Annotated in this window: 386 protein-coding genes, 2 tRNA genes and 3 pseudogenes (2 of these 391 cut by a window edge); 195 read left to right on the forward strand and 196 right to left on the reverse strand. The window is 66.9% G+C overall.

The window, feature by feature from the left end; translation table 11 throughout:
- Positions 1-41 carry the 3' end of a primosomal protein N' gene (locus tag AC3WLC_RS08585; RefSeq protein WP_493683507.1) on the forward strand. It extends 2149 nt beyond the left edge of the window, so 41 of the gene's 2190 nt are visible here — the last part of the coding sequence; its start codon lies beyond the left edge, outside the window; it ends in the stop codon at positions 39-41.
- Positions 42-525: 484 nt separating this feature from the next.
- On the opposite strand, the gene AC3WLC_RS08590 is transcribed toward AC3WLC_RS08585, so the two are convergent.
- Positions 526-879 (reverse strand): Ig-like domain-containing protein, encoded by a 354-nt coding sequence (locus AC3WLC_RS08590; protein WP_493683508.1) that lies wholly within the window; start codon positions 877-879, stop codon positions 526-528.
- Positions 880-918: 39 nt separating this feature from the next.
- Positions 919-1290: a hypothetical protein gene (locus AC3WLC_RS08595; RefSeq protein WP_493683509.1), complete on the reverse strand. Its 372-nt coding sequence runs from the start codon at positions 1288-1290 to the stop codon at positions 919-921.
- Between the two features lie 356 nt (positions 1291-1646).
- On the opposite strand from AC3WLC_RS08595, the gene AC3WLC_RS08600 reads away from it, so the two are divergent.
- The 5 genes from AC3WLC_RS08600 (at position 1647) to AC3WLC_RS08620 (ending at position 6807) form a co-directional block, all read left to right on the forward strand.
- Positions 1647-2219, forward strand: a complete 573-nt coding sequence (locus AC3WLC_RS08600; protein WP_493683510.1) for a F0F1 ATP synthase subunit delta — start codon at positions 1647-1649, stop codon at positions 2217-2219.
- Positions 2219-3751 carry a F0F1 ATP synthase subunit alpha gene (gene atpA, locus AC3WLC_RS08605; RefSeq protein ID WP_346363794.1) on the forward strand — a complete coding sequence of 511 codons (1533 nt, stop codon included), beginning with the start codon at positions 2219-2221 and terminating at the stop codon, positions 3749-3751. The genes AC3WLC_RS08600 and atpA overlap by 1 nt, the downstream gene beginning before the upstream one ends.
- Positions 3752-3849: 98 nt before the next feature.
- Positions 3850-4719 (forward strand): F0F1 ATP synthase subunit gamma, encoded by an 870-nt coding sequence (locus tag AC3WLC_RS08610; protein WP_377795047.1) that lies wholly within the window; start codon positions 3850-3852, stop codon positions 4717-4719.
- Between the two features lie 61 nt (positions 4720-4780).
- Positions 4781-6241 carry a F0F1 ATP synthase subunit beta gene (gene atpD, locus AC3WLC_RS08615; RefSeq protein ID WP_291675600.1) on the forward strand — a complete coding sequence of 487 codons (1461 nt, stop codon included), beginning with the start codon at positions 4781-4783 and terminating at the stop codon, positions 6239-6241.
- Positions 6242-6393: 152 nt separating this feature from the next.
- The gene (locus AC3WLC_RS08620; protein ID WP_493683511.1) at positions 6394-6807 is read left to right on the forward strand and encodes a F0F1 ATP synthase subunit epsilon; all 414 of its coding nucleotides are present in this window, start codon (positions 6394-6396) and stop codon (positions 6805-6807) included.
- Between the two features lie 75 nt (positions 6808-6882).
- Here AC3WLC_RS08620 and AC3WLC_RS08625 read toward each other — a convergent pair whose 3' ends face one another.
- Together AC3WLC_RS08625 and AC3WLC_RS08630 are read right to left on the reverse strand one after the other, a co-directional pair.
- Positions 6883-7389, reverse strand: coding sequence for an RNA pyrophosphohydrolase (locus tag AC3WLC_RS08625; RefSeq protein ID WP_493683512.1), 507 nt, complete (start codon positions 7387-7389; stop codon positions 6883-6885).
- A gap of 38 nt (positions 7390-7427) precedes the next feature.
- On the reverse strand, positions 7428-8303 hold the full coding sequence (locus AC3WLC_RS08630) for an HpcH/HpaI aldolase/citrate lyase family protein (protein ID WP_493683513.1): 876 nt from the start codon (positions 8301-8303) through the stop codon (positions 7428-7430).
- Positions 8304-8404: 101 nt separating this feature from the next.
- On the opposite strand from AC3WLC_RS08630, the gene AC3WLC_RS08635 reads away from it, so the two are divergent.
- The 3 genes from AC3WLC_RS08635 to AC3WLC_RS08645 all read left to right on the forward strand — a co-directional run bounded on the left by AC3WLC_RS08635 (position 8405) and on the right by AC3WLC_RS08645 (position 12094).
- The gene (locus AC3WLC_RS08635; protein ID WP_493683514.1) at positions 8405-10117 is read left to right on the forward strand and encodes a serine/threonine dehydratase; all 1713 of its coding nucleotides are present in this window, start codon (positions 8405-8407) and stop codon (positions 10115-10117) included.
- Positions 10114-10842 (forward strand): aspartate/glutamate racemase family protein, encoded by a 729-nt coding sequence (locus tag AC3WLC_RS08640; protein WP_493683515.1) that lies wholly within the window; start codon positions 10114-10116, stop codon positions 10840-10842. Before AC3WLC_RS08635 ends, AC3WLC_RS08640 begins: the two co-directional genes overlap by 4 nt.
- 190 nt (positions 10843-11032) lie before the next feature.
- A complete protein-coding gene (locus tag AC3WLC_RS08645; RefSeq protein ID WP_493683516.1) occupies positions 11033-12094 on the forward strand; it encodes a MaoC family dehydratase in 1062 nt (353 codons plus the stop codon).
- A 7-nt stretch (positions 12095-12101) separates the two neighbouring features.
- On the opposite strand, the gene AC3WLC_RS08650 is transcribed toward AC3WLC_RS08645, so the two are convergent.
- Together AC3WLC_RS08650 and AC3WLC_RS08655 are read right to left on the reverse strand one after the other, a co-directional pair.
- Entirely contained in the window at positions 12102-12410 is a 309-nt protein-coding gene (locus AC3WLC_RS08650) for a hypothetical protein (protein WP_493683517.1), read from the reverse strand.
- Positions 12411-12466: 56 nt separating this feature from the next.
- The gene (locus AC3WLC_RS08655) at positions 12467-13399 is read right to left on the reverse strand and encodes a hypothetical protein (RefSeq protein WP_493683518.1); all 933 of its coding nucleotides are present in this window, start codon (positions 13397-13399) and stop codon (positions 12467-12469) included.
- Between the two features lie 247 nt (positions 13400-13646).
- Here AC3WLC_RS08655 and sdhC point away from each other — a divergent pair, with 247 nt between their 5' ends.
- The 4 genes from sdhC to AC3WLC_RS08675 are packed head-to-tail and all read left to right on the forward strand — an operon-like array spanning position 13647 to position 17079.
- On the forward strand, positions 13647-14039 hold the full coding sequence (gene sdhC, locus AC3WLC_RS08660; RefSeq protein WP_493683519.1) for a succinate dehydrogenase, cytochrome b556 subunit: 393 nt from the start codon (positions 13647-13649) through the stop codon (positions 14037-14039).
- Between the two features lie 12 nt (positions 14040-14051).
- Positions 14052-14444: a succinate dehydrogenase, hydrophobic membrane anchor protein gene (gene sdhD, locus AC3WLC_RS08665; protein WP_493683520.1), complete on the forward strand. Its 393-nt coding sequence runs from the start codon at positions 14052-14054 to the stop codon at positions 14442-14444.
- 2 nt (positions 14445-14446) lie between these two features.
- Positions 14447-16279 carry a succinate dehydrogenase flavoprotein subunit gene (gene sdhA, locus AC3WLC_RS08670; protein WP_493683521.1) on the forward strand — a complete coding sequence of 611 codons (1833 nt, stop codon included), beginning with the start codon at positions 14447-14449 and terminating at the stop codon, positions 16277-16279.
- A 14-nt stretch (positions 16280-16293) separates the two neighbouring features.
- The gene (locus AC3WLC_RS08675) at positions 16294-17079 is read left to right on the forward strand and encodes a succinate dehydrogenase iron-sulfur subunit (protein WP_493683522.1); all 786 of its coding nucleotides are present in this window, start codon (positions 16294-16296) and stop codon (positions 17077-17079) included.
- 172 nt (positions 17080-17251) lie between these two features.
- Here the strand turns inward: AC3WLC_RS08675 and AC3WLC_RS08680 are convergent, their stop codons facing one another.
- The gene (locus tag AC3WLC_RS08680; protein WP_493683523.1) at positions 17252-18493 is read right to left on the reverse strand and encodes an NAD(P)/FAD-dependent oxidoreductase; all 1242 of its coding nucleotides are present in this window, start codon (positions 18491-18493) and stop codon (positions 17252-17254) included.
- Positions 18490-19320: a glutamine amidotransferase gene (locus tag AC3WLC_RS08685; protein WP_493683524.1), complete on the reverse strand. Its 831-nt coding sequence runs from the start codon at positions 19318-19320 to the stop codon at positions 18490-18492. Before AC3WLC_RS08685 ends, AC3WLC_RS08680 begins: the two co-directional genes overlap by 4 nt.
- Positions 19321-19337: 17 nt before the next feature.
- Here AC3WLC_RS08685 and AC3WLC_RS08690 point away from each other — a divergent pair, with 17 nt between their 5' ends.
- The 4 genes from AC3WLC_RS08690 to AC3WLC_RS08705 all read left to right on the forward strand — a co-directional run bounded on the left by AC3WLC_RS08690 (position 19338) and on the right by AC3WLC_RS08705 (position 26373).
- The gene (locus AC3WLC_RS08690; protein WP_493683525.1) at positions 19338-20174 is read left to right on the forward strand and encodes a TetR/AcrR family transcriptional regulator; all 837 of its coding nucleotides are present in this window, start codon (positions 19338-19340) and stop codon (positions 20172-20174) included.
- A gap of 14 nt (positions 20175-20188) precedes the next feature.
- A complete protein-coding gene (locus AC3WLC_RS08695) occupies positions 20189-21373 on the forward strand; it encodes an efflux RND transporter periplasmic adaptor subunit (protein ID WP_493683526.1) in 1185 nt (394 codons plus the stop codon).
- 16 nt (positions 21374-21389) lie between these two features.
- Entirely contained in the window at positions 21390-24614 is a 3225-nt protein-coding gene (locus tag AC3WLC_RS08700; protein WP_493683527.1) for an efflux RND transporter permease subunit, read from the forward strand.
- Positions 24615-24843: 229 nt separating this feature from the next.
- Positions 24844-26373 carry a hypothetical protein gene (locus tag AC3WLC_RS08705; RefSeq protein ID WP_493683528.1) on the forward strand — a complete coding sequence of 510 codons (1530 nt, stop codon included), beginning with the start codon at positions 24844-24846 and terminating at the stop codon, positions 26371-26373.
- Positions 26374-26481: 108 nt separating this feature from the next.
- On the opposite strand, the gene AC3WLC_RS08710 is transcribed toward AC3WLC_RS08705, so the two are convergent.
- A complete protein-coding gene (locus AC3WLC_RS08710; RefSeq protein WP_493683529.1) occupies positions 26482-27000 on the reverse strand; it encodes a winged helix-turn-helix transcriptional regulator in 519 nt (172 codons plus the stop codon).
- 110 nt (positions 27001-27110) lie between these two features.
- Here AC3WLC_RS08710 and AC3WLC_RS08715 point away from each other — a divergent pair, with 110 nt between their 5' ends.
- The gene (locus tag AC3WLC_RS08715) at positions 27111-27671 is read left to right on the forward strand and encodes a dihydrofolate reductase family protein (protein WP_493683530.1); all 561 of its coding nucleotides are present in this window, start codon (positions 27111-27113) and stop codon (positions 27669-27671) included.
- Between the two features lie 59 nt (positions 27672-27730).
- Here the strand turns inward: AC3WLC_RS08715 and AC3WLC_RS08720 are convergent, their stop codons facing one another.
- Both AC3WLC_RS08720 and AC3WLC_RS08725 read right to left on the reverse strand, forming a co-directional pair.
- A complete protein-coding gene (locus tag AC3WLC_RS08720) occupies positions 27731-28174 on the reverse strand; it encodes a hypothetical protein (protein WP_493683531.1) in 444 nt (147 codons plus the stop codon).
- 103 nt (positions 28175-28277) lie between these two features.
- Positions 28278-29174, reverse strand: coding sequence for a DMT family transporter (locus AC3WLC_RS08725; protein WP_493683532.1), 897 nt, complete (start codon positions 29172-29174; stop codon positions 28278-28280).
- A 190-nt stretch (positions 29175-29364) separates the two neighbouring features.
- Between AC3WLC_RS08725 and AC3WLC_RS08730 the strand changes: the two genes are divergently transcribed.
- A complete protein-coding gene (locus tag AC3WLC_RS08730; RefSeq protein WP_493683533.1) occupies positions 29365-30231 on the forward strand; it encodes a LysR family transcriptional regulator in 867 nt (288 codons plus the stop codon).
- A gap of 9 nt (positions 30232-30240) precedes the next feature.
- On the opposite strand, the gene AC3WLC_RS08735 is transcribed toward AC3WLC_RS08730, so the two are convergent.
- A complete protein-coding gene (locus AC3WLC_RS08735; RefSeq protein ID WP_493683534.1) occupies positions 30241-31566 on the reverse strand; it encodes a dicarboxylate/amino acid:cation symporter in 1326 nt (441 codons plus the stop codon).
- Positions 31567-31924: 358 nt separating this feature from the next.
- Complete coding sequence (hppD, locus tag AC3WLC_RS08740) at positions 31925-33058, reverse strand: 4-hydroxyphenylpyruvate dioxygenase (protein WP_493683535.1); 1134 nt, start codon at positions 33056-33058, stop codon at positions 31925-31927.
- Between the two features lie 127 nt (positions 33059-33185).
- Here hppD and AC3WLC_RS08745 point away from each other — a divergent pair, with 127 nt between their 5' ends.
- From AC3WLC_RS08745 to AC3WLC_RS08785, 9 genes are all read left to right on the forward strand, one after another.
- A complete protein-coding gene (locus AC3WLC_RS08745) occupies positions 33186-33656 on the forward strand; it encodes an Lrp/AsnC family transcriptional regulator (protein WP_346359934.1) in 471 nt (156 codons plus the stop codon).
- A gap of 43 nt (positions 33657-33699) precedes the next feature.
- Positions 33700-34281 carry a cob(I)yrinic acid a,c-diamide adenosyltransferase gene (locus tag AC3WLC_RS08750; protein ID WP_346359933.1) on the forward strand — a complete coding sequence of 194 codons (582 nt, stop codon included), beginning with the start codon at positions 33700-33702 and terminating at the stop codon, positions 34279-34281.
- Positions 34282-34285: 4 nt separating this feature from the next.
- The gene (locus AC3WLC_RS08755; RefSeq protein WP_493683536.1) at positions 34286-34987 is read left to right on the forward strand and encodes a rhomboid family intramembrane serine protease; all 702 of its coding nucleotides are present in this window, start codon (positions 34286-34288) and stop codon (positions 34985-34987) included.
- A gap of 135 nt (positions 34988-35122) precedes the next feature.
- Positions 35123-35869, forward strand: a complete 747-nt coding sequence (locus tag AC3WLC_RS08760; protein ID WP_493683537.1) for an electron transfer flavoprotein subunit beta/FixA family protein — start codon at positions 35123-35125, stop codon at positions 35867-35869.
- Positions 35869-36816 (forward strand): electron transfer flavoprotein subunit alpha/FixB family protein, encoded by a 948-nt coding sequence (locus AC3WLC_RS08765; protein WP_493683538.1) that lies wholly within the window; start codon positions 35869-35871, stop codon positions 36814-36816. The genes AC3WLC_RS08760 and AC3WLC_RS08765 overlap by 1 nt, the downstream gene beginning before the upstream one ends.
- A gap of 73 nt (positions 36817-36889) precedes the next feature.
- Entirely contained in the window at positions 36890-37771 is an 882-nt protein-coding gene (locus AC3WLC_RS08770; RefSeq protein ID WP_493683539.1) for a 3-hydroxybutyryl-CoA dehydrogenase, read from the forward strand.
- A 228-nt stretch (positions 37772-37999) separates the two neighbouring features.
- The gene (locus tag AC3WLC_RS08775; RefSeq protein ID WP_493683540.1) at positions 38000-38557 is read left to right on the forward strand and encodes an HNH endonuclease; all 558 of its coding nucleotides are present in this window, start codon (positions 38000-38002) and stop codon (positions 38555-38557) included.
- A gap of 532 nt (positions 38558-39089) precedes the next feature.
- Positions 39090-40259, forward strand: a complete 1170-nt coding sequence (gene sucC, locus AC3WLC_RS08780) for an ADP-forming succinate--CoA ligase subunit beta (RefSeq protein ID WP_493683541.1) — start codon at positions 39090-39092, stop codon at positions 40257-40259.
- Positions 40260-40262: 3 nt separating this feature from the next.
- Complete coding sequence (locus tag AC3WLC_RS08785) at positions 40263-41144, forward strand: succinate--CoA ligase subunit alpha (protein WP_493683542.1); 882 nt, start codon at positions 40263-40265, stop codon at positions 41142-41144.
- Positions 41145-41148: 4 nt separating this feature from the next.
- Here AC3WLC_RS08785 and bhcR read toward each other — a convergent pair whose 3' ends face one another.
- Positions 41149-41979 (reverse strand): HTH-type transcriptional regulator BhcR, encoded by an 831-nt coding sequence (gene bhcR / locus AC3WLC_RS08790; RefSeq protein ID WP_493683543.1) that lies wholly within the window; start codon positions 41977-41979, stop codon positions 41149-41151.
- 243 nt (positions 41980-42222) lie between these two features.
- Between bhcR and gcl the strand changes: the two genes are divergently transcribed.
- Genes gcl through AC3WLC_RS08815 form a run of 5 tightly spaced genes read left to right on the forward strand, consistent with a single transcriptional unit; the run spans position 42223 to position 47670 of the window.
- The gene (gcl, locus tag AC3WLC_RS08795) at positions 42223-43995 is read left to right on the forward strand and encodes a glyoxylate carboligase (protein ID WP_493683544.1); all 1773 of its coding nucleotides are present in this window, start codon (positions 42223-42225) and stop codon (positions 43993-43995) included.
- A gap of 35 nt (positions 43996-44030) precedes the next feature.
- Entirely contained in the window at positions 44031-44816 is a 786-nt protein-coding gene (gene hyi / locus AC3WLC_RS08800; protein ID WP_493683545.1) for a hydroxypyruvate isomerase, read from the forward strand.
- A gap of 37 nt (positions 44817-44853) precedes the next feature.
- Positions 44854-45744, forward strand: coding sequence for a 2-hydroxy-3-oxopropionate reductase (gene glxR / locus AC3WLC_RS08805; protein WP_493683546.1), 891 nt, complete (start codon positions 44854-44856; stop codon positions 45742-45744).
- A gap of 23 nt (positions 45745-45767) precedes the next feature.
- Positions 45768-46823, forward strand: a complete 1056-nt coding sequence (locus tag AC3WLC_RS08810; protein ID WP_493683547.1) for a 2-dehydropantoate 2-reductase — start codon at positions 45768-45770, stop codon at positions 46821-46823.
- Between the two features lie 16 nt (positions 46824-46839).
- Complete coding sequence (locus tag AC3WLC_RS08815; protein WP_493683548.1) at positions 46840-47670, forward strand: fumarylacetoacetate hydrolase family protein; 831 nt, start codon at positions 46840-46842, stop codon at positions 47668-47670.
- 8 nt (positions 47671-47678) lie between these two features.
- On the opposite strand, the gene AC3WLC_RS08820 is transcribed toward AC3WLC_RS08815, so the two are convergent.
- From AC3WLC_RS08820 to AC3WLC_RS08850, 7 genes are all read right to left on the reverse strand, one after another.
- On the reverse strand, positions 47679-48434 hold the full coding sequence (locus AC3WLC_RS08820) for a GntR family transcriptional regulator (RefSeq protein ID WP_493683549.1): 756 nt from the start codon (positions 48432-48434) through the stop codon (positions 47679-47681).
- 169 nt (positions 48435-48603) lie between these two features.
- A complete protein-coding gene (gene sucD, locus AC3WLC_RS08825) occupies positions 48604-49533 on the reverse strand; it encodes a succinate--CoA ligase subunit alpha (RefSeq protein ID WP_493683550.1) in 930 nt (309 codons plus the stop codon).
- A gap of 125 nt (positions 49534-49658) precedes the next feature.
- A complete protein-coding gene (sucC, locus tag AC3WLC_RS08830; protein WP_493683551.1) occupies positions 49659-50855 on the reverse strand; it encodes an ADP-forming succinate--CoA ligase subunit beta in 1197 nt (398 codons plus the stop codon).
- Between the two features lie 298 nt (positions 50856-51153).
- The gene (locus AC3WLC_RS08835; RefSeq protein WP_493683552.1) at positions 51154-53331 is read right to left on the reverse strand and encodes an acetate--CoA ligase family protein; all 2178 of its coding nucleotides are present in this window, start codon (positions 53329-53331) and stop codon (positions 51154-51156) included.
- Between the two features lie 345 nt (positions 53332-53676).
- A complete protein-coding gene (locus AC3WLC_RS08840; protein ID WP_493683553.1) occupies positions 53677-54189 on the reverse strand; it encodes a tripartite tricarboxylate transporter TctB family protein in 513 nt (170 codons plus the stop codon).
- 97 nt (positions 54190-54286) lie between these two features.
- Positions 54287-55309 (reverse strand): Bug family tripartite tricarboxylate transporter substrate binding protein, encoded by a 1023-nt coding sequence (locus tag AC3WLC_RS08845; RefSeq protein ID WP_493683554.1) that lies wholly within the window; start codon positions 55307-55309, stop codon positions 54287-54289.
- An 85-nt stretch (positions 55310-55394) separates the two neighbouring features.
- Positions 55395-56909, reverse strand: coding sequence for a tripartite tricarboxylate transporter permease (locus AC3WLC_RS08850; protein WP_493683555.1), 1515 nt, complete (start codon positions 56907-56909; stop codon positions 55395-55397).
- A gap of 266 nt (positions 56910-57175) precedes the next feature.
- On the opposite strand from AC3WLC_RS08850, the gene AC3WLC_RS08855 reads away from it, so the two are divergent.
- The 3 genes from AC3WLC_RS08855 to frc all read left to right on the forward strand — a co-directional run bounded on the left by AC3WLC_RS08855 (position 57176) and on the right by frc (position 60949).
- The gene (locus AC3WLC_RS08855; protein ID WP_493683556.1) at positions 57176-57862 is read left to right on the forward strand and encodes a GntR family transcriptional regulator; all 687 of its coding nucleotides are present in this window, start codon (positions 57176-57178) and stop codon (positions 57860-57862) included.
- Between the two features lie 61 nt (positions 57863-57923).
- Positions 57924-59660 carry an oxalyl-CoA decarboxylase gene (oxc, locus tag AC3WLC_RS08860; RefSeq protein ID WP_493683557.1) on the forward strand — a complete coding sequence of 579 codons (1737 nt, stop codon included), beginning with the start codon at positions 57924-57926 and terminating at the stop codon, positions 59658-59660.
- A 14-nt stretch (positions 59661-59674) separates the two neighbouring features.
- Positions 59675-60949, forward strand: a complete 1275-nt coding sequence (gene frc / locus AC3WLC_RS08865) for a formyl-CoA transferase (RefSeq protein WP_493683558.1) — start codon at positions 59675-59677, stop codon at positions 60947-60949.
- Between the two features lie 208 nt (positions 60950-61157).
- On the opposite strand, the gene AC3WLC_RS08870 is transcribed toward frc, so the two are convergent.
- The 6 genes from AC3WLC_RS08870 to AC3WLC_RS08895 are packed head-to-tail and all read right to left on the reverse strand — an operon-like array spanning position 61158 to position 66881.
- On the reverse strand, positions 61158-62024 hold the full coding sequence (locus AC3WLC_RS08870) for an ABC transporter permease (RefSeq protein ID WP_493683559.1): 867 nt from the start codon (positions 62022-62024) through the stop codon (positions 61158-61160).
- Entirely contained in the window at positions 62021-62965 is a 945-nt protein-coding gene (locus AC3WLC_RS08875) for an ABC transporter permease (RefSeq protein WP_493683560.1), read from the reverse strand. Before AC3WLC_RS08875 ends, AC3WLC_RS08870 begins: the two co-directional genes overlap by 4 nt.
- A complete protein-coding gene (locus tag AC3WLC_RS08880) occupies positions 62962-64092 on the reverse strand; it encodes an NAD(P)/FAD-dependent oxidoreductase (RefSeq protein WP_493683561.1) in 1131 nt (376 codons plus the stop codon). The genes AC3WLC_RS08875 and AC3WLC_RS08880 overlap by 4 nt, the downstream gene beginning before the upstream one ends.
- The gene (locus AC3WLC_RS08885; protein WP_493683562.1) at positions 64089-65489 is read right to left on the reverse strand and encodes an FAD/NAD(P)-dependent oxidoreductase; all 1401 of its coding nucleotides are present in this window, start codon (positions 65487-65489) and stop codon (positions 64089-64091) included. Before AC3WLC_RS08885 ends, AC3WLC_RS08880 begins: the two co-directional genes overlap by 4 nt.
- Positions 65486-65782, reverse strand: coding sequence for a (2Fe-2S)-binding protein (locus AC3WLC_RS08890; RefSeq protein ID WP_326872579.1), 297 nt, complete (start codon positions 65780-65782; stop codon positions 65486-65488). The genes AC3WLC_RS08885 and AC3WLC_RS08890 overlap by 4 nt, the downstream gene beginning before the upstream one ends.
- Positions 65763-66881: an NAD(P)/FAD-dependent oxidoreductase gene (locus AC3WLC_RS08895; RefSeq protein ID WP_493683563.1), complete on the reverse strand. Its 1119-nt coding sequence runs from the start codon at positions 66879-66881 to the stop codon at positions 65763-65765. The genes AC3WLC_RS08890 and AC3WLC_RS08895 overlap by 20 nt, the downstream gene beginning before the upstream one ends.
- A 90-nt stretch (positions 66882-66971) precedes the next feature.
- Here AC3WLC_RS08895 and AC3WLC_RS08900 point away from each other — a divergent pair, with 90 nt between their 5' ends.
- Entirely contained in the window at positions 66972-67895 is a 924-nt protein-coding gene (locus AC3WLC_RS08900; protein WP_493683564.1) for a LysR substrate-binding domain-containing protein, read from the forward strand.
- Between the two features lie 155 nt (positions 67896-68050).
- Here the strand turns inward: AC3WLC_RS08900 and AC3WLC_RS08905 are convergent, their stop codons facing one another.
- From AC3WLC_RS08905 to AC3WLC_RS08940, 8 genes are all read right to left on the reverse strand, one after another.
- Positions 68051-69601, reverse strand: a complete 1551-nt coding sequence (locus AC3WLC_RS08905) for an ABC transporter substrate-binding protein (RefSeq protein ID WP_493683565.1) — start codon at positions 69599-69601, stop codon at positions 68051-68053.
- 146 nt (positions 69602-69747) lie between these two features.
- Positions 69748-71925, reverse strand: a complete 2178-nt coding sequence (locus AC3WLC_RS08910; RefSeq protein WP_493683566.1) for a tetratricopeptide repeat protein — start codon at positions 71923-71925, stop codon at positions 69748-69750.
- Complete coding sequence (locus AC3WLC_RS08915) at positions 71916-72935, reverse strand: family 8 glycosyl hydrolase (protein WP_493683567.1); 1020 nt, start codon at positions 72933-72935, stop codon at positions 71916-71918. The genes AC3WLC_RS08910 and AC3WLC_RS08915 overlap by 10 nt, the downstream gene beginning before the upstream one ends.
- A complete protein-coding gene (locus AC3WLC_RS08920) occupies positions 72932-75265 on the reverse strand; it encodes a cellulose biosynthesis cyclic di-GMP-binding regulatory protein BcsB (protein ID WP_493683568.1) in 2334 nt (777 codons plus the stop codon). The genes AC3WLC_RS08915 and AC3WLC_RS08920 overlap by 4 nt, the downstream gene beginning before the upstream one ends.
- A gap of 116 nt (positions 75266-75381) precedes the next feature.
- A complete protein-coding gene (gene bcsA / locus AC3WLC_RS08925; protein ID WP_493683569.1) occupies positions 75382-77565 on the reverse strand; it encodes a UDP-forming cellulose synthase catalytic subunit in 2184 nt (727 codons plus the stop codon).
- Positions 77566-77589: 24 nt separating this feature from the next.
- The gene (gene bcsN / locus AC3WLC_RS08930; protein ID WP_493683570.1) at positions 77590-78408 is read right to left on the reverse strand and encodes a cellulose biosynthesis protein BcsN; all 819 of its coding nucleotides are present in this window, start codon (positions 78406-78408) and stop codon (positions 77590-77592) included.
- Positions 78409-78817: 409 nt separating this feature from the next.
- Positions 78818-79336, reverse strand: coding sequence for a disulfide bond formation protein B (locus tag AC3WLC_RS08935; protein WP_493683571.1), 519 nt, complete (start codon positions 79334-79336; stop codon positions 78818-78820).
- Between the two features lie 8 nt (positions 79337-79344).
- Positions 79345-79956, reverse strand: coding sequence for a YqaA family protein (locus AC3WLC_RS08940; RefSeq protein ID WP_493683572.1), 612 nt, complete (start codon positions 79954-79956; stop codon positions 79345-79347).
- Positions 79957-80074: 118 nt separating this feature from the next.
- On the opposite strand from AC3WLC_RS08940, the gene AC3WLC_RS08945 reads away from it, so the two are divergent.
- The 3 genes from AC3WLC_RS08945 (at position 80075) to AC3WLC_RS08955 (ending at position 81310) form a co-directional block, all read left to right on the forward strand.
- A tRNA-Leu gene (locus AC3WLC_RS08945) sits at positions 80075-80159 on the forward strand.
- 119 nt (positions 80160-80278) lie between these two features.
- The gene (locus AC3WLC_RS08950) at positions 80279-80770 is read left to right on the forward strand and encodes a DUF3617 domain-containing protein (protein WP_493683573.1); all 492 of its coding nucleotides are present in this window, start codon (positions 80279-80281) and stop codon (positions 80768-80770) included.
- Positions 80771-80923: 153 nt separating this feature from the next.
- Positions 80924-81310, forward strand: a complete 387-nt coding sequence (locus tag AC3WLC_RS08955) for a DoxX family membrane protein (RefSeq protein ID WP_493683574.1) — start codon at positions 80924-80926, stop codon at positions 81308-81310.
- A 5-nt stretch (positions 81311-81315) separates the two neighbouring features.
- On the opposite strand, the gene AC3WLC_RS08960 is transcribed toward AC3WLC_RS08955, so the two are convergent.
- From AC3WLC_RS08960 to AC3WLC_RS08970, 3 genes are read right to left on the reverse strand one after another with little or no spacing between them, the layout of a single operon-like run.
- Positions 81316-81771, reverse strand: coding sequence for an RbsD/FucU family protein (locus AC3WLC_RS08960; RefSeq protein WP_493683575.1), 456 nt, complete (start codon positions 81769-81771; stop codon positions 81316-81318).
- A gap of 1 nt (position 81772) precedes the next feature.
- Positions 81773-82612 carry an amidohydrolase family protein gene (locus tag AC3WLC_RS08965; RefSeq protein ID WP_493683576.1) on the reverse strand — a complete coding sequence of 280 codons (840 nt, stop codon included), beginning with the start codon at positions 82610-82612 and terminating at the stop codon, positions 81773-81775.
- 4 nt (positions 82613-82616) lie between these two features.
- Positions 82617-83639 (reverse strand): aldo/keto reductase, encoded by a 1023-nt coding sequence (locus AC3WLC_RS08970; RefSeq protein ID WP_493683577.1) that lies wholly within the window; start codon positions 83637-83639, stop codon positions 82617-82619.
- A 197-nt stretch (positions 83640-83836) separates the two neighbouring features.
- Between AC3WLC_RS08970 and AC3WLC_RS08975 the strand changes: the two genes are divergently transcribed.
- From AC3WLC_RS08975 to AC3WLC_RS09010, 8 genes are all read left to right on the forward strand, one after another.
- On the forward strand, positions 83837-85186 hold the full coding sequence (locus AC3WLC_RS08975; protein WP_493683578.1) for an ABC transporter substrate-binding protein: 1350 nt from the start codon (positions 83837-83839) through the stop codon (positions 85184-85186).
- 107 nt (positions 85187-85293) lie between these two features.
- Positions 85294-86223: a carbohydrate ABC transporter permease gene (locus AC3WLC_RS08980; RefSeq protein ID WP_493683579.1), complete on the forward strand. Its 930-nt coding sequence runs from the start codon at positions 85294-85296 to the stop codon at positions 86221-86223.
- Entirely contained in the window at positions 86223-87041 is an 819-nt protein-coding gene (locus tag AC3WLC_RS08985; protein WP_493683580.1) for a carbohydrate ABC transporter permease, read from the forward strand. The genes AC3WLC_RS08980 and AC3WLC_RS08985 overlap by 1 nt, the downstream gene beginning before the upstream one ends.
- 51 nt (positions 87042-87092) lie before the next feature.
- The gene (locus tag AC3WLC_RS08990; protein WP_493683581.1) at positions 87093-87989 is read left to right on the forward strand and encodes a dihydrodipicolinate synthase family protein; all 897 of its coding nucleotides are present in this window, start codon (positions 87093-87095) and stop codon (positions 87987-87989) included.
- Between the two features lie 10 nt (positions 87990-87999).
- Positions 88000-88674, forward strand: coding sequence for a GntR family transcriptional regulator (locus AC3WLC_RS08995; RefSeq protein ID WP_493683582.1), 675 nt, complete (start codon positions 88000-88002; stop codon positions 88672-88674).
- Positions 88675-88752: 78 nt separating this feature from the next.
- Entirely contained in the window at positions 88753-89745 is a 993-nt protein-coding gene (locus AC3WLC_RS09000; RefSeq protein WP_493683583.1) for a sialic acid TRAP transporter substrate-binding protein SiaP, read from the forward strand.
- A 199-nt stretch (positions 89746-89944) separates the two neighbouring features.
- On the forward strand, positions 89945-90442 hold the full coding sequence (locus AC3WLC_RS09005; protein WP_493683584.1) for a TRAP transporter small permease: 498 nt from the start codon (positions 89945-89947) through the stop codon (positions 90440-90442).
- Complete coding sequence (locus AC3WLC_RS09010) at positions 90439-91725, forward strand: TRAP transporter large permease (protein WP_493683585.1); 1287 nt, start codon at positions 90439-90441, stop codon at positions 91723-91725. Before AC3WLC_RS09005 ends, AC3WLC_RS09010 begins: the two co-directional genes overlap by 4 nt.
- Before the next feature lie 7 nt (positions 91726-91732).
- Here AC3WLC_RS09010 and AC3WLC_RS09015 read toward each other — a convergent pair whose 3' ends face one another.
- Genes AC3WLC_RS09015 through AC3WLC_RS09045 form a run of 7 tightly spaced genes read right to left on the reverse strand, consistent with a single transcriptional unit; the run spans position 91733 to position 99359 of the window.
- Entirely contained in the window at positions 91733-92758 is a 1026-nt protein-coding gene (locus AC3WLC_RS09015; protein WP_493683586.1) for an SIS domain-containing protein, read from the reverse strand.
- Positions 92751-93710, reverse strand: coding sequence for a carbohydrate kinase family protein (locus AC3WLC_RS09020; protein WP_493683587.1), 960 nt, complete (start codon positions 93708-93710; stop codon positions 92751-92753). The genes AC3WLC_RS09015 and AC3WLC_RS09020 overlap by 8 nt, the downstream gene beginning before the upstream one ends.
- Complete coding sequence (locus tag AC3WLC_RS09025; RefSeq protein ID WP_493683588.1) at positions 93707-94762, reverse strand: ABC transporter ATP-binding protein; 1056 nt, start codon at positions 94760-94762, stop codon at positions 93707-93709. Before AC3WLC_RS09025 ends, AC3WLC_RS09020 begins: the two co-directional genes overlap by 4 nt.
- Positions 94762-96279, reverse strand: coding sequence for an argininosuccinate lyase (gene argH / locus AC3WLC_RS09030; RefSeq protein WP_493683589.1), 1518 nt, complete (start codon positions 96277-96279; stop codon positions 94762-94764). Before argH ends, AC3WLC_RS09025 begins: the two co-directional genes overlap by 1 nt.
- Before the next feature lie 5 nt (positions 96280-96284).
- The gene (locus AC3WLC_RS09035) at positions 96285-97127 is read right to left on the reverse strand and encodes a carbohydrate ABC transporter permease (RefSeq protein ID WP_493683590.1); all 843 of its coding nucleotides are present in this window, start codon (positions 97125-97127) and stop codon (positions 96285-96287) included.
- The gene (locus tag AC3WLC_RS09040) at positions 97127-98062 is read right to left on the reverse strand and encodes a carbohydrate ABC transporter permease (protein WP_493683591.1); all 936 of its coding nucleotides are present in this window, start codon (positions 98060-98062) and stop codon (positions 97127-97129) included. Before AC3WLC_RS09040 ends, AC3WLC_RS09035 begins: the two co-directional genes overlap by 1 nt.
- Before the next feature lie 37 nt (positions 98063-98099).
- Positions 98100-99359 (reverse strand): sugar ABC transporter substrate-binding protein, encoded by a 1260-nt coding sequence (locus AC3WLC_RS09045; RefSeq protein WP_493683592.1) that lies wholly within the window; start codon positions 99357-99359, stop codon positions 98100-98102.
- A gap of 278 nt (positions 99360-99637) precedes the next feature.
- On the opposite strand from AC3WLC_RS09045, the gene AC3WLC_RS09050 reads away from it, so the two are divergent.
- The 3 genes from AC3WLC_RS09050 to AC3WLC_RS09060 all read left to right on the forward strand — a co-directional run bounded on the left by AC3WLC_RS09050 (position 99638) and on the right by AC3WLC_RS09060 (position 103752).
- A complete protein-coding gene (locus AC3WLC_RS09050; protein ID WP_493683593.1) occupies positions 99638-100897 on the forward strand; it encodes an ROK family transcriptional regulator in 1260 nt (419 codons plus the stop codon).
- Between the two features lie 317 nt (positions 100898-101214).
- Positions 101215-102051 (forward strand): endonuclease/exonuclease/phosphatase family protein, encoded by an 837-nt coding sequence (locus AC3WLC_RS09055; RefSeq protein ID WP_493683594.1) that lies wholly within the window; start codon positions 101215-101217, stop codon positions 102049-102051.
- Positions 102052-102150: 99 nt separating this feature from the next.
- The gene (locus AC3WLC_RS09060; protein ID WP_493683595.1) at positions 102151-103752 is read left to right on the forward strand and encodes a gamma-glutamyltransferase; all 1602 of its coding nucleotides are present in this window, start codon (positions 102151-102153) and stop codon (positions 103750-103752) included.
- A gap of 122 nt (positions 103753-103874) precedes the next feature.
- On the opposite strand, the gene AC3WLC_RS09065 is transcribed toward AC3WLC_RS09060, so the two are convergent.
- The 6 genes from AC3WLC_RS09065 to AC3WLC_RS09090 form a co-directional block, all read right to left on the reverse strand.
- Positions 103875-105461: an ABC transporter substrate-binding protein gene (locus AC3WLC_RS09065; protein WP_493683596.1), complete on the reverse strand. Its 1587-nt coding sequence runs from the start codon at positions 105459-105461 to the stop codon at positions 103875-103877.
- Between the two features lie 191 nt (positions 105462-105652).
- Positions 105653-107146, reverse strand: coding sequence for an amidase (locus tag AC3WLC_RS09070; RefSeq protein WP_493683597.1), 1494 nt, complete (start codon positions 107144-107146; stop codon positions 105653-105655).
- A gap of 127 nt (positions 107147-107273) precedes the next feature.
- Positions 107274-108671 (reverse strand): dihydrolipoyl dehydrogenase, encoded by a 1398-nt coding sequence (lpdA, locus tag AC3WLC_RS09075; protein ID WP_493683598.1) that lies wholly within the window; start codon positions 108669-108671, stop codon positions 107274-107276.
- A 16-nt stretch (positions 108672-108687) separates the two neighbouring features.
- Positions 108688-109998 (reverse strand): dihydrolipoamide acetyltransferase family protein, encoded by a 1311-nt coding sequence (locus AC3WLC_RS09080; protein WP_493683599.1) that lies wholly within the window; start codon positions 109996-109998, stop codon positions 108688-108690.
- Positions 109998-111014 carry an alpha-ketoacid dehydrogenase subunit beta gene (locus AC3WLC_RS09085; protein ID WP_493683600.1) on the reverse strand — a complete coding sequence of 339 codons (1017 nt, stop codon included), beginning with the start codon at positions 111012-111014 and terminating at the stop codon, positions 109998-110000. Before AC3WLC_RS09085 ends, AC3WLC_RS09080 begins: the two co-directional genes overlap by 1 nt.
- A 3-nt stretch (positions 111015-111017) precedes the next feature.
- On the reverse strand, positions 111018-112250 hold the full coding sequence (locus AC3WLC_RS09090; RefSeq protein ID WP_493683601.1) for a 3-methyl-2-oxobutanoate dehydrogenase (2-methylpropanoyl-transferring) subunit alpha: 1233 nt from the start codon (positions 112248-112250) through the stop codon (positions 111018-111020).
- A gap of 209 nt (positions 112251-112459) precedes the next feature.
- Between AC3WLC_RS09090 and AC3WLC_RS09095 the strand changes: the two genes are divergently transcribed.
- Entirely contained in the window at positions 112460-112960 is a 501-nt protein-coding gene (locus AC3WLC_RS09095) for an Lrp/AsnC family transcriptional regulator (RefSeq protein WP_493683602.1), read from the forward strand.
- Between the two features lie 227 nt (positions 112961-113187).
- On the opposite strand, the gene ggt (AC3WLC_RS09100) is transcribed toward AC3WLC_RS09095, so the two are convergent.
- The 7 genes from ggt (AC3WLC_RS09100) to AC3WLC_RS09130 form a co-directional block, all read right to left on the reverse strand.
- On the reverse strand, positions 113188-114801 hold the full coding sequence (gene ggt / locus AC3WLC_RS09100; protein ID WP_493683603.1) for a gamma-glutamyltransferase: 1614 nt from the start codon (positions 114799-114801) through the stop codon (positions 113188-113190).
- Between the two features lie 132 nt (positions 114802-114933).
- Entirely contained in the window at positions 114934-116580 is a 1647-nt protein-coding gene (locus AC3WLC_RS09105) for an ABC transporter ATP-binding protein (RefSeq protein WP_493683604.1), read from the reverse strand.
- The gene (locus tag AC3WLC_RS09110) at positions 116577-117395 is read right to left on the reverse strand and encodes an ABC transporter permease (protein ID WP_493683605.1); all 819 of its coding nucleotides are present in this window, start codon (positions 117393-117395) and stop codon (positions 116577-116579) included. The genes AC3WLC_RS09105 and AC3WLC_RS09110 overlap by 4 nt, the downstream gene beginning before the upstream one ends.
- Positions 117392-118336 (reverse strand): ABC transporter permease, encoded by a 945-nt coding sequence (locus AC3WLC_RS09115; protein ID WP_493683606.1) that lies wholly within the window; start codon positions 118334-118336, stop codon positions 117392-117394. The genes AC3WLC_RS09110 and AC3WLC_RS09115 overlap by 4 nt, the downstream gene beginning before the upstream one ends.
- A 34-nt stretch (positions 118337-118370) precedes the next feature.
- Positions 118371-119924, reverse strand: coding sequence for an ABC transporter substrate-binding protein (locus AC3WLC_RS09120; protein ID WP_493683607.1), 1554 nt, complete (start codon positions 119922-119924; stop codon positions 118371-118373).
- A 63-nt stretch (positions 119925-119987) separates the two neighbouring features.
- Entirely contained in the window at positions 119988-121532 is a 1545-nt protein-coding gene (locus AC3WLC_RS09125; protein WP_493683608.1) for an ABC transporter substrate-binding protein, read from the reverse strand.
- 35 nt (positions 121533-121567) lie between these two features.
- The gene (locus tag AC3WLC_RS09130; protein WP_493683609.1) at positions 121568-122452 is read right to left on the reverse strand and encodes an alpha/beta hydrolase family protein; all 885 of its coding nucleotides are present in this window, start codon (positions 122450-122452) and stop codon (positions 121568-121570) included.
- Positions 122453-122604: 152 nt separating this feature from the next.
- Here AC3WLC_RS09130 and AC3WLC_RS09135 point away from each other — a divergent pair, with 152 nt between their 5' ends.
- On the forward strand, positions 122605-123252 hold the full coding sequence (locus AC3WLC_RS09135; RefSeq protein WP_493683610.1) for a GntR family transcriptional regulator: 648 nt from the start codon (positions 122605-122607) through the stop codon (positions 123250-123252).
- Here AC3WLC_RS09135 and AC3WLC_RS09140 read toward each other — a convergent pair.
- Complete coding sequence (locus AC3WLC_RS09140) at positions 123249-124808, reverse strand: ABC transporter substrate-binding protein (RefSeq protein ID WP_493683611.1); 1560 nt, start codon at positions 124806-124808, stop codon at positions 123249-123251. The two genes, AC3WLC_RS09135 and AC3WLC_RS09140, sit on opposite strands and share 4 nt — an antisense overlap.
- A 52-nt stretch (positions 124809-124860) precedes the next feature.
- Entirely contained in the window at positions 124861-126003 is a 1143-nt protein-coding gene (locus AC3WLC_RS09145) for a C45 family autoproteolytic acyltransferase/hydrolase (RefSeq protein WP_493683612.1), read from the reverse strand.
- An 84-nt stretch (positions 126004-126087) separates the two neighbouring features.
- On the opposite strand from AC3WLC_RS09145, the gene AC3WLC_RS09150 reads away from it, so the two are divergent.
- Together AC3WLC_RS09150 and aptA are read left to right on the forward strand one after the other, a co-directional pair.
- Entirely contained in the window at positions 126088-126969 is an 882-nt protein-coding gene (locus tag AC3WLC_RS09150) for a GntR family transcriptional regulator (protein WP_493683613.1), read from the forward strand.
- 77 nt (positions 126970-127046) lie between these two features.
- Positions 127047-128387 (forward strand): omega-aminotransferase AptA, encoded by a 1341-nt coding sequence (gene aptA, locus AC3WLC_RS09155; RefSeq protein WP_493683614.1) that lies wholly within the window; start codon positions 127047-127049, stop codon positions 128385-128387.
- A gap of 126 nt (positions 128388-128513) precedes the next feature.
- On the opposite strand, the gene AC3WLC_RS09160 is transcribed toward aptA, so the two are convergent.
- From AC3WLC_RS09160 to AC3WLC_RS09170, 3 genes are all read right to left on the reverse strand, one after another.
- Positions 128514-129758, reverse strand: coding sequence for an aminopeptidase (locus AC3WLC_RS09160; protein ID WP_493683615.1), 1245 nt, complete (start codon positions 129756-129758; stop codon positions 128514-128516).
- Between the two features lie 88 nt (positions 129759-129846).
- The gene (locus AC3WLC_RS09165) at positions 129847-130551 is read right to left on the reverse strand and encodes a flavin reductase family protein (RefSeq protein ID WP_493683616.1); all 705 of its coding nucleotides are present in this window, start codon (positions 130549-130551) and stop codon (positions 129847-129849) included.
- The gene (locus AC3WLC_RS09170; RefSeq protein WP_493683617.1) at positions 130548-131315 is read right to left on the reverse strand and encodes a GntR family transcriptional regulator; all 768 of its coding nucleotides are present in this window, start codon (positions 131313-131315) and stop codon (positions 130548-130550) included. The genes AC3WLC_RS09165 and AC3WLC_RS09170 overlap by 4 nt, the downstream gene beginning before the upstream one ends.
- A gap of 185 nt (positions 131316-131500) precedes the next feature.
- Here AC3WLC_RS09170 and AC3WLC_RS09175 point away from each other — a divergent pair, with 185 nt between their 5' ends.
- The 8 genes from AC3WLC_RS09175 (at position 131501) to AC3WLC_RS09210 (ending at position 139934) form a co-directional block, all read left to right on the forward strand.
- A complete protein-coding gene (locus AC3WLC_RS09175) occupies positions 131501-133069 on the forward strand; it encodes an ABC transporter substrate-binding protein (protein WP_493683618.1) in 1569 nt (522 codons plus the stop codon).
- A 171-nt stretch (positions 133070-133240) separates the two neighbouring features.
- Entirely contained in the window at positions 133241-134233 is a 993-nt protein-coding gene (locus tag AC3WLC_RS09180; RefSeq protein WP_493683619.1) for an ABC transporter permease, read from the forward strand.
- Positions 134223-135155: an ABC transporter permease gene (locus tag AC3WLC_RS09185; RefSeq protein ID WP_493683620.1), complete on the forward strand. Its 933-nt coding sequence runs from the start codon at positions 134223-134225 to the stop codon at positions 135153-135155. The genes AC3WLC_RS09180 and AC3WLC_RS09185 overlap by 11 nt, the downstream gene beginning before the upstream one ends.
- 8 nt (positions 135156-135163) lie before the next feature.
- A complete protein-coding gene (locus tag AC3WLC_RS09190) occupies positions 135164-135298 on the forward strand; it encodes a hypothetical protein (RefSeq protein ID WP_493683621.1) in 135 nt (44 codons plus the stop codon).
- Entirely contained in the window at positions 135295-136491 is a 1197-nt protein-coding gene (locus AC3WLC_RS09195; protein WP_493683622.1) for an amidohydrolase family protein, read from the forward strand. Before AC3WLC_RS09190 ends, AC3WLC_RS09195 begins: the two co-directional genes overlap by 4 nt.
- A 38-nt stretch (positions 136492-136529) precedes the next feature.
- On the forward strand, positions 136530-137993 hold the full coding sequence (locus AC3WLC_RS09200; RefSeq protein ID WP_493684522.1) for an amidohydrolase family protein: 1464 nt from the start codon (positions 136530-136532) through the stop codon (positions 137991-137993).
- Complete coding sequence (locus tag AC3WLC_RS09205; protein ID WP_493683623.1) at positions 137990-138973, forward strand: ABC transporter ATP-binding protein; 984 nt, start codon at positions 137990-137992, stop codon at positions 138971-138973. Before AC3WLC_RS09200 ends, AC3WLC_RS09205 begins: the two co-directional genes overlap by 4 nt.
- Positions 138966-139934 (forward strand): ABC transporter ATP-binding protein, encoded by a 969-nt coding sequence (locus tag AC3WLC_RS09210; RefSeq protein ID WP_493683624.1) that lies wholly within the window; start codon positions 138966-138968, stop codon positions 139932-139934. Before AC3WLC_RS09205 ends, AC3WLC_RS09210 begins: the two co-directional genes overlap by 8 nt.
- Before the next feature lie 101 nt (positions 139935-140035).
- On the opposite strand, the gene AC3WLC_RS09215 is transcribed toward AC3WLC_RS09210, so the two are convergent.
- From AC3WLC_RS09215 to AC3WLC_RS09255, 9 genes are all read right to left on the reverse strand, one after another.
- Entirely contained in the window at positions 140036-141739 is a 1704-nt protein-coding gene (locus tag AC3WLC_RS09215; protein ID WP_493683625.1) for an IlvD/Edd family dehydratase, read from the reverse strand.
- A gap of 95 nt (positions 141740-141834) precedes the next feature.
- Positions 141835-143430, reverse strand: a complete 1596-nt coding sequence (ggt, locus tag AC3WLC_RS09220; RefSeq protein WP_493683626.1) for a gamma-glutamyltransferase — start codon at positions 143428-143430, stop codon at positions 141835-141837.
- Positions 143431-143501: 71 nt separating this feature from the next.
- The gene (locus tag AC3WLC_RS09225) at positions 143502-145085 is read right to left on the reverse strand and encodes an ABC transporter substrate-binding protein (RefSeq protein WP_493683627.1); all 1584 of its coding nucleotides are present in this window, start codon (positions 145083-145085) and stop codon (positions 143502-143504) included.
- 81 nt (positions 145086-145166) lie between these two features.
- On the reverse strand, positions 145167-145874 hold the full coding sequence (locus tag AC3WLC_RS09230) for a GntR family transcriptional regulator (RefSeq protein WP_493683628.1): 708 nt from the start codon (positions 145872-145874) through the stop codon (positions 145167-145169).
- A gap of 328 nt (positions 145875-146202) precedes the next feature.
- On the reverse strand, positions 146203-147354 hold the full coding sequence (locus AC3WLC_RS09235; RefSeq protein ID WP_493683629.1) for a glycosyltransferase family 4 protein: 1152 nt from the start codon (positions 147352-147354) through the stop codon (positions 146203-146205).
- Positions 147351-148367 carry a glycoside hydrolase family 5 protein gene (locus AC3WLC_RS09240; RefSeq protein WP_493683630.1) on the reverse strand — a complete coding sequence of 339 codons (1017 nt, stop codon included), beginning with the start codon at positions 148365-148367 and terminating at the stop codon, positions 147351-147353. The genes AC3WLC_RS09235 and AC3WLC_RS09240 overlap by 4 nt, the downstream gene beginning before the upstream one ends.
- Before the next feature lie 8 nt (positions 148368-148375).
- A complete protein-coding gene (locus AC3WLC_RS09245; protein ID WP_493683631.1) occupies positions 148376-150160 on the reverse strand; it encodes a serine aminopeptidase domain-containing protein in 1785 nt (594 codons plus the stop codon).
- Positions 150157-151539 carry a lipopolysaccharide biosynthesis protein gene (locus AC3WLC_RS09250; RefSeq protein ID WP_493683632.1) on the reverse strand — a complete coding sequence of 461 codons (1383 nt, stop codon included), beginning with the start codon at positions 151537-151539 and terminating at the stop codon, positions 150157-150159. The genes AC3WLC_RS09245 and AC3WLC_RS09250 overlap by 4 nt, the downstream gene beginning before the upstream one ends.
- Positions 151536-152762 carry a glycosyltransferase family 4 protein gene (locus AC3WLC_RS09255; protein ID WP_493683633.1) on the reverse strand — a complete coding sequence of 409 codons (1227 nt, stop codon included), beginning with the start codon at positions 152760-152762 and terminating at the stop codon, positions 151536-151538. The genes AC3WLC_RS09250 and AC3WLC_RS09255 overlap by 4 nt, the downstream gene beginning before the upstream one ends.
- Positions 152763-153187: 425 nt before the next feature.
- Here AC3WLC_RS09255 and AC3WLC_RS09260 point away from each other — a divergent pair, with 425 nt between their 5' ends.
- The 7 genes from AC3WLC_RS09260 (at position 153188) to AC3WLC_RS09290 (ending at position 162628) form a co-directional block, all read left to right on the forward strand.
- Positions 153188-155179 carry a GumC family protein gene (locus tag AC3WLC_RS09260; protein WP_493683634.1) on the forward strand — a complete coding sequence of 664 codons (1992 nt, stop codon included), beginning with the start codon at positions 153188-153190 and terminating at the stop codon, positions 155177-155179.
- Positions 155176-156432, forward strand: coding sequence for a UDP-phosphate alpha N-acetylglucosaminyltransferase (locus AC3WLC_RS09265; protein WP_493683635.1), 1257 nt, complete (start codon positions 155176-155178; stop codon positions 156430-156432). Before AC3WLC_RS09260 ends, AC3WLC_RS09265 begins: the two co-directional genes overlap by 4 nt.
- 284 nt (positions 156433-156716) lie before the next feature.
- Complete coding sequence (locus tag AC3WLC_RS09270; protein WP_291673656.1) at positions 156717-156962, forward strand: acyl carrier protein; 246 nt, start codon at positions 156717-156719, stop codon at positions 156960-156962.
- Complete coding sequence (locus AC3WLC_RS09275) at positions 156962-158197, forward strand: acyl-CoA dehydrogenase family protein (RefSeq protein ID WP_493683636.1); 1236 nt, start codon at positions 156962-156964, stop codon at positions 158195-158197. The genes AC3WLC_RS09270 and AC3WLC_RS09275 overlap by 1 nt, the downstream gene beginning before the upstream one ends.
- Before the next feature lie 4 nt (positions 158198-158201).
- Positions 158202-159122: an amino acid--[acyl-carrier-protein] ligase gene (locus AC3WLC_RS09280; RefSeq protein WP_493683637.1), complete on the forward strand. Its 921-nt coding sequence runs from the start codon at positions 158202-158204 to the stop codon at positions 159120-159122.
- Between the two features lie 5 nt (positions 159123-159127).
- A complete protein-coding gene (locus tag AC3WLC_RS09285) occupies positions 159128-160141 on the forward strand; it encodes a DUF1839 family protein (protein ID WP_493684523.1) in 1014 nt (337 codons plus the stop codon).
- Positions 160142-160144: 3 nt separating this feature from the next.
- Positions 160145-162628: a glycosyl hydrolase 2 galactose-binding domain-containing protein gene (locus tag AC3WLC_RS09290; protein ID WP_493683638.1), complete on the forward strand. Its 2484-nt coding sequence runs from the start codon at positions 160145-160147 to the stop codon at positions 162626-162628.
- A 4-nt stretch (positions 162629-162632) separates the two neighbouring features.
- Here the strand turns inward: AC3WLC_RS09290 and AC3WLC_RS09295 are convergent, their stop codons facing one another.
- Positions 162633-164087, reverse strand: a complete 1455-nt coding sequence (locus tag AC3WLC_RS09295) for an aromatic amino acid lyase (RefSeq protein WP_493683639.1) — start codon at positions 164085-164087, stop codon at positions 162633-162635.
- Between the two features lie 167 nt (positions 164088-164254).
- Between AC3WLC_RS09295 and AC3WLC_RS09300 the strand changes: the two genes are divergently transcribed.
- From AC3WLC_RS09300 to AC3WLC_RS09320, 5 genes are all read left to right on the forward strand, one after another.
- Positions 164255-165124: a fumarate hydratase gene (locus tag AC3WLC_RS09300; protein ID WP_493683640.1), complete on the forward strand. Its 870-nt coding sequence runs from the start codon at positions 164255-164257 to the stop codon at positions 165122-165124.
- A complete protein-coding gene (locus AC3WLC_RS09305) occupies positions 165121-165756 on the forward strand; it encodes a fumarate hydratase C-terminal domain-containing protein (RefSeq protein WP_493683641.1) in 636 nt (211 codons plus the stop codon). The genes AC3WLC_RS09300 and AC3WLC_RS09305 overlap by 4 nt, the downstream gene beginning before the upstream one ends.
- Positions 165756-166739, forward strand: coding sequence for an NAD(P)H-quinone oxidoreductase (locus tag AC3WLC_RS09310; protein ID WP_493683642.1), 984 nt, complete (start codon positions 165756-165758; stop codon positions 166737-166739). The genes AC3WLC_RS09305 and AC3WLC_RS09310 overlap by 1 nt, the downstream gene beginning before the upstream one ends.
- Before the next feature lie 85 nt (positions 166740-166824).
- Positions 166825-167628: a DNA-binding transcriptional regulator gene (locus AC3WLC_RS09315; protein ID WP_493683643.1), complete on the forward strand. Its 804-nt coding sequence runs from the start codon at positions 166825-166827 to the stop codon at positions 167626-167628.
- Positions 167629-167715: 87 nt separating this feature from the next.
- Complete coding sequence (locus AC3WLC_RS09320; RefSeq protein ID WP_493683644.1) at positions 167716-168699, forward strand: Bug family tripartite tricarboxylate transporter substrate binding protein; 984 nt, start codon at positions 167716-167718, stop codon at positions 168697-168699.
- A 294-nt stretch (positions 168700-168993) separates the two neighbouring features.
- On the opposite strand, the gene AC3WLC_RS09325 is transcribed toward AC3WLC_RS09320, so the two are convergent.
- Genes AC3WLC_RS09325 through AC3WLC_RS09335 form a run of 3 tightly spaced genes read right to left on the reverse strand, consistent with a single transcriptional unit; the run spans position 168994 to position 171663 of the window.
- Positions 168994-169920: a DUF6282 family protein gene (locus AC3WLC_RS09325; RefSeq protein WP_493683645.1), complete on the reverse strand. Its 927-nt coding sequence runs from the start codon at positions 169918-169920 to the stop codon at positions 168994-168996.
- 11 nt (positions 169921-169931) lie between these two features.
- Positions 169932-170849, reverse strand: coding sequence for a cupin domain-containing protein (locus AC3WLC_RS09330; protein ID WP_493683646.1), 918 nt, complete (start codon positions 170847-170849; stop codon positions 169932-169934).
- A gap of 13 nt (positions 170850-170862) precedes the next feature.
- Positions 170863-171663 carry an HpcH/HpaI aldolase family protein gene (locus AC3WLC_RS09335; protein WP_493683647.1) on the reverse strand — a complete coding sequence of 267 codons (801 nt, stop codon included), beginning with the start codon at positions 171661-171663 and terminating at the stop codon, positions 170863-170865.
- Positions 171664-171850: 187 nt separating this feature from the next.
- Between AC3WLC_RS09335 and AC3WLC_RS09340 the strand changes: the two genes are divergently transcribed.
- The 3 genes from AC3WLC_RS09340 (at position 171851) to AC3WLC_RS09350 (ending at position 174828) form a co-directional block, all read left to right on the forward strand.
- Positions 171851-172861 (forward strand): amino acid ABC transporter substrate-binding protein, encoded by a 1011-nt coding sequence (locus tag AC3WLC_RS09340; protein WP_493683648.1) that lies wholly within the window; start codon positions 171851-171853, stop codon positions 172859-172861.
- A complete protein-coding gene (locus AC3WLC_RS09345; RefSeq protein WP_493683649.1) occupies positions 172861-173919 on the forward strand; it encodes an Ldh family oxidoreductase in 1059 nt (352 codons plus the stop codon). Before AC3WLC_RS09340 ends, AC3WLC_RS09345 begins: the two co-directional genes overlap by 1 nt.
- Before the next feature lie 123 nt (positions 173920-174042).
- Positions 174043-174828, forward strand: a complete 786-nt coding sequence (locus AC3WLC_RS09350; RefSeq protein WP_493683650.1) for an SDR family NAD(P)-dependent oxidoreductase — start codon at positions 174043-174045, stop codon at positions 174826-174828.
- 34 nt (positions 174829-174862) lie between these two features.
- On the opposite strand, the gene AC3WLC_RS09355 is transcribed toward AC3WLC_RS09350, so the two are convergent.
- From AC3WLC_RS09355 to AC3WLC_RS09375, 5 genes are all read right to left on the reverse strand, one after another.
- Positions 174863-176383, reverse strand: a complete 1521-nt coding sequence (locus AC3WLC_RS09355) for a methyl-accepting chemotaxis protein (RefSeq protein WP_493683651.1) — start codon at positions 176381-176383, stop codon at positions 174863-174865.
- 172 nt (positions 176384-176555) lie between these two features.
- On the reverse strand, positions 176556-177458 hold the full coding sequence (locus AC3WLC_RS09360) for a cell wall hydrolase (RefSeq protein ID WP_493683652.1): 903 nt from the start codon (positions 177456-177458) through the stop codon (positions 176556-176558).
- A gap of 179 nt (positions 177459-177637) precedes the next feature.
- The gene (locus tag AC3WLC_RS09365) at positions 177638-179392 is read right to left on the reverse strand and encodes an ABC transporter permease (protein WP_493683653.1); all 1755 of its coding nucleotides are present in this window, start codon (positions 179390-179392) and stop codon (positions 177638-177640) included.
- Positions 179389-180438, reverse strand: a complete 1050-nt coding sequence (locus AC3WLC_RS09370) for an ABC transporter substrate-binding protein (RefSeq protein ID WP_493683654.1) — start codon at positions 180436-180438, stop codon at positions 179389-179391. Before AC3WLC_RS09370 ends, AC3WLC_RS09365 begins: the two co-directional genes overlap by 4 nt.
- A 164-nt stretch (positions 180439-180602) precedes the next feature.
- On the reverse strand, positions 180603-181406 hold the full coding sequence (locus AC3WLC_RS09375) for an alpha/beta fold hydrolase (protein WP_493683655.1): 804 nt from the start codon (positions 181404-181406) through the stop codon (positions 180603-180605).
- Between the two features lie 222 nt (positions 181407-181628).
- Between AC3WLC_RS09375 and AC3WLC_RS09380 the strand changes: the two genes are divergently transcribed.
- From AC3WLC_RS09380 to AC3WLC_RS09400, 5 genes are read left to right on the forward strand one after another with little or no spacing between them, the layout of a single operon-like run.
- Positions 181629-182789 (forward strand): thiolase family protein, encoded by a 1161-nt coding sequence (locus AC3WLC_RS09380; protein WP_493683656.1) that lies wholly within the window; start codon positions 181629-181631, stop codon positions 182787-182789.
- A gap of 3 nt (positions 182790-182792) precedes the next feature.
- On the forward strand, positions 182793-183191 hold the full coding sequence (locus AC3WLC_RS09385) for a Zn-ribbon domain-containing OB-fold protein (protein WP_493683657.1): 399 nt from the start codon (positions 182793-182795) through the stop codon (positions 183189-183191).
- A 26-nt stretch (positions 183192-183217) separates the two neighbouring features.
- Positions 183218-183949: a dienelactone hydrolase family protein gene (locus AC3WLC_RS09390; RefSeq protein WP_493683658.1), complete on the forward strand. Its 732-nt coding sequence runs from the start codon at positions 183218-183220 to the stop codon at positions 183947-183949.
- A gap of 45 nt (positions 183950-183994) precedes the next feature.
- Positions 183995-185020 carry a CoA transferase gene (locus tag AC3WLC_RS09395; RefSeq protein ID WP_493683659.1) on the forward strand — a complete coding sequence of 342 codons (1026 nt, stop codon included), beginning with the start codon at positions 183995-183997 and terminating at the stop codon, positions 185018-185020.
- Positions 185017-186171, forward strand: coding sequence for a CaiB/BaiF CoA transferase family protein (locus AC3WLC_RS09400; protein WP_493683660.1), 1155 nt, complete (start codon positions 185017-185019; stop codon positions 186169-186171). The genes AC3WLC_RS09395 and AC3WLC_RS09400 overlap by 4 nt, the downstream gene beginning before the upstream one ends.
- 19 nt (positions 186172-186190) lie before the next feature.
- Here AC3WLC_RS09400 and gcvA read toward each other — a convergent pair whose 3' ends face one another.
- The gene (gene gcvA / locus AC3WLC_RS09405) at positions 186191-187144 is read right to left on the reverse strand and encodes a transcriptional regulator GcvA (protein WP_493683661.1); all 954 of its coding nucleotides are present in this window, start codon (positions 187142-187144) and stop codon (positions 186191-186193) included.
- Positions 187145-187382: 238 nt separating this feature from the next.
- On the opposite strand from gcvA, the gene AC3WLC_RS09410 reads away from it, so the two are divergent.
- The 14 genes from AC3WLC_RS09410 (at position 187383) to AC3WLC_RS09475 (ending at position 201346) form a co-directional block, all read left to right on the forward strand.
- Positions 187383-188048, forward strand: a complete 666-nt coding sequence (locus AC3WLC_RS09410) for a glutathione S-transferase N-terminal domain-containing protein (RefSeq protein WP_493683662.1) — start codon at positions 187383-187385, stop codon at positions 188046-188048.
- On the forward strand, positions 188045-189214 hold the full coding sequence (locus AC3WLC_RS09415; protein WP_493683663.1) for a thiolase family protein: 1170 nt from the start codon (positions 188045-188047) through the stop codon (positions 189212-189214). The genes AC3WLC_RS09410 and AC3WLC_RS09415 overlap by 4 nt, the downstream gene beginning before the upstream one ends.
- A gap of 6 nt (positions 189215-189220) precedes the next feature.
- Entirely contained in the window at positions 189221-189607 is a 387-nt protein-coding gene (locus AC3WLC_RS09420) for a Zn-ribbon domain-containing OB-fold protein (RefSeq protein WP_493683664.1), read from the forward strand.
- Between the two features lie 81 nt (positions 189608-189688).
- Positions 189689-191053, forward strand: coding sequence for an MmgE/PrpD family protein (locus AC3WLC_RS09425; protein ID WP_493683665.1), 1365 nt, complete (start codon positions 189689-189691; stop codon positions 191051-191053).
- 151 nt (positions 191054-191204) lie between these two features.
- Positions 191205-191996, forward strand: a complete 792-nt coding sequence (locus tag AC3WLC_RS09430) for an enoyl-CoA hydratase/isomerase family protein (RefSeq protein ID WP_493683666.1) — start codon at positions 191205-191207, stop codon at positions 191994-191996.
- 22 nt (positions 191997-192018) lie between these two features.
- Positions 192019-192726: a 3-oxoacid CoA-transferase subunit A gene (locus AC3WLC_RS09435; protein ID WP_493684524.1), complete on the forward strand. Its 708-nt coding sequence runs from the start codon at positions 192019-192021 to the stop codon at positions 192724-192726.
- The gene (locus AC3WLC_RS09440; RefSeq protein WP_493683667.1) at positions 192723-193385 is read left to right on the forward strand and encodes a 3-oxoacid CoA-transferase subunit B; all 663 of its coding nucleotides are present in this window, start codon (positions 192723-192725) and stop codon (positions 193383-193385) included. The genes AC3WLC_RS09435 and AC3WLC_RS09440 overlap by 4 nt, the downstream gene beginning before the upstream one ends.
- 24 nt (positions 193386-193409) lie before the next feature.
- The gene (locus tag AC3WLC_RS09445; RefSeq protein WP_493683668.1) at positions 193410-194564 is read left to right on the forward strand and encodes an ABC transporter ATP-binding protein; all 1155 of its coding nucleotides are present in this window, start codon (positions 193410-193412) and stop codon (positions 194562-194564) included.
- Between the two features lie 299 nt (positions 194565-194863).
- Complete coding sequence (locus AC3WLC_RS09450) at positions 194864-195679, forward strand: alpha/beta fold hydrolase (protein WP_493683669.1); 816 nt, start codon at positions 194864-194866, stop codon at positions 195677-195679.
- Positions 195680-195916: 237 nt separating this feature from the next.
- On the forward strand, positions 195917-197461 hold the full coding sequence (locus tag AC3WLC_RS09455; protein ID WP_493683670.1) for an ABC transporter substrate-binding protein: 1545 nt from the start codon (positions 195917-195919) through the stop codon (positions 197459-197461).
- Positions 197462-197518: 57 nt separating this feature from the next.
- A complete protein-coding gene (locus AC3WLC_RS09460) occupies positions 197519-198436 on the forward strand; it encodes an ABC transporter permease (protein WP_493683671.1) in 918 nt (305 codons plus the stop codon).
- Positions 198436-199362, forward strand: a complete 927-nt coding sequence (locus AC3WLC_RS09465; protein WP_493683672.1) for an ABC transporter permease — start codon at positions 198436-198438, stop codon at positions 199360-199362. Before AC3WLC_RS09460 ends, AC3WLC_RS09465 begins: the two co-directional genes overlap by 1 nt.
- Before the next feature lie 3 nt (positions 199363-199365).
- A complete protein-coding gene (locus AC3WLC_RS09470; protein WP_493683673.1) occupies positions 199366-200379 on the forward strand; it encodes an ABC transporter ATP-binding protein in 1014 nt (337 codons plus the stop codon).
- Between the two features lie 7 nt (positions 200380-200386).
- Entirely contained in the window at positions 200387-201346 is a 960-nt protein-coding gene (locus tag AC3WLC_RS09475; RefSeq protein ID WP_493683674.1) for an ABC transporter ATP-binding protein, read from the forward strand.
- Positions 201347-201388: 42 nt separating this feature from the next.
- Here the strand turns inward: AC3WLC_RS09475 and AC3WLC_RS09480 are convergent, their stop codons facing one another.
- The 7 genes from AC3WLC_RS09480 to AC3WLC_RS09510 all read right to left on the reverse strand — a co-directional run bounded on the left by AC3WLC_RS09480 (position 201389) and on the right by AC3WLC_RS09510 (position 208318).
- Complete coding sequence (locus AC3WLC_RS09480) at positions 201389-201790, reverse strand: RidA family protein (protein WP_493683675.1); 402 nt, start codon at positions 201788-201790, stop codon at positions 201389-201391.
- 134 nt (positions 201791-201924) lie between these two features.
- Entirely contained in the window at positions 201925-202353 is a 429-nt protein-coding gene (locus tag AC3WLC_RS09485; protein ID WP_493683676.1) for a lipocalin-like domain-containing protein, read from the reverse strand.
- Between the two features lie 40 nt (positions 202354-202393).
- The gene (locus AC3WLC_RS09490; RefSeq protein ID WP_493683677.1) at positions 202394-203512 is read right to left on the reverse strand and encodes an NADH:flavin oxidoreductase/NADH oxidase; all 1119 of its coding nucleotides are present in this window, start codon (positions 203510-203512) and stop codon (positions 202394-202396) included.
- Entirely contained in the window at positions 203512-205008 is a 1497-nt protein-coding gene (locus AC3WLC_RS09495) for an aldehyde dehydrogenase family protein (RefSeq protein WP_493683678.1), read from the reverse strand. Before AC3WLC_RS09495 ends, AC3WLC_RS09490 begins: the two co-directional genes overlap by 1 nt.
- An 80-nt stretch (positions 205009-205088) precedes the next feature.
- A complete protein-coding gene (locus tag AC3WLC_RS09500; RefSeq protein ID WP_493683679.1) occupies positions 205089-205967 on the reverse strand; it encodes a carbohydrate ABC transporter permease in 879 nt (292 codons plus the stop codon).
- A gap of 10 nt (positions 205968-205977) precedes the next feature.
- A complete protein-coding gene (locus AC3WLC_RS09505) occupies positions 205978-206997 on the reverse strand; it encodes a carbohydrate ABC transporter permease (RefSeq protein WP_493683680.1) in 1020 nt (339 codons plus the stop codon).
- A 4-nt stretch (positions 206998-207001) separates the two neighbouring features.
- The gene (locus AC3WLC_RS09510) at positions 207002-208318 is read right to left on the reverse strand and encodes an ABC transporter substrate-binding protein (protein WP_493683681.1); all 1317 of its coding nucleotides are present in this window, start codon (positions 208316-208318) and stop codon (positions 207002-207004) included.
- Positions 208319-208562: 244 nt separating this feature from the next.
- Here AC3WLC_RS09510 and AC3WLC_RS09515 point away from each other — a divergent pair, with 244 nt between their 5' ends.
- Positions 208563-211142, forward strand: coding sequence for a N,N-dimethylformamidase beta subunit family domain-containing protein (locus AC3WLC_RS09515; protein ID WP_493683682.1), 2580 nt, complete (start codon positions 208563-208565; stop codon positions 211140-211142).
- Positions 211143-211311: 169 nt separating this feature from the next.
- The gene (locus tag AC3WLC_RS09520) at positions 211312-211848 is read left to right on the forward strand and encodes an Lrp/AsnC family transcriptional regulator (RefSeq protein ID WP_493683683.1); all 537 of its coding nucleotides are present in this window, start codon (positions 211312-211314) and stop codon (positions 211846-211848) included.
- On the opposite strand, the gene meaB is transcribed toward AC3WLC_RS09520, so the two are convergent.
- The 5 genes from meaB to AC3WLC_RS09545 are packed head-to-tail and all read right to left on the reverse strand — an operon-like array spanning position 211849 to position 217778.
- Positions 211849-212898, reverse strand: coding sequence for a methylmalonyl Co-A mutase-associated GTPase MeaB (gene meaB / locus AC3WLC_RS09525; RefSeq protein WP_493683684.1), 1050 nt, complete (start codon positions 212896-212898; stop codon positions 211849-211851).
- Positions 212895-214094, reverse strand: coding sequence for a thiolase family protein (locus AC3WLC_RS09530; RefSeq protein WP_493683685.1), 1200 nt, complete (start codon positions 214092-214094; stop codon positions 212895-212897). The genes meaB and AC3WLC_RS09530 overlap by 4 nt, the downstream gene beginning before the upstream one ends.
- Positions 214087-215628, reverse strand: coding sequence for a class I adenylate-forming enzyme family protein (locus AC3WLC_RS09535; RefSeq protein WP_493683686.1), 1542 nt, complete (start codon positions 215626-215628; stop codon positions 214087-214089). Before AC3WLC_RS09535 ends, AC3WLC_RS09530 begins: the two co-directional genes overlap by 8 nt.
- On the reverse strand, positions 215621-216028 hold the full coding sequence (locus tag AC3WLC_RS09540) for a cobalamin B12-binding domain-containing protein (RefSeq protein ID WP_493683687.1): 408 nt from the start codon (positions 216026-216028) through the stop codon (positions 215621-215623). Before AC3WLC_RS09540 ends, AC3WLC_RS09535 begins: the two co-directional genes overlap by 8 nt.
- A 4-nt stretch (positions 216029-216032) precedes the next feature.
- Positions 216033-217778, reverse strand: coding sequence for a methylmalonyl-CoA mutase family protein (locus tag AC3WLC_RS09545; RefSeq protein ID WP_493683688.1), 1746 nt, complete (start codon positions 217776-217778; stop codon positions 216033-216035).
- A gap of 208 nt (positions 217779-217986) precedes the next feature.
- Here AC3WLC_RS09545 and AC3WLC_RS09550 point away from each other — a divergent pair, with 208 nt between their 5' ends.
- Positions 217987-219003: an SMP-30/gluconolactonase/LRE family protein gene (locus AC3WLC_RS09550; RefSeq protein WP_493683689.1), complete on the forward strand. Its 1017-nt coding sequence runs from the start codon at positions 217987-217989 to the stop codon at positions 219001-219003.
- A gap of 23 nt (positions 219004-219026) precedes the next feature.
- Here the strand turns inward: AC3WLC_RS09550 and AC3WLC_RS09555 are convergent, their stop codons facing one another.
- Entirely contained in the window at positions 219027-219923 is an 897-nt protein-coding gene (locus AC3WLC_RS09555) for a LysR family transcriptional regulator (RefSeq protein ID WP_493683690.1), read from the reverse strand.
- Between the two features lie 281 nt (positions 219924-220204).
- Between AC3WLC_RS09555 and AC3WLC_RS09560 the strand changes: the two genes are divergently transcribed.
- The 7 genes from AC3WLC_RS09560 to AC3WLC_RS09590 all read left to right on the forward strand — a co-directional run bounded on the left by AC3WLC_RS09560 (position 220205) and on the right by AC3WLC_RS09590 (position 230335).
- Positions 220205-221551 carry a solute carrier family 23 protein gene (locus tag AC3WLC_RS09560; protein WP_493683691.1) on the forward strand — a complete coding sequence of 449 codons (1347 nt, stop codon included), beginning with the start codon at positions 220205-220207 and terminating at the stop codon, positions 221549-221551.
- A 24-nt stretch (positions 221552-221575) separates the two neighbouring features.
- On the forward strand, positions 221576-222820 hold the full coding sequence (locus AC3WLC_RS09565; protein ID WP_493683692.1) for an amidohydrolase family protein: 1245 nt from the start codon (positions 221576-221578) through the stop codon (positions 222818-222820).
- A gap of 116 nt (positions 222821-222936) precedes the next feature.
- On the forward strand, positions 222937-224028 hold the full coding sequence (gene atzD / locus AC3WLC_RS09570; RefSeq protein ID WP_493683693.1) for a cyanuric acid amidohydrolase: 1092 nt from the start codon (positions 222937-222939) through the stop codon (positions 224026-224028).
- Between the two features lie 3 nt (positions 224029-224031).
- A complete protein-coding gene (locus tag AC3WLC_RS09575) occupies positions 224032-225450 on the forward strand; it encodes an amidase (RefSeq protein WP_493683694.1) in 1419 nt (472 codons plus the stop codon).
- 79 nt (positions 225451-225529) lie between these two features.
- On the forward strand, positions 225530-226924 hold the full coding sequence (locus AC3WLC_RS09580) for a malonyl-CoA decarboxylase (protein ID WP_493683695.1): 1395 nt from the start codon (positions 225530-225532) through the stop codon (positions 226922-226924).
- A gap of 2 nt (positions 226925-226926) precedes the next feature.
- The gene (locus AC3WLC_RS09585) at positions 226927-228447 is read left to right on the forward strand and encodes a malonate--CoA ligase (protein WP_493684525.1); all 1521 of its coding nucleotides are present in this window, start codon (positions 226927-226929) and stop codon (positions 228445-228447) included.
- Between the two features lie 157 nt (positions 228448-228604).
- Complete coding sequence (locus AC3WLC_RS09590) at positions 228605-230335, forward strand: adenine deaminase C-terminal domain-containing protein (protein WP_493683696.1); 1731 nt, start codon at positions 228605-228607, stop codon at positions 230333-230335.
- 46 nt (positions 230336-230381) lie between these two features.
- Here AC3WLC_RS09590 and AC3WLC_RS09595 read toward each other — a convergent pair whose 3' ends face one another.
- Genes AC3WLC_RS09595 through AC3WLC_RS09625 form a run of 7 tightly spaced genes read right to left on the reverse strand, consistent with a single transcriptional unit; the run spans position 230382 to position 236958 of the window.
- On the reverse strand, positions 230382-231689 hold the full coding sequence (locus AC3WLC_RS09595; RefSeq protein ID WP_493683697.1) for a TRAP transporter large permease: 1308 nt from the start codon (positions 231687-231689) through the stop codon (positions 230382-230384).
- Positions 231686-232231 carry a TRAP transporter small permease gene (locus tag AC3WLC_RS09600; RefSeq protein ID WP_493683698.1) on the reverse strand — a complete coding sequence of 182 codons (546 nt, stop codon included), beginning with the start codon at positions 232229-232231 and terminating at the stop codon, positions 231686-231688. Before AC3WLC_RS09600 ends, AC3WLC_RS09595 begins: the two co-directional genes overlap by 4 nt.
- The gene (locus tag AC3WLC_RS09605) at positions 232228-233268 is read right to left on the reverse strand and encodes a TRAP transporter substrate-binding protein (protein ID WP_493683699.1); all 1041 of its coding nucleotides are present in this window, start codon (positions 233266-233268) and stop codon (positions 232228-232230) included. The genes AC3WLC_RS09600 and AC3WLC_RS09605 overlap by 4 nt, the downstream gene beginning before the upstream one ends.
- 43 nt (positions 233269-233311) lie before the next feature.
- Positions 233312-234973, reverse strand: a complete 1662-nt coding sequence (locus AC3WLC_RS09610) for an FAD-dependent monooxygenase (protein WP_493683700.1) — start codon at positions 234971-234973, stop codon at positions 233312-233314.
- Positions 234974-234999: 26 nt separating this feature from the next.
- The gene (locus AC3WLC_RS09615) at positions 235000-235884 is read right to left on the reverse strand and encodes a fumarylacetoacetate hydrolase family protein (protein ID WP_493683701.1); all 885 of its coding nucleotides are present in this window, start codon (positions 235882-235884) and stop codon (positions 235000-235002) included.
- 58 nt (positions 235885-235942) lie between these two features.
- Positions 235943-236371 (reverse strand): nuclear transport factor 2 family protein, encoded by a 429-nt coding sequence (locus AC3WLC_RS09620; RefSeq protein ID WP_493683702.1) that lies wholly within the window; start codon positions 236369-236371, stop codon positions 235943-235945.
- 8 nt (positions 236372-236379) lie between these two features.
- Positions 236380-236958, reverse strand: a complete 579-nt coding sequence (locus AC3WLC_RS09625; RefSeq protein WP_493683703.1) for a VOC family protein — start codon at positions 236956-236958, stop codon at positions 236380-236382.
- A 157-nt stretch (positions 236959-237115) separates the two neighbouring features.
- On the opposite strand from AC3WLC_RS09625, the gene AC3WLC_RS09630 reads away from it, so the two are divergent.
- On the forward strand, positions 237116-238021 hold the full coding sequence (locus AC3WLC_RS09630; protein WP_493683704.1) for a LysR substrate-binding domain-containing protein: 906 nt from the start codon (positions 237116-237118) through the stop codon (positions 238019-238021).
- Positions 238022-238053: 32 nt separating this feature from the next.
- On the opposite strand, the gene AC3WLC_RS09635 is transcribed toward AC3WLC_RS09630, so the two are convergent.
- From AC3WLC_RS09635 to AC3WLC_RS09650, 4 genes are read right to left on the reverse strand one after another with little or no spacing between them, the layout of a single operon-like run.
- Positions 238054-239556 (reverse strand): mechanosensitive ion channel domain-containing protein, encoded by a 1503-nt coding sequence (locus AC3WLC_RS09635; protein ID WP_493683705.1) that lies wholly within the window; start codon positions 239554-239556, stop codon positions 238054-238056.
- A 22-nt stretch (positions 239557-239578) separates the two neighbouring features.
- Positions 239579-240550, reverse strand: coding sequence for an HlyD family secretion protein (locus AC3WLC_RS09640; protein ID WP_493683706.1), 972 nt, complete (start codon positions 240548-240550; stop codon positions 239579-239581).
- A complete protein-coding gene (locus AC3WLC_RS09645; protein ID WP_493683707.1) occupies positions 240547-242865 on the reverse strand; it encodes an ABC transporter permease in 2319 nt (772 codons plus the stop codon). Before AC3WLC_RS09645 ends, AC3WLC_RS09640 begins: the two co-directional genes overlap by 4 nt.
- Positions 242862-243902, reverse strand: coding sequence for an HlyD family secretion protein (locus AC3WLC_RS09650; RefSeq protein WP_493683708.1), 1041 nt, complete (start codon positions 243900-243902; stop codon positions 242862-242864). Before AC3WLC_RS09650 ends, AC3WLC_RS09645 begins: the two co-directional genes overlap by 4 nt.
- Before the next feature lie 273 nt (positions 243903-244175).
- On the opposite strand from AC3WLC_RS09650, the gene AC3WLC_RS09655 reads away from it, so the two are divergent.
- The 9 genes from AC3WLC_RS09655 to paaZ all read left to right on the forward strand — a co-directional run bounded on the left by AC3WLC_RS09655 (position 244176) and on the right by paaZ (position 253715).
- On the forward strand, positions 244176-245723 hold the full coding sequence (locus tag AC3WLC_RS09655; RefSeq protein WP_493683709.1) for a carboxylesterase/lipase family protein: 1548 nt from the start codon (positions 244176-244178) through the stop codon (positions 245721-245723).
- A 200-nt stretch (positions 245724-245923) separates the two neighbouring features.
- The gene (gene pcaF / locus AC3WLC_RS09660) at positions 245924-247129 is read left to right on the forward strand and encodes a 3-oxoadipyl-CoA thiolase (protein WP_493683710.1); all 1206 of its coding nucleotides are present in this window, start codon (positions 245924-245926) and stop codon (positions 247127-247129) included.
- Positions 247130-247157: 28 nt separating this feature from the next.
- On the forward strand, positions 247158-248162 hold the full coding sequence (gene paaA, locus AC3WLC_RS09665) for a 1,2-phenylacetyl-CoA epoxidase subunit PaaA (RefSeq protein ID WP_493683711.1): 1005 nt from the start codon (positions 247158-247160) through the stop codon (positions 248160-248162).
- 24 nt (positions 248163-248186) lie between these two features.
- Positions 248187-248471: a 1,2-phenylacetyl-CoA epoxidase subunit PaaB gene (gene paaB / locus AC3WLC_RS09670; protein WP_038360406.1), complete on the forward strand. Its 285-nt coding sequence runs from the start codon at positions 248187-248189 to the stop codon at positions 248469-248471.
- Positions 248471-249250: a 1,2-phenylacetyl-CoA epoxidase subunit PaaC gene (gene paaC, locus AC3WLC_RS09675; protein ID WP_493683712.1), complete on the forward strand. Its 780-nt coding sequence runs from the start codon at positions 248471-248473 to the stop codon at positions 249248-249250. Before paaB ends, paaC begins: the two co-directional genes overlap by 1 nt.
- A 10-nt stretch (positions 249251-249260) precedes the next feature.
- On the forward strand, positions 249261-249764 hold the full coding sequence (paaD, locus tag AC3WLC_RS09680; protein ID WP_493683713.1) for a 1,2-phenylacetyl-CoA epoxidase subunit PaaD: 504 nt from the start codon (positions 249261-249263) through the stop codon (positions 249762-249764).
- Positions 249764-250837 carry a 1,2-phenylacetyl-CoA epoxidase subunit PaaE gene (gene paaE, locus AC3WLC_RS09685; RefSeq protein WP_493683714.1) on the forward strand — a complete coding sequence of 358 codons (1074 nt, stop codon included), beginning with the start codon at positions 249764-249766 and terminating at the stop codon, positions 250835-250837. The genes paaD and paaE overlap by 1 nt, the downstream gene beginning before the upstream one ends.
- Complete coding sequence (locus AC3WLC_RS09690) at positions 250827-251591, forward strand: Phenylacetic acid catabolic protein (protein ID WP_493683715.1); 765 nt, start codon at positions 250827-250829, stop codon at positions 251589-251591. The genes paaE and AC3WLC_RS09690 overlap by 11 nt, the downstream gene beginning before the upstream one ends.
- Before the next feature lie 63 nt (positions 251592-251654).
- Entirely contained in the window at positions 251655-253715 is a 2061-nt protein-coding gene (gene paaZ / locus AC3WLC_RS09695) for a phenylacetic acid degradation bifunctional protein PaaZ (protein ID WP_493683716.1), read from the forward strand.
- Positions 253716-253721: 6 nt separating this feature from the next.
- Here the strand turns inward: paaZ and AC3WLC_RS09700 are convergent, their stop codons facing one another.
- From AC3WLC_RS09700 to paaG, 4 genes are read right to left on the reverse strand one after another with little or no spacing between them, the layout of a single operon-like run.
- Positions 253722-254318, reverse strand: coding sequence for a TetR/AcrR family transcriptional regulator (locus AC3WLC_RS09700; protein ID WP_152013271.1), 597 nt, complete (start codon positions 254316-254318; stop codon positions 253722-253724).
- A 6-nt stretch (positions 254319-254324) separates the two neighbouring features.
- The gene (gene paaK, locus AC3WLC_RS09705) at positions 254325-255635 is read right to left on the reverse strand and encodes a phenylacetate--CoA ligase PaaK (protein WP_493683717.1); all 1311 of its coding nucleotides are present in this window, start codon (positions 255633-255635) and stop codon (positions 254325-254327) included.
- Positions 255636-255672: 37 nt separating this feature from the next.
- Positions 255673-256119: a hydroxyphenylacetyl-CoA thioesterase PaaI gene (gene paaI / locus AC3WLC_RS09710; protein WP_493683718.1), complete on the reverse strand. Its 447-nt coding sequence runs from the start codon at positions 256117-256119 to the stop codon at positions 255673-255675.
- Positions 256116-256901 carry a 2-(1,2-epoxy-1,2-dihydrophenyl)acetyl-CoA isomerase PaaG gene (gene paaG, locus AC3WLC_RS09715; RefSeq protein WP_493683719.1) on the reverse strand — a complete coding sequence of 262 codons (786 nt, stop codon included), beginning with the start codon at positions 256899-256901 and terminating at the stop codon, positions 256116-256118. Before paaG ends, paaI begins: the two co-directional genes overlap by 4 nt.
- A gap of 225 nt (positions 256902-257126) precedes the next feature.
- On the opposite strand from paaG, the gene AC3WLC_RS09720 reads away from it, so the two are divergent.
- From AC3WLC_RS09720 to AC3WLC_RS09740, 5 genes are all read left to right on the forward strand, one after another.
- Complete coding sequence (locus tag AC3WLC_RS09720; protein WP_493683720.1) at positions 257127-258263, forward strand: ABC transporter substrate-binding protein; 1137 nt, start codon at positions 257127-257129, stop codon at positions 258261-258263.
- A 174-nt stretch (positions 258264-258437) separates the two neighbouring features.
- Positions 258438-259310, forward strand: a complete 873-nt coding sequence (locus tag AC3WLC_RS09725) for a branched-chain amino acid ABC transporter permease (protein WP_493683721.1) — start codon at positions 258438-258440, stop codon at positions 259308-259310.
- A 2-nt stretch (positions 259311-259312) separates the two neighbouring features.
- A complete protein-coding gene (locus AC3WLC_RS09730; RefSeq protein WP_493683722.1) occupies positions 259313-260266 on the forward strand; it encodes a branched-chain amino acid ABC transporter permease in 954 nt (317 codons plus the stop codon).
- On the forward strand, positions 260266-261051 hold the full coding sequence (locus AC3WLC_RS09735; RefSeq protein WP_493683723.1) for an ABC transporter ATP-binding protein: 786 nt from the start codon (positions 260266-260268) through the stop codon (positions 261049-261051). The genes AC3WLC_RS09730 and AC3WLC_RS09735 overlap by 1 nt, the downstream gene beginning before the upstream one ends.
- Positions 261038-261739, forward strand: coding sequence for an ABC transporter ATP-binding protein (locus tag AC3WLC_RS09740; protein WP_493683724.1), 702 nt, complete (start codon positions 261038-261040; stop codon positions 261737-261739). Before AC3WLC_RS09735 ends, AC3WLC_RS09740 begins: the two co-directional genes overlap by 14 nt.
- Before the next feature lie 25 nt (positions 261740-261764).
- Here AC3WLC_RS09740 and hmgA read toward each other — a convergent pair whose 3' ends face one another.
- Positions 261765-263123: a homogentisate 1,2-dioxygenase gene (hmgA, locus tag AC3WLC_RS09745; RefSeq protein WP_493683726.1), complete on the reverse strand. Its 1359-nt coding sequence runs from the start codon at positions 263121-263123 to the stop codon at positions 261765-261767.
- A gap of 293 nt (positions 263124-263416) precedes the next feature.
- On the opposite strand from hmgA, the gene AC3WLC_RS09750 reads away from it, so the two are divergent.
- From AC3WLC_RS09750 to AC3WLC_RS09760, 3 genes are all read left to right on the forward strand, one after another.
- A complete protein-coding gene (locus AC3WLC_RS09750) occupies positions 263417-267412 on the forward strand; it encodes a Pls/PosA family non-ribosomal peptide synthetase (RefSeq protein WP_493683727.1) in 3996 nt (1331 codons plus the stop codon).
- A 66-nt stretch (positions 267413-267478) separates the two neighbouring features.
- Positions 267479-268426 carry a LytTR family transcriptional regulator DNA-binding domain-containing protein gene (locus AC3WLC_RS09755; RefSeq protein ID WP_493683728.1) on the forward strand — a complete coding sequence of 316 codons (948 nt, stop codon included), beginning with the start codon at positions 267479-267481 and terminating at the stop codon, positions 268424-268426.
- A gap of 223 nt (positions 268427-268649) precedes the next feature.
- Entirely contained in the window at positions 268650-275210 is a 6561-nt protein-coding gene (locus tag AC3WLC_RS09760; protein ID WP_493683729.1) for an autotransporter-associated beta strand repeat-containing protein, read from the forward strand.
- Positions 275211-275316: 106 nt separating this feature from the next.
- Here the strand turns inward: AC3WLC_RS09760 and AC3WLC_RS09765 are convergent, their stop codons facing one another.
- Positions 275317-276081 (reverse strand): alpha/beta hydrolase, encoded by a 765-nt coding sequence (locus tag AC3WLC_RS09765; protein WP_493683730.1) that lies wholly within the window; start codon positions 276079-276081, stop codon positions 275317-275319.
- 147 nt (positions 276082-276228) lie between these two features.
- Between AC3WLC_RS09765 and AC3WLC_RS09770 the strand changes: the two genes are divergently transcribed.
- From AC3WLC_RS09770 to AC3WLC_RS09785, 4 genes are all read left to right on the forward strand, one after another.
- Positions 276229-276717: a MarR family winged helix-turn-helix transcriptional regulator gene (locus tag AC3WLC_RS09770; protein WP_493683731.1), complete on the forward strand. Its 489-nt coding sequence runs from the start codon at positions 276229-276231 to the stop codon at positions 276715-276717.
- A 351-nt stretch (positions 276718-277068) separates the two neighbouring features.
- The gene (locus tag AC3WLC_RS09775; protein ID WP_493683732.1) at positions 277069-278655 is read left to right on the forward strand and encodes a DUF4153 domain-containing protein; all 1587 of its coding nucleotides are present in this window, start codon (positions 277069-277071) and stop codon (positions 278653-278655) included.
- On the forward strand, positions 278655-279356 hold the full coding sequence (locus AC3WLC_RS09780; RefSeq protein WP_493683733.1) for a response regulator transcription factor: 702 nt from the start codon (positions 278655-278657) through the stop codon (positions 279354-279356). Before AC3WLC_RS09775 ends, AC3WLC_RS09780 begins: the two co-directional genes overlap by 1 nt.
- A gap of 71 nt (positions 279357-279427) precedes the next feature.
- Entirely contained in the window at positions 279428-280957 is a 1530-nt protein-coding gene (locus AC3WLC_RS09785; protein WP_493684526.1) for an ATP-binding protein, read from the forward strand.
- A 30-nt stretch (positions 280958-280987) separates the two neighbouring features.
- On the opposite strand, the gene AC3WLC_RS09790 is transcribed toward AC3WLC_RS09785, so the two are convergent.
- The 6 genes from AC3WLC_RS09790 to AC3WLC_RS09815 are packed head-to-tail and all read right to left on the reverse strand — an operon-like array spanning position 280988 to position 285870.
- On the reverse strand, positions 280988-281716 hold the full coding sequence (locus AC3WLC_RS09790; RefSeq protein ID WP_493683735.1) for an amino acid ABC transporter ATP-binding protein: 729 nt from the start codon (positions 281714-281716) through the stop codon (positions 280988-280990).
- 7 nt (positions 281717-281723) lie between these two features.
- Positions 281724-282434 carry an amino acid ABC transporter permease gene (locus AC3WLC_RS09795; protein WP_493683736.1) on the reverse strand — a complete coding sequence of 237 codons (711 nt, stop codon included), beginning with the start codon at positions 282432-282434 and terminating at the stop codon, positions 281724-281726.
- The gene (locus AC3WLC_RS09800) at positions 282434-283132 is read right to left on the reverse strand and encodes an amino acid ABC transporter permease (RefSeq protein ID WP_493683737.1); all 699 of its coding nucleotides are present in this window, start codon (positions 283130-283132) and stop codon (positions 282434-282436) included. Before AC3WLC_RS09800 ends, AC3WLC_RS09795 begins: the two co-directional genes overlap by 1 nt.
- Before the next feature lie 33 nt (positions 283133-283165).
- A complete protein-coding gene (locus AC3WLC_RS09805) occupies positions 283166-283978 on the reverse strand; it encodes an ABC transporter substrate-binding protein (protein ID WP_493683739.1) in 813 nt (270 codons plus the stop codon).
- A 15-nt stretch (positions 283979-283993) separates the two neighbouring features.
- Positions 283994-285214: an aspartate transaminase gene (locus AC3WLC_RS09810; protein ID WP_493683741.1), complete on the reverse strand. Its 1221-nt coding sequence runs from the start codon at positions 285212-285214 to the stop codon at positions 283994-283996.
- Complete coding sequence (locus AC3WLC_RS09815) at positions 285211-285870, reverse strand: RraA family protein (RefSeq protein ID WP_493683742.1); 660 nt, start codon at positions 285868-285870, stop codon at positions 285211-285213. The genes AC3WLC_RS09810 and AC3WLC_RS09815 overlap by 4 nt, the downstream gene beginning before the upstream one ends.
- A gap of 133 nt (positions 285871-286003) precedes the next feature.
- Between AC3WLC_RS09815 and AC3WLC_RS09820 the strand changes: the two genes are divergently transcribed.
- Entirely contained in the window at positions 286004-286912 is a 909-nt protein-coding gene (locus tag AC3WLC_RS09820; RefSeq protein WP_493683743.1) for a LysR family transcriptional regulator, read from the forward strand.
- Positions 286913-287084: 172 nt separating this feature from the next.
- On the opposite strand, the gene AC3WLC_RS09825 is transcribed toward AC3WLC_RS09820, so the two are convergent.
- The gene (locus AC3WLC_RS09825; RefSeq protein WP_493683744.1) at positions 287085-288221 is read right to left on the reverse strand and encodes a branched-chain amino acid ABC transporter substrate-binding protein; all 1137 of its coding nucleotides are present in this window, start codon (positions 288219-288221) and stop codon (positions 287085-287087) included.
- Positions 288222-288541: 320 nt separating this feature from the next.
- On the opposite strand from AC3WLC_RS09825, the gene AC3WLC_RS09830 reads away from it, so the two are divergent.
- From AC3WLC_RS09830 to AC3WLC_RS09855, 6 genes are read left to right on the forward strand one after another with little or no spacing between them, the layout of a single operon-like run.
- Complete coding sequence (locus AC3WLC_RS09830; RefSeq protein ID WP_493683746.1) at positions 288542-289459, forward strand: branched-chain amino acid ABC transporter permease; 918 nt, start codon at positions 288542-288544, stop codon at positions 289457-289459.
- Between the two features lie 4 nt (positions 289460-289463).
- Positions 289464-290639 (forward strand): ABC transporter permease subunit, encoded by a 1176-nt coding sequence (locus AC3WLC_RS09835; RefSeq protein WP_493683747.1) that lies wholly within the window; start codon positions 289464-289466, stop codon positions 290637-290639.
- Between the two features lie 2 nt (positions 290640-290641).
- The gene (locus AC3WLC_RS09840; RefSeq protein ID WP_493683748.1) at positions 290642-291442 is read left to right on the forward strand and encodes an ABC transporter ATP-binding protein; all 801 of its coding nucleotides are present in this window, start codon (positions 290642-290644) and stop codon (positions 291440-291442) included.
- Entirely contained in the window at positions 291429-292127 is a 699-nt protein-coding gene (locus AC3WLC_RS09845) for an ABC transporter ATP-binding protein (RefSeq protein WP_493683749.1), read from the forward strand. The genes AC3WLC_RS09840 and AC3WLC_RS09845 overlap by 14 nt, the downstream gene beginning before the upstream one ends.
- Before the next feature lie 27 nt (positions 292128-292154).
- Positions 292155-293303, forward strand: coding sequence for an acetylornithine deacetylase (gene argE, locus AC3WLC_RS09850; protein ID WP_493683751.1), 1149 nt, complete (start codon positions 292155-292157; stop codon positions 293301-293303).
- Between the two features lie 46 nt (positions 293304-293349).
- Positions 293350-294303, forward strand: a complete 954-nt coding sequence (locus AC3WLC_RS09855; protein ID WP_493683753.1) for a LysR family transcriptional regulator — start codon at positions 293350-293352, stop codon at positions 294301-294303.
- A 27-nt stretch (positions 294304-294330) separates the two neighbouring features.
- Here the strand turns inward: AC3WLC_RS09855 and AC3WLC_RS09860 are convergent, their stop codons facing one another.
- From AC3WLC_RS09860 to AC3WLC_RS09895, 8 genes are all read right to left on the reverse strand, one after another.
- Positions 294331-295005 carry a DUF1028 domain-containing protein gene (locus AC3WLC_RS09860; RefSeq protein ID WP_493683754.1) on the reverse strand — a complete coding sequence of 225 codons (675 nt, stop codon included), beginning with the start codon at positions 295003-295005 and terminating at the stop codon, positions 294331-294333.
- A gap of 4 nt (positions 295006-295009) precedes the next feature.
- Complete coding sequence (locus AC3WLC_RS09865; RefSeq protein ID WP_493683756.1) at positions 295010-295426, reverse strand: RidA family protein; 417 nt, start codon at positions 295424-295426, stop codon at positions 295010-295012.
- 45 nt (positions 295427-295471) lie between these two features.
- Entirely contained in the window at positions 295472-296758 is a 1287-nt protein-coding gene (locus tag AC3WLC_RS09870) for a flavin-containing monooxygenase (protein WP_493683758.1), read from the reverse strand.
- Between the two features lie 267 nt (positions 296759-297025).
- A complete protein-coding gene (locus tag AC3WLC_RS09875; RefSeq protein WP_493683760.1) occupies positions 297026-298897 on the reverse strand; it encodes a DUF2264 domain-containing protein in 1872 nt (623 codons plus the stop codon).
- Positions 298898-298963: 66 nt separating this feature from the next.
- Positions 298964-300247: an ABC transporter substrate-binding protein gene (locus tag AC3WLC_RS09880; RefSeq protein ID WP_493683761.1), complete on the reverse strand. Its 1284-nt coding sequence runs from the start codon at positions 300245-300247 to the stop codon at positions 298964-298966.
- Between the two features lie 47 nt (positions 300248-300294).
- Complete coding sequence (locus AC3WLC_RS09885; RefSeq protein ID WP_493683762.1) at positions 300295-301377, reverse strand: ABC transporter ATP-binding protein; 1083 nt, start codon at positions 301375-301377, stop codon at positions 300295-300297.
- A 34-nt stretch (positions 301378-301411) separates the two neighbouring features.
- Positions 301412-302164, reverse strand: a complete 753-nt coding sequence (locus AC3WLC_RS09890; RefSeq protein ID WP_493684527.1) for a carbohydrate ABC transporter permease — start codon at positions 302162-302164, stop codon at positions 301412-301414.
- A gap of 133 nt (positions 302165-302297) precedes the next feature.
- Positions 302298-303209, reverse strand: a complete 912-nt coding sequence (locus tag AC3WLC_RS09895; RefSeq protein ID WP_493683763.1) for a carbohydrate ABC transporter permease — start codon at positions 303207-303209, stop codon at positions 302298-302300.
- Positions 303210-303338: 129 nt separating this feature from the next.
- Between AC3WLC_RS09895 and AC3WLC_RS09900 the strand changes: the two genes are divergently transcribed.
- Together AC3WLC_RS09900 and AC3WLC_RS09905 are read left to right on the forward strand one after the other, a co-directional pair.
- Entirely contained in the window at positions 303339-304538 is a 1200-nt protein-coding gene (locus AC3WLC_RS09900) for a hypothetical protein (RefSeq protein ID WP_493683765.1), read from the forward strand.
- A gap of 59 nt (positions 304539-304597) precedes the next feature.
- Positions 304598-305650, forward strand: coding sequence for a LacI family DNA-binding transcriptional regulator (locus tag AC3WLC_RS09905; RefSeq protein WP_493683766.1), 1053 nt, complete (start codon positions 304598-304600; stop codon positions 305648-305650).
- A gap of 128 nt (positions 305651-305778) precedes the next feature.
- Here AC3WLC_RS09905 and AC3WLC_RS09910 read toward each other — a convergent pair whose 3' ends face one another.
- The 17 genes from AC3WLC_RS09910 to ehuR form a co-directional block, all read right to left on the reverse strand.
- Positions 305779-307053 carry an MGH1-like glycoside hydrolase domain-containing protein gene (locus AC3WLC_RS09910; RefSeq protein WP_493683767.1) on the reverse strand — a complete coding sequence of 425 codons (1275 nt, stop codon included), beginning with the start codon at positions 307051-307053 and terminating at the stop codon, positions 305779-305781.
- Positions 307054-307064: 11 nt separating this feature from the next.
- On the reverse strand, positions 307065-308114 hold the full coding sequence (locus AC3WLC_RS09915) for an ABC transporter ATP-binding protein (protein WP_493683768.1): 1050 nt from the start codon (positions 308112-308114) through the stop codon (positions 307065-307067).
- 10 nt (positions 308115-308124) lie between these two features.
- Positions 308125-308931: a carbohydrate ABC transporter permease gene (locus tag AC3WLC_RS09920; RefSeq protein ID WP_493683769.1), complete on the reverse strand. Its 807-nt coding sequence runs from the start codon at positions 308929-308931 to the stop codon at positions 308125-308127.
- A complete protein-coding gene (locus AC3WLC_RS09925; protein WP_493683770.1) occupies positions 308928-309782 on the reverse strand; it encodes a carbohydrate ABC transporter permease in 855 nt (284 codons plus the stop codon). Before AC3WLC_RS09925 ends, AC3WLC_RS09920 begins: the two co-directional genes overlap by 4 nt.
- A gap of 80 nt (positions 309783-309862) precedes the next feature.
- A complete protein-coding gene (locus AC3WLC_RS09930) occupies positions 309863-311143 on the reverse strand; it encodes an ABC transporter substrate-binding protein (RefSeq protein WP_493683772.1) in 1281 nt (426 codons plus the stop codon).
- A 63-nt stretch (positions 311144-311206) separates the two neighbouring features.
- Positions 311207-312220: a substrate-binding domain-containing protein gene (locus AC3WLC_RS09935; protein WP_493683773.1), complete on the reverse strand. Its 1014-nt coding sequence runs from the start codon at positions 312218-312220 to the stop codon at positions 311207-311209.
- A gap of 184 nt (positions 312221-312404) precedes the next feature.
- Positions 312405-313796, reverse strand: coding sequence for an aspartate aminotransferase family protein (locus tag AC3WLC_RS09940; RefSeq protein ID WP_493683774.1), 1392 nt, complete (start codon positions 313794-313796; stop codon positions 312405-312407).
- A gap of 33 nt (positions 313797-313829) precedes the next feature.
- Positions 313830-315338: an NAD-dependent succinate-semialdehyde dehydrogenase gene (locus tag AC3WLC_RS09945; protein ID WP_493684528.1), complete on the reverse strand. Its 1509-nt coding sequence runs from the start codon at positions 315336-315338 to the stop codon at positions 313830-313832.
- Between the two features lie 135 nt (positions 315339-315473).
- Entirely contained in the window at positions 315474-316253 is a 780-nt protein-coding gene (gene ehuA / locus AC3WLC_RS09950) for an ectoine/hydroxyectoine ABC transporter ATP-binding protein EhuA (RefSeq protein WP_493683775.1), read from the reverse strand.
- Entirely contained in the window at positions 316250-316942 is a 693-nt protein-coding gene (gene ehuD, locus AC3WLC_RS09955) for an ectoine/hydroxyectoine ABC transporter permease subunit EhuD (RefSeq protein ID WP_493683776.1), read from the reverse strand. The genes ehuA and ehuD overlap by 4 nt, the downstream gene beginning before the upstream one ends.
- A 10-nt stretch (positions 316943-316952) precedes the next feature.
- Positions 316953-317618, reverse strand: a complete 666-nt coding sequence (gene ehuC / locus AC3WLC_RS09960; protein ID WP_493683777.1) for an ectoine/hydroxyectoine ABC transporter permease subunit EhuC — start codon at positions 317616-317618, stop codon at positions 316953-316955.
- An 81-nt stretch (positions 317619-317699) separates the two neighbouring features.
- The gene (gene ehuB / locus AC3WLC_RS09965) at positions 317700-318551 is read right to left on the reverse strand and encodes an ectoine/hydroxyectoine ABC transporter substrate-binding protein EhuB (protein WP_493683778.1); all 852 of its coding nucleotides are present in this window, start codon (positions 318549-318551) and stop codon (positions 317700-317702) included.
- Between the two features lie 105 nt (positions 318552-318656).
- On the reverse strand, positions 318657-319670 hold the full coding sequence (gene doeB, locus AC3WLC_RS09970; RefSeq protein WP_493683779.1) for a N(2)-acetyl-L-2,4-diaminobutanoate deacetylase DoeB: 1014 nt from the start codon (positions 319668-319670) through the stop codon (positions 318657-318659).
- Between the two features lie 4 nt (positions 319671-319674).
- A complete protein-coding gene (doeA, locus tag AC3WLC_RS09975; RefSeq protein WP_493683780.1) occupies positions 319675-320853 on the reverse strand; it encodes an ectoine hydrolase DoeA in 1179 nt (392 codons plus the stop codon).
- The gene (eutC, locus tag AC3WLC_RS09980; RefSeq protein WP_493683781.1) at positions 320850-321863 is read right to left on the reverse strand and encodes an ectoine utilization protein EutC; all 1014 of its coding nucleotides are present in this window, start codon (positions 321861-321863) and stop codon (positions 320850-320852) included. The genes doeA and eutC overlap by 4 nt, the downstream gene beginning before the upstream one ends.
- Positions 321860-322888, reverse strand: coding sequence for a hydroxyectoine utilization dehydratase EutB (eutB, locus tag AC3WLC_RS09985; protein WP_493683782.1), 1029 nt, complete (start codon positions 322886-322888; stop codon positions 321860-321862). Before eutB ends, eutC begins: the two co-directional genes overlap by 4 nt.
- 129 nt (positions 322889-323017) lie before the next feature.
- On the reverse strand, positions 323018-324394 hold the full coding sequence (gene ehuR, locus AC3WLC_RS09990) for a MocR-like ectoine utilization transcription factor EhuR (protein ID WP_493684529.1): 1377 nt from the start codon (positions 324392-324394) through the stop codon (positions 323018-323020).
- Between ehuR and AC3WLC_RS09995 the strand changes: the two genes are divergently transcribed.
- The 8 genes and pseudogenes from AC3WLC_RS09995 to AC3WLC_RS10030 all read left to right on the forward strand — a co-directional run bounded on the left by AC3WLC_RS09995 (position 324290) and on the right by AC3WLC_RS10030 (position 329070).
- Positions 324290-324994, forward strand: a complete 705-nt coding sequence (locus tag AC3WLC_RS09995) for an Lrp/AsnC family transcriptional regulator (protein ID WP_493683783.1) — start codon at positions 324290-324292, stop codon at positions 324992-324994. The genes ehuR and AC3WLC_RS09995 overlap by 105 nt on opposite strands.
- 18 nt (positions 324995-325012) lie before the next feature.
- Positions 325013-325207: pseudogene (locus AC3WLC_RS10000) on the forward strand (Lrp/AsnC ligand binding domain-containing protein); the annotation flags it as partial.
- Positions 325204-325290 carry a hypothetical protein gene (locus tag AC3WLC_RS10005; protein ID WP_493684530.1) on the forward strand — a complete coding sequence of 29 codons (87 nt, stop codon included), beginning with the start codon at positions 325204-325206 and terminating at the stop codon, positions 325288-325290. The pseudogene AC3WLC_RS10000 and the gene AC3WLC_RS10005, both read left to right, overlap by 4 nt.
- A 265-nt stretch (positions 325291-325555) precedes the next feature.
- Complete coding sequence (locus AC3WLC_RS10010) at positions 325556-326752, forward strand: tyrosine-type recombinase/integrase (protein WP_493683785.1); 1197 nt, start codon at positions 325556-325558, stop codon at positions 326750-326752.
- 337 nt (positions 326753-327089) lie between these two features.
- On the forward strand, positions 327090-327602 hold the full coding sequence (locus tag AC3WLC_RS10015; protein WP_493683786.1) for a hypothetical protein: 513 nt from the start codon (positions 327090-327092) through the stop codon (positions 327600-327602).
- A 140-nt stretch (positions 327603-327742) separates the two neighbouring features.
- Complete coding sequence (locus AC3WLC_RS10020) at positions 327743-327949, forward strand: helix-turn-helix domain-containing protein (protein WP_493683787.1); 207 nt, start codon at positions 327743-327745, stop codon at positions 327947-327949.
- Positions 327946-328251: a hypothetical protein gene (locus tag AC3WLC_RS10025; protein ID WP_493683788.1), complete on the forward strand. Its 306-nt coding sequence runs from the start codon at positions 327946-327948 to the stop codon at positions 328249-328251. The genes AC3WLC_RS10020 and AC3WLC_RS10025 overlap by 4 nt, the downstream gene beginning before the upstream one ends.
- Before the next feature lie 156 nt (positions 328252-328407).
- Positions 328408-329070 carry a hypothetical protein gene (locus tag AC3WLC_RS10030; RefSeq protein ID WP_493683789.1) on the forward strand — a complete coding sequence of 221 codons (663 nt, stop codon included), beginning with the start codon at positions 328408-328410 and terminating at the stop codon, positions 329068-329070.
- Positions 329071-329790: 720 nt separating this feature from the next.
- On the opposite strand, the gene AC3WLC_RS10035 is transcribed toward AC3WLC_RS10030, so the two are convergent.
- Complete coding sequence (locus AC3WLC_RS10035) at positions 329791-330369, reverse strand: hypothetical protein (protein ID WP_493683790.1); 579 nt, start codon at positions 330367-330369, stop codon at positions 329791-329793.
- On the opposite strand from AC3WLC_RS10035, the gene AC3WLC_RS10040 reads away from it, so the two are divergent.
- Positions 330368-330865 carry a hypothetical protein gene (locus AC3WLC_RS10040; protein ID WP_493683792.1) on the forward strand — a complete coding sequence of 166 codons (498 nt, stop codon included), beginning with the start codon at positions 330368-330370 and terminating at the stop codon, positions 330863-330865. The genes AC3WLC_RS10035 and AC3WLC_RS10040 overlap by 2 nt on opposite strands.
- A gap of 180 nt (positions 330866-331045) precedes the next feature.
- Here the strand turns inward: AC3WLC_RS10040 and eruA are convergent, their stop codons facing one another.
- The 3 genes and pseudogenes from eruA to tuf form a co-directional block, all read right to left on the reverse strand.
- The gene (gene eruA, locus AC3WLC_RS10045) at positions 331046-335092 is read right to left on the reverse strand and encodes an NACHT domain-containing antiphage protein EruA (protein ID WP_493683794.1); all 4047 of its coding nucleotides are present in this window, start codon (positions 335090-335092) and stop codon (positions 331046-331048) included.
- Between the two features lie 250 nt (positions 335093-335342).
- Positions 335343-336467, reverse strand: coding sequence for an alpha/beta hydrolase (locus tag AC3WLC_RS10050; protein ID WP_493684531.1), 1125 nt, complete (start codon positions 336465-336467; stop codon positions 335343-335345).
- Positions 336456-337634: pseudogene (tuf, locus tag AC3WLC_RS10055) on the reverse strand (elongation factor Tu); the annotation flags it as partial. The pseudogene tuf and the gene AC3WLC_RS10050, both read right to left, overlap by 12 nt.
- Positions 337635-337908: 274 nt before the next feature.
- Here tuf and AC3WLC_RS10060 point away from each other — a divergent pair.
- From AC3WLC_RS10060 to AC3WLC_RS10075, 4 genes are all read left to right on the forward strand, one after another.
- A complete protein-coding gene (locus AC3WLC_RS10060; protein WP_493683795.1) occupies positions 337909-338850 on the forward strand; it encodes a CHAT domain-containing protein in 942 nt (313 codons plus the stop codon).
- Between the two features lie 418 nt (positions 338851-339268).
- The gene (locus AC3WLC_RS10065) at positions 339269-340687 is read left to right on the forward strand and encodes a tetratricopeptide repeat protein (protein ID WP_493683797.1); all 1419 of its coding nucleotides are present in this window, start codon (positions 339269-339271) and stop codon (positions 340685-340687) included.
- Positions 340688-340709: 22 nt separating this feature from the next.
- Positions 340710-341831, forward strand: coding sequence for a phosphatase PAP2 family protein (locus AC3WLC_RS10070; RefSeq protein WP_493683798.1), 1122 nt, complete (start codon positions 340710-340712; stop codon positions 341829-341831).
- A gap of 8 nt (positions 341832-341839) precedes the next feature.
- A complete protein-coding gene (locus AC3WLC_RS10075; protein ID WP_493683799.1) occupies positions 341840-343915 on the forward strand; it encodes a S8/S53 family peptidase in 2076 nt (691 codons plus the stop codon).
- Between the two features lie 44 nt (positions 343916-343959).
- Here AC3WLC_RS10075 and AC3WLC_RS10080 read toward each other — a convergent pair whose 3' ends face one another.
- The 15 genes from AC3WLC_RS10080 to AC3WLC_RS10150 all read right to left on the reverse strand — a co-directional run bounded on the left by AC3WLC_RS10080 (position 343960) and on the right by AC3WLC_RS10150 (position 373795).
- Complete coding sequence (locus tag AC3WLC_RS10080; protein WP_493683801.1) at positions 343960-345864, reverse strand: glucosaminidase domain-containing protein; 1905 nt, start codon at positions 345862-345864, stop codon at positions 343960-343962.
- Positions 345865-345892: 28 nt separating this feature from the next.
- Positions 345893-348319: a patatin-like phospholipase family protein gene (locus tag AC3WLC_RS10085; RefSeq protein WP_493683802.1), complete on the reverse strand. Its 2427-nt coding sequence runs from the start codon at positions 348317-348319 to the stop codon at positions 345893-345895.
- Positions 348320-349195: 876 nt separating this feature from the next.
- Positions 349196-350425, reverse strand: coding sequence for a M24 family metallopeptidase (locus tag AC3WLC_RS10090; protein WP_493683803.1), 1230 nt, complete (start codon positions 350423-350425; stop codon positions 349196-349198).
- A 67-nt stretch (positions 350426-350492) separates the two neighbouring features.
- On the reverse strand, positions 350493-351377 hold the full coding sequence (locus AC3WLC_RS10095) for an ABC transporter permease (RefSeq protein ID WP_493684532.1): 885 nt from the start codon (positions 351375-351377) through the stop codon (positions 350493-350495).
- Positions 351350-352339: an extracellular solute-binding protein gene (locus AC3WLC_RS10100; RefSeq protein WP_493683804.1), complete on the reverse strand. Its 990-nt coding sequence runs from the start codon at positions 352337-352339 to the stop codon at positions 351350-351352. Before AC3WLC_RS10100 ends, AC3WLC_RS10095 begins: the two co-directional genes overlap by 28 nt.
- An 86-nt stretch (positions 352340-352425) precedes the next feature.
- Positions 352426-353553 (reverse strand): ABC transporter ATP-binding protein, encoded by a 1128-nt coding sequence (locus AC3WLC_RS10105; protein WP_493683805.1) that lies wholly within the window; start codon positions 353551-353553, stop codon positions 352426-352428.
- Positions 353550-354299: an ABC transporter permease gene (locus AC3WLC_RS10110; RefSeq protein ID WP_493683807.1), complete on the reverse strand. Its 750-nt coding sequence runs from the start codon at positions 354297-354299 to the stop codon at positions 353550-353552. Before AC3WLC_RS10110 ends, AC3WLC_RS10105 begins: the two co-directional genes overlap by 4 nt.
- Before the next feature lie 454 nt (positions 354300-354753).
- Positions 354754-355659, reverse strand: coding sequence for a LysR substrate-binding domain-containing protein (locus tag AC3WLC_RS10115; RefSeq protein ID WP_493683809.1), 906 nt, complete (start codon positions 355657-355659; stop codon positions 354754-354756).
- A 349-nt stretch (positions 355660-356008) separates the two neighbouring features.
- A complete protein-coding gene (locus tag AC3WLC_RS10120; protein WP_493683810.1) occupies positions 356009-358012 on the reverse strand; it encodes a hypothetical protein in 2004 nt (667 codons plus the stop codon).
- A 51-nt stretch (positions 358013-358063) separates the two neighbouring features.
- A complete protein-coding gene (locus AC3WLC_RS10125; protein WP_493683811.1) occupies positions 358064-361810 on the reverse strand; it encodes a hypothetical protein in 3747 nt (1248 codons plus the stop codon).
- A complete protein-coding gene (locus AC3WLC_RS10130; RefSeq protein ID WP_493683812.1) occupies positions 361807-363906 on the reverse strand; it encodes a hypothetical protein in 2100 nt (699 codons plus the stop codon). Before AC3WLC_RS10130 ends, AC3WLC_RS10125 begins: the two co-directional genes overlap by 4 nt.
- Positions 363903-368516: a DUF6603 domain-containing protein gene (locus AC3WLC_RS10135; protein WP_493683813.1), complete on the reverse strand. Its 4614-nt coding sequence runs from the start codon at positions 368514-368516 to the stop codon at positions 363903-363905. Before AC3WLC_RS10135 ends, AC3WLC_RS10130 begins: the two co-directional genes overlap by 4 nt.
- A gap of 69 nt (positions 368517-368585) precedes the next feature.
- On the reverse strand, positions 368586-371771 hold the full coding sequence (locus AC3WLC_RS10140; RefSeq protein ID WP_493683814.1) for a hypothetical protein: 3186 nt from the start codon (positions 371769-371771) through the stop codon (positions 368586-368588).
- Positions 371772-371775: 4 nt separating this feature from the next.
- Positions 371776-373173 carry a hypothetical protein gene (locus tag AC3WLC_RS10145; RefSeq protein ID WP_493683815.1) on the reverse strand — a complete coding sequence of 466 codons (1398 nt, stop codon included), beginning with the start codon at positions 373171-373173 and terminating at the stop codon, positions 371776-371778.
- Positions 373174-373705: 532 nt separating this feature from the next.
- Positions 373706-373795 (reverse strand) — tRNA-Ser (locus AC3WLC_RS10150).
- A gap of 199 nt (positions 373796-373994) precedes the next feature.
- Between AC3WLC_RS10150 and AC3WLC_RS10155 the strand changes: the two genes are divergently transcribed.
- The 4 genes from AC3WLC_RS10155 to olsB all read left to right on the forward strand — a co-directional run bounded on the left by AC3WLC_RS10155 (position 373995) and on the right by olsB (position 379279).
- Positions 373995-374297, forward strand: coding sequence for a hypothetical protein (locus AC3WLC_RS10155; RefSeq protein ID WP_493683816.1), 303 nt, complete (start codon positions 373995-373997; stop codon positions 374295-374297).
- Between the two features lie 157 nt (positions 374298-374454).
- Entirely contained in the window at positions 374455-375993 is a 1539-nt protein-coding gene (locus AC3WLC_RS10160) for a YifB family Mg chelatase-like AAA ATPase (RefSeq protein ID WP_493683817.1), read from the forward strand.
- A gap of 108 nt (positions 375994-376101) precedes the next feature.
- A complete protein-coding gene (locus AC3WLC_RS10165; RefSeq protein ID WP_493683818.1) occupies positions 376102-378198 on the forward strand; it encodes a response regulator in 2097 nt (698 codons plus the stop codon).
- 124 nt (positions 378199-378322) lie between these two features.
- Entirely contained in the window at positions 378323-379279 is a 957-nt protein-coding gene (gene olsB / locus AC3WLC_RS10170; protein ID WP_493683819.1) for a l-ornithine N(alpha)-acyltransferase, read from the forward strand.
- Positions 379280-379286: 7 nt separating this feature from the next.
- Here olsB and AC3WLC_RS10175 read toward each other — a convergent pair whose 3' ends face one another.
- Genes AC3WLC_RS10175 through AC3WLC_RS10185 form a run of 3 tightly spaced genes read right to left on the reverse strand, consistent with a single transcriptional unit; the run spans position 379287 to position 381978 of the window.
- A complete protein-coding gene (locus AC3WLC_RS10175) occupies positions 379287-380153 on the reverse strand; it encodes an SDR family oxidoreductase (RefSeq protein ID WP_493683821.1) in 867 nt (288 codons plus the stop codon).
- Positions 380150-381289, reverse strand: a complete 1140-nt coding sequence (gene queG / locus AC3WLC_RS10180; protein WP_493684533.1) for a tRNA epoxyqueuosine(34) reductase QueG — start codon at positions 381287-381289, stop codon at positions 380150-380152. Before queG ends, AC3WLC_RS10175 begins: the two co-directional genes overlap by 4 nt.
- A complete protein-coding gene (locus AC3WLC_RS10185; protein ID WP_346360888.1) occupies positions 381286-381978 on the reverse strand; it encodes a glutathione S-transferase family protein in 693 nt (230 codons plus the stop codon). Before AC3WLC_RS10185 ends, queG begins: the two co-directional genes overlap by 4 nt.
- A 239-nt stretch (positions 381979-382217) precedes the next feature.
- Here AC3WLC_RS10185 and AC3WLC_RS10190 point away from each other — a divergent pair, with 239 nt between their 5' ends.
- Complete coding sequence (locus tag AC3WLC_RS10190; RefSeq protein WP_493683822.1) at positions 382218-383015, forward strand: undecaprenyl-diphosphate phosphatase; 798 nt, start codon at positions 382218-382220, stop codon at positions 383013-383015.
- A gap of 243 nt (positions 383016-383258) precedes the next feature.
- On the opposite strand, the gene AC3WLC_RS10195 is transcribed toward AC3WLC_RS10190, so the two are convergent.
- The gene (locus tag AC3WLC_RS10195) at positions 383259-384167 is read right to left on the reverse strand and encodes a LysR family transcriptional regulator (protein ID WP_493683823.1); all 909 of its coding nucleotides are present in this window, start codon (positions 384165-384167) and stop codon (positions 383259-383261) included.
- Positions 384168-384253: 86 nt separating this feature from the next.
- Here AC3WLC_RS10195 and AC3WLC_RS10200 point away from each other — a divergent pair, with 86 nt between their 5' ends.
- Together AC3WLC_RS10200 and AC3WLC_RS10205 are read left to right on the forward strand one after the other, a co-directional pair.
- Entirely contained in the window at positions 384254-385456 is a 1203-nt protein-coding gene (locus AC3WLC_RS10200) for a 4-oxalomesaconate tautomerase (protein WP_493683824.1), read from the forward strand.
- Positions 385389-386375, forward strand: coding sequence for a Bug family tripartite tricarboxylate transporter substrate binding protein (locus AC3WLC_RS10205; protein ID WP_493683825.1), 987 nt, complete (start codon positions 385389-385391; stop codon positions 386373-386375). Before AC3WLC_RS10200 ends, AC3WLC_RS10205 begins: the two co-directional genes overlap by 68 nt.
- A gap of 6 nt (positions 386376-386381) precedes the next feature.
- On the opposite strand, the gene nth is transcribed toward AC3WLC_RS10205, so the two are convergent.
- The gene (gene nth / locus AC3WLC_RS10210) at positions 386382-387083 is read right to left on the reverse strand and encodes an endonuclease III (protein ID WP_493683826.1); all 702 of its coding nucleotides are present in this window, start codon (positions 387081-387083) and stop codon (positions 386382-386384) included.
- A gap of 20 nt (positions 387084-387103) precedes the next feature.
- Here nth and AC3WLC_RS10215 point away from each other — a divergent pair, with 20 nt between their 5' ends.
- A complete protein-coding gene (locus AC3WLC_RS10215; protein WP_493683828.1) occupies positions 387104-387631 on the forward strand; it encodes a DUF2244 domain-containing protein in 528 nt (175 codons plus the stop codon).
- A 2-nt stretch (positions 387632-387633) separates the two neighbouring features.
- Positions 387634-388137 carry a hypothetical protein gene (locus tag AC3WLC_RS10220; RefSeq protein WP_493683829.1) on the forward strand — a complete coding sequence of 168 codons (504 nt, stop codon included), beginning with the start codon at positions 387634-387636 and terminating at the stop codon, positions 388135-388137.
- 9 nt (positions 388138-388146) lie between these two features.
- Here AC3WLC_RS10220 and AC3WLC_RS10225 read toward each other — a convergent pair whose 3' ends face one another.
- Positions 388147-388752: a class I SAM-dependent DNA methyltransferase gene (locus AC3WLC_RS10225; protein ID WP_493683830.1), complete on the reverse strand. Its 606-nt coding sequence runs from the start codon at positions 388750-388752 to the stop codon at positions 388147-388149.
- 120 nt (positions 388753-388872) lie between these two features.
- Between AC3WLC_RS10225 and AC3WLC_RS10230 the strand changes: the two genes are divergently transcribed.
- Complete coding sequence (locus tag AC3WLC_RS10230; protein WP_493683831.1) at positions 388873-389859, forward strand: methylated-DNA--[protein]-cysteine S-methyltransferase; 987 nt, start codon at positions 388873-388875, stop codon at positions 389857-389859.
- Positions 389860-389868: 9 nt separating this feature from the next.
- On the opposite strand, the gene AC3WLC_RS10235 is transcribed toward AC3WLC_RS10230, so the two are convergent.
- Positions 389869-390771, reverse strand: coding sequence for a hypothetical protein (locus AC3WLC_RS10235; protein ID WP_493683832.1), 903 nt, complete (start codon positions 390769-390771; stop codon positions 389869-389871).
- A gap of 462 nt (positions 390772-391233) precedes the next feature.
- Between AC3WLC_RS10235 and dnaK the strand changes: the two genes are divergently transcribed.
- Positions 391234-393156 carry a molecular chaperone DnaK gene (gene dnaK, locus AC3WLC_RS10240; RefSeq protein ID WP_493683833.1) on the forward strand — a complete coding sequence of 641 codons (1923 nt, stop codon included), beginning with the start codon at positions 391234-391236 and terminating at the stop codon, positions 393154-393156.
- 132 nt (positions 393157-393288) lie between these two features.
- Positions 393289-394422 carry a molecular chaperone DnaJ gene (dnaJ, locus tag AC3WLC_RS10245; protein ID WP_493683834.1) on the forward strand — a complete coding sequence of 378 codons (1134 nt, stop codon included), beginning with the start codon at positions 393289-393291 and terminating at the stop codon, positions 394420-394422.
- Positions 394423-394482: 60 nt separating this feature from the next.
- Here the strand turns inward: dnaJ and AC3WLC_RS10250 are convergent, their stop codons facing one another.
- Positions 394483-394674 (reverse strand): CsbD family protein, encoded by a 192-nt coding sequence (locus AC3WLC_RS10250; protein ID WP_152016520.1) that lies wholly within the window; start codon positions 394672-394674, stop codon positions 394483-394485.
- An 88-nt stretch (positions 394675-394762) separates the two neighbouring features.
- Entirely contained in the window at positions 394763-395584 is an 822-nt protein-coding gene (locus AC3WLC_RS10255) for a helix-turn-helix domain-containing protein (RefSeq protein WP_493683835.1), read from the reverse strand.
- Between the two features lie 133 nt (positions 395585-395717).
- Here AC3WLC_RS10255 and AC3WLC_RS10260 point away from each other — a divergent pair, with 133 nt between their 5' ends.
- The 3 genes from AC3WLC_RS10260 (at position 395718) to AC3WLC_RS10270 (ending at position 400529) form a co-directional block, all read left to right on the forward strand.
- Positions 395718-396140, forward strand: a complete 423-nt coding sequence (locus AC3WLC_RS10260) for a hypothetical protein (protein WP_493683836.1) — start codon at positions 395718-395720, stop codon at positions 396138-396140.
- Positions 396141-396276: 136 nt separating this feature from the next.
- The gene (locus AC3WLC_RS10265; RefSeq protein WP_493683837.1) at positions 396277-398478 is read left to right on the forward strand and encodes an esterase-like activity of phytase family protein; all 2202 of its coding nucleotides are present in this window, start codon (positions 396277-396279) and stop codon (positions 398476-398478) included.
- A gap of 197 nt (positions 398479-398675) precedes the next feature.
- Positions 398676-400529, forward strand: coding sequence for a potassium transporter Kup (locus AC3WLC_RS10270; RefSeq protein ID WP_493684534.1), 1854 nt, complete (start codon positions 398676-398678; stop codon positions 400527-400529).
- Between the two features lie 211 nt (positions 400530-400740).
- Here AC3WLC_RS10270 and AC3WLC_RS10275 read toward each other — a convergent pair whose 3' ends face one another.
- Entirely contained in the window at positions 400741-401973 is a 1233-nt protein-coding gene (locus AC3WLC_RS10275; RefSeq protein WP_493683838.1) for an argininosuccinate synthase, read from the reverse strand.
- Positions 401974-402178: 205 nt separating this feature from the next.
- Between AC3WLC_RS10275 and AC3WLC_RS10280 the strand changes: the two genes are divergently transcribed.
- Positions 402179-402787: a 2-hydroxychromene-2-carboxylate isomerase gene (locus tag AC3WLC_RS10280; RefSeq protein ID WP_493683839.1), complete on the forward strand. Its 609-nt coding sequence runs from the start codon at positions 402179-402181 to the stop codon at positions 402785-402787.
- A 222-nt stretch (positions 402788-403009) separates the two neighbouring features.
- On the opposite strand, the gene AC3WLC_RS10285 is transcribed toward AC3WLC_RS10280, so the two are convergent.
- The 5 genes from AC3WLC_RS10285 to AC3WLC_RS10305 form a co-directional block, all read right to left on the reverse strand.
- The gene (locus AC3WLC_RS10285) at positions 403010-404080 is read right to left on the reverse strand and encodes a M48 family metallopeptidase (RefSeq protein ID WP_493683840.1); all 1071 of its coding nucleotides are present in this window, start codon (positions 404078-404080) and stop codon (positions 403010-403012) included.
- Between the two features lie 33 nt (positions 404081-404113).
- Positions 404114-404671, reverse strand: a complete 558-nt coding sequence (locus AC3WLC_RS10290) for a LemA family protein (RefSeq protein ID WP_091833473.1) — start codon at positions 404669-404671, stop codon at positions 404114-404116.
- Positions 404672-404785: 114 nt separating this feature from the next.
- Complete coding sequence (locus AC3WLC_RS10295; protein ID WP_493683841.1) at positions 404786-406027, reverse strand: MFS transporter; 1242 nt, start codon at positions 406025-406027, stop codon at positions 404786-404788.
- Complete coding sequence (locus tag AC3WLC_RS10300) at positions 406024-406395, reverse strand: hypothetical protein (protein WP_291673731.1); 372 nt, start codon at positions 406393-406395, stop codon at positions 406024-406026. The genes AC3WLC_RS10295 and AC3WLC_RS10300 overlap by 4 nt, the downstream gene beginning before the upstream one ends.
- 2 nt (positions 406396-406397) lie before the next feature.
- Positions 406398-408626 (reverse strand): TonB-dependent receptor, encoded by a 2229-nt coding sequence (locus tag AC3WLC_RS10305; protein WP_493683842.1) that lies wholly within the window; start codon positions 408624-408626, stop codon positions 406398-406400.
- Positions 408627-408869: 243 nt separating this feature from the next.
- On the opposite strand from AC3WLC_RS10305, the gene AC3WLC_RS10310 reads away from it, so the two are divergent.
- Positions 408870-409880, forward strand: coding sequence for a helix-turn-helix transcriptional regulator (locus AC3WLC_RS10310; RefSeq protein WP_493683843.1), 1011 nt, complete (start codon positions 408870-408872; stop codon positions 409878-409880).
- A gap of 9 nt (positions 409881-409889) precedes the next feature.
- On the opposite strand, the gene AC3WLC_RS10315 is transcribed toward AC3WLC_RS10310, so the two are convergent.
- Both AC3WLC_RS10315 and AC3WLC_RS10320 read right to left on the reverse strand, forming a co-directional pair.
- Positions 409890-411602 carry a cytochrome c biogenesis protein DipZ gene (locus AC3WLC_RS10315; protein ID WP_493683844.1) on the reverse strand — a complete coding sequence of 571 codons (1713 nt, stop codon included), beginning with the start codon at positions 411600-411602 and terminating at the stop codon, positions 409890-409892.
- Between the two features lie 25 nt (positions 411603-411627).
- On the reverse strand, positions 411628-411840 hold the full coding sequence (locus AC3WLC_RS10320) for a hypothetical protein (RefSeq protein ID WP_493683845.1): 213 nt from the start codon (positions 411838-411840) through the stop codon (positions 411628-411630).
- A 133-nt stretch (positions 411841-411973) separates the two neighbouring features.
- Here AC3WLC_RS10320 and AC3WLC_RS10325 point away from each other — a divergent pair, with 133 nt between their 5' ends.
- Positions 411974-412462, forward strand: coding sequence for a MarR family winged helix-turn-helix transcriptional regulator (locus AC3WLC_RS10325; RefSeq protein WP_493683846.1), 489 nt, complete (start codon positions 411974-411976; stop codon positions 412460-412462).
- 12 nt (positions 412463-412474) lie between these two features.
- Here the strand turns inward: AC3WLC_RS10325 and AC3WLC_RS10330 are convergent, their stop codons facing one another.
- On the reverse strand, positions 412475-413482 hold the full coding sequence (locus tag AC3WLC_RS10330; protein WP_493683847.1) for an LLM class flavin-dependent oxidoreductase: 1008 nt from the start codon (positions 413480-413482) through the stop codon (positions 412475-412477).
- Positions 413483-413877: 395 nt separating this feature from the next.
- On the opposite strand from AC3WLC_RS10330, the gene rpsA reads away from it, so the two are divergent.
- The 6 genes from rpsA to lhpI all read left to right on the forward strand — a co-directional run bounded on the left by rpsA (position 413878) and on the right by lhpI (position 419815).
- Positions 413878-415584 (forward strand): 30S ribosomal protein S1, encoded by a 1707-nt coding sequence (rpsA, locus tag AC3WLC_RS10335; RefSeq protein WP_493683848.1) that lies wholly within the window; start codon positions 413878-413880, stop codon positions 415582-415584.
- A gap of 89 nt (positions 415585-415673) precedes the next feature.
- Positions 415674-416963, forward strand: coding sequence for an Hsp70 family protein (locus tag AC3WLC_RS10340; RefSeq protein WP_493683849.1), 1290 nt, complete (start codon positions 415674-415676; stop codon positions 416961-416963).
- Between the two features lie 149 nt (positions 416964-417112).
- Positions 417113-418081: a signal peptide peptidase SppA gene (gene sppA / locus AC3WLC_RS10345; RefSeq protein WP_493683850.1), complete on the forward strand. Its 969-nt coding sequence runs from the start codon at positions 417113-417115 to the stop codon at positions 418079-418081.
- 28 nt (positions 418082-418109) lie between these two features.
- On the forward strand, positions 418110-418394 hold the full coding sequence (ihfB, locus tag AC3WLC_RS10350; protein WP_091833512.1) for an integration host factor subunit beta: 285 nt from the start codon (positions 418110-418112) through the stop codon (positions 418392-418394).
- 130 nt (positions 418395-418524) lie between these two features.
- The gene (locus AC3WLC_RS10355) at positions 418525-418860 is read left to right on the forward strand and encodes a lipopolysaccharide assembly protein LapA domain-containing protein (RefSeq protein ID WP_493683851.1); all 336 of its coding nucleotides are present in this window, start codon (positions 418525-418527) and stop codon (positions 418858-418860) included.
- A gap of 10 nt (positions 418861-418870) precedes the next feature.
- The gene (lhpI, locus tag AC3WLC_RS10360) at positions 418871-419815 is read left to right on the forward strand and encodes a bifunctional Delta(1)-pyrroline-2-carboxylate/Delta(1)-piperideine-2-carboxylate reductase (RefSeq protein WP_493683852.1); all 945 of its coding nucleotides are present in this window, start codon (positions 418871-418873) and stop codon (positions 419813-419815) included.
- Positions 419816-419930: 115 nt separating this feature from the next.
- Here the strand turns inward: lhpI and AC3WLC_RS10365 are convergent, their stop codons facing one another.
- Both AC3WLC_RS10365 and AC3WLC_RS10370 read right to left on the reverse strand, forming a co-directional pair.
- Complete coding sequence (locus AC3WLC_RS10365; protein WP_100963299.1) at positions 419931-420104, reverse strand: DUF3309 family protein; 174 nt, start codon at positions 420102-420104, stop codon at positions 419931-419933.
- Positions 420105-420196: 92 nt separating this feature from the next.
- A complete protein-coding gene (locus AC3WLC_RS10370) occupies positions 420197-421180 on the reverse strand; it encodes a Bug family tripartite tricarboxylate transporter substrate binding protein (RefSeq protein ID WP_493683853.1) in 984 nt (327 codons plus the stop codon).
- A gap of 148 nt (positions 421181-421328) precedes the next feature.
- On the opposite strand from AC3WLC_RS10370, the gene mepA reads away from it, so the two are divergent.
- Both mepA and AC3WLC_RS10380 read left to right on the forward strand, forming a co-directional pair.
- Positions 421329-422270 carry a penicillin-insensitive murein endopeptidase gene (gene mepA / locus AC3WLC_RS10375; protein WP_493683854.1) on the forward strand — a complete coding sequence of 314 codons (942 nt, stop codon included), beginning with the start codon at positions 421329-421331 and terminating at the stop codon, positions 422268-422270.
- 113 nt (positions 422271-422383) lie between these two features.
- Positions 422384-423082: an alpha/beta hydrolase gene (locus tag AC3WLC_RS10380; RefSeq protein ID WP_493683855.1), complete on the forward strand. Its 699-nt coding sequence runs from the start codon at positions 422384-422386 to the stop codon at positions 423080-423082.
- Between the two features lie 48 nt (positions 423083-423130).
- Here the strand turns inward: AC3WLC_RS10380 and AC3WLC_RS10385 are convergent, their stop codons facing one another.
- Positions 423131-424276, reverse strand: coding sequence for an extensin-like domain-containing protein (locus AC3WLC_RS10385; RefSeq protein ID WP_493683856.1), 1146 nt, complete (start codon positions 424274-424276; stop codon positions 423131-423133).
- Positions 424277-424553: 277 nt separating this feature from the next.
- On the opposite strand from AC3WLC_RS10385, the gene AC3WLC_RS10390 reads away from it, so the two are divergent.
- Entirely contained in the window at positions 424554-425261 is a 708-nt protein-coding gene (locus tag AC3WLC_RS10390; protein ID WP_493683857.1) for a glutathione S-transferase N-terminal domain-containing protein, read from the forward strand.
- Between the two features lie 111 nt (positions 425262-425372).
- Here AC3WLC_RS10390 and AC3WLC_RS10395 read toward each other — a convergent pair whose 3' ends face one another.
- The 4 genes from AC3WLC_RS10395 to AC3WLC_RS10410 are packed head-to-tail and all read right to left on the reverse strand — an operon-like array spanning position 425373 to position 428844.
- Complete coding sequence (locus AC3WLC_RS10395) at positions 425373-426155, reverse strand: ABC transporter ATP-binding protein (RefSeq protein WP_493683858.1); 783 nt, start codon at positions 426153-426155, stop codon at positions 425373-425375.
- Positions 426152-427141, reverse strand: coding sequence for an ABC transporter substrate-binding protein (locus AC3WLC_RS10400; RefSeq protein WP_493683859.1), 990 nt, complete (start codon positions 427139-427141; stop codon positions 426152-426154). The genes AC3WLC_RS10395 and AC3WLC_RS10400 overlap by 4 nt, the downstream gene beginning before the upstream one ends.
- A gap of 51 nt (positions 427142-427192) precedes the next feature.
- Positions 427193-427999, reverse strand: coding sequence for an ABC transporter permease (locus AC3WLC_RS10405; RefSeq protein WP_493683860.1), 807 nt, complete (start codon positions 427997-427999; stop codon positions 427193-427195).
- A complete protein-coding gene (locus AC3WLC_RS10410; RefSeq protein ID WP_493683861.1) occupies positions 427996-428844 on the reverse strand; it encodes an IclR family transcriptional regulator in 849 nt (282 codons plus the stop codon). Before AC3WLC_RS10410 ends, AC3WLC_RS10405 begins: the two co-directional genes overlap by 4 nt.
- Positions 428845-429131: 287 nt before the next feature.
- On the opposite strand from AC3WLC_RS10410, the gene AC3WLC_RS10415 reads away from it, so the two are divergent.
- The 3 genes from AC3WLC_RS10415 to AC3WLC_RS10425 all read left to right on the forward strand — a co-directional run bounded on the left by AC3WLC_RS10415 (position 429132) and on the right by AC3WLC_RS10425 (position 431974).
- Entirely contained in the window at positions 429132-429830 is a 699-nt protein-coding gene (locus AC3WLC_RS10415) for a hypothetical protein (protein ID WP_493683862.1), read from the forward strand.
- Complete coding sequence (locus AC3WLC_RS10420; protein WP_493683863.1) at positions 429830-430609, forward strand: SDR family NAD(P)-dependent oxidoreductase; 780 nt, start codon at positions 429830-429832, stop codon at positions 430607-430609. The genes AC3WLC_RS10415 and AC3WLC_RS10420 overlap by 1 nt, the downstream gene beginning before the upstream one ends.
- A 120-nt stretch (positions 430610-430729) precedes the next feature.
- Positions 430730-431974 carry an amidase gene (locus AC3WLC_RS10425; RefSeq protein ID WP_493683864.1) on the forward strand — a complete coding sequence of 415 codons (1245 nt, stop codon included), beginning with the start codon at positions 430730-430732 and terminating at the stop codon, positions 431972-431974.
- A gap of 486 nt (positions 431975-432460) precedes the next feature.
- Here the strand turns inward: AC3WLC_RS10425 and AC3WLC_RS10430 are convergent, their stop codons facing one another.
- Positions 432461-432718, reverse strand: a complete 258-nt coding sequence (locus tag AC3WLC_RS10430; protein WP_493683865.1) for a hypothetical protein — start codon at positions 432716-432718, stop codon at positions 432461-432463.
- Between the two features lie 233 nt (positions 432719-432951).
- Between AC3WLC_RS10430 and AC3WLC_RS10435 the strand changes: the two genes are divergently transcribed.
- The 3 genes from AC3WLC_RS10435 (at position 432952) to AC3WLC_RS10445 (ending at position 435559) form a co-directional block, all read left to right on the forward strand.
- Positions 432952-433923, forward strand: coding sequence for a TIM44-like domain-containing protein (locus AC3WLC_RS10435; RefSeq protein ID WP_493683866.1), 972 nt, complete (start codon positions 432952-432954; stop codon positions 433921-433923).
- Between the two features lie 206 nt (positions 433924-434129).
- Positions 434130-434936 (forward strand): 4-hydroxy-tetrahydrodipicolinate reductase, encoded by an 807-nt coding sequence (dapB, locus tag AC3WLC_RS10440; protein ID WP_493684535.1) that lies wholly within the window; start codon positions 434130-434132, stop codon positions 434934-434936.
- Positions 434936-435559: an alpha-ketoglutarate-dependent dioxygenase AlkB family protein gene (locus tag AC3WLC_RS10445; RefSeq protein WP_493683867.1), complete on the forward strand. Its 624-nt coding sequence runs from the start codon at positions 434936-434938 to the stop codon at positions 435557-435559. The genes dapB and AC3WLC_RS10445 overlap by 1 nt, the downstream gene beginning before the upstream one ends.
- Positions 435560-435575: 16 nt before the next feature.
- Here AC3WLC_RS10445 and grpE read toward each other — a convergent pair whose 3' ends face one another.
- Together grpE and AC3WLC_RS10455 are read right to left on the reverse strand one after the other, a co-directional pair.
- Positions 435576-436199, reverse strand: a complete 624-nt coding sequence (gene grpE / locus AC3WLC_RS10450) for a nucleotide exchange factor GrpE (RefSeq protein WP_493683868.1) — start codon at positions 436197-436199, stop codon at positions 435576-435578.
- Positions 436200-436294: 95 nt separating this feature from the next.
- Complete coding sequence (locus tag AC3WLC_RS10455) at positions 436295-439060, reverse strand: [protein-PII] uridylyltransferase (RefSeq protein ID WP_493684536.1); 2766 nt, start codon at positions 439058-439060, stop codon at positions 436295-436297.
- 328 nt (positions 439061-439388) lie between these two features.
- On the opposite strand from AC3WLC_RS10455, the gene AC3WLC_RS10460 reads away from it, so the two are divergent.
- The 6 genes and pseudogenes from AC3WLC_RS10460 (at position 439389) to AC3WLC_RS10485 (ending at position 444015) form a co-directional block, all read left to right on the forward strand.
- Positions 439389-440363, forward strand: a complete 975-nt coding sequence (locus tag AC3WLC_RS10460) for an aliphatic sulfonate ABC transporter substrate-binding protein (RefSeq protein WP_493683869.1) — start codon at positions 439389-439391, stop codon at positions 440361-440363.
- Positions 440364-440383: 20 nt separating this feature from the next.
- Positions 440384-441217: an ABC transporter permease gene (locus AC3WLC_RS10465; RefSeq protein ID WP_493683870.1), complete on the forward strand. Its 834-nt coding sequence runs from the start codon at positions 440384-440386 to the stop codon at positions 441215-441217.
- A 7-nt stretch (positions 441218-441224) separates the two neighbouring features.
- On the forward strand, positions 441225-442007 hold the full coding sequence (locus AC3WLC_RS10470; RefSeq protein ID WP_493683871.1) for an ABC transporter ATP-binding protein: 783 nt from the start codon (positions 441225-441227) through the stop codon (positions 442005-442007).
- Positions 442008-442036: 29 nt separating this feature from the next.
- Positions 442037-442585, forward strand: a pseudogene (locus AC3WLC_RS10475) (GNAT family N-acetyltransferase).
- A gap of 164 nt (positions 442586-442749) precedes the next feature.
- A complete protein-coding gene (locus tag AC3WLC_RS10480) occupies positions 442750-443460 on the forward strand; it encodes an ATP-binding cassette domain-containing protein (protein WP_493683872.1) in 711 nt (236 codons plus the stop codon).
- A 45-nt stretch (positions 443461-443505) separates the two neighbouring features.
- Positions 443506-444015, forward strand: coding sequence for an OsmC family protein (locus AC3WLC_RS10485; protein WP_091833586.1), 510 nt, complete (start codon positions 443506-443508; stop codon positions 444013-444015).
- Positions 444016-444024: 9 nt separating this feature from the next.
- On the opposite strand, the gene AC3WLC_RS10490 is transcribed toward AC3WLC_RS10485, so the two are convergent.
- Both AC3WLC_RS10490 and AC3WLC_RS10495 read right to left on the reverse strand, forming a co-directional pair.
- Positions 444025-445266 carry an MFS transporter gene (locus tag AC3WLC_RS10490; protein ID WP_493683873.1) on the reverse strand — a complete coding sequence of 414 codons (1242 nt, stop codon included), beginning with the start codon at positions 445264-445266 and terminating at the stop codon, positions 444025-444027.
- Between the two features lie 95 nt (positions 445267-445361).
- A complete protein-coding gene (locus tag AC3WLC_RS10495) occupies positions 445362-446546 on the reverse strand; it encodes a DNA recombination protein RmuC (RefSeq protein WP_493683874.1) in 1185 nt (394 codons plus the stop codon).
- 114 nt (positions 446547-446660) lie between these two features.
- On the opposite strand from AC3WLC_RS10495, the gene def reads away from it, so the two are divergent.
- Genes def through truA form a run of 3 tightly spaced genes read left to right on the forward strand, consistent with a single transcriptional unit; the run spans position 446661 to position 448883 of the window.
- On the forward strand, positions 446661-447194 hold the full coding sequence (def, locus tag AC3WLC_RS10500; protein WP_346357062.1) for a peptide deformylase: 534 nt from the start codon (positions 446661-446663) through the stop codon (positions 447192-447194).
- 19 nt (positions 447195-447213) lie between these two features.
- Entirely contained in the window at positions 447214-448143 is a 930-nt protein-coding gene (gene fmt, locus AC3WLC_RS10505) for a methionyl-tRNA formyltransferase (RefSeq protein WP_493683875.1), read from the forward strand.
- A gap of 2 nt (positions 448144-448145) precedes the next feature.
- Positions 448146-448883: a tRNA pseudouridine(38-40) synthase TruA gene (gene truA / locus AC3WLC_RS10510; protein ID WP_493683876.1), complete on the forward strand. Its 738-nt coding sequence runs from the start codon at positions 448146-448148 to the stop codon at positions 448881-448883.
- A gap of 229 nt (positions 448884-449112) precedes the next feature.
- Here truA and AC3WLC_RS10515 read toward each other — a convergent pair whose 3' ends face one another.
- The 3 genes from AC3WLC_RS10515 to AC3WLC_RS10525 form a co-directional block, all read right to left on the reverse strand.
- Complete coding sequence (locus AC3WLC_RS10515; protein ID WP_493683877.1) at positions 449113-449700, reverse strand: hypothetical protein; 588 nt, start codon at positions 449698-449700, stop codon at positions 449113-449115.
- Positions 449701-449767: 67 nt separating this feature from the next.
- Positions 449768-450970: a succinyl-diaminopimelate desuccinylase gene (gene dapE / locus AC3WLC_RS10520; protein ID WP_493683878.1), complete on the reverse strand. Its 1203-nt coding sequence runs from the start codon at positions 450968-450970 to the stop codon at positions 449768-449770.
- A complete protein-coding gene (locus AC3WLC_RS10525; RefSeq protein WP_493683879.1) occupies positions 450967-451395 on the reverse strand; it encodes a DUF805 domain-containing protein in 429 nt (142 codons plus the stop codon). Before AC3WLC_RS10525 ends, dapE begins: the two co-directional genes overlap by 4 nt.
- A 233-nt stretch (positions 451396-451628) precedes the next feature.
- On the opposite strand from AC3WLC_RS10525, the gene AC3WLC_RS10530 reads away from it, so the two are divergent.
- A complete protein-coding gene (locus AC3WLC_RS10530) occupies positions 451629-452243 on the forward strand; it encodes a ribonuclease D (RefSeq protein WP_493683880.1) in 615 nt (204 codons plus the stop codon).
- Positions 452244-452420: 177 nt separating this feature from the next.
- On the forward strand, positions 452421-452738 hold the start of the coding sequence (gene lptC, locus AC3WLC_RS10535) for an LPS export ABC transporter periplasmic protein LptC (protein WP_346357070.1). Its footprint extends 363 nt past the window's final position; 318 of the gene's 681 nt are visible here — the first part of the coding sequence; its start codon is at positions 452421-452423; its stop codon lies off the right edge, out of view.

Raw genomic sequence — 452738 nt, forward strand, 5'->3', positions numbered from 1 at the left:
TCAGGGTCGCGGTCGACGTCGATCCGCAGAGTTTCTTGTGAGGTTGCCCGCTATTGGACGGTGAGATTGTAGTTTACCCGCGCGCAGCCAGAAGTGCCGCCGTAGCTGGTTCCGCAGAGATAGACGGTGAAATTGTCCTTTCCCTTGAAGCCAGGCTTCGGCTTGTAAAAAATGAAAATTCACCAACCTGTGACAATTGTCCGTTCGTCGGATCTTTCATGATCACTGCTTTTTCAAGAGGGCCTCTTGAAAGGGTATAGCTATATCTGCAGCCATTTTGATCCATGGTGCTTTCAAGTTCATTCTTACTGTTTTGACTGTACGCAATATTTGGGCCGTTGGTCTGACAATTTAGCTTCAATAGCTGCACGTTCGATGTCGCTACGCCTGTGGCGAGAAATGCGGCTACGGGGACCAGCATTCGCAACATGACCAAGCGTCTCCCTTCCGCAAGGGCAGTATTTCGCTGCGCAATTGATGAGGTCAAGACACCGGTCGACCTGCGGAGTTTTCCGCGAGTAAGCCCTACTGGACGATCGCCTCGTAGGTGAGCCTGGAGCACCCTGAGCCGCGATAGTTGACCGCGCAGATATAGATCACATAGCTGTCCTGCCCCCTGAAGCCCGGCTTCGGCTTGTACAGGAACGAGAATTCGCCGATCTGCGACAGCGTCCCGTTCTCGGGCTGCTTCATGACGACGGCCTTCTGGAACCGCGCATAGACGTAGCGGCAGCCGTCGCTATTCATGATCGACCGATAGGTGACCTTGTCGCTCTGCTCGACGCGGAAGCCCTGGCCTTGCGTCTGGCAGTTCGCGGTCGCCAGCGAGGCGGTCGTGCTCGCGAGCAGCAGGCCTGTTGTAAGAGCCGACCTCAGCATGGTGCGGCCGCCCCGAGATTTCTGCGAGAAGGCAAACGGCTATTCGACTGTCGCGTCATAGGTGATCCTGGAGCAGCCGGCTCCTCCGTTGCCGCTCCCGCAAACGTAAATCACGTAAGAGTCCTTTCCCAGGAATCCGAGTTTCGGCTTGTAGAAAAACGAGAACTCCCCGACCTGCGTAAGCGTGCCGTTTGCAGGGGATTTCATGGCGACCGCCTTTTCAAACATGAAAGTCCCGTTGGCTCGATAATTGTGGCGGCAGCCGGCTGCGTTCATCACGACGGTGTAGGTGACCTTGTCGTTCTGTGAAGGACGAAAATTGGAGCCTTGTGTCCGGCAAGCCGCCAAGACGGCGGAGAAGTCAGCGCTGATCAGCGTCAGCAGCGCTCCGCCGATAGCCGCTCTCAACATGGTTCGATCCGTCCAGGCCGGGTTCGGCGCCATCTTCGAGGCGGCGCGAGGCGGAATCAAGCGGGCTCGGGCAGTACGGCCGATGGAGCACGGGCGGAATTGCGGCTTCTGCTGCGCAGTCGTGGTGGTCGAGTGGCTTGCGCCCTCTGCTTCTTTCGACCGCATCCAAAGCATGGGAAGCGGGTATTTCGTCGGTTGCGCCCCCCGAAACCCCATGCTATCGCACCGCCGCAATCCAAGCGCCGCAAGCCCTGGAACAGGTTTGTCGCGCGCTTGATCATCGCAGCGTCGGGGCCGTGCACTCCACCTTCGTCAGAAGGTCGCCGGAGCGGTCCCCTGGAAGAGAGAGCGAGAGCGTGGCCGAGGGCGGATCGCAGGAACAGTCCCCAGTCTCGGGCGTGGCCGAGCGTTACGCGACGGCTCTGTTCGAACTGGCCAGCGAGGCCAAGACGGTCGATGCCGTCGCCAAGGACCTCGACGGCTTCGCGGCGATGATCGCCGAGAGCGACGATCTCAAGCGCCTGATCGAGAGCCCGGCTTTCTCGGCGCAGGACCAGGTCTCCACCATCACCGCGCTCACCGCCAAGGCCGGCATCGCCGGGCTTGCCGCCAATTTCATCGGCTTCGTCGCCAGCAAGCGCCGCCTGTTCGCGCTGCCGGGCATGATCCGCGCCTTCCGCGCCAAGGTCGCCGAGGCCAAGGGCGTCGTCAGCGCCGAGGTCACGCTCGCCGAGGAGCCGTCCGCGGCTCAGCTCAAGGACATCACCGCCGCCCTCAAGGAGGTCGCCGGCAAGGATGTCGACGTTTCGCTCAAGGTCGACCCGGCCATTATCGGGGGTCTCGTCGTCAAGATGGGCTCGCGCATGGTCGATGCGTCCCTGAAAACCAAGCTCAATTCTATTCGTCTTGCCATGAAAGAGGTCGGCTGATGGACATCCGCGCCGCTGAAATCTCCGCTATCCTGAAGTCGCAGATCTCGAACTTCGGCTCGGAAGCCTCGGTCACCGAGGTCGGTCAGGTTCTCTCCGTCGGTGACGGCATCGCCCGCGTCTACGGCCTCGACAAGGTCCAGGCCGGCGAGATGGTCGAGTTCGAGACGGGCGTGCGCGGCATGGCCCTCAACCTCGAGAGCGACAATGTCGGCGTCGTCATCTTCGGCTCCGACCGTGAGATCAAGGAAGGCCAGACCGTCAAGCGCACCGGCGCCATCGTCGACGTCCCCGTCGGCAAGGAGCTGCTCGGCCGCGTCGTCGACGCCCTCGGCAACCCGATCGACGGCAAGGGCCCGATCAAGTCGGCCCAGCGCGCCCGCGTCGACGTCAAGGCCCCCGGCATCATCCCGCGCAAGTCGGTGCACGAGCCGATGGCGACCGGCCTCAAGGCGATCGACGCCCTGATCCCGATCGGCCGCGGCCAGCGCGAGCTGATCATCGGCGACCGCCAGACCGGCAAGACCGCCGTGGCGCTCGACGCGATCCTGAACCAGAAGCCGCTCAACGTCGAAGGCGCTCCGGAGAGCCAGAAGCTCTACTGCGTCTACGTCGCCGTCGGCCAGAAGCGTTCGACCGTCGCCCAGCTGGTGAAGGTGCTCGAGGAGCGCGGCGCGATGGAGTACTCCATCGTCGTGGCGGCCACCGCCTCCGACCCGGCCCCGATGCAGTTCCTGGCGCCGTTCGCCGGCTGCTCGATGGGCGAGTATTTCCGCGACAACGGCATGCACGCCGTCATCATCTATGACGACCTGTCGAAGCAGGCCGTCGCCTACCGCCAGATGTCGCTGCTGCTGCGTCGCCCGCCGGGCCGCGAAGCCTATCCGGGCGACGTGTTCTATCTCCACTCCCGTCTGCTCGAGCGCGCCGCCAAGATGGGTGACGCTGCCGGCAATGGCTCGCTGACGGCGCTGCCGGTCATCGAGACCCAGGCCAACGACGTCTCGGCCTACATTCCGACCAACGTGATCTCGATCACCGACGGCCAGATCTTCCTCGAGACCGACCTGTTCTACCAGGGCATCCGCCCGGCGGTGAACGTCGGCCTCTCGGTGTCGCGCGTCGGCTCCTCGGCGCAGACCAAGGCGACCAAGAAGGTCGCGGGCAAGATCAAGGGCGAGCTCGCCCAGTATCGCGAAATGGCCGCCTTCGCCCAGTTCGGCTCGGACCTCGATGCGGTCACGCAGCGCCTGCTCAACCGCGGCGCTCGCCTGACCGAGCTCCTGAAGCAGCCGCAGTTCTCGCCGCTGAAGATGGAAGAGCAGGTCGTGGTGATCTATGCCGGCGTCAACGGCTATCTCGATCCGCTGCCGGTCAACAAGGTGCGCGCCTTCGAGGACGGGCTGCTCTCGCTCGTCCGCGGCAAGCATGCCGACCTGCTGAACGAGATCGGCTCCTCGAAGGATCTTTCGGACGCGAACGCCGCGAAGCTGAAGGGGATCGTCGAAGGCTTCGCCAAGTCCTTCGCCTGATCATTGCGAGCGCAGCGAGGCAATCCAGCCCCGCTGCGCACCAGTTCTGGATGCTTCGTCGCTGCGTTTCGCGGTGACGGATAGGGGATCAAGACCGGATGCCGTCCCTTAAGGACCTACGCAACCGCATCGCCTCGGTGAAGGCGACGCAGAAGATCACCAAGGCCATGCAGATGGTCGCGGCGGCGAAGCTGCGCCGCGCGCAGACCGCGGCCGAGGCGGCCCGTCCCTATGCCGAGCGCATGGAAGCGGTGCTGGCCAACCTCGCCGGCGGCCTCGCCAATGGCAGCGCGCCGCGCCTGATCGCCGGCACGGGCTCGGACAAGGTCCAGCTGCTCGTCGTCTGCACGGCCGAGCGCGGCCTGTGCGGCGCCTTCAACTCCTCGATCGCCCGTCTCGCCCGCGACAAGGCGAATGCGCTCAAGGCCGAAGGCAAGACGGTCAAGATCATCTGCGTTGGCAAGAAGGGCTATGACATCCTGCGCCGGCAGTTCGCCGCGGATATCATCGAGCTCGTCGACCTGCGCGCCTTCAAGCAGCTCGGCTTCGCCAATGCCGAGACGATCGCGCAGAACATCCTGACGCGCTTCGCGGCTGGCGAGTTCGACGTCGCGACGCTGTTCTTCTCGAAGTTCAAGTCGGTGATCTCGCAGATCCCGACCGCGCAGCAGATCATCCCGGCCGAGATCCCGGCCGGCGCCAAGACGACCGATGCGGTCTACGACTACGAGCCGGAAGAGAGCGAGATCCTCGAGACGCTGCTGCCGCGCAACCTGACCGTTCAGGTGCTGCGGGCGCTGCTCGAGAACGCCGCCTCCGAGCAGGGCGCGCGCATGTCCGCCATGGACTCCGCCACGCGCAATGCCGGCGAGATGATCAAGAAGCAGACGACGATCTACAACCGCTCGCGTCAGGCGATGATCACCAAGGAACTGATCGAGATCATCTCCGGCGCGGAAGCGCTCTAACCGCCTAAATTCAGGCCGGCGTGCCGGCCCCCCGACACGCTTCGCATCCGAGGTTCGAACCATGGCCAAAGCCGCTACCAAGACCAAGACCGACAAGCCCGCCAACACCGGCACCGGCCGCGTTTCGCAGGTCATCGGCGCCGTCGTCGACGTGCAGTTCGACGGCACCCTGCCGGAGATCCTGAACGCGCTCGAGACCACGAACCTCGGCAACCGCCTCGTCCTCGAGGTCGCCCAGCACCTCGGCGAGAACACCGTCCGCACCATCGCCATGGACTCGACCGAAGGTCTGGTCCGCGGCCAGGAGGTCACCGACACCGGCGCGCCGATCTCGGTTCCGGTCGGCGACGAGTGCCTCGGCCGCATCATGAACGTCATCGGCGAGCCGGTCGACGAAGCCGGCCCGATCAAGACCACCAACACCCGCGGCATCCACCAGCCGGCTCCGTCCTATGCCGAGCAGGCCACGGACGCGCAGATCCTGGTCACCGGCATCAAGGTCGTCGACCTCTTGGCTCCCTACGCCAAGGGCGGCAAGATCGGCCTGTTCGGCGGCGCCGGCGTCGGCAAGACCGTGCTGATCATGGAGCTGATCAACAACGTCGCGAAGGCCCACGGCGGCTACTCGGTGTTCGCCGGCGTCGGCGAGCGCACCCGCGAGGGTAACGACCTCTATCACGAGATGATCGAGTCGGGCGTGAACAAGAAGGGCGGCGGCGAAGGCTCCAAGTGCGCCCTCGTCTACGGCCAGATGAACGAGCCCCCGGGCGCCCGCATGCGCGTCGCCCTGTCCGGCCTGACCGTCGCGGAAGACTTCCGCGACCGCGGCCAGGACGTGCTGTTCTTCGTCGACAACATTTTCCGCTTCACCCAGGCCGGCTCGGAAGTGTCGGCGCTGCTCGGCCGCATCCCGTCGGCGGTCGGCTATCAGCCGACGCTCGCCACGGACATGGGCAACCTGCAGGAGCGGATCACCACCACCAACAAGGGCTCGATCACCTCGGTGCAGGCGATCTACGTGCCGGCGGACGACCTGACCGACCCGGCGCCCGCGACCTCCTTCGCCCACCTGGACGCCACCACCGTGCTCTCGCGTTCGATCGCGGAAAAGGGCATCTACCCGGCGGTCGACCCGCTCGACTCGACCTCGCGCATGCTCTCGGCCGCCATCGTCGGTGACGAGCACTACGGCGTCGCCCGCCAGGTCCAGCAGATCCTCCAGCGCTACAAGGCCCTGCAGGACATCATCGCGATTCTGGGCATGGACGAGCTTTCGGAAGAGGACAAGCTTGCCGTCGCCCGCGCCCGCAAGATCGAGCGCTTCCTGTCGCAGCCCTTCTTCGTCGCCGAAGTCTTCACCGGTTCGCCGGGCAAGCTCGTTGCGCTCGAGGACACGATCAAGGGCTTCAAGGGCCTGGTCGAGGGCAAGTACGACCACCTGCCGGAAGCCGCCTTCTACATGGTTGGCTCGATCGAGGAAGCGATCGAGAAGGCCCAGCGCCTGGCTGCCGAGGCGGCGTAAGTTTCACGGGCCATTCCGGCCGGCGCCAGCCGGCCGGGAGGCGTGACACGCGTCATTCCCGGGCTTGCCCCGGGAATCTCTGGACGGGAAGACACTGGTTTCAGAGATGGTCGGGTCAGGCCCGGTCATGACGAGCCTGGAGAGATTTTACGATGGCCACCTTCAAGTTCGAACTAGTCTCGCCGGAGCGCATCCTGTTCTCGGGTGACGCCGTCAGCGTCATCGTGCCGTCGGTCGAGGGCGAGATGACCGTGCTCGCCGGTCACGCCCCGGTCGTCGCCGTGCTCAAGCCCGGCATCGTCCTGGTCCAGACCGACTCGAGCAACGGCAAGGAATTCTTCGTCTCGGGCGGCCTCGCCGAGGTCAACGCGACGAGCGTCACCATCCTGGCCGAGCAGGCCCGCTTCCTCGAGGACGTCGACAACGCCGTCCTCGACGCGGAGATCCTGACCGCCGAGACCCGCCATGCCGGCTCGCATGACGAGGCCGAGAAGAAGCGCCTGCACGACCAGCTCGTGCAGCTGCGCGAATTCAAGGGCGTGTTCGAGCAGCGCAAGGCGGCCTGAGGCCACCTCGCGACGGGTGACGAGATGAAAGGGCCGCGCAAGCGGCCCTTTTTCATTGTGATGAGAGGGCGAGGATCAGGCCGCAGGGGCGGCGAACTCGGCGAAGGCCGTGACCACTTTCTCGTAGACCGCCCGCTTGAACGGCACGATGCGCTCGGGCATTTCCGCTAGCGGCAGCCAGGCCCATTCCGAGAACTCCGCCGGCTCGTCGCCGTTCGGCCGGGTGATGTCGAATTCGGTCTCTTTGCCGGCGAAGCGGAAGGCGACCCAGCGCTGACGCTGGCCGCGGAAGGCAGTCAGCCTGTGCGGCGGGCCGGCATAGGCGGGGAAGTCGTAAGCCCACCAGTCCTGCGTGGCCGCGAGGAGGGCGGCGCTGGTCACGCCGGTTTCCTCGGCCAGCTCGCGGCGGGCCGCCGCGACGATATCCTCATCCGCATCGATGCCGCCTTGCGGCATCTGCCAATCGAAGCCCGGCAGCACGATCTCGGGCCCGGCGCTGTGCGAGCGGCCGGCGAAGACGCGGCCCTCGGCATTGAACAGGGCGATGCCGACATTGGGGCGGTAGGGGAGGGAAGAGGCCATGACCCTCCCGCTACCACGTCATGGCCAGCAAGGTGAACTCAGGCCGCGATCGCCTCAGCCAGTGCCACCACCCGCTTGGCCATCTCGGCATGCAGACGCTCGACCATGCGGCCGTCGAGCTGGATCGCGCCCTTGTCGGCATTGGCCGGCTCGGCGAAGGCCGAGATGATGGCGCGGGCGCGGGCGAGCTCGGTCTCCTCAGGCGCGAAAGCCGTGTTCGCCATCGCGACCTGGTTCGGATGGATCAGGGTCTTGCCGTCGAAGCCGAGATCGCGGGCCTGCTCGCATTCGGCCCGGAAGCCGTCCTCGTCCTTGAGATCGTTGTAGACGCCGTCGACCACATCGATGCCATGGGCGCGGGCGGCGAGGATCGCCGTGGTCAGCCAGGGCAGCATGGGCGCGCGGCCCGGAACGAAGCGGGCGCGGGTCTCCTTGGCAAGGTCGTTGGTGCCGAGGATGAAGCAGGCGAGACGGGTCGAGGGATCGCGGGCGGCGCGGGCGATCTTCTCGCAGTCGAGAATGGCGAGCGGCGTCTCGATCATCGCCCAGACCCGCGTCTCCGGCTTGGCCCAGAGCCCGGTCAGGCGATGGCCGATCTCGACCAGGGTCTCGGGCGAGGAGACCTTGGGGATCAGGATCGCGTCCGGGCCCGCTTCGGACGCGGCGGCGAGATCGGCGTCGAACCAGGGCGTGTCGATGCCGTTGGTGCGGATGACGAGCTCGCGCCTGCCATAGCCGCCGGCCTTCACTGCAGCGCAGACCTGCTCGCGCGCCAGTTCCTTGGCGTCTGGGGCGACGGCGTCCTCAAGGTCGAGGATCAGCGCGTCGGCGGCGATCTCGCGGGCCTTCTCCAGGGCGCGGGCATTCGAGCCCGGCATATAGAGGACGCTGCGGCGCGGACGGATGTCGGTCATATTGTCTCTCCGGATTGAGGGTCGCCGGGTTCGCTGCAGTGCACACTAAGCTGCGCCGCAATGCAATGTCAGTTCTGCGAAAGACGAATGACAGGGCTGTGATGGGCTGGATTGCGGGTGTCGACGGTTGCAAGGCGGGCTGGATCGCGGCCTTCGCCGATCTTGAGGGGCGGGAAGCGCCCTTGTTCCGCGTCTTCGCGCACTGGACTGACCTGCTCGCCGGTCCGCTTGCGCCGGAGCTGATCGCCGTGGACATGCCGATCGGCCTGCCGGATCGGATCGTCGGATCGGGACGAGGCCCGGAGCAGGCGGTGCGGTCACTGCTCGGCGAGCGGCAATCCTCGGTGTTCTCGATCCCCTCGCGCAGCGCGGTCCATGCAGCCGACTATGCCGAGGCCTGCCGGCTGGCGCTCGCCACATCGGAGCCACCGCGCATGGTCTCGAAGCAGGGTTTCCATCTCTTTCCGCGCATCCGCGAGATCGACGCCCTGCTGCGGGCCGAGCCGAGTCGGCGGCTGCGCATCTTCGAGACCCATCCCGAACTCGCCTTCCGGACCATGCGCGGTGCGCCGCTTCTGCATCCGAAGAAGATCAAGGGCGTGGTCAACCCGGCGGGAATGGCCGAGCGCCGCGCTTTGCTGCTGGCGGCAGGGCTGCCGGAGACAATCGTGCATGCGAGGCCGCCGCGTGGCGCCGGGGCCGACGATGCGCTCGACGCGCTCGCGGCGCTGGTCGTCGCCCGGCACATTGCCACCGGGCGCGGGAAGCCCTTCCCCGATCCGCCGGGACGCGATAGCCACGGTCTACCTATCGCGATCTGGACCTATGTCGCGGATCGCTCCCTCGTCCAGGATCCAGCCATGACAGACAAGCCTGTGCCGCGCTCGATGATCGAGGCCGCGGCTGACCGCATTGCCGGCCACGCCCGCACCACCCCGGTGATGCGGCTTGGCACCGGTGCCTTCGGCTCGCGCGCCGACGTCTCGCTCAAGCTCGAAAGCCTGCAGCATGCCGGCTCGTTCAAGACGCGCGGCGCCTTCAACAACCTGCTCTCGCTCGATGTTCCCGCCGCCGGCGTCGCCGCGGCCTCGGGCGGCAATCACGGCGCCGCCGTCGCCTATGCCGCCGGCAAGCGCGGGGTGAAGGCGACGATCTTCGTGCCGGAGATCTCGCCGGCCGCCAAGATCGAGGCGATCCGCCGATTCGGTGCCGAGGTCCGCATCGGCGGCGCGCAATATGACGATGCCCAGGCCGCTTGCGACAAGTTCGTGGCCGAGACCGGCGCGCTGAAGATCCATCCCTTCTCGGCCAAGGAGACGATTGCCGGCCAGGGCACGCTCGGCCGCGAATGGCATAAGCAGGAGCCCGATCTCGACACCGTCCTCGTCGCGGTCGGCGGTGGCGGGCTGATCTCCGGCATCGCCGCCTGGTTCGCCGGCACCAGCGTCAAGGTCGTCGGCGTCGAGCCCGAAGGCTCGCGGGCGCTGCAGGCCGCCTTCGAGGCGAAGGGACCGGTGACGGTGACCGTCGCCTCGGTCGCGGCCGATTCGCTCGGGGCCCGCAATGTCGGACAGCTGGTCTATGACGTCTGTGAAGGTACGGTCGACCATATCGCTTTGGTGCCGGATGCAGCGATCATTGAGGCGCAGCGCGTGCTCTGGCGCGATTTCCGCCTGGCGGTCGAGCCGGGTGGCGCGGCGGCGCTGGGCGCGCTGATCGGCGGCTCCTACAAGCCGAAGCCGGGCGAGCGTCTCGGCGTCCTCGTCTGCGGCGCCAATGTCGACCTGACGAAGCTGGTCGAGATCACCGCATGAGCAAACGCCGCATCGCGACGGGCGGCAAGGCGCTCTACGGCGCGCCACTCGGCGTGCTGATGCTGGAGGCGCGCTTTCCGCGCATCTTCGGCGATATGGGCAATGCCACGACCTGGCCCTTCCCGGTGCTTTACCGCGTCGTCTCCGGGGCGAGTCCCGAGAAGGTGGTGCTGAAGGGAGCGGCCGGGCTGCTCCCTGACTTCGTCGCGGCGGCGCAGGAGCTGGTCCGGCACGGTGCCGAGGCGATCACCACCAATTGCGGCTTTCTCTCGCTGTTCCAGAAGGAGCTCGCGGCGGCTGTCGGCGTGCCCGTCGCGACTTCCTCGCTGATGCAGGTGCCCTGGGTGCAGGCGACCTTGCCGCCGGGCAAGCGCGTCGGCCTCGTCACGGTCTCGGCGGCGACACTGACGCCGCAGCATCTAACCGCTGTCGGCGTCCCCGCCGATACGCCGGTGACTGGCACCGAGAACGGCCGCGAATTCTTCCGCGTGCTGATCAAAGCGGAGAAGGAGGAGATGGATGTCGACCTCGCCGAGCAGGACGTGGTCGAGGCCGCGCTACGGCTGGTCGCGGAGCATCCCGAGGTTGGCGCCATCGTGCTCGAATGCACCAACATGCCGCCCTATGCGGCTGCGGTGCAGGCGGCGACCGGGCTGCCGGTCTACGACATCTATTCGATGATCACCTGGTTCCATGCCGGCTTGAGGCCACGCGACTTCCGCTAGAGCCCGTTCCGATCAGCATGCATAGCAAGCTGATCGGCAAAACGGTCTCTAAGCTCAAAGTGAGAGACGGATTCACCGATCAGGTTGATTTCAACCTGATCGGATCCGGCTCTGATCTCCGTCATTCGGCCGGCTTTACGGCGGGCCACGCCGCAGCGCACAATGAAAGCCCGCCGCGAGAGCCAAGCCGATGTCCGAGATCACCAGCAAGACCAACACCGGCCGCTTCTTCGAGGATTTCAGGCTCGGCGAGACGATCGTTCATGCGACGCCGCGCACGGTCACGGTCGGCGACGTCTCTCTGTATACCGCGCTCTACGGCCCGCGCTTCGCTGTGCAGTCCTCCGACGCCTTCGCCAAGACGATCGGCTATGCCGCCGCGCCGGTCGACGACCTCCTCGTCTTCCACATCGTCTTCGGCAAGACCGTGCCGGACATCTCGCTCAATGCCGTCGCCAATCTCGGCTATGCCGATGGCCGCTTCCTCAAGCCGGTCTTCCCCGGCGACACGCTCTCGACCACCTCGGAGGTGATCGGGCTGAAGCAGACATCGGGCGGCGACGCCGGCATCGTCTATGTCCGCTCGATCGGCCGCAATCAGCACAATGAGATCGTGCTGAGCTATGCCCGCTGGGTGCTGGTGCGCAAGCGTCGGCCCGGCACACCGGCGGAGTTCGAGCAGGTGCCGGAATTGCCGAAGAGCGTCGCCCCGGAAGCGTTGGGCGAGGGCTGTCCGTCGCTGCATCCCGCCGCCTATGACGACGCGCTTGCCGGCTCGCCCTTCCGCTGGGGCGCCTACCAGGCGGGCGAGCGCATCGACCATGTCGATGGCATGACCGTCGAGGAGGCCGAGCACCAGATCGCCACCCGGCTCTACCAGAACACCGCGAAGGTGCATTTCGACGCCTATGGCGCGCGCGAGACCCGCTTCGGCAAGCGCCTGATCTATGGCGGCCACGTCATCAGCCTGGCGCGGGCTTTGTCCTTCAACGGGCTCGGCAACGCCTTCCACATCGCCGCGATCAATGCTGGCCGGCATGTTTCGCCGCTCTTTGCCGGAGACACCGTCTTCGCCTGGAGCGAGGTGCTGGAGGTGGCCGAGCTGCCGGGGCGCGAGGATGTCGGGGCGCTGCGCCTACGCCTCGTTGCAACCAAAAACCTGCCCTGCAACGAGCATCCGCTGAAGCACGCCGACCAGTATGCCGACGGCGTGATCCTCGACTTCGATTATTGGGCGCTGCTGCCGCGCTGAGCCGGTCTCAGCGCGAGCGCGTGTCCTCGCCTGTCTTCTTCACGCTGACCGTGCCCTTGGCGTCGACCGTCGCCTCGTAGGTCAGGAGGTCGACCCGCTCTTCCTGCGAGATCGAGACGGTGAAGGAGGTCGTCGAGTTCTGCTTGATCGCGCTGATGCCGCCGCCGCCGACCTGCTTATAGCTGCGGCTGATGTCGGCGAGGATCGCCTCGATGATGCATTTGGAGCGTTCGATCGCGTTCATCTGGCAGCGCTTTCCGGTAGCATGGGCGGGGCCGAGCAGGCCGAGCATCCCGCTGACAACGAGGGTGAGCATGGCAAGGTTTCGTCGGCCGGTTGAGGTCATGGCGGTTTCGCCGAGACGATAGGAACTCATTTGCGGTGCGGCCGGGACGTGAGCATCGCGTTCGCGGCGACCTCCGCCGGTAGTCGCGGATAGATCTTCTGCAGCTTGGCCTCCCAGTCGCTCGCCGCCAGGGCATTGCCCTTGCCGGAGAGCGCGACCATCGCCTTGCGCCAGGGCATGGCGTGGCTGAGCCGCAACTGCATGCCCTGGCCCATCACCGAATATTTGTCGACATCGGCGACGCCATAGCAATTCGACGCATTGGTGTTGCCGCCGGGCGGGCAATGCGGCTTGCCGACATCGACATGCGCGAGCCCGAGCAGGTGGCCGATCTCATGGACATGGGCGCGCTGCATGATCGGCTTGCCCTTGCTGTTGGTGCCCTTCTCCGCGGGTTTGATATCCAGGTTGTCATAGAGCTTGGCATGCGAGCCGAACCAGGTCTCGCTCTTGTGCAGCCGGACCACGTCGATGACGTGATGGTGGCCGCCGAGCCTGATGTCGCGATCCTCGATCTTGAGAAGGCACCAGATATTGGGCCGGTAGCGCAGGCTCGTGCTGTCATCGGCCCGGAAGCCGGCAGGAAGCCAGGACTTGCCGTCCCAGGGCCGGATCCCGACCGGATTGTGCTGGATCCAGATGCCGAGCGGGTTCTTCTCGCATTCATAGAGCGGGAAGTTGTTGGAGAGCCAGAATTTGCCGTTCCAGAAGCGGGTCGCCGACGCCACGAAGTTCTGCTTCCACAGATTCCAGCTGCCGGCCGTCCATTTGACGATCTTGCGTGTCGGCTCCGCCGCGTCGCCATAGTCGTGATAGCTGCCCTCGGCTGCGCCCGCGGCCGGGTTGATCTGCCGGAAGCCGAGCTTCAGCGTCAATGTCAGCTCTGCGTTAGTGTAGGAATCGCACCGATCGGTGTTCAGCTCGGCCTCGAACTGCGGCAGGCTCATCGCCAGCTTCATGAATGCTCTCGTTCTGTGCGATGGTGGCCCGGCGGCCGGTGGCGCGCAGCGCTTGCGCGGCCTTGAACTGTTTTCGCGGGCCGGCTGCGGCCTTGTGAGCATAGAAAGTTACAGATTTCGATTTCTGTAATCGCACAAATGCATACCGCATTGCGGCATGGAGATGGTTTCGTTAGAGAGCCATTCACTCTAGAACGATACCAAGCGATCTTCGCTTCGTGAGCTTGAAGGGTCGGGAGTTCAAGACTTGGCCGAGTCCAGACCGGCGGCGCGCCCGCTTTCACCGCATCTGCAGATCTATCGCTGGTCCTGGACCATGGCGGCGTCGATCGCCCATCGCGCCACCGGGATGGCGCTCTATGGTGGCACTCTGCTGATCGCGCTCTGGCTCATCGCCGCCGCTTCCGGCCCGGCCGCCTACGAGACCGCGCAGTGGATCGCCGGCTCCTTCCTCGGGCGGCTCGTGCTGTTCGGCTACACCTTCGCGCTGCTGCACCACATGGTCGGGGGGCTCAGGCACTTCGTCTGGGATCTCGGCCTCGGCTTCGACCCGCAGACCCGCACGAACCTGGCCAAGTACAGCGTTGTCGTCTCCGGCGCGCTCACCGTGCTGGTCTGGATCATCGCCCTGACGCGCTGAGGAACCAAGCCGATGCTCTCCAACTCCTCGATGCGCACCCCGCTCGGCCGCGTCCGCGGCCTCGGCTCCGCCAAGTCCGGCACCGGGCATTTCTGGCTGCAGCGCGTCACCGCCGTCGCCAACGTCATCCTGGCGATCGGCTTCCTCTGCATCGTGCTGTCGCTCATCGGCAAGCCCTATGGCGCCGCCATCGCGACACTGGCCAAGCCGCAGGTCGCGATCCTCATGCTGCTCTTCACCGTCTCCGGCGCCGTCCACATGCGCCTCGGCATGCAGGTCGTGATCGAGGACTATGTCCACCACGAGGGGCTGAAGATCCTCGCGGTGATGGCCAACACCTTCTTTGCGATCGCCGTCGGCGCCGCCTGCGCCTTCGCGCTCCTGAAGATCTCGTTCGGAGGCTGATCATGGCGATCACCCGCGCCCGCCCCCTCCCGGCTTATACCGGCCAGGCCTACGCCATCACCGACCACACCTTCGACGTCGTCGTCGTCGGCGCCGGCGGCGCCGGGCTTCGCGCCACGGTCGGCTGCTCGCAGGCCGGCCTGCGCACCGCCTGCATCTCCAAGGTCTTCCCGACCCGCTCGCACACCGTCGCGGCCCAGGGCGGCGTCGCCGCCTCGCTCGGCAATATGGGCAAGGACACCTGGCAGTGGCACATGTACGACACCGTCAAGGGGTCGGACTGGCTCGGCGACCAGGACGCGATTGAATACCTCGTGCGCAATGCCCCGGCCGCCGTCTATGAGCTCGAGCACTGGGGCGTGCCGTTCTCGCGCACCGAGGACGGCAAGATCTACCAGCGCCCCTTCGGCGGCATGACCACCGATTTCGGCAACGGCCCGCCGGCCCAGCGCACCTGCGCCGCCGCCGACCGTACCGGCCACGCCATGCTGCACACGCTCTATGGCCAGGCGCTGCGCTACAACACCGAGTTCTTCATCGAGTACTTCGCCATCGACCTGATCATGGACGAGGACGGGCATTGCCGCGGCGTGCTCGCGCTCAAGCTCGATGACGGCACGCTGCACCGCTTCCGCTCGCAGCAGACGATCCTGGCGACCGGCGGCTATGGCCGCGCCTATTTTTCGGCGACCTCGGCCCATACCTGCACCGGCGACGGCGGCGGCATGGTGCTGCGCGCCGGCCTGCCGATGCAGGACATGGAGTTCGTGCAGTTCCACCCGACCGGCATCTACGGCTCGGGCTGCCTGATCACCGAGGGCGCCCGCGGCGAGGGCGGCTATCTCACCAATTCCGAGGGCGAGCGCTTCATGGAGCGCTATGCACCGAGCGCCAAGGACCTCGCCTCGCGCGACGTCGTCTCACGCTCGATGACGATGGAGATCCGGGCTGGCCGCGGTGTCGGCAAGGACAAGGATCACATCTACCTGCATCTCGACCATCTCGACCCGAAAATCCTGCACGAGCGTCTGCCCGGCATCTCGGAGAGCGCCAAAATCTTCGCCGGCGTCGACGTCACCCGCGAGCCGATCCCGGTGATCCCGACCGTGCACTACAACATGGGCGGCATCCCCACGAACTTCCACGGCGAGGTGCTGACCAAGGTCGACGGCGATCCGGACATGGTCGTGCCCGGCCTGATGGCGATCGGCGAGGCGGCTTGCGTCTCCGTGCACGGCGCCAACCGCCTCGGCTCGAACTCGCTGATCGACCTCGTCGTCTTCGGCCGCGCCGCGGGTCTGCGCTGCGCCGAGACCGTCAAGGCCGGCGAGAAGCAGCCGGAGCTGCCGGCGAATTCGGCCGATCTCTCGCTCACCCGCCTCGACAAGTACCGCAACGCCAAGGGCGGCACGCCGACCGCGGTGCTGCGCGACAAGATGCAGCGGACCATGCAGTCCGATTGCGCTGTCTATCGGACCGGCGAGACGCTCGAGGCCGGCCACAAGGCGATCCACGAGGTCTGGGCCGGCATCACCGACATCGGCACCACCGATCGCTCGCTGATCTGGAACTCCGACCTGATCGAGACGCTGGAGTTCGAGAACCTGATCACCCAGGCGGTGGTCACCATGGACTCGGCGCTGCAGCGTCCGGAAAGTCGCGGCGCCCATGCCCGCGAGGACTATCCGAACCGCGACGACAAGGACTGGATGAAGCACACGCTCGCCTGGATCGACGACGAGAAGCGCACCGTCACGCTCGATGACCGTCCGGTGCACACCTACACGCTCTCGAACGACATCGAATACATCAAGCCGAAGGCGCGGGTGTACTGAGGACGATCTGACCGATGGCTGAATTCACTCTCCCGCAGAACTCCCGCCTGACCGAGGGCAAGGCCTGGCCGAAGCCGGCCGGTGCCAAGAAGGTCACCGAGTTCAAGATCTATCGCTGGAACCCCGACGACACCGCCAATCCGCGCACCGATACCTATTATGTCGACCGCGATGATTGCGGGCCGATGGTGCTCGACGCGCTGATCTGGATCAAGAACAAGGTCGACCCGACGCTGACCTTCCGGCGCTCCTGCCGCGAGGGCATCTGCGGCTCCTGCGCCATGAACATGGACGGCAAGAACGGGCTCGCCTGCACCACCGGCATCGACGAATGCGGCGCTAAGGGCAAGGTCGCGATCTACCCGCTGCCGCACATGCCGGTGGTCAAGGACCTCGTCCCCGACCTCACCCGCTTCTATGCCCAGCATGCCTCGATCGAGCCCTGGCTCAAGACCACGACGCCGGCGCCCGAAAAGGAATGGAAGCAGGCCAAGGACGACCGCGAGAAGCTCGACGGCCTCTATGAGTGCATCCTGTGCGCCTGCTGCTCGACCTCCTGCCCAAGCTATTGGTGGAACGGCGACCGCTATCTTGGTCCCGCCGCGCTGCTGCAGGCCTATCGCTGGCTGATCGACAGCCGCGACGAAGCCACCGGCGAGCGCCTCGACAATCTCGAGGACCCGTTCCGGCTCTATCGCTGCCACACCATCATGAACTGCGCCAACGCCTGCCCGAAGGGCCTCAACCCGGCCAAGGCGATCGCGGAAGTCAAGAAGATGATGGTGGCCCGCCAGGTCTGAGGGCGCAAATCCGCGAGCGCGGCCGCCTGACGCGGCTGGCTGCGCTTGCGCCGCGGCAGGGCGTCATTCTCGGGCGGAGCGCAGCGCAGACCCGAGAATCTCATGACGAGAAGGCGCTATGAGAGCCTCCTACGGCCTGAGATGCTCGGGTCAAGCCCGAGCATGACGCGCTTTAAAGATAGCGTTCCGGCCTGAATGGCGCCGGATCGGCCGGCGACGCCTCGCCGCAGACCAAAGCGGCCAGGATTTCGCCTGTCACCGGGCCGGTCGAGAAGCCGATATGCTGATTGCCGAAGGCGAGCCAGAGGCCGGGATTGCGCGGCGCCTGCCCGATCATCGGCAGCGAATCCGGCAAGGTCGGGCGCGAGCCGCGCCAGGTCGTCTCCTCCGCCGGCTCCGCCAGCGGGAAGGCCTCGCGCGCCCGCGGCAGCACCTGCTCGATCTGGGCGTGGTCGTCGGGGGCGTCGCGATGGGCGAGCTCGACGCCGCTCGTCAGGCGCAGGCCGAGCTCCATCGGTGCCAGCATGTAGGACGCCTCGACGTCATAGATCGGCCGGTTGAGGAAGCGCCCCTGCGCCGGCTTGTAATGCCGGTGATAGCCGCGCTCGACATTGAGCGGCACCTTGAGGCCGAGCGGCTTGAGCAGGTCGGCGCTCCATGGGCCGAGCGCGACGACCGCGAGATCGGCGTCGTGCTGCCCGCCCTTGGCGGTCACGCGCCAGCCTTCACCCCGCTTGGACAACGAAGTGACCTCGTCGCGCAGGATCGTGCCGCCGCGGGCGGCGAACAGGGCAGCGTAGGCCTCGACCACGGCGCCCGGCCAGTCGACCGAGGCGCTGTCCTTGTGGTGCAGGGCGGCCGAGAAGATCGGATTGAGGCTCGGCTCCAGCGCCGAGAGGGCCTGGCGGTCGAGCACCTCGACGCGGACGCCGTGATCCTCGAGGAAGGTCCGGCGCGCTTCGGCGGCCGACCGCCCGGCCTCGCTGCGCCAGAGCTCGAGGAAGCCGGTGTCGCGCAGGCGCCAGGCGATGCCGGCCTCGGTCATCAGGCGCTTGTGCAGCGGCAGGGAGGGCGTGATCAGGCTTTCGAGCGCTGCGACCCGCGGAGCGAGCCGCTCCGGCTTGGCCTCGTTGAGGAAGCCGAGGATCCAGCCGGGATTGGCGAGGAGATGGCCGAGCCGGTAGCGCACGGCCGCGTGCCGATTGCTCAGATATTTCGGCAGGTTCTTCCACAGGCCGGGATTGTTGAGCGGCATGATCGAGGAGCGGCTGATCACGCCGGCATTGCCATACGAAGTCTCGCGGCCGGGCTCGCGCCGGTCGATCAGTGTGACCTTGAGGCCGCGCTTCTGCAAGGCGAGCGCGCAGGAGACGCCGACCATGCCGGCGCCGATGACGATGACAGAGCGAGTCACGCGATGGAATCCTGCTCGGCCGGCTCTTTCAGCCAGTGGTCGAGGAAGCCGTCGAGCCAGGCGCGCACGGAGGGATCGTACTGGTACCAGCCTTCGAGATGCTGATGGCGCAATTGGGCGCCCGGCATCAGCGTGCGCTCATGGGCGCGCACCGACCAGCGGCACATCATCGCCAAGGTCACCTCGGGGTGGAACTGCAGGCCATAGGCCTTGCGGCCGGTGCGGATCGCTTGGACCGGAAAGTCGCCGCCGGTCGCCAGGCATTCGGAGCCGGTCGGGCAGTCGAAGCCCTCGCGATGCCATTGATAGACCGTTTGCGGCCAGGTGCAGCCGGATGCAGTGGCGTCGGCATGGCCGGCGTCAGTCAGGCTGAGCGGGTAATAGCCGATCTCGGCCCGGCCCTGCGCATGGGTGTAGACGGTCGCGCCGAGATGGCGGGCCAGCATCTGCGCACCCAGGCAGAGGCCGAGGAAAGGCGCTTCTTCCTTGAGGCAGACCCCGATCCAGTCGGTCTCGGCCTTGACGAAATCGTCGGGGTCGTTGGCGCTCATCGGCCCACCGAAGATCACCGCGCCAGCATGGTCCTGCATGGTCTGCGGCAGCGGGTCGCCGAAGCGCGGCTTGCGGATGTCGAGGGCATGCCCGCGCTCGGCGATCAGGCGGCCGACGCGGCCGGGCGTCGAATGCTCCTGATGCAGCACGATCAGCACCGGTTTGCGCGGCGGCAGGCCATCGAGGCGGGTGCGGAGCCGGCGGCGCGTCGGGAAGCGATAGGACAGATCGTTCATCGCGATGGTCGATTGCGCTCCCGAGACCGGATTCTCCATGCCGGACAGCACCTAAAATGCGGTTTGCCGGCCCCTGCGGCAAGCAAATTATGCGCCATGGCTGGCATGACGGAGGCCAGCGCCATGCATGCTCCGTGCAATCTTTCATCAATAGACCTCTGGCAATGCAACCCTCAGTGCTGACGGCGATTGACTTTCGAGCCGGGCTCAGGCATGAGAATGAACGTTCATTCTCATCATTCCAAAGAAGCATGTCGCAGGTCTTCACCTCCTTCTCGGCCGAACGCGGCCTTTCGGAGCGCCACGTCCACATCCTCGATGCGGCCGAGCGCGTCTTCGCGCGTGCCGGCTTCCATGCGGCGACGATGAACGACATTGCCGCGGAAGCGGGAATGAGCCCGGGCAATCTCTATCGCTACTTCTCGTCGAAGGATGCGATCATCGGTGGCATCAGCGAACGGGATCGGACCGAGGTCGCGGCCGATTTTGCTCAGCTCGACCCGGGCAGGGGCGGCTTGCTTGACCAGCTCGAGGAGCTCGGCCGCCAACACATGGTGCGTAAGCCGCGCGAGAAGGCGATCATCGCCCTGCAGATCTGGGCGGAGGCGTCGCGCACCCCGGAAATGGCACGAATCTGTGCCGGTTTCGACGAGATTGTCGAGCAGGGGCTCGGTGCGGCGGTCGCGGCGGCCGTGGCGAGCGGGGAGCTGCCGAGCAATCTCGATCAAGCGCGCTTTCTGCAGGCGCTATTCATGATGGCGGACGGCTTTTTCTGCCGACGCGCCGTCGATCCCGATTTCGACGCCGGCGCCGGCGCCGATGCCCTGTTCGCCGCGATGCGCGGTCTGGCGCAGACCATGCTGCTGCCATCCGCCGGCGATCCAACCTCCTAGAGACGAAGACTGACATGCCCGTATCGTCCAAGACCCTGATCCTGCTGCCGCTCGTCGCGCTCATCTGCGCGCCGGCAGCCGCCTTCGCCCAGGCTCCGGCCTCCGCTGCCACCGCCCAGCAGCCCTCCGCCGGGCCGGCCATCACGGTCACGAACGCCAAGCGCGACGAGATCGTGCAGAGCGTCGTCGTCTCGGGCTCGATGATCGCGCGCGACGAGATCATGGTTGCGCCCGAGATCGACGGCGTCGTCATCACCGAGCTGCTTGCCGAGGAGGGCGATCGCGTCGCCGCCGGCCAGGTGCTGGCGCGGCTGTCGCGCACCACGCTGGAGGTGCAACGTTCCCAGAACGAAGCGCAGATCAAGCGTGCCGAGGCGGCGGTCGATCAGGCCAAGGCGCAGATCGTCGAGGCCGAGGCTAATCTCGTCCAGGCCAACAACGCCTTCGACCGGACCAAGGCGCTGCGCGACAACGGCAATGCGAGCCTTGAGACCTTCGACCAGCGCGCCGCCGCGGCGCGCGGCGGGCAGGCGCGGCTGAACTCGATGAAGCAGGCGCTTGCGATCACCACGGCCGATCTGGCGCTGGCCCAGGCACAAGGCCGCGACATCGATGTCAAGCTCGCCCGCACCGAGATCAAGGCGCCGAAGGCTGGCATCGTCAGCCGCCGCAACGCGAAGCTCGGCGCCATGGCGACGATGGCGGCCGCCGAGCCGCTGTTCAAGATCATCGCCGATGGCGCAATCGAGCTCGAAGCCGATGTCGCCGAGGTCGAATTGCCCAATCTCAAAATCGGGCAGGCGGTCGCGGTCACGCCGGCCGGGGCGGACAAGCCGCTCGAAGGCACGATCCGGCTGATCTCGCCGGAGGTCGACAAGGCTTCGCGGCTCGGGCGGCTGCGCATCACGCTGACGGGCAATCCGCCGGTCGCCGTCGGCTCCTTTGCCCGCGGCGTGATCGAGACCGGCCGCAAGACCAGCATCGTGCTGCCGCTTTCGGCGATCACCTATGCGCGCGGCAGCGCCATGGTGCAGGCGGTCAAGGACGGGCGGGTGACGACCAAGAAGGTCACGCTCGGCCTGATCGGCGGCGGGCGCGCCGAGATCGTCTCCGGCCTTGCCGAGGGCGAGAGCGTGGTAGCGCGGGCCGGCACCTTCGTGCGCGACGGCGACGCGATCACGCCGGTCGTGACGAACTGAATCGACGGAGCCATCCGTGAACGTCAATTTCTCCGCCTGGTCGATCCGCAAGCCGGTACCGGCCATCCTGCTCTTCGTCGTGCTCTGCGTGCTCGGGCTGCTCTCGTTCTCGAAGCTGCCGGTGACGCGCTTCCCGAACATCGACGTGCCCTTCGTCTCGGTGACGGTGACCCAGTCGGGCGCCGCCCCGGCCGAGCTCGAGAGCCAGGTTAGCAAGCGCGTCGAGGACGCGGTCGCCAACATCACCGGCGTCAAGCATGTGATGTCGACGCTGACCGACGGCTCCTCGGTGACGTTGGTCGAGTTCAGGCTCGAAACCAACACCGACCGCGCCGTCAACGACGTCAAGGACGCGATTGCCAAGATCAGGGCCGATCTGCCCCGCACCATCGACGAGCCGGTGATCCAGCGCATCGATGTCGAGGGCCAGTCGATCCTGACCTATGGCGCCTCCTCGCCCGGCATGACGCTGGAGCAGCTCTCCTGGCATGTCGACGATGTCGTCTCGCGCGAATTGCAGGGGCTGAAGGGCGTCGGCCGCGTCGAGCGCTATGGCGGCGTCGATCGCGAGATCAGGATCTCGCTCGATCCTGACCGCTTGCTCGCGCTCGGCACCACCGCCGGCGAGGTCAACCGCCAGATTCGCGCCACCAACGTCGATCTCGCCGGCGGGCGCGGCGAGGTCGGCGGCCAGGAGCAGGCGATCCGCACGCTCGCCAGCGCCAAGACCGTCGCGGAGCTCGCCGACAGCAAGATCCAGCTCACCGGCGGGCGCGAGGTCCGCCTGAAGGAGCTCGGCCGGGTCGAGGACGCCGCCTCCGAGCCGCGCGCCTTCGGCCGCCTCAACAAGCAGCCGGTCGTCTCCTTCGCGGTGTTCCGTTCGAAAGGTTCGAGCGAGCTCTCGGTCAAGGACGTGGTCGCGGCCAAGATCGACGAGCTCAACAAGCGCTATCCGACGATCGCGCTGAAGCCGATCGATGACGCCGTCGCCTATACCCAGGGCAACTACAAGGCTGCGATGGAGACGCTGCTGGAGGGCGCGGTGCTCGCCGTCGCCGTCGTCTTCGTCTTCCTGCGCAACTGGCGGGCGACGCTGATCACCGCTATTGCATTGCCGCTGTCGGCCATCCCCACCTTCTGGGCGATGGAGATGCTCGGTTTCTCGCTCAACCTCGTCAGCCTGCTCGGCATCACCCTGGTGACCGGCATCCTGGTCGACGACGCCATCGTCGAGATCGAGAACATCGTCCGGCACATGAAGATGGGCAAGTCGCCCTATCGCGCCGCGATGGAGGCGGCCGACGAGATCGGTCTCGCGGTGATCGCGATCACGCTGACCATCGTCGCGATCTTCGCGCCGGTCTCGTTCATGGGTGGCATCGCCGGCCAGTATTTTCGCCAGTTCGGCCTTACCGTCGCGATCGCGGTGCTGTTCTCGCTGCTCGTCGCGCGCCTGATCACGCCGATGATGGCGGCCTATCTGATGCGCCCGGTGAAGCATCACGATGCCAAGGACGGCTTCGTGATGCGCGGCTACTCCTGGCTGCTGGAGACCTCGTTGAAGCGCCGCCGCATCCCGGTGTTGCCGCGCTTCGACGGTTCGCGGACCTGGCGCAGGATTCCGTTCAATACCGCCTATCTGACGCTGATCGCCGGCTTCGGCTTCCTCTTCGTCTCGATCCAGGCGACTGCGCTGCTGCCGACCGGCTTCTTCCCAGAGGAGGATACCGCTCGCATCGTCGCGTCGGTCGAACTACCGCCCGGCGCGACGCTGGAGGACACCACCGTCGCCACCGACAAGATCGTCGACAAGCTGCGCGAGATCCCGCAGGTGACGAACGTCTTCGTGCTTGGCGGGGCCTCGCCGACCGGCCAGCGCGAGGTGCGCCGCGCCGCGGTCTTCATCATGCTGACTCCGAAGGCCGAGCGCGACGTGCCCCAGAAGGAGCTCAAGGTCGTCATCGCCGAGAAGCTCGCCGGCGTGCCTGACGTCCGTGCCTGGTACGTCAACGAGCGCGGCGAGCGCGAGATGGCGTTCTCGATCCTGTCCAAGGACGGCGATGCGCTCGACGACGCCGTGGCGAAGATCGAGGCGCGCATGCGCCAGGTTGACGGCTATCTCAACGTCGCCTCGGCCGGCTCGCTGGCCCGGCCGGAGCTGCGCGTCACGCCGAAGCTCGAGCAGGCCGCCAATCTCGGCGTAACGCCCGAGGCGATCTCGGAAGCGCTGCGCGTCGCCACCATCGGCGACATCGGCCCGAACCTCGCCAAGTTCAACGCCGGCGACCGGCTGGTGCCGATCCGCGTCCAGCTCGACGAGGCCGCCCGCGCCGATATCCGCAACATCGCGGCGCTGCGCGTCGTCAACAATGCCGGCGTCTCGATCCCGCTCACGGCGGTGGCCGAGATCGGCTTCGGCGAGGGTCCGTCCTCGATCGACCGCTATGACCGCGTCAGGCGTGCCACCATCGGCGCCGACCTGAAGCGCGGCTTCGAGCTCGGCACGGCGCAGGACAAGTTCCAGGAGATCGTCAAGGAAGTCGGCCTGCCCGAGGGCGTGCGCATCGCCGCGACCGGCGACGCCGAGATCCAGGGCGAGGTCGTGCAGGGCTTCGTCCAGGCGATGACCACCGGCCTGATGCTGGTGCTCGCCGTGCTGATCCTGCTGTTCGGTTCGGTCTTCCAGCCGATCACCATCCTGCTCTCGCTGCCGTTGTCTTTCGGCGGCGTGGTGATCGCGCTGCTCGCCACCAACAACCCGGTCTCGATGCCGGTCTATATCGGCCTGCTCATGCTGATGGGCATTGTCACCAAGAACGCGATCATGCTGGTCGATTTCGCGGTCGAGGAGGTCGCGCGTGGCAAGGACCGGATGACGGCACTGCTGGAAGCCGGCCACAAGCGCGCCAGGCCGATCGTGATGACCACCATCGCCATGGCGGCGGGCATGCTGCCCTCGGCCTATGGCGTCGGCGACGGCGGCGAATTCCGCGCGCCGATGGCGATCGCGGTGATTGGCGGCCTGATCGTCTCGACGGTGCTCTCCCTCGTCTTCGTGCCGTCCTTCTACGTGGTGATGGACGATCTCGGCCGGCTCACCGGCTGGATCTTCGGCCGCTTCTTCGGCAAGGCCGAGGATGAGAGCCAGTGGGATGCGATCCGCGAGGAGGAGACGCCCGGCGAAGCCAGCGCCAAGGCGATGGCGGGCAAGCTGCCGCCACCACGGCTGGCGGCGGAGTGAGATGGTAGTGGTGCTTTAGTCGGACAGGTAGCGCGTCGGAGCGGGCGCGCTGCGCTCCGATGAGCTACCTATTTTGCACGGCTGCTACCGGCGGAGGGCTGCGTCTTACATTTCCGCCATGGAAGACCAGTTCCTCGCAGCGAGAGCGCCGAGCAGCCAGGGCCAGGATGGTCGCGGCGCCATTGCCTTGCCCGCAAGTGGTGCGCCTCTCGGGCATGTGGCGCTCGTCATGCTGGCGGCGACCTTGCCCATCCTGGTCTCGGGCGGTGCCTTCTTCGTCGATGGGCCGAACCATCTTTTCCGGGTGACCTTGTGGGAGATGCTGCTGGCCGACGACGCGGTCGCCCAGTTCTTCCAGGCCGGCGAGAGGCTTTATCCGAATCTTGCCATTGATGTCGTCACCAGCGTGCTGAGCAGGATCGTGACGCCGTCGGTCGCGCTGACGGCGTTCATCTGCATGGCGGTGTGCGTCTATATTGCCGCCGCCGTCTGGTGCCGGCAGGCGCGGGGAGAGAGAACGGACCTTCCCGTCCTTCTCGTCATCCTTCTCGCCGTCTATTCCGAGCCGCTCTATTGGGGGCTGTTCAATTACATCCTCGGGCTCGGGGTGATGTTCGTCGCGCTCCACAGGGCGATCGAGCAGCACAAGACCCCCTCGGACGGCTTCGGCGTCAGCCAGGCCCTTGTCCTGGGCGCGATGTGCCTGATCAGCATCTTCCCGGTGATGCTCTATGTCTGCTTCTGCTTCGGCATGCTCGCGGTCGCTGCCTGCGACGACTGGCGGGCACGGCGCTTCGCCGAGAGCGCCGAGTTGCTCCGGTCTCACTGGCTGTCGGCCCTCATGGTGGGCGCGCTTCTGCTCGTCATGGAGCCGGGTCAGTCAGGTCCGACGGAATGGCATCTGATCACCAAGGTCACAGGCGTCTTCTCTGTCGGCAAGACAACGAACCTGTCGCTCGAATATGGCTTGTCGGCACTCGTCCTGGGCGTCGTCGGCTTGCTGGTCTGGCGGCGGGGTCTGAATGCCGGCCGACATGAACTGGCCGGGCTGCTCGCAGGCGGCCTGCTATTCATCGTCATGCCGAAAGACCTGATGAGCGTCGGCGCTGCAGATCGCCGCCTGGTCCCGGCGATCGTGACGATCGCAGTGATCTACCTGCGCGGCCCGTCGCCGCAACCTGTCGGGCCGGACAGGGCAGCGTCTGCGCTTCTAATTGCGATCGTGGCCCTAAAGGCCGGGCTGCTGATCTATCTCTGGTCTCCGCTCAAGCAGATCGATGCGGCCTACGAAGCGATCGCAAAGCAGATCCCTGCGAATGCGATCGTGCTGCTTGTTCCGCAGGTCGAAGAGGTGCGCCCGGGCGCGGTCGAGCGTGCCTGGCGGTTTGCAAGACTGGTCAGGGTGCTTCAGCCGGTCCCCGCAGCCGAAGCGCATGTCTTCGTCGAACACCCGCATCTGCTGCTGCGGCATCTGGCCGGCCGCAACGTGCTGCCGACGCAGGTTTTCCTGAATTTCTGGGCAAAGCGGGCACCTACCCTTCCGCAACTGCCCGATCCCGCGACGTCCGAGACCTTGGCCGAGGTGGCGGCGGAGCTGGCATGGCTGCCACGAGACGTCACCGCCTTCGTGGTCTCGCATATCGAGCTCGACGATGCCCTCGTACCCGATCTGGCGGTGCGGAAGATCACGGAGGTCGGGGGCGTGAGACTCTACACCGCGACCCGGGTCGGCGATCTCCTGAAATGGCCCGACAGCTAGGCAGCTTCGCGGCACCGCACCGGGATCGCTTCAGTTTTCCTGCCGGCCAAACGCCTCAGCAGCGATTTTGATCGATGCATGTGTGAGATCGGGTGGGCCGGTGAAGTCTCAGACTGCTTCCGGTTCGGCCTCGGCCGCGCGCTTGCGCTCCACCGCGTCGCGATAGGCGGCGGTGAGGTCGTCGAGCACTGACTGCGCTGGCCGGGGTGCGCCGAGATGGAGGAAGCGCAGCTCCTCCATGAATTTCTGCCAAAGGACGGGGCCGCCATCCGCCAGGATCTCGGCGCGGATCGACATCTCCGGCGTCACCGGCAGGAAGCGCCGGCCCCAATCGGCCATGGCGGCGAAGACCGGCACCAACGAGATGCCAATCTCGGTCAGGCTGTAGATGCCCTTCTGCTTGTGGCTGGCGTCGTCGCGGCGCGAGAGCAGACCGTTCTCGAGCAGGCGTTTCAGCCGATCGGCAAGGATGTTCGAGGCGATGCCTTCATCCGATTTCGCCAGCAATTCGCGGAAATGCCGGCGATTGCCGAACATGATGTCGCGCAGGACGATCAGGCTCCAGCGATCCCCGAGGATTTCCAGGGTCAGGTTGATCGGACAACCCGAGCGACCGGTCTCTTTCATGCGCGTCTCCAAAACCGCTTGCATTCTACAATCAGTTTCGCTACAAGCCAACTGCTTGCAAAACGCAAGCGGTTTTGATGGCGCTGTACAGCGCCTGCAGGGAGGATGCGATGGCCAAGGTGATCGTCTGGAACCTCGTGACGCTCGACGGCTATTTCGAGGGCACCGAGAAATGGGACTTGTCGTTTCACAACGACGCCTGGGGCGAGGAGCTCGATGCGCTCAGCAAGGAGTTCGGCAAGCGGGCGCAATGCCTCGTCTTCGGCCGCGTCACCCATGACGGGATGAAGGCCTATTGGGCCTCGGCCGATGCCAAGGAGGACAGCGAGGTCACGCGCTATATGAACGCGCTGCCCAAGCTGGTGGCCTCGCGCAGCGTCGACAGCTCCGACTGGAACAATACCCGCGTCACCGCCGATATCGTCGGCGAGATCGCCAAGCTGCGGGCCGCGCCGGGCAAGGACGTCCTGGTTTTTGGCAGCGCGGAACTCTGCGACACGCTGCTCAAGGAGAAGCAGGTCGACGAGCTGATGCTGGCGCTCGTGCCGGTCCGCCTCGGCGCGGGCACGCCGTTCTTCAAGGCCGGCGGCGAGCGCCGGAAGCTCGACCTGCTGGAGAGCCGGCCGCTCAAGAACGGCACGGTGATCCTGCGCTACGCCGCCGGGAACTGAACGGTGGTGCGTAAGCTTGCGGAAGGGGGCTTCTATCCCTTCCGCACCACTGCTCGGTGCTATTGCTTGAGGCCGATCAGGACGCCATCGGCTCCGAGAGAGAGCTGCAGGCCCCGGCGCTTGGTCGCCAGCCGCATGACCACGCCCTTCGCATTGCGCAGCCAGAGCGTGCCGCGGCCCTGGTCGCCGAGCGCCCAGCCCTCGCGGACCTGGACATAGGCGCCGGTGAAATCCTCGACATTGGTCAGGTGGTAGACCGACCCGGTCGCGGTCAGGCGCGAGGCGCCGATGCCGCCGATCCCGAGGCCGCCGACGGTGAGGTTGTAATTGCGCTTGTTGAAGCGGAGCGTGCCGCCACCGACCGCGCCGGAGCCGACGAAGGCGACCTGCAGCTGGTTGATGGTGACGGTTCCGGCTGGCTTGCCGCCGGGACGTGATTGGGCGCCGGCTGGCGCGCTGACCAAAAGGCAGGCGAACAGTGAAGCAGCAATCCGGGTGATCATGACCAGATCTCCTCGGCCTCGAGCTGAGACCGGGGAGATTCTGCGCCGAATTGATCGGCGTTCAAGCTGCCTTTTATCTTGCAGCGCAATGGTCCGGGCTAGCTCAGCCTTTCCGCACCAGCAGCACCGCCGCCAGGATCGCGACGCCGCCGAAGGCCTGGGCCGGCGAGGGCTGCTCGGCGAAGATCGCCCAGGCGGCGAGCACAGAGACCAGCGCCGGCCAGACCATGACCAGTGAGGCGGCATTGGCCCCGTAATGGCCGAGCGCCAGCGTGATCAGGCCCTGGCCCATGGCATGGGCGATCAGGCCGAGCGCGGCGACGGCGAGCCAGCCGGTCAGGCTCTGCGGCAGGATGGTCTCGCCCAGCGCCAGCGCCGCAGCGAGGGCGAAGACGGCGCAGACGGCGCTGGAGATCAGCCCGATCCGGCCGGAGGCGGCGAGATTGCGGGCGCGGCGCACGGCGAGGATGTAGCCCGCGTAGGCGAAGGCGGCGGTGATGGCGAGGCCGTCGCCGAACAGGCTGGCGCCCGAGAGCGGCGGGGCCGCGCCGGCCGACAGCTTCGGCAGCACCAGCATGCCGGCGCCGCCGACGGCGAGGATGAGCGCGCCGAGGATGCGCCGCGTCGGCTTCTCGCCGAAGATCAGCCAGCCGCCGAGGATGACGCCGACCGGCGAGAGATTGCCGAGCAGCGAGGCGTTGGCGATGCTGGTCTGGCCGAGCGCGGCGTTGAACAGCACGACGTCGAAGCCGAAGGCGATGCCGGCGATCACGATCGGCAGCATCGCGCCGGGCTTGGCGCGTGCGGCGCCATTGCCGCGATCCTCCAGCGCCGCCCAGGCCGCGAGCACCGGCAGGGCGAAGGCCATGCGCCAGAAGCCGGCGGCGGCCGGGCCGACATCTGCGAAGCGCACGAAGATGCCGGAGAAGCCGATGCAGGTCGCGCCGGTCATCAGCACGAGGAACATGCCGAGCGCCGGAGCGGCGGGACGGTCGGGCAAGGACAGGCTCGGGGCGGACATCGGATGGGCTTTCGAGTCGTGAAATCGACGCAGCCCTCATCCTGGGGAGCCGCGATCTGTGATCGCTTCTCGGGATGAGGGCTGCTTGTTGCCCGAACATAGCCCGCTTCCAGCGATCGGAAAAACGGATTATCCTGATTTATCTATTGCTGTTTCCGATGGAGTGGCGATGTCGACCCATCTCGATCTCGATGCCCTCGCCATGCTCGTCGCCGTCGCCGAGACCGGCGGATTCACCGCGGCCGGCCAGAAGCTCGGGCGCACGCAATCGGCGGTTTCAGGCCGGGTCCAGGACCTCGAGGCGGCGCTCGGCAGGCAATTGCTGGAGCGCTCGCGCCGCGGCGTCACGCCGACGGAAGCGGGCGAGCGCCTGATCGCCCAGGCCCGCCGCCTGCTCGCGATCGAGCGCGAAGCCAGGGCGGAGCTCGACGGCGACAAGGCGGTGGGCCGGCTGCGCATCGGCCTGCCGGACGACTATGTCGACGCCTATTTGAGGCCGCTGATCGTCCGTTTTGCCGAGGAGCATCCGCGCGTCGAGATCGAGGTGCATTGCGAACTCTCTAAGCGGATCGAGCCGGCGGTGGCAGCCGGCGAGCTCGACCTTGCGGTAATCACCCAGGACCCGGGTCGGCCGAAGGGCGAGCGCCTCAGGCGCGAGCCGCTGGTCTGGGTCGCGGCGCGCGGCCACCGGCCGGAGCTGAGCGAGGTCCTGCCGCTGGGCCTGTTCAACGAGGGCTGCCGGGCGCGCCCGCGCATCCTCAATGCGCTGCAGGCGGCCGAGCGGCCGCACCGGCTGGTGTTCTCGTCCTCGCATATGGCCGGGCTGCTCTCGGCTGTGGAGGCGGGCCTGTGCGTCACCGCGATCACGGAGAGTGCCGCACCGGCATCGCTGCGACGGCTGGAGTCGTCCGAGAACCTGCCGGCGCTGTTCGAGCTCTCGGTCGCGCTGGTGATCGCGCCGCAGGCCGGCGTGGCGGCGCGCCACTTTGCGCAAGCCTTGCGCGAGGCGATGGCAGCACCGCGGCTGGCAGCCTGACGGCTTCGGTCAGGCTGCGACCCGCTCCGGCTCGTCGGCGTCGAAGCCGGTCTCCTTGGCGAGAATGCGCTGCATCCTCGCCTCGTCGAGCGAGTTCTCCCATTTCGACACGACGATGGTGGCGACGCCGTTGCCGATCAGGTTGGTGAGGGCGCGCGCCTCCGACATGAAGCGGTCGATGCCGAGGATCAGCGCGATCGAGGCGACCGGGATATGGCCGACGCTGGCCAGCGTCGCGGCCAGCACGATGAAGCCCGAGCCGGTGACGCCGGCGGCGCCCTTCGAGGTCAGCAGCAGTACGGCGATGATGCCGATCTCCTGCGACAGCGAGAGGTCGGTGTTGGTCGCCTGCGCCAGGAAGACGGCGGCCATGGTCAGGTAGATGCAGGTGCCGTCGAGGTTGAAGGAATAGCCGGTCGGGATGACCAGGCCGACCACGCTCTCCTTGCAGCCGAGATGGGTCATCTTGGCGATCATGCGCGGCAGCACGCTCTCGGAGGAGGAGGTGCCGAGCACGATCAGCAGCTCCTCCTTGATGAAGGCGATGAACTTCAGGATCGAGAAGCCGGCCAGCCGCGCGATCGTGCCGAGCACCAGGAAGATGAAGATCAGGCAGGTCGTGTAGAACGAGGCCATGAAGGAGCCGAGCGAGAGCAGGGTCCCGACGCCGAATTTGCCGATGGTGAAGGCCATTGCGCCGAAGGCGCCGATCGGGGCGGCCTTCATGATGATGCCGACGACCTTGAAGAAGATCTGGGCGATGTCGTCGATGAGGTGCAGCACCGCCTTGCCGCGCTCGCCGAGCATTTGCAGGCCGAAGGCGAAGAGCAGCGCGAAGAACAGCACCTGCAGGATCTCGCCATTGGCGAAGGCGCCGACCACCGTCTCCGGGATGATGTTCATCAGGAAGGCCAGGGTGCTCTGGTCGTGAGCCTTGGCGGTGAAGGCGGTGATGCCGGCGGTGTTGATCGTCGAGGGATCGACGTTCATGCCGACGCCGGGCTTCCAGAGATTGACCACGAGAAGGCCGACGATCAGCGCCAGCGTGGTGACGAATTCGAAATAGATCAGCGCCTTGAGGCCGACCCGGCCGACCTTCTTCATGTCGTCCATCGAGGCGACGCCGTGGACGACGGTGAGGAAGATGATCGGGGCGATGATCATCTTGATCGCCTTGATGAAGGCGTCGCCCAGCGGCTTCATCGCCTCGCCGGTCTGGGGGTAGAAATGGCCGAGCAGCACGCCGATGGCGATCGCGGTCAGCACCTGGACATAGAGATGGGTCCACCACGGGCCCTGATGGCCCCGCATGACCTCTGCCGACGCCGTCGCCATGGTCGCTTCCCCTTGTCGCGCGCCCTGTCAGGCCGGCGCGTTCATAAAGGGCTACGCCCATTCCCGGAGGGCGGCAAGCTTGGGTTGAAGCGTGATGATCACGGGAAAGCGAGAGTCCTTATCCCACACGAAGCCTCTGCGCTGATCGCCTGACTCCTCCCTTCCCCTCTTGTGGGGAAGGGTTGGGGATGGGGGTGGTGCCGCTTGGTGACCGGCGGCAGAAACTGGTCTTGCAGCCGCGAGAGTGATGTCTGGTTCTTCCGATCGCCCGGCTTTTCGACCCCCACCCCTGCCCCTCCCCACAAGGGGGAGGGGTTTCCGCCCTCATGTCTTTCGCTGAGGAGCCTGCAGCGGAACGTTACTCCGCAGCCTGCGGCTTCAGCACGCCGCGGCGGATCTGGTCCTCCTCGATCGACTCGAACAAGGCGCGGAAATTGCCCTCGCCGAAGCCGTCATCGCCCTTGCGCTGGATGAACTCGAAGAAGATCGGGCCGACCACAGTGGCCGAGAAGATCTGCAGCAGCACCTTGCTCATCCGGCCGGCCTTCTCGCCGAGCGCGACCGCGCCTTCGCCGTCGATCAGGATGCCGTTGGCCTTCAGGCGCGGCACCGGCTCGCCATGGTTCGGCACCCGGCCGTCGACCTTCTCGTAATAGGTCTCGGGCGGCGAGGGCATGAAGGGCAGGCCGTTCTGGCGGAGCTGCTCGACGCTGGCATAGATGTCGCGCGAGCCGAGCGCGACGTGCTGGATGCCTTCGCCCTTGTACTGGCGCAGGTACTCCTCGATCTGGCTCTTGTCGTCGAGGGATTCGTTGATCGGGATACGGATCTTGCCGCAGGGCGAGGTCAGCGCCCGCGAGATCAGACCGGTGAGCTTGCCCTCGATGTTGAAGAAGCGGATTTCGCGGAAATTGAAGAGCTCGCCATACCAGTCGGCCCAATGATCCATGCGGCCGCGCATGACGTTGTGGGTGAGGTGGTCGAGATAATACATCCCGGCCTGCTCGGGGTGCGGGTCGCTCTCGCCTAGCCATTCGAAGTCGACGTCGTAGATCGAGCCCTTCGCGCCATAGCGGTCGACGAAATAGAGCAGCGAGCCGCCGATGCCCTTCACCGCCGGGATCTGCAGTTCGCCGGGACCGACCTTGCTTTCATAGGGCTCGGCGCCGAGCGAGACGGCGCGCTCGAAGGCGTGCTTGGCGTCGACGACACGGAAGGCCATCGCACAGGCGCAGGGGCCATGCTCGGCGGCAAAGCCCTGCGCGAAGGATTCCGGCTCGGCATTGACGATGAAGTTGACGTCGCCCTGGCGATAGAGAGTCACCCTCTTCGAGCGGTGCTTGGCGACCTTGGTGAAGCCCATCGTCTCGAACAGCGCGCCGAGCTTCTCCGGCTCGGGATGGGCGTATTCGACGAATTCGAAGCCGTCGGTGCCCATCGGATTGGCGGTCGAAATCGCCGGCGGGGCGGAATCGTGCGGGAACGGTCCCATATGCGTCCTCCTTGAAATCTGCGTTGACTGATCCTCGCGCATCCAGCAGGCAAAAGCTTTGCAAAATTCGGCGATCTCGGATTGAATTTGCACGGATCGTGCATGGAACAGAGGCAGGGCTCACGAAATGCCGCAGCTCGACGCTTTCGACTGGCGCCTGCTCGAAGCGCTTCAGCAGGATGCCTCGCTGACCAATGGCGCGCTCGCAGAGCGGGTCGGCCTCTCCGCCAGCCAGGTCTCGCGGCGGCGGCAGGCGCTGGAGGGTGCGGGGGTGATTCGCGGCTATCGCGCCCTGATCGATCCCGAGGCGATCGGGCTGTCCGTGACGGTCTTCATCCATGTCGCGCTCAACACCCATTCGCGCGACAATGCCCGGCGCTTCCGCGATCTGGTCAAGCTGACGCCGGCGGTGCTGGAAGCGCATGCGCTGACCGGCGAGGCCGACTACATGCTGAAAGTCGCGGTCGGCGACCTCAAGGAGCTGGCGCGCCTGGTCAACGAGGTGCTGCTGCCGCATGAGAGCGTCGCGCGAGTGCGCTCCGAGATCGCACTGGAGACGCTGAAGGAGCCGGGACTTTTGCCCTTGGCGATGGGGTGAGATTGCCCCTTCCGCCGATGCTGCAGCGCGCTATAAATCGATCATGGTCGTTCTCAACCGCATCTACACCCGCACCGGCGACGACGGTACCACGGCGCTCGCCACCGGCGCGCGCCGGCCGAAATTCGATCTGCGCGTCTCCGCCTATGGCACGGTCGACGAGACCAATGCCTGCATCGGCATGGCGCGGCTGCATTGCGCCGGCGAGGATCCCGAACTCGACGCGATGCTCGGCCGCATCCAGAACGATCTCTTCGACCTCGGCGCCGAGCTCGCCTCGCCCGATACCGGCGAGAAGCTGGCCTGGGAGCCGCTGCGGATCGTGCAGGCGCAGGTCGACCGGCTCGAGGCCGAGATCGACCAGCTCAACCGGCCGCTCGGGACGCTGCGCTCCTTCGTCCTGCCGGGCGGCACGCCCGGTGCGGCGCATCTGCATCTCGCCCGTACGGTCAGCCGCCGGGCCGAACGGCTCATGGTCGAATTGTCGCAGGAGGAGGGCGAGAGCGTCGCCCAGCCGGCGCTGAAATTCATCAACCGGCTCTCGGATTTCCTCTTCGTCGCCTCGCGCCACCTCAATGCCAGGGCTGGGGGCGACGTGCTCTGGACGCCTGGCCAGAACCGGTAGTTCCATGTTCGTGCCGTTGCATGACGGCGTGCCGATGCGCTTCATCCGCGTCGCCTACGTCACCTATGCGCTGATCGCGCTCTGCATCGTGCTGCGCCTGATGCTGATGTACTGGACCAGCGAGGCGAGCGAGGTCGCGGTCCTGGCCGGCTTCGGCACGATTCCCGCGGTGCTGTTCGGCGAGGCGCAATTGCCGCCTGAGCTGCTCAAGGCGCCGGCCTGGCTGACGCTGATGACTGGCATCATGCTGCATGCCAGCTTCGCCCATCTGATCGGCAACATGCTGTTCCTCTTCGTCTTCGGCGACAATGTCGAGGATGCGATGGGGCATCTGCGTTTCCTCGTCTTCTTCCTGCTCTGCGGCATCGCCGGGGCGCTGCTGCATGCGCTGATGAACCCCGAATCGGAGCAGCCGCTGATCGGCGCCTCCGGCGCGATCTCGGGCGTGATCGCCTCCTATCTGATGCTCTATCCGCGCGTGCGCGTCTGGGGCCTCGCCTTCAAATGGATTCCGCTGCACATCCCGGCGATGTACGCGCTCGGTGCCTGGATCCTGTTCCAGCTGCTCTCGGCGCTGTTCGATCAGCAGGGCGCGGTTGGCTGGTGGGCGCATCTCGGCGGGCTCGGAGCCGGGGCGGCGCTGACGCCGTTGCTGATCCGGCGCGAGCTGCGCCTGTTCGGCCGCGGCGTGCGGGGGCTGCCGTGACTTTCGTGGCGTTGACAAGCGCAAATCCCCGTCGCTACGGTCCGTCCGCATTTCAGCCGGGTGCCGCGATGCTGGCCGTCGCTTGGCCGGCGGATCGGCATCAGATCGCATCTCTCCACAACCGGTGACGCCCTTATGAAGATACTTGTGCCAGTGAAGCGCGTGGTCGACTTCAACGTGAAGATCCGGGTGAAGGGCGACGGTTCCGGGGTCGAGCTGGCCAATGTGAAGATGTCGATGAACCCGTTCGACGAGATCGCGGTCGAAGAGGCGCTGCGGCTCAAGGAGGCCGGCAAGGCAACTGAAGTGATCGTGGTCTCGGTCGGGCCGGCGCAGGCCGCCGAGACGATCCGCACCGGCCTCGCCATGGGTGCCGACCGCGGCATCCTGGTGAAGACCGACGCCGCCACCGAGCCGCTCGCCGTCGCCAAGCTCCTCAAGAAGGTCGTCGAGCAGGAGACGCCCGAGCTCGTCATCCTCGGCAAGCAGGCGATCGACGACGATTGCAACCAGACCGGCCAGATGCTCGCTGCGCTGCTCGGCTGGCCGCAGGGCACGTTTGCTTCCAAGGTCGTTCTGGACGGCGGCTCTGCCGATGTCACCCGCGAGGTCGATGGCGGCCTGCAGACCGTGCAGCTCAAGCTGCCGGCGATTGTGACCACCGATCTGCGCCTCAACGAGCCGCGCTATGCCTCGCTGCCCAACATCATGAAGGCGAAGAAGAAGCCGCTCGACGAGACCACGCCCGAGACACTCGGCGTCGACGTCTCGCCGCGCCTCAAGGTGCTGAAGACGGCCGAGCCGGCCGGGCGCTCCGCCGGCGTCAAGGTGGCCAACGCCGCCGAACTCGTCTCCAAGCTCAAGACCGCCGGGGTGATCTGATGACCACGCTGCTGCTCGCCAAGCACGACAACAAGGCCCTCAACGAGGCCACCCGCAAGGCCCTGACCGCTGCCAAGGATCTCGGCGCGCCCGTGCACGTCCTGGTCGCCGGCCTTAACGCCAAGGCCGTCGCCGAAGCCGCGGCCAAGCTCGACGGCGTCGAGAAGGTGCTGCTCGCCGACGATGCGATTTACGAGCATCGCCTGGCCGAGCCGCTGGCGGCGCTGATCGTTTCGCTCGCGCCGAACTATGATGCCCTCGTCGCGCCCGGCACCACCACCGGCAAGAACGTGATGCCGCGCGTCGCCGCGCTGCTCGACGTGATGCAGGTCTCGGAGGTGACGAAGATCGTCTCGGCTGACACCTTCGAGCGGCCGATCTATGCCGGCAACGCCATCCAGACCGTGCAGTCCGCCGACGCCAAGAAGGTGATCACCGTGCGCGGCGCCTCCTTCCAGGCGACCGGCGACGGCTCCAACACCGCCCCGATCGAGAGCGTCTCGGCGGCCGCGAACCCCGGCACCTCCTCGTTCAAGGGCGAGGAGGTCGCCAAGTCCGACCGGCCGGAGCTGGCCTCGGCCAAGATCATCGTCTCGGGCGGGCGCGCGCTCGCCTCGGCCGAGAACTTCGCCAAGGTGATCGAGCCGGTGGCGGATCGCCTCGGCGCTGCCATGGGCGCTTCGCGCGCCGCGGTCGATGCCGGCTACGCCCCGAACGACTGGCAGGTCGGCCAGACCGGCAAGGTCGTCGCCCCCGAGCTCTATGTCGCGGTCGGCATCTCCGGCGCGATCCAGCATCTCGCCGGCATGAAGGACTCCAAGGTCATCGTCGCCATCAACAAGGACGAGGAGGCGCCGATCTTCCAGATCGCCGATTACGGTCTCGTCGGCGACCTCTTCACCATCCTGCCCGAGCTCGACAAAGAGCTCGAAAAGGCCGGAAAGTAAGCGGTAAAGTCATCCGCGTCGCGGGCGGCCACGGGTCGCCCGCGCCAGCTCCCTCGGGGAACAGAAGCGTCACATGGACCACCAGATCAAGACCGTCGGCATCATCGGGGCTGGGCAGATGGGCAACGGCATCGCCCATGTCGCCTCGGTCGCGGGCTTTGACATCAGGCTGCACGACATCGCCGAAGACCGCATCAACGCGGCGCTGGCGACGATCGACGGCAACATGGCCCGGCAGGTCGCCAAGGGCGCGATCGCCGACGAGGACCGTCGCACGGCTATGAGCCGGATCGTCTCGGCGCCGAAGCTGGAGGATCTGGGCCCCTGCGACCTCGTGATCGAGGCCGCGACCGAGAGCGAGGAGGTGAAGCGCAAGATCTTCACCGCCGTCTGCCCGCATCTGCGGCCCGATGCGATCCTGGCCTCGAACACCTCGTCGATCTCGATCACGCGGCTCGCCGCGGCGACCGATCGCCCCGAGCACTTCATCGGCATCCATTTCATGAACCCGGTGCCGCTGATGCAGCTCGTCGAGCTGATCCGCGGCATCGCCACCGATGACGGCACCTTCGAGCGCGCCAAGAGCTTCGTTGCCTCGCTGCACAAGACGGCGTCGGTCTCCGAGGATTTCCCGGCCTTCATCGTCAACCGCATCCTGCTGCCGATGATCAACGAAGCCGTCTACACGCTCTATGAGGGCGTCGGCTCGGTCGAGGCGATCGACACCGCGATGCGGCTCGGCGCGAATCATCCGATGGGCCCGCTCCAGCTCGCCGACTTCATCGGCCTCGACACCTGCCTGTCGGTGATGCAGGTCCTGCATGACGGTCTCGCCGACTCGAAATACCGCCCGTGTCCGCTGCTGGTGAAGTACGTCGAGGCCGGCTGGCTCGGCCGCAAGACCAAGCGCGGTTTCTACGACTATCGCGGCGAAAAGCCGATTCCGACGCGCTAGAATCCGCTCGTCATGCTCGGCCTTGAGCCGAGCATCTCTGAAACCAGCTTCTTCTGCCTGAGATTCCCGGGTCTGCGCTCCGCTCCGCCCGGGAATGACGGCTGCCATCTGCCCATTCGCGCCGCAACATCGTCGCTTCACATTCTTGTCGCATCGCGCTTACATTGATGCGGCAGGATTCGTGCGAGCCCTAGAAGCGGAGGCGCGATACGGGTGACGGCGCATGTGATGCATCCGATGGCCTCGCCGGACGGTTGTCCGGCGCTGGTGCTCAACGCCGATTTCCGGCCGTTGAGCTATTATCCGCTCTCGTTGTGGAGCTGGCAGGACGCGATCAAGGCGGTCTTCATGGACCGGGTCAACATCGTCTCCGAATACGACACGGTGGTGCGCAGCCCGAGCTTCAACATGAAGCTGCCCTCGGTCGTCTCGCTCAAGACCTATATCAAGCCCTCGCGCACCCCGGCCTTCACCCGCTTCAACGTCTTCCTGCGCGACCGCTTCGCCTGCCAGTATTGCGGCACGCGCGACGAACTGACCTTCGACCACGTCGTGCCGCGCTCCAAGGGCGGGCTCACCACCTGGGAGAACGTCGTCGCGGCCTGCTCGCCCTGCAACCTGATGAAGGGCGACAAGATGCCGACGGCGGTCGGGATGATCCCGATGCAGAAGCCGTTCGCGCCGTCGATCAACGACCTGCACCGCAACGGCAAGCTGTTCCCGCCGAACTATCTGCACGAGAGCTGGCTCGACTATCTCTACTGGGATTCCGAGCTGGAGCCGTAGACGCGCGGGGCCAGGAGGTCAATGCGCGCTGTGCCGCTCGGCTTTGACAGCTCCGGGGCGGTCAGCGATGAGGCGTGCACCCGTTGAGATGACTTGCGCTGACAGGGGCTCGCCCATTGCAGCCTCCCGATCCACTTGGCTTGCTCGCAGGTACAGCCCAGGACGCTCGAAAAGCCCCGGCCGAACGGACCACAGCTCGGGCCTGCATGAGATGGCGGTCAATCGACGTGATCTGGAACATCGCGGCATCACGCTCCAGCCCTGCTTTTGCAACCGTAGCCGCGCTGCACCTCCTCAAAGATTCCAGATTGCGAATCTCAGACGTCTCGTCGGGCAACGTTGATCCGAGAGCATTCCCTGGATCGCCGGAGGGGCGGGCTGACAGCCTTGTTGGGGCGAGGTTTCCTCATGCCGAGCGTAACGTCTTTGGCCCCCGCGCCATGATCGGTTGTTGACGTGGTTATAGTCTGGCATAATGTATGCCAGACTATAACAGCGCCGCGAACGGCGTGATGGCGGGAGGGACCGGGTCGTGAGAATCCATGAGTTCCAAGCGAAGCATCTGCTGGCACGCTACGGGCTGACTGCTCCGGAAGGCAGCGTCGCGATCACCGCCCGGGAAGCCGGCGAGATCGCCCAGCGCCTTGGCGGCCCGGTAGTGGTCAAGGCGCAGATCCATGCCGGCGGCAGGGCGCGCGCCGGGGGAATCCAGCGGGTGGAGAACGCCGCCGCCGCCGAGACCGCGGCCGGCGAATTGCTCGGCAAGCAGCTCGTGACCGCCCAGACCGGGCCGACGGGCCAGATCGTCAGGCGCGTCCTCGTCGAGCGCGCGCTGCCGGCGCGGCGCGAACTGCATCTGGCCTTGCTGGTCGATTCCACGTCGGGCGAGGTTGTGCTGATCGGCAGCGAACGGGGCGGCGCCGACATCGAGGAGCAGGCGGCGCGCGGCGAACTGCAGACCCGCGACCTCAGGCTGGGCACCGGCCGCGAGGCGCGGGCGCAAGAGGTGGGCGATTTCGTCGCGACACTCGGCCTAGAGGGGGCGCTGCATGCGCAGGGCTGCGCGCTCGTGGACGGGCTACGCCGGGCTTTCGTCGAACTCGACGCCAGCTTGATCGAGATCAATCCGCTTGGGATCACCGAGGACGGCAGGCTGGCGGTGCTCGACGCCAAGATGACGCTCGACGACAACGCCTTGTTCCGGCATCCCGAGCTCGCGGCGCTGCGCGACGAGGACGACACCAGCGCCGCCGAGCTGCAGGCCCAGCGCCATCAGCTCAACTATGTCCAGCTCGATGGCGATATCGGCATGGTGGCGAATGGCGCAGGCCTCGGCCTTGCCACGCTCGACATGCTCGTCGCGGCCAAGGGCCGGCCGGCCAATTTCATGGACATCAGGACGACGGCAAAGAGCCTCGACATCGCCCATGGCTTCGGGCTGCTGCTCGACAATCCGAAGACGAGCGCCATCCTGATCAATGTGCATGGCGGTGGCATGCAGGCTTGCGACACCATCGCCGAGGGCCTCGGCATCGCCTTGCGCCGCACTGGCCGCTCGCTGCCACTGATCGTGCGTCTCGCCGGCAACAATGCCGATTTTGGACGCTCGCGCCTGCAGAATTTCGGGTGCACGGTGATCGATTGCCCGGACATGTGGACTGCGGCCACGAAAGCGGTCGCGCTGGCGCAGAAGGGAGCCTGAGCCATGGCCGTCTTTCTGAATCGCGAAACCCGCGTTCTCTGCCAGGGCATGACCGGCTGGGCCGGCACTTATCATGTCGCGCGGATGATGGAGTATGGCACGCAGGTCGTCGGTGGCGTGACACCCGGCAAGGGAGGCCGCTCGCATCTGAATCTGCCGGTCTATGAGCGCGTTGCAGAAGCGAGGCGCGAGACCGGCGCCAATGCCAGCATCGTCTTCGTGCCGCCAGCCAATGCCGCTGCCGCCATGATCGAGGCGATCGAGGCGGAGATGCCGCTGGTCGTCGCCGTCACCGAGCGCATCCCGACGCTGGACATGGTGCGGGTGCGGTCGGCGCTGAAGGGCGGGCGCACCACCCTGGTCGGCGCCAATTCGCAGGGCATCCTGGTGCCGGGCGTCGGCAAGCTCGGCGTCATGGCGACCGGCAGCGAGCGTTCGGGCGGCGTCGGCATCATCTCGCGCTCGGCCTCGCTGACGAGCGAGGTGGTGGCGCAGGTCACCGCGGCAGGGCTCGGCCAATCGGTGACGATCGGGGTCGGCGGCGACCCGATCCACGGCATCGGCATGCGCGAATGCCTGGAACTCCTGCTGGATGATGTCGATACCGAGGGCGTGGTGCTGATCGGCGAGATCGGCGGCACGCAGGAGGAGGATGTCGCCGCATACCTCGCCGGCACTCCGGCGTCGAAGCCGATCGTCGCGCTCATCGTCGGCCGCGAAGCGCCGCTCGAGCGCCGCATGGGCCATGCCGGCGCTCTCACCCTGCGTGGCAAGGGCGATGCGGCTGGCAAGATCAAGGCGCTGCAGGCCGCCGGCGTCCGGATTGCTCCGAGCGCCCATCTCGTCGGCGAGACCATCAGGCAGGCGCTTGCCGAGCGTGGGTAGAACCTCACTCCCGCTTTGGCGACCGGCCGCCGATCGAGCGGGTGATCTCATCGGCGGCGCGGCGCACCATCGGGCCGTAGTCGTCGAGCTTGCGCGGAGTCACGCGCACGGCCGGCCCCGATATCGAAACGCCGGCGATCGCTTCGCCATGCTCGTTGAAGATCGGCGCGGCGACGCAGCGCATGCCGAGGGTGCGTTCCTCGTCGTCGAGCGCCCAGCCGTTCCGACGCCCCTGCACGAGTTCGCGCAGGAGTTCGCCGAGATCGGTGATCGTGTGCTCGGTGAAGCGTTCCAGCCGCCGGAGCGCGCAGATCTGACGCACGCGGTGCTCGGGGAGCTCGGCCAGCAACGCCTTGCCGACGCCGGAGGCATGCATCGCGCCGCGGCTCCCGGCGCGAAAGAAGGCGCGCAGCGTGTCATGGCTCTCGACCTGCGAGATGAACACCACCTCGCCATTGTCCTCGATGCCGAGATTGACGGTCTCGCCGCTGGCCTCCATCAGCGCATGCATGGTGGCGCGCCCCATGTTCGCGACGCGGCGGTTGCGCAGGAACGCCGAGCCGGTCTTGAAGGCGCCGACGCCGACCAGCCAGATGCCGCGCTCCATATCGTGCTGGACGTAAGCGCGGCTCTCCAGCGTCAGCAGGATGCGGTGCGCCGTCGAGGCCGAGACGCCCGAGCGCCGGCTGAGTTCGCTGAGTGTCAGGCCGTCCTCGTCGGCCAGGATCTCGAGCAGCGCCAGCCCGCGATCGAGCGCCTGGACCGCTCCGCCGGCGAGCGCGGGCTTCAGCGAGCGCGGTCGCCCGCGCCCCTTGCGTTGCTCGACCAGACTCATAGCACCCTCCGTGACCGACGCCGGAACCGTAGCAGGCCACAGGCTGCCCGTCGTTGCCTAATCAAAGCGAAATTATTTTGCATGATCCGTATTTTGGAGATCTGAAATTATATCAACTATCTGATTTAAAACAGAAAAGTATTTTCTGATTGATATTGAAAAAATATTCTGAAAAAAATTGACCGAGGCTCTCATCTGGAATTTGGTATGCCAACCAACGGTTTCCTCACGGGAGAACGGGCCATGCCGAAAATGAGAGCCGCCGAGGCCGCGATCAGGGTTCTGGAGCGGGAAGGCGTGACACAGGCCTTCGGCGTGCCGGGCGCGGCGATCAACCCGTTCTACGCAGCGCTCAAGAGCCGCGAGTCGATCCACCATATCCTGGCGCGCCATGTCGAAGGCGCCTCTCATATGGCGGAAGGCTATACCCGCGCCGGGGCCGGCAATATCGGCGTCTGCATCGGCACCTCCGGCCCGGCCGGCACCGACATGATCACCGGGCTCTATTCGGCCATTGCCGATTCCATCCCGATCCTGTGCATCACCGGCCAGGCGCCGCGCGCCCGGCTTTACAAGGAGGACTTCCAGGCCGTCGACATCGAGTCGATCGCCAAGCCGGTGACCAAATGGGCGGTGACGGTGCGCGAGCCGGCGCTGGTGCCGCGCGTCTTCCAGCAGGCCTTTCACATCATGCGCTCGGGCCGCCCGGGCCCGGTGCTGATCGACCTGCCGGTCGACGTGCAGATGGCCGAGATCGAGTTCGACGACGAGACCTATGAGCCGCTGCCGGTCTACAAGCCGGCCGCCTCGCGCCGCCAGATCGAGAAGGCGATGGCGATGCTGGACGCGGCCGAGCGGCCGCTCATCGTCGCCGGCGGCGGCATCATCAATGCCGATGCCGCGGAGCTGCTGGTCGAGTTCGCCGAGCTGACGGGCGTGCCGGTCGTCCCGACTCTGATGGGCTGGGGCGCGATCCCGGACGATCATCCGTTGATGGCAGGCATGGTCGGCCTGCAGACCAGCCATCGCTACGGCAATGCGACGATGCTGGCTTCGGATTTCGTGATGGGCATCGGCAATCGCTGGGCCAATCGCCACACCGGCTCGATCGAGACCTACACCAAGGGCCGCAAATTCGTCCATGTCGACATCGAGCCGACCCAGATTGGCCGTGTCTTCGACCCGGATTTCGGCATCGTCTCCGATGCGAAGGCGGCGCTCGAGCTCTTCGTCGACGTGGCGCGCGAGCGAGAAGGAAAGGGGCTGCTCAGGAACCGGACCGGCTGGGCGCAGGACTGCCGCGACCGGCGCGCGACCATGCTGCGCAAGAGCCATTTCGACAATGTGCCGCTGAAGCCGCAGCGGGTCTATGAGGAGATGAACGAGGCTTTCGGACGCGACGTCTGCTATATCTCGACCATCGGCCTGTCGCAGATCGCCGGCGCCCAGTTCCTGCGGGTCCACAACCCGCGCCACTGGATCAATTGCGGCCAGGCCGGGCCGCTCGGCTGGACCTTGCCGGCGGCGCTCGGTGTGCGAGCGGCCGATCCGGAGCGCGAGATCGTCGCGCTGTCGGGCGATTACGACTTCCAGTTCCTGATCGAGGAGCTCGCCGTCGGGGCGCAGTTCAAGCTGCCCTACATCCACATCGTCGTGAACAACTCCTATCTCGGCCTGATCCGCCAGGCCCAGCGCGGCTTCGACATGGATTTCCAGGTCGGGCTCGCCTTCGAGAATATCAATTCGCCCGACCTCGACGGCTATGGCGTCGACCATGTCGCGGTCGCCGAAGGGCTCGGCTGCAAGGCGATCCGGGTCAAGAGCCCGAACGAGTTCAAGGCCGCCTTCGCCCAGGCCAAGGCCTGGCTCCAGGAGCATCGGGTTCCGGTGGTGATGGAGTTCATCCTCGAACGGGTCACCAACATCGCGATGGGCACCGAGATCGACAATGTCGTGGAGTTCGAGGAGGTGCTCGACCTGCCTCTGCCCGAGCCCGAACTGCAGCCCGCCCAGTAAGCCCGCCCGATCTATGCCAGCCAGGGGAGAGACCCATGCCTCGCTTCGCCGCCAACCTCACGATGCTGTTCAACGAGTTGCCCTTCCTGGACCGTTTCCAGGCGGCGGCGGAAGCCGGCTTCCATGGCGTCGAATATCTGTTCCCCTATGGCTATGACAAATACGAGCTGGCCGACCGGTTGAAGCGCTGGAACCTGACGCAGGCGCTGCACAACCTGCCGGCCGGCGACTGGGCGGCCGGGGAGCGCGGCATCGCGATCCTGCCCGGCCGGATCAGCGAGTTCCAGCATGGCCTGTTCCAGGCGATCGACTACGCCGGCAAGCTGGGCTGCCGGCAGGTCAACTGCCTTGCGGGCATCGCGCCGCCGGACGTCGAGCCGGCCAGGCTGCACGAGACACTGGTCAACAATCTGCGCTTCGCCGCCCACGAGCTGGCACAGGAAGGCATCGCGCTGCTGGTCGAGCCGATCAACACGCGCGACATGCCCGGTTTCTTCCTGAACAGCACGGCCCAGGCGCTGAGGCTGCTCGACGACGTCGATTCACCCAACCTCTTCATCCAGTACGACGTCTACCACATGCAGATCATGGAGGGGGACCTCGCCCGCACGATCGAGGCCAATCTCGACCGGATCGCCCATATCCAGATCGCCGACAATCCCGGCCGCAACGAGCCCGGCACCGGCGAGATCAATTTCCCCTTCCTGTACCGGCATCTCGACGCGATCGGCTACGCCGGCTGGGTCGGCTGCGAATACAAGCCGGCGCGCGAGACACGCGAGGGCCTGTCCTGGCTGCCGGCGACGACGCTTGCCGCCTGACCGGTCGACCAAACGCGAAACAGGCAAAGGCTGCGACATGACAGATATCGGCTTCATCGGCCTCGGCATCATGGGCCGCCCCATGGCGGAGCACCTGATAGCGGGCGGGCATACGCTGCACGTCTCCAGCCATCACAAGGCGCCCGATGCCGAGCTGCAGGCGAAAGCGGTCATCGTCCATCCGACGCCGAAGGCGGTCGCGGCGGCGAGCGAGATCGTCTTCCTGATGCTGCCGGACACGCCGCAGGTCGAGGACGTCCTGTTCTCGGGCGAAGGCATCGAGGCTGGCCTGTCGTCGGGCAAGATCGTCGTCGACATGAGTTCGATCTCGCCGATGGCGACCAAGGAGTTCGCCAAACGGGTTGAGAAGGCCGGCGGCTCCTATCTCGATGCGCCGGTCTCGGGCGGCGAGGTCGGAGCGAAGGCCGCGAGCCTGACGATCATGGTCGGCGGGCCGCAGGCGACCTTCGACAAGGTCAAGCCGCTCTTCGAGCTGATGGGCAAGAACATCACGCTGGTCGGCGGCAATGGCGACGGGCAGACGACCAAGGTCGCCAACCAGATCATCGTCGCGCTGACCATCGAGGCGGTCGGCGAAGCCTTGCTCTTCGCCTCGAAGGCGGGGGCCGATCCCGCCAAGGTGCGCCAGGCGCTGATGGGCGGCTTCGCCTCGTCGAGGATCCTGGAGGTCCATGGCGAGCGCATGGTCAAGCGCACCTTCAATCCGGGGTTCCGCATCGGACTGCACCAGAAGGACCTGAACCTCGCGCTGCAGAGCGCGCGCGCTCTCGGCGTGTCGCTGCCGAACACCGCGACGGCCCAGGAACTGTTCAACGCCTGCGTCGCCCATGGCGGCAAGGACTGGGACCATTCGGCCATGGTCCGGGCGTTGGAGATCATGGCGAACCACCAGGTTGCGAGCTCATAGAGAAGCAAGAAAGGGGAGGCCCGATGAAGATCTGCATCTACGGCGCCGGCGCGATCGGCGGCTATATGGGCGTGATGCTCAAGCACGGCGGGCTCGACGTCTCGCTCGTGGCGCGCGGCGCTCATCTGGAGGCGATCAAAGCCAGGGGCCTCACCCTCGTCACCAAGACCGGGACGATCACCGAGCAGATGCCGGCGAGCCGCGATCCGCGCGATCTCGGCCATCAGGATTATGTGATCATCGCGCTCAAGGCGCACCAGGCCTGGGAGGCGGCAGAGGATCTGAAGCCGCTGCTCGGTCCGGACACCGCCGTCGTCACCGCCCAGAACGGCGTGCCGTGGTGGTATTTCCACGGCCTGGACGGTCCCCATGCCGATCTGCGCTTGCGCAGCGTCGATCCCGGCGACCGGCAGTGGAATGCGATCGGCCCCGACCGTGTCATCGGCTGCACGGTCTACCCGGCGACCGAGATCACCGAGCCCGGCGTGATCAAGCACATCTATGGCGACCAGTTCGGCCTGGGCGAGCCCAATCGCCGGGAGAGCGAACGGTTGACGCGCTTCGCCGATGCGATCGCCGCCGGCGGCATGAAGCCGAGGCTCTTCACCGATATCCGCGACGACATCTGGCTCAAGCTCTGGGGCAATCTCTGCTTCAACCCGATCTCGGCGCTGACCCATGCGACGCTCGACATCGTCGCGACCGATCCGGGAACGCGAGCGCTCGCGCGCAACATGATGCTGGAGGCCCAGGAGATCGGCGAAAGGCTCGGCGTCAACTTCCGCGTCGATGTCGAGCGCCGGATCAATGGCGCGGCGGGCGTCGGCGCCCATCGCACCTCCATGCTCCAGGATCTGGAGAAGGGCAGGCCGCTCGAGATCGACGCCCTGCTCGGCGCGGTCCAGGAGATGGGGCGCCTCGTCGAGGCCCCAACGCCTTACATCGACGCCGTGCTCGGGCTCGTCCAGCAGATGGCGAGCGTGAAGGGGCTTTATCCGACGTTCCCGCCCGAGGCGCTTGCCGGGGAGGGAGCGGCCGAAACCGCGCTGGAGCCGCGGCTCCAGCTGGCCGCCTCGTGACGGGAGGGGCGGCGCCATGTTGAACACGACAATCGAGCGGACTGCGCGGACGGAGAATGCCCAGGCGAGCGCACGTTGGGTGCGCTTCTTATTTGCGGGTCGCGAACGCTTCGGCACCCTCGCCGGGGGAGTGATCGCGATCCACAGCGGCGACCTGTTCGCCGGCGCACGGCCGACAGGCGAGAGGGTGCCGCTCGACGAGGTCACGCTGCTGGCGCCGAGCACGCCGTCCAAGATCATCGCGCTCTGGAACAACTTCCACGCGCTCGCCGCCAAATTGTCGAATCCGGTGCCGGCGGAGCCGCTCTATCTGATGAAGGCGCCATCCAGCGTGGCAGAGCCGGGCGCGACGATCGCGCGGCCGCCATCCTATGCGGGCAAGGTGGTCTATGAGGGCGAGCTCGGTATCGTCATCGGCCGCCGCTGCAGCGAGGTCACGCCGCAGGAGGCCGGTGAATTCATCTTCGGATATACCTGCGTCAACGACATCACCGCGCTGGACCTGATCGCCGCCGACCCGACCTTCGCGCAATGGGTACGAGCCAAGAGCTTCGATGGCTTCGGCCCCTTCGGGCCGGTGATCGCGACTGGCCTCGATCCGCGCGAGCTGACGGTCCGGACGCTGCTGAACGGCCAGGAGCGCCAGAACTATCCCGTTGCCGACATGATCTTCCAGCCGCATGAACTGGTCAGCCGCCTGTCGCATGACATGACGCTGCTGCCGGGGGACCTGATCTGCTGCGGCACCTCGCTCGGCGTCGGCACCATGAAGGAGCCGGTCAACACGGTCGAAGTGACGATCGAGGGCATCGGCACGCTAGCCAACGCCTTCGTGCAGGGCGGTTGATCCGCGCTTCAGTCGAAGATGTCGGCGTGCTGGTCGACGAAGGCCGCGAGGCCCAGCGTGTGCTCGCGCGACAGGCGTTCCGCGAGGGCGACGTCGCGCTGCTCGAGCGCCTCGATGATCTGCAGATGGTCGACGATGGAGCGGCTGGCGCGGTCTTCGCGCCCGATCGTCATCTGGCGGATGCCGCGCACATGCAGCAGCAGGTTATCGGTCATCTCGATGAGCAGCTGCGATTTGCTCAGCCCGATCAGGGTCTGGTGGAAGAGGAGGTTGGCCGACGAGTATTCGCCGACATTGTCGGACGGCTTGTGCGCCTCGTCGAAAGCCTTGAACAAGAGGCGAAGCCTGCCGATCTCGGCGTCGCTGGCGCGCTCGACGGCGAGGCGTGCGGCCATGCTCTCCAGCGCCGCCCAGGCCTGGATCATTTCGACGATCTCGCTCTTGGTCTTCTTCAGGACCATGATGCCGCGGCGTGGCAGCGACTTCACCAGCCCTTCCTGTTCGAGCATCGCGACGGCCTCGCGCACCGGCGTGCGACTGACGCCGAGCTGCTCGGAGAGCTGGCGCTCGTCGATCCAGGTCGGCTCCGGCGATCCATAGATGTCCATGTTGATGATCGCCTGCTTCAGCGCTGCGTAGACCTTGGTCTTGAAGGTTGCCTCGGGCGCGAAGCGCTTGAGCTCTAGGCCCTGCGTCGCGGTGGCGGATGTGGTGGTGGCGCTGGGGACTTTCACGATCGCTGCTCCTGCATTGCTGCAGCGCATAGCGCCGGATGCGCTCCGCGTCCATGTAAGAGGTCACGCTGATTGCCGTAGGGGCAGACAAAAAGAAACCCCGCGACCAGAGGGCTGCGAGGTCTTCAGTGCAGGAGGTCGGGCCCCCCGGCTGTCGGAAAGCTACGACAGCTATGGCTGAGAACGCTGTGCTGTAAGATCAGAACGACCACTCGATCTCGGCGCAGCGCTTCTTGATTGCGACTTCGCCGCTGAGCAATTCGACCAGCGTCTTGCCGAGGCGCGCCGGCGAGGGCGAGACCCGGATGCCGGCCGCTTCCATCGCCGCGATCTTGTCCTCGGCGCCGCCCTTGCCGCCCGAGATGATCGCGCCGGCATGGCCCATGCGGCGGCCGGGAGGCGCCGTGCGGCCGGCGATGAAGCCGACCATCGGCTTGGACCGCCCGCGCCTGGCTTCATCCCTGATGAACTGCGCCGCGTCCTCTTCGGCCGAGCCGCCGATCTCGCCGATCATCACGATCGACTCGGTCGCGGGGTCGGCGAGGAAGAGTTCGAGCATGTCGATGAATTCGGTGCCCTTGACCGGGTCGCCACCGATGCCGACCGCCGTGGTCTGGCCGAGCCCCTCGCAGCTGGTCTGGAACACCGCCTCATAGGTCAGTGTGCCCGAACGCGAGACGATGCCGACCGAGCCTCGCTTGAAGATGTTCGCCGGCATGATGCCGATCTTGCTCTCGCCGGCGGTGACGATGCCCGGGCAGTTCGGCCCGATCAGCCGCGACTTCGAGCCGGAGAGCATGCGCTTGACCTTGATCATGTCCATCACCGGGATGCCCTCGGTGATGCAGACGATCAGCGGAACCTCGGCGTCGATCGCCTCGCAGATCGCGTCGGCCGCGCCCGGCGGCGGGACGTAGACGACGGAGGCGGTGGCTCCGGTTCTCTCCTTCGCCTCGGAGACCGTGTTGAAGACGGGCAGGCCGAGATGGCTCTGGCCGCCTTTGCCAGGGGCGACGCCGCCGACCATCTGCGTGCCATAGGCGATCGCCTGCTCGGAGTGGAAGGTGCCGTTCTTGCCGGTGAAGCCTTGGCAGATGACCTTGGTGGTCTTGTCGATCAGGATGGACATGTTAGCTCCCCCTAGATCACGTTGCATTGGCGCGGTCGCGTCTCAGTGCAGAAGGCGTGATCGTTTTTGGTTGTTTTGAGCATTTCCTCTACGGGAAACCTGTTCTCGCGCTGTCGCGCCGTGCTCTAGTTCTTGCGCACCGCTGCAACGATCTTCTGGGCGGCGTCGTCGAGATCATCCGCCGGGATGACGTTCAGGCCGGAGGTCCGGATGATCGTCTTTCCATCCTCGACATTGGTGCCTTCCAGCCGAACCACCAGCGGAACCTCGAGGCCGACCGTCTTCACCGCCGCGATCACGCCGCGGGCGATGACGTCGCATTTCATGATGCCGCCGAAGATGTTGACCAGTATGCCCTTCACATTCGGGTCGGCGGTGATGATCTTGAAGGCCGCGGTGACCTTCTCCTCGGAGGCGCCCCCGCCGACATCGAGGAAGTTTGCGGGCGATTCCCCGTAGAGCTGGATGATGTCGAGCGTCGCCATGGCGAGGCCCGCGCCATTGACCATGCAGCCGATCGTGCCGTCGAGGGCGATATAGGCGAGGTCGTGTTTCGACGCCTCGATCTCCTTGCTGTCCTCTTCGGTCTCGTCGCGCAGCCTGTAGACGTCCGGATGCCGGTAGAGCGCGTTGTCGTCGAAGGAGATCTTGGCATCGAGGCAGCGCAGCTTGCCGTCCTTGGTGACGATCAGCGGGTTGATTTCGAGCATCGCCATGTCCTTGGCGACGAAGGCCGCATAGAGCTTGCCCGTCAGATCCTCGGCCTGCTTGGCGAGGTCGCCGGAAAGGTGCAGCGCTTCGGCGACGGTGCGGCCATGCAGCGGCATGATGCCGGTCGCCGGATCGACCGAGAAGGTCTTGATTTTCTCGGGCGTGTCATGGGCAACGGCTTCGATGTCCATGCCGCCTTCGGTCGAAACGACGAAGGAAATCCGCGAGGTCTCGCGGTCGACGAGCATGGAGAGATAGAATTCGCGATCGATCAGCGAGCCGTCTTCGATATAGAGGCGATTGACCTGCTTGCCGGCCGGACCGGTCTGGACGGTGACGAGCGTGTGGCCGAGCATCTGCTGGACGAACGCCTTCGCCTCATCCACCGATTTCGCCAGGCGCACCCCGCCCTTCTCGCCGGCTTCGGGCTCCTTGAAGGTGCCTTTGCCGCGGCCACCGGCATGGATCTGCGACTTGACCACCCAGACCGGGCCGCGCAGCTGCTTCGCCGCGGCCTCGGCATCCGCAGCGGTCAGTACGGGAAATCCGTCCGGGACGGGCACCCCGAATTCCCTCAGCAACCCCTTCGCCTGATATTCATGGATGTTCATCGCGATCTCTCTCGAAGTTCGGGGAGAGCGACCGGGCCTTTCCGCGGCGCCGGCCATTCGGAACAGAAGCCTTGGGTATTGGACAGGGCAGCTACATCGCCGAGGCCTATCAATCGCTTCGGCTGCAGGACGAAGCGCTTCCCTTCCCCCTTGTGGGGAAGGGAGAGGGATGGGGGTGGTTCCGCCTGGCGCGCGCCCACCCGGTCGTTCGACCCCCACCCCGACCCCGCCCCACAAGGGGGAGGGGCTCCCGCGCTTACATTGCTGCCAAGGCGCAGCGTCCGGTCGGAAGCGCTACTCAGCCCTTGATCAGGCCGGCGGCGCGCGCCCACTTGTACTTGGCGCCGAGCACCTCGACCGGCGTCTCCGTGGTGTACGGATAGGCCACGATGCCGTGGTCGTAGAGCTTCTCGCAGGCCTTCTCGACTTCGACGTCGCCGACCAGCGAGGCGACGATCGGCTTGTCGATGCCCTTGGCGCGTGCCTCGGTGACGACCTCGATCATCTTGTCGGCGAAGACCAGCGGCGGGGTCACGATCGTGTGCCAGTAGCCCAGGATGAGCGCGTGGATGCGCTCGTCATTGAGACCGAGGCGGACCGTGTTCTGGTAGGTCAGCGGCGGCTCGCCGCCAGTGATGTCGACCGGGTTGCCGGCGGCGCCGAAGGGCGGGATGAACTTGCGGAAGGCCGCGTCGAGATCATCCGGCATCTTCATCAGCGTCAGGCCGTTGTCGAAGCAGGCGTCCGAGAGCAGCACGCCGGAGCCGCCGGCGCCGGTGATGATCAGGACGTTCTCGCCCTTCGGGGCCGGTAGCACCTGCACGCCGCGGGCATATTCGAGCATGCCGCGCAGCGAGGGCGCGCGGATGACGCCGGACGCCTTGAGAATGTCGTCATAGATCTTGTCGTTGCCGGCGAGCGCGCCGGTATGCGAGGCGGCGGCCTTGGCGCCGTAGGCGGTGCGCCCGGCCTTGAGCACGATCACCGGCTTCTTCTTCGAGACGCGCTCGGCGACCTCGGAGAAGGCGCGACCGTCCTTCAGGTCCTCGCAGTGCATCGCGATCACCGAGGTGTTCGGATCCTGCTCGAAGAAGGTCAGCAGATCATCCTCGTCGAGGTCCGACTTGTTGCCGAGGCCGACGATCGAGGACACGCCCATCTTGGTCGACCGCGCAAAGCCGATGATCGACATGCCGACGCCGCCGGACTGCGAGGACAGGGCCGCCTTGCCCTTGACGTCGAAGGCCGTGCAGAAGGTCGCGCAGAGGTTCTCCGGCGTATAGTAGAAGCCGTAGATGTTCGGTCCCATGATGCGGACATTGTACTTGCGGGCGGTCGCCAGCAGCTCTTCCTGCAGTTCGGGCTCGCCCGACTCGGCAAAGCCCGAGGGGATCATCACCGTGCCGGGCACGCCCTTGCGGCCAACCTCGTCCATGGCGCCGTTGCAGAGCTTGGCCGGCACCGCGAAGACTGCGACATCGACCTCGCCCTCATAGTCGAGGATCGACTTGTAGGCCTTGATGCCCTCGATCGTGTCGGCCTTCGGGTGCACGGGAACGATCGTGCCCTTGTAGCCGCCATTGATCAGGTTCTTCATCACCGAGTTGCCGATCTTGCCGGCCTCGTTCGAGGCGCCGATCACCGCCACGGCCTTCGGATGGAAGATGCGGTTCATCGCCGTGACGATGGCGTCCTGATCCGGGCGGAAGCGCTCCTTGCGCGCCTCGAAATTGCAGACGATGCGGGCATCGACTGCGGTCGCGCCGGATTTCGTCGCGAAGACGGGGTTGAGGTCGAGCTCCTCGATCTCCGGGAAGTCGTCGAGCAGCGCCGAGACCTGGACGAGGATCGAAGCGAGCGCGCCGCGGTCGACGGCTTCGCCGCCACGCACGCCGTCGAGCATCTCCTTGGCCTTGATCGAGCCGATCATGTCGAGCGCCTGCGTCTCGTTGACCGGCGCCAGGCGGAAGGTCAGGTCCTTCAGCACCTCGACGAGCACGCCGCCGAGACCGAAGGCCACGAGCTTGCCGAAGGAGGGGTCGGTGATCGCGCCGATCAGCGTCTCGGTCGCGCCCGTGGGCAGCATCTGCTGGACCTGGATGCCTTCGATCTTGGCGTCGGCCTTATACTTCCTGGCATTGGCCAGGATCGTGTCATGGGCGCGTCGCGCCTCGTCGTCGCTCTTGACGCCGACGATCACGCCGCCGGCATCGGTCTTGTGCAGGATGTCCGCCGAGACGATCTTCATGACGACGGGATAGCCCATGCCGCCGGCGAGCCTGGCGGCCTCGTCGGCCGATTTGGCGAGGCCTTCCTTGGGCAGCGGGATGTCGTAGGCGTCGCAGACCAGCTTGGCCTCCGGGGCCGTCAGGCTGGTGCGGCCATCGGCCTTGACGCCGTCGAGGACCTTGCGGACCGTCGCCTGGTCGACGTCTGCTTCGCGCGGGCTGATCTTGAGGGCTGCCTGGGTCACCATGATGCACTTCCTCCCATGGAATTTTCTTTGCTGAGCCATCGTCGGGCTGGCCGTTTGCTTCGGCGCGTTCGCTCGATCGGATCTTAGTTGGTATTTGGCATGCCAATATTCGTTACTGTCAAGAGGCTATCGGCGCTCGGCCGCCTCAATTTGGCATTTTGCATGCCAGTGACGGGTGGCGCCTGGAGCTCATCGATCGGGGGCCCCGTCGATGCTGCTCGTGCCGAAGGCGCCGAGTAGGGAAGGCCCGCCGACTGGCGAGAGGGTCGCAAGGTTTGCGCCGTGCGGCCCCGGCCCCGCGATCCATCTGCGCTGAGGGCAGGGGCCTTCGGTTCGCGGCGCGAGTCAGTATCCGAGCGCGGTTTCCAGCGGTCCCTTGGGCAGCGGCACCAGGAACCAGACCTCGAACATCATGAAGTTGACGATCGCGATGCCAAGCGACACGGCCGCGGCTTTCCAGACCGGGAACTTGCCGAAGAACACCATGAACGCCCCGATATAGATCGCGGCCGAGACATAGATGCCGATATAGTTCGTCGCCAGCACGAAGACGACGGCGGGGACGAAGATCGCCGCCATGCGCTTGATGCCCGGAATGGTCGTCGCGACCTTCTCACCGCTCGGCGTGTGCGGCAGGGCCTGGGCCAGATTGACGAGAGAGGCGAGGGCCATCGCCACGACGATGTAGAACGGGAACAGGCCGGGCTGCGGCCCTTCGTTCGGCTTCCAGGCGATACCGAGCCGCAAGCTGTCGGTTATCACGATCGCCGCGACGACCAGGAAGAAGATCGCGACCGCGATGTCCAGGGTGCGATAGCTGACGAGCGGACGTTCTTCGGTTTCTTCGTTGCTGCTCATTGTCTTGCTCCTGACTGGCTCCCGCTCCCGGCGCCAGCTCCGCGATGGTTGGGCGATCGGAGCGCGATCGCTTACGCCGCGCTCCGTGCTGTCGGGCTCACTGGGTCGCGAGGAAGCCGGCGTTCTTCATCAGGTCGGAATGCAGCGTCTCGGCACTGGTGAGCCATTTGTCGAACTCAGGGCCGCTCATGAAGGTCTGGTTGAAGGCTCCCTTCTCCATGAAATCCTTCCAATCCGGCGTCGCCATCACCTTCTTCAGCAGATCGACATAGAAGGCGACCTGCTCGGGCTTGGTATTCTTGGTGGTGAAGATGCCGCGCAGCATCTGGTACTCGACCGGCAGGCCCGATTCCTTGCAGGTCGGGATGTCGCTCCAGGCTTCCTTCTCGGTGACCTTGGCGGTGTAGGTCGAGCGCTGTGCATCGAAGATGCAGAGCGGGCGCAACTGCCCGGCGCGCCATTGGCCGACGGCCTCGATCGGGTTGTTCACGGTCGAGTCGACATGATTGCCGACGAGCTGCACGGCGACCTGACCGCCGCCGGCATAGGGCACATAGGTGAACTTCTTGCCGCCGGTCTGCAGTTCGACCGCCGCCGTTACGATCTGGTCTTCCTGCTTCGAGCCGGTACCACCCATCTTGAACTGGCGGTCATCGCCGGCCTTCACCGCGTCGATGTAATCCTTCGCCGTCTTGTAGGGCTTCTCGCTGTTCGTCCAGAGGATGAACTGGTCGAGGGCCAGCATCGCGACCGGCTTCATGTCCTTCCAGTTGAAGGGCGAGCCGGTGCCGAGCGGGGTCGTGAACAGATTCGACAGGGTGATGGCGATCTTGTGCGGATCGTTCGCACTGGCCTTCATCTCCAGGAAGCCTTCGGCGCCCGCGCCGCCGGCCTTGTTGATCACGATCAGCGGCTGCTTCATCAGATTGTGCTTCTGGACGACGCCCTGGATGAAGCGCGCCATCTGATCGGCCCCGCCGCCGGTGCCGGCCGGGATGACCAGTGTCACCGGCTTGCTCGGCTCCCATTTCTGCTGCGCCAGGGCTGGCGAGGTCAGGCCGGCGCTCGCCGCCAGCGCTACCGCAATTGTCCTGGTCTTGGACACTCCCGTCCGGATCATCACGCTTCCTCCCTTGAGGCGGCTTTGGTGCCGCGTTGGTAAAGTCATGAAGGCGACTATGTTGCGGGAACCGGCCCGCGCGGCCTCAGGCAGCGCGGGCGACGGCGTGGTTGCTTGAGAGTTTCGCGCGCAGCGCCTGCAGGGCCGGCCAGAAGGCCATCACCAGGCCGAGCGTCATGATCCCGCCGCAGAGCCAGTTCGACCAGAACACGCCGACATTGCCCTGCGAGACCAGCATGGCCTGGCGGAAGGAGCTCTCGGCCTGGTCGCCGAGCACGAGCGCCAGCACGAGCGGCGGCAGCGGGTAGCGCAGCTTGTTGAAGAGATAGCCGAGCACGCCGAAGACCAGCATCATCCAGACGTCGAACATCGCGTTGTTCACGGTGTAGGCACCGATGGCACAGACGAAGACGATGGCCGGCGCGATGATCGAGAAGGGCACACGCAGGATCGCGGCGAAGAAGGGCACGCAAGTCAGCACCATGATCAGGCCGACGACGTTGCCGAGATACATCGAGGCGATCAGGCCCCAGACGAAGTCCTTCTGCTCGACGAAGAGCAGCGGGCCGGGCTGCAGACCCCAGATCAGCAAGCCGCCGAGCAGCACCGCCGCGGTTGGCGAGCCCGGGATGCCGAGCGTCAGCATCGGCAGCAGCGCGGCGGTGCCCGCGGCGTGGGCGGCGGTCTCCGGCGCCACCACGCCCTCGAGCTCGCCCTTGCCGAAATTGTCGCCCCGCTTCGACAGGCGCTTGGCGATGCCGTAGCCCATGAAGGAGGCCGGTGTCGCGCCACCCGGGGTGATGCCCATCCAGCAGCCGACGATGCAGCTGCGGAGGAAGGTCAGCCACATCCTGGGCAGCTGTTTCCAGGTGCGGATGACCGCGTCCATTCGCAACTTGGCGGCGGCACCGTTGAATTTCAGCCCGTCCTCCATCGAGCAGAGGATCTCGCCAATGCCGAACAGGCCGATGACGGCGACGAGGAACTTGAAGCCGTTCAGCAGCTCGTCTTGTCCGAATGTCATCCGGAGCGTGCCGGTGACGCCGTCGAGGCCGACGGAGGCGAGCGCGAAGCCGAGGCACATCGAGGCGATCGTCTTGAACGGCGAGCCCCGGCCCATGCCAATGAAGCTGGCGAAGGTGAGGAATTGCACGGCGAAGAACTCGGCAGGACCGAACTTCAGGGCGAATTTCGCGACCACCGGCGCGAGGAAGGTGATCAGGCAGACGGCGAAGATCGCGCCGACGAAGGAGGCCGTGAAGGCGCCGACCAACGCCTCGTCGGCCTTGCCGTTCTGCGCCATCGGATGCCCGTCGAAGGTCGTCGCCACCGACCAGGGCTCGCCGGGAATATTGAAGAGGATCGAGGTGATGGCGCCACCGAACAGTGCGCCCCAGTAGATGCTGGTCAACAGGATGATCGCCGAGGTCGGCGGCATGGTGAAGGTCAGAGGCAAGAGAATGGCAACGCCATTCGCGCCGCCGAGCCCGGGCAGAACGCCGATGACGACACCAAGCGTGATGCCGATGACCATGAGCAGGATGTGGTAGGCGCTGAGAGCAACGGCGAATCCGCCGAACAGGGCGTTCAGTTCATCCATAGCGCTTCGTCCCCATAAAATGGCCTTGTTCAGGGACCGCGCAATGACCAACGCAGAGCTGACTGGCCTTGTTTGAGTTAGCCTAGGATGAAACTTCGTGGCATGCAATATGCCATATTTGGATGCGCTGCAGCATAATAATTGCCGGATTTCGGCCGTTGCGTCACCATTTCTTTCATTATATGGTATGCCAGAAACCACCGCCCTGTGACGCGTGCTGCGGACGGGCGGGTCTCGGACAAGGCAAAACGGAAATCGACGTCGCAATGATCAAGGCACAGCTTGAAATTCAGCCGATCGAGGAGGTTCAGAGCCTCAAGAGCCGTACCTACGAGGCGCTGAAGATCGCGATCGGTGCGATGAAGATTTACGACGCGGGCGCCGAGCTTCGGCTCGACGAGCGTGCGCTGTCGCTTCAGTTCGGTGTCAGTCGCACGCCGCTGCGCGAGGCCCTCGCCCAGCTCGAGCAGGAGGGGCTGGTCAGGATCGCACCGCGCCGCGGCATCTTCATCGTGCGCAAGACCAAGGCCGAGATTCTCGAGATGATCACTGTCTGGGCCGCGCTCGAGAGCATGGCCGCCCGGCTCGCCACCGAAGTCGCTTCCGATGCCGAGATCGCCAGGCTGCACGGCCTCGTCGACGCCTTCGACAGTGACGCGATCGAAGAGCATATGGGCGAGTATTCCGACGCCAATATCCGCTTCCACGCGGCGATCATCGCGCTCTCCGGCTGCAAGCTCATCGCCGAGATCACCAACGGCCTGTTCACGCATGTGCGCGGCATCCGCCAGCGCACGATCTTCGAGAGGGATCGGGCCCGCCGTTCGATCGTCGATCACAAGGAGATCATCGAGGCACTAGAGACCCGCAACGGCGAACGCGCCGAGCGCCTGGTGCGCGAGCATACGCTCAAGCTGCGCCAGCACGTCGAGCAATTCGTCCAGCTCGACTGAGCCGGACCAAGATCAACAGCAAAAATCACCATAAGAAACAATCGACTAGGGAGAAAGCGGGATGTCCGCAGTCGTACAAAGCATCTCTTCTGCCGCGCCCGAAACGGAGCGCGAGCTGACCGACGGCTTCAACCTCATCATCGATGCGCTGAAGCTCAACGGTCTCGATACGATCTATGGCGTGCCGGGGATTCCGATCACCGACTTCGGCCGCATGGCCCAGGCCGCGGGCATCCGCGTGCTCTCGTTCCGCCACGAGCAGAACGCCGGCTATGCCGCCTCGATCGCTGGCTTCCTCACGAAGAAACCCGGTATCTGCCTCACCGTTTCCGCGCCCGGCTTCCTCAATGGCCTGACCGCGCTCGCGCATGCCACCACGAACTGCTTCCCGATGATCCTGATCTCGGGCTCGTCGGAGCGCGAGATCGTCGACCTGCAGCAGGGCGATTACGAGGAGATGGACCAGCTCGCCGTCGCCAAGCCGCTCTGCAAGGCGGCGTTCCGCGTCCTGCACGCGCAGGACATTGGCATCGGGCTGGCGCGCGCGATCCGCGCCGCGGTCTCCGGCCGGCCCGGCGGCGTCTACCTCGATCTGCCGGCGAAGCTGTTCGGCCAGGTGATGGACGCCGAAGAAGGCCGCAAGTCGCTGGTCAAGGTCATCGACGCCGCGCCGGCGCAGCTTCCAGCGCCGGACTCGATCCAGCGAGCGCTCGACGTTCTGAAGGGCGCCAAGCGGCCGCTGATCATTCTCGGCAAGGGCGCTGCCTATGCCCAGGCCGATGACGCGATCCGCCAGCTCGTCGAAAGGAGCGGCGTTCCCTTCCTGCCGATGAGCATGGCCAAGGGCCTGTTGCCGGATCTCCACCCGCAATGCGCCGGCGCTGCGCGCTCGACGGTGCTGAAGGATTCCGACGTCGTCATGCTGATCGGCGCGCGCCTCAACTGGCTGCTCTCGCACGGCAAGGGCAAGAGCTGGGGCGACCAGCCGAAGAAGTTCATCCAGATCGACATCGAGCCGAAGGAGATGGACTCCAACGTCGAGATCGTCGCGCCTGTAGTCGGCGATATCGGCTCCTGTGTCTCGGCCCTGCTGGACGGCATGGGTGGAGCCTGGCCGGTGCCGCCGGCTGACTGGACATCGGCGGTCGCCAAGAAGCGCGATGAGAACGTCGCCAAGATGGCGCCGCGCCTGATGAACAACAACGTGCCGATGGATTATCACGGCGCGCTCGGCGTGCTGCGCACGATCATCGCGGAGCGGCCTGACGCCATCCTGATCAATGAAGGCGCCAACACGCTCGATCTCGCCCGCGGCGTCATCGACATGCATCAGCCGCGCAAGCGCCTCGACGTCGGCACCTGGGGCGTAATGGGCATCGGCATGGGCTATGCCATCGCCGCCGCCGTCGAGACCGGCAAGCCCGTGCTCGCCGTCGAGGGCGACTCGGCCTTCGGCTTCTCCGGCATGGAGGTGGAGACGATCTGCCGGTACGCCCTGCCGATCTGCGTCGTCATCTTCAACAACAACGGCATCTATCGCGGCACCGACGTCAACAGCGCCGGCGACGATCCGGCCACGACCGTGTTCGTCAAGGATGCGCGCTACGACCGCATGATGGAGGCGTTCGGTGGCGTCGGCGTCAACGCGACCTCGCCCGACGAGCTGAAGCGTGCCGTCAACGCGGCGATGGACAGCCGCAAGCCGACTTTGATCAACGCGGTGATCGATCCGACCGCCGGCAGCGAAAGCGGCCGCATCGGCAATCTCAATCCGCAAAGCGCACTCAAGAAGAAGTAAGGGAGGACTCAAAAATGCAAGCGCTCGAAGGCGTCAAGATTCTCGACTTCACCCATGTCCAGTCGGGCCCGACCTGCACGCAGCTCCTCGCCTGGTTCGGCGCCGACGTGATCAAGGTCGAGCGTCCCGGCAGCGGCGACATCACGCGCGGCCAGCTTTGCGATGTGCCGGATGCGGACAGCCTCTATTTCACGATGCTGAACCACAACAAGCGCTCGATCACGCTCGACACCAAGAACCCCAGGGGCATGGAAGTGCTCTGGGAGATGGTGAAGATCTGCGACGTTCTCGTCGAGAATTTCGCTCCCGGCGTGCTCGACCGCATGGGTCTGACCTGGGAGAAGATCCACGCGACCAATCCCCGGCTGATCGTCGCCTCGGTCAAGGGCTTCGGCCCGGGCCCCTACGAGGATTGCAAGGTCTACGAGAACGTCGCGCAATGCGCCGGCGGTGCCGCCTCGACCACCGGCTTCCGCGATGGCGTTCCGCTCGTCACCGGCGCCCAGATCGGCGATTCCGGCACCGGCCTGCACCTCGCGCTCGGCATTGTCACGGCGCTCTATCATCGCACCCATTCCGGCCTCGGCCAGAAGGTCGACTGCGCGATGCAGGACGGCGTGCTCAACCTCTGCCGCGTCAAGCTGCGCGACCAGCAGCGCCTCGATCATGGCCCGCTCAAGGAGTACAGCCAGTTCGGCGAGGGCCTGCCCTTCGGCGATGCCGTGCCGCGCGCCGGCAACGATTCCGGCGGCGGCCAGCCGGGCCGTATCCTGAAGTGCAAGGGCTGGGAGACCGATCCGAACGCCTACATCTATTTCATCACCCAGGCTCCGATCTGGGAGAAGATCTGCGACGTGATTGGCGAGCCGACCTGGAAGACTGACCCGAACTACGCCAAGCCGCCGGCGCGCCTGCCCAGGCTGAACGAGATATTCGGGCGCATTGAGCAATGGACCATGACCAAGACCAAGTTCGAGGCCATGGACATTCTCAACGAATACGACATTCCCTGCGGGCCGATCCTGTCGATGAAGGAGATCGCCGAGGAGAAGTCGCTGCGCGAGACTGGGACCGTGGTCGAGGTCGATCACCCGAAGCGCGGCAAGTACCTTTCGGTTGGCAACCCGATCAAGCTCTCGAACAGCCCGACCGTGGTCAAGCGTTCGCCATTGCTCGGCGAGCACACCGACGAGGTGCTGCGCGACGTGCTGAAGCTCGATGAGGGCCGCATCACGGCAATCATCGAATCGGGTGCCACCGGCGCGTTGATGCGGACAGCAGCAGAGTAGCTGCTCGAAGCGTCCGGTGACCTGTTGGGGTGGCGCCTCGACCATGAGGCGCCACCCTTGTCCTGTCGGGGGGCGGGAACTGGGTTATACCTCCCTTGATCCGGCCGTTGCCGATGGCCCCGTGTGGCCGATCCTCATTCTCGTAGCTGAGCCAGGCCTCAATCTTGAGGACTCAGATCTCGGATCACGCGCAGATCACTCCCGCCCGTCAGCGCGACCGCGAGCGCGGATCGGAGGCATCGCGCAGGGCATCGCCGAGCAGGTTGAGCGCCAGCACCGTCGCGAGGATGGCGAGGCTCGGGAAGACCGCGAGCCACCAGGCATCCAGGATGTTCTCGAAGCCCTCGCGGATCATCGCGCCCCAGGTCGGCGCCGGCGGCGGCACGCCGAGGCCGATGAAGCTGAGCGAGGCCTCGGTGCGGATCGCCGAGGCCAGCCAGAGCGAGCTCATCACCACCACGTCGGAGATCATATTCGGCAGGATGTGGCGAGTCATGATCCGGAAAGGCCCACAGCCATAGGAGCGGCTCGCCTCGACGAAATCGCGCTGGCGCAGCGTGATGGTCGGAGCCCTTGCGACGCGGGCGAAGGGCGCGACCTCGGTCACCGCGATGGCGATGATCAGGTTTTCGAGACTCGCGCCGAGCATGGCGGCGATCATCAGTCCGAGCAAAAGGGTCGGGAAGGCGAGCAGCACGTCGAGCACGCCCATGACGAGCTGATCGAAGACGCCGCCGATATAGCCGGCGAGCACCCCGATGGTGGTGCCGACCAGCATGGCGATCAGGATGGCGACGAAGCCGACGAAGAGCGAGATGCGGGCGCCGTAAATCAGGCGCGAGAGCACGTCGCGACCATAGGAATCGGTGCCGAGCCAGAATTCGGCGGAAGGCGGCTCCAGCCGCGCCACGATGTTCTGTTCGAGCGGATCATGCGGCGCGAGCCAGGGCGCGAACAGCGCGATGCTGACGATCAGTGCCAGCAGGACGAGCCCGACCCAGGCGAGCCGGTTCTGCGTGAAGGCGAGCCAGAGCCCGCCGGGCTGGATCGCGACGGGGGTGTCGGCGGCGCTCATGAGTATTTCACCCTGGGGTCGACGAGGCCGTAGGCGAGATCGGTCAGCGTGTTCACGACGATCACGCAGATCGCGAAGATGATCATCAGCCCCTGCAGCAGGGTGTAGTCGCGGGCATTGAGCGCGCCGATGATCAGCTTGCCGAGGCCGGGCCGGTTGAAGATGATCTCGGTCAGCACCGAATTGCCGATCAGCGTGCCGAAATAGAGCCCGACCACGGTGATGATCGGGATCAGCCCGTTGCGCAGGGCATGGGTGACGACGAGCTGGGCCGGGCCGACGCCCTTGGCGCGGGCGGTGCGGATATAGTCCTCGGTCAGCACGCCGAGCATGGCGGCGCGGGTCACGCGCATTACATAGGCGGTCATAATGATACCGAGGTTCAGGGCGGGCAGGGCGAGCGCCCGCATCCGCTCGACGAAGCTGCCGGCGCCGCTGGTGTTGCCGAGCACCGGGAACCAGTTGAGCTGGATCGCGAAGACGATCAGCATCAGGATGCCGGAGACGAAGGCCGGGAAGGACAGGCCGACCAGCGAGACGACGCGCGAGACATAGTCGACCCAGCCATTGCGGCTGAGCGCAGCGGCGACGCCGAGCGGCAGGCCAAAGACGAGGCCGATCGTGATGGCGGCGACGGTCAGCTCGATCGTCGAGGGCAGGACGAGCAGCACCTCGCGGATGACGCTGCGCCCGCTCGACAGCGACTGCCCGAAATCGCCGGTCAGGATCTTGCCGAGGAAGGCGAGGTACTGGACGTGGACCGGCTGGTCGAGGCCGAGTTTCTCGCGCAGCGCCGCGAGCGAAGCGGCGCTGGCCTGGTCGCCGAGGATGACCGAGGCGGCATCGCCCGGCACGAGCCGCACCAGCACGAAGATCGCGGTCAGCATCACGAACAGAGTGGGGATGGCGAGCAGGATGCGCCGGACCAGATAGCCGATCATGCCACCGCCCTTTCCTGCATCAGCCGCCCGGGCGCGAAGGCGGCGATCTCCCGGCGCGTCCGGCCCTCGGTGACGAGGTCGGCCAGGATCGATCCGACCACCGGCACCAGCTGGAAGCCATGGCCGGAGAAGCCGAAGGCATGGACGAGGCCGGGCGCATTCGGCGAGAGGCCGATCACCGGGACGTGGTCTGATGTCTCCGCCTCGATGCCGGTCCAGCAGCGGGCGATGCGAACGCCCTGCACCGCCGGGAAGAGATCGCTGGCGGCGCGCGCGCCCCGGGCAAGGTTGCGGAAATCGACGGTGCTGCGCTCGCGGTCGAGATCGGCCGAGCCCTGCAGGCCGCCGCCGATCACCAGCGTGCCCTGATCCGATTGCTTGAAGGAGAGCGCCCGGCCGACGACGCTGACGACGGGATCGAGCAGCGGCGCGAGCCGCTCGGTGACGATCATCATCGAGGCGCGCACGCCGAGCGGAATGGCATCGCCGAACAGGGCCGCGAGCCGTCCGGCCCAGGCGCCGGCGGCGTTGACGATCTGGGGCGCGCGAAAGTGGCGGTCGCCGCAGATCAGCAGCCAGTCGCCGCTTTGCCGGTCGACCGCCTCGACGCCGCAGCCCTCAGCGATGGTGACGCCTTCGGCCTCGCAGCATCGGCGGAAGGCGGCGATAGTGCGGTGCGGGTCGGCGGCGCCGTCGCGCCGCGCCACCAGAGCGCCGACGCAATGCGGGCTCAGCGCCGGCACGAGGCGATGCAGTTCGGCGGCGTCGATCAGCTCCTCATGGCTGTAGCCGAGGGCGCTGGTGCGCGCCTGCCGCTCGATCAGGGCTGGCATATGTTCGGCTTTCTCGGCGACACGCAGCTGGCCGTGGGCGTGGAAGCCGCAATGGTCGCCGACGATCGTCTCGATCCGGTGCCACATTTCCATGGCTTCCAGCGAGATCGGGATCTCGGCGATGTCGCGGCCGAGGGTGCGCACGCCCGCCGCCGTGGCGCCGGAGGCGTGGCGGCCGGTCCAGCGCCGCTCGACCAGCGCGACCTTTCGGCCGGCGCGGGCGAGGTGCAGCGCAGCGGAAAGGCCGTGCAGACCGCCGCCGACCACGACCACGTCGAATGCGGCCTCGCTCATGCTGCCGGCTCCTGCTCGTCGAGACTGGCGAGCTCGCCGAGGGTCACCGGCTTCAGCGGTGGCCTGATCCGGTAGAAGCCGACCTCCTCTACGGAGCGGCCCTGCGCCGCGGCGACGATATGGGCCATGCTGTAGCCGCATTGCCGGCCCTGGCAGGGCCCCATCCCGACGCGGGTGAAGGCCTTGAGCTGGTTGGGGCCGGGCCGCCCTTCGACCGCACGGGCGCGCAATTCGCCGGCCGTGACCTCCTCGCAGCGGCAGACCAGTGTGTCGTCCGGCGGCACATAGAGCTGCGGGCGCGGCGCATAGAGCGCGTCGAGGAAGGGCCGTAGCGCAAGCGCGCTGGTAAGGGCATTGCGCTCGGTCGCAGCGGCGGTTTCGGCGGTGGCATCGTCGAGCCGGCCAAGCCTTGCAGCGATCCGCAGCGCCGCGAGCCGCCCGCGCGGTTCGGCCGCCTCGGCCCCGCCGATGCCGGCGCCATCGCCGGCGACGAAGATATTGGCCTGCGAGCTCTCGCCCCAGGCGTCGAGCACCGGGACGTAGCAGTGCTGACCGGCATGCCATTGAACAGCACAGCCGAGCGCCAGCGGCGCATGGATGTTCGGTACCACGCCCTCATGCACGAGCAGCACCTCGGCGGGAACCTCGGCCTCGCGCCCGTCTTCCGTGCGGTAGCGCAGGCGCTGGAGGCAATCCTCGCCCTCGGCACGTAGCTCGGTGACATGGCGGATGATCGGGATGCCGGCACGGCGCAGCGCCAGTGACCAGGATAGGCCCTTCAGGAGATCGCCGAGGCGACCGAGACCCTGCGGCAGGTGACGGAGCGCGGTTCCGATGCGCCCGCGCGGCGTGGTGTCGAGGAAGCCGGCGATGCGGCCGCCCGTGGCCAGAAGCTGGGTCATGTAGAGCAGCGGCAGCGGTCCGCAGCCGGCGATCCAGACCGGCTTTTCCGGTACGGAATCGGCCGTCTTCAGCAGGATCTGGGCCGCGCCGACTGTCAGCACGCCCGGCAGCGTCCAGCCGGGAAAGGGCGCGGGCCGCTCCTGCGCGCCGGTGGCGAGGATGATCGCCTCTGCCGTCACGGTTCGGGCCTTGCCGCCTCGCGTGACGAAGGCGCGAAAGCCCGGCTCGATCTGCCAGAGCTGGCTTTCCGGCTCGTAGAGCGCACCACAGGCGCGGAAGGCCGCGGCGCGCTCGGCGCCGGAAAGGTAGCTCTCGCCGAGCCGCCTGGCGCGGGGCGTCGCGGCGACGGTCTCGATTCCCCGCCAGATCTGGCCGCCGGGCGCCGGCTGGTCGTCGACGACGCGGACGGAAAGGCCGTGGCGGCGGGCGGTGACGGCGGCGGCCATGCCGGCTGGGCCAGCGCCGACGATCAGGAGATCGCTGTGCTCGCTCATGCCGACAGGCTCCTGCGGCCCTGCTGGCGGGCGATGCGCATGCCGTTGGCGACTGGCGTCAGGCAGCTCTGGACCGAGCCCTGGCCGTCGATCTCGACCAGGCACTCGAAGCAGACGCCCATCATGCAATAGGGCGCGCGCGGGCTCTGCGAGACCGGTGTCGTGCGGCTCCAGCCTTCCTGCTGGCGCAGCAGCACCGCGGCGACGCTTTCGCCGAGCTCGGCCGCGACGGGGCGCCCGTCGATGAAGATGGTGACCGCCTGCGGCCCCGGATCATGCAGCTTGCGGAACATCGAATCGACTCTGGTGGAAGGGAGAAAGGCGCTCGGGCAGCGCGCCTGCGGCGATGGCGCAGGCGAGTTCCTCGGCGTGGAAGGCGGCGAGCGTCACGCCGGAATGGCAGAGCGCGACGAAGGCGCCGGGATGGCTCTGCGACTGCGCATAGATCGGGTAGCTGTCCGGCGTCATGATGCGCAGGCCGGCCCATTGCCTGATGAGGCCGACCTTCGCCAAGGCAGGGACGATCTGCACGGTCTTGCGGCTGAGCCGTGCCGCCGCCTCGCCGGTGGTCGAGACGTCGTAGCCGGGATCGTCCTTGGTCGCGCCGATCATCACCGTACCCTCGCCGGTCTGGCGCAGGCCGCTCGCCGGCAGCGGCAGGAAGGGAGCGAGCCGCTCGGTGACCAGCACCTGGCCGCGCTCCGGCCGTAAGGGGACGTCGAGACCGACCTGACGCGCCAGCTCGGGTGAGCCCAGTCCGGCGGCGATGACGATCCGTGCCGCTGTCAGCGTCTCGCCGTCGAGCACGAGCTTGAAGTCGGTGCCGACACGCTCGATCCGTTGCACCCGGGCGCGATGGCGTAGCGCGCCGCCATGGCTGAGGACGCCGGCATGCAGCGCCGCCAGCAAGCGCAAGGGATTGGCGTGCCCGTCGCGCCGGCCGAAGCTGGCACCGGCGACATCCGGCCCGAGTGTCACCTTCGGCAGTAGCTTCGCCAGCGCCGGGCGGTCGAGCATCTCCCAGTCCGGCTCGCCGTCGCCGCGCTGGTTATGGAGGCGCAGCAGGTCGAGCTTGCGCTTCTCAAAGGCTTCTTCGCCCAGGCAGAAGGCGAGGCCGCCATTCTGCTCATAGGTCAGATCGATCGCCGTCTCGGCTTCGAGCTGGTCGGTCAGGCCGCGCCAGAGCGCGATGCTGTCGCGGGTCAGGGCCTGGTAGGCCGGCATGCCCAAGCCCTTGCCCTGCAGCCAGACCAGCCCGAAATTCGCCCGTGCCGCGCGGAAATCGCCATCGTCGCCGTCGAGCAGCAGCACCTTCTGCCGTCCGCGGGCAAGGCCGTAGGCGATGGCGGCGCCGACCGTTCCCCCTCCGATGACAATGATGTCCGGCCGCATGAAAATCCCTTTCGCCCTTTGACGTTAGGGAGCGACATTGTATTTCGTCAAAGTCGTTTTTCTCTGCACTCTATTCCCAGAGGTTATGCCATGGTGAGGCGGCTCAACCTGCGCCAGGTCGAGGCTTTCAAGGCGGTGATCGAATACGGCACCGTCAGCCGCGCGGCCGAGATGATGAACGTCTCGCAGCCGGCGATGAGCAAGCTGATCGCCCATCTCGAAGAGGATACGGCCCTGCGCCTGTTCGACCGGGTCAAGGGCCGGCTGGTGGCGACGCGGCGCGGCATGCGCCTCTATGAGGAGATCGACCGGATTTTTGCCGGCGTGCGCCAGGTCGAGAACGCGGTCGAGGCGATCCGCCGCGACGAGCAGAGCCGTCTGCTGATCGGCGTGATGCCGGCGCTCTCCGGTTCCTTCATTCAGGAGGCGACCTCGCGCTTCCTCGCGCGGCAGCCGGGCGTGTTCTGCTCGGTCCAGTCGCGCAGCTCGCAATGGATTTCCGATGCGCTCGTCACCCACAGGCTGGACGTCGGCCTGATCATCGCCCCGGTCGACAACCCTTATGTCGCAGCCGAGCCGATGATGGGCCACCCCGTGGTCTGCATCCTGCCGCTCGGCCATAAGCTGACGGAGAAGGAGGTGATCACCCCGCGCGATCTCGCCGGGGTGCCGTTCATCTCCTTCGATCCGGAAAGCCATACCCATCGCAGCATCAGCCGGGTGCTCGAAGGCCATGGTGTCACGCCGGAGGTGGTGATGGTCGCGAATGTCTCGCCGACCTTGTGCGAGTTCGTTGCGGCCGGCGTCGGCGTCTCGCTGGTGCATCCGCTGATCGTCGGCGGCCTGCGCGACAAGATCGCGATCCGCCGCTTCGAGCCGGAATTCCAGCTCGACTTCCAGCTCTGCCGCAACCGCGACAGCCGCAATGCCAGGTTGGTCGCCGCCTTCCTCGAAAGCGCGCGCGAGGCGGCGGCGGAAATCTCGCGGACGATCCTGACGCCGAATCCGGGCTGACCGTCGCCCTTGATCACTACCCGATCAGCCTGAACCGTCATTGCGAGCGAAGCGAAGCAATCCAGGAGGGCTCGCTCTGCCGCCCCTGGATTGCTTCGTCGCTTCGCTCCTCGCAATGACGGCCCTGCGGACAGAACAATCAGGAATGCTTCGCCTCAGCGCACCTTCAGCGTGGTCTTCTCCGTGATCGGCGGGGCGAGGTTGAGCGCGCCCTTCAGCTCATAGCCGAAGTCGAGCTTGTCGCTGCGGGCCCAAACCTGGCGCAGTTCGAACAGCGGGATCGCGCAGACATCGTCCATGATCTTGCGCTGCGCCTCCTTCCAGAGGGCCTTCTGTGCGTCGGCATTCGGAGCGACACGCGCTTCCTCGATCTCCTTGTCGGCGATGGCGCAGTGCGAGAAGTTCGTCGCCGCGGTCGGGGTGTTGACCGTCGCGCGCGAGTGGAAGAACTCGCTGAGATAGGTGTCGGCGATCGGAAAGCGCGCCGCGCCGTAGAAGACGAGCCCGCTCAGGTCCTTGCGGCTCTGGCTCTGATAGGTCGCGTGGTCGACGACCTGCATCTCCAGCTTGATCCCGGCCTTGGCGAGCTGCGCCTGGATGATCTCCATGAAGGGCTGCTGCGCCGAGATGTTGGAGACGATCGCCTTGATGGTGATGCCGTCCTTGTGGCCGGCCTCCGCCAGCAGCGCCTTGGCCTTGGCCACATCGAAGCCGTAGCGGACGGTGCAATCCTCGCCGAGATAGCCCGGCGGCACGATGGAGCAGCCCTTGGGGCCGACATCCTTGCCGACGAAGCGCACGAGGTCGTCGACATTGACCGCGGCGGCGATGGCGCGGCGTACCCGGATGTCGTCGAGCGGCGGCTGGCTGCGGTTGATGTGCAGCAAACGGTATTCGCCGGGCTGGAAGATCTCGACATTGAAGCCGGGGCGCTTGCGGGCGGAATCGACCCAGCGCTGCTCGCGCTTGGCGTAGAACAGGTCGAGCTCGCCAGAGGTGAAGGCGAGCTCGCGCGCGCTGTCCGAGGGGATGGCGCGCATCATGATCGTGTCGATCTTCGGCTTGCCGCGGAAATAGTCGGGATTGGCGGCGAGCTTCACATATTGCTGCGTCACCTGCTCGACGAAGGTGAAGGGGCCGGTGCCGACGGGCTTGGCGCCATAGCGGTCGCCGAGCTCCTCGCCGGCCTTGCGGCTGACGATGTTGCCGCCATGGTAGTTCGAGACGCGGCCGAGGAAATTGACGTCCGAGTATTTCAGCGTGACCCGCACAGTGAGGTCGTCGACCTTCTCGACCTTGTCGATCGCCGAGAAATCCGAGGAGAAGGTCGAGCGCTTCGGATCGGCGGCGCGCTGCAGCGAATAGACGACGTCTTCGGCGTCGAGCGTGCCCCAGTCGCCATGGAACTTGACGCCCTTGCGCAGATGGAAGGTCCAGACCTTGCCGTCCGGCGAGGTCTCCCAGCGCTCGGCGAGATCGGGTTCCAGGTCCTTCGGATCGGCGCTGCCGGGCTTGAAGCGGACGAGGCCGTTATAGAGCCAGCCGACCAGGGCCTTGTCGTCGGTCGCGCTGGCGCGGTGGGCGTCGAGGGTCGAGACATTGCTGGCGCCGGAGCTGACCCGCAGGACCGTCTCCTCGGCCAGGGCCTGCCCCTGCAGGCCCGCAACCAGCATCAGGCCCGCAAGCCCGGCGGCATGCATCTTCATGGTTCGATCCCCTCGTTCCTTGTTGGCGCGATAGTGGGGACCGTGATCCCAGTCTGTCCAAGTCGAAATCGGGGATAGGCTATTCGTCAGGGTTATGGCGAAGGTCGCGTTCATCGCGCCATCGGTCGACCGCCAGGTGGGCTGGCTCAGTAGCGATTGCGCTGGGTGGCGTCGCGGATCGCCGTCAGGCCGGACATCGCCTGTGGCGAGCCATTGGCACGGTAGAGCGCCTGGAAGACCTGCGCGGCATCGTCGAAGCGGCCGAGATTGAAATAGGACCAGCCGCGCATCAGCATCAGGTCGGTGCTTTCGGAGGCATAGCGGCCCCGAGCGCCGAGCGTGAGCAGGGCACCGTTGAAGTCCTTGGCGTCGTACTGAGCATAGAAGCGTTCGGCGAGCAGCAGGCTCTGCAGTTCCTTGCGCCGCGCCGGGGGCAGGTTGGCACTGGCGGCCGCGGCGCCGGCCTCGGCCGTCAGCCCCTGCTGGAGCTTCGCATAGGTCTTGCCAGCGGCGGCGTCGGCCGCGACCTGCGCATCGCCGCTGCGCATCGCCGCCGCGAAGGCTTCTGCCGCGGCGGCCGGGCGCTTCAGGTTGAGCAGGCACCAGCCACGCTGGAGCGCGGCCGCCCCGTCCGTGCCCGTGCCGCAGGAGCCGCTGCGCGGGCGCTCGGCTGCGGGGCGGCGCGCCGCCACAGCCGGAATGTCGTCTTCGTAGCGCATCGCCGGCGCGGGCTCGGTTCGAACGAAGCGACGTGGCGCCCGCTCGACCGGTTCGGGTACCGGGGCTGTCCGTGCGGTTGGCGACGTCTCCGGGAGCGGTTGGGCTTCCCGCTCGGGGGCTGGGGACCGCCTGCGCGCCGGATTCAGCAGATCGGCGATGCGCGGCGAGCGGTTGCGCCATTCGGCGATGATGGCGCGTAAGGCCGCCAGGTCGCGCAGGCGCTGATGCACCAAGGCGAGGCCGTAGGCGGCCGGCTCGTAGTTGCGATCCCAGGCGAGGGCGGTCTCGAACCAGGTTTCGGCCGGGGCGATCTGGCCGGAATTATAGGCATACCAGCCCAGCGCGGCGCCGCCGGGCGCATAGCGATCGACGCCGACGGTCCTGGCGATGCGCTCGATGACGGCGCGCTCAAGCCGCGGCGCCGGCTCCTGCGCGATCAGCGCGGTCGCGACGTCGAGATAGGCCTTGCGGTTCGCCGGGCCGGCTTCGAGCCATTGCGCTCCGAGCGTCTCGGCCTCCTGGTATTTCTGCTGCGCGCCGAGCGCGAGCACGGCTCCTTCCGCCGCCTTGGCGCCGCCATTGCGCGCCAGCGCGGTCTGGAACCAGGTCACGGCCTTGGCCGCATCATTGTGTCGGAAGCTGTAGAAGCCGAGCAGGATCGCGTCGTCCGGCGTCGTCGCGGCGTTGGCGAGCGCCTCGATGCGCCGGAGCTCTTCGGGCGTGGCGGTCAGGCTGGGGTCTTCCGCTGCCTTGCCGATATGGCGCCGCGCGATCTCGTCGCGAATGCTCGAGAACTCGTTCTGCTTCTCCTGCGCCAGCAGGGGGCTGACCAGCGTCTCAGGCAGGCTGGCGAGCGCCTTCTGCATGGTGCCGACGCGCTCGGCCGCGTTGGTGCAGTTCGTCAGCACATAGGCATAGGCGTCGCGCGCCCGCTCCGGCGCGCCGGTCTGGACGAAGGCCTCGGCCACGCGCCAGAGCGCGTCGACATTGGCGCAGGTCAGCAGTGCCGGCGTCTCGGTGCCGATCCGGATCACCTGCTCCCATTGCTTGGCATTGGAGGCGTTGACCAGGCGCAGGCTGGCTTCAGCCCGGTCAAGCTGGGCGGTGAGGTCGGCCGGTGCCTGCCAGTTCGGATCGGCGCTGCTGCGCTGGGCGATCGCCGCGCGCGCCTCGCCGAACTTGCCCTCGGCGAACAGCTTCCAGACCCGTTCCAGCTCGGGATCGCCGGTCGGCAGCGACGCGCTCAGATCGGTCGGCGGCTTCCATTCCGGATAGAGCGCGCGCAGCCGGGCGAGTTCCGCCTCATAGCGGCGGGTGTCGCCTTGGCTGGCGAAATAGCGCAGCGCCGTCTCGTCGACTCTCTGCGGCTGCCCGGCCGGTGCGGCCGGGCGCCCCGGCGCGGCGGGAGCCTGAGCCAGCTCCGTCTCGGTTTGCCCGGCCGCGGGCAAGGCGGGTTGGCTGGGATCGGGATGCGTCTCGGCCTGCGCCTGCTGCACGGCCGGCACCGGCGCCTGCGGCCAATCGAGGTCATGGCCATAGCGGCCGAGCGCATAGAAGGCGGCGCCGGAGGCCGCGACTGCGATCAGCGCGGATTTCACATGCATTGCGGATACCTCTCACTCAGCATCGAGAGGGCGAGCAGGTGCAGCGTCGACGGGTAATAGAGCGTAGGCTCGAAGGTCTTCAGCTCGGCCGGGACCGGCGTCCGGTCGAGCGCGCAGGCCATGGCGGCGTTCAGGATGCGATAGCCGACGTCCGGCAGCGGCTCGACCGGCTTGCCGTTCGTCACGTCGATCACCGCCGTGCCATTGGCCCAGGCTTGGCGGAAGGGTTCGAGGCGCTGCTTGTCGGCAAGGCCGGCGCGCAGGAGATAGAGCGGGATGCGCAATGCGTTGTAGCCGAACTGGGGCGGGAAGCCCTCGGCCGGCTTTGGCTCGCCCCTGATCGAGAGCCAGTCGGCAGCCGGCGTCTTGCGCTTGGCGAGGTCGTCGAGCAGCTTCAGCCCGCTGGCCTGCACCTGCATCCAGCTCTGGTCGCCGGTGAGCTTGGCGAGGACAGGGAAGGTCTCGAACACCCAGTAGGACGGGTTGACCACCGGTCCGTCCGGTCGATCCTGTTCCGAGAAGCCCTTTGCCGCCGGCATCAGCCAGGTCTGGCCGCCACGCTTCAGCAGGGCGACCTTGGCGAGCGAGCGGGCGATCTGGCGGGCCGCATTGGTGTAGGCCGGCATCGCCCAGCGCGTCCCGGCGCAGGCGAGCGCTTCCGCGATCAGGAGGTCGCCGTCGCTGGCATTGTTGATGTCACTGACGCGCGGCGTCGCCTTCGGATCCCAGCGCCAGGCGGCGAGCCCGTCGTCGCGGATCAGCAACTCGGTCCGGGTGAAGGAGAGGATGCTGGCGAAGCTGCCGCGATCGCCGGCGAGGCAGGCCAGCAACAGCCCGTAGCCCTGGCTCTCGCTATGGCTGATGCCGCCATTGGCATCATCGACGACGCGTCCCTCGGCGGTGACGAACTTCTGCCGGTAGAGCTCCCAGGCGCCGGCCGGAAGGCCCGCCTGCGCAGCGGGGGCGAGGCCGAGCAGGATCGCGGTGAGGGCCGTGCGCAACCGTCTCATGAGCGCCTCCCCAGGCGGCCGAGCATCAGGGAGGTGCCGATGCCGAGGGCGATGCAGGCCCCCAGCAGGGTCAGCGCGTAGATGCCGATATTGCTCGACATCCAGTTGGCGAAGACCAGGCGCATATTGGCCAGGCTGAACGCCCGGGTCATGACGAAGGAGGTGCTGTCCGCCGAGATGACGTGATTGTCCTGCCCGCTGCGGAAGGTGGTGACCTTGCCGGCCATCCCGGCCCAGTTGCCGGGGGTGACGAGCCTGTCCACGGCCTTCTCCAGGCTTTCCTCCTGGCGCGCGACGAAGGCGGTCCAGACCTGGCGCGTATCGGGATCGACCGCCTGGGCGGCGATCAGCTCGGCGCCCTCGGCCGGCTCATAGAGGCTCGGCGCCCGCGTTGGCGTGCGCAGCTGCGCGAAGGAGAGGTCGAAGGTCCGCTGCAGCCACTGGTCGAAGCCGATGAAGTAGCGGGCGAAAGGGCCGCCGAACGAGCCGCGCCAGCGGTCGCGGATCGCCTCGGTCGTCGGTGCGCCGCCGCCCGAATCCTCCGGCGTCGTCTGCCGGCCCTGGAAGCGGTTGATCACCGCGTCGAACACCGCCGTGCCCTCGGTTTCCGGCACGACGACGACAGCGTCCGCACGCTGCGGCCAGGTGTTGCGGACATTGTCGGCGATGCCGACGCGCGGCAGCAATCCGGCAGGCAATTGTCCGGCGGCACCGACGATCAGGGCAGGGCGGCTGCCGATGGTCGCAGCGCTGCCGACGAGGTCGATCGGCAGCGGCCGGTCGGCGCGCTGGGCCAGCCGCGCCAGCAGGGTCGCGGCCGCGCCGAGATTGGGCAGGTCCTGCCGGCCGACGATCAGGCCGACATGCGCGGCGATCGAATAGGGGAAGCCGGTGCCGGCCACGGCGGCGAGATTGGGGCTGACCCCGATCTTGGCGAAGTCCGGAATCGCCAGCGTGGTCGTGTCGAACAGCGCGAAACGGTTCTTGCCCGGCAAGGTCGCTCCCGGTCCGCAAGCGAGATCGGACCGCGTCAGCGTGACGGCCTCGAACCAGACCTCGTTGATCCCCGGTCGGAAGTGCCGGAGCGGGATCGGGATCGGCGATTGCTGGAAGAGCCCGCCATTGGCGCCATTGAGCGGCACGGTCGCCGCGACATTGCCGTTAACGAAGATCTCGACGCGGCTGGCGCCGGGAAGGACCTCCTCCGCATAGGCGCCGTCGAGATAGAGCGTCGCCTCGCCATAGGCATTGGCGTAGAAGTCGCCGGGCATGGCGATGACGGCGCGCACACGCATGCGTCGGCCGGAGGATTCCTGCGTGGCGACCCCGAGCTCCGAGAAGCGCAGCATCTGCTGGTCGGAGATGAAGGGCGCATCGGGCACGTGCCAGCTCGACGTGTCCATCGTCTTGCGGTTGATGTTGGTCGGCCGCGAGACCGGCCCGGTCAGGAGCTTGGCGACGATCGCCTCGAGATCCGGCCAAGTCTCGCCGGTGACGAGCAGGGTCGCCGGCCCGAGCCTGGGATTGGCGATGAAGCCGAGGAAGCTGCCGGCCCCGGCCTCGGCCGGCAATGTCCCGAGCAGCTCGCGCACTTCCTTGGTCGTGCCGAGCAGGACGGTCAGCACGCCCGGCCGGATCCGCTCCGGCAGGCGTTCGGAGACCCTGACGGCGGCCTGGCTGTAGCGGCCGCGCAGCGCCACCCCTTGCGCCACCGCGAGGATGCTGTTGGCGGCTACGGCGCGCGTCGCGCCCGGCGCGACGATGTGGATCGTCGTCTGCCCGCTCTCGTCGCCGCCGACGGCCGGCAGGTCGTCGATGCTGCGCAGGCGTGATTGCTGCGCCGGATTCCTGAAGGAGAGGCGGGTGCCGGCGCCGTCGATGCGCGTCCACAGTTCATAAGTCGAGGCGATCGTGCAGTCGGTGCGGTGGCGCTGCACGGCCTCGAAGCGGATCGTGTTCTGGCCGGGCCTGAGCAGGCCCTTGCGGATCGCGGTGGAGGTCCGCTTCAGGCGATCGGCGGAAGCGATGGGCGCTTCCATCACGCGCTCGCCGTTGATGCGCACCGTCAGGCGCGAGACCTCCGGCATCACCACCAGCGCGTTCTGGAAGGCGACGTCGAGATTGAGATCGGCGCTGGCCTCGTCCTGGGTCAGGTGAAAGGCCCAGCTGCGTGCATCGCTCTCGCCTTCGAGAGCGACGCGGGCGGCCGGCAGCAGCGGCTTGAAGGCGAAGCTGGCGGGAATCGCGGGCGCGGCCGGTGTCGCTGCTGCCGGCGGCTTCGGCTCGGCCGGGCGAGAGACCGGCGGCTGCTGGGCCGGCGGCGCGATCATGAACGGCGCCGGCTCCGGCGATGGCGTCGCCGGAGTCTCCTGGGCCCGCGGACCCAAGCTAAGCCCCCCGATCGGGAGGATCACCGCGGCGGCGAGGATGGGCAAGAGATGCGTTCTCATTCCGCCGCCTTCCGCTGGGTATTGGAGCGGGCGAAGCGGTAGAGGCCGAAGAAATAGGACAGGCCGCGGCTGGTCTGGAACACGGCGATCCGCAGGAAGCGCAGCGTGCCGTAGACGACGCCCATGTTCTGGCGCCGGGCCTTCTGGAAATCGCTCCAGATTCCGGCGTCGGAGAAGCAGAGATCGGCGATGATGCGGCTGTGCAGCGGCTCGCTCGGCTCGTAGCGGCAGCCGAGCACCAGGCCCCTCTCGTCCGAGGCGTGGCGGACGACGCGCACGGGCAGCGCTCCCGGTGGCATCGCGATCGAGGTCTGGAAGGCGATCTCGCCTTTGCTGTTCACCGGCAGCGTGTCGAAGCCCTTGGACAGGATCCGGACGGCGACGCCGTCGACGGAGACGTTCTCGGTGATGATCGGCGCGGTGCGGCCGTCGATGCTGATCTCGCCGCGGCGCTTCACCGGGAAACGCCGGGCGCCGCGCCCTTCCGGCCGCTCCGAGACCACGCCGAGGGCGCAGCCCGCCATCAGCAGGTTGAGGATGTTCCAGAGCCCGACCACCAAGGTGGTGTCGGCGTTGTAGGGCTGGGTGATGGTGCGCCAATAGGTGGCGACGACGCCGAGCGCCAGCACGGCGAAGATGATGAAGAAGGGCAGGCCGAGCTCGGAAATCCGCCGCGTCCCAAGCTCCTCGCTCTTGGCGGTGACCTTGAAGGTCGGTTTGCCGGGGTTGAGCAGCACCGAGACCACCGCCGGCAGCAGATAGACCGACTGGATGAACTCGTAGAGCTCGGAGATCCACGGCCAGCGATAGCGGCCATAGAGATAGTTCTGCATCATCAGGTTCACCGCCATGTAGCTGAAGACGTAGGCGATGAACTCGGCGCCCGAGGCGGTGAAGATCTCCAGCCCGAAGAACAGGTAGAACAGCGGCGCCACCAGGAAGGTCAGGCGCACGAAGGGGAACAGCCAGAACAGGGCCGAGGACGAGTAGCACAGGCGCTGCGGCAGCGAGAGGCCGCTCTTCAGCATCGGGCGATGGTAGATCAGGATCTGCATCATGCCCTGCGCCCAGCGCGAGCGCTGGCCGATGAAGCTCGCGAAAGTCGCGGGCTGGAGCCCGGCGATCAGCGGCTTGTCGACATAGATGCTGTTCCAGCCGGTGGCGTGCAGGGTGATCGCGGTCTCGGCGTCCTCGGTGATGCTGCGGCCGGAGAAGCCGTTCGTCGTCTTCAGCGCCGTGCGGCGCAGCACCGCGGCCGAGCCGCAGAAGAACGAGGCGTTCCACTTGTCGAGGCCACGCTGGATGATGCCGTAGAACATCTCGTTCTCGGACGGCATCGCCTTGAAGGTCTTGAGGTTGCGCTCCAGCGGGTCGGGGTTGATGAAGAAATGCGGCGTCTGGACCAGGAACAGCTTCGGGTCCCTGTCGAAATAGCCGATCGTCTCGGTCAGGAAGTTACGCGCCGGCGCATGGTCGGCGTCGAAGACGACGACGAGGTCGCCGCTGGAATTGGCGAGGCCGTTGTTGAGGTTGCCGGCCTTGGCGCTGACATTGCGCTCGCGCGTCAGATAGGTGACGCCGAGGCCCTCGCAGAGCGTCTGCAGGGCCGCCCGCCGCTCGCGCGCGGCGCTGGCCGCGACGAAATTGTCGGCATTGCACTTCTCGTCGGTGCCGCCGTCGTCGAGCAGGTAGACGGTGAGCCGGCCGGCCGGATAGTCCATGGCGAGCGCGGCCGAGAGCGTCGTCGCCAGGAGCTCGGGCTCTTCGTTGTAGGACGGCACGAAGACGTCGACGGTCGGGGCATCGGCGGGGATCGGCGGCGCGCTCTTGCGCCGCGGCAGCGGCATCGCCACCACGAACAGGCTGAGGAACAGCATGCCGATATTGTAGAGCTCGGCCAGATAGAGGATCAGCCCGGGGATGAAGTCCTCGAGCTGGTTGACCGGCGGCAGCGTGCTCGTCGTGCGCCAGTAGACATAGCGCAGCACGATCGCGGTGCCGAGGCCGAGCGCGATCAGGCGCCAGACGCCGTATGGCCGCAGGAATTTGAGCAGGATCATCGCCCCGACCACGATCGTCCCGGCGATCAGATGCGCCTGCAGGCTGATCGGCAGCGAGATCAGCGCGACCACGATGGCCGTGGCGATCGCCCAGAAGATGACGTAGCTCGCGGTTCGCATCGGCTTTCGGGACGCTTCGCTCTCTCAGGGTGTCGTGGGCGGCGGGGGAACGGTCGGATATCCGGCCAGCGGCCTGTCCGGGACGGGTTGCGCGTCCCGGGGGTGTTCGGTCTCGATTTGCGGCTCCCGCAGCGGTCGCGGCCGGGTGGCGCGCCGGAGCTTCGGCGCGTCCTCGGCTGAGGCCTGCGGCAGCGGGTAGATCGGCGCACCGGCCTGGCCTAGCCCCGGCGCAGGCGCCGGTGCGTCCCCCGCCGGGCTCCAGCCGCTGCGCCGCAGGGAGGCGTTGAGCGAATACTCGTAGGCGAGGCGCAGCAGCGAGGCTTCCGTCGCCTTGGGATCGCAGATGCGCATGCGGACCGAGACAGCGCCCGATCGCGGCCGGAAGACGCTGTCGCCGTCGGCGATGCGCTGCCAGGCATAAAGGCAGGCCTCGCCGCCGCTGCCGCGGCCGAAGGCGTAGCCGAACGGCCCGTATCTGTTCTGGACGAAGACGGCGGAGGGCGCCATGGCGACACCCGGCAGGCGCTCCTCCATGTCCTGCGCCACGGCGAAATCGTCGATCCCCGGCAGCTTCAGCAGGTTGCCCTCGACGCCGGTGCTCTCCGGCAGGTCGGCGGCAGTGAAGAAGGCGACCTGGATCGTGTTCTCGCCGGGCGTGCGGCCGCGCGTCGCCAGCGAGATCGTCTGTGCGATCGCGTTCTCGTAGCCACGCTGGGTGACGCCGATGATCGGAGGGCTGCCGGGCGGCAGGGCGATCATCGCACGGCCCGGCTCGACGGAGAGCCAGCGCGTCGCCGTCACCAGTTCCGATTCGGAAAGTCTCTGCTCGCCGCAGCCGGCCATGGCCAAGCTCAGGCAGCCGGCCGCGACAGATATCGCTGCCCGCCTCTGCGCTGGGGGGCGCCGTGCGGAACGTATGGCTGGACCCTGCCCTGCGACGTTCATCGGCGCGCCGGTCCGTGTCTGGTCGGCATCGTCATCTGTTGACCATCGATTAATAAAGGTTAACGCGACCTTACCGTCCCGCTACCTGCTGGAAATGTGGCCTGAGCACCCGATTCCTGGGCGCAATACAGATGATTCGCGCGGTTATTCCAACCGCCGATCATGCCGGGAGGCTGCGCGTCGGGGCCGCCTGCGCGCCCATGCGGAGTGATTCGGGACGCGTAGCTACGGGATCGGACGGCCGGCGCCGCCGGCGGATCGCCGTTCCGGACCCGATCGAGATTGCTGTGGAGCGTCAGCCCTGCGGCTACGCTGGGCGCTGCGAGGCGTTCCGCAGCCCGAGCAAGGCGATGGCCAGCAGCCCGAGCGAGGCGAGCGCATTCCAGCCAGCGAGGGAGAGGCCGAGGAAGCGCCAGGCGGCTTCCGTGCAGGAGACGATGCGGGTCGTCTGCAATTGCTTCATCAGGTCCTGGACCCCGGCCGCGGCCGGGGCCGGCGTGCCGCCGCAGTCGTTCGGGCCGGCGAAGATCCCCCACTCCACACCGGAATGATAGACGCCGAGCCCGGTGCTCCAGGCCATCAGCAAGGCGAGGACGATGAGCGCCGCGATCTGCAGCCGGCGCGAGCGGGCGAGGAGCAGCGCCAGCGTCGTCAGGCCGATCGCGGCGTAGTGCGGGGCCCGCTGCTCGAGGCAGAGCTTGCAGGGTCGCAGATGCAGGACCAGCTCGAAGAACCAGGCGCCGCCGATCAAGGCGAGGCTGACGAGCCCGATCAAGGCGATCAGGCGGCGGGGATCGGCGAGGAGGCGCGAGGCAAGGCCGGTCATGGCGGTACTCAGCAGGAGAGGAGCTGTCCTGAGCCTGTCAGCAGCTTGAGGCCGAAATAGAGCAGGATCAGCAGGGCCGCGCCGCCGAGCGCGATCAGCTTCAGCCGCTTCTCGATGAAGTGCCGGATCGTCTCGCCATAGCGGCGCAGCAGGAAGGCGAGGGCGAAGAAGCGGGCGCCGCGGGCGAGCACGCAGGACAGAACGAAGAAGCCGAGACCGATGTGGACGGCACCGGCCAGGATCGTCACCACCTTGATCGGCGGCAGATGCGCTAGGCCCGAGGTGGTCAAAAGCAGCAGCGTCGTGTCGGGGCCGGCGCAGGCGCGCAATTGCTCGAAGGCATCGAGCTTGCCGTAGAAGGCAAGCACCGGCCGCGCCAGCGCGTCGAAGGCATAGTAGCCGAGCGCGTAGCCGGCGATGCCGCCGAGCGTCGAGAACACCGTCGCGATCAAGGCGAGGCGATAAGCCCGTTCAGGCTTGGCCAGCGCCATCGGCACGAACAGCACGTCGGCCGGGATCAGGAAGAAGGAGCTCTCGATGAAGGCGACGACGGCGAGCCAGACCTGCGCACTGCGGCGGGCGGCAAGCGAGAGCGTCCAGAGATAGAGGCGTTCGAACATCGCCGCCCCTTAGCGGGCGCCGAGCCTTCCGTCCATGGCTGCGACGCCGCGGGAAAAGCCGTTCACGCGAGATTGACCGGCTCTTGCCGATCGCTATAGTCCGCCGCGCCTGAAAAGGGCCCCTGTGGCGGAATTGGTAGACGCGCTCGACTCAAAATCGAGTTCCGCAAGGAGTGCTGGTTCGATCCCGGCCAGGGGCACCATTCTTCACGGCATCCTGCCGTCCGCCCGAGGTGCCGGGCCCTCGCCCTAAAATCGCCGCTCGCCCCCGCTCTGTCTTGCCCCCGAATCGATCCTTACGGGCAGCCGAGGAGACTTGAGCATGAGGGCAGTCGCCATCGCCGTTGCAACCAGCGTTCTCGGGGCCGTTCCGGCCTTCGCCGACGAGCTTCCGCAGCGCAAGCCGGGACTCTGGGAGACCAAGTCGAGCGGCGCCGAGGGCGAGACCAGCGCCAAGCAATGCGTCGGGCCCGGGACCGATCGCGCCATGCTCGGCGGCATGTCCGGCGCCGCCTGCTCGAAGGTCGAGGTCAAGAAGACCGCGACCGGCTACGCGGTTGCGACCGAGTGCGCAATCGGCCAGATCAAGGCGGTCGGCAGCAGTACCGTCACCGGTGACTTCCAGGCGACCGTGCGTACCGAAGGCACCACCACGCTCACCGGCATGCCTGGGCAGGCCGGCCCGGTCGAGCGCAAGCTCGTGGTCGAGGCCAAGCGTGTGGGCGATTGCGGACCGGGCCAGAAGCCTGGCGACATCATCATGCCCGATGGGAGGGTGATCTCGATGCCGGGAGCGGCCGGCGCGAAGCCCTAGCTCCGGTTTCGTCGGAAGCGCGTAGCTCGCAGCCGCCGTCGATAAAAAATTCGGCCGGCATGTCACAAATGGTCGAGCCGATTCGTCCTGGTGAAGAGCGCTGCAGCGGCCATGCCGTCCTGTGAGGCGCGTTTCACAGGACGGGGACGGATCATGGCAACGGACATCTTTCTGGTTGGCGCGGAGAGCGCTGCCGTTGCAGGGCGGTTGTTCCTGGGCGGGGCCTTCGCCTTCGCCGGCCTGCGCAACATCATCAACAGGGGCCTGCTGGCGAGCCTGATCGGCGCTCGTGGCCTGCCGTGGCCGGCTGTAACCTTATGGGCCGGCATCGCCTTGCAGATCGTTGCCGGCCTGATGGTCATCTGCGGCATCCAGGTCTCGCTGGCGGCGCTGATGCTGCTCGCCTTCCTCGTGGCGGCGACGCCGATGTTCAACAATTTCTGGGATCATCAGGGGCTGGACCGGGCCAACCGCATCAACGGCTTCGTCGCCAATATCGCGATCGCCGGCGGCATTCTCGGCTTGATCGGTCAGGGCTGAACCGCTCAGCCGGGCTCGCCGGCGATCACGCCCTTGCGGAACAGGAAGCAGCCATAAGGGCGGGGATCGCCGACCTGCACCACGGCGAAGGCCTGTTTCGCCGCCTCGTAGAAGGCGAAGCGCTCGATGCCGGCGAGCGGCTCCGGACGGCCGAGCGCCCGATCGAGTTCGGCCTGCACCTGTGCCTGCACCTCGGGTATCGCAGCGGCATCGCCGACCACCAGCATGCGCCTTGCCGGCTGCGGCTCGAAATCGTCGATCGGCAGCACCGAGAGGATGGCACGCGCCGCTCGCGCCATGGAGAGGCCCGGCAGGCGCACCAGCCGGCCGCTGGTGGTGGCGCGGGCGATCTTTTCGGCCGGGTGGTTGGCGTCGACGAGGGCGAGATCGTCGCCATGCCCCATCGCCGCGAGCACCCAGAGCAGATCGGCGGAGAGGACCGGGTCGATATCCCTGAGCATGTCACTGACGTCCGCGTTGCGAGAGGTAGAGTTTTGCGGCATTGCCGCCGAAGACGGCAATACGCTGTGCTTCGGTAAGGTTGGCGAGGAGCGTTTCGGCAGCCTCGATCCATTGCCCATAGGAGGCGCGCAGCGTCACCACCGGCCAGTCGCTGCCGAAGATCAGCCGCTCCGGGCCGAAGGTCGCGAGCAGCTGCTCGACGACCGGCCGGAGCGTTTTCAGCGTCCAGTCCGGACCGGCCTCGGTGACGAGCCCGGAGAGCTTGCAGGTCAGGTCCGGGCGTTTCGCCAGCGCACTCATGCCGCTGCGCCAGGCGGTCAGGTCGCCGCCGACGAGATCGGGCTTGGCGCCGTGGTCGATGACGCAGGCGAGGTCCGGATGCCGCTCCAGCACGGTGAGCATCGCCGGGATATGGCGCGGCTTCAGCAGTGCATCGAAGACAAGGCCATGAGCGATCATCGCTTCGAAGGCGGGTGCCAATTCCGGGCGCGCCAGCCAGCCGTCATCGGCGATGTCCTGCACCATTGGGCGCAGGCCGACGAGCAGCGGGTTCGCGGCCAGCGCCGTAATGCGCCCCGCTACATCAGGCGCATCGAAATCGGTCCAGCCGACGACGCCGGCGACGAAAGGCGTCTTCGCGGCGATGTCGAGCAGATGGGCCGGTTCGGCCTCGGTCGGTGCCGCCTGGACCAGGATCGTGCGTTCGATTCCGTGGGCGGCGAGGAGCGGCGCGAGGTCGGCAGGGCTGAAATCGCGATGGATAGGTCCGAGCGCCGGCGTCAGCCAGCCATAATCGCCACGAGCGAGGCTCCAGAAGTGCTGATGGGCGTCAATGCGCATGGCGTCAGGCCGGAACCGGGACATCGGCACCAAGCAGACCCTCAGCTTTCAGCTCTGTCCAGAGCGCGGCCGGAACAGGCGCGGCGAGCTCGGCGACCTGATCGGCGACCTCCTCCGGCTTGACCGCGCCCATGACGAGGCTCGCCACGGCCGGATGGCCAAGCGGGAATTGCAGCGCGGCACGGCGCAGCGGCACGCCATGGCGGGCGCAGACCGCCTCGATCGCTGCGACGCGGGCGAGGATTGCGGGCGGCGCCGGCTGGTAATTGTATTTCGCGCCTGCGATCGGGCCGGTGGCGAGGATGCCGGAATTGAAGACGCCGCCGAGCATCAGGCCGATGCCCTTCTGCTGCGCCAGCGGCATGAAGGAGGCGAGCCCGGGCTGTTCCAGCAGGGAATAGCGCCCGGCCAGCAGCATCGTGTCGAAATCGCCGGCGCGGGCGAAGCGCTCGCACATCTCGGCTTCGTTGACGCCGACGCCGATGGCCTTGACCGCGCCGGCGGCGCGCAATTTGTCGAGGGCGCGATAGGCGCCGCCCATCGCCTCAGCAAACCGGGTCTCGATCGCGTTCTGCCCATGGGTCCAGACATCGACGTCATGGATCAGCACGACATCGATCCGGTCGACGCCGAGGCGCAGCGCTGACTGTTCCAGCGAGCGCATCGTACCGTCATAGGAATAGTCGAAGCGCATTCCGTGCGGAAGGCCGCCGCGATAGCCGGAGCCGTTGCCGCGGCCGGCGAAGGGCTCGGCGACGCGGCCGACCTTGGTCGAGATCACCACGTCCTTGCGCCCCGAGCGCCGCAGCGCCGCGCCGATCCGGTGCTCGGAGAGGCCGTGCCCGTAAAGCGGTGAGGTGTCGACCAGGTTGATGCCGGCGGCGAGCGCCGTCTCGACCGTGGCGACCGCGCTGGCTTCGTCGATATGGGCATAGAGATCACCGAGCGGCGCGCCGCCGAAACCGAGCGTCGTGACCTTCAGGCCGGAGCGGCCGAGAGGGCGAGCGGGAAGCGTAGAAGTCGTCATCGGAACCCGGGTGCTCGGTCATGTTGCATCACTATGTGCACGTCAACATGTTAGCTTGCAACCGCCTTCGTTCCGGACTAGCGTGCGCACCATTCCGGCGGTTGCGGGCCATGCTGAGCCCGCCTGCCGGAACAGGATCAAGACGGCCCGCCAAGACGGCCTGCAACGGCCGCATATCTGTCCAGGGGAGGACATCCATGACCGAGATTCTGAAGCCGACGCGGCGTGGCCTGCTGCGCGGCGCCGCCGCGCTCGGCGCGACCGGCGCCATCGCCTCGCCTCTGGTGCTGCGCGAGGCGCACGCCCAGGCCGCTTTCAACTGGAAGCGCTTCTCCGGCCAGTCGATCGACGTGCTGCTGGTCAAGAACCCGCGCTCCGACCTGTTCCAGGCCGCCGAGAAGGAGTTCACCGAGCTCACCGGCATCAAGGTCTCCTCCGAGCAGGTGCCGGAGCAGCAGCAGCGCCAGAAGGCGGTGATCGAGTTCGCCTCCGGCAAGCCGAGCTTCGACGTCAGCGCGATCTCGCTGCATGTGCAAAAGCGCATGGCGGCCAAGGGCAAATGGTTCGCCGACCTCGCGCCGATGATCAAGGACGCGTCGCTGACCTCGCCTGACTTCAACTTCGAGGATTTCGGTGCCGGCGCCGTCGCCTATGCCCGCCAGGCCGACGGGGCGCTCGATACGCTGCCCTATTTCGTCGACTACTGGATGGTCTACTACAACAAGGAGCTCTTCGACGCGAAGGGCGTCGCCTACCCGAAGAGCATGGACGAGATGGCGGTCGCCGCTGCCAAGCTGCACGACCCGGCCAAGGGCGTCGCCGGCTTCGTCTCGCGCGGCCTGAAGAACGCCAACGTCCCGGTCTGGGCCTGCCTGCTGCTCGGCCAGGGCGTCGAGACCACCTCGGCTGACGGCAAGCTCCTGACCGATACGCCAGAGGCGATCTGGGCCGGCGAGCTCTACAAGAAGCTCAACAAGGACACTGGCCCGGTCGGCTCGGTCGGCTTCAACTGGAACGAATGCCAGACCACCTTCATGCAGGGCCGCGCCGCGATGTGGCTCGACGGCATCGGCTTCGCCACCCCGCTGGAAGACCCCAGCAAGTCGCGCATCGTCGGCAAGGTCGGCTACGGCGTCACCCCGCCCGGGCCGAAGGCGCACCATGCCGGCATGTTCGGCGACGGCATCGGCATCTCGCGCGGCTCCGCCAAGAAGGAGGCGGCCTGGCTCTACATCCAGTTCATCACCAACAAGGCTCAGCAGCTCGCCATGCTGAAGGCCGGCGCCGGCGCTCCGGCCCGTTCCTCGGCTTATAGCGACACGGCGACGATCGAGGCCTCGAAATTCGGCAAGCAGTATTTCGAGTGCCTGCTGAACTCGGCCAAGATCGCCCGCGCCGCGCTGCCGCAGATCGTCCCGGTCACCGAGTTCCGCGACGTCTTCGGCGTTGGCCTGACCAACATGATCGGTGGCGCCGATGTCGCGACCGAGCTGAAGAAGGCGACGGAGGCCTTCGCGCCGGTCCTGGTCAAGAGCGAACAGGGCTAAAGGTCAGTCCTTACGCGTCATGGCCGGGCCTGACCCGGCCATCTCGCGACCAGAGGGCATTTCCCAAGAGATGCTCGGGTCAAGCCCGAGCATGACGGTTCCAACACATGACCAGCACCACCCTGCCAGCCAGTAGCCTTACGAGCGCGGCGCAAGCTCCTGCGGCGGACTCGCGGGATTTCACGCCACGCTACTGGCTGTTCTCTTTGCCGGCGGTGCTGATCATCGCCAGCGTGATCGTCTTCCCCTGGCTGTTCACGCTCTACATGTCCACGCAGGACTGGAAGATCGGCGGCGGGCCGGAATTTGTCGGCCTGCAGAACTTCGCCGAGCTCCTGCGCGACCCGCGCTTCATCGAGTCGATGGGGCACACCTTCTATTACACGGTGCTCGCGGTCGTGCTGCCGATCCTGTTCGGCACGGCCGCAGCGCTGGTCTTCCATCGCGAATTCCCGTTCCGCGGACTGCTGCGCACCATCTTCGTCATGCCGATGATGGCGACGCCGGTCGCGGTCGCGCTGGTCTGGACGATGATGTTCCATCCCCAGCTCGGCGTGCTGAACTACCTGCTCTCGCTGGTCGGGATCGGCCCGCAGGCCTGGGTCTATTCGCCCAACACGGTGATCCCGACGCTGATCCTGGTCGAGGTCTGGCACTGGACGCCGCTGGTCATGCTGATCGTGCTCGGCGGTTTGGCCGGACTGCCGCGAGAACCCTATGAATCCGCGCTGATCGACGGCGCCAATGCCTGGCACATGTTCCGCCACATCACGCTGCCGCTGGTCTGGCCCTTCATCATGGTCGCGATCGTGATCCGCACCATCGACGCGCTGAAGGCCTTCGACACGATCTTCGTGATCACCCAGGGCGGGCCGGGGACGGCGTCGGAGACGCTCAACATCTTCCTCTATCTGCAGGCCTTCCAGTTCTACAAGATCGGCTACGCCTCCGCGGTCGTGGTGATCTTCTTCGTCATCATCATCATGCTGTCGCTGCTGCTGCTCTATGCGCGCCAGAAGTCGAAGTGGAACGCGTGATGAAGCGGCTCCTCTCGAAATTCGGCTTCTACGCCTCGGTCTTCGTGCTGGTCTCGCCGGCGGTGCTGGTCTTCCTCTGGATGATCTCGCTCTCGCTGAAGAACGAGCTCGACAACACCGCCTTCCCGCCGGTGTTCATCCCGAACCCGCCGACCTTCGCCAACTATCTCGACGTGTTCGAGAAGAACAATTTCGCGCTCTATCTCTGGAATTCGATCCTGGTCACGGGTGGGGCGGTGTTGGTTGGCCTCGCCGTCGGCGTGCCCGCTGGCTACGGCATCGCCCGCGGCAAGGCGCATAAATTCGCGATCCTGATCCTGGTTGCCCGGATGACGCCGGCGCTGTCCTACCTGATCCCGCTCTTCCTGCTCTTTCAGATCACCGGCCTCGTCGGCACGGTGACGGCGCTGGTGATCACCCATCTCGTCATCACCATCCCGATCATCGTCTGGATCATGATCGGCTATTTCGAGAACGTGCCGATGGAGCTTGAGGACGCCGCCCGCATCGACGGCGCCACGACCTGGCAGGCCTTCCGCCATGTCGCGCTGCCGCTGGCCCGGCCCGGCATCGTCGTCGGCGGCATCCTCGCCTTCATCTTCTCCTGGAACAACTTCATCTTCTCGGTCGTGCTCGGCGGCAAGGCCAGCCGCACGCTGCCCTCGGCCGTCTACAACTCGCTGACCTTCGAGCAGATCTCCTGGGGCCCGCTCGCGGCCGCCGCCTTGCTCGTCACGCTTCCCGTCCTGCTGCTGACCGTCCTCGCCCAGCGCGAGATCGTCGCCGGCCTGTCCGCCGGAGGGCTCAAGGATGGCTGACGTCGCCTGCCCAATCTCTCAGTCGCACATCTCACGGAAAGACGCTTTGCAATGGCTCTGAATCCCAACCGCTTCGGCCTCTCCTGCGCCATCACCACGCCGATGCGGGAAGGCGGCGCCGTCGACCTGCCGCGGCTCGTCCACCACGCCAAGCATGTGCTTAGCCATGGCTGCGATAGCGTCACGCTGTTCGGCACGACCGGCGAGGGCGCGGCGCTAGGCAGCCCGGCCCGCACCGCGATGCTCGGCGCGCTCGTCGGCGCTGGCATCGACCCGGCCAGGCAGATCTATGCCGGCGTCGCCGCTGCCTCGCTGCATGAGGCGGTCGACCAGGCGCAGACGGCGCTCAACATCGGCGCCAAGGGCCTCCTGGTCGCGCCGCCCTTCTACTTTAAGGGCGTCGGCGACGAGGGGCTCTATGCCTGGTTCTCGCAGTTCTTCGAGAAGCTCGGCGCCTCCGCCCGCAACACCATCCTCTACCACATCCCCTCGGTGACCGCGGTCGACATCTCCGTTGGGCTGGTCGAGCGGCTGAAGAAGGCGTTTCCGGGCGTGGTCACCGGCGTCAAGGATTCCTCCTGCGACTACCCGACGACCGAGGCCTTCCTGAAGGCGCATGGCGAGCTCGCCATCCTGGTCGGCGACGAGCGCCTGCTCGGCCGCGCCGTTCGCGCCGGCGCGCAGGGTTCGATCTGTGGCGCTGCGAATCTGGTGCCGCATCTGCTGCGGCCGGTCGTCTACGAAGGCGCCGAGGATGCGACGGTGAACGCGCTGGTCGACGAGATCTGCTCCTATCCGGTGCTGCCGGCGGTCAAGGCGCTGGTCGGCCATCTCCATGGCGATGCCGGCTACGGCCCGATGCGCGCGCCACTGACCGCGCTCGACGAGGGTCAGCGCAAGGCGCTGTTCGCCGCCTTCGACCGGATCACCCGCGCGAAAGCTGCCTGAGGAGGATGCGATGAGCCAGCCTGATCCGGATCGTGACGGCGAGCCGCTGAAGCTCAGGGAGCGGGCTTATGCCAGCTTCACCGAGCGGCTGCTCGCCCGCGAGATCCGGCCGGGCCAGTTCGTCACCCAGCGCGAGCTCGTCGCCATGACGGGCTTCCCGCTCGGCGCGATCCGCGAGCTGATCCCGCGGCTGGAGGCGGAGGGGCTGATCAAGACCGTGCCGCAGCGCGGCATGCAGGTCGCCCATGTCGACCTCAATTTGATCCGCAACGCCTTCCAGTTCCGCCTCTTCCTCGAGAAGGAGGCGACGGCCGCCTATACGCGCACCGCGACCGACGAGGAGATCGCCGAGCAGCGCCAGCGGCATGAGGCGATCATCGGCCGGGCCGAGGCCGGTGGCGACGAGACGCTGATCGAGGATGCCGAGAATGTCGACCGGCTGATGCACGAGATGATCATCGACCATCTCGACAACGACATCGTCAGCCAGGCCTTCCGGGTCACCTGGCTGAAGATCAGGCTGATCCGGCAATACGAGACGCGGATCCAGAACCACATCCTGATCCCGGTGATGCAGGACCATCTCAAGATCATCGCGGCGATCGAATCGCGTGATCCGGAGGCGGCCTCCGCGGAGATGAGCGCGCATATCAACAACGCCCGCACGAGGGCGATGAGCTACTGACCAGCGATCAGGCGCCGATCGGAACGAGGCGCCGGAACAGCGAGCCGGAAAACCGGCCGCTCAGGGAGGAGAACGGCAATGACCAAGCTGACGAAACGCGGTTTTCTAACAGGCTCCACCGCTGCTAGCGCGATGATCGCGATGCCGACCGTGCTGCGGGCGCAGGCGACCGTGCTGCGCTGGGGCGAGATGCTGCCGACCACCCATCCACAAGTGCAGATGGTCGACCGCATCGCCAAGGAGGTGAAGGAGAAGACCTCCGGCCGCGTCGACATCCAGTCCTTCCCGGCCGGTCAGCTCGGCTCCGGCAAGGACATGATGGAATCGGTCGCCTCGGGCGCGCTGACCATGACGACCGACGGCGCCGCCGCGCTCGGCTCCTTCCTGCCGCAGCTCTCGGTGGTCGAGGCGCCCTATCTCTGGCGCGACCCGGCCCATATGGCCAAGGTTGCCAAGGCGCCGGTCTTCGCCCAGATGAACGACGAACTCGTCAAGAAGCGCGGCATGCGCATGGCGGCGGTGACCTATTACGGCAAGCGCCATCTCACGACCGGCTCCAAGGTGGTGAAGAGCGCTGCCGACGTCGCCGGCCTCAAGCTGCGCGTGCCGCCCGTCGACACCTTCCGCGCCATGGTCGAGGCCTGGGGCGCCAAGGCGACGCCGGTCAACTTCAACGAACTCTATCTGGCGCTGAGCCAGGGCGCGGTCGATGGCCAGGAGAACCCGCTGCCGACCATCCATAGCGCCAAGCTCCAAGAGGTGCAGAAGCACCTGATCCTGACCGGCCATATCATCACGCCGCGCCTGATCATCGTGAACCAGGACTTCTGGAAAGGGCTGAAGGACGCCGACCGGACGATCCTCGAAGCGGCCATCGCCAGTGGCGTCGCCTGGCAGGATGCCGAGCTGGCGAGCCAGGAAGGCAGCCTGGTGGCGACGCTGAAGGCCGCCGGGATGAGCGTCACCGAGCCGGACCTCGAAAGCTTCAGCAAGCCGGTGCTGGCGAGCCTGCCGAAGCAGTTCGAGAGCAAATGGGGCAAGGGCACCTGGGACGCGCTCGCGGCGCTTTGACGGGTGCGTCGATGACCGCAACAGGCGCGGGTAACCCTCTTCTGGAAGGAGAGGGCAGGGTGAGGTGTAGGCGGTTCGACCAGTGCCGCGAGCCCTCACCGCGCGGTCGGGTTCAGGCCAAAGTTTCCACTCCGAACACCTCACCCCTGCCCCTCTCCTTTCAGGAGAGGGGTTCCCCGCGCCCCCGAGACGGACGCCGATGAAATCCCTCGTCGCCTTCACCGACCGCCTGGTCCACGCTGCCGCCGTCGGCCTCTTGCTGGCTCTGCTCGTCGCGGTTCTTCTCGGCGTCGCCTCGCGCCAACTCAACGCCCCGCTCGCCTGGACCGATGAGCTGGCGCAATACCTGCTGGTCTGGACCGGCTTCGTCGGCTGGATCATCGCCGCGAGGCGGCGCTCGCATATCCGCATCACCGTCTTCGCCGACCTGCTGCCGAAGCCGGCCGGGCGGCTGCTGGAGATCGTGACGCAAGCGTCGATCATCCTCTTCGCCGCGATCCTGATCCGCTATTCCTTCGGGCTGATCGAGCGGACCTGGGATGTCGAGTCGATCGCGCTGCCGGTGTCGAGCGCGGCGCTCTATGTGGTGATGCCGCTCGCCGGCGTCGCCCTCATCCTGCAGGCGCTGGCCGAGATTGGCGACGTCGTCGCCGGCCGTAAGGTCGAAACCGCCGAACCCGGGACGCAGCCGCTATGAGCACCCTGATGCTGCAGATCCTGCCGGTCTGGTTCATCGCCCTGCTGATGGGCGTGCCGCTCTTCGTCTCGATGGGGCTGGCAGCGATCGCCTTCGCCTATTTCGGCGGCTTCCCGCTCGGCATCGTCCCGCAGAAGATCGCGCAGTCGGCCAACTCCTTCCCGCTTTTGGCAGCGCCGCTCTTCATCCTGATGGGTAACATCATGAATTCGGCGGGGATCACCGACCGGATCTTCGCCTTCGCCACCGCTTGTGTCGGCTGGCTGCGCGGCGGGCTCTGCCACGCCAACATTCTCGCCAGCGTGATCTTCGCCGGCATGTCGGGCTCGGCCGTGGCCGATGCCGGCGGCGTCGGCACGCTCGAGATCAAGGCGATGCAGGACGAGGGCTACGATCCCGAGACGGCAGCGGCGATCACCGCTGCCTCCGCCACGATCGGGCCGATCATCCCGCCCTCGCTGCCGATGGTGATCTATGGCGTTTCCGCCGACGTCTCGATCGGCGGGCTCTTCCTCGCCGGCGTCATTCCCGGCCTCTTGATGGCCGGCGCGCTGATGGCGATGGTGGTCTATGTCGCGGGGAAGCGCGATCTGCCGCGCCATCCTTTCCCCGGCATGGCGCAGCTCTGGGTCGCCTACAAGGAGGCGCATTGGGCGCTGATGACACCGGTCATCCTGTTCGGCGGGATGATGGCCGGCATCTTCACGCCGACGGAGGCGGCCGCGGTCGCGACCGCCTATGCGATCGTGCTCGGCCTCTTCGTCTATCGCAGCTTCTCGCTGAACGATCTGCCGGAACTGGTGGTCCAGACGGTCGAGACCACCGGCGTCGTGCTGGCGCTGGTGATGAGCGCGGCGGCGCTCGGCTGGTGCCTGTCGATCTCGCGCATCCCGCAGACGGTCGGGCCGATGCTGGTCGATCTCGCCGGCAATCCGCTGGTCTTCCTTTTGATCGTCAACCTGCTGCTGCTCTTCGTCGGCTGCTTCATGGAGGCGCTGGCGGCGATGCTGATCCTGATCCCGATCCTGACGCCGGCGGCGGCGCAGTTCGGCATCGATCCGATCCAGTTCGGCCTGATCTTCGTGCTCAACCTGATGATCGGCACGATCACGCCGCCTGTAGGCGTGGTGCTCTTTGTCACCTCCAAGATCGCCAAGATCTCGTTCGAGGCGATGTCGCGGGCGATCGTGCCCTGGCTGCTGCCGCTATTGGCGGTGCTCGCCGCGATCACGCTCTGGCCGCCGCTGACGACCTGGCTGCCGAACCTCGTGCTCGGCAAATGAGACCGGATCAGACCGTTCGCGTCACCTTGGAGAGGTGGGGCGGGCGGTCCGGATCGAGGCCGCGACTCTGCGCGAGCGTCGCGAGCGCGCCGTAGAAGGCGCGCACCTGTGCCAGCGGCAGCAAGGCGGCCGGCAGGCCGGGCGGCAAGGGCAGGGCCTCTCCCGTTACGAGGGTGCTGCCAGCATAGCGCAGATCGGCACCAAGACCGGTGAAGGCTTTAGCCGCGGCGCTGACGCTCTCGCTGCCCTCGTCGCCCGGATCGAGCGCCAGTGCCGGAAAGCCCGGCCCGACAAGCGCGAGCGGACCATGCAGCACCTCGGCTGCGCTGAAGGCCTCGGCGTGGATGCGGCAGGTTTCCTTGAACTTGAGCGCGATCTCCTGGGCGATGCCGAAGGAAAGCCCGCGGCCGATCACATAGAGGCTGCTAGCCTCGCGCCAGGACAGGAGGGCCGGTGTCCAGTCACAGCCTCCGGCGGCGTCGAATGCCTCGGGCGCCTGCGCCAGCGCGGCGGACAAGGCCTCGTCCTGCGCCCACTCGGCTGTCAGGTGCAGGAAGGCGAGGCAGGTGGCTAGGAAGCTCTTGGTCGCGGCGACGCTCTTCTCTGCCCCCGCCTGCAGCGGCACGAGCACGTCGACCATGGCGGCGAGCGGCGAACCCTCGTCATTGACGAAGCCGACCACCAGCGCCCCGGCGCGTCTTGCGGCCTCGGTCAGCAGCAGCGCGTCGGGGCTGCGGCCGGATTGCGAGGCGGCGATGAACACGGCGCGCGAGAGATCGAGCTCGCCGCCATAGACCGAGGCGAGGCTCGGGCCGAGTGAGGCGACCGGCAGGCCGAGCGTGCGCTCGATCAGGTATTTGCCATAGGTCGCGGCATGGTCGGAGGAGCCGCGGGCGCAGGTAGCGACGAAGGCCGGTCGCTTGATCCGCAGGCGTTCGACGAGATCGGCGATGGCAGCGCCGTTCTCGCTGCGCTGGCGGCGCGCGACGGTGGCGGCCTCGGCCGCCTCACGGGTGAGCAGGGCTTCAACCATGGCGACGCAAGGGCTCTTCGAGCAGTCGGTCGGCGATGCCGGCAACCTGGCGCGGATCGAGCACCTGTCCGGCGCCGCCGACACTCTGGACCGAAAGCGTACCACAGGCGATGCCTTCGGCGAGGGCGCGTTCGGGGGAGCTCCCACGGAGCCAGGCGGCAAGGAAGCCGGCGTTGAACGCATCGCCCGCGCCGGTGGTGTCGAGCACGCCTTGGCAGGGCGCGGCGGGGAGGATGAGGCTCTCCTGCCCCTGATAGAGGCGGGCGCCGTCGCCGCCGTCCTTGATCACCACCAGCGCGAAATACCGGGCGAGCCGTCGTCCAGCCGCGTCGAGATCGTCGCAAGCCGCGATCGCGCGCGCTTCTGCTGCGTTCGGCAGGAAGATGTCGACGCCGTTGCACAGGGCGATGAGGTCGGGCGAGCGGATCAATGCATCGTCCCAGCTTGGGTCGAGCGAGACGGTGAGGCCGTGATGTTTGGCGTCGGTCACCAGATGCGGGATCTCGGCCAAGGTCGCGAACTCGGCGATGTGGAGATGGGCCGCGCGGACATCGCAGAGCGCGGCTGGGAGCGTCGCCGGGCGGGCCGTGCCGGCGCGGCGGGAGAGGAAGGCGCGCTCGCCATCCTGCACCATCGCCACGGTCAGCTGCGGTCCGGCGTCGGCGGCGTGCTCCAGGAAGGTGAGCTCGACGCCGCTACGGTCGAGCGCCGGCAGCAGCGATTGCGCAAGCGGGTCCTCGCCGAGGCGCGCGAGCAAAGCGGCGGGGCGCCCCAGCCCGACGAGGTGGGCCGCGGTGATGAAGCCGCCGCCGCCGGGAACGATCGCGAAATCGTCGGCGAAGCGCTCCTCGCCGAGGCGCGGCATCGCCTTGAGCCCGCGGAAGAGGAGGTCGCAATAGAGCCGGCCGGTGCTGAGCACGAGCCCGTCCGGCTGGGGGCGCCGAGAGGTCACAGGGCGCGCTCGCTCTTGGCGTCGAACAGGCGCAAGCCCGAGGCCGAGGCACCGAGCCGGACAGCGCTGCCGACGGCGGGCGGGTTCTTGGCCGGCGCCGAGGCGAGCAGCAAACCGCCTACGGTCTCGACATGGACGAAGGTCTCCGGCCCGAGCGGCTCGACCACCGCGACGGTGCCGGAGAGGATGAGATCGGCGCTGTCAGCCTGATCCAGCACGCGCAGTTCCTGCGGCCGGACGCCGACGAGGACGTCGGCCGGGAGCGTGGCGGGCCAGGCGAGCGGCTTCTCGCCGAGTTGCAGCGTGCCTTGACCAGCTTTCGCCGGCACGATGTTCATCGTCGGCGAGCCGATGAAGCGGGCGGTGAAGACGTCGGCGGGCTTCTCGTAGAGCTCCATTGGTGCGCCGACCTGGAGGATATGGCCGTCGCGCATCACCACGATCCGGTCGGCCAGCGTCATCGCCTCGACCTGGTCATGGGTGACGAAGACGATGGTGGTGCCCAGCCGCTGGTGCAGGCGCTTGATCTCCAGCCGCATCTGCGCGCGCAATTGCGCGTCGAGATTGGAGAGCGGCTCGTCGAACAGGAAGACGGCGGGATCGCGCACCATGGCGCGGCCGATGGCGACGCGCTGGCGCTGGCCGCCGGAGAGGGCGGACGGGCGGCGCTCCAGCAGCTTGGTCAGGCCGAGCACCTCGGCGACCTCCTCCACCCGCTTGCGCTTGGCCGCCTTGTCGAGCTGGGAGGTGTAGAGGCCGAAGGCGATATTCTCGGCGACGCTCATATGCGGGTAGATCGCATAGTTCTGGAACACCATGGCGATGTTCCGCTCTTTCGGCTCGAGCCGGTTCACCACCCGGCCGCCGATCGAAATCGTGCCGTCGTTGATCTCCTCCAGCCCGGCGATCATGCGCAAGGTCGTCGACTTGCCGCAGCCGGAGGGACCGACGAAGACGACGAACTCGCCATCCTGGATATCGAGGTCGATGCCATGAACGACCTGCGTCGGGCCATAGCGCTTGACCAGCTTCTCGATCGCGATCCCGGCCATCAGGCGGCTCCTGCAAGGGCGGTGAAGGCGGCGTCGAGCTCGCGGCGTGCCGCGTCCTCGCGCTGGGCGGTCGCGGCGGCTGCGTCCTCGGCCGCGGCGAGCTCAGCGTGATAGGCGGCGAGCGCTTCGCCGAGCGCCTTCGGACCCGGCCCGCCGAAGCGTTCGCGCAGGGCGACGAAGTTCTCCGGCGAGACGGCGGTGGCGAAATCCTCGCGACTGAGAGCGGGCTCGCGCCCGGCGGCGTGGCGGAAGGCCTCGGCGAAAGGCGCGTAGCCGTCGCGCGGCAGGTCGCCGTCACGGGCGACGACGGCGCGTGAGACGGCTGCTGCGATCTCATGCGCGGCACGGAAGGAGAGCCCCTCCTTGCGCACCAGCGTGTCGGCGAGCTCGGTGACGGTGATGCAGGAGCGGCGGATGGTCTCGGCGACGCGGCGGCTGTCGACCGACAGCGCCGGTAGCAGCGCCGCAAGCAGGTCGAGGACGCGCCCGCCGCTTTCGAAGGTCTGGTAGCCGGCTTCCTGGGTCTCGCCCTCGCTGTCGTTCATGTCGGTGAACGGCGTGTTGTGGGCGATGTCGCGGACCATGCGGGCACGGCCGACGGTCTGCGAAGCGAGATGGCGCAGGTGCTCGATCGGTACGGGATTGCGCTTCTGCGGCATGATCGAGGAGATCTGCACGAAGGCGTTGGGGACATAGATCTGGCCGACCTCGAAGGCTGTCCAGAATTGCAGGTCCTGGATCAGCCGGCCGAGATGCAGGAAGACCAGTTCGATCGCGCTGAACACGGAGGTCGTATAGTCGACCGCGGCGATGCAGCCATAGGAGTTCCGCAGCGGCGCCTTGAAGCCGAGCAGATGGGCGGTGCGGTGGCGGTCGAGCGGGAAGCCCGAGGTCGTGATCGCGGCGGCCCCGAGCGGGCTGAGGTCGAGCAATTCGCGCGCCTGCATCAAGCGCTGATGGTCGCGCAGCATCACCTCGATGGCGGCACCGAGGTAATGGCCGAGCGTCGAGGGTTGGGCTGGCTGGCCATGGGTGTAGGCGACGATGAGCGTCGCCTTCTCGCGCTCGGCTAGCGTCAGGGCGGCGGCGATGACGGCGCGCAACTGCTGGCCGAGCCGGTCGAGCCGCGGCTTCAGCGCCAGCTTGAACAAGGTGTGGTCGATGTCGTTGCGCGAGCGGCCGGTATGCAGGCGGCCATTGTCGTCAGGTTGCAAGCGCTTGCGCAGCTCGGCCTCGACTAGGAAGAAATAATCCTCGACCTCGCCGGTATAGGTCAGCGCCGCCGGATCGATCTCCCGTTCGATCGCGAGCAAAGCGCGGGCGATGCCGGACGCGGTTTCGCGCGGCAGGATTCCGGTCTCGGCCAGCATGACGAGATGGGCGCGGTCGATGGCACGGAAGCCCTCGACATGATGCGTCTTTGCCCCATCGAAGAGCGGGCGCAGCACTGTCTCCTTGTAGACCGGATTCGGAAAGACGGATGTGTCGCTGACGCGTGGGTCGGCGGGTTCGGTCATCGAACTTATCCCTTGAGCCCGGCGAGCACGACGCCGCGGACGATGTAGCGCTGCAGCAGCAGGAAGACGGTGAGCGTCGGCAGGGTCGCCAGCGCCGCGCCGGTCATGATCAGCTCCCACTGGACCTGCGCCTCCACCGCGTAACTCGTGAGGCCAACGGGCAGGGTGTAGAGCTCCTTGCTCGTGGTCACGATCAGCGGCCAGATGAAGGCCGTCCAGTTGCTGAGGAAGGTGAAGATCGCCAGCGCCGAGAGCGCCGGGGTCACCAGCGGCAAAGCGATGCGCCAGAAGATCGCGAACTCGTTGAGGCCGTCGACGCGGGCGGCTTCGAGGAAGTCGTTCGGCACCGTCTCGAAGAACTGCTTCATCAGGAAGGTGCCGAAGGCGGTCATCATCCCCGGGAACATGATGCCCCAATAGCTGTCGAGCCAGCCGAAGTTCTTGGCCATGACGTACCAGGGGATGACCAGCATCTCGGTCGGGATCATCAGCGTCGAGAGGATGGCGACGAAGATGAGGTAGCGGCCGCGGAACTGGAACTTCGCCAGGGTATAGCCGACCAGGCTGTCGAAGAAGACGTTGGAGAGCGTCACCGCCGTGGCGATGCCGAAGGAGTTGGCGAACCAGCGCAGGAAGCGGCCGTCGGACAGGACCGTGACGTAGTTCTCGAGCGTCGGATGCGCCGGGAAGAAGGCGAGATCGTAGATCTCGGAGGAATCCTTCAGCGACGTCGCGAACATGAAGGCGAGCGGCGTCACCATCAGCAGGCCGCCGCCGAAGAGCAGCAGCCAGGTCAGGATGCGGCCGGGCTCGATCCGGCCGGACATCGGGGAGGCGATGGTGCTCATCAGCGGTCCCTCAGCAGGCGCAGCTGCAGCAGCGAGATGCAGAGCAGGACGAGGAAGAGCACCACGGTCTGCGCCGCGGCATAGCCCATGTCGAAGGAGGAGAAGGCGGTCTGGTAGATCATCAGCACGAGCGGCTTGGTCGCGTTCAGCGGCCCGCCGGGATCGCTGCTCGTCTGGCTAGTCATGTTGTAGACCTGATCAAAGATCCGCAGGAACCCGATCGAGGAGAAGACGACGAGGAAGATGATCGTCGGCTTGAGCAGGGGAAGCGTGATCTTCCTGAGGATCGCGAGATCGGGGAGCCCGTCGATCCGCGCCGCCTCGTAATAGGTCGTCGGAATGGCGCGCAGGCCCGCCAGGAAGATCACGACCTGGAAGCCGAGGCCGGCCCAGATCGCCGGGGCGAGGACCGCGGGCAGCGCCTGCGTCGTCGAGCGCAGGAAGGGCTGCTGGGCGATGCCGAGCCCGGCGAGCAGGTTGTTGAACAGGCCGATCGGCACCGGCTGGTAGAACCAGCGCCAGACCCAGGCCATCGCCGCCGCCGTGGTCAGGAAGGGCAGGAAGTACAGTGCCCGGATGAAGCCGTGCATGAAGCGGACGCGGTCGAGATGATAGGCGATGACGAAGGCGAGGATCAGGCTGACCGGCGTGCCGATGACGAGATAGAGGAAGGTGTTGCCGAACACCTTCCAGAACACCGGATCGGCGAGCAGGCGCTCGAAATTGGCCAGCCCGACGAAGCTGGGCGGCGTCATCAGGTTCCACTTCGTGGTCGAGATCACGAAGGCCTCGACCGTCGGGTAGAAGCGGATCAGCCCGTAGAACAGGATCGGCACGGCCAGGAACGCCCAGGCCCAGACCACCTGCTTCTGCTGCAGGCTGAGGCCCTGCCAGAGGCGCCCGCCGGAGCGGGCGACTTCGGTGTCGGTGGTCATGCGCGTCCTGTCCTGACGTCTGCTCAGACGGTCGCCGTCACTTCTTGTAGAAGCGGTCGAGGATGGCCTGCTCGGCCTTGGCCGCCTCGGCGAGCGCCGCCTTCGGCTCCTGGTTCTGCAGCAGCACGCGATTGGCCATGTCGAGGATGACCTGGCGCTGCGGCAGCTCGTCGACGAAGACGGTCGCCTGCGAATAGTTCAGCGCCTTCAGGAACGGGCCGTAGACGGGGTGGGTGAGGTTCTTCTCGGTCTCCGCTGCCGCCTTGCGCGCCGGCAGTTCGCCGACCGTCTCCAGCCAGAGCTGCATCGCCTCGGGCGAGGTCACGAAGGCCATGAACTTCTTTGCCGCCTCGAGCTTCTCGCCCGAGGGCTTGGTGGTGATGGCGTTGACCCAGTAGCTGGCGAAGTTCGACTTGGTCCCGTCCGGGCCGGCCGGCAGCTCGGCGACGCCCCATTCGAAGTTCTTGATGCCGCCGAAGGCGCCGAGGCGGAAGGAGCCGTCGATGGTCATCGCGGCGCGGCCGGCGCGGAAGGCGGCCTGGCCCTCGTCCATGAAGCCGGCGAGGCCGACCTTGTGGGTACGCTGCAGGTCGGCATACCAGGCGAGCGACTTGGCGCCGGCCTCGCTGTCATAGGTCACGGTCTTGTTGTCGTCGGAATAGGGCTTGCCGCCCATCTGGCGCAGCAGCACCTCGCGCCACCAGTGATAGTCCTGGCCGGGCATGTCGAGCGTCACGCCGGCCTGCAGCATGTTGCCGGCGCCGTCGCGCTTGGTCGTCTTCTTGGCGGCGTCCAGGAATTCATCGAGGGTCTTCGGCGGCTTGGCCGGATCGAGACCGGCCTCCTGGAAGATCTTCTTGTTGTAGAACAGCGCCAGCGAGCGTACCGCCGTCGGCAGGGCGTAGTACTCGCCCTCGCGCTTCATCGCCGAGACGATCGGATAGAATTCCTTCTCGATCATCTCCGGCGGAAAGGCGTCGCGCGGCAGGGGGCGGATCACCTTGCCCGCGATGAAGTTGTCGACCCAGCCATAGAAGAGCTGGACCACGTCCGGGCCCTGGCCGGCGGGCGCCGCCGCGACGATCTTGGTCTGGTAGTCGGCATAGGGGAAGGTCGTGTGCTTGACCTTGATGGTCGGGTTGGCGGCCTCGAAGCGCTTGATCAGCTCGTTCATCGCCTTGATGCGGGCGTCGAACACATATTGCCAATACTCGATCTCGACTGTCTGGGCGCGGGCGCCGGCGATCGCGCCGACCGACATCGCTATGCCCAGCAAGAATCCGCGAAAGCCGCGCATGGTCTTCCTCCCCATCTGGTTGCGACGTCCGCCGCATGGCTCCCGGCCGGCCGGACATCCAGCCGTCATGATTTTCCCGCCGCTCGCCTGCTGTCAACCGATTAATTCACTTGAGTTGGATTAATGCCCGGCGCAGCTTGTGGATGTCTAGAGCCGGATCCGATCAGATTGAATCAATCTGATCGGTGAATCCGTCTCTAACTTTATGATAGAGAACGCTTTTCCGATCAGCTTGCGATGCAAGCTGATCGGAGCGTGCTCTTGGAGAGCCTGCCCCGATGCCGCATCGCAAGCCGCCAGCCGCTCACAGTGCCGCGCTCGGCACTAATCCCGAGCGAGCGCGCCGCCATAATCGGCGGGTGGTGCTGGAGACCTTGCGCCAGCATGGCCGGCTCGGCCGCTCCGACATCGCCAGCCTGACCCGGCTGACGGCGCAAGCCGTCTCGAACATCGTCGCCGAATTGCTGGAGGAAGGCTTCCTGGTCGAGCTCGGCCGGCGGCGCACGGCGCGCGGCCAGCCGCCGGTGGAGTTCGCGCTCAATGCCGATGGTGGCGTCACCGCCGGCATGGAGATTGCTGCCGACCATGTCGCCACCGTGCTGGTCGACCTCGCCGGCGAGGTCCGGGCGCAACGCGTCGCGCCGCTGCCGGATCTCGCGGTCGAGGCGGTGCAGGCGCTGGCGGCGGGCGAGCTCGCGCGGGCGCGAGCGGCGAAGGGCATGCCGGAGCGTCTGCTCGGCTGCGGCGTGGTGATGCCGGGCCCGTTCGATGTCGAGGGCACGCTCACCGTCGGCTCGACCGCGCTGCCGGGCTGGACCGGGCAGGACGTGACAGCGCTGATGAGTTCCGCGCTCGGTACGCCGGTGACGATCGAGAACGACGCCACGGCGGCGGCTGTCGGCGAGCATCTCTATGGCGTCGGCCGCAATCTCAGACACTTCTGCCTGGTCTATTTCGGGCTCGGCCTCGGTCTCGGGCTGATGCTCGGCGGCGAGCCCTATCGCGGTGCCCAGGGCAATGCCGGCGAGATCGGCCACCTTCCGGCGGTGCCGCAGGGCCTGCCTTGCGTCTGTGGCCGCGAAGGTTGCCTCGAACGCTATGTCTCGCCGCCGGCATTGCAGGAAGCGCTGCGCCTGGCCGGCGCAGGACAGGTCGATGCCGCCGGAATCGCTCGGCTTCATGCCGAGGGCCACCCTGCCGTTCTGGCCTGGATCGCGCAGGCCGGGCAGATGCTGTCGCCGGTGCTCGCCATGCTGGAGAGCTTGTTCGATCCGGAGACCATCGTGCTCGGCGGCGCCTTGCCCGACAGCGTCATCGATGCGCTGATCCTGGCGGCCGAGCCGCTGCCACTTTCGGTCGCAAGGCGTGGCGACCGCGCCATCCCGCGGGTCCAGCGTGGCACCACCGGCCAGTTCACCGCCGCGCTCGGGGCGGCGGCGCTGCCGCTGCTCGATGCGACGGCGCCGCGCCTGGTGCGCAATCCGGCGGCAGGCGATCCGGCGCAGTCTGCTGCGGCCGATTCAGTGCCAGCCACATAGCCCGGGCTGGTCGCTGCAAGGGGCCGCCATGGCGGCGATCAACAGGTCGAGACCGGTTGATCGCCATGCTGCGCCAGCCTGGTTTTTCCGCTAACGGAGAGGAGATGCGAGTCGTTCGTCCGGGGTCGATCGAACCATCGCGCCTTTCGGGGATTGATCTTGGCAAGGCTCTTGCTAACGAGTTCTCCGTGCAGCCGGATTGGCTGCACGAAGAACTCGCGAGTTCAAAAGTTGAGCATGTTCTTATCGCAAAAGTGGTGTGCACTTTTGCGGAACATGCTCTGGAGCCTGGGCGAGCGATTGGAGATGCCGGCCGGATGCTGGAGTTCGAAGGGCGCGGCCTGCGCCGGATCAGGGTGCTGCGGCCGCCGCAGATGTCGAGCTGGACGCGTGAGATCGCCGGGCAGCAGGCGCTCGCCAGCACGCCGCCGGCGACCGAGCTCAGGATCGCTTCCTACAACATCCACAAGGCCGTGGGGCGCGACCGCCGCTTCGATCCCGACCGGATCATCGAGGTGATCCGCCAGATCGATGCCGATGTCGTGGCGCTGCAGGAAGCCGACCAGCGCTTCGGCGAGCGCGCCGGCCTGCTCGACCTCAGCCGTCTCGAGCGCCGCACCGGCCTGAAGCCGGTGCCGGTGCAGAGCGCCTGGCAGGGGCATGGCTGGCACGGCAATGTCGTGCTCTTCCGCGAGGGCACGGTCACCGCAACGCGCCAGCTCGTCCTGCCCGGGGTCGAGCCGCGCGGGGCGCTGATTGCCGATCTCACCGTCTGCGGCGCGCCGATCCGGGTGGTCGCGGCGCATCTGGGCCTGCTGCGCCACTCGCGCTCCCGCCAGGTCGAGACGCTGATCAATGCCTCCAAGCCGACCGACGGGCGCCCGATCTTCCTGATGGGCGACCTGAACGAATGGCGGGTCGGCAAGAAATCCTCGCTGCACGGGCTTGCCCCCAAATTCGGCCCGCTGCAGGCGGCGATCCCGAGCTTCCCGGCGCGCTTCCCGATCTGGGCGCTCGACCGCATCGTCGCCTATCCCGCCGAGACCATTACGCAGGTCCAGTTGCACGATACCGACTTGTCGCGGCTCGCCTCCGACCATCTCCCGATCAAGGCGGTGGTGCACCTGCCGGGCGAGGAGCGCCAGGCTCACTGATCCGGCGCGGATCGCGGGGCAGGCTTGAGTCTTCCTCAAGTGACGCTCCGGCGTGCGCATGCCACGATGGCAGTCCCCATCGAGACCGGATCCTGCCCAATGACGACCGAGCCGCGCCGCGCCAAGGCCTATCGCACCCAGAACTGGAGCCTGACCAAGCCTTCGGCGCGCGGAGGCAAGGGTATCGTCGTGTCGCAGAACCATGAGGCGGCGGCAGCGGGCGTGGCGATCCTCGAAGCCGGCGGCAATGCCGCCGACGCCGCGGTCGCGACCGCTTTCGCATTGGCGGCGGTCGAACCCTGGAACAGCGGGCTCGGCGGCATCGGTTTCGGCGTCGTGCTGAAGGGCGGCGAAAGCAGGGCGCAGGTCGTCGATTTCGGCCCGGTCGCGCCGCGCCGCGCCGACCCGGCCGACTACCCGATGACGGGCGCAATGAAGCTCGACCTCTTCGCCTGGCCGGAGGTCGAGGGCGACCGCAACATTCACGGCCCGCTCTCGTTCTGCATCCCGTCGTCGGTCTCGGGATACGCGACCTTGAAGGAGCGGTTCGGAACGAGCATGCCGATTTCGGAGCTGCTCGCGCCTGCAATCGCCTTGGCCAAGCGCGGCCTCGCGCAGGACTGGTATACGACGCTGAAGATCGCCTCCTCAGCCTCCGTGCTGCGGCTCTATCAGGAAAGCGCCCGCATCTACCTGCCGGATGGCTTGCCGCCGGTGCCGCCCTATCAGGGCGTGCCGGGCTTCCGGACGCTCGGCAATCTCGGCAGCACGCTGGAGCATCTTGCCAAAGCCGGGCTCGACGATTTCTACCGCGGCGAGCTGGCGAAGCGGCTGGCCGCCGACATTGCCGCGGCCGGTGGCGTCGTCGATGCGCAGGACCTGGCGGATTGCCGCGCGACAGTGCGCGAGGCGCCGGTGATCGATTGGCGCGGCACGCACCGCATCCACACCGCCGGCGGCCTGACGGCGGCGCCGACCTTGCAGGCGGTGGTCGAGGGCATGGCAGCAAGTCCGCCGCCGGAGGGCGGGCCGGACTCGGCCTGGTTCGCCAGGCTGTCGCAGGTGATGCGCGAAGCCTATGCCAGCCGGCTCGAGGGCCTCGGCGCCGCGCAGATGGCAAAGGAGCCGGGCGAGACCTGCACCACGCATCTCACCGTCGTCGATGGCGAGGGCACCATCGTCGCGCTGACCACGACCCTGCTGTCCTCGATGGGCAGCCGCCTCGTCCTGCCCGACACCGGCGTGCTGATGAACAACGGCATGATGTGGTTTGACCCGCGCCCGGGCAGTGCCAATGCGATCGCGCCGGGAGCCCGCCCCTTGTGCAATATGTGCCCGGTCGTGGTGACACCGGCCGATGGCGGCTATCCGCGCCATGGCGCCGGCGCCTCGGGCGGGCGGCGCATCCTCGCCAGCGTCTACCAGATGCTGGCCTTCACCCTCGACAGCGGCATGAGCCTGGAGGATGCCGCGCATCAGCCGCGGATCGACGTCTCCGGTCCCGATGGGACCAGCGCCGATGCGCGCCTGCCGGACGGCACGCTCGATGCGCTGGCGGCAGCCGGACCGCTGACCGTGGTCGAGCACGGCGTGCTGCCACTCAACTTCGCCTGCCCGAACATGGTGCGAACCGGACAGGACGGGCAGGAAGGCATCAGCGACGCCGCCTCGCCCTGGTCGGCGGCGATGGCGGCGAATTGAGGTAGGCGTCATGCTCGGGCCTGACCCGAGCATCTCAGGCCGAAAGAGGTGCCAGCCAGCGCCTTCTCGTCATGAGATTCTCGGGTCGGCGCTACGCGCCGCCCGAGAATGACGGCGAGATTTCACCCCCGCTTCAACCCCCACGGATAGGGCGCCGAGCCCGGCAGCATGCCGGTCAGGCCCTTGCGATAGGCCGTCTTGATCACGAACTGGCCGAGCGGGATGGTGGCGCATTCCTCCAGCGCCAGCCGGCCGAGCGCGACCGCCACCTGCTTCTGCTTGGCCTCGTCAGGTGCGTAGAGCCATTCCTCGGCCATCTCCTCGGCCTTGGCATTGGTCCACCAGCCGAACCAGCCCTTGTCGCCGGGGCCGCGCACGAGATTGGACAAAGCGGGGTTGCCCCAGCCGACCGCAGCACCGGTGGTGTGGAAGATGCTCCAGCCACCCTTCTCGACCGGCTCGCGGCTGTTGCGGCGCTGGATCACCGTACCCCAGTCGCTCGCCGCCATCTCGACATTCATGCCCATCGCCTTCAGCAGCTCGTAGGTGACATCACCGAGCGGGCCGATATCGGGGAAGTCGGTCGGGTTGATGATGACGACCTTCTCGCCGTTGTAGCCGGACTCCTTCAGCGCCGCCTTGGCCTTGTCGAGGCTCTGCGGCATCAGGTCCTCGAGCTCGCCGGTGTAATAGGGCGTGCCGCGCCACCACAGGTTCCGGCAAACCTGCCAGGCGGTGGTGTCGTCGCCCTGCGACGCCCGCATATAGTCTTCCTGGTTGACGCCGAGGCGGACCGCGGCGCGCACCTTCGGATTGTTGAAGGGCGGCTGGAGATGGTTCAGCCGCATGATCGAGCCGCGGCCGTTCTTGTCGATGACCTCGCGGACGATGTCCGGGCTTTTCGCCAGCAGCGGCTGCAGGTCGGCGAGCGGGCGCTCCCACCAGTCGATCTCGCCCTTGGTCAGGGCGGCGGCGGCGGTCGCAGGGTCGGGCAGGATCGGCCATTCGACGCGCTTGAAATGCGCGACCTTGCCGCCGGCATTGCGGCTCGGCGGCTCGCTGCGCGGCTTGTAGGCCTCGTTCTTCTCGTAGACGACGCGGCTGCCCGAGACATATTCGCTGGCGACGAATTTATAGGGACCCGAGCCGGTCATCTCGGTGACCTGCTTGGTCGCCTCGGTCTTGGCCAGGCGCTCCGGCATGATGAAGGGCGGGTTGTCCGCCTTGGCCATGCAGTCGAGCATCATCGGGAAGGGCCGGGTCAGCTTGATCTCGATGGTGCGCTCGTCCGGCGCCCCCCAGGCTTCGACCGCCTTGATCAGCAGCTGGCCATAGGGGTCGCGCTGGCACCAGCGCTTCAGGCTCTCGATACAGTCGATCGAGCGGACCGGCTGGCCGTCATGGAAGGCAAGGCCCTCGCGCAGCTTGATCTTCCAGACCTTGCCATCGGCCGAGATCTCATGGCCCTCGGCCATTTGTGGCTGCGGCTTGAGGTCGAGATCACCGCCATAAAGCGTGTCGAATACGTAGTAGCCGTGGTTGTTGGTGACGGTCGCCGTCGTCCAGATCGGATCGAGCGAGGTGAGGTTGGCCTGCGGCGCCATCTTGAGCACGGTTGCGCTCGGCGCTTGTGCGAGCGCCTCGCGGGCGAGCGCTGGAGCGAACAGGGCGGCGGCTGCCGTGCCCTGCAGGAACTGACGACGCTTCATATATCTCTCCCCTTTTTATGATTGGTTAGTGCGGAAACTCTCCGTCATTCCGGGGCAGGCCAACAGGCCTGAGCCCGGAATCCAGAACCGAGACGTTGATCGTGAAACCTCCGGAAGCGGTCTGTCCATCCTGAACGGGCATCGGTTCTGGATTCCGGGCTCGACCCTGCGGGTCGCCCCGGAATGACAGCCTAGTCGAAGCCGAGGAAATTCGGGCTGTCCGCCAGCCTCGGAGCGGCCTTCAGCTTGGCGATATCGGGCACGGGGCGCGCCGTCAGCGGATCGCCCGCAAGAAGCTGCTCCAGCGCGGCGGCGACGGCAAGCACCTTCGCGTCGCCGCCGCGCGGGCCGACGATCTGCAGGCCGAACGGCATGCCGTTGCGATCGAGCCCGACCGGCAGCGAGATCGCGGGATGGCCGACGATCGTCACGGCATAGGCATTCGCCAGCCAGTGGAAATAGGTGCGGGTCGGCTTGCCGTCGATCTCGGCCGGGTAGAGCTCGGACCAGGGCCGCGGCGACAGTGTGATCGCCGGCGACAGGATGACGTCGTAGCTTTCGAAGAAGCGCTGCCACTCATGATAGAGCACGGTCTGCTGCTTCAGGGCGCGGGTGACGTCGAGCGCGCTGTAGCGCAGGCCTTCCTCGACATTGGCGCGGACATTGGGGCCGACCTTGTCGGGCGTCTTGATCGAGCGCTCATGATGGCTGGCGAGGAAGGAGACGGCGCGCAGCACTTCGAAGCTCTCATCGGTGCCGGAGCAGTCGGGCGTCGCCTCGTCGGCCCGGGCGAAGACCTTGCTGAAGCGCCCGACCTTGTCGGCGAAGACCTCGCGGATGTGTTTCTCGGTCGGCGTGAAGCCGAAATCGGGAGTGATCGCGACTCTCAGCGAGGCGAGATCGCAATGCTCCGGCCGGGCAAAGTCTTCCGCGCGCCGGACCTGCTTGCCGTGGATGATCGTCGCCAGCGGGTCGGCGGCATCGTCGCTGACCATGGCCCCGAGCAGCAGGCAGAGATCCGGCACGGTGCGGGCCATCGGGCCGAGCACCGGCAGCGGGTTCCAGCCGAGCGGGCGCTTGTCGCTCGGCACCAGCCCCGGCGTCGGGCGGAAGCCGACGATGCCGTTGAAGGCGGCGGGATTGCGCAGCGAGCCGCCGGTGTCCGAGCCGGTGGCGATCGGCACCATATTGGTCGCGAGCACGACGCCCGAGCCGCCGGAGGAGCCGGCGGCGGAGCGCGAGGGATCGAACGGGTTGCCGGTGACGCCATAGACGGCATTGCGGGTGTTGGCGCCGGCGCCCCATTCGGGCGTGTTGGTCTTGCCGACGATGACCGCGCCGGCCTTGCGCACCGAGGCGACGATGCCCTGGTCCTGCGTCGGGACATGGTCGGCGAAGAGCGGGCTGCCATAGGTGGTGCGCAGGCCGGCGACGTCCTCGAGGTCCTTGATCCCGATCGGCAGGCCGTGCAGCGCCGGCAGAGCGTCCCCGCGCATGGTGGCCGCATCGGCCGCCTTCGCCGTGGCGCGGGCGCGCTCGTCGTCGCGCGCCACCATGGCGTTGACGGCATGATCGACCGCGTCGATGCGGGCGAGGCAGCTTTCGAGCAGTTCGCTCGCCGAGAGCTTCTTCTCGCCGATCAGGCGGCGGGCGGCGACGGCATCGAGATCGCAGGGTTCGGTCACGGCAGAAAGCTCCGGCAGTCAGGGCGGGTCCGTCCTGACCCGTCCTGCCAGTCGAAGCGGCCTGAGCCGCTACGTCAACCCTCGCCGGGTTGAGTGCCGGCCTGCGTTCGCCTCAGATGTGCAAGGCTCAGATGTGCAAGGCGTGGCCGAGCGCCTTCAGCGCCGATTCCTGGAAGGCCTCGCCCAAGGTCGGGTGGGCGTGGATCGTGCCGGCGACGTCTTCGAGCCGCGCGCCCATCTCGATCGCAAGGCCGAAGGCGGTGGACAGCTCCGAGACGCCCTGTCCGACCGCCTGGATGCCGAGGACAAGATGGTTGTCGGCCCGGGCGACGATGCGGACGAAGCCGGCCTCGCCATGGCGGGTCATGGCGCGGCCATTCGCCTGGAACGGGAACAGCCCGATCTTGGTCTCGTAGCCGGCCGCCTTCGCCTCGCTCGGCGAGAGGCCGGCCGAGACGATCTCGGGGTCGGTGAAGCAGATCGCCGGGATGCAGGCCTTGTCCCAGATCCTCGGCTCGCCGGCGACGATCTCGGCGACCATCTCGCCCTGCGCCATGGCGCGGTGGGCCAGCATCGGCTCGCCGGTGACGTCGCCGATGGCGTAGATGCCGCGCATCGAGGTCTCGCAGCGCTCGCCGATGCGGATGAAGCGCCCGTCCATGTCGAGCACGAGCTCGTCAAGGCCGAGCTTGGCCGTCGCAGGCGCCCGGCCGACGGTGACCAGGATCTTGTCGGCCGGCAGTTCGCGCTCCTTGCCGTCTGCCGTCTCGATGCGCAGGCCGTCGCCCTTGGCGGTCTGCCCGAGCGCCTTGGCCCCGAGCAGGACCTCGACGCCGAGCGCCGAGAGGCTCTTGGCCACGGGCCCCGTCAATTCGGCGTCGTAGAGCGGCAGGATCTTGTCCTGCGCTTCGACCACGGTGACCTTGCTGCCGAGCTTGGCGAAGGCGGTGCCGAGCTCGAGCCCGATATAGCCGCCCCCGACTACGACGAGGCGCTTCGGCAACTCGGTCAGCGCGAGCGCGCCGGTCGACGAGATGACGTTGCCGCCGAAGGGCAGGAAGGGCAGCTCGACCGGGACCGAGCCGGTCGCGATCACGATCGTCTCGGCCGTGATGGTCTTGGGGCCGGTCTCGGTCTCGACCGCCACGGTCTTGCCGTCGCGGAAGCGGGCCTGGCCGTGGACGATCTTGACCTTGGCCTTGCGCAAGAGGCCGGCGACGCCGTTGTTGAGGCGCTGGACGATGCCGTCCTTCCAGGCGACGGCCTGCTTCAGGTCGAGCTTGGGCTCGGCGGCGGTCAGGCCGAAGGGCGTCTTGCCGGCGGCGGCATGGGCCGCCTTCTCGAACTCCTCGGCGACATGGATCATCGCCTTGGACGGGATGCAGCCGATGTTGAGGCAGGTGCCGCCCAGCTTGGTGCTCTCGACGATGACGGTGTCGATGCCGAGCTGCCCGGCGCGGATGGCGCAGACATAGCCGCCCGGGCCGGCACCGATGACGAGGAGCTTGCAGGTGATGTCGGTCATAGCTCGCTCCCGCCGCTCACATATCCACGAACAGCGTCGCCGGGGTCTCGAGCAGCTCCTTCAGCCGCTGCACGAAGACCGCCGCGTCCCAGCCGTCGATAACGCGGTGGTCGAAGCTGGAGGAGAGGTTCATCATCTTGCGCGGCACGAAGGTGGTGCCGTCCCAGACCGGGCGGACGACCATCTTGTTGACGCCGACGATCGCGACCTCGGGATGGTTGATCACCGGCGTGGTGGCGATACCGCCGAGCGCGCCGAGCGAGGTGATGGTGATTGTCGAGCCGGTGAGCTCGTCGCGAGTGGCCGAGCCGTCGCGGGCCCGTTCGGCCAGGCGCGAAAGCTCGATGGCGCAGCCCCAGAGGTCGCGCGCCTCGGCATGCTTGACCACCGGTACCATCAGACCGGCCGGCGCCTGCGTGGCGATGCCGATATCGATGCCGGCATGCTGGTGGACGATGCCGGCCTCGTCGTCATAGAGCGCGTTGAGATTGGGCTGCTCGGCGAGCGCCTTGACCATCGCCCGCATCAGGAAGGGCAGTATCGTCAGCTTCGGCCGTTCGGCCGTCGGCTTCTTGTTGAGCGCGGCGCGCAGGTCTTCGAGAGCAGAGACGTCGACTTCTTCGACAATCGTGATGTGCGGAATGCGCGACTTCGACAGCGCCATCTTCTCGGCGATGCGGCGGCGCAGGCCGACGACCTTGACGTCGGTGATCGCGGTCCTGGCGACGAGCCCGCCCTTGGCCGGAGCCTCGGGGCCGCGCAGGATGAAGGCGTCGATATCCTCATGGGTGACACGGCCGGCCGGGCCGGAGCCCTGGACCTGGCGCAGGTCGACGCCGGCCTCGCGCGCCTTCAGCCTGACAGCGGGGGATGCCAGCGGCTTCTCGCCGACCGGGCGGCGCGGTGCAGGCGTGGTGGCGACGGGCGCCGCGCGGGCCGGAGCCGCCGGCTTTGGCGTCGGCATCTGCTTGGGAGCGGGCTCCGGAGCTGCTGCCGGCATGGCCGGAGGAGCCGCGGCAGCGGGCTTGTCCTTCGGCGGCTCGACAGGCGCCTCCGCCTCGGCAGGCTCTTCGCTCGCGGTCCCGCCTGAGACCTTCAGCTTCACCAGCGCCGAGCCGATCGCGACGGTGTCGCCGATCTCGGCGCCGACCCAGGTGACCTCACCCTCGACCGGGGAGGGGATCTCGACGGTCGCCTTGTCGGTCATCACCGCGGCGATCAGGTCATCCTCGCGGACGATGTCACCGACCTTGACGTGCCACTCGACCAGCTCGGCCTCGGCGATGCCCTCGCCGACATCGGGCAGCTTGATGATGCGCTCGGCCATCAGCGTGCCTCCATGATGTCGCGAAGCGCCCGTCCGAGACGGGCGGGGCCGGGGAAATAGTCCCATTCCTGGGCGTGCGGATAAGGCGTGTCCCAGCCGGTGACGCGCATGATCGGCGCCTCCAGATGGTAGAAACAGTGCTGCTGGATGAGCGCGGCGAGCTCGGCGCCGAAGCCCGAGGTCAGCGTCGCCTCGTGCAGGACGACGCAGCGGCCGGTCTTGGCGACGGAGGCCACGATCGCGTCGAGATCGAGCGGCAGCAGGGTGCGCAGGTCGATGATCTCGGCGTCGATGCCAGTTTCTTCGGTGGCAGCCTGGGCGACATGGACCATGGTGCCGTAGGTCACGATGGTGACGGCCGAGCCCTCGCGGCGGATCGCGGCCTTGCCGAGCGGGATGGTGTAGTGGCCTTCCTCGACCTCGCCGAGCTCGTGCTTCGACCAGGGCGTGACCGGGCGGTCGTGATGGCCGTCGAACGGGCCGTTATAGAGCCGCTTCGGCTCGAGGAAGATCACGGGATCGGGATCCTCGATCGCCGAGATCAGCAGGCCCTTGGCGTCGCGCGGATTGGACGGCACCACCGTCTTCAGGCCGGAGACGTGAGTGAACAGGGCTTCCGGGCTCTGACTGTGGGTCTGGCCGCCGAAGATGCCGCCGCCGGTCGGCATGCGGATCACCATCGGGCAGGTGAAGTCGCCTGCCGAGCGGTAGCGCAGGCGCGCGGCTTCCGAGACGATCTGGTCATAGGCCGGATACATGTAGTCGGCGAACTGGATCTCGACGCAGGGGCGCAGGCCATAGGCCGCCATGCCGATCGCGGTGCCGACGATGCCGAGCTCGCTGATCGGTGCGTCGAAGCAGCGGTTGACGCCGTATTTCTGCTGGAGGCCATGGGTGCAGCGGAAGACGCCGCCGAAATAGCCGACATCCTCGCCATAAACGACGACGTTGTCGTCGCGGCCCATGGAGACGTCGAGGGCCGAGCGGATCGCCTCGATCATGGTCATGCGGGCCATGGCTCAGACTCCGATCTGCTGGCGCTGGCGGCGCAGATGCGGCGGTAGCTCGGCATAGACATCCTCGAACATGTCGCGCGAGGAAGGCTTGCCGCCGGCGTGCAGCGTGCCGAAGCTCTCGGCTTCCTTCTGCGCGGCGATGACGGTCGCCATGATCTCGGCCTCGGCCTGCTTGTGGCGCTCCTCGGTCCAGGCGCCGATCGCGATCAGGTGCTGCTTCAGCCGGACGATCGGGTCGCCGAGCGGCCAGTCGTCGGATTCGTGCTTGGGTCGGTAGGCGGAAGGATCGTCCGAGGTCGAATGCGCGCCGGCGCGGTAGGTGACATATTCGATCAGCGTCGGCCCGAGATTGCGGCGGGCCCGCTCGATCGCCCATTGCGCCACGGCATAGGTGGCAAGATAGTCGTTGCCGTCGACGCGGAGCGCCGGGATGCCGAAGCCGAGGCCGCGGGCGGCGAAGGTGCCGGAGCCGCCCCGCGCAATGCCCTGGAAGGTCGAGATCGCCCACTGGTTGTTGACGACGTTGAGGACGACCGGGGCCTTGTAGGTCGAGGCGAAGACGAGGGCGGCGTGGAAATCCGACTCGGCGGTCGAGCCGTCGCCGACCCAGGCGGCTGCGATCTTGTTGTCGCCCTTAATCGCCGAGGCCATCGCCCAGCCGACGGCCTGCACATACTGGGTGGTGAGGTTGCCCGAGATCGAGAAGAAGCCGTTCTCCTTCGAGGAGTACATCACCGGCAATTGCCGGCCCTTCATCGGGTCGCGCTCGTTCGAGTAGATCTGGCACATCATCTCGACGAGCGGATAATCGTGCGCGATCAGCAGCCCGGCCTGGCGATAGGTCGGGAAGTTCATGTCGCCCTTGCCGAGCGCGATGCGGAAGGCGCAGGAGACGGCCTCCTCGCCTGTGTGCTGCATGTAGAACGAGGTCTTGCCCTGGCGCTGCGCCATCTGCATGCGGGCGTCGAAGGCGCGCAGCGTCAGCATATGGCGCAGGCCTCGGATCAGCTCGTCCTTGGAGAGCTCCGGCACCCAGGGACCGACCGCCTCGCCCTCGCGATCGAGCACGCGGATGATCGAATAGGCGAGGTCGCGGATCTCGCGGGGGTCGACATCGACCGGCGGGCGCTGCACCGAGCCGGCCTTGGGGATCACGACATGGGAGAAGTCGGGTTTTTCGCCGGGGCGACTCGCGGGGACGGGAACATGGAACCGAAGCGGTGAGGGGTCTGTCATGTCCACGCTCCCTAGGCTCTGTCTGACCCAGCATTTCGCCTTGCGATGCTGGCCGCAAGGCGCGTTTGCAGGTGCGCCCGCCGAGGCGCTGTCGTTATTCGGGTATGTTAGGATGGTCGTACATCGATTTCTTGCCGAAATGGCCTTGTGATTTGCCTTCGCTCGGATGATCTTTCTGCAATCCCGATACTAAGCGGAAAATTCACCTGATGGCGATCAAGGCGCGGCGCGGTGAAGAGCTCGATGCGATCGACCGGCGCATCCTCTCGGCTCTGAACGAGGATGGCAGGCTGACGATCAATGCGCTGGCCGAGAAGGTCGGGCTCTCGCCCTCGCCGTGCTGGACGCGGGTGAAGCGGCTGGAGGAGAGCGGCGCGATCGAGAAATACGTCGCGGTGCTGAACCACCGCGCCCTAGGGCTCGACAATGTCGTCTTCATCGAGATCACGCTCGACAAGCATGACGACAAGCTGCTCGACCGTTTCGGCGAGGCGCTGACGCGGATTCCCGAGGTGGTCGAGGCCCATCTCGTCACCGGTGACTACGACTATCTGGTCAAGGCCGTGGTCAGCGGCACCGAGCACTATGAGCGCTTCCTGCGCGAGAAGATCTACCGTCTGCCGGGGATGCGGCAGTCGCGCACGACCTTCGGCCTGCGCACGCTGAAGCGGGCGATCTCGGTCGACCCGCTGCAGATCGCGCCGGTTTGAGCGGAGCCGTCATTCCGGGGCGCCGCGCAGCGGCGAGCCCGGAACCCATGAACACGACGCCGCTCCAACTCGTCATGCTCGCCCTTGTGGCGAGCATCCACGTCTTCAACCCCGTTTTGCTCGAACGCAGACGTGGATGGTCGGGACAAGCCCGACCATGACGCGAAAGGTCATGTTCATGGGTTCCGGGCTCAAGCCTTCGGCTTGCCCCGGAAAGACGGGAGACTCTACGCCGGCACTGAGATCGCCATGCCGTCGCGCTGCGGGTCGGCGCCGCCGGTCGCGAGCCCGTCCTCGATCTTGACGCCGTGGAGCGCGGCGAAGGGATAGCTCTGGGCCGAGCGCTTGACGTCGTAGCCCTCGGCCTTGAGCTGCGCCTCGACGCTGCGGCGGATGCGATTGCTGATGTCGATCGAGTTCGAGACGCCCATGACACGCGGCGCCGCCACAGACTCCAGCATCGACATCTCGAAATCGATGACGTTCATGATGCCCTGCGCCATCGCCGGGGCGATATAGCTGCCGCCCGGTGCGCCCATGACGATGAAGGGCTTGTCGCCCTTGAAGACGATGGTCGGCGCGGCCGAGGATGAGCGGCGCTTGCCGGGCGCGATCGAGCCGGCGCGGCCGGGGCGCGGGTCGAAGCGGCTCATCGTGCCGTTGTAGATGAAGCCGAGGCCCTCGGTGATCGCGCCGGACGGGCTGCCGAGCGTATGGGTCAGCGCGACCGCATTGCCGTGCCGATCGACCACGGTGACATGGGTGGTCTCGCGCTGAGAGGAGCGCTCCAGGCGCTTCACATCGGCGCGCTCGCCGCGGCGGATGCTCTCGGCTTGGCTTGCCGCATGCTCCTTCGAGATCAGGCGCTCGACCGGCACGTCGACATAGGCTGGGTCGCCCATGAACTGATCCTTGTCGATGGTCATGCGCTTCATCGCTTCCGCCAGCAGGCGGACATGCTCGGCGCCGCCATGCGTGAGCGAGCCGATGTCGAAGGCCTCCAGCATGTTGAGGATCTGCAGCATCGACATGCCGCTCGCCGGCGGCGGCGAGGTCGAGATGCGATGGCCGCGATAGGAACCCCAGATCGGCTCGGCGACGGAAAGCTCGTAGCGGGCGAGATCCTCGCGCGAGATCAGCCCGCCATGCGCCGCGAAGTCGGCGGCGATCTCCTCGGCGAGCTCGCCATGGTAGAACAGGTCGGCGCCGCCCTTGGCGAGGCGTTCTAGGGAATTCGCCATGTCGGTGTTGACGATGACGTCGCCGGGGCGCTTCGCGCTGCCATCCGGGCGGAAATAGAGGCGTTTGCCTGTCTCGCTGTAGCGCAGCTTGTCCGAGGTGTTGACCTGGCCGGAGCCGCTCTGATCCTGCGTCCAGAACCAGTGCATGTGCGGGCGCACCAGCACGCCCTCGCGTGCCTGCTTGATCGCCGGGGCCATGACATCCGCCCAGTCCATCGTGCCGAAGCGCGACAGCACATGGTCATAGCCCTTGACGCTGCCGGGCGTGCAGACGGCGAGATGTCCGAACTCGTTGATGCCGCCTTCGAGCAGGAAGGCGAAGCCGTCGCGCGACTGGCCGCGCAGCTTGTCGAGCCACATGTCCGGCTTTGCCGCATAGGAGGCGCGGGCATAGAACTCGACGATCTCGTGCACGCCCTTGCCGGGCATGTAGAGCTGCATCGAGCCGAAGCCGCCGATGCCCGACATCAGCGGATCTACCACCCCTTGCATGAAGGCGCAGGCAATCGCCGCATCGATCGCATTGCCGCCACGCTCCATCACGGCCGCGCCGGCTTCGACGGCCTCCGGCTGCGGGGCGACGATCATTCCGTTCTTCATGGCGAGGGCTCTTCAGTTCGCATTGCACTTTCCGTCATGGTCGGGCTTGTCCCGACCATCCACGTCTTCCCTCGGGCAGGGCGGTGTTCAAGACGTGGATGCTCGCCACAAGGGCGAGCATGACGGCTGTCATCACGCCGGCTCAGCGAGCCGCCAGAACAGGCGGACGCCGCCATCTTGCGTGCTCTCCAACCCGGGCACGGCTGAGAGCAGCTTGCGGGTATAATCATGCTGGGGGGCGTCGAAGATCTGGTCTCGGGTGCCTTCCTCCACGATGCGGCCCTCATGCATGACGATGACGCGGTCGGAGACCTGCTCGACCACGCCGAGGTCATGGCTGATGAACAGGCAGGAGAAGCCGTGCTTGCGCTGCAGCTCGGCGAAGAGCTCCAGCACCTGCGCGCGCACGGTGACATCAAGCGCTGAGACCGGCTCGTCGGCGATGACGAAGCTCGGCCGGCGGATGATGGCGCGGGCGATGGCGACACGCTGGCGCTGGCCGCCGGAGAGCTCGTGCGGATAGCGCTCGGCAAAGCCGTCGCCAAGCCCGACCTCGCTTAACACCTCGGCGAGCCGGACCTTCTTCTGCGCGGTGCTCATGCCCTTGACCAGCCGCAAGGGCTCACCGACGAGCTCGCCGATCGTCATGCGCGGGTCGAGCGAGGAGTAGGGATCCTGGAAGACCATCTGGCAGTTCAGTCGATAATCCCAGTAGGCCGTCTCGCTCCTGTCGATCGGCTTGCCGTTGAACAGGATCGCGCCCTCGCTCGGCTTGATCAGCCCGGCGATGGCGTGGCCGAGCGTGGTCTTGCCCGAGCCCGAGCCGCCGACGACCGAGACGACCTCGCCGGGCTTCACCTCAAGGCTGATGCCGTGCAGCGCCCGCTTGGGCTGCTCCTTGCGGAAGAAGCCCTGGCGGCCGCCATAGTCGACGACGAGACCGTCGACCGAAACCAGCGGCGTCGCTACCTCGGGCAGGTCGCGCGCCGGCTCGCGATGCGGCATCGCGGCGAGCAGCTTGCGGGTATAGGGATGCTGCGGCCGGGCTAGGATGTCTTCGCTGTTGCCGTGCTCGACGACATCGCCCTGGCACATCACGACGATGCGGCTGCAATAGCGCGCGACCATGCCGAGATCGTGCGAGATCAGCAGCACCGCGGTGCCGTTCTCCTTGGTCAGGTCGACCATCAGCTCCATGACGTCGCGCTGGACGACGGCGTCGAGCGCGGTGGTCGGCTCGTCGGCCAGGAGCAGCGCCGGCTTCAGCAGCATCACCGATGCCAGCATGATGCGCTGGCGCATGCCGCCGGAATACTGGTGCGGATAGGCGTTGAAGGCGCCTTCGGGATCGCGGATGCCGACGCGGCGGAGCATGTCGAGGATCAGCTCGCGCCGGCCGGCGGCGTCGAGCTTGCGATGCAGCGCCAGGCCTTCCTCGAGCTGGCGCCCGATCAGCATGGACGGGTTGAGCGAGGTCATCGGCTCCTGGAAGACCATGCCGACCTTGGCGCCGCGGATCGCCCGCAGGCGCTTTTGGGCCATGGTCGTGACCTCCTCGCCGTCGAAGCGGATCGAGCCGGAGATCAGCCGTACTGCTGGCGGGATGAAACCCATCACGGCGCGGGCGGCGAGCGTCTTGCCCGAGCCGGATTCGCCGACGATGCCGACGATCTCGCCGGGCGAGACGCTGAAGCTGACATTGTTGACCACGGTGCGGCCGCTCGCGCCGATCCGCAGGGTGAGGCCATCGACCTCCAGCAAAGGCTTGGCAGAGGTCATCGCGCACCCCTCATCCGCGGGTCGAGCTTGTCGCGCAGGGCGTCGCCGAGCAGGTTGATGCCGAGCAGAGTCAGCGAGATGCACAGGCCCGGGAAGACGCCGAGCCAGACGGCCTGGCCGATATAGGGCCGGGAGCCCGCCAGCATGTTGCCCCAGGTCGGGGCCGGCGGCGGCACGCCGAGGCCGAGGAAGGAGAGCGAGCTCTCCGCCAGCAGCACCCAGCCGAACATCGAGGTCGCCAGCACGGTCAGCGGCGCGATGCAGTTCGGCAGGATGTGACGGGCCATGGTGAAGCCCTCGGAGTTGCCCATCACCCGCGAGGCCGAGATGAATTCGCGCTCGCGCAGCGACAGCACGGTGCCGCGCACGATGCGGGCGACCGAGGGCGCATAGGCGATGCCGAGCGCCAGGATGATGCCGTATTTGTTGGCGCCGACCACGGCGAGCAGGCCGAGTGCCAGCAGGATGCCGGGGAAGGCGAGCAGCGCGTCGTTGAAAGCCATGATGGTGCGGTCGACCCAGCCGCGGACATAGCCGGAGAACAGGCCGATCACGGTGCCGAGCGACACGGCGAGCGCGACCGTCAGCAGGCTGATCCAGACCGACGTGGCGGCGCCCGCCATCAATCGCGAGAGCACGTCGCGGCCGAACTCGTCGGTGCCGAGCCAGTGCATGGCGGAGGGCGCGGCGAGCTTGGCGCGAAAGGAGAGCCGCAAGGGGTCGTAGGGGGTCCAGACGGAGCTGACGCTTGCGACGATGGCGAGGAAGCCGATCAGCGTGCCGCCGACCAAAGCGTTGGGAGCGGGAAGCCTCATTGCGCCGTCACCCTCGGATCGAAGATCGGATAGCAGAGGTCAATCACGAGATTGACCAGCACATAGGTGAAGGCGACGAAGAGCATGCAGCCCTGGATGACGGGATAGTCGCGAGCGAAGATCGAATCGACCAGAAGGCGGCCGAGGCCGGGGATGGTGAAGACCGTTTCGACCACCGCGATGCCGCCGAGCAGGTTGCCGAGCACGAGGCCGATCAGCGTCCAGGTCGGGCCGAAGGCGTTCTTGAAGGCGTGGTTCCAGAGCACGGCGCTCTCGGTCAGGCCCTTGGCGCGGGCATGGGTGATGTAGTCGAGCCGGAGCACTTCCAGCGTCGAGGCGCGCGCCATACGCAGGATCACGCCGATTTCGTGCAGGAACAGCGTCATGATCGGCATGATCAGATAGAGGATGCCGGCCATAGGATTTTCGGCGATCGAGGTGTAACCGACCACCGGCAGCCATTCGAGCTTGAGCCCGAAGAACAGCAGCAGCAGCAGGCCGAGCCAGAAGGTCGGGATCGACAGCAGCAGGGTCGCGACGACGACGAGGCCGAGGTCAAGCGAGGTGTCCTGCTTCCAGGCGGCGAGCACGCCGGCTGGCACGGCGACGAGGCTTGCGAGCGCGACCGCGACCAGCACGATCTGGGCGGAAATCCAGAAACGCTGCAGGATCAGCGGCAGCACCGCCTGCTGCGAGTTGATCGACTGGCCGAGATCGCCCTTGAGCAGGTTGCCGAACCAGATGCCGAACTGGACCGGCAGGCTCTGGTCGAGGCCGAGTCTGGCCTGCAGGTCGGCGATCGAGGCTGGGGTCGCGAGATCCCCCAGCATCAGCGAGGCCGGATCGCCCGGGATCAGCCGGATCAGCGCGAACACCGAGACCGACACGATCAGCAGCGTCGGCACGGACATCAGGATGCGCGTCAGCGCGAAGCGCAGCATCGGTTTCCTCCCCGGTGCGCGATGGCAGGTGGCGTCAGTTCGCCAGCGTCACTTCCCACATGCGCAGCTTCGACTGCCACGGCTTGAAGCCCTGGACGCGCTTGGCATGGGCGATGATGTCGAGGCCGTTGAAGGCGAAGATCATCGGGACTTCGTCGATGACACGCTTGTGCAGTTCGTCGACGAGCTTCTGGCGCTCGGCCCGGTCGGAGGTTACGTAGAGCTTGTCGATCTGCTTCTGCGCCTCCGGATTGTCCCAGGTCTTGCGCGGCTGCTTGTCCTTCGGCCCCGAGAACTGCTCGAAGGCGATGGCGGGATCGAAGCGGGCCGAGAAGGAGAAGGACTGCATCTGGTAGTTGCCCTTGTTGAAGCGGTCGAGCTGGGTCGCCCAGTCGAGCACCTCGATCTCGGCGTTGACGCCGACGGACTGCAGCATCTGCTGGGCCACCACCGCGGCCGGGAAGCTCGGCACGGTCGGGCGCTTGTTGGCGAGGATCACGATCTTCTCGCCCTTGTAGCCGGCTTCCTTGAGCAGGGTCTTGGCGCGGGCCGCGTCGAACACATGGCCCTTCTTCTCAACCTCGCTGAAATAGCTCGAGCCGGAATAGATCGGCGAGGTGTTGGGCCTGCCGAGGTCGTTGTAGAAGGAGGCGACGATCTCATCCATGTCGAGCGAGGCTGCGATCGCCTGGCGCAGCTTCTGGTTGCCCATCACCGCGTCCTTGGTCTGGATCAGGAAGACGTGCCTGACGGCATTGGGCTCGGCCGCGACCGAAAGCTTCGGGTTCTTCTTCAGTTCGGCCGCGTCGCTCGGCAGGATCTCGGCCATGTCGAGCGCGCCGGAGATCAGGCCGGCCTTCACCGTTGCCGGATCCCTGACGACGAGGAACTTGACGTCCTTGAGCAGCGGGCGTTTGGAGCCGACATAGCCGTCGGCCTTGCCGCCTTCCTTGGGCGACTTGTAGCCCTCGAAGGCGGTCATGGTGAAATATTCGCCGCGCTTCCATTCGCCGAACTTGTAGGGGCCGGTGCCGATCGGCTTGTCCCAGCTGCCATCGGCCTTGACCGAATCCTTGTGCAGGATCGCGGTCATCGCGCAGTCGGTGCGGGCGAGCGTGTCCAAGAAGAGCGCGTTCGGCTTGTCGATCTGCATCACCACGGTGCGGGCGTCCGGCGCCGTCACGGACTCGACCTTGAGGCCGGAGCGGCCGTCGAATTCCGAGGTGCAGCGCCAGTCGGTCTTCGGATCCATGTAGCGGTTCCAGCTCCACAGCACGTCGGCCGAAGAGAGCTCGGCGCCGTTGTGGAACTTGACGCCCTGGCGCAGCGTGAAGGTGTAGGTCTTGCCGTCGGCGGAGAGGTCGACCTTCTCGGCGAGCAAGGGCGTCGCGACGCCGCCTTCATTGTAGCCGACGAGGCCCTCGACCAGTTGCAGCGCAAAGTCGTCGGTGTTGTCGTCGCGGTTGACGCCGGGATTGTTGCTGCGGATGTCGGCGGCGACCGCCACCGTGATCGACTGCGCCATGGCTGGCGCTGCAAAGGCGGCGGTGGCGAGGAGGGCGGCGGCCGGCGCAAACAGATACTTCATCTCGGTCCCCTGTCGTTTTTTGAGTTGTCGTTGTGATCATCAGGCCGCCGCGTCTGCGACGGTTCAATTGGCGAGGCCGACCTCCCAGAGCCGCGGCTTCGAGGCGACCCAGGGCGCGAAGCCCTGCAGGCGCTTCGACACGACGGCGGTGTCGACCTGGTTGTAGAGGAAGATCAGCGGCGCATCGGCGAGCATCAGCTTGTGCAACTCGTCGAACAGCTTCTGGCGCTCGCCCTCATCGGCGGTGATCGTCGCCTTCTCGATCAATTCGTCGGCGCGGCGGCTGTCCCAGGCCTTGGACGGGTAGGTGTCCTTGGGGCCGCTGAACTGATTGTAGCTCTGGGCCGGATCGATGCGGGCGGAATAGCTGAAGGACATCATCTGGTAGTTGCCCTTGCTGTAGCGGTCGAGCTGCGTCGCCCATTCCAGCACTTCGATCTCGCTGGTGATGCCGGCGGCCTGCAGCATCGCCTGCGCCACCACCGCGACCGGGAAGCTCGGCACGGTCGCGCGCTTGTTGGCGATGAGCTTGATCGTCTGGCCCTTGTAACCGGCCTCCGCCAGCAGCTTCTTCACCCGTGCCGGATCGTTGCTGTAACGCTGGCGCTGGACCTCGCTGTAATAGGGCGAGGCCATGTGGACGGCAGAGTTGTTGACCTTGCCGAGCTCGTTCGAGGCCTGGGCGACGAGTTCGTCGAGATCGAGCGCCGCCGCGATCGCCTGGCGCATCCGGACATCCGATAGCAGCGGATCGCGGCTTTGCAGGAGCAGGGCATGCTTGGTCGCGCTCGGTGCGGTCACGACCTGAACGCTCTTGCTCTTCTGCATCTCCGGCAGGTCGGAATCCGGGATATCCGCGACATGCAGCGCGCCCGAGAGCAGCCCGGCCTTGACGGTCGCGCCATCGGCGATGGCGAGGAACTTGACCTCCGGCACCAGCGCATTCTTGCGGCCGACATAGCCGTCGCGCTTGTCGCCGGCCGGCGAGACGTAAGCGTCGAAGCGCTTCAGCGACACGAATTCGCCGCGGCGCCAGTCACCGAGCATGAACGGGCCGGTGCCGATCGGCCTGTCGAAGGAGCCGTCGGGCTTCAGCGAGTCCTTGTGGACGATGGCGACCATGGCGCAATCGGTGCGCGCCATGGTGTCGAGGAAGAGCGCGGTTGGCTTCTCCAGCGTCATCACGACGGTCGCGGGATCGGGCGCGGTGACGCCCGTCACCTTCATGCCGATGCGGCCATCGAATTCCGACCGGCAGCGCCAGTCGGTCTTCGGATCCATGTAGCGGGTCCAGTTCCAGAGGACGTCGGCCGAGGTGAGCTCGGCGCCGTTGTGGAACTTGACGCCCTTGCGCAGGGTGAAGGTGTAGGTCAGCCCATCGGCCGAGGTCGTGACCTTTTCCGCCAGCAGCGGCGCGACGGCGCCGTTCTCGCGATAGCCGACCAGCCCCTCGACCATGTGCAGCACGACGGCGTCAGTGTTGTCGTCGCGGTTGACGCCCGGATTGGTCGAGCGGATGTCGGCATTGAGCGCGACATTGATCGTCTGCGCCGCAGCGGGACTCGCGAGAGCAAGGAGAGCGAAGGCGGAGATGAGCCGGCGGTTCATGGTCGTTCCCCTCGCTGTTCGCGGCCCAGGCGGCCTCAGGCCGCCTTCGCCGCGCCGGATCGGCGCTCGGCGAGCACGTCGGCGAAGAAGTCCTCGACCCGCGAGACCGCCTTCAGCCCGTCATGCGGCATGTTCGGAACCAGATCGAAGCGGACGCTGATGCCGTGCTCCTCGAAATTGCGGCGCAAGGTGTCGAGCCGCTCCGGGCGGTTGGTGCCGGCACGGTTGGCGTCCGGCATCCAGCTGGCATTGCCGGGTTGGTGAGTGATCTCCCAGGTCTCGAGATCGGCGGCGCCGACGATCATCTGGACCGCGACCTTGCGCATCGCTTCGATGTCGGGAGCGGTGCCGAAGAGTTCGGCCATGTTGCGGGTGCCGACCCACCAGTCGCGCGTCGGGTCGAGCAGCGTCACCGAGCCCGGCGCGCCGATCGAGGCGGCCCAGAGCTTGTTCGGTTGCAGCATCAGGAAGCGGTGGGTGAAGTGGCCGCCGCCGGAATAGCCGAACAAAGCGAAGCGGTCGAAGCGCAGGCCGTAATGCTGGGCGACCTCCTCGACCATGGCGAGCAGGATGTGGTCGTAACGGACCTCACCCTCGCGCATGTACTTGAAGCCGTTGCGATTGCCGTCGCCCATCACGCCGATCGGAAAGAGCGGGGCGAGGATGATGCAGTTGTTCCAGCGGCCGAAGGCCTCGAAGGCGTCGCGATAGCCGGTGAAGCCGCGACCGGTGCCGTGCATGGTGACGACGAGTTCGGGTGCCTGGCCGCCCTTGCCGAGGCTCTTCGGCACATAGAGGCAATAGCTGAAGCGCGGATCGGCCTTGCAGGCGATCACCGGCGTCGGGCCGAGGTCGTAGAGCGCGCGGGCGATCGCCGCCGCATCGTCCTGCTTGGCGGGCTTTGCGGTGGGAACGGTCATGCGGCGTTTCCTGATTGGTTATAAGATTGGCGCCAATTTTGTTGCATGATACGATCGGCCCCGCAAGCCGGATTCGACAGATGTTGTGCCGGCTGCGCGCGACGCGGGTGAGCCAGTTCACAAGCGTTGTCGAAATGCTCTAGAGACCCGTGATGGCCACCCGTCCCAAGACCCAACGCGCCAAGGGCGAACTTGCCAATGAGATCGCTCGGGCGATCCATGGCCGTGCCTATCGGCCGGGTGAATGGCTGCGGCAGATCGACCTCGAAGAGGCGTTCCAGGCGACTCGCTTCGATGTCCGCGCGGCGCTCGACGAGCTCGCCGTGCGCAAGACGATCGAGCATGTGCCCAATCGCGGCTATCGGGTCGCCGAGATTGATATCGCCACCTATCGCGCGATCCGCGACACCCGCATCATCCTGGAGAGCGCCGCGTCCCGCCTCGTGATCGGCAAAATCGACGATGACGTGATCGCCAGGCTCGATACGCTCGCCCATGAATTCAGCGAGGCGGTGCGGAGCGGGACGCGTCCGCAGCAGAGCGAGATCAATCGCGCCTTCCATAGCCTGATCTATGATCATTGCGGCAATCCGGTGCTGGCGGAGACGATCTGGAGCCTGCGCGACCGCTCGCGTGGTTCGGCGGTCACGGTCTGGGCCTCGCATCAGGCCCTGCTCGCCAGCGATGCCGACCACCACGCCATGGTCGCAGCGATCCGCGCCGGGGATGGCGAGCGGCTGGCCGCACTCACCGCCCATCACATCATCAAGGACCTGATCGAGGTTTCCGGGGAGGCCTAGTCCGCGACCGTCACTTCCCAGAGCCGCGGCTTCGACAGGATCGAGGAGTTGTAGCCCTTGATCTTCTTGCCGAAGGCGCCGGCGTCGATGCCGTTATAGAGCATCACCATCGGCACATCGGCGATGAAGCGCTGGTGCAGTTCGTCGAACAGCTTCTGGCGTTCGGCCTTGTCCGAGACGACCATCGACTTGTCGAGCAGCGCCTGTGCGTTCGGGTTGTCCCAGACCTTGCGCGGCTGCGTCGCCTTCGGGCCGGTCACGGATTCGAAGGAGAGAGAGGGGTCGAGCCTGGCCGAATAGGGGAAGGCCTGGAGCTGGTAATTGCCCTTGCTGTAGCGGTCGAGCTGGGTCGCCCATTCCAGCACCTCGATCTGGACGTTGATGCCGGCGGCCTGCAGCATCTGCTGCGAAACGACGGCGGCGTCGAAGCTCTGCGGGTAACGCTTGTTCGCCAGCATCACCAAGGGCTCGCCCTTGTAACCGGCCTCCTGCAGCAGCTTCTTGGCCGCGGCGAGATCGTGATTGTAGCCCTTGGCTTGCGCCGGCCCGTAATAGGACGACTTCGCCGGTACGATCGAGTTGTTGCGCTTGCCGAGCCCATCGGTGACCTGCGCGACCAATTCCTCGGTATCGATCGCCGCCGCGATCGCCTGGCGCAGCTTGACGTTGCCGAGCAGCGGATCGCGGGTCTGCAGGAGGATGCCGACCAGGCCCATGTTCTGCGTGATCGACAGCTCGACGCGTTTGTCCTGCTTGAGTTCCTTGACCTCGGCATTGGCGACATCCGGGACGATGTCGATGTCGCCGCGCAGAAGTGCCGCCTTGGCGGTGGCACCGTCCGGGATGACCATGAAGCGGACTTCGTCGACGAGCGGGCGCTTGCCGCCGGTATAGCCGTCCGGAGCGCCCGGCAGGCTGGCATAGGCCTCGTTGCGGCTGAGGCGGATGAATTCGCCGCGCTTCCATTCGGCGAATTTGTAGGGACCGGTGCCGATCGGTTTGTCGAAGGAGCCGTCGGCCTTGACGGAGTCCTTGTGCAGGATCGCGGTCATCGCGCAGTCGGTGCGGGCGATGTTGGCGAGGAAGAGCGAGCTCGGCTGGTCGAGCTTGAAGACGACGGTTGCCGGATCGGGCGCCGTGACAGCCTCGACCTTGGCGCGGCCGCGGCCGTCGAATTCCGACAGGCAGCGCCAGTCGGTCTTAGGATCTATATAGCGGTTCCAGCTCCAGACCACGTCGGCCGAGGTGAGATCGGCGCCGTTATGGAACTTGATGCCCTTGCGCAGGGTGAATGTGTAGCTCAGCCCGTCGGGCGAGACCGCGACCTTCTCGGCCAGCAGCGGCTTGACCTCGGAGTCCTCGCCATAGGCGACGAGGCCCTCGACGACATGCAGCATTACGGCGTCGGTATTGTCGTCGCGGTTGACGCCGGGATTGATGCTGCGGATGTCGGCGTTGAGGTGCACCCGCAGCGTCGCGGCCGCGGCCGGCCATGCGGCGGCGGTCGCAAGGCCCAATCCGGCGAGGGCGAGGGAAAGGCGGCGTCGGCTGTGCATCGGCGGGTTCCCCTTGTCTTTTGGTCTTGGCTTGGACGCTGTCGGTGCCGCCTTATTCGGCGGCTTGCGCCAGCGTCATGGGTTCATCGGTGAGGCTGTAGCGGGTGAAGATGCGGTTGAGGGCCGGAAGCGGCGCGACCTCCATCGTTCCCTTGGCCGGCTGCATGATCACCATCGAGACGGTGGCCGAGAGATTGCCGGTGTCGTTGAGGCGAGGCGGTCGACAGACCGAATGCGGCGTCAGGAAATCGTCGAAGAAGGCCTGCTTGAGGTCGTCGACGGTGAGCTTGCGGCCGGCCTCGTTGAGCAGCTTCCTGACCCGCCAGTCGCGATAGAAGCTCTCGGGCACGCGCGGCGTGCCGGTATCGGTGATCTTGGTCAGCGCGACCTGGCCGACCCAATGGTTGGCGTGCACGATCAGCCCGTCCTCGGGATAGAGCGGAAAGGCGGCGTCGGGGGCGCACTCGAAGTCGATGCCGAAGCCGGCGACGGTCGAAAGCATCATGTTGTTCGAGCAGGCCTTCGGCGTCGTCGCCACGGCCTTGATCGCGAAGGCGAAATGCTCCTGCTCCAAGACCTTGCGGCGGATCAGGGCGAGCGGCACGCCGGTCTGCGTGAAGTCGCGCTCGCTTTCGAGATAGTTGGCGGTGATCGAGATGCCGGCCGCGTTCATGCCGCAGCGGGCAAGGCCGCCGGCCTCGACGAAGGTGAGGAAATCCGGGCCGTCATCGCGGCGCACGCGCAGCACGATAGCGGTCTCCGCGCATTCGGCCTTCCAGTCCCAGTTCTGGCCGTGGATCAATTGGCCCGAGGCGCTGCGCTCGGGCAGGATGATCGCGCCGGTGCAGCCGTCGTCGAGATCTTCCTCCGCTTCGACCGGCTTGCTCTTCTCCAGCTTCGCCTTGGCGATCACCTCGGTGCGGGCATTGATCATGATGACGTCTTCGAGCGCGACCCCGGCGCCGTCGGCGATGCCACGCATCTCCTCGACATAGTGCTTGCCGAAGGCCTCGATCTCGCGGGCGAACTCGCCGATCAGGCGCGACTTGGCGGCGGCGTCGTAGCCGAGCTCGCCGAGCTGTCCGCCATAGAGTTCGATCGAACGCTTGACGCGCTTGGGCACCGCCGCACCATGCTGGCGGCCGCGCTCATAGGGCGTGCCGGAGACATCGACGAAGGGAAAGGGCTCGACCATGGCCGGATCTCCGCGGGTTCGCGCTGGTACTGTGTCTGGCTATAATGTATTTCATTTCAAACTAAGACAATCAAGAGCCTTTCAATGACGACGCCCACACGATTGCAGCAGGAGATCGCCGAGCGGATCCTCCGCATGGTCCGGGAGGACGGGCTCGAAGCCGGCGCCTGGCTCAACGAGAACAGCGCAGCGCGCCGCCTCAACGTCTCGCGCACGCCGGTGCGCGCGGCGATCGACCATCTTGCCCGGCAGGGGCTGGTGCGGCGGCATCCGAACAGGGGTGTCGAGCTGCTCAGCGCACCGGAGGCCGGTGCCGATCCCGGCGCGAGCACCGATGCGACCGAGTTCGCCATGGTCAGGGTGGCGCAGGACCGGCATGGCGGGCGCCTGCCCGACGAGATCTCCGAGCTCGAACTGATGCGGCGCTACGAGCTCGGCCGGCCCGAGGTCCAGCGCCTGATGGCGCGGCTCGCCGATCTCGACATGGTCGAGCGCAAGCGCGGCTATGGCTGGCGTTTCCTGCACGAGCCGCGCGACCAGTCGGCCCATGACGAGCGCTACCGCTTCCGGCTGCTGATCGAGCCGATGGTCTTCCTTGAGCCCGGATTCGCGCTAGACCAAGGCTGGATCGACGAGATGCGGGGCCGGCACGAGCAGACCCTGTCGCAACCCTGGAAGGAGAGCTCGGCGATCGGCTTCTACGAGATGAACGCCGACTTCCATGAGGGGCTGGCGGCGGCCTCGGGCAACCGCTTCATCCATTCCGCCATCCGCCGGCAGAACCAGATGCGGCGGCTTTCCAACTATGACTGGACCTATGGCTATGAGCGCGTCGTGGTGAACAGCCGCGAGCACTTGCAGATGCTGGCGACGATCGAGGCCGGCGATCTCCAGCTCGCCAGCGCGCTGATGCGCAGCCATCTCCAGCGCGCCATGCAGCTGCGCCGTCCGGATGGGCTGGACTGATGCGGTCTGGATTTCTCGCTATTGTCTTTTGAGTTTAAGAAAGACATCATACGGTGATCCATAGCGAGGACCTGCCGATGACCGCGCCTGCCTTTGCCGCCGAAAGCCGCCGCGACAACGCTCCCGATGCGTTCTGGATGCCGTTCACGCCGATGCGCGCCTTCCGGCAGGCGCCGCTGCTGTTCGAGCGGGCCGAGGGCATGCACTACGTCACCCCGGACGGACGGCGCGTGCTCGACGGCATGGCCGGGCTCTGGTGCGTCAATGCCGGGCATGGCCAGGAGAAGATCACCGAGGCGATCCGCGCTGCCGCCGGCCGGCTCGACTTCGTCTCCTCGTTCAAGATGAGCCATCCCGATGCGCAGGCCTATGCCGCGCAGCTCTGCGACTTCGCACCCGAAGGCATCGAGCATGTCTTCTTTGTCAATTCCGGCTCGGAAGCGGTCGACACCGCCCTGAAGATCGCGCGCGCCTATCATCAGGCCCGCGGCCAAGCCGGGCGCACCAAGCTGATCGGCCGGGCCAAGGGCTATCATGGCATGGGCTGGGGCGGACTCTCGGTCTCCGGCATCGGCCGGCACAAGGCCGCCTTCGGGCCGCTACTGCCCGATGTCGCGCACCTGCCGCTGCCTTATGACCGCACGACCATGGCCTTCTCGCGCGGCCGGCCGGAGGGTGAGCTCGCCGCGGCCGAAGCCCTTGAAACCCTGCTGCAGATCCATGATCCCCAGACGGTCGCCGCCGTCATCGTCGAGCCGGTGACCGGTTCCGGCGGGGTCTATCCGCCGCCGAAAGGCTATCTCGAACGCCTGCGCACGATCTGCGACAAGCACGGCATCCTGCTGATCTTCGACGAGGTCATCACCGGTTTCGGCCGGCTCGGTGCGCCGTTCGCAGCGCAGGCCTATGGTGTCAGGCCGGACCTGATGAGCTGCGCCAAGGGCATGACCAATGGCGCAGTGCCGATGGGCGGCGTCCTCGTCGCCGGCCATGTTTACGAGGCCTTCATGGCCGGCCCGCCCGAGGCGATCGAGCTCTTCCACGGCTACACCTATTCGGCCCATCCGCTCGCCTGCGCCGCCGGCCTCGCGACGCTCGACGTCTTCGCCGAGCAGGACATCCTTGGCGGCCTCGCCAAGGTACTGCCGCTCTGGGAGGAGCGGGCGCACCGGCTGAAGGGCGCGCCCCATGTCGTCGACATCCGCACCGCCGGCCTGCTCTGCGCGATCGATCTCGCGCCGCGCCCCGGCGCCGATGGCGTCAGGGGCGGGGAGGCGAACACGCTCTGCCTCGACGCCGGCGTGCTGATCCGCAATGCCGGCGACACGCTGGTGCTGTCGCCGCCATTGGTGATCGCGCCTGCCGAAATCGAGGAGATTTTCGCCGCGATCGAGCAGGCACTGGGGCGGATCGCCTAAGGGGGCGGCGAGGCTGCGCTCCCCGTCATTGCGAGGAGCGTAGCGACGAAGCAATCCAGGGGCGGCAGAACTCTACGCCCTCCTGGATTGCTTCGCTGCGCTCGCAATGACGACTATTGCGGGCCTTCAAGCCCACTCGCCCTTGCGGAAGACCGCGACGCGGCTGCCGTCCGGCTTGATGCCGTCGATGTCGACCTCTCCGGAGCCGATCATCCAGTCGATATGGATCAGGCTCTTGTTGCCGCCCTGTGCCGCGATCTGCTCCGGCGTCAGCTTGGTGCCGTCGATGAAGCACTTCGAATAGCACTGGCCGAGCGCGATGTGGCAGGAGGCGTTCTCGTCGAAGAGCGTGTTGTAGAACAGGATGCCGCTCTGCGAGATCGGCGAGGAGTGCGGCACCAGCGCGACCTCGCCGAGCCGGCGCGCGCCCTCGTCGGTGTCGAGCACCTTGTTCAGCACCTCTTCGCCCCGGCTCGCCTTGGCCTCGACGATGCGGCCTTCCTCGAAGCGCACCTGGATGTTGTCGATCAGCGTCCCCTGATAGGAGAGCGGCTTGGTCGAGGAGACATGGCCCTCGACGCGGCGGGCATGCGGGGTGGTGAAGACCTCCTCGGTCGGGATGTTGGCGTTGCAGGTGATGCCGTTCTTCGCGGTCGAGGCGCCGCCTTCCCATTCATGCCCGTCGGCGAGGCCGATGGTGAGGTTCGTGCCCGGCCCGGTGAAATGCAGCGCCGAGAAGCGCTGGCCGTTCAGCCATTTGGTCCGCTGCGCCAGCGCTGCGTTATGCTCAGCCCAGGCGGCGATCGGATCGTCGCGGTCGACGCGCGAGGCCGCGAAGATCGCCTCGGCCAGGCGAGCGACCGCGACCTCCTCGGCATCGCTAGGGAAGACCTGACTCGCCCAGGCTGCGCCGGGATAGGAGACGATGTTCCAGTTGATGTCGAAATTGGCGATCTTCTCCAGCGCCGGCTGGTAGGCGATCGAATTCGCCTTGTTGGCGCGCGCGACCTTGGCCGGATCCTGCTCCGCGAGCAGCATCGGATTGTCGCCGACGATGGCGAGACGCGCGGTGTTGGCGGCGAAGGCCTTGCCGACGCCCTCATAGAGCCAGGACGGGGCGCGGTCGAAGCTGGCATCCTGGCCGAAGCGGTAGCGCGCCAGCGTCAGCGCCTCGTCGGAGAGGATCGGCGTGACCAGGCCGGCGCCGGCCTTGTAGGCGTGCTCGGCGATGCGCCGGACCAGCGGCAGCGCCGCGACCGGCGCGGTCAGGAACAGGTCCTGTCCAGGCTGCAGGTTGAGGCCGACCTTGATCGCGACCTCGGCCAAACGATCGAGCTTGGCGGCATCGATGCCGGAGACGTGCTTGTTCATGGGGGCCTCGTCGGACTGATTTGCGAGGCCGCATTGCTGGCGGAAATCCTGTCCGGGTCAACCGCTCCGTTGCGGGTGATGCATTCGCTCAGCGCTTGCCGGGCCGGGTGCGCCGCGCCTTGGAGCGATCGCCGCGCCAATCCGCGACGGACATGGTCGGCAGGTCGAAATAATCGCGCGTCGTGGCATAGCCGTGCCCGCCCATGCGGCCGATCGCATCGAGCGCGACCGGGTCGACATAGTGCTTCACCGGGTCGATCGTGTCGGCGCGGAAATGCGCGTAGACGACCTCGCCCAGGATGATCTCGCGCGAATTGCCGATGCCGAGCGTGGTGTGGTGGCGGCATTCGAAGGCGGCCGGCGCCTGGCCGATCCAGGGGCAGGGCACCTTGACGCCGGGCATGGCTGTGAGACCGGCCTCGGCGAGCTCGTCCGTGCCGGGCTCGAACGGCACGGCGCAGGCGTTCATGCCGTCGAGCAGCGCGTCGGAGACGATGTTGACGGTGAAGGCCAGCGTCTCGCGGACATTGCGGCCGGTGTCCTTCTGCCCGCCGGTCTGGCGGTATTCGACGCCGAGCGCCAGGATCGCCGGATCGGCCGAGAGGCAGTTGAAGAACGAGAACGGCGCGGCATTGACGACGCCGTTGCCGTCGATCGTCGTCACCAGCGCGATCGGGCGCGGCACCACGGCGCCGATCAAGAGCTTGTAGCGCTCGCGCGGGGTCAGCGCGGCGAAGTCGAAGGTGACGATCTCGGCGGCGGCCGACCGGTCCTGCGTCAGGGGCTGGGTCACGATGGGGTCAATCCTTCACTCAGGGCATAGGGTGCGAGCACATCGCGGATGTCGCGTTCGCCGCGCGGGGCCAACAAGGCGCGGGTGACGACCGATTGCAGGTGGTGGTCCATCAGCGCGGCAGCGCGGACCGCGTCGCCGGCGCGCAGCGCCTCGATCAATTGGCGATGCTCGGAGACGGCGCATTCGGAGGAGTGCGGCCGGCCATAGATGGCGAGGATCAGCGAGCAGCGCGACGACGCCTCCTGGACATAGCGCAGCAGCAGCGCATTGCCGGTCATCTCCGCGAGCTTGATGTGGAATTCGCCGGAGAGCCGGATCGATTCCGGCCCGTCCTGCTCATGCGCCTTCTCCTCCAGCCGCACATGCGCTTCGAGCTCGGCGGACTGCGCTGCGGTCAGCCGTCCCGCGAGGTTCTCGGCGACGAGCCGCTCCAGCCCGCGGCGGACCTCGAAGACGTCGCGGGCCTCTTCCAGCGTCGGATAGGCGACATTGGCGCCGCGATTGGGCTTGAGCTCGACCAGGCCTTCAACGGCGAGCCGCCCGAAGGCCTCACGCACCAAGGTGCGGCTGACGCCGAGCTGCTCGCCGATCGTATCCTCCGGCAGCTTCACGCCCGGCTTCAGCGCCTGCTCGATGATGGCGCGCCGCAGCGCCTTGTAGACGGCCTGGGCGCGAGGGGAGCCCGATGCGCGCGGCTCTGCCTTCCTGCGAAGGGGGCCGGACCCGTCCGGGGCGGTTGATGCCAGGGGGCGCGCTGCCATCTCAGTTTCCGCTTGTCTTCAATAATCGCATACAATACGGTTCTTGTATCGTATGCAAGTTTGCTGAAATATCGCACACGAGATGGCGCGCAAAGCGCCACGATGGTCACAGAGGCGGCAACAAAACGGCATTCCCCGGTGCGCAGCGCGGGCCGGCGGCGAGCAACGAAAAAGGGGAGAGTTCGATGAAGAAGGCCTGGCTGCTGGCGGCCGTCGCCGCCTTTGCGCTGAACGGCGCGGTCGAAGCGAAGACGCTGAAATGGGGCGCGTCGCGCGAGATCGCCTCGCTCGACCCCTATTCCTATGGCGAGACCTTCACGCTCGCCGTGCTCAACCATGTCTATGAAGGGCTGGTGCGCTATACCGGCGATCTCAAGATCGAGCCGGCGCTGGCGGAATCCTGGGAGACGGTGAACCCGACGACCTGGCGCTTCAAGCTGCGCCGGAACGTCAAGTTCCACAACGGCAATCCGTTCACGGCCGACGACGTCATCGCTTCATTTGCGCGGGTTACCCACGACACCTCGCCGCTCAAGGGCAATCTGCCGGCCTATAAGAGCTCGAAGAAGGTCGACGACTACACCGTCGAGCTCGAGGTCAACGGCCCCTATCCGCTGCTGCTCAACGACCTCACCAACATCTTCATCTTCGACAAGGAATGGATGGAGGCGAACAACTCGCTGCTCCCTACCGACTCCGGCAAGGGTGTGAAGGGCTACGCCACCGACAACGCCAATGGCACCGGCCCGTTCAAGATCGAGAGCCGCCGCCCGGACGCCAAGACGGTCTTCGTCAAGAACCCGGACTGGTGGGACAAGCCGCAGCACAATATCGACGTGATCGAGTTCACGCCGATCACCTCGTCCTCGACCCGCGTCGCGGCGATGCTCTCCGGCGAGATCGACTACACCAATGTCGCGCCGCTGCAGGACCTGCCGCGCCTCTCGGCCTCGCCCGAGGTCAAGGTGCTGCAGACCAACGAACTGCGCTCGGTCTTCTTCGCCTTCAACCTGACCGACAAGCTGGTCGAGAGCGACGTCAAGGACAAGAACCCCCTCAAGGACATCAAGGTGCGCGAGGCGCTCTACCGCGCCATCGACATCGACGCGGTGCAGAAGCGGGCGATGCGCGGCCTCTCGCGCAACACCGGCGCGCTCGTCGCCCCGGCCATCCCCGGCTACGAACCCTCGCAGGACGAGCGCCTGCCCTTCGATCTTGCCGGCGCCAAGAAGCTGCTGGCCGAGGCCGGCTATCCCAACGGCTTCTCCTTCCTGATGAATTGCCAGAGCGACTCGCTGGTCAACGAGGAGGAGTTCTGCCAGGCGGTGGCGGCGATGTGGTCGCGCGCCGGGTTGAAGCCCAATCTCAGCCTCGCGCCGCGCAGTCAGCAGACGCCGAAGCGGGTCAAGGGCGATTTCGACGTGATCTCCTTCGGCTGGGCCAACGAGCCGATGATCGACGCCTATTCGCTGCTGGTGCAGGTGCTGCGCTCCAAGAGCGGCACGGGCGGCGTGTTCAACTGGGGCAATTGGGGCGATCCGCGCATCGACGCGCTGGTCGACAAGGCCGGCGTCGAGCTCGATACGCCAAAGCGCATCGCGCTGATGAAAGAGGCGCTGAAGATCGCCAAGGCCGAGCAGCTCTTCATCCCGCTGCACCAGCAGCCGATGGCTTGGGCGATGCGGAACACCGTCGCCTCCACCGTGCAGGCTTCGGACAACAAGCCGCGCCTGTGGCTGACCATGATGAAGTGACAGGTTGTCATTCCGGGGCTTCGCGCAGCGAAGAACCCGGAACCCACGACTGGGCTGTACGCGCAAAACGACATGAAGGCGCCGCTCACCCGGTCGTGGGTTCCGGGTTCACGCCTCCGGTGCGCCCCGAAATGACAAAAGCATCCGCCTAGCGCAGGGAGTCGCAAGACCATGCCGGCCTTCCTTTTCAAGCGCTTCGTCAATGCCGCTGGCGTGATGCTGGCGGTGGCGTTCCTCGCCTTCCTGACCTTCCGCTTCGTCGGTGACCCCGTCGAGCTGATGCTGAACGAGCAGGCGAGCCAGCAGCAGCGCGACGAACTGCGCACCAGGCTCGGGCTCGACAAGGGCTTCGTACTGCAGTTCGCGACCTTCGTCGGCAATGCCGTGCGCGGCGATTTCGGCATCTCCTACCGCAACCAGCAGGAGGTGTTCACCCTGATCGCCGAGCGCTTCCCGGCGACCTTCGAGCTGGTGCTGGTCGCGACCTTCCTGTCGCTGGCGGTCGGCATACCGCTCGGCGTCTACACTGCGATCCGACGAGACAGCCTGCTCGCCAAGGCGCTGCAATTCATCTCGGTGCTCGGCGTCTCCCTGCCGAGCTTCGCGCTCGGCATCCTGTTCATCCTGGTCTTCTCGGTGAACCTGCAATGGCTGCCGGCCTTCGGCCGCGGCGAGGTGGTTCAGCTGGGCTGGTGGAGCACCGGTTTCCTGACGCCCTCCGGCCGGAAGGCGCTGATCCTGCCCGGCATCACGCTCTCGCTCTTCCAGATCACGCTGGTGATGCGGCTGGTGCGCGCCGAAATGCTGGAGACGATGCGGACCGACTTCATCCGCTTCGCCAGGGCGCGCGGCCTGCCGGCCCGCGTCGTGAATTTCCGCCACGCTTTGCGCAACTGCCTGATGCCGGTGATCACGGTGACCGGCCTGCAGATCGGTAATCTCATCGCCTTCGCGCTGGTCACCGAGACGGTGTTCCAGTGGCCGGGCATGGGCATGCTCTTCGTCCAGGCCGTCACCTTCGTCGATATCCCGGTGATGGCGGCCTATCTGATCGTCGTCTCCTTCATCTTCGTCTCGCTCAATACGCTGGTCGACCTGACCTATGCCTGGGTCGATCCGCGCCTGCGCGAGGACGCGCTCTCGGGAGGCGCCAATGCCCGCTGAAGCCGCCAAGCCCGGCCGCCTGCGCCGTTTCCTCGACAGCGACATCGGCTGGAGCTTTAGGCGCACGCCGGCTGCCTGGCTCTCGACGCTTGTGCTGGCGATCCTGATCCTGACCGCGCTGTTCTGCCCGCTGATCGCGCCGCAGAACCCGCACGACCTCGCCCAGGTCTTCATTGACAAGGCCGAGATCCCGCCGATCTGGTCGGCGGACGGCGAATGGCCCTTCCTGCTCGGCACCGATCCGCAGGGTCGCGACGTGCTCTCCGCCATCCTCTACGGCACGCGGGTGTCGCTGATCATCGGCTTCTCGGCCGTGCTGGTCTCGATGGTGATCGGCGTCTCGGTCGGCCTTGCCGCCGGCTTCTATGGCGGGCGCATCGACAACCTCCTGATGCGGCTCGGCGACACCGTGCTGTCGATCCCGACGCTGCTGATGGCGATCCTGGTCTCGGCGATCTTCCGCGAATTGCTGCCGCCCGGCCTGCGCGATCCCTTCGCCGCGGCGGTGCTGGTCGTCTCGATCTCGCTGACCAGCTGGGTGCAATACGCCCGCACCGTGCGCGCCTCGACCATGGTCGAGCGGCGCAAGGAGTATGTGCTGGCGGCGCGCATCATCAAGGTGCCGGCCGGGCGGATCATGCGCCGGCACATCCTGCCGAACACGCTGACCCCGGTCATGGTCGCGGCCACGCTCAATCTCGGCCTCGCCATCCTCTCGGAAGCGACGCTCTCCTTCCTCGGCGTCGGCATGCCGATCACCCAGCCCTCGCTCGGCACGCTGATCCGCATCGGCAACCAGTATTTGTTCTCCGGCTCCTGGTGGCTCGTCGTTTTCCCCTCGCTCCAGCTCGGCCTGATCGTGCTCTCGGTCAACCTGCTCGGCGACTGGCTGCGCGACGCGCTGAACCCGAAGCTGAGGTGAGGATGCGCATGAACCTCGCCGTCATTCTCGGGCGCAGCGAAGCGCAGACCCGAGAATCTCATGACGAGAGGGCGCTGGTTTCCGAGATGGTCGGGTCAAGCCCGACCATGACGACCGAAAATGAGAGGATACGCCTGCGATGACCGCCTCCCTGCTGATCCGCAATGTCAGGCCGAATGCCGGGCCGGCTCTCGACATCCTGATCGAGAGCGGCCGCATCAGCCGGATGGCGAAGGACATCGCCGCGCCGGCCGGCATTACGGTGGAGGATGGCCGCGGCGACATCGCCATTCCCGGCCTGGTCGAGGCGCACGCCCATCTCGACAAGAGCCTCTGGGGCATGGCGTGGTACGTCAACGAGGTCGGCCCGAAGCTGCTCGACAAGATCGACAATGAGCGCCTGAGCAAGAAGCGCCTCGATCTCGATCCGGCCCGCCAGTCGGCGCGCCAGACCGTGCAGTCCTCGACGATGGGCTCGACCCATACCCGCAGCCATGTCGACGTCGACACCGATCTCGGGCTCTGGGGCGTCGAGGGCATCATGAAGACCCGCGCCGACTACGCGGACATCATGGACATCGAGCTCGTCGCCTTCCCGCAATCGGGCCTGCTGCGCCGGCCCGGCACGCTGGAGCTGATGCATGAGGCGATGAAGGCCGGCTGCGAGATCGTCGGCGGTCTCGATCCCTGCGCCATCGACCGCGATCCGAAGGGCCATCTCGATGCGATCTTCGGGCTCTGCCAGCGCTATGGCAGGCCGCTCGACATCCATCTGCACGAGCCCGGCGAGATGGGGTTGTTCTCCCTCGACCTGATCATCGAGCGCACTCGCGCGCTCGGCATGAAGGGCAAGGTCACCGTCAGCCACGCCTTCTGCCTCGGCACCGATCCGCAACTGGTCGATCCCGTGATTCCGCAGCTCGCCGATCTCGACATCGCGATCATGACCACCGCCCCGGCCCGCAACACCGCGCCGGCAGTGAAGAAGCTGCTCGATGCCGGCATCCGCGTCTGCTCGGGCTCGGACGGTATCCGCGACACCTGGGGACCCTATGGCAATGCCGACATGGTCGAGCGCGCCATGTTCATCGGCCTGCGCAACAATTTCCGCCGCGACGACGAGGTCGAGCTCGGTCTGCAGGTCTGCACGACCGGCGGCGCCGCGGTGATGGAGATCGCGGATTATGGTCTCGCCGAAGGCAATATCGCTGATCTCGTCATCATGCCCGGCCAGAGCCTGACGGATCTGGTCGTCACCCGTTCGCCCAAGCGCCGCGTCGTCAAGCGCGGCCGGATCGTCGCCCGCGACGGCGTTTCGGTGAGGACCGCCCCGTGAGCCTGCACGCCAAGAAGCGGCCCGAAGGCCGCATCCTGATGACCGCGCGCTGGGTGGTCGGCCACAAGGACGGCCGCCATCGCCTCTATGAGCACGGCGAGGTCGTGTTCGAGAACGGCGAGGTCGTCTTCGTCGGCCATGGCTTCCCGGGCGAGGTCATCAGGCGCATCGATTACGGCCATGCCTTGATCGGCCCGGGCTTCATCGATTGTGACGCGCTCTCGGACCTCGACACCACCATCCTCGGCTATGACAACCAGCCGGCCTGGAAGAAGGGGCGTGTCTGGCCGCGCAGCTATCTCGAGGCTGGCCCCTACGAGATGTATACGCGCGAGGAGCTCGCCTTCCAGAAGCGCTATGCCTTCTCGCAGCTGATCCGCAACGGCATCACCACGGCGCTGCCGATCGCCTCGCTGTTCTACCGCGCCTGGGGCGAGACGGTGCAGGAGTTCGAGGACGCGGCCGAAGCGGCCGCCGATCTCGGCCTGCGCGCCTATCTCGGCCCGGCCTATCGCACCGGCAACCAGCTGGTCGAGGCGGATGGGCGCATCGTCACCCATTACGATGAGCCCCGCGGCCTCGCCGAGCTCGACGCCGCGATCGATTTCGCGGGGCGTCACGAAGGCGCAGCCGGCGGGCTGATCCGTGCGATGCTCGCGCCCGACCGCATCGAGACCTCGACGGCCGAGCTGTTGCGCCGCACCGCCGCCGCATCGCGCGAGCTCGATATCCCCGTCCGGCTCCACTGCTGCCAGTCGAAGATCGAATACGACCTTGTCCTTGCCCAGCACGGTATGAGCCCACCGGAATGGCTGGAAAGCCTCGGCTTCCTCGACGAGCGCTGCCTGCTGCCGCATGGCACGGTCGTCTCGGGCAGCCGCCTGATCGACCGTCCCGGCCGCGATCTCGAGATCATCCGGGATTCCGGCGCCAGCATCGTGCATTGCCCGCTGGTCTCGGGCCGGCATGGCGGCACCATCAACCATTTCGGCAGCTATCGCGCCATGGGCCTCAACATCGCCATGGGGACCGATACCGCCCCGCCGGACATGGTGATGAACCTGCAGACCGGCATGATCCTCGCCCGCACCATGGCCGGCAATGTCGGCGCCGTGCGCTCCGAGGATTATTACGACGCCGCCACCATCGGCGGCGCGAACGCGCTGCAGCGGCCCGATCTCGGCCGCCTCCAGCCGGGCTCCCGCGCCGACATCACCGTCTTCGCATTCGACCGGCCGCATAGCGGGCAAATCATCGATCCCATCCAGACGATGATGCTGACCGGCCATGGCCACGACTTCGTGGCGGTGGTGATTGACGGCCGCTTCGTCATGGAGGACCGGGCCATTCCGGGCCAGGACGAGGCCGCCGACAACATCCGCGCCCAGAAGCAGTTCGAAGGCGTGATGGCGCGCTATCCGGAGCGCACTTTGGGCCACCCGCCGATGAGCGAGATCTTCTCGTCCAGCTACGCGATCGAACGCAAGGAGGACACCGCGTGAACGCCCAGCCAGCGCTGCTCTCGGTCCGTGACCTGCGCATCGTCTTCGACGGGCGGCGCGGCCCGCTGACGGCGCTCGATGGCGTCTCTTTCGAGATCGCGCCGGGAGAGATCTTGGGCGTCGTCGGCGAGTCCGGCGCCGGCAAGTCGCTGACCGGCACGGCGGTGATCGGCTTGCTCGATCCGCCGGGGCGCTTGGCCGGCGGCGAGATCAAGCTCTCCGGCCAGCGCATCGACAATCTGCCGGCCGAGGCGATGCGCAAGCTGCGCGGCCGCCGGATCGGCGCGATCTTCCAGGATCCGCTGACCTCGCTGCATCCGCTCCTGACCGTCGGCGAGCAATTGGTCGAGACCATCACCACGCATCTGCCGGTCAGCAAGGCGCAGGCGCGCGAGCGGGCGCTCGACCTGCTCAATGAGGTCGGCATCCCCGCCGCCGAGACGCGGATCGACCACTACCCGCACCAATTTTCCGGCGGCATGCGCCAGCGCGTCGTCATCGCGCTCGCGCTCTGCGCCGAGCCGACATTGATCATCGCCGACGAGCCGACGACCGCGCTCGACGTTTCCATCCAGGCGCAGATCACCACCCTGTTGAAGCGGCTCTGCCGCGAACACGGTACCGCGATCATGCTGGTGACGCACGATATGGGCGTGATCGCCGAAACGGCCGACCGGGTCGCGGTGATGTATGCCGGGCGCGTCGTCGAGATCGGCCCGGTCGAGGAGGTGACGCGCCGGCCGCGCCATCCCTACACCGCGGGTTTGATGGCTTCGATCCCGAGCGTTCATCGCCGCAACGCCCATCTCAACCAGATCGACGGCTCGATGCCGCGGCTGAACGCCATTCCGTCCGGCTGTGCCTTCAATCCGCGCTGCGGCTTCGCCACCGATTTCTGCAGGGAGAACAAGCCCGGCCTGCCGGTCTCCGGCCATGCCGCCGCCTGCCATTTTCCGCTCCAGGAGGCGGCCCATGGCTGAGGCGAACACCATCCTCGAAGTCACCTCGGCCTCCTGCCGCTTCGACGTCTCGGCGCCGGCGCTGTCGCGGCTGTTCTCAGCCGAGCCGCGCCGCGTCTTGCGCGCGGTCGAGAACGTCTCGTTCAGCGTCCAGCGCGGCACCACCTTCAGCATCGTCGGCGAATCCGGCTGCGGGAAGTCAACGCTGGCGCGCATGGTCGTCGGCCTGCAACGACCGACGCAGGGCATGCTCGATTTCAAGGACATCAAGCGCACCGATGGCTCGGTCGGGCCGCCGCGGGTGCAGATGATCTTTCAGGACCCCTACGCCTCGCTCAATCCGCGCTGGCGCGTCGGCGACATCATCGCCGAGCCGATCCGCGAGCTAAAGCTGCGCAAGGACGAGGGGGAGACGGCGACCCGCGTCGGGGACCTGCTCGAAATCGTCGGCCTGTCGCGGGCAGATGCGAGCCGCTTTCCGCATGAGTTCTCGGGCGGCCAGCGCCAGCGCATCTCGATCGCGAGGGCGCTGGCGACCGAAGCGGACTTCCTCGTTTGCGACGAGCCGACCTCGGCGCTCGACGTCTCCGTGCAGGCGCAGATCCTCAATCTGATGGTCCGCCTGCAGAAGGAGTTCGGGCTGACCTATCTCTTCATCAGCCACAATCTCTCGGTGGTCCGGCACATGTCGGACCATCTCGCCATCATGTATCTCGGCCGCTTCGTCGAGAGCGGGCCGGCGGAAGAGGTCTTCGGCCGGCCGCGCCATCCCTATACGCGGCTGCTGCTCGACACGATCCCCGATGTCGAGAAGCCGAACCGCCAGCGCCGGCCGATGTCGGGCGAGGTGCCGAGCCCGATCGCGCCGCCGCCGGGCTGCGCCTTCCATCCGCGCTGCTCGCAGGCGGTCGAGCGCTGCCGCATTGAGGCGCCGGCGCTGCGGCGCGAGGGCGAGCTGGAGATCGCCTGCCACCTCGCCTGACAGTTCCGTCATTGCGAGCGTAGCGAAGCAATCCAGGAGCGGCAGGGCACTGCGGCTGGTCCCCCTGGGTCGCTTCGCTGCGCTCGCGATGACGACAGCGCTCAGCAGAAGTCGAAATCGACGCCCTCATCGGCCTGGAGCACGTGCTCGTCATAGAGCCGGTCATAGCCGCGGCGCTCCTTCGCTGGCGGCTGCGGCAGGGCGGCGCGGCGTGCTTCAAGCTCGGCATCATCGACCAGCAGGTCGAGCCGGCGCTCGGCCACGCTGAGCCGGATACGATCGCCGGTGCGGACGAGCGCCAGCGGCCCCCCGACCGCCGCCTCCGGCGCGACATGCAGCACGATCGCGCCATAGGCGGTGCCGGACATGCGGGCATCGGAGATGCGGACCATGTCCTTGATGCCCTTGGCCGCGAGCTTGCGCGGGATCGGCAGATAGCCGGCTTCAGGCATGGCGGCGGCGCTCTTCGGGCCGGCGTTCTGCAGGACGAGAATGTCGTCTGGGCCAACATCGAGATCGGGATCGTCGATGCGGGCCGAGAGGTCTTCCAGCGAGGAGAACACGACGGCGCGGCCCTCATGCTCGAGCAGGCGCTTCTCGGCCGCGGCGCGCTTGACGATGGCGCCGCGCGGGGCGAGCGAGCCGAACACCGCGACGAGCCCGCCATCGGGATCGACCGGCTCGGCCCGCGAACGGATGATCGTGCGGTCGACCTGATCGGCGAGCGGCGCGTCGATCAGCTCGCGCAACGTCTGCCCGGTCACGCTGAGGCAGTCGAGATGCAGGAGATCACGCAGTTCGCGCAGCACCGCGGGCACGCCGCCGGCGGCGAAGAAGTCCTCCATATAGTTGTTGCCGACCGGCTTCAGGTTCACCAGCACCGGCGTCTCGTCGGAGAGCCGGTTGAGACGGTTGAGGTCGACCTTGATGCCGGCGCGGCGGGCGATGGCGGTGAGGTGTACGACGGCATTGGTCGAGCCGGAGATCGCCAGCAGCACGCGCCAGGCGTTCTCGATCGCCTGCTCGGTGACGATCTGGCGCGGCAGCAGGGTTTGCGTGCCGATCAGGGCGACCGCGCGCTTGCCGCTCTCCTCGGCGTTGCGCAGACGGTCGGCATGGACGGCCGGGATCGCGGCCGAGCGCGGCAGCGACAGACCCAGCGTCTCGGCGATGCAGGCCATGGTCGAGGCTGTGCCCATCACCGCGCAGGTGCCGGCGGTGGTTGCGAGCCTGCCCTCGACCACGTCGATCTCCGCCTGGTCGATCTCGCCGGCGCGGAAGCGGGCCCAGAAGCGGCGGCAATCGGTGCAGGCGCCGAGCCGCTCGCCCTTGTGGCGGCCGGTCGACATCGGCCCGGCGACGAGCTGGACGGTCGGGACATTGGCCGAGAGCGCCGCCATCAATTGCGCCGGCACGGTCTTGTCGCAGCCGCCCATCAGCACGACGGCGTCGATCGGCTGGGCCCGGATCATCTCCTCCGTGCCCATCGCCATCAGATTGCGGAATTTGAGGCTGGTCGGGTTGAGGAAGACCTCGCCGAGCGAGATGGTTGGGAACTCGACGGGCAGGCCGCCGGCCATCAACACGCCGCGCTTCACCGCCTCCAGCAGCTCCGGAAAGTGCCGATGGCAGTTGTTGAGGCCGCTATAGGTGTTGGCGATGCCGACGATCGGGCGCGCCAGCGCCTCGTCGGAATAGCCCATCGAGCGGGCGAAGGAGCGGCGGAGGTATGCGGCGAAGGCCGGGTCGCCGTAATTGGTCAGCCCGCCGGCGATGCCGCGCCCCTTGGGTTCCTCGCCCGCCATGCCCGCTCCTCCCTAGACTTGTTCTGAGGAGAAGCTTGCCGGGATCGCCGGCGCTGTCGAGGCCGCCCGATGCAGAGCGGCCTCGCGCTGGACACTCAGTAGCCGAGGGCGCAGCCGTCCTTGCGCGGGTCGGAGCCGCCGGTCAGCGTGCCCTTCTCCCAGTCGATCCAGATCGCTTGGGCACCGCCCATCGGCGATTTCGGCACGTCGACCTTGAAGCCGCGCGCGGCGAGCGCCGCGCCGAGGCTCTCGCGCAGGCGTGTCTCCGCCTCGACCGTGTTCGTGCCGGGCAGCGGGAACAGGCGCGGCAGGTCGATTGCCTCCTGCAGATCGAGGCCGTGGTCGAACAGCTTGGCCAGGAAATGGGCATGGCCCATCGCCTGGTAGTGCCCACCCATCACGCCGAAGGGCATGACGACGCGGCCGCCCTCGGCGAGCATGCCGGGGATGATGGTGTGCATCGGGCGTTTGCGGGGGGCGATCGCGTTGGGGTGGCCTTGCTTCAGCACGAAGCTCTGGCCGCGATTGTGGAAGAGCACGCCGGATTTCTTCGTCATCAACCCGCTGCCATAGGGCGAGAAGATCGAGTTGATGAAGGAGACGGCGTTGCGGTCCTTGTCGACGACGCTGATGTAGACCGTGTCCTTGTGCTCGGCGCCGCCGGGGATGACTGGCAGCGGATCGAGCGCGCGCTCGGGATCGATCATCCCGGCGAGTTCGTCGGCAAGCTCATTCGAGAGCAGATGCTCGACCGGCACCTGCGCCTGGGCGGGGTCGGCGAGGAAACGATCGCGGGCGGCATAGGCGAGGCGGGTTGCCTCCAGCTCGATATGCAGGTTCTCGACCGCAAGCGGGCCGCCCTTCGGCTTGAAGCGCTCGAGGATCTTCATGATCAGCAGTGCGATCACGCCCTGGCCGTTCGGTGGACACTCATAGACGGTGCGGCCACGGAAGGTGGCACTGATCGGCGTGACGTATTCGCCCTCGGCGGCGGCGAAATCGTCAGCCGTGTGCAGGCCGCCGGCGGCCTTGAGATAGTCGACCATCTCCCTGGCGATCTCGCCGCGATAGAAGGCGTCGCGGCCTTCACGGCCAATGGCTTCGAGCGTATCGGCCAGTCCCGGCTGACGTTGGACCGTGCCGGCGGCCGGGGCCTTGCCATCGACGAGGAACGTCGCTGTGGCGTTGGCGTCCTGGATCAGGATCTCATGCTGGGCGGCGAGGTCGTAGGCGACGCGCGGCGTCAGCGCATAGCCGTCGCGGGCATAGGCGATGGCGGGGGCTAGAACTTCTGCGAGCGGCAGGCGGCCATGATCCTTGTTGAGCCGGGTCCAGGCGTCGATCGCGCCGGGCACGGTGACGACATGCGGCGAATGCCGCTCCAGCGTGGTGATGCCGGCCTTCGCGTACCAGTCGGGCGTCGCAGCGGCGGGCGTCCGGCCCGAGCCGTTATAGGCGAGAATGTCGGTCGAGCCGCCGCGCGAATAGAGCACGAAGCAGTCGCCGCCGACGCCGGTCGAGCCGGCCTCAACCACGCATTGCACGGCGCAGGCGGCGATAGCCGCATCGATCGCGTTGCCACCGGCCTTCATGATGTCGAGCGCGGCGAGCGTCGAGGCGGGATGCGAGGTTGCCGCCATCGCGTTGCGGCTGATGGCGAGAGACCGACCGGGAAGCTCAAGATCACGCATGGAAGAGGCTTTCGTGAAGATAGGGGCCGGCGGCAGTGCCGCCGGGTTTTCGGGAAGGAAGCGAAGGGCGCTCAGCCCTTGCGCAGATTGGTGAAGACCGGGACGCCGTTCAGCATGCCGGTGAGGTTCTTGCGATAGGCAACCGGCTGCAGGTACTGCCCGGCCGGGACATAGGGGACGTCCTGCATCGCCTGCAGTTCGATCTCGCGCCCGATCGCCTTCTGCTCGGCAGGATCGGCAGCGGTCAGGAAGCGGGCGCGCAGCGCCTCGATCTGCGGGCTGTCGGGCCAGCCCGGGCTGCCCTTGGCGCCATTGCCGCGCAAGGGCGAGCTTGTCGCCGGCGAGCCGAGATCGAGTCCCGCCCAATAGGTGACGTAGCAGCTCCAGCCGCCTTGCTCGACCGGGTTGCGGCTGCTGATGCGCTGCAGGACAGTGCCCCAGTCGGCGGCGACGACGTCGACATTTACGCCGATCTTGCGCAGCGCATCGGCGGCGACATCGCAGACCAGAGCAATGCGCGGCACGTCCTGCGCCGCCAGGAAGACGGCGCGCTCGCCCTTGTAGCCGGCGGCGGCGAGTTCCTGCTTGAGCTTGCCGAAATCCTTCGGCCCCTTCAGGGCCTTGGCCGCGACGTCCGACGCCATCGGCGAGTTGTTGGGGAAGAAGCCGATGCTGCCGCGCTCGACCTGCGGATCGCCGCCGCAGACCGCGTTCATGCACTCCTCCTGGTCGATCGCCTGGAGGATGACGCGGCGGATCGCCGGATTGTTGAAGGGCGGTTGCAGGTGGTTGAGCCGGAGCTGCCCGGCCATGCCGGTCCGATCCTTGACCTCGACGACGATGTTCGGGTCCTTCCGCAGCAGCGGCAGCAGGTCGATGATCGGCTGCTCGACCCAGTCGACCGCGCCGGTCTGCAAGGCAGCGACCGCGGTCGCAGCATCCGGCATGACGGTGAATTCGATGCGGTCCAGATAGGGAGTGCGCGGCCCGGCGGTGAAGCTCGGCGTGCCCTGGCGCGGAACGTACCCCTCGTGCCGGGCATAGACATGGCGAGCGCCAGCGATGCGATCGGCGGTGAGATAGCGATAGGGGCCGCTGCCGACCGCTTCCGGGATCTGCTTGAACGGATCGGTTGCGGCGAGGCGCTCCGGCATGATCGCCGCGACGAGCGCGCTCGGGCGGGCGAGCGCCGCCGGCAGCTGCGGGAAGGGCGTCTTCAGCCGGAAGACGATGGTGCGGTCATCCGGCGCCGAAAGCTCGTCGGTCGCCGCCATCAACGCCTGGCCGAAGGTGTCACGGGCGCCCCAGCGCTTGATCGAGGCGACGGCGTCGCGCGCCAGCACCTTGCTGCCGTCATGGAAGACGAGGCCGGGTCGTAGCGTCAGCGTCCAGCGCTTGCCGTCCTCCTCGACGACATGGCCTTCGACCATTTGCGGTTGCGGCTGGAACTGGTCGTCGAGCCCGTAGAGCGTATCCCAGACCAGTAGCGCATGGGTGCGGGTCGAGTAGCCGTTGGTCCAGATCGGATCGATGATCGCGACGTCGGAATAGGGCACGAAGCGCAGGGTCTTGTTGTCCTGCGCGCTAGCGAGATGAGGCGCTGCCGGCAGGAAGGTGGCAGCGGCCGAGGCTTTCAGGAACTGGCGTCGATCCATCGTTGATCCCCTCATTGTTCTGGCTGAGCCTCGGGTGTCCTCGGCAGTGCGGCCTTCTGGCGAGCCGCTCGCTGATTCGGTTCAGATCGCTGCGCTTGCCGGGAGGGCAGATGACAGGCCTGCCGCCTGGCCACGGCTGCGCAGGAACTCGGCGAGGCGCGGCGCGGTGCGCAGGACGTGGTCACGCATCACTGCTTCGGTATGCTCGGCATCGCCGGTCCTGATCGCCTCGACGACCTCGTCCTGACGCTCGGTGGCATGGGCGGGCTGGGCGACATGGTGCAGCCAGACGCGCATATAGGGCTCGACGGCGATGTGCAGCGCCGCGATCTGGGCGATCAGCTTGGGCCGCCGGCTGAGGCCGCAAATATAGGCGTGGAATTCCTGGTGCCGGCCGAGCCAGTCGGCGCCGCCGGCCGCACCGGCGCGGTGCATGCGGGCGACATGGTCGTCGAGCTCGGCCAATGCGCCGGCATTGAAGCGCGGCATGGCGAGGCGAACCGCGAGACCTTCCAGCACCGAGCGGATCTCGAAGAGCTCGTAGATCTCTTCGATGGTCAGGCCGGAGACGACGCAGCCGCGATTGGGGCGGATCAGGACGAGGCCCTCATTGGCGAGGCGCTGGAAAGCCTCGCGCACCGGCATGCGGCTCATGGCGAGCTCACGCGCGATCGTTTCGGGGATCAAGCGCTCGCCGGGCTGATAGCGCCCGCTGCGGATGTCCTGGAGAATGGCGCGATAAGCCTCGTCCTGCGCCGTCGCAGCCATGCCTTTCGAGGCGAAGCTCATCCCGTTTCCCCGCGAGCCATCTGCACTCGGTCAGCAGCTCTGTATGAGTGTATCCACTATTACAAAGCCAGAAGTCGCCGGCGCGCAAGGGGGCTTGCGCGGTGAGGGCGAGATAGCATTGAGAGCGGATGCTTCCCGTCATTCCGGGGCGCGGCGAAGCCGTGGGCCCGGAATCCAGAACCGGTGACAGGAATCAAAGAGGTGCGACAATGCCGGCGCATCGTCTGGAAGACGCCGCGGTTCTGGATTCCGGGCTCTTCGCTGCGCGAAGCCCCGGAAAGACGGCAGAGATTCTGCGCAAACCTGCGGCGCCAATCGGCAACAGTACCTACAGCGCCGCGGCGTAGAATTCGAGATAGCGGCGCGTGACCTCGTTCCAGGAATAGGGCGCGAGGTCGAAGAGGCGTGGGCGCGTATTGCCGGGGTAGTGGACGAGGTCGGCATAGGCCTGCTCGACGGCCGGAGCAGCTTCGTTCGGATCGGCGAAGTCGACGGTGCGGACGATCGGGAACTTGCTGGCCAGACTGGCAAAAGCCGCATTGGGCTGGACGATCGGCACGAGGCCGGCGCTCATCGCCTCGACCAAAGCAAGGCCAAAACCCTCGAACTCCGAGGCGGATACGAAGAGCGAGGCGCGACTCATCACTTGCCTAGCCGCGGCATCGTCGAGGCCGAGATGCAGCGTCACATTCTGCGCCATGCCGGCGTCGGCGATCGCCTGGCGCAGCGCCTCTTCGGTCCAGTCCGAGGTGACGCCGAGCATGTCGAGATGCCAGGAGGGTTCGCGCCGCGCCAGCGCCGCCATCGTCGCGATCAGCCGGTCCGGGCGTTTGTTCTTGGAGAAGCGGCCAATGCTGACCAGGCGCCGCTGTGGGTCGGGGCTGGAGGCGCCGGCGAACTTGTCGAGATCGACGCCGTTCTCGATCACCCGGACCTTGCCGGGCGCCAGCCGCTCGAACATGCGGGCATCGTTCGTGCTGCAGCCGGCGATGCCGCGATAGATCTGGGCCGAGAGCCGGGTAGGGCCGTTGAACCAGATCTTCTTCAGGCCGGCGAAGTCGGTGGTGTGGAAGAAGCCGCCATGGGTGGTGGCAACGAGCGGCTTGCGATGCAGCAGCCATCCCAGAGCGAGCGCATCGAAGAAGAAGTCGATCGCGTGGACATGGACGAGGTCGGCATCGCGCAGGTGCTTGAACACCTCGGGCGCGAGCGGATAGCGCGTCGAGCCGCGGAAGGGGATGCGGGTGACGGGAATGCCGTCGATCACCTCGCTCGCCGGCAGAATAAGCTCTGGCCGCGAGAACAGCCGGTCGAGCGTCACCACCGAGGGCTTGAGGCCCAGCGCCAGCTGCGCCCGGCAGAGATTGGCGACGACGTCTTCCAGCCCGCCGCGATTGGGCAGGAACTGGCGCACGACATGGACGATGCGCGTGCCGGCCGGCAGTGCCAGCGCGGCGCGATGGGAGAACGGAGCGGTCACGATTTGGCCTCCCGGCCGCAGATGGCGTTGGGCCGCTTCGCCTTCAAGCGTTCGAGCAGCACCTTCATCTGCGGGCGCTCGCCGGCCTTGGTCGGTTCGAGATTGAAGACATAGTCCGCCGGCCACCACGGCCCGGCGCCCCAGGCGGTCCAGCCGAGCCATTGCTGCGGATTGGCATCGAGCTTCGTCGTCATCTGTTGCAGGGCCTTCAAGCACTCCGGCTTGTTCGAGGCGGCGAACTCGCCGAGGAAGCCGCGGCGGCCATTGGCCTTGAGCCAGGCGGTGACGTCGTCGATCGCCTTGAGCGCGCCGGCTGCGGCCGAGCATTCCGCGGCGCGGCCGGAATAGTCGGCGTCGAGATATTGGTGGAAGTCGTAGGCGTAGCGGTCGAGCGGGTCGACGACGCCCAGCAGATCGCGACCGTTGTTGCCGACGGGCAGATCGGAGGTCCAGCTATGGGCGCCGCCGAAGGCCGTGCCGGTGACGAGCAGGAGCTGCTTGGCGCCGGCCTTGCGGATCGCGGCGATGGCGCCGTTCTGGATTTTCGCCCAGTCCGCGCTGTTGATGTCATAGGGCTCGTTCATCAGCGAGAAGACGAGCTTGGGCCGGTCGCGGTAGTGGGTGGCGAGCCGGCTCCAGACATTGGCGAGCGCTTCGGCCTGAAGCTCCTTCGAGCCGAGCTGCTTCTTGGCGTAGTAACCGTAATTGTGCAGGTCGATGATGGCGATCAGCCCGGCCTCGTTGATCCGGCGGACCGTCTGGTCGAGATAGGCCAGCTCCATGATGTCAAGCCCGCCGTTGAGGTCAGGCTGAAGGCGCTCCCAGCGGAAGGGCAGGCGAATGGCGCTGGCGCCGAGCTTGCCGAGCCGCTGGATCGCCTGTTCGCTCGGATAGGTGTAGTCGGTGTCGACCTTGCCGGGCGTGTCGCCGAATTCGGCGCCCGAGAGATTGACGCCGCGCAGGCAGGTCTCCGCTTGCGCCGGCAGGGTAGCGAGCAGGGCCAAGGCGAGCATGGCCCGCTTCACGGCGCAACGATCCGCATGAGCGCGTCGAGCAGCCGGCGCCCGGCGGCGAGATGCGTGAAGTTGTGGTCGGCGTCGGCGAGCATGGTCAGCGAGGCATTCGGATAGATGGCAAGGCCCTTGCCGGCCTCGCCGAAATAGGTCTCGAGCTCGGCCAGGCCGACATCGCCGTCGGCATAGAGTAGCGACAATTCGACATTACGCGCCGCGAGCGTGGCGAAATGGCGATGGCACTGGTGGTGGAGCCGACCATGCTTGGTCAGTCGCCCGAGAACGGGCGCGAGCTTGACCGAGAGCCGCTTGCGATAGCGATAGATCAGATAGCGTCCAGCCGGTCCGACGCGGAGCTTGCCGGTGAGCAGGCGGCGCAGCCCGCCCTTGCGGGCGAGCGTCGCGCCGAGATCGCCGGCGCTGCGATGGGCATAGCGGATCGCATCCTCGACGCTCTCGTCTGGATCCCAGACGAAGCGTTCATTGTTGACGATCACGAGGCGGCGGATGCGCTCGTCGATCACCGCGGCGTGGAAGGCGGCATAGGCGCCGCTGCAGCGCCCGATCAGCACCGGCGCGTCGAAGCCACGCGCCTGCATCGCGTCGATGGCAAGCCGGACATCGTCGATCTGCGCCTGCGAATAGAGGATCTCCTCCGGCCCGTCGGCGGCGATACCGCTGTCGCCGACGCTGCTGGCGTCGAAGCGCAAGGAGGCGATGCCGCGCTGGGCGAAGGCGCGCGCCTGGCTGACGCTGACCCGGGCCCAGCCGATATGGTAGTCGCGGCCGGCATTGACGAAGACGATGGTTTCGCGCGCCGCCGGCCCGAGCGGCTCGCAGAGCACGCCGAAGAGCCGGCCATCCGGGCCGAAGCGGATCGGCCGTTCGACGAAGCCGTCGCCGAGCAGGCCTTCTGCTGGGCCGGGCAACTGGGTTGTCCCCACGCCAGTGGAAATGGAGCCGGCAGCCGCCGCGCGTTCGGCAATCCAGTCGACGATCCCGGCGATGGTCGCCTTGGGGGGGCGCGCCGCGGTGGGGTCGGTGGTCAGAGTCTCGTAGCCGTCATAGTCGCGCTGCGTCACGGTGGCCCCGAGGCCGGTGAGCGCCTCGGCCAGGGCCGCATCGCCGCCATGGCCGGGCCGCGACAGCAGCAGCACCTGCTCGGACGGCGCCTGCCGAAGCGCGCCCGTGCCGAGCGTCGCGATCGCCGGCAGGCGGCCGGGCGCGATGCGCAGGCCCGCCACGGCGCAGCGCGTGTCGTCGTCGGGGTCGGTGCCGATGCCGATCCGGTCCGAGACGATGCGCGTCCAGGCCGAAAGCTCGCGCAGATAGCGTTTGCCGTTGCCGACAGGCGCCATCAGCACGCTGGCGGCGACCGGCGCGAGTTCCTCGGCGAGCTTGAGCGCAAGCGTCCCGCCGAGGCCCTGGCCTAGCAGGATCAGGCGCTCGCAGCCGCTGGCCCGGCGCAGCACTTGCGCGGCGCCACGAATGGTCTCGAACCAGTCGTCCAGCCCTTGCACATCGGCGGCCTCATGGGCGTCGCCCTGGCCGGGATAGTCGAAGCGCAGGCAGGCGATGCCCTTGTCGGAGATGCCCTGCGCCAGGCTGCGCCAGGTGGCGCGCAGGCACAGCTCCTCATAACCGATGGCGCCGAGCATCAGCACTGCGACCGGAGCACTGCCGGCATGGAACATGCCCATGCTGCGGCCGAAGGTCACCGGCGTGCCGAATGGCGAGGGGGCCGTGCTCGTCTCTCCGGCCGGGTCGATACGATAGGCTGCGGCTACCGTCATCGGCCGGCTCCTTCGCTGGCGCGGCCGGGCGGCAGCGGGTCTGGCTTGTCTTCAGGCGCGCCGCCGAACAGGAAGGGCCGGAAGAAGGCGGTCGCCATGTTGTCGATCCGCCATTTCTGCTTGATCCAATACCAGGCGGCGAGGCTGGAGGCGGTGCTGAAGATCAGCCCGGCGATGGCGATGCCCATCAGCCCGCCGACCCGCGCCAGCGCGTAGAGCAGGCCGAGATAGATGACGAACATGATCGCCCGCGCGATCAGGAAGAAGCGCTCGCCGCCGCCGATCATCAGCAGCCAGGAGCCGGGGCCGAAGAAGGCGAGCGAGACCGACATCACGCAGAGCGCGACCAGCACGTTCTCGTGCTGGACGAACTCCGCATTGAACAAATGCAGGATGAAGGGCGCGACCACGGCGAGCGCCAGCGCACCGAGCAGCGAGATGCAGAAGCTCGCGAAGGAGAGCCGTCCGATCAGCAACTGGGCGCCGGCCGTATCGGACTTCTGGAAGCGGGCGGCGATCATCGGGATGCCGACCGTGTCGATCGCCGCCAGCGGCAGCAGGAGCAGCATCGAGATCCGCACCGCGACGAAATAGAAGCCGGCCTCGTTCAGGCCGAGAAGCGCGCCGATCAGGATGGTCTCGAGATAGGCCGAGGCCGAGTTCAGCACGTTGTTGGCGATGAAATAGCCGCTTTCCCGGCGCCATTCGCCATGGGTCTCCGGCGGCACCTGGTCGCGCGCCCAGAGCCAGCCCAGCCCCTCGTCCTGGACGAAGCAGACGCTCTGGTAGAGCGTCGTCGCCGCGAGCAGGCCGGTGACGATCGCCATCGCGCCCGCGCCGCCGCCCATCACCCCGGCGAAGCCGGCCCCGGCGATCAGCAGGATCGAGCTGCCGCGCCAGACGATCTCGCGCGGCACCAGCGACATGTTGATGCGGCCGTGGATGCGGAAATAGTTCTGCAGGTACTCGCTGAGCGCGAAGATCGCGGCGAAGACGAAGGCGAGCCAGAGATAGTGATAGGTCGGCGGCAGCCGCTCGGCGAAGAGCCAGAGCGGCAGCGCCGCCGCCAGCAGCACGAAGCAGCCGAGCGCGAGCCAGCGCGCGTTGACGCCGAGCAGCGCCTGGTTGAGCGGATGGCCGCTCGCCTCGGCCCGGCGATAATGCTTCACCACCAGGATCTGCTGGCCGAGCACGGCGATCAGCCCGAGCGCGCTGCCGATCGAGAACAGGAAGACATAGAGCCCGTATTCCGAGGTCGGCAGGAAATGGCTCGCGGCCAGCAGCACGAGGAAGCTCAGCAGCGTGCTGCTGAAGCGCGAGGAGAAGGCCGGCAGGAAGCGGCCGGCTCCGTTCCAGGCGAGATCGAGCAGTTCCCTCACGACCGCGCCTCCCGCGGCTGAAGGAGGGCCTCACCGGTCGGCTTGCCGACGAGGCCTTCGAAGACAGCGCCATAGGCGGCGGCGATCCGGTCCGGGCTGTAGCGGGCGGCAGCGGCGAGCGCGCCGGCCGATTGCGTCGGGACGAGCGCGCGATCCCTGACGTAGGCCATGATCTGCTCGGCCAGCGCGGCATCGTTGCCCGGTGCGAACAGGGCGCCGTTGACACCCGGCTGAATCGTTTCGGGGATGCCGCCGGACCTTGCGCCGATCACCGGTACGCCATGGGCGAAGGCCTCGATCACCACCCGCCCGAACGGCTCGCGGAACAGCGACGGGACGGCGAGGACATCGATCTCGGGCAGGAATGCGTCGGGCTTGGTCCAGCCGAGGAAGCGGGTGTTCTGCGCCGGGAAGCGCCCGGGCAGAGCCTTGGCATAGTCGCTCTGGCCGGTGCCGGCGATCAGGAACTCGACAGGCTGGCCTGCGAGCCGCTGCGCCGCCGCGGCCAGCGTGTCCAGCCCCTTGATGGGATCGTGGACGCCGATGAAGCCGATGCGCAGCGGGCGCTCCGCCGGCGGCGCTGTGCGGGGCAGGGCGCCGTGCACGGGCGCGATCGCACCCGGAATGGCGTGCGTCGTCGCGTTCGGGAAATAGCCGTGCTCGGTATGGCGGCCGATGATGAAGTCGGTCTCGCCGATCACCGCGTCGACGAAGCGCGAATTCAGCTTCTTGCCATAGGAGGTCACCTGGCAGGAGCTGCAGGCGCGCCCGCAATTGTCGTTGCCCTTCCACATGCTGCCCTTCCAGCAGAGCAGGAAGGTGCTGCGCAGGATATGAGCGACCGGCACGCCGCAGCTCTTCGCCGCCGCCCAGGTCGCGACATTGATGTTCTCGATCGAGTCGGTGAGCACGATGTCCGGCCGCAGGCGCCTGATCTCGCGGCGCATGACGAAGAAGGCGCGCGGATTGAAGTTCTCCAGCGCATGCCAGATCGCCTTCTTCCAGCCAGGGCGCGGCAGGCGGTAGTTCCAGTCGATGTTGAGCGAGCGCAGGCGGTGCACCGGCACGCCGTCATAGGTCTCGTACTTGTCCTCGCCGGAGACGTTGACGACGGTCAGGTCATGGCCGGCCGCGAGCAGCAGCTTGGCGACGATCATCGCCGAGATCGGCCCGCCGCCGTCGATGAAGGGCGGGAACGCTGCACAGGCCATCAGGATACGCATGCTGTCTGGACTCGTCCTCGTCACGGCGTGTTTGCCGGGCCGGCCTTTCCCAAGGGCAGGAATACCCGGCGCGAGCTAAGCAAAGGTTCGCGTGACCGGGGGATTTCTTCCTGTTGTAAACGAGGCATGAACGGGATCGCACAAGCCGCGTGCACGCTGGCAGGACAGCGGGCCGATCAGGCCGATTTTCGTAAATATTGAACTATCACTCGCGATCCCAGAACGAAATGTTCTTTCGCGGTGCTTTGGCCGTTTAGTTAATTTTTCGGGAGCTGAAAGCTCGAATACTTGAACGGAATCGTAATGATTCCGTTACCGGAATGTTAACCACGGATCGGCAGGATGCGCGGTGGAATTCCAGCCGAGTCCGTCGGCGCGTCCGGCCGCGGATGCGCCGCGCCGGTCCGGATCGAGGAGGCTTGTGGGTGTCGGCTGCGTTGGAGGCGGGAGGACGTGATGGCGCGTCGGCGGAAGGCCGTGCCACCGCCGCTTTCAGCCTGTCCGAACTGCTCCAGCTGCTGCGCCGTCGCCGCCGGCTGGTGATCGCCAGCGCTGTCGTCTGCCTGCTGTTCGCGCTCGCCTATCTGGCTGTGCAGGTCCCGGTCTATCGCGCCACTGCCGAATTGCTGGTCGATCCGCAGGCGCTGCAGGTCGTCGGCAAGGACATCGTGCGCACCGATACCTCGGCCTCGATCGACTTCGCCAATGTCGACAGCCAGGCGCTGGTGATGACCTCCACCGGCGTGCTGCGACAGGTGATCGAGGAGCTCGACCTCGAGAACGATCCCGCTTTCGTCCGGCCGCCGGGGCTGGTCTCGCGCCTGCTCGGCCGGCTGGTGCAGCCGACAGCGGACCAACGTCTGGCCCAGGCGGTCGATGCGCTCAAGCGCGCGATCGTGATCCAGCGCGTCGACAACTCGCTGGTCTTCCGCATCACCGTCTCGCATCCGCAGGCGCAAAAAGCCGCCGATATCGCCAATGGGCTGGCCCAGGTCTATTTCCGCCAGGGCAATGACGGCCGCCGTGCCGTCGTCGAGCGCGCCAACACCTCGCTGATCGGCCAGATCGCCGGCCTGCGCACGCAGCTCGACGAGGCGGAGCGCGCCGTCCAGAGCTTCCGCAGCCAGCACAGCCTGGTCAGCACCGGCGAGGGCGGGCTGATCATCTCGCAGCAATTGCGCGATCTCTACGGCCAGATCAGCCAGGCGGAAGCTGAGCTCGCACGCCAGCAGGCAAGGCGCGACCAGCTCGCCCGCTATCAGAGCCGCGATCCCCTGTCCGACACGCTGCCGGAGGCGCTCACCTCCTCGGTGGTGACCTCGCTCAGGGGGCAATACGCACAGAGCGCGCGCGAGGCGGCGAGCCTTGCCCAGACGCTCGCGCCGCAGCATCCGCGCCTGATCGAGATCCGAGCCGAGCTCGCCGAAACGCGCAGATTGCTGTCCGGAGAGCTCGCCCGCCTGCGTTCGACGGTGCAGGAAAGCTATCGCCAGACCGAGGCCAACCTCGCCAATCTCCGGAAGAGGGCGACGGAGCTGACCAAGTCGCAGGAGGTCAGCGGCGCCGCGCAGATCAAGCTGCGCCAGCTCGAAAGCGAAGCCGAGGCGGTGCGCACTGTCTACAGCGCCTCGCTGCAGCGCGCCAAGGAACTGGAGCAGCAGAAGCGGATCGAGACCAATAATTCGCGCATGCTCTCGGAAGCGGTGGCGCCGGCGCAGCCGACCAAACCGCCGGCTCCGCTCGTGCTCGCCGCGGCCCTGCTCTTCGGCGCCTGCGCCGGCCTCGGCCTCGCCTATCTCCTGGAATGGCTGCCTTCGTCGCGGATCATCCCCGAGCGGCTGAAGCCGCTGGCACCGCTGACGCCGGAGGCCGCCGGCCTGGCGATCGGCGTCGGCACCGTGGTGTCGCTGCCTGCCGCCGCCGCCCGCCGCGAGGATGCGCTGATACCGGTGACGCGCCTGCTGCAGCGGACGCTCGGCCCGCATCTGCCGGCCTCGGTGATGATCGCCGGATCGGTCGACGACGCCACGCAGGCGGCGCTGGCCGAGCATCTCGCCAACAGCCTGGCGGCGCATGGCGAGAGCGTGCTGCTCTGCCAGGACGGCTCGGGCCGCGACATGAACATCCGCCGGATCGAGCCGGCTGCCTCGGCCACGGCCAGGCCGGGGCGGCGGCGCAATTTCATCATCATGCGGCAGACCTCGTCTTCGGACGGCAAGGCCGGCGCGCGACCGGACGCGATCGTCCTCGCCTCGTCCCTCACGGGCGAGACCCCGCGCAGCCTGGTCGACCAGGCGGCCGCGATCGATCCGGTCGGCGAGCATATCGTCGCGCTCGTCGTTCCCGAGGAGGCGGGAACGGGGGCGCGTGGCCTGGCGGCGCGCTGGCTGCGCCGCCCGGCGCAGGCCGCCGCGTGACCAGGCAGGCGACGATGGCGGGAGGCCTCGACCCCACCCGCCCGATGCCGGTCCTGCCGCTCGTACTGCTGATCGGCGCGCTCACCTTCAACATGGCGTTGTGCTTCATCAACACCAACGTCATGGGCATCAACGACACCATGGTGATGGGCTGCGAGGTGGTGCTGGTCGCGACCGCGCTCTATCTCGGCCTCGGCCGCAATGCCGCGCCCTATCTGCTACTGGCGGTCTTCATCTCCTACGCCGCCATGCTGATGGCGATGCGTCCGCTGCTCGACCCCAAGGCGGTGCGCGACTTCCTGATCCCGGTCGCCTTCTATCTCCTCGGCAAGAGCTGCAACGACCCTCGGGTAGCCGATCGCGCCGCCTTGATCAGCGGGATCATCGTCGTCGTCTTCGGCCTGTTCGAGTTCCTCGCCCTCGACCTCTACGTCACCTATTTCAACATCATCAAATACTATGTCGCGCGCGGCACGGTGGCGCCGAGCGACGTCAGCAGCCAGACCGGCGCACTCTTCGCCAGTGGCCTGCGCCCGGATTCACGCACCTTGCTGCCCTTCCTCGGTCCACACCGCGCCTCCTCGGTTTTCCTCGAGCCGATCTCGACCGGCAATTTCGGAGCGATCCTCTATATCTGGGCGCTGAATCGCCCGCAGATGGCGAAGCGCTGGCTGACCATGGCCGCTGGCATGACCGCGATCGTGCTCAGCGACTCCCGCTTCGGCGCCAATGTCTGCATCGTCGCGACGGTCGCCTATCTCGTCGCGCCGATCACGCCGCGCTTCGTCTGGCTGGCTGCGCCCTTCGTCATGCTGATCGGGTTCGCGATCTATGGCTTCGTCAGCGCCGAGGTAAACTGGCAGAACAATTTCGCCGGCCGCATGCTGTGGACGTCGCGCCTGATCACCTCGCTCTCGCCGGCCGCGGTCTTCGGCCTGTCGCCGGACAAGCCGTTCCTGTCGGATTCCGGCTATGCCTATTCGCTGAACCAGATCGGGCTCTTCGGCGTCATCGGCTTCTGGAGCCTGTTCATCTTCGCGCCGGAGAAGTCGCCGCGGGCCTGGCGCTTCAAGGTCTGCGTCGCGACCTATATCTGCCTTTTGATGATCGTCAGCGACTCCGTCTACTCGATCAAGACGGCGGCCTTGCTCTGGTTCATGACCGGATCGAGCGATGGCGACGCCGGGCCGGAGCCCGTGCCGGCGGCTCAGCGCAGCATGGCTCCAAATTATTCCGCTGCCGCGACGGGCTGAATTCTCTGGAAATCGAGTATTCGCGGCAATCTACCGTTTACCACATCTCCAGGCGCCAAGCCTCGAAGTGCTTACGCCAGTCATTCTGTGGCCGGCGCAAGGTAACTTTAAATTTTATGCGTTAGGCCTGACGCAACGAACAACACGGCGTCAAACCAACCGGCCGAAGCGTCCCGACGGCGATCGCGAGCGTTCTGCGCCAGCGGATGCCGCCGCACGTCTAGGGCGGGCCAAGACGGGGCTGCACCGCAGCAGCGATGGCATCAGACAGGGCAGGACCGAAGATGAAGACCAGGATCCGCGAAATCCTCAAGACCACCGGCAAGCTGCCGGTCGATGTCGCCACCCTCGCCGACGAGGCCGATCTCTACAATGCCGGCCTGACCTCCTTCGGCACGGTCGAGCTGATGATGGCGCTCGAGGAAGCCTTCGAGGTCGAATTCCCCGACAACATGATGAACCGGCGCAACTTCGCCTCGATCGCCGCGATCGAGAACGCGATCCGCACCATCCAGAGCGAGCACGTCTGATGACGACGCTCGCCCGCCTCGCCGAAGCCGGCTACCAGCTCACCTCCGAGACATCGGGCGCCAGCGCCGAGGCGCAGAAGGCGATGATCGCCAAGGCGCGCAAGATCGCCAAGCTGGCGGCCGAGCACGCCGGCGATGTCGACGCCAAGTCGCGCTTCCCGCACGAGACCTTCGAGGCGCTGAAGCGTGAGCGCCTGCTGGGGATCATGATCCCGGCGGTCCATGGCGGCGAGGAAGCCAGCCATGCGACGATCGCCGAGATCTGCTCCGTGTTGGCCCAGGCCTGCGCCTCAAGCGGCATGATTTACGCGATGCACCAGATCAAGGCGTCGAGCCTGGTCGTGCATTGCAATGACGATCCCTGGCACGCCTCCTTCATGGCGCGCATCGCCCGCGAGCAGTTGCTGCTGGCCTCGGCCACCACCGAGGGCGGTGGCGTCGGCGGCGACCTGCGTTCGTCGATCTGCGGCGTGGTGCGCGAGGGCGACGACTTCACTCTCGACAAGGAAGGCTGCCTGATTTCCTACGGGGCGCAGGCCGACGCCATCCTGATCACCTCGCGGCGCACGCCCGAGGCACCGCCTTCCGACCAGGTCATGTCGGTCCTGACCAAGGACCAGTACACGCTGGAACGCAGCGCCGCCTGGGACACCATGGGCATGCGCGGCACCTGCTCCGACAACTTCACCTTCGCAGGCCGTGCCCCGGCCGAGCAGATTATCCCGGTCTCCTTCGCCGAGATCGCGGCGCAGTCGATGCTGCCCAATGCGCATCTGCTCTGGGCCTCGGTCTGGTACGGCATCGCCGCCGAGGCCGTCGCCCGCGCAGAGGGCTTTGTGCGCAGCGAGGCGCGCAAGCGCCCGGGCTCGACCCCGCCGAGCGCCCTGCGCCTGGCTGAGTTGCTCGCTCGCCTGCAGCAGTTCAAGGCGCTGGTCGTCGCCGGGCTCGATCGCTATGAGCGCGCCCGCGGCGATGCCGACGAGCTCTCCTCGATGGGCTTCGTCGTGGCGATGAACAGCATCAAGGTCGTGGCTTCGCAGAGCGTCGGCGAGATCGTGATGCAGGCTTTCCTGATCTGCGGCATCCAGGGCTATCGCAATGACAGTCCGGCGAGCCTGGCGCGCCTGATGCGCGATGCGCTCTCGGCGCCGATCATGATCAACAACGACCGAATCCTCGGCAACACCTCCAACCTGCTGGCGGTCTACAAGCACGACCCCAGCCTCTCCAGGTGATCGCATGTGCCAGAATTGCCCCCAGCCGCAGGGCTTCCTCGCGGAACTGATCGATACCGGCCTGCTGATCGACATCGGTGTCGACGGGCTCTATGGCCGTAGCGGCCTGTTCGAGGAGGTCATCGCCCGCTTCGACGACCTGATCACCCGCCATGGCGGGCAGGACGGCGCCGAGGTCGTGCGCTTTCCGCCGGCGATGAGCCGCAAGCATTTCGAGAAGAGCGGCTATCTCAAGAGCTTCCCGCAGCTTGCCGGCACCGTGCATTCCTTTGTCGGGGACGAGCGCGCCCATGCCGAATTGCTGCACAAGGTGGCCGATGGGGTCGACTGGACCGACGGACAGATCTCGACCGAGGTCGTGCTGACCCCGGCCGCCTGCTACCCGCTCTATCCGGTCGTGGCCAAGCGCGGCCCGCTCAAGGCGGAAGGCGCGCTGTTCGACCTGCAATCCTACTGCTTCCGGCACGAGCCCTCGAAGGATCCGGCCCGGATGCAGCTCTTCCGGATGCGCGAATATGTCCGCTTCGGCACGCCCGAGCAGGTCACGGAATTCCGCGCGACCTGGCTGGAACGCGGCCGGGAGATGATGGCCTCGCTCGGCGTGCCCCTGAATCTCGACGTGGCCAACGACCCGTTCTTCGGCCGGGCCGGGCGCATGCTCGCCAACAACCAGCGCGACCAGCGCCTGAAGTTCGAGCTCTTGATCCCGATCGAGAGCGAGGAGAAGCCGACCGCCTGCCTCTCCTTCAACTACCATCAGGACCATTTCGGTACGACCTGGGGCATCGAGACCGCTGCCGGTGAGACCGCGCACACCGCCTGCGTCGGATTCGGCATGGAGCGGGTCGCGCTCGCTCTGTTCAAGCACCACGGCTACGACGTCGAGCGCTGGCCGACTGCGGTCCGCAACGTGCTCTGGCCGTGAGCACGATGACGGCCCAGCAAAAGATCGCCGCGCCCGCCGCCATGGCGGGCCGGCTCCTGCCGGTCGATCCGCTCGCCTATGACAGGCATGCCATGCATGCCGGCGAGCGGCATTGGCCGCAGACCAATTGCTATGCCGATCTCTGGATCGAGATCCTGCACGCACTCGGCCTGGAGCCGGCGGCCGCCTTCGGCTTCACGATCACGCAGGATTTCGAGGGCGACCAGTTCACCTTCTTCAAGCCGCCGCTCGACGATCTCGAGGCGCTCTACGGCCTCAAGGTGACGGAGCTCGCGCTCTATGACGATTTGATTAGCCATATCGAGCAGCAGATATCGCTCGGCCGGCTGGTGCTGCTCGAACTCGATTCCTTCTATATGCCCGACACCCGCGGCGTCTCCTATCGCGACAGTCACGGCAAGACGACGATCGCGGTGAACCGGCTCGACCGCGCCGCCCGCGAGCTCGACTATTTCCACAACGACGGCCTGCATCGCGCCGAAGGCGAGGATTTCGACGGCCTGTTCCGGCTGCTGCCGGGGCAGATGCGCGACGACACGCTCTTCCCCTATGCCGAGATGGTGCGCCTGCCGCAGCGCCGGCCGGATGAGGCAACCCTGCGCGCGACTGCGCTGAAGCTGCTCGCCCGCCACGTCGCGCGCCGGCCGAGCGACAATCCCGTCGCGGCCTTCCGCGCTGTCGCGACCGCGCAGGCCGAGGCGCTGGCCGAGCGGCCGGGTGCGGCCTTCCATCACTACGCCTTCAACACGCTGCGCCAGCTCGGCGCGAATTTCGAATTGCTCGCCAGCCATCTCTCCTGGCTCGGCCAGTCCGTCGATGGGCTGGAAGCCGCCCGCGATGGCTCCCTGCGCATCGCCGAGGGCGCCAAGGTGGCGCAGTTCCACCTCGCCAGGGCGATGAAACAGAAGCGTTTCGAGCGCTTCGACGCGACGCTCGCCGGCCTCGTCGGTGAGCATGACCAGGTCAGCGAGGCGCTCGGGCAGCGCTTCCCCGGCTGAGCCATGGCCCGCGTCGTCGCGCGTAGCGGAGAACGGGCGGAGTCGCTCGCAGGCTGGTCCTGGCTTGCGACAGCGCCCGATGCCGTTGCGACGCCGGCTGATCTGCCGGAGGGCGACGGCTGGCAGGAGGCCGCGGTCCCAGGCACGGTCGCCGGGACGCTGCGCGCTCTCGGGCGCCTTGACGATGCCAGCGCCAACGCGATCGGCCAGCAGGATCACTGGTACCGCACAAGGCTGACCAACCCCCTGAACGGACGCCTGCGCTTCGAGGGGCTGGCGACTGTGACGGAGATCTGGGTTGGCGGCGCCAAGCAGGCCGACAGCGTCTCGATGTTCGCGCCCGTAGAGCTTGCTGTGAGCTGCCCAGCCGGGACGGAGATTGCGTTATGCTTCCGCGCACTCGCGCCCAAGCTTGCCGCTGCCCCGCGTCGATCCCGTTGGCGGCCGACAATGATCCAGCCCAATGGCTTGCGCTGGTTCCGCACCAGCTCGCTCGGCTCGATGCCGGGCTGGTGCCCGCCCGGCCTGCCGACCGGGCCGTACCGTCCGGTGCTGCGGATCGAGAGCGAGGCGGGTGCGCCGAAGATTGAGGCCGTCGATCTGCGCACGAGCTATGACGGGCAGACCGGCACCGTCGCGCTCAGCCTGACACTTGCTCCAAATACGTCGTTGCCAGGCCGCGCAATCATGCGCTGTGCCGGCGGCGAGACCGCCTTGCACGCGGATGGCGATAGTCGATTAGCCGGCACATTATCCTTGCCCGCCATCGCGCCCTGGTTCCCGCATACCCATAGCGAGCCGGCGCTGCACGATCTCACGCTCATGCTGGATGGCGAGACGATTGAGCTCGGCCGCATCGGCTTCCGCTCGCTGGAGGTCGATCGCGGCGACGATGGCGAGGGCTTTGGCCTGATCGTCAACGGGATTCCGGTGTTCTGCCGCGGCGCTTGCTGGAGCAATGCCGACGTCACCACGCTGGCTGGCGGCCGCGCCGCTTACGAGCCTTGGCTCCGGCTGGCGCGCGAGGCCGGGATGAACATGATCCGTCTGCCTGGCGTGATGACCTATGAGGACGACGCCTTCTTCGCGCTCTGCGACGAGCTCGGCATCATGGTCTGGCAGGAGATGATGCTGGCCAATTTCGACTATCCGCAGGGCGATTCCGGCTTTCGCGCCGCCATCGCAGTGGAGGTCGAGGGGCTGCTCAATAGAACGCAAGGCTCGCCGAGCCTCGCCGTGCTTTGCGGCGGCAGCGAGGTCTTCCAACAATCGGCGATGCTGGGCGCGCCGCCTGAAGCCTGGTCCGGTCCGGTCTTCGACGAGGTCCTGCCGGAGGCGGTCGCTCGCCTTCGCCCCGACATCGCCTATGTCCCGAACTCGCCTTCGGGTGGGCCGTTGCCCTTCGTCGCCGACAAGGGCGTGACGCACTACTACGGCGTCGGCGCCTATATGCGCGGCCTCGACGATGCCCGCCGCGCGAATGTCCGCTTCGCCGCCGAGAGCCTCGCCTTTGCCAATGTGCCGGAGGAGGTCTCGCTGCGCGGTGGCAAGCCGCCGGCGATCACGCATCATCCCGACTGGAAGCGCGCCGTGCCGCGCGATGCCGGCGCCTCCTGGGATTTCGAGGATGTGCGCGATCACTATCTCGAACGGCTCTACGGGATCGAACCAGCGCGGCTGCGGCGCGAGGACCCGGAGCGCTATTTCGCGCTGTCACGCGCGGTCGTCGCCGAGGTCATGGAAGAGACCTTCGCCGAATGGCGCCGGCCAGCTTCGCCGACATCAGGCGCGCTGGTCTGGCTGCTGCAGGATCTGCAACCCGGTGCCGGCTGGGGCGTCATCGCCAGCGATGGCGAGCCGAAATCGGCCTGGCATGGGCTCGCCCGCGCCTTCCGGCCAGTCCAGCTCGCGCTCACCGACGAGGGCGTCAACGGGCTCGGCCTGCATGTCCTGAACGAGCGTCCGGAGCCGCTCGCCGCGACTGTCGAGCTGACTTGTTGGCGTGCCGGCGAGGTCGCCGTGGTCCAGGCGAAGCGCGAGGTCGAGCTCGCGCCGCGCTCAGCGGTAACGCTGTCCGCCTTCGAGCTGATCGGCCGCTTCTTCGACATCACCTATGCCTATCGCTTCGGCCCGCCCGGCCACGACGTGACCTCCGCCGCGCTGCGCGATGCCGCGAGCGGTGCGGTCTTGGCCGAAGCCTTCCACTTCCCGCTCGGGCGCGGCCATGAGCGCCATCACTGCGGGCTGTCGGCGCAGCTGGAGCGCGAGGGCGACGACTGGAGCCTCGTCCTCTCGACCCAGCGCTTGGCGCAATCGGTCGAGATCGTCGATGCCGGCTGGCGGCCGGAACGGAGCTGGTTCCATCTGGCACCCGGCGAGCCGCGACGGGCCCGCCTGCACCGCCGCGCCGGCGTCAGCGGCGAACCTTCGGGCGAGGTCCGCGCGGTCAACGCACTTGACCGCGTGAACTACGCCGCGGGGGCGTGAGAGCTCAGCCGTCCGCGCCGACCAAGGCATCGACTTCGCAGCGACGGCTCTCAAGGTGCCGCAGCAGCGGATCGAGATGTGGCACGCGGTCGCCGGCCGCGGCGAAGGGGACGGCCTCGCGCACGAGGGCGAAGAGCTTGCCGGTGAGCGCGCCGAGCGGCGTCGCCTTACGGCTCTGGGTCGCCTGCGCCGCGACCATCAGCTCGACCCCGGCGATCGACCTGCACAGTTCCGCCACTTCCATCGTCTTGCGCGCTGCGAAGGTCGCCATGCCGGCGCGGTCGAGATTGCCGTTGGAGTGGCTGGAGCTGGCGAGTTCCTGAACCACCGGAGCCGTCGCGAGCCGCGCCTCCGAGGCGATCGCCTTGTGGAACTGGGCGAGCCCATTGAAGCCGGGCAGGCCGACGCCGTCCTCCTCGATCAGGCCGACCGTGAGGCCCGACCAGAAGGAATCGACCTGCTTGGCGACGCGCTCGGCCGAGGCCGTCACCACCGGCGCGAAGGCGAGGCGGGCGATGTCGAGCGCCATCGACAGGCAGACCGTGTCGAAATTGGCGACCGAGACCAGCGAGCGCTCCTCCAGCGAGACGATCGGATTGTTCTGGCTGGCGCGGAACTCGGTCTCGACCTGGCGCCAGGCGAAATCGAGGCTGTCCGCCGCCGTGCCGTGCAGCAGGGGCAGCGAGCGGAAGCTCAGCGGATCCTGCAGGTGGCGCGGCCCGCCTTTGACGAAGAGGTAGCTGCCGTCGAGATAGCGCCTGATCCGTCGCCCATGTCGCTCCAGCCCGGCGAAGGGGCGCGAGCGCAAGGCGGCCTCCGAGACGATCGACGGGTTGGCGGCAAAGCCCTCCATGCTCAGCGCGCCGATCAGGCTCCAGAGATCGAGGCTGCGCTGCAAATCGGCCATGGCGAGCGCCGAAATGCCGAGGGCGAGCGCGCTGGAGTTGAGCATCGCCAGCGCTTCGCCGGCCTGCAAATCGAGATCCCCATAGAGCGTGAGCGCGAGATCGGTGATCGGGGCCATGTCGCTCTGGCCCATCGAGCCCCAGACATGCACCTCGATCTGCCTGTCGCTGTTGAGAGCGTCGGTGAGCCGCTCGGCCAGCAGCGGGCGCACGCCAAGGCGTCCGCTCGCCATCGAGTTGAGCAGGACGAGCATCATCGCCCGGACGGCCTCGGGCGAGGCGAGGGGGCCGTGCGCGACATTGTGGGTGAGCAGCAGACGGCGGTTGAACTCGCCAATGCGCTCCGGGGCGAGCGGCACGCCGGTCTTGGCGCCGACGCTGGTGGTGACCCCATAAATCTTCTCGCCGCGCGCCACGGCGCCGTCGATGATGGCGCGGGCGGCTTTCATCCGCTCGATCGCCTCCGGCGTCACGGCGACAGGTGCCTTCTCCCTGGCGACGCGGACGATCTCGTCGATCGTCAGGTCGAAGCCGGTGATGTCGACATGGCTCATGATCGCTCGTCCTGTTTCCGGGCGCAGTTCTGGCTGATCAGCTCAATAATGCGAAGCCGGGAGGCGGGGAGGCAGGCGGTCTCGATTTCACCTCGCGAAACGCGACGTGGGCGCCAAGCCGACTTCTATCATTCGACTAGTTTCACGCCGTCGAACGGACGGTGCGCATGGCAATCACCTACGAGCTGGTCAAGGAGGTCACGGCCAATCTCTATGATTGGTCGCTGCGCCGTATTCCTGAATCCTCCAAGGCCGAGTTCCGCAAGGCGCTGGCGACGGAAACCGAGCCGCAGGCGCGCCAGACGCTCGCCTTCATGTTGGACAGCGCCGAGCGCGCCGAGACAACCGGCAAATTCCTCTGCTCCGATGCCGGCGTGCCGAGCTACTCGATCAAGATCGGCTCCGGCGCGCGGATGGAAGGCGACATCCGCCAGGCGATCGTCGATGGCTTTGCCGAGCTCACTCGCACGATCCAGCCGCCGCTGTTGCGCTTCGTCACCAACCCCTTGACCAATGAGCGCAGCTTTCACGGCAAGGATATGCCGCTGGTCTCCTGGGATCTCGTCGGCGAGGGCGACTATCTCGACATCACCTGCGCGCCCAAGGCGCTCGGCGGCGGGCGCTGGGCCGCGGTCGAGATACTGGTCAGCCCGAGCCTCGACGAGATCGAGCGCTGCATCCTGGAGATCGTGCTCAGGGCAGGCGGCCAGCATTGCCCACCGGTGGTGATCGGCGTCGGCATCGGCGGCACCTTCGACCATGCGGCGAAGCTCTCCAAGGACGCGACCCTGCGTCCCTTCGGCGAACGCAATCCCGAGCCGATGGTCGCGGATATGGAGGAGCGCCTGACCCGCGCGGTCAATCAGATGGGCTTTGGCCCAATGGGCGTCGGCGGCGCGACCACGACCTTCGGGGTCCATGTCGAATACGCCTCCGGCCACGGCTTCACCCCGGTCGCGGTCTCGTTCAACTGCTGGATCAACCGGCGGACGCGGGCGCGGATCTATAATTCCGGCGTGGTGGAGCGGATCGAATGACGAGCCCGTCTCCCATCCGTCTGACCCTGCCGCTGACGCCCGAAGCGGCGCGCGCGCTCAAGGTCGGCGACGTCGTGCTGCTCGACGGCGATGCGGTCGCGACCGTCGGCATGCCGACCCAGAAGCGCATGGTCGCGGAGGTCGAGGCCGGCCGCGAACTGCCGCTCTCGCTGCGCGACGGCGCCTTCTTCCATATGGGCGTGAGCTATGAGGACGACGGCGGCCGACCCGGCGCGGTCCATTACGTCAACCCGACGACATCGAGCCGCTTCAACCATCTGATGCCGACACTGATCCGGGGCCTGCGCCTCACCGCGACCGGCGGCAAGGGTGGGCTCTCGCAGGACAGCGTAGACGCCATGCGTGAGGTCGGCTGCGTCTATTTTTCCTTCGTAGGCGGTGCCTCGGCCCTGCTGAGTGAGGGCGTCGAGGCGGTGACCGATTGCGCCTGGCGCGACCTGATCATGCAGTTTCGCCTCAACCGGCTGCGGCTAAGCGGCTTCGGCCCGGTGATCGTCGCGATCGATGCCCATGGCAACTCGATCTATGAGCGCCTGATGATGTCTGCCCGCGAGCGCCTGCCGGAGATCATGCGCTCCCTCCGCCCTTCACAGAACAACGAGACCGACTGATGCAAGCGATCGAGATCACCAGGCCGGGCGGCCCCGAGGTCCTCGCCTTCTGCGACCGCCCCGTGCCGGCGCTCGGCGCGGGCGATGTGCTGATCCGCGTGCGGGCGGCGGGCGTGAACCGGCCCGACATCCAGCAACGGCGCGGCCTCTATCCGCCGCCGCCCGGCGCGACCGATCTGCCGGGGCTCGATGTTTCCGGTGTGGTCGAGGCTGTCGGCGCCGAGGTCAGCTGGCCGAAGGTCGGTGATGCCGTCTGCGCGCTCGCCAATGGCGGCGGCTATGCCGAGTTTTGCGCCGTGCCGGCCCTGCAATGCATGAAGCTGCCGAAAGGCTTCTCCTTCGCTGAGGCAGCGGCGTTGCCGGAGGTGTTCTTCACCGCCTGGAACAATGTGATCTGGCTCGGTCGTTTGGCCGATGGCGAGACGCTTCTGGTCCAGGGCGGCACCAGCGGCGTCGGCATGGCTGCGATCCAGATCGCCAAGCAGTTGCGCGGTGCCCGGGTGATCGCGACCGCCGGCACTGCCGAGAAGCGCGCGGTCTGCCTGGAGATCGGCGCCGATCTCGCCGTCGATTACCGCGCCGACTGGGTCGCCGAGATCGAGGCTGCGATCGGCAAGGAGAAGGTCGATGTCGTCCTCGACGCGCAGGCCGGGCCCTACACGGAAAAGCAGCTGCAATTGCTGGCGCCCGATGGCCGCGTCGTGCTGATCGCCAGCCATCTCGGCCAGATGGCCGAGGTCAATGTCCGCAACATCGTCCGCCGCCGGCTGACCCTGACCGGCTCGACGCTGCGGCCGCGCGATGCCGCCTATAAGGGGCGGATCGCGGCCAAGCTGGTTGAGAAGGTCTGGCCGCTGCTGGAGAGCGGCGCGATCCGCAGCCATATCTGCGCGAGCTTCGACTGGCACGATGTCCGGGACGCCCATGCGCTGATGGATGCGGGCGATCAGGTCGGCAAGGTCGTGCTGACCATGCCGGAATAGTCCGCCGGGCTGCGCGAATAGCTAGCGAGTTTGGAGAATTCTCATCTAGAACAGCGGTTCGTGCTCGCTTAGCCGGATCCGCAGCGTGTTCTCCTTCGCGCCCGTCCAGTCCGTTCTTAAGGCGCTGCGGCTGCTGACCGAGGTCAACCGCTGCAGCGTCGCGACCGTGGGCGAACTGCATCGCCGCACCGGCATGCCGAAGCCGACGATCGTGCGCCTGCTCGAGACACTGATGGAAGCCGGCTATGTCGTGCGCGACGAGCGCATGCGTGGCTATCTCGTGACCTCGCAGGTGGCGCATCTGAGCTCGGGCTTCCATGGCGCGCCGATGGTGATCGAGGCGGCGCGGCCCTGGGCGACCGCGCTGACGCGCCAGATCAAATGGCCCTGCGCCGTCTGCCTGCTCGACTACGACGCCGTGGTCGTGCGCTTCTCGACGATCCCCGACAGCCCGATCTCGCCCTTCCATGCGACGCTCGGCTATCGGCTCAACTTGGGTGGCCGGGCGCTCGGGCGCGCCTATCTCGCCTTCTGTCCGGACGAGGAGCGCGAGGTCTTGCGCGCCGCCATGCGCAGCTCGGCCGAGCCCGAGAACAGCAGCCTCTCCGACGAGGAGGTCGAGCGCATGATCGAGCAGGCGCGCTGGCGCGGCTATACCGAGCGCGATCCCGCCGCCGAGCCGAAGAATTCCGCGACGATCGCGGTGCCGATCAAGCTCGGCGAGCGCGTGCTCGCGACCTTCGGCGTCACCTTCTTCCGCGCTGCGGTACCCAATCCCGAGGACAAGGCCAGGATCATCCATCCGCTGAAGAAGGCAGCGGCGAATATCGAGGCGCAATTGGAGGCGCTCTCGCAATCCATGGGCGTCGCGTTTCAAGGGGAGAAATAGCGGCGCTTTCCCGAGGGAGGTGCACCGCCCCTGCCTAGTGTCCGGACAACAGCTTCAAAGCGATCTTGTCCGGAGGAAACCTCAATGATGCGGCCGATTTCTCGCCGTGGCTTCATGGCGTCCATGGCGGGCGCCGGTGCGCTGGCCGCTAGCGGGCAGGCCTTCGCCGACACCTGGCCGAGCCGGCCGGTCACCATCGTCGTGCCATTCCCGGCGGGTGCCTCGACGGACGTCGTTGCGCGCCTGCTGGCGGAGAGATTGCGCAGCGAGCTCGGCCAGGGCTTCGTCGTCGAAAACAAGACCGGCGCCGGCGGCAATATCGCGGCGACCGGCGTCGTCCGGGCGGCGGCGGATGGCTACACGTTGCTGTTCTCGTCGTCGGGGCCGCTCGCCACCAACAAGTTACTCTACAAGAAGCTGACCTTCGATCCGCTCGCCGATTTCGCCCCGGTGGCGCTGCTCGGCGACGTCCAGGGCATCGTCGCGGTCCATCCCTCGCTGCCGGTCAAGTCCTTCGCCGAGCTCGTCGCCTACGGTAAGGCCAATCCCGGCAAGCTCACCTTCGGCAGCCCCGGCTTCGGCCTGATGGGCCATGTCACCGGCGAGCTGATCCAGCGCAAGGCCGATTTCCAGATGACGCATGTGCCCTATCGCGGCTCGGCCCCGCTCTCGACCGACCTGCTCGCGGGCACGGTCAATGTCGCCATCGACTTCATCCCGGCCTATATCCCGCATGTCAAAATTGGCGCGATCCGCGCGCTCGCGGTGACCAGCGACCAGCGCGCCCCGCAACTGCCGGAGGTGCCGACCCTGGCCGAGGCGGGCTTGCCGGATGTCAACGCGACCGGCTGGTTCGCCATGGTCGGGCCGAAGGGGCTGCCGGAGCCGATCGTGACGCGCATCGCCGCGATCACGCGGGCCTATGTCGAGAGCGCCGAGGGGCGCGAGAAGCTCGCGACGATCGGCGTGCGCTCGCTCAGCGGCGATGCCGCGGCGGTGCGCAACGCGCAGACGCAGGAAGTGGCGAAATGGGCGGATGTCGTGAAGGCTGCGCAGATTTCGCTGGATTGAGGTTTTTGTTCGCTGCAGCGAACGGAAATAAGCGCGGAAGTCTCCGCACGCGATATCGTGGCACGAGGCTGATCGTCGGCCTCCTCCCTTCCCCCTTGTGGGGAAGGGTTGGGGATGGGGGTGGTGCCGCCTGGTGACCACCGTCAGACAATGGCGCTGGCAGCAGCGATAACGCTATCAATCTCCGCCGATCGCTTCGGCTTTGCGACCCCCCCTGCCCCTCCCCACAAGGGGGAGGGGTCCCCCGCGCTCGGCTTCTGAGGCAAGCGTTCAATCGGATGAGGTGTGGACGCCCTACGCCTCCAACCCCAGCAACTCCGCTGCATGCCCGCCGGTCAGGCGCTTGATCTCGGCCTCCGTGAACTGCAGGTCGAGCAGATGGCCGACGATCTCGCGATAGCCGTCGATCGGGCGCGGCGAGCCCGTGAGGCCAAGATCCGAGCAGAGCACGGTGTTCTCGACGCCGGCGACCTCGATCACCCGGCGCAGCTCCGGCGGCTCGAATTTCTTCGACTTGCCTTCGACGAACATGCAGATCGAATGCTCCATCACCGCGCCGAGCGCGACGAGGTCGCGGATCTCCGCATCGCTGCAGTTGTTGACCATGTAGGTCGGATGATTGACCAGCAGCTTCCTGACGGCGCGCGCCTTCGCCTCCTCGAACACGGCGAAGAGCTCGGGCGTCGAGAGATGCCCGCCGGCGAGGATGATGTCGCCGGCCGCGATAAGGTCGAGGATCAGCTTGACGTCGTCGGTGAGCTTGCCGTCGGCGCCGATCGGCGTCAGCGGGATCGGATCGAGCATCTTCTGCGCGGTCTTCGGGAAGGTTTTCACCGCACCGGAGGCGAGCACGTCGATATGGTTCTTGGCCGAGAGCGTCGGCATCCAGACGATTTTGCCGCCGAGCTTGATGGCGTGGTCGACCGCATGCGGGTTGAAGCCGCCCGAGGCGTTGTTGAGCGCGATGCCCGAGAACAGCCTGACGCCGGTGTTCGGCACCAGTTTCTCGAGCAGGATCGAATGGGCGGTGCCGAGGTAGAAATGGTCCTTGTAAACGACGGCGCGGAACTTCGCCGCGGCGGCGTCGAGCATCGCCTCGTGATGGTCGAGGATGCGCGGCATCGCGGCCGGGCCGCTATGGCAATGCAGGTCGACGGCGCCGACCAGGAGGTCGGCGATCTGGCGGCTGCGCGCGTCGGTGGTCTGGGTCGTGGCGGTCATGTCGCAGGCCCTCAAGCGGTTTCGCCGGGCATCGGATAGTCCGCGGCGTTGATGACCCAGCCGGGCTTCTGCGAGAAGTCGAGGCGGGGCGGCGAGAAGATGTCGATCATCTGGTTCAGCCCGGGCAGGACCGAGCGCGAGGTGTGGATCGAGGGCGGCGGGATCACGGTCAGCGACGGTGCCGCCATCAATTCGTGCTCGTCCTCGCGCCAGATCCGCATGTCCGGCGTCCAGGGCCAGCGGATGTCGTGGACATAGCCGCCATCGATCACGAGGGAGCCCTGCTCGAAATCATCATGGTGATGCGGCGAGAGCGCGGTGACGTCGCGCAGGCCAAGGCGCGGGTCGAGCATGTTCACCATCAGCGTGGTGCAGCGGAAGATGCGGCCGAAACGGCCCTCGCCGCCGCCGGCATCGAGGCTGTAGGCGCGGACCTTGAATCCGCCACGCGGCTCCGGCCAGGGTTGGAGCAGCGCGACATTGGCATGGGGCTGCGCATAGGAGGCGGCATTGGAGCAGGCCGCCGCAAGGTCGGCGGCGACGCTGGAGAAGATGCGGATGACACGCCCGGCGCCCTTCAGCGTGATGCGCGAGGCGCCAGGCGGCACGAAGACGATCGAACCGCCCGCGACCTCGACCGTCTCGGTCCCGGCCGTGACCGTCGCCTCAAGCTCCTTCTCGGGCAGGATCAGGCAGTATTCGTCCGGCTGGTCCGCGCGCGCCAGCTCGGCGCCGGGCTTCACGTCCGAATAGGCGACGATGAAGTTCTGGCCGCGCGCCAGCCAGGTGCGCTCGCTCTCGTTCGCCTGCTGCGGCTCTTCCGCGTAGAAGCGGGCATAGTCGGCGCCGGCATAGGCCTTGACCGGGGCGGCCTTCGCCGCTGCCGGAGCGGCGAGCTTCGAGCGCGGATCGCTGGAGGGATAGCTCACGGATCGATGTCTCCTATAGGGAACCTGGGTTCTCGACCCGGCTCCTGGCTGCCTGCATCTGCGCCAGGGTTTCACTCGCGGCCTTGCGCAGAAAACCCTGGTCGGAGGAGAGGATGAAGGCGCTGGCGCCGCGCTCGGCGAACCCCGCGGATTCCTCGCCATTGTCGGTCATCACGCAGACCGGCTTGCCGGCCTTCTTGGCAGCGCTGAGGATCCTATCGACCGCGTCGCGGACCTCAGGCGCATCGCGGGTCGGCGCACCAAAGGCGACGGTGAGGTCGCCGCGCCCGATGAAGACGGCGTCGAGCCCCTCGACGGCGAGGATGGCGTCGATCTCACCCAGCGCCGACGGGTCCTCGATCATCGCGATCGTCGCCACCGACGCATCGGCCGCGTCGACGAGGTCCCACATCTTGCTGCCGCCATAGCGGCCGGCGCGGGTGACGCCGGAGAAGCCGCGCTTGCCGCCGCGATAGCGGCAGGCCGCGACGAGGGCTTCAGCATCTGCGACGCTCGCGACATGCGGGGCGAGGATGCCGACCGCGCCGCAATCGAGCGAGGCCTGGATCGCGTCGCTGGTCAGCGTCGGCACGCGCACGACCCCGGCGACGCCGGCCGCCCGCGCCGCCAGCAGTACGAGATCGGTGGTGACGCGGTCGAAGGGGGCGTGCTCCTGGTCGACGACGATGAAGTCGAAGCCGCTATTGCCGAGAATCTCGGTCGCATGCGGGCTCGGCGTCTTGACGAAGCTCCCCGCCAGGAAGGCGCCGCTGACGAGGCGTTTGCGGAAGCTGGACTGGGCGGATGTCTGCATGGTTTGCCGTACCGATGTCGATGACCGGATGATGGCACTCCCGTTCCCGGATATGGCCGGAAGTCCCGGCGTTTCACATCTCGAAATCAGCCGAGGCGCGCGCCTCCTGCGTCAGAAAGCCGTCAGGATCGCCCTGGGATCTGACGGGGAAACGTCGGATACGACACTCAGGGGGAAGGGTATCCGAATGAAGACTCGCTTGTTGCTGATCGCCGGCCTGATGGCCGCCTGCGCCATGCCGGCCGCCGCCGGCACGCTCGAGACCGCCAGGAGCCGCGGCGAGATGATCTGCGGCGTCAGCCCGGGCGTCGCCGGCTTCTCGGTGCCGGACGAGGCCGGGCGCTGGGGCGGCTTCGACGTCGATATCTGCCGGGCCGTGGCCGCCGCCGTGTTCGGCGATGCCGGCAAGGTCCGCTATACCCCGCTCAGCCCGAAGGATCGCTTCGTCAGCCTGCAGAGCGGCGAGATCGACGTGCTCTCGCGCCAGGCGACCTGGACGCTGTCGCGCGACACCCAGATGGGCCTGCGCTATGTCGGCGTCGGCTACTATGACGGCCAGGGCTTCATGGTCCGCAAGTCGCTGAACATCAAATCGGCGAAGGAGCTCAACGGCGCCTCGGTCTGCGTGCCGACCGGCACGACCACCGAGCTCAACATCGCCGATTATTTCCGGGCCAATGGCATGAAGTTCGAGGGCGTCGCCTTCGAAGCCGGCGACCAGGTCGCCAAGGCCTTCGAATCCGGCCGCTGCGACGTCTTCAGCAACGACGTCTCGGCGCTCTCGGCCTATCGGCTGAAGCTGGTCAACCCGACGGAATACGTAATCCTGCCGGAGCTGATCTCGAAGGAGCCGCTCGGCCCGGTGGTGCGCCAGGGCGACGAGACCTGGACCAGCATCGTGCGCTGGTCGCTCTATGCCATGCTCGTCGGCGAGGAGCTCGGCGTCACCTCCGCCAATGCCGAGGAACAGAAGAAAACTGGCTCGCCCGAAGTCCAGCGCCTGCTCGGCACTACCGGCAATCTCGGCGAGTCGATGGGCCTCAAGCCGGATTGGGCGCTGCAGATCATCAAGCAGGTCGGCAATTACGGCGAAGTCTATGAGCGCAATGTCGGCAAGGGCTCGAAGCTCGGAATCGAGCGCGGCCTCAACAAGCTCTGGACCCAAGGCGGCCTGCAATACGCGCCGCCGGTGCGCTGATGCCGATGTCGGGCCGCTATCCCGCTGAGGCGCTGAGCCGCTTCGCCGCCGCCCTGCTGGAGGCGGCCGGGACGCCGCCCGACAATGCCGCTTTGGTGGCCGAGGCCCTCGTCGATGCCGATATCGAGGGCCTGGCCTCGCATGGCCTGCTGCAGCTGCCGATGTATCTGGAGCGGATCGCGCGGGGCTCCGTCGATCCGGCAGCCATTGGCGAGATCGTCGTCGATGCGGGCGCGCGCCTGACGCTCGATGCTCAAAACGGGCTCGGCCATGTCACGGCCGAGCACGCCTGCGAGATCGCGATCGCCCGTGCCGCCGAGCATGGCGTCGCCATCGCCGCCGTCCGCAACGCCTTCCATTTCGGCGCGGCCGGGCGCTTCGCCCGCAGGATCGCGCTCGCCGGCAAGATCGGCATCGTCATGGCCAATACCCGCCCGATGCTGCCGGCGCCGGGCGGGGCCGAGGCGGTCGTCGGCAACAACCCGCTGGCGATTGCCATCCCGACCGGCGGCGAGCCCATCGTGCTCGACCTTGCCATGAGCGCCGGCGCGATGGGCAAGGTCCGGCTGGCGGCGAGCAAGGGCGAGCCCATTCCCGAAGGCTGGGCCCAGACCGCCGAGGGGCTGCCGACCCGCGACGCAGCCGAAGCGATCAAGGGCGTGCTGCTGCCGGCGGCGGGGGCGAAGGGTTTCGGTCTCGCCGTGATGGTCGATCTTCTCGCCGGCGGCCTGTCGGCCGGCGGCATCGGCGCCGAGGTCCAGCCGCTCTATGGCGATCTCGCCCGGCCCTATGGCAGCGCCAACCTCATCATGGCAATCGAGATCGAAGGCTTCAGGCCGGTCTCAGACTACGAAGCGGCTGCAACGGGCTTCGCCGATCGCATCCGGCAGTCGAAGCCGACTCCGGGCGCCGCTCCGATCCGTATGCCCGGCGATCGCGCTGCCAACGCGCGAAAGCGCTTCGATGGCAGCTGTGCGCTGGCCGCGGAGACGCTGGCGGCATTGCATGACCAGGCCCACCGCCTCGGCGTGGCGATCCCGGAGAGTCTCGGCAGCTGAGGCTTATCCAGGACTGGCCGGGCGCAACCAAGCCGGTTTAATTGATATGCAAAACTGATTCTCGTATATCAAACAGCAATCATCGGCATCTGGCCGATCGCCGTGAGGAGGAGAGGCAGCATCATGCCAGCGCAATCGTCCCGTGCTCCAGCCCTTTCCGGCAAGGTCGCGATCGTCACCGGCGGCGGCACCGGCATCGGCCTGGCGATCGCCAGGACGTTCGTCGCCGAGGGCGCGCAAGTGGTGATCGCCGGACGTTCCCAGGCCTCGCTCGACAAGGCCGCCGCCGGTATCGGCGCGCATGCCATCGCCGCCGATGTCTCGCAGGAGGCCGACGCGGCCAGGCTCGCCGGGGAGACGGCCGCGCGCTTCGGCGGCGTCGACATCCTCGTCAACAATGCCGGCGTGACCGGGCAGGTCGCCAATGCCGAGGATCTCGACATCGCCCAATGGGACGAGACCATGGCGATCAACATCCGCGGCACGATCCTGTGCATCAAGCATTGCGTGCCGCTGATGCGGGCCCGCGGCAGCGGCTCGATCATCAACATGTCGTCGCTGATGGGCCTGCGCGGCTATCCGATGCGCAGCGCCTATACCGCGACGAAATTCGCGGTGATCGGCATTACCGAGGCCGTCGCGCAGGAGGTCGGCATCCACGGCATCCGGGTCAATGCGCTCTGCCCCGGTGCGGTCAATGGCGAGCTGATGCAGCGCGTCATCGCCGCCCGCGCCGCCAAGGAGAACCGGCCGGAGGAGGAGATCGTCCGGGTGAACTACACCGACAAGGCGGCGCTGAAGCGCTGGGTCGAGCCGGAGGAGGTGGCGCGCGCCGCTTTGTTCCTGGCGAGCGATCAGTCCTCCTCGATCACCTCCGAGCGTATCAAGGTCGACGCCGGCCGGATGTGATCGGGCGGGGAGCCCGGCAGCACCGGGCGCGAGGTCACGCGGCGCGATTGCGCTGGGCGACTGCAGGGATGGACGGCCTGTGACCGTCTTGCGTCCGGAAGTTGGACACGAGCTGGCCGAGGCGCTCGATCTGCGTCAGCAGCATGCGCGCCGAGGTCGCGCTCTGCTCGGCGAGTACGGAATTCCGCTGCGTGATCTCGTCCATATGGCTGACGGCTTGGCTCATCTCCTCGATGCCGCTGGCCTGCTCGCCCGCCGCGGCCGCGATCTCGCCGACCGTCGTCGAAACCCGGCCGGAGGCGCCGACGATCTGCTCCAGCGTGTCACCGGCGAGCCTGACCAGCCGCACGCCCTCGGTCACTTCGCTGCCGGAGGTACCGATCAGGCCGGTAATGTCCTTGGCGGCTTCGGCCGAGCGCTGGGCGAGGGCCCGGACCTCGGCGGCGACGACGGCAAAGCCGCGCCCGGCATCGCCGGCACGGGCTGCCTCGACCGCCGCGTTCAGCGCCAGCAGGTTGGTCTGGAAGGCGATGCCGTCGATCACGCCGGTGATCTCGGAGATCTTGCTGGAGGCGTCCTCGATCCGGGCCATCGCCGCGATCGCCTCCCGGATGATGCCGCCGCCGGTGCGCGCGACCGCCGTCGCCTCGTCGGCGAGCGCGGTCGAGGCGCGCGAAGCCTGGGCCGAGCTCTTCACCGAAGCGGCGAGCTCCTCGGTCGTCGCCGCGGTCTGCTCAAGCGCCGAGGCCTGCTCCTCTGTCCGTTCGGACAGGTCGGCTGCGCCCGCGCTGATCTCCTGCGAGGACGCGGCGATCGCGGTCGAGCTCGCCTTGATGGTCGCGATCATCTCGCTGAGCTTGGCCATGGCGTCGTTGAAATGCGTGCCGATCATCGCGTATTCGGCCGGCATGTCCTGTGCGATGCGGACGGTGAGATCGCCCTTCGCCAGCGCCGCCATGCCTTCGCTCATCAGGGCTATCGCCTTCTCGCGCTCCGCCGCCTTGGCCTGCTCGCTGGCGCGCGCCTGCGCTTCCGCCTTCAGGCGGGCCGCTTCCGAGGCTTCGAGATAGACCGAGATGGCGTAGTCCATGTCGAGCAGGCAGGCCTTGACGATCGCAGCGATCTCCGCAGCCCGCTGATCCGCCCCCGGCAATTTGGAGCCGAAGCGGCTCTTCGGCCAGCGCACTTCCAGGACCTTGCCGATAAGCTGCGACAGCAGCAGCGCGTAGCCGCCGATATACCAGCGCGGTTCGAGCCCGATCCGGGCATGGACCTGGCCTACGCGGGTGACGGCCGCGACATAGTCCTGGTCGAATTGTCCCTTGGCGATCCCGGCCCAATGCGAGACCTGGCTCGTCTTGGCGCCACCGAGCTGCGCTTCGCTGCGGAAGAGGGCCATCGTCTCCGGAAAGGCCCTGATCTGCGCGTAGAAGGCGTCGAGCGCGCCCGGAAGCGCCGCGACAATCGTTGGCTCGAGATCGCGGAGCCGTTGCCGCGCCTGTCCGTCCAGCTGGAGGAATTCAAGCCGCCGGGCGAGATCGTCGGACGCAGACATCACTTCTTTCCTCAACGCAGCGCCGCCTTGGGCGCAAAAACAGTCGAGGATGCTCTGGAGCCGGCATGATTAACGATTCATGCCGGCAGACAGGTCGGTCGGAGATTCAGAAGGCCGCGCCGCCCCCGAATTGATCTGCATCAACCCGGAGCGGCTTTTGCAGCGGCGCAGCTCAGTCCTGCTGCACGCTGCCACGCAGTCCGCGGGAGGGCGGCATCAGCGCCGCGATCCGGGCGTCGCTCTTCGGCGGCGCGATGAAGGTCCGCGCCAGCCGCTTGGGCATGTCGAGATCGAAAGGCCGGCTCGGCGGCAGCGTCGCATGGCTGACGAGATGCGTGGCCGGGCTGGCGGGGGAGGCTGCGGCCGGAGCCTCCGGCGCGAAGGCCAGCGGCGCATTGGCGAAGGAGGTCGGAACGGAGGAGGCGCTGGCAGCGAGCGGCGCCGGCTCGGTGACTGCGGCGAGCTGGTAGCTCGGCTCCTCGATGCGGCGGCGCTCGGGACGCTCGCCCTTGACATAGAAGGCGTTGCCGCCCGCCACCGTCACATAATGCATGTTGGCATAGGAGAAGCGCAGGCCGGCCATGTGGAAATGCTTGGCGTTGCCGACGGCTTCGTTGCGCTTGCCGGCGAGGATGGCTTCGGCGGCGGCCTCGGCCTTCGGCATGTCGCGCGCCACCATCTGGCGGGTCAGCACGCCCGGTGCGAACTGGCGCGGCGCGCCGACGACGCCGCAGATCGTCGAAGGGTAGCTCGGCGATCCCACCCGGTTCATCACGACCGTGCCGACGCCGAGCAGGCCCGATTCGCTCGACCGGTTCGATTCGAAATACATCGCGCGGACGAGGCATTCCCGCTCGCGCGGGTCGGCCTTGGCGAGCTCGATCGCGCGCTTGCGGGTTTCGTGGGGCTGCTGCTTGGTCGCAGGAGTCCCTGTCGAAGCGGTCTGGACGGGCGAGGTGCTGCAGGCGCCCAGGACCGGCGCAGCCAGCGAGATCAGAAGCGGGATCGCCTTGCGGCCGTGGCGGCTCTTGTCGAGAGAACGAACGGCATCTGCAGCGATCGCGGTCCGCTTCATGCGGTGACCTCCTGATTACGGGATCTAGGCTGCCGCAATCAGCGAGCCATCGTCACCGGCAAGGAAACCCGAACCTCTTACCAGAAAGTTAATTTCGGAAGGAAGAGGCAAAGATGACACGGCTGAACCTGGCCCCTGCCTGTTGTCAGCGCGCCTGATCGCCTGGGATCCGCCTGCTGTCACGCCCCGAAGATCATCGTGCCGCGGCGTTTCATCACCAGGTAGAAGGCCGTCGCGATCGTGCTCATCAGCAGCGACCAGAGCAGGCCGAGCGCCGCGACTTCGCTGAGTTCGCCATTGACGGCGCGGTCGAAGATCGCGACCGCGATGGTCTTGGTGTCGGGGCCGGCAAGGATGATCGCGGTCGAGAGGTCGCGGGCGGCATTGAGGAAGATGAAGACCCAGCCGGCCATGATCGCCGGCCAGAGCAGCGGCATCACGACCTTCAGCAGGATCTTGCCGGGCGAGGCGCCGCAGACCCCGGCCGATTCCTCGAGCTCCTTGTGGATCTGCAAGACGCCGCCATAGGTGTAGCGCATGCCGAAGGGCAGGAAGTGGATGACGAAGGCGATCACGACGATCGTCAGCGTCGAATAGAGCGGAAACGGCGCGCGCAGCGCGACATCCATCATCGCGACGCTGAGCACGATGCCGGGCAGGATCATCGGCAGCGTGATCAACTGGTCGGTGGCGGCGTGGAAGGCCTGCCGGCGCGCGACGAGCCAGCCGCAGACCACCATCAGCGCCATGGTCACGCTCGCCGCGGCGGCGGCCGTGATCAGCGTGTTCACGATCAGCTCGAAATAGCCCTGGCTGCCGAGCACGATCCTGAAATTGTCGAGCGTCAGCGACTTGAAGGCGGCGACGCGGACCGGCCGGACGAAGGGCGTCAGCGCGATCCAGAGCAGGGTCAGGATCGGCAGCACCAGCACGACGATGCAGTTGGCCCAGATCAGCGCGCCGCCGAGCCAGCGCAGGCGCCCGAGCGGCAGGGGGCGTGGCCGGAAGCCCTTGCCGGTCACCGTGGCGAAGCGCGAGGCGTTCAGGGACAGGCGGCTGTAGAGATACATCAGACCGGCGACGAGCACGGTCAAGACGACCGAATAGGCGCTGGCATGGCCGACGCGCGGCGGCACGGCGGCGCGGATGTCGTCATAGATGTCGGTGGTCAGCAGCTTGATGCCGGCCGAGGTGCCGACGAGCTTGGGCACGTCGAAGGCCTGCAGCGTCTTGATGAAGATGAAGAGGCCCGTCGCCAGCGCGGCCGGCGCCGCCAGCGGGATCGAGACACGCAGCACCATGGTCAGGATGCCGGCTCCGCTCATCCGCGCCGCTTCTTCCAGCTCGGCATTGGCGGTGCGGAAACTCGCGGCGAAGAGCAGGAACGACATCGGCAGCCAGCCCAGCGTCTCGATCGCGACCATGCCGGCGATCGAGTTGACGGCGAACAGGTTGCCGCCATTGCCGGTGAGATTGCGGTAGAGCTCGTTGAACGGGCCGACCGGGCCGAGCAGGAAGAGCCAGGCCGGGACATAGATGATCAAGGGGATGCCGAGCGACACCACCGTCATCAGATAGGCGAGCGAGCGGTGCGGCGCGTCGGTCCGCTCCACCACCCAGGCGAGCGAGGCGCCGAAGAGAAGCGAGAACAGCGTCGACAGCGCCGCGAACTGGATCGAGTTCCAGCCGCTGGCGAGGATGCCCTTCTCGCTGACCAGATGTGCGAAGTTGTCGAGGGTGAAGGCGCCGTGCGAGCCGTCGGGGTTCATCACGAACAGGCTGTTCTGGATGAGCGTGACGACGGGCGGCAGCACCAGACAGGCGATGACGAGCAGCATCGCCAGCGCCGATAGGTTGGTCTGCGCCGGGCGTTTGGCCAGCCCGGCGCGGAGTTGCTGCGGCAGCGCCGCGGCAACGTCGATGACTTCGGTCATTTGAACAGCTCGTCGTAGATCTTCAGCCAGCCCGCCAGCGGCTCGCTCTCCTGCGAGGAGATTTCCGGCGCGAGCAGGGTCGAGGTGAAGTTGCCGGTCACCGGGCCGATCGAGGGATCCTTCGGTGGCACGTCGGGATTGCCCGGCGGATAGCCGGCCTCGGCGATGATCTTCTGGCCGTCATCGGAGAACATGAATTCGAGGAAGAGCTTGGCGGCGTTGGGGTGCGGTGCGCCCTTGGCCAGCGCGATGACGCCGAGATTGGCGACGAGCGGCTCCATCTTGACCCAGGCGATCGGGGCCTCCTTGGCCCGGCTGATCACCGCGTGATGATTATAGGTCATCAGGCCGATCGCGTATTGGCCGGAGATCACCTTGTCCAAGATGACGCGCTGGTTGCCGGGCTCGCGCACGATCTTCTGCTTCGAGAGCTCGCGCAGATAGGCCATGCCCTTGTCCTGCCCCATCACCGAGAGGACGTTGCCGATGAAGCCGGGCGGGCCGGAAATGGCGCGGGTATCGGTCCAGACCATCTTGCCGCGCCATTTCGGGTCGAGCAGGTCGTCATAGGTCTTGGGCGCCTCGGCCGCCTTGACCAGGTCGGTGTTGTAGGTCGTCGTCAGATAGAGTGCGTAGATGCCGGAATAGAGCTGGCTCTGCGGCTTGAAGGTCGGTGCATATTTGCCGAGCGCATCGGGCACGAACGGCTCGATCAAGCCGGCCTTGCTCAACGGCGGGATCGAGGTTCCCGGCGAGTCGAACAGGTCGACCTCCATCTTGCCTGCCCGTGCCTGGCTGGTGATCTTCAGCACCGTGTCGGAATCGCCTGTGGTCGCATAGCGGACCTCGATGCCGTATTTAGCCTGGAACTTCTCGGCGAGCGGGCGCACCACCTGGCTGACCACCATGCCGGTGTACCAGACGAGCTGGCGCTCGGCCTTGGCCTTGGCGATCAAGTCGGCAGCCGGCTGGCTCTGGGCGAAGCCGGCAGTCGGCAACAGCGCGAGCGTGCTCGCCCCGGCGATGAAGCCGCGTCTGGTCTGCATGTCCTTCCTCCCAATCCTCACGCAGCGCCGGTGCGGCGCTCGAGCTCCTGGCGGTCTAACGCCGCCGTTCTGCTCCCTGAAGTCGAGAGGGGAGCACTAGGCGAAACTGCCTGTCCGACCGTGGCCGGTCAAACGAGTAAACGAGACAGGCGTATGAGGAATTCTCAATAGTTGGAGGCTTGATCACTCGTAGGTTGAGCATTCGACAAGCCGGTTCGTGCGAGGAAGTTCTGCAGTGTTGCCACGATGAGCTCAGGCGTGTCGATCGCCATGACGTGACCGGTCTCCAGCACCAGGAATTCGGCTCCCGCGATCCTGGCGGCGACGCACGCGACATGCTCCGGCGGGCGGGCGGCATCCTGGCGCCCGGCGACGACGAGGGTCGGGCAGCGTATCGCCGCCAGATCGGCGTCGAGATCGAGCCCGGCGAGCATTCGCCAAGTGGCGGCGAGCCCGGCCGGATCGGCGGCGAGGCGCAGTTCCTCATAGCGTGTGCGCGGCCTTGCGGCCTCGTCGGCGAAGGCTTTGCGGATGCCGAGGCGCTCGATTGAAGCAATCCGCTGCTCGGTCCGTGTCCGCTTCGCCTCGTCCAGCACGGTCGCCGGCGCAAGCAAGGCGAGTGCGGCGATTGCCTGCGGATGGCGCGCGGCGAAGGCGGCGGCCACCGCCGCCCCGACCGCAGCGCCGGCGACGGCGACGGGCCCGGTGATGGCGAGCGCCGCGAGCAGCGAAGCGAGATCGTCGGCCGCCTGCGCGATGGTGTAGGGGCCGGGCGGCTTCTCCGACAGCCCGGCGCCGCGCTGGTCATAGCGCAGCACGCTGGCAAAGGGCGTAAGCAGCGGCACGACTGTGTCCCAGCTCTCCAGCATGCCGCCCATCTCATGCAGCAGCACGATTGTCGCGGGCGGCCCCGCCTTCAGCTCGTAGCGCAGTTGGATGCCGTCGGCCTCGATCCAGCGGTTCGGCATGAAGCGCACCTCCCGCCGCGAGCCTTGGCGTTGTCCCGAGCCGGCGTCAAACGAGGGAAACTGAGCCGGGCTTGAGGAATGCTGCGGCAAGGGCTCTTGTGAGCATTGCTCAATCGCTCTTTCGGTTAAGTCGTTTGACCCTTCGCCGGCGTTGCGAAAAACCTCCGAAGTCTCGTCGGCGGTCCGGCGAGGCTTCCGCGCAAGGCAGGATGAGGTTTCCGCATGACGGGTTCGCTGTCCGGGGTCGCTTCGGTGATCGGCATCGGCCAGAGCGATTGGGTCGGGGACCACCAGCGGGTTCGGGCCGGCGAGCGGCCGCATGATTCCTATGGCTATGGCGCGCAGGCCTTCCTCTCGGCACTGGCCGATTCCGGCATCGCGCGCGACGATATCGACGGGCTGATCGTCGGGCCGACCACGGCCTATGAGCGTGTCGGCGAACTGCTCGGTCTCAATGTCTGCTGGGGCGGGCAGGCGGATGCGATGACGGCGGTGATGGAGGCCTGCATGGCGATCCGTTCCGGCCTCGCCTCGGTCGTCGCGCTGGTCTACGGCAACGACCAGCGCTCGGCACAGGTCAATTATGGCGGCCCGGATGCGCAGGGCGGCGGCGCCTTCCTCGCCTATGTCTATCACGCGCCCTGGGGCTTCACCTCGCAGGGCGCGCTCTATGCGATGATGGCGCGCCGCTACATGCATGAGCGCGGCCTGACGGAAGCCGAGCTTGGCGAGGTCGCGGTGGCGCAGCGCCTTGCCGCCTCGCGCAATCCGCGCGCCCTGATGCGCAAGCCGATCACCGTCGAGGATTATCTCGCCTCGCCCTTCATCTGCGAGCCGCTGCATCTCTTCGATTACTGCCTGATCAATGATGGCGGCGTCGCACTGATCATTGCCGAGGCCGGCAAGGCCAAGCGAATTGGCCGGGCTCCGGTCGCGATCAAGGGCGTCGGCCGCTATGACCTCAACCGCGGCGCCACCAGCCTCGAGCCCCGCCTGCTCGATTATTATTTGCCGGCACAGCAAACCGTCGCAGCCCAGGTCTTCGAGATGGCCTCGCTCGGCCCGAAGGACATGGACGCGCTGCAGATCTATGACAGCTTCTCGCTGCATATCCCGCTCGCGCTCGAAGGTTATGGCTACTGCCCGATCGGCGGCGTCGGGCAGTTCATGCGCGAGACCGGCATTTCGCTGGCCAAGGGGCTGCCGGTGAACACCAGCGGCGGGCATCTCTCCGAAAGCTACATGCAGGGCTGGAACCACCAGATCGAAGCGGTCCGGCAGGTCCGTGGCGAGGCCGGCGACCATCAGGTCGAGGGCTGCCGCCACGTCCATTACAGCTCCGATGTCGCCGGCAAGGCGATCTCGATCATCTACGGAACCTGAGCCATGGCGAACAGCCAGCCCGTCGTCACGCTCTACGACGCCCCGATGTGGGAGAGCCTCTCCCGCGAGCGCATGCAGCTCCAGTCCTGCGGCCATTGCGGCACGCTGCGCTACCCGCCGGGGCCGATCTGTTCGGCCTGCACCAGCCTCGACTATCGCTGGACCGATTTGTCCGGTGGCGGGGAGATCCTGTCCTGGGTGCGCTTCCACCGCGCCTATTTCGATGATCATCCGCCGCCCTACAACGCCGTCGCGATCAGGCTCGACGAAGGACCGATCGTCGTCTCCAACCTGCTTGGCCCGGAGCCCGAGGGCGAGTGGATCGGCCGGCGCGTCAGGCTGACCTATCGCCGTCATCTTGATCGCACGCAGCACGCCTTCATGCTGTCCGAGCAACCCTGACGGCGCGCGGTCGCCTGGAGAAGATCATGGTCGAGAAAGACGTTTCCATCGTCACCCGGCACGGCCGGATGCCGGCCTTCGCCGTCAGGCCGGACGGGCCGGGGCCGTATCCGGTGGTGATCCTCTACATGGACGCGCCCGGCATCCGCGAGGAACTGCGCCACATGGCGCGCCGGATCGCGACGGCCGGCTATTACTGCCTGCTGCCCGATCTCTATTATCGGATCGGCACCGTGCGCTTCGACCTGCCGCGACGCGACGAGCGCATGTCGGCCGTGGTCGGCGCCTGCATGCGCTCGATCGACAATGAGCGCACCACCGACGACACCGCCGGCATGCTCGCCTTCCTCGATGGCGAAGCGGAAGCGAATGCCCAGAAGGTCTCCTGCCTCGGCTTCTGCATGAGCGGGCGCTATGTTGTCGCAGCTGCCGCGAAGTTCGGTCCGCGCATCGCGTCCGCCGCCTCGCTCTATGGCGTTGGCCTCGTCACCGAGGATGAGGGCTCGCCGCACAGACTGGTCGCGAAAGTGCCGGGCGAGCTCTATTTCGCCTTCGCCGAGACTGACGGCGCTGCCCCGCCAGCGACGATCGCCGCGTTGCAGGAAGCGCTCGCCGCGACCAGCGTGACGCATGATGTCGACGTCTTCCCGAACAGCGAGCACGGCTACTGCTTCACCGCCGGCCGCTGCTATCAGCCGGAGGCGGCCGAGGCGACCTGGGCCAAGCTCTTCGCGCTCTGGCAGCGGACGCTGGGCTAAGCCCATGACTCCAGCAGCGCCCAGCATGCTCGAGCGGACGCGGCCATGACGGCGCGGCGCCCCTATGCCGGCCTCACCGTCGCCGAGGTGATCTCCGACGCGGCCGATAACGCGCTCGTGCTCGCCGCCGGCATGGCTGGGCGCATCCTCGCCGATCTCGGCGCGGACGTGGTCCGCTGGCAGGGGCGCGAACGCGGCTTCGAGCATAGCACCGAGCTGTTCCTGTCGCGCGGCAAGGCGCTGTCGAGCGAAGGCGAGGCCAAGCTATTCAGCCGTGCTGATGTCGCGCTCGTTGATGGCGCGGTGCTGCGCGAGCGGGGCCGAGCGGGCCTGCCGCCCGTCTCTGCAGTGCTCAGCCTGTTTGGCGGCGCTCTCGCGGAAAGCGACAGGCCGGCGAGTGCCTTCACTGCCGCGGCCTCGGCCGGGCTGCTGGCGATGGTCGGCGATCCCCAGCGCGAGCCCTTGCGTCTCGGTGGGCACCAGGAGGCCTTCGCCCTCGGCCTCTCCGCCTATGCCGGGCTGGCGGCGGCGCTGGTCTCGGCCCGCCCACAAAGCGCGCCCGTCACAATCCGGGCCAGCCTGCTCGAGACCCTGGTCTGGCTGAACTGGAAGGCCGTGCCGCTCGAGGGCTATGATGTCCTGCCCGGTCGGACCGGCGCTGCCGCCGAGTGGCAGGTGCTGCGCTGCGCCGACGGCTATGCCGTGCTGGTCTATCAGGAACCGGATTGGCAGCGATTGAAGGCGGCGCTGGCGGAACCCGCACTGGAGGAGCTGCGCTTTTCGACGCGGGCGAGCCGGCTCGCCTATCTGGGCGAGCTCGCCGCGATCATCGAACGACGCTTCCTGACGCTGACCCGCCGAGAGATCCACGCTTTGGCGCGGCAGCACCGCTTGCCGATCGGGCCGATCTGGAGCCCGGTCGAGGCCTTCGACGAGCCGCACAACCAGGCGCGCGGCCTGTTCGAGCCGCTTGACGCCGATCCCGGCGTGCAGGCGCCGCGCCTGCCGCTCGTCTGGCTTGATCAGACGGCGGCACGACAGGCCGAGCCCGCTATGGGAGCGGCGCGATGAAGCTGCTGGAAGGCTGCCGCGTCCTCGATCTCGGCATCATCACCGCCGGAGCGGCGACCGCCGCCTTGCTCGCCGATTTCGGCGCCGAGGTGATCAAGGTGGAATCGCCGACCTATCGCGACCCGTTCCGCGTCTGGAGTGCGCAGGACGAGCCGGGCGCGATGCCGGCGCTGTTCCGCGCCACCAACCGCAACAAGCGTGCGATCAGCATCGACCTGAAGCGGCCGGAAGGGCAGGCGATCCTGCTGCGCCTCGTGCGCCGGGCCGATGTCGTGGTCGAGAACTTCCGGCGCGGCGTGATGGAAGGGCTCGGGCTGAGCTTCGCGAGGCTACGCGAGGCCAATCCCGACATCATCCTCGCCTCGATCTCGAGCCAAGGCGAGACCGGCCCCGACGCCGGCCATGTCTCCTATGGCTCGACGCTGGAGGCGCTGAGCGGCCTCGCCTGGGTCACCGGCTATGCGGGCGGCAAGCCCGAGGTGTCCGGCCGCGACGTCAACTATCCCGACCAGATCGTCGCGTTGTTCGCGGCGGGGGCGATCGCGACGGCGCTGCGCTCCGTGCGCAAAGGGGAGGGCGGCAGTCATCTCGACCTGTCGCAGCGCGATCTCGCCGCCTTCATGATCGGTGATCGCTTCGCCGCCGCCTCGCAAGGCGAAACCGTCACCCGCCAGGGCAACGCCCAACCGCATTATCCGCTGCAGGACTGTTTCCTTGCCGCCGATGACATCTGGGTGGCGCTCTCGGTGCCGGCCTCGGCTCTGCCGCTGCTGGCGGATGGGCTTGCGGTTGGCGTTTCCGATCGGCCGGGTGGCCTTCGGAAGGCAGCCGCGGCGGCGACCGCGGCCCGATCCGCTGAGGAAGCGGTGAGCTTCTTCGTCGGGCTCGGTGTGCCCGCGGCCATCGTCAATGACGGCAACGGCATGATGGCCGGCTGGGGCGAGGCCTGGCAGCACGCCTTGCAGCGCGACGAGCAAGGCCTGATCGTCAAGGGCTTCCCGCTCCAGGTCGACGAGGAACCGCTCGCGATCGCACGTCCGGCCCCGCAGGTCGGCGCCGACACCCATGTCGTCCTCGCCGAGATCGCCGGCTACAGTCGCAGCGAGATCGCCGATTTCGCTGCTGCCGGCATCATCGAGACTGCGCGCTGAAGCGAGGTGCGCCGGCCGCTCAGGCCGGCACCAGGCTCTCGCCGCCGGGCAGTCGCATATGGCGCAGTGCCGCTTCGTATTCGACCGATTGCCCCAGGATCCAGTCGCGGAATTCAGCGACGCCGGGCTTCTTCACCGCATGCTCGACATAGGTGAGGTAGTAGGCGATGCCGTTGTCGTGGATGAAATCGAACGGCGCGACCAGCCGGCCGGCGTTCAAATCCTCCAGCACCAGCGCCATCTGCCCGATCGCCATGCCGATGCCTTCCATCGCCGATTGATAGGCGAGGGTCGAGCTTTCGAAATAGAGGCCGCGATCGCTTTCGATCTGCTGTCCGCCGGCGGCGTCGAGCCATTCACGCCAGTCATCCGGCCGGACGGTTGAATGGAGCAGCGTCTGCTCGGCGAGGATGTCGATGCGGACCTCTGGACCGAGGCGCTCCAGGAAGGCCGGGCTGCATACCGGGATGAGGGCGCTGCCGGCGAGGCGATGCGAGACAAGGCCCGGCCAGTCGCCGTCGCCCTGCTGGATCGCGATGTCGATGTCGCCCATCGAGAGCTGGTTGATCGGCCGCGGCGAGAGCGAGGTCGCGAGCTGGATTTCCCGCTTCGGATAGAGGCGGTGGAACAGCGGCAGGCGCGGCACGAGCCAGCGCAAGGTGAAGGTCATCGGGCAGTGCACCCGCAGCGAGCTTTCGCCCTGCGCGCCCATCAGCCGCTTGGTGGCGCGCTCCATCTGATCGAAGGCGGTGCCGAGTGCCGCGACATAGTCGTTCGCCTCGGCGGAGATGCGCAGGTCCCGGCCTGTGCGCTCGAACAGCTCCACTCCGAGCACGTCCTCCAGCAGCTTGATCTGCCGGCTGATCGCGCCGGGCGTCACCGAGAGCTCGTCGGCAGCCTTGGTGAAGCTGACATGCCGGCCGGCCGCCTCGAAGGCGCGCAGCGCGTTCAGCGGGGGCAGGCGACGCAGCATATCTCACACGCTTGATGATTTCTCACAGATGGCCTCCCTTTTAGTCGATTGACCATTTTCAGCTTTTCGCGTTGCTTGTGGGTCGCGGGCGATGATGGATCAAATCGCTTGGATCATCAACAGGATGAAGCATGTTTTGCCTCGGTTTCGAGCCGATTTTAATGCAGATGCGAGCGCCGCGGCGGGATTCCGTGGCAGCGCCGTCTCATGTGATTTTTCCTGAGCCTGGACTGGCGAAATGATGAGGCTTTTCTGGTCGCCGCGCTCGCCTTTCGTCCGCAAGGTCCTGGTCGTCGTCCATGAGGTCGGCCTGACCGAAGCGATCGAGCGCGTGCCGATGGTCATCCTCTCGACCCAGCCGAACGACACGCTGCTCGCGCTCAATCCGCTCGGCCAGATCCCGACGCTGGTCACCGAGGGTGGCGAGGCGATCTACGATTCCGTGGCGATCTGCCATTACCTCGACGTCCTGCGCGGCGATGGCCGGCTACATCCGGCAGCCCCCGATGCGCGCACCGCCGCGCTCCGACGCCAGGCCCTCGGCGACGGGCTCTCCTGGCTGCTGCTCAACTGGCTGGGCGAGCGCTCGCGCCGGCAGGGCGAGCAGTCGGCCATGCGCATCGCGGCCGTACACAAGAAGCTGCCGCACATCTTCCGGGCGCTCGAGGCCGAAGCCGCGGCGGCGGACGATAGCTCCTTCGATGTCGGCCATGCCGCGATCGTCGCGGCGCTCGGCTATCTCGATTTCCGCTTCGCGCCGGATTTCCTCTGGCATGAGCGCTATCCGCGCCTGGCGCAGTGGTGGCAGGGCGCGCAGCAGCGTCCCTCCGTCGCCGCGACGGTGCACTACGACGAACTCGCGACGGCCGGCTCTGCCCTGTCGCGCCAGAAGGGCAGGGCATGAGCATCAACGGAGAGGCCTATATCGTCGGCGCCTATGAGCATCCGCTGCGCAAGGCGCCGGACAAGTCGCTGGCGCAATTGCATGCCGAGGTTGCGCTCGGCGCGCTCGCCGATGCCGGGCTGAGCAGGGACGATGTCGACGGTTATTTCTGCGGCGGCGACGTGCCGGGCACCGGCCCGTTCTCGATGGTCGACTATCTCAACCTTCGGGTTCGCCACGCCGATTCCACCAATATCGGCGGTGCCTCCTACATCCTGCACGTCAACCATGCGGCGCAGGCGATCGCGGCCGGGAAATGCGATGTGGCACTGGTCACGCTCGCCGGCCGGCCGCGCAGCGAGGGCGTTCCCAAGGGCGGGCTGAAGCGGGCCGACAGCCCGGTTCAGCCGGACTATGCCTGGGAAACGCCCTTCGGCATGACGATCCTCAACGTCTACGCCATGTGCGCGATGCGCCATATGCACGAATTCGGCACGACTCCCGAGCAGCTGGCCTGGGTCAAGGTCGCCGCCTCGCATCACGCCCAGCACAATCCCAACGCCATGCTGCGCGACCTCGTCACGGTCGACGACGTCCTGAACTCGACGCTGGTCGCCGACCCCCTGCACAAGCTCGATTGCTGCATCGTCTCGGATGGCGGCGGCGCCGTCATCGTCACCCGGCCTGAGATCGCCCGCCAACTGAAGCGCCCGCTGGTGAAGATTCGCGGCGGGGGCGAAGCGGTGAAGCACACCGCCGGTGGCGCGATCGACCTGACCTATTCTGCCGGCCGCTTCAGTGGCGCTGCGGCCTTCGCCGAGGCCGGGCTGACGCCGGCCGACGTCAAATACGCCTCGGTCTATGACAGCTTCACCATCACCGTGATCGTGCAGCTCGAGGATCTCGGCTTCTGCGCCAAGGGCGAGGGCGGCCGCTTCGTCGCCGACGGCAACCTGATCGCCGGCGTCGGCCGCTTGCCGGTCAACACCGATGGCGGGGGCTTGTGCAACAACCACCCGTTCAATCGCGGCGGCATCACCAAGATCATCGAGGCGGTCCGGCAATTGCGCGGCGAGGCGCACCCGGCCGTCCAGGTCGCCAATTGCGACATCGCGCTGGCGCACGGCACCGGCGGCATGCTCGGCACCCGGCATGGCGGCGCCACCCTCATCATGGAGCGGGAGTAAAAGCCCATGTCGGTTCTGCGCGAGGCGTTGGATCACCAGCCCGAGACCAAGGCGTTCTGGAGCGAGCTCGCCGAGGGACGTTTCAAGCTGCGTCATTGCCGTGCCTGCGAGCGGGCGCACTGGTATCCGCGGGCGATCTGCCCGCATTGCGCCAGCCCGGAGACGGAATGGCGGCCGGCGAGCGGGCAGGGCACGATCTACTCCTACAGCATCGCCCGCACTGCGGCCGAGCCCTTCGCCATCGCCTACGTCACCCTCGCGGAGGGGCCGACCATGATGACCAACATCGTCAGCAGCGACTTTGCCGAGATCGCGATCGGCAAAGCGGTCGAGATCGCCTTTGGCCATCAGGTCGAGGACGGCATCACCTTGCCGGTGTTCAGGCTCGCCTGAGGCGGCGCCCGCGCCGGACCCCATTTCGCGGCGTGCTCGATCACGCTGCGCGCGACCATAACGACATCAGAGGAAACGACCATGCCGACAGCCTTGTCACGCTCGCTCGCCGGTTTCGCCTCCGGCTTGCGCTATGAGCACTTGCCGGCCCGCGCGATTGAGGCCGTCCGTATCGGCATGGCCGATACGGTCGGCGTCATGCTCTCCGGCATCGACATGCCGGTTTCCCGCCATGTCCTGGCCAGCCTCGGCACGCGCGGCGTCAAGAATGAGGCGCGCATCCAGCTCGGTGCCGAGAAGGCCTCGGCCGCCGACGCGACGCTGGTCAATGCGGTGACGACCAGCAGCGTCGTCTTCGACGATGTCGCCTTCGCCGGCTGCCATACCAGCACGGTGCTGATGCCGGCCCTGCTCGCCGAGGGCGAGCGGATCGGCGCCAGCGGCAGGCAGGTCATCCAGGCCTATGCCGCCGGCTATGAAGCCTGGGCGCGGCTCGCCGAGCGCGATCCCGACAGCTATTCGAGCAAGGGCTGGCATGCCACCGCCTGCTTCGGTCCTTTGGCCGTCGCGCTGGCGCTCGCCAATCTGCGTGGCTTCGACGAGGCGACGACGCTGCGCGCGCTCGGCATCGCCGCCTCGATGTCGGGCGGCATCACCGCGAGCTTCGACACCGATGTCGGCCCGTTCCAGATCGGCCGTGGTGCCGCCGGCGGTGTGCTGGCGGCGCATCTCGCCGAGGCCGGCATGTCGGCGCCGGCCGATGCGCTGGAGCGCTCCGGGCGCGGCATGCTGGTCGCGCTCTCGCCCAAGGGGGCTGTCGATCTGGAGAGCCCGCTCGATGACCTCGGCCGCGCCTGGCGCCTCGAGAGCATCGGCATCAACGTCAAGCAGTACCCGTTCGGCAATATCGCGCAGCGGGCTGTGGATGGCGCGCTCGATCTTGCGAATGCGTATGACGTCAAGCCGCAGGAGGTCACGCGGGTCGAACTGCTGATCAGCGACGCTCAATATGCGGTGATCTCGAAATCGCCCTCGGTGCTGCATTTCGTGCCGTCGCACAGCGTGCCGCTGGCGGTCGTCGCCGCGCTGTTCGAGCGGCGCGTCACCTTCGATGCGCTGGAGGAGACCTTCCACGGCCGCCCGGAAGTCCAGTCGCTCTTGCAGAAGGTCGAGACCGTGGCCGACAGCCGCATTCCGGCCGACACCCAGCCCAATCTCGGCTTCAGCGGCGGCGTCCGGCTGCATCTCGCTGACGGCCGCGTGCTCGAAAGCCCCAGCGTCGATTACGCCCGCGGCCACTGGACGCGGCCGATGAGCGAGGCCGAGCTCTGGCAGAAGTTCTGGTCCTGCAGCAGTAAGCAGCTTGCCCAGTCGCAGGCGGAGAAGCTCTTCGCCAGCCTGATCAGGCTCGACGAGGTCGTCAACGTCGGAACGCTCAATCGTTGAGCGATCGCGATGGCGAGCGGCCGCAAAGGGCGGCCGCACCGGGCCTTCGATTGAGGAAAGCTCATCGGCTTGCGCGGTTAACTCGTTTGACCGGTGATGGTGCCGGCCCTACCTCGGTGGCAGCCAGCGTTTGATCCGGCGGGGAGACTGAATGGTCCCCGAAACCCCATCGCTACAGTTCAGCCAGGCCGGTCATGTCGCGACCATCGTGCTCGACCGGCAGCAGGCGCTGAATGCGATCGACCCGGAGACGGGCGCCGCGCTCGTCGCCTGCTTCGAGCATATCGCCAGCGACGACAGCATCCGGGCGGTGGTCCTGACCGGGGCGGGCGAGCGGGCTTTCAGCGCCGGCGCCGATCTCAAGAAGACCGCCGAGGTCGCCGGCCCCTATGCAGCGCAGGCCTTCGCCGGTGGCGGCGATAGCAGCTTCGCCGCGGCGCTCGATTGCGAGAAGCCGCTGATCGCCGCGGTCAATGGCCTTGCCCTCGGCGGCGGGCTGGAACTGGCCTTGGCTTGCGACATCAGGCTGGCGGCGCCGCAGGCGCGCTTTGGCCTGCCGGAGGTCAAGGTCGGCACGATTCCTGGCGCCGGCGGCACGCAGCGTCTGCCGCGCAGCATCGGCCAGAGCGATGCGATGCTGATGCTGCTCTCCGGCGACATGATCGATGCGCCGGAGGCGCTGCGCCTCGGCCTGATCAGCCGGATCGTTCCCGTGCCGGATCTGCTGAAGGAAGCGCAGGCGCTCGCCGCCAGGATCGCGGCGAATGCGCCGCTCTCGGTCCGGGCAGTCAAGCGCCTCGTCCGCAGCGGCGGCGAACTGCCATTGCCCGAGGCGCTACGACTGGAGCGGCTGGTCTGGGGCATGCTGCGCGATACGCACGACAGGGCGGAGGGCCGGCGCGCTTTCGCCGAGAAACGCTCGCCCGTCTTCACCGGGCGCTGAGACTGGAAGCGAGAGGCCTATGATCGACAAGCAGGTTCCCGACATGGCCGCGGCGCTGGCGGACATAGGCGATGGCGCCTCCGTCCTGGTCGGCGGCTTCGGCGCGGTTGGCCAACCCAATGCGCTGATCGACGCGCTGGCGCTGAGCGGCGTGCGCGGCCTGACGGTGATCGCCAACAATGCCGGCTTCGAACCGCAGACCGGGCTCGGCAAGCTGATCGGCAGCGGCGCCGTCTCGAAGCTGATCTGCAGCTTCCCGCGCGGCTCCACCGCTTTCGATGCGCGCTATGAGAAGGGCGAGATCGAGCTCGAGGTCGTGCCGCAGGGCACGCTGGCCGAGCGGATCAGGGCGGCCGGCGCCGGGATCGGCGCCTTCTATACGCCGACCGGCGCGGGCACGCGCCTTGCCGAGGGCAAGGAGACCCGTAACATCGGCGGGCGCGAACATGTCCTCGAATACGCGCTTGGCGCCGATGTCGCGCTGATCCAGGCCTATAACGCTGATCGCTGGGGCAACCTGACCTACAAGGGCAGCGGCCGGAACTTCAATCCGATCATGGCGATGGCTGGGAAGCTCACCGTCGCTCAGGTTGCGAATGTCGTCCCGCTCGGCGAGCTCGATCCCAACATCATCGTCACCCCCGGCATCTTCGTGAACCGTGTGCTGACGGTCGCGGGCGGCGATCCGCCCTTGGCGACGATTTCTGCCAGCAAGGAGGGCGCCCGATGACTGCTGCGCTGGATCACACCCCGTTCAGCCGCAAGGAGATGGCTGGTCTCGTCGCGAACGACATCGCCGAAGGCTGGTACGTCAATCTCGGCATCGGCCTGCCGACCCTGGTCGCCGACCACATCCCCGCCGGGCGCGAAGTCGTGCTGCATTCGGAGAACGGCATTCTCGGCATGGGCCCGGTGCCAGGCCCGAACGAGGCCGATCCCTGGCTGGTCAATGCCGGCAAGGAGAATGTCACCTTGATGGCGGGCGCTGCGCTCTTCCATCATGCCGACAGCTTCGCGATGATCCGCGGCGGCCATATCGACCTCTGCGTCCTCGGCGCCTTCGAGATCGCCGAGACCGGCGACCTCGCCAACTGGTCGACCTCCGGCAGCGATCGGACGCCTGCGGTCGGCGGCGCCATGGACCTCGCCGCCGGCGCCCGCAATGTCTGGGTGATGACCACCCATGTCACCAAGGCGGGCGAGCCCAAGCTCGTGCGGCAATGCCGCTACCCCCTGACCGCGGCAAAGGCGGTGAACCGCATCTACTCCGATCTTGCGGTCATCGACGTGGCCGAGGGCGGCTTCGTGGTGCGCTCCATGGCACCCGGAATGACGCAAGGCAGGCTGCAGGAATTGACCGGCGCGCCCCTCACATTTTCGTTGAGGTGAATGCGTGTCGCGGGAGGACAGACAATGACGGCGGACAGCACCGCAGCGATCGAGGTCCGGGGCCTCGAGAAGATCTTCTTCAACACGCAGGACGGCCCGGCCGGCGGCGTGCGCGATGTCGCGTTCACGCTGAAGCCCGGCACCTTCTTCACGCTTCTGGGGCCGAGCGGCTGCGGCAAGACCACGACCTTGCGCTGCATCGCCGGGCTGGAGCAGCCGGACCGCGGCTTGATCCGCGTCGGCACGCAGCCGCTCTTCGACGATGCCAGCGGCGTCAACGTGCCGCTCAACCGGCGCAATATCGGCATGGTCTTCCAGTCCTATGCGATCTGGCCGCATATGAGCGTGTTCGAGAACGTCGCCTTCCCCTTGCGCGTCTCGAAGGACCATGGTTTCGACCGTTCGCAGATCGAGCGGATGACCAACGACGCGCTGAAGCGGGTCGGCCTCGACGGCTATGGCAGCCGCTCGGCGACGCGCCTCTCCGGTGGCCAGCAGCAGCGCGTCGCGCTCGCCCGCGCTATCGTGCGCCAGCCGAAGCTGCTGCTGCTCGACGAGCCGCTCTCCAATCTCGACGCCACCTTGCGCGAGGAGATGCGCACCGAATTGAAGCGGCTGCAGCAGGAGGTCGGCGTCACCACCATCTACGTCACGCACGACCAGGCCGAGGCGCTCGAAATGTCCGACCTCGTTGCGGTCATGGAGCGCGGCCGGATCGTCCAACTCGATCACCCGCGCGAGATCTATTTCCGGCCTGCCAATCGTTTCGTCGCCGGCTTCGTCGGCGCGACCAACCTGCTCGACGGCACGCTCGTCGCGCCGCCCGACAGCCGCGGCATCGCCAGGGTCAACCTCGGCGCGGCCGGAGAGGTCGGTTGCCTGTTGCAGGGCGGCGTCGGTGTAGGCCAGCCGGTCGCCGTCTCGATCAGGCCCGAGGCCTTCGTGCTGCGGTCGCCGCAGGAGCCGGTGGCTGAGGGTTCGAGTCGGCTCGCCGGCGCGGTCGAGGTCTCCGGCTTCCTCGGCAACATGATGCGCTATCGCGTGCGGGTCGCCGGCGGCGTGCTCCAGGTCAGCGCCGGCGCTGAGACCGTGTTCGACAACGGCACCGCGGTCTGCCTCGACGTGCGCGACGAGGCCGTGCTGGGCCTTGCCTCGGAGGCTCGGGCCGAGGCGGCCTAAGTCTGACCTTGTCGATGATGCGGTCGGAATTGCTTCCCGGATTTGAGTTTTGATCGTGTCTCGATGAGAAAATTGACATGGATGGAGAATAAATAATCTGCGTTGATTGCCTTCGTGATTGTCATAACAAGAAGAGGGTGGTCATGAATTCTGACGGTAAATCTGCTTCTGCGGAGGCCGCGCAAGATTACCTCCCGGCACGCCGGAGGCTTCTGCAAGCCGGCGCCGCCCTCGGCTTGGCGGCGTTCGCATTCTCGCAGACGAGCAGCGCGAACGCTGCGCCGGCCGCCGATCAGGGCGTGAAGCCGGTACCGCCGCCGGCGCCGATCAAGGCGAGCGAGGGCCTTGTCGACGTCGGGGACGGGCACAGCATTTGGTACTTCGACACCGGCGGCGACGGCGTTCCGGTGATCTTCCTGCATGCGGGGACGGGCAGCGGGCTGGTCTGGCTCTACCAGACGCCGGTCTTCGCCAAGGCCGGCTATCGCGTCATCGGCTATTCCCGGCGCGGCTATCACGGCTCGGTCGTCGGCGATCCCGCCAAGCCCGGCACCGGGGCCGCTGACCTGCTCAAGCTGGTCGATCATCTCAAGCTGGCGAAGTTCCACCTTGTCGGCTCGGCAGCCGGCGGCATGGTCGCGACCGATTTCGCGGTGTCGCATCCGCAGCGGCTGCGCAGCCTCGTGCTCTCCAACACGATCGTCGGTATCCGCGACGAGGATTACCGGGCGATCTACAAGCTGATCTGGCCGAAGGAGTTCGATGCCCTGCCGCACGACTTCAAGGAGCTCGGCCCGTCCTATCGCCATGTCGACCAGGAAGGCCGTCGCCTCTGGAATGAGCTGGAGCACAAGTCCAGGGCGGGCAAGATGGAGAGCCAGGGATACGAGAACAACGTCACCTGGCAGTCGATCGCCGCATGGCGCATGCCGGTGCTGGTGGTGACCGGGGATGGCGACCTCTACACGCCGCCCTCAATGGCCCGTCTGGTTCATTCCCGCATCCAGGGCGCCGAGTTCAGCCTCATCCCGGATTGCGGCCACTCCGCCTATTGGGAGCGCCCGGAGATCTGGAACGAGCTGGTGCTCGGCTTCATCGGCAAGCACAGCGCCTGAGCACCAAAAGGCCATCTCGGGAGCCGGGCGATCCTGGCTCCCGAGACTTGATCGGTTTCGGATTATTGGGGGGCGTTGCTTCTTTAGTGTCGCTGAGATGGCAAGTTTTTCAATTTTATTTGGCTGTAACCGCAATCTGAATTGACATATTCAACGGAAAGCGCAAAATTAAGGGAATGGCGCCTGCGGCCCGTGAGGCCGCGACAAGACTGCAGAGCGCCGCGAGGGAGGATCGCGATGTTCAAACGCTCGATGGCGGCGTTCGTCGGCAGTGTTCTGGCCTGTACTGCGTTCGCGACCCCGGCGACGGCAGGAAAAAGCGACGACACGCTGACCTGGGCGACGTCGACCGAGATCGACACCTTCGACATCTATTATCAGGGCCTGCGCGAAGTGGTCATCGCGACCATGTTCAATTGCGACTCCCTGTTCCACCGCGATCCCGCCAGCGGCGAATACAAGCCGCTCCTGGCCTCGTCCTATCGCTGGGTCGACGATGTCACGCTCGAGGTCGAGCTGCGCAAGGGCATCAAGTTCCATGACGGCAGCGATCTCGATGCCGAGGACGTGGTCTCGACCTTCCGCCACGTGATGCCGGCCGATAGCGGAATCAATGTCCGCCTCGCGATCGACTGGATCAAGTCGGTCGAGGCAGTCGATCCGCACAAGGTCCGCTTCATCGCCAAGGCGCCGACGCCGGCCGCACTCGAATTCCTCTCGGGCAACACCGCGATCTATCCGTCAGGCCATTACGACAAGGCGCCCGTCGTCAGCGCCGCCGGCGGCAAGACCCGGCGCGACTGGGGCGCGGTCAGGCCGGTCTGCACCGGCCCCTACATCATGACGGACTTCAAGGCCGGCCAGTCCGCCACCTTCGTGAAGAATCCAGATTACTTCAAGGAAAGCCCGAAAGGGCAGCCGAAGATCGGCAAGATCGTCTACCGCACCATCGCCGACAACGAGGCGCAGCTCGCCGAGCTGCTCGCCGGCACGGTCGACTGGATCTGGGGCGTGCCGCCCGAGAACGTGCCGCAGCTCTCCGCCATGGGCGTCACCGTCAAGACCGCGCCGACGACGCGGATGTCCTTCCTGCTGTTCGATGCCGCCGGCCGCTCCGGCGATACACCCCTCAAGGACGTCCGGGTCCGCCAGGCGATCTTCCACGCCATCGACCGGGAGGCGATCGCCAAGCTCGTCGGCAACTCGGCCGAGGTGCTGAAATCGATGTGCTATCCGACGCAGGTCGGTTGCACCGCCGACGTCACCCAGCATTCTTACGACCCGGCCAAGGCCAAGGCGCTGCTGGCCGAGGCCGGCTATGCCAAGGGGCTCAAGGTTCCCTTCTATGCCTATCGCGACAAATCCTATTCGGAAGCGGTGCTCGCCTATCTGCGCGCGGTCGGCATCGAGCCCGATTTCCGCTTCGTCCAGAACGTCGCGCTGCGGCCGTTGATCATCGGTGGCAAGGCCGAGCTCGCCCATCTGACCTGGGGCTCGCAGGGCATGCAGGATGCCTCCGCCTCGGTCAGCCTCTATTTCAAGTTCGGCGCCGACGACTATGCCCGCGATGCCGAGGTCAGGGACCTGCTCGACAAGGCCGACAGCACCATGGACCCGGCCCAGCGCCGCGCGCTCTACGCCAAGGCCCTCGAGCGGATCAACGCCCAGGCCTATGGCGTGCCGCTCTTCGCCTATGGCCGGGCCTACGCCTACACCCGGGATCTCGACTATCCGGTGACCCCGGACGAACTCGCCCATTTCTATCTGGCGCGCTGGAAGTAGCTGGCATCGGGCTGGGCGACCGGCTCCGGCCGGCCGCCTCGCCGCACGGAGTGCGGAATGGGTTCCTTCGTCCTGAAGCGGTTGCTGGTCACCGTCCTCGTCCTGATCGTCGTCTCGGTCATCTCCTTCTCGCTCGTCCATCTCTCCGGAGATCCGGCGGTGGCGATGGCGGGCGAGCGCGCCTCGCCCGAGCAGATCGCCGAAATCCGCAAGGCCTATGGCTATGACCGGCCGTTCCATGAGCAGTATCTGAGCTGGGTCGGCCGCTTCGTCAGCGGCGATTTCGGCCGCTCGACCTATCTCAAGGAAGATGTCGGCCCGGTCCTGGCGCGGCATATCCCGATCACCGCGACGCTCGGCGTGCTGGCGCTCGCCTTCGCGCTGCTCGTCGCGGTGCCCCTCGGCGTCATCGCCGCGCTCTGGCCCAATACGATCATCGACCGGATCGCGCTGGTCCTGGCGGTGGCCGGGCAGGCGATGCCGTCCTTCCTGTCCTCGCTCGCGCTGATCTACGGCTTCGGCGTCATGCTGCGCTGGCTGCCGGTCTCCGGCACGGCGACATGGCAGCACTACATCCTGCCGGCGGTGGCGCTCGGCTATTACGCGGCGCCCGCGATCATGCGCCTGACCCGCTCCGGCATGATGGACGTGCTGAAATCCGACCATGTCCGCACCGCCCGCGCCTATGGCCTCAGCCCCTGGCGCGTCGTGCTGCGCCATGGCCTGCGCCACGCCATCATCCCGGTGGTGGCGGTCGCGACCGTGCAGTTCGGCTACATGCTCGGCGGCTCGGTCGTGGTCGAGGCGGTGTTCTCGATGAACGGGCTAGGCAATCTCGCCTGGCTCTCGATCCGCCGCTACGACGTCGAGGTCATCCAGGCGATCTTGCTCGTGATCGCCGCGACCTATGCGGTGCTGACGCTTGCGGCCGATCTATTGAACGCCGCCCTCGACCCCAGGATCCGGACGAGCTGATGGCCGATACCAGCCTCATCGACGGCGCATCGGCGCCAGTGTCCCCGGTGATTGCGGCGAAGTCGATGCCGACGCCCGGCCAGATCGCGCTCAGGCGCATGGCCAGGCACCCCGGCTTCTGGTTCGGCGGAACCGTGCTCGCCGTCTTTGTCCTCGCCGCGGTCGCCGCGCCCCTGCTGACGCCCTATGACCCCGGCACGCAGGACCTCGCCCGGCGCCTGGCCGCGCCGGTCTGGAACAGCGCCGGCAACTGGCAGCACCCGCTCGGCACCGACCATCTCGGCCGCGATTATCTCGCGCTGCTGCTCTATGGCGCCCGCATCTCGCTCTTCGTCGGTTTCGCCACCGTGCTGATCTCCGGCCTGATCGGCACGGTGCTCGGTGTCGCGGCTGGTTACTGGGGTGGGAAGGTCGATCTCTTCGTCAATTTCCTGCTCACCGTCCGCCTGACCCTGCCGGTCGTGCTCGTCGCGCTCGTTGCCGTCGCCGTGCTCGGCCAGTCGCTGCCACTGCTGGTGCTGGTCATCGGCGGCCTGCTCTGGGACCGGCTGGTGATCGTGACGCGCACCGCGACGCAGCAGCTCGTCGGCCGCGAGTTCGTCACCGCCGCCCGTGCCATCGGCAGCTCGACGCCGCGCATCCTGCTGCGCGAGATCCTGCCGAACATCACCAGCGCGCTGATCGTCGTCGGCACGCTGGAGCTAGCCCGCGCCATCCTGATGGAGGCGACGCTGACCTTCCTCGGCCTCGGCATCCAGCCGCCGCTGACCTCCTGGGGCCTGATGATCTCGGAGGCGAAGAGCCAGTTCCTGTTCCGACCCTGGCTGATCGCCATTCCCGGCACGGCGCTGATCCTGCTGATCCTGGCGATCAACATCCTCGGCGATGCGCTGCGCGACGTCCTCTCGCCCGAGGGGAGGGCCTGAGCCATGGCGCCCTTGCTCGAAATCCGCAATCTCAGCCTGGAAATCCCGGTCAATGACGGGCTGCTGCGCCCGATCCGCAGCGTCGACCTTACCGTCGAGCGCGGCGAGACCGTCGCCATCGTCGGTGAATCCGGCTGCGGCAAGAGCCTGACCTCGCTCGCGGTGATGGGCCTGCAGCCGCAGAACGCGCGGCTTTCGGCCGAGCGGCTCGCCTTCCAGGGCGAGTCCCTGCTTGGGCTCGACCGGCGGCGCTGGCAGGCGATCCGCGGCAAGCGCGTCGCCATGATCTTCCAGGACCCGATGACGGCCTTTGATCCCTGCTATCGCATGGGCGACCAGATGGCCGAGATCCTGCGCCAGCACCGCCGGGTGTCGCGGGGCGAGGCACGCGCGCGGGTCGTCGCCTTGCTCCGGCGGGTCGGTGTGCCCGCGCCGGAGGACCGGCTCGACCAATACCCGCACCAGCTCTCGGGCGGTTTGCGCCAGCGCATGATGATCGCGACGGCCTTGCTGTGCGAGCCCGAGCTGATCATCGCCGACGAGCCGACGACGGCGCTCGACGTCACCATCCAGGCGCAGATCCTGCGGCTGCTCGCCGATGTGCAGAAGGAGACCGGGGTCGGGCTGATCCTGGTCACGCACGACATTGGTGTCGTTGCCGGCCTCGCCGACCGGGTGGTCGTGATGTATGGCGGCGAAGTCGTCGAGAGCGGCACGACCGACGAGGTGCTCGGCAGCCCGCGCCATCCCTACACCGCCGGGCTGATGCGCTCGATCCCGGTGCCGGGGCGGACGCGCCGCGGCCAGCCGCTCGGCCATATCCCCGGCCTTGTCCCGCGCCCGATCGCGCCGCTGACCGCCTGCGGCTTCCTCGATCGCTGCGAGTTCCGCCACGAAGCCTGCGCGGCGTCGCCGGTCCCTCTCCGTACCGCCGCCGGCGGACGCCAGTTGCGCTGCCTGTTGCCGATCGAGGCGCCGCGCCAGCCGGCCGAGCCGCTCGCCGCCGCCATCGCATGAGGACAAGATGAGCCTGCTCGAAATCACCGGCGCGACGCGCAACTATCAGGTCAGCGCCGGCCTGCGCCGCGGGCGGGTGCTGCAGGCGGTGCGCGGCATCGACCTTGCTGTCGAGGAGGGCGAGATTCTCGCCATCGTCGGCGAGTCCGGCTGCGGCAAGAGTACGCTCGCCCGGCTCCTGCTCGGCATCGAGGAGCCGAGCTCGGGCAGCATCACGGTCGGCGGCAAGCCGATCGGCGCCTATGGCCGGGTCGAGCGGGCCAGGCTGATCCAGCCGATCTTCCAGGACCCGTATTCCTCGCTCAATCCGCGCATGACGGTGGCGGGCGCGATCGCGGCGCCGCTCGAGGTCCGCGGCGTCGGCAATAGCCGCTCGCGCCTCGCCGCCGTCCACGAGATCATGGATGCGGTCGGGCTGGCGCGCTATCTCGCCGGCGCCTATCCGAGCCAGCTCTCGGGCGGGCAGCGCCAGCGCGTCGCGATCGCCCGCGCTCTGGTCGGCGAGCCCAAGATTCTGATCTGCGACGAACCGACCTCCGCGCTCGATGTTTCCGTGCAGTCTCAGATCCTCAATCTGCTCGCTCGCCTGCACCGCAGCTTCCGGCTGACCATCGTGCTGATCAGCCACAACCTCGCCGTGGTCGGCCATCTCGCCGACCGGGTCGCGGTGATGTATCTCGGCAAGGTCGTCGAGGCCGGGCCGACCGAAGCGGTCTTCGCCGAGCCGCGCCATCCCTATACGCGCGAATTGATGCAGGCGATCCTACCGCCGGAACCCGGCCGCGGCCTGCCGGAGCTGCATCTCAACGGCGAGTTCCCGAGCCCGCTCGCGCCGCCGGCCGGTTGCGCCTTTCACCCACGCTGTGTCCGCGCCAGCGCCGCCTGCCGCGAGGCTGTGCCGGAACTCATCGGCAGCGAGCGCCTCGTCGCCTGCCATTATCCGCTGCGCGAGCCCGTCCACGCCTGATGGCGGAGCAACCCTTCGGCCGCTCCGCCATTGGCTGTCGGATCAATCCCGCTTGGCGGCGGTGAGGTCGGCTTCGATCAGCCACTCCGACAGGGCGAGCCCGGCGACGACGACTGCGGTCGTGGCCGGCGGGTTGCCCTTGAAATAGCGGTTGCGGATAGTGGCGTAGGTGATGATGTCGGCCGGCTTCAGGCAGTAGGCGGTGATCTTCACGACATCGGTGAAGTCCATGCCGGCCGAGGCGAGGATCGCCTCGAAATTCGCCATCAGCTGCTCGACCTGTTCCTCCAGCGTCGCCGGCAGCGTGCCGTCGCGGCGCACGCCGACCTGGCCGGCGACATAGAGCTGGCGGCTGTTGGTCGGAACCTCGACGCCATGGGCGTAGAGGTTCTGCGTCGGCGGCGCGACCGCGTCGGGGTTGTGACGAAGGTTGGCTGAGGTCATCGTTCGTCTCCTGTCGTTTTGCGAAAGCCGATGCATGCGCCGCCGCTCGCGTGCAGCAGCGATCGTTCGCTCTGGCGGAGCATCGGATCCGCCGGGGCGTGGTTCAGTGATGTGTCGGTCCGCTCAGCGCAGGATCAGCGCACGCGATCCCAGATCAGCGTCGAGATCGTCAGCCGGCCGTCCCAGGGGCTGTGCGAGGGGCCGGCGATGATGGTCAGGCTGTCGCCTTCGAGCTTGTAGCGGCGGACCTGGTCGGTGCCGGACCAGGCCTCGTTCCAGGAGACCTCGACGTGATGGGTCACGGTCTCGCCGGATACCGAATAATGGCCGGCATAGGCGGTCAGGCCCTTGAACAGGCCGAGGGCTTCCGCGTCGGTCGGGCCGAGGCCTTCCGGCGGTGCCCGCTCCTCCGGCGCGTTGATAATCGAGAAGCGGCGGTCGGCGGTGTAGGTCAGCAGCCCCTGCGGGTTGTCGCCTCGCGGATAGAGCACCTCGCCGGTCTCCGGCAGCTCCTGCCGGTGGGATTTCAGCCGCCAGGTCGAGATCAGGGCCTCAGGGATCATGTCGGTCTCCGCAACAGGTCAAATGTGGTCGCGGCCGGATTCAGCCGGCTGCATGGGCGCGTGGGCGCAAGGTCGCGCCCTTCCAGAGCGAGGGGTCGGCGCCGCGATATTGCGGGGGATAGGCAAGCTCGGCGCCGAGCGCCTCAGCCGCATGCCAGACCCAGCGCGGATCATCTAGGAAGCCGCGTGCCAGCGCGACCATGTCGACCTGCCCTGATGCGACCGCTTCCTCCGCCATGCGCGGATCGACGATCAGCCCGACGGCCTGGGTGACCATCCCGGTCGCCTTGCGCAAAGCCGCGGCGAGCGGCAGCAGATAGCCCGGCCAGGAGACGATCTTCTGGTCGCCGGAGAGGCTGCCGCGCGACAGGCAGACATAGTCGAAGCCGATCGCCTTGAGCTCGCGCGCATAGGCGATCGTCTCGGCCAGCGAGGCTGCGTCGGTCGCATCCTCGGCATCGAGTCTGGCGCCGAGCGCCTTCCGCGCCGGCCAGGCCCCGCGCAGCCGCCGCGCCACCGCCAGCGGGAAGCGCATGCGGTTTTCGAGCGAGCCGCCATAATCGTCCTGCCGCCGATTACTCTGTGCCGACAGGAAGGAGTGCAGGAGATAGCCATGGGCACAGTGGTATTCGACCACGTCGAAGCCGATGCGGTCGGCTCGCTCAGCCGCATCGACGAAGGCAGCCGCGATGCGCTCCATGCCGGCTTCGTCGAGCGCTTCCGGCACGGCGCGCTTGTCGTCATAGGGCAGGGCGCTCGGGCCGACGATCGGCCAGCCGCCTTCCTCGGGCGTCAGGCCGTGCCCGCCATCCCAGGGCATGTGGCAGGAGCCCTTGCGCCCGGCATGGCCGAGCTGGATGCCGAGCGGCATGTCGCCGCCGGCATAGCGCAGCATCGTCACCACCCGGGCGAGCGCCTCCTCCTGCGCGTCGGAATAGAGCGCGAGGCAGAGCGGCGAGATCCGTCCGGCCGGCTCGACCGCGGTCGCCTCCAGCAGGAGGAGACCGGCGCGGGACATGGCGAACTGTCCGAGATGGGCCATGTGCCAGTCCGAGGCCGCGCCATCGGGCGCGCTGTACTGGCACATCGGCGAGATGACCACGCGGTTGGGGAAAGTGACCCCTGACAGCGTGATCGGCGAGAACAGTCTGCTCGTCATCAGGCGGTCCGCAGCCAGACCGACTTCACGTTCAGATAGTCGTTGAACTGCTGCACGCCGGATTCACGGCCATAGCCGCTGCGCTTGTAGCCGCCGAAGGGCATCGCCGGATCCATCATCTGGTAGCAGTTGATCCAGACCGAGCCGGCGCGGATCGCCTTGGCGAGATAGTGCGCCTTGCGGACGTCATTGGTCCAGACGCCGCTGCCGAGTCCGTACATGGTGTTGTTGGCGCGGCGTGCGACCTCTTCCAGGTCACTGAAGGGCAGGCTCGACACCACCGGCCCGAAGATCTCCTCCTGTGCGATCCGCATCTCGTCGCGGACCCCGGCGAAGACGGTCGGCGGGATGAAGTAGCCGCTGGCGAGCTCGTCCTCGGTCAACCTGCGCCCGCCGGAAAGCAGCTTGGCGCCCTCCTGCTGGCCGATGTCGAGATAGCTGGAGACGCGGCTGAGCTGCTGCTCGGAGACCAGCGGCCCGATCTGCACCTCGGGATCGAGGCTGTTGCCGACTTTCAGCGTCCGGCTGAAATCGGCGACGCGCTCCATGAACTCGTCATAGATCTTGTCCTCGACGAAGAGGCGCGTGCCGGCGCTGCAGACCTGACCGGAATTGCCGAAGCAGCCCATGGCGGCGCCGGGCACGGCGAGATCGAGATCGACATCGGCGAAGACGATGTCGGGCGACTTGCCGCCGAGCTCGAGCGTGACGCGCTTGAGGTTGCCGACCGAGGCCTGGACGATCTTCTGCCCGGTCTCGAAGGAGCCGGTGAAGGCGATCTTGTCGACATCCGGGTGGCCCGCGAGCGCCGCGCCCGCGGTCTCGCCGAAGCCGGTGACGATGTTGACGACGCCGTCTGGCAGGCCGGCTTCGAGCAGGAGCTCGCCCATGCGCAGGGCCGACAGCGGCGATTCCTCGGCCGGCTTCAGCACGGCGGTGCAGCCGGTGGCGAGGACCGGGCCGATCTTCCAGATCCAAGAGACCAGCGGGCCGTTCCACGGCGTGATCGCGCCGACGACGCCGACCGGCTCCTTCAGCGTATAGGTGACGAACTCGCCGGGCATGGAGTTGTCGACGGTCTCGCCATGCAGCGCCGTCGCCATGCCGGCATAATAGCGCAGCAGGCCGAGCAGGCGCCGCCGCGAGGCGCGCGTGCGGCTGATCGGGGCGCCCATGTCGAGCGTGTCGATCAGCGAGAGCTCGTCGAAATGCTTGTCGACGAGGTCGGCGAGCTTGAGGATGACCTGCTGGCGGTCATAGGGCTTGAACTTGCGCCAGGGGCCGTCGAAGGCGCGCCTTGCCGCCGCGACCGCCGCATCGATATCCTGCTGATCGCCCTCGGCGACGCGGGCCAGTACCTGGCCGGTCGATGGATCGATGGTCTCGAAGGTCTTGCCGGAGGCGGCATCGACCCAGCGGCCGTCGATCAGCAGTTTCTTCGGGCCGCCTTCGAGGAAGGCAAGGTGCATGTCGGGTTGTCTTGGCACGATCGTCATCGGGTCAGTCCTTTCGCGATGCGCGGTTTTGAAAGGCCCGCCGACGCGTCTTGCGAGCGGCGGGAGGCTCCAGGGAACGATCAGCCCTTCACCGACCCGGCGGTGAGCCCCTGGACCATGTAGCGTTGGAAGACGAGGGCGAGGATCACCGCCGGAATGGCCGAGAGGAAGCCGGAGGCGGCGATCACCGAGTAGTCGATATTGGCCTGGCCGAGCATGCCAGCGACCGTCGGCGGCAGCGTCGTGGTGCCCTGTTTCGAGTTCAGCACCTGCGCCACCAGGAACTCGTTCCAGCACAGCACGAAGGTGAAGGCGCCGGCGGCGACGAGGCCGGGTCCCGAAATCGGCAGGATGACCTTCACGAAAGCCTGCAGCCGCGAGCAGCCATCGACCAGCGCGCTCTCCTCAAGCTCGCGCGGGATGGTCTCGAAATACGATTTCAGGATCCAGATCGTGAAGGGGAAGGTGAAGGAGCAATAGGCCAGCACGAGCCCGCTCAGCGTGTTCTGCAGGCCGAGCTGGCGCATGATCAGGAACAGCGCCGGCATCAGCACGACGACCGGCAGCATGCGGGTGAACAGGATGGCGTAGAGCGTGATCTTCATCACCGGGTGCTGGAAGCGCGCATAGGCGTAGCCGGCCCCGCTTCCGAGCACGATGTTGAGCGCGGTGACGATCAGCGTGACGACGACGCTGTTGCCGAGCGAGGGCAGGATCTGCGCCGACTGGTGCTGGGCGTGGAATTCGACCAGCCCGAAGATCTTGGCGTAGTTGGCAAAGCTCGGATTCGGCGGGATCAGCGGCATCGGCCGGGCGAGCAGGTCGCGCTGCTCGCTGATGCTGCTGATGAACAGCCAGAGGAACGGCCCGATCAGCCAGAGCGCGACCAGCGCGACGAGGCCGTAGAGGCCGAGCACCGGCCAGAGCTTGCTGTGGTTGCGCGCGATGACGGTCGGCATGGCGCGCCTCCTACTCGCTCTGGAACTTCGAGAGGACGAGGCGGTGGTAGATCACCGTCAGCGCCACGCAGATCAGCGTCAGCGTGAACAGGATCGCCGTGCCCGGCCCGAACTTGAAGAAGCTGAAGGCGGTGCGATAGCCGAGCCAGGTCACCGTCGTGGTGTCGTTGCCGGGGCCGCCCGAGGTCATCACATAGATGAGGTCGAGCATCAGGAAGCCGTTGACCGTCGCGAGCACCAAGACGAGGAACATCATCGGCCGCAGCGAGGGCAGGGTGATGTGCCAGAGCTTGCGCCAGAAGCCGGCGCCGTCGACCGAGGCCGCGTGATAGAGGTCCTGCGGGATCGACTGCAGCCCGGCCAGGAACAGGATTGTCGCGAACGGCGCCTGGTTCCAGACATAGACGACGATCAGGACATTGAGCGCCGTGAAGCCGTCGCTGAAGAACGACAGATAGTGGTCGATCACGCCGAGCCGGTAGAGGATGCCGTTGATTGCGCCGAAATCGGCATCGAGCATGCCGAGCCAGAGGATGCCGACAGCGATGCGCGACATCGACCACGGCACCAAGAGCATCGCCCGCATCAGCCCGCGCCCGGCGAAATGGGCGTTGAGCACCAGCGCCATGGCGAGGCCGATCACCACTGCCTCGATCACGAAGAGCGCGACGAAATAGACGGTGCGCAGCAGCGATTGCCAGTAGAGCGGGTCGGACAGGACCTTGCTGTAATTGGCGAGCCCGGTGAAGCGGTAGAGCGGCAGCCGCATGCCGAAGAGGGTGATCGCCGTGCTGCCCGGGCGCAGCAGGTCGACCTCGGCGAAGCTCAGCCAGATCGAATAGACCAGGGGCAGGAAGACGATCAGCAGGATCACGAGCAGCGCCGGCGAGACCAGCATCGCCGCGAACCAGCCCTCGGACTGGACGGCCTGCCGGTCCCTGCGCGCGAACCAGCGAGGCCGTGCCGGGCTGGAAGCCGAAGCCTCCGGCGGAAGCGCGAGATCGGGCCGGCCGGGATCGAGCGTGGTCATCCGCTCAGGCCAGCGACTTGTGCAGGGCGACCAGCGCCTTGATCGTCTCGGCGACCGACAGGTTCTTGCGGATCATGTCGTGCAGGATCGTCACCGAGCGGGCGTCGTATTCCGGATACCACTGCTCCTTGAAGGCGCCGCTGACCTTGCCCTTGTCGTACTGCGCCCGCAGCGTCGGCAGGTCGACCCAGTTGGCATAGGAGGCGACGACGGCCGGCTCCTTGTAGAGATCGGGATAGACGTTATCGAGGCCGGAGCCGATCGCCCATTGCTGCTGCACATACCAATCCTTGTGCAGGTTGCCGCCGACGAACTGCATCAGCTTCCAGGCGCTCTCGATCGACTTGGTGTTGGCGTTGAGCACGTAGGAGTCGGTCCACATGTAGGTGCTGCCGACCTTGCCTGGATAAGGCGTCATCTTCGCCTTCTTCGGCGCGAGCAGAGACTCCTTGGTGTCGCTGGCGATCGTCTGCAGATAGTTCGAGATGTTGCTGTGATAGGCGTAGCGCCCGGTGAACATCATCCGGTGCACGTCGGTCGAGGACGGCTTGGTGAAGATCTCGGGCGTGACGAGGCCGAGCACATAGACCTTCTTCCAGCGCTCCAGCACCTGCGCCACCGCCGGGTCCTGGTCGATGACCAGCTTGTTCTTGGCGTCGAAGACGGTCGCGCCTTCGGCGAAGCAGTCGGTCAGGAATTGCGGCGTCGTGCCGGTGATCGTCGGGTTCCAGTTCGGCAGGTAGGGGTACTCGGCGATCTTGTCCTTCTTCAGCTTGACGCATTGCTCGATCAGCTCGTCGAAGCTCGCGGCCGGCTTGTCGAAGCCGCCCTGCTGCAGCATCGGCTCGTTGTGCATCAGGATGTAGAGGTTGACGAAATAGGGCAGCGCGATGAGCTTGCCCTCGCGGTTGAGCAGGCTTTCGAGATTGGCCGGCATCATCGCCTTCTTGAGCTCGTCAACGCCCGGCAGGTCGTCGAGCGTGCGGATCATGCCAGTCTGCGCCCAGCGCTCGCGGAAGGTGTGGAAGCAATACATCACGTCGACGATGTCGCCGGCGAAGGCACGCTGCTCCAGCGTCTGGTGATATTGCGGCCAGGGCAGCGTCGAGTAGCTGACCTTCTCGCCATAGCTCTTGTTGTAGAAGTCGACATAGCCCTGGACCATGTCCGGCCGGAAGGTCCAGCCGACGAAGTTGATCGGCGCCGCCGCCTGTGCCGCGCCGAAGCGGCCGGTGCCTGACAAGGTCGCCACTGAGGCGGCGCCCGCTCCCGCCATGAGCTGCCGCCGGTTGATCGAACCCGTCCTGCTGAGCGTCTCCATATCGTCCTCCCCGGACCGGCGTTGGTCGCCGTTACCGCGACATTAGCGACGCGATTGTGCTCATTCAACAGAAATATCGTTCTTATGTTGCTCTTTATGCAAAATCATGAAACCAGTTAGGCGTTTTCGGCGAGCAAGCCTCTCCGCGCAATGGCGGAATCGGTCAGTTCGGGCATGCGCCGGTCGCGCTGGTGGAGCCCAGACTGGACGGGCAGATTGCCGCCACGGGGAATGAAGGCCTGCGATGTACGAGATCGATCCCTCGCGCCTGGATCTGGCGCATGAATTCCGGCGCCGTCCGCTCGGTCATCACAGCCCCGAATTGCAAGCGGTGCTCGACCGGATGCGCAGCGCGCCGATCGAGGGTAAGCACTGCCTGATCGTCGAGACGCCCAAAGCGCGCTGGCTGCTGGCGCGGATGACCGGCAATCCCTTGCGGCCCGTCCCGGTGCCCGATGTCGTCTTCACCGATCTCGCCGAAGCCGAATGGACTGTGTTCAAGTTGCGCTGGCACGCCATGACCGGCCACGATCTCGCGACGACCCTGGGCGAGCTCGCTATTCCGGAGCCGCCGATCGACGGGCCCCCGGTCGTCGTGCCCGATCCGGCCAAGGCCATCCTCGCCTATGCCGACCGGATCAGCGCCGCGCCGGGCGACAGCATCGCCTTCAAGGTCAGCACGCCGGAGATCGCCGGCTATCGTGCCGATATCGTCCGCCTGCGCGCGCCGCAGACCGGCCGGGGCGGGGAGGGCTATCGCGAGACGGAGATCGCCTCGCCCGCGAGCGGCGATTATTCGGGTGGCGAGCAGACGCTGCGGCTTGGCTCCTACATCGAATTGCCGGCGCTGCCCGTGGTCCTGGAGAGCTTCAGCCTGCAGGTCCTCGCCTGGCCCACCCTGATCGGTAACCAGCCGCGGGCGCTGCTCGGCGCCTGGTCGCAGCGCTCGAAGCGCGGCTTTGGGCTCTATCTCGATGCAGACGGCGCGCTGGCGCTGCGGCTCGGCGACGGCACCGAGGTCGTCGAAGTCTCGACCGGTATCACCGTGGCCGAGCGGCGCTGGCACCTGCTCTCGGCGAGCTTCGATGCCGCTTCGCGCCGGGTCGAGCTGTCACAGCGGCCTTTGGAAGATCACAGCGTCCATACCGGGCGGGCAGCCTCGGTTACGCGCGACGTCGCGATCCTGCCGGCTGCTTCGGATGCGCCGCTGATGATCGCCGCCTGGTCGGATGCGAGCGCTGACGGCCTGGCGCCCGGTGCCCATTACAACGGCAAGCTGGAGGCGCCGCGACTGTTCGCGCAGGCGCTGCCGCGGGAACAGCTCGACCGGCCGATCGCAGCGGAACTGGCTGACGAAGCGCTGGTCGCGGCCTGGGATTTCTCGCGGGAGATCGGCTCCGATTGCATCGTAGACCTTGGGCCGCGCCAACTCCATGGCAGGACGGTCAACCTGCCGACCCGCGCCGTGACCGGGCATAACTGGGACGCGGCCGAGATGGACTGGAAGCGGGCGCCGCAGCAATACGGCGCGATCCATTTCCACGACGACGACATCGACGATGCCCGCTGGCAGACGAGCTTCGTCTTCACCGTCCCCGAGGACTGCAAGAGCGGCATCTATGCCGCACGCCTGCGCGGCGAGGGCGCCGAGACCCATGTCCCGTTCTTCGTGCGCCCGCCGCGCGGCCGGCGCACCGCCAAGGTCGCCTATCTCGCGCCGACCGCGACCTACACGATCTACGCCAACAACAAGGCGCGTTTCCTCGCCTCGGGCACCGAGATGCTGCGTGGGCATCTGCTCGATTTCGACGTCACCGATATGCAGCTGCTGCACCATCCGATCGGCCTGTCGACCTACTGCGTCCACAATGACGGCAGCGGCGTCTGTTACGGCACGCGCCTGCGCCCGATGACGAATTTTAGGCCGAAGGGGCGGCTCTGGAACTTCTCCAGCGATCTCTTCGTCATCGATTGGCTGGAGGCGATCGGCTGCGATTGCGACGTCGTCACCGACGACGATCTGCATCGCGAGGGCGCGGGCCTGCTCGAAGGCTACCAGGCCGTGCTGACCGGCTCGCATCCCGAATATGTCTCGCTCGAGATGATGAACGCGCTGGAGGGCTATCTGAAAGGCGGCGGGCGCCTGATGTATCTCGGCGGCAACGGCTTCTACTGGCGCGTCGCCTATCACCCGCATTCTGACGGGATCATCGAGGTGCGCCGCGCCGAGGACGGCACCCGCGCCTGGCATGCGGCGCCGGGCGAATATTATATGAGCTTCACCGGCGAATATGGCGGGCTCTGGAGCCGCCAGGGCCGCTCGCCGAACACCCTGGCCGGCGTCGGCTTCATCGCCCAGGGCTTCGACGCCTCGTCCTACTACCGCCGCCGCCCCGAAAGCCGCGATCCGCGCGCCTCTTTCATCTTCGCCGGCATCGAGGACGAGATCCTCGGCGATTTCGGTCATCTCGGCGGTGGCGCCGCGGGCGACGAGATCGATGCCTGCGACGTCAGCGCCGGCTCGCCGCCGCATACGCTGGTCCTGGCTTCCTCCGAGAACCACACCAACGCCTTCCATATGGCCAATGATGCGGTGCTCGTCCCGAATGGCGCGACCAACGCCTTGCAGAGCGCCCGCATCCGAGCCGACATGGTGTTCTTCGAATGCCCATCCGGCGGCGCCGTGTTCTCGACGGGCTCGATCGCCTATGTCGGCAGCCTCGCGCACAACAACTACGACAACAACATCTCGCGGCTGACCCGGAACGTGCTGGAGCGCTTTATCGATCCGGCCCCGTTCGCCATGCCGGGCAAGGGTGGGTGAGAAGATCGCGCGATTCCGTCTGAGCCCGGCGCACTGAGCCCGGCGCAATTCCGGTGTTTCCGCGGTTTCCAGCGGTCAATTCGGCCTCTTTCGGCAGCGCAGCAATTGCGGCCCGTACGGCCGCCTCCTATGGTTTTGCGATTCGAGGGCGCAAGTGCAGGAGAAGCGGGTGGCGGCTCTGGACGAAATCGACGTCGGCATCATCAATCTCCTGCACAGGGATGCCCGCGCGCCCGCCAAGTCCATCGCCGAAGCGCTCGAAATCCCCGAGTCGACCATTCGCAACCGCATGGCGCGCCTGGTCGAGTCCGGCGTGATCGAGTTCGTCGCCCTCTCCAACCCGCTGCAACTCGGCCATTCGGTCTGGGTGATGATGGAGATCGAGGTCGAGACGCGCCGGATCAGGCAGGCGGCGCGCGAATTGTCGGCGATCCCGGAGATGTATTTCGTCTACATCACCACCGGCGGCTTCGATATTTTTGCGGGCGCGACCTTCTCCGACAACACCGAGCTCGTCGACTTCGTCACCAATCGGCTGTCGCAGGTCGAGGGCATCGTGCGCGTCAACACCCGCACCATCCTCGAGGTCCACAAGCGGGCCTTCAAGTTCATGCCGAAGCCCTCGGTGATGCGGCCGAGCAGGTCCCCCCGCGAGCAGGCCGCGAAAGCGGAACCGGCGCCGAAGAAGAGCGGCAAGGCGCGCTGATCAGCGCGATGCGTTTCTGACCAGCTCGGTTACCGCTTCGGCCGGGCTCGTATCGCTGGCGAGGACGCGATCGATGCTGGCGGCGAGGGCCCCAGCGGCTTGTCCTGTGCCTCGTAGATAAGGTTCGATCAGCGCCGAGGCGAGGGTTCGCAGCATCTGCGCCCGGATACGGCTGTGTCGGCGCAGCGCCAGCCGCCCGCTCTCGCGGCACCAGCCAAGGAAGGCGTCGACCGTCTCAGCGAGATCGGCAACGCCATCGCCGCTGCGGGCGCTGACCAGCTGAACGGGAGGGCGCCAGAGCGTGCCGTCGCGGGCTGGATCACCATGGCGCCGCAGCACGGCGAGGCGGCCGGGCGAGGAGTTCGGCTGTGCCGTCGTCACGGCCGGATCGGCCGCGTTGACGCCCGGCGTGCCGACATAGGCCACGCCGATCGCGCCATTGATCTCGGCGACTGTCGCCTTGGCGCCGGGCAGGTCGCCCTTGTTGACGGCATAGACGTCGCCGACCTCCATCAGCCCGGCCTTGGCCGCCTGAATGTCGTCGCCCAAGCCCGGCACGAAGACGACGAGCGTGCAGTCGGCAGCATCGGCCACGGCGATGTCGGCCTGGCCGGCGCCGACCGTCTCGATCACGACGCGATCGAAGCCAGCTTCGTCGAGCAGCGCGACGATATCGCAGACCGCGGCGCTGAGGCCGCCGCCTTCGCCGCGCGCCGAGATGCTGCGCAGATAGACGCCGGGCAAATCGGAGCTGCGGTCCATCCGGACGCGGTCGCCGAGCACGGCCCCGCCGGAGAACGGGCTGGACGGATCGACCGCGAGCACGGCGACGCGCCCGCCGGCGCCAGCCCAATGGGCGGTTAGTGCGTCGACCAGCGTCGATTTGCCGGCGCCGGGTGGGCCGGTTACGCCGATCACCTTGGCTTTCGCTGGCGCCCGGTAGGCACCGGAGAGGATTTCCTCATAACCGGCAGCACGATCCTCGACCGTGCTGATCGCGCGCGACAGCCGGCGGACTGTCCGGCCGTCGAGCGCTCTTGCGCCGCTCATGCACCGACCTCGATCAGCAGGGCGTCGCCCTGGCCGTAGCCGCCGCAGATCGCGGCCGCGCCGCGCCCGCCACCGCGGCGTGTCAGCCCGTTGACCAGCGTCATGGCGAGCCGGGCGCCGCTCGCACCGAGTGGGTGACCAAGTGCTACGGCGCCGCCGTGGCGGTTGGTCCGGGCGCGCAGCTTCTCGGCGGCCGAAACATCGCCGTCGGCGAGGCGCAGCGTGCTGACAAGCGGCGTTGCGGCGAAGGCCTCGTTGATCTCGATCAGGTCGAGGTCCGCGGCGGGGCGTTCGGCCTTGGCCAGCAGGCGGGAGATACTGATCGCCGGCGTATAGGAGCCCGAGGTCGGCCCGTCCGCGACCTGGCCGTAATGCGTGATCTCCGCGAGTATCGGCAGCCCGCGTGCCTCGGCGAGCCGGCGCGAGACCAACAGCAGGAAGGCGGCGCCGTCATTGAGGCCAGGCGCGTTGCCGGCGGTGATGGTCTCGCTGTCATAGACCGTCCGCAAGGTCGCGAGCTTCTCGCGCGACGTGTCGCGGCGCGGCGATTCATCCGAGGCGATGCGTTCGTTGCCGCTCTTGCCGGGCAGGTCGAGCGGCACGCGCTCGGCCTCGAAATAGCCCGCTGCCTCCGCCGCGAAATAGCGTTCATGGCTGCCGGCTGCCCAGTCGTCCTGCGCGGCGCGGTTGATGCCGTGGCCGATCGCCTCGCGCGAGGTATAGGCCGCGATTGCGGCGTTGACCGTCGGCGAACGCAGCAGCAGCGGGTCCTCGGCGGTGACCGGCCCGAGCGGCTTGTCGCGCCGCCGCGGCCAGAGCAGCGGCGTCTGGCTGAGATTGTCGACGCCGCCGCAGATCACCGCATCGGCGAAGCCGAGGCGGATATCGCGCCAGCCGAGGCCAATCGCGCTCATACCCGAGCAGCAGGCGCGGTCGATGGCGAGTGAGGGCGTCTCCTGCCGCAGCCGCGACAGCAGCACCGCCTGGCGTGCCGGGGTGAAGGCAGCCGAGGCGATCATGCCAACGCCCATATAGAGCGCCTCGACCGCGGCAGGCTCGAGCTTGGTCCGGCCGAACACCGCATCGATCGCGATCGCGGCGAGGCGGGGCGCGAAGACCTCGGCGAGGGCGCCGCCGAAGCGGCCGAACGGGGTGCGCGCGAAGGCGGTGACGATGACGTCGGTGCCATCAGACATGATCGGCCTCCCGCTCCGGCTCGGCGAGGCGCTGGCGCAGCAGCTTCTTGTCGACCTTGCCGTTCGGGTTCTTCGGCAGGGTGTCCTCGATCAGGATGCGCTTGGGCGCCTTGAAACCGAGGATGGCGCGGCAGCCGGCGCGGACCTCGTCGACCGAGAGCGTCCTGCCCGGCACCGGCGCGACGAAGGCGATGGCGACCTCGCCCCAGTCGGGATCGGGCAGGCCGAGCACGGCGGCCTCGGCGACATCGACGAGGCTGGTCAGCACCGCCTCGACCTCCTGCGGATAGATGTTGAAGCCGCCGCTGATCAGCATGTCCTTGCTGCGTCCGGTCAGCGTGACCAAGCCATCCGCGCTGATCCGGCAGAGATCGCCCGACCAGAGCCAGCCCTCGCGCAGGACCTTCGCGGTTTCCGCGGGCATGCCCCAATAGCCGCGCATGACATGGTCGGCGCGCACCGTTAGCTCGCCGATCTCTCCGGCGGGCACCGGGCTGCCATCTGGCGCGCGGGCGACGATCTCGACGAAGCTGTAGGGCCGGCCGATGCAGCCGATCCGCGGCGCGCCGTTCGCGTCGAAATGGTCTTCCGGCGGCAGGAAGACGCAGGTCATCATCGCTTCGGTCAGGCCGTAGTTCTGGGTCAGGATCGGGCCGAAGCGGGCGAGCGCCTTTTCCAGCGTGTTGCGCGGGATCGGCTCGGCGCCATAGCCGATGAAGCGCAGCGAGGAGGTGTCGATCCGGCCGATGCGCGGATGGTTGACGATGCGCGTCAGCACCGTCGGCACGCAGGTGAAGGCGGTGACGCGCAGCGCCGGGATCGCATCCAGCAGGCCATCGACGCCGGAGACGAGTACGCTCGTCGCGCCGCGCAGGAACCAGGGCGCGAAATAGGTGCCGCTGGCATGGGTGAGCGGGCCGATATGGGCGACGACGTCATCGCGGCGCATGTCGCGGTCGAGCAGCATGTTGCGGGTCACCGCCAGCCACTGGCGATGCTCCAGCATCACACCCTTCGGCCGCCCGGAACTGCCTGAGGTATAGTTGATCGAGGCGAGATCGTCCGGCGCCGGACTGCGATCCGCCAAGGCGGTCGCGGGCTGCAACAGCTCGGCGAAGTTCGGACCGCCGTTGGCATCGCCGCCATCGACTGGGCAGAGCCAGAGCGCCCCGCCTGCCGGCAGCAGGGCGGCGGTTTCCGCGTCGTGGAAGACGGCAGCCGCGCCGCAATCGGCGAGGATCGCCGCGGCTTCGATACTGGTCAGCCTTGCATTGAGCGGCACGCGCACCAGCCCGGCGCGCTCGATCGCGCTCTGCAGCATCAGATATTCCGGCCGGTTGGCCATGAACAGGCCGACCCGCGCCCCGGCCGGCAGTCGCTGCGCGAGATTGCAGGCCAGGGTGGCGGCGATCTCGTCGAATTCTCGGAAAGTCCAGTGTCGTTCATCGGCGACCAGCGCGATGCGGTCCGAAAAGCGCTGCGCCGCCCGGCGCATCAGCTCGGGAAGGGTCGGTGCTGCGAAAGGTTCAGTCATGGACGGTCTCGGCCATCAGATAGTCGACGATCTCGGCGATCGCCGTGCCCGACAGGAAGACGCGCGAGACGCCCGCCTTGCTGAGCTCGGGGATGTCTTCCTGCGGGATGATGCCGCCGGCCATGATGCGGATGTCCTCCGCCCCGTTTTCATCGAGCAGGCGGCGCAGGCGCGGCAGCAGGGTCAGGTGGGCGCCGGAGAGGATGCTGATGCCGATCCAGTCGACGTCTTCCTCGACGGCGGCGCGCGCCACCTGTTCCGGCGTGCGGCGCAGCCCGGTGTAGATCACCTCCATGCCGGCTTCGAGCAGGCCGCGAGCGACGACGCGGGCGCCGACATCGTGGCCGTCCAGGCCGACCTTCGCCATCAGGACGCGGATCTTGCGGTTCGACAGCGCCATCGGCTCAGAATTCGGTCGAGGGGGAGAAATGGCCGAAGATGTCGCGCCAGATCTCGACGATCTCACCGACCGTGGCATAGGCCCGTACCGCTTCGAGCACCGAAGGCGTGACATTGGCGCCCGATGCCGTCGCCTCGCGTACAGCCGCCAGGGCTGCGCTGACGCGAGCCTCGTCGCGCTCGGCGCGGACGCGCTGCAGGCGCGCCACCTGGTCGGTCGCGGCGCTGGGATCGATGCGGAAGGCAGTGTTGGCGACATCGGGCTTCTGCGGCCGCTGGTTGACCGTGACCCAGGGCCGCTGGCCGCTGTCGATCGCCTTCTGCCGGCGCACCGCGCCCTCGGTCATCAGGCGCCGGCCGATGCCATCGCGGATGACGGCGAGCGCGCCGCCCTTCTCCTCGATCATGCCGAGCGCGTCGAGGATCTGGCCCTCGACGCCGTGTGTGAGGCTCTCGACATAGTAGGAGCCGCCGAGCGGATCGACCGTGTCGGCGAAACCATGCTCGCTGGCGATCACCTGCTGGGTCCGCAGCGCGACCTTCAGCGACTGCTCGCCCGGCGTCGAGACCGCCTCGTCATAGGAGGCGATGTAGACATAGGACGCGCCGCCCAGCACATAGGCGAGCGTGCCGAAGGCGATGCGCGAGATATTGTTGAGCGGCTCCTGCAGCGACTCCTGGCCATGGCCGTAGACGGTCAGGCGCAGGGCCATCGCGGCCGGCAGCGTCGCGCCGTAGCGCTCGCGCATGCGCCGCGCCCAGATCCGCCGCAGGGCGCGCAGATTGGCGACGCTGACGAAGAAGTCGTGCCGCTCGTCGGCGAACATGTGCAGCAGCGGCGCGACCTCGTCGATCGAATGGCCGCGCGCCAGGAGATCATCGAGATAGTAGTGGGCGTTGGCCAGGGCGATCGCGGTGCCCAGGCTCGAACCGGCGCCACCGGCATTGATATGGTTGACGCAGACCGTCATCGGCGACCAGTTCGGCGCATTGTCGATGCACCATTCGACGGCGTCGCAGGCGAGCTTAGCCGCCGGTTCCGCCGGCAGAATCTGGGTGCCGCGGGCGATGTATTCCTTGAGTGGGTCGTTCTGCAGGTTGACGACGTAGTTCGCCCAGGGAATGCCCTGCTTCTCGCCGAGCACGGCGAACAGCGCCAGGACGATCGGGCCGATCGAATTGCCGAGCGTACCGACGCGCTTGATGCTGTCGAGCGGGATGCCGTCGAAGAGCTGCTCCATATCAGCGAGCGAGCTGACGGCGACGCCGACCTGGCCGACCTCGGCGGTGGCCATGGGGTGGTCTGAATCGTAGCCGCACTGGGTTGGCAGGTCCAAGGCGACGAGGATCTGCTCGGCGCCCCAGTCGATCAGGGTGCGGAAGCGCTGGTTGCTGCGCTCAGCCTCGCCGAAGCCGGAATAGGCGGAGACGACGAAGGGCTCGCCCCGGTTCATGGCGCCGCGATCGCCACGGGTGAAAGGGAATTCGCCGGGGAAGCCGAGATCGGCGGCATAGTCGAAGCCGATCGCGTCGAGATCGGCCGGGGTGTAGAGCGGCTTCACCTCGAGGCCGCAATCGGTGACGAAATTGCGTTGCCGCTCAGCCTGGGCCGCATCCGGCGCGAAGGTTTCTCGCCGCCAGCGCGCCTCTTCCGCGGTCAGCTCCGCCGCAGGACCGCTGCGCGGCCCGGCGGACTCATCCGGCACTTCCACGTCCAGGTCACGTCGGCGGCTGGCCAGCATTCTCGTCATGGCGTTCTCCCGCAAGGCGTCGTCGCCTGCGCTGCCGCGCCGCGAGCGAACCTCCCCGGTTTCTCCCTGTGAAAGCTGCTCATTGCGCTAACAATGGCATTCACTATTGCTGTATCAGCGATTTTAATATCATAGTAAAGCAGAAAGCGCGACAAAGAGCGATCAGGATTGTTGGAAGCGCAACGGCTCGGTTGGGAGGGTGAACGCCATGGGCATCTCGCGACGGCATCTGCTGGCCGGTTCAGGCGCAATCGCAGCGAATGGATGGGGGCGGACGGCCAGTGCCGAATGGCAGCGGAGCCCGCGCTATCCGGACCCGGCGGTGCGGGCGCTCGATCCGAGCTTCGCCAAGTACATGGTCTTCTTCGCCGCGGTGGAGCGCATCGCCACCGGCGAGACCCGCTACACCGAAGGCCCGGTCTGGTTCGGCGACGGGCGCTTCCTGCTCTGGACCGACATCCCCAACAACCGCATCCTGAAATGGGAGGAGGAGACCGGGGCGGTCAGCATCTTCCGGCGGCCGGCGAACTACGCCAACGGCCTGACGCGGGACCGCCAGGGCCGGCTGATCGCCGCCGAGCACGGCAGGCGCGTCACTCGCACCGAGCATGACGGCAGCGTCACCGTGCTGATCGACAGCTATGACGGCAAGAAGCTGAACTCGCCCAACGATGTCGTCGTCGCCTCGGATGGCGCGATCTGGTTCACCGATCCGCCCTTCGGCATCTCCGGCCACTATTCCGGTGACAAGGCGACGCCCGAACTGCCGAACAACGTCTACCGGGTCGATCCTTCGGGCAAGGCGACGGTTGTCGCCAGCGACGTCACGGCGCCCAATGGCCTCTGCTTCTCGCCGGGCGAGAAGAAACTCTACATCGTCGATTCCTTCTCGAAGCCTGTCAGCATCCGCGTTTACGACGTTGTGGATGGCGGCACGAAGCTCGCCAACGGCTCGATCTTCTTCAGCTGCGGCGAGGGCGAGGCGCCGGACGGCATCCGCTGCGACATCGACGGCAATCTCTGGTGCGCCTATGGCGCGGTGAAGGAAGGCATGGACGGCGTGCTGGTGCTGTCGCCGGAGGGCAAGCGCATCGGTGCGATCGCCTTACCGGAGCGGGCGGCGAACCTCTGCTTCGGCGGCCCCAAGCGCAACCGGTTGTTCATGGTCACCGGTCGCGGCGTCTATTCGCTCTATGTCAACACGCAGGGCGTCCCCGGCGGCTGAGCCGTCGCGTCAGGGCGCCGGGCTCAGGCGTCCTGCCGCAACCGCCGGACGATCTCCCTGAGCACGTCTTCCTTGCGGCTCGAGGTCGCCTTCTGGCTGCGATAGGCCACGATCGAGAGCTCCCGGTGCGGCAGGAGCGGCTTGGCGACGAGTTCCCCCAGGCGAAGCTCGTTGTCGGCGCTGCCGGCGGGGATCAGCGCGATGCCAGCCCCCGCGCGAACCGCCACCTTCATGGTCTCGATATTGTCGACCACGGCGCGGATGCGCGGCCGCAAGGCGAGGTCTTCGAACATCTCGCTGACGATCTGCCCGTAGCCCAGCGACAGCTCGCTGACGATCAGCGACTCCCCGACGAGCAGCCGGATGTCGATCGCCCCCGTGCCGCCCGCGAGCGGATGGGAGGGTGGCACGATCGCGACCATCTGGGTATCGCTGACGCGCCGGGGCAGCAGGCCGGCAGGAATCCTGTCGGGGGCGACCTCCACGGCCACGCCGAGGTCCAGGCGCTCCTGATGGAGTTCCTCGAACAGGATACGCGGCGGCGCGGTGCGGATTTCGAGCTGGAAATTATCCGGTATCACATCGGTGCCGAGGATCCGCGGCAGCAGGCTGGAGGCAAGGCCCGAGGCGATGCCGATGGCGAGCGTCTCGCTGCCGACGCCGCTCAGGCGCCGCGCGACGTCGTCGAGGCTCATCAGGTCGTTGGCGACGCGCTCCGCCTCGCGCAGGAACATCCGCCCCTGCTCGGTGAGCTCGATGCCGCGGCCGATCCGCCGGAACAGGGCAAAGCCGATACGCTCCTCGAATTGCCGGACTTGCTCCGAGACCGCCGATTGCGACACGTTGAGCCGGTGCGCCGCTTTGGTGAAGCTGCGTTCGCGCGCGACAGCCAGCGCATAGCGGATCTGGCGAAATTCCATCGCGGTCCCCCTTATGCGTGCCCGCGGCGAGACGCCGGGGTTCGATTGATCTCATCTGCAAGATCGATAGTTAAGTCTCAGAAATGCGATCAACTCAAGATTGCATCGCATTTTTCCTGAAACGGCAGAGGGTTTTTATCTTCCCATCTGTTTTTCCGATGGATGATTGAGCAATCCCTATTGGATTTTCTGTCGCCGGCCTCCCACACTCCCGCAACGATCGAAAGGCCGGCATCAGACCGGCCGCTGGCAAGAACGAGCGCATCAGGGAGGATGGCCGCATGGCGTCGAACGCGCAGAACAGCTGGTTGCCGAGATGGACCCTCAAGCATGACGGCGTGATCGCGCCGGACGAGCGCCTGCCCTGGGGGCAGACGCTGCTCGTCGGAATTCAGCATGTCGGCGCGATGTTCGGCGCCACTGCGCTCGCCCCGATCATCATGGGCTTCGATCCCAACGTCGCGATCTTCTTTTCCGGCGTCGGCACGCTGATCTTCTTTCTGATGGTCGGCGGGCGCGTGCCGAGCTATCTCGGCTCGAGCTTCTCCTTCATCGCCGTCGTCGTCGCCGCGACCGCCTATGGCGGCTCGGGCCCCAACCCCAACATCTCCGACGCCTTGGGCGGCATCATCGCCGCTGGCGTGGTCTACGGCCTGATCGGGCTGCTGGTCATGGTCGCCGGAGCGCGCTGGATCGGCGTGCTGATGCCTCCGGTGATCACGGGAGCGGTCGTTGCCGTCATCGGCCTCAACCTGGCCGGGCTCGCCGTCAAAGGCGTCAGCGCCTCCGGCTTCGACCTGATCGTCGGGCTGGTGACGATGCTGGGGGTCGGCCTGATCGCGGTCTACGGGGAGGGGTTGACCCGGCGCCTGCCGATCCTGCTCGGCGGCGTGGCCGGCTACCTGGTCTATCTCGTCGGCGCCAATTACTTCGGCCTCGCCAAGCCGGTCTCCTTCGAGGCGATCGTGAACGCGCCCTGGTTCGGCCTGCCGAATTTCGTCGGCCCGACCTTCAGCGCCCATGCGATGGGGCTGATCGCGCCGGTCGCGCTGATCCTGGCGGCCGAGAATCTCGGGCATATCAAGGCGATCGGCGTGATGACCGGGCGCAACATGGACGGCGACATCGGCCGTGCCTTCGTCGGCGATGCGGTCGCGACCGTGGTCTCGGCCAGCGGCGGCGGCACCGGCGTCACCACCTATGCCGAGAACATGGGCGTGATGGCGGTCAACCGGATCTACTCCACCCTCGTCTTCGTCATCGCCGGCGCCTTCGCCATCCTGCTCGGGCTGTCGCCCAAGTTCGGCGCCGCGATCCTGACCATCCCGGGGCCGGTGATCGGTGGCCTGTCGATCGTGGTGTACGGCATGATCGCCGCGACGGCCGGGCGCATCTGGGTCGAGAACCGAGTCGATTTCTCCGATCCGCGCAACTTGATCACGGTGGCGATCGTGCTCATCGCCGGCGCCGGCGACCTGACCATGAAGCTCGGCAGCTTCACCCTCGGCGGCATCGGCACGGCGACCTTCGGCGCCATCATTCTCTACTACCTCCTGGGCCGCCGGAAGACCGCGGATGTCGACCCCGTCGGCGCCAAGGCACGGTCGATCGGCGTCGGCGACTTCTGAAGACAGACGGACGGGATTGTTGACATGACTGATCTCTGCATTCGCCGGGCACGCCTGCGGCACAAGGGCGACGAGCTCTTCGACATCGCCATCGACGAAGGGCGCATCACCGACATCGGCCAGGCCCTCGCCGTCCGGGGCAAGGACGAGATCGACGCCGAGGGCAGCCTCGTCACCGAATCTTTCGTCAATCCGCATCTGCACCTGTGCAAGGTCTGGACCTTGCCGATGCTGGGAGACGGGGCGCTCACCGCCTATCACGGCTCCGACATGGGCAAAGCTCTTGCCGCGATCGACCTCGCCAGTGCCGTCAAGGCGAACTACGAAGCCTCCTGGATCACGCGCAATGCCCGCAAGGCGGTCGCCCTGGCGGCCTTGCACGGCAATCTCCATATCCGCGCCCTCGCCGATGTCGACAGCAAGGCGCAGCTCGAAGGGGTCAAGGCCCTGATCGCGATTCGCGAGGAGTTCCGCGGCATCGTCGATCTCCAAGTCGTGGCCTTCGCGCAGGACGGTATCCTCAAGGATCCCGGCACGGATCGCCTGATGCGCGAGGCCATGGCGCTCGGCGCCGATGTGGTCGGCGGGATTCCGTGGATCGAGTTCAGCGACGCCGAGGCCAAGCAGCATGTCGATTTCTGCTTCGACCTCGCCCGGGAGTACGATGCCGACGTCACCATGCTGCTCGACGATGCCGGCGATGCCAGCCTGCGCACGCTCGAGATGATGGCGGCGGAAACGATCGCGCGTGGCTGGCAGGGCCGGGCGCTCGCCCATCACTGCCGGGCGATGGCGCTCTATCCAGAGCCCTATCTGCAGCGGCTGTGCGGCACGCTGCGCCGGGCGCAGATCTCGATCGTCAGCGATCCGCATACGGGGCCGCTGCACGCGCGGGTGAAGGACCTGCTCGGAGAGGGCGTCAATGTCTGCCTCGGGCAGGACGACATCTCCGACGCCTACTACCCGTTCGGCCGCAACAACATGCAGGAGGTGGCGTTCCTGGCCTCCCATCTGCTCTGGATGACCGGCCGCCAGGAGATCGAGCGGCTCTACGACTTGGTCACCACCGCGCCGGCCAAGGCGATGAACCTGCGAGATTTCGGTCTCGCCGTCGGGTCGCAGGCGAACCTCGTCGTCCTCGGCCGCCCGGATATCATCGAGACGCTGCGTTTCCACACGCCGCCCAGACACGTCGTCAGCCAGGGCCGCCGTGTCGATCTCGCTCGCATGCAGCAGCTGGCGGACGCAGGCGAGGCAGCCCCGGCCTAGCCCGCAAAGCGGGCGCCGCCCGCCACCCATCACCCGATCCCTCATCCGTCTCGGCGCGCCCCGGCGCGCAACGGTCGAGCACGTCCTCAACCCAACCCCAAAAGGAGTTCAGAGCAATGGCCATCGATGTCGTGAAAGTGGAGATCAAGAGCGTCTCGGATGCGTCCGGCCTCGCCGACTACATCAAGGAGGGTCGGTTCAAGGCTGACGAGGTCGTCGCCGTCATCGGCAAGACCGAGGGCAATGGCGGCGTCAACGACTTCACCCGCATCCTCTCGGACCAGGCGTTCCGTGCCGTGCTGATGCAGCATGGCACCCGCTCCGAAGCCGAGGTCCGCGCCATCCCGATGGTCTGGTCCGGCGGCTGCGACGGCGTGATCACCCCGCATGCCACCGTGTTTGCCCGGACTTCGGCGACAGGCCTTGCCGACGAGAAGCGCCTCGTCATCGGCACGGCGCTGAGCCCGCAGATCCTGCCCGAGGACATCGGCCGCCCGGCCATGGTCGAGAAGGTCGCCGAAGGCGTGCGCCTGGCGATGCGCGATGCCGGGATCACCGACCCCAGGGACGTGCACTACGTCCAGACCAAGACACCGCTCCTGACCATCGACAGCATTCGCGACGCACATTCGCGCGGCCATGACGTTGCCTGCGATCTGCACGAGTCGATGGGCGTGTCGAACGGCACCACCGGCCTCGGCATCGCGGTCGCGCTCGGCGAGATCGAGATGCCGGCGGCGAGCGCGATCTGCCGGGATCTCGACCTGTACTCGTCGGTGGCGTCCTGCTCGTCCGGGGTCGAGCTCGACCGGGCGCAGATCGTGCTCCTCGGCAACAAGGCCGGCGCCGGCGGCCGCTACCGCATCGGCCACAGCGTGATGAAGGACGCTCTCGACGTCGACGGAATCTACGAGGCGATCCGTGATGCCGGGCTCGCTTTGCCCGAGCGGGCGCGCCCGGCCGATCTCGGCGGCAAGCTGGTGAACTGCTTCATGAAGTGCGAGGCGGACCATTCCGGGCGGCTGCGCGGCCGACGCCAGATCATGCTCGACGATTCCGACGTGCATCACCATCGCCATGCCAAGGCTGCCGTCGGCGGCGTCGCGGCGGCCGCGATCGGGGACCCGGCGGTGTTCGTCTCCGTTGACGCGATGCACCAGGGGCCGCATGGCGGCGGCCCGGTCATCGCCATCGTCGACATGGCTTGAGCCATGGCCGGCGACGATCTCACCCGCCTGCCGGCCCGCGAGCTCGCCGCGAACATTCGTTCGCGGCGGGTCAGCCCGGTCGAAGTCCTCGACGCCCATCTTTCGGTGATCGAGCGCTTCAACCCCGTCCTCAATGCGATCGTGACGCTCGCCGCCGACGAAGCACGCGCCGCTGCGCTGGCGGCGGAGAAGGCGGTGATGGCCGGCGACGATCTCGGGCCGCTGCATGGTCTGCCCGTGGTGATCAAGGACGTGACGCTGACGGCCAGGATGCGCACGACCTTTGGCTCGCCGCTGTTCAAGGATCATGTCCCAGAGGAGGATGCGGAGGTGGTCGCCCGCCTGCGCGCGGCCGGTGCGGTCGTCATCGGCAAGACCAACACCCCGGAGTTCGCGGCGGGCGCCAACACCGTCAACGCCTTGTTCGGCGCTACCCGCAATCCCTGGGACCCGACCCTGAGCCCGGCCGGCTCCTCCGGCGGGTCTGCGGTCGCGGTCGCGACCGGCATGGTGCCGCTGGCGCAGGGAACCGATTTCGGTTGCTCGATCCGGATCCCTGCGGCGTTCTGCGGCATCGCCGGCATCCGCACCACGCCCGGCCTGATCCCGAACCGGCCGATGCACCTGCCGGGCGACGCCGGCCAGGTGCACGGGCCGCTAGCGCGTGATGCGGAAGATGCAGCCCTGATGCTGGACGCCATGGTCGGGCTCGATCCGCTCTGGCCGATGTCGGCTGCTCCGCCCTGGCCGAGCGCGACCGAACGGATGCGGGCCAAGGCCGATCCGCGTGGCCTGCGCGTCGCCTATGTCCCGGACATCGCCGGGATCGGCGTCGATCCGGAGATCGACGGGATCTGCCGCGAAGCGGTGCTCGCGCTGGCCGGCGCGGGTGCTGAGGTGGAGGAGATCGGCTTCGACGTCTCGGACGGCATCGCCGCCTACAAGACCCTGCGCGGCGCCTGGATGGTCGGCCAGCAGCTCGACATGATCGAGCGCCTCGACGAATTCGGCAGCAATCTCGCCGGCAATATCCGCGACGGCCTCGCGCTCAGTGCGGTCGACATCGCCCGGGCCGAGCATGTCCGCGAGAGCATGATCGCGCACTTCGCGGCGCTGCTCGGGCGTGTCGACTTCCTGATCACGCCGGCGGCGCCGATCAGCCCGTTCCCGGTCGAGCAGAACTTCCCGGAGTCGATCGGCGGCAAAAAGCTCGCCAACTACATCGATTGGATCGCGCCGGCCTTCCTCGTGACGATGGTCGGCCTGCCCGCAGGATCGGTCCCGGCCGGCAAGACCCACGCGGGATTGCCGGTCGGCCTGCAGATCGTCGGGCGGCGCTTCGCCGAGCCCGAGATCCTCGCGCTGATGCGCGTGGTCGAGCAGACCAGCGCGATCGGCTGGCCGCCCATGACCCGCATGTAACCTGGAAAAAGCGGCTCGCAAGGTCGGCGTCCGCCCAAGTCGCCCCGTTGTTCGAGCCCCAGCAGAGGAAGATCGAGCGATGCGCATTCTCGATGCCAGGTTGACGCTGCCGCTGCTGGCCGACGCGCTGCGCTCGGTCGCGACGCGCGGGCGCCCGGCCGCAGGCGAGACGCAGGCGGCAACGGGCGAGGAGGAGCTGCTGCGCCAGGCGGAGCTGCTCCTGAGCGAGCCCGACGAAGCGTCGAGCCTCGCGCTCTCGCTCTCGATCATGCGCGGTTACAGCGAACTTGGCGTCGATGCCCGGCGTAGCTGGCTCGGCCGGCTGGCCCGGCGCTTCGGCCCGGACTTGGCGGCCCTCAAGCGGGCGGCGGAAGCGTTCGTCGCCGATCCCGGCGAAGCCCCCGCGGCCCGCCTGCTGAAGACCGCAGAGCCCCGACGCCAGGAACTCCTGCGCCGGCTTAATCACGCTCCCGGTGCGACGCATGCGCTGGTGCGCATGCGCGAGGACATGATGGGTGCCGCGGAGCGCGACGAGGCTCTCGCCGCGCTCGAAGACGATTTCGTCCATTTGTTCTCGTCCTGGTTCAATCGCGGCTTCCTGCAATTGCGCCGGATCGACTGGACGACGCCGGCGACGATCCTCGAGAAGATCATCCGCTATGAGGCCGTCCACGCCATCCCGGACTGGGCTGAGCTGCGGCGCCGGATCGATCCGCCGGACCGGCGGCTCTACGGCTTCTTCCATCCGGCGCTGGGCGACGAGCCGCTGATCTTCGTCGAGGTCGCCCTGACGACGGCGATCCCCGATGCGATCGGCCCGCTCCTGGCGGTCGACCGCGTGCCGATCGATGCGGCCATTGCGACCACGGCGGTGTTCTATTCGATCTCCAATGCGCAGCGCGGCCTGAGCGGCGTCGCCTTCGGCGACTTCCTGATCAAGCAGGTGGTGAAGGAGCTGCAGCGCGAGCTGCCGCGTCTCACGCGGTTCTGCACCCTCTCGCCGATCCCGGGGTTTTCGGCCTGGCTGCGGCGGGAGGCGGCAAAGCCGGACAGCGCCGTGATCTCGCAGCAGGCGCGCCGGCAATTGGCTCTGCTCGGCCGCCCGAACTGGCTGCGCAAGCCGGCGGCGGCCGCGCAGGTGAACCAGGCCCTGCTGCCTCTGGCCGCCCATTACTTCCTTGGTGCCCGCGATGCCTCCGGTCGGATCGTCGATCCCGTCGCGCGCTTCCATCTCGGCAATGGGGCCCGCCTCGAGCGCATCAATCCGCTCGGCGACCGCTCGGCCTTGGGCCTGCGCCAATCGCACGGGGTGATGGTGAACTACCTCTATGACCTCGGCGAGGTCGCCAGCAATCGCGAGGCCTTCATCGGGAAAAACCAGGTCGCGGCGTCGGCGGATGTCCGCCGGATCGCCGGTGCCTTGCTGCGCCGATCCGAGCGCGAGGCCAACACCAAAAGGAGCCGGACATCGTGAGCATGGCAAATCTCTTCGATTTGATCCGCTGCAGCGCCGTCGACCTCGACAAGGTCGCGATCGAAGGACCTGGCGGCAGCGCGCTGAGCTATGGCGAGCTGTTCGCGCGCGCGGCCCGGGCCGCCAATGCCCTCGTTGCGCTCGGCGTTCGCCCGGGTGATCGCGTCGCCGTCCAGGTCGACAAGTCGCCGGATGTCGTCGTGCTCTATCTCGCCTGCCTGCGGGCCGGCGCGGTGCTGCTGCCGCTCAACACCGCCTATACCCCGGCCGAGCTCGCCTATTTCCTGGAGGATGCCGAGCCGGCCCTGATGCTGTGCCGCCCCGCCGCCTTGCCGCAGATGCGCGAGCTGGGGCGCTCGCTCCCGGCGATGCGGGTCGAGAGCCTCGGCACGCGCCGCGACGGCAGCTTCGTCGATCTGCTGGAGCAACTGCCGGACAGCTTCACCACCGTCCCGCGCGGCGGCGACGATCTCGCCGCGATCCTCTACACCTCCGGCACGACCGGCCGCTCCAAGGGAGCGATGCTGACGCATGCGAACCTGGCCTCGAACGCGGCAGTGCTCGTCGCCGAATGGCGGTTCACGGCCGAGGATGTCCTGATCCACGCGCTGCCGGTGTTCCACACCCATGGCCTGTTCGTGGCGATCAACGTCGCGCTCCTGAGCGGCGCGACGATGCTGTTCCAGCCGGGCTTCGATGCCGATGCGATCGTCGCCGCCTTGCCACGCGCCACCGTACTGATGGGCGTGCCGACCTTCTATGTGCGGCTGCTGGAGCATGAGGGCGTCAACGGGAGCTCGACCGGCCATATCCGCCTGTTCGTCTCCGGCTCCGCCCCGCTGCTGCCCGAGACGCACAAGGCATGGGCTGCCAAGACCGGGCAGGTGATCCTCGAGCGCTACGGCATGACCGAGACCAACATGATCACCTCGAACCCTTATGAGGGCGTACGGCGCCCGGGTTCCGTTGGGTTTCCGCTGCCGGGGGTGAGCCTGCGGATCGTCGATGCCGACAGCGGTACCGGCTGCGGGGCGGGGGAGACCGGCATGATCGAGGTCGCCGGCCCCGGCGTGTTCAAGGGCTATTGGCGGATGCCGGAGAAGACCCGGCAGGAGTTCCGCAGCGACGGCTATTTCATCACCGGCGATCTCGGCAAGGTCGACGCCGAAGGCTATGTCCACATCGTCGGCCGCGCCAAGGACCTGATCATCACCGGCGGCTACAACGTCTATCCCGCCGAGATCGAGGCCGAGATCGACGCGATCGAGGGCGTCAGGGAGAGCGCGGTCATCGGCCTGCCGCATCGCGATTTCGGCGAAGGGGTCGCCGCCGTGGTGGTGCCGGGGGCAGGGGCGAAGCTCGCCGAACCCGACATCCTGGCCGCCCTGGCCCCGCGGCTCGCGCGCTACAAGCAGCCCAAGCGCGCCCTCATCGTCGACGAGCTCCCGCGCAACGCCATGGGCAAGGTCCAGAAGGCGGCCCTGCGCGAGACCTTCAAGTCCCTGTTCGAGCCCGGCTCCTAGACGAGTTTCGAAGGCGCCCGGCGAACACCGAACGCCCATCGCATCCGCCCATCCGAAGTTCAGCCTGCAGTTTCTCGTTTCCACGCAAGTAGAAGGGACATGTGCAATGGGTATGCTTCAACGAGCCGTCCGATCTGCCATCGCAACGGCGCTGAGTATGGTGCTGGCGAGCCCAGCCGTTCAGGCCGCCGATTTCCCGACCGAGCTTGCGCGGGCGCGGGCGCTCCGCGCCATCGTTCTCGGGCAGGAGAAGGCCGACCTCCTGATCAAGAATATCCGGATCGTCGACGTCTATCGTGATGGCGTCTATCCGGGCACGCTGCTCGTCAGCGGCGGCAAGATCGTCGCGGTCAATCCCGAGAAGGGCTCGGCCAAGGAGGAGTTCGACGGGCAAGGGCTCTATGCGGTGCCGGGCCTGCTCGACGGGCACTTTCATTTCGAATCGCAGCTCGTCACGCCGACGGCGCTCGCTGAGGCCATGGTTCCGCGCGGCGTCACCACCGTCTTCGCCGAATTCCTCGATCTGGTCAGCGCCGCCGGCGACGATGGCGTGAAAGCCGCCAGGACGTTGTTCGACCGGCATGAGGAGCTGCCCTATCGCATCTACCCGTTCGCGCCCGGCAAGAAGGTCCGGCTCGACTTTGTCAAGGAGATCCTCGACTGGGATTTCGTCCTCGGCCTCGGCGAGCTCAACCCCTCCAAGCTGTTCGACCGCAATGACGAGGATCTGCAGAAGATCGCCCATGCGCGCGCCAAGGGAAAGCTGATCTCCGGCCATGTCGGCGATGTCGGTCCGGAGCGGGAGAATTTGTTTCCCGCATTGGGAACGATGGACGATCACGACAGCTGGAGCGTCGGTGACATCAAGAACAATCTGAAGATCGGCCTGCCGTCCTTCCTCCTCTACGGCCTGCACGGCGTCGACAAGATCGTCCCCGGCATCGTCAACGAGCGCGTGCCGACCGAGAACATCATGATGTCGACGGACAATCTCTCCGTCGAGCACATGACCAGGATCGGCAATCTCGACGCCGCCGTGAGGGAATCGATCGCCTACGGCCTTGATCCGATCAAGGCGATCAAGATGGCGAGCTACAACACCGCCAAGCATTTCAAGATGGAGGACAGGCTGGGCTCGCTGACGCCCGGTCGCTACGCGGACATCGTCCTCGTCGACAACCTGCAGAGCTTCTCGCCGAAATTCGTCTTCAAGGGGGGAGAGCTGGTCGCCCGCGACGGCGCCCTGCTGAAGAATGCCAAGATCGATTATTCAGCCCTGGTGACCAAGGCCGCGAAAGGCCTCGACGGCTTCGGCGAGCGCGAGCTGCAGGTAGTGCCGATCGAGCGCTCCGCCGACGGGACCAAGGCAAAGGTCACGGTCTTCAATTTCTACGGTTTCGGGCCGCAGGGCTTTTCCCGCGACGAGTGGCTGCCGATCCGCGACGGCGAGATCGTGGCCGAGCTGAACGGCGAAAAGCTGCTGCGCTTCGCCATCGTCGAAAGATTTGCCGGGAACGGCAAGCGGCAGATCAAGACCGGCTACATCCGCCAGTTCGCCCTGACCAAGGGCGCGGTGGCGATTGGATTTTCGGCGCCGCGCCCGAACGTGATCGTGCTGGGAACGAACACCGCCGACATGCTCGCCGGGATGAAGGAGATCGACAAGGCGCTCGGCGGCTTCGCGGTCGTGGCCGACGCCAGCGTCAAGCAATCCCTGCCGATGAACATCTATGGGATGATGACGACATTTTCGGTCGAGGAGTTGATCAAGCGCTCGCAGGATCTCGATGCCGCTCTGGCGCCGCTGGGGCACGTCAAGTCGGGAACGACGATCAATTCACTGCTGGAGCTGTTCTACCTTGCCGATCGTCACGGCCTCCTCGGCTAGGGGCACCGTTCCGACCGGCTTGCGGTGCAGGCCGGTCGGAACGCCTTTAGTTCAGCGACATCGACCGGGGCAGCCAGAGCGCCAGCTCCGGCCAGGCCAGCAGCATGGCGATCAGCACGAAGGGGGCGACCAGGAAGGGCAGCACGCCGCGATACATCGCACCGAGGCTGATCTCCGGCGCCTGGGTTCGGATGACGAAGAGGTTCATCCCGACCGGCGGATGGATCAGCCCGATCTCGACGACGATGACGAGCAGCACGCCGAACCAGATCGGATCATAGCCGGTCGACAGCACCAGCGGCAGCAGCACCGGCACCGTGACCAGCACCATGCCGATGCCTTCGAGGAAGCAGCCGAGGAAGATGTAGAAGGCGATCAGCAGCAGCATCACGGCAAGCGGAGGCAGGCCGACTGTGGCGATCGACTTCACCACGGATTGCGCCATGCCGGTCTGTACGACGAAATAGGAAAAGATCGTCGAGCCCAGCACGATCAGCACGAGGTTGGCGGTGATCCGCGTCGTCTCGGTGAAGGCGGCGGTGACGTCGCCGCGGGCGAAGCCCCTGCGCAGCAGCCCGAGCAGCAGTGCACCGAAGGCGCCGACGGCAGCCGCCTCGGTCGGACTGAACCAGCCGAGGTAAATGCCGCCGAAGGTGACGAGGAAGAGCGCGGCCACGTCCCAGATATTCAGGACGAGCCGGAAGGCCTGCGCCTTGCTCTCGCTCGGCAGCTTGGGCGCCGCCTCGGGACGAATGCGAACCCAGAGCCAGACGGTCAGCAGATAGAGCCCGGTCAGGACGAGGCCGGGGATCAGCGCGGCGGCGAAGAGCTTGATGATCGAGAGCTGGGCGATGATGCCGTAGATCATCAGGATCAGCGAGGGCGGGATCAGGATGCCGAGCGTGCCGCCGGCCGCGACTACGCCGGCCGCCAGCGCCGGCGAGTAGCCGGCCTTGAGCATTTGCGGGATCGAGATCCGGCTCATCGTCGCCGCCGTCGCCAGCGACGAGCCGCAGACCGCGCCGAAGGCGGCGGAGGCGCCGACCGCGGCCATCGCGAGCGAGCCGCGCATGCCGGCGAAGACCGCATTGCTCGCCCGGAACAGATCGCCCGAGAGGCCGGCCATCGTCGCCAGCGCGCCCATCAGCGTGAACAGCGGCAGGACGGAGAGGGCATAGGCGGAGGAAAGCTCGAGCGGCACCGCGCCGAAGACGAGGCGCGCCTTGGCGAAGCTGTCGATCGCGGCATAGCCGACGAAGCCGACAAGCCCGAGCGCGACACCGACCGGAATCCGAGCGAGGATCATGCCGACGAGTGTCGCCATGCCGATCAGGCCGATGGAGGTCGCGCTCATGAGGCGGCTCCGTTGTTGCCGTGCAGGGCCGGCGGATGGGGGGCAGCAGCATCGTTCGTGCGCGGGAAGGCGCGGGTCTGCCCGACCGCGCGGCCGAGCACGACGAAGATCGAGACGACCAGCGCCAGCTCGATTGCGAGCAGCAGCAGGTAGATCGGCACCGGCAGATCGGGCTTCTGGTCGCCGAAGCGATAGGCGTCGACGAGCGGCTGGACCAGGGTCGCGGCCAGCAGAGCAAGGAAGGCGAGCGTCGCGATCTCGCCGGCGAGCCGCATCGCAGCCAGGGTTCGGGGACGGACCATCGTATCGAACAGGTCGACCTTGATCTGCTCGTCGCGGCGGAAGCATTCCGGCAGCGCCAGGAAGGCGACCAGCACCAGCGTGACCTCGACCAGGTCGAGCGTGCCGTGCAGCGGCTTGTTGAAGGCGAGCCGGGCGCCGATGTCGACCATCGTCCAGAGCACCATGACGGCGAGCGCCAGCGCTCCGGCCATGGTCAGGAGCCGCGCGGGGTCGAGACGGCGGAGCTTGCCGGGGCTCATTTGGCGGCACCGACGGCGGCGCGCAGCTCGTCATAGAACTGCCTGGCCTTGATGCCCTTGGCCTCGACCTTGGCGATGGCGCTCGCGGTGACCGGCCTGGCCAGTTCCTCGAACGCGGCCCGCTCGGCGCCGCTGAGCTCAGGGATATCGGCATTGGCTGCACGCAGATAGGCGCGCCCTTCCTCTTCCGCCTGGTCGTAGATCGCGCCGACCTTGCGGGCGGCGGCTGGGCCTGTGGTGTCGTCGATCAGCTTGCGCAGGTCCTCGGGTAGCGACTTGTACTTCTCCGCATTCATCACCAGCGCGAAGGTGCCGGCGGCGGCATCGAGTTGCGTCACCGATTTGACGCTCTCGGCCATCTGGAAGGATTTTGCCGCCTCGTAGTTGAAGAACATGCCGGCAATCGTGCCCTTGGACAGGGAGTCGGCCAGCTCGGCCGGCGGGATGGCGGCGGGCGTCGCGCCCCAGGCTTCCAGCATCGCCGAGGCGATCGGCCCGTTATGGCGCATGCGCAGCCCGCGCATTCCGGCGGGGCTCTTCACTGCCGGCCGGTTGAAGAACAGGCTCAGCGTCGGCGTGGCGATGAAATAGAGTGGCCTGGTGCCTTCGTGCTCGGCCGCGAGCTTGCCGGAGAGCTCGGTCAGGATGCCCGACGCCTCGGCTGTGCTGAGCGCCTTGGCGCTCGCCCCTTCGCCGCGATTGAAGGCATAGGGCAGATGCGAGATCTCGGTCAGCGGGAAGCGGCCGGGCAGGGCGCCGTGCAGGAAGAAGGCGATGTCGGCGACGCCGGTGCGGGCGAGGTCGTATTGCCGCGGCATCGGCCCCATCTGCGCAGCCGGGAAGATGGCGAGCTTGAGTCGGCCGTTCGAGCGCTGCGAAAGCTCCGTGCCCCAGGCTTCCAGTTGCTTGTGCATCTGGTGGTTCGGCGGCAGGTAATGCGACACCTTGAGCTCGATCGTCTGCGCCATGGCCACCGTGCTTGCCAGCGAGACCGCCAGCGCCGCGCCGAGCAAGGCGCCGATTACTCCCCGTTTCATCCTATCCTCCCCGTTCTGTGGTCTTGTTTCTTATGCTTGGTTCCTAGGCGGCCGTGGCCGGTATCCCGATCGCGGCGTCCGGCCTCGTCCGGCCGGTGACGATGGCGAGCAGCGCCCCGCAATCGGCGGGCAGCGCATCGCCGCGCCAGGCGACGTGCTGGTCGGGCCGGATCAGCGCGAAGCGCGCGCCATAGCGGGCTGGCAGGCGGCGGTCGCCCGGCAGCAGCAGTTTTACGGGCACGCCGAGGCGGGCGGCTGCGGCGATCAGCGGCGCTGCCTCTGCGCCATCGCCGGCAGTGGCGAGCAGGGTGAAGCCCTGGCCGAAATGGTCGTAGAGCGAGGAGCCGTCGGCGAGCCAGAGATGTGGCGCCAGGCACCCCGGATGGGCCGAGGGCACGTAGAGCATGAAATGCTCTACGGGCGGGGCGCTGCCATCGGGCACGATGATGGCCGAATCGTCGTAGCGCGTGCCGAGCACGATGCCGAGCGTGCGGAATTCGCGCAGCTTGGTCGCTTCGATGATCTCGCCGACCTCGCGTCGCGTGGCATCGCCGAGCGGACCAGGTTCTTCCAGCCCCGGCCGGACGAGCTGGTTGCCGACCGCGCCATAGTTGATCACGGCCTCGGCGATGGTGCGCTCATGCACCTTGCGCCGCTCCGCCGCATAGCTCGCCAGCAGTTCGGGCCCGCCCCAGCCCTGCAGCACCGCGGTGAGCTTCCAGCCGAGATCGACGGCGTCGCCGATGCCCATGTTCATGCCGAAGCCGCCGAAGGGCGGATGCAGATGGCAGGCGTCGCCGGCGAGGAAGACGCGGCCCTTCTCGTAGCGATCAGCGACCAGGCGATGCGCGACCCAGGGATCGCGGCCGACGATCTCGATCTCAAGGTCGGCGAGGCCGGTGCCACGGCGGATCAGCTCCACAGGATCGACGCTGGCCGGGTCGACATCGTTGGCGAGCTTGGTCGCCATGAAGAACCACAGGCCCTCGCTGTCCATCGGCCCGAGCAGCGAGGGCACGTCCTCGTTGACCATCCAGTACATGATCGCCGGGCCATGGGCATGGCGGGAGGCGAGATCGGGCGCGCGGAAGATGATGTTGTAGTTCTTCGAGAAGGCGCCTTCGCCCTCCATCCGGGCGCCGATCGCCTCGCGCACCGAGCTGCGCGCGCCGTCGGCGCCGATCAGATAGGCGCTCGCGGCCTCGCGCTCGGCGCCGCTGGCCACATCCTTCAGGCGCGAAACCACGCCGCGGCCGTCATCGGCGAATGAGACGAGTTCGGTGTTGAAGCGGATCTCGACGCCGGGCAGCGATGCCGCATGCTGGCGCAGCACCTCTTCCAGCACATATTGCGGCACCCATTGCGCTTCTTCCGAATAGAGGTCGTTGCGGGCGCGGCTGCCGTTCAGCGCATTGCCGAAGCGGGCGAGCTCAGGCCCGTTCATCCGCGTCGCGAACACGACATTGGAGGGATAGTCCGGCGGGATCGGCGAGGCCGCGCGCAGGGCATCGGCGATGCCCCAGCGCCGCAGATGCTCACGGCTGCGGACATTGGTGGTCTTGGCGCGCGGCGAATAGCCGACGCGGTCGTTGCGCTCGACGACGAGGCAGGAAATGCCGCGCTGGCCGAGCTCGATCGCGGCCGCGAGGCCGACCGGCCCGGCGCCGGCGATCAATACGTCGATGTCCTTGCCGGTCTTGGTCACGGTTCTCAGCTCCCCATGATCCGCGGTCAGGCCGCAGCCCGTTCGGCCGCTTCCTGCGCGATCGGGTTGACGAGGAGGCCGATGCCCTCGACCTCGACTTCGCAGACATCGCCGGGCTTCATGAAGAGCTGCGGCTTGCGCGCGACGCCGACGCCGGCGGGCGTGCCGGTGACGATGACGTCGCCGGGCTCCAGCGTGATCGCCTCGCTGATGATCGAGATCAGGCTCGCGACGTCGAAGACCATGTCGTCGGTGCTGGCGCTCTGCACCGTCTCACCGTTCAGCCTGGTCGTGAGCCTGAGGCCGCGCGCGCCGGGCGGCAGCTCGTCCGCCGTGACCAGGGCCGGGCCGAAGGCGCCGGTGCCGTCGAAGTTCTTGCCGACGGTCCATTGCGGCGCCTTGAACTGGTAGTCGCGCACCGAGCCCTCGTTGAAGACGGCGTAGCCGGCGACATGGTCGAGCGCGCTTGCCTTGGAGACATGCTTGCCACGCCGGCCGATCACGGCGGCGATCTCGCCCTCATAGTCGAGCTGGTCGGAAAGGTTCGACCGGATCAGGGGCGCCCTGTGGCCGATCAGGCTGGTCGCGAACCGTCCGAACAAGGTCGGATAGTCCGGCTGCTTGAAGCCGCTCTCGGCCGAGTGATCGGCATAGTTCAGCCCGACGCAGATGATCTTGCCGGGGCGCGGCACCACCGGAAGGAAGGTTATGCGTTCGGGATCGAGCACGGCCGAGGATGGCGCATCGTCGAGCGCCTTGGCGATCGCCGCATGGGCAGGCTCGCCGCCGGCGAGGAAGGCGAGCATGTCGCCAGGCAGGCCATGACCAGTCTTGGTGAGGTCGATCAGCTCCTGGCCACGATAGGCGGCGAGAACAGGCTTGCCGCCGCTCAGGATGGTGGCGAGACGCATGGTGTCCTCCTTGTCGGTGCCTCCAGCCGGTGCGGCGAGGCGATGAATGTCGGGTTCGTCAGGCGGCGCCGAACAGCACGGCGAGCCGCCGCTCGGCGAAGAGCCAGGTGCCGTCCGGCTCCCTGGCGTAGCGATCGGCGTATTCGGCGATGAGCAGCGGCGTCGCCGATCCCGCGCCTGGCCCGTCATGGCGGTAGAGCGTCAGCACGACCCAGCCGCGAGCCGCATCCGGAGCGACGGCCTCGATCAGGATGTTGCTCTGGACATGGCGCGAGCGGCGCTCGCTCATCGCGGTGCGCTGGCGGCCCCATTCGGCGATGGCCGCGCGGCCGACCTTGTCGGGCCCGACCCCGTAGAGCGCCCCATCCTCAGCGAAGAGCTCGCCGACCTTGTCCGCTTCGCCATGATCAATCAGCCAGGCATGGCGCTGGATCAGCTGCTCGATCGCGATGTGATCCTGCGGCGAAAGACCAGTAGCGATGCGCACGGCGCCGCTCACACCGGCAGCCCGAGATCGGGCGTCTCGGCCGGCTGGTAGTCGCCCCGGCGCATCGCGATATGCAGCGCGTCGAAGCTCTTGCCGCCCTTATGGGCCTGATAGACCCGCTCTGGATCGAAGAAGGTGCCGATCGGGTTGCCGGCGAAATCCGGCGAGGAACGCATCCATTCGCTCGACTGGCGCCAGTCGCCGTAAGTGTCGCATTGCAGCTCGACGAAGTTGCCTTCGGGATCCTTGTAGTAGATCGAGATCGTCATGCCGTGGTCGAGGCTGAAGGCAGGCTCGATGCCCTCGTCGCGCAGGCGGGCATAGGACGACATCAGGTTGGCGAAGCTCTCGTATTCGAAGGCGCTGTGGTGGATGCCGTTATGGCTGCGCTTGTCGGGATCGTCGCCGAGCCCGGGCGCCGACAGAAAGGCGACGCGGTGATTGGCCTCGTCATTGGTCGTCCAGGCATTGTTGGCGTCCTGGAAGGTCGGACGGGCGCCGACGACCGTGCCGTACCACGCCACCATCTCGGCGAGCCGGCTCGTCTTGAAGGTGACGTGATGGAATGCGGGCTTGATGATCTCCATGCTGTCCTCCCGAAAGGGCCGTCTCCCGGTTCTCCGTGGCGGCCGCTGCTTGTTCGTGAGGAATGGCTAATCGCCGCATAGATACCTGAACAGATGGAAAAATTGCAGGAGCGATAGCAGATCGGTATCGTTCGAATGGCATGCGGAGCCGGGACGGATGAAGCTGCATCATTTCGAGGAGGTGGTGGCGATCGCCGAGCGCGGCAGCATGCGGGCAGCCGCGCGGCATCTGCAGATCGCCCAGCCGGCCCTGACGCGCAGCCTCGCTATGCTGGAACGCGAGCTCGGCGCGCCCCTGTTCGAGCGGCGCGCCCGTGGCGTGGTGGCGACGTCGTTGGGCGAGGCCTTCGTCGCCCGCGCGAGATCGATTCTGACCGAGATCCGGCGCACCCGCGAGGAGGTCGAGCAGCTACGAGGCGCAGGCACCGGCACGGTCACGGTCGGGCTCTCGATCGCAGCGCATCTCGCCTTGCTGCCGCCGAGCTTGCGACCGTTCCGCGCCCGCTATCCCGACATCGGGCTGCATATCATCGAGGGCTTCTATCCGACGCTCGAAGAGCGGCTGCGCGACGGCACGGTCGATTTTTACATCGGCCCCGATGGCGGCGCCCAGCCGGTCCCGCAGCTCAGCCGCGAGGTGCTGTTCCACAACCGCCGCATCGTCTTGTGCCGCGCCGGCCACCCACTGGCGGCGGCGACCTCATTGCGCGAGCTCGTCGGCCAGGACTGGGTCACGACCTCGATCACCGCCGATGCCGGCGACGAGATCAACGCCTTCTTCGCCCGCCATGGCCTGCCGTCGCCGCGGCTGGCGGTGCGCAGCCAGTCGGCCCTGACCTTGCTGACCTGCCTCGCCAACAGCGACCTGCTGGCGATGGTCCCGGCGCAATGGGAGCGCTTCGAGATGACCGGAAAGGCGCTGATCACGATCAAGGTCGAGGAAGAGTTGACGGCGCCGCCGCTGGTGCTGATCCGGCGCTCCGACCTGCCTCTGACCCCCGCTGCCTTGCACCTGCTCGACCTGATGCGCCGGGCCACCTCCCGCCTGGCCGCGGAGACATAGGCCCCGCGGTTGAGCTTCGCCGGGCGGGAACGTCAGCGGGTCTGCTTGAGGGTCGCCACGAGCTGATCGACCACGCGGGTCAGGAAACCCAATTGCCGCGCATCGTCTTGCCCACTCGGGCCGCTCGATGGGGCGAGCCTCGCCGTTCTCTCGGCCAGATGGATGGCGAGATCCTGCGCCATGGCCGGCCTGGCTTCGACCACCGGCCAGAGTGCCTCGCGGCTGACTTCGTAGAGCACGACATTCGTCACCGCCCGATAGGTCGAAGTCTCGGCGGTCGCGGTCAGCATGCCGGCCTCGCCGAAATAGTCTCCGGGGGCGAGCTTGAGCATTGGGCCGCCGGACTCCTCGACCGATATGACGCCGCTGCGGACGAGCAGGAGTGCGTGGAGGACCTCGCCGGGAGACGCCAGCACGTCGCCGCTGCGATGGGTCCGTCGCTTCAGGCCTTGCGCCAGCTGCTCTTTCTCCGCCGGCGTCAGCGAGGCGAAGAGAGGCATCGCCTCGACCAGCCGCAAGGGCATCGGGCTTGCCGCGCCCGCTCCGGGCTGGGGGCCACCCGGCGAACCCTCGCGGCTCGATGCCAGCAGCAGATCGGCAGCCTTGGCGTGGCGGAAGACAAGGTCGAGCAGGTCGGATTTCGCCTTGCCGATCTGGGTGAAATCGGTGACCCGGAACGACAGCTCGAACGTCGCCGCATCGCCGTCGAGGCCGGTGGCACGCACGACGGGCGGCGGCGTCTGCAGGATCACGGTCGAGTTCAGTAGGGCGTTCTGCAGGGCCTCGCCGATCCGGGCCGGGCGCTGGTTCGGGACGAAGCGCAGCGTCAAGGTCGCGCCATGGCTCTGGTCCGGGCCGCTGCGGTTGATCACGGTCGACTTGGCGAGCTGGGCATTGGGCAGGATGACGAGATCGTTGGTGCCGTTGAGCAGATGCGTGGCGCGCCAGTTCATCTCGACGACGCGCCCTTGGGTGCCGTCCGGCAGCGCGATCCAGTCGCCGATCGCGAAGGGGCGCCCGATATTGATCGCCAGGCCCGAAAACAGGTCGCTCAGCGTGCTCTGCATGGCGAGGCCGAGGATGATCGCGACCACGCCCGATGTGGCGACGAGCGTGCCGACCGGAGCGCCGAAGACATAGGCGACGATCGAGAGCACGGCGCCGACATAGATGACGCCGACGATCAGGTCCTGAATGACGCGGACCTCGCGCGCCTGCCCGTCGAAGCGCAGGAAGAGGCGCACGCACGCGGCCGTGAACCAGGCGGCCATCGTCCACCAGACGAACTTGGTCAGCCCGATGAAGAAACGGTGGAGCGGCGGGACGTCGGCGGGCGAGGTGTCATAGGGCGCATTGCCGCTGCGGATCGCGATCGCCGTGATGAAGATCAGGAAGCCGAGGCGCAGCACCAGCGCATGGGCGGGATGCCCGCGCAGGAACAGGCGCAGCACGATGCCGCCGAGAACGGCGGCCAGGCCCGTCTGGACGATCGGGTCGGCCAGCATGTCGAGAATACCGGTTCCAGGCTGGAACATGCAGGGCGGCCCTTGCGACGGATCACGATGACGGGGCGAGCTGGACGGTCATGCCGGCGGCGAGCTCCTCCACCCGCTCCAGCGGCTCGAAGCGTACACGGAAGCTGTTGAGGTCGTGGTCGCCGACCGCGCGCGCCGCGCGCCAGGTCGCGAATTCGCCGAGGGGGCGGATCTCGGTGACGCGCGCCGGGATGCGGCGGCCATGGCTGTCGACAAGGTCGCGGCGGCTGCCGAGGCCAAGGCCGCCCAGCCGGTCCTCCCTGATCGAGAACGTGAAGAACAGCTCGTCGTCGAGATCGATGGTCAGGACGGGCCGGCCCGGCGGCAGAATCTCGCCGGGCTCGCCGACGATAGTTCCGATGGTCGCGGCCCGGGGCGCGAGCAGCTGCGTCTTGGCGAGGCGCGCTTCGATGTCCCGCACGGTCGCCTGTGCGACCAGAGCCCTGGCTTCGGCGAGGGTGCGCTCTTCCGCGGTCGGTCCGGCGATAGCCGCTGCATGTTGTGCCTTGCGGCTGTCGAGATCGGCCTGTGTCTTGTCCAGCTGGGCCGTCGATTCGTCGAGGCGCTGCTGGCTGGCGAAGCCGCGGCCGGCCAGGGCCACGGCCCGCTCGTGACTCTGCTGGGCGAGTTGCAGATTGGCCTGCGCGGTCTCGATCGCATGCGCCGCGATCTCGGCTTCCTCCCGCCTCACGCCGGAAAGGATCCGGTCGCGCTCGGCGGCTGCGCTGGCCGCTGCGGCCTTCGCCTCGTCCAGCGAGGCGGCGAGCTCGGGATTGTCGAGCAAGGCCAGCGGCTCGCCGGCCCGCACGCTCTGGCCGGGCGTGACCAGGATGCGGGCGAGCCGCCCCGTCACCTCCGGCCCGATGCGCAGGCGCGTCCGTTGGACCATGCCGGTCGGTGGCGCCTCCGGCTCGGGGAACAGCACGGAATAGGCCACCCAGCCTGCAAGAGCGCACAGGAGAACGAGGCCAACGGCGATCCTGCGGCCCGTCATGTCGTTCGCTCCCGGCCAAAGGCTTGCGCTGCCAGCATCGCCAATGCCGCATAGATGCCGGTCAGCAGCCAGAGCCGATGCCATGCCGGCGCGACATCGGCGAAGTCGGCGCCCATCTGGTCGAGCCGGACGAAGCCGCTGATCCCGCTGGTCGAGGGGATGGCGAGCGACAGCCGCTGCAGGATCGGCGGGATCGCCTCCGGCGGCCAGGCGATGCCGACCAGGAAGAACAGCGGCAGGCCAAGCGCGATCAGCAGCAGCACCGCCGTCTCGCGATGGCGGAAGCCGGCGCCGATGAACTGGCCGAGGAAGCTGATGGAGAGGACGAAGGGGATCGCGAACACGATGAGGTCGAGAATGTTGGCGCTGTAGGAGAAGCCGTAGAAGCGCGGCAGCAGGATAAGGTAGAGCGCATAGGCGGGGATCGAGAGCGCCAGATGGGCGAGGCCCTGTCCGATCACTGCGACAGGCCCGCCGCGCCGGCGGATCGCGCCGCGCCCCCCGCGCTCATGGGCGACACCGCCGAGCGTCGCCACGCCCATCAATAGCGTCTGCTGCAGGATCAGGATGAAGGCGGCGGGGACGATGTAGCTGGCATAGCCGCCGGTCGGGTTGAACAAGGGCTGGTTGAGAATCTCGACCGGCGAGACGCGATTGAGCGAGTTGCGCGCGAGGCTGCCGTCGCTGCGTGCGCCGCCGCCGGCGAGATCGGCGCTCAGCTTGCCGGCCGCCTCGGCGAAGCCCTGGGCGGTGCGGTTGTAGAGCAGGAAATAGGCGGCATCGACATGGGCCGAGACCCGTGCCGGATTGCCCTTCAGCACCTCGCGCTCGGTGCCTTGCGGAATGCCGAGGATGCCGAAGACCTCGCGTCGGTCGAGCGCCTCGCGCGCCTCGGCGAGGGTGGTCGGGCGCAGCGCGACCCTGATCGCCTCGTCCGCGTCGAGCTCCATCACCAGCCTTCGACTGATGTCGCTGTTGTCGGCATCGACGACGGCCACCGGGACCTTGCGGATGAGCTGCCCGATATAGGGCTGCGGATAGAGCGCAGCATAGAGCACCGGCGCCATCACGATCAGGCCGAAGGCGCCGCTATCTCTCAGCACCCTGCGGATCTCGCCGGTGAAGGCGCCGACGAGGCCGCGCCCGCCCGGATCGGGCGTGGCCGGGGCGGGCGGCTTGGCCAGGCCATCGCGGCTGCGCTTGCGCATCAGCAGCAGGCCGAGAGTGAAGTAGCCCAAAGCGAGGCCGGTCAGGGCGAGGAGCGGCGGGGCCGAGACCGCGACGGGAACGCCGCGCGCAGCCTGGTCGACGAGGATCTGCACATACCAGCGCAGCGGCAGCATCGCCCCCCAGGCATGGGCGAAGCCGTTCATCGCCAGCAAGGGGAAGCCGAGGCCGGCGAAGCCGAAGGCCGGCGAGCAGATCAGCCCCGTCAGCGACAGGCCGACGGCGAGATTCCTGACGAGGAGCTGCAGCATTGCGCCCAGCGCGAGATAGGCCGACAGCATCAGGACAGCGGCCAGGCCGAGCAGGCCGGAATCGCCGCGGAACGGGATCTCGAAATAGCCACGGATGATCGCGCTGACGATCGTCATCTGAAGGGCGAAGATCAGGAGATAGGGCGCGAGCTTGCCTGCCATGGCGGCAAAGGCGCTGCCGCCGGCGGTCTCGATCCAGTCGTCCTCGCGGCTGCGGCCGAACTCGGAGCCGACGGCATAGCCGCCGGCGATCGCGACGATGACATGCAGTACCGTGGGCAGGATCGCCCGCAGCAGGAACTGGATGTAGTTCAGGGCCGGATTGGTCAGCACATAGGATTCGACCACGATCTTGCCGGGCGCGGCCGAGGCAGCCGGCGCCGAGACCAGCGCCACGTCCGCGCCGGCGGCGTTGAGAGCCGATTGCAGCGCGTTGGAGGCGATATTGCCCGGTGTGTAGAATTGCTTGTTGTGGAAGATAACGACCTTCGGACGCTTCTGCGCCAGCAAATCGTGCTCGAAGTCGCGCGGGATATGGACCGCGGCGATTGCCTCGCCGGAGCGGATCGCGTGCATGGCGCCCGTGAGATCGTTCGAGCGCGCGACGATCCTGACATTCGGGGCGGCGTCGATCGCCTGCACGAACAGCGCCGACGCGCGGGAGCGATCCTGATCGACGACGTCGACGCCGAGATCGCGCACCACGGCATTGCGGAACGTCGCGGAGAGCAGCCCGAAGGCGAGCAGCGGCAGCACGATGACGATCAGCCGTGCGACCCGGTCGCGCCAGAGCCAGCGTGCCTCGCGCGTCGCAACCGCGAGGAAGCCTGCGCTCATCGCCTGCCGCTCCAGTCGGAGTAGACGCTCATGCCCGGCCGCAGGCCCGGCAGCGGCGCGACCGGATAGGCCCTGACCTCGAAGGTCCGCAGGTCGAAATCGCCGGTCGCGCGCGTCGCCCGCCAGCCGGCATACTCGCCGCGTGTCGCGATTGTTTTCACCGCGACCGTGACCTGTCGGTCGCCCAGGGCCGGGATGCGGACATCGAAGCGATCGCCGGCCTTCAGGCCGCGCACGAGATCCTCGCGCAGGTCGAAGCGCAGCCAGACGTCGGAGAGATCGACGAGCGACAGCAGCGGCACGCCCGGCGAGACATATTCGCCGACCTCGGCGCTGACCTGGTAGACCTCCGCCGCCAGCGGCGCCGGGACCGCGAGCTCCGCGACCTGCGAGCGCAGCGTGGTGACGGCGGCGACGGCCTTGACGACACCAGCCTTCGCCACGCCGCGCTCCTCGGCCGTGTAGCCGTTGACGGCCTCCTCATAGGAGAGCTTGGCCTGCTCGGCGCCGCGCCGGGCGACGTCGAGCGAGGCGGTGACCTCGTCGAGCCGCTGCACCGAGGCGAAGTCGCGTTCGGTGAGCTGCTTCGTGCGGTCATAGGTCTGCTGGGCGAGCTTGAGATTGGCGTCGGCCGAGGCGACGGCCGCCTTGCGCACGACGATGGTCTCGGGGCGCGTGCCGGTCTCGATGCGCAGCAGGTCGGCTTCAGCGACCTGCTGCGCGGCTTGCGCCTCGGCCAGCTTGGTCAGGAGCTGCGGATTGTCGATCTCGACCAGGATTTGGCCGGCGGCGACGGCCACGCCACGATTGGCCGGTCGCTGCTTCACGCGGCCGTCGACGCGTGCGGCGATGTCGATCCGCGTCGCATCCGCTTCGCCCTGGATCAGGAGCGGCTGCGGCTGGACCAGATACCAGAGCGACAGGCCGACGATTCCGGCGACCAGCAGCGTGACCACAATGGCTCCAACCATGCCGCTGCGCGGCGCAGCCTGAGCCCCGCTTTTGTCCTCGCCGGCCTCTCGCTCGGTATTCGTCATAGTTGCAGCCTTGCAGTCAGGGCTATGCGAGAACGGGCCGGCTGGGGACGGCGGCATCCAACTCTGATTGCAGTCGGCATGGACATCAAGGCCGGATGCTGGCGGGCTACTGGCCGGCTCTGGCTGCAGCAGTGATGTCGAGCGTCAGCATTCATAGGCCGCTCTTATGAATACATAGGGTTTATCGGGATTGCCGGAGGTCTCAGGCCCGGCGAGCTTTGTGTCGCCAGGGCGCCACGCTGCATGGATGGCGCGAGAACAGGAGGCGACGCCATGAAGCGCGACATTCTCGGCCGGACTGCGAAGACCCTTGCCATGGCCGCAGCCTGCGGCCTGGGCCTCGGTCTCTCCGCGGCGCAGGCAGGGCCGACGGTTTCCGTCGAGGGCGGGACGCTGGAAGGCGTCACCAAGGGCGGCGTCGAGCAGTTCCTCGGCGTGCCCTTCGCAGCGCCGCCTGTCGGCGAGCTGCGCTGGGCCAAGCCCGCGCCGGTAAAGTCCTGGTCGGGCACGCGCCCTGCGACGGCCTATGCGAGCAAATGCGTCCAGAACGGCTGGGTGAAGCCGGTCCAGCTCTATCGCGACGAGGACTGCCTCTATCTCAACCTCTACCGCCCGGCGGCTGCCGCAGCGGCGCCCCGTCCCGTGCTGGTCTGGTTCCATGGTGGGGCTTCCGTCGCCGGCGCCTCGCAGGACATCGACGGCTCGGTCTTCGCGCAGAAGGCTGATCATGTCGTGATCGGCGTCAACTACCGGCTCGGCGCCTTCGGCCTGGCCTCTTTTGCGCAGTCGGGCAGCAATTTCTGGCTAATGGACCAGCAGGCCGCCTTGCGCTGGGTCAAGGCGAACGCCAGGGCGTTCGGTGGCGATCCTGATCACGTCACGATCATCGGGCAGTCGGCCGGCGCCTATTCGGTGGCGGCGCATATGGTCTCGCCGGAGAGTGCCGGGCTGTTCCACCGAGCGGTCGCCATGAGCCTGCCGGTCGGCCCGCTCCATTCTTCGCTCACGGCGGAGGAGGAGCAGAAGAAGGGGCCGACGGCGCGGATGGTCGAGAAGGCCGGATGCGGTGCGGCCGCAGATGTCCTCGCCTGCATGCGCGGCAAATCCACCGAAGAGGTCTTCGAGGCCGGCGGCGGCGCGGCGACGCGGGCAGCCGGCTGGCAGATGGTCGTCGACGGAAAGACCATCCCCGACACGCCGATGAAACTGTTCGGCCGCGGCGAATACCAGAAGGTGCCGGTGCTCGTCGGCTTCACCAGCCAGGAGCAGGGCTTCTTCCTGCAGGCCCGCCGGGCCAGCGGCCAGCCGTCTCTCACCACCGACGCCGTGGCGAAGACCATCGCCTCGCGGCCGAATGGGGCGCGGCTCGCCGAAATCTACAATGCTGCGACTTATGGCTCCCCGACCCGCACCGACATCGCGCTGGCCAGCGATCGCTGGGGCTGCGAGGTCCGGCACTGGATCAAGGCCGTCGCGGGCGCGACCCCGGTCTTCTCCTACGAGTTCGCCGATCCGAAGGCACCGACGACGATCTTCCATGTCGACGAGCCCGTCGACGGACCGTTCCACAATTCGGACATCCCTTACGTATTCCAGCGCGGCTACCCGAACGAGCAGCAGGCCGACGCCCCGGCCTGGACGCCGGCGCAGAGGGCCCTGTCGGACCGGATGCTGGATTATGTCGCCCGCTTCTCGAAGAGCAGCGCGCCATCGGCCGACTGGCCGAAGGTGGAGACCATGGTCCTGCATCCCGAGGGCGACAGGATCGAAGCCGATACGGCCTTCGCCAAGCGCCATTCCTGCGAAGTCTGGGAACGCTAGGACGCTTTCCGTTCAACCTGCATTGTCATCGGGAGCGGGCCCTTCGGGGCCCGCTTATGTTTTCAGATAGGTATTTACGGTCACGCCGGGCCGATCGAGACAGTCCGTCACGCCCTGTTGATCTCCACTCGAATTCGTGCAATTAAATGACCGACCGGTCGGTTGATAAAAACGAAACGACGGATTTCGGGAGAGGCACCTTGGCGGACGCTTTCATCTGCGATGCGGTTCGCACGCCCGTCGGCCGCTATGGCGGGGCGCTTTCAAGCGTCCGTGCCGACGATCTCGCGGCGATCCCCCTTGCGGCGCTGATGCAGCGCAACCCCTCTGTTGACTGGGCTCAGGTCGACGATGTCATCTTCGGCTGCGCCAACCAGGCCGGCGAAGACAATCGCAATGTCGCGCGCATGGCGGTGCTGTTGTCCGGATTGCCGGTCGACGTGCCCGGCACCACCGTCAACCGGCTCTGCGGCTCGGGGCTCGATGCGCTCGGGCTCTCCGCCCGCTCGATCCGCGCCGGTGACTGCGACCTGATGCTCGCCGGCGGCGTCGAGAGCATGTCGCGCGCGCCTTTCGTCATGCCGAAGGCTGACAGCGCTTTCTCCCGCGCGAATGCGGTCTACGACACCACGATCGGCTGGCGCTTCGTCAACCCGAAGCTGAAGAAGGCCTTCGGCATCGATTCCATGCCCGAGACGGCCGACAATGTCGCCGCCGATTTCGGCGTCTCGCGTGCCGACCAGGATGCCTTCGCGTTGCGCAGCCAGCAGCGCTGGGCCGCGGCCCAGGCCGCCGGCCGCTTCGCTGATGAGATGGCGCCGGTCTCCGTGCTGCAGAAGAGGGGCGATCCCGTCATCGTCGACCGCGACGAGCATCCGCGTTCCGACGTGACGCTCGATCAGCTGGCCAAGCTGAAAGGCGTCAACGGCCCCGATCTCAGCGTGACCGCCGGCAATGCCTCTGGCGTCAATGACGGCTCGGCGGGGTTGATCGTGGCGAGCGAGAAGGCGGCGAAGGCGAACGGCCTGACGCCGCGAGCCCGCGTCGTCGCCATGGCGGCGGCCGGCGTCGCACCGCGCATCATGGGCATCGGCCCGGTGCCGGCTGTGCGCAAGGTGCTGCAGCGCGCCGGGCTGGAGCTCGGCCAGATGGACGTGATCGAGCTGAACGAGGCGTTCGCGGCGCAGGGGCTCGCAGTGCTGCGTGAGCTCGGCCTGCCGGACGACGCCCCGCAGGTGAACCCGAATGGCGGCGCGATCGCGCTCGGCCATCCGCTCGGCGCGAGCGGCGCCCGGCTGGCGACGACGGCGATGTGGCAACTCCAGCGCAGCGGCGGGCGTTACGCCCTGTGCACGATGTGCGTCGGGGTGGGGCAGGGAATTGCAGTGATCCTCGAGCGCGTCTGACGCGCGAACCGGAACAGGAGGCAGGCCGATGTATGCCCAGATGGTGAAGACGGACACCAAGCGCGTCCGCAGTCTCGACGAGATGGAGCCGCAGGAGCGCGCCTTCCAGGAGCGCATCGATGCCGGCCAGAAGATCGAGCCGAAGGAGTGGATGCCGGAGGATTATCGCAAGACCCTGATCCGCCAGATCAGCCAGCACGCCCATTCCGAGATCGTCGGCCAGCTCCCGGAGGGCAACTGGATTAGCCGCGCCCCGACCCTGGAGCGCAAGGCGATCCTGCTCGCCAAGGTCCAGGACGAGGCCGGCCACGGCCTCTATCTCTATTGCGCGGCGGAGACGCTCGGCATCAGCCGCGACCAGATGTACGAGCAGCTCCATTCCGGCAAGGCCAAGTACTCCTCGATCTTCAACTACCCGACGCTGAGCTGGGCCGACATCGGCGCGATCGGCTGGCTGGTCGACGGCGCGGCGATCATGAACCAGGTGCCGCTGCAGCGCTGCTCCTATGGGCCTTACGCCCGGGCGATGGTGCGCATCTGCAAGGAAGAGAGCTTCCACCAGCGCCAGGGCTTCGACATCATGACCGTGCTCAGCAAGGGCACGCCGGAGCAGAAGGCGATGGCGCAGGATGCGCTCGATCGCTGGTGGTGGCCCTCGCTGATGATGTTCGGCCCCTCGGACGATGCCTCCGTCCACTCGGCCCAGTCGATGGCCTGGAAGATCAAGCAGAACTCGAACGACGAGCTGCGCCAGAAATTCGTCGACCAGACCGTGCCGCAGGCCAACTATCTCGGCCTCACCGTCCCCGACCCCGCGCTGAAGTGGAACAAGGAGAAGGGTGGCCATGATTTCGGCGAGCCGGACTGGACCGAGTTCTTCGCGGTGATCGCCGGCGAGGGCCCGTGCAATCGCGAGCGGCTGGAAGCGCGGCGCAAGGCCTGGAACGACGGCGCCTGGTTCCGCGACGGGCTCACCGCCCATGCCAGCAAGCAGGCGGCGCGGCGCCAGGCCTCGCGCATCGCCGCCGAGTAACGCACCGACCGAAGGGAGCGAACGATGTCGAGCGAATGGCCCCTCTGGGAGGTCTTCATCCGCGGCCAGCATGGCCTCAACCACCGGCATGTCGGCAGCCTGCACGCACCCGACGCCGAGATGGCGATCCTCAATGCCCGCGACGTCTATACGCGCCGCAACGAGGGCGTGAGCATCTGGGTGGTGCGCTCGGCCGACATCGTCGCCAGCGCGCCGTCCGACAAGGGCCCGCTTTTCGACCCGGCCAACGCCAAGGTCTACCGGCATCCAACCTTCTTCGACGTGCCGGACGAAGTGGGACATATGTGATGGGCGCCCCGGCCTCTTCCTCTGCGGTTTCTTCGGCGGTTGCCGAGTTTGCGCTGCGCATGGGCGACAACTGCCTGATCCTCGGCCATCGCAATTCGGAATGGTGCGGCCATTCCCCGGCGCTGGAAGAGGACATTGCGCTCGCCAACACCGCGCTCGACCTGATCGGCCAGACGCAGCTCTGGCTCGGGCTCGCCTGCGAGGCCGAGGGCAAGGGCCGCACGCCCGACAATCTCGCCTTCCTGCGCGACGTCTCCGGCTACCGCAATCTCCTCCTGGTCGAGCAGCCGAACGGCGATTTCGGGCGCACGCTGATGCGGCAATACCTGTTCGACGCCTGGCATCTGCCGCTGCTCAAGGCGCTGATGGGCTCCACTGACAAGCGGATCGCCGAGATCGCCGAAAAGGCCTCGAAGGAGGTCGCCTATCATCTGGAGCGCAGCGCCGATCTGGTGGTCCGCCTCGGCGACGGCACGGCGGAAAGCCATGCCCGCATGCAGGCGGCTGTGGACTTTCTCTGGCCCTATACCGGCGAGATGTTCCTCGCCGATGCGCTCGACGAGGAAGTGGCGGCGGATGGTCTCGCGCCGGAGCCCGGATCGCTGAAGGCTGCCTGGCAGGAGCATGTCGGCCGGACCCTGGCCGAGGCGACGCTGAAGGCCCCGGAGAAGAGCTTCGCTCAGAAGGGCGGCCGCCGCGGAGTCCATTCCGAGCATCTCGGCTTCATCCTGGCGGAGATGCAGTTCCTGCAGCGCGCCTATCCCGGCGCCCGCTGGTGAGGAGGCGATGATGGATGCCGCCACCCTGTCGCGCCCTGCGATCGACGAGATCTGGTCCTGGCTCGGCGAGATTCCCGATCCCGAGATCCCGGTGATCTCGCTGGTCGATCTCGGCATCATCCGCGACGTCGCCTGGGCTGGCGACCTGCTGGAGGTGACGGTGACGCCGACCTATTCCGGCTGCCCGGCGACCGGCGTCATCAATTTCGAGATCGAGCGCGGCCTGCGCGAGCACGGCATCGAGAATATCTCGCTCAAGCGGCAATTGTCGCCGGCCTGGACGACAGCCTGGATCAGCGCCGAGGGCCGCGCCAAATTGCGCGACTACGGCATCGCCCCGCCGGTCGAAGGCACCGCCGCCTGCGCCGGTGCTTTGCGACCGCTCGAAGTCAGCTGCCCGCGCTGCGGCTCGTTGCGGACGGAGCGCATCAGCCAGTTCGGCTCGACGCCGTGCAAGGCACATTTCCGCTGCACCGACTGCCTCGAACCCTTCGACTACTTCAAGAGCATCTGATGGCACGCTTCTTTCCGCTGGAGGTCGCCGATATCCGCCGCGAGACGCGCGATGCGGTGGTCGTCACGCTCGCGCCGCGGCCCGAGGACCGCGCCGCCTTCGACTTCACGCAGGGCCAGTACCTGACCTTCCGCCGTGATTTCGAGGGCGAGGAACTGCGCCGCTCCTATTCGATCTGCGCCGGCAAGGACGAGGGCATCCTCAAGGTCGGCATCAAGCGCGTCGATGGCGGCGCCTTCTCGACCTGGGCGAACGAAGAGCTGAAGCCCGGCGACGTGGTCGAGGCGATGCCGCCGATGGGCGCCTTCCATGTGCCGCTGAAGCCGGAGGAGAAGCGGCATTATCTCGGCTTTGCCGGCGGCAGCGGCATCACCCCGGTGCTCTCGCTGATCAAGACGACCTTGGCGCGCGAGCCGGGATCGCGCTTCACGCTGGTCTACGGCAACCGCTCGGTCAGCTCGATCATGTTTCGCGAGGAGCTGGAGGACATCAAGAACACCCATCTCGGCCGCTTCAACGTCGTCCATGTGCTGGAGAGCGAGGCGCAGGAGGTCGAGCTCTTCTCCGGCCGCATCGACGCCGAGAAATGCGCCCGGCTGTTCAAGGGCTGGATCAACATCGCCGCCATCGACATGGCCTTCATCTGCGGGCCCGAGCCGATGATGCTGGCGATTGCGGCGGCGCTGCGCGAGCACGGCCTGCGCGACGACCAGATCAAGTTCGAGCTCTTCGCCTCGGCGCCGCGCCGCGGCAAGCATGTCGTCAGGAGCGCCGCCGACACCGGCAAGGCCGCGACCTGCACCGCGACGATCACCCTCGACGGCACGACGCGGGTGATCGAGATGGCCAAGACCGGCCAGACCATTCTGGAGGCTGCGCTCGGCGCCAGCCTAGACGCCCCCTATGCCTGTAAGGCCGGCGTCTGCTCGACCTGCCGCGCCATGGTGGTGGAAGGGGAGGTCGAGATGGCGACCAACCATGCCCTCGAGGACTACGAGGTCCGCCAGGGCTATGTGCTGAGCTGCCAGTGCTATCCGCTCTCCGACCGGGTGGTGGTGACCTATGACCAGTGACACCGACACCATGCCGCTCGAAGCCTATCTCGCGCAGGGCGGCAAGCTGACCACGCCTGAGAATGCCCCACCGCGCTATCGCGGCGAATTGCTCAGGCTGATGGCGACCTTCGTCGACAGCGAGCTGGCAGGCGCCGCTGGCTTCGCCGACATCATCAACCAGGGGCCGGGCATCAAGGAGCGCATCGCCGCCTCCCGGATCGTGCTGGAGAAGCTCGACCATGCCGAGCGCGTGCTCGCCGTGATGGGCGAGTTCGGCGCCGACATCTCGCGCTATGCCAACCACCATCCCTGGGCCGAGCGCGTGGCGCGCGACAGCGATCTCGGCGCCGCCCGTCACGGTTCCGACATGCGGCTCGCCGTGCTGCACTATCCGCTGCAGGGCTGGCTCGACGCGGTCGTGATGAACGTGCTGATGGGCCAGGCCGTGGTGATCCAGATCGAGGAATTCACCGGGCTTTCCTACCAGCCGCTCGGCGAGATCTTCCGCGCCATCCTGCCGCGCGAGCGTCGGCACAAGGAGCTTGGCGAGGAAGGCTTGCGGAAGCTTTTGGACGACGCCGGCAATCGGCCGCCGGTCGCCGCCGCGCTCGCCTATTGGCGCCCGCGCGTCGCGGCGAGCTTCGGCCGCGGCAGCTCGGCGCATTTTGCGACGCAGAAGAAATTCGGCCTGCGCCACACCGGCAATGCCGAGCTCGCCGCCGCCTGGGAGCGGCAGGTGGACGAGCTGATGCGCGGCATCGGCATCGCCTGAGCCGCATATCCAACTGACGACGGCGACAAGCCGCACATCGCGATCGACAAGGGATCTCCAGGGATGAACGCGCCAGTGAAGACCGTCCGCCAGCTCGAATCCTACATTGCCGGAGACTGGGTCCGCGGCGCCGGCAAGGCCGTGCCGCTGCTGGACGCGGCGACAGGGGCGGAAGTCGCGCTGATCGACGCCAGCGGCCTCGACATGAAGCGTGCGCTGAATCATGGCCGCGAGGCGGGCGGGCCGGCGCTGCGCAAGCTCAGCTTCCACGAGCGCGCTTTGATGCTGAAGGCGCTCGGCCAAGCGCTGATGGAGGCGAAGGAGGAGTTCTACGCCCTCTCGACCGCGACCGGCGCGACGCGCACTGATAGCTGGATCGACATCGAGGGCGGCGTCGGCACCTTGCTGTCCTATGCCTCGAAGGGCCGGCGCGAACTGCCGAATACGCGCACCCTCGTCGACGGCGACGTCGAGGCGCTCTCGCGCGACAACAGCTTCTCCGGCCAGCACATCCTGACGCCGCTGGAAGGCGTCGCGATCCATATCAACGCCTTCAACTTCCCGTGCTGGGGCATGCTGGAGAAGCTGGCGCCGACGCTGCTCGCCGGCATGCCGTCGATCGTCAAGCCGGCGAGCCAGACCGCCTATCTGACCGAACTGATGGTGCGCAGGATCATCGCGACCGGCATCCTGCCGAAGGGTGCGCTGCAATTGATCAGCGGCTCGGTCGGCGACCTGCTCGATCATGTCGACTGCCAGGACGTCGTGACCTTCACCGGCTCGGCCGCCACCGGCCGCAAGCTCAAGACTCATCCGGCGATCGTCGAGAACTCCGTGCGCTTCACCATGGAGGCGGATTCGCTCAACGCCGCCATCCTCGGCCCCGACGCCGTCGCGGGAACCGAGGAGTTCGATCTCTTCGTCAAGGAAGTCACCCGCGAGATGACGGTGAAGGCCGGGCAGAAGTGCACGGCGATCCGCCGCGTGATCGCGCCGCGCGCCACGGTCGAGCCGCTGATCAAGGCGCTCGGCGAGCGTCTCGCCAAGACTGCGCTGGGCAATCCCGGCGAGGAGGCAACCCGCATGGGCCCGCTCGCCAGCCTTGCCCAGCGCGACGAGGTGCGCGCCCGCATCGCCGAACTGCAAGGGGATGCCGAGATCGTCGCCGGCGATCCAGCTCAAGCCAATCTGATGTCGGGTGATGCGCAGGCCGGCGCCTTCTTGAGCCCCGTGCTGCTTTATTGCGACAAGCCCGGTTCCGCCAAGGCCGTGCATGATGTCGAGGCCTTCGGCCCGGTCAGCACGATCATCCCCTATGAGACTGCCGAGGAGGCTCCGGAACTGGCGCGGCGCGGCAAGGGCAGCCTCGTCGCCTCGGTCTTCACCAACGACGCCGCCTTTGCGCGCGAGGCCGTAGAGGCGCTCGGGCCCTGGCATGGCCGCGTCATGCTAGGCAACCGCGTCAGCGCCAAGTCCTCGACCGGCCATGGCTCGCCGCTTCCGGTGCTGGTCCATGGCGGCCCGGGCCGCGCCGGCGGCGGCGAGGAGCTCGGTGGCATGCGCTCGGTCAAGCACTACATGCAGCGCACCGCCGTCCAGGGCGCGCCCTGGTTATTGTCGGAGGTCACCGGACGCTGGATGCAGGGTGCCAAGACGCGGCAGGACGGCATCCATCCCTTCCGCAAGTCGCTGGCCGAGCTGGAGATCGGCGATCAGCTCGTCACGGCCTCGCGCACGGTGACGCTGGAGGACATCGAGCACTTCGCCCATTTCACCGGCGACACCTTCTACGCCCATATGGACGAGGAGGCGGCCAAGGCGAACCCGTTCTTCGACGGGCGCGTCGCGCATGGCTATCTGATCGTGTCGTTCGCGGCGGGCCTGTTCGTCGATCCGGCGCCGGGCCCGGTGCTCGCCAATTACGGCGTCGACGCGTTGCGCTTCCTGACGCCGGTCAATCCGGGCGACAGCTTGCAGGTGACGCTGACCTGCAAGCAGATCAATCCGCGCGAGACCGAGGATTATGGCGAGGTGCGCTGGGACTGCACGGTGACAAACCAGGACGCCCAGCTCGTCGCGCAATACGACGTGCTGACCATGGTGGCGAAGACCTGGCCGGCTTGAGCGCCGCTACTTCATTGCGCTGGCGCCGTCGAGGAACAGCGCGGTGACCATGTCGGCATAGCCTTCCCGGCTGAGCGCTCCGCTTGGCCGGAACCAAGTGTAGACCCAGTTGAGGATGCCGAAGAGCGACATGGTGACCGGCGTCACCCCGGCGCGGTTGTCCGCCAGCGCCGGATTGATGTCGACGAGCACGTCCGAGAACGCCTTGACGATACGGCGCTCCATTTCCCGCAGCTCCAGCCGCTGGGCTTCGGTGAGCGAGCCGGTGCCGTTGAGCAGGACCTGGTGGAAGTTCGACGCCGTGCGGTAGTTCTCCAGCACGCCGCCGATCAGATGGCGCAAGCGCGCCCGCGGCTCGAGATCGGGCCGGTCGGCCTCGATGATCGCCGCCTCCAGCTCGACAAGATGGGTGCGGCCGATATCGAAGATCAGCAGGTCCTTGCTCGGATAGTAATGGTAGAGCAGCGCCTTGGAGACATTGTTCTCCTGGGCGATCTGCGCCATCGAGGCGCGCTCCATGCCGAGCTTGGCGAAGACGGCCGCGGCGCTGTCGAGGATGCTGCGCCGCTTCTCGTCGAAATCCGCAGCCCTGGTCCGGGCCATCGCCTGTTATCCTTTCGGCCTGTTGTCGACGACGCGCCTGGCTTTGCCGGCCGAACGCTCGACCGAATCGGGGTCGCCGACCTTTATCTTGGTGCTCACCCCCACCACGCTTTTGATGTGGTGCGCAAGTTCCTTGGCCGAGGCGGTGCGCGCATCCACAGTGGCTGCGTGCGGCATCGCCTCGACATGCACGACCATGTCGTCCATGCGGCCGGCGCGCACGAGTTCGATCTGGAAATGCGGGGCGAGGCCGCCGCATTTCAGCAGCTGTTCCTCGATCTGCGTCGGGAAAATGTTGACGCCGCGTAGGATCATCATGTCGTCGGAGCGGCCGGTGATCTTCTCGATCCGGCGCATCGCCCGCGCCGTGCCGGGCAGCAGCCGCGTCAGGTCGCGGGTGCGATAGCGGATGATCGGCAGCGCCTCCTTGGTCAGCGAGGTGAAGACCAGTTCGCCGAGCTCGCCGTCGGGCAGGACAGCGCCGGTCTCCGGATCGATGATCTCCGGGTAGAAATGGTCCTCCCAGACATGGAGCCCGTCCTTGGTCTCGACGCATTCGCTGGCGACGCCCGGGCCGATCACTTCCGACAGGCCGTAGATGTCGACGGCGTGCATGTCGAAATCCTGCTGGATCTCCTCGCGCATCGCATTGGTCCAGGGTTCGGCGCCGAAGATGCCCACAGTCAGCGAGGACTCGCGCGGATCGAGGCCCTGGCGCCGGAACTCGTCGAGGATCGACAGCATGTAGGACGGCGTCACCATGATGATGCGCGGCTTGAAGTCCTGGATCAGGCAGACTTGGCGCTCGGTCATGCCGCCGGAGATCGGGATCACCGTGCAACCGAGCTTCTCGGCGCCGTAATGGGCACCGAGCCCGCCGGTGAACAGGCCGTAACCATAGGCGACATGGCAAATGTCGCCAGCCCGGCCGCCGGCCGCCCGGATCGAGCGGGCGACGCAGGTCGCCCACATCTCGATGTCGTTCTGGGTATAGCCGACGACGGTCGGTTTGCCGGTGGTGCCGGAGGAGGCGTGGATGCGGGCGATTTTTTCCTGCGGCACCGCGAACATCCCGAACGGATAGGTGTCGCGCAGGTCCTTCTTCACCGTGAACGGGAATTTCGAGAGGTCGGAGAGCGTCCTGAGATCGTCGGGATGGACGCCGGCCTTGTCGAACTGCGCGCGATAGTGCGGCGAGTTGCGATAGGCGTGGTCGAGCGTCGTCTTCAGCCGCTTGAGCTGTAGCGCCGAGATCTCGTCGCGGGAGGCCGTTTCGATGGGGTCGAGATCGCCCGCGCGGGGCGAAAGGTCTTCCATGGGTGTCCTCCGCTTTGTCTTGTTTCGGCCGGAACGTTCAGCCCGGCGCGGGTATCGGCGTACCTTTGACGGTGCGGGAGTGGCCGCGGAATTCCGCGACATGCTCGCCGTTCTGGTTCGTCACCTTGATGTCGTAGATGCCGCCGCGGCCGATGCGCGAGACCTCGCGCGCGCTCGCAGTGAGGCGATCGCCCTCGAAGGCCGGGCGCAGGAACGTCACCGAGCAATGCTGCGCGACGGTGTTCTGGTTGTAGCTGTTGCAGGCGAAGGCGAAGGCCGAATCCGCCAAGGTGAAGATGTAGCCGCCATGGCAGGTCTTGTGGCCGTTGGTCATCGCCGCCGTCACGGTCAGCGACAGTGTCGCCTCGCCAGGGCCGACCGCATCGAGGCTCATGCCGAGGCTGCGCGACGCGAGGTCCTTGTCCCACATCGCCGCGGCCGAGGCGCGGGCGACGGCGACCGGATCGGAAAAGTCGAGGCTCATCGTCCGCTGAACTTCGGCTGGCGCTTGTCGAGGAAGGCGAGGACGCCTTCGGCATAGTCGGCGCTGCGGCCGGCGCGGCGCTGCAGGTCGCGCTCGAGATCGAGCTGCTGGTCGAGCGTGTTGCCGGCCGAGGCCTGGATCGCCTGCTTGATCAGGCCAAGCCCGAAGGTCGGGCCGGCGGCGAGCTTCTTGCCGAGCGCTTCGGCCTCGCTCATCAGCTCGGCATCGTCGACGGCGCGCCAGATCAGGCCCCAGGCGGCGGCGGTCTCCGCCGTCAACGGTTCCGCCAGCAGGGCCAGCGCCTTGGCGCGGGCTTCGCCGAGCATTTGCGCGACGCTCCAGGTGCCGCCGGAATCGGGCACGAGGCCGATCTTCGAGAAGGCCTGGATGAACTTCGCCGAGCGGGCCGCCAGCACGATGTCGCAGGCTATGGCGATATTGGCGCCGGCACCGGCCGCGACGCCGTTGACGGCGCAGACGACAGGCTTGTCGAGGCTGCGGATCAGCCGGATGAGGGGATTGTAGAAAGTCTCGATCGTGCGGCCGAGATCCGGCGCCGTCTCCTTGCGCGGGTCGCGATCGCCCAGGTCCTGGCCGGCGCAGAAGCCGCGGCCGGCACCCGTCAGCAGGACGGCGCGAATGTCGCTCTCGCCATGCGCGCGCTGGAAGCCGGCGCGCAGCGCCAGATGCATCTCGTCGTTGAAGGAATTCAGCTTGTCGGGACGATTGAGCGTCAGCCGCAGCAGGCCGTCGGCGAGCTCTATCTTGACCGTGTCGGACACGAGCCTTCCTCCCATTCAAGTCGCGGCCTTGGGCCGTCGCTTCAAAAAACTCCTTGCATAGTCCGAACGGTCGGTCAATTATTAATCCAACAAGGCGATGGCGACCCGCGCGATCCGGGAGAGCCTCACGCTCAAGGGAACGACGGCGACCGTGCTCTGATCTTCAGCTGCGCGGCGACGAACCAAAAAGTGCCTCGGCACAAAAATGGGAACGTGGAGGAAACAATGAAGTTCGGAGTTATCGGCGGCGCGCTCGCGCTGACGCTCGGCCTGGCCGGCCCGGCCTTTGCCGACATCAAGATCGGCGCCTCGGTCTCCGAGACCGGCCCGGCCTCCTCGCTCGGCGATCCCGAGGCCAAGACCCTCAAATTGCTGGTCGACGAGATCAACGCCGCCGGCGGTGTGCTCGGCCAGAAGATCAAGCTCTTCCTCTATGACGATGGCGGCGATCCGAACAAGGCGCGCACCTTCGCCACTCGCCTGGTCGAGGACGACGAGGTCGTCGCCATCGTCGGCGGCTCGACCACCGGCACCACCATGTCGATCATCTCGGTCGTCGAGAACGCCAAGATCCCGTTCATCTCGCTGGCGGGCGCGATCGAGATCATCGATCCGGTCAAGCCCTTCGTCTTCAAGACGCCGCATACCGACAAGATGGCCTGCCGCAAGATCTTCGAGGACATGAAGGCCAAGGGCTTCAGCAAGATCGCCCTGATCTCAGGCTCCGACGGCTTCGGCGCCTCGATGCGCAAGCAGTGCCTGCAGGTCATCGGCGAGTTCGGCATCACCGTGCTGGCCGAGGAGACCTACGGCCCGAACGACGCCGACATGACCCCGCAGCTGACCAATATCCGCTCCAAGGGCGAGGTGCAGGCGATCCTCAATCCCGGTTTCGGCCAGGGCCCTGCGATCGTCACCCGCAATTACGGCCAGCTCGGCATCAAGACGCCGCTCTACCAGTCACATGGCGTCGCTTCGAAGAGCTTCATCGACCTCGCCGGTCCGGCCTCCGAAGGCGTGCGTCTGCCCGGAACCGCCGTCCTCGTCGCCAACCTCCTGCCGGCGAACGACCCGCAGAAGGCGGTCGTCTCCGCTTACACGACCGCCTATCAGGGGAAGTTCAACCAGCCCGCCTCGACCTTCGGCGGCTATGCGCATGACGGCCTGCGGCTGCTGGTCGATGCGATCAAGCGCGCCGGCAAGGCCGAGCCGAAGGCGATCCGTGATGCGCTCGAGGGCACGAAGGGCTTCGTCGGCGTGACCGGCACCTTCAACATGGCGGCGGGCGATCACCTCGGCCTCGACCTCACGGCGTTCCGCATGCTCGAGATCAAGGGCGGCAACTGGGCGCTGGTGCAGTAAGGCGCCGGAATGGGGCGCGTCTGCGGTCGCTGAGCGACGCCCTTTCCGTCATGGTCGGGCTTGTCCCGACCATCCACGTCTTCCCTCGGGCAAGGCGGTGTTCAAGACGTGGATGCTCGCCACAAGGGCGAGCATGACGGGCTGGAACGGTGATCGAGCCACGGGGAGCATAGAGTGGCGGAACTTCTCCAATACCTGTTGTCGGGCGTGACGGTCGGGGCGGTCTATGCGCTCGTCGCGCTCGGCTTCACCCTGATCTACAACGCCTCCGACGTGGTGAACTTTGCCCAGGGCGAGTTCGTCATGCTCGGCGGGATGATCACCTTCTTCGCCTGGCAGGCTGGCATCCCGCTGCCGCTGGCGGCGCTGCTCGCCATTCTCGCCGCCGCAGTGGTCGGCGTGCTGCTCAACAAGCTGGCGATCGAGCCGGCGCGCGGCGCCCCCGTCGCCAGCCTGATCATCATCACGATCGGCGCCTCGATCTTCCTGCGCGGCAGCGCCCAGCTCGTCTTCGACAAGCAGCTCCATCGCTTCCCGAGCTTCTCCGGCGACGATCCGCTCAGGATCTTCGGCGCAACGATGCTGCCGCAGGGCCTCTGGGTCATCGTCGGGGCAGTCGCGATCTTCCTTGCGCTCTGGCTGTTCTTCGCCCGCACGCTGACCGGCAAGGCTGTGCTCGCCACTGCCAACAACCGCATCGCGGCGAGCCTGGTCGGCATCAACCCCAACCACATGATGACGCTGAGCTTCGCCGTCTCGGCCGCGATCGGCGCGCTCGCCGGCGTGCTCGTCACGCCGATCACCCTGACCAGCTACGATCTCGGCGTCGCGATGGCGCTGAAGGGCTTCGCCGCCGCCATGCTCGGCGGCATGGGCGTTCCAGGCGGTGCGTTGGTAGGAGGGTTGCTGCTCGGGCTGATCGAAGCGCTCACGGCCGGCTATGTCTCGTCCGTCTACAAGGACGCTGTCGCCTTCGTGCTGATCCTCGCGATCCTGTTCGTGCGGCCGCAGGGCCTGCTCGGTCGCAAGGCGATGGACCGGGTCTGACAATGCGCCTGTCCCGCAAGCATCTCACGCTGATTGTACTCGCGGTGCTGGTCGCACTGGCGCCGGCCTTCTTCCCCTCGAATTTCTACTACCGCATCGGCGCGCTGATCTTCGTCAACGGGCTCGCCGTCACCGGCCTTGTCGTCCTGATCGGCTTCGCCGGCCAGATCAGCCTGGGCCATGCCGGCTTCGCCGGGATCGGCGCCTATGCCTGCGCGCTGGCGCCCGGCTATATTGGCCTGCATCCTGGCCTCGCCATGCTGCTCGGCGCGGTGCTGTCGGGTGGTGTCGCCTGGCTGATCGGCCGGCCGATCCTGCGGCTCAAGGGCTATTACCTCGCCGTTGCCACGCTCGGCTTCGGCATTCTCGTCTCGATGGTGCTCGCCAATGAGGCCAGGATCACCGGCGGGCCGGACGGGCGCGAGGTCGCCGAGCTTGGCCTGCGCAGCGCGCTCGCCGGCATCGGCATCGGCTTGAGCAACGCCCAGTTCTGGTACGCCTTCACCGGCCTTTCCATGCTCGCCGGCGCCTGGATCGCGCTCAACCTACATGACAGCCCTTCGGGGAGAGCGCTGCGCGCTCTGCACGATTCCGAGGTTGCGGCTCGTACCGTCGGCGTCGACGTCGCCAAGCTGAAGCTCTCGGCCTTCGTGATCTCGGCCGTCTACGCCTCGCTCTCCGGCTCGCTGCTGGCGCTGATGAACCGCTTCATCACCCCCGATGTCGCCGGCTTCCTGCACTCGATCGAGCTGGTGACGATGACGGTGTTCGGCGGCGTCGGCTCGGTGCCGGGCGCTATCCTCGGCGCGGCGACGCTGACCTTGCTGCCGCAGGCGCTCACCGTGCTGCAGCAATACGAGAACCTCATCCTCGGCCTGATCATGATGCTGGTGATGATCTTCATGCGCGAGGGGCTCCTGCCCTCGCTGATGCGTCGCCTGAAGGGGAGGGGCTGATGGCGCTCCTTTCGGTCGAAGGTCTCGGCATCGATTTTGGCGGCCTGCGCGCCGTCGACGATGTCGGCTTCTCGGTCTCGCCGGGCGAGATCGTCTCGGTGATCGGCCCGAATGGTGCCGGCAAGACCACGCTGTTCAACATGATCTCCGGCGTCTACCAGCCCCAGCGCGGCCGGATCGCGCTGGATGGCCAGGACGTCACCGGCCTGGCGCCGAACCGGCTGGCCGAGCGCGGCCTGTCGCGCACCTTCCAGAACCTGCAGATCTTCCAGCGCATGAGCGTGCTGGAGAACGCCATGACCGGCTGCCATCTCAGGGAGCGCGGACCGATTCTCGGCGATCTCCTCGGCCTGCCGTCCTCGCGCCGGCGCAGTGCTGCGGCCAAAGCCCGCGCGAGCGAGCTTCTTGAGCGCGTTGGCTTGGGACGCGCTGCCGAACGGGAGGCGTCCTCGCTCTCCTATGGCGCGCTGAAGCGTCTCGAGATCGCCCGGGCGCTGGCGCTGGAGCCGCGCATCCTCCTGCTCGACGAGCCGGCGGCCGGCTGCAACGCGGTCGAGACCGAGGAGATCGACCATCTGATCGCCGAGGTCGCCAAGTCCGGCGTCGCCATCCTTCTGGTCGAGCACGACATGAAGATGGTGATGCGCATCTCCAAGCACATCGTCGTGCTCGATCGCGGCGAGAAGATCGCCGAGGGCGCGCCGGCTGTCGTCTCGCGCGATCCCAAGGTGATCGAGGCCTATCTCGGTACGCAAGCGACGGAGGCGGGCCATGCTCTCGGTTGAGGGGCTGCGCTCGCGCTATGGCCGGATCGAGGTCCTGCACGGGGTCGACCTCGAGGTCGGTTCGGGCGAGATCGTCACCGTCGTCGGCGCCAATGGCGCCGGCAAGACCACGCTGCTGCGCTGCATCTCCGGCGTCCAGCCGGCGAGCGGCGGCGCGATCATCTTCCGCGGCGAGGCGCTGAAGGCGATCCCGGCCCATCGTCGCGTGGCCTTAGGCCTCTCGCAATCGCCGGAAGGCCGATTGATCTTCACCAATCTGACGGTGGAGGAGAACCTTCGGCTCGGCGCCTATCTCTTCGCCGACGAGCGCGTTGAGCGCGACATGGCTGATGCCTTCGCGATGTTCCCGATCCTGAAGGAGAAGCGCAACCTGCCGGCCGGCGGACTCTCCGGCGGCCAGCAGCAGATGCTGGCGATCGGCCGTGCCCTGATGGCCCGGCCCGCCTGCTTGCTGCTCGACGAGCCCAGCATGGGGTTGGCGCCGATCCTCGTCGCGCAGATTTTCGAGGTCGTGAAAAACCTGAAATCGCTTGGGGTCACCGTTCTGCTGGTCGAGCAGAACGCCTACGCAGCGCTAAGGATCGCCGACCGCGGCTATGTCATGGAGACCGGCCGCATCGGCTTCAGCGGCACGGCCGAGGAGCTGATCGCCGACCCGCGCATCCGCGAGGCCTATCTCGGCATCTGAGACGCCGCGCGAATGCGCCCCGACCTCAGGGCTTGTTCGGGTCGAAATGCTTGGTCAGCTTGTGACCGTAGCCGCCATAGTCCTGCTGCAGCGCCTCGCTCTGCGCGGCGAAGGCGGTGACCTGCTGCGCAAAGCGCGTCTCGAACATGAAGGCGAGCGTGCCTTCGAGCTTGTGCGGCTTCAAGTCGACGGTGCTGGCCTTTTCGAAGGCGTCGAGGTCCGGGCCATGCGGCAGCATCGTGTTGTGCAGGGAGATGCCGCCCGGCACGAAGCCGCCGCCGGTCTTGGCGTCGTAGACGCCGTAGACCAGCCCCATGAACTCGCTCATCACGTTCATATGGTACCAGGGCGGGCGGAAGGTGTTCTCGGCCACCAGCCAGCGGTCGGAGAAGATGACGAAGTCGATATTCGCCGTGCCGGGCGTCTCCGAGGGCGAGGTCAGCACGGTGAAGATCGACGGGTCGGCATGGTCGTAGAGGATCGGGCCGACCGGCGAGAAGCGCCTGAGATCGTATTTATAGGGCGCGTAATTGCCGTGCCAGGCGACGACGTCGAGCGGCGAATGCTCGATATCGGCGGCCCAGAGATTGCCGCCCCATTTGACATACATCTTCGAGGGCGCGTCGCGGTCCTCATAGGCCGCGACCGGTGTCAGGAAGTCGCGGGGATTGGCGAGGCAATTGGCGCCGATCGGCCCGCGCTCCGGCAAGGTGAAGGCGCCGCCATAGTTCTCGCAGATGTAGCCGCGGGCCGGACCGTCCGTGAGCTCGACCCGGATCTTGACGCCGCGCGGGATGACCGCGATCTCGCCCGGCTCGATGTCGATGATGCCGAACTCGGTCCAGAGCCTGAGGCTGCCCTGCTGCGGCACGAACAGCATCTCGCCGTCCGCATTATAGAAATACTCGTCCGCCATCGAGCGCGTGATCAGGTAGACATGCGCGCCCATGCCGCCCTGGCTGCCGGCGTCGCCGGCCGTGGTGATGCTGTGGACGCCCTCGATGAAGGAGAGCGGCTCCGACGGGATCGGGATCGGGCTCCAGCGCAGCGGCGCGATCGGCATGTCGACCTCGCGGGCCGGCGCTGTGCGCCAGAGCCGGGTATCGACCTTCCGGAACGTGTTCCAATGGGCGACTGTCGGCCGGATGCGGTAGAGCCAGGAGCGTTCATTGGTGGTGCGCGGCGCGGTGAAGGGCGAGCCGGAGAGCTGCTCGGCATAGAGCCCGTAGGCGCATTGCTGCGGCGAGTTGCGACCCAGCGGCAGCGCGCCCGGCAGGGCCTCGGTCTCGAAGCCGTTGCCGAAGCCGGACATGTAGCCGGCCGCGATCGCGCTCCTGGCTGCGCCGTCCTGCGCTTGCGCGGCAGTCGTGTTCCGAACGTTCATGATCCTGCTCCCGAACGGCTCTTCCCTCCCGCCGCAGCATTGGCAGCGGTCATGATATAGTTGCGTTTGTAACCAATTTCCGCGGGACTAACAAGCGTCGACGACACTTGTTTTCGTCCGCCGCCGCGGCTCGCATAACGGGCGCGACGTTCGGACCCGGCGAGCTGCGAGGCCGGACAGAGGGACAACCCGTCGCAACCTCCTAACGCAATCTACATCTCTCGCCGCTAACAAATCCCGGTCTCGCATGGGCCGCTCGTCCTTGCGGCATTTGGCTTTGGGGGAAGCGGATCATGCACGCCATCGTCGGGCGCGGTGCCGGGAAACTCGTGGGTGCCGTGGAGCCGTCGCTCCTGCGTGACGAGCTGCTCGGCGAGATCTTCGAGGCCTCCGCCCAGCGTACGCCCGACCACATCGCCATCATCTTCGGCGCCGAACGCGTCACTTACGCCGAGCTCGACGCAAGGGCCGACAAGGTGGCGCGGGCGCTGCGGGCGCGCGGCGTCACGGCTGGCGATTTCGTCGGCCTGTGGATGTCGCGCTCGCTCGACCTGCACGTCGCGCTGCTCGGCATCCTCAAGGCTGGCGCGGCCTATATCCCCTTCGATGCCGACGCGCCGCCCGAGCGCATCGGCGAATGCCTTGCCGATTGTGCGGCGAAGATCATCGTCATCGACGACGCCAGCCGCGCGAAGCTCGATCGGGAACTGCCTGCCGACGCCGTGAGCTGCCGCGATCTGATTGCCGGCGGCGACGACGCTCCGCCGGTCGAGCCGCGCGCCGACGGCGTGACGCCGGCGAGCCCGGCCTATGCGATCTACACCTCGGGCTCGACCGGCAAGCCCAAGGGCATCGTCATCGCCCACAGCAACATCTGCCACTATCTGCGCTCGTCGAACCACGTCTACGGCATGGCGGCGGACGACGTCTCCTTCCAGGGCGCTTCGGTCGCCTTCGATCTCTCGCTGGAGGAGATCTTCGTCCCCTATCTCGTCGGCGCGACGCTCTGGGTCGCCTCGGCGCAGGTGCTGGGCGAGGTCGAGCGCTTGCCCGCTTTGATGGCGGAAGCCGGCATCACCGTGCTCGACACCGTGCCGACGTTGCTCGCTATGATGCCGCAGGACATTCCGAGCCTGCGCATCATCATCCTCGGCGGCGAGGCCTGCCCGCCCGCCGTCCGCCAGCGCTGGTGCCGCCCGGGCCGTAAGGTCTTCAACTCCTACGGGCCGACAGAGGCCACCGTCGTCGCCACCGTCGACGAGGTCACGCCGGACGAGGCGGTGACCATCGGCGTGCCGATCCCGAACTACACCTGCTACGTCGTCGACGAGGAGATGCGGATCGTCGGCCCCGGTACCGAGGGCGAACTCCTGATCGGCGGCCCCGGTGTCGCCGCCGGCTATCTCGGCCGCCCCGAGCTCACCGCCGAGAAATTCATCGCCAACCCCTTCGGCGGAGACGGTGCCGACCCGGTGCTCTACCGCTCGGGCGACGCGGTCAGCATCTCCGAGAAGGGCAAGATCCTCTTCCACGGCCGCATCGACGACCAGGTCAAATTGCGCGGCTTCCGGCTCGAGCTCGGCGAGATCGAGGCGAGGCTCTGCGACCTGCCCGGCATTGCGCAGGCGACCGTGGTGCTGCGCCGCGACGACGGTATCGACAGGCTCGTCGCCTTCGTGGTGCCGGACGCTGGCGCCGCCTTCGACCGCGCCAGCGTGCGCGCCGCGCTGAAGGAGACCCTGCCGCCCTATATGGTGCCCTCGCATTTCGAGGAGATGGCGAGCCTGCCGCGCCTGACCTCGGGCAAGGCCGACCGCAAGACGCTGAAGGCGGCACCGCTGACGCTGGTAGCTTCCGCCGAGGAGCAGGAGGAACCGCAGAGCGCGACGGAGGCCGCCCTGCTCGCCGCCGCCAAGCCGCTCTTCCCGGGCCAGTCGGTCGGGTTCGAGGCCGATTTCTTCGCCGATCTCGGTGGCCATTCGCTGCTGGCCGCGACCTTCCTCGCCGGCGTGCGCGCCAATCCCGACCTGCCGAGCATCACGCTGGAGGACGTCTACAGCCTGCGCACGCTGCGCGCGATCGCCGCCCGGCTCGACGAGCGCAGGCAGGCAAATGCGGGCAAGCCGGCGCGCGATCTTTCCTTCGAGCCGCCGCCGCTATCGCGCCGCCTGCTCTGCGGGCTCGCCCAGCTCGCCTGCATGCCGCTGCTGCTGCTGGCGCTGACCGGCCCCTGGCTGACGATCTACGTGATCTACGAGCTGATCACCTCGGACGGGGTGATCGAGCTACGCGAAGTCCTGATGATGATGGGCATCTACGCCCTCGTTGTGCTCACGGTGATGCTCGCCGGCATCGTCGGCAAGCGCCTGGTGCTCTGGCGCACGACGCCGGGCCGTTATCCGCTCTGGGGCGTCTATTTCTTCCGCTGGTGGCTTGCCCGCCAGTTCACCGCGATGATCCATCTCAGCCTGATGCAGGGCACGCCGCTGGCGAGCATTGCCATGCGCCTGCTCGGCGCCAAGGTCGGCAAGGGCGTCTTCGTCAGCGGCTTCGAGGCCGGTGCGATCGACCTCGTCGAGATCGGCGACGACGTCACGCTCGGCGGCAAGCTCAGCCTCGCCAATGCCGAGGTGGTCGGCAACGAGCTGGTGATCGGCAGGATCACGATCGGCAAGGACGCCTATATCGGCACTTCCTGCGCCATCGGCCACGACACGGTGATCGGCGAAGGTGCCGAACTCGCCGACCTGACAGCGCTCGCCGCGGGCAGCCGCATCGGCGCCTTCGAGCATTGGGACGGCTCGCCCGGCCGCCGTATCGGCGCGGTCGACCCCGCCGCCTGGCCGCAGCCCGCGCCCAAGCTTTCGATGCCGGTCAGGGCCCTGCAGGGCGTCTTCTTCGCCGCCATGCTGGTGCTGATGCCGGCGCTGGCGCTGCTGCCGATCTTCCCGGCCTTCGTCATCCTCGACCGGTTCGACGGGCCGCTGCAGCAATTGGTCGGCATCGATTATCGCTGGGTCCTGCCGGTCATCGCCTGGCCGACCGCGATGGTGCTGATGCTCGGCACCGTGCTGTTCGTCACCGCGATCCGCTGGCTGGTGCAGCCGCGCTCGATCGAGGGCACGCACGCCATCGCCTCCGGCTACGGCCTGCGCAAATGGACCGTCGGCCTCGCCTCGGAGGTGATGCTCCAGAGCCTGTCCTCGCTGTTCTCCACCATCTACATGCGGCTCTGGTACCGCATGATGGGTGCGAAGATCGGCAAGGACACCGAGATCGCCACCAATTTCGCCGGCCGCTACGACATGATCGAGATCGGCGATCGCTGCTTCGTCGCCGACGAGGTCGTGCTCGGCGACGAGGATGTCCGCCGCGGCTGGATGACCGCCAAGCCCGTGCGCACCGGCGATCAGGTCTTCATCGGCAATGATGCGGTCGTGCCGCCCGGCGCCTTCCTGCCATCAGGCTCGCTGCTTGGCATCAAGTCGAAGCCGCCCAGCGATGTCGCGATGCAGCCCGGCGAGACCCGCTTCGGCAGCCCGCCGATCCTGCTGCCCTCACGCCAGCGCTTCGACGATGCCGACATCGCCAAGACCTTCCGGCCGCCGCTCTGGCGCCGCGTCCTGCGCGCCGTCTTCGAACTGTTCAGCGCCTCGATGCCGACGATGATGTTCATCACCTTCGGCACCATCACGGCCGAGCTCTTCCTCTTCCCCGCCCTCGAGCGCGCCCAGAGCTGGGGCGAGTTCGCCCCGGTCTTCATCGCCTGCGCCATCGGAACCTCGATCGCCTTGGCGACGGCCGTGCTGCTGGTGAAATGGCTGCTGATGGGCGTCTACCGGCCCGGCAATCGCGGCCTCTGGTCCTGGTGGGCGCTGCGCACCGAGGCGATGACGACGCTTTACTGGGGCACGGCCGGCGCGATCCTGCTCAATGCGCTGCGCGGCACGCCGATGCTGCCCTGGGCGATGCGCCTCTTCGGCGTGAAGATCGGCCAGGGCGTCTATCTCGACTCGACCGATATCACCGAGTTCGATTGCGTCAGCATCGGCGACTATGCCGCGATCAACGCGACCGCCAATCTCCAGACCCATCTCTTCGAGGACCGGGTGATGAAGGTCGGCCGCATCGAGATCGGCAAGGGCTGCGCACTGGGCGGGTTGACCACGGTGCTCTACGACACCGATGTCGGCGACCACGCTCGGCTCGGCCTGCTCACCATCGTCATGAAGGGCGAGGCGATCCCGGCAAGGACCGAATGGGCCGGCGCGCCGGCCGCGCCGGCCTGATGCGACGTCGCCCAACGCAGGCACAGGCTTGCCCTAGGCGGATGATGGCGGAAGATCGCTCTCGGCATGGCTGAAAGTTCCACATCTGCGGCTGATCCCGTCTACGAAGCCTATGCGCTCGGCGAGTGCGGCGAGTGCGGCGAGGCGGCGGGAACCGACTGGCCCTATCACGTCGCCAGGTGGTTGCTGCAGGAGCCGATCGACATCGCGATCACTGCTGCCCTGGCCGAGATTGGCGCGCTCGCCGGCGCCGACCGGGCCTGGATGTTCGAATACGACGCCGAGCTGCTGCGCTTCCGCAACACGCATGAATGGAGCCAGCAGGGCGTGCGATCCTTCGTCGAGGACCTGCAGGACGCGCCGGTGACCATGATCGCCTGGCTGCACCAGTTCCTGGCGAAGGGCAGGGCAGTGATGATCAACCGCGTCGCCGAGCTGCCGCGCCCGGCCCGCCCGCTCCAGGTCGAGATGCTCAGGCAGAGCGACAAGAGCGTGCTCAGCGTGCCGGTCTTCCATGGCGGACGCCTGCGCGCCTGCATCGGCTTCGATGCGACCACTGCCGAGCGTCATTGGTCGCCGGCCGAGATCGGGGCGCTGTTCCGCTGTGCCGAGCTGATCGCGTTGGCGCGTTACGGCTCGTCCCGCAGCGGGCAGTCGCTCATCGACGGCGCCAGGACATTCGTTCCGCTGATCTATCTGCGCCGGCAGGGCCAGATCATCGGCATCGATCCGCAAGCCATCCTCGGCGTCCGCTCGGCCCGCGACTATGCCAAGGTCTGGCTGCGGGATGGCTCGACCGTGCTCGATCTGCGCCCGCTGACGCTCTGGGCCGGGCTCCTGCCCCCCACGATCTTCCTGCGCATCCACCGCACCGCGATCGTCAATCTCCAGCATGTCAGCGGCCTCGACCGGCGCGCCGGTGACCGCTGGACGATCGGGCTCGGCCAGCTCACCGAGGCCTGGCCGGTGTCGCGACCCTACCGGCAAGAGCTGCGGCAACGCCTCGGCGTGTGAGCGCGGGCCGCTGATTCGCGGGCAGTGCAGCCCGCCGTCATTTAACTGATTTCTCACGATGAATCGGGCTGGGGCGGCCGTTCGTCGAACCGGCATGTCCATTCGTCGAATTCCGCTTGCCGCCCGTCCGGAGCGCGAAATCAATGCGGGGCCGATCGAGACATCCGCACGACTTATGCCGCTTCGCCGCTACCGCGCCGCCATCCCTCCGGAGCTGGGCCCCGTGACGGCCTACGAGGCGACGCAGTGCGTCTCCCGGCTTCGGTCTGCCGCATCGGGCAGCCTTGCATATTCGACCGCGCTGCTGCGCATCCTGCTCGCCATGGCCGTGCCGGCCGCGTTCTGCTCACCTTTCGTGCTGGCGCTGCCGGCTTGGGCACAGGTGAGCGGTCAGGGCGGGGCAGGGGGCGCGCACGGCATCAGTCATCCGACCAAGGGGCAAGCCGGAAGCCGCGGCGGCGAATATGCCGGTGGCGGCGGTGGCGGCGGCGGTGGCGCCAATGCCTCGTCGGGTGGTGGATCCAAAGGTGGCAAGGGCGGCAGTGGTGTGCGCGGCCATGGCGGCGGCGAAGGTGGCGACATCAGCGGTACCACCTCCATTCTCCAGTCGATCCCGCCGGGATATGCCGGGCATGTCGGGCAATCCGGTTCCGGAGGCGGCTCACCGTCGCACGGTGCAGCCGGCGCGCCGGGGCATGACGGCGGCAGCGGTGGTGGCGGTGGCGGCGGGGCCGTCGGCCTCGATTTCACCGGGACGTTGCTGACCGCGGCCCAGACGATCAGCCTGGTGGGCGGCGATGGCGGCTCCGGCGGAAACGGAGGGACGGGAGGCAACTCCTATCGGGACCCCTTCATCGGGCATGGGGGTGCAGGCGGCGGCGGTGGCGGCGGCGGCGGAGGTGGCGCAGCGGGACTGAGCCTGCCCGGCCGGCAGCTCGTCTACGACCCCATGAAGGGGTTCTACTACACGCCGCCATCCAATCTCGTCGTGACGGCCACCAATGCGACCCTGCGGGGCGGGAATGGCGGCCGCGGCGGCAATGGTGGCGATGGCGGCTCCGGTTCGGGGGCCTACGAAACCTCGCTCTGCTACGGCAGGGGAATCTGCACGGTCATCGCGCGCTGGTACCCCGGCGATGGTGGGCCCGCAGGCGCGGGCGGTGACGGCGGCAGCGGCGGCGCCGGCTTGTACTCGGCCTATGGCCGGCAGATCAGCCTCTACGGAACGACCGCTCAGGGTGGCAATGGCGGCGATGGTGGCGAGGGCGGGAGCGGTGGCCCTCCCGGTTCGGTCTATGGCTACAACATGCCGAACGCCAATTATGGCCGTAACGGAGCCGACGGGAATGGCGGTCGCGGCGGCTCCGGCATCGAGGTCAACGCGCGGGATGGCGGCAGCACGATCATCACGTTGGCGTCCGATAGTCATGCGCTGGGCGGAAAAGGCGGCCGCGGCGGCTACCAGACCTGGTCGGGTTGGGGCGGCGACGGCATCCGAACGGCCAGTTCCGCCACGATCACCATAGCCGGGAGCGCGATCGGCGGCGATGGCGGCGATGCCAGTGGCGGATCGCCGGGCGGCGGCGGCGCGGGCATCTTCATCGACGGCCAGGCCAGCGTGACGGTCCAGAATGGTGCGCTTGTCTCGGGCGGGCGCGGCGGTATCGCCCAGCAGACGACGACCGACCACGGCGGAGACGGCGGTTCGGGCATCGAAGTGATCGGCGGCGGGACCGCGATCACCGTCGCGGGGGCGGTGCGCGGCGGCGAGGGGCAGGGCACCGTTCCCGGCGCGCAGGGCGCGGCGATCAAGCTCAACGGCAGCGGCAATTCGCTCGAATTGCAGGCGGGCTATACGCTCGTCGGCCAGGTGTTCGGTGGCAACAGCGCGACGCTCATCCTCGGCGGCGCGGCGAATGCGAGCTTCGATCTGCGCGGCCTGGGGGCGCAATATCAAGGCTTCTCGACCTTCAACAAGACGGGCACGAGCACCTGGACGCTATCGGGCGCCTCGACTGCTCGCGTCGGCGACATGGCGGTCGAGGCCGGAACGCTCGTCTTCTCGGCAGGGGCTCAGCTGACGACGACGAATGCCCGCATCACCAACGCTCCCGGCCAGGTTGCGGCCGTGGAGGTCGCAGGGGCCGGTGCGGCATGGAGCGTCGGAAGCCGGCTCGCCATCGGCGATGAAGGCCAGGGCAGCCTCTCGGTCGCCAATGGCGGAGCCGTGCAGGCCGGCTTGATCACCACAGGGGCGTCGGTCGGGGGCGCCGGCGCGATCAGCGTCACCGGCAATGGATCGCATGTCGTGGCCCGGGAGCTCGTGCTCGGCGAGAACGGCACCGGCTCGGCGCTGGTTTCGGGTGCCGGATCGAGCTTGACCGCGACGACGTTCACGGTCGGGACCTCCGGCAGCGGCACGCTGACCGTCGCCGATGGCGGCAAAGCCGGTGCCGGCCACGGCAAGCGGATCGAGGTCGCCAAGAGGACTGGCAGCACCGGCACGATCAATATCGGTGCCGCAGCGGGGCAGGCCGCGGCCGCCGCCGGCACGATCGAGGGGGATATCCATTTCGGCGCCGGCACTGGCAGGCTGGTCTTCAACCACACCACCAGCGACTACAGCTTCACGAGCGCGATCTCCGGCGCGGCAGCGATCGGCGTGCTCTCCGGCACGACCACTCTCACCGCCGACAGCTCCGGGTTCTCGGGGACGACAACGGTTTCGAGCGACACGAGCAGCACGCTGCGCATGGCGGGCTCGGCGCGTCTCGGCGGCGTGGTCACCATCGGTAGCCGCGGGACGGTTGCCGGAGAGGGCACCATCGGCGCGACCACGGTCAACAGCGGCGGCACGCTCGCGCCCTCGGGCAAGACCTCGCTGACCATCGACGGCAATCTGACAGCCAATAACGGCGGCACGATCAAGCCGTCCGACGCCGCCGCGCTCATCGTCAACGGCACGCTGACGCTCAACACCGGCAGCAACTACGATTACCGCATCAGCGGCTACACGGCCTCCTCGCCGGGCTCGGCGACGACACGGGTCAATGGCGATCTCGTCCTCAATGACGGCACGCTCAACCTCGCCAGCAATGCGATGCCGGCGATCGGCTATCACCGCATCTTCACCTACACCGGCAACCTGACGAACAATGGCGTCGTCGGCGGAACCACGCCGAACACGACGCCATTTTCTTACCTCTATCCGCTCGACACCTCGTTAGCCGGCAAGGTCGATGTCGTCGTCACCCCGAACGGCCTCAATATCTTGCAGCTCTGGGGCACGACGTCGGCCGGTGCCGGAGACGGCACCTGGAATGCCGGCAACGCGAACTGGTTCGACCTCGGCGGCTCCGCGGCGACGCAATGGGGCGGCGTGTACGGCGTCTTCCGCGACGCCAGTGGCGTCGGCGGCACGGTGACGATCGATGGCCAGCAGAATGTGGTCGGGCTGCAGTTCGCCGGCGGCAGCTATACGCTGGTCGATGGCGCAGGTGGCAGCCTCAATCTGCACGGCTACAACGACGGCAACATCGTCATCATCACGCCGGAGATCCGCGTGCTCGACGGCGAGACCGCAACGATCGCGGTTACCATCACCGGCTCGGAGGGACTCGAGAAGACCGGCGACGGCACGTTGATCCTGTCCGGCAACAACAGCTACAGCCGCGGCACGATCATCTCGGGCGGCACATTGCAGATCTCGGCCGACGGCAATCTCGGCGCAAGCAATGGCGGGCTCACCTTCGACAATGGCACGCTGCGCACGATGGCGGATATCTCCACGGCCCGTGCCTTCACCTTGCGCGGCAACGGTGCCGTCGAGACCGCCGCCAACACGACGCTGAGCGTGAACGCCGCGGTGAGCGGCGCCGGCGGCCTGATTAAGTCGGGAGCCGGCACGCTGCTGCTGACTGGGACCAACAGCTGGTCCGGCGGAACCCTGATCACGGCTGGGACACTCCGGGCCGGCAGTGCCGGCGCCTTGCCGACCATGACTGATTGGGTCCTGACCGGCGGGAGGCTCGATCTCGATGGCTATGATCTCTCGATGCGCTTCCTCGCCGGCAGTGGCGGCGAGATCGCGCTGGGGAGCGCCGATCTCATCGTCGATCAAGCAAAAGACAGCGTCTACGCCGGAACCGTCACCGGCAGCGGCCGCCTGTTGAAGGACGGCTCCGGAACCCTGCTGCTGACCGGGACCAGCAACTATTCCGGCGGCACCGTGATCCGCGACGGAACGCTGGCGATCGTCGCCGACGCCAATCTCGGCAACGCCGGTTCGGCCATCGCCTTCGACGGCGGCGGCCGCCTGGCGACCTATGCCGACATCACCAGCGGGCGTTCGGTCACGCTCTTCGGCACCGGCACCATCGAGACCTATGCCGGCACGACCTTCACCCTCGGTGGATTGATCAGCGGCAGCGGCAGCCTGGCGAAGGAGGGCTGGGGCACGTTGACGCTGACCGGCAGCGCGGCCCATACCGGCGGCACGACGATCGCGGCCGGCATGTTGCAGATCGGCAATGGCGGCACGACCGGCGATCTCGCCGGCGATGTCGTCAACAACGCAGTCCTGAGCTTCAACCGCTCGAACGACTACAGCTTCGGCGGCGTGATCTCCGGCTCCGGCGTGGTCGTGCAGGCGGGCGCCGGCACCACGGTCCTGACCGGCGCCAACACCTATTCTGGTGGCACGCTGATCCGGGCCGGCGTGCTCCAGGTCTCCAATGACGGCAATCTCGGCGCCAGCGGCACCGCGATCGCCTTTTCCGGTGGGGCGCTGCGCTTCGGCGCGTCCTTCGGCACGGACCGGACCGTGCTGCTGGCCGGCGACGGCACCATCGACACCAATGGCCATGACGGAACCCTGAGCGGCGGCGTCTATGGCGATGGCGACCTGATCAAGACCGGCGCCGGCACGCTGACGCTGGCCGGCACGAATGCCTATCGCAACACCATCGTCGTGGCCGGCACGCTGGTGGGCGACGCCGCCTCGATCTCCGGCAACGTCACCGCCAACGGCACGGTCGTCTTCGACCAGCGCGACGATGCCAACATTGCCGGTGTCTTCTCCGGCACCGGCCGGTTCACCAAGGCCGGCCGCGGAGCGCTCGACCTGACCGGCGACAGCTTCGGCTTCGCCGGCTCGACCACGGTCTCGGCCGGGACGCTCGTCGTCAACGGCGCGCTCGGCGGCACGCTCGACGTCCAATCGGGCGCGCGGCTGCAGGGCAGTGGCACCGTCGGCTCGACGACGATCCAGTCGGGCGCCACGATCGCGCCCGGCAACTCGATCGGCACGCTGACGGTGGCGGGCAATGTCTCGTTCGCTTCGGGCTCGACCTATCAGGTGGAGGTCAATGCGGCCGGGCAGAGCGACAAGATCGTCGCCTCGGGCTCGGCAACGCTCGCGGGCGGCACGGTGCAGGTGCTAGCCGAGAACGGCAACTATGCGGCGGCGACGAGCTACACCATCCTGAATGCCGCGGGTGGGGTCAGCGGAACCTTCAGCGACGTCACGTCGAACCTCGCCTTCCTGACGCCGTCTCTTGGCTATGACAGCAACAACGTCACGCTGACGATGGCTCGCAACGACGCCTCCTTCGGACCGGGCGAATCCGGTCGCGCCTCCATCGCGCAGACCCGCAACCAGGGCTTCATCGCGATCGCAGCCGAGCGGCTCGGCGTCGGCAACCCGGTCTATGACGCGCTGATCTCGGCGACGGCGGCCGAGGCCCGCGCCGGCTTCGACCTGCTCTCGGGCGAGGCGCATGCCCAAGCCGTCTCGGTGATGATCGACGAGAGCCGGCTGGTGCGCGACACCATCCTCGGCCATCTGCGCGGCCCGCTGCTGACGCAGGCGCCGGGTCAGGTTGCCGCGAGCTTCTCGGCCGACTTGCCGAGCCGCAAGGGCGTGACCGTCATGCCGGTCCCGGTGCCGCAGCCGCGCTATGCCTTCTGGGGCACGGCCTTTGGCAGCACCGGCAATACCGATGCCGACGGCAATGCAGCCAGCCTCAACCGCCGCAGCGGCGGCGCCCTGCTCGGGGCGGACATCATGCTCTACGACGCGCCCGGCTCCTCGCTGAAGGTCGGCGTCGCCGGCGGCTACAGCCAGTCGCGCTTCGACCTCGATGCCCGCCTGTCCTCGGGCCGGTTGGAGAGCGGCCATGCCGCGCTCTATGCCGGCGCACGCTTCGGCAGCCTGCGCTTCGATGTCGGCGCCGCCTATAGCTGGTCGGAGAGCGACATCCGCCGCCAGGTTGCGATCCGCGGCTTCGGCGATCTGCTGCGGCTGCAGCGCCCGGGCTCGGTGACGCAGGGCTTCGCCGAGCTCGGCTACGCCTTCGCCTTCAGCGGCGTCGCGCTCGAACCCTTCGCCCAGCTCGCTTTGATCCGCGTGAGCACCGATGCCGGCACCGAGCGTGGCGGCGCGGCGGCCTTGCGCGTGCTCTCCTCCGACCAGACGCTCGGCTTCACCACGCTTGGCCTGCGCGCCGAGGCGCAGATCGGGGCGATGCCGCTGTTCGCCCGGGGCATGCTCGGCTGGCGCCATGGCTTTGGCGAACTGACCCCGCAGGCCCGCACCGCCTTCGTCGCCGGCACGACGCCCGCGCGCGTCTTCGCCGCCCCGATCGATCGCGAGACACTGGTGGCCGAGGCCGGGCTCGACTGGCGCATCTCCCAAGCCACCGCGCTCGGCCTGACCTACTCGGCGGCCATCGGCGAGCGCTCCAGAGACCACGCCCTCAAGGGCAGGGTCGAGATGCGGTTCTGAAGACGTCCGGCTAAACCTGGCCGCCGCCCGACCGGCAAGGAAGCGGGCCCGTTTGGGCCCGCTTTTGTCTGGATGGGATCGTTGGTTGGACGATGCGTCGTATGGCTCACTTCTGGTTTGCGGCCTTTTCGATGAAGTCCGCGACGGCCTTTGGCCTGGAGACGTAGAGGGCGTGGCTGCCCTTGGTCTCGGCGACGGTTGCGCCGGCGCGCTTGGCCATCTGGCGCTGGGCCGGGGGCGGGATCATGCGGTCGTCGGTGGCTACGAGGTAGAAGGCGGGCTTGACCTTCCAGGCCGGGTTGGTGACGGCGCCGCCGGCGGCCGCGACGCCCCAGGGCACCTGCGAGGCGGCCATGAAGGCGGCGGTCCTGGCATCGACATCGGCGGCGAAGGCGGCGGCGAACTTGGCCTTGTCGAGGGCAAGGAAGCCGTCGACCGGCGGCAGGATCGGCGGGACGGAGGCGCCCTGAGGCGGGTTGGCGATTAGCGACATCACGGATTCGCCGGCGTCCGGCGCGAAGGCGGCGATGTAGACCACCGACTTGACCTTGGGGTCGGTGCCGGCCTCGCTGACCACGACGCCGCCATAGGAATGGCCGACGAGCACGACCGGGCCGTCCTGCTGGGCGATGGTGCGCCGGGTGAAGGCGACGTCGTCGGCGAGCGAGGTGGTCGGGTTCTGGACGATGGTGACATGGTAGCCCTTGGCCGTGAGGGCGTTGTAGACGCCCCGCCAGCCGGAGCCGTCGACGAAGCCGCCATGGACGAGGACGACGTTCTTCACGGCGGGGGCGGCCTGGGCGGCGGGCACCGCAACGGTGGCGGAGAGGGCGAGGGCAGCGGCGGCGAGGATGGAGGTGGACTTGGTCATGGCGGGTTCCTTTCGTTGTTTAGTTCGCGACAATCATTATCGCGATATGTATTCTCGTACACAGCCATTCCGGGCTTGTAAAGCGCTTTCTTTATCGCGATATCATTTTTCTGGAGAACGATCCGTCCGCCGCTTCCGGAGTCCGCCATGACCGATGCACCCGCCCCGTCGACCTTGCCGCTCGACGGCCAGCTCTGCTTCTCGATCTATTCGGCCTCGCTGGCGATCCAGCGGGTCTACAAGCCGATGCTCGATGCGCTCGGCGTGACCTACACGCAGTATCTCGTGCTGAGCGCGCTCTGGGAGCGCGACGGCTTGACGATCAGCGCGATCGGCGAGCGCCTGGCGCTGGAGCCGAGCACGATCACGCCGGCGGTCAAGCGGCTGGAGGCGGCCGGCTTCCTCTCGCGCCGGCGCAGCACGATCGACGAGCGCCTGGTCGAGGTCCACCTGACCGCAAAGGGCCGGGAGCTCCATCCGCGGACCGGCTGCCTCACCGACGCGCTGCTGCGAAACTCCGGCTTCGAGATCCCGCAGATGATCGAACTCAACAAGACCGTCCAGGACCTCAGGCAGGGCATGCGAAACGCCGTCGCCGCCAGCGACGCTGCGGAAGCCGATCGCGGCGGCGAGTAGGCATGCGCCAATAGGCGACCGAGCGAAAGCGGCCGGGCTCGCGTCCGCGCTGCCGCAAGCCATCGACGAGATCGCCGCGGCGGAGCCAAATCCGGCGTCCTGCGCAAAAACTGCACGAAAAACCTGAGCTTCTGCCGATCTCCGCCGGAATTGCTGCAAGCGCCGCGGGCATGGATGGCGCATGGCGGACATCATCGCTCTCCAATCCCCCAGGCCGAGACTGCCGCGCAGGCTGGTCGAGGACGGCTGGTGGCTGGAGACGAGGGTGCGGACCGCCTGTGCCGAAATCCTCGCCTTTCCGGCCCGGGCATCAGCCCCGGCCTCAGGCGGTTCCTGCCGAGATCGACGCCCATGCCAGCTCACGCCCTCGAGCCCGACGTCACCAGCCCGCAGCCCGTCAAACGACCAGCCGGATGGCTGACGATCCAGCTGGCGGCAGCGGCAGCCCTGGTCGCTCTGGCGGATTTCCTCTTCTACGGCCACCGGCTCGGAATCTCGTTCGCGCTTTTCCTCGCTGCGCTCGCCCTGGCCTCGGCCTGCCTCAACCCGCTCAGGGCTGAAGCCGCCCGGAGCTGGCATGCGGCAATTCTGATCGCGGCCGGTCTCCTGCCGATAATCGAGGACATCAACTGGCTCTCGGTGACGATCGCCTTGCTGGCGACTGCCGCGTCCGCCCGGATGCTGACCGAAGCCCGGCCGCTGTCGTGGGCGGAGCAGCTGCGCGCGGCGCTAAGCTTGCCATTGTCCGGCCCTTTCCGACTGTTCAGCGATTTCGCGCGGGCAAGCCGCTACGGCCGGCGGCGGCAGGTCAAGTCGGGCGTCCTGGTTGGGTTGCTCGGCTGGGCGGTGCCGATGCTGCTTTGCGCCGTCTTCGCCGCCTTGTTCGTCTCGGCCAATCCGCTGCTGGAGCGCTGGCTGAACCGGATCGACATCCCTGCGATCCTCGGCCAACTGCTATCCGGGCGCTCGCTGTTCTGGGCCGCGATCCTCTGCCTGATCTGGCCGCTGGTCCGCATGCGCTCGCTGCGCCGCCGCAAGCGCGGGGATCCCAAGCCGTCGGCGAAGGCGACGATCGCCGATCCGCTGGACCCGCTCGGCGATCTCACCGTCAAGCGCTCTCTCGTCCTGTTCAATGGCCTCTTCGCCATCCAGACCGCGATGGACCTCGCTTATCTCTGGGGCGGCGCCAGTCTGCCCGAGGGGCTGAGCCATGCGAGTTATGCTCATCGCGGCGCCTATCCGCTGGTCGTGACCGCGTTGCTCGCAGCCGCCTTCGTGCTGGTCGCGATGCGCCCTTCGGGAGCGGGCGCGCGCTCGCCGTTGGTCAAGCTGCTGGTCCTGGCCTGGGTCGGCCAGAACATCCTGCTCATGCTCTCGGCCCTGCTGCGCCTCAAGCTCTATGTCGACGCCTATTCGCTCACCGAATTGCGCATGGCCGCCTTCGTCTGGATGCTGCTGGTCGCAGGAGGGCTCGTCTTGATCCTCGTCCAGATCCTGTCGCAGCGGCCGGTCGGCTGGCTCGTCTCGGCGAATGCCGTCATGCTGGCGCTGATGCTTTACGGCTACAGCTTCGTCGACACCGCGGTCGTCATCGCCAACTACAATATCCGTCATTCCTACGAGATGCGCGGCACCGGCCAGCGCATCGACGTCGCTTATCTCTGGGCGCTGGGACCGGGCATCATCCCGGCCCTCGACCGCTATGCACCCCGCATCGCGGCGGTCGGCAATTCCCCTTCCCAGCTCAAATGGGGGTGGTCGCAGGAGAAGGTCGCAAGCTACCGCGACGGGCTCGCCGGGCGTCATCGCGCCGCCCAGATCGACTGGCGTGCTTGGAGCTTCCGCGACTGGCGGTTGTCGCGATATCTGGCCAGCGTGCCGCAAGCACCGTTCAAGGCGATTCTACCGCCGCCGGCTGGCACGCCCGAGGAGAAATGATGGCGCCGCGCATTCTCGTGGTCGATGACGACAGCCATATCCGCGACGTGATCTGCTTCGCGCTGGAGAAGGCCGGCATGGCCACGGTGGTCGCGCGCGACGGCTTGCAGGCACTCGATGCCTTCCGGCAAGGCGCAGCGGATCTGATCGTTCTCGATATCGGCATGCCCGAAATGGACGGGCTCGAGGTCTGCCGCCAGATCCGGAAATCCTCGGAAGTGCCGATCCTCTTTCTCTCGGCGCGGGACGACGAGATCGATCGCATCCTCGGGCTGGAGCTCGGCGGCGACGACTATGTCACCAAGCCGTTCAGCCCGCGCGAGCTCGTCGCCCGCGTCAACGTGATCCTGAAGCGTCTCCGCCTCGGCCAAAGCGCCAAGGAGGCCGGGCAGGCCCTGGCCTGGGGCGCCCTCAGCCTCGACCCGGTGCAGCACACGGCAAGGTTCGACGGCCGCGAGCTGCCGCTGACCGCCATCGAGTTCGCGATCCTGCGCACGCTGATCGCGAGGCCGCGCCAGGTCTTCAGCCGCAGCCACATCCTCGACCAGGCCTATGGCGGCGCGATCCACGTCTCCGACCGGACGATCGACAGCCATATCCGCAACATCCGCTCGAAGATCCAGAAGGCGGGCGGCGACAGCGTGATCGAGACCGTGCACGGCGTCGGCTTCAGGCTCGGCCGCTGCGAGGCCTCGTCGTGACCGGGACGGGCGGGTCGGCGGTGCGGGTGGCGTCGAAATGGCGGCCAAGCCTCAGCCTGATCGTCTTCCTCATGCTGAGCGCCGTGCTGGCGCTGCCTTTCGTCGGCCTGTTCTTCTTCCGGATCTACGAGAACCAGCTCGTGCATCAGGCGGAATCGGAGCTGATCGCCCAGAGCGCGGCGCTGGTGGCGGTGATCGGGCGGGATCTGCGCGCGAACCTGCCGGCCGACGCCCCGCTCGGGGTGACGGTTCAGGCCGATGCACGATCGGACGCGGTCGGCGGCCTCGTCCCCGTCCTGCCGTCGCTCGATCTGGCCCGGGACCAGCTGCTGCCGCGGCGGCCGGATGCGCAGCCGGCGTCCCAGCCCGCCGCCGAGGCCTTTCGTGCTGCCGGCGAGCGGCTAGGCCCCATCCTCGCCGAGACTCAGCGGGTGACCTTGGCCGGTTTCCGGCTGCTCGATCCCAATGGGGTCGTCATCGCCGGACGCGAGGAACTCGGCCAGTCGCTGGCGCATGTCGAAGAGGTTGCGGCGGCGTTGAACGGCCGGTTTGCGGCTGCGCTCAGGCTGCGTGTCTCCAAGAACGCCCCGCCGCCGCTCTATTCGTTGAGCCGCGGCACCGGCGTGCGCGTCTTCACCGCCATGCCGGTCGTCGTCGATGGCCGCGTCGCCGCGGTCCTCTATTCATCCCGCACGCCGAGCAACGTCTTCCGCCACCTCTATGAAGAGCGCGGCAAGGTCGTCGCGGCGGGGCTTTCGGTCGCGATCCTGACCCTGCTGATCGGCCTTGCCTTCCATCGCGCGATCACGCGGCCGGTCAAGGAGCTGATCGCCAGGACGGCGGCGATCGGCAGGGGCGACCGCAACGCCTTGCAGCCGCTCAGGCATCACGGCACGGCCGAGTTCGCGACGCTGTCGCAGAGCTTCCTCGACATGGCCGGCGCCCTCAATGCGCGCTCGGACTTCGTTGCGACCTTTGCCGCCCATGTCTCGCATGAACTCAAATCGCCGCTCACCTCGATCGAGGGGGCTGCCGAGCTGCTGCGCGACGACATCGAGGCCGGCACGGGCCGCATGACCGACGCCGAGCGCCGGCGCTTCCTCGACAATATCGTCGCCGATGCGAAGCGGCTGACGGCGATCACCAATCGCCTGCGCGAGCTGGCACGCGCCGAGGCGACCCCGACCGACGGTGCGACCGAGATCAGCCCCGTGATCGAGGCGTTGCGAAGCGCATTCCCCGGGCTTTCGATCCGGGCTGGCGGCGAAGAGACAGGTCCGATCGGCATCTCCGCCGAGAATCTGCGGATCGTGCTGTCGCACCTCGCCGACAATGCCGAGCGCCATGGCGCGACCAGACTCTCGATCGATGCGGAGCCGCGGGGCGAATTCATCCGCCTGGACGTTCGCGACGACGGCCAGGGCATCTCGCCGAACAACCGCGCACGGATCTTCGACAGCTTCTTCACGACGCGACGCGACAGCGGCGGCACCGGCATGGGCCTCGCCATCGTGCGCGCGATGCTCGAAGCCCATGGCGGGACGATTCTGCTGGCCGACAGCGAGCAGGGCGCCCATTTCACGATCATGCTTCGGCGATGACCTGCTGCGATTGCCGCTGTCGCTGCGTCCTCATGTCGGGCCGACTTTCCGCAGGAATGCTCCGAGCCGTGAACCGGCCTGGCTGCTGGCGAGCTCCGCGGGACTGCCGCGCTCGATCAGCTTGCCAGCTTCCATGAACCAGATCTCGTCGGCGACCTCGCGGGCGAAGCCGATCTCATGAGTGACGCAGATCATCGTCATGCCGCCCGCTGCGAGCCGCTTCATCGCGGCCAGCACCTCGCCGACCATTTCCGGGTCGAGTGCCGAGGTCGGCTCGTCGAACAGCATCACCTGAGGATCCATCGCCAGCGAGCGGGCGATGGCGACGCGCTGCTTCTGGCCACCCGAGAGCAGGCCGGGCATCTCGTTCGCTTTCTCGGTGAGGCCTACGCGGGCGAGTTCCTCCATGGCGCGCTCGCGTGCCGCCGCCTTCGACAGGCCGCGCAATTTGGTCAGCCCGAGCGTGATGTTGCCGAGCGCGCTGAGATGCGGGAACAGGTTGTAGGCCTGGAAGACGAAGCCGACGCGCTGGCGCAATCGGTTGATGTCGACGCTCCGGGCGGCGATGTCGGCGTCGTCTACCAGCACGCGCCCGCCTCGGATGCTCTCCAGACGGGTCACTGTACGGATCAAGGTCGACTTGCCCGAGCCGGACGGGCCGACCAGGACCTTGACCTCGCCGCGCCGGACCTCGCCGGAGATTCCGGCGAGTACCTGAAGCGTCCCGAACCATTTGTCGACGTTTTCAAAGCGGATCATGGCTTCCTCACGCCGCGACGACGATGCCGGGCGCGCCACCACGGCCCGCCGAGATGTGCCGCTCGATCAGGCGCGCCAGCGAGGTCAGCGCGAAGCAGAGCGCGAAATAGGTCAGTGCCAGGATGCCGTAGACCTCGAAGGGCTGGGTCAGCAGGACGTTGTTGACCTGCGCCGCCGCGAAGGTGAGCTCATGGGCGCTGATGACATAGCCCAGGGACGTCTCCTTGATGGTCGAGACGAACTGGCTGACCATGCTCGGCAGCATGTTGTGCAATGCCTGCGGCAGCACGACCTTGATCGTCGTCGGCCAGTAGCGCAGGCCAAGCGAGGTCGCAGCCTCGGTCTGGCCCTTGGGCAGCCCCTCGATGCCGGCGCGGATGATCTCGGAGAGATAGGCGGCCTCGTAGACCACGAGCGCGATCACCAGCGTCTCGACCCCGCCGACCGCCCGGCCGATGATCAGCGGCGAGAAGAAATAGGTCCAGAAGATGAACATGATCAGCGGCAGGCCGCGCACCGTGTGCACGATCGCGGTGGCGGGTAGCCGGAGCCAGCGATAGGGGCTGAGGCGCGCCAGCGCCAGGCCGATCGCGAAGGGGAAGCACAGCGCCAGGGACAGCGCGGCCATGAACAGCGTCATGACGAGGCCACCGATCGGCCCGTGCGGGTACTGCCCGACCAAGAAGAGCAGCCAGTTGTTCTGCAGGATCTCGAGCATCAGCGCGTCTCGAGCCTGAGGCGCTGGCCGGACCAGCTGCCGAGCGCCATGATGCCGAAGGAGATGGCGAGGTAGATCGCGGTCGCGACCGCGAAGGCCTCGAAGGTCTTGAAGGTGTAGCTCTCGACCTCGCGCGTCCGGTAGGTCAGCTCGCCGACGCCGATCGCCATGGCGAGGCTGGTGTTCTTGAACAGCAGCAGGGTCTGGTTGATCAGCGGCGGCACGGCGATGCGCAGCGCCTGCGGCAGCACGACATAGCCCATGGCGCCGAGATAGCCGAAGCCGATCGAGCGGGCCGACTCGTACTGGGCCTTCGGGATCGAGCGGATGCCGCTGCGGATGTCCTCCGCGACATAGGCCGCCGCGGCGAGGCCGAGCGCGATCGCCGCCAGTAGGAACTCGCCGTGATGAGCGTTGATCCACTGCCGGGCGGGGCGCGGCAGCAGCGAGGGCACGCCGAAATACCAGACGAAGATCTGGACCAGCAGCGGCACGTTGCGGTGGTACTCGACATAGAGCGCCACGAACCAGCCGAACGGCGGGAACGGGATCATCCGGACCAGCGTCAGGATGATCCCCATCGCCATGGCGAGGCACCAGGCCACCACCGTCAGCGCCAGCGTGGTGGCGATGCCGATCAGGAACCAGTCGAGATATTTCCCGGTCAGCACGCTGCCGATATCGAAGACATAGCCCATCGATCGGCTCCCCTCCGGTGCCCTGCCGTCAGATCAGCCCTTGATCTCTTCGATCTTGTAGTCGCGCTTGATGTCGAAGGCCGTGCCCGGGCCGAACCACTTCGAGAAGATCTTGTCGATCTCGCCGGAGTCTGCGGCCTTGGCGAGGGTGTCGTTGACCAGCGTCTTGAAGGCCGTCTCGCCCTTGCGCAGGCCGAGGCCCCAGGGCTCGACGAAGAGCGACTTCTCGATCACGACCATCGGCACCTTCGACTGCTTGGCGAGCTTCACCAGGATGAGCTCCGAGCCGCAGAAGGCATCGACCTTGTCCTGCGCCAGCGCCAGGAAGGCCGAGGAGGTGTCCTGGAAGGTCACGGTCTCGGCGGTCGGGATCAGCCGGCGCACGCCCTGTTCGGAAGACGAGCCCTTGATCGCCGTGATCTTCTTGCCGGCCAGCCCTTCCAGCGTGGTGATGCCGGTTTCCTTGGTGGTCAGTAGCTTCTGCTGGCTAACGAAATAGGAATGGGAGAAGTCGATCTGCTGGGCGCGCTCGGGCGTATAGCCGAGATTGGCGGCGAGGATGTCGACCCGGCCCTGCAGCAATTCGGGAATACGCGCTTCGACGGCGATGCTCTTCAGCTCGAGCGGAACGCCGACCGCGTCCGCGACCTTCTTGCAGATGTCGACATCGTAGCCGACGATCTCGCGGGTCTGCGGATGCTGGAAGGAGAACGGCTCGGAGGTGCCGAGCGTGCCGCAGATCAGCTTGCCGCGCGCCTTGATGTCGGCGAGCTGGTCGGCCTGGGCGGCTCCGGAGAGGCCGGCAGCGAGGGCGGCCGCAAGGCCGAGAACCGAAAAGAGCTTCATCGTCATCCCCTGTTGTTATGATCGTTGCAACGCGTCGCAGGCCGTCTTGATGCGGGCGCAGGCCTCCTCGATCGCGCCGAGCGAGGTCGCGATCGACAGGCGCAGATAGGGCGAGAGCCCATAGGCCGAGCCGTCGAGGACGGCGACGCCGGCTTCTTCGAGCAGGTAAAGCGCGACATCGAGGTCGCTCTGCAGCACCTGCCCGTCCGGCCGGCGCCGGCCGATCAGCCCGGCGCAGCTCGGATAGACATAGAAGGCGCCGTCGGGCTTGAGGCAGCTCATCCCGTCGATCGCGTCGAGCAGCTCGACCGCGCGGTCGCGCCGCTGGCGATAGGCCGAGCGCGCCTCGCCGACGAAGCTCTGGTCGCCTTCGAGCGCAGCGGCTGCTGCTGCCATGCACATCGAGGCGGCGCCCGAGGTGGTCTGCGACTGGATGACGTTGATCGCCTTGGTCAGCGCCTTCGGCCCGGCGCCGTAGCCGATGCGGAAGCCGGTCATGGCATAGGTCTTGGAGACGCCGTTGACGAGCAAGGTCCGCTCGCGCAGCTCCGGCGCGATCGCGACCGGGCAGACCGGCTCGCCATCGTCGAAGCGGATATGCTCGTAGATGTCGTCGGTCATCAGCGCGACCTGTGGATGGCGCTTCAGCACTTCGGTCAGTGCCGCCATCTCGGTGGCGGAATAGAAGGCGCCGGTCGGATTCGACGGCGTGTTCAGGATCAGCCAGCGCGTGCGTGGCGTGATGACAGCTTCGAGCGCTTCGGCAGTGAGCTTGAAGCCGGCGTTCTCGCCGCATGCGACGATGACCGGGGTGCCGTCGCAGGCCAGCACCATGTCGGGATAGGACACCCAGTAGGGCGCGGGCACGATGACCTCGTCGCCTTCGCCGACGGTCGCCGCCAGCGCGTTGAAAATCACCTGCTTGGCGCCGCTGCCGACCACGATCTCGTCGGCGGCATAGGTCACGCCGTTCTCGCGGGCGAACTTGGCGATGATTGCCTTGCGCAGGCGGACCGTGCCGTTGACGGGCGCATACCGGGTCTCGCCGGCGGCCATCGCTGCGGTCGTCGCCTGCTGGATATGCAGGGGCGTGTCGAAATCGGGCTCGCCGGTGGTCAGGTCGATGATGTCGCGGCCCAGCGCCTTCAGCTCCTGGGCGCGCATGCGTGCCACCATGCTGGGCGAGGGCTTGATCCGGCCGACGCGGGCGGAGAGGGGGATCGCAGAAACGGTCACGACGCAGCCTTTCCGGCGTTCATGTAGAAGCCGTCGACCTTGCCCTCGGCAATCGCGGCGAGCGCGTTCGCCTCGCGCTCTTCCTGCTGGCGCACGAGATCGAGGAGTTCGGCCGCGTCGGCCCGGTCGAAGACGACGATGCCGTCCGTGTCGCCGACCACGACGTCGCCGGGCATCACCACCATGCCGTCGATCGAGACCGGGATGTTGATCTCGCCCGGCCCGCTCTTATAGGGGCCGCGATGCGTTACGCCGCGGGCGTAGCAGGGAAAATCCGCCTGCTGGAAGGCGTCGACATCGCGGATGGCGCCGTCGATGACGAAGCCGGCGACGCCCATCGCCCGCGCCCGGCTCATCATGATCTCCCCGACCAGCGCCTGGGTCAGATCGCCGCCGCCATCGACGACGAGGATGTCGCCCGGGCGCAGCAGCTCATAGGCGCGGTGCAGGGTCTGGTTGTCGCCCGGCCTCGTCTTCACCGTCACGGCCGTGCCGAGAAGCCGACCGGAGCGATGATAAGGCCGCAGCGCCCTCGTCCCGTGCAGACGGTTCATCACGTCGGAAATGATCGAGACGGGAGCGGTCCGGAAGCCGTCGAGGATCGCCTCCGGCACGGCAGGACTGTTCGGATTGGTACGGTGGCCGATCAGCGGCATGGAAGATTCCGTCCCCAAGAGCTTGGTTTCGGAAATTATGTGACATGGCGATGATGACAGAAAGCGAATATATTTCTCGCCAGCTATCGCTTTTATTCATCGTCAAATGTGGCGGCAAGCGGTGGAGGAAGCGATGCCGGCGAGCCTGAGACAGATCGAAGCCTTCTATTGGACCGCCAGGCTCGGCGGCTTCACCGAGGCGTCGCGGCATCTTCATCTGGCGCAATCGACGGTGTCGAAGCGGATCATCGAGCTCGAGGCGGTGATCGGCGGGCCGCTCTTCGACCGCACGAGCCATGCCCTGCGCCTGACACGGGCCGGCGAGGCGAGCCTGCCGATCGCCGCCGAGATGCTCGCGCTGGAACCCCGCTTCCGCGAGGCGGCCGGCGGCGCCGCGACCTTCTCGGGTCCGTTCCGCTTCGGCGCGACCGAACTCGTCGCCCTGACCTGGCTGCCCAAGCTGATCGTCGCGATGAAGCGCGACTATCCCAATGTCGTACCGGTGCCGGAGGTCGCAGCCAGCGTCGACTTGTTCGGCAAGCTGGCGGCCAACGAGCTGGACCTCGTCATCGCGCTGGATCCCCCGCAAGCGCCGGAATTCACCGCATTGCCGCTCGATGCCGTCCAGCTCGAATGGGTGTCGGCCCCGGGCTTCGGCCCGGAGGAGAGTCTGATCCCGCTCGGCGAGATGGCGAAGTATCCGATCCTGACGCAGACGCAAGGCTCGGGCCTGCAGAAGCTGGTGCTCGACTGGGCGGTGGCCAACAGGCTCGCGATCAACCGCGTCGTCCAGTGCAACAGCCTGAACGTGCTGGCGGGCCTGGCAGCTGCCGGATTGGGCGTCACCTTCCTGACGGCCAGCTATTTCGGCCCGGAGATCGCCAACGGCCGGCTACGCGTCATCCGGACCGAGCCGCCGATTCCGCCGCTGCGCTATTACGCCGTTCACCGCAAGGGCGATGTCTCGCCGCTCGCAGCGCGCATCGCGGCAATCGCTCAGCGATCCTGTGATTTCAGCGCCCGCAGCTTGCCGCGGGACTGAGCAGTGAATTGGACGGGCATCTGTCAGTCGATGCCGGCGATGATCTCGCGAATGAAGGCATTCGAAAGGGCGTGCTGCGATCTGAAGGCTGCGCAACCTCCCGAAAACGAAAGAAGCGGGTCCGCATGATCTGCGAACCCGCTTCCGAAAGCGACTGCTCAGGGGACGGCTGTCAGCGCGTCGTCCAGGCGCCGTTCTTGACCGTGCGCAATTCGAGCTCGACCGGCAGCTTGGTCTGGCCGTTCTCGTCGAAGCTGGTGTGGCCCATCGCGCCGTCGTACTGCGTCTCGCGGATCGCCTTGGCGATGGCCGCCTTGTCCTTCGTGCCGGCCTTCTTGATCGCCTCGACGATGATGTTGGCGGAGTCGTAGGCGTTCTTGGTGTAGGTCGTCGCCGGCTCGGCGAAATTTGCGGCCTGATAATCCTTGGTCAGCTTCTCCAGCTGCGGATTGCCCTTCTCCTTGACGATGCCGGAGACGGTGCCTTCGGCAGCCGCGCCGGCGATCTTGATGAACTCCGCGTCATGGAAGCCGTCGACGCCGATCATCGGGATGGCCATGCCGAGCTCGACCATCTGCTGGCGCACCAGGCCGGCCTCGGTGACGACGCCGCCGAAATAGATCGCGTCGGGGGCGCTGCCCTTGACCTTGGTCAGCAGGGCGCGGAAGTCGGTCGTGCCGACCGGCACGGCCTCGGCGGCCACGATCGAGCCGCCCGCAGCCTTGTAGAACTTCGAGAAGTTCTGGGAGTTGGCGAAGCCGTAGTCGCTCGTGTCGGACACGATCGCGATCTTCTTGCCGACCGATTCGGCAGCCCATTTGGCCAGGGGCTCGTTGGTATTGACCAGCGTCGTCACGACCCGCGAGATCATCGGGTTGTTGCGTTCGGTGATCTTGGGCGAGATCGCGCCCCAGACGATGAAGGGCACATTGGCGCGCTGGAAGACTTGGATGGTCGCCAGAGCGACGCCGCTGTTCCAGTGGCCGGTCGCGGCCGCCACCTGCGGGTCATTGGTCAGCTTCAGCGCCGCGGCGACGCCGGTCTGCGGGTTGGCGGCGTCGTCGAGGATGACAGCCTCCAGCTTGAAGGGCAGGCCTGCCTTGTTCGCCTGATCGATGGCGAGCTGGAAACCGTTGCGGGCCGAAAGGCCCTGCTGGGCGTTGCCGCCGCTCAACGGGCCGATGAAGCCGATCTTGACGGTTTCCTGGGCGCAGGCCGTCGCGGCGCCCCATGCCATCGCCGCGGCGACCGTCGAGGCGCGCAGCAATGCCGAAAATGAGCCGGTGCCGGCGCCGAACGTGAAAGTCATGACCCCCTCCAGGATTTATGTAGAGCGCCAACGGCCGGCCACGCCGATCCCGAGGGTGCTTCGGCGGGACAATCCGCTCTTCCGGAAACGCGAAGCAAATCGGATATTTCGAACCCCGGGCCTCGGTTTGCCTAAGCAGCTGGCCGGGAGCGGAACGAACCCGCCCGGCGGGCTGCCTCAAGACAATCAAAGCAGAGATTCCGAAATTACGACTCCTGTCCGCATCCGGGCTGGTGCACAGCCGGGCAAGCGGCCACAAGGCGGCTGCCAAGACAAGCTGCCCAAGACGACAAGCTGCCAAGACAAAAGAGGGGAATGGAATGGCCGAGCAGCTCCTGCAACAGATCCTGAACTGGATCACGCTCGGCTCGATCTATGCCCTGATCGCGGTCGGTTTCAGCCTGCTGTTCGGCGTGCTGAACATCATCCATTTCTCCCATGGCGACGTGGCGCTGATCGCGCCGTTCCTGGCGCTCGCTCTGATACAGACCTTCGCGGCGGCGCTCGGGGCAGCAGCGACGCCGGGCACCATGCTGCTCTGCGTCGCTCTCGCCATCGCGCTGACGGGGCTGCTCGGCATCCTGCTCGACTTCCTCGTCATCCAGCGATTCCGCAACGCGCCTGCGATGATGGCCCTGGTCGCCACCGTCGCGCTCGGCATCGTGCTGCGCGAGCTGATCCGCCATCTCTTCCCCAACGGCTCGAACCCGCATGCGGTGCCGCGTCTCGTCCAGGGCAGCATCAATGCGCTCGGCGTGACGGTGCCGGCCTTCAACCTCGTCGCGATCGCGGTTTCGGTGCTCTGCGTCGCCGGGCTGTTCTTCCTGCTCGGCAACACCCGCCTCGGCCTTCACATCAAGGCCGTCTCGCAGGATCGCGATGCCGCGCGTTTGCTCTCGATTGCGCCCGGAAAGATCTTCCGGATCACCTTCTTCATCGCCTCCGCGGTCGGTGCCGTCGGTGGCCTGTTCTTCGCGGGCTATGCCGGCATCGTGCGCTTCGATTTCAGCATCGATGTCGGGCTGATCGGCTTTTCCGCGGCGGTGGTCGGCGGGCTGGGCTCGATGCCCGGCGCGATCATCGGCAGCCTGGTGATCGCCGGCCTCGACACGCTGGTGCAGGCGACGGTGCCGAACGGCGCGGCCTATCGCCTGGTCTTCGTCTTCCTGCTGGTGATCGGCGTGCTGGTGTTCCGGCCGGCCGGCCTCTTCGGCCGCACCGTCGTCGAAAAGGTCTGAACCGATGACGGATGTGACAGTTCCCGCCCGCGCGACGCTCGGCACCACCAGCGGCCTTGCGCTCGTCGCGCTGACGGAAGTCGCGGGCGCCGCCTTCCTGCGCCAGTTCCTGCTGGTCGACGACTGGCGCGCGGTGGTCGGCCTGCTCGCTTTGTTCGGCGGCGTGCTTGTCGCGATGCAGCGCCTGCCCGCGATCGAGGCCGGCATCGAGCAGGCCTTCGGTGCCAACCGGCGCTTCGCAGTGCTGCTCGGCATGGCGATCGTGCTCGCCTTTCCCTTCGTGCTGCAGGGCAGCTCCTATGCGCTGCATCTGCTGATCATCGCGCAGCTCTATGCCGTGCTGGCGCTGGCGCTGAACTTCCAGCTCGGCAGCGCCAACATCCCGAACTTCGCCACTGGCGCCTCCTATGGCATCGGCGCCTACGCCTCGGCCCTGCTCGCTTTGCACTGGGACGTCAGCTTCTGGCTGGCGCTGCCGGCCTCGGCGGTGGTCGCGACCATCTTCGGCTTCCTGCTCGGCATCCCCTCGATGCGCACGCGGGACAGCTATCTGGCGCTGGTGACGATCGCCTTCGGCGTCGTCGTCCACCAGCTCCTCAACAATCTGGAATTCACCGGCGGCCCCAACGGGCTGGTGGGGATCCCGGCGCCGGAGCTGTTCGGCCACTCCTTCGCCTCGCCCCTCGTGATCCTCGGGCATTCGCTGCCATCCCAGGCGAATTTCTACTATCTCTCGGCGCTGCTCGTCGGCGTCGCGATCCTGTTCGCCGGGCGGCTGCACCATTCGCGGATCGGCCTGGCCTGGAATGCGCTGCGGGCGGACGAACTCGCGGCCCGCTGCCAGGGCATCAACACCACCTGGTACAAGGTGCTGGCCTTCGCGGTGGACGCGTTCCTCGCCGGTTTCGCCGGCACGATCTACGCCTTCTATGTCGGCTTCATCTCGCCCGACAACTTCACCTTCCTGGTGTCGGTGACGATCATGACCATGGTCATCGCCGGCGGCATGGACAACACGCTCGGCGTGATCGTCGGCGCCTTCCTGCTGACGATGCTGCCCGAGAAGCTGCGTGCCTTCTCCGACTACCGCATCCTGTTCTTCGGCATCACCGTGATCGCCTTCCTGATGATCCGCCCGCAGGGAATCTTCCCGCAGCGGCTGCGCCGCTACGGAGGCTGACCATGGATCCCGCCATCATCCTGCAAGGCCAGGGCCTGACCATGCGCTTCGGCGGCCTGGTCGCCATGGCCGAGGTCGACTTCTCGCTGCGCAAGGGCGAGGTGCTCGGCATCATCGGGCCGAACGGGGCCGGCAAGTCGACCCTGCTCAACATCATCACCGGGCTGTACGTTCCGTCTTCGGGTGAGGTCAGGCTTTCCGGCGAGCTGCTCAACGGCCAGCCGGCGCATCGCATCGTCGCCAAGGGGATCGCGCGCACCTTCCAGTCGAGCCGGCTCTTCGCCGACCTGTCGGTGCTCGACAACGTCATCATCGGCCGCCACACCCATATGAAGACCGGGGTGTTCGACGCGATCTTCAACCGCCGCAAGGCCGATGCCGAGCTCGATGCCGCCGCCGAGATCGCCGAGCGCCTGCTGAAGGCCGTCTCGCGCGAGCTCCACGCCCAGCGCCACAGGCCGGCGGGCGAGCTGCCGCAGGCCGATCGCAGGCGCCTCGAGATCGCTCGCGCGCTGGCGAGCGAGCCCAAGGTACTGCTTCTCGACGAACCGTCCTCCGGCATGGACGATGCCGACACCGACGCGCTGATGGACGATATCCGCTCGGTCTGCGCCGAGCGGCCGGACCTCGCCTTGATGATCATCGAGCACGACATGCGGCTGATCGCATCGCTGCCGCAGCGGGTGCTGGTCCTCGACTACGGCCAGAAGCTCGCCGAGGGCACCTTCGAGGAGGTCCGCCTGATCCCGCGTGTGCAGGAAGCCTATCTCGGCCGCAAGGGAGCCCAGCATGCTCAGGCTTGAGAACGTCGACACCAATTACGGCGTGGTGGCGATGCTGCGCGACGTCTCGCTCAGCGTCGAGCCGGGCGAGCTGGTCTGCATCCTCGGGCCCAACGGCGCCGGAAAGACCACGATCTTCCGGGCGATCTCAGCGCTGCTGCCGCTGGCGCGCGGCCGCATCGCGATCATGGGGCAGGATCTCAAGGGCTCGCGCACAGAGGCGCTCAGCGCGCTCGGCGTCGGCTTCGTGCCGGAGGGCCGGCGGCTGTTCGGCGACATCTCGGTGCGCGACAACATCCGCCTCGGCTACGAGGCGCAGGGGCATCAGGCCGGCTTCGAGGATCGGCTGGAGGAGATGCTGGAGCTCTTCCCGCGCGTCCGCGAACGCATCCGCCAGCGCGCCGGCACGCTGTCGGGCGGCGAGCAGGCCATGGTGGCGCTGGCGCGCGCCCTCGTCGGCAAGCCGAAATTCGTGATCATGGACGAGCCCTCGCTCGGCCTCTCGCCGAAGCTGATCGACGAGTATTTCGACACGGTCGCGGCGGTGAACCGCAACGGCACGACCGTGCTGCTGATCGAGCAGAACGCCGAGATGGCGCTTTCCATCGCCCATCGCGGCATCCTGCTCACCAAGGGGCGGGTCGTCGCGGCGGGCAACGCTACCGAGCTGCTCGGCAGCGACGCCGTGCGGCATCTGTATCTCTAAGCCTGGGCAGAGGAAGGCGACGCGGCGATGGACACGCTGACGATCCTGGACAGGCTGGTGGGGTTCGCCACGGTCAGCCGCGATCCGAACCGGCCGCTGATCGATTTCGTCCGCGATTTCCTTACCGGGCACGGCATCGAGAGCGAGATCGTCGAGGCCGAGGATGGGCGCAAGGCCAATCTGTTCGCCACCATTGGCCCGAAGGACCGGCCGGGCGTCATGCTCTCCGGCCACACCGACGTCGTCCCCGTGGACAGCCAGGACTGGAGCCACGACCCGTTCCGGCTGAGGGTCGCGGACGGGCGCGCCTATGGACGCGGCACCACCGACATGAAGGGCTTCGTCGCCTCGGCGCTCGCGCTCGCCGTGCGTGCCTCGACGCGCGAACTCGAAACGCCGCTGCATCTCGCCTTCAGCCATGACGAAGAGATCGGCTGCGTCGGCGTGCGCTCGCTGATCGACCGGCTGGCGAGCCGGCCGCTGCGGCCGAAGCTCGCGATCATCGGCGAGCCAACGGCGATGGCGATCGCGACCGGGCACAAGGGCAAGCTCGCGGCGCGGGCAACTTGCTGCGGCGTCACCGGACATTCCGCTTTGGCGCCGAACGCGCTGAACGCCATCCATCTCGCCTGCGATTTCATCGGCACGCTGCGCGGGCTGCAGAGCGAGATCGAGCGGGACGGCCCGCGCGACGCCGATTACGACATCCCCTACACCACGCTGCATGCCGGGCGCATCGCGGGCGGGACCGCGCTCAACATCGTGCCGGAGCGCTGCACGATCGATTTCGAGATCCGCAACGTCGCCGAGGACGATCCCGAGGCGATCCTGGCCCGGCTGATGGACGAGGCGGCCGCCCTCGTCACGTCGCGGCGCGAGCGCTTTCCGGGCGCCGGGATCGGTTTCGAGCGGCTGAACGACTATCCGGGGCTGGCGACACCGGTGACTTCCGAAGCCGTCGCCTTCCTGCGCGGGATCCTCGACGACAGCGCCCTCTGCAAAGTGGCCTTCGGCACCGAGGGCGGGCTGTTCTCGCAGCGGCTGGGAATCCCGGTGCTGGTCTGCGGGCCGGGCTCGATGGAGCAGGGGCACAAGGCGGACGAGTTCATCACGCTCGACCAGCTCGCGGCCTGCGACCGGATGATGGACCGGCTGCTCGACAGGATCGCGGCCTGATCCTCTGCTTTGCCGGCCCGCATCTATCGTGCTTTATGCTGGTCAGATGCGGTTCTCCTTGCGCCAACTCGAATATTTCATCGCGGCCGGCGAGACGGGCAGCATCACCCTCGCCTCCGAGATGATCCATATCTCGCAGCCATCGATCTCGACCGCGATCTCGCATCTGGAGCGGGAGCTGAACGTGCAGCTCTTCATCCGACATCACGCCCAGGGCCTGTCGCTGACGCCGGTCGGCCGGGCGTTGCTGAGCGAGGCCAAGCGGGTCGTCGGCCAGGCCGAAAGCCTCTACACCGTCGCCGCGGACACCATCGGCACCGTACGCGGCACGCTCTCGCTCGGCTGCATGGTGACGCTGGCGCCGATGCTGGTGCCGGAGCTCAGCAACGGCTTCGTCGCGGCCTTTCCCGAGACCACGATCCGCCATGTCGAGGGCAACCAGGAGGATCTTCTGAGGGGGCTGCGCCGCTCCGAGGTCGATGTGGCGCTGACCTATGATCTGCAGGTGCCCGACGACATCGCGTTCGTGCCGCTGGTCAGCCTGCCGCCCCATATCGTCGTGGCGGAAACGCACCCGCTGGCACAACAGAGCGCCGTCACGCTGGAGGAGCTCGTGGAGCAGCCGCTCGTGCTGCTCGACCTCCCGCTGAGCCGCGAATATTTCCTGGCGCTATTCATGGCCGCCGGCATCGTGCCGACGATCGCGGCGCGCTCGGCCTATCCGGACGTGGTGCGGGCGATGGTCGCCAACGGCGCGGGCTATGCGCTGTTCAACGTCCGGCCGCGCTCCGATCACTCGCTCGACGGGCGCAAGCTGGTCTCGATCCGGCTCGCAGGCGAGCACCGCCCGATGACGATCGGCGTCGCGACGCTGGCGTCGCTCGCCAAGTCGAAGCTGATCGAGGCCTTCCAGGCGCATTGCGAAGCGCGCATTTCGCGCGCCTACATTCCCGGCATGATCGCGCCGGTCATGACGGACCGGACGCGCGTGGAGGCCTGACCTGGCTCGTCGCGACCGGCGCGTGGCTCATTCGTCTCCGGGAACGCCGTAGGACGGCGCCTGCCGCGGATCGAGCGCGCGCTGGATGTAGGCGTCGAGCTGGGGCTTGTAGACCTCCCAGGCCGTCGCCACCGCCTCGATCGGGCAGTCTTCCGTCCAGTCGCAGCGCAGATCAGCGACCGGCCAGCTGACCTTGTCGACGATCTTGAGCCCGGCCGAATGCACCGGCCCGGCTTCGCCGCCGGCGACGAGGCCGGCGCGCATCGCCGCGATCAGCCGGTCGCCGAGATGGCCGGATGAGGCGAGGAAGCCGTCGACGATCGCCTGCGGCACGCCGTCATTGGCCAGGAGATTGCCGCCGGAGGCGACGTCCCGCGCTTGCGCCTGGGTCCAGATCCCCAGCGAGTTCGGGCCGGAATGGATCGCCGTTTCGCCGTTCCGGTCGACCGCCAGGACCTGACGGTACTCGATGAACTTGCTGCGCCGGCGCACTTCGGCGATCGCCTCGGCCGCGCTCATGCCGCCTTGCATCAGATCGAGCGCCAGCGGGCCCAGCGTCGGGTCGGTGACGTTCTGCGAGGCGACGGCTCCGACGCCGGCACGCGCATAGGAGCAGCGCGCGGCGACGGCCGGCGAGGACGAGGAGATCGCGACCCCGAACATCCCGGTCCGGGCGCAGCGGGCGACCAGCGAGAAGGTCACGCGATCACTCCGGGATCACGGCGGTGCCGTCGATCTCGACCAGCCATTCCGGCCGGGCGAGCGCCTGCACCACGAGGCCGGTCGAGACCGGATGCACGCCTTTGATGTATTCGCCCATGGTGCGGTAGACCGCCTCGCGATGGCGAACGTCGGTGATGTAGACGACGACCTTGACCAGATGCTCCATCTGGCCGCCGGCCTCCTCGATCAGCTGCTTGATGTTCTGCATGACCTTGTGGGTCTGCTCGGCCGGGTCGTGGCTGTCGATGTTCTTGGCATCGTCGAGATTCTGCGGGCACTGGCCGCGCAGCCAGACGATCTTGCCGCCTTTCGTCACCACCGCCTGGGCGAGGTCATTGTCGAGCTTCTGCTCGGGATAGGTATCCTTGGTGTTGAACTTGCGGATGCGGGTATGCGCCATCTCGGCCTCCATCGGATCTGTTGAACTATATCGCGTCGCTACGCGTCAGGCCGGCTCGAGCTCGCCCCGGGCGGCGGCGTCATAGGCCATGTACTGGCGCTGGATCACGATCTGGTCGGCGACGTATTTCGCATCGTGCCAGACGCCCCAGATGAAGCTGGAGCCGCGCCGCGACTGCCAGGGCAGGCCGAGGAAATAGATGCCGGGCTCCGAGGAGACGCCGCGCTGGTGCCGGGGCTTGCCGCTCTCGTCGAAGGCGTCGACCTGCATCCAGCCATAATCGGCGGCAAAACCCGTCGCCCAGATGATCGTGCCGATGCCGGTCTGCGCAAGATCGAGCGACAGGATCGGCCGGGCGATGCAGTCGGCATTCGGGACGCGGTCGCGGGCATCAGGTTCCTCGGGCAGGTCGAGGCCGTTGCGGGCGATATAGGCGTCGGCCTCGTCGAGCAGGGCATCATGGTTCTCGTCGCCGGCCCGCAGGTTCTCGACGAGATCGGGCGCGAAGCGGACGACGCCGTCCGTGCAGGCGTCGGTCCGGCCGACCAGGATCATGCCCCGGGCGGCGAGACGGCGGAAATCGATGGTGTGGCCACCCTGCGCGCCGCTGACGGCGATGGTGACATGCTCCTTGCCCGCTTCGCGGGTTGCAGCGTCCCATTTGCCGAGCACGCCCAGCCACCAGCAGAAGTCGCGGCCGCGATAGCCCCGCGGCGGTCGGTCATGCGGTCCCACCGAGAGATAGACGCGCCGCCCCGCCTGCATCAGCTCCTCGGCGATCTGGGTGCCAGACGAGCCGGAGCCGACGACCAGCACCGCACCATCAGGCAATTGCGCGGGATTGCGGTAGCCGGTCGAGTGCATCTGCAGCAGGCCGGCCCGCTCGGGAACCACAGGGGGGATGACGGGCGTCTGGAAGGGGCCGGTCGCAGCGACGATGCGCTCGGCCTCGATCGCCCCCTCAGAGGTCTCGACCCGAAAGCCCGGGCGGCCCGCATTGCGCTCGACCTTCAGCACCTCGACGCCGCAGCGGATCGGAGCCGCGATCTTCTTGGCAAAGGCGACGAAGTAATCGGCGACGGTTTCCTTGCCCGGAAAATCGTCCGGCCCGACGCTGCTTTCGACATCGCCGAAGGTCATGCCGGGAAAGCGGTCATGCCAGGCCGGACCATTGGCGACGAGCGAGTCCCAGCGTTCCGAGCGCCAGCGCTCGGCGATGCGATGCCGCTCCAGCACGAGATGCGGCACGCCGCTGCGGCCAAGATGCTCGCTCATGGCAAGCCCCGCCTGGCCGGCGCCGATGACGAGCGTGTCTATCTTCTCAACTGACATTGTCCGCCCTTGCCGATGTTCTCGCGCTCCCCCCAGGGGGCGCGTCATGGCACTGGTCTAATGGGCGGCTCGATCCCGGAAAAATATGAAATCTTGCGGCAGTGCTTAGGAAGCCCCGAAACGGTCACGCTCTGCGGGCTCGGCGCATTGCCGGTTGCCAGCGGCGAGCATGGGCGTGTCAGCTGGTCCAGTAGGAGGTCGCAAACCATTCTGCATCGACCTCGGAGGCGTAGGAGCAGCCCTGCCGCCACCGAGGGCGCACCGCGTTCAGCCCGGCCGCCGCATCAGGCTGATCGGCCGGCCGAGCCGCGCCACCTTGTCTTCGAGCATGACGAGGTCCTGCGGTATCCGCCGGATTGCCTCGACCGAAGCGTCGAGCGCCGCCGAACGTGGGCCGGCGATCACGGCGCAAGCCAGCACCGAGACGCCCTCCGGCAGCTCACCGGCCAGTTGCGGGACCAGCGTCTTGGGGGCGACCAGATTGGTGTTGGGCGGCGCGATCTGGGCCTTGCCGTCGCGCCGGAGGCTCGGCGAGAGATCGAACAGCGCCGACAGATCGGCTGATGTCCGGATGATGGCTTCTCCGGGCTCGGCGCGGTGCCCGTCGGCAGGTCCCGGCGGGCGCGGGATCGCGAAGCCTCCTTCGAGCGTAACGAGCTGGCGCGGCGTCGTGACGCGATGCACCCGGACATGGTGGTCGTCCTGCCAGTACACCCAGCTCTCGACCGCGACATCGGCATAGGGGCGCCAGCGCGCGAACAGGAGATCGCCGGCGAGCAGCGCTTCCTCGTTGTATTCGCGGAAACGGTAATGCTGCCCGTCGCTGCTGAAGCCGATCATGTTGTCGAGCACGGCTTCGGACAGGCGTAAGGGGTCGCTCTCGATGCTGAAGCCGTAGCGCGCCGAATAGGCGAACTTCGCGTATTTCTGCGCGCCGAGGCGGGCCCAGCGATTGGTCGGCTCGGTCTGCTGGCCGCAGACCAAGGCGACGGCATCGCCGGGCGGATTGGCCACCACCATGCCGGCGTGGGGCAGCACCGCAGGCGCCGGCCGCGGCGGGCAGGGCGCTTCCTCTGCTGCCCAGAACGGATGCTCCTTCGGCAAAGCGAGCGGCAGGAAGGCCTTGAAGGCCCAGTAGGGCGATTGCGGCGAGTTGTAGCTCTCGCACATGTGCAGGTCGGGATAGCCATAGCCGACGGGCAGGATGCCGTCGCGCTCGGCCATCGGGCGCTGCGCCCACCAGCGCAGATTGCGCAGATAGAAGCCCTTGATCTGGCCCCAGGGCAGCGCTTCCTCGCCGATCAGGGCAAGCGCCCCCCAGAAGCCGGCGATGGCGAAGCGGTAGGTCATCGAGCGCCCGAAGGCGATAGCCGGGCCATCATCGGCGAACCAGCGCGCGATATCGGGCGCAATCAGCCGGGCGCGCTCGCGGTAGTCGTCGGCATGCTGGCCGCCTCGCAACGCGGCCAGCAGCGGTCCGTAGAAATGGAAGGCGAAGGGTATGTAATGGTCGGCGCGCCGGACATTGCCGTCGCTGTACCAGCCGTCGCCGAAATAGAACGCCTCGATCTCCTCGGCGTAACGCTCGTCGAGCGAGCGGTCATAGTCGGCGCCGACGCTGGCGAGCCCCATGCCGATCATCAGCCGGAAGAACTTCCAGTTGTTGTCGGCGAAATCGCAGGCGTGGCCGCGCCTGAGATAGTCGGCGACCTGCGTGCGGGCGCGGGCGTCGAGAGGCTCCCAGAGCTTGTCGGGCACCAGGCGCAGGGCGAAGCCGATCGCCGCCAATTCGACCAAGCGCTGGTCGACCTGGCCCGGCCAGCCCCAGAATTCCAGATGGTCGGGATCGCAGCCATTGGCGAGGCCGCGCGCGATCGGCCCCCAGTCGATCCAGTCGGCACCGCCCGCCTGCGCCGGAGCCAGGCCCCAGAGCAGGCGGGCGTAGCCCTCCATGTCCGCCGGCGCATGGTCGAAATGCGCGGCGGTGGCGGAGAGACGTAAGCGCGCTCCGCCGGCCGAGCGATAGCGTTCGACCGGCTCGGCCAGGACGCGAAGCGCCTGTTCGACATCGGCGCGACTACGCAGCGGATTGCCGGACCAGGGGCGGAAGAGCCCTTCCGGATAGATCGTATCGCTCATGGTCACCTGTCGCCGGCCGAAAATCCGAAACGGAGCGCCGTACTGGTGCTCCGCGATGCTGCGCCGCTACGGCTTGATGATGCGCAGGGCGTCGGCGAGCAGCTGCTCGCCGGCCTTGGTCGGGCTGAGCTGTCCGAACGCGACCTTGTCGGCGATCGAACGGAAGGAGCGCTCGTCGAACTCGGAGGTGCCGAGCGGGAAGGGCGGGGGATAGGGACCGACACGGCTCTCGATCAGCTTGAGATAGTCGAGCACCTTGCGCTCCAGCGGATCGATCGTCGGGGCGATCGCCGCCATCACGTCCTGGTTGATCGGGGCGCCGCGCTCGACGCCGAGCACCTTGCCCGCTTCGACGTCGTTGACGAAGAAATCGATGAAGCGGGCTGCCAGCTCCGGCGACTTTGTCGTGCTCGCGATCGCCCAGTGCAGGCCCGGCCGGTAGAACAGGCCGGATGGCGCCGACTGGTTCAGGATCGGCAGCGCCGTCAGGTCGAGCGGGGATTTGGCGACCGCCTGATAGGCGGCCAGCAGGTTGGAATAGGACAGCGTCATGACGGCATTGCCGCGCGCCATCTGGTTGCTGTCGACATTGGCCTTGTCGAGGGCCTGAACTTCCGCGCTGGCGCAGCCGCCTGCCTTGGCGAGCGCCTCCCAATAGGCGAACCATTCGGCGCCGTCCTTGGCGTCGAAGCCCGGCCGGCCTTCCTCGGTGAAGATCAGCTTGCCGCGCTGGAGCAGCCAGGACTGGAAGGTCTGCATGTAGCGCGAGCAGTTGCCGACGGCCCAGACGTTCTTCCTGCCCATCGCCTTGGTCAGATCGATGCAGAGCTTGGCGAACTCGTCCCAGGTCGTCTTGGGTGTCGGCGGCGCGATGCCGGTCTCCCTGAACGGCTCGGTATGGTAGAGCAGCGCGAAGGCGTTGAGCGACAGAGGCATGCCCATGACCTTGCCGTCGACCGTGCCGAGCGCCAGCACGCCGGGCGAAAGCCGGTCGGTCCGGATGATCTTGCCGAGATAGTCGTCGAGCGGCCGCGTGGCGCCGCGGCGGCTGTAGTCCGGGAAACGGCCGGGCTCGAGCTGGAAGATGTCGGGCGCGTTGCCGCCGGCGATCATCGTCGTCAGCTTCGACCAGTAGTCGGCGCCACCGACCTCGCCATTGATCTTGACCCCGGCATTGGCCGCCTCGAACAGCCGGGCGACGCCCAGCGTCCGCTCCGTGCGGGTGGGTGTGCCCCACCAGTAGAGGCGCATGACGGTTTCGGCCGCCAGGGCACGAAAGCCCGCCGATGGAGCGAGGGCCGTCGCGCCGAGCGCCAGGCCGCCACGCAGGGTGTCGCGTCTGCTGAGCATCTCTTTCTCCTCCCCGAATAGTGTTGTTGTCGTCGTCGATCCCGGCTTCAGCTGTTCAGGCGCAGTCCGTCGTCTGCGAAGAGATGGCAGCCCTCAGCCATCGCGCCGACCGGCAGGCTGTCGCCGGCATTGATTTGGCGCTGGCCTTCGAGCACCACATTGAGCGCCTGGCCGTCAGCGAGACGGCCATAGGCGATGGTCTGGCCGCCGAGCTGCTCGACATGGATGATCGCGAGCGGGCCGAGGTCGATCTCGGGCGTGCCTCCGGTGATCACATGCTCTGGTCGGACCCCCAGCGACAGCGTCTCGCCGGGATCGATCCCGCGCTGGGTCGGCAGGCTGAACCGGCTCGCGCCGAGGCCGATCGTGGCGGCATCGGCGCTGCTGGCTGCGGCCTTAACGTCGATGAAGTTCATCTTGGGCGAGCCGATGAAGCCCGCGACGAAGCGGTTGGCCGGCTTGTTGTAGATGTCGAGCGGCGTGCCGTGCTGCTCGACGATGCCGGCGCGCAGCACCACGATCCGGTCGGCCAGCGTCATCGCCTCGACCTGGTCGTGCGTGACGTAGATCATGGTCGCGCCGATGTCGGCATGGAGCTTGGCGATCTCGACGCGGGTCTGGACGCGGAGTTCCGCGTCGAGATTGGACAGCGGCTCGTCGAACAGGAAGATCTTGGGGTCGCGAACGATGGCGCGGCCGATGGCGACGCGCTGGCGCTGGCCGCCCGAGAGCTGGCGCGGCTTGCGCTCGAGCAGCGGCGTGATCTGCAGGATCTCGGCGGCCTTGCGCACGCGCCGGTCGATCTCGGCCTTCGCCATGCGCGCCGTTTCGAGGCCGAACGACATGTTCTTGTAGACGCTCATATGCGGGTAGAGCGCGTAGGACTGGAAGACCATGGCGATGCCGCGCTGCGAGGCCGCCGTGTCATTCATCCTGATGCCGCCGATCGACAATTCGCCGCCGGAGATCGGCTCCAGGCCGGCGATCATCCTGAGCAAGGTCGACTTGCCGCAGCCGGAGGGGCCGACGAAGACGACGAATTCGCCGCTCGTGATCGAGAGGTCGATGCCGCGAATGACCTCGACGGCGCCGAAGCGCTTCTGAACCTGAGTGAGCGATAGCGTGGTCATCTCGGCTGTCGTCCCGTGGGGCGAGAGGGGCGGGTCATCGCTTCATCCCGGTCGTGGCGATGCCCTCGATCAGCAGGCGCTGGAACACCAGGAACAGGATGAAGATCGGCAGGACGGTGAGCGTCGACATCGCAAAGAGCGCGCCCCAGTCCGATTGCCCGGCCGAGTCGACGAAGGTGCGCAGGCCGAGCTGGGCCGTGTATTTCTCGATGTCGTTCAGATAGATCAGCGGCGCGAAGAAATCGTCCCAGGTCCAGATGAAGGAGAACACCGCGGCGGTCGCCAGCACCGGCGTCGACAGCGGCAGGATCACCTTCAGGAAGATGCGCAGCGGCCCGCAGCCGTCCATCACCGCCGCCTCGTCGAGCTCACGCGGGATGCCGCGGAAGAACTGCACCATCAGGAAGACGAAGAAGGCGTCGACCGCGAGGAATTTCGGGATCGTCAGCGGCAGGATGGTGTTCACCCAGCCGAGCTTCAGGAACATGATGTATTGCGGGATCAGCACGGCATGCTGCGGCAGCATCAGCGTGCCCAGCATCATCGCGAACCAGAAGCCCCGGCCCCGGAAGCGCAGCCGCGTGAAGGCATAGGCCGCCATCGCGCAGGACATCACGTTGCCGATGACGACCAGCACCGCGATCAGCAGCGAGTTGAGGAAGAGCTGGCCGAAGCCGACGCTCAGCCCGTTCCAGCCGCGGCGATAGGCGTCCAAGGTCGGAGCTTGCGGGATCAGCGAGGTCGAATGGAAGATCTCGGAGTCCGGCCGCAGCGAGCTCGCCACCATCCAGAGCAGCGGATAGAGCAGCACGAAGGTCGCGGCGATGAGCAGCGCATAGGCGAAGGCGCGCCGCCAAGGCGAAGCGCTATCGGCCCGGCTCGCAGCGGCCGGCAGCGCGATGGCGGGAGCGCGGACCACCTCAGTCATCGTAATGGACCCAGTAGCGCGCCGACAGGAATGACAGCGCAGTGAAGGCCGCGATGATCAGCACCAGGATCCAGGCCAGTGCCGAGGCGTAGCCGAAGCGGAAGTTCGTGAAGGCCTCCTGGTAGAGATAGAGCGTGTAGAACAGCGTCGAGTCGATCGGCCCGCCGGTGCCGTCGCTGATCACGAAGGCCGAGGTGAAGGCCTTGAACGCGTCGATCGTCTGGATGACGGCGTTGAAGAAGATCACCGGCGTGAGCAGCGGCAGGGTGATCTTGAAAAACTGCCGGACGGGCTGGGCGCCGTCGATGCTGGCAGCTTCGTAGATGTCCTGCGGAATCTGGCGCAAGCCGGCGAGGAAGATGATCATCGACGAGCCGAACTGCCAGACCGCCAGCAGGACGAGCGTGTAGAGCGAGGTCGATGGATTGGCGATCCAGCTCGGCCCCTCATAGCCGAACAGCGCGTGCAGGGCCTGGTTGAGGAGCCCGTCGCCGGCGAAGACCTGGCGCCAAAGCACGGCGATCGCGACGCTGCCGCCGATCAGCGAGGGCAGGTAGAACACCGCCCGGAAGAAGGAGAGGCCGGCGAGCCCCTTGTTCAGCGCAACCGCGACGCCGAGGGCGAAGATCAGCTTGAGCGGTACCGACAGCAGCACGAAGGTGAAGGTCACCGTCATCGCGGTGACGAAGCGCGGATCGTCGGCGGCTATCCGGGTGTAGTTCTCGATGCCGACCCAGTTCGGTGCCGACAGGCCGCTATAATCGGTCAGCGACAGGTAGAACGACGCCGCGACGGGCCCCAGCGTGAGCAGCAGGAAGCCGAGCAGCCACGGCAGCAGGAAGCCATAGCCGGCGAAGTCGTCCCGCTGGACGGCGCGCACACTCGCTGCTGCCGCGTTCGGCATGGCTCCTCCCCAGGGCCTATCGATGTTGCCGAACGATAGGAAGGAAAAATATTGTCAGCAAGAGAAATTTTCGTTATTGACGAAATTAATTCGATAATGCGAAAAATGCTTGTCCATGGGAGGCAAGCGATGCGCATCGAGCCAAGCACCTATTTCTCGACGGTCGAGGCCGCCGCCGCCGCCAGGCGCGACACGCGGCCTCATCAGGAGGCACTGGAGCGCTGCGTCGCCAAATTGCGCCAGACCATGCCCGTGATCGGCCTGCGCAATCCCAAGATCGGCCTGCCCGACAACAGCTGGGTCTATTGCGGCCCCTATGACTGGGTGGTCAGCTTCCAGGCCGGGCAGCTCTGGCTGGCGCTGCAATTGACCGGGGATCCGGCCTTCCTCAATGCGGCGCGGGCACGGCGAGCGGTGTTCCGTGGCATCCTCGACTATCAGAATGCGCAGAATCACGACCTCGGCTTCCAGTTCTCGCTGAGCTGCGTCGCCGAATGGCTGATGACGGGAGATGCCGAGGCGCACGAGATGGCGCTCGCCGCGGCACGGCAGCTGGTCGGCCGCTACCGGCCCGACGGGCGCTACATCCAGGCCTGGAATGCCAGGCAGGTTCATTCCCAGCGCATGCAGGCCGAGTTCGCCAATGGCCGGATCATCGCCGACACCATGCAGAATCTCGCACTGCTCTACTGGGCGCATCGCGAGACCGGCCGGGCGGATTTCCGCGAGGCGGCCGATGCGCATGCGCAGACGACGCTCGACCATATCGTGCGGCCCGACGACAGCTCCTTCCACACCTTCGTCTTCGACATCGCGAGCGGCAGGCCGCTGCGCGGCGAGACCCATCAGGGCTATGCCAACGACTCCTGCTGGTCGCGCGGCCAGGCCTGGCTGATCCACGGCTTCGCGCAATCGGCCCTGACCACGGGCAATCCGGGCTATGCCGACGCGGCCCGGCGGCTCGCGGCCAAGGCCGAGGCGCTGATGGAGGGCGACGCCGTGCCGGCCTGGGACTTCGGCGCGCAGGACCAGCGCGGGACGCATCGCGACAGCTCAGCCGCCGCGATCATGGCGGCGGGCGTCTATCTCCTGGCCGACCAGTCCGAGCCCGAGGAGGCGGCGCGCTGGCGTGCGCTGGGCGACCGGCTGCTGGCCGGCCTGCTCGATCACTGCGACCTGACCCGCGATCCCCAGGCGCTCGGGCTCCTCGCCCATGGCGCCTCGCATGTCAGGGCCGGCTATGCCGATACGATGCTTCCCTATGGTGATTATTACTTTATGGAGGCGTTGATGCGCTCGCTCGGTCACGACCGGTTCTTCTGGTCGTGATGGGGCGTTTTTAGTCCCTGTTTCTCCCGTCATGGGAGCGGTCTGCAGAAGTGGCCCGGATGAGCGAAGACGAGACCCTGGCGCCGACCTTGCGCGACATCGCCGATGCGGCGGGCGTCTCGGTCGCCTCCGTCTCCAAGGTGCTGAATAATCGCGGCGGCGTCGGCGACGAGAGCCGCCGCCGGATCCTCGGCCTGGCGGAACAGCTGGGCTATCAGGGCAATCGCAGCGCCCGCTCGCTGCAGAAGGCCGGCGTCGACGGCGCGCTGCTGATCATCCCGGCCGAGGCCTATTCGAACTCGCAGTTCTACGAGGGCGTCGTCCAGAGCATCATCGCCGAGGCCGCGGCGAACTCGCTGAAGCTCGATGTCCGGCTGACCTCCCATGCCGATGGCCGGGTCATCGCCGAGCTCGACGAATTGCTCGCCGCCCGGCCGGGCGCGTTCATGGCCGTCGGCATGGACGACCCCGCCGTCATCGACAGGCTCGTCGGCTCGAAGCTACCGGCGGTGCTGGTCAACGGCATGGACCGCACGATGCGGCTCGATTGCGTGTTGCCCGACAACTGGAGCGCCGGCTGGCTGGCGACGCGCCGGCTGCTGGAGGCTGGCCACAGGCGCATCGTTCATGTGGCCTCGCGGCACCGGCTGTCGATGCAGCGCCGCCTCGAGGGCTTCAAGATGGCGATCGAGGAAGCCGGGATTGAATTCGACCCCAACAAGCACCTGATCGACCTGTTCCAGATGAAGGTCGAGCTGCCCCAGGCGCAGCGCGCCATCAGGCAAACCCTGCAGGATGGGCGCCTGGACGGTGTGACCGCGTTCTTCTGCGCGACCGATGTCGTTGCACTCAGCGTGATGCAGGGGCTGCAGAGCGAAGGAGTCCGGGTGCCCGACGACGTCTCCGTCATCGGCATCGACGACATCTCGATCGCGACCCACAGCCGCCCGCCCTTGACCACGATCCGGATCGATCGCGGCGAGCTCGGGCGGCTCGGCGTGCAATCGCTGATGCGCCGGATCGCCGAGCCGGAGGCCAGCGTCCTGCGCGTGAATATCGGCGTCAGGCTGATCGAGCGGGCGACCATCGGTCAGATCGCATCCGCGGAGTAGCTGCACCGGCCGAGGCATTTCGCTGCGGCGCGACGTGCTTCATCCAGGAAGAGGCTACTCCGCGAATAGCCTCGACGAGGTGCTTGGCGAGGTGGAACAGCCCCTTTCGGCTCCTGACCTCGAGGATGTCATGAAGCGCTTCGTCGTTCGGCCAGCAGCAAACGGATCGCCGCGGTCCAGGAGAAATGGCCGCCACCGAGTCCTTCGCCGGAGGTCGGGTCGAAATATTCGGCGATGCCGCCATCCCGCATCAGCGTCTGCGTGGCGACGTGGATCCGGCTGGCGAGCGCCGTGTGTCCGTAGCGCTCGAAGCCCTCGGCGATCATGAAGTTCACCACCGCCCAGACGGGGCCGCGCCAGTACCGCTTCGGCTCGAAACGGGGGTCGAGCGGCGAGGTGCTCGGCACCGGATAGGGCGCCCTGGCGAGCCAGCTTTCCAGTTCCTCGGCGAGGGCGGCGGCCTGCCCGGCTGCGGGGATGCCGGCGAACAGCGGCAGCAGGCCAGCCGAGGTCGAGGCTTCGACCGTCTTGCCCGTGCCGAGGTCGCACGCCTGGTAGATTCGCCGATCCTCCCTCCAGAGCCCAGCGAAGGCCGCAGCCCGGCGCGCCATCCGTGCCTCGATCCGGCTGCGCTCCGCGGCGCTGCCGAACTGCGCGGCCAGCACCAGCAGATCCTCTTCCGCCTTGTGCAGGATCGCGTTGGTCGCGACGTCGACGAGCTTGAAGGGCGAGGCCCGCCACATCGCCGCGGGCTCCCAGCCGAGCCCGGCATAGAGATCGACCAGTGCGATGAAGCGGCGATAGTCCTCGTCGCGCGGGCGCATATCGGCGCCGATATGCGAGGTGTCGCGACGCCGGATCGGCGTCGTCGGAGTGACCGTCAGGCGCGCCATCGCCTCGTCCCAGGCCGGGCTGTTGTCCATGCCGGATTCCCAGGGATGCAGGATGGCGACGAGGCCGGTCCCTTCGGGATCGCGGGCCTTCTCCCACCAGTCATGCGAGGCGAGAGCACAGCGATAGAGCCGGGCGGCGCGCACCTGTGCGTCAGGCCCCCGCGCGATCTCGAAGACGCGGCGCAGCGCCGTCGCGAAGACCGGCGGCTGGGTGATGCCCGAGGTCGGGATGGCATGACGGGTACGCCAGACGTCCGGCCCCGGGAAATAGTCGTCGCTCGGCGCATGGAAGACGATATGCGGCACCATGCCATCGTCCCATTGCCCTTCGACCAGCCGCTCCAGCTCGCGCCAGGCACGCTCCTCGTCGAAGGTCGCCCAGCCCATCGCGACGAAGGCCGAATCCCAATTCCACTGGAACGGGTAGAGCCGGTCGGTCGGGACCGTATAGCCGCCGCGGTCATTGGCGCGCAGGATGGCGCGGGCCGCCTCGATGTCGATCGTCGTCATGTCCTAATCCATCATTGCGTCGGGAGCGTCCGGCCGGTTGCCGGATCCATCCAGACCAGTCGTTTCGGGTCGGGCTTGAGGCCGATCCGCGTTCCAGGTTTGTGGCCGCTGCCGGCGGGAGCTGCGACGCGCAGCAGCGTCGAGCCGCTGCGGCCGGTGACGAGATCATGCGCGCCGAGCGGCTCGACCACCGCGATGTCGAAGGGCAGGCCCTCGCCAGGGGCGACGGGCATCAGGTCCTCGGCCCGGACGCCCATCAGCAGATCGCCGGAAGCCTTCGGCACCGGCAGGTTCGCACCCGCCAGCTCCAGCCGCGAATTCTCGACGGTGACCGGCAGGAAGTTCATCGGCGGGCTGCCGACGAAGCCGCCGACGAAGGTCGTCGCCGGGTGCTCATAAACCTCGGTTGGCCGGTCGATCTGCTCGATGCGCCCGCCATGCATCACCGCGATCCTATCGGCCAATCCCATCGCCTCGGTCTGGTCATGGGTGACGTAGATCGTCGTGGTCCTGGCCTCGCGCAGCACCGCCTTGAGCTCGGCGCGCATTTCGAGCCGCAGCAGCGCATCGAGATTGGAGAGTGGCTCGTCCATGAGCAGCACCGGCGGCTCGACCGCGAGCGCGCGGGCGACCGCGACGCGCTGGCGCTGTCCGCCCGAGAGCTTCGCCGGATAGCGGTCGAGATAGGGCGTGATGTGCAGGAGCTCGGCCGCCTTGCCGACCTGCGCCTTGATCCGCCCCTCGTCGGCGCCCTGCATGCGCAGCCCGAAGCCGACATTCTCGTAGACGGTCATATGCGGGAAGACGGCGTAGTTCTGGAACACCATGGCGAGCCCGCGCCGGCGCGTCGGCACGTCGGTGAGATCGCGGCCGCCAATGACGATGCGCCCGCTCGTCGCGCTCTCCAGCCCGGCGATGATCCGCAGCAGCGTGGTCTTGCCGCAGCCGGAGGGGCCGAGCAGGGCGACGAACTCGCCGTCGGCGACGGAAAGGTCGATCTGCTCCAGCGCCCGCGTCGCGCCGAAGGATTTGGCGATACCGTCGATGGTGATCTCGGCCATGTCGTTCCCGTCAGCGGTTGGTGATGCCCCACATCGCGAACAGGTATTTCCGGACCGCGAAGATGAAGGCGAGCGAGGGCAGGATCAGCAGGAAGCCGCCGGCGAAGCGGAAATGCAGCGGCGATTCCGCCAGCACCGTCAGCAGATAGGCGGTGAGCGTGCGGTTCTTCACCGAGAGCACCGAGGCGGCGAAGACCTCGTTCCAGGAGATGACGAAGGCGAAGATCGCCGCCGCGGCGATGCCGGGCAGAGCCAATGGCAGCACCACTTTGCGGAAAGCCTGCCAGCGGCTGCAGCCGAAGACCCAGGCGGCCTCTTCCAGCTCGCGCGGGATCGCCTGGAACAGACTGGCCGAGACCAGCGCGGCAAAGGGTAGTGCCAGCGCCGTATGGACCAGGCCGACGCCGAAGGCGGTGTCGTAGAGCCCGATGCGAATGAAGGCGACCGTCAGCGGCAGCGCCAGGATGGCGAGCGGGAAGGCGCGGGTCAGCAGGATCAGCAGGCGATAGGCGTTCTGGCCGCGGAAGGAGAAGCGCGCCAGCGCATAGCCGGCCGGTGCGCCAAGGCCGATCGAGAGCGCCATGCAGGTCAGCGCCGCAATGATGCTGTTGATCATTGCCGGCCAGACGCCTTCGACCGCGAGGAAGGTCTGCAGGGCGGCGAGCGAGGCATCGCCCGGCCAGAGCGATTTCGGCCAGCGGAAGACGCCGCTGCGGCCGCCGAAGGCGCCGAGCGCGATCAGCCAGATCGGCACCAGCACCCAGGCGCAAAGCGCGACGACGCCGGTCCAGAAGGCGGTGCGCTTCAGGCCGCTCATGGCTGCTGCTCCGCCGGCACGCGCAGCACCCGCAGGTAGATCGCCGTCGCGGCGAGCGAGATCACCACGATCAGCATCGCATAGGCGGCGGCGACGCCGGTGTTCTGGTTGGCGTTCTGCCAGGTGTAGGCCTCGCCGACCAGCACCGGGAAATTGGTGCCGCCGATGGCGTAGACCACCGCGAAGACCTCGAAGGCGAGCACGGTGCGCAGGATCAGCGCCGTCTGGATGCTGGGCTTGAGCAGCGGCAGGGTTATCAGGCGGAAGATCGTCCAGGGCCTGGCGCCGAAGACCTCGGCCGCCTCGCGATATTCCCTGGGGATGAGCTGCAGGCCGGCGACCAGGATAACCAGAACGATCGCTGTGGCGCGCCAGATCTCGGCCAGGACGACGCCAAGGAAGAGCGTGCCGGGGGTCTCATAGGTCAGCCAGGCGGTCGGCCCGTCGATCAGTCCGAGACCGTAGAGCGCGCTGTTGAGATAGCCGCGGTCCTGCAGGATCGCGAGCCAGACCAGGCCGGCGGCGAGATCGGAGACGCCGAGCGGGATCGTCCAGACCCAGAGCACGAGATCGCGCCCGCGGCCGATCTTCTCGATCATCACGCTCAGCCCAAGGGCGAGCGCGAGCTGGATCGGCACGACCACGAGGACGAGCAGGAAGGTGTTGCGCAGGGCCGGGCCGAAATTCAGGTCCGAGACCATGCGCCGGTAATTGCCGAGCGAAGCTGCTCCGCCTTCGCTGAAGGAGAGCGCAATCGTCTGCACCAGCGGCAGCAGGAAGATCGCCGCCAGGAAGACCAGCGACGGCGCCAGCAGCAGATAGGGGAGGGCTCGCGACTGTGCTCGCTTCATGGCGATCCCGACGGCAGCTCACGAAAGAGCGGAAAAAGCGGGCGGCCCGCAGGCCGCCCAGTGGGGAGGAAAGGTTCGGGTCAATTCACCGGGCAGGCGCCTTCGCTCGCCTTGTCCGGCGCCCAGCATGGCGCCTTGGTCGTCTCCATCAGCCCCTTGAGCACGGCGGCCTGCGCATCGAGCACCGCGCGCGGGTTCTCGCCGCGCAGCACGATGCGCTGGAAGCTGTCGGAGAAGACCTTGTTGAACTCGCCGCCCTTGTCGCCGAGCCCGATCGGCAGCAGCGCCGGCAGCGCATCCTTCGCGCCTTGCGTCTTGGCAACGCCCTCGGCGATCAGCTTGATGCCCGGCGGGAGATCGGCCGGCAGATCGGCCTTCACCACCGGGAAGAAGCCGACCTCGGCCGCGGTCTTCACCTGCGTCTCGGGCTTGGTCAGGTGCTCGATCACCGCAGCGGCTCCCGCCCGGTCGGGCGCGCCCTTCGGGATGGCGAGGCCGGCGATGACCGGCATGTAGCCACGCCCCTTCGGACCAGCCGGCGCCGGGAAGGTCACGTATTTGTCGGGCTCCTGCACCAGCGCGTCCTTGACGCGCGCGACATGGTCGAACGCCACCCAAACCTCGCCGGCCATCAGCGGCTCCTGCATGAAGTCGTAGCTGGTCGAGTTCGGATTGACGTACTGCCAGAGGCCCTTGAACTTGCCCCACATCGCCTCGGCCTCGGCCGAGCGGAACGGCGTCACCACCCCGCCGGTGAAGGAGGGGTAGAGATAGCCCTGGTAGAACCGCGGCATCAGCCCCTTCGGCCCGGCCGGGAAGCCGATCAGGCGCTTGCCGGTCTTCTCGGTCAGTGCCTTGCCCCAAGCTTCGAGCTGGTCATAGGTCAGAGCGTTGACGTCGGCCCCGGCCGGCAGCGAGGCGAGCGCCTCCTTGCGCGCGACCATGATGTAGGTCGCCTGCATCCAGGGGATGTAGACCTGTTTGCCGGTGCCGAGCTTGCCGAGCTCCATCAGCCCTTGCGGGATGCCGCGATCGGCCAGCTTCGCGGCGATATCATCGATCGGCTCGATATCGCCGGAGGTGACGAGCGGCTGCAGTTCGCCGTGCAGCGCGCCGGCGAGGCTGATCGTGCGCTTGCCGGCCTTGCCCTCGGCCTTCATGCGCACGTCGAATTGCGGCGGCTCCTCGACCAGATAGGCGACCTTGCCCGGCACGCCCTTGAGCAGCACCTGGCGGACCTTCTGCGCTTCCTCGACCGGCCGCAGCTGCGTCGACAGGAAGTTGACGTCCTGCGCGGCGGCGAGGCTCGCTGTGAGCAGGAATGCGCCGGCGCCGGCACTCGCAAGAATGGCTTTCATCATACCCTCCCTCTGCAGTCGTTTTCGCGCGGCCCGTGCCGGCCGCTTCAGTCCAGCTTTGGAAACTCAGGCTTCGCCGCTCGAACCTCGCGGCATCTGGCGCAGGTCGAGCACGGTCGAGAGTTCGCGCGGATCACCTCCGCCCATGCGGGCGAGGACCATGGCGGCGAGCCGCGCGCCGACCTCGGTTGGCGGCAGCTCCATGGTGGTCAGCCCCGGCCGGGCATAGGAAGCGGCGGGGATGTTGTCGTGGCCGGTGACGGCGATGTCGGAGCCGATCGCGAGCCCGGCCTCGGCGACGGCCTGCATCGCGCCGAGCGCCATCCGGTCGGTGGCGCAGGCAAGCGCCGTCGGCGGCCGCGGACCGGCCAGCAATTCGGCAGCGAGGCGGTGGCCGTCCGCCTCGGTCGGCTCGCCTTCGACGAAGAGCTGCTGCGCCGCCTCGTCGAGGCCGCCTTCCGTCATCGCCTGCCGCCAACCTGCTGCACGCAGCGTCGCGAAGGTGAGATAGGACGGTGCCGACAGATGCGCGATCCGGCGATGCCCGAGCCCGATCAGACGCGTCGTCAGCGCCTTGAAGCCGGCCTGCCCATCACCGTCGACGAAGGCGTAAGGCCGCTTCGTCTCGGTCCGGCCATGGCAGATGAAGGGAACGCCCTTCGCCTCGAGATAGGCGACACGCTCGTCCTTGCGGCGGGTGCGGGCGAGGATGAAAGCGTCGGCACGGCCACTCTCCACCAGCCGGCGATAGGTCGCCATCTCTTCCAGGCCGGGGCGGGCCGCGAGCAGGATCAGGTCGTGCTGCTCCGCCGCGAGCTTTTCCCCGATCGCCGCCAGCAGCTCTGCAAAGACCGGCTCGTGAAAATGTCCGGGCTGGGCCGGCATGACGAAGGCGACCGTCTCGCCGGTGCCCTTGCGCAGGCGCCGGGCGGCGCTGTGCGGGCGGTAATTGGCCTCGCGCGCCGCATGCCGGACGCGCTCGCGCGTCGCCGGCGCGACGTCCGGATAATCGTCGAGAGCCCGCGACACCGTGGTGATCGAGAGCCCGAGATGCTTTGCCAGGGCCTTGAGAGAGCTCAAAACGGGTCTCCAAAACGTTTTGGAAACTTATTGGGCCGTGAACGGGAGTCAAGATGCCGCTCAGCCCTTGCATCTCGGCTACTCAGGTGATGCGGCTATCGTCATCGCGCCGCGGAAGACCGCCCGCCATCCCTCGGGGACGGTAGCGCGTGGTCTTCCGCGGCGAGCCGATCGATCGAGGGCGCTAGAGCGTATTGGCGACAGCATCCACGGCGCGCCGCGTCGCATCGACGACCTGGTCGGCCTCGGCCCGCGTCAGGCAGAGCGGCGGTGCGAAGCCGAGGATGTCGCCCTGCGGCATGGCGCGGGCGACGACGCCCTGATCCAGCAAAGCGGCGGCGATGCGCGGGCCGACCTTCTGCGAGGCGTCGAAGAAAACGCGGTCATCCCGATCGCGGACGAACTCGACTGCCGCCAGCAGGCCCTCGCCACGGACCTCGCCGACATAGGCGTGTCTGCCGACGGCTTCCTTGAGCGCCGCGTTGAAATAGGCGCCAACCTCGCCGGCATTGCGCACGAGATCGAGCTCGTCGACCAGCTCGAGATTGGCGACGCCGGCGGCTGCACAGAGCGGATGCGAGGAATAGGTCCAGCCATGGCCGATCGGGCCGTATTCGTCCGAGCCCTGTTCCAGCACGCGCCAGAGCTTTTCCGAGACGATGACGCCGGAGAGCGGCGCATAGGCCGAGGTCAGGCCCTTGGCGATGGTGATGAGGTCGGGCTCGATGCCGTAGTGGTCGGAGCCGAACATGCTGCCGAGACGGCCGAAGCCGGTGACGACCTCGTCGGCGATCAGCAGGATGTCGTACTTCCTGAGCACCGCCTGGATCTTCGCCCAATAGCCGGCGGGCGGCGGCACGATGCCGCCGGTGCCGAGCACCGGCTCGCCGATGAAGGCGGCGATCGTCTCCGGTCCCTCGGCCTGGATCAGTTCCTCCAGCTTGTCGGCGCAGTGCTGCGAGAATTGCTCCTCGCTCATGCTGCGATCGGCGCGGCGGTAGTAATAGGGCGCCTCGGTGTGCAGCACCGGCGCCTTCGGCAGGTCGAACAGGTTGTGGAAGGCGGCAAGGCCGGTGAGGCTGCCGGTCATCACGCCGGAGCCGTGATAGCCGCGCCAGCGCGAGATGATCTTCTTCTTCTCCGGCCGCTTCAGGACGTTATTATAGTACCAGACCAGCTTGAGATTGGTCTCGTTGGCGTCCGAGCCCGAGAGCCCGAAGAAGACGCGGCTCATGCCCTTGGGCGCCCGCTCAACCACCATCTTGGCGAGCCTGATCGAGGGTTCGGAGCCATGGCCGACATAGGCGTGGTAGTAGGGCAGCTTCGCTGCCTGCTCGGCGATCGCATCGGTGATCGATTTCCGGCCATAGCCGACATTGACGCAATAGAGCCCGGCGAAAGCGTCGAGGCTGCGCTTGCCGTCGCGGTCGACGATGTAGACGCCCTCGCCGCCGGCGATGATCCGGTTCGGCGTCTCGCCGCGGGCGTGCTGGCCCATATGCGTCGAGGGATGGAAGAAGTGGTCGCGGTCCCAGGCGTCCAGTTCGTTGTCGGTGCGGGCGGGCTGGTCGAGCATCGCATTCATCCTGATGAGAAGGAGAGGGGTGCCTCAGTTCAGGTCGAGGCAGACATATTTGAGGTCGGTGAAGGCCTCGAGGCCGTGGCGCGAGCCCTCGCGGCCGAGGCCGGATTGCTTCACCCCGCCGAACGGGATCGGTGCGCCGGTGATCTTGACGCGGTTGACCGCGACCATGCCGTAGTCGAGCGCTTTGGCGAGGCGGGCGGCGCGGGCGCCGTCGCGGGTCACGACATAGGCGACGAGGCCGTATTCGGTGTCGTTGGCGCGGGCGATCACCTCGTCCTCGCTGTCGAAGGGAGCGATGGCGGCGACCGGCGCGAAGGTCTCCTCGCGCATGATCAGCGCCTCGTCCGGGACATCGGCGAGGACGGTCGGCACCAGGAAGAGCGGGCCGGGCATGGCGCGCTCCGGCGTCAGCCGCCTTGCGCCGCGCGCCAGCGCATCGACGATCTGCGCTTCGGCCTTGCGCTTGGCAGCGGCGTGCATCAGCGGCCCGATCTCGACACCGTCCTCCAGGCCTGAGCCGACCCGTAGCGCCGCGGTCTTCTCGCCGAAGGCGGCGGAGAAGCGCTCGTAGAGGCGGCGCTGCACATAGATCCGGTTGGCCGCGAGGCAGTCCTGGCCGGAGGTCGCGAATTTGGCGTCGATCGCAATCGCGACGGCGCGGTCGAGGTCGGCATCGTCGAAGACGATCAGCGGGGCATGGCCGCCGAGCTCCATAACCACGCGCTTGACGGTCGCGGCCGCATTGCGGGCGACGATCCGGCCGATCTCGGTCGAGCCGGTGAAGCTGACGGCACGCACCCGCGTATCGGCGCAATAGGTCTCGGCGATCGGCGCGGCCTCGCCGGTGACGACGTTGAAGACGCCGGCCGGCAGTCCGGCGCGGTCGGCGAGCTCGGCCAGGGCCAGCGCCGAGAGCGGGGTATGCGAGGAGGGGTGGGCGACGATTGTGCAGCCGGCGGCGAGCGCGGCGGCGGCCTTGCGCGTCAGCATGGCGGAGGGGAAGTTCCAGGGGGTCAGCAAGGCGGCGACGCCGACCGGTTCGCGCGACAGCGACATCTGCGCACCCGGCAGGTGGCTGGTGACGCCCTCGGCATTCACCCGCAGCGCTTCCTCTGCGTAATAGGCGATGAAGTCGGCGGCATAGGCGATCTCGCCGCGCGATTCCGCCAGCGGCTTGCCCTGCTCCAGCGTCATCAGCAGCGCGAGATCCTCCGCTGCCGCCAGCATCGCGGCATGCCAGCGCCGCAGCAGCTCGGCGCGCTCTTGTGGCAGCAGCGCTTTCCAGGCCGGGAAGGCTCTGTGAGCCGCGTCGATCGCCTGCGTCGCTTCGCTCGCGCCCAGCGCAGCGACCTGTGCGACGAGGGCGCCGGTGGCGGGATCGGTCACCGGGAAGGTCTCGCCGTCCGGCGCAGCGGTCCAGCGCCCGCCGATATAGGAAAGCTGCCGAAGCAGGCGGCGATCCGTCAGGCGCGACAGGCCGGGATGCTCCGGCGGCTTGGCGATCGCGGTTTCGCGTCTTGCCGTGCTCGTCATTGCGTTCATGACCATCCTCCCTCGGTTGACGACGAGGCTAGGCGGAACACTGGCGAGACTGTCTTCGAAGTGCCGGCTGCGCACCGAGACAATCTCGGAAGTTCGGGGCGGCGCCGATAGATCGTCGGCGCGGCTTCAGCCCAGCACCGAGGCCAGGAATTCGCGGGTACGCGGCTGCTCGGGCGCGCTGAAGATGCGCTCCGGCTCGCCCTGCTCGCAGATGCGGCCCTTGTCGAAGAAGCAGACCCGGTCGGAGACTTCGCGGGCGAAGCGCATCTCATGGGTGACGAGCAGCATGGTGAGATCGTGCTCGCTGGCGAGGCCGCGGATGACCGAGAGCACCTCGCCGACAAGCTGCGGGTCGAGCGCCGAGGTCGGCTCGTCGAAGAGCAGCACGCGCGGACGCATAGCGAGCGCCCGGGCGATGGCGACGCGCTGCTGCTGGCCGCCGGAGAGCTGGGCGGGATAGTGATCCTTCTTGTCGGCGAGGCCGACCATGGCGAGCAGGTCGACGGCCCGGCATTCGGCCTCGCCGCGCGGCAGGCCGAGCACGCGCAGCGGCGCCTCGACGACATTGCGCAGTACGGTCATGTGCGGGAACAGGTTGAAGCTCTGGAAGACCATGCCGACATGGCTGCGGATCTGGCGCAGATGCCCGTCCGAGGCTTTGAACGGTCCGCCGGCATTCGGCTCGTGATAGGGCATGCCGGCGAGCGTCAGCCGGCCCTCCTGGAACGGCTCCAGCGTCATTAGGATGCGCAGCACCGTCGACTTGCCCGAGCCCGACGGGCCGATCAGCGTGACCTTCTCGCCGCGGGCGACGCTGAAGTTGAAATCGTCGAGCACGGTCAGTGCGCCGAAGCGCTTGGTCACGCCGGCGAACTCGATGATGGGCGCCTGGGAGGTCTCGGTCATCGCAGCGGGATCCCTGCTTTCGGCAGCGCCTTCTGCAGCCGGTGCAGGCCGGCCGAGCAGATCAGCGTGAGGAGGAGGAAGATCAGGCCGACCAGCGTCAGCGGCACGAGATACTCGAAGGTGCGCTCGCCGATCATGTTGGCGAGGCCCATCATCTCGAGCACGGTGACGACGGAGAGCACCGGCGTCTCCTTGATCATGGCGACGAGATAATTGCCCATCGCCGGCAGGATGCGCGGCACGATCTGCGGCACGACGATGTCGCGATAGGTCTGCAGCCGGGAGAGGTTCAGCGCGGTCGCCGCCTCCCATTGCCCGCGCGGCACGGCCTCGATGCCGCCGCGATAGACCTCGGAGGTATAGGCCGAATATTGCAGCCCGAGCGCGAGCGCCCCGGTCAGGAAGGCCGGCAGCGTGATGCCGTAATCCGGCAGCACGTAATACAGGAAGAAGAGCTGCACCAAGAGCGGCGTGTCGCGCAGGAACTCGACGACGATCGCCGTCGTCCAGGATACCGCCGTGAAGCGGCTGCGCCGCAGCAGGGCGAAGACCAGGCCAAGCACCAGCGCGATCGCAAAGCCGGCCGCGGCAGCCTGCAGTGTCACGGTGAGCCCGACCAGGATGATCGGCAGGATCGAGGACGCGTAGGTCAGTGGCGTCGTCGTATCCCATTCGAAGCCGTACATCATGCGCGGCTCCTCACGAGTGCGCCGCGCGCGGGAAGGCCGCGCCGCGCCGGACCAGCCGCTCGATCAGCCGCATGATCAGCATCAGCACCAGCGACATCGCGAAATAGCCGGCCAGCGTCAGGCTGTAGACGCCAGCGCTGTCGAGGGTGAGGTTGCGGATCGACTGCGCCCGAAAGGTCAGGTCGGCGATCGAGATCAACGAGACCAGCGAGGACAGCTTCAAGGTCTCGATGGCGAGATTGCCGAAGGCCGGCATCATCTCGACCAGCGCCTGCGGCAAAGTAATGTGGAGAAGCGTCTGGGCGCGGCCGAAATTCAGCGCCCGCGCCGCTTCATGCTGCTGGACGGAGACCGACTGCAAGGCGCCGCGCACGATCTCCGAGCCATAGGCGCCGACATGCAGCGAGAGCACCAGGATGCCGGTGGCGACCGGTTCGAAGCTGATCCCGACGAGCGGCAGGGCGTAATAGAACCAGAACAGCTGGACGAGCAGCGACGTCCCGCGAAAGAGCTCGGTGTAGCAAAGCGCGACCAGCGACAGCACGCGCCCGCCCTCGACGCGGGCGATGCCGGCCGCGAAGGCCGCGACGGCGCCGATCGCGATCGCCGCCAAGGTGATGCCGGCGGTGATCAGCGCGCCACGCGACAAGGCGGGCAGATAGGACAGCCACTCCATCCGGTAGGCTCCGCAACGAGGTTGAACAGGCGTGGAACTCCGCCCGCCGTCAGGGCGGGCGGAGCGATGTCTGTCAGAAACCTATTTTCCGGCGCAGAGATCCTCGACCTTGCGATCCGCCGCCGCCTTGATGCTGGCGTCCGAGAGCCCGTAGGTGCCGAGGATCTTCTTGTAGTCGTCGGTCTTGCGGAACTCGACCAGCGCGGCGTTGAAGGCGTCGCGCAGTTCCTTGTCCTCCGGCCGGAAGGCGAAGCCGCCGAAATTGCGGACGGGCTTGCCATTGACGACAGGATCGGTGAAGGGCGCGACCTGCTCGACATTGGCTTGGCCCTTGGCGAGCGAGGCGACGGTGAGCTCGGTCGCGGCATAGGCATCGGCGCGGCTCTGCACGGTGGCGAGCGCGTCGGCGTTGGCAGTGATGAAGATCACCTGGCTGTCCTTGACGCCGACGGCGCGCAGGAAGTCGATATTGTTGGCGCCGGAGACGACCGCGACCTTCAGCGACGGGTCCTTGGCGATGTCGGCATAGGTCGTCAGCTTCTTCGGATTGCCCTTCTTCACCAGCAGGCCCTCGCCATAGGAGGAGTTCGGCTCGGTGAAGGAGACCTGCTTGCAGCGCTCCGGCGAGATGTTCTGCTCGGCTGCGACGAAGTCGAAGCGCTTGGCCTTGAGGCCGGGGATCAGCGTGCCGAAAGGCGTCACCGACCAATTGGCCTCGGCGACGCCGAGCTTCTTCAGCACGGCATTGGCGACGTCGGGACCGATGCCGGCCGAAGTGCCGTCATCCTTCATGTAGGAATAGGGCACCTCATTGGCGGTCGCGACGCGGATATAGCCCTGGTCCTTGACGTCCTTGGGCGTGGTGGCCCCGGCGGCGGCAAGGCCGGCGGCGAGAGCAATGGCGGAAAAGCCCGCGATCTTCGAAAACGGCATCTGCAATTCTCCTCTGGTTGATGTTTCTCCGCATGCCGATTGCTTCGGCTTCTCTGGCGTCTTCGCGCCGGCGGTTGGCTTGGACCGGTCGCCCGGCCGAACGGGTCAGGGCGCCTCCGTCAGCACGGCAAGCACCGAGAGGCAGTCGCCCGCCTTGATCAGCCCGGGGACGTGGCGGGCGGCGAGCACGCCATCCATGGCGGCCTGGTATTCAGCCGGCGCGAGCCCGGTCTTCCCAACCGGATAGACCCGGGCAATCACCTCGCCGGCGCGCACGGGCTCGCCGAGGTCGTGCTCGAAGACGATCAGCCCGTCGTCCTGCGCGAAGGTGAAGCAATCGGCCGAGGGCATGTCGAGCCAGCTTGTCTGCGCTGTCTCAGGCGCGCCGGCGAGGATGCCGGCATGCCTCAGCAGATTGTTGGCGCCGCGCCGGGCGATGCCGATGCTGCGCGCGCTGGCGGTTCCGGCGCCGCCGAGCTCGGTCGTGACGAAGACCTTGCCCATCGCCTCGACGGTGGTGTCGAGCATGCCGACGGCGTCGATCTCCAGCATCTTCATCGAGTAGGGCGCGGAGAAGGCGGCGACCGCCGCAAAGCAGCGCGCCTCCTGCGCCTTGTCCGGCAGCTCATGCGCCGCGGCATAGGGCAGGAAGTCGAGCGTCTTTCCGCCCGAATGGAAGTCGAGGACGATGTCGGCCAGCGGCACGAGATGGCGCGTGACGTAGTCGGCGATCTTCTCGGTGATAGTGCCGTCCGGGCGACCCGGAAAGCTACGGTTCATGTTGCCCTTGTCGATGGGCGAGGTCCGCGTCCCGGCGCAGAAGGCGGGATAGTTCAGCGCCGGCAGAATGATCACCCGGCCCGTGACATGGGCCGGACCAAGGGTCCGGGCCAGCTCGAACAGCGCCGCCGGCCCCTCGTATTCGTCGCCATGGTTGGCGCCGGTCAGCAGCGCCGTCGGCCCGTCGCCGTTCGCGATCACGCAGATCGGGATCATCACCGAGCCCCAGGCGCTGTCGTCGCGGCTATAGGGCAGGCGCAGATGGCCGTGCTGGACGCCCTGCGCCGCGAGGTCGATCGTCGGCGTCAGTGGCGAGGGGCGGGGCGAGGCGGTCAGCATCGCCTCAACCCTTGACGAAGAGCTGGCGCGGCACGTTCGACAGGCATTCGACGCCGCTCTCAGTGATCGCGATGCTCTCGGTGATCTCGAGGCCCATATCCTCGAGCCAGAGGCCGGTCATAAAATGGAAGGTCATGCCGGGCTTGAGCTCGGTCCGGTCGCCCGGCCGCAGGCTCATCGTGCGCTCGCCCCAGTCGGGCGGATAGGACAGGCCGATCGGGTAGCCGGTGCGGTTGTCCTTGATGATCCCGTATTTCTTCAGCACCGCGAAGAAGGCGTTGGCGATGTCCTCGCAGGCGTTGCCCGGCTTTGCCGCGGCGAGCCCGGCCTCCATACCTTCGAGCGTCGCCTTCTCGGCGTCGAGGAAAGCCTGCGTCGGCTTGCCGAGGAAGACGGTGCGCGAGAGCGGGCAATGATAGCGCCTGTAGGCGCCCGCGATCTCGAAGAAGGTGCCTTCGCCCGGGCGCATCGGCTTGTCGTCCCAGGTCAGATGCGGGGCGGAGGCGTCGGCGCCCGAGGGCAGCAGCGGCACGATCGCCGGATAGTCGCCGCCGAACTCGGCCGTGCCGCGAATGCCGGCATCGTAGATCTCAGCGACGAGGTCGCATTTGCGCATGCCGGGTTCGACGACCTCGACGATGCGCTGGTGCATCAACTCGACGATGCGGCCAGCCTTGCGCATATAGTCGAGCTCGGTCGCGCTCTTGACCGCACGCTGCCAGTTCACCAGCCCGGCGGCGTCCTTGAAACGGGCGTTCGGCAGATGCTTTTGCAGCGAGGCGAAGGCTGCCGCCGAGAAGTAGTAATTGTCCATCTCGACCGCGATCGAGAGCCTGTCCCAGCCGCGCTCGGCGATGATCTGCGCCAGCAGATCCATCGGATGGCGCTCGCTCGACTGAACATAATGGTCGGGATAGCCGATGATGTTGTCGTGGCCGAGCCAGGCGGTGCGCTTGGCGCCGTTGGCATCCTGCTTGCGGCCATACCAGATCGGCTCGCCGGTCGGCGGCACCAGCACGCATTGGTGGACGTAGAACGACCAGCCATCATAGCCGGTGAGCCAATGCATGTTCGAGGGGTCGGTGACGACCATCAGCTCGATGCCGGCCCGCTCCATCGCGGCGCGGGTCTTGGCGAGGCGCTCGGCATATTCCTTGCGGGTGAAGTTCAGGGTCACGGTCACGCGGCATCTCCCGCTTCGGCTTTGGTGTCCATGGTCTGCCCGGCGCCGGCATTGCGGGCGCGGGCGGCGGCGAGATTGGCGATCGCAGTGTCCTGCACCCCGGTGCCGGTCAGGTCGGCGAGGGTGATCTCGTCGGCACTTGTCCGGCCGGGGCGTTGGCCAGCGATGACCTCGCCGAGCTCGGCGAAATTCTGATCGGGCGTAGCAAGACCGGCTCGGATCGCATGGGCGAGCTCGCCGAGGCGGCGCGTCTGCGAGAGGCGGTCGGCGACATAGCTCGCGCGGGCGAAGAGGGCCGGGTCGATCTCGTTCTTGTGCTCGCTGTCGGAGCCCATGGCGGTGACGTGCTGACCGGGTTCGAGCCAGTCTGCCATCAGGATCGGCTGTTCGGCCGGCGTCGTTGTGACGATGACATCGGCGCCGCGCACGGCCGCCTCCGGATCGGCGACGGCGGTGACGGGAAAGCCGAGCTTGCGGGAGAGCTCGCTCGCGGCCTCGTTCGCCTTCTGCGCATCGCGGGCCCAGATCCGCGCCTCGCGGATCGGCCGCACCAGCGCCAAGGTTTCGAGCTGGAGCCGCGCCTGCATGCCGGCGCCGAAGATCGTGGCGACCGCGGCATCGGGCCGGGCGAGATGGCGCGCCGCGACGGCTCCGGCCGCAGCTGTCCTGACATCGGTGAGATAGCCATTGTCGAGGAGCAGCGCCTCGACCAGCCCGGTCCGGGCGCTGAACAGGATCATCAACCCGTTGAGGCTGGGCAGGCCGAGCTTGGGATTGTCGAAGAAGCCGGGGCTGATCTTGATCGCGAAGCCGTCGAGGCCCGGCACATAGGCGGTCTTCACATCGACCTCGCCGCGGTGCTCGGGAATGTCGAGCCGCAGGATCGGCGGCACCGCGACCGGCTTGGTCGCGAGCGCGGCGAAGGCCTCCTCGACACAGGCGACGGCGCTCAGGTCGAGTCCGACGATGCGGCGCAGTTCTGCTTCGGTGAGGACGAGCATGCGGCTCATGCAGTGGCTCCGGAGACGATGCGCCGGTGCACGGCCCCGTCGATGTTGCGGCCTGACAGGATGAGCGCCGTCGGGCCTTGCGGTGCGACCTTGCCGGTGAGCAAAGCGGCGATGCCGACCGCGCCGGCGCCCTCGACGACCTCGTTCTCGACAAGCGCGGCATGGCGGATGCCGGCCGCGATCTCGGCCTCGTTAAGCAGCACGACCTCATCGATGAGGTCCCGGCACAGGGCGAAGGTGACACGGTTGGAAAGGCCGATGCCGCCGCCGAGCGAGTCCGCCAGCGTTTCCTCTTCGACCACCTCGACCGGGCGGCCGGCCGCGATCGCTGCAGCCATCGCGGCGCCGCGCTCCATCGAGATGCCGATAATCCGGGCGGAGGGCCGCAGCGCCTTGACCGCGACCGCAATGCCGGCCGCCAGCCCGCCGCCCGAGAGCGGGATCAGCACGCAGGAGAGATCGGGCAGGTCCTCGACCAGTTCGAGCCCGATCGTGCCCTGGCCGGCGACGACCTCGGGATCATCGAAGGGCGGGATCTGGGTGAGGCCCTGTTCCGCGACCAGTCGCTCGACCTCGATCTGCGCATCATCCTGCGAGCGGCCGACGATGCGGACCTCGGCGTCCAGCGCGCGGATCGCCTCGACCTTGTTCGCCGGCACCAGAGCCGACATGCAGATAGTGGCGCGAAGGTTGAGTTCGCGGGCGGTGTAGGCGATCGCGCGGCCATGATTGCCGGTCGATGCGGTCACCAGCCCGCGCCGGCGCTGGTCCTCGGTCAGTGCCATCACTGCGTTCATCGCGCCGCGCAGCTTGAAGGCGCCGATCGGCTGCCGGGTTTCAAGCTTGAGATGGACAGGCCGACCGCAGAGGCGGCTGAGGGACGGGGAGGCGACGAGCGGCGTGCGCTCGACCCGGCCGGCGATGCGCGCCGCGGCGGCTTCGATCGCGGGCAGCGCGACGACGGCCGGTCGGGCGGCCGGTCGATCTGCCTCGGCAGTGAAAAGACGCGGTTTGGTCACCGTCATGTCTCCCTCGCTTGTCATGCTGCGAGGGAGAAAATTTCATGTCAATTACTATATTGTCATGATTCAATTATGTTGGGCGTGCGCCAAAGCCGGCAATGACATGGCAAACGGGCCCGTTCGCCGCCCCCCTCAGCCGATCGCGCCGATATCGAAGACCGGCGGAAGCTGTTCGAAAGTCTGGCCTATTGCTGTCAGCGTCCGGGCCAGCAGCTCATGGCTCATCCGCCCCCCAAGGCAGATGCGGATGCCGCCACCATGGCTGGGGCCGGCCACGAAGGGGTCTGACGGCGTCACGGCAATGCGACGGTCGGCGAGGGAGCGCACCAGGCTGTCCTCGGTCCAATGCGCGGGCACCTTGAGCCAGGCGCAGAGCGAGAGCGGATGGCTCGAGGCAACATGGCTCCCGAGCATCTCCGCTACGATGCGCTGGCGTGCCTTCGCTTCCTCGCGCTGGACGGTGAGCAGCCTTTGCGCCGTGCCGTCCTCGACCCAGCGCGTCGCGATCTCGGCCGGCAGATAGGTGCCGCTCCAGCTCGTCACGCGCAGGATCGAGGCGGCGCGGATCGAGTATTGCGGTGGCACGACCAGATAGCCGACGCGCAGGCCGGTCAGCACCGTCTTGGTGAAGCTGGTGAGGAAGAAGCCGAGATCGGGCAGCATCGCGGTGATCGCCGGCAGCGGCCCGGGGATGAGCGGCTTGTAGACCTCGTCCTCGACGACGAAGACACCATGGCGCTGCGCGATCTCGGCGATGGCGCGGCGGCGCTCGGGACCGGCGACATGGCTGGTCGGATTGTTGAGCGTCGGGATCAGGACGAGCGCCCGCACGCCACCGGCACGGCAGGCGGCCTCGAACGCATCGGGGCGGATACCCTCCTCGTCGGTCGGCAGGCCCTTGAGGCTGAAACCGAGGATATTGGCGAGGCCAATGACGCCATGGTCGGTCAGGTTCTCGGTCAGAACGAGGTCGCCGGCGCGGACGACGCAGGTCAGAGCCAGGAAGAGCGCATGGGCGGCGCCATTGGTGATCAGCACGCGCTCAACGGATGTCTCGACGCCAAGCGGCTCGAGCCAGAGGCGCGCCGCTTCGCGATGGCGGTCGAGGCCCGCGATCGGCCGGCACGGCCGCATGAAGGCGCTGGTGTCGCCCTCGGCCAGCGTCGCCAGTGCCTGGCGCGAGGCCGCCTCATGCGCATCGAGATAGACGCCGCGCACGATCGAGAGATCGACGACCTCGGTCGGGCTGCGGTCGAGCATCAACCGCCCGGCCTGCTCGGTGACGCGGCTCTTCACGAAGGTTCCGCGCCCGACCTCGCCGCTGAGATAGCCGAGGCGCTCGGCCTCCTTGTAGCTCAGGCTGACCGTCTGGACGGAGATGCCGAGCTCGCGGGCGAGGTCGCGATGGGTCGGCATCCGATCCATCGGCTTCAGGAGGCCGGCGTCAATATCGGCGATGATGCGCTCGGTCAGCGCGGCATGCTTGGTCGCGCCCTTCTGCTTCGTCAGGACCGGGTGCCATTCGACGGTTTTCTCCACAATCGGGGAAAGCCTGTTGCCGGAAGGCCGTTCGGCTTGACGGAACATGGGATTGTCTCGTTCTTAGGAAGCAACAATCATGACATTATGCACGCGCGGTCACCGAAGATGAAGCTCGATCCGATCGACCTGAAGATCGTCGCGGCCCTGCAGCGCGACGGCCGCATGACCAAACTCAAGCTCGCCGAGACGGTGGCCTTGTCGCCGGCAGCCTGTTGGGAGCGGCTGCGCCGGATGGAGGAAGCCGGCGTGATCAAGGGCTATACCGCCATCGTCGATCTGGAGCCCGACGCGCCGCGGACGACGGTGATCGTCGAGATCAGCCTGAAGAGCCACCAGCAGACGGATTTCCGCCGCTTCGAGGAGGCGGTTGCAAAGGAGCCGGCGATCGTCGCCTGCGATGCCACCGGCGGCGGCATCGACTACATCATGCGCGTGGTTACGCCCGACATCGACAGCTATCAGCGGCTGATCGATAGGCTGCTCGATCCTGCGACCGGGATCGAGCGCTACTATACCTATGTCGTGACCAAAAACATCCCGACTGCCAACATCAATTCCCGCGCATAGCCACACGTTACCTGGGTAACGGCAGAAGTGACGATCGGCTTCTATGTGACTGGCGGCGCCGACTTCGTCCTCATGGTTGCAGCGCGAAAAGGAGAGTTACGAGCAATTCACGCGCCGCTTCTTCTGCGAAATGTCGATATCAGGAGTTTCAAGACGATCGTCGTCATGGACCGCGTCAAGGCAGGCTTCTCGCTGCCGTTGCCGAGCAGTTGAGCTTCACGCGCGCTGCCGAGCGACTCGGCATTACGCCTTACTCCCTGGGGGCGACGCGAGAATCTACCCAACGGGGCGCCTAAATTTTCTGGGCAGACGCTCCGGAGAGAAGGACACGGCGCCTTCAAAGCGCCGAAATACCGGCCATTTCGACCGGTTCTGCGTTGAGCGCTGAAGCTGGGAGACTAGATGGCGGACAGGGCGTCCGTCGAACTTCCATTCGGAGGAGTTCAACGTAAGTCTCAATCTCCTGATTTTGTAACGGCTTGTTACATGTTTTGATCGCCCTTTGCCGCCTTGGCACGCCTCAATCCGCGTTTTATGTTGGGGCGGAAGTTGGGGTTATACGTGGCGCGCGCAATCAATAAGCTCTCGGCCCGCAAGGTCGAAACGGTCTCCAAGCCGGGCCGCCATGGCGACGGCAATGGCCTCTACCTCTATGTCGACGCGAATGGTGCCAAGCGCTGGCTTTTCCTCTTTCGCTGGGAGGGCAAGCTCAAGGAGATGGGCCTTGGCAGCACGTCTCGCGTCTCGCTCGCTGACGCCCGCGTGCGGGCTGGGGAAGCTCGGACGCTGCTATCGAGCAAGCAGAATCCTATCCTGCATCGCCGCTTGGGTAATGAGCGTCAGAAGGCCATCCCGACATTCGGCGCCTTTGTCGACGAATTGCTACCCGAGATCTGCAAGGAGTTCCGTAATGCCAAGCATCAGGCGCAGTGGTCGAGCACGCTGAAGATTTATGCCGGGCTTTTGAATGATGCACCGCTCGATACGATCACGACGGATCTGGTTCTCAAGGCTCTTTCCCCAATCTGGCATAGCAAACCGGAAACTGCTTTGCGGGTTCGCGGCCGGATCGAGCGCGTCCTAGCTGCCGCCAAAGCGCGCGGGCTGATCGCCTCACCCTGGGAGAATCCGGCGCGCTGGCGCGGCCACCTCAGCAACCTCCTGCCAAAACGGAAGAAGCTGTCGCGCGGCCATCATGCCGCGATGCCCTATCAGGATGTCCCCGCCTCTATCGTGCAGCTCGGGCAGCGCAAGAGCACCGCGGCGCGGGCGCTGGAATTCACGATCTACTGCGCCAGCCGTTCGGGCGAGGCGCTCGGCGCGGCCTGGTCAGAGTTCGATCTGGAAGCTGGCGTCTGGACTATACCGGCGCACCGTATGAAGGCGGCGCGGCCGCACCGCGTGCCGTTGTCGCGGCCCGCCCTGGCATTGGCGAAGGAGATGTGGGCCGCCCGGATCGGTGACTACGTCTTTCCCGGCCAAAAGCCACAGCGCCCGCTCTCGAACATGGCGATGGAGATGCAATTGCGGCGGATGAAGCTCAATCACTTCACCGTCCATGGCTTCCGCTCGTCATTCCGGGATTGGGCCGGCGAGACCACGCATTTTCCGCGCGAGATCGCCGAGGCGGCTCTCGCCCATGTCGTCGGGGACGAGACAGAGCGCGCCTATCGCCGCGGCGACGTGCTTGAGCGACGTCGGGAGCTCATGAACGCCTGGGGCGAGTTCCTTACTAAGGAGGTTGGCGATGTCGGATAATGCTCCAGCCATCAGGACCCACCCGTTCTGCATCACCGACTCCCAGCTTGCGGAATTGATTTGGGAGGTAAACAATGCCTTTCTCGAACGTCGGAGGGCGATCTCTCTCGATCGGAATTTAGATCCGTGCTCCTATTATCCCGTTCGACCGGAACGCCATCAAATCTATGTGCCGGAGATAAACAATAAGCACGGTAGTATTTATGTTAGCAATATTCAAATAAGCAAATCTAAGGTCAAAATTACAATCAACGTGTGTTTAACAATTCTTGTTTCGACATAGAAGGAAGCTGACGCTATCGAGCGTGAGTCCCAGTGTCGAGATAACATTCGAGCGATGAATGGTGAAAGCAGGCAGCGGACTTTCGAAGGCCCTCTCACCACCGTTCAGTGGTACGACGAGTTGGTTGCTTCGCAATTCGCAGAAGCGTTCCTTACAATAACCGAACAAAATCCTACGATGGGAGGCTATAAGCGTCCGTCGGAACATTCGAGCCAAGCGGTCCAAGGGGCTCCTGAGATCCAGAGCCCATTCACAATCTTTGCGCTCTATCTCATTCATATTGCGAAGCTCAAGCGTTTGGGCGCCGGGGAGTTCACCGTCGGCGTGCTTCGTAAGGCGATGGGGCCTTACTGGCGGTCCAAACGAATGGTCGAAGGTGGCGAGGTAGAAAATTGGCTTGAGCGCGAGACTCCAGCCGACCCAGATATTCCGATCCAAAGGCGCCGCGGCCGTCCTCGAAAAGGATGCGAGCCAGCAAAACTGCGCGAGGATACGGCAATAGAAACGACTGTCTGCAGCGCAGCGGAGCTTGCAGCTATGAACTGGGAAGAATTTGAGGTCGATTGATCTGTTTATGGCTCAGCGCCTTCGACGGCCGGGTCTACAATCCATTCGCTAGGCCAACGATCAGAGTCGGCTTCTCGGCTTTTTCCCATCTCTCATTTGGCAGGGTCCTTCCGGTCCAACACGAACCGGAAAGGATTCAAATGACTCAGTTGCCGATTGCACCCGTTGCCCTGACGACCGCTGACGCAGCGCGCTCGCTTGGCATCGGCAAGACCAAGCTCTTCGAGCTCATCGCCAGCGGCCAGCTCCCTGCCATTCGTCTGGGTGGGTGGACGCTGATCCGACGGAATGATCTTGAGAGCTTCGTCGCCGCTTTGCCCCGCCGCAAGCCGGAGGGCAGCCCGTGAAGAAGCTCCGCGAGCGCAAACTCGGTCTCGCGCCCGATCCCAGCACGGGTGAGCCGATCGGCCAGCATCCTGACGAGCTCCCTGAGGCCGAACTGGCTGAGCTGGGCCATCGCCGCGTTCCGATGACGGTCATCGCCAGGGCGAAGTGTCGCGAGTGCTGCTGCGGCCGCACGGCCGAGATCCGCAAGTGTGTTTCTGTGACCTGTCCGCTCTGGCCTTACCGCATGGGCAAGCGTCCTGCCGTATGGCGGAAGTCGGAGCGCAGTGCCGCAGCCAGGGCTGCCCGCACGCCCAAGCGTTGACCTCTGGCGGCGCCTTGCCGCCAGCACCCACCGTCGGCCGAGCGGCCGAAACTCCCGCAACAACGTCATCCGGCCCCTCCCAAACGTCATACGAGGGCCATGGACCGGAAGACCACATGCTCAGAGGTGGCCCTTCGCGGGGCCAATTGAAAAACTATGTCTAAAGCTAACGCGCACACCTATCCGTCGCCGCGCCGGCAGGAGATTTCGCAGCTATCGACCTGGTTGCTGCGCTATGGCAGCGCACGGCGCGGCACCTTTTACTTCCTGACGCTGACCTTCGACCGCTATCGCAGCCGCTACCTTGTGACCGGCGGCAACAATGACAGCACGCCCACGAGGGACGAGGTGAAGGAGGGTCTGACGCGGCCCATGCCGCCGGCCCAGACACGGCAGGTTTATGTTGCCGATCTCGATCGCTTCTACAAAGAGCTGTTGCGCCTGCTCTTCGGCAGTCGCTACAGCAAGCGGCGCCCTGTCCAGCCCCGCGCAATCGGGGCGTTGGATCAGCCCGTCTACAAGAGCGCTCCGAAGAGCTCGCTTCACAGTCGCCGCTCCAGCGAGCAGTTCGACCATGCGCATTTCGTCATTTTTGTTGAAGACGCCCCGCTGCCGCGAGGCGCGGTCAGTGCAACCGGCAAGTTCGAGCTCTGCTACAATGACGGGGCTCTGCAGCGCTTGTGGCGGAAGACCAATGCCGAGGGCGAGGTCCACCTAAAGCACGCGAGCGATCTGTTCGGAGCGTTGGACTACGCCGCCAAGACGGCCAAGCTCAGCTCCGCCTTCGACGAGCACATAGTCTTCTGGCCGCTTGGGTAGCGCCACCGTAAGAGGCGCCTCGTCGGCCGAACCGGCCCCACGAGGCGCCTGATATGGACTATGATCAATCGCGGAAATTGGCCGACCTCAAGCACTCGCGCTCAGGGGTACGATGGGTACGAGAGGGGGTACGGAAACCGGCATTATCGCGCCCCAAAAAGTGGTTGAACTAGTTGACACTGCAATTTTGCCCACCTGCGGGGTACGCGTGCAGAGAGGTAAGAACTGGGTGCAATATCTCGCCTATCGCTCTCGCCGACCATCCCATCTGTGCAGCGACATCTTCACTTCGCTGCGACGCTCAGCATGCCAATGCTCATCACACGCTGAGCCGATATTCACGATTGCCCATCGCGATGGCGGGAGCCTGGCGTCGTCATGAGGCTGCAAAGAATCGTTCGCCTCGTGCGCGCAGGTGCGGCCGCACCTGCGCGAAGCAAGCAGTGACCACCCTTCTTGGTGCATTCGGTCGTTTGCTGGTTGGACAGCTCCCGACGCCGCGATCCGATGCCGTTAGAACTTTCCTGCATCCGCCCCGCAAAAAACTCCATCGTCAACGAGGGCTTTTTCAACGGCACGGCTGGACGAGCGATCTCCGCACCACTCGACTGTCCTGTAAAAATAAATGCACGGTGCGCTGAAGGCTTTTGGGAACCGTGTGCAACCAAGCGACGCGCTTTCGAGCAGCTACTGGCGTTGGCAGGATCGCGGCTCTGCCAACTACTGATAGTGGGTCGCTGGGTTGCCGCGGATATAGTTCACGCCGTTGTCCCGGCACTCGGTCCGGAGATCACCGGACACCGTCCTGCTGACGCACTCGAGGTTTCCTGACGTCGATGTCTGCGAGCGCGCTGCGCTCGCACTTCGCTGTTGCGCCACGGCGGCTTCGTACTGCGCCTCCGCGAGCTGTCGCTCCTGCCGGCGGCGCGCCGCCTGGGACGTGAGCTCGGCGTTGACCTTGGCGAGCTCCAGCTCTGCCTCCGCGTCGGTCAGCTCCTTCCGGTCCTGTCTCTCGGCAATCACCAGCCGCGACTGGCGGCGGACCGCCGCCAGGTCGGCACCCCAGACTTCGCCTAGGCGCGCTTCCGCCGTGTTGAGGCACTGTGCCTTTTCGACATTGGTTCGGAAGCTCTGCTGCTGACAGGCAGCGCGTTTTGTCTCGGCTTCCTTGGAGATCTGATCGGCGAGGCTCACGCAGCCGCTTAGGGCGAAAGCGAGGGCCATGACCGCCGCTGGTCGCGCCCATCGGGGCGCCCCTTCAAGCTGGCGCAAGCGGAAATTGTTCGAGAGCATCGACATGCAAAAGTCTCCGGCGCCTGTGTCCGATCCTGAAGTGAAGAAGGGAAAGCTTCAGCCAGTCGACGCGACCGGCAGGCAGAAGGAGATCGATGGATCGTCCGGTTTCCCGGGATTGCGCGCGGCGCTAAGCCGTCTGGCCGGTCCCAAAGCCGAGATGCAGTCGCACTTCTCCGTCTTCCGCGACTTCCTGGGGTTGCTTTGGCCGCCTGACGAGCACCTTTCACTATTACCCACCCAGGCGGCGACCGGCCTCGCCCTCGAGGCGCTGCTCGCCCATCGCAAACGCGACGCAGTTGAAGTGCTGAGGCATGCGATCAGGTTTGCGCCGCCAGGGCAGGCCATCTCGCGTTACCTCGCTGCCTGGCTTCGGGGTCACTTCATTACGGACGAGACCCTGCACTCGAAACCAATCCCAGCCCAAGACAATCGAAGCCTTGCTGCGGGCCAGGACCGCCAGCTGAAGGAGCGGCGGAAGTCACGCAATCGCCGTCGCTAGCTAGGGCAACGTCTGTGTGGCCTGCCGATGGAACGGGGTTATCGTCCGCAACCAAACATTTCTAGTCCAACACGCCGGGAGCCAAGGCCACGAGCCGACTACCGCATCGTTGCATGTAGGCTTTCGCTTTCCGCTCCGGCCTCAATGTCTGCTTCTGGCACCGCTCGGCAATGAGCGGCCCTACCGCACAGCGGCAGGCCTTCCAGCAGTGAAGTCCAACACCAACACATCGATCAGCGCACGGCGTGCCTCGGGAATCCGAGCGATCAGCATCGCCCGCATGTCATTGGCATTCGCCGGCGCATGAAGTTCATCCGGATGGGGCTTCAGGCGCCGTTTGCTTGCCGACGGCACGTCCCCGAACCATAACACGCAATAGATGCCTCGCTGCTCGGAGCGCCAGTCGATCAGATACTGAACATCGAGCTGTCCGGTTGCGGCATTCCAAACATCCTTGTGCCACTGCCCCTTAATCTCCACTGGCAGTTGCATCGTCCCACGCGCGAAGGCGAGGTCAGCGCGCTTCGTCATCGGCATATCTGCCTCGGTGATCCGATGTATGTCGTAGCGCGCGAGTTCGGGCCCGATCATCGCCGCCAACCGGTCCCGACAGCGGTTTTCGTCGCGCGGGATGCCCGCGTCGGTCCAGAAGTCGGCAACCGAGTCCAGGTCGTCGCCGAGCAGCTTGCGCCGGGCGATCTCCATCTCTTCAAGCACCAGCGCCTTTAAATCCTCGATGTTGCCGGGGCCCCCGTCCTGAAGGAGATCAGCGAGTTGACTAGGTAACAGCGCCGAAAAGCCCTCTTCCGCGCGCTTTTGCCGTTGCTCTGCCGCCATGTGGCGGATCAGCTCGCTGTAGCTGTCGCCCGGCCCCGCAATGAGCCGCTGCAGCGCCTCGCTCGCTTCAGCACTGGTGTCGTCGGCAATTCGGTTGATTAGCGAGCGAAGAAAGTCCGTCGCATCATAGTCGTTAGTATTACCCGAACCGCTGCCCTCCAGCGTTGCATAGGCCCAATGCCCGCGGAACTCGGCGATAATCCATTCAGCCTGCGAAACAGTCTGCCGCAGCATTCCGCCACGCCGCTCGAACCGGAACCGGTCACGCAGAAACCAGATGAACTCGGGATTGCGCGCACCGATCCTGTCGAGGTCGGGCAGCACTGCTTCGAACCGCGCCAGCACGTCGATCGCCAACCACGAGAGCATATGCTCGAAGTTACGGAACATCGTTCCAGCGCGCGCTTTGGCAACATCGCTGAGCGCATCGAGCGCGCCGCCAAAAGCCAGACAGTCGACTAGGCTCGCCTCAACGGGTTCGGGCACATTCGGAAAGTTCGTCAGCCACCTGGCGGCGAGCGCCACACCAGTCGCTTGCCATTCTGGATCATGGGCGAGTTGGTAGAGGCCAGCGACATGCCCGTTGCCCGCAGCCAGCGCGGGTTCGATCCAAAGCCGCGCGAACGCCTGCCTCGCTTGTGGAGTAGGGATGACCTGCGCCTCAAGCGCCTCGCGCACCGCAAGCCTCTCGGCCTCGAGATTCCAGCCGTGATCATCATGGCTGAGTAGCAACGCAATGAGCTTAACTGGCTCGGGTAGGTCGGCGATGCCGCGACTATTGCGTATCCGCTCATGCACTCCAGCCATGATTGGATAGCTGTAGTTATAGACCGTACTTTTGGCGAACCCCTCGGCCATTTCGGTAGCGGTCGGCAGATCTGTTCGATGTAGCACTGCTTCGAAGCCCACCAGGGCGTCATCGCGCAACGCTGGCCCGAGCCACTCAGCCAATCGGTCAACCGGCGGCAACTCGGCTGATAAATCGCCATATAGGCCGAAATAGCCCTTCGCACATCCACAAATGGCTTTCAGCTCGCCTGCGCGAAGGTGCTCGCGCGCTTTTCCCAAATCGCGACGCGTCGTCTCGAAGGCCACCTTACGCTTGCGTGACCGCTTGGCTGCTTCCCTCTCCTGCCGAACTTCCCAGGCCAGCTTCTTGGGATTTTCGAGCTTGCGCAGAAAATCCGCGAGCGGCTTATCACCGCGCCGAAACGCTTCCGCCGCCGCACGCACATCCGGGTCGAGCCCGTCTCGCCCCCAGCCAACGCGCACCAAATCCTTCCAGTCTTGACGAAACGCCGCGTTCTTGTTGTCGCCCAGAGCGAGGCGATCGAACACACAGACAAGGTCACCCGCTTGCGTTGAAAGCGCGACCATCCGGCGCCCCAAATGCAGCTCCGTCACCCATAGGCTATCGTTTCGTCGCTCGTTATCCAGGACGTAAATCTGGATCGCGCGGCGCAACCCATCGTGGGACGCCAATCGCTGAGCGAGCGTCTGTTGGATATCGTGGTGGTTGCCGCGGGCGCGCGCGATGACTCCGAGCCAGCGCCAGACCAGCGATGCTTGAGGCGGACCAACAACCTGCACATCAATCGCGCGGACGAGAAGATGCGTGGCGATATTGGCAACATCACGCGTCTTTTCCCAATCATTCTCGCGCAGCAGTTCGGAATAATCAGCGATCATGTCGAGCACGCGGATCAGTCGCGCCGGCGAGATAGCGGCGATCAAGCGATCAAAGCTCCGTATGCTGTGGACGCGCCGCCCCTTAGAGCGAGGGAGCGGGCAGCTGGTCACCCCTATTTCAGCGAATATCGTCGCGACGAGAAGTTCGTCCGAGACGTCGGCATCGACACGCACGATCAATTTGCGCGCGAGCCGCGGCGCGTCGTCCGCGCCTTGATCGACCAAGGCCGCAATCTTGGATTGCCACCAAGTTCGGTCCCGGTGGGGAAACAACGCGTCCGCGGCATCATCGCGTTCGCGATAGAAGCGCTCCCGCGACAACATAATCGCTTCGAGTCTGTCTGCGAGCGCGGCGGCAAGTGGTGAGCCCACCAGCCCTTCGATCAACAACGAACGGAGGTGCCCATTGCCCTTTGCCGCCCCAATGACCGCGTCGATCTGGAGCCTGAGCGCCGGAATCATCAGCCCTGCGGCGGTTTTGCTGTTCCAGTCCGCGGCGCGGAAATAGGGATCATCCTCGGCGAGGGCATAGAGACCATCAAACAAGCGCTCCGCGAGCTGCGCTGTCAGCTCGGTGGTCTCACCGTAGCGAAGCACGCCATAGGGATCAGCGGCGATGACCCGTTCGGCCATAGCCGGACTATGGTGGGCGAGCCACGCATGCAGGCCGCGCAGACTGGCAGGTACACCGCCGCTGCCATGTAATTGTGCAAGCAGACGTCGTTGTGCGCGCGGCGTCGTAGCTTGGCGCGCGAGCCAACGCGCTCCAAGATACTCGGCGATGACACGGTGGATCGGCTTGGCGCGCCAGATGCCCACGCTCTGAAACAGTTTGGAAGAAAATAGCTCGCGCGCAGCTCTCGCGCGAGGCAACGTCTCTAGGTCAGCCAGCCGGAGATCCCCCTGCTGTACGTGGGCTGCACCTGCCGCGCTTGCCGCTTCGGCACCAGCGAACAAAAGCGCTGCGGCAATCGCGCCAGCAGCATCGAGCGCTTCGTCCTGGGTGAGTTGCGCCAGCCCACCATCCTGCCGATCCGCATCGTGCTCGGGCCAGACAAGCGTGCAGACGCGCTCGAACAAAGCCGCCCGCGAAGCCGGCAATTGAGCATCGCTCTCCGCCACCCGTCCCATCAATCCAAGCGTCAAAGGGTTGTGGTGAAGTTCGTCTAGGCTATGTGCCGCGAGGTGGTCGAGCACATGATCCGGATCAACATCTGGATGTTTTACGACTAGGTAGGCGCGCGCTTCGGCTCGATCAAACGGTTCAAGTGTCAGGATCTTGGGTTCGGCGCCGTACAACCGGCGCAAGTTCGTTACGCTGCGCACCTGCCACTCACGCGAGCGGCACGAAAGGATAAACGGCGGCGCGTCAGCTTCCTCAAGTTGAGCCATGATCGCGTCGATCGCATCGCCTTCACGCCTCGACATCGCCTCGTCGAGACCATCGATGAGCAAGGGTTTACCCGACGGCACCAGCTTGGCCGGATTCTTAGCGTTGATAAAACGGACAGCGGCAACCGGCTCGACGGCAAGCTGCCGGCCCAGTTGGCGCATTAATTCACTCTTCCCCATGCCGGGCTCGCCGAGAACGATCTTGTTGCCGGCGAGCGCGAGAAGCCCTGTCTCGTCTGTTGGGGGATCGACGACCGACGCGTCATTGATCGAGAGGCGGCGGGGAAAATAAGCTGTCGCAGGCGGCAATCTTGTGTCCTCGTGCCGCACTACAACTGAGGCTCTAGGAAGGTCTGGTCAAGGTCCACAAGATCCCACAACCTCCGAGCCGCACGCGGTAACGCAGCCTCGCTTGCGCGTGGTCACGCCAAACTGCGTCGCAGAGGTCTGCTTTCGGGCGGAGGCCTAAGTTCCGCTCCTGGCGCTTGCTTCTCCCACTGGCGCCAAAACGACAACTACAGCCCTCGAGGTTCACGCATTAACCACGACGGCGTCGGCTTTACGGAACGAAGCGCCACCACCGTGGCGACATTCCATTCGGCATGCCTTTGATATAGGCGGCTCGGTCGCCCGGAGGCCGAATTCCCCTCGACAGGAGCAACATGATGTCGGTCAGGATCGAGCCCCTTTCCGCAAAGGCTCCGTGGTTCAGCCCGAATATCTCCTCGCCCACCGCGGTCGCGTCGATCGTATCGATATCCGCGACGAGCAGCGGCCCGTCGAACGGAACGTCGCCCGCGCGCGGGACAAACCCCGCGATCTTTTTGGCTAGGCCGAGGGCCCTGTCCGACGACGAAGCGTAGAGCGTCATCCCGGCGGCGCCCTTCCTCACGAGCGGGGCGATCGACGCGTAATGGTCGACGTCCACGTCAGGAGCGGCCATGACGATCTCGCCCAGGCAGATGGGTGAGGTGCCGTGGTCGTGCGAGCTCAGCGCATCCAGGATGGCAAAGTTGCCCATGCTATGGGCCAGGATGTGAATCTTGGATACGCCGGTCGCGACGTCCCGCAAGAAATCCAGGAATGGACGCCTGGCGACCAGCGCCGACTCGCGGTCGTAAGCGTAATTCAGGACTGTTCCACGCGACGCCCAAGAGAAGAGGATCGGTATGCCTGTGTACTTGATGTCCCAGGCGATCTGCGCGCAGCGGAAAATCGCCTCCTCGAAATCAACATTGAAGCCGTGCACGAAGACAAGTGCCTCGTCCTGAGGCGCCGTCGCTATCGTGCTGAGCCATTCCTCCCTTGCCACGACCGCACAGCTCTCGATTCGGAAATGTTTCGACCCGTCGTGCTTCTGCACATGCAGCGTGATGCCAAGAAACTCGAACCGCTTCGGTATCGCGATAGTACCGATGCGGCGATCCGGGGGAACGTGCACGCGCGCTCTGCCGTAGTGTAAGCTCTGCGACCGCTCGCCGCCGAACCGGCAGCCGTCGCCTTTGATCCGCTCGCGCGTCGTGGCGAAGAGAAGGCTGACACACTCGCCGCCTTCGTCAACGCCCACCCCAATCGTGTCCGTTATCGCCGCGTCGCGCTCAACGACATAGGGTGTGGCGCCTCCCAACAGCGCGTCAGCTCCAGCCCGCGGGACGTCGCGAGCGACGTCGCCGACCTCGGTCACGACGCCGGCGCCGACGGTGCGGCCGCCTTCGCGGATGGCGAAGCGCAGCTTCTCCTCCATCGCGATCGGCACGATCAGGTGCACTTCCATGGCGATGTTGTCGCCCGGCATCACCATCTCCGTGCCCTCGGGCAGGTGCACCACGCCGGTCACGTCCGTCGTGCGGAAGTAGAACTGCGGGCGGTAGTTGGTGAAGAACGGGGTGTGGCGACCGCCCTCTTCCTTGGTCAGGATGTACGCCTCGGCCTTGAACTTGGTGTGCGGCTTCACCGAGCCCGGCTTGCACAGCACCTGGCCGCGCTCGACGTCCTCGCGCTTGGTGCCGCGCAGCAACAGCCCGACGTTGTCGCCGGCCTGGCCCTGGTCGAGCAGTTTGCGGAACATCTCGACGCCGGTGACCGTGGTCTTCTGCGTGTCGCGGATACCGACGATCTCGATTTCCTCGCCGACCTTGACGATGCCGCGCTCGATGCGGCCGGTCACGACCGTGCCGCGGCCCGAGATCGAGAACACATCCTCGACCGGCATCAGGAAGGGCATATCCACGGGGCGTATAGGCTGAGGAATGTACTCGTCCAAAGCACGCGTGAGCTCAAGAATTGAGTGGCGCCCAATGTCCGGCCTCACGCCTTCCAAGGCCGCCTTGGCGGAACCCCTTACAACTGGGATGTCGTCGCCCGGGAAGTCGTACTTCGACAGAAGCTCGCGGATCTCCATCTCGACCAGCTCGAGCAGCTCGGCGTCGTCGACGAGGTCGACCTTGTTCATGAACACCACCAGCGCGGGAACGCCGACCTGGCGCGCCAGCAGGATGTGCTCGCGGGTCTGCGGCATCGGGCCGTCGGCCGCCGACACCACCAGGATCGCGCCGTCCATCTGCGCCGCGCCGGTGATCATGTTCTTCACATAGTCGGCGTGCCCGGGGCAGTCGACATGCGCATAGTGGCGAGCCGGGGTCTCGTACTCGACGTGCGCCGTCGAGATCGTGATGCCGCGAGCCTTCTCCTCAGGCGCCTTGTCGATCTGGTCATACGCCGTGAACGACGCGCCGCCAGACTCCGCAAGAACCTTCGTGATCGCAGCCGTCAGGGTCGTCTTGCCGTGGTCGACGTGCCCAATGGTGCCGACGTTGCAGTGCGGCTTCAAACGCTCGAACTTGACCTTCATCCGGCACTCCCGAGGGCGACTGGCGCGCCAGCACCTTCCATCATGCGCGCAGGGTAGAGGTTAGCATCGCCATGTCGGCCCGAGCGTGAAATCTGCGTGAATTCTTGCGCCGCAGGCACATCTGGGCCTGCGGACGATTGTCAATCCGTACTGATCCAGCAAGAATAAACCGCGATCGCACCCCGAGGGCGACTGATCATCACGCGTCGACGTCCAGCATGCCGACATCCGTCGAGCCGCTGTGCACGGCGGCCCACGCGGATAGGCGGAACGCATGCCCAGGATACTGCTCGTCACGGCCAATGGCATGCAGTCGCCGCTGCAGCTCGCGGCCGAGGTGCGAACCGTCCAATCGGCGCTCGGACCGTACACGAGCTTCGTCCTCGAACACGCCGGCGAGGTCGGACCCCGCCATCTGATCGAGGCCCTGTTGAAGGACCCGCCCGACATTCTTCACTTCGCCGGGCACGGGTCGGGCGGCAAGGATGTCGGCCTGTCCCTGGTGGGCGATCGAGGACAGCCGATCACCATACCGGACGAGAAATTGCGCGAGATCCTGGAATGTCTGCCGGTCAGGCCTCGCCTGATCCTGATGAACGCCTGCTATTCTGCCGAGATGTCCAAGGCGCTATCGGGCATCGCCGAAGTCGTGATCGGCGTGCGCGGCAAGATCGGCGATCCCGCGGCCCTCGACTTCGCGCGCAGCTTCTACAGCGCGCTCGCGACGTCCTGCAGCGTCGGCGCCGCGTTCACATTGGCAAGCATCGAGCTGTCGCTATCCGGCTCGGACGAGGGACTCGTCCAGATCGATTGTGGGAAGGACGTCGATCCCCGGCGAATGGTGTTCCACGCCCGCCCGGAGTTGATGGCCCGCTTCCGCATGGCGCGGGATGAGCCGGTCGTGCGGGAGGGGCATTATGGAATCGAGCTGTGGGTTCGCGGCGCGGACCGGACGATCGATACCGTATGCTACGAGATCCATCACGACTCGTTTGCAACCGAGGACCGGTACTGGGAGGTCGCACGATCCGAGTCGTCCGAGTTCCTCACAGAAGACTTCACCACCACTGGCGACGTGACGATCCGGATCGTGGCTTGGGCGAGGGACCGAGGACTCGGCGCCGAGAGCAAGGTATCGGACGCCCTGCGCCGCAACTACCAGGGCCAGGCTTCCGAAGCGGTAGCGGCCGCCATCGCGGCGGTTGCAGCCGCCTAAGTAAGCATAGAGTCGCCCAGCGCCTCGGTCGCCGGCCTATTGCGCTGGTTGGCCGGAGCCGCTCCGGCTGTCCTGGCTTAGAACACCTCTGCTCGGATATGCAGTCGCTGATGAGGAAATCGTAAAGTGACTTTAAGGCAGGCCACCATTGGTGCTACTGCTGGTTACCGTCAAAGCGTCCGTGCGACCTATGAGCGATCGTCTAGTCGAGATCCATCTCTTCGGAGCCTGCACGGTCCGTTCGACCGCGAGGCCCGGTTACGAACTCTTGGGCACGAAGCATCGCGCACTCTTCGCGCTCTTGGCAACCGCACCTTCCGGCAGACGCAGCAGGAACTACCTCCAGGAAACCCTATGGGGCTCGTCTTGCTACGACACCGGACGCCAAAGCCTTCGTCGCGCGCTCTCGGACATCAAGATGCTGATGGGCGGCGACTTTGCGTCGGTTCTGGCCGTCAACAATGCGGATGTCACGCTGAACTTCGATCGGGTAAGGATGGTCGGTGCCCCCGGCGCCAGCGCTTTCCTCGAGGGCCTCGACGTTCGGACGCCAGCGTTCCAGCGTTTCCTCGTCGAGATGCGGGAAACTCCGGCGATCGTTTCGCGCCTCGTCGCCAGCCAACTAAGATCGGTCACCGGCTCGGCATTCCGTCCCACGGTGTCGGTACTTCCGTTCCGTGCTTTGAGCGATGATCCGTCGGACGCGGTCCTTGGCGACTGGCTGGCTGAGGAGACGTGCCGCTCGCTGAGCAGAACCTCGCTCCTCACCGTCATCTCCCACCTTTCCTGCCGTCGGCTGTGCGACGGCATCGTCGACATGGCGGCCGTCCGTAAGGAGCTCGCCGCAGACTATTGCCTGGCAGGCACGCTTCGCCGGACGGGCTTGGATCTTCGCCTGGACGCCGACTTCATCGATACCCGCACCGGTCAAATTCTCTGGACCCGGGGCTTCTCGCATGCCGCCAACCGGTTCCTCGAGGACGCCTACGGCGGGATTCCCGAGCTTGTCGAAGCGATCGGAAGGGCGATCGCTTCGACCTCGATCAGACACGTCAGAGGCCTTACCCCCTCCGACATCGACGACCACCGACTGGTGATCGCGGGGGTCGGCCTCATGCATTGCTCGACGCTTCACGAGTTCGCCAGGTCCAAGGAGCTCATCGAGGAGGCGTTGAGGCGAGCTCCGCGCGCGCCGGAGCTCCACGCGTGGCTCGCAAAATGGTACGTGCTCAGCGTATTCAACCGCTGGGGCTCGAATGCCGCAGCCGAGACCGCGCAGGCCATCGACTGCTGCGCGAGGGCGCTGGACCTGGATCCCGACGATCCCTTCGCCCTCACGATCGACGGCTTCGCGCACAACAACCTGCTCAGGCGAATGGACGTCGCTGAGCGCAGGTATGCGGCCGCGCTCGATCGGAATCCCAACGGCGCGTTGTCGTGGCTGCTCCAAGGCGTCCTGCACGCGTTCCGCGACGAAGGCGGTCTCGCGGTCGAGGCGACGGCGAAGGCGCGCCGCATCTCGCCGCTCGACCCGTTCGGTTATTTCTACGATTCGCTCGACGCGACCGCTTGCCTTTCCGACGGCGACTACGAGCGCGCCCTGGATCTCGCCGACCGCTCGCTCGCCCAAAATGACCGGCACCTGTCGACACTGCGTACGAAGATCGTTGCGCTGCATCGACTCGGCCGCGACAACGAGGCGTCGGACGCGGGGCGCGAGCTGTTGCGACGCCAGCCCGATTTCAACGTGTCTTCCTATCTCAAGAGCCATCCGGCTGCCGATTACCGCTTTGGGCGCGAGGCGGCCCGAGCGCTTTCGGCCGCCGGCATCCCTTAGGAAAAGCTGCGGAGGGAAAGAAATGTCGATCCTGGGAGGCACCGGCGGAACCGGAGGCACGGGTGGCACCGGCGGAACGGGCGGGACCGGAGGAACGAATCTCACCGGGTTGGGCAACTTCATCAGCGGCGGTCCCGTCGACGCGATGACGACGCAAGGTCTCCTATCGAGCACGCAGGCCATCCTGCACGTGATCGAGCGGGATCGCTCCGATGTGGATCCGCCGGCGCCCCTGCGCATGTCCCATGCCGGAAACCTCGCCGGTTACGACGCGTGGGTCAGGGCCTCGCTCTACATGTCGGAGTTCCTGCGCGACCTCGACTGGAAGGTCGACGCGAAGAAGGGCGGCGGGCGCATCGACCTGCTGTTCGCGGGCAACAGGGCGCTGCGGCTGGTGCGGCCGCCTATCGAGATGTTCGCCTCGCAGGTTGCGTTCATGCGCGACTATCGCGACCAGCGCTCGGAACGCTGCGCCGAGATCCTGTCGCAGGTCGGGTATCCCATCGACTATTTCGCGACGATCCTGGGCCTAAATTCCGCCCGCAACCCGCGAACGTTCGAATTGATCTCGGCCACGCAGGTGCTGGCCTCACACGTGTCCATGATCGCCAAGCACGCGCTCGCCTGCAGGCGGCCCGATAGGCTGGGCGCCGGGGTCATGCCGATGATCCCGACGCCGGGCCACGCATCGTTCCCGAGCGCGCACGCGGCCGAGGCGTTCGCGGTCGCGACCGTCCTCGAAGGACTGCTTCGCGAGCCGGCACCGGCAGCGCACTATCCGTCGACGTCTCGCCTTACGCGGCTCGTCTTCAAGCAGGCCGAGCGGATAGCCGTGAACCGGACCGTCGCTGGCATGCACTATCCCATCGACACCTGGGCGGGCGCCGCGCTCGGCGAGGCGGTCGGACAGATCGTCCTGGCGCGTTGTTCGGTCAAGGGTGGACCGGTGACGGCGCGCATCTATAAGGCCGTGGATGTCGATTTCGCGGTTGCGGCATTCCGCCCCGACGTCTTCGGTTCGCTCTCCTCCGCCGGTAGAGAGAAGACCGGGCTGGTCAGGGAGGCGGATCCCTTCGTCGTAGGGTCGAGCGAGCTTCTGCCTTGGCTGTGGCAGAGGGCGCTCGCCGAATTCGCTCTGGACTGAGGCGCGTCATGCGGACCAGGGCCACAGAGGCAATCGACGCGTATGCGCATTGGGGTTTCGGAGCCGGCGCTGAATACGATCCGTTCTGGCCGGGCGAGCACGACGCGCGCTTCGTCCTCGCAACCGTCGAGACCGACGGCATGACGCCGCTGTCTTCCGAGATCGACGGGGATGGATGCGTCCTCTCGGCCCCGCTCGCCTGGCGGCGCGAGGACTGGGGCCGTCGCCTCTCCACGGTTCCGATGGTCGCGCGGCACGCGCCCATCGCTCCCGGCGCCGGGACGGGGACGACGACGTATCGTCGCAACGCGTTCCTTCATCCGCGCACGTTCGACGAGACATACGACGCGGAGGTCGCGGATCGCGGCTGGCGCGGTTCGAGCGGACCACGCCGTCCCCGGGCCATCCTGGCGATCGTGGACGACGGCATCCCGTTCGCGCACTCCGACTTCCGGGATCGCGAAGGCCGGAGTCGCATCGAGGGATGTTGGCTTCAGGGCGCCTACGCATCGGCCGGCGGGACGGGCACGGTCCCGTTCGGCCGCGAGTTGCAGGGATGCGAGATCGACCGGATGGTCGACTTGGCCCACGACGAGGACGTCGTCTATCGAGACGTCCGGGAACCGTCCCGGGACCGTGCACCGGGTCGAATGCTCAACCGCGCCGCTTCCCACGGGGCGCACGTCCTGGGCGCGGCCGCGGGCCATCGCCACGGCAGGCGCGAGCCTGGCATGCCCGTGGGGCGCGACGGCGACCTCGACGACGTCGCCATCCTTGCCGTCCAACTGCCTTCGCCGAACTTGGCCGATACCGCCGGGTTCGGGAAGGAGGCCCTGATCCTCGCCGCGTTCCACTACATCTTCGATCGTGCGGATCGGCTTTCGGCCCGAGACCTGCCGCAGGGTCAAAGCTATCCCCTGATAGTGAACTTCAGTTTCGGCTTTTCGGGGGGGCCGGGCGACGGTCGCGACCGCCTCGGACGGGCTATCGCGGAAATGGTCGCGCTGCGCCGTTCGCTCGGGGGCGTCACGGAGTTGGTCATGCCGGCCGGCAACGGGTTCCAACACCGTCTGCTGGGCATCGTCGATCGCTCGATGCTGCGCGCTCCGAAGGGCCGCGCCGCCTACGATGTCGCATGGAGGATCCAGCCCTGCGACCGCACCGCCAACCTCATGGAGATCTGGCTGCCGTCTGGCGCGCACCCGTATGGACTGGGCATCTCGGTCCGTTCGCCCGACGGCGCCAAGGTCTGGCGGCGGACATGGAAGAGCGGTGACGACGCGCACCAGCCGCTGCGACGGCCAGGCGACCTGACCCAGATCGGCCAAGTCAGCGTCGAGCCATATGGCCCCCCAGGCGGCGAGCCGCTTTGGCGTGTCGTCGTCGTCCTGGCGCCAACCGAAGGCGACGGCGCGACGCCGACGACCGCCCCCGGCGCGTGGCGCATTGGGCTCGCCGGTTTGGACCGCATTCTGCGCCGCGGTCCTTTGACTTGCCGCATCCAGCGGGACGAATCACCCTTCGCCTATTTCCAGGGCGCGAGGCAGAGCCAGTTCTACGACCTCGACGACGAGCCCTACGCATCCTCGGGTGCGCCGGCCTTTCGCGAAAACCCCAAGGGATCCTTCGTCCATAGGTTCGGGACGATCAACGGATTGGCGGCGCACGATCATGTGCTCGTGGTGGCGGGCTTCCGCTCGGACACTGGACTTCCCGCACCTTACAGCGCGGCCGGGCCGCTGGCGGGGTCGGGCGCCGGATCGGTGCACATCTCGGCGCGCTCGGATATTTCCGGCGCCACTCATGGGACGAGATCCTCCGGAACCAGGAGCGGAACGTCGTTTGCCTTGGACGGCACGAGCGTCGCGTCCCCGCGGATCGCGAGGCGGCTGGTCATCGCATGCTGCGACAAGGCCTTCCGGCCCCCGCCCGGCTACGGCTCGATCGCGCTCCAACTGCTTGACGACGCGCTCGTTCGCACGGAGGACGCCGGCGTCGTCGGCTCGCCCGGCTTCGCCGAGACGGCCGCTGCGAGGCTGGGCTACGCCATGCTGCGCGACGACCTCTTCTTCGCCCTCGATTAGAGCGCGCTCGGCGCCGACACGCCGTCGACGCCGAGCGCGGCCGCTCAAGGCTTCAGCGGCCGGATGTTGTCTGCGTTCTGGTGATCCTCCACGCGAGCGGCCGCGATGCGGTTCGCCAGGAGGCGTCCCGCGATCCCGGCGCCGAGGATGGCGAGGGATCCACCGAAGCCGGGCAGGACGCTGCCGGCGACCGCCGCGACGCCCTTCATTGCGGCCTGCATCACCCCGTCATTCGCGAAGATGCCAGGAAGGACGTCGAAGATGGTGTTCATCGGCTGGATGCGTGTCGCGGGTTGCGCGGTCAGCGCGTCCAGGATCCGCGGAAGATCCGGATAGCGCGTCAGCACGTCGGGCGGAAGCATCCGCCGCGCCTGCGCGATGAGTTGCACGAGGTCGGGACGGATGGCTCCGGTCCCGAGCTGCTCCGCGAGCGACTTGGCGAGTGTCGACAGCCGCGCGATCTCCGTGGCGTCCGTCGCCGACGTCATTTTCTGCACATCCGTTAGGAAGGGCAACAGTCCCTCTGGAACGGTTGCGGCGGCTCGGGTGGCGGGCGCGCCGCCTGCGTTGATGACCATGCTGTTGCCGACGCCGAGAGCCCCCAGCGCGCCGGTCACCCAGCTCAGGATGCGGCTGCGACGAGCATCGACCACGATGCGCGAGCCGTCCTTCGCTAGATCTTGCTCGGTCGCCTTGACGCGGGCGTCATCCAGGCGACGGTTCCCAGCGGTCTGCAGCGCCGCGATCGTCGTCGCGTCGACCACGCCGGTCGTGGGGAGTCCGTTGTCGTGCTGGAACGCAAGCAGGGCCTGCGCCGTCAACGTCCCGAACTTGCCGTCGATCTTGCCCAGGGGATAGCCTAGGTCGACGAGCTTCTCCTGCAGCCCCCGAACGCCGATCGGGTCGAGGCTGAGCGGCGTCGCGTCGGCCTCGCCACGGGTAGCGGATCCAGCGGACCTCGGGGAGGCGGCGTCGAACCGGTAGAGGTCGTTCTTCCTCATGATCGACTTGAGCATCTTGCCGTAATTGGAATCCGTGGCGTAGACGCCGGTCAGCGCGTCGGCGAAGCGATCGGGATCATCGACGAACTTGCGCGCCGCTGCGTACGGACGCCCGAAGGCGAGAAGCTCCGCGTGCTTCACGAAAGCCTCGTCCAGGCTGCGGAAGACCCGGAAAGCGGCCTGAACCGAGACCATCTTCCCGTTCACCTCTTCCTTCGTCCAGACCACGACCGAATCGTCGCCTGGCCGGGCCTTAATGCCGAAAGGATTGTTAGACCCGTGCGGCATCCGGCTGCCGTAGGCGCTCTCGACGGCCCATTGCGCCAAAGTCACCGAGGCAGGGATCCCGAGGCTCCGCTGCGTGGCCTGCGCTGCCAGCACGACATCCGCATTGAAGCGCTCGTCCAGGGCTGCCGCCTGCGGGGAGACGGTCGGCTTGACGATACGGAACGGCGTCCTTCGCGCCACCTGGAACACCCAATCGGGCGGAGGATTGCGCCACCCGAGCGCCGCCGCCTCCCGAAGCCATGCCGGCGCATTCGCCGAGGCTCCGCCTTCTCCCCAGACGAGCCTGTCGTGATCATCGACCGATCGGCCGAAGCCGACATGGAGCGTGCGCGGCCCCATGTATTTCTCGCCGGCGCCTATGCCGGTGGCACCGTGCGCCGCGGCCGCTGTCACGAACCGCTCGACGATCTCCCCGCCGTCCTCGTCCGAGAACGCCTGCGTCACCCCCTCGACGATCAGGCGCAGGTCGGCGGCTCTACCGCCATCGTGTCGCGTGGACCCGATCCGGCCGCCGGTCGACCCCGGCTGTCCGCCCGAGGTCACAAGGACGATGTCGACGCCGGCGGCGTCTGCCGCTTTCGTCAGCACCTCCGCAAGCTCCTCGCTGATCGGCCGGTCGCGCACCTGACCCTTAAGCTGCGATTGATCGATGACTGCCATGGTCGAGACTCCTGCGTGCTGCTGCTTGTTAGGAGTGGGGCGATTGCGGCGCGATCGGCCGGAACTCGAATTCCGTAGGACGCTCGATGACGGCGCGCAGATCGGCGGGGGCCGGATCGCCCGACCGGCAGACGAGCCTGTCCAGGCCGGCGACCGAACAAGGCTCGCGCAAGGCCCCGTGAAGGCAATGGAACCCCAGTGCGCGATATGCCTCGAACTGCTCTTCCGAGAAGAACTGGTCGCCGGTGGTCTCGTGCGGGAAGCTGGGATTACAAGACTTGTAGTATCGGATGTAGTCGTTCTCGTCGCCCGTCAGCGAGGCCTTGACGTAGACTAGGATACCCTTGCTGCCGTCGTCGTATTCGATGCCTCCGACCGCGACATGATGATGCGCGGCACCCGACCGCGCACGGTCCGCGGAGCCAGTACCTTTCGGATCAGCGTCGCCGATGGTGTCCCACGGCAGGTCGATCCGCACGCCCAAGTCGATCCGCGCGAAGCGTTGACAAACGATCAGCGACGCGAACGTCATCAGCGGGTCGGCTTCCGCGTCGACGACGACGATCAGCCGACACTTCCGGCGCAGCAGAGGGTAAAGGCCCAAGTTCTCGATGTGGCCGCCGTCGGTGAGGTAGATTCCGTCCGAGCACTCATCGAGCAGCCCGAGCATCTCCTCCACAAAATAGAGGCGCAACAGCGCCTTCAGTCGCTGGATAGCGGATCGCCGCCTTCCGAACTCAGGATCCAGCGACGCCGGGTTGACCATCCAGTAGCCCAGGCGCACGTTCAGCAGCGAAAGAGTGGGTGCCAGGCCGACGATCGTGTTTACACCCATGTTCGACGACGCTGCCGCCCCAGAGACGGCCATGGCAGTCGCAACATCCGGCAGTGGCACGCGCGTCTGGGCCGAGGCCGACCTCACATAGCCCGTGCTCTGGCTGCCGCTCCAGGACGAGGAGAAGACGAAGAAGTCCGCGTTCCGGCCCCGGCGGTTCACGGCCTGCGAGGCTTGGACATTCAGGGCGCAGTTGATCAGGTGGACGGGGCCGTTGGAGGGGTCGAGCTCCGCGAGCGCCAAGTCTCGGATCGGACGCGGGTCCCGGCTCGGCGCCTCGTCGAGCGAGGTCCGCTCCGGTACGAATAGGAACGCCTTGGCTAAGCGATCACGATACAGCCGGTGCAGCGAGTTGGCGTTCGGCGAGAAGATCCAAGTCAGAGCCGTCAGTCCGGCGCCGGCATAGATGAACAGGTCGGCGATGGCTCTCTTGTCGGTACACGCCTCGACGGCTGGTTGCATCCAACGGACGAGCTTCACATCGGGCTTCCCACACGCTAGTTCGACGAGGTGGGCCATCCAAGTCGGCCGGTGCAGGTAATGGACGTCGGTCCAGACCGCGAGATTGAGATAGAGAAGCCAGATGAGGGCCGGCAGCGTCAGCATCATCGCCCAGGCGGCCAGCTTCGCGAGGACAGCCAGTACGACCGTGGTGATCCTTCTATCCAGCTTGGCCGCCTTCGCGGCGTCTCCCAGCGCTCCGCTTGCGAACGCGCCGATCGAGCCTAGCGCCGCCAGGTACGGTGAGAGTTCCGTCAGCGTCGCGAGCGAGAAGAAGCCATGCGTCGTTCCGGGGTATTTCTCGCCGAAGAGCGTGACTATGGCGAAAGGCTGAACCTCCATGAAGGCGCAGAGCGCGGTCACGCCCATCAGGATGCACGACACCCGATACCAGGCACCGTGGAACTCTCCTCCAAGCCTGCTCCCGAGAGAGCGCACGAGTCCCCATGCCAACATCAGAAGGGCGCCCAACAGCAGCAAGATCTTGGTGTAGGCGAAGTCTCCGAAGGCGAGGACGACGCTTGGGAATGGATAACCTTCGAAGCCAAGGAGGTCCGGGACCCGGTAAGCGGCCTGGTTGGGATTGAACAATCCTGTGATCCCGGCCAGCATCAGGACGATGCCGAAGACCATCGCGAAGTTCGCGACAAGGCCCCGTAGGATCACCGCGACGCTGCCGACCAGGTCGGGGAAACCGTTTGGAAGAAGGTAGCGCGAGTAGTTGCGGACGTGCCCGACCGCCAGGTTGTCGACCTTGTCGCGGCCGTCGGTGGCGTAAGGGAAGCGCCCCGCATCGGCGTTCATGCCGACGATCACTGACGTTCCCAAGTAACCGCCGCCTGAAACGGTGGAGAGATAGTCGAAGTGCCGCAAGGCGGTAACGCCGTCCTTGGCCAGCCCGCCTTCAAGCGCCTGCAGCACTCCCATTGAGAACGCCGCAGCCCTGATGCCGCCCCCTGAGTTCGCCCATCCGGCGACGCCGGCTTCCGGGCAGGTGGACGGCTCAGATGCGTCCTCGCGGCCCCCAGAGAGGCGCCTCTGGCTCGCGCGCCGCCATTCTTGTGCGCGCTTAAGCTCGTCGGAATGAACCTTGTCGAAGGACCTGGTGTAGTCTTTCATGGTCGCACGCCGAGCCAAGTGCTGGGAAAGCCTTTTTAGCTTGGCTCCCATAGGTAATCGCGTGAGTAAAATGTGAAATCTATCCGTGCTTCTTGCTCGCGGAGTATCTACAGGCCCGGACCCGAGCCAGGTCAGAGTGCCGTGAGATGAAGCATGCCGAAGCCTGCAACCTCGCAGGACGTGTCCTCGCGCTGCCCCGGCATGTCGGTTGATCCCGCATTCAACATGGACCGCCGGGCCATTCGGTCACAGCAGTGTCGGGCGGCTCCAGCGGAGGGTCGGATCGCCCGCGGGCCAGCCCACCGAACCCAGCACTGACCTCGCGCAGCTTGAGAAACGCCCCGTCCGGTCTCGGTGTATCGTTCTTTTCAACCGGGAGCGTGACCGTAGCTGTCAACGGCCAACGATCAGCATCGAGTGCTGACTATTTGCTAGCTTATCTGCTTGGGAGTAACTGATGCACTGAACTGTAGTTTGTCAGCCTGAATGTCCGCTTCCGGGCAAGGGCTCAACGTCGGCTCCTGGCGCACTGCCGCTGCATATCGCAGTGTTAGGTCGGTGGATCCCTTTCCCAATTTTACGCAGCATTGGGCATTTGCTCCAGCATCTTGTCTAGGGAGATCGTTCCAGCGCAGCGCGGGGCGGCGCCAAGGCCAGACCGAGCGTCCGAAAACACTCGCTTGGTCTGCTAACCGGCGCAGGGCGGGTGCGAGCTCACGACCCTACGTGATACTGGGGCTTGGCCCGATCGCCCGTCCAATCGAGGGCTTCGGAGACTCAGGCATCTGAAGACGCGCGTATCGCTGGATGCCATCGTCAGTTGGAAAGTCCGAAGCAGCCCACCGTGCCTCCGGTGGAAGGCACAGTGAGCTTAGCCTAGGCTTTCGCGTCTAGCGAAGCCTCATATCCGAAGGGATCGTGGAGCGATGCCGCCGGCTCGGTGAACCAGCGGGCTCCGGCCTCGGTCATATAGATGATATCCTCCAGGCGGACGCCGAATTCGCCGTAGATGCAGATCATCGGCTCGTTCGAGAAGCACATGCCGGGGCGCAGGAGCGTCTGGTTTCCCCGGACCATGTAGGGCGTTTCGTGGACATCGATGCCGAGGCCGTGCCCTGTCCGGTGAGGGAGGCCCGGCACCTTGTAGTCCGGACCGAAGCCGGCTTCCTCGATGACGCGGCGGGCCGCCCGGTCGACAGCTTCGCAAGGTGCTCCGAGGACAGCCGCATCGAACGCAGCCATCTGGGCCTTCTTTTCGAGATTCCATATCTGGGCTTGCCGCTCGCTCGGCTCGCCGAAAACGAAGCTCCGGGTGATGTCGGAGCGGTAGCCGTGGACCTTCGTACTCATGTCAATCAGCACCATGTCGCCGTCGCGCAGCACCTGCGGGTGCTTGACGCCGTGCGGATAGGCCGTGGCCTCTCCGAATTGGGCCGAACAGCTCGTCCAGTTCATTCCGAGCCGGCGATGCGCCTTGTCCAGAAAATCGACCGTTTCCGTGGTGGTCACCCCGGCGCGCAAGCCTCTGGCGGCAGCCCGGTGAACCGCCATCGTGATATCCATCGCCTTCTGCATCAACGCCAGTTCGTGCGTGGACTTGATCTCGCGACATAGCGAGGTCAGGGCCCCACCATTGGCGAAGCTGAAGGCGCCCCCTGCTTTTCTCAGCTCGTCGACCGTGAAAAAGGGCGTATGCGGGTCGAGCGCCACGACGCCCTGGCGCGGTCCCAGGCTGCCAATCGTCTCGACAACGAGCGCTGCGGGGTTCTCATGCTCCTCCCAGCAACGCACGTCGTGGCCGAAGAGCATGAGCTCGCGGGTCTTCGGCTCTTCGAAAGCGGGGCAGATGAAGGCCACATCGCCGTCGACAGGGATGACCATGCCGTGCAGCCGCTCGCTCGGATTGAGCGGGATGCCGGAGAAGTAGGTAAGATTGCTCGTCGCATCGATGTAGAGCGCTACATAGCCGTTCTCGCGCATGTATTTCTGGGCTTGCGCGATGCGGCCCTTGTACTCTGCAACGGTGATCGGCTCGACGCCGTCCATGTCCGGTTTGAGCTTTGCCAATTCCGCGTCGAAGCTTGAACCACCTACGCCGATCGTCATTGGTTTATCTCCGGAATGTCGTTCTGTCGGGACTGCAAAATGGTCACATGCGGCGAACGAGGCGCGGTCAGCGGCCCTTGTATCGCCGCTGCACGACGAGGCTCGATAGGCCGGTGAGGGCCAGCGTCGTGATCATGAGGATGAACGCGATCGCCGCCGCGAACGGCCAGTTGTTGTTCTGGGCATATTCTCGATAGAGCATCGGCGCCATCATCTGGAAACGGGATCCGCCCAGCAGATAAGGGGTGGCATAGGCATTCATCGCCAGAATGAAGACGAGGATCGAGCCGGTCCCGATCCCGGGCAGGGAGAGCGGGAGAATGACGTGCCAGAACCGGCGCGCCGGATCGGCACCCAGATTCTCCGCGGCCTCCTCGAGCCTGATATCGATGCCCTCGATCACGCTCTGCAGGGTCAGGATCATGTACGGCAGATTGATCGACAGGATCCCGACCGAGACCGCGAAGGTCGTATAGAGCAATGTGGCGCCCGGGCCGCCAAGGGCCGTGTACGCGGCATCGACGAGCCCGCCGCGACCAAGCACGCCCATCCATCCGAGCGCCCGTACGGTTCCCCCGATGAACAGAGGCAGGATGACGGCCAGCAGGCCGATCGATTTCCATCGGCTTTGCGTTCGCGCCAGCCTGTAGGCGATCGGGAAGGCGAGGACGAGACAAAGCACCGTCGTCGACAGGGCGATCCCGACGGTCCGTTCGAAGACATTCGTGTAGAATGGATCGGAGACGAAGCGCAGATAGTTGTCCAGCGTCAACGCCTCGACCATGAAGGCATGGCGATCGTAGCGATTGAGGCTGTAGCGGGCGAGCAGCGCGAGGGGAACGAGCAAAGTCACGATGACGAGCCCCGTCGCCGGTCCGATCAGAAGACCGGCTGTGAGGCCCTGGCGAGGTCGGTTCGACATGATCAACCTCGTTCGAGCAGGCGGCGCCACCAATCATTGATGTCGTCGCGTACCGCGCTCAATTTCGGATAAGGCGCCGGGACGAGCTTCGGAGCAGGGTTCGGAAGCGCGAGCTGCTGCCCGAGCTCGCCGTCCAGCGACGCGTTCGACACGGTCGGGTGGTAGCTCATTTTCTCGGCAAAGCCGCGCTGCGCTGCCGGGTCGAGAGCGGCGTTGAGATAGGCGAAGGCCGCAGCCTTGTTCGGCGCATTCTTCAGCACGCAGAGGCTGGTGACATAGGCAAGGCAGCCTTCCTTGGGGAACGCCGCCTGAATGGGGAGGCCGGCCTTCTTCCAGAACAGGACGCGCGCATACCAGAGCGGGCCGATGTCGATCTCGCCGGACTTAAGCGCCGGCGCGAAGGCCTCTGTCGAGGTGAAGACCCGAGCGCGGTTGCGTATAAGGGCCTCGACCTGAGGCTTGACCTCCGCCAGCTGGCCGACATCGTCCTTGTGCTTCAACGCCATCGCCATCGCCAGCCAGAGATAGCTGTTCTCGAACAGGCCGACCTTCCCCTTGAAGCGGTCGGCCTCCATGTCGGAGAAGGTGGTCGGTGCCTCCAAGACCCGCTCCGGATTATAGGCCAGCACCTGCGGGCTGTAGATTTGCGGGATCGAATAGGTATTGGCGAACTCCGGCAGGACATGTTTGAGGTTCGGCACCTTTTCCGGATCTAACGGCTCCAGCATGCCTGCCTGTTCGAGGTCATAGGCGGCCGGGCCCTGGACGGAGATGACATCGATCGTGCCAGCCGGAAGCCGGCGCTGTGCGATGGCCTTGGCGATGCGCGTCGGCTCGATGCCCGCATCCTGGATGGCCTCGATGCCCAAAGGCGCGAGCAGCGGCTTTTCGATGATGCTTGCCAGATAGGCGCCGTAATCGCCGCCCCAAGTGCTGACGACGACACGCCCCTGCGCAGGCGCCGCAACCGCCGGCGCGCAGATGAAGGGCAACGGAGCCGCTCCGGCAATAAGCCCGAGCGCCTGCCGCCGAGAGATCGACGAAATGCCCATGTTTCCTCCGATGTTTTTTGGCTGCTTCAGCTGGCTTGCTTGATCGGCGCCCGAGCCAGATCCGGGCGTAGCGGAACATCTTGTTCGTCGAAGAGATGCTCGTTCACCGCGTCCCAAGTGATCGACAATGTCGCGCCGGCGGCCTGGCGGGCATTGCGATGCACTCCCGCCAGATCGTGCACGCTGATCGCTGTCCCCGCGCCGATGCCGAGCAGATAGTCGACATGGCTGCCGACATAGGTCGCATCCTTCACGACGACGTTCGCACCGGTGCCGGCTGGATCGATCGACGTCCGGAGCTGGATCCGTTCCGGGCGAATGGCGAGGGTGTGCCGCCCTCGCGACTGATAGCGCGCTGCCAGGCGAATCTCAGTCCCATCCGGCAACTGCAAGCGATCGCCCCCGACGAGCTCGCCGGAGATGAGGTTGCTATGGCCGATGAAGCTCGCCACGAATGGATTGGCAGGCTGTTCGTACAGTTCTTCCTGCGTGCCGATCTGCTGAACCCGTCCGTCGCGCATGACCACCAGGCGATCCGCCATGGTCATCGCCTCTTCCTGGTCGTGGGTGACCATGAGCGCGGTCAGGCCGCGAGCCCGCTGAAGCTGCCGGATTTCGCGCGCAACGGATTGGCGCAGATTGGCGTCGAGGTTCGACAACGGCTCGTCGAGCAGCAGCACAGAGGGGTTGATCGCCAAAGCCCGCGCGAGTGCGACGCGCTGCTGCTGCCCTCCTGAAAGCTGCCGCGGAAGCCGGTTGGCCATCGGCCCCAGCTTGACCATGTCGAGCATGTCGTCGACGCGCGAGCGGATCTCGCCCGCGGCGAGCCGCCTCATCCGCAGCCCGAAGGCGATGTTCTCGGCGATCGTCATATGCGGAAAGAGCGCGTAGCTCTGAAAGACCATCCCCATTTCCCGCCGGTAAGGCGGCAGTCTCGCGTAATCCTTGCCCTCGAGGAGAATGCGGCCGGCCGATCCCTCCACGAAACCGGCGATGAGACGCAGCGTCGTGGTCTTGCCGCAGCCAGACGGCCCGAGAAGGACCAGCATCTCTCCGCGGCGGACGCTGATGTTGACGTTGTCCACGGCGACGGCCGGCCCATAGGTCTTCGTCAGGCCTTCGATTTCGAGAAAGGTTCCGTGCGCTTCGGTCATGACACGACGCTGCTCAGCTTCACATAGCGATCGATCGCCAGGAGCAAGGCACCAATCACAAGGGTTTGGGTGACGACGACCGCTGCTGCGAGCGGGTCGTAGCGGTATTCGAGGTATTGCAGCACCGAAATCGGAAAGGTGATCGTGCCGGGACTGATGAGGAACAAGGTCAGTTCGATGTTCTCGAAAGACACGATGAAGGAAAACAGCGCGGCTGCGACGACACCTTGCTTCATCATCGGAAGCGTAACGCGAAGAAGAACCTTGAGTGGCGTGGCCCCCAGATTGGCGGCGGCCTCTTCGATCGACCTGTCGAGGTGCATCAGATTGGCAATGCACAGCCTGATGACCCAAGGCGTGGTGATGAGCAGATGGGCGAGGACCAGGACGACCGGAGAGCCGATCGCGGAAACGCCGCTGATGCGATCGACCTCGACCGTCTGGATATAGATGCCGAGCCCGATGACCACGCCTGGAACGCTGAGCGGAGCGAGCAGCAGGACGTTCAGGCCGGCACGTCCGAAGAAGCGGTATCTGACCAAGGCGATGCTCGCCGGCACGCCGATCAGAATGCTGCCGGCCGTGGAGAACAGCGCGATCTTCAGGCTGGTCGCGAGGCCGCTTGCGAAGTTTGGAAACTCGGCTAGCCGCGCATACCAGTCAAAGGTGTAGCCGCTCGGCGGGAAGACAATGACGCCGTCGGCGAAGAAGCTCATATAAGCGGCCATCACCAGCGGGATGGCCATGATCGATGCACCGGCGAAGCATAGAGGGTCTAAAAGCAGTCGAGTCCATGTGGGCCAGACATGCTTACCCGAGCCAAAGCCTGCATATGAGCGCATAGTGGCTGACAAATCTTCCCCCTCGCACATTGGTTATGCGCGGTATTATTGATAATTGTTCGCCCAGGCTGACGTTTCAGCCTGGGCGAGATATCGCCTCGGGGAGGAGATTGGGTCAATTTTGGCGTGGTTATACGGCTATACGTGCTCGTTATGACCGCAGGTGCCTCTGAGGTCGCTCGGTACCGGAGGGCACCTTCAGAGGTTTTGACATCATTGCTGCGGCGTTCGTTCGCAGCGGCTGCAGGTCATAGGGCTCGGCGATGTTGCCGGCGCCGGCTTCGCCTGTCTCGACAGGCGGTCAGAACGCCTGGACCGAACGCAGGGCAGGATCATTCCAGGGCAAAGCCCCTTTGGATCAGCGCGCGACCATGAGGCAGTCGATAAAATCCCTGACGAGATTGGATTTAGGCCGCCCCAGCGGCAACAGCAGCAGGCTCTTGATCCTGACCTCCGGCTCGAACGGCCGCAGGACCACACCGGCAATATTCAACGCAGGAAGAACGTGCGGGTGGACGAGTCCGACGCCGACGCCTTCAGCCACGAGCGTACAGACGGTCGTGGCATAGATCGTCTCGACCACTGTCCGGGGCGGCTCGACACCAGCCTCGCTCATCACATGATGAAAGCGCTGCCTGGCCCTGTCCTCCGGAACATACGCGATGAAATCCACCCCTGACAGATGATGCGGCCGGATGACATCGTATTCAGCAAGAGGATGGCCTTGGGGGATCGCGCATAGCGCTGCAGGCGACACGAAGGGTTGACAGCTGACGCCTGTGGTGTCGATCTCGTCGGCAGCGAGCCCCAGATCGAACGCACCGGCCGCGACACCGTCCCTTATATCCCTGGAGGTCAGCACCATCAGCGTGACGGCAATGCTCGGTTGAATGCCGCGAAAGCGCCCGATCGCTCGCGGTACGAGCGCCGATGCCAGGGCAGAGAGCGACCCGATCCGGATCTGGCCGGCGCCATGATCGCGTATCCGCGCCGCGCTTGCGCGCAATTTGTCCAGTCCTCGGAAGTGCAGCTCGACCTCGGCGAGGAACTGCATGCCTTCCGGGGTTGCGACAATGCGGCTTTTAACCCGGTCGAAGAGAAGGAAGCCCAGGGCTCGTTCGAGATCGGCGATCGCTCTGCTGACGGCGGGCTGGCTGATCCCCAGCGTTTCGGCGGCGCGGGACACCGTTCCGACTTTAATGACCGCCAGAAAAATCTCGATCAGCCGAGTGCTTATCGCATCGCGAGGATTCTGCCCGTCCATGTTCCGGAGCTAGCACGCCGATCCGTGGGGTGTCGACGCCGTCTGGTGTGATCCCAATCAGTGATGTCCAGATCGACCTCGAACCATCGGCTGAGGGGGCTCGATGACGAGAACCGCAAGCGCGAGAAGCTGCTGGCGGAGATCAAGCTGGTCCTTGGAGACCTTGCCTGGCGGGCCGAAGTCGCGGATGTCCGCTTCCGGGCGAGGCTCCAATGTCGGCAAATGGCGCCATTCGGAATGTCCGCTCTCGGGCAGATCTGCTGAGAGTACGTGGCAGGCTGGGCTCGGAGATTTCGTGATCAATCCACTCGCAAAAGGCGCCGAGCCTATCCGTTTCTGGCGGGTTTCCCTACTGATCCACAATCCTCTCCCTGCTCAGCAGCTCAGCCTTTTGGACGATCGGCAGGCTGCTCGTCCCTTTCTCGCCCCAGGCCAGGAGATAGAAGTCGCGCTGTGCCAGCTGATCATTGCACCATTGCAGCGTCGGTTCGGGCCCTTCCTCGGGCCAGGGAATGAATCTGTTCATCGGGAAATTGACCCCGCCCCAGACATTGTCCGCGTCGATCTCGACAATCCGAAACACGTCCGTGAGCTGGCGGCCTTCGCCTGGATAGGTGCTGATGCGATCGAGGTCGATGACCGTGTCCTTCTCGCAATGGCCGATAGCGTAGCGCGTGACGTTCTTCCCGTTCCAGCGAAACAGAAGTTCGCCGAAGACTTGGTCGACTTTCTCGGACATGGCGAAGCGGCTGATCCCTTCGATGGGGGCGACGATGGTCAGCGTCGCCTCGGCTGCAGCTTCGATCGTGACCGGCGTGGCCCACTGGCCGGTCAGCCGGTAGTAGCGGTTGGACGTGGCGGTCTGCGTCATGGAGCCGGAGAGCATCGGGGTTCCGGCGGGCTTCAGGATCTTTTGGAGAAGGGTGTTGCCTTCCATCAGCCGGCCCTCAAACGCCCATTGGCCGATCAGGTTCCAGGAAATCGAGACGCGTTCCTCCAGGGCGGCCGCCGACGGTGTGGTCCGAAACTCCAGAACTGGCATCACGACATGCACTGTCACCGTCCTGTCGAGGACCTTGCGGCCGCTTTTGTATAGCGACAGCGTATAGGGCGTCTCTTTCGCGTAGGGCAGGTCCTCGAATTCGCCGACTGGTAAGCCGAGCCGCGGTGAGCCTTTGGCGCTGCTCAGCAGCTTCGGACTGCCGCCATCGCTGTAGGAAAGCTCGACCCGGTCCGCGCCCAGGACGGACCAGCTCAGCCTGACCGGCTCGCCGCAATAGATGTCGACCGGCTCCGCAATGAAACTGATGATCTGCGGGTCGGGAACAGCCTTGCGAAGCGGGACAACCTCATAGCCTTCGTCGAAGCCGTCGAAGCCGTTATGCAGCAGGTAGACCTGGGTCGCGAAGGCCGGCAGGCTGGTCTTGACGTCGCTGATCAGGAGCTCGAGCGCCCCGCCCGGGGCGAAGAGCAGCTTGTTGTCGGGCTCGGGCGTGATCTCGCAAACCAGCGTCTCGGAACCGGGCGACAGCGCCGACCAGCGGTGCTTGCTGTCCGAGGTAGGCGTGACCTTGATGGCCTGGGCGAGGTCGACGGTCGTCAGGGCGGTGCTGCCATAGCTGTCCGCGTCGTCCTCGTCGACACCCATGGGCACCGTCGGAAAGACCAGCGTGAACATCGGCCTGCTGTCATTCTTGCGCGCCGAAAGCAGCGTCGTTTTTTCGCTGAGATTGCGGATGGTCAGGCGCAGCTGGTTGGCGATCGTGTAGGGGCGCCCGACAGCGGTGTAGACGTCGCTGAGATTGCTCGATTCCGGGGTCGTGGGTTCGACCCGTTCGATGGTGAAGGACAGGGCCTTCCTGAGCGGATTCTGGGGATGCTCCGGTTCCTCGACCAGGGTCACGAAGTCGTTCAGGGTCTTGGATGCGCAAACCTGGTCCGGTTCATCGCAGCGAAGATCGTGCAGCGTCACCTGGATGGGCTTGAGGCCGAGCTTTGCACCGATGCCGACCGCACCGAGGCTGATCTTGAAGGGCAGGACCTCGCCGTCGCGCCAGCGCAGATTCTGGGTCGGCGAGAGCGTCAACGGAACCTGATTTTTCCCGTCCTTCTGTTTCAATACCCAGCCGGAGGCCGTGACGTTGACCCCGGCGAGCTCGCTGGCACTGCACAATCCCGGGACGTTCAGGACGAGGCTGGCCGGCCCGTCCTTGGAGAGCAGCAGATCGCCGTTGCCTGCCACGTTGGTCAGGCTGAGGGTCAGCTCGTTGCGACCTCGCGTGCTGCTGCGAAACAGCACCTGGTTGCCACCGCTGGTTTCGACAACCATTCCGATCCTGGGAGAAAAACTCATCTGGGGCATCCTCCATTGTCGCAATTCGTCTGATCTGGTTGCCTGAGCCAGCTACGGTGTCGTAACGGACTCGGGATCGCCGCTTGCCGCCGGCCTGGGCCCCAGCCGCAGCCAGCCGTCCACGAGCCGCAGCGGCGAGTAGGATGCGCGCGGACGCTCGCCCGTTCCTGCGACCTCCGCGACGCTGTTCCAGCCGTCGCCCTCGGCCTGGATCCAGCTCCAGGCGAAGCCCGTGATCGCCGGCAGTGGCAACTGCATCGGCCCTGCCGCGGCCAGCACGGGGTTGCACAGAAAACTCGCCTCGAGCGAAGCCAGAGCCTTGGCGTAATGGGGCGAGGGAATATCGACACCCTTGACCGGAAGGATGCCCGAGGTGGCATGGACCGTCGCGAACGGGTCCATCAGCAAGGTGACGCGCGCCGGCTCCGGATCGGCCGGCGCCAGAAGAATGGGCCGGTTGGTGGCAGGCTCGACGCCGTCGCCGGCCGTCTGCGCGGCTGCCGCGTAGAATATCCGGTAGTCGGCACCGTTCGTGCCTTCCAGGAAGTAACCGACGAGCCCGTCCTCGATCTGGTTCAAGTTTCCGAGCCTGACCGGCACCTGCACGCGCGTGAATTCCAAGTCGTCCCGGACGGCGGCGAGGTCGGGACTGGCGCCGGATTGAATTTTCTTGATCTGCCTGGCGACCGCGTCCCAGCCGGTCGTCGTACTCGGTGCGCCGTTCAGCTCGAGGGACAGGGCGGCCCGGACCAGCGCCAACGGCCGGCCAAACAGAAGGCCGATCGCCTCGTCGGTATTCGCCTTGTCCGGCACGATCGTCGCCAGCGTCCGGTCGATGGTATGGGCGAGCTTTGCCAGGAAGGCACCGCGTTCGGGATGGTCGAGGATGCCCTTGACGAAGGCCGCGAGATGGCTGTCGGAGATCGCCGCGTTCGCTCCTTCTCCGGGCGGCGGCTCCCATACGGCATCGGTCTGTTCGTCCACCAGCCGGAGCATCCCGCAAGCGGCGCCATCGGCGGCATGGATCGAGAGACCGGGTTCGAGATTGTTGACGACCACCCAGCCGCATATCGGACTGGTCGATGGATGGTCATGAGCCTCCACATCGTCGTTGCGCGCATCCAGCAGGCGGAAATTCAGCCTAGCCGGTTGGACAAGCCGCGGCGGCAGATGCGACAGCCCGTTGGCGATGGGATCCGCCTCGAGGGGCATCAGGCTGCGGGCCCGCGCCAGCCTTGCGTTACGGAGGTCGAGGGCGCGTTCCTGCCCGAATGCGTCGATCAGAACGAGCCTGGTGATCTTGAGATAGCCGCCACGGAGCGGCAGGAACGGCCGGAATGGCATGGCCGTGGCGTCGTCACGTGCGGGGGCGAGCGCAGCCACCGCCTGTGTAAGCTCGTCATCAGGTGCGAACGGGTCGAGCACGCGCAGCTGCAAGGATCGTTGCCGCGCCTGGAGCGCACGGTTGAAGCCGTTCAGCACATGCGACAGGGCCGGGATGTCGCTCGCCTTGCCGATCGCATCGCGGAGCTGGTTGTCAGGGGCATGCGCGAGAAGGTCGGATAGCGAACGTGTCAGACGACGGAAAGCGCTCTGGGTGAGCAATCCGACGCCGCCTATCGGCGTCGGCGTTCGGAGAGGGGCTGCCGGGTTCGGGCGAGGCACGAGGTCTACGCTGTCACCATCGAGCTGGTATTGCGACGTCAGGATGTCGACAGCGAAGGCCGGGCCTCCGGCAGCTGATTCCGGCGCCAGAATCGGCGCGTACTCCACCTCCCAGTCCAGGAACAGCGGCAGCCACGGATTGCCGTTCCAACTGGCGAGCCCTATCGGTGCGGCCGGGCAACCGGCCAGCCGAAGCCCGGAGCCGGCCGGAGGCTGCAGCGCAGCGTCCGCCTGGATCAGATGCAGTTGCGTCTCGATGGTCGACGCCTTCCCTCCGGTCTTTGGCGCGAGCGCGGCGGCGATACGTCCCACCTGATCCGGGTCGGTCAGGATGGCTTCGACTAGCAAGGCGCGCGCCTCGGACGCGATCGGCAACGCCGCCAGGTCGAGCCTGGTCAGCCAGTCCTCCGCCGCGAACACCGTCGCGACACCGTTGGTCTCCGACCGGAGTTCCGCACGGATTTCATCGGCCCAGCGGCATCGTACCAGGCCGTCACCGCCATAGCGCTGCGGTGGGCGGGCATCCTCGCCCGCAAGCAGGATCACCGGCTCCACCGGCTCCCAGAAGCGAGCGCCTGGTGTCGGCTTGAGCAGGAATCCGTCGCCGCACTCCTTGCGTACTGCTTCGCGCAATCCGACAAGCGCATCGGCGAGCTGCGCCGCCAACGAACCGTTGGGAGCGCCGTCCGGCGGTCCGCCTGCCGCCGGTATCGTCAGCACGCCGATATCGGCGGTCTCGCGCACGAGGGCTGCACATTCGGCTTCGATCATGTCGCGCTGCGCCTGGGCAAAACGGCCGCGCTGCCTTGCATCGGCGAGCTCCGGCACCGCTTGCTCGGCGCTCTCGTCCTGCGCGCCATAGAGAACCTGCATGAAGCGCCGCCAGTCGAACACCAGCGCCTCGCGCCGGCTCGCCAGCAAAGCGCGGGCGCGCTCATAGGCTCGCTGTCGTGCATTGACCTCGGCGACCCTGGCCGCCAGCCCGGCGCCCAAGGGAACCGGAGCTTCCGGTGGTTCGTCGCGGCGCGCGCCCGACTTGGCCGCCGCCGAGGGCGTCGGCGCAACCTGCCACATCGTCTCGCCGGGCAGGCTGGCGAAGGCCCCGCTGTGAAGGGCATGTTCCAGCTTGACGGTCTGGTCTGCGCCCCAATGATCCGCCAGCATGCCGGACTGCGCGGCGTCGAGCAGGAACTCGGCGTGCTCGTCGCCCGCCAGGCCCGGGCGATGGGCCAGAAGCGCGGAGACGCATTCCGTCTCGGTATTGCCGAGCGCGATTTCGAGCGGCTTTGCCCGGCCGTTTGGATCGCCATTGGATGGATCCCAGACGATGCCGCGGATCACGCCAGAGCAAATCGTACGGTCGGGGCGGGCGCCCGCGCGGTCCGCATAATCCCAGGCAGAGCCCCCCGTCGTCGGCGACATCGCCCCCAGCGGCTCGAGCCGGGCGTCATCAAACCAGCTTGCGATCAGATAGCTCACCCGGTCGCCTCCGGCCGGATCGAGCCCATCCAGATCGTCCATCGGGTCGTGGAAGCCGAAGACATTGCGACAATTGGGATAGTAGGCGGCGAAGCTGACCTCGCCATACCCCACGGCGGTGAGCGGTTGGCCATTCCCGAAACGATCCTCGCGACCGGGGCTTTCGCTCCAGCCAGCAAGATCGACGCAACGCCCGAGAAAGCGGTGGAACTGACCGCCATCCGCGGCCTCGAACGGGACCGACACCGTCGCTACCGACGGGTCCGGATCGTGGAAATCGCTTTCGACAACCCAAGCCCGGATATCGGGCGCCGGATGGCGAGTTGCATCCTTGCGCGCAACGATCCGCACGACCAGCCAGCGATTGGGCACGGGTGGGAACGTCAGCTCGCCGGCCTCGTCCGTCCGCCCCCTGGTCAGCGCGTCGGGGAGCGCCCAGTGCAGGTGGATGCCCGCTTCCGGCATGCTCCGCGGCAGCACGCCGACGCTATCGCCGAGATAAGGCTTGCCGCTCCATTGTCCCTCGGGATCGGCGCTCGGCAGATCCGAGAACACGGCGGTCGCGCCGCGGAACTGCAGCTTGGCCGCACCGGCGTCTGAACCGACGCACAGCGCTTCCACACTGATCGGGACGATCAGGCTGGAGCCGGTCACGATGTGGCTCCCGATCGCCTGAAGGTGACCGCGCCGACGCCTTCGACCATTTCCCGGGCGAACTCCGCAGCGGTGAAGAGGCCTGAGGGCAGCGTGGCCCCGATCGCGGTGGCGAGCTCGTCGATTTTCAGCACGCGGCCATTCCCCCGAAAGCCGACGGGGACGCTTGCCACGGCCCCGCGCAGCAGCTTCGAGACCGCGCCGCCATGAATCTTCAGATCAACGCCGAAATGGATCGCTTCCGGTGGTTCATGCAGGTCGATTTCCTCCACGATCCCCTCGAAGAGTGCGATCAGCATGGTCGGAGACAGGGCCTCAAAACGCAGAACCTGCAGCCTCTCGCCACTGTGCGAACGGGCTTCAATCTCCATGCCGGGCCAGAATGACACCGCTCGTGAGCGCAGGAGCAGGCCGCTGACCTCTTCCGACGGGCCGCTGGCCGCCGTGGATCTTGCAAGCGTGCGCGCCGCCTCGGCCGCGGCGTCCTGTACGCCAGCGGCCAGATCCTCATCATGCAAGCGGTCGCCGGTCGTGAAGCGACCAAGGCTGTAGGCTCCGTCGGCGAGGCAATCGATCCAGTTGAAATCGAGCTGGAAGAACCGGACCGATTCCGGCGGCAGCATCGCTTCGTCGGGAACCAGGTGAGGAAACGGGATGCCTTTGAGCAGTCGCAGCCGCGCGAGCCACTCGCTCACCACCGCTGGCGGTGACGCTGTGGGCGAGGCAGTGGCGGGCTGGACGACGGCTGGCGATGTCGTTGCAGCCGGCTGATCGAGCGCTGCGCCCATTCGCTCCCCCAGCGACGCAGCCGCCGCGGCTCTGAGATCGCCGGCAGAGACCGCCTGCCCGAGGCGCCTGCCGAGAAGCTCGCGCTCTGCCTGCGCGACCGTCGCGCGCCGCGTCGCGGTCTTCCATCGGAAGAGTGCCGTCGAGAAGACGCGATCCTGCAAGGCGAGCAGTCGGCCGATCTGCCAGGCAGTTGCGTACGAGACATCGAGCATTCCGGTGGCGGGATCCCGGCGCAGGGCGGCGTCGGCACTGTCGACCGGAACGATTACCGTGCGCGGCGTCGCGAGCGGCGCGAGCGGCCCGCGATACCACGATACGGCTGTCCCGCCGTCGCGGAGCTGGTGGCTCAGCGGCAGGTAGCCCAGATTGGCAGCCGCCGCGAGATAGGCATCGCCGTCATCTCCGGCCGCCTCGGCGTTTCGTGCAGCTGGACGAAGCGCGGCACGGTCGAGGGCCGTCAGGCATTCGTTGAAGGTCTCGGGTTCTGCCAGCGTATGGAAAGCCCAGCTTGTGAGGCAGGCGAGCCGGATACGCCCAGGCGGGCCGGATGGCCTGGCTCCGGGGCCGGGAAGCCAGGCATCGAGACCTTCCAGCGAGACCAGGCAAGCAAGACTGCGGCTGCCCATGCGAGGCAGCCGGTTGGCGACCACAATGGCATAGTCCCGGACTGACGCCGCAGTCGTACCGAGAGGGCCGGCCTTGCGGGCCGTTGAAGCGATCCGACCATGGGCCAGCCAGGTCATGTCCTTGCGAGTCGGGGCAAGCGACTGGAACAGCGAGAGGTCGAGGTCGATCGTCTGGCAGGGATCGTCATAGCTTTCGCCCGGATCGAGCCGGCCTAAGCCTTCATAGGAAATCGTCCCGGCGGGAAGCTTTCCGCCGGGATGCACATCGGCTCCGACGAGATCGAGAACAGTCATGGTCCTGGGTCCGGCCACGGCCTCGTCCTGGTCGAAGACAAGCAGCGCCAGCCAGGGCGTCAGCCCCGAGGCCGGTGAGCCGGAACCTGCCAGCGAGCGTTCCCATGGCAGCGTGCGCCGCTTTATCACGACATGCGGCAAGACGTTGAAGAACTCGCCTTGCGCGGACTGCGGCGGAAACACCGAATCGATTTCGGCTGGGTCGAGCGCAAAACGCTCGCCCCCAACCGCGAACGCAGCCTTGTGCAAGAAGCTGTCCTGACCACCGGGCAGCCCGACGTGTTGCGTGATGCTGAGCTCGTACTCGCCGGGTGGCATCGGCGGGTGATGATGCTCGACGAAGCTCAGCGCCGTGCCGACGGCTTGAGGGGCGACCGAGGTGTTCATGCGGTCTGTGCCCCAAGGGTGCAATTCTGTGGCTGGTGGGACATGCGACGCGTACGTGCCGGCGAACCCGGCCGAATGGGCAGGCCGCGGCGGGCGAGGGCAGCCGCCACGGCTTCATTGCTGGCCGTGGCGGGCTTGTCGGGCCTCCGGCTCCAGTCGAACGGCAAAGTCGCACCTTCCGTATATCGCAGCGCCTCGATCGGAACATCCGCGGTGCGGTGGCCGTCGATCCGGGCCGGCACGATCCGCAGGCCGACCAGTGCATCTGCGACCAAAGCCTGCCCGCCCAGGCTCGGCATGGTCAGCGCCTGCGGCTTGTCGCCATCCGAAGGGGCTTCACTGAGCCAGAGAGCGGCGGGGACGTTGCGCAGGATCGGCGTCACGACCATGTCGGTCACGGCGGCGATCTCGCCGGGCCGCAGACGCGCGCGTGTCAGCACGATGACGAGGTCTGACTGGAAGGCGCTTGCAGGAACAGCGGCGGGCGCGATGCCGACGGCAGCGGACCAGGGTGCTCCCGCGGCAAGTGGCGCAGAATTGAAACTCACGCTCTTCGCCGGGATCACGCAGGCCACCTCAAGCGCGAGCCGCTCGCCGTTCATCACCCATTGCAGCGGGCCGGAATAGCCCTCTTGGCGGGCGAGATCGCGCATCAGGCCAGCGGCCGGGCGCGCAAGGCAGATCGTGTTGGTCGCCCCCGGCCCCGACCAAGGGAGAGTCGCGCCTGGCGGCAGCGACAGCGCCGACGGCAGGAAGGTGGTCTTGAACTGCGCCCAGCTCAGCGGCGTGCGATCAGGCGTACTGGAGCCGAAGGGAATGGTGAACGACACCACGTCCAGATCGATCCAGGCTTCCCCGCCGAAGGGCGGACCGTGCAGGGTCAGTTCCGCTCCGACATGCACGGAGATCGTCACGCTGGTGAACAGCAGGTCGATGGTGACCTGCGCGCCGACGCTGATCGAGATCGAGACCTGGTAGGCGAAGGGTTTCCAGTAGACCAGGAAGTCGTAAGCGGCCCTGAACCAGGCCCTGACAGGTCCGCAGTCCCAGATCGCCTCAAGCGTGCCGCCCATCATGACCGCGTTCGGCACCAGGGCGAAATAGGATGTGCCCTTGATTTGCAGTGCACTGGAGAGCCGCCACTGTATCGCCAGACGCGGCACCTTGGGATAGTGGGCTGGAACCGGGAATTTCGGGTGATAGCCGCCGAGCGTGACGACGAAATCGCCTTCATGGGGGCCGGCGAACCAAGCGTAGAACGCAAATCCTCCCGTCGGATGGCAGTCATGCGAAAGCAGGAAGGAGTTGCGTGTCAGTTGCCCCTGCACGGCGATCAAGCCAGCTGATGGCTGGACGCTCGCCATCAGGCTGACTTCGATCATCGCGATCGGGTCGGGCGATGCCGGTGGCACGCTGAGGCGCGACAGGCCCAGTAGCGAGATGTTGCCGGGGTTGTTGAGCGGAACGGTGACCAGAGCCACCGACTGGATCAGTTCGAAGGAGCTGAAACGCAGCCCAGCGGCCAGCCATTCCTCTCCAGCCTGCGGATGGACGTCGCGGTCCATCGCCCGCATAACTTCGGCGAGACCGAGGCTGCCGAATCCGGAACCAGGCATCGCTGCCTGCACCAGCGAGAAATCGCCGACCTCCGCGGCATCGGGCCGGCGCAGGCGGCTGTTCAGTCCGATACCGGCCGCAACGCCGCGCACATAACAGAAGGGCGGCCCGCCCAGCGGCGCTTCGAGCACGCCGAACACGAACATCGAGGTGTTGTCGCCGAGATCGGGCCTGGCTGGATCGGGCGTGGCATATTCGCCAATGGCTGAGAGCGCGTAGCCGGCCGCGCTGATCCGGACCGAGCCCTCGTAGAGTCCGGGGCCGCCGCGCAGCAGGCCGCCCGAAATCGCGACGGGGCCGGTTTCGAAGCCGATGCCGATGCCCGCGAGTTCGAAGGAGGGGTCGAACCGGTCGAGCCGCGAGCCCATGCCCAGGCCGGCGAGGCTGAGAGTCAGGCCCTGCAGGCTGAGATGGCTGTCGAATAGCAGGGTGAAGCGGCCGTTCTGGAAGCGCAGGCCGAGCCGCTCTAGGGTGAAAGGGCCAAAGCCCTTGTTGACGACGAGCCAGCTGGTTTCGTCGATCGGCGGGGGCGGGGCTGCAGCCAGCATGCCGGCGGAGGCGGGAGCTACGGCCGCTTCGGGGCCGGCAACGCTGTGCAGGCCGAGCGGAACGCTGCCAAGTCCGCTCGCGAGCAGGCTGACATCCAGCCCTGCCGCCACCGGCAAGCGCAGGTCGACACCCCCGGTCACGGCTTTGAAGCGTTCGGCATCCACAGCGGCGAAGGCCTGCGAGGCCTTCGTCACCCTGAGCGCTTCCAGCTTGAGTCCCGTGCCTTGCCGCAGCATCGGCCCGGCGACTGGCAGTTGCGCCGGATCGATCATGCCGAGCCCGACCTGCATGCTCATCAGATGGGTCCAGCACGCCTCGCCACCGGGCGTGGCGGCGCGCTTCTCGGCTATCAGCCGGAATGCTGCGTAGTCCTTGCCGCCGCTGGTGACCTTGCACGAGACCGAAAGCTGACGGTCCGCGGCACCCATATTGAAGGCCAGCTCGAGCTCCTCGACCGCGAGGTCGCCGGCCTCCAGCGGGTAGTCCAGCCCGACCATCCGCTCCAGAGATCGGATCAATCCGCCGAGGCGGATCGGCTCGCGGCCCTGCGCCACCCGGAAGAGCCATTCGCTGCCCGGCGCGCCATCGGCCTCGACATGGTTGTATCGGGCCGAAGCGACAAACGCGATCCCATCGATCTCGAAGACCATGTCGAGTGCGGCGCTGAGCGAGCCGTGACCGCCAGCGATCGCACGCTCGACAGAAAAGCGCGCGATCTGCATCTCGAAGTCGGGAAAGACCTCGAAGCGCGTCGACGAGTTGCCGCTCAGGCTGAAAGCGCCGCTGGCCGGTGCGATGCTTAGGCTCAGCTGTTGAAGGTCGAAGTCGGGCAATTCGGCCGGTCGGCCGACGCGCGCGAGAAACGTTTCCGCGACCTCGCCGACGCGCAACTCCGGCACTACGATCGAGAAGGTGCATTCCTCGTCGAGGACGAGATCGACATGGGCGCGCCAGCCGGCGATGACGATGGTGCCGGCGAGATGGCCGCTGAAATCTGCGCCGTCATAATCGGCCGTGATCTCGATCTCCTCGATCGAAATCGTGGTCCCGCCGAGGTCGAAGCTCCAGCCGCCCTGGGTCTCGATGCGCAGGCCCAGGCTGCCGCGGTCGAGATTGCCGTGGATATCGAGATCGAGCAGGGTGCAGCTCGGTCGCGCTACCGTCGGGAGGAAGCGCTCGAAGACGGTGCCGATGTCGAGCGTCTCGCCAACTGCCATCGCGGCCGAAAATTCGCCGCTCTCGGGATCGAGCTCGACGACGAAGCGCGACGAGCCGAGCATCCAGTCGCCGCCGATGGAAAGCTGCGTCTGCGGCCCGTCACCGGTGTCACTACGTTCGACCGAGAAATAGGGCTGGATCGCGAGGACGCCGTCGATCAGGCTCCATGGGCGCTGCGTCGACAGAGTGAAGCTCAGGTGCTCCAGCGCAAACAGGTCGAGGCCGATCGTCGCCTCGAAGTCGGCCAGCCCGATCTCGCCGAAACGGTCGAAGGGCGAAGGCAGCAGCGCCTCCAGCGCATCAAGGCCGAAGGCGTGCTCGATATCGGCCAAGGAGAGCGGCTCTTCGTCCTCGAACGCGGCCTTCATCTCCGCATGTGACTCCGAGAGCTGGATTTCGAGGTCTAGCGTGCGGTCGCCGAGTGCAATCGCCGCGTACAACATGATGCCGCAGACGCCGCGCGCATCCCGACCGATCGGGCCGGAGCAGCCAATTTCCGCGACCGTGACAGCAAGCTTCGCGACGCCGGAGGCGCTGAACGACGCGAGCCCGCCCGCCGCCTCGTCATCTGCCGCATACCACAGCGCGAGTTGTAGCGGACCCTCTTGCTCATCCTCATCCTGGTAGATGACACCGGCTGCCGGACGCTGATCGAAGGTGCCGCAGAGTTTCCGGGCAGCCGTGAAACTCTGCTCGTAGCCGGCAATCCGCGCTCGGAAATTCAGGCCCGCGGAGAGCGGGGTAGCGATCGGCGTCTGCGGCTGGCCAATTGAATAGACGACTCCATCGGGGTCGTCGAAATCGCAGGACGAGAACACCAGCAGTGCATCCTGGAGCGCCAAATCCGGCGGGAACGAGATGTCCAGCCATGGCAGCGGAGGCTGCAGGAACCAATCTGCGAGACGCCAGTTCGGTGTCGCCCCGGCGAGCGCGAACACGCACTCGATCGCATCCTCATAGCGCTGAAACGGGTCTGTCGATTCAAGCAACGTCATCGCGATGCCGCGCCGACCGAGACCGAGCAGTTCGACCGTGCCGCTCAATGTCAAGCGCTCGTCCGGATCAGACGTCGCGACGACTACGTCATGCAGTTCGAGGCGGCTGACGCCGAAAAAGCAGAGCCATTGGGCGGGGAGATAATCGGATTGAAACAGGTCGCCGGTCAGAGCCAGCCGCCCGGTCGCACTTTCCACAGTGAGCGCAGCCCGCAGTTGATCGAGACGCACGCTCATAATTCGGGCCGCTGGTCGCGTTGCAAAGCCCGAATGCCGTGACTGCCACGATCGCGCATCATTTCAGTTCCCGTTCGCCGATGGGGCGGGCGCGACAGCCACCACTTCGTCGTTCAAGCGCTGCACCTTGAGTTCGATAGCGGAACGGTAGGTTCCAAGCCGCTCGGCGGCCGCAGCGACGACACGACGAACCGTTGCCTCGATGATCTTGTATTCGAAGAAATCTAGGCTTTCCTTTTGTGCGTCGAAAGTATGGTCGAATATTTTCTTGTACGTCTTGTCTTCTTGTTGGAAAAAAATCTTGTATCGAACGTAGTTCCCAAGCGGTAATGGTAAGTCGAAGATGCCGCGTAACCGTTCCCTCACATCTTCGGAAATGGCGTTGAAGACGAGTTCCGCTTGCTTTGCCTCTTTAATCCGTTTCCAGCGTTTCGTCTCGCCGGCTGCCCATTGCTCCTTCGTCGGAATGGTGCCGGCTGTGAGGAGTTGTCCGAGCGGATCCTTCGCGGCGATGGCGCGCGCGTCCGCTTCCGTCATTGCGGCGGCGGCCTTTGCATCCAGCTTCGTCAGCGCGGCCTTGTAAGCATCATAGGACACAATGCGTTTCCCGATCTCGTCGAGTGTAGCCGAAACGTTCGGCGTCTGGCCGCCGCTCGTCATCGACTGCTTCAGCAATTGCAGCGAGCGCAGCCATTCGGCTTCGCTTTTCAGGAAGGCACTGCGCCTGGATCTGACGCCATCGTTGGGAAAGAGGTAGCCCGTGACCTTCACTGCGAGCTTGACCTCGTTCTGCTTGTCGTCCTGCAGACTATAGGCTGCGCGGGCCGTGCGTTGGCCGGTCTCGATTGCCAGTTGCTCTGTGTTGCAGTGCTGGCTGCCGGAGATGAAATTTTCGAAGACCTCGTCGCCGCCATCACCGTGACCAACGAGGTGACACCATTCCTGGCTGGTCCTGATCATCTCCCTGAGGGGTTTCGCGAGCTTCTCGGCCGCGTCCTGTGCCTGTTTTCGCGCGGCTTCCTGAGCGTCCTGAAGCGCCTTCTGCTCGGTGGCGCTGAGGGGCTTGGCGGCGGGTTGCGCGCCAGCAGGCCGAGGGCCAGGTGCAGATTGAGCTGCAGGCGCGGTCGCCTTCTCCTGCATCCAGGGCTTGACCGCGGCGGACAGGGCTTTCCACGCCTTCTTCGCTGCGCTGTCTACCTTGGCGACTGCAGCACCCGTCTGCTGATTCTCCTGCGTGACCACAAGCCCGGCAAAATCGGTTGCACTCGCCAGCGAGGCACCCGGATAGACGCCGACAGTCTTGAATGCCTCCTGCATCACGGCTCCCGCGCTGTCGCGCGCGCCGAACTTGCCGCCGATCGGGACGGGATTTTTGATAGCGGAGGCCGACCAACCGCCCTTCTGCTTCTTGGTATACAGCAGTCGCGCGCCATCGCGCGTCATTTCCCGCGCCGGCAGCGGTTTCGACGTCAGCGGTAGATTCTTCTTGCCTCGGACGGGGGTACCTGGAAATTTCTTCCAGTAGCTGATTTCGCTGCTCATAGATGCGGAGACTTGGGGAGGCAGTGCAGTCTTCAGCTGCGGCGACGATTTGGGCAGTCTGACTTCGAAGCCCTTGAAGTCTGCTGGTGCCACACGCACTTTTGCTTTCGCATCAAGGCCGAGCGAAAGGCCGAGATTGACTCCGTCAGTTGTCGATGCGCTCCATCTATAGTCCGCCTCTGCCGGGTTGTCGGATCTCATGCCGCCGCCGCCGCCTCCGGACGGAGGTGCACTCGCGTGGTATTCGTAGATCGTAAGAGCGCTGTCCTCGACACCGTAGATGCAGCTATCGACCTCGTTTCCGATCTTGCGGGGTGGGTAAGGCTCCTGCCACCAAGCGCCACCCTTGACGACGAGCCGCGTACCATCTTCCGCGTCATCATAGTAGTAATCGAAGAATTGATAAGGTATCCAGACTGCGTAAATGGGCTTTTTGGCAAATATTCTCTCTTTATTGTCTGACGCATCGCTGAACATATACGCTATTTCGGCAGGAATTTTTGTAGTAATGTCGCAAAATGGTGCGCCCGCGTCCAGTTTCATATATTTAAAACAGCCAACCCACCCTCCATCTTTGAAAGATGTGCCGGTGGCATTTCGTAAGCTTGTGTCCTTTATATAGTCAAATGTCATGTCGCAGATCGAGACACGCTTCAGATTTTGAAGAACCTCGACTAATTTGAATTCTTCTTTCGCGTCCGGCTTGTCAGGGACAGAATCGACCTCCATCGCCCCCGTGGCGTTGACCGATGGAGTGGCCGCAGGCGGGGCAGCGGCCGTACCCGCGGCGACAGCGGGTTTGACTTCTTTCGCATCGACAACCCTTGCTTTGACAGGGGTTTTCGTCGCGGTATCAAGCAGTTTGTAACAGGGCTCGCGCAGATAATCGTCGAGGTGACACAGCAAATCCCACGCTGCGAATTTGGTCTGCTCAGCATACAGCGCCGGCTGACCTGCAGCCGTCGCCTCGGCTTCCTTCTTGACGTCATTATAGTTTAATTCGGGGATATTCTTACGTTTTCCCGTAATGCGGCCCTTTTTCCCAGCCGCGCTTTGTCCGGTTTCGGTAAGTTTCTTCAGTAATTCGCGCTTCGACGACGGAATGCCATTCCGATGAATGATACAGATCTCGCCGTATCTGAGAGGTATATACGAAGCGAACAACTCATGATTAGTTGGCACAAGCCGAGCTTGAGAAATTGCCATTTGTTCTTTGATATCATTAGGCTTTATCTTTAAGATTTTGGCACTTATGACCACTGTTTCAGGTTTATATTTTGCTGCTTTATCTGCGGCTTTTGCTTTTTTAAATTTCGCTGCCCTGACCGATTTTGGTTTTGTTTCAGAGGGCGCTTCCTGAAATATACCGCATGCTATGCCGTGCGCACGCAGTTGCTTGATTTCCTTGTTGATGGCCAGCCGCTCGCTATGCTCCGGCATCAGCGGAAAGCTTTTCAGCTTCCTCCCGATCTCTTTTTTAACTGCCTTCATTGACAACAGGCTTTTCAACGGTGCGGCAGCGGCGCTGGCGGCTGCCGCAACGGGCTTGTCCGCCTTCTCCTGTCCAGCGGGTGCTTTGTCCTCGTCAGGATCCGGTGGGGGATCCAGCCGAAAGCCAGTTCGGGAATCATTCTGGTTTATGTAACGGGCCGGACCTTCATCCTGCCCGAGCTTGTTGCGGACATAGGCCTGCAGATAGACGGGCATATCCCTATGTCTCCCCCTTGGCCACGGCACTGCGACAAATGGCGAGGTTCTGCCTTGTCGCCGGGTCGTCGCCGTCGCGAGCCAGCGAGGCCTCGAAGAACGGAATCGCCTCGGCTGGGCGCGTCAGCCCGGCAAGAAGGCTGCCGATGCTGAAAGCGAGATCGTCCTCCTCGCCAAGGTCGAGGTAGCCCGCCCACAGGGTGTGGAGCCCCTTCGCCAGGGTTCGCCGCTCGCTCGAACTCGCCTCATCGAGGCAGCCTACGAGGCGCTCGTAGCAGCCGCGGAAGATCGCGACGTCCCAGTCGCTGAGCCGCAACAGGGCGATCAGCTGGCGCAGGCTCATGCCGTCGTAATTCTCATCGCAGGCCTGCTTCAGCATGAAGAAGTCGTCGGGGCCGAAGTGGCCGACCTCGCGGCGATAGGCGCGCTCGAGGCGCCGTGCGGTCGCGGCATCGAGCCCGAGGCCGAGGCCGACGACGGCAATGCTGGCATGACCATGTTCCGGCAACAGCGCGAGGCCGCCGGCGTCGCGGGCCCAGCCGGCGACGACATCGTAGTTGACCTCGAAGGAGAAGCTGCCATGGCGCAGGGGCTGTTGCGGCGCCTGCCCCTCATGATCGCTGAGCCTGGTCTTGCCGCGGTCGCATGACAGGACGCCGAGCGGCCCCGCCGTCAGAGCGTGCAGGCGCGCGATGCAGCCGAGCGCCCCGCTCGGGAACAGGAACGCGCCCTGCGCCAAGTCGCTGGCGTAGCGGGCAAGCTGAACGTTCCAATCGGCATCGGCGTAGCGGTCGCGCCGACAAGGCACGGCGCGATGGGCGAGCCGGAGCGCGGCGATGCGCTCGGCCGGCATTGCACTCGGCGCGTCGTCATCGACGCTGCGGACGAGCAATTCGTGCATCCGGCCGGCGCCTGTCTGGAAAAGGTCCTGTGTCGTCCCGTCGAAGACGTAATTGGCGATCACGGCGAGCCGCCCGCAACGGTGGTCCGGCGCAATGACCCGGCCGCTGATTTGGAGCTGGAGTTCGCTATCTAATTCGGCGTCGAAGCGGGCGAAGTCGAGCCTGCCTTCAGCGATGAAGCGGGCGAACGCCGGATGTCCGCGCCAGAAATCGATCGTGGCCTGGCTGATGTCAGTCATGACGTAGCAGACTGGCGTGACCGGTGGCATGTCGGCGAACAGGCGAGTCAGGAGGGAGAATGCAAACCGCCCGGAGCCGGCCCCCAGCTCGATGACATGCGTCGGCGAAGCCGTATTGCGGCTGTCGTCGTGATCTTCGATGAAAGCCTGCAGCATCGCCGCATAGGCGCCGGCAATATAGGGGTTGGTCGTGACATAGCTGGGAACGGTGTTAGTGCGCCATGCCTCGATGCCGATCTCCGTGAAGTAGCGTCTTTGCAACGCCCAAATCTTCGAATCCGAAAGGGAACTCCACCCGTCGATGTGCGGAACGTCAGCACGTAGAGCCTGATCGAGCATCATTGTCGTCATTGCCGAAGCAGCTGCTGGACCATGAGCCAATCTTGATGGCGTTGTATGACGATAGGATACCGACCTACGTGCGAACAGACGGGCCGCGACGGCATTTGTGAACGGCTGTCAACCGCCGGGTAGCTGCAGACAACCCTGATGTTCCGGGGCAGCATGAAGCGCTCCAGGCGCGGCGGAGCCTGTCTTGCCAGAAGACTTGCGCTGGGGAGGTCGCTTTTTAGGGCAACCCAACGGGTTGAAGCGAACGTCCGCTTCCAGACAAAGCATCAATGTCCGCTATTGGCGCAAAGCGGATACTACCCCTCCGCGCAACGACACACTCTACACAGTTAATCTGAGCGGAGCCTGCGTGCCAAGCTCATCCGTTGGGGTGATCGTTGGGGCTAATCTTCGTCTGCCCGCTTAATATGTCAATAAAATCAAAGCGCTACATCAAGCGAAATGGCGGACAGGGCGGGATTCGAACCCGCGATACGGTTTCCCGTATACACACTTTCCAGGCGTGCGCCTTCAACCACTCGGCCACCTGTCCGGCGCGCTGCTTATGGCGTCCATGCGCGCGACTTTCAAGGCCTAAAGCCGCAGGCCGCACAGGGTTGCGCGCAATTGTCCTTTATCGTTGCATGCTCGCGGGCGAGGGGAGACATGCAGATGCGCCCGCGGCAGGTCGTCGGGCACTTGCGGCACCAACTGCGGTGGGGATGGGGGAAGGCTTGCGGTTTCTCGTCAGGATGCTGGGCTACCTCCTCGTCGCCGGCGGTTTCGTCGCGCTGCTCACCGACGGCGCGCGCTCGATCGCCAATTCGGTTCTGCGCTTCACGCCGCTCGGGGAGACCTTGCTGACGCTGGTCGGCGAACGCTTCCGGCTGCTGCAGCCCGCCGTCGAGCGCAATCTCCATCCCATGCTCTGGGACCCGATCCTCGTAAACGCCCTCCAAGTGCCGACCGCCGCGGCCGGGTTGCTGCTCGGCTTGCTGCTGCTCTGGCTCGGTGCGGCACCCAAGCCGGTGATCGGGATCGTCACGCGGCGGTGAGCAACTTGACTGGCCTTGTCGCCCCGGCGCCGGTCCTGTTGCGACAGACGATTGCCCTCGAAGCGGCCGTCGCGAAGGGAATATCAGTTCCCGATATGTTCTTGCAACCCTGACGCGCTTCCGCTAGCGTCATTGCGCGGAGCTGGGGTGGGCTTGGATGGTGACGCGAGTCGCGACGGTGGCGTTCGAAGGCATCGAGGCACGCGCCGTCGATGTCCAGGTCCAGGTCACGCCCGGCGGCGTCGCCTTCATCCTTGTCGGCCTGCCGGACAAGGCGGTCGGCGAGAGCAAGGAACGGGTCCGCGCCGCGCTGATCGCCTCGGGGCTGGCCCTGCCGGCCAAGCGCATCACCGTTAATCTCGCCCCGGCCGACCTGCCGAAGGAAGGCAGCCATTACGATCTGCCGATCGCGCTCGGCGTCATGGCGGCGATCGGCGCGATCCCCGCCGATGCGCTTGCCGGCTATACCGTGCTCGGCGAGCTCGCCCTCGACGGCTCGATCGCACCGGTCGCCGGCGTGCTGCCGGCGGCGATCGCGGCCTATGGCAGGGGACAGGGTCTGATCTGCCCGGCGGCGAGCGGGCCGGAAGCGGCCTGGGCGGCGCGCGATCTCGATATCCTCGCGCCGCGTTCGCTGATCCAGCTCGCCAACCATTTCAAGGGCACGCAGGTGATGGCGCGGCCGGAGCCCGCCGTCGCCCGCCAGAGCGGACCCTTGCCGGATCTGCGCGACATCAAGGGTCAGGAGAGCGCCAAGCGCGTGCTCGAGATCGCCGCCGCGGGCGGCCACAACCTGCTGATGAACGGCCCGCCCGGCGCCGGCAAGTCGATGCTGGCGAGCAGGCTGCCCTCGATCCTGCCGCCGCTCGATCCGCGCGAGCTGCTGGAGGTCTCGATGGTGCTCTCGGTCGCCGGCCATCTTGCCGATGGCGAGTTGACCGACCGCCGTCCCTTCCGCGCCCCGCATCATTCGGCCTCGATGGCGGCGCTGGTCGGTGGCGGCCTGCAGGCTCGGCCCGGCGAGATCTCGCTCGCCCATCACGGTGTGCTCTTCCTCGACGAATTGCCGGAATTCCAGGCGCAGGCGCTCGATGCCTTGCGCCAGCCGATGGAAACCGGCGAGGTGCTGATCTCGCGCGCCAACCACCGCACCGTCTATCCCGCGAAGTTCCAGCTGATTGCGGCGATGAATCCGTGCCGCTGCGGCAAAGCGACCGAGCCGGGCTATGCCTGCCGCCGCCAGCCGAACGAGCGCTGCATGGCCGGCTATCAGGCCAGGATCTCCGGCCCGATGCTAGACCGGATCGACATCACCATCGACGTTCCCGCCCTGACGGCCGCTGATCTCATCCTACCTGCGGCGCCCGAAGGCTCGGCAGAGGTCGCTGCCCGCGTCGCTGCGGCCCGCGCCCGCCAGTCGGCGCGCTATGCCACGCTCGGCCTTCCCGGCGGCACGACCAATGCCCGCTGCCCCGCTGCGTTGCTCGATGAGGTGGCACGGCCGGACGCGGCCGGGCTCGCGCTGCTGCGCAGTGCCGCCGAGGCGATGCGGCTGACGGCGCGCGGCTATCATCGCGTGCTCAAGGTCGCGCGCACGCTTGCCGACCTCGACGGCGAGGATCAGCTTGGGCGTATCCATCTCGCCGAGGCGCTGTCCTATCGCTCGCGCATCGACCAGGCGGCCCAAGCCGCCTGATGAAGGATTGCCGCCTGATGAAAGGTTAACGAAACCATTCAAACCATCCGTCATCCTCGCCGGTGGGGCGAACCCTTTCTCAAGAGGGGGCGTGATAGATGGGATGGCATGATCGAGCTGCCGTCCTCCCTCGTCCTGCTGACCGGCGTCGCCATCGCCGTGGCGATCGCCTGTGCCGTCGTCGCGATCCGGCTGCTGCGGGAACGGCGTGAAATCACGCAGCAGGCGAGGGCGCTGACAGCCGATGTCGAGAAGCTGAGCGACCGGCTCTGGGTGCTCGCTGACAGCGAGGAGCGCTATCGCAGCCTGATCGAGGCGCAGGGCGACCTGATCGTACGCCGCAGCGAGGGCCGGATCGTCTATGCCAACGCCGCCTATGCCGCGCTGCTCGGCAAGGGCGAGGCTAAGGCCGTCGGCAGTGTCGAGCAGCCGCGTGTCCGTATCGCCCGGCCGGCGCAGGCGCTGCCGGGCGGCGCCCGCGTCATCGACGAGTGCGTGGAGACGGAAGACGGCGAGCGCTGGCTCTCCTGGGTCGAGACGGTCGTTCCGGTCGCCGCCGGGCAGACCGTGCTGCAGCGCGTCGGCCGCGAGATCAGCGGGCGTATCGCAGCCGAAACCGCTCTGGAGGAGGCGCGCAGTCGGGCCGAGGAAGCGAGCGCCGCCAAGTCGCGCTTCCTGGCGACCGTCAGCCACGAGTTCCGCACACCGCTCAACGGCATCCTGGGGATGGCCGACTTGCTCGGCGACACCCGGCTCGATCCGGAGCAGGCGACCTATGTCAAGGCGCTCAGAAGCTCGGGCGAGGCGCTGCTCGGCCTCGTCGACGACATCCTCGACTTCGCCAAGGTCGAGGCCGGCAAGCTCGAACTCGCTGACACGCCGTTCGATCCTGCGGCGCTGATCGAGGACGTCACCGAGCTGATGGCGCCGCGCGCCCAGGCCAAGGGCATGGAGATCTCCACCTTGCTCGGGCCGGACCTGCCGGGGCGGCTCGTCGGCGATGCCGAGCGCCTGCGCCAGATCCTGCTCAATCTCGTCGGCAATGCCGTGAAGTTCACGCAGGCCGGCGGTGTCAGTATTGAGGCGGATGCTGTTGCCGGTCAGTTCGTCGTCGCCATCGCCGATACCGGCCCGGGCATCCCGGCGGAGCGCCTGGCGACGATCTTCGAGGAATTCGAGCAGGGTGGCATGACCGGCCATCGCGACCAGGCCGGTACCGGCCTTGGCCTCGCCATCGCACGCCGGCTCGCCCGCGCCATGGGCGGCGACATCGAAGCCGGCAATCGCGCGGACGGCGGCGCCTTGTTTCGGCTGGCTCTGCCGCTGCGCGCCGACGCAGCTGGAGGCGCGCGCGCTGGCTCGCCGGATTGGCAGGGCCGGCGCATCCTGGTCGCATCGTCGGCGCCGTTCAGCGCTACCCATATCACCGCCTGCCTCGAACGGACGGGTGCGCAGGTTCTGCGGGCCGCAGACCACGCGCAGACCCTCGCAGCGCTCGCCGGTGATTCGGCGTTGTCAGCTGTGCTGATCGATCGCGATCTTCCGGGCGGCGAGGTCGAGGCGGTGGCGGCCGCGGCGCGGCGCGCCGGCGTCGCCGACATCGTCATCATGCTGGCCCCGGCCGAGCGCCGCAGCTTCGGATCGCCCTATGCCGCCGGCTTCAGCGGCTTCCTGGTCAAGCCGATCCGGGCGCGCTCGCTGCAGGTGCGGCTCGATCCGGTCGAGCGGCTGCAGCACGCAGCCGAGACGGTGCCGGCCCACGACGTGTCGGCAGAGCGGCCCATCGCCGGTTTGCGGGTCCTCGTCGCCGAGGACAACGAGATCAACGCGCTGCTGCTGACCCGCACGCTGGAGCGGCTCGGCTGCATGGCGGTCTGGGCGCGCGATGGCGGCGAGGCCGTCCGCCTGGCCGAAGAGGCCCGCTCCGGCAGGTCGCAAGGCTTCGATCTCGCCTTGCTCGACGTCCGCATGCCCGTCCTGGACGGGCTCGCCGTTGCCCGGCGGATCCGGGCGGCCGAGAAGGCGCAAGACCTCACCCGGCTGCCGATCGTCGCCGTCAGCGCCAATACGGCGGAGGAGGATCGGCGTGAGGCGTTCGCCGCCGGCATGGATGATTGCCTGGCTAAGCCGCTCTCGCGCGAGCAGTTGCGCGGCTGGGTCGAGCGGCTTTCGCAGCTGCGAACGGGGCAAATGCTGTCGGCTTGAGCCGCGTTCACTCCACGGACGGTTGGCTTCGTCATCGCAGTGACGTAGTTTTGTCGCGATCCCGTAAGACGGTCGGCGCAGAGCTGTCATGCGCCGATCCGAGATCGCAGGGGCCAGACCGTCTATGACGCACGACGTTTTTCAGGGTTCCCGTCAGCCGGCAAAGCAGAAGCTGGCCGGCCAAGCCCTGTTGCAGCGTTTCTCCCCCTCGAACCTGCTCGCCGCCGGCAAGCAGCTCGGCGGTTTCGCTTTCCCCGGCCCTGACGCGCTCTCCGGCACGCTCGGCCGCTCCGGCGCGCTCGAGGTCCGGTTGGCGCGCGGACCGCGCGAGATTTGGCGGGCGCAGCGCTTGCGCTACCGCGTGTTCTACCAGGAGATGTCGGCCAAGCCCGATGTCGTCTCGCGCATGTTCCGGCGCGACGCCGACCGATTCGATGCCGTCTGCGACCATCTCCTCGTCATCGACCATGCCGCGCGCGGCCGTTTCGGCGGGATCAAGCCCAAGGTCGTCGGCACCTACAGGCTGATGCGTGAGCAGGCCGTGGCGCGGCTCGGCGGCTTCTACACCCAATCGGAATTCGACATCGCGCCGCTGCTTGCGCGCCATCCCGACATGCGCTTCCTGGAGCTCGGCCGCTCCTGCGTGCTGAAGCCCTACCGCACCAAGAAGACGGTCGAGCTGCTCTGGCACGGCATCTGGGCCTATTGCCGGCATCACCGCATCGACGCGATGTTCGGCTGCGCCAGCTTTGACGGCGTCGACCCCGATATGCTGGCGCTACCCTTGAGCTTTATCCACCATCACGCCACCGCCCAGGGCGACTGGCGCGTCGTGGCGCAGCCCGATCGGCATGTCGCGATGGATCGCCTGCCTGCGGGCATGGTCGACGCCAAGCTCGCGCTGAAATGCCTGCCGCCGCTGGTGAAGGGCTATCTGCGCCTGGGCGCCCGCTTCGGCTCCGGCGCCGTGATCGACAAGCAATTCGGCACCACCGACGTGCTGGTCATCCTGCCGGTCGCCGCGATCGACCGGCGCTATATCGAATATCTCGACGGCGAGGCCGGACGCTACGCCGCCTGATTCGGGCTCACTCGCCCGCGGCGGCGAGGTCGCGCAGCGCCTGCCGGTATTCCGGATAACGGAAGGCATGGCCGAGTTCGCGCTTCACCAGCGCGTTCGAGACCCGCTTGTTCTCGCCATAGAAGCTCGCGGCCATCGGCGAGAGCTTGGCCGGATCGAACGGAGTTTCCGGCGGCGGCGTGAGGCCGGTAACCTCGGCGGCGAAGCTGACGACGTCCTGCGGCGGTGCCGGCTCGTCATCGGTGACATTGTAGATCGCCCCCGCACGCGGCTTTTCGAGCGAGGCCGTCAGCACCCCTGCGATGTCGTCGACATGGATGCGGTTGAAGACCTGGCCGGGCTTGACCAGCCGCGTGGCGGTGCCGGCCCGCAATTTGATGATCGGGTTGCGGCCGGGGCCATAGATGCCGGAGAGACGGAAGATCTGGACAGGCTTGCCGCTGCGCTCGCCGAAGCCGAGCCAGTCCTGCTCGATCTCCAGACGCTGCCGCGAGCGCCGGCTGGTCGGCCGGCATTCGGCCGTCTCGTCGATCCAGGCGCCGCCATGGTCGCCATAGACGCCGATGGTCGAGAGATAGCCGATCCAGCGCAGGTTTTCGGCGGCGGCGAGCTTGTCGGCGAGCGCGCCGAGCACCGGATCGCCGTTCTCGTCGGGCTGGGCCGAAACCAGCACCGCATCCGCCTCGGCGACGATCTTTGCCAGGGGCGTCGACACTGCGAAGCCGCCGAAGACCAAAGTGTGCAGCCCTTGCTTGCTGAGCTCGCCTGCCTTCTCTGCCGAGCGCACCGTGCCGGTGACCTCCCAGCCCTTCGCCAGAGCGGCGCGCGCGAAGAACCCGGCGGAATAGCCGAGGCCGAAGATGACGAGCTTCATGCAGGTTCCAGTTGGTTTGGAGAAGGCTGAGCCCATTCGGCCCGGACAGCGGGATCGGTTTCCTGCGCGAGACGTGCCGGCGCGAGTTTGGCCGCACGGGCGGGCAGGAGTTGCCAAAGTGCCCAGGCGGCCATCGCCCTGACCAAAGGCGAGGCGTCGTCGAGCAGGGCCTCGGCGCTTTCCGCCAGCGCCGGATCGCCGCTGTTGCCGATCGCGATCAGGACATTGCGGATGAAGCGGTCGCGGCCGGTGCGTTTCACCGGCGTGCCGGCGAAGAGCCTGCGGAAGGCGGGGTCGTCGAGCGCGGCGAGGTCGGCGAGCGGCAGGGCGTCGAGCTCGCCCTTCAGCGCCAGACGCGTCTCGTGCGAAGCTTCCGCGAACTTGTTCCAGGGGCAGACGGCAAGACAGTCGTCGCAGCCGAAGACGCGGTTGCCGATCCCAGTGCGGAATTCGGCGTCGATATGACCTTGATGCTCGATGGTGAGATAGGCGATGCAGCGGCGCGAATCGAGCTGGTAGGGCGCCGGAAAGGCCTTGGTCGGGCAGATGTCGAGGCAGCGCGTGCAGGAGCCGCAATGGTCGCGCTCCGGCTCGTCCGGGGGTAGCTCCGCCGAGGTGTAGATCGCGCCGAGGAAGAGCCAGGCGCCGTGCTGGCGCGAGACCAGCACGGTCTGCTTGCCCTGCCAGCCGAGCCCGGCCGCCTGCGCCAGTGGCTTCTCCATCACCGGGGCGGTGTCGACGAAGACCTTGACCTCGGCCTCAGCCCGGGCAGCCAGCACCGAGGCGACGCTTTTCAGCTTGCCCTTGATCACGTCGTGATAGTCGCGCCGGCGGGCATAGAGCGAGATCGCGCCGCGATCGCGCTTTTCGAGCACGGCTAGCGGATCGCCTTCGCCGGCATAGCTCATCCCGAGCATGACCACCGATCGGGCGGCCGGCCAGAGCGTCGCGGGATCTGCGCGCTCCGCGGTGCGCTCGGTCAGCCAGGTCATGTCGCCGTGATGGCCGGCATCGAGCCAGCCGGCGAGGCGTTCCGGCGCTTCGGGAATGGAACCGACGCTCGCGACGCGCAGCACCGAAAAACCCTCGGCCTTGGCGCGTGCGGCGATCGCGGCCTTGAGCTTGTCGGGGTTCAGAAGTCCAGGTCGTCGTAATGGGCCGAGGGCGCCATGCCGGGAATCCGGTCGCTCAGCAGCGGCCGGAAGCTCGGTCTGGACTTGATCCTCGCATACCATGCGCGGGCAGCCTCATCCTCGTCCCAGGGCACGTCGCCGAGATAATCGACGCAGGAGAGATGCGCCGCCGCGGCGAGATCGGCATAGCTCAGATTGTCGCCGGCGAGCCAGTTCCGTTTCGCCGTCAGCCAGGCGATGTAGCGCAGATGATAGCGCACATTGCCGCGCGCTGCGCGAATTGCGCTCATCTCCGGCGGCCCACCGCCCTCGTCGCGGCTCATGAAGCGCTTCATCACCTTCTCCAGCACGAGCGGAGCGGTGATCTCTTCGTTGAACTTGATGTTGAACCAGTCGAGCAGCCGGCGAACCTCGATTCGCCCGCCGGGCCCCTCCGGCAGAAGGCGGCGCTCAGCCAGTGCCAGCCCGCGGGTCTCGTCGAGATATTCGGCGATCGGCCCAGGGCCGGGAATGACGAGGCCGCTATCCTCGCGCAGGACAGGGGTCGTGCCGGCCGGATTGAGCTCGAGGAATTCGCGCCGCCGTTCCCAGACGCGCTCTTCGACCAGCGTGGCGTCGAGACCGAACTCGCCGAGCGCAAGTCGGATGAAGCGCGAATGAGGACAGAGCTGATAATGGTGAAGCGTGGCCATCGATTGCTGGAACAGATGAAGGTTCGGATGAGGTAGGCCGGCGCGTGATGCAGCGCGATAGAGCGCCCTCGTATAGGCCTGCCGGCTAAGCCTAACAACCCGGGACGGGTTGAAGTGGCGGATTGCGCAGAAATCCTTGCAGGTCTGGTAACCAATTTGCAAAGACCCTGCGCCATAGCTTTAACGCGTTCGGCGCAGCTTTGTTGCGCCGCACCAGCAAGGCTCGGAAGGACCCTCCCATGCATGACCTTCTTGTCGCCGCCGTGCTCGGCGTGGTCGAGGGGCTGACCGAATTCCTGCCGGTGTCCTCGACCGGCCATCTGCTGCTGCTCGGGCACTTCCTCGGCTTCGAATCCAAGGGCAAGGCCTTCGAGATCCTGGTCCAGCTCGGCGCGATCCTGGCGATCCTGCTGGTCTATTTCCGCCGTCTGCTCGACATCGCCCTGCGCCTGCCGACCGATCCTTCCGCACGGCGCTTCGTCCTCGGCGTGCTCGTCGCCTTCCTGCCGGCGGCGGTGATCGGTGCGCTCGCGCATGGCTTCATCAAGGGCGTGCTGTTCAATCCCTTCCTGGTCTGCTGCACGCTGATCGCCGGCGGCCTCGTCCTGCTCGTCGTCGACGAGCTGGAGCTCGAGGTGAAGCACCACGACGCCACCAAATTCCCGCTGCCGATGTATCTCAAGATCGGCTTCATCCAGTGCCTGGCCATGGTGCCCGGCGTCTCGCGCTCGGGCTCGACCATCGTCGGCGCCATGCTGCTCGGTGCCGACAAGCGGGCTGCGGCCGAGTTCTCCTTCTTCCTGGCGATGCCGACCATGGCCGGCGCCTTCGCCTACGACCTCATGAAGAACTACAAGGAGCTGACGACCAACGATCTCACTTTGATCGGCATCGGATTCGTCACCGCCTTCATCTCGGCGTTGATCGTTGTCCGCAGCTTCCTCGATTTCGTCTCCAAGCGCGGCTTCACGCCCTTCGCCTGGTGGCGGATCATCGTCGGCTCGGCCGGCCTCGCCGGGCTCTGGGTCTTCGGCTGAAGGCGGGCACGGAACCTCTGCCGTCTTTCCGGGGCAGGCCAAAGGCCTGAGCCCGGAACCCATGAACACTGCCCTTCTCCGTCATGGTCGGGCTTGTCCCGACCATCCACGTCTTTGCTTCCCTGATCGCGTGCGGTGTTCAAGACGTGGATGCTCGCCACAAGGGCGAGCATGACGAACTGGAATAGCGTCGGTGTTCATGGATTCCGGGCTCTTCGCTGCGCGAAGCCCCGGAAAGACAGGTCAGCCCGACACCGGCCCGCGCCAGGTTCCGAGCAGCATCTCCAGGAAACGCTCCGCCGCCGGCGCCAGCTTGACGCCGCGGCGCCTGACCACGCCGATCGTGCGCGAGACTTCCGGGTCGCGGATCGGCCGCGTCACGATGATCGGGTGATTTTCGCCAGGCGTCGCCAGCTTCGGCAGCACCGAGATGCCGAGGCCCGCCTCGACCAGCCCGAGCGAGGTCGAGAGGTGCGTCACCTCGAACGACCAGTCGAGCCGGACGCCGATCTTGACCAGCGCCGCATCGAGGATGGCGCGGTTGCCGCTGCTGCGGCTGACGGTGACCAGCGGATGGCCTTCGAGATCAGCCCAGCCCAGAGATGACTTCCGTGCCAGCGCATGGTCGTGCCGGCAGGCGAGCACGAAGGGATCGTCGATCAGCGGCTCGAACGTCAGCTCGGCATCGGAACCGCCGATCAGGTTGATGCCGAACTCGACCTCGCCGCGCGCCACCGCCTCCAAGCCGTCATTGGCCGAGAGGTCGAGGATGCGGAAGCGGATGTTCGGATACTGAACCTGGAAGCGCGCGATCACCGAGGGCAGGAAGTAGAAGGCGGCCGTGGGCACGCAGGCGAGCGCGATCAGCCCGGCGCGGCGGCTGCCGAGATCGCGCATCGCGAAGATCGAGGTATCGAACTCGTCGAGCATACGCCGGACCAGCGGCAGCATTTCGCGCCCGACCATGGTGAGCGCGACTCGGCGCGTCGTCCGCTCCAGCAGTGCTGCGCCGACCGCGCTCTCCAGCCGCTGGATGCGCCGGCTCAGGGCCGGCTGCGACATGTTCAGCGCTTCGGCGGCACGATGGAAGCCGCCGAGCTCGACCACCGAGATGAAGGCGCGCAGGTCGAGGGCTTCGAAATTGATGCTCATGACGTATCAATAGCGCCGATCTCTGCATTTCACAGTGATTATTCGATCTGGGAAGAGGGTGCATCGCCAACCGCCCGGTGACGCCCTTGTCCGCTCCCTTCCAGCTTCCGCATGCACAGGCCCTGCGCATTCCCTGCGTGCTGATGCGCGGCGGCACCTCGCGCGGCCCGTTCTTCCTGGAGCGCGACCTGCCAAGCGATCCGGCGGCGCGCGATCGCGTCCTGCTCGCGGCGATGGGCTCGCCGCATATGCTCCAGCTCGATGGCCTCGGCGGCGGCAATTCGCTGACCAGCAAGGTTGCGATCGTCAGCCGCTCCAGCCGGCCCGATGCCGATGTCGACTATCTCTTCGCCCAGGTCGCGGTCGAGCGCGCTTATGTCGACTTGAGCCCGAACTGCGGCAACATGCTTTCCGCCGTCGGCCCCTTCGCGATCGAGGCCGGCCTTGTGCCGGCCGCCGACGGCGAGACGCTCGTTCGCATCCACAACCGCAACACCGGCGCTCTGATCGAGGCGGCTGTGCAGACGCCGGGCGGCGTCGTCGCCTATGACGGCGCGACCGCGATCGACGGTGTCGCCGGCACGGCGGCTCCAATCAAGCTCGGCTTCCTCGAAGCGGTCGGTTCGAAGACCGGCGCATTGCTGCCGACCGGCCTCGCCCGCGAGGAGATCGACGGCGTCCCGGTGACGCTGGTCGACTATGCCACGCCGATGCTGCTGCTGCGGGCAGGCGATCTCGGCCTCGCTGGGGACGAGACGCCGGCCGAGCTCGACGCGAATGCTGCCCTGATGGCGCGCCTGGAAGAGCTGCGCCGCGAGGCTGGCCGCCGCATGGGCCTCGGCGATGTCGCCGGCCGCGTCATTCCCAAGGTCGGCGTGCTCTCGCCGGCGCGCCGCGGCGGCAGCCTGACCTCGCGCTATTTCACCCCGGATCGTTGCCATCGCAGCCATGCCGTCACCGGCGCGCTCTGCGTCGCCGCGGCGAGCCGCATCGCCGGCAGTGTCGCAGCCGAGATGCTTGCCGCCGAGACCGGATCGCTGGTCACGGTCGAGCATCCGAGCGGCGCCATCCAGGTCGACCTTGCGCTCGACGCTGCCGGCCAGGTGGCCCGCGCCAGCCTGGTGCGCACCGCCCGCCGCATTTTCGAAGGAAACGTCATCGTCCCCGCCAGTGCGATCCTCGCGCTTGCAGAGAGGGCGGAAACGGGAGGAGAACTGACCCATGACGATCACGCGCCGCCATCTCTGCAGCCTGATCACGGCCGCCCTGGCCAGCACCTGCCTGCCTGAGTTCGCCCGCGCCCAGGCTGCCTTCCCGGACAAGCCGATGAAGCTGCTGGTGCCCTATGCCGCCGGTGGCGGCACGGACGCGATCGCGCGCCTCGTCGCGCAGGGCGTCGGCGAACGGCTCGGCCAGTCGCTGGTGGTCGAGAACAACGGCTCGGCCGGCGGCAACCTCGCCACCGCCCAGGCGGCCGCGGCTTCGCCCGACGGCTATACCGTGCTGATGGCCAATCAGGGCCCGATGGTGGTCAACCCGCATCTGTTCAAGAATGTCCGCGTCGACCCGCTCACCGCCTTCGACCCGCTGACGCTGATCTCGGCGGCTCCGCTGATCGTGGTGGTTGCGCCGAACTCGCCGCACAAGACGCTGGCCGAGCTCGTCGGACAAGCCCAGAAGAACCCGGGCAAGCTGACCTATGGCTCTGCCGGCAATGGCTCGGCCAGCCATCTGGCGACGATCCTGCTGGCGCAGACCGCGCAGTTCGAGGCCGTGCATGTGCCCTATCGCGGCGCCGGCCCGGCGCTGACCGACCTGCTCGCCGGCAATAGCGACTTCATGGTCACCACCGTGCCGTCCGTGCTTGGCCTGATCGAGGGCGGCAAGGTCAGGGCGCTTGCGGTGACCGGCAAGGGGCGCGCCAAGCTCTTCCCAGAAGTGCCTTCGGTCGCCGAGAGCGGCTGGCCTGACTATGAGGCGACTGCCTGGTACGGCTTCGTCGTGCCCAAGGGCACGCCCAAGGATGTCGCAGCCAAGCTGCGTCAGGCGACGGTCGAGACGATCAACAGCCCGCTCATCCGCGAGCGCCTGCAGAACGAGGGCGCCGAGCCGATCGGCAACAAGCCCGAGGAGTTCGCTGCGATGATGGAGGCGGAATCGCGACGCTGGGCCGGGATCATCAAACAGGCCCGCCTCGCCATCAATTGAGGAGATCTAGGCGATCCGCTTATCGGCGGAATCGCAGAGATCGGCGACGACGCAAGTCTCGCAGGCCGGGCGCAGCGCCTTGCAGGTGTAGCGCCCGTGCAGGATCAGCCAGTGATGCGCGTGCCGGCCGAACTCGGCCGGCACAGCCTTTTCCAGGCCGAGCTCGACCTGCAGCACGTTCTTGCCGGGCGCGATGCGCAGGCGGTTGGCAACGCGGAAGACATGAGTGTCGACCGCGTGGGTGATCTCGCCGAAGGCGATATTGAGCACGACATTCGCGGTCTTGCGGCCGACGCCGGGCAGGCTCTCCAGCGCTTCGCGTGCGGTCGGGACTTCGCTGTCGAACTCGGCGATCAGCTTCTCCGAGAGCGCGATGACGTTCTTGGCCTTGTTGCGGTAGAGCCCGATCGTCTTGATCAGCTCGCGGACTTGGTCCTCGCCGAGCGCAAGCATCTTCTCCGGAGTATCGGCGAGTTCGAACAGCCGCTTCGTCGCCTTGTTGACGCCGGCATCGGTCGCCTGCGCCGAGAGCACGACGGCGACTAGCAGGGTGAAGGCGTTGACATAGTCGAGCTCGCCCTTCGGCTCGGGCCTTTGCTGCCGGAAGCGGCTGAAGATCTCGTAGATTTCGGCGGCGCTGCGCGGCTTCGGAGTTGTGATCCGCTTGGGCGAGGGGCTGCGGCTTTTCGGACTGTTCGGCACGGGCATCGCGGCGTTATAATTCGCGTATGACCTTGGGCAAGCCCAATTCAGACGATGTCGCCGAAGCGGCCGAGAAGCCGGTCTTCGATGCGACGATCACGCCGCACCGCTCGCTCGGCCAGAACGGTTTCCGAACCGTAATGACATTGGTCTGCCTGACCAGCGTCGCCGCCTCGATCCCCTTCATGGTGCTCGGCGCCTGGCCGGTCGCAGGCTTCTTCGGCCTCGACATCCTCGCGCTCTTCATCGCCTTCAAGGTCAACTTCAACGCGGCCCGCGCCTTCGAGCGCATCGTCGTGACCCCACTCGAGGTGCTGCTGCGCAAGGTCTCGCATCACGGGCGCGAGAAAATCTGGCGCTCAAACCCCGCCTGGACCAAGCTCGAACGCGAGGATGACGAGGATTACGGCCTGCTCGAACTCTCCCTGGTCTCGCGCGGCCAGCGCACCGTGGTCGCCTCGGCGCTGTCGCCACAGGAGCGCGAAGGCTTCGCCGAAGCGCTCGGCACGGCGCTCGCCAAGGCCAAGCGTGGCCCGGATTTCGAACCAGCCTGAGCATGGCCGCGACGATCATCCCGCTGATCGCGCTCGCGGTGATCGTCCTCGTGATCGTCGCGACGGTGCGGGCCAATCGCGGCCCGCGCAGTCCGCTGCCCAGCCAAAGCGGCGGCGAGGAATCGGCCCGGGCCTATGGGCTCGTCCTGCGCGACAGGCTCGATCGTTCCCTGTTCGGCCCGGTGCTGGCGGGGCAGGTCTGGGATCGCCTGATGACCCGCCCTGTCGGCGAGGGGCTGATCCACGAATTCCATCGCGATTTCTGCGGCCACGGCCTGATCCGCACGGATGCGGGCGTCAAGCTCTGCGACATCCTCGATGGCCATTATCCCGGCGAGGCCATCGCGCAGTGGCGCTCGCGCGAGGACTTCGTCGCCTTCTTCGCGGAGCAGTCGGATTACAGCTGCAGCGGCTGGGACGAGAGCTCGCCGGTCTTCGCCACCAGCGACGACTGGTATCGCAACAACCAGCGCCTCACGCGCGAGAAGCTGCGACGCTTCGTGTGAACCCAGGCGTCACCGCTCTTGCTGAGCCAGCCAGATCGTGTGGCCGCCGCAATCGGGATCCTCGACGACATGCTCGACGACGGCAAAGCCGTTCTCGTCGAGGAGGTTGCGATACTCCGCTGAATCGAGGCTGCCATGGTAGAGCGGCTCGCCCTCGAAGCTGCCGATCGCCTCACCATGAGCGGGCCCGCTGGTGAAGAGCAGCGCCGCCCCTTGCGCTGCGTGCACGCGAAACAGCGGGAACATCCGGCGCTGGTCGTCGGGCGCCAGATGGAAGAAGCTGTCCCAGGCGATCAGCCCGTCGAAACGTCGGGCGAGCGCAAGTTCGCGCATATCGGCGACTTGCCAAATCTGCTGCGGGAAGCGCTCGCGGCAGAGCGCGATCAGCGGTGCCGACGAATCGATGCCGGTCACGACGCAGTTGCGCTCGATCAGGTGCCTGGCGATCGGCTCGCCCATGCCGCAGCCGATGTCGAGCACCGAGGGACGGGCCGGCAGCAGCGACAGGAAACGGTCGAGCCAGCGCGCCTCCATCAGCTTTCGGCCGCGCTGCTGGTCATAGGCGGCGGCGTGGCGGGTGTAGAGTGAGACGATGGCGTCGGCAGGGTCAGTCATCTGTGGATGTCTACGCGTCTCCTACGGTGAAGACGAGCTTGCCAGCTTTCGGGTGGGATAGGCATGCTGACATCACTAGCTTCGTGAGCATGAGAGATCTGAGATCGCGAGGATAGACCGATGAACGCCCCTTCCAGTCTCAGGACGGCGATGAAGCCCATAGTCGTCTCCAATGCCGTGCTCGCCCGCGCCAGCGAGGCTATCCCCTCGGAGGCCGATTTCCCGGCGGCCGCGCCCGGCTCGGACTACGACACGGTCCGCCGTATCCTGGCCTACATCACCAACAATTGGCGCCAGCAGCCGACGATCGAGGCGATCGCCGATGCCGCCGGCGCGACGCCGACGGATGTGCATCACCTGTTCCGGCGCTGGTGCGGGCTGACGCCCAAGGCCTTCCTGCAGGCGATCACGCTCGATAACGCCAAGGGCCTGCTGGCGTCCTCCGCCAGCATCCTCGACACCTCCTTCGAGGTCGGCCTTTCCGGCCCCGGCCGCCTGCACGACCTCTTCGTCACCCATGAAGCGATGTCGCCGGGCGAATGGAAGACCGGCGGCGAGGGGCTGCGCATGTCCTATGGCTTCCACCAGTCGCCGTTCGGCGAGGCGCTGGTCGTGGTGACCGAGCGTGGCCTTGCCGGTCTCGGCTGGGTCTCGAACAATCTTGACGGCGGCAAAGTCATCGGCGGCCGGGCCGAGGCGCTGGCCGACATGATGCGGCGCTGGCCGCATGCGGATTATCGCTTCGACCCGCAGGCGACGGCACCTTATGCGACGCGCATCTTCGAGCCGGGAAGTTGGTCGCCGCAGACGCCCTTGCGCGTCGTGCTGATCGGCACCGATTTCGAGGTCCGCGTCTGGGAGACGCTGCTGCGCATCCCGGTTGGCTGCGCCACCACCTATGGCGATGTGGCCGACCATATCGGCAAGCCCTCGGCGGCCCGTGCGGTTGGCGCGGCGGTCGGCAAGAACCCGATCTCCTTCGTGGTGCCTTGCCACCGCGTCATCGGCAAGTCCGGTGCGCTCACCGGCTATCATTGGGGGCTGACGCGCAAGCGCGCCATCCTCGGCTGGGAGGCCGGCCAGGTCGCAGGCGGCGAGGCCGCCTGAGCCGAAAGCCTACTGGATGGTCGGAGCGGGCGCCGCCGCGGGCGGGGGCGTCCGCCTTGCCGTGGCCGGGCGCGGCTTGGCCGTCTCGGGCTTGGGCTCGGGCAGGCCGAGGCGGGAGCGGATCGAGGCGGCGCGCGCCTCGGTGATGCGGGCGCCGCAGAAGCCGTGCGAGCCCTCGCGCTGGAAGTCGCGGCAGATCTGTTCGCGCTCCGACGAGAACCCGGCCTGCTCGCGTGCGATCGTGCGCTGCTCCGTCAGGTCGGCCTTGGCCGAGAGCGCCCGGTAGCCGTCGCGCACGGCACCTTCCGCGTGCTTGCGCTCGGCTTCGATGTCTTTGGCGCGGGCGGCCAGTGTACGCGAATCCGGCCCCCAGACGCCGCGCGGCTCGATGCGGCAGGCGGCTGCCTCGATCACGCAGGGCTGCTCCGGCTCGATCACCAGGAAGGCACCGTCGAGCACGTCGAAGACGATCGGGCAGGCCGCGGCTTCGAGCTTGTAGCGCGGCAGTCCCGCCGGCTTGCCGAGCGAGGTCACCGGCACCGCCGCGTCGCCGAAGGAGATGGCGCAGGGTTCGACCAGGTTGCTGGACTGGAAGCCCTCGGCGCGGAGCTTCAGGCCGTAGCCGCTGCCGGTCTTCTCCAGCGTTGCTTCGCCGAAGCCGCCATTGCGCCGCAAGGTCTTGCCGAGAATCGAGTCTTCGCCGGGAATCTTAATGGCCGGCATGGTACGCGGGCGCGGCGTCGACGGGCCGCCAACCGAGGCCGGCGCCGATTGCTGGGCGCCCGGCTGGTTGAAGGGCTGCGCGCCCGGAAGCTGCAGCGGTTGCGCCAGGGCCGCGCCCGCAAGGCCGAGCCAGGCCAGGGCTGCACCGGCAGCGAGGCGGTGGGCAGTCGGGCGGCGGAGCGTCGTCACGGCTGTTTCCTGATGGCGCAAGGTCCATTCTGAATGGAATGGCTACGCCCGTTGCGCAAGAGCATGCGCGCAACACTTACCCGGAATGGTCAGCCCCGCGAATTCTGTGAGGGATACTGCACAAAGCCGATTCTTAATCCGGCTCCGCGCCTTGCAAGCAACCCGTCACCCTCCCTATATACGCCGCGAAGCGATGGTTTTTACGGGCCATCGGGGCCGGATTGCGCCAGGTGCCAGCACTCACATGCGGACGCCGAAACGCAGGGCCGGTCGATCTTTGTTGTAACCGGCGGGCGAAGCCGGAAAGGGGCCAAGGCCCCGTTCCGTCACTTCGGCCGTCAGACGTGGGTATCCCGGGTTCGTTCGCCGCGGAAGGTGGGGGCGGTCCGGGGCCATGGGCCGGGGAGCGGCGTCTTACGCGCGCTCTTCCGGCGATCTGCTAAATCGAAAGGGATCCCATCCATGGGTAAAGTCATTGGTATCGACCTCGGAACCACCAATTCCTGCGTTGCAGTGATGGAAGGGTCGACGCCCAAGGTTATCGAGAATTCCGAGGGCGCACGCACCACGCCTTCGATCGTCGCCATCACGGATGACGGCGAGCGTCTGGTCGGCCAGCCGGCGAAGCGCCAGGCGGTCACCAATCCGGAGCGCACCTTCTTCGCCATCAAGCGCCTGATCGGGCGCACCTTCGACGATCCGATGACCAAGAAGGACATCGATCTCGTCCCCTACAAGATCAAGAAGGCGGCCAATGGCGACGCCTGGGTCGAGGCGGATGGCAAGGATTACTCGCCCTCGCAGATTTCGGCCTTCATCCTGACCAAGATGAAGGAGACGGCAGAGTCCTATCTCGGCCAGCCGGTGACGCAGGCGGTCATCACCGTCCCGGCCTATTTCAACGACGCCCAGCGTCAGGCCACCAAGGACGCCGGCAAGATCGCCGGCCTCGAAGTGCTGCGCATCATCAACGAGCCGACTGCGGCTGCGCTTGCCTATGGCCTCGACAAGAAGTCGGCCGGCACCATCGCGGTTTATGACCTCGGCGGCGGCACCTTCGACGTCTCGATCCTGGAGATCGGCGACGGCGTCTTCGAGGTGAAGTCGACCAATGGCGACACCTTCCTCGGCGGCGAGGACTTCGACATGCGCCTGGTCGAGTACCTGGCGGATGAGTTCAAGCGTGAGCAGGGCATCGACCTGAAGAAGGACAAGCTCGCTCTCCAGCGCCTGAAGGAAGCGGCCGAGAAGGCCAAGATCGAGCTGTCGAGCGCCTCGCAGACCGAGATCAACCTGCCTTACATCACGGCGGATGCCTCGGGCCCGAAGCACCTCGCCATCAAGCTCTCGCGCGCCAAGTTCGAGAGCCTGGTCGACGACCTGATCCAGCGCACCATCGAGCCCTGCCGCAAGGCGCTCAAGGATGCCGGCCTCTCCGCGGGCCAGATCGACGAGGTCGTCCTGGTCGGCGGCATGACCCGCATGCCGAAGGTCCAGGAGGTCGTGAAGCAGTTCTTCGGCAAGGAGCCGCACAAGGGCGTCAACCCCGATGAGGTCGTCGCCATCGGCGCCGCGATCCAGGCCGGCGTGCTGCAGGGCGACGTCAAGGACGTGCTGCTGCTCGACGTGACCCCGCTCTCGCTCGGCATCGAGACGCTGGGCGGCGTGTTCACCCGCCTGATCGACCGCAACACCACGATCCCGACCAAGAAGAGTCAGGTATTCTCCACCGCCGAGGACAACCAGGGCGCGGTGACGATCCGGGTCTTCCAGGGCGAGCGCGAGATGGCCGCCGACAACAAGCTGCTCGGCCAGTTCGACCTGATGGGCATTCCGCCGGCTCCGCGCGGCATGCCGCAGATCGAGGTGACCTTCGACATCGACGCCAACGGCATCGTTTCGGTGACGGCGAAGGACAAGGCCACCAACAAGGAACAGCAGATCCGCATCCAGGCGTCTGGCGGCCTCTCCGAGGCCGAGATCCAGAAGATGGTCAAGGATGCCGAGGCGAACGCCGCCGACGACAAGAAGCGTCGTGAGCTGGTCGAGGCCAAGAACCAGGGCGAGAGCCTCGTGCACTCGACCGAGAAGTCGCTGAAGGATTATGGTGACAAGGTTTCGGCCGCCGACAAGGGTGCGATCGAGACCGCACTCGAAGGCCTCAAGACCGCGCTCACCGGCGAGGATGTCGAGGGCATTCAGGCTCGCACCAACGAGCTGATGCAGGCGTCGATGAAGCTCGGCGAGGCGATGTATGCCGCCAGCCAGGCTGAAGGCGCTGCCGCCGAGGGCGCCGCTGCCGAGGAGCCGAAGAAGGACGACGTCATCGACGCCGATTTCAAGGACGTCAGCGACGACAAGGGCGACAAGAAGAAGAGCGCGTGAGGCGCGCTCGTCATCGACCGTGACGAGGATGGCCGGGCTTGACCCGGCCATTCCTTTAAGGCGATGGCGTCGCAGGACATGACTCGCCGGTCTGCGCGATTGGGGCAGGGCGGCGCAGGGACAGCTGGTTGAATGTCGAAGCGCGACTATTACGAGATCCTCGGGGTCTCCCGGACCGTGACGGAGGTCGAGCTCAAGGGCTCCTTCCGCAAGCTCGCCATGCAGCATCACCCGGACAAGAACCCGGGCGACAAGCAGGCCGAGATCAAGTTCAAGGAGATCAACGAGGCCTATCAGATCCTCTCCGACGGCCAGAAGCGCGCGGCCTATGACCGGTATGGTCACCAGGCCTTCGACAATGGCGGCGGGGGCGGTGGTCCGGCCGACATGTCGGACTTCATGTCCGACATCTTCGAATCCTTCTTCGGCGAGGGCCGCGGCCGTGGCGGCTCGCGCGGTGCCAATGGCCGCGAGCGCGGCGCCGACCTGCGCTACAATCTCGAGATCGGCCTCGAAGAGGCCTATTCCGGCAAGAACGAGACCATCCGCGTCCCGACCTCGGTGACCTGCGAGGTCTGCTCCGGCACCGGCGCAAAGGCCGGCTCGAAGTCGCGCCAGTGCCCGACCTGCGGTGGCCATGGCCGCGTCCGCGCCAGCCAGGGCTTCTTCTCGGTCGAACGGACATGCCCGACCTGCAATGGCCGCGGCGAGATCATCGACGATCCCTGCACCGGCTGTCAGGGCGCCGGCCGCGTCACCCGCGAGCGCACGCTCTCGGTCAACATCCCGGCCGGCGTCGAGGATGGCACCCGCATCCGCCTCGCCGGCGAGGGCGAGGCCGGGCTGCGCGGCGGCCCGGCGGGCGATCTCTACATCTTCCTCTCGATCAAGCCGCACGCCATCTTCCAGCGCGACGGGGCCGACCTGTTCTGCCGCGTGCCGATCGGCCTGACCTCGGCCGCGCTCGGCGGCGAGATCGAGGTGCCGACCCTCAACGGCGACAAGGCGCGGGTGAAAGTCCCCGAGGGCACCCAGACCGGCAAGCAGTTCCGGCTGAAGGGCAAGGGCATGAGCGTGCTGCGCTCGCGCGAGATGGGCGATCTATACATCCAGGTACTGGTCGAGACGCCGCAGAAGCTGACCGCCCGCCAGCGCGAATTGCTGATGGAGTTCGAGCGCGAGAGCTCGGGAGCAACCCACCCCGAGACCGCCGGCTTCTTCGGCCGGGTCAAGGATTTCCTTGGCGGCCTCGGCGGCTCCGCCTGAGACGAAAAAGACGGGCGCCTCGCGGCGCCCGTCTTGCTTTGATCGGAGTCGGCCTGATGCTCAGGCCTTGTCGATCACTTTCTTGACCGCGTCCTTGGTCTTGCCGATCGCCTGCTGGGCCTCGCCCTTGCGCTCCTGCATGATACCTTCGGCTTCGAGGCCGGGCTTGTTCAGCGCCTTGCCGGCGGCCTGCTTGACGTTGCCAGCCGCTTCGTTGGCCATGCCCTTGATCTTGTCGGCGGTGCTGCCCATGGACGTTTTCCTTTTCGAATGACGCGAAATCGGTGCGGTAGCGCCGGTTCGGTGGAAGAACGTTGCCGCCAACTTTTGGTTCCGCCTCTCAGGCGGATGCATTGGCCTCCGCAATCGCACGCAGCGCCTGGCCTGTCGCTTCGTCGGCCGGAAAGAAGGTCTCCAGCGCCAGCTCGGACAGGGTGACGTCGACTGGCGTGCCGAACACGGTCGTGGTCGAGATCAGTGACAGCACGGTCTCGCCGAGCCGCAGGTGCAGCGGCAGCACGATCGGCGGCTCCGCCTCCTCCTGCGCCTTGCCCTTGGCGATCGGCGCAGCCGGGACGGGATAGCTCAGCAATTCGGTCAGGAGCTCGGCGAGCAGAGGGTCGGCCGTGGCGCGAATCTGTTGGCGCAGCCGCGCGATCAGATGGCCGCGCCACTCTGTGAGGTTGATGATCGCCGGCGCGAGCCCGCGCGGATGCAGGCTGAGCCGGAGCACATTGACGGGCGGGCGCAGCAGGTCGGCATCCTCGACGACCGCGAGCATCGGCGCGATCATCTTGTTCGCCGCGAGCAGGGTCCAGTGCCGGTCGACCGCCACGGCCGGGTAGGGCTCGTGCCCCTTGAGCAGCAGGTCGATGGCGCTGCGGGCCGCCTGCAGGCTCGGATCCTCCAGCGAACGTTCGAGATAGACCGGTGCATAGCCGGCCGAGAGCAGGAGCGCGTTGCGCTCGCGCAGCGGCACGCCGAGATGCTCGGCGAGCAGCAGGACCATGTCCCGGCTCGGTATCGAGCGGCCGCTCTCGACGAAGCTCAGATGCTTCTGCGAGATCTCGGCTTCGAGCGCGAGGTCGAGCTGGCTGAGACGGCGCAGCTGGCGCCAGTCGCGAATGAGATGCCCGATCGCGGGCTGCGAGTGCTTGTTCATGCCGGGCAAGCTAGCCGTAGCCGCGCCGCCATCCAATTACCTCGGGCTTAATCGACCGGCCGCCGGGCTTTCGTCAGCATGGCCTCCATCAGCAACCGCCCCGGCTGAGACGGGGCTGAACCGGAGAACAGCCATGGCCTTCATCCAGTCCTCACGTTTCCTGCGCAACGCCCTCGCTCTCGACGCCGCCGCCTGCGCCGGAACCGGCTTGCTGCTCAGCCTCGGGGCCGGCGCTCTCTCCGGCCTGCTCGGCTTCCCGGCGGAGTTCTTGCGCGGCGCCGGTCTCGTGCTCCTGCCTTGCGCCACCTTGCTTGCATTCTTCGCCAGCCGGGAGCGCTTGCCGCGGCTCGCCGTCTATGCGGTGATCGGCGTCAACATCCTCTGGATCGCCGACAGCGTGTTGATCCTGGTCGCCGGCTGGTTCGCGCCGACCACGCTCGGCATCGCCTTCGTCCTGGCCCAGGCCGCCGCAGTGGCCGTCGTTACCGAGCTCGAGGTGATCGGCCTGAAGAAGTCGGTCTCCGATGTTGCGGGAACCGAAGCCGCGCTGCGCTGATCAATCTCTTTCCTAGATCACGCCGCTGCGGTTCTCCCGCGGCGGCGTTTGCTTTGCGACGGCTTGTCACGCAACTGTCGCAAGCGCTCACTAGCCGGAAGGCCTGCCTCCTCACCCTGCGCAACAGGACCGTCCCATGCGCCAACCCCTCGTCCTTGCGGCTCTCGCGACGCTCCTTGCTGGCGGCACCGCCTTGGCCGAGCCGACCTTCAACCGCATCGCCACCTTCCAGGTACCGCTGAACCTGCCTGCCGACCGCGACGCGAAGAAGAAGACCGTCGCCGAGATCATTTCGGCCAACGAGGCCGGGACCCTGCTCGCCTATACCGATGCCGAGCAGAAGGCGATCGGCCTGATCGACATCACCACCGCCAATGCGCCCAAGCCCGCAGGCTTCATCCCGGTCGGCGGCGAGCCGACTTCGGTCGTGATCCTGGGCGAGCGCGCCTTCGCCGTCGTCGTCAGCTCCGGCGACAATTTCAAGGAGCCGGCCGGTCATCTCGCCACCGTCGACCTGAAGACGAAGCAGGTCGCTGCAAGATGCGAGCTCGGCGGCCAGCCCGACTCGATCGCGCTCAGCAAAGACAAGGGCAAGCTCGCCATCGTTATCGAGAACGAGCGCGACGAGAAGCTCAACAAGGGCGACCTGCCGCAGCTCCCCGCCGGCAATCTCACGCTGGTCGGCATCAAGGATGGTGAGGCCGATTGCGCCTCCAGGCAGGTCGTCGATCTGACCGGCATCGCCGCGGTCGAGCCGACCGATCCCGAGCCGGAATTCGTCGACGTCAACCTCGACGGCCTCGCCGTGGTGACGCTGCAGGAGAACAATCACCTCGCCATCGTCGACACCAAGACCGGCAAGCTCGTCACGCATTTCCCGGCCGGCACGGTCGACCTCACGAACATCGACAAGACCCGCGACGGAGAGATCAAGCCGGTCGAGGAGTTGAAGGGCGTGCGGCGCGAGCCTGATGCCGTGCGCTGGCTCGACAATGACCGCTTCGTCACCGCCAATGAGGGCGATTGGAAGGGCGGCTCGCGCGGCTTCACCATCTTCCGCAAGGACGGCACGGTCGAGTTCGATGCCGGCAACATGGTCGATCACCTCGCCATCCGCCTCGGCCACTATCCGGAGCGCCGTTCGGCCGCCAAGGGCAGCGAGCCGGAGGGCATCGAAGTCGGCACCTATCATGGCGAGCGCCTGTTCTTCGTCGGACTGGAGCGCGCCTCGCTCGTCCTCGTCTTCAAGGATGAGGGGCCGGGCAAGGCGCCGCGCTATCTGCAGGCGCTGCCGGGCGGCATCGCGCCGGAAGGGCTGCTCGCCATCCCGCAGCGCAACCTCTTCGTCTCCGCCTCCGAGGCCGATCTCGGCGAGAAGGACGGACCGCGTTCGGCCGTGACCATCTATGAGCGCAGCGAGGCGCCGGCCGCCTATCCGACCATCGTCTCGGTGGATGTCGATGGCGTCCCGCTCGGCTGGGGTGCGCTCTCGGGCCTCGCCGCCCATCCCGAACTGCCGGGCCGGCTCTTCAGCGTCACCGACAGCGCCTATACGCCCTCGCGCATCCTCGAGATCGACGCGACGAAGAAGCCCGCGACGATCACCGGCGCGATCACTGTGACCAGGGACGGCAAACCCGCCTCCTATGACCTCGAAGCGATTGCGACGCGCCCCGGCGGCGGCTTCTGGCTCGCTTCGGAAGGCGCGCCCGAACGCAAGGAGAAGCCGACGCAGAACCTCCTGCTGCGCGCTTCGGCCAAAGGCGAGATCGAGGAGGAGATCGCGCTGCCGGAGGAGTTCGCCGCCAAGGCGATCAACCAGGGCTATGAGGGCGTCGCCGTCACCGGTACCGGCCAGGACGAGACCGTCTGGATCGCCGTCCAGCGCGAGTGGAAGGACGACCCCAAGGGCAAGGTCAAGATCCTCTCCTACAAGCCTTTCACCAAGAGCTGGGGCATCCTCCACTACCCGCTGACCGCTCCTTCTGCCGGCGCCTGGATGGGTCTCTCGGAGCTGACCTATCTCGGTGACGACACCTTCGCCGTGATCGAGCGCGACAACCGGTTTGGCGACAAGGCGGTGAAGACGCTGGCGACCTTCTCGGTAAAGGGATTGAAGCCGGCGCCGTTCGGCTCCTCGGAGATCCCGACGGTCGAGAAGACGCTGCTGCGCGACCTGACGCCCGACCTGATGAAGCTCGGCGGCTACGGGCTCGACAAGGTCGAGGGCATGGCGGTCGACAAGGCGGGCGAGCTCTTCGTCGTCACCGACAATGACGGCGTCGACGATTCCTCCGGCGAGACCCAGTTCTTCGCCTTCGGCAAGCTTGCGAAGTAACGCGGCGGGGCAAAAGGCCGGCGGGTGCTCCTCGCCGGCATCCCTGCCCGCTGCTCAATCCCGTCGATCCGGCCTTGCTGTCGCTGCCGGTGCGTGCCCTACTCCCATGACAAGGGGGAGGACGGCGCATGGCCCATGGGGTTCTCGCACGGAGCGGCTCGCCGCCTCGCCATGAGCATCACGGCTCCGTCCCGACCCTGACGCTCGGCGCCCTCGGCGTCGTCTACGGCGACATCGGCACCAGCCCGCTCTATGCGCTGAAGGAAGCGGCCCGCGCCGCGAGCGCCGGCGGGACCTTGCAGCCGGGAGCCGTCGTCGGCTGCGTCTCGATGATCCTCTGGGCGCTGATCCTGATCATCTCGCTCAAATATTCGCTGCTGATCATGCGTGCCGACAATCGCGGCGAAGGCGGCATCATGGCGATGCTGGCCCTGCTCAAGGCACGCCATGCCAAGCCCGGTTCGAGCCGGGCCTACGTGCTGGTGATCGGGCTCGTCGGCGCCGCGCTGCTCTACGGCGATGGCGCCATCACGCCGGCGATCTCGGTGCTGAGCGCGATCGAGGGCCTCAAGGTCGATGCGCCGTTCCTGGCGCCGGCGATCGTGCCGTTGACCGCTGTGATCCTGATCGGCGTCTTCCTGGTGCAGAGCAAGGGCACCGGCTTCATCGGCAAGCTGTTCGGGCCGATCATGCTGCTCTGGTTCATCGCCCTCGCGCTGCTCGGCATCCGGGGCATCCTGATGGCGCCGGAGATCCTCTCGGCCATCAACCCCTTCAACGCGCTCTACTTTATCACCCACACCGCTCCGGTCGTCGGCTTCGCCGTGCTGGGCGCGACCTTCCTGGCGGTGACCGGCGGCGAGGCGATGTATGCGGATATGGGCCATTTCGGCCCGTTGCCGATCCGCATCGCCTGGCTGACGGTGGTGTTGCCGGCGCTGATGCTCAACTATTTCGGTCAGGGCGGGCTGCTGCTGACCCATCCCGAGGCGCTCGACAACCCGTTCTACCAGCTCGCCCCGGACTGGGCGCATTATCCGATGGTGTTCTTCGCGACGGCGGCTGCCGTCATCGCCTCGCAGGCGGTGATCACCGGTGCCTTCTCGCTGACCCGGCAGGCCGTGCAGCTCGGCCTCTTCCCGGCGATCCGCATCAAGCACACGGCGGATGACCAGAAGGGGCAGATCTATATCCCGATCGTCAACTGGCTGATCTGCCTGGCGACCCTGGGCTCGGTCTTCATGTTCCGCTCTTCCGACGCGCTGGCCGGCGCCTATGGCATCGCCGTCTCTCTGCTGATGGCGATCACCACCGGGCTGGCGGCGCTGATCGCGCTGAAATGGGGCTACAACCCGCTCCTCGTCGTGGCGGTCAACGGCTTCTTCCTGCTGATCGACCTCGCCTTCTTCTCGGCGAACCTGCCGAAGCTGCACGAGGGTGGCTGGTACCCGCTGCTCCTGGCGCTGGTGCTGACGCTGATCATGCTGACCTGGCGGCGTGGGCTTGCCCTGGTCGAGGCGTCACGCAGCCGTCAGCGCGAGCCGGAGAAGGCGTTCCTCGACATCCTGGCGACGAAGCCGCCGCTGCGCCTGCCGGGGACGGCCGCCTTCCTGGCCTCGGCCGCGCGCGGGCTGCCGCTCTCGCTCACGCATTTCGTCCGCCACAACCACGCTTTGCACGAGCGCGTTCTGCTGGTGACCGGCAAGCTCGAGGAAATCCCGCGGGTCTCCGACGAAAACCGGATCGAGCTGATCGAGCTCGCGCCGAGCGTCACCCGCGTGATCCTGCATTTCGGTTTCATGGAGACGCCGCATATCCCGAACGGACTGCGCTGCGGTGTCGAGCGCGGCCTGTTGCCGGGCGTCGATCTCGCCGAGATCTCGTACTATATCGGCCGCGAGACCGTCATCCCGCGCGCGGAGATCGAGGGCATGGCGATGTGGCGCGAAGGGCTCTTCGCCTTCATGCAGCGCAACGCCGAGCGGTCCGCCGCGCATTTCCACATCCCGGCCACGCAGGTCGTCGAGGTCGGGGTCGAGATCGAGATCTGATCAGCTGCGCGGTCCGGTCACCGCGTCATTCCGGGTTCAACCTGCAAGGCTGAGCCCGGAATACATGACTACGGCGCTGGGTCGCATCGCTCCGTCATCGCGAGCGCAGCGAAGCGACCCAGGGGGACTTGCCGTTGTGGTCGGCCACCCCTGGATTGCTTCGTCGCTCTCGCTCCTCGCAATGACGGCGAGACGTTAGAAGACCGGTCTTTCAGAGCCCCAGCTTCTTCTTGCGCTGGCCGAGCGTGCGCAGGCGCAGTGCATTGAGCTTGATGAAGCCGGCGGCGTCGCGATGGTCGTAGGCGACCGCGCCTTCCTCGAAGGTGACGAGGTCCTGATCGTAGAGCGAATAGGGGCTGGAGCGGCCGATGACGTGGACGCCGCCCTTGTAGAGCTTGAGCCGCACCTGGCCGGCGACGAACTCCTGGCTCTTGTCGATCAGCGCCTGCAGCATCTCGCGCTCCGGCGAGAACCAGAAGCCGTTATAGATCAGCTCGGCATATTGCGGCATGAGCTGGTCCTTGAGATGGGCGGCGCCGCGGTCGAGCGTGATCGACTCGATGGCGCGGTGCGCCACGACCAGGATTGTGCCGCCGGGGGTCTCGTACATGCCGCGGCTCTTCATCCCGACGAAGCGGTTCTCGACCAGGTCGAGCCGGCCGATGCCGTTGTCGCGGCCGAGCTCGTTGAGCCTGGCGAGCAGCTTGGCCGGCGAGAGCTGGACGCCGTCGATGGCGACCGCATCGCCCTTGGCGAAGTCGATCGAGATCACGGTCGGAGTGTCCGGCGCTTCCTCGGGCGAGACGGTGCGCGAGAAGACGTAGTCCGGAACCTCCTGCGCCGGGTCCTCCAGCACCTTTCCTTCCGAGGAGACGTGCAGCAGGTTGGCGTCGGTCGAGAACGGCGCCTCGCCGCGCTTGTCCTTGGCGATCGGGATCTGGTGCTGCTCGGCGAAGGCGATCAGCTGCTCGCGCGAGCGCAGATCCCATTCGCGCCAGGGCGCGATGACATGGACGTCGGGCTTCAGCGCATAGGCGGTCAGTTCGAAGCGGACCTGGTCGTTGCCCTTGCCGGTCGCGCCATGCGAGACCGCGTCGGCGCCGACCTTCTCGGCGATCTCGATCAGCTTCTTGCCGATCAGCGGGCGGGCGATCGAGGTGCCGAGCAGATAGACGCCCTCATAGGTGGCGTTGGCGCGGAACATCGGGAAGACGTAGTCGCGCACGAATTCCTCGCGCAGGTCCTCGATGAAGATGTTCTCCGGCTTGATGCCGAGCAGCAGCGCCTTCTGGCGGGCCGGCTCCAGCTCCTCGCCCTGGCCGAGATCAGCGGTGAAGGTCACGACTTCGCAATTATAGGTGGTCTGCAGCCACTTCAGGATGATCGAGGTGTCGAGACCGCCGGAATAGGCGAGCACGACCTTGTTCACGCGCTTGTCGGCCATGGACTGGTCTTCCTGCTATGGCGGCACGAGGGCTCGTGCCTGGAGTAGAGAACGCGGCCCGGCCGGCCGCATTTCGGACGTAACCGGGCACTATCGCAGGGTTCGGGGCGACGCAATCGGAACCTTCTGATCGATCTGGCGTCATCCGCTGATGGGTTGCCGCCCGCAATGCGGGCGGAGCGCTGCGTTGCTGGTTGGGGGTCAGATGCCGAATCGTCCTGTTCTGGATTTCTGGTACGAGTTCGCGTCGACCTATTCCTGCCTGAGCGCCCTGCGGATCGAGGAATTGGCGGATGCCGCAGGCGTCGAGGTGCGCTGGCGGCCGTTCCTGCTCGGCCCGATCTTCGCCGCTCAGGGCTGGACCAGCTCCCCCTTCAATCTCTACCCGAACAAGGGCCGCTATATGTGGCGTGACGTGGCGCGCCGCGCCGCCCGCAACGGGCTCACCATCGTGCGCCCCGAAACCTTTCCGCAGAATTCCCTGATCGCTGCCCGGCTCGCTCTGGCAGGGCGCGAGGCCGGCTGGATGCCCGCCTTCTCCAAGGCGCTGTTCCGCGCCCAGTTCTGCGAAGGGCGCAACATTGCCGAGGAAGCCGTGCTGAGCACGGCCCTGCGCGAGGCCGGGGCCGATTCCGCAAACGCGTTCCCAGCTTCGCGCAGCGAGGAGGTCAAGGGTCGCCTCAAGGCCGAGACCGAGCTTGCAAAGTCGCTCGGCATCTTCGGCGCGCCGACCTTCGTCACCGGCGATGGCGAATTGTTCTGGGGCGACGACCGGCTCGAGGAAGCGCTGAACTGGGCGAAGGACGGGCGCTGACGCGGGTCTGTGGGGAGGGAACCGCCTCGTCTTTCCGGGGCAGGCCGTAGGCCTGAACCTGGAACCCATGAACACGCCGGTATGTGAAAAAAGCTCCGTCATTCCGGAGCTGCGTTGCTCCTCGGCGGCAAGAATGACGGCATCTTTTCTGGAACGGGTGTGTTCATGGGTTCCGGGCTCATGGCTGCACCATGCCCCGGAAAGACGGCGCAGTTCTGCTGACTACCCTCCAGCCGGTGGCGCCGGACGCGACCACGGTCCATGCGTCGCCGAGGTCTGGGCGATCTCCGGCAAAGGCTGCCTTTCGCTGATCTTCGGCGGGCCGGGCGGAGCCTGTGGCGGCAGGCGCCCGCCGGCGGTCTGCACCAGCGCTTGCACGCGCTTGGTAACGGAAGGATGGGTCGAGAACAGGTCGGCGAAATCGTCCGGGTCGTTCTCGAAGCACATGTCCATCACGCCCGACGGGACATTGTCGATATCGGCTCGTCCCGAGATCTTCAGCAGTGCCGAGATCATCGCGTCCGGGTTCTTGGTCAGCTCGACCGCCCCGGCATCGGCGAGATATTCGCGGGCCCGCGACAGCGACAGCCGGATCAGCACGGCGAGCAACCAGGCGACGGCGATCACCGCGAAGCCCAGGATGATCGCAAAGCCGCTGCCCTTCTTGTCGCCGTCCGAGGAGATGCGCACCCGCCCGAGATTGCGGAACAGCACCTCGCCGACGAAGGAGATGATGCCGGCGATCACCACGGCGATCACCATCAGCCTGACGTCGCCATTGCGGATGTGGGTCAGCTCATGGGCGATCACCGCCTCGATCTCGGCGTCGTTGAGCTGCTCGATCAGGCCGGTGGTCAGCGTCACCGTGAACTGCTTGTCGTTGATGCCGCTGGCGAAAGCGTTGAGCGCGTCGCTCTGGATGATGGCGAGCTTCGGCGTCACCATGCCGCGCGAGATGCAGAGATTCTCCAGCATCCGGTAGAGCTTGGGCTGCGCCTCCCGCGTCACGCCTTCGGCGCCCGAGACCGCCTCGATCAGCCCGACATTGATCCTGAAGCCGATCAGCACCCAGGCACCGGTCGCGAGCGTGATGTAGGGCAGCCAGGCCCAGAAGCGCTGGCCGACGAAGTTCAGCACCGTGCGCCCGCGCGGCACGCCGACATAGCCATAGCCGACGAGCATGACGCCCCAGACGGTCAGGTAGACCATCAGGAAGAGCCCGATGATCAGGGCGATCGACCGGGTCCGGTTGTTGCGCTGATGGGTGTAGAGCCCGAAGGCTTCCCCCGGCATCGCCGCAGCTCCGCTGTGAGGCTACCGCGCCGCTCAGAACTTGACGGTGGGCGCGACTTCGATCTGCTTGCGCGTCTCTTCGCCGACATCGAAGAACTCGCGCGGGCTGAAGCCCATTTGCGGCGCGAAGAACACCGCCGGGAAGGCCTGGATCGCCGCGTTGAACTCGCTGACCGCGTTGTTGAAGAAGCGCCGCGCCGCCGCCAGCTTGTCCTCGACATTGCCGAGATCCTGCTGAAGCTGCTGGAAGTTCGCACTCGCCTTCAGGTCCGGATAGGCCTCGCCCAGCGCCAGCAGGCGCCCGACCGCGCCGGTGAGCTGCTGCTCGGCCACGGCCTGGTCGTGCGGGCCGGTCGCGGCCTGGGCCTGGTTGCGCGCCTTGATCACCGCGTCGAAGGTTTCCTTCTCGTGGGTGGCATAGCCCTTCACGGTCTCGACCAGGTTCGGGATCAGGTCATGGCGCTGCTTCAGTTGCACGTCGATGTCGGCGAAGGCCTGGTTGACGCGCTGGCGCATCGCGACGAGGCCGTTATAGGTCATGATCAGCCAGACCACGACGACGACGATCAGTCCAAGGACGACCCAACCCATGGTGTTCTCCTTCGGCTCAGGCGATCTTGCGGCACAGGCGATCTCGCCGGCAACCTCGCATGAAGGACGACGCTAGGGAAGGCGCCGCCGCTCGCAGCGAGCGCTTTGCGCCGGTCAGGCCGGCTTTCCGACGCTGCTGCGCGCGATCATCCTGACAGTCGCGATCACCGCGACCGCGGAGATCGCCGTCGCCAGAGAGAACAGCGCGCCATAGCCCAGCGTATCGGCAAGCTTGCCGGCCAGCATCGAGCCGGCGAGGTAGACCAGCAATTGCGCGCAGGCGAGGATGGTGAAGTCGGTGCCAGGCTGGTCCGAGGTCGTCACCGCCATGAACAGCGAATAGAGCGCGACGATCTCCATATAGCGGATCAGCGTCTGGAAGCCGGCGGCGCCGAAGAGCGGCCAGGCGCCGACCACGGCCCCAAGCGCATGGCAGGCGAAGAGCAGGAAGCAGAGGGTGCGCAGGCCGCCGAGCAGAGCAAGCACGAAGGCGATGCCCCGGCGCTTGACCAGCCAGGCGGCAATCACCGAGCCGGCGAGGCCCGCCGTCGTCGCCGAGATCCCGGAGAGATAGCCGATCTGGTTCAAGGGCACGCCGGCATCGACGAGGTAGGAGCCCTCCATCGCCTTCACCAGCCCCTCGCTCGCCCGGTAGATCAGTGCGATCCAGAGGATCTGTCGCGCTTCCGGCCGGCGCAGGAAGGCGCGGATCGACGGGCGTTTCGCGGTTTCAGCCGGCGTCGGATCGCCTTCGCGCATCATCGCCGCCGCGACGAGCGGCAAAAGCGAGATCGCGGCGATGGAGACCAGCATGCCGGTCCAGCCGATATGATGGTGCAGGACGAGGCCGAGCGTGCCGCCGATGACGACGCCAAAGGCGATCGAGCCGCCCTGGATGGCATTGCCGATCGCGCGGTCGGCCTCCGGCAGATATTTCGCCGCATAGCCGTCGGTGGCGATGTCCTGCGTCGAGATCAGTAGCGAGGCGATGAGGCCGATCGCAATGATCTTGTTCACGTCGAGTGGCCCAACGGCGATCAGGGCCAGGATGCACAGGATCGTGCCGGCCTGGGTTATGAAGACCCAGCCGGCCCGGTGCGCCCGTGCGAACGGCCTGATCCGGTCGATCCAGGGCGCCCAGACGAATTTGATCACCAGCGGCAGCAGCAGAATGCTCATGTAACCGATGGCAGTGCGCGAGACGCCGGCCTCGCGCATGATCGGCGGCAGCGCCGCGACGAAGAGATAGGACGGGATCGCCTGCGCGAGATAAAGCCCGCCGAGCACGGAAAAAAGCCGGTAGCGGGCCGCGTTGCTGGCCGGTGCCGCGCCGACGGCCGCTTCGCTCGCGCTCATGCCGCTCTCCGGTGCTTCAGCAGGAAGGCGCGGGCCGCCGCCTCGTCGGTCTCCAGGCTGATCGGGAAGGGCCAGAGCCGGCGGAAGACGTCGGCCATCGCCTCGGTCGCGCCTGGCCGCACGATGGCGCAGGCGCCGCAGAGCGCGCCGAACTGCGCCCGCGTCCGCTTGAACCAGATCGCCTGCTCGCGCTCGCCGGCCTGCGACAGCTTGCGGCCGCCGCCGAAGACGGTGAGCAGCAGGAAAGGTTCCTCGCGCCGGCCGAGCTCGGCGAGCGCGTCGAGATAGGCGCGCTCGTCATTGTCGGCATAGGGCGGCGCAAAGCGCAGGGTGACGATGCCGTCGGCGTCGCTGTCGAGGCTGACCATGATCAGAAGGTCTTGCGGAAGCCGAGCGTCACGGTGCGGCCCCAGGCATAGTTGGCGAGGTTGCGCACCGAGGTCGCGGTCGGGTTCTGGTAGTTGCGGTCGAACAGGTTATTGACCGCGACATAGGCCTCGCCCTCGAGCACCGGCGCGGTGAAGGCGACGTTCATGGTGGCGGCGCCCTTCAACCTGTTGCGGGTGCCGCGCAGATCCGTCGCGACGTCGCGATCGGAGAAGGCCTCGCCCTCGAGGCGAAGCTGCATGCCGTTGGTGAAGCGGTAGCTGCCATAGAGCATGCCGCGATAGGGCGAGCCGATGCGGTTGTTCGGCAGGGCGCTGTCGAGCTTGCGGTCGCCATTGGTGTCGTAGCGGCCCTCGCGATAGGAGAGGACGGTGCCGAGGGTGAACTGCTCGGTGACGGCGACGTCGCCGGTCGCCTCGACGCCCCAGATCCGCTCCCGCTGCTGCGAGATCGTATTGCTCGCCTGGTCGAAGGTCACGCCCTTGCTGGAGGTGCTGATGAAGCCGGTCAGCGAGCCCTTGAAGATGCCATGGCTGCCGCGGATGCCGAGCTCGTAATTGTTGACGATCTGCGCCTCGGGCGCGATCGACGCATAGCTGACGCTGCGCCGGTTGGCCGGCAGGCAGTTCGGATTCGCCACCGGGCAGGCGTATTCGAGCGCGATGCCGGCCCGGCGCGTGAAGGCGCCGACATCCGGCAGCGCGAAGCCTTGCGAGAAGCCGCCGAAGATCTCGCTGCTCTCGGAGAGCTTGACCGTCGCGCCGAGATTGCCGGTCCAGGCCTTGTAGTCGAAATTGCCGCCGGTGACGTTGAGCGCCGGTAGCACGAAGCTCTGATAACCCAGCGCATTGTTGGCAGCGACCGCCGCATAGGCGGCCGGGCGGACATAGTCGCTGACCCCCAGCGAAAAATACTCGTAGCGCAGTCCGCCGCGCAGGGTGATGCGGTCGCCGATCGGGATCTGCAATTGGCCGAAGGCGGCGCTCGTCGTCTGCTTCAGCGGCGTGAACACGTCCTGGCCATTGGTCAGGGTCTGCCAGGTCTTTTCGTGGATGAGGTCGCCGCCCCAGGTGAACTTGGCGCCCGGCAGGATGCGATCGAGCGGGGTGTCGATCGTCAGGTTCACGCCGCCGCGCTGCGAATAGAGCGTGGTCTGGTTGTCCGGGCTCGTCGGCGAAGCCGGGTTGAAGGAGTAGTAGACCTGGCTGTTGTAGGGGTAGGAGAAGGTCGAGTAATTGAAGCGCTTCTTGATGTCGTTGTAGTAGCCGAGCACGCTGAGCTTGCCGAGAGCGAAGTCGCTGTCGCTGTAGCGTAGCGAGACCGACTTGGTGTCCTCGATGATGTTCTGGCCGGTATAGAGCTGCGTCCGGTCCGGTCGGGCGAAGGGCGCGGCGTAGTTGGTCAGGTATTTCGGGTCCTGGTCGAAGGCGATCAGCGAGCCCTGTAGTTCGATGCGCTTGCTGGCGTCGAAATCATAGCCGAGCTTGGCGAGCAGGTTGCCGGCCTTGTAGCGGTCGCCGCCGCCCTGGCCGAGCAGGCCGTCAGAGGGCAGTTCGCGCCCCTTGCCGTCATAGGTGCGGCCGGCGCCGCGGGCGCTGCCGGAGATCAGGTAGTCGAAACCGTTCGGGATCTTGCCGGAGACGGTGACTGACGCTTCCGGCGCCAGCGAGCGGCCGAGCGCCTGGGTGAAGCCGCGCACGGCGGTATTGACTGTCACCCGCGGTTTGCTGCCGTCGGCCGCCTTCTTGGTGATGAAATTGACCGTGCCGCCGGTCGCGCCGGCGCCATACAAGCTGGAGGCGCCGGCGACGACCTCGATGCGCTCGACCGTGTTGAGGTCGATCAGCGAGAGGATGCGCGAGACGTCGCGCAGCGGCGTGTTCATCGGCACGCCGTCGATCAGCACCAGGAGGTCGCGGCCGCGATAATTCTCCGAAGCGCTCGACACCGTCTGCGTCGACATCGAATAGCCCGGCACCAGCTTGCCAAGCGCGGCCGCGGCGTTCGGGCTGAACTTCAGCTGCTCCTCGATCTGCGCCCGGTCGAGCACCTGGATCGATTGCGGCGTCTCGGCCGTGCTGCGCTCGGTGCGCGCCGCCGTGACGGTGATTGTGTCGAGATCGATCACGGGCGAGGGCGTCGATTGCGCCACCGCCGCCGAAGCGCAAAGCAGAGCCGGCAGGCTGATGGCGAGGGAAGCGCGCTTGCTCATGAAGACACCTGTCGTCGTCGGTCCGGATCGGTCTCCCGAGCGAGAGCGTATCGCCCGGGGTCTTTCGATCTGAAGTTGTGGTGCCGTTTCGATCTTAGTTTAGAACTAGAATAAACTAGCTTTATTCATTGATCTCTGCGGCGAAAAGCTCTCGATGCGTTGTGTTCTTGCGATCTCTAAAGTTATATCGAAAGCATCATCTTGGACTTGCGCGAACGCGCCATGGGACAAAAGCGAACTCCGATGCGCGACGAGGTGGCTGTGGCCGCGCTGCAACGGTCTGCCGGCGCGAAGGCCGCCGGGGACGAGAGCTTCGCACCGTTCTGGCTGGTCTCCGGCGAGGCCGCGCCCGAGGAAGTCGAGGCGATGGCGCACAGGGTCTTCGGACATGTGCCCGATGGCGATGACATCCGCGCCGAGGCCGCCTTGCCTTTTGCTGCGCGCAGCATGCTGACGACGCGGCCCGATATCGGGCTGATGTCCTGCTTTTCCCCGGCGACGCCCTGGATCTGGCCGGCGCGCCAGCGCGGGCAGGAGCCGCGCTACATCCTCGTGCGGCCCTCCGATGGCCGCTGCGTGATCGAGCAGGTGGGGCGTCGCATCTCGCTACGGGCCCGCGATGCTGCCGTCGTCGACCTCGCAAAGGAGACACGCTTCACCCTGGTCGAGCTCGGCCGCATCGACCTGATCGCACTCGATCCGGCGCGACTGCCGGCGCTGACGCAGCTTGCTTCGGATGAGCTGATGCAGGCGATCCCGCGTGGCAATCGCGGGCTGCAGGTCTTGGCCCATTATGGTGCGCTGCTGCTGCGCGGCCTGTTCCCGCTCAATTCGGCGCCGCTGCGCGACCTCGCCATCGGCCATGTCCACGACCTGATCGGCGTGATGCTGGCCGATCGCAGCGCGCCGCCCGTGACCGCGACGCCGCGGCGCGGCGGCCGGCTCGCAGCGATCAAGGCCGATATCGAGACCAGGCTCGAGCGGCGCGAGCTCTCGATCGACATGATCGCCGGGCTCTATGGCGTGACGCCTCGCGCCATCCAGAAGGCCTTCGGCGCGGAGGGACGCACCTTCTCCGACTATGTGCTGGAGCGCCGGCTCGAACGCGCCTGGCTCAAGCTGATGTCGGCCGAAGACGCCGCCATCACGATCAGCGGCGTCGCCTTCGAGGTCGGCTTCGGCGACCTCTCCTATTTCAACCGCAGCTTCCGCAAGCGCTTCGGCCGCTCGCCCTCGCAGGTTCGGGCGGGCTGAGGCGTCCCGTCAGCCGAAGGTGAAGGCGTAGGCACGGGCGCCGGGATCGAGGAACTCGATGCTGAAGTCGCGGGGCTTCACCTGCCCGTCCTGGCGCACCAGCTGGTAGAGCCGCTCGTCAGCGATCGTGCCGTAGCCATCGGCGTCGATATCGGCGCCATGGGCGTTGCCGGGTGCGGCACCGTCGATGGTGACGCGGAAGCGGACGGGCGGGCTGCCGGGCAAGCGGCCCATCACCAGATGCAGGTCGCGGGCATGGAAGCGATGATTGATCCGCCCGCCTGCCTGCTGCGACACCGCGAACTCGCCTGCGACGGTCCACGTACCGGTGAGGCTCCACTGGTTGAGACGTGGAGCGGTGGCGGCTTCGTAGGTGGCCGGCGCGTCGGCCCTGAGGCCGCCCGGCGAGGCGAAGCCGTTGGTGCGGGCGTGGCCGAGATAGGTCTCGGGCGAGCGCAGATTGGCGAAGTCGGGCGCTCCTTGCGCGCCTTCGCCGGAAACCTTGGCGATACCGGGCTCGACCTTGCTGCCGGCCTCGGCGAGCAGCGACTGGATCACCTTTTCGGAGGCGGCATAGTCGCCCTCGCCGAACTCGTGATGACGAGTGCGGCCCTGCGCGTCGATGAAATAGCGCGCCGGCCAGGCCTGGTTTCCGAAGGCACGCCAGACCGCATAGTCGTTGTCGATCGCGACCGGATAGGTGACGCCGAGCGCGGCGACGGCCTTGCGGACATTGTTCGGATCCTTCTCGAAGGCGAATTCCGGCGTGTGCACGCCGATCACGACGAGGCCCTGGTCATGGTACTTCTCGGCCCAGGCTCGGACGTAAGGCAGCGTGCGCAGGCAGTTGATGCAGGAGTAGGTCCAGAAGTTCACCAGCACGACCTTGCCGCGCACGCTCTCGGCCGCGATCGGCTCGCGGTCGAGCCATTGCTTGGCGCCGAACACGGGCTTGGACACGGGCTGGGCCTGCGCGCTGCTGACCAACTCGGGCATGCCCGGCGATGTCAGGTCGATCAATCGCTGCTCGATCGCGGCGGTGGTCGGCGCCGACAGGCGGGTGAGGACTGTGTTGTCGAAGCCGAAGGCGATCGCGATCGTGCTCGCGACCACCGCAACGCCGAGGCCGCGGCGCAACGGTTCGATCGAGACGGCAGGCCGCCGTGCCCAGGCCAGCAGCCGGTTGCCGAGCAGCAGCACGGCTGCGAGCGCGGTGGCTGCGCCGGCGGCATAGGCGAAGAGCAGGAGCGCGGTGTTGAGGCTCGGCCCGCCGAGGGCGGCGCCGGCCAGGATCAGTCCCAGCACCGGCCCGGCACAGGGCGTCCACAACAGGCCGGTAGCGACGCCGAGCAGAGCGGAGGATGCGGGTCGCAGGTCAGTGCGGCCAGCCGCGCCCGCGACGCGCGCCAGCCTTTCGCCGAGCGCGGTCAGTGGAGCGGCAAGGCGCTCGGCCAATGCCGGGAACAGCAGGGCCAACCCGAACAGGGCGACGAAGCCGAGCGCGATGCTGCGGCCATGGCTGTTGAGTGCGATTGCCCAGCTACCGGCGACGGCGGCAAGGCTTGCGACCCCCACGAAAGCCAGCGCCATGCCGAGCAGCATCGGCAAAGTGCTGGTCCGGAAGGGCTGGCCGGTCCGCGTCAGCACGAAGGGCAGGACCGGCAGGATGCAGGGGCTGGCGATCGTCAGCACGCCGGCGAGATAGGCCAGGACGAAGTTCACGGAAGCGTCTCCTCGACTGCGAACGTCAGGGCCGGGCTGCGCCGCGGCGTGGCGGGGGATTCGACGTCGTGATCGGGCTGGGGCCGTAGCTGCGTTGACCGGTAAAGGCGCTGCAGGTCATCGCGAAGCTGCCGACCGCCGCCAGCATCAAGGCTGCCAACAGGCGGCGTAGCGCTGGAACGGGTTCTGCCGGGGCCTTTGCAGTTGCCGAGACGGTCAAGGGAACGATGCGGGTCATGCCATGCTCCGATGAGTTACTTATCGAGCGATTTAATCGCTAGACAAGTAAATCATCGGGCCATCGCGCTCAATCGCTTGAAAACAAATCGCGCATCAAATATCTGTGAGCGATCCTTTGCCGGAGGCGCGCAGTGGCTGACGAGACGGGACAGGCGGATCAGCAGGCCGGTGCCGACAGGCTGCCAGGGCTCGACGAATTCCTCTGCTTTGCGGTCTATTCGACCAATCTCGCCTTCAACCGCGTCTACAAGCCGCTGCTCGACGAGCTCGGGCTGACCTACCCGCAATATATCGCACTGGTCGCCCTCTATGAGGAGGCGGACCAGACGGTCGGCCGGCTCGGCGAAAAACTCTTCCTCGATTCGAGCACGCTGACGCCGCTGTTGAAACGCCTGGAGGCGATGGGCGCGGTGACGCGCCAGCGCGACCTGCAGGACGAGCGCCAGGTCCGCATCAACCTGACGCCGCAGGGCCGCGCGCTCCGTGAGCGGGGCAGGGTGGTTCGCGTCAGCATGCAGCGCGCGACGGGTCTGGCTCCAGAAGAGCAGCGTCATCTGCGCGAGGAGATGGTTCGGCTGCGGGGAAACCTCACCGCAGCCGAACATGAACGCCGCTCCTGAGCGGCGGCGCGGTCAGGCGGCGACCGCCGCCAAGCCCAGCGCAGGCTGGATCTCGGCCAGCAGCTCGTAGGAGCGCTTGCGCGCGGCGTGATCGAAGATCGCCGAGGCGACGATCAATTCGTCCGCCCTGGTCTTCTCGATGAAGGCCTGCAATTGCGCCCGCACGCTCTCGCGCGAGCCGACGAAGGAGCAGGCCAGCATGCGCTGCGCCTGCGCCTTCTCTGGGCCTGACCAATAGGTCTCGATGTCGTCGATCGGCCTCGGCAGAAGGCCGCGTCGGTTGCGCAGCATATCGGTGAAGCGCTGCTGCACCGAGGTGAAGAGGCGCTGCGCCTCGGCGTCGGTCTCAGCGACGACGACATTGCAGCCGACCATCGCATAGGGCTTGTCGAGCTGCGCCGAGGGCTGGAAGCGCTCGCGATAGACGGTAAGCGCGTCCATCAGCGCATCCGGCGAGAAATGCGAGGCGAAGGCGTAGGGCAGGCCGAGCACGGCGGCGAGCTGCGAGCCGAACAGGCTGGAGCCGAGGATCCAGAGCGGCACATTGGTGTTGGTGCCCGGCACGGCCTGAATGACTTGGTCCGGCTGCAACGGTCCGAGCAGCGCCTGCAATTCGAGCACGTCCTGCGGGAAGCGCTCTGATGCGTCAGCTTCGCGTCGCAGCGCCCGCCAGGTGCGCTGGTCGGTGCCGGGCGCGCGCCCGAGCCCGAGGTCGATCCGGCCGGGATAGAGCGTCTCCAGCGTGCCGAACTGCTCGGCGATCACGATCGGCGAATGGTTCGGCAGCATGATGCCGCCGGCGCCGACGCGGATCGTCTTGGTGCCTTCGGCGACATAGCCGATCGCGACCGAGGTCGCGGCGCTGGCGATGCCGGTCATGTTGTGGTGCTCGGCCAGCCAGAAGCGGGTGTAGCCGAGCCTTTCGGCATGGCGGGCGAGGTCGCGGCTGTTGTGGAGGGCGTCTGCTGCGGTCGAACCCTCGGCAATGAAGGCGAGGTCGAGGATGGAAAGCGGGAACATTGGGCTTTTCCCTTGCATCGCTCCGGCTTGGCGCCGGGCTTCGCCGCGAAAGATCGGCAGCCTTCCGGCAGCTCGCAAGGCCGCTACGCGCATGCGCGACCGGCATTTCGCGCCGCAATCCGCTTGCAGAATGCCGCGATAATCGCTAGGTCAGCCTCGTCCGAAGGGCCGTGATCGATCACAGCCGGGGGCGGCCGAAATGGCCGGCTCCCGTTTCGTGTTTGGAAAACGGCCGCTCGGATGCGGATCGGCCCCTGCGGCCAGGCGCCGCCATCCCGAGGGATGGCTCGCTCCACGAGTGGAGCACCGCGCGGATCGATCCGGTGTGCAGCACCAACCCAATCGGCGCCATGCCGGACATCCGCGGGATACGCGGCCGGCGTTCAGGAGCACATATGTCAGCTGTCGAAAGCTATAGCGCGGGTCGCGAGGATTTCGCCGCCCTGCTCGAGGAATCGTTCACCCGGAACGAGGCCCTCGAAGGGACCGTCATCAAGGGCAAGGTCGTTGCCATTGAGAAGGACATGGCGATCATCGACGTCGGTCTGAAGACCGAAGGTCGCGTCGCCCTCAAGGAATTCACCGGCCCGGGCCGGGACGAGGAGCTCAAGGTCGGCGACGAGGTCGAGGTCTATCTCGACCGGATCGAGAACGCGCTCGGCGAAGCCGTCATCTCGCGCGACAAGGCCCGCCGTGAAGAGAGCTGGGTCAAGCTCGAGAAGGCGTTCGAGGCCCGCGAGAAGGTCATGGGCAACATCTTCAACACGGTCAAGGGTGGCTACACCGTCGATCTCGACGGCGCCGTCGCCTTCCTGCCGCGTTCGCAGGTGGACATCCGCCCGATCCGCGACGTCGGCCCGCTGATGGGCCAGCCGCAGCCCTTCGAGATCCTCAAGATGGATCGTCGGCGCGGCAACATCGTCGTCTCGCGCCGCACCGTGCTCGAAGAGACCCGCGCCGAGGCTCGCTCCGAGCTCGTCGCCTCGCTCGAAGAGGGCCAGGTCATCGACGGCGTCGTCAAGAACATCACCGAGTACGGCGCGTTCGTCGACCTCGGCGGCATTGACGGCTTGCTGCACGTGACCGACATGGCCTGGCGCCGCGTCAACCATCCGTCCGAGGTCGTGACCATCGGCCAGACGGTCAAGGTCAAGATCATCAAGATCAACCAGGAGACGCACCGCATCTCGCTCGGCATCAAGCAGCTGCTGGCCGATCCGTGGGATGGCATCGCCGCCCGCTACCCGGTCGGTACCCGCTTGAAGGGCCGCGTCACCAACATCACGGACTACGGCGCGTTCGTCGAAGTGGAGCCGGGCATCGAAGGCCTCATCCACGTCTCCGAGATGTCCTGGACCAAGAAGAACGTCCACCCCGGCAAGATCGTCTCGACCTCGCAGGAAGTCGACGTTGCGATCCTCGAGGTCGACCAGGTCAAGCGCCGCATCTCGCTCGGCCTCAAGCAGACCCTGCGCAACCCGTGGGAAGTCTTCGCCGAGCAGCATCCGGCTGGTTCGGTCGTCGAGGGCGAGGTCAAGAACAAGACCGAGTTCGGTCTGTTCCTCGGCCTCGAGGGCGACATCGACGGCATGATCCATCTGTCGGACCTGGACTGGAACCGTCCGGGCGAGCAGGTGATCGAGGAGTACAAGAAGGGCGACATCCTGCAGGCGGTCGTTCTCGACGTCGACGTCGAGAAGGAGCGCATCTCGCTCGGCCTGAAGCAGCTGGGCGGCGATCCCTTCGTCGATGCCGGCGAGTTCAAGAAGGGCCAGGTCGTGACCTGCGAGATCGTCGACGTCAAGGACGGTGGTCTCGACGTCAAGATCGTCGGCACCGACATGACGACCTTCATCAAGCGCGCCGAGATCGCGCGTGACCGTGCCGAGCAGCGCCCCGAGCGCTTCGCGGCCGGCGAGAAGGTCGACGCTCGCGTCATCCTCTTCGACAAGAAGGCCCGCAAGATCCAGGTCTCGATCAAGGCCCTGGAAGTGGCCGAGGAGCGCGAGGCGATGGCCCAGTACGGCTCGGCCGACTCGGGTGCTTCGCTCGGCGACATCCTGGGCGCCGCCCTCAAGAAGGCGACGACCGACAAGAAGTGATAATCAGGCCGCGTTATGCGGCCTGACCAATCCATCGGCCCGCGCGGAGAAATCCGCGCGGGCTTTTGTTTCGGCTAAAGGAGGCGAGCATGGACGACGCAGCGATCGGGATCGATTTCGGCACCACCAACAGCGTGGTCGCGCTCGCACGTCCTGACGGGTCGGTGACGACCCGCAGCTTCGCCACCAGGCAGGGTGCCGTCGACGCCTATCGCTCTGCGCTGATGTTCTGGCGCGAGGGCCGCCCGCCCCACGCCCATGTAACCCATGTCAGCGGCCCCGACGCGCTCGACATGGCGCTCGGCATGACCACCGAGCACCGTTTCCTGCAATCGCTGAAGACGCATCTGTCGAGCCGCGCCTTTCAGGAGACGCGCCTGTTCGGCAAGCTCTTCCGCCTGGAAGACCTGATCGCTGTCTTCCTGAGCGACCTGTCCGCCGGGCTCGACGATCTCGCCGATCGCAGCGTCCTCTCCGGCCGCCCCGTCGTCTTCGCCGGCGACCGGCCGGACGAAGAACTCGCTCTGACGCGCCTCTCGGCCGCCTATGGCAAGGCCGGCATGGCCAAGGTTGACTTCGCCTATGAGCCGCTCGGCGCCGCCTACTGGTACGCCCGCGAGCTGAAGACGCCGCAGACCATGCTGGTCGCCGATTTCGGCGGCGGCACCAGCGACTTCTCGGTGATGCGCTTCGAGCCCGGCGCGAACGGGACCTTGCAGGCCGTTCCGCTCTCCCATGCCGGCGTCGGCGTCGCCGGCGACACCTTCGACTACCGCATCATCGAGCATGCGGTCTCGCCGCTGCTCGGCAAGGGCTCGGACTATCTCTCCTTCGGCAAGCGCCTGCCGATCCCCGCGCATTACCACGCCGCTTTCGCGCAATGGCACCGGCTCTCGCTGATGAAGAGCCGGGAGACGATGACCGAGCTCAAGGCGCTGATCCGCGACGCGGTCGAGCCTGGCCGGCTCGAGGACCTGATGACGGTGATCGAATACGATCTCGGCTACGAGCTCTACCGCGCCGTCTCCGCCACGAAGATCGCGCTCTCTTCGCAAGCCGAGGCACAACTCGCCTTCGACCAGATGGGCGTGCGCATCGACCGCACCGTGACGCGGGCCCTGTTCGATCGCTGGATCGCCGAGGATGTCGCGGCGATCGAGGGCGCGCTCGACGAGGCGCTGGCAGCTGCCGGTGTCGCCGGCGACAAGATCGAGGCGGTGTTCATGACCGGCGGCACCTCCTATGTGCCGGCGGTTCGCGCCCTGTTCGACCGCCGCTTCAGCCCGCAGCGCATCCATATCGGCGACGCCTTCCGCTCGGTTGCGAGCGGCCTTGCCCTGCTCGCGCTCGATCGCCAGCGGGCGCTCGCCGCGGCCTGAGCCGGGGATCCTGCCGCGTCGATTGTTGCCTTGCCCCTCCTGCACCGGGGGGCTACATCACAGGGCCCCTTGAGCCTGCGCCGACCTGCTTGCCCTGCAAGCGATCGGAGCGTGGCCTCTGTCGCAAAGTGAGAGCCGGAGCCGCCGACATGTCGTCCGATGCCGATCTGCTCGCCGATCGCCGCAGCCTGCGGCGCAAGCTCTCGCTCTGGCGGCTGCTCGCGCTCGCCGGTGTCGTCGTCATGGTCGTCGCCGGGGCCCTGGCCTGGAGCGGGCGCCTGCCGGGCAGCACTGCGCAGGCGCATATCGCCCGCGTCACCATTTCCGGCTTCATCTCCGGCGATCGCCGCACACTCGACCTGATCAAGTCGCTGGAGGAGAGCCGCGCCAGCGCCGTTCTGCTCAGCATCGACAGCCCCGGCGGCACCGTGACCGGCTCGGAAGCGGTCTACGATGCGGTCCGCCGCCTCGCCGCCAAGAAGCCCGTCGTCGCGGTCGTCGACGGCATGGCCGCCTCCGGCGGCTATATCGTCGCGCTCGGCACCGAGCGCATCGTCGCGCGCCAGACCTCGATGGTCGGCTCGATCGGCGTGATCGCCCAGATTCCCAATGTCGCGAGGCTGCTCGACACGATCGGTGTCAAGTTCGAGATCACCCGGTCGAGCCCGTTGAAGGCGGCGCCGAGCGGGCTGGAGCCGACCTCCCCGGAAGCGGCCGCCGAGACGGCGCGCGTGATTGCCGACAATTACGACTGGTTCAAGCGGCTGGTCGGCGAGCGCCGCAAGCTCGCCGATCCCGAGATCGCCGCCGTGTCCGATGGCCGCGTCCATTCCGGCCGCCAGGCGGTCAAACTCAAGCTGATCGACGAGGTCGGCAGCGAGCGGGAGGCGGTCGCCTGGCTGGAGCGCGAGAAGGGCGTCGGCAAGGATCTACCGGTGCGCGACTGGCGCCGCCGGAGCGAATCTTCCTCTCTGGGACTGTGGAGTGCGAGCGAGGCGATGGCCCGCGCCGCCGGGCTGGAGACGCTCGCGGCACTGCTCGCGCGCGCCGCCGATACTCCGGTTGGACTGCGGCTTGACGCGCCCTTGGCGCTCTGGCAGCCTGCCGTCGAAAAGTGACGATGTTACAAGCGGTTATATTGCACCCATGATAAAATCAGAGCTCGTCCAGCGCATCGCCGAGCGCAACACCCATCTCTATCAGCGGGATATCGAGAATATCGTCGGCTCGATTCTCGACGAGGTCGTCAAGGCGCTCGCGCGCGGCGACCGCGTCGAGCTGCGCGGCTTCGGCGCCTTCTCGACGAAGGAGCGCGCCGCCCGCGTCGGCCGCAATCCGCGCACCGGCGATTCCGTCAAGGTCGATCAGAAATTCGTGCCGGTCTTCAAGACCGGCAAGGAGCTGCGCATGCGGCTGAACGGCAAGGCCTGAACGGGCTGGAGGAGCGGGGCGAAAAAGCGGGAACCGGTTTTTCGCCCGAAACCCGCCCCAAACTCTTGGAATCGGTCACATTGATCCTGGATCGATGCGATCCAGGATCAATGTGATTTAGGAGAGCGGGATGAAGGCTTTCTTCAAGGCGCTGGTGCTCGTTCCCGTCGCACTGATCGTCGTGCTGTTCTCGGTGGCGAACCGGGCTCCGGTCCGGGTCTCGTTCGATCCGATCAGCCGCGATGCGCCGGCCTTCGCGCTCGACCTGCCGCTCTTTGCCGTGATCCTCGCCGCCATCGCCGTCGGCATCCTGATCGGCGGCTTCGCCTCCTGGCTGGCGCAGGGCAAGCATCGCAAGGCGGCGCGGGTCAATCGCCGCGAGGCCGACAAGCTGCGCAACGAGGCCCAGTCGCTGCGCGCTGCCGTGCCGGATTCGGCGCTGCCGGCGCTGACCAGCCGCGTCTGAAGCAGCCATCATGCGTTTCTTCTCCGCCGCCGAGATTGACGGCCTGCTGAACTTCCCCGCCCTGGTCGATGCGCTCGCCGAGGCCTTCCGCGGCGATATCGTTACGCCGGTACGCCATCACCACGAGATCGAGCGGCCGGATGCGGCCGCGACCCTCCTGCTGATGCCGTCCTGGACGGCGCCGGAGGCGAGCCCTGCCTTCCTCGGCACCAAGGTCGTCACCGTATTCCCCGGCAACGCCGCGGTGAGCCTGCCGAGCGTGATGGGCAGCTATCTCCTGATGGATGGCGCGACCGGTGCGCCGCTGGCGGCGCTCGACGGAGCCCGGCTGACATTGTGGCGCACTGCTGCGGCCTCCGCGCTCGCCTCGCGCATGCTGGAGCGCCCGGATACCAAGCGGATGCTGATGGTCGGGGCCGGCGCGCTCTCGACCTTCCTGGTCAAGGCGCATCGCAGCGTCCGCCATTTCGAGGACATCGCGATCTGGGCGCGGCGGCCGGAAGCGGCTGCCGAGGTGGTGGCCGAACTCGCGCGCGACGGCATCGAAGCACGTGTCGCCGAGAACCTGGAAGCCGAGGCACGCCAGGCCGACCTCATCTCCTGCGCGACGCTGTCGCGCGAGCCGCTGATCCAGGGCCGCTGGCTGAAACGCACCGCCCATCTCGATCTGGTCGGCGCCTTCAACCTGTCGATGCGCGAGGCCGATGACGAGGCGCTGCAGCGCGCCCATGTCTTCGTCGATACGCAAGCCGCGCTGCATGAGGGTGGCGACGTCGCCGTGGCGATCAAGGCGGGTACCTATACGGCTGAACAGGTTTCGGGAACGCTGGCCGGTCTCTGCCGTGGCGAATACGACGCCGCCGCCGAACGCGATGACGTGACCCTGTTCAAGTCGGTCGGCACCGCGCTCGAGGACCTCGCTGCCGCCATGCTGGTCTGGAAGCTGGCGAACTGAAGCTGGCGCGAACCTCTTCCCCGTCATTGCGAGCGTAGCGACGCAATCCAGAAGGTTTCGCTCGACGGCTCTGGATTGCTTCGTCGCTATCGCTCCTCGCAATGACGGTAAGGTCTCAGACCCTGACCGCCGGGCCGCCCAGGGCCCCGAGTAGCCAGAGCACGATCACGATCGTCAGGACCAGGCCGACGACTCCGCCGAGCCCGGCGCCGCCATAGCTTCGATGGCCGTAATATCCGCCGCCGCCGAGCAGGATGATGAGCAGGATGATGATGAGGAGAGTGGACATGGTTCGCGCCCCTTCTTTCGTCCGCCCGCGTCCTCGCCGATCGGCGGGCGGGCGTTCGAAGAACGTCGGGCGCGAACGCTAGGTTCCGTGCGTCACTCCGCCTTGATGCCGACCTCGCGGATCAGGCTGACCCATTTGGTCTGCTCGGCACGGACGAAGGCGGCAAGTTCGGCCGGCGTGTTGCCGACCGGCTGGGCGGCAAGCTGGTCCATCTTGCCGCGCACCACGGGGTCGGCGATCGCGGCCTTGGTCTCGGCCTGCATCCGGTCGATTATCGCCTGCGGCGTCTTCGCCGGCGCGAACAGCGCGAACCAGGATGAGACGTCGAAGCCCGGCACGAGATCGTTGATCGGCGGAAATTCGGAGGCGGTCGGGGAACGCTGCGCCGTGGTGACGCCGAAGCCGCGGACAGTGCCGGCGCGGACCTGGGGGAGCGCCGCGGTGATGTTGTCGAACATCAGGTCGACACGCCCGCCGATCAGGTCCTGCATCGCCTGGGCCGAGCCACGATAGGGCACATGCACCATCTTGATGCCGGTCAGCTTCTGGAAGAGCTCGCCGGCGAGGTGGATCGAGGTGCCGACGCCGGAGGAGGCATAGGTCAGCTTGCCGGGATTGGCCTTGCCATAGGCGATCAGCTCGGCGGTGTCCTTGACCTTCAGCGTCGGGCTGACGACGAGCAGGTTCGGCACCAGCGCCACCATGGTGATCGGGGCGAAATCGGTCAGCGGGTCGTAATTGACCTTGGCGTAGAGCGCCGGATTGGCGACGAGGCCGACAGAGACGATCAGCAGCGTGTCGCCGTTCGGCTCGGCCCGCGCCACCGCCTCGACCCCGATATTGCCACCGGCGCCGGCCCGGTTCTCGACCACGAAGGTCGCTCCGAGCGCCTGGCCGACCTTGTCGGCGACCAGCCGTCCCAGGATGTCGGTGGCGCCGCCGGGCGTGAACGGCACGACCAGCTTCGGTGTGCGCCCTTGCGGCCAGGCGCTTTGCGCGCGGCTGGCGGTCGGCAGGGCGAGCGAGGCGCCGAGGCCGCCGAGCAGCGTGCGGCGGTCGAGCAGGGGGCTGGTCATGATGGCGTCTCCTCCGGTCGCGCCGCCTGCGGAACGTCGCGCCCGCTCGCTCGGCCGGCCCTGACGCTGCCGGCTCGTGCTGCGCTTGTCCAGCCCACGGGCCGCTGCGAGCTTGACCTGCCGGTGAACCGCCTGCGATTCTGCGGCGATGCAGCCGCTTCGCCGTTTCGCCCGCCTGATTCTCTTGCCGATGCTCGTCACAGGCGGGGCTGCCCACGCGCAGTCCACCGCCGACGCCGAGGCCAAGACCCGCGCCGCCAATATCGCAGCCTACCCGGATGCGGCGCGTGCGCTCTTCGGCCAGAAGACCACGCCGGCCTCATTGAAGGCGCGCGCGATCGGCTCCTATGCCCGCGGCTGCCTGGCGGGCGCCACTGCGCTGCCCGTCGATGGCGAGAACTGGCAAGTCATGCGCCTCGCCCGCAACCGCAACTGGGGCCACCCCGAGCTGATCTCCTTCCTCGAGCATTTCGCCCGCGAGGTGCCGAAGATCACCGGCTGGTCCGGCCTCCTGGTCGGCGACATCTCGCAGCCGCGCGGCGGGCCGATGCTGACCGGCCACGCCTCGCACCAGATCGGGCTCGATGCCGACATCTGGCTGACGCCGATGCCGAGGAAGCGGCTCGACAGCGACGACCGCGAGAACATGTCGGCGATCAACATGGCCCGCTCCGACTGGCGCGACGTCAACCCGAAGAACTGGACGCCAGCCCATACCCGCCTGATCAAGGCGGCGGCGAGCGAGCCCAAGGTCGAGCGCATCTTCGTCAATCCGGCGCTGAAAGTCGCGCTCTGCCGCGAGGCCGGCTCGGACAAGACCTGGCTCAACAAGGTCCGGCCGATCTGGGGCCACAACTACCATTTCCATATCAGGTTGAGCTGCCCGCCCGGCATGGAGGGCTGCCAGGGCCAGGAGCCGCCCAATTTCGGCGATGGCTGCGGCGCGGAGCTCGATGGCTGGGTCGAGAAGCAATATCAGGCGATCTTCAACCCGCCCAAGCCGAAGCCGGGCCCGAAGCCGAAGCCCAAGCCGCCCATGTCGCTCGACGCACTTCCGGCCGAGTGCCGGCAGGTGCTGGTGGCGCGCTAGGGCGAGCCCGATAGCCCGCCGCACAATTCCTCTGTCATAGTGGCGCCTCAGCTTGGCCGAGCGGGATGCATTCCGCTTCGCGTACGGCTTCGCTGCCGATAGAGGAGGACGTGATGAGTGCCAGGCCGACCATCGTTCTCGTTCATGGCTTCTGGGGCGGGGCTGCCCATTGGAGCAAGGTCATCGTCGAGCTCTCTCGCAAGGGCCATTCCGAGCTTCGCGCGGTCGAGATGCCGCTGACCTCGCTCGCCGACGATGCCGAGCGCACCCGCAAGATGGTCAGGCAGCTGGCCGGGCCGGTGCTGCTGGTCGGCCATTCCTATGGCGGCGCCGTCATCACCCAGGCGGGCCACCTGCCGAACGTCGTCGGCCTCGTCTACATCGCCGCCTTCGCGCCCGATGCCGGCGAAAGCCCCGGCGGCATCAGTCAGGCGACCCCGCCGGCGGCGATCGCCAATCTTTCTCCCGACAGCGACGGCTATCTCTGGATCAACTACGACAAGTTCCACGAGAGCTTCTGCCAGGACCTGACCGCCGACGAAGCCCTCGCCATGGCCGTCGCGCAGAAGGCGCCGCTGGCATCGACCTTCGGCGATACCATCACGGCGCCGGCCTGGAAGGTGAAGCCGAGCTGGTATCAGCTCTCCACCGATGACCGGATGATCCATCCGGACAACCAGTACCGCATGGCCGAGCGGATGAAGCCGCGCCGCGTCCTGACGCTCGATGCCAGCCACGCTTCCCTGGCCTCGCGGGCGGGAGAGGTGGCCGAATTCATCGATGAAGCCGCCCGGGAGCTCGCCAAGGCCTGAGAGCCTGAGCGGTTGCGGCGACCCGCATGGCAGGTCGCCGCGGTAGCCCTACCGCCGCAACGATCCGGTCTGCTGCCCCTGCGGCCGGTAGGCGAACGGGTCGTTGCGCGGGTTGATCGGCGGCTCGTCGCCCGGCTGGACGCTGTCGATGATGCCGTTGCCTTCCTCGTCGCCGACGATCAACTCCTCGGTCGGCGGCGTCGAGCCCGGCAGCTGCAGCGGCCCGCGCATTTCGCTCGGCGTCGGCTGCGGCTGGTAGCGCTGCGACATCTGCGGCTGCGGCGCGTCCTCGATATAGCGCCGCTGGCCGTCGAGCCCGCCATGCTGCTGGTGCGCGACCGGATAGCCGCCGCTGACCGCGCCGGGTGGACGCAGGCCGCCGCTCGGCTGGCGCAGCAGGCCACCCGATCCGCCTGCCACCATCGGCGGCGGCAGGCTCTGGCGCGTATCCTGTTGCTGCTGTTGCAGCGCCATCCGATCCGGCCGCGCCGGGTCCGGCGGCGGCAGGTTGTAGTTCGGCTCGTATTTGATCACCGGCTTGCAGATGTGCCGGCCCTTGGAATGGCGCGCCAGGTCGATGTGGAAGTGGTCGTAGTGCATCGGATCGGCGCCGGGGCCGAGCACGGTCGAGAAATGCTCGCAGGCGCCGACGAAGATCTCGCGCAGGAAAGCCTGCTCCTCCGGCGCGCCGCGCCAGCCATCCTTGACGGTGACGACCCGGTTGTCGTTCAGGCGGAAGGAAAACACGTCGACGGCATTGCCGAAGGCATGCTCGGAGGTGCGGCTGGTGCCGGTGCCGTTGTTCATGGCGCGGCAGGAATAGGAGCCGGCGCGGATCTCGATCACCTGCGCGCCGAGCACGTTCATCGCCGCCGGCTGCACCACCTCGTTGAACCATTTGTCGGTGGTGGCGACGACGGGACAGGCCAAGGTGGCATTGCTGGTCAGCGCGACGCTGCCATTGGCGAAGGCCGCGACCTTGAGCGGCTTCTCCATGCCGCAGGTCCCGGGCCCGTCGATCGCCTTGCCGCGCAGGCTGACATAGGCCGAGAGCTGCACCTGGCCCGAGGCCAGGCACTGGGCTTCGGCCTGGTCGCGCCAGGGCGCGCGCTGCGGCTTCTGGAACTTGCCGCAGCCGGCAAGGCCGGCGCCGATGACGCCGAGCGCGAGGAGAGTGAGGTGAACGCGACGCATGACAGATCAAATGCGAGGCGTTGGGTGAACGGTTTGTTGACCGGCTGCGTCCTGGAAGTCACGGCGCGATTAACTTTGCCGATGGCGTTAAGCGGTGGTTAACGCAGCGCTTTTTCGTCGGCGCGAATTTTAACCTCTGCATTTCGGAATTGCCTTGGCGATTGGGCGATCCTGCAAGGACGAAGCGGTTGCGCCGTGCTTCCGGCCGCAGCAATCTGCCGCGCAACGTCATGGCCCTTGCGCCGCCGGCGTCCCGCCATCCGAGGATATCCCTGAGATGCCTGATCTTTCCGCCTTTCCGATCACGCAGCGCTGGCCGGCCCAGCATCCCGACCGGCTCCAGCTCTATTCGCTCCCGACGCCCAATGGCGTGAAGGTCTCGATCATGCTGGAGGAGACCGGCATCCCCTACGAGCCGCATGCGATCGACATCGGCAAGAACGAGAGCTGGACGCCGGAATTCCTCTCGCTCAACCCGAACGGCAAGATCCCGGCGATCATCGATCCCAACGGCCCTGGCGGAAAACCGTTCGGCCTGTTCGAGTCCGGCGCGATCCTGGTCTATCTCGCCGACAAGGCCGGCAAGTTCCTGCCCACCGACCCGGCCCGTCGCTACGAGACACTGCAATGGGTCTTCTTCCAGATGGCGGCGATCGGCCCGATGTTCGGCCAGGTCGGCTTCTTCCACAAATTCGCTGGCCGCGAATACGAGGACAAGCGTCCGCGCGACCGCTACGCCAATGAGAGCAAGCGCCTGCTCGGCGTGCTCGAGACCCGGCTTGCCGGAGGCGACTGGCTGATGGGCGACGAGTACACCATCGCCGACATCGCCTGCCTCGGCTGGGTCCGCAACCTCGTCGGCTTCTACGGCGCCGGCGAGCTGGTCGAGTACGACAAGCTCAAGCTCGTCCCGAAATGGCTGGAGCGTGGCCTGGCGCGCCCTGCCGTGCAGCGCGGGCTGGAGATCCCGAAGCGGCCAGGCTGAGGGGGCGCTATCTCGTCATTGCGAGGAGCGTTAGCGACGAAGCAATCCAGGAGGACGTAGAACTCTGCCGCCCTGGATTGCTTCGCTTCGCTCGCAATGACGGTGGGGCTTTCAATACTTGATCACCCCGAACCGCCGGAACGCGTCATGGATGCGATCGGCATAGGCGTTGAAGCTCGGATAGTCGCCGAGATGGGCCGGGCGCGGCCGCGGCAGTTCGATCTTGATCTCGTCGACGACCCGGCCCGGTGTCGGCGACATCACCAGAACCCGGTCGGAGAGGCCGATCGCCTCTTCGATCGAATGGGTGATGAAGACCACAGTCTTGGCCGTCTCCAGCCAGAGCATTTCGAGATCGTGCCGGATCTGCGTACGGGTGATCGCATCGAGCGCCCCGAATGGCTCGTCCATCATCAGCACCGACGGGTTGTGGATCAGCGCGCGCGCGATCGAGACGCGCTGGCGCATGCCGCCGGAGAGCTGCTTGGGATAGCGGTCGGCGGCATGGCTGATGCCGAGCTTGGCGAAGAGCTCGAGCGCCCGTTCCCTGGCCGGCGCCAGCGGCAAGCCGCGGATCTCCGCCTGCAGCATGACATTTTCGAGTGCTGTTCGGAATTCCAGCAGCAGATGGTCCTGGAAGACGATGCCGATATCGGTGAGCGGCTCGGTCAACTTCTTGCCGTTGACCAGCAACTCGCCGCCGCTGGTCGGGATCAGCCCGGCCGCCATCAGCATGAAGGTGCTCTTGCCGCAGCCGGAGGGGCCGATCAGGCTGACGAACTCGCCGCTCCGGATGTCGAGCGTCAGGCCGTCGACGGCCGTGAAGCCGCCGAAGGTCTTGACGATGCCACGCCCCTCGATCGAGGCGGCGGCGCTGGCGGCCGTCGCGCTCACGGGCAGGCCGGCGCCGAGGCGGGCAGCAGCTCGGTCGTGTAGTAGTCGCTGATCGGCTTGTCCTTGGGCAGGCCGAGATACTGCGTCAGCAGGTCGAAGCTCACGCTCCAGTTCTTCTCCGGCACCTTGCCGAGCGAGGTCGCGCCGGGCGCGCAGAGCAGCTTGTTGACGACGTCGAACTGCGCCAGCACCTGCGCCTTCTTCACCGAGGGGAACTGCGCGACGACCGCGTCGGCGGCAGCATCAGGATTTTTCCGCGCGGCGTCCCAGCCCTGCAGGCTCGCCTCGATGAACTTCTTGTAGAGCTCGGCATCGGCCTTGATCTTGTCGTCGCGGGCGATGATCGAGAGCCCGACGGTCGGCACGCCGACATCGCGGTAGAAGATGTCGCGCACCTTGAAGCCGCGCTCGCGGATCTGCACCGAATGGAAATCGGCGCCGCCGAGGATCGCGTCGACCTTCTTCTCCAAGAGCGCGCCGACGAAGGCGCCTGGGTCGATGTTGATGACATCGACCTTGCCTTTGTCGATCTGGTTCGATGCCAGGATCGCGTCGAGTAGCGTCGTCTGGGCCGTGCCGGGCTGGACCGCGAGCTTCTTGCCGACGAGGTCCTTGGGCGAGGCGATGCCGCTGTCTTCCAGTGCGATAATGGCAAAGCCATTGGTCTGCAGCACGGGGGCGACGATCTTCACCGGCGCGCCCTTGGTCCGCAATTGCATGGCGGCGGGCGCATCGGCGAAGCCGACATCGGTCTGGCCCGTCGCGACCATCTGCGCGGTCGTGCCCGAGCCTTTGCCTTCCTCGATCGTCAGGTTGATGCCGGCCTTCTCGTAGAGGCCCATTTGCTTCGCCATCATGAAGCCGGCATTAGGCGCGGCGGCGAGGAAGTTCAGCGTGATCTTCATCGGCTTGCCGGTTTGGGCGAAGACCATGCCGCTGCTGAGGGCGAGGATCGCGGCGGTGGTCAGCAAGGTCCTGCGTTTCATCGGTCTATCCTCCCTATAGTGCCGGTTGGCTCCGGCGAGATGGCGATCGGATCAGCCCTTGCGCTGCCAGGGCATCAGCAGCATTTCGAGCCAGTCGACGAGGTAGCTGAACAGGATGCCGACGGCCGAAAGCGCCACCAGGCAGGCGAAGATCAAGGGCATGTCGAGGAAGCTCGTGCCGCGCAGCAGGAGATAGCCGAGGCCGGCATTGGCACCGACGAACTCGCCGACGATCGCCCCAGTCGCCGCGAACACGGCCGAGACCTTGAGCCCGGAGAAGATATAGGTCAGCGCCGCCGGCACCCGGACATAGCGGAAGGTCTGCCAGGCGGAGGCGCCCATCGAGCGGGTCAGGTAGAGTACGCGCTCGTCCAGCGCCCGAAAGCCCGTCATGCTCGCGACCAGCGTCGGGAAGAAGCAGAGCAGGAAGGTCAGCAGCACCTTCGGGAACAGGCCGAAGCCGAACCAGACGACGAAGAGCGGCGCGATCGCGATCTTCGGCACGAGCTGGAAGAAGACGATCACCGGATAGATCGCCTTCTCCAACAGCTTCACCGAGACGATGATGTAGCCGAGCGGTATCGAGATCACCGCCGCCATCAGGAAGCCGAGCACGATCTCGTTGGCCGTCACCAGCGTGTGCCTGAAGATGTCGGCGCGATCGAGCCAGAGCCGCTCGAAGAAGGCGCTCGGCACCGGCAGGATGTATTCGGGGATGCCGGCCATCGGCACGAGGAGCTGCCAGGCGACCAGCAGCACGGCGAAGCTCGCCAGCGGCCAGGCGATGGCCGAGGCCCAGGCGGCGGCCTTGCCGGGAGGCTGGGGCGTTGCTCCTGTGGTGGCGGTGTCGCTGCTCATGCTGATGTCTCTGTCGGCGCTAGTCGTATGGCCGCCTCTGCCGGAACGGCGGGGAGGGCACCGATCTGCCGCCGTCTGAGCGGCCAGATCGCCGCCATGTCCCGGGCGGCGCTGGCGAGCGCTGCTGCGATCTCGCTGCGGCGCGCCTCGTGCATCCGCGGCAGCGGCCCGGCGACGCTGAGCGTGCCGGCGACGGGGGCGCCCGCATCCGGCCCGGCGCGGAAGGTCGTCGCCATCGCGACGGTGCCGATTTCGCCCTCCTCGAGCGCCAGTGCATAGCCGCGGCTGCGCGTCTCGCCGAGATGCTGCCTCAGAGCGTCGACGTCGCCGAGCGCGTTTGGGCCGGTGCGTCCCTCGCCGTCGAAGCCGCGCGCGCAGACGATACGCAAGGCCTCCGCTTCCGGTAGCGAGGCCAGCCAGGCCTTGCCGGTCGCGGTCGCGTGCAGGACCGGCCCCATCCCCATCGGTGGCTCGTAGCGCAGGCCGGCGGTCGCACCCTGGGCGCGGGCGATCCAGGTCAGGTTCCCGCCCTCGACCACGGCGAGGCGGCAATATTCGCGGGTGGCGCGAGCGAGGGCGTCGAGCACGATCTGACCGGCATCGGGCAGACCGCGCAGGTCGAGATTGCGGAAGGCGAGCTGCGACAGCTTCAGCGTCAGCCCATAGGCGCCCGATTGCGGGTCCTGCGCGACGAAGCCGCGCTCGCCGAGGCTGGCGAGCAAACGATGTGTGGCGCTGACCGGCAGGTCGAGCCGCTCGGCGAGCACGGTCAGGTCGGCGCCATCGGCCTCGCCGGCCAGCGCTTCCAGCAGCTTGAATGCACGCTCGACCGCCGCGATCGTCACCCGTTCCCGCCCTTGTTTCGTTTACAATTGGAAATCATTTCCAATTTGGATTTCGTTTTCGTATAGAGAGGAGGCGAGGCCAAGTCAACGCGGTCCGTCAGTGTCGTGATTTCGCAGTTCGCTCTCGGTCGATATCGGGTGCGGAGCGAACTTCGAAATCAAAGAACGACACTGGAAATCAAAGAGTTGGCAGTGTCCCCGGTGATTCTGAAATTCGCTGCGCGATTGATATCGGCCAGTGGCGAATTTCAGAATCGGGACACTGGACGAGCCCGGTGGAGGGAACGATGAGCCTGGCAGGTGAGGGAGCGGTCGCGATCTGGCATGACATCGCGCCGGAGGGCAGGGCGGAGTTCTATGCCTGGCATGGCGAGGAGCACATGCCCGAGCGGGTCGGCATCCCAGGCTTCCTGCGCGGGCGCCGCTATGTCGCGATCGACGCCGATCTCGAATTCTTCAACCTGTACGAGGCGCAGAGCGTCGAGGTGCTGAAGGGGCAGGACTATACGGCCAGGGTCAACGCGCCGACGCCCTGGACGTTCTCGGCCGTGAAGCATTTCCGCTCGGTGGCACGCGCGATCTGCCGCGTGTCCCATACCAGCGGCCCGGCCCAGGGCGGGTTGATCGCGACCTTGCGCTACGACGTGCCCGACAACATCGCTTCCGCTCACAAGGCTGCGCTGCTGCGCGGGCTGGTGCCGGACCTGCTCGCCACGCGAGGCGTCGCCGGCGTTCATCTGCTGACCGCGGATGCGCCGGCGAGCGGCGCCGCCACTGCCGAGCAGAAGGCGCGCGGCGTCGCCAATGCCGTGCCGAGCTGGGTGCTGCTGCTCGAGGGCTGGGGCGACGAGGCTGAGTTCATCGCGCTGGCGCGTGATCAGCTTTCCGCCGGGGAATTGCAGGCGCTCGGCGGTCAGGGGCCGTTCTCGCTTGGCCTCTACCGCCATCAGGCTACCCGGACCAAGACCGCCTGGAGCGCCGGTTGATGAGCACGCGCTATGATCTCTCCGGCCGGCATGCTGTCGTTACCGGCGGTGCCGGCGGGCTCGGCCGCGGCATCGCCCGCGCGCTGATCGAGGCCGGCGCCAGTGTCACGCTCTGGGATCAGGATGCTCACAGACTGGCGCAGGCCGTGAGCGAGCTTGGCCGCCGGGCCAGCCAGCGCCAGCTCGACATCCGCGACGTCAATGCGGTCGATGCGGCGGCTGATGCCGCGCTATCGGCCCATGGCCGCATCGACATCCTGGTCAACAATGCCGGCGTGCTCGGCGAGGTCAGGCCGATCTGGGAGACGACCCCGGAGAATTTCCAGCGCGTGCTGCAGGTCAACCTGTTCGGCGCCTATCTGGTGACGCGTGCGGTGGTGGGGCGGATGCTGCGCCAGGAGCCGCGGCGCTCGCCGGACGGCCATTCCCTGCGCGGCCATGTCGTCAACATCGCCTCGATCCAGGGCAAGGAGGGCATGGCGATGGCCGCCGCCTATTCCGCCTCGAAGGCCGGCCTGATCGCGCTGACCAAGAGCGTCGCCAAGGAAACGGCGAAACAGGGCATCATCGTCACGGCGGTGACGCCTGCTGCCGCCGAGACGGCGATGGCGAAGGAGATTTCGGCCGAGCGGCGCGCCGACATCCTGTCGCGCATCCCGATGGGGCGCTTTGTCGAGGTGGCAGAGGTGGCGCGGCTGGTGCTCTGGCTCTCCAGCGACGATTGCTCCTTCTCGACCGGCGGCATCTTCGACTTGTCGGGCGGCCGCGCGACCTACTGAACGGGCGCGCCGGCTGCATACCCTATCTGCACGGACCCGTTCCCGGCTTCCTTCCGGCGCCGACCTCATGCCAGCATGGTCGCATTGGCGGCCCGGCCGCGGGATTTTAGGGACAGGTCCATGCTTTCGGTTCGCGATATCGCTCGCCGCGTCGCCAATGGCGAAGTTTCCGCCCAGGCCGCCCTTGCCGACAGCGAGCGGCGAATCGACGAGCGCGACGGCGACCTGCGCGCCTTCGCGGCCCGCCCCGAGAGCCTGGCGGCCGGTGAGGGGCCGCTCTCCGGCATCGCCGTCGGGGTCAAGGACATCATCGACACCGCCGGCCTGCCGACCGGCATGGGCTCCTCGATCTATGAGGGCTACCAGCCGAGGGCCGATGCGCCGATCGTGATGGCGCTGAAAGCGGCCGGCGCGAGCGTCGCCGGCAAGACCCAGACCACCGCCTTCGCTTTCCTGGATCCTGCTCCGACCCGCAACCCGCACGATCCCTCGGCCAGCCCCGGCGGCTCCTCGGCCGGCTCGGCCGCGGCGGTTGCCGCCAGCCTGGTTCCGCTCGCGATCGGAACCCAGACCGGTGGTTCGGTGATCCGTCCGGCCGCCTATTGCGGTGTCGCCGCGATCAAGCCGTCCTACGGCCTGCTGCCGACGGTCGGGGTGAAGCCCTTCTCCTGGTCGCTCGACACGCTAGGCCTGATGGCCGCGAGCGCCGGCGATCTCGGCTTCGCCCTGGCGGCGCTGGCTGGCCGGCCTGATCTCGATGCGCCCGAGGCGACGCTGGACGGGTTGAAACTCGGCCTTTGCCGGCAGGAATTCACCGACAAGCCCGAACCGTCCTGCGAGGGCGCTTTGCAGCGCATCGCCGATTTCGCCCGCAAGGGCGGCGCGACCGTTTTGGACGTAGCCACGCCGGCCGAGCTCGGCGAAACCTTCCATGCTCATGGCCCGCTGCAGAATTGGGAGGCGACACAGGCCCTGGCCTGGGAATACGCCAATCATCGCGAAGACCTGCCGCCGAAGCTGCGGGCCTATCTCGACGAAGCCCGCGCCACCACGCCCGACGATTACGACGCCGCCCGCGGCACCGCCCGGCGCGGGCGTCATGTAGCCGAACGCTGGCTCGGCGAGGTCGATCTCGTCCTGACCTATGCCGCGCCGGGCGAGGCGCCGGAGACGCTCGCCTCGACCGGCGATTCCAAGTTCAACCGGCTCTGGACCCTGCTCGGCACGCCCTGTCTGACCGTGCCTTTGATGCGGGGTCCGCGCGGCCTGCCGGTCTCCTTCCAACTCGTCGGACGCTTCGGCGACGACGCCCGTGTCATCGCTGTGGCGCGGGCGCTGGAGCGCCTGATCCTGATGCCGGCATGACGATCTCTCGGCGAGAACTGGGCGCTCGTTCCGCGTGGGACAATATTGCGCTGCAACAACTTCGGCTTGATTGTGGCGGAAAGGATTTATGCTGCACTTGGAAATACTAAAAGCTTACGTCGAGAAAGTCCTGTTCGGGACTATCCACAAAGCAGTTCAATGATTTAACCGCTGATTAAGAACGCTTCTCTGGTGCGGCCTCCGCTGCGGCGACGCGGCCACTTGCAGCGGCCGCCGTTTCTGCTAGCTTCCATGTCAGGTCAATGACAAGGAGGGTTCACATGAACCTCGCGCTAAGTCTCGACCGGTTGGCCATGGGTGCGGCGTTCGTGCTGGTCATGGCGATCGTGATCGGAGCGTTCTGACGGGGAAGTCAGTCTCGAGTCGAAAAGACCAACAAGCCAATTGGAAAGCGTCGCGGGAGAGGCCCCGCGGCGCTTTTCTTTTTGGTGGCTCGTCAGGGCGCAGCAGCCCGGCAGGAGGCGCTCAGCTCTCGGGACACGGGTTCTCGGTCACTTCCCAGGACATCAGGTTGGTGACGCGGCCGCAGGTGGCCAGGCGCCGGCCCATGGTGGTGCGGATGCAGGCCATGCTGCCCTCCGCGATTTTCTTGCCGTCACTCCAGCAATAGCAATAAGGCTCGGGCGCCTGCGCCAGGCGCGGCCGGTCGAGGGCGGCGGCTTTCTCCTGCGCCATGGCGGGAAGCGGGGACAGTAGCAGGATCGTCGCAGAAAGAGCGGACAACAGCAGCGCTGCGGCACCAGAGCGCGGTAGCCTCCGAGGGGATCGGACCATGGCTCGCTCCTGTCGTTCGCTTGTTGAGCGTGACGATGCGGAAACGATAGCATAGTGGAGCCGGCAACCCAATATGATCATGGGCCATCCGTCGAAGGTTGAGCCCGTCTACACCTTGCGAAAGTCGTACGACCCGACCATATTTCGGGTCCAGTGAGCCGATCCCGGCTCCGGGAGGAACCATGTCACTGATTTCGCTCGCCCGTCGTGGACGTGCAATCGCCCTCATTGCTGGCGCTCTTCTGCTGGTGCCGATCATCGCCGAGGCCGCTCCGGGCGGTCGCAGCATGGGCAGCCGCGGCTCGCGTAGCCAGTCGCAGGTCGCGCCGACGCCGACCGCGCCCGGCTCGTCGTTCCAGCGCAGCCCGACGCAGGCTCCCAGCCCGTCGGCCGCCTCACCGGCCGCTGGCGCAGCGGCGGGCGCCGCCGCCCAGGCGGCCCGCCCGTCCATGGCTCGCAGCCTGATGATGGGCGTCGCCGGCGGCCTGCTCGGTGCCGGCCTGTTCGGCTTGCTCTCGGGCGCCGGCTTCGGCGGCATCGCCGGCTTCCTCGGCCTGCTCTTCCAGGTCGCGCTGATCGGTGGCCTGATCTGGCTGGCGCTGCGCCTGTTCCGTCGCCGCAGCGAGCCGCAGCTCGCCAGCGCCGGTGGGCCGCTCGGCCGCGAGGCCTATCAGCCGCAGCCGGCCGCGCCGGCTATGGGTGGTCTCGGCGGCGGCGCTGCCGCGGCTTCTGCCGCCAAGCCGGTGGAGTTCGAGCTGCAGGGCGCCGACTACGGCAGCTTCGAGCGCCTGCTCTCCGAGGTCCAGGCTGCGATCTCCGATGAGAACGTCGCGCGCCTGCGCCAGATCACCACGCCGGAGATTTCCGGCGCGCTGGAGGACGAGTTCGCCGAGAACGCTCGCAAGGGGCTGATCGAGAAGGCGGCCGACGTCAAGCTGCTGCAGGGCGACCTCGCCGAATCCTGGCGCGAGGACGGCTATGAGTACGCCACCGTCGCTATGCGCTTCAGCCTGCTCACCGCCATGGTCGAGCGCAATGGCGGCAAGGTCGTCGAGGGCCACGCCACCATCCCGCGCGAGGTCACCGAGCACTGGACCTTCGTCCGCTCGCGCGGCGGCGAGTGGAAGGTCGCGGCGATCCAGCCGGTCGAATAAGCCCGTCAGGACACCCGAAATCTGGACGGCCGGGCATTGCCCGGCCGTTTTTCATTTCAGCAACCAGCGAAGGGCCGTATAGGCATGCCTGAACATTTTCGAGCGAAGTGGATACCGGTTCGCGTGAAGAAAATGCGATAAAACAAAAGCTGGCGTCGGCATTCGGCGCCTGCCTTGGCTATCTGGAGCGTTCCACCATGAGCGACATGCGTCTCGTCGTCGTCGGCGCCGCCGGCCGGATGGGCCGTTCGCTGGTCAAAGCGATCCATGACACGCAAGGCTGTGTGCTCTCCGCCGCGATCGAGCGCCCGGGCTCGCCTGCGCTCGGCCAGGACGCGGCGGTGCTCGCCGGCCTGCCGGCCAGCGGCATTCTCGTCAGCGACGACGCGCTCGCCGCCTTCGTCGAGGCCGAGGGCGTGCTCGACTTCACGACGCCGGAGGCGACGGTCGCCTTCGCCGGCCTCGCCGCCCAGGCCCGCATCGTCCACGTCGCCGGCACCACCGGCATGGAGCCGCAGCATCTGGCGAAGCTGGAAGCAGCCTCGCGCCATGCCGCGATCATCCGCTCCGGCAATATGAGCCTCGGCGTCAACCTGCTGGCGGCCATGGTGCGCAAGGTCGCGGCGACGCTCGGCACCGACTGGGACATCGAGATCGTCGAGATGCACCATCGCATGAAGGTCGATGCGCCCTCCGGCACAGCCGTCCTGCTCGGCGAAGCGGCGGCGCAGGGACGCGCCGTCGAATTGGCCGAGGCCCGCGTCGCGGTGCGCGACGGCCAGGTCGGCGCCCGCCAGCCCGGCACGATCGGTTTCGCCGCGCTGCGCGGCGGCACCGTCATCGGCGACCACAAGGTGATATTTGCCGGCGCCGGCGAGCGGCTCGAACTCGCCCACGTTGCCGAGGATCGCAGCCTGTTCGCGCAAGGCGCGGTCAAAGCGGCGCTCTGGGGCCGCGGCCGCAAGCCCGGCTTGTACTCGATGGCCGACGTGCTCGGCCTCGACAAATTCTGATGACGGTGCTCACCGTCGCGCCCGGCGTGACGCACTGGCCGGGCTATCTCGATGTTGGTGAGCAAGCGGCGCTGGTCGCTGAATTGCGCGAGGCGGCGCGGCAGGTGCCATTCTTTGTGCCGCGCATGCCGAAGACCGGAAAACCGTTCTCGGTCAAAATGACCAATTGCGGGTCGCTCGGCTGGGTTTCGGACGAGCGCGGCTATCGCTACCAGCCGCTGCACCCCGAGACCGGAGCACCCTGGCCGCCGATCCCGGCCCGATTACTGCGCGCTTGGGAGGAGCTCGCCGGCTATCCGCACCCGCCTGAGGCCTGCCTGGTCAATTTCTACGAGCCATCAGCGAAGATGGGCCTGCATCAGGACCGCGACGAGCAGGACTTCGACGCGCCGGTGCTGTCGCTCTCGCTCGGCGACACCGCGATCTTTCGCATCGGCGGGACCAGCCGTGGCGGCAAAACGATCTCGCTGAAGCTGGCTTCGGGCGATGCGCTCGCCTTCGGCGGCGAGGCGCGGCTGGCCTATCACGGCATCGACCGCATCCTCGCGGGCTCATCGAGCCTGCTGCCGCAGGTCGGCCGGATCAACCTGACTCTGCGGCGGGTGACGAAGCCGTCAGGTTGACGGCTTCGAGCACCTGTCAGTGCGCCGGCTTGTCGCCGGCATCGGCGGCCGGGCTGTCCGAGCCGTTGGCGGCGGGCTTGGGCGCGCCGGCGGAGACGCCGACCAGGGCCGGGCGCAGCACGCGCTCGCCGATCTTGTAGCCGGTCTGGACCACCTTCGAGACGAGGCCCTTGGCGATGCCGGCGTCGGGCGCCTCGAACATCGCCTGGTGCAGGTTCGGATCGAACTTCTCGCCCTGCGGGTCGATCTTGCGCACGCCGTGGCGTTCCAGCGTCTTGAGCAGCTCGCGCTCGGTCAGTTCGACACCCTCGACCACCGCCTTCAAGGCGTTGTCGGCGGCGGCGCGCGCCGTTTCCGGCACGCTCTCCAGCGCGCGGCGCAGATTGTCGGCCGAGCCGAGCAGGTCGCGGGCGAAGCTCGTCACCGCATAGGCCTTGGCGTCGGAGATCTCACGCTCGGTGCGCCGGCGCAGGTTCTCCATCTCGGCCAGGGTGCGCAGCAGCTTGTCCTTGATGTCGTCGCGCTCGGCTTCGACAAGGGCGAGCGGGGTGGGTGCCTGCGTCTCGCTCGCCTGCGTCTCCGCCATGTCCTGGTTTTCGGTTTCCGGCTTCGGATCGTCCTTCGCAGGGTTCTGCGTCATTCCATCATCCCAATCGTTGATCGTCATGCATCATTGCGGCGCTGCCTGTCGGCGCGCCGGCTTCGCTGCCGATATCGGGCTTCGAGCGGGCGAAATCAAGCACGAGCCACGGCCTTGGCCTTGCCGGAGGCATGCTTGTCGAGCTCCAGATTGAACACGGCGAGCAGCGCCTGGCGGATCACCAGCTGGCGGCCGGTCGAGGTGATCTTCGCTCCGGTGAGGTCGGTGACGTAGAAGACGTCGACCGCCTTCTCGCCGAAGGTCGCGATATGGGCCGAGGCGATATTGAGGTTGAGCTTCCCGATCGCGGTGGTGAGATCGTAGAGCAGGCCGGGCCGGTCGAGGCCGGAGACCTCCAGCACGGTGTGCCGCGACGACAGGACGTTGTCGATGATCACCTCGGGCGCGACCTGGAAGGTCCCGCCGCGCGGCGGCGGCGCGCGGCGCTGGGCGACGAGGTCGGCGATCTTGATCTCGCCCTTGAGCGCGCGCTCGATCGCCGCAGCGATCCGTTCGGCCCGGCGCAATTCGTCGTCGTCGCGCTCGAAGGCGCGCGAGACGAAGATCGTGTCGAGCACCAGCCCGTCGGTGGTGGTGAAGATCTGCGCGTCGACGATGTTGCCGCCGGCCGCGGCGCAGGCGCCGGTGACGATGGCGAGCAGGCGCGGATGGTCGGGTGCCAGCACGGTGAGCTCGGTCACGCCGCGGAACTGGTCGGTCTCGACCCGCGTCGCGGTGGTGCGGCCGGCGATCTCCGCCTCGCGCAGGAAGCGGGCGTGCTGCTCCTGCCGCTCGGGCTCGACCTTGAGCCAGTAGGCCGGATAGTGGCGGGCGAGATAGGCGGCGCGCTCGTCTTCGGTCCAATCGGCGAGGCGCGCCTCCAGCGCCTGCTGCTTACGCTCGACCCTGGCCTTGCGCTCGATGCCGGAATGGCCGCCGGCGAGTACCACCTCGGTCTCGTAATAGAGCGTGCGCAGAAGCTGGCCCTTCCAGCCGTTCCAGACGCCGGGGCCGACCGCCTTGATGTCGGCGACGGTCAGGACCAGCAAGAGCTTCAGGCGCTCCAGCGTCTGCACGATCGCGGCGAAGCTCTCGATCGTCTTGGGGTCGCCGAGATCGCGGCTCTGGGCGACCGTCGACATCACCAGATGGTTCTCGATCAGCCAGACCACGGTCTCGGTCTGCGCATCGGTGAGGCCGAGCCGCGGGCAGAGCTTGCGGGCGATTCGGGCGCCAGCGACCGAATGATCCTCCGGCCGGCCCTTCGCGATGTCGTGCAGGAAGAGCGCGACATAGAGCGCGCGCCGGTTGGTGATCGTCGCGAAGATCGAGTTCGCCAGGGGGTGCTCGGCTTCGAGCTTGCCGGCGTCGATCTCGGCCAGGATGCCGATCGAGCGGATCAGGTGCTCGTCGACCGTATAGTGATGATACATGTTGAACTGCATCATCGCGACGACGCGGCCGAAATCCGGAATGAAGCGCCCGAGCAGACCAGATTCGTTCATCCTTCGGAGCACCGCCTCGGGCGAGCGCCGTGCCGTCAGGATCTCCAGGAAGATCCGGTTGGCCTCGCGGTCCTGTCGCAATTGCGGCGTGACCAGCCGCAGCGATTGCGTCACCAGCCGGCTGGTGTCGGGATGGATGGCGAGATCGTCGCGGCTGGCGATCTCGTAGAGCCGTAAAAGGTTGACCGGATCGCGCTTGAAGGCGTCGTCGTCGATGACGGCGAGGCGCTGGCCCTGCAAGGTGAAATCGGGATGGCCGAGCGCGCGCACACGCCGGCGCTTGGTGAAGGAGCCGATCAGGCTGGTCAGGCTGGCGCGCGGCTTCTGCTGGCGCGCTTCCAGCGCGGCGCAGACGATCGCCGTGAGGTCGCCGACATCCTTGGCGATCAGGAAGTAGGCCTTCATGAAGCGCTCGACCGGGGCCTGGCCGCTGCGGCCGGCATAGCCGATCGCGGCCGCGACCTGGCGCTGCAGGTCGAACGAGAGCCGCTCCTCGGCCCGCCCGGTGATGAAATGCATCCAGCAGCGCACCCGCCAGAGGAATTCCTCCGAGCGCTGGAACATCGCGAATTCGCGCGCATCGAACAGCCCGGCCTCGACCAGCTCGGCCGGGTCGTCGACGCGGTAGGAGTACTTGGCGATCCAGAACAGCGTGTTGAGGTCGCGCAGGCCGCCCTTGCCGTCCTTGACGTTGGGCTCGACCAGATAGCGCGACGAGCCGGCGCGGGCGACGCGGTTCTCGCGCTCGGCAAGCTTGGCCTCGGTGAAGATTGCGGCGGTGCCTTCCGCGATCTCGGCGCCGTAACGCCGCTGCAGATCGGAGAACAAGGCCGCATCGCCGCAGATCAATCGCGCTTCCAGCAACGCGGTGCGGATCGTCATGTCCGCCCGGCCCTCGCGGATGCAGTCGTCGACCGAGCGCACGGAATGGCCGACCTTCAGCTTCAGGTCCCAGAGCGGGTAGAGCATGGCCTCGACCACGCTCTCGCCCCAGGCGGTCTGCTTGTCGGGGAAGAGGAAGAGCAGGTCGACATCGGACCCCGGCGCCAGCGTGCCGCGGCCATAGCCGCCGACCGCGACGACGGCGATGCGCTCGCCGGCGGACGGGTTCTCGACCGGATAGAAATGCCGCGTCGCCGCGACATGCAGGCTGGCGACGATGCTATCCATCACGCCGGAGAGCCGCTTGGCGCAGGAGAGGCCGTTGCGCGACTTGGCCAGAATCTCGCGCGCCGATTGGCGGCCTTCTTCAAGATTGTCGCGCAGCGCATTGACCAGCGCGCCGCGCAGATTGTCACGATCTCCCTCGCCGAACTGTCGCGCCAGCTTGCCGACCGCGGCCGTGGGATTGTCGATGAATTCGGCGAGGCGGGGGGCTGGCTTGTCGGGGGAGGGCGGCACTGAACGAGGCTCTTCGAGACTTTCGGCAGACGCGGCGATATCCCGATCCCTAGCACGAACGAGGCCAAGCACGGAAACATAATTCAACAATAAATATATGTGAAATTATGGATACCACGCAATCTTGCGTCTTGTTTGACAAAGAGAACGATCGAACCTATCAATCGGACACGCGCCGATTTGAGCCAGCAGCTTGCGGGCGCGAAACAAGTGCAGCTAAAGCGGGGGCTTAAGGGGCAACTGCCTCCATCCCTTCGCGCAAGATCGACCGAAGGGGAACGCCATGCCGATCATCTCATTTCCGACTCGCCGCGCCGTGCTCGCCGGCCTTGCCGCCGCTTCCCTCGCCTTCGGTAGCGCCCAGGCGCAGGCACCGAAGGAGATCCGCGTCGACTACGCCACCTACAACCCGGTCAGCCTGCTGCTGAAGGAGCGCGGCATCCTGGAGAAGGCGCTGGAGGCCGATGGCATCAAGGTGCGCTGGGTGTTCTCGGCCGGCTCGAACAAGGCGCTCGAATTCCTCAATGCCGGCTCGCTCGATTTCGGCTCGACCGCGGGTGCAGCCGCGCTGATCGCCAGGATCAACGGCAACCCGATCAAGTCGATCTATGTCTACTCGCGGCCGGAATGGACGGCGCTTGTCACCGGAGCCAAGAGCGAGGTCACCAAGGTCGCCGATCTCAAGGGCAAGCGCGTCGCCGTCACCCGCGGCACCGATCCGCACATCTTCCTGGTCCGCTCGCTCGCCGAGGCCGGCCTGACCGAGAAGGACGTCAAGCTCGTGCTGCTGCAGCATGCCGACGGCCGCCTCGCTTTGGAGCGGGGCGATGTCGAGGCCTGGGCCGGGCTCGACCCGATGATGGCCGCCGCCGAGGTCGAAGCCGGCGCCAAGCTCTTCCACCGCAAGGCCGCCGACAACACCTGGGGCGTGCTCAACGTCCGCGAGGAGTTCTCCGAGAAGAACCCCGAGCTCGTCCGCAAGGTGCTCAAGGCCTATGAGGAGGCGCGCGCCATCGCGCTCGCCAACCCGGCCGAGGTCAGGAAGGCACTGGTCGAGGCGACCAAGCTCTCCGACGCGGTGATCGAGCGTCAGCTCACCCGCACCGAACTGACCCACAGCACGATCGGCCCGGCGCAAGCCGAGACCATCCTCGCCGCGGGCCTTGCCCTGCAGCAGGCCGGCGTCCTGCCCGCCAATGCCGACGTCAAGGCATCAGTCGAAGCGCTGATCGACAAGCGCTTTGCCGCGACCAACTGAACGGGCATGATCCCGTCGCAATGAGTTCGATCGAGATCGCAGACGCCGTTGATGAGAAGCCGGCCGCGCCTCGTGCGCGGCCGGTTTCGCGCGCCGGCCTCCGCCTAGCCGGCTTCCTGCTGCCCGTCGTCCTCGCAATCATCTGGGAAATCCTCGTCCGCGCCGGCATTGCCAATGGCCGGCTGATGCCGCCGCCCAGTGTGGTCGGCAAAACGCTCTGGCAGCTCGCCGTCAGCGGCGAACTCTGGACCCACGCTTTGGCGACGCTCTGGCGCGTCGCTGCCGGCTTCGGCATCGGCGCCGCCGTTGGCACCGCGCTCGGCGCCCTGACCGGTGCCCTGCCATTGGCGCGAGGCCTGCTCGATCCGACCTTGCAGGCTCTGCGCGCCATCCCCTCGATCGCCTGGGTGCCGCTCTTCATCCTCTGGTTCGGTATCTTCGAGGCCTCGAAGGTGGCGCTGATCGCGGTCGGCGTTTTCTTCCCGGTCTATCTCGGCGTCGCCGCCGCGATCCTCTCGATCGATCGCAAGATCGTCGAGGTCGGCCGTGTCTTCCGCCTCGGCCGGCTCGCCATGGTCCGTCGCGTGCTGTTGCCGGCGATCCTGCCCGACTGGTTCACGGCGCTGCGAGGCGGGCTCGGCCTCGGCTTCATGTTCGTCGTCGCCGCAGAGATCATGGGCGCGAGCGAAGGCCTCGGCTATCTCCTGGTCGACGGCCAGCAGCTCGGCCGTCCCGATACGATCATCGCCGCGATCATCGCCTTCGCCGTGCTCGGCAAACTCGCCGACGGTCTCCTGCTTGCGCTGACCCACCCTTTCCTCGCTTGGCAGGATACTGCCAGAGACAGGCTCTAAGGGCGCGATGCTCACCTTCGACCATATGTCCAAGACCTATGCCGATGGCACCCGGGCTTTGTCCGGCATCGACATTTCCGTTGCGGCCGGCGAGATCCTGGCGCTGGTCGGCGGCTCCGGCTGCGGCAAGACCACGCTGCTGCGCCTCGTGGCCGGGCTCGACCGGCCGAGCGAGGGGCGCATCCTGCTCGACGACGCGGCCATCACCGAGCCGCGCGCCGATGTCGGCGTGATCTTCCAGGAGCCGCGTTTGCTGCCCTGGCTCTCGGTCGCCGACAATGCCGGCTTCGGCCTCAGCCATCTCCCGGCGGCTGAGCGCGCCCGTCTCGTCACCGGGGCGCTCGCCCGTGTCGGCCTCGCCGGCTACGAGGCGCGCTGGCCGCGCGAGCTCTCCGGCGGCCAGCAGCAGCGCGTCGCCATCGCCCGTGCCCTCGTCACCCGACCCAAGCTCCTGTTGATGGACGAGCCCTTCTCGGCGCTCGACGCCACCACGCGCGCCAGCCTGCACGGCCATCTCCTCGCTCTCTGGGAGGAGAGCCGGCCGACCGTGGTGATGGTAACGCACGACGTTGAGGAGGCGGTGACGCTGGCCGACCGCATCGTGGTGATGCAACCCAGGCCCGGCCGCATTTTCGACGAGCTCGACAACCCGCTGACCCGCCCGCGCGACCGGCTTTCGCCGGCCTTCGAGGCGATCAAGCGCGAGGCGCTGCGCACGCTCGACCGCTCGCTCACCGACAGCGAGCCGCGCCAGCACAAGGCGGCCGAGAGTGCCGGCATGTGGTGGTAGGCGCCGCACGACCGTGGCAGCATCGGGCGATGGACACCGCGCCCATCCCACGCAGGACGATCGCGACCGCCCGGCTCGCCTTGCGGCCCTCGTCTGCGGCCGACGCGCAACGCGCCTTCGAGATACAGTCCGACTGGGCCGTCACGCGAATGCTGCGGATGGCCTCCTTTCCACCCGAACGGACCGAGATCGAAGCCTGGTTCGCCGACCATCCGCGCGAATGGGCGGCGGGGGAGGCTTATCGCTTCGCCGCGATGCTGGACGGGCGGATGATCGGGCTCGTCGACATCGATGAGATCGCCGATGGCGAGGGCGAGCTCGGCTACTGGTTCGAGCAGGCGACCTAGGGACAGGGCTTCGCCTCCGAGGCGGCCAGGGCGGTGGTGCGGTTCGCCTTCGCCAATGCCGGCCTGCTGTCGCTCCGTTCGGGTCACGCGGCCGACAATGCTGCTTCGGGCCGGGTGCTGACCAGGCTGGGTTTCCGCTTGCTCGACCGGGTCGAGTGCCCCTCGCGCTCGCGCGGTGAAACCATCCTGCAATGCCGCTACCGGCTCGCCCGTGCCGACTTCCCTGACTGAGAGGGTCCGTTTGACAAAACGGACGTTCAGACCTTATGAAAGGACACGCGCCGATTTGAGCCTCAGCTTGCGGGCGCGAAACAAATGCAGCTAAAGCGCGGGACGACGGGACGGCCCTGAGGCCGTGGCGCTCCTTCCGCCTTATCTATGGATGGAGCCAAGGCATGTCGGCCGTTCTTCACAATCTCTCCCGCTCCCCTGTTCACGCCCTGCCGCGTCCGGCCGCCGGCGAGGTTGTCGCCCTGCTTGGCGCTCCCGAGGTGCGGGCGGCGGCGCTACGTGGTTTCGCCGGCCTTCGGGCCGACGAGGAAATCGTGCCGACCGCCGAGATCGGCCTGCTCTGTGCTCGCCCGCGCTTCTTTGCCTGGCTCGATCTCACCGAGAACCTCGCCTTTGCCTTGCCCAAAGCCACGCCGTTCGAGCGCGAGGGCCTGATCGCCAATGTGCTGGTCCGCGTCGGCCTTGCCGCGCAGGCGACCCAGCGGCCCGGGACGCTCTCGCCCGAAGAATTGCTGCGGCTCGCCATTGCCCGCCTGCTGCTGGTCAGGCCGCGCCTGCTGCTGATCGACGAGCCCTTTGCTGGGCTCGATAGCGAGGCGCGGGACCGGCTCGCCGCCTTCCTGCCGGAGCTATGTACGCAGGGGCGTCCCGCTGTCGTCATTGCCACCGGCTCGGTCGAGGACGCCTTGCATCTGGCAGACCGCGTCCTCGTCCTGCCGCAGCAGCCGGGGCCGGTCGCCTTCAGCCTCGACAACCTGCTGGCGCGTCCGCGCGAGGAGGGCTCGGTCGGCTTCGTTGCCCTGCGCCGCGAACTGCGCCGGGCGCTTGACAAGGAAGGCCGGCATGCCGCGCCGGAGGTGGAGGCGGCGGCCTGAACCGGCTAGACAGGCCGCGAACAGTTTTCGCTAGGGATCACGACCATGGACGTCACCGCGCTGCGCGCTCTGCAGGCTCCGCTCAAGGACAAGTATCGTGAGGCGCCCGATGCGGCGGTGATCACGCTGAAAGCCAAGGGCGAGCTCGACGACCAGCACATTGCCTGCAAGGTCGAGACCGGCCGCGCGATTGCGCTCGCTGGCCTGCACCCGGCGACCGGCGGCTCCGGCGCCGAGCTTTGCTCGGGCGACATGCTGCTCGAGGCGCTCGTCGCCTGTGCTGGCGTCACGCTGAAGGCGGTCGCGACCGCACTCGAGATCGAGCTGAAGAAGGGCACGGTCCGCGCCGAGGGCGACCTCGACTTTCGCGGCACGCTCGGCGTCGCCAAGGATGCGGCAGTCGGCTTCAAGGCGATCCGCCTCTCCTTCGACGTCGAGACCGATGCGCCGCAGGATAAGCTCGATACCTTGCTCAAGCTGACCGAGCGCTACTGCGTCGTCTTCCAGACACTGAACGTGAAGCCGGAGCTCTCGGCTAATCTCGCCCGGGCTTGATCGGCCTGATCAGGCCGGCAGCGGGCGCGGTGAGCCATCCGCCTCCGTCGCTTCCGGTTCCTGTGAGATCGGCGCCGTCATCGGGTCGATGATCGCGAAGGGGCGCTCGGACATCTGTTCGGGCGCCGCGCGCTGGCGGATGCGCAGCGCCGCCAAGGCTGCGAGCAGGGCGCTGATCGCGGCCATGAAATAGAGCAGCCCGTTGATGTCGAGCCGCGCCATCACCTGGGCGCCGAGCAGCGGGCCGAGCGCCGAGCCGATGCCGCTGACCAGGATCAGCCGGCCGCTCACCGCGACGACGCGATCCTGCGGCATGCGGTCGAGTGCATGGGCGACGCAGACCGGATAGAGCGTCGACATGAAGCCACCGAGCAGCGCGGCCACCGGCAGCACTGCGCCAAGCTGGCGTGGCACGAGGTCGAGCGCGACGGCTGCGACCGAGAAGCCGAGCGCAAGGCCCGCCAGCACGATCCGGCGATCGCCGCGATCGGAGAAGCGGCCGACCGGAACCTGGAAGGCGAAGCCGCCGAGCACCGCGACCAGCATGAACAGCGCGATCGTCTCCTGCGGGATGGCATTCTGCGCCATCCAGGCCGGGAACAGCGCATAGAAGGCGCTGCTGATCATGCCGGCGATCACGCAGCCGATCACCGAGATTGGCGCCTGCCGCGTCAGCTCGCCATAGGGCAGCGAGGCTTCCGCCGGCAGCGTCGGAGCTTCCGCACGAGTCGTGCTGACCATCACCAGCGCCAGCGCGAACAGCGCGACGATGATGTTGAACGGCACGGCGGTCTCGACCGGGAGCTTGCCGATCAGCAATTGCCCGGCCGCCAGCGCGAGAAACGTGCCGACCATGTAGATCGAGAAGATGCGGCCGCGCTGTTCGGGCGGGGCCTTGGCGTTGAGCCAGCTCTCGGTGGTGATGAACAGGCCGACGCAGCCGATGCCGATCGCCATCCGGCAGGCGATCCAGCCAAGCGGCGAGACGAAGAGCGGCATTGCCGCCGTTCCGACCACGACCATGCCGGCGAAGGCGGCATAGGCGCGGATATGGCCGACGCGCTGGATGACGCGTCCGCAGCCGACCGCGCCGATGGTGAAGCCGATGAAATAGGCGCTGAGCACCAGTCCGGTCAGCGTCGGTCCGAAGCCCGCGCTCGTCAGCCGCAGCGACAGGAACGTGTTGAAGAAGCCGTTGGCGAGCTGCACGAGGCTCGTCGCGGCGATGAGCGTTCCGATCTGGACGAGCAAGGGTCACGGCCTCCGGCGCAGTCTGGGAAGGCCCGCAGCTCAACGCCGGAATGTGATCTCGGCATGGCGCGCGCGGGCAAAATACCCGCACCGCGTCATTCCGCCGCCTTCAGCTTCACCGCCTTAGCGAAGGGCAGTTGCGGCTCGTTCGGGCTGGCATCGTCGAATTCCAGCGCGCCGATCCGCTCGGCCCGGCCGGAGACCTTGCCGGCCGAGGTCTTGATCTGGGCGACGTCGTCCTGCGCCTGGCGGAAATGGCTGTCGAGCTTGTCGACCCGGTCACCGAGGCGGCGGACATCGTCGAGCAGCTTGCCGACCTCGGACTGGATCACCTGCGCCTCCTCGCGCATGCGGGCATCGCGCACCAGCGACTGCATCAGCTGGATCGCCAGCGCCAGCAGCGAGGGCGAGACGATCATCACGCGCGCCCGATGGGCCTTCTGGATCACGTCGTCGAAATGCTCGTGCAGATCGGCATAGATCGCCTCCGACGGTACGAAGAGCAGCGCCATGTCCTGCGTCTCGCCCGGCAGGAAATAGCGCTCGGCAATGTCCTTGACGTGCTGGCCGACATCAGCGCGCACCCGGGCCGAGGCCTGCTTTTTCGCCTCGTCGCCGCGCGCCTCGCGCAGCATGGTGAAGCTCTCCAGCGGGAACTTCGCGTCGATGACGAGGCCGCGTCCGTCGCCCGGCAGGGTGACCAGGCAGTCAGGCCGCTTGCCGGTCGAGAGCGTGGGCTGGAAGGAGAAGAACGCGGCGGGCAGACCGTCGCGGATGATCGCCTCCATCCGGCCCTGGCCATAGGCGCCGCGGGCCTGCTTGTTGGCGAGTACGTCCTTCAGCGTCACCACCTCGCCGGTGAGCTCGGTCAGGTTCTTCTGGGCGTTGTCGATGACGGCAAGCCGTTCCTGAAGCTTGCCGAGGCTCTCATTGGTCTGGCGGACATTCTGCTCCAGCCCGGCGCCGACCTGCTGGCGCAGACCCTCCATCCGCTCGGCCATGATCCGGGCGAGGTCGCCCTGCCGGGTCGAGAGGATCTCGGCCATGGTCTGCAGGCGGCCGCTGAGCTCGGCCTGCTGCCGGTTCATCTCGGCGACCTTGTCGTCCATCTCGCGGGCACGCTCGGCCGCCATCGCCGCCTCGATCTCGCGCCGGCGCGCCGCGCGCCAGGACGAGAGCAGCGCCAGCACCAGCAGGAAAAGCGTCAGCCCGGCGAAGCCGAAGGCGGCCTCGGCCCAGCTCACGGGGCGTTCCAGCAGGACGAAGGCGATCTGGTTCATGCCGCGAGCCTACACGATCTCCGCCGCAAATCCAGAACATAAGCGGAACAGTTTGACCGCTTCGTCACAAGTGCTTATGTCGCCGCAACTTCCGACAATCGTTCAGAGCGCCCTATGGCCATCCGCCCTCTCGTCATCCTGCCCGATTCGATGCTGCGCAAGGTCTCCACGCCGATCGGCGACATCACGCCGGAGATCCGCAAGCTCGCCGACGACATGCTGGAGACCATGTACGACGCGCCGGGAATCGGCCTTGCCGCGATCCAGATCGGCGAGCCGGTCCGCCTCGTCACGCTCGACGTGTCGAAGAAGGCGGAGGAGGGCGAGGAGCAGAAGCGCGAGCCGATGGTCCTGATCAATCCCGAGGTGACCTGGCGCTCGGAGGAGCTGAGCTCCTATGAGGAGGGCTGCCTCTCGATCCCCGAATATTACGAGGAGGTCGAGCGCCCGGCGCGGGTCAAGGTCAGCTATCGCGATCTCGACGGCAAGGCGCAGGAGGTCGAGGCCGACGGCCTGCTCGCCACCTGCCTGCAGCACGAGATCGACCATCTCAACGGCGTGCTCTTCATCGATTACCTGTCGCGGCTGAAGCGCGACCGGGTCAACAAGCGCTTCGCCAAGGCGGCGAAACGGGACAGCGCGGCCTGAGCGGCTGGAGCGTCAGATCATGAGCTTGCGCGTCATCTTCATGGGCACGCCGGATTTCGCCGTGCCGACCCTGACCGAGATCATCGGCCAGGGCCACGAGGTCGTCTCCGTCTATACCCGTGCGCCAGCGCCGGCCGGGCGCGGCATGGAGCTGCGGCCCTCGCCGGTCCAGGTCACGGCCGAGCGCTTCGGCATCCCGGTGTTCTCGCCAAAGACGCTGAAGAACGCCGAGGCGGCCGAGATCATGGCCTCGCACCAGGCCGATGTCGCCGCCGTCGTCGCCTATGGCCTGATCCTGCCCAAGGCGATCCTGCAGGTGCCGGAGCTCGGCTGCCTCAACCTGCATGCTTCGCTCCTGCCGCGCTGGCGCGGCGCCGCGCCGATCCAGCGCGCCATCATGGCGGGGGATGCCGAGACCGGCGTCTGCGTGATGAAGATGGAAGAGGGGCTCGATACCGGTCCCGTCGCCATGGTCGAGACGCTTGCGATCGACGGCAACGCCACGGCCGGCGACATGCATGACCGGCTCGCCGGCCTCGGCGCTGACCTGATGGTCCGGGCGCTTGCCGCCCTCAGCCGTGGCGGCCTGCGTTTCACGCCGCAGGCGGAAGAGGGCGTCACCTATGCCAGCAAGATCGGCAATGACGAGGCGAAGCTGAGCTGGAACCGGCCGGCGCAGCAGGTCCATGACGTCGTGCGCGGTCTCTCGCCCTTCCCGGGTGCCTTCGTCGAGGTCGACCTCGGCAAGGGGCCGGAGCGCTTGAAGCTGCTGCGCACCGCTCGCGCCGGTGGCGCGGCTGAGCCGGGCACGCTGCTCGACGACGAGGGCACCATCGCCTGCGCGGTCGGGGCGGTGAAGCTGCTCCAGGTCCAGCGCGCCGGCAAGGGCCCGATGAGCGCCCAGGAGTTCCTGCGCGGAGCGAGGCTCTCGGCGGGCGCGAAACTGTAGCGATGCCGCGTTACAAGCTCGTCATCGAATATGACGGCACGCCCTTCTCAGGCTGGCAGCGCCAGCTCAACGGGCCGTCGGTGCAGCAGAGCGTCGAGGAGGCGGTCGAGGCCTTCTGCGGCCATGCCGTGCGCCTGCATTGCGCCGGGCGCACCGATGCCGGCGTCCACGCCACTCATCAGGTCGCCCATGTCGATCTCGATAAGGACTGGCGCACCGATGTCGTGCGCGACGCCAGCAATGCCCGGCTGAAACGCCTGCCGGTGGCGGTGCTGAGCGCCGAGGCGGTGCCGGATAGCTTTGATGCCCGCATCTCGGCGACGCGGCGTTACTACATCTACCGCATCCTCGACCGGCGGGCGCAGCCGGCGCTCGATGCGAACCGCGTCTGGCATGTTCCGGTCAAGCTCGATCACGAGGCGATGGATCGCGCCGCCAAGGCGCTGATCGGCCATCACGACTTCACCACCTTCCGCGCCGCCGAATGCCAGGCCAATAGCCCGCTGCGCACGCTCGACCGCTTCGACTGCCGACGCGAGGGGGCTGAGATCGTCGCCTATGTCCATGCCCGCTCCTTCCTGCATCATCAGGTCCGCTCCATGGTCGGCTGCCTGAAGATGGTCGGCATGGGGCGCTGGCCGGAGAACAAGGTCGGCAAGGTGCTGGCGGCGCGCGACCGCTCGCAATGCGCCGCGCTGGCGCCGCCCTGCGGGCTCTATCTGGCGGGCGTGGATTACTGAGAGTCACCCCGTCTTTCCGGGGCGCCGCGGAGCGGCGAGCCCGGAACCCATGACCACGACATTGCTCCAGCCCGTCATGCTCGCCCTTGTGGCGAGCACCCACGTCTTGAACATCGCCTGCGCAAAGGAAGACGTGGATGGTCGGGACGAGCCCGACCATGACGGAAAGGGCAGTGTTCATGGTTTCCGGGCTCAGGCCTGCGGCCTGCCCCGGAATGACGCCTGCGGATCAGAACCCGGCGAGCCCGAAGCTCTTCAGCACCGTGTAGTCGGCGAGGACGCTGGCGCAGGCGATAGCGCCCGCGACGCCGCTTTGCGCCCCGAAGGCGGCGCGCGCGACGCAGTAGCGCAGCCTGAGCACGATCGCCGCGAAAGCGAGGCTCTGGAAGCCGGCGATGCCGGGATTTGACCAGCCCAGCGCGAACACCGTCGCCGGCACCGCCATCAACGCCGCCGAGAGGATGCCGGCCCAGTTCCAGGCGATGACGAAGCTGGTGAAGCGCGGATTGCGGGTGAGGCCGGGCGCGAGCCCGACCAGCAGCGCCGGCACGGCGAGGATCGCCAGGATCTCGGCGGTGACGATCGCGGCGATCAGGCCGGGCGCGTCGAACAACCCGCCGCTGTTCGAAAGTCCGGCAAGCGTGCGCTCGGCCGCCAGCGCCGGGATCATCGAGGGCACGACCAGCACCAGCGCGAGATAGGAGCGCCAGAACCCGTCGCGGCTGAGGTCGAGATCGGGCAGGGCTTTCGCGTCGGCCCGCAGCAGGCGCCAGGAGGCGGCGAGCGATCGCGTCACATCGTCGGCAGCAAGCCTCATGGCCCAACCCTCCGGACGTCACCGTATTAGACTTTCGTCTAAACTGTGGGCGTCAGGGTCGGTTCCGTCAAGCCTGCTGCGCTGCAGCGAAATAGCCCGCCAGTAAACGATGCGTGATCCGCTCCAGCGTGATCAGGTCGGCGACGGCGACCCGCTCGTCGATCTGGTGCATGGTCTGGCCGACCACGCCGTATTCGACGACCGGGCAGTAGTTCTTGATGAAGCGGGCGTCCGAGGTGCCGCCGGTCGTCGACAGCGCCGGGCGCTTGCCGGTCTCGGCTTCGACGGCATCGGCGGCCATCGCGACGAACGGCCCCGGCTGGGTCAGGAAGGCGACCGCATTGGTCGGCTCGAAGCTGATCTCATAGCGCACGGTGTTGCCGGCCGCCTCGCGCAGGCGCCGTTCGATCTCGGCCGCCAGCGTCTCCGGCGTCCAGAGGTCGTTGAAGCGGATGTTGAAGACGGCCCTGGCCTGCGCCGGGATCACGTTGGTTGCGGGATTGCCGACATCGAGCGTCGTCACTTCGAGATTGCTCGGATCGAAATGCTCGGTGCCGGCGTCGAGCGGCGTTGCGTCCAGCGCTGCCAGCAACCGGACCATGCCGCGGATCGGGTTCTGGGCGAGGTGCGGGTAGCCGACATGGCCCTGCACGCCCTGGACGGCGAGCTTGCCGGTCAGCGAGCCGCGCCGGCCGATCTTGATCATGTCGCTCATCGCCGCCGGATTGGTCGGCTCGCCGAGCAGGCAATGGTCGAAGCGCTCGCCGCGCGCGTCGGCCCAGGCCAGCAATTTGACCGTGCCGTTGACAGCCGGACCCTCTTCGTCGCCGGTGACGAGGAAGGCGATCGAGCCCGGCGCATCCGGGTTCTCGCGGCGATAGCGGATCGCGGCTGAGGTCATGGCGGCGAGCCCGCCCTTCATGTCGCAGGCGCCGCGCCCGTAGAGCGTGCCGCCTTCGATCTCGGCCGCGAACGGATCATGCGTCCAGGCGGAAAGGTCGCCGGGCGGGACGACATCGGTGTGGCCGGCGATGACAAAGACCGGTCCCTCGCTGCCGATGCGGGCATAGAGATTCTCGATATCGGGCATGCCGGGCTCCGAGAACACGGGCCGCTCGACCCTGAAGCCTTCGGCGCTGAGCACGGCATCGAGCAGCGCGAGCGCGCCGCCTTCGGCTGGCGTCACCGAGGCGCAGCGCACCAGGGCCTGGGTCAGGGTGACCGGATCGGTCGGGTCGAAGGCGAGGGGGGCAGCTGTGTTCTGGCTCATCGAGCCGGTTTAGCAGCGCCCTTGTGCTCTGCAAGCGGCGCATCGCGGTCGACGCCGGGCATCAATCCGAGATCGACCAGCGCGACCAGCCAGGCCATCGTCGAGATCGCGATCAGCGAGGGCGCCCAAGCATAGCCGAGCAGCGGCTGCACCTCGCGCGGCAGCACGATGATGCAGACCAGGAAGATGCCGAAGAGCGACGAGCCGCCTCGGTCGGTGGCGCGCTTGGCCGCCAGTGCAGCCCAGGGGAACAGGGCGAAGGCGTTGGCGAAGGCGACAGCCATTTTCGCCGAATGCCAGTCCATCAGACGGGGCGCGCTCCACTGGACCGCCAACAGGCAGAAGGCGAGCGCGATGCTGCCGAGCCAGAACTGGCGCAGGCCGATTCGGCCATCGAGATCGGTGAACAAGCGGATTGCGGACATGGGTCGGGCTCCGATCCTGCATCCTCGCACGGAGATGGGCCGGAATGAAGCTTATGGTGAATAAAAGGTTAATGACCCGAACCGGTTGTTCTGGCAGAGAAAATGCTTGAACCCGGCGGGACGCGCCGCTAGCTGCGAGAGGTTCTCCGGATTTTGAAGGGGGCCATTCGGCGTGATTGGCGGATGGCAGGTTGAGTGAGCGGCGCGTCGCGCTGCCGAGCGAGGTTTTGGGCATGACCATTCGTCTGCACCGCGGCGATCTTCCCGATGGGTACGAGCCGGGGCCGATCCTGGCGATCGACACCGAGACGCTCGGCCTCAACCCGCAGCGCGACCGGCTCTGCGTGGTGCAGCTCTCGCGCGGCGATGGCACTGCCGACGTCGTGCAGATTCCGAAGGGCGCGCCGGCGCCGGCCAATCTCTGCCGCATCCTCGCGGACACCAGCGTGCTGAAGCTCTTCCACTTCGCCCGCTTCGACATCGCCGCGCTGGAGAAGGCGTTCGGCGTCGTTACGACGCCGGTCTACTGCACCAAGATCGCCTCCAAGCTGGTGCGCACCTATACTGACCGGCACGGGCTCAAGGACCTCGTCCGCGAGCTCCTCGGCGTCGAATTGTCGAAGCAGCAGCAATCTTCCGATTGGGGCGCCGACGCGCTCACCGAAGCGCAGCTCGGCTATGCCGCCTCCGACGTGCTGCACCTGCACGCCTTGAAGGCGAAGCTCGACGTGATGCTGGAGCGCGAGAGCCGTGGCCATCTCGCCAAGGCCTGCTTCGACTTCCTGCCGACGCGTGCCGCGCTCGATCTCGCCGGCTGGCCGGAAGTCGACATCTTCGCGCATACGTAAATTTGAGGTATTTGAGACTAGGGTCATTCGTCTGGCGGTCGCCGGACCGGTCGCTGTTGCCTGTCGGCATGTGCCTCGGTTCGACATCAAAAAGCCGCCGGCGGCTGGCAATGGGCGGGCATGAGCTTGGCGATCACAACCCCTGAGACACGCAGTCCGGCGGCGATTCGGGCGCAGATGCGGCAGAGCGCCTTCCAGGCGGCGCGTCGGCATTCCGTGCTCGTGCGCCTGCTGCGGCGCCTGATCCCGATCGGGGCGATCGGCGCGGTGGTCGGGCTGATCATCGTCCCCTTCCTCAATCCGCTGCGTCATGCCGGCAATTTCTCGCTGGGCGGAATCAGCCTGTCCGGCGGCAAGGTGGTGATGGAGACCCCGAAGCTAGCCGGCTATCGCAAGGACAACAGCCCTTACGAGGTCACGGCGGATTCGGCGCTGCAGGACGTACGCAATCCCACGCAGATCGAGCTCGTGCAGATGGTGGCGCGGGTGCTGATG

It is taken from the genome of Allobosea sp. GW821-FHT03A12 (assembly GCF_058986765.1).

What these genes read in the sequence shown, in the direction of transcription:
- AC3WLC_RS09855 (WP_493683753.1), top strand. Translation starts at nt 293,350, where the DNA reads ATGCGGTTCTCCTTGCGCCAACTCGAATATTTCATCGCGGCCGGCGAG.
- AC3WLC_RS08970 (WP_493683577.1), bottom strand. Translation starts at nt 83,639, where the DNA reads ATGACGACTTCTACGCTTCCCGCTCGCCCTCTCGGCCGCTCCGGCCTG.
- AC3WLC_RS09185 (WP_493683620.1), top strand. Translation starts at nt 134,223, where the DNA reads ATGCCCGCTGAAGCCGCCAAGCCCGGCCGCCTGCGCCGTTTCCTCGAC.
- def (WP_346357062.1), top strand. Translation starts at nt 446,661, where the DNA reads ATGGCCATCCGCCCTCTCGTCATCCTGCCCGATTCGATGCTGCGCAAG.
- AC3WLC_RS09890 (WP_493684527.1), bottom strand. Translation starts at nt 302,164, where the DNA reads ATGGTGGCGAGCTCGCTGCGGCCGGACTCCGAGATCTTCCATTCGACC.
- AC3WLC_RS10185 (WP_346360888.1), bottom strand. Translation starts at nt 381,978, where the DNA reads ATGGCCACGCTTCACCATTATCAGCTCTGTCCTCATTCGCGCTTCATC.
- AC3WLC_RS10530 (WP_493683880.1), top strand. Translation starts at nt 451,629, where the DNA reads ATGACCATTCGTCTGCACCGCGGCGATCTTCCCGATGGGTACGAGCCG.
- AC3WLC_RS08980 (WP_493683579.1), top strand. Translation starts at nt 85,294, where the DNA reads ATGACCAGCACCACCCTGCCAGCCAGTAGCCTTACGAGCGCGGCGCAA.
- AC3WLC_RS09015 (WP_493683586.1), bottom strand. Translation starts at nt 92,758, where the DNA reads ATGGTTGAAGCCCTGCTCACCCGTGAGGCGGCCGAGGCCGCCACCGTC.
- AC3WLC_RS10190 (WP_493683822.1), top strand. Translation starts at nt 382,218, where the DNA reads ATGCATGACCTTCTTGTCGCCGCCGTGCTCGGCGTGGTCGAGGGGCTG.
- AC3WLC_RS09120 (WP_493683607.1), bottom strand. Translation starts at nt 119,924, where the DNA reads ATGAAGTATCTGTTTGCGCCGGCCGCCGCCCTCCTCGCCACCGCCGCC.
- truA (WP_493683876.1), top strand. Translation starts at nt 448,146, where the DNA reads ATGCCGCGTTACAAGCTCGTCATCGAATATGACGGCACGCCCTTCTCA.
- eutC (WP_493683781.1), bottom strand. Translation starts at nt 321,863, where the DNA reads ATGAGCCGCATGCTCGTCCTCACCGAAGCAGAACTGCGCCGCATCGTC.
- AC3WLC_RS09415 (WP_493683663.1), top strand. Translation starts at nt 188,045, where the DNA reads ATGAGCATCAACGGAGAGGCCTATATCGTCGGCGCCTATGAGCATCCG.
- AC3WLC_RS10260 (WP_493683836.1), top strand. Translation starts at nt 395,718, where the DNA reads ATGGCCTTCATCCAGTCCTCACGTTTCCTGCGCAACGCCCTCGCTCTC.
- AC3WLC_RS09335 (WP_493683647.1), bottom strand. Translation starts at nt 171,663, where the DNA reads ATGCAGACATCCGCCCAGTCCAGCTTCCGCAAACGCCTCGTCAGCGGC.
- AC3WLC_RS09895 (WP_493683763.1), bottom strand. Translation starts at nt 303,209, where the DNA reads ATGCCGAACGCGGCAGCAGCGAGTGTGCGCGCCGTCCAGCGGGACGAC.
- AC3WLC_RS09770 (WP_493683731.1), top strand. Translation starts at nt 276,229, where the DNA reads ATGACCGATGCACCCGCCCCGTCGACCTTGCCGCTCGACGGCCAGCTC.
- AC3WLC_RS08635 (WP_493683514.1), top strand. Translation starts at nt 8,405, where the DNA reads ATGGGCTGGATTGCGGGTGTCGACGGTTGCAAGGCGGGCTGGATCGCG.
- AC3WLC_RS09775 (WP_493683732.1), top strand. Translation starts at nt 277,069, where the DNA reads ATGCCAGCTCACGCCCTCGAGCCCGACGTCACCAGCCCGCAGCCCGTC.
- AC3WLC_RS09140 (WP_493683611.1), bottom strand. Translation starts at nt 124,808, where the DNA reads ATGCACAGCCGACGCCGCCTTTCCCTCGCCCTCGCCGGATTGGGCCTT.
- AC3WLC_RS10515 (WP_493683877.1), bottom strand. Translation starts at nt 449,700, where the DNA reads ATGAGGCTTGCTGCCGACGATGTGACGCGATCGCTCGCCGCCTCCTGG.
- paaB (WP_038360406.1), top strand. Translation starts at nt 248,187, where the DNA reads ATGTCGAGCGAATGGCCCCTCTGGGAGGTCTTCATCCGCGGCCAGCAT.
- AC3WLC_RS10465 (WP_493683870.1), top strand. Translation starts at nt 440,384, where the DNA reads ATGAGTTCGATCGAGATCGCAGACGCCGTTGATGAGAAGCCGGCCGCG.
- AC3WLC_RS09050 (WP_493683593.1), top strand. Translation starts at nt 99,638, where the DNA reads ATGCCGCATCGCAAGCCGCCAGCCGCTCACAGTGCCGCGCTCGGCACT.
- AC3WLC_RS09045 (WP_493683592.1), bottom strand. Translation starts at nt 99,359, where the DNA reads ATGCGCGGCTTTCGCGGATTCTTGCTGGGCATAGCGATGTCGGTCGGC.
- AC3WLC_RS08815 (WP_493683548.1), top strand. Translation starts at nt 46,840, where the DNA reads ATGTTGAACACGACAATCGAGCGGACTGCGCGGACGGAGAATGCCCAG.
- hppD (WP_493683535.1), bottom strand. Translation starts at nt 33,058, where the DNA reads ATGGGACCGTTCCCGCACGATTCCGCCCCGCCGGCGATTTCGACCGCC.
- AC3WLC_RS09445 (WP_493683668.1), top strand. Translation starts at nt 193,410, where the DNA reads ATGACGGCGGACAGCACCGCAGCGATCGAGGTCCGGGGCCTCGAGAAG.
- dapB (WP_493684535.1), top strand. Translation starts at nt 434,130, where the DNA reads ATGCGTCTCGTCGTCGTCGGCGCCGCCGGCCGGATGGGCCGTTCGCTG.
- AC3WLC_RS09495 (WP_493683678.1), bottom strand. Translation starts at nt 205,008, where the DNA reads ATGACGATCGTGCCAAGACAACCCGACATGCACCTTGCCTTCCTCGAA.
- AC3WLC_RS10480 (WP_493683872.1), top strand. Translation starts at nt 442,750, where the DNA reads ATGTCGGCCGTTCTTCACAATCTCTCCCGCTCCCCTGTTCACGCCCTG.
- AC3WLC_RS09325 (WP_493683645.1), bottom strand. Translation starts at nt 169,920, where the DNA reads ATGACCGCCACGACCCAGACCACCGACGCGCGCAGCCGCCAGATCGCC.
- AC3WLC_RS09275 (WP_493683636.1), top strand. Translation starts at nt 156,962, where the DNA reads ATGACGACGCTCGCCCGCCTCGCCGAAGCCGGCTACCAGCTCACCTCC.
- AC3WLC_RS10305 (WP_493683842.1), bottom strand. Translation starts at nt 408,626, where the DNA reads ATGAGCAAGCGCGCTTCCCTCGCCATCAGCCTGCCGGCTCTGCTTTGC.
- AC3WLC_RS08975 (WP_493683578.1), top strand. Translation starts at nt 83,837, where the DNA reads ATGACCGAGATTCTGAAGCCGACGCGGCGTGGCCTGCTGCGCGGCGCC.
- AC3WLC_RS08960 (WP_493683575.1), bottom strand. Translation starts at nt 81,771, where the DNA reads ATGCTCAGGGATATCGACCCGGTCCTCTCCGCCGATCTGCTCTGGGTG.
- AC3WLC_RS10385 (WP_493683856.1), bottom strand. Translation starts at nt 424,276, where the DNA reads ATGCGTCGCGTTCACCTCACTCTCCTCGCGCTCGGCGTCATCGGCGCC.
- AC3WLC_RS09575 (WP_493683694.1), top strand. Translation starts at nt 224,032, where the DNA reads ATGGCCGGCGACGATCTCACCCGCCTGCCGGCCCGCGAGCTCGCCGCG.
- AC3WLC_RS10060 (WP_493683795.1), top strand. Translation starts at nt 337,909, where the DNA reads ATGCCCAGGATACTGCTCGTCACGGCCAATGGCATGCAGTCGCCGCTG.
- AC3WLC_RS10070 (WP_493683798.1), top strand. Translation starts at nt 340,710, where the DNA reads ATGTCGATCCTGGGAGGCACCGGCGGAACCGGAGGCACGGGTGGCACC.
- AC3WLC_RS09830 (WP_493683746.1), top strand. Translation starts at nt 288,542, where the DNA reads ATGGCCGAGCAGCTCCTGCAACAGATCCTGAACTGGATCACGCTCGGC.
- bcsN (WP_493683570.1), bottom strand. Translation starts at nt 78,408, where the DNA reads ATGGCCGGCTGCGGCGAGCAGAGACTTTCCGAATCGGAACTGGTGACG.
- AC3WLC_RS09125 (WP_493683608.1), bottom strand. Translation starts at nt 121,532, where the DNA reads ATGAACCGCCGGCTCATCTCCGCCTTCGCTCTCCTTGCTCTCGCGAGT.
- AC3WLC_RS08590 (WP_493683508.1), bottom strand. Translation starts at nt 879, where the DNA reads ATGCTGAGGTCGGCTCTTACAACAGGCCTGCTGCTCGCGAGCACGACC.
- AC3WLC_RS09240 (WP_493683630.1), bottom strand. Translation starts at nt 148,367, where the DNA reads ATGCTCGCCTTGGCCCTGCTCGCTACCCTGCCGGCGCAAGCGGAGACC.
- AC3WLC_RS10320 (WP_493683845.1), bottom strand. Translation starts at nt 411,840, where the DNA reads ATGACCCGCATCGTTCCCTTGACCGTCTCGGCAACTGCAAAGGCCCCG.
- AC3WLC_RS10030 (WP_493683789.1), top strand. Translation starts at nt 328,408, where the DNA reads ATGTCTAAAGCTAACGCGCACACCTATCCGTCGCCGCGCCGGCAGGAG.
- AC3WLC_RS10525 (WP_493683879.1), bottom strand. Translation starts at nt 451,395, where the DNA reads ATGTCCGCAATCCGCTTGTTCACCGATCTCGATGGCCGAATCGGCCTG.
- AC3WLC_RS09005 (WP_493683584.1), top strand. Translation starts at nt 89,945, where the DNA reads ATGAAATCCCTCGTCGCCTTCACCGACCGCCTGGTCCACGCTGCCGCC.
- AC3WLC_RS09170 (WP_493683617.1), bottom strand. Translation starts at nt 131,315, where the DNA reads ATGGCAGCGCGCCCCCTGGCATCAACCGCCCCGGACGGGTCCGGCCCC.
- AC3WLC_RS09385 (WP_493683657.1), top strand. Translation starts at nt 182,793, where the DNA reads ATGGCGAACAGCCAGCCCGTCGTCACGCTCTACGACGCCCCGATGTGG.
- AC3WLC_RS09840 (WP_493683748.1), top strand. Translation starts at nt 290,642, where the DNA reads ATGGATCCCGCCATCATCCTGCAAGGCCAGGGCCTGACCATGCGCTTC.
- AC3WLC_RS10280 (WP_493683839.1), top strand. Translation starts at nt 402,179, where the DNA reads ATGCCGAATCGTCCTGTTCTGGATTTCTGGTACGAGTTCGCGTCGACC.
- aptA (WP_493683614.1), top strand. Translation starts at nt 127,047, where the DNA reads ATGACCGCGCCTGCCTTTGCCGCCGAAAGCCGCCGCGACAACGCTCCC.
- AC3WLC_RS08845 (WP_493683554.1), bottom strand. Translation starts at nt 55,309, where the DNA reads ATGATCCGGACGGGAGTGTCCAAGACCAGGACAATTGCGGTAGCGCTG.
- AC3WLC_RS09080 (WP_493683599.1), bottom strand. Translation starts at nt 109,998, where the DNA reads ATGGCCGAGCGCATCATCAAGCTGCCCGATGTCGGCGAGGGCATCGCC.
- sucC (WP_493683551.1), bottom strand. Translation starts at nt 50,855, where the DNA reads ATGAACATCCATGAATATCAGGCGAAGGGGTTGCTGAGGGAATTCGGG.
- AC3WLC_RS09320 (WP_493683644.1), top strand. Translation starts at nt 167,716, where the DNA reads ATGCGGCCGATTTCTCGCCGTGGCTTCATGGCGTCCATGGCGGGCGCC.
- AC3WLC_RS09510 (WP_493683681.1), bottom strand. Translation starts at nt 208,318, where the DNA reads ATGGAGACGCTCAGCAGGACGGGTTCGATCAACCGGCGGCAGCTCATG.
- AC3WLC_RS10495 (WP_493683874.1), bottom strand. Translation starts at nt 446,546, where the DNA reads ATGAACCAGATCGCCTTCGTCCTGCTGGAACGCCCCGTGAGCTGGGCC.
- AC3WLC_RS08895 (WP_493683563.1), bottom strand. Translation starts at nt 66,881, where the DNA reads ATGCGGCCGGACATCATTGTCATCGGAGGGGGAACGGTCGGCGCCGCC.
- AC3WLC_RS10175 (WP_493683821.1), bottom strand. Translation starts at nt 380,153, where the DNA reads ATGAAGCTCGTCATCTTCGGCCTCGGCTATTCCGCCGGGTTCTTCGCG.
- AC3WLC_RS09740 (WP_493683724.1), top strand. Translation starts at nt 261,038, where the DNA reads ATGCTCTCGGTTGAGGGGCTGCGCTCGCGCTATGGCCGGATCGAGGTC.
- AC3WLC_RS08955 (WP_493683574.1), top strand. Translation starts at nt 80,924, where the DNA reads ATGGCAACGGACATCTTTCTGGTTGGCGCGGAGAGCGCTGCCGTTGCA.
- AC3WLC_RS09920 (WP_493683769.1), bottom strand. Translation starts at nt 308,931, where the DNA reads ATGAGCGGCCTGAAGCGCACCGCCTTCTGGACCGGCGTCGTCGCGCTT.
- AC3WLC_RS10035 (WP_493683790.1), bottom strand. Translation starts at nt 330,369, where the DNA reads ATGTCGATGCTCTCGAACAATTTCCGCTTGCGCCAGCTTGAAGGGGCG.
- AC3WLC_RS09055 (WP_493683594.1), top strand. Translation starts at nt 101,215, where the DNA reads ATGCTGGAGTTCGAAGGGCGCGGCCTGCGCCGGATCAGGGTGCTGCGG.
- AC3WLC_RS09285 (WP_493684523.1), top strand. Translation starts at nt 159,128, where the DNA reads ATGACGGCCCAGCAAAAGATCGCCGCGCCCGCCGCCATGGCGGGCCGG.
- AC3WLC_RS09130 (WP_493683609.1), bottom strand. Translation starts at nt 122,452, where the DNA reads ATGACCGTTCCCACCGCAAAGCCCGCCAAGCAGGACGATGCGGCGGCG.
- AC3WLC_RS09555 (WP_493683690.1), bottom strand. Translation starts at nt 219,923, where the DNA reads ATGGAATTTCGCCAGATCCGCTATGCGCTGGCTGTCGCGCGCGAACGC.
- AC3WLC_RS10065 (WP_493683797.1), top strand. Translation starts at nt 339,269, where the DNA reads ATGCTGATGGGCGGCGACTTTGCGTCGGTTCTGGCCGTCAACAATGCG.
- AC3WLC_RS09390 (WP_493683658.1), top strand. Translation starts at nt 183,218, where the DNA reads ATGGTCGAGAAAGACGTTTCCATCGTCACCCGGCACGGCCGGATGCCG.
- mepA (WP_493683854.1), top strand. Translation starts at nt 421,329, where the DNA reads ATGCAGCCGCTTCGCCGTTTCGCCCGCCTGATTCTCTTGCCGATGCTC.
- AC3WLC_RS09765 (WP_493683730.1), bottom strand. Translation starts at nt 276,081, where the DNA reads ATGACCAAGTCCACCTCCATCCTCGCCGCCGCTGCCCTCGCCCTCTCC.
- AC3WLC_RS09930 (WP_493683772.1), bottom strand. Translation starts at nt 311,143, where the DNA reads ATGATGAAAGCCATTCTTGCGAGTGCCGGCGCCGGCGCATTCCTGCTC.
- AC3WLC_RS09410 (WP_493683662.1), top strand. Translation starts at nt 187,383, where the DNA reads ATGATGAGGCTTTTCTGGTCGCCGCGCTCGCCTTTCGTCCGCAAGGTC.
- AC3WLC_RS09565 (WP_493683692.1), top strand. Translation starts at nt 221,576, where the DNA reads ATGACTGATCTCTGCATTCGCCGGGCACGCCTGCGGCACAAGGGCGAC.
- paaI (WP_493683718.1), bottom strand. Translation starts at nt 256,119, where the DNA reads ATGAGCCTCGACTTTTCCGATCCGGTCGCCGTCGCCCGCGCCTCGGCC.
- AC3WLC_RS09380 (WP_493683656.1), top strand. Translation starts at nt 181,629, where the DNA reads ATGACGGGTTCGCTGTCCGGGGTCGCTTCGGTGATCGGCATCGGCCAG.
- AC3WLC_RS09060 (WP_493683595.1), top strand. Translation starts at nt 102,151, where the DNA reads ATGACGACCGAGCCGCGCCGCGCCAAGGCCTATCGCACCCAGAACTGG.
- AC3WLC_RS09430 (WP_493683666.1), top strand. Translation starts at nt 191,205, where the DNA reads ATGGTCCCCGAAACCCCATCGCTACAGTTCAGCCAGGCCGGTCATGTC.
- AC3WLC_RS10165 (WP_493683818.1), top strand. Translation starts at nt 376,102, where the DNA reads ATGATCGAGCTGCCGTCCTCCCTCGTCCTGCTGACCGGCGTCGCCATC.
- AC3WLC_RS08775 (WP_493683540.1), top strand. Translation starts at nt 38,000, where the DNA reads ATGCATCCGATGGCCTCGCCGGACGGTTGTCCGGCGCTGGTGCTCAAC.
- AC3WLC_RS08810 (WP_493683547.1), top strand. Translation starts at nt 45,768, where the DNA reads ATGAAGATCTGCATCTACGGCGCCGGCGCGATCGGCGGCTATATGGGC.
- AC3WLC_RS09625 (WP_493683703.1), bottom strand. Translation starts at nt 236,958, where the DNA reads ATGGAGATCATCAAGCCCGCATTCCATCACGTCACCTTCAAGACGAGC.
- ehuA (WP_493683775.1), bottom strand. Translation starts at nt 316,253, where the DNA reads ATGACCGAGACCTCCCAGGCGCCCATCATCGAGTTCGCCGGCGTGACC.
- AC3WLC_RS09915 (WP_493683768.1), bottom strand. Translation starts at nt 308,114, where the DNA reads ATGGCCGAGATCACCATCGACGGTATCGCCAAATCCTTCGGCGCGACG.
- AC3WLC_RS09000 (WP_493683583.1), top strand. Translation starts at nt 88,753, where the DNA reads ATGACCAAGCTGACGAAACGCGGTTTTCTAACAGGCTCCACCGCTGCT.
- AC3WLC_RS10250 (WP_152016520.1), bottom strand. Translation starts at nt 394,674, where the DNA reads ATGGGCAGCACCGCCGACAAGATCAAGGGCATGGCCAACGAAGCGGCT.
- AC3WLC_RS09905 (WP_493683766.1), top strand. Translation starts at nt 304,598, where the DNA reads ATGAGCGAAGACGAGACCCTGGCGCCGACCTTGCGCGACATCGCCGAT.
- AC3WLC_RS08765 (WP_493683538.1), top strand. Translation starts at nt 35,869, where the DNA reads ATGACCACGCTGCTGCTCGCCAAGCACGACAACAAGGCCCTCAACGAG.
- AC3WLC_RS09945 (WP_493684528.1), bottom strand. Translation starts at nt 315,338, where the DNA reads ATGACGAGCACGGCAAGACGCGAAACCGCGATCGCCAAGCCGCCGGAG.
- AC3WLC_RS09515 (WP_493683682.1), top strand. Translation starts at nt 208,563, where the DNA reads ATGTACGAGATCGATCCCTCGCGCCTGGATCTGGCGCATGAATTCCGG.
- AC3WLC_RS09645 (WP_493683707.1), bottom strand. Translation starts at nt 242,865, where the DNA reads ATGAGCGCAGGCTTCCTCGCGGTTGCGACGCGCGAGGCACGCTGGCTC.
- AC3WLC_RS09135 (WP_493683610.1), top strand. Translation starts at nt 122,605, where the DNA reads ATGGCCACCCGTCCCAAGACCCAACGCGCCAAGGGCGAACTTGCCAAT.
- AC3WLC_RS08880 (WP_493683561.1), bottom strand. Translation starts at nt 64,092, where the DNA reads ATGAGCGAGGCCGCATTCGACGTGGTCGTGGTCGGCGGCGGTCTGCAC.
- AC3WLC_RS09040 (WP_493683591.1), bottom strand. Translation starts at nt 98,062, where the DNA reads ATGACCACCGACACCGAAGTCGCCCGCTCCGGCGGGCGCCTCTGGCAG.
- AC3WLC_RS08950 (WP_493683573.1), top strand. Translation starts at nt 80,279, where the DNA reads ATGAGGGCAGTCGCCATCGCCGTTGCAACCAGCGTTCTCGGGGCCGTT.
- AC3WLC_RS09460 (WP_493683671.1), top strand. Translation starts at nt 197,519, where the DNA reads ATGGGTTCCTTCGTCCTGAAGCGGTTGCTGGTCACCGTCCTCGTCCTG.
- AC3WLC_RS08820 (WP_493683549.1), bottom strand. Translation starts at nt 48,434, where the DNA reads ATGCGCTGCAGCAATGCAGGAGCAGCGATCGTGAAAGTCCCCAGCGCC.
- AC3WLC_RS10195 (WP_493683823.1), bottom strand. Translation starts at nt 384,167, where the DNA reads ATGAGCATCAATTTCGAAGCCCTCGACCTGCGCGCCTTCATCTCGGTG.
- AC3WLC_RS09865 (WP_493683756.1), bottom strand. Translation starts at nt 295,426, where the DNA reads ATGGCGCATACCCGCATCCGCAAGTTCAACACCAAGGATACCTATCCC.
- AC3WLC_RS08875 (WP_493683560.1), bottom strand. Translation starts at nt 62,965, where the DNA reads ATGATCGGCTATCTGGTCCGGCGCATCCTGCTCGCCATCCCCACTCTG.
- AC3WLC_RS09875 (WP_493683760.1), bottom strand. Translation starts at nt 298,897, where the DNA reads ATGAGCGATACGATCTATCCGGAAGGGCTCTTCCGCCCCTGGTCCGGC.
- AC3WLC_RS09345 (WP_493683649.1), top strand. Translation starts at nt 172,861, where the DNA reads ATGCCGATGTCGGGCCGCTATCCCGCTGAGGCGCTGAGCCGCTTCGCC.
- AC3WLC_RS09995 (WP_493683783.1), top strand. Translation starts at nt 324,290, where the DNA reads ATGGGTCGGCATCCGATCCATCGGCTTCAGGAGGCCGGCGTCAATATC.
- AC3WLC_RS10295 (WP_493683841.1), bottom strand. Translation starts at nt 406,027, where the DNA reads ATGAGCGCGAGCGAAGCGGCCGTCGGCGCGGCACCGGCCAGCAACGCG.
- AC3WLC_RS08750 (WP_346359933.1), top strand. Translation starts at nt 33,700, where the DNA reads ATGGTCGTTCTCAACCGCATCTACACCCGCACCGGCGACGACGGTACC.
- AC3WLC_RS09280 (WP_493683637.1), top strand. Translation starts at nt 158,202, where the DNA reads ATGTGCCAGAATTGCCCCCAGCCGCAGGGCTTCCTCGCGGAACTGATC.
- AC3WLC_RS10445 (WP_493683867.1), top strand. Translation starts at nt 434,936, where the DNA reads ATGACGGTGCTCACCGTCGCGCCCGGCGTGACGCACTGGCCGGGCTAT.
- paaK (WP_493683717.1), bottom strand. Translation starts at nt 255,635, where the DNA reads ATGGAAGACCTTTCGCCCCGCGCGGGCGATCTCGACCCCATCGAAACG.
- bcsA (WP_493683569.1), bottom strand. Translation starts at nt 77,565, where the DNA reads ATGCGAACCGCGAGCTACGTCATCTTCTGGGCGATCGCCACGGCCATC.
- frc (WP_493683558.1), top strand. Translation starts at nt 59,675, where the DNA reads ATGCAAGCGCTCGAAGGCGTCAAGATTCTCGACTTCACCCATGTCCAG.
- AC3WLC_RS09255 (WP_493683633.1), bottom strand. Translation starts at nt 152,762, where the DNA reads ATGCGTATCCTGATGGCCTGTGCAGCGTTCCCGCCCTTCATCGACGGC.
- paaZ (WP_493683716.1), top strand. Translation starts at nt 251,655, where the DNA reads ATGAACGCGCCAGTGAAGACCGTCCGCCAGCTCGAATCCTACATTGCC.
- AC3WLC_RS08730 (WP_493683533.1), top strand. Translation starts at nt 29,365, where the DNA reads ATGTCGACCCATCTCGATCTCGATGCCCTCGCCATGCTCGTCGCCGTC.
- AC3WLC_RS10130 (WP_493683812.1), bottom strand. Translation starts at nt 363,906, where the DNA reads ATGAACACCTCGGTCGCCCCTCAAGCCGTCGGCACGGCGCTGAGCTTC.
- AC3WLC_RS09880 (WP_493683761.1), bottom strand. Translation starts at nt 300,247, where the DNA reads ATGCTCAGCAGACGCGACACCCTGCGTGGCGGCCTGGCGCTCGGCGCG.
- AC3WLC_RS10340 (WP_493683849.1), top strand. Translation starts at nt 415,674, where the DNA reads ATGGACGACGCAGCGATCGGGATCGATTTCGGCACCACCAACAGCGTG.
- AC3WLC_RS10225 (WP_493683830.1), bottom strand. Translation starts at nt 388,752, where the DNA reads ATGACTGACCCTGCCGACGCCATCGTCTCACTCTACACCCGCCACGCC.
- AC3WLC_RS10205 (WP_493683825.1), top strand. Translation starts at nt 385,389, where the DNA reads ATGACGATCACGCGCCGCCATCTCTGCAGCCTGATCACGGCCGCCCTG.
- AC3WLC_RS10080 (WP_493683801.1), bottom strand. Translation starts at nt 345,864, where the DNA reads ATGGCAGTCATCGATCAATCGCAGCTTAAGGGTCAGGTGCGCGACCGG.
- AC3WLC_RS08620 (WP_493683511.1), top strand. Translation starts at nt 6,394, where the DNA reads ATGGCCACCTTCAAGTTCGAACTAGTCTCGCCGGAGCGCATCCTGTTC.
- AC3WLC_RS09550 (WP_493683689.1), top strand. Translation starts at nt 217,987, where the DNA reads ATGGGCATCTCGCGACGGCATCTGCTGGCCGGTTCAGGCGCAATCGCA.
- AC3WLC_RS09580 (WP_493683695.1), top strand. Translation starts at nt 225,530, where the DNA reads ATGCGCATTCTCGATGCCAGGTTGACGCTGCCGCTGCTGGCCGACGCG.
- AC3WLC_RS08995 (WP_493683582.1), top strand. Translation starts at nt 88,000, where the DNA reads ATGAGCCAGCCTGATCCGGATCGTGACGGCGAGCCGCTGAAGCTCAGG.
- AC3WLC_RS08735 (WP_493683534.1), bottom strand. Translation starts at nt 31,566, where the DNA reads ATGGCGACGGCGTCGGCAGAGGTCATGCGGGGCCATCAGGGCCCGTGG.
- AC3WLC_RS09540 (WP_493683687.1), bottom strand. Translation starts at nt 216,028, where the DNA reads ATGGCGCTGTCGAACCGCAAGATCCGCGTCCTGATGGCGAAGGTCGGC.
- AC3WLC_RS09465 (WP_493683672.1), top strand. Translation starts at nt 198,436, where the DNA reads ATGGCCGATACCAGCCTCATCGACGGCGCATCGGCGCCAGTGTCCCCG.
- AC3WLC_RS09065 (WP_493683596.1), bottom strand. Translation starts at nt 105,461, where the DNA reads ATGAAGCGTCGTCAGTTCCTGCAGGGCACGGCAGCCGCCGCCCTGTTC.
- olsB (WP_493683819.1), top strand. Translation starts at nt 378,323, where the DNA reads ATGACGCACGACGTTTTTCAGGGTTCCCGTCAGCCGGCAAAGCAGAAG.
- AC3WLC_RS08630 (WP_493683513.1), bottom strand. Translation starts at nt 8,303, where the DNA reads ATGACCGACATCCGTCCGCGCCGCAGCGTCCTCTATATGCCGGGCTCG.
- AC3WLC_RS09035 (WP_493683590.1), bottom strand. Translation starts at nt 97,127, where the DNA reads ATGAGCACCATCGCCTCCCCGATGTCCGGCCGGATCGAGCCCGGCCGC.
- AC3WLC_RS09295 (WP_493683639.1), bottom strand. Translation starts at nt 164,087, where the DNA reads ATGAGCCATGTCGACATCACCGGCTTCGACCTGACGATCGACGAGATC.
- AC3WLC_RS09440 (WP_493683667.1), top strand. Translation starts at nt 192,723, where the DNA reads ATGACTGCTGCGCTGGATCACACCCCGTTCAGCCGCAAGGAGATGGCT.
- AC3WLC_RS09370 (WP_493683654.1), bottom strand. Translation starts at nt 180,438, where the DNA reads ATGCAGACCAGACGCGGCTTCATCGCCGGGGCGAGCACGCTCGCGCTG.
- AC3WLC_RS10140 (WP_493683814.1), bottom strand. Translation starts at nt 371,771, where the DNA reads ATGCCCGTCTATCTGCAGGCCTATGTCCGCAACAAGCTCGGGCAGGAT.
- AC3WLC_RS08655 (WP_493683518.1), bottom strand. Translation starts at nt 13,399, where the DNA reads ATGAAGCTGGCGATGAGCCTGCCGCAGTTCGAGGCCGAGCTGAACACC.
- AC3WLC_RS09730 (WP_493683722.1), top strand. Translation starts at nt 259,313, where the DNA reads ATGCGCCTGTCCCGCAAGCATCTCACGCTGATTGTACTCGCGGTGCTG.
- AC3WLC_RS08985 (WP_493683580.1), top strand. Translation starts at nt 86,223, where the DNA reads ATGAAGCGGCTCCTCTCGAAATTCGGCTTCTACGCCTCGGTCTTCGTG.
- AC3WLC_RS08890 (WP_326872579.1), bottom strand. Translation starts at nt 65,782, where the DNA reads ATGTTCCGCAAGCTGCATGATCCGGGGCCGCAGGCGGTCACCATCTTC.
- rpsA (WP_493683848.1), top strand. Translation starts at nt 413,878, where the DNA reads ATGTCAGCTGTCGAAAGCTATAGCGCGGGTCGCGAGGATTTCGCCGCC.
- AC3WLC_RS08705 (WP_493683528.1), top strand. Translation starts at nt 24,844, where the DNA reads ATGCTGGCGGCGACCTTGCCCATCCTGGTCTCGGGCGGTGCCTTCTTC.
- nth (WP_493683826.1), bottom strand. Translation starts at nt 387,083, where the DNA reads ATGCCCGTGCCGAACAGTCCGAAAAGCCGCAGCCCCTCGCCCAAGCGG.
- AC3WLC_RS09795 (WP_493683736.1), bottom strand. Translation starts at nt 282,434, where the DNA reads ATGCTCGAGATCCTGCAGAACAACTGGCTGCTCTTCTTGGTCGGGCAG.
- fmt (WP_493683875.1), top strand. Translation starts at nt 447,214, where the DNA reads ATGAGCTTGCGCGTCATCTTCATGGGCACGCCGGATTTCGCCGTGCCG.
- AC3WLC_RS09115 (WP_493683606.1), bottom strand. Translation starts at nt 118,336, where the DNA reads ATGCTGCGCTTCGCGCTGACGCGCATCCTGATGTCCGTGCCGACGCTG.
- AC3WLC_RS08640 (WP_493683515.1), top strand. Translation starts at nt 10,114, where the DNA reads ATGAGCAAACGCCGCATCGCGACGGGCGGCAAGGCGCTCTACGGCGCG.
- dapE (WP_493683878.1), bottom strand. Translation starts at nt 450,970, where the DNA reads ATGAGCCAGAACACAGCTGCCCCCCTCGCCTTCGACCCGACCGATCCG.
- AC3WLC_RS09545 (WP_493683688.1), bottom strand. Translation starts at nt 217,778, where the DNA reads ATGACGAGAATGCTGGCCAGCCGCCGACGTGACCTGGACGTGGAAGTG.
- AC3WLC_RS10470 (WP_493683871.1), top strand. Translation starts at nt 441,225, where the DNA reads ATGCTCACCTTCGACCATATGTCCAAGACCTATGCCGATGGCACCCGG.
- AC3WLC_RS10105 (WP_493683805.1), bottom strand. Translation starts at nt 353,553, where the DNA reads ATGACCGAAGCGCACGGAACCTTTCTCGAAATCGAAGGCCTGACGAAG.
- AC3WLC_RS10330 (WP_493683847.1), bottom strand. Translation starts at nt 413,482, where the DNA reads ATGTTCCCGCTTTCCATCCTCGACCTCGCCTTCATTGCCGAGGGTTCG.
- sdhA (WP_493683521.1), top strand. Translation starts at nt 14,447, where the DNA reads ATGGCGATCACCCGCGCCCGCCCCCTCCCGGCTTATACCGGCCAGGCC.
- hyi (WP_493683545.1), top strand. Translation starts at nt 44,031, where the DNA reads ATGCCTCGCTTCGCCGCCAACCTCACGATGCTGTTCAACGAGTTGCCC.
- AC3WLC_RS09700 (WP_152013271.1), bottom strand. Translation starts at nt 254,318, where the DNA reads ATGGCCCGGACCAGGGCTGCGGATTTCGACGAGAAGCGGCGCAGCATC.
- AC3WLC_RS09530 (WP_493683685.1), bottom strand. Translation starts at nt 214,094, where the DNA reads ATGTCTGATGGCACCGACGTCATCGTCACCGCCTTCGCGCGCACCCCG.
- AC3WLC_RS09500 (WP_493683679.1), bottom strand. Translation starts at nt 205,967, where the DNA reads ATGCCGACCGTCATCGCGCGCAACCACAGCAAGCTCTGGCCGGTGCTC.
- sdhD (WP_493683520.1), top strand. Translation starts at nt 14,052, where the DNA reads ATGCTCTCCAACTCCTCGATGCGCACCCCGCTCGGCCGCGTCCGCGGC.
- AC3WLC_RS09395 (WP_493683659.1), top strand. Translation starts at nt 183,995, where the DNA reads ATGACGGCGCGGCGCCCCTATGCCGGCCTCACCGTCGCCGAGGTGATC.
- AC3WLC_RS09585 (WP_493684525.1), top strand. Translation starts at nt 226,927, where the DNA reads ATGGCAAATCTCTTCGATTTGATCCGCTGCAGCGCCGTCGACCTCGAC.
- AC3WLC_RS09820 (WP_493683743.1), top strand. Translation starts at nt 286,004, where the DNA reads ATGCCGGCGAGCCTGAGACAGATCGAAGCCTTCTATTGGACCGCCAGG.
- AC3WLC_RS09215 (WP_493683625.1), bottom strand. Translation starts at nt 141,739, where the DNA reads ATGGCGGGCGAGGAACCCAAGGGGCGCGGCATCGCCGGCGGGCTGACC.
- AC3WLC_RS10265 (WP_493683837.1), top strand. Translation starts at nt 396,277, where the DNA reads ATGCGCCAACCCCTCGTCCTTGCGGCTCTCGCGACGCTCCTTGCTGGC.
- AC3WLC_RS09615 (WP_493683701.1), bottom strand. Translation starts at nt 235,884, where the DNA reads ATGCGTCTCGCCACCATCCTGAGCGGCGGCAAGCCTGTTCTCGCCGCC.
- eutB (WP_493683782.1), bottom strand. Translation starts at nt 322,888, where the DNA reads ATGACGGTGACCAAACCGCGTCTTTTCACTGCCGAGGCAGATCGACCG.
- AC3WLC_RS10160 (WP_493683817.1), top strand. Translation starts at nt 374,455, where the DNA reads ATGGTGACGCGAGTCGCGACGGTGGCGTTCGAAGGCATCGAGGCACGC.
- dnaJ (WP_493683834.1), top strand. Translation starts at nt 393,289, where the DNA reads ATGTCGAAGCGCGACTATTACGAGATCCTCGGGGTCTCCCGGACCGTG.
- paaE (WP_493683714.1), top strand. Translation starts at nt 249,764, where the DNA reads ATGGCACGCTTCTTTCCGCTGGAGGTCGCCGATATCCGCCGCGAGACG.
- AC3WLC_RS10120 (WP_493683810.1), bottom strand. Translation starts at nt 358,012, where the DNA reads ATGAGTTTTTCTCCCAGGATCGGAATGGTTGTCGAAACCAGCGGTGGC.
- AC3WLC_RS10220 (WP_493683829.1), top strand. Translation starts at nt 387,634, where the DNA reads ATGGCCGCGACGATCATCCCGCTGATCGCGCTCGCGGTGATCGTCCTC.
- AC3WLC_RS10415 (WP_493683862.1), top strand. Translation starts at nt 429,132, where the DNA reads ATGAGCCTGGCAGGTGAGGGAGCGGTCGCGATCTGGCATGACATCGCG.
- AC3WLC_RS08770 (WP_493683539.1), top strand. Translation starts at nt 36,890, where the DNA reads ATGGACCACCAGATCAAGACCGTCGGCATCATCGGGGCTGGGCAGATG.
- AC3WLC_RS09420 (WP_493683664.1), top strand. Translation starts at nt 189,221, where the DNA reads ATGTCGGTTCTGCGCGAGGCGTTGGATCACCAGCCCGAGACCAAGGCG.
- paaA (WP_493683711.1), top strand. Translation starts at nt 247,158, where the DNA reads ATGTATGCCCAGATGGTGAAGACGGACACCAAGCGCGTCCGCAGTCTC.
- AC3WLC_RS09805 (WP_493683739.1), bottom strand. Translation starts at nt 283,978, where the DNA reads ATGAAGCTCTTTTCGGTTCTCGGCCTTGCGGCCGCCCTCGCTGCCGGC.
- sucD (WP_493683550.1), bottom strand. Translation starts at nt 49,533, where the DNA reads ATGTCCATCCTGATCGACAAGACCACCAAGGTCATCTGCCAAGGCTTC.
- AC3WLC_RS10110 (WP_493683807.1), bottom strand. Translation starts at nt 354,299, where the DNA reads ATGGCCATCCCGCTGGTGATGGCCGCTTATATGAGCTTCTTCGCCGAC.
- argE (WP_493683751.1), top strand. Translation starts at nt 292,155, where the DNA reads ATGGACACGCTGACGATCCTGGACAGGCTGGTGGGGTTCGCCACGGTC.
- AC3WLC_RS08625 (WP_493683512.1), bottom strand. Translation starts at nt 7,389, where the DNA reads ATGGCCTCTTCCCTCCCCTACCGCCCCAATGTCGGCATCGCCCTGTTC.
- AC3WLC_RS09350 (WP_493683650.1), top strand. Translation starts at nt 174,043, where the DNA reads ATGCCAGCGCAATCGTCCCGTGCTCCAGCCCTTTCCGGCAAGGTCGCG.
- oxc (WP_493683557.1), top strand. Translation starts at nt 57,924, where the DNA reads ATGTCCGCAGTCGTACAAAGCATCTCTTCTGCCGCGCCCGAAACGGAG.
- AC3WLC_RS09790 (WP_493683735.1), bottom strand. Translation starts at nt 281,716, where the DNA reads ATGATCCGCTTTGAAAACGTCGACAAATGGTTCGGGACGCTTCAGGTA.
- AC3WLC_RS09490 (WP_493683677.1), bottom strand. Translation starts at nt 203,512, where the DNA reads ATGACGAGCAGACTGTTCTCGCCGATCACGCTGTCAGGGGTCACTTTC.
- lhpI (WP_493683852.1), top strand. Translation starts at nt 418,871, where the DNA reads ATGCGTTTCTTCTCCGCCGCCGAGATTGACGGCCTGCTGAACTTCCCC.
- meaB (WP_493683684.1), bottom strand. Translation starts at nt 212,898, where the DNA reads ATGAGCGGCGCAAGAGCGCTCGACGGCCGGACAGTCCGCCGGCTGTCG.
- AC3WLC_RS09025 (WP_493683588.1), bottom strand. Translation starts at nt 94,762, where the DNA reads ATGGCCGGGATCGCGATCGAGAAGCTGGTCAAGCGCTATGGCCCGACG.
- ggt (WP_493683626.1), bottom strand. Translation starts at nt 143,430, where the DNA reads ATGCGTGATCTTGAGCTTCCCGGTCGGTCTCTCGCCATCAGCCGCAAC.
- AC3WLC_RS09535 (WP_493683686.1), bottom strand. Translation starts at nt 215,628, where the DNA reads ATGACTGAACCTTTCGCAGCACCGACCCTTCCCGAGCTGATGCGCCGG.
- AC3WLC_RS10215 (WP_493683828.1), top strand. Translation starts at nt 387,104, where the DNA reads ATGACCTTGGGCAAGCCCAATTCAGACGATGTCGCCGAAGCGGCCGAG.
- AC3WLC_RS09475 (WP_493683674.1), top strand. Translation starts at nt 200,387, where the DNA reads ATGAGCCTGCTCGAAATCACCGGCGCGACGCGCAACTATCAGGTCAGC.
- AC3WLC_RS09485 (WP_493683676.1), bottom strand. Translation starts at nt 202,353, where the DNA reads ATGATCCCTGAGGCCCTGATCTCGACCTGGCGGCTGAAATCCCACCGG.
- AC3WLC_RS09400 (WP_493683660.1), top strand. Translation starts at nt 185,017, where the DNA reads ATGAAGCTGCTGGAAGGCTGCCGCGTCCTCGATCTCGGCATCATCACC.
- AC3WLC_RS10355 (WP_493683851.1), top strand. Translation starts at nt 418,525, where the DNA reads ATGAAGGCTTTCTTCAAGGCGCTGGTGCTCGTTCCCGTCGCACTGATC.
- AC3WLC_RS10420 (WP_493683863.1), top strand. Translation starts at nt 429,830, where the DNA reads ATGAGCACGCGCTATGATCTCTCCGGCCGGCATGCTGTCGTTACCGGC.
- AC3WLC_RS09150 (WP_493683613.1), top strand. Translation starts at nt 126,088, where the DNA reads ATGACGACGCCCACACGATTGCAGCAGGAGATCGCCGAGCGGATCCTC.
- AC3WLC_RS09300 (WP_493683640.1), top strand. Translation starts at nt 164,255, where the DNA reads ATGGCAATCACCTACGAGCTGGTCAAGGAGGTCACGGCCAATCTCTAT.
- glxR (WP_493683546.1), top strand. Translation starts at nt 44,854, where the DNA reads ATGACAGATATCGGCTTCATCGGCCTCGGCATCATGGGCCGCCCCATG.
- AC3WLC_RS09655 (WP_493683709.1), top strand. Translation starts at nt 244,176, where the DNA reads ATGAAGCGCGACATTCTCGGCCGGACTGCGAAGACCCTTGCCATGGCC.
- gcvA (WP_493683661.1), bottom strand. Translation starts at nt 187,144, where the DNA reads ATGCTGCGTCGCCTGCCCCCGCTGAACGCGCTGCGCGCCTTCGAGGCG.
- AC3WLC_RS10370 (WP_493683853.1), bottom strand. Translation starts at nt 421,180, where the DNA reads ATGACCAGCCCCCTGCTCGACCGCCGCACGCTGCTCGGCGGCCTCGGC.
- AC3WLC_RS09225 (WP_493683627.1), bottom strand. Translation starts at nt 145,085, where the DNA reads ATGGATCGACGCCAGTTCCTGAAAGCCTCGGCCGCTGCCACCTTCCTG.
- AC3WLC_RS09085 (WP_493683600.1), bottom strand. Translation starts at nt 111,014, where the DNA reads ATGGCCCGCATGACCATGATCGAGGCGATCCGCTCGGCCCTCGACGTC.
- AC3WLC_RS10400 (WP_493683859.1), bottom strand. Translation starts at nt 427,141, where the DNA reads ATGAAACGCAGGACCTTGCTGACCACCGCCGCGATCCTCGCCCTCAGC.
- paaC (WP_493683712.1), top strand. Translation starts at nt 248,471, where the DNA reads ATGGGCGCCCCGGCCTCTTCCTCTGCGGTTTCTTCGGCGGTTGCCGAG.
- AC3WLC_RS08915 (WP_493683567.1), bottom strand. Translation starts at nt 72,935, where the DNA reads ATGAGACGGTTGCGCACGGCCCTCACCGCGATCCTGCTCGGCCTCGCC.
- AC3WLC_RS09605 (WP_493683699.1), bottom strand. Translation starts at nt 233,268, where the DNA reads ATGAAACGGGGAGTAATCGGCGCCTTGCTCGGCGCGGCGCTGGCGGTC.
- AC3WLC_RS10460 (WP_493683869.1), top strand. Translation starts at nt 439,389, where the DNA reads ATGCCGATCATCTCATTTCCGACTCGCCGCGCCGTGCTCGCCGGCCTT.
- AC3WLC_RS08935 (WP_493683571.1), bottom strand. Translation starts at nt 79,336, where the DNA reads ATGACCGGCCTTGCCTCGCGCCTCCTCGCCGATCCCCGCCGCCTGATC.
- AC3WLC_RS09360 (WP_493683652.1), bottom strand. Translation starts at nt 177,458, where the DNA reads ATGAAGCGGACCGCGATCGCTGCAGATGCCGTTCGTTCTCTCGACAAG.
- AC3WLC_RS10020 (WP_493683787.1), top strand. Translation starts at nt 327,743, where the DNA reads ATGACTCAGTTGCCGATTGCACCCGTTGCCCTGACGACCGCTGACGCA.
- AC3WLC_RS09785 (WP_493684526.1), top strand. Translation starts at nt 279,428, where the DNA reads ATGCTGAGCGCCGTGCTGGCGCTGCCTTTCGTCGGCCTGTTCTTCTTC.
- ehuC (WP_493683777.1), bottom strand. Translation starts at nt 317,618, where the DNA reads ATGGAGTGGCTGTCCTATCTGCCCGCCTTGTCGCGTGGCGCGCTGATC.
- AC3WLC_RS09340 (WP_493683648.1), top strand. Translation starts at nt 171,851, where the DNA reads ATGAAGACTCGCTTGTTGCTGATCGCCGGCCTGATGGCCGCCTGCGCC.
- AC3WLC_RS10300 (WP_291673731.1), bottom strand. Translation starts at nt 406,395, where the DNA reads ATGGTCAGCCTCGACAGCGACGCCGACGGCATCGTCACCCTGCGCTTT.
- AC3WLC_RS09900 (WP_493683765.1), top strand. Translation starts at nt 303,339, where the DNA reads ATGCGCATCGAGCCAAGCACCTATTTCTCGACGGTCGAGGCCGCCGCC.
- AC3WLC_RS09640 (WP_493683706.1), bottom strand. Translation starts at nt 240,550, where the DNA reads ATGACGGGCCGCAGGATCGCCGTTGGCCTCGTTCTCCTGTGCGCTCTT.
- gcl (WP_493683544.1), top strand. Translation starts at nt 42,223, where the DNA reads ATGCCGAAAATGAGAGCCGCCGAGGCCGCGATCAGGGTTCTGGAGCGG.
- AC3WLC_RS10040 (WP_493683792.1), top strand. Translation starts at nt 330,368, where the DNA reads ATGCAAAAGTCTCCGGCGCCTGTGTCCGATCCTGAAGTGAAGAAGGGA.
- AC3WLC_RS09910 (WP_493683767.1), bottom strand. Translation starts at nt 307,053, where the DNA reads ATGACGACGATCGACATCGAGGCGGCCCGCGCCATCCTGCGCGCCAAT.
- sppA (WP_493683850.1), top strand. Translation starts at nt 417,113, where the DNA reads ATGTCGTCCGATGCCGATCTGCTCGCCGATCGCCGCAGCCTGCGGCGC.
- AC3WLC_RS09110 (WP_493683605.1), bottom strand. Translation starts at nt 117,395, where the DNA reads ATGAGGCTTCCCGCTCCCAACGCTTTGGTCGGCGGCACGCTGATCGGC.
- AC3WLC_RS08905 (WP_493683565.1), bottom strand. Translation starts at nt 69,601, where the DNA reads ATGAAGATGCATGCCGCCGGGCTTGCGGGCCTGATGCTGGTTGCGGGC.
- AC3WLC_RS08685 (WP_493683524.1), bottom strand. Translation starts at nt 19,320, where the DNA reads ATGGAGAATCCGGTCTCGGGAGCGCAATCGACCATCGCGATGAACGAT.
- AC3WLC_RS08695 (WP_493683526.1), top strand. Translation starts at nt 20,189, where the DNA reads ATGCCCGTATCGTCCAAGACCCTGATCCTGCTGCCGCTCGTCGCGCTC.
- ehuD (WP_493683776.1), bottom strand. Translation starts at nt 316,942, where the DNA reads ATGATGTACGGCTTCGAATGGGATACGACGACGCCACTGACCTACGCG.
- AC3WLC_RS08755 (WP_493683536.1), top strand. Translation starts at nt 34,286, where the DNA reads ATGTTCGTGCCGTTGCATGACGGCGTGCCGATGCGCTTCATCCGCGTC.
- AC3WLC_RS09885 (WP_493683762.1), bottom strand. Translation starts at nt 301,377, where the DNA reads ATGACCACGCTATCGCTCACTCAGGTTCAGAAGCGCTTCGGCGCCGTC.
- AC3WLC_RS10425 (WP_493683864.1), top strand. Translation starts at nt 430,730, where the DNA reads ATGCTTTCGGTTCGCGATATCGCTCGCCGCGTCGCCAATGGCGAAGTT.
- AC3WLC_RS09290 (WP_493683638.1), top strand. Translation starts at nt 160,145, where the DNA reads ATGGCCCGCGTCGTCGCGCGTAGCGGAGAACGGGCGGAGTCGCTCGCA.
- AC3WLC_RS09230 (WP_493683628.1), bottom strand. Translation starts at nt 145,874, where the DNA reads ATGAGCTTCGCCTCGAAAGGCATGGCTGCGACGGCGCAGGACGAGGCT.
- AC3WLC_RS09180 (WP_493683619.1), top strand. Translation starts at nt 133,241, where the DNA reads ATGCCGGCCTTCCTTTTCAAGCGCTTCGTCAATGCCGCTGGCGTGATG.
- AC3WLC_RS08675 (WP_493683522.1), top strand. Translation starts at nt 16,294, where the DNA reads ATGGCTGAATTCACTCTCCCGCAGAACTCCCGCCTGACCGAGGGCAAG.
- AC3WLC_RS09815 (WP_493683742.1), bottom strand. Translation starts at nt 285,870, where the DNA reads ATGCCGCTGATCGGCCACCGTACCAATCCGAACAGTCCTGCCGTGCCG.
- AC3WLC_RS08595 (WP_493683509.1), bottom strand. Translation starts at nt 1,290, where the DNA reads ATGTTGAGAGCGGCTATCGGCGGAGCGCTGCTGACGCTGATCAGCGCT.
- AC3WLC_RS09735 (WP_493683723.1), top strand. Translation starts at nt 260,266, where the DNA reads ATGGCGCTCCTTTCGGTCGAAGGTCTCGGCATCGATTTTGGCGGCCTG.
- AC3WLC_RS10015 (WP_493683786.1), top strand. Translation starts at nt 327,090, where the DNA reads ATGAATGGTGAAAGCAGGCAGCGGACTTTCGAAGGCCCTCTCACCACC.
- doeB (WP_493683779.1), bottom strand. Translation starts at nt 319,670, where the DNA reads ATGCTGACCGCCTCGCCCCGCCCCTCGCCACTGACGCCGACGATCGAC.
- AC3WLC_RS08920 (WP_493683568.1), bottom strand. Translation starts at nt 75,265, where the DNA reads ATGATCGCGCCGCCGGCCCAGCAGCCGCCGGTCTCTCGCCCGGCCGAG.
- AC3WLC_RS09105 (WP_493683604.1), bottom strand. Translation starts at nt 116,580, where the DNA reads ATGACCTCTGCCAAGCCTTTGCTGGAGGTCGATGGCCTCACCCTGCGG.
- atzD (WP_493683693.1), top strand. Translation starts at nt 222,937, where the DNA reads ATGGCCATCGATGTCGTGAAAGTGGAGATCAAGAGCGTCTCGGATGCG.
- AC3WLC_RS09365 (WP_493683653.1), bottom strand. Translation starts at nt 179,392, where the DNA reads ATGACCGAAGTCATCGACGTTGCCGCGGCGCTGCCGCAGCAACTCCGC.
- AC3WLC_RS10485 (WP_091833586.1), top strand. Translation starts at nt 443,506, where the DNA reads ATGGACGTCACCGCGCTGCGCGCTCTGCAGGCTCCGCTCAAGGACAAG.
- AC3WLC_RS08690 (WP_493683525.1), top strand. Translation starts at nt 19,338, where the DNA reads ATGCGGTTTGCCGGCCCCTGCGGCAAGCAAATTATGCGCCATGGCTGG.
- AC3WLC_RS08850 (WP_493683555.1), bottom strand. Translation starts at nt 56,909, where the DNA reads ATGGATGAACTGAACGCCCTGTTCGGCGGATTCGCCGTTGCTCTCAGC.
- argH (WP_493683589.1), bottom strand. Translation starts at nt 96,279, where the DNA reads ATGACCGAACCCGCCGACCCACGCGTCAGCGACACATCCGTCTTTCCG.
- AC3WLC_RS09195 (WP_493683622.1), top strand. Translation starts at nt 135,295, where the DNA reads ATGACCGCCTCCCTGCTGATCCGCAATGTCAGGCCGAATGCCGGGCCG.
- AC3WLC_RS09145 (WP_493683612.1), bottom strand. Translation starts at nt 126,003, where the DNA reads ATGGTCGAGCCCTTTCCCTTCGTCGATGTCTCCGGCACGCCCTATGAG.
- AC3WLC_RS09470 (WP_493683673.1), top strand. Translation starts at nt 199,366, where the DNA reads ATGGCGCCCTTGCTCGAAATCCGCAATCTCAGCCTGGAAATCCCGGTC.
- AC3WLC_RS08885 (WP_493683562.1), bottom strand. Translation starts at nt 65,489, where the DNA reads ATGAGCGAGCACAGCGATCTCCTGATCGTCGGCGCTGGCCCAGCCGGC.
- dnaK (WP_493683833.1), top strand. Translation starts at nt 391,234, where the DNA reads ATGGGTAAAGTCATTGGTATCGACCTCGGAACCACCAATTCCTGCGTT.
- AC3WLC_RS10115 (WP_493683809.1), bottom strand. Translation starts at nt 355,659, where the DNA reads ATGGACGGGCAGAATCCTCGCGATGCGATAAGCACTCGGCTGATCGAG.
- AC3WLC_RS09095 (WP_493683602.1), top strand. Translation starts at nt 112,460, where the DNA reads ATGGCGATCAAGGCGCGGCGCGGTGAAGAGCTCGATGCGATCGACCGG.
- AC3WLC_RS09245 (WP_493683631.1), bottom strand. Translation starts at nt 150,160, where the DNA reads ATGACGGTAGCCGCAGCCTATCGTATCGACCCGGCCGGAGAGACGAGC.
- AC3WLC_RS09355 (WP_493683651.1), bottom strand. Translation starts at nt 176,383, where the DNA reads ATGTCTGCGTCCGACGATCTCGCCCGGCGGCTTGAATTCCTCCAGCTG.
- AC3WLC_RS09090 (WP_493683601.1), bottom strand. Translation starts at nt 112,250, where the DNA reads ATGACAGACCCCTCACCGCTTCGGTTCCATGTTCCCGTCCCCGCGAGT.
- AC3WLC_RS09595 (WP_493683697.1), bottom strand. Translation starts at nt 231,689, where the DNA reads ATGAGCGCGACCTCCATCGGCCTGATCGGCATGGCGACACTCGTCGGC.
- AC3WLC_RS10155 (WP_493683816.1), top strand. Translation starts at nt 373,995, where the DNA reads ATGCTGGGCTACCTCCTCGTCGCCGGCGGTTTCGTCGCGCTGCTCACC.
- AC3WLC_RS10255 (WP_493683835.1), bottom strand. Translation starts at nt 395,584, where the DNA reads ATGAACAAGCACTCGCAGCCCGCGATCGGGCATCTCATTCGCGACTGG.
- AC3WLC_RS10275 (WP_493683838.1), bottom strand. Translation starts at nt 401,973, where the DNA reads ATGGCCGACAAGCGCGTGAACAAGGTCGTGCTCGCCTATTCCGGCGGT.
- AC3WLC_RS09310 (WP_493683642.1), top strand. Translation starts at nt 165,756, where the DNA reads ATGCAAGCGATCGAGATCACCAGGCCGGGCGGCCCCGAGGTCCTCGCC.
- AC3WLC_RS10435 (WP_493683866.1), top strand. Translation starts at nt 432,952, where the DNA reads ATGTCACTGATTTCGCTCGCCCGTCGTGGACGTGCAATCGCCCTCATT.
- AC3WLC_RS09010 (WP_493683585.1), top strand. Translation starts at nt 90,439, where the DNA reads ATGAGCACCCTGATGCTGCAGATCCTGCCGGTCTGGTTCATCGCCCTG.
- AC3WLC_RS09750 (WP_493683727.1), top strand. Translation starts at nt 263,417, where the DNA reads ATGCACGCCATCGTCGGGCGCGGTGCCGGGAAACTCGTGGGTGCCGTG.
- AC3WLC_RS10290 (WP_091833473.1), bottom strand. Translation starts at nt 404,671, where the DNA reads ATGGGTTGGGTCGTCCTTGGACTGATCGTCGTCGTCGTGGTCTGGCTG.
- ehuB (WP_493683778.1), bottom strand. Translation starts at nt 318,551, where the DNA reads ATGCCGTTTTCGAAGATCGCGGGCTTTTCCGCCATTGCTCTCGCCGCC.
- AC3WLC_RS09755 (WP_493683728.1), top strand. Translation starts at nt 267,479, where the DNA reads ATGGCTGAAAGTTCCACATCTGCGGCTGATCCCGTCTACGAAGCCTAT.
- AC3WLC_RS08900 (WP_493683564.1), top strand. Translation starts at nt 66,972, where the DNA reads ATGGTGAGGCGGCTCAACCTGCGCCAGGTCGAGGCTTTCAAGGCGGTG.
- AC3WLC_RS09505 (WP_493683680.1), bottom strand. Translation starts at nt 206,997, where the DNA reads ATGACCACGCTCGATCCCGGCCGGCCCGATCTCGCGCTTCCGCCGGAG.
- AC3WLC_RS10390 (WP_493683857.1), top strand. Translation starts at nt 424,554, where the DNA reads ATGCCTGATCTTTCCGCCTTTCCGATCACGCAGCGCTGGCCGGCCCAG.
- AC3WLC_RS09560 (WP_493683691.1), top strand. Translation starts at nt 220,205, where the DNA reads ATGGCGTCGAACGCGCAGAACAGCTGGTTGCCGAGATGGACCCTCAAG.
- AC3WLC_RS09200 (WP_493684522.1), top strand. Translation starts at nt 136,530, where the DNA reads ATGACCGCGCGCTGGGTGGTCGGCCACAAGGACGGCCGCCATCGCCTC.
- AC3WLC_RS08710 (WP_493683529.1), bottom strand. Translation starts at nt 27,000, where the DNA reads ATGAAAGAGACCGGTCGCTCGGGTTGTCCGATCAACCTGACCCTGGAA.
- lpdA (WP_493683598.1), bottom strand. Translation starts at nt 108,671, where the DNA reads ATGACCGACATCACCTGCAAGCTCCTCGTCATCGGTGCCGGCCCGGGC.
- AC3WLC_RS08610 (WP_377795047.1), top strand. Translation starts at nt 3,850, where the DNA reads ATGCCGTCCCTTAAGGACCTACGCAACCGCATCGCCTCGGTGAAGGCG.
- AC3WLC_RS08835 (WP_493683552.1), bottom strand. Translation starts at nt 53,331, where the DNA reads ATGGTGACCCAGGCAGCCCTCAAGATCAGCCCGCGCGAAGCAGACGTC.
- AC3WLC_RS09635 (WP_493683705.1), bottom strand. Translation starts at nt 239,556, where the DNA reads ATGTTCCAGCCTGGAACCGGTATTCTCGACATGCTGGCCGACCCGATC.
- AC3WLC_RS08870 (WP_493683559.1), bottom strand. Translation starts at nt 62,024, where the DNA reads ATGAGCGCCGCCGACACCCCCGTCGCGATCCAGCCCGGCGGGCTCTGG.
- AC3WLC_RS09375 (WP_493683655.1), bottom strand. Translation starts at nt 181,406, where the DNA reads ATGCCGAACCGCTGGATCGAGGCCGACGGCATCCAACTGCGCTACGAG.
- AC3WLC_RS10365 (WP_100963299.1), bottom strand. Translation starts at nt 420,104, where the DNA reads ATGTCCACTCTCCTCATCATCATCCTGCTCATCATCCTGCTCGGCGGC.
- AC3WLC_RS08910 (WP_493683566.1), bottom strand. Translation starts at nt 71,925, where the DNA reads ATGCATGTGAAATCCGCGCTGATCGCAGTCGCGGCCTCCGGCGCCGCC.
- AC3WLC_RS09305 (WP_493683641.1), top strand. Translation starts at nt 165,121, where the DNA reads ATGACGAGCCCGTCTCCCATCCGTCTGACCCTGCCGCTGACGCCCGAA.
- AC3WLC_RS09940 (WP_493683774.1), bottom strand. Translation starts at nt 313,796, where the DNA reads ATGCTCGACCAGCCCGCCCGCACCGACAACGAACTGGACGCCTGGGAC.
- AC3WLC_RS09590 (WP_493683696.1), top strand. Translation starts at nt 228,605, where the DNA reads ATGGTGCTGGCGAGCCCAGCCGTTCAGGCCGCCGATTTCCCGACCGAG.
- atpD (WP_291675600.1), top strand. Translation starts at nt 4,781, where the DNA reads ATGGCCAAAGCCGCTACCAAGACCAAGACCGACAAGCCCGCCAACACC.
- ggt (WP_493683603.1), bottom strand. Translation starts at nt 114,801, where the DNA reads ATGAAGAACGGAATGATCGTCGCCCCGCAGCCGGAGGCCGTCGAAGCC.
- AC3WLC_RS08645 (WP_493683516.1), top strand. Translation starts at nt 11,033, where the DNA reads ATGTCCGAGATCACCAGCAAGACCAACACCGGCCGCTTCTTCGAGGAT.
- AC3WLC_RS09835 (WP_493683747.1), top strand. Translation starts at nt 289,464, where the DNA reads ATGACGGATGTGACAGTTCCCGCCCGCGCGACGCTCGGCACCACCAGC.
- atpA (WP_346363794.1), top strand. Translation starts at nt 2,219, where the DNA reads ATGGACATCCGCGCCGCTGAAATCTCCGCTATCCTGAAGTCGCAGATC.
- AC3WLC_RS09630 (WP_493683704.1), top strand. Translation starts at nt 237,116, where the DNA reads ATGAAGCTGCATCATTTCGAGGAGGTGGTGGCGATCGCCGAGCGCGGC.
- bhcR (WP_493683543.1), bottom strand. Translation starts at nt 41,979, where the DNA reads ATGAGTCTGGTCGAGCAACGCAAGGGGCGCGGGCGACCGCGCTCGCTG.
- AC3WLC_RS08990 (WP_493683581.1), top strand. Translation starts at nt 87,093, where the DNA reads ATGGCTCTGAATCCCAACCGCTTCGGCCTCTCCTGCGCCATCACCACG.
- AC3WLC_RS08650 (WP_493683517.1), bottom strand. Translation starts at nt 12,410, where the DNA reads ATGCTCACCCTCGTTGTCAGCGGGATGCTCGGCCTGCTCGGCCCCGCC.
- hmgA (WP_493683726.1), bottom strand. Translation starts at nt 263,123, where the DNA reads ATGAACGTTCGGAACACGACTGCCGCGCAAGCGCAGGACGGCGCAGCC.
- AC3WLC_RS08720 (WP_493683531.1), bottom strand. Translation starts at nt 28,174, where the DNA reads ATGATCACCCGGATTGCTGCTTCACTGTTCGCCTGCCTTTTGGTCAGC.
- AC3WLC_RS08715 (WP_493683530.1), top strand. Translation starts at nt 27,111, where the DNA reads ATGGCCAAGGTGATCGTCTGGAACCTCGTGACGCTCGACGGCTATTTC.
- AC3WLC_RS10085 (WP_493683802.1), bottom strand. Translation starts at nt 348,319, where the DNA reads ATGAAAGACTACACCAGGTCCTTCGACAAGGTTCATTCCGACGAGCTT.
- AC3WLC_RS08785 (WP_493683542.1), top strand. Translation starts at nt 40,263, where the DNA reads ATGGCCGTCTTTCTGAATCGCGAAACCCGCGTTCTCTGCCAGGGCATG.
- AC3WLC_RS10310 (WP_493683843.1), top strand. Translation starts at nt 408,870, where the DNA reads ATGCGCGACGAGGTGGCTGTGGCCGCGCTGCAACGGTCTGCCGGCGCG.
- AC3WLC_RS09270 (WP_291673656.1), top strand. Translation starts at nt 156,717, where the DNA reads ATGAAGACCAGGATCCGCGAAATCCTCAAGACCACCGGCAAGCTGCCG.
- AC3WLC_RS09870 (WP_493683758.1), bottom strand. Translation starts at nt 296,758, where the DNA reads ATGTCAGTTGAGAAGATAGACACGCTCGTCATCGGCGCCGGCCAGGCG.
- AC3WLC_RS09480 (WP_493683675.1), bottom strand. Translation starts at nt 201,790, where the DNA reads ATGACCTCAGCCAACCTTCGTCACAACCCCGACGCGGTCGCGCCGCCG.
- grpE (WP_493683868.1), bottom strand. Translation starts at nt 436,199, where the DNA reads ATGACGCAGAACCCTGCGAAGGACGATCCGAAGCCGGAAACCGAAAAC.
- AC3WLC_RS09190 (WP_493683621.1), top strand. Translation starts at nt 135,164, where the DNA reads ATGAACCTCGCCGTCATTCTCGGGCGCAGCGAAGCGCAGACCCGAGAA.
- paaD (WP_493683713.1), top strand. Translation starts at nt 249,261, where the DNA reads ATGGATGCCGCCACCCTGTCGCGCCCTGCGATCGACGAGATCTGGTCC.
- AC3WLC_RS09175 (WP_493683618.1), top strand. Translation starts at nt 131,501, where the DNA reads ATGAAGAAGGCCTGGCTGCTGGCGGCCGTCGCCGCCTTTGCGCTGAAC.
- AC3WLC_RS09425 (WP_493683665.1), top strand. Translation starts at nt 189,689, where the DNA reads ATGCCGACAGCCTTGTCACGCTCGCTCGCCGGTTTCGCCTCCGGCTTG.
- AC3WLC_RS09455 (WP_493683670.1), top strand. Translation starts at nt 195,917, where the DNA reads ATGTTCAAACGCTCGATGGCGGCGTTCGTCGGCAGTGTTCTGGCCTGT.
- AC3WLC_RS09160 (WP_493683615.1), bottom strand. Translation starts at nt 129,758, where the DNA reads ATGAACAAGCACGTCTCCGGCATCGATGCCGCCAAGCTCGATCGTTTG.
- AC3WLC_RS08760 (WP_493683537.1), top strand. Translation starts at nt 35,123, where the DNA reads ATGAAGATACTTGTGCCAGTGAAGCGCGTGGTCGACTTCAACGTGAAG.
- AC3WLC_RS08840 (WP_493683553.1), bottom strand. Translation starts at nt 54,189, where the DNA reads ATGAGCAGCAACGAAGAAACCGAAGAACGTCCGCTCGTCAGCTATCGC.
- AC3WLC_RS08965 (WP_493683576.1), bottom strand. Translation starts at nt 82,612, where the DNA reads ATGCGCATTGACGCCCATCAGCACTTCTGGAGCCTCGCTCGTGGCGAT.
- AC3WLC_RS09845 (WP_493683749.1), top strand. Translation starts at nt 291,429, where the DNA reads ATGCTCAGGCTTGAGAACGTCGACACCAATTACGGCGTGGTGGCGATG.
- AC3WLC_RS10075 (WP_493683799.1), top strand. Translation starts at nt 341,840, where the DNA reads ATGCGGACCAGGGCCACAGAGGCAATCGACGCGTATGCGCATTGGGGT.
- AC3WLC_RS09800 (WP_493683737.1), bottom strand. Translation starts at nt 283,132, where the DNA reads ATGGGCTATGTCTTCGATATCGGCAGCGTGCTGACCGGGAAATATCTC.
- AC3WLC_RS10090 (WP_493683803.1), bottom strand. Translation starts at nt 350,425, where the DNA reads ATGACGATCGGCGTAGGTGGTTCAAGCTTCGACGCGGAATTGGCAAAG.
- AC3WLC_RS10405 (WP_493683860.1), bottom strand. Translation starts at nt 427,999, where the DNA reads ATGAGCAGCGACACCGCCACCACAGGAGCAACGCCCCAGCCTCCCGGC.
- AC3WLC_RS09720 (WP_493683720.1), top strand. Translation starts at nt 257,127, where the DNA reads ATGAAGTTCGGAGTTATCGGCGGCGCGCTCGCGCTGACGCTCGGCCTG.
- AC3WLC_RS10285 (WP_493683840.1), bottom strand. Translation starts at nt 404,080, where the DNA reads ATGCCGGGGGAAGCCTTCGGGCTCTACACCCATCAGCGCAACAACCGG.
- AC3WLC_RS09825 (WP_493683744.1), bottom strand. Translation starts at nt 288,221, where the DNA reads ATGACTTTCACGTTCGGCGCCGGCACCGGCTCATTTTCGGCATTGCTG.
- AC3WLC_RS09210 (WP_493683624.1), top strand. Translation starts at nt 138,966, where the DNA reads ATGGCTGAGGCGAACACCATCCTCGAAGTCACCTCGGCCTCCTGCCGC.
- AC3WLC_RS09690 (WP_493683715.1), top strand. Translation starts at nt 250,827, where the DNA reads ATGACCAGTGACACCGACACCATGCCGCTCGAAGCCTATCTCGCGCAG.
- AC3WLC_RS09925 (WP_493683770.1), bottom strand. Translation starts at nt 309,782, where the DNA reads ATGAAGCGAGCACAGTCGCGAGCCCTCCCCTATCTGCTGCTGGCGCCG.
- AC3WLC_RS09650 (WP_493683708.1), bottom strand. Translation starts at nt 243,902, where the DNA reads ATGACGAATACCGAGCGAGAGGCCGGCGAGGACAAAAGCGGGGCTCAG.
- AC3WLC_RS09780 (WP_493683733.1), top strand. Translation starts at nt 278,655, where the DNA reads ATGGCGCCGCGCATTCTCGTGGTCGATGACGACAGCCATATCCGCGAC.
- AC3WLC_RS10230 (WP_493683831.1), top strand. Translation starts at nt 388,873, where the DNA reads ATGAACGCCCCTTCCAGTCTCAGGACGGCGATGAAGCCCATAGTCGTC.
- AC3WLC_RS08940 (WP_493683572.1), bottom strand. Translation starts at nt 79,956, where the DNA reads ATGTTCGAACGCCTCTATCTCTGGACGCTCTCGCTTGCCGCCCGCCGC.
- ihfB (WP_091833512.1), top strand. Translation starts at nt 418,110, where the DNA reads ATGATAAAATCAGAGCTCGTCCAGCGCATCGCCGAGCGCAACACCCAT.
- AC3WLC_RS10380 (WP_493683855.1), top strand. Translation starts at nt 422,384, where the DNA reads ATGAGTGCCAGGCCGACCATCGTTCTCGTTCATGGCTTCTGGGGCGGG.
- AC3WLC_RS08855 (WP_493683556.1), top strand. Translation starts at nt 57,176, where the DNA reads ATGATCAAGGCACAGCTTGAAATTCAGCCGATCGAGGAGGTTCAGAGC.
- AC3WLC_RS09600 (WP_493683698.1), bottom strand. Translation starts at nt 232,231, where the DNA reads ATGAGCCCCGGCAAGCTCCGCCGTCTCGACCCCGCGCGGCTCCTGACC.
- AC3WLC_RS08745 (WP_346359934.1), top strand. Translation starts at nt 33,186, where the DNA reads ATGCCGCAGCTCGACGCTTTCGACTGGCGCCTGCTCGAAGCGCTTCAG.